Here is a 461,373-nt window from a genome sequence, read left to right as displayed (position 1 = left end):
GCTGACCCGGTCAGGCACTCAGACGGCCAGGCCGCCCGGCTTCGGGAACGTCGGCGGCGACAGAGCGCGCCATGGAGTACCTCGGCTCGTCGCGTGCCAGACACAGGCAGCCCAAGGCCGTGCCGGTGCCGAGAAACCTCCAGCGCACCACGGCGTCGTGCCAGTCGGCGTCGGTCGGGCTGACGAAGAGGGCCACCTCGCCGGGCAGTGCCACCATGATGGCCAACGTGATCACTAGAGCGGGCGCGGCCACGCGGCTGCCCGAACGGCCTGCGGTGAACCGCAGCCCGATGAGGGTCAGCAGGACGGTGAGCAGCGCCAAGACCAACGCTTCCTGCGCCAGTCCTCCCCACGGGAGTGTGCGGTCTTCGGGCATGGCCACCCGGATCAGGCCCACCGCGAGAGCCCAGGCGACACCCGGCACCAGAGCCCCGGCACCCAGCCGAACGACGCGGCGAGTACGGCGCGTGACGGCGGTCACCGCCGTGCTGCTCGCCGCCGGGTCGTCCAGGAGGAAGGCGACGCCGGTGACGGCGAACACCGCGCAGGAGCGCAGCAGCAGGGCGGCCGCCTCAGTATCAGGGTGAGCCGAGACCAGCACCGGTACGACCGCGGCCACCGCGCAGCAGGCGGCACCGCACAGCAGGGGCACCGTGCGGGCCGCGCGTGTCTCCGCGACGATCAGCGCGCGCAGCACTCGGAAGGATGTCAGCACGGTCCGTCCTCCGCCGCGGGGGATCGTGGGGCGGGGACACCAAGGATGTCGGCCGCCTGGTCCAGGCTGGTGCGGGGGTCGGTGAGAGTGGTCCACGACGCTCTGATCCGTGCCGAGATCCCGGCCCGCGGCCGGTCGATGAGGGTGAGGACCATGTCGACCGCGCCGCGTGGCACGACCAGACCGGCGTTGGCGTTGAGCGGTGAGAGGGTGGTGAGCCCCCCGTAGCTGCGGGAGGCGTGATCGCGCAGAGCGGACGCCGTCTCCTCGGTCGCCTGCGCCGCCAGCCAGAGCACCACGAGACCTCGGGCGCCGCAGACCTTGGCGACGGCGGGGTCGTCGGCCCGGCTTCCGGCGACACTCCGGTAGGCGAACCCCGCCGCGAACCCGATCACCGCGCTGTTGCCGCCGCCGCTCGACGGACCCCATTCGGTGCCGACGACCACCGCTCCCGGGGTGCGGGCACGTCGGTCGTCTCGCGCCCACCGCTCCACCGGGGCGGGCGGGGCCACGCCTTCGGGAGCGAAGGCCTCCGGGCTGATGTGCTGGCGTACGAAGTACTGGCTTCGCCGCGCCGAGGAGGGAAGCTGCTCCAGGACACGTTCCGCCACGCGCGCCCACTGGACACGACGGCCCAGGTACTCGGGGAAGGCGCAGTAAGTGACGGTGCCCTTCCTCTCGCACTCCTGCAGGGCGGCGGGGGCCGTGTTCGCCCTGCCCCGGGCCGTGGCCACCGAGTCCGGCAGCGGTCGCAGCTGGCCCAGGGCGGTCGCCGTGGTACCGAGCAGGGCCGCGGCCAGTGCCACCCTGATCCCCCAGCCCCGGTGTTCTCCGCTGCGCCACAGGGCTCCCACTGCCAGGGCCGCGGTGCAGCACAGCAGATAGAGAAGGTGCAGACCCGCGGGCCGATCCAGGAGATCGCTGGGAACGGTAGCGCGGAACTGGTCCTCGAAGGCGACCGGTGCCAGCCATCTGGCCCGCGCGGTGCCGTTGAGGGCGCCGAGCACCGTCACCACGCCCAGGGCGGCGAGCACGAGCGGCCCAGCGGCCACGGAGCGGGTGAGGCGGGCCAGGAAGACGGCGAGGCCCGCGGCCAGCAGGACCACCAGCGGTCCCGTGGCCACTTCGCTGACCGCTGGGCGGCTCACCGCGCCAGGCCGGGTGGCCAGGTGAAGGACGCGGGCCGCGGCGAGGACCCCGGCGATGACCGCGGCGGGGACGGCAGACAGCAGGTGGGCGGTGGTCCGCCGCCACGGTTCGAGCACCAGCACCTCGTACAGGTCGTCGGTGTGGTCGCGGACGGGCCGCAGGGCGGCAAGGTGGACGGCGAGGAAGGTACCGGCGGCCAGGAGGAGCAGCGGTGCCTGGCCGGTCCGGGCCTCGTCGTGGAGCACCGGATAGCGGCTCGCCTCGGTCGCCGTGACCGTGTGGAACCAGTGGGCCAGATAGGCCGCCAGAGCCAGCAGCAGGGCCGGATGCCGCAGCAGTCGGCGGGTCTCGCAGAGGGTGAGCACCAGCATGGCCCTGGCCGGTGGAGACATGGACCAGGTCACCGCGGGACCGCGCGCGGGCGGGCGGACTGGTCGGGTGTCGGTCGTGGTCATGCCGCCGGTGCCTTCCGTGCCTCGGGCACCGTGTCGAGCAGGAGCAGATATCCGTCCTCCAAGGTCGGCGGCGCCAGATCGGCCCCGGCGGGCGGAGTGCCGATGTTGCGGAAGGTGCCGCGGCCCGTGAGCCAGCCCGCGACGGCCTGCCGACAGCGCTGGTCGCTCAGCCAGACCCGGCTGTCGGCCACTTGGCGCAGCGAGTCGGGGGACCCGTCGAACTTCACCGTGCCGGCGTCCAGGACGATGACCCGGTTGCACAGCGCGGTGACGTCCTCGGTCTGGTGGGTGGAGAGCAGCACCGTTCGACCGGCGCCCAGATCGGCGACCAACTCACGGAAGCGCAGGCGTTGTTCGGGGTCGAGCCCCACGGTGGGCTCGTCCAGGATCAGCACCTTCGGGTCGCCGAGCAGCGCCGCGGCCAGGGCCAGACGCTGCCGCATGCCACCGGACAGCGACTTGACCCTCCTGCTCCTGTCCTCGCTCAGACCCACCGCTGACAGCACTCGGCGGACCTCCTGATGCCGCTGGGCCCGGTTGCTCATCTCTCGCAGGATGGCGACGTAGTCGATGAACTCGAAGGCGGTGAAGTGCGGGTGGAAGCCGGGTGACTGGGGCAGGTAGCCCAACTGGCGCCGGATCCGGGTCCGCTGTTTCGGCCTGCGTGGATCGAGGCCGAGCACGTCGATCCCGCCGCCGTCGGGGGCCAGCGCGGTCGCCAGCGTGCGCAGCAGCGTCGTCTTGCCGGCGCCATTGGGCCCGAGCAGTCCGGTGACACCGTCCCTCAAGGTCATGGATACGCCCTTCAAGGCGAGCTTGCCGCGATACCTCACGGTCAGGGCACGCACGGCCACGGTGGTCGCACCAGGTGTGGTCGATGCCATCGAGGGGTCACCTTCTCTGTGTCGGATTCTCTGTGTCGAAGCTGGCTCGGAGTACGGAGATCAGTGCCACGGCGGTGAGGAAGAGTCCGGCGACCGCCGTCTGGCCAAGAGCGGAGGCGACGATGTCCGCGTGCCGGGTGAGCGTGAGGAGCACCAGCCACCCAGCGACGACGACACAGGCGGCGGTGACGTGACCGAGCCGCGCGGACAGCGCGATGCTCAGTACGGTGAGGGTGCAGGAGGGCAGCAGCCAGGCGAAGGCCACGAGCCCGACCCGGGGCAGGGCGCACGCCGTGGCGGTGGACAGCACCAGACTGGTTCCCAGGACCACGGTGGACCGGATGAGAACCAGACGCAACGCGCTCATGGGGGCGACGAGGCCCACTTCGTACACCGGATCCCAGCGCCGCCCGAAGGACACGGCGACGCCCGCGACCGGCAGAAGCGGAGCCACGGCCAGAAGGACCAGATGGGCGTCGGCGGCGTCGGCGAGGCGCGCGACGAGTGCGGTGAACAGCAGGGTGAGAACGGCACCGCCCAGCCAGGAGCCGCGCAGCGCAGGCGTGGCGGCCATCAGCCGGGCCACGCGGTCCGGCACGCGCAGCCGCAGCAGCAGTCGCTCAAGGCGGCCCGGGACGGGGACGTCGATCGCCTCGTCCACCCGGTTCCAGATCCGGTCGAGCACGGCTGGGTCCACGGCTGAGGCCAGTCGGTCGGCGCAGTGGGCGCACACGTCCAGGTGCGGTTCCAGCCTCTGTTGGAGCACGGGCGACAGCCCGCCGCGGGCGTACTCCCGCAGTACCTCGTCCGCCGCGTGCGCTGTTCGGTCGTCGCGCGTCACTGATGCCACCTCCCGCTGCCGAGTTCCTCGCGCAGCCGCTTGCGGGCCCGCATGGCCCGTGTCTTGACGGTGCCGGGCGGAATGCGCAGCCTGGCCGCCGCCTCATCGGTCGACAGGCCGTCCAGCACGGTGGCCTGCATGACGTCCCGCAGGTCGGGTGAGAGTCTGGCCAGCGCGTCGGACAGGTCACCGTGCTCCACTCCGGCCAGGACCCGGTCCTCGACCGAGGGCTCGTGCGGGCGTCGCACCCGGCGCAGGGCCAGCCGCAGCCGCTCCTGGGATCCACCGCTGCGCGACACGTCCGCGAGACGCCGGGAAGCGATGCGCCACAGCCAGCCCCTGATGTCGCGGACATCGGGCTGCCGCCGCTCGGCGCAGCGCCGCCAGACGGCGACGAAGGTCTCCTGCACCACGTCCTCGACTTGACCGGCGTCGGCAGCGCGGCATCGCAGCCGCGCCACGAGCCACGGCGCATAGCGCCGGTACAGCGCCTCGAAGGCCAGCCGGTCCCCCGCCGCGACCGCTGCGAGGTCCGGCTCCAACGGTTCCTCCCGCTGCATCCGCGTCACACCCTCTTCGTCGGGCCGACCCCGCTGCCCGGTTCACCCCGCGCCTTGAGAACTTCGCGCCGCCAACTCCGCGTCACGAACTCCGCGTCACACACTCCGAGTGGAGTTCGAGTGGAGAACGTCGAGCACACCATCGGCCGCGAGCGCACAGGGGAGGTGAGGAGCCGGGCCCGGCTCCTCACCTCCCCTGTCGGTTCAGGTCAGGCGCAAAGCACCACGCCGTCGAATCGCGCGGGCCAGTTGCGCTTACTGGTCAGCACGTGGTCCGGCTTGAGATCGGTGCAGGGCGAGTCCGGAGCGAGGGACCACTTGACCTTCACCCACTTGGTGGTGCTGCACCAGTTGTAGACTCGCGCCGTCCTTCCGTCGACGTCGACATCGATGCAGTTGGGCAGGGGTGGCACGGAGATCTTGCCGCTCCCGTTGGAACGCACGGCCGTCGGTGCCGACGCGTCGGCACCGATGTCGGCGGCTTGCGCGGTGCCCAGGGCGCCGGTCGCGGCCAGCGCCAGGGTGACACCGCTGACCGCCAGGGTTCTCTGCACTGTTCTGAGCTTGCTCACAAGGATCTTCCTCCGTGGCGTCACTGTCGTCTCGAACTGGCATGCCGGGGTCGAAGTTAGCCATGAAGCGCCGGGGGTTCGACGGGCGATCGGTGAAACGGCGCCTATCCGCCGATAGTTGAACCGAGCCACGTGTGGCGCGTTTGCGCCAAGTCCCTTCCATACCCTCTGCCCATTCCCGCGAGTCCGGTTAACTTCTGCATATCTGGCGCGGCGCAGACAACCGCATGCTGACGCCCAGCGGGGGAAGTGGTTCATGCCACAGCGAAGATCTCGTTCCGTTTTCCGGCGCCCACGGGCACTCACCGCACACCGGTCCGATGCCTGAGTCCGAGCGAGGCGTCGATCAACTCGACATCCGCATTCTGCGCCTGCTCCACGACGGCCACACCGAGGCCGCCGTCGCTCGGATCGCAGCTCTGAGCTACCGATCCGTACAGCGGCGCATCCAACGCATGAAGGAGGAGTTCGCAGCCACCAGCAGGTTCGCGCTCGGCGCGGCAGCCGAGCGCAGAGGACTCCTCACTCAAGCCAATGCCGAAGAGGAAGGAAACGGCGAGGATTTCCCACCATGACATCCGAGCAGAATCCGCCAAGAGAACAAAATTCACAACAGCAACTTCATGGAAATCAGAAAGCACTCGGAGCCTCGGAATCCGTCAGCGATCCGCACCCACAGCATGGGCCCGTCGCCGAACCTACCGGCCAAGGCGTACGCCTCAAGAAACGCCGCCCAAGCAGCATCCCGCTAAACAGTCTCGAACGACAACCATCCCTGCGGGCTCCGCCGCCTCAGCAGGTGCGCCACGCTGTCCCGCACACTTCGCCCTACGGCAGCATGCGCGCTGCAGCGCGCATGCTGATCTCCGTGGCATCAAGTGCCGCGCGAGCACGGGCAGCGAAGTCGCCGCCCCGCGTCGACATCACCCCCGCTGTCCCTTCAACCCCTCGTACGCTTCCCGCAGTTCCCCCGCTTCCCGCAGCCCTCGCCCCTCGACCGACTCGACGACCTCGCGCACCCTCCAGTGGTGGGCGGGCAGCAGGTGACCCGAGACAACCGCCCGCAGGGCGATGGCGCACGCCTCGTCGAGGCGGTCGGCGGACAGCAGCGTCAGGGCGAGGTCGAGGTGCGCGGACACCGCGCGGCGGGGCCACACCCCCGACCCGTCGCCCAGGCGGAACTGGGCGATCACCTCGCGTGCGGGCCCTTCGGCGGCCGGATCCCCCAGCCACGCCAGGGTGGTCGCGGTGTAGGACGTGGCCTTCGCCGGGTCGTACTGGTAGTGGTGCTCGGGGCGCGCCCGCGGCACCATCGCGGTCGCGAGCCGCTGCACGCGGTCGATGGCCTCGTACGCCTCGCGCCGCTCCCCGAGGCGCGCGCGTGCGCGGCCTTCCTGCGCGGTCGCCTGGAGTTCGGCCGAGCTGCCCCGGGGCGCGACGCGCTGGGCGGCCCGGGACAGCTCCACCGCGCGCGGATAGTCCCCGGCCGTGAGGGCGCGCCAGGCCTCCGTCTCGTAGGTCCACGCGTGGATCTCATGGTGGTCGGCGTGCTGGGCCAGCGCGGCCGCCGTGGCGAGCCGCGCGCTCGCGGCACGGGTGTGGCCGAGGTCCACGTGCAACGTCGCGGCCAGGAGTGACAGCCATCCCCCGATGACGATCAGCCGCCGGTGCTCGCTCAGCGTCTTGCGGTCGTCCAGCAGCCTGCCGACGTACGCCAGGTGCTGGCGGACCTCTCGCAGCAGACCGGCGGGGCGCTCCGTCTGGTACCGGGTCGCGAACTGGTCGAAGGCCAGCTCAAGCCGGTCCAGTGTCTCGCCGCCGACATCACTGGCCCGGACCCGGCGCTCCAGCTCGATCGCCTCCAGGTCGTCGGCACCGCTCTCGTCCTGCGGCATGCCGGGAGCGCGGCGCCCCGGGCGCGGCGGAAGCCGATGCTCCGCGGCCAGCAGGGCGCCGTCGGCGCCGGTCAGCCGGTCGAGGCCGCGCCTCAGGTTCTCGGACGGCCGCTGTGTCCCCTTCAGGACGCGAGAGAGGTACGCGACGTCATAGTTCAGGTCCCGGGCGGCCTGACGCGGGGAGATGCCCCGCTCCGAGAGGGCGCGGCGAGCACGAGCGGCGAAGTCGGTCACGGGTCGCTCCGGACGGTTGTCGGCCGTTGACACCGAGTGTAGTCAACAGGCGGTCAACTGGTCCGAGTTGGCGCGGAGGGCGAAGGATCGGCACCACCCCCCGTACGTGCCCAACGGCACCTGACCCAAGGACCCCCATGCCCGAGCCTTCCTCTCCTCACGCCTCCCCCACCCCCGGCATGACCCTGCGCGTCTACACCGTCGCGCCCAACGGGTCCATCACGCGGGACACCGGCACCCGTCGCATCACGCCCACCCCAACACCCCTCTCCCACCGCTTACTTCACTGCCGCCCCTGTGCGCGTGCAGCCGCTGCCGAGGGCAGGCCCCGGCGCCCCGGCCAGGGGCGGCGCCCTGACCCCGACGGGCCGCCGTGGGCGGCTTACGCGCTCCGCGTATGGCCCCGGTGCTGGAACACCCACGTCCGGTACACCAGGAAGCGGAAGGCCGAGGCGAGCAGGATCGACAGGGCCTTGGCGACGTTCGAGCCGAGGGGGCCGTTCATGGCCGCCCCGTGGTACGCGGCGTAGAACAGCAGGCTCTCCATGGCCACGCCGATGCCGCTGAAGGCGAAGAAGAGGGCGATCTGCCGCTTGGTACGGGTGTCCCGGTCGCGGTACGCGAAGAAGCGGAAGCCCAGGTAGTTGGTGCCCATGGCGACGACGCTGGCGAGGACCGTGGCCGTCATCGGGCCTGAGGCCAGGCCGTGCAGCAGCAGGTTGAAGACGACGAAGTTGACGGCGACGCCGCTGCCGCCGACGACGCCGAACTTGACGAGTTCCAGGCACAGGCGGCGCAGCCGGGCGGAGGCGGGCAGCAGGGCTCGCTGGCGGCGGCGCGGCGGCGCGGCGGGCGCCGGGGCCTGGGCCGGGGGCGCCTCGTGCAGAGTGCCGCTCGTCATCCGTGCGGCCCCGGGCCACCCACACCGCGCTCGGGCCGCGCCGCGGGCCGCGGCACCCGCACCACCGCGGGCGCCCCCCGCAGCCGCAGCTTCCACGGCATCACCACCGACTCCAGCTGCACCATCAGGTTCATCTTGGACTCGCCGACGGTCCGGTCCTCGAAGTGGATGGGGACCTCCATGACGCCGAAGCCCCGGCGCAGCGCGCGGTACTTCATCTCGACCTGGAAGCTGTAGCCCGCGCTGTCGACGGTGGCGAGGTCCACGGCGCGTACGGCGTCGGCGCGCCACAGGTTGAAGCCGCCGGTGATGTCGCGGACGCGGGTGCCGAGGATCGTGCCCGCGTAGGCGTTGGCCCAGCGGGACAGGAGTTTGCGGTGGGCGCCCCAGGCGTCGGAGAGGGTGCCGCCCTGCACATAGCGGCTGCCGACGACGACGCCCGCGCCGGTGGCGAGGGCCACGCCGAGCAGCTCGGCGACCTTGTCGGCGGGGTGGCTGCCGTCGGCGTCCATCTGGAGCACGTAGTGGGCGCCGTCGGCGACGGCCCGCGCCATACCGGCGGCGTAGGCGCGGCCGAGGCCGTCCTTCGCGGTGCGGTGCAGCACGCCCATGCGGGGCCCGCCGTGCTCGGCCTCGACGCGCCGGGCATGCTCCTCGGCGAGGTCGCCGGTGCCGTCGGGGCTGGAGTCGTCGACCACGAGCAGTCGCAGACCGGGCAGGGGCAGCGCCATCAGGGCGTCGACCATGCCGGGCAGGCTGCCCGCCTCGTTGTACGTCGGCATGACCACGGTCAGTGGCGTGGCCGCCCACTCCTCGGGCAGTGTGCCCGCACCGAGCGACCGGACCGCGCGCTCCGCCGCGTCCAGGGAACTTGCTTCTGTCATCGGCTTACCCTGCGACCTTCCCGAAATAATCTCATCCAACGTACCCGTAATGTCCGATTTGACGGTCATGGCACGCCCAAGCACCGGCAGCCCCTCGGGTGAAATCCAGCCGCGGCGGCCCCTCCGGGAAACCAGAGGCGCCCCGCACCGTGCGGTGCGGGGCGCCCCGGGCAACGTACCGGTAACCCCCGGCAACGTACCCGTCAGGAGTGCGTGCGCAACAGCGTGCGCATCGTCCTCATCGCCACCGACAGGTTCGCCAGGTCGAAGGCGTCGGAGCCCTGGATCTCGTCGAGGGTCGACCGGGCGCGGCCGAGGATCGCGGCGTTCTTCTCCTCCCACGCCTTGAACCGCTGCTCGGGCGTCGACGTGCCGTTGCCGACGGCGAGCACGTCCGCGGTGAGCGCCGCGTGCGCCGCGTACAGGTCCTCGCGGATGGAGGCGCGGGCCATCGACTGCCACCGGTCGCTGCGCGGCAGCTCGATGATGCGGTCCATGAGCTGGGTGATCCGCAGCCGGTCGGCCAGGTCGTAGTAGACCTCGGCCACCGCCAGCGGCTCCTTGCCCGTGCGGTCGGCGATGGCCACGATGTCCAGCGCCGGGAAGACCGAGGAGAACCCGGCGACGCGCTGCGCCAGTTCGTCCGGCACCCCGGCGCCCACCAGCTCCTCGCGGATGTTCTCGTACCACTCCAGGTCCGAGCCGCGCACCAGCTTCGGCAGCGCGGACCACACCTGGGCGACGCCCTCGCTGAAGAAGTCGACGGTCTCGGCGAGCTGCAGCGGCTGCGGCCGGTTGTTCAGCAGCCAGCGCGTGCCGCGCTCGACCAGGCGGCGGCAGTGCAGCCGCACCCGGGTCTGCGTCTCGGCGTCCACGACGTTGTCCAGGGACTCGACGGCGTCCCACACCTCGCCGAGCCCGAAGATCTCGCGGGCCGCGAGCTGCGCCCGGACGATCTCCTCCAGGGAGGCGCCGGTCTCCTCGCGCAGCCGGTGCAGGAAGGTCGAGCCGCCGCTGTTGACGGTGTCGTTGACCAGGACCGTGGTGATGATCTCGCGGCGCAGCGCGTGCGCGTCGATCTGCTCGGGGAACCGCTCGCGCAGCGCCTTCGGGAAGTACGCGTGCAGCAGGCGGCGCAGGTAGTCGTCGTCCGGCAGCGAGGTCTGGATCAGCTCGTCCGCGGTCACGATCTTCGTGTACGCGAGCAGCACGGCCAGCTCCGGCTGGGACAGGCCGCGGCCCGCGTTGAGCAGCTCGCGGATCTGCCGGTCGTTGGGCAGGAACTCCAGGGACCGGTCCAGGTGGCCCTCGCGGCCGAGGCGGCGCATGAAGCGCTGGTGCGCGTGCAGCAGCGACGGCGACTCGAAGACGGAGTTGGCCAGCGCGGTGTTCTGCGCGTAGTTGTTGCGCAGCACCAGGTGGCCGACCTCGTCGGTCATGTCGGCGAGCAGCTTGTTGCGCTGCTTGACGGTCATGTCCCCGGCCTGCACCACGGCGTTCAGCAGGATCTTGATGTTCACCTCGTGGTCGGAGGTGTCCACGCCCGCGCTGTTGTCGATGGCGTCGGTGTTGATCCGCCCGCCCGCGCGGGCGAACTCGATCCGGCCGAGCTGGGTCAGGCCCAGGTTGCCGCCCTCGCCGACGACCTTCACGCGCAGGTCGGCGCCGTTGACGCGGATGGCGTCGTTGGCCTTGTCGCCGACGTCGACGTGCGACTCGGTGGTGGCCTTCACGTACGTGCCGATGCCGCCGTTCCACAGCAGGTCCACCGGCGCCTTCAGGATGGCCTGCATCAGCTCGGCGGGCGTCATCTTGGCGCCGCCGGTCTCGATGCCGAGGGCCTCGCGGATGTGCGCGTTGAGCTGGATGGCCTTGGCGGTGCGCGGGAAGACGCCACCGCCCGGGGACAGCAGCTCCTTGTTGTAGTCGGCCCAGCTGGAGCGGGGCAGCTCGAACAGACGGCGCCGCTCGGCGTACGAGGTGGCCGCGTCCGGGTTGGGGTCGATGAAGATGTGCCGGTGGTCGAAGGCGGCGACCAGGCGGATGTGCTCGGACAGGAGCATGCCGTTGCCGAACACGTCACCGGACATGTCGCCGACGCCGACGGCCGTGAAGTCCTCGGTCTGCGTGTCGTGGCCCAGCTCCCGGAAGTGCCGCTTCACGGACTCCCAGGCGCCGCGCGCGGTGATGCCCATGCCCTTGTGGTCGTAGCCCGCCGAGCCGCCGGAGGCGAAGGCATCCCCGAGCCAGAAGTCGTACGCCTGCGCGACCTCGTTGGCGATGTCGGAGAACGTCGCCGTGCCCTTGTCGGCCGCGACCACCAGATAGGTGTCGTCCTCGTCGTGCCGCACCACGTCCGCCGGGGGCACGACCTCGCCCGCGACCAGGTTGTCGGTGATGTCGAGCAGCGCCGAGATGAACGTCCGGTAGCAGGCCACGCCCTCGGCGAGCCAGGCGTCCCGGTCCACCGACGGGTCCGGCAGCTGCTTGGCGACGAAGCCGCCCTTCGCGCCGACCGGCACGATCACGGTGTTCTTCACCATCTGCGCCTTGACCAGGCCGAGGATCTCCGTACGGAAGTCCTCCTTCCGGTCGGACCAGCGCAGACCGCCGCGCGCGACCTTGCCGAAGCGCAGGTGGACGCCCTCGACGCGGGGCGAGTACACCCAGATCTCGTACGCCGGGCGCGGCTCGGGCAGGTCGGGGATGGCCTGCGGGTCCAGCTTCATGGAGACGTAGCCGTGCGGCTTGGCCGCCTGCTGGCCCCTCTGGTCGCTTCCCGCACCGGCGCTCTGGAAGTAGTTGGTGCGCAGGGTCGCCTTGATGACGGTGAGGAAGGAGCGCAGGATGCGGTCCTCGTCGAGCGACGCCACCTGGTCCAGGGCGCCGTCCAGCTCTTCGAGCAGCCCGTCGGTCAGCTCGGTGCCCGCCTTCTGCCGGTCCGGCGACATGCGCGCCTCGAAGAGCGAGACGAGCAGCCGCGTGGTGTGGACGTTGTTGCGGAGGGTGTCCTCCATGTAGTCCTGGCTGAAGGTGGAGCCCGCCTGGCGCAGGTACTTGGCGTACGCGCGCAGCACCATCGCCTGGCGCCAGGTCAGCCCGGCGCGCAGGACCAGCGAGTTGAAGCCGTCGACCTCGGCCTCGCCGGTCCAGGCGGCGGCGAAGGCCTCCTGGAAGCGCTCGCGGCCGTCGTCGCCCAGGTAGTCGCCGTTGCCGTTGCCCAGCTTGGGCAGGCGCAGGCCGAAGTCGTAGATCCACGCGTTGGTGCGGTCCGCGCAGCGCAGTTCGTACGGGCGCTCGTCGGTGACCTCGACGCCCAGGCGCTGGAGCACCGGGAGGACGGCGGACAGCGAGACCTGGCCGCCGGAGCGGTAGATCTTGAAGCGGCGCTCGTCGGGGGCGGCGCCCACCGGCTCGTACAGGCTGAGCGCGAAGTCCTTGCGGCCGTGCTTGAGCTGCTCCAGGTGGACCAGGTCGGCGACGGCGGCGCGCGGGGTGTGGTCGGCCTTGTAGCCCTCGGGGAAGGCGGTGCCGTAGCGGCGCAGCAGCTCGGCGGCGCGCTCCTCGCCGAACTCGGCGGTCAGGGCCTCGCCGAAGCCGTCGGCCCAGGAGCGGGCGGCCTCCACCAGGCGGTTCTCGATGCGCTCGACGTCGGCGTCGGTGAGGTGCGGGACCTCGGCGCCCTTGGGGACGCGGACGACGAAGTGGATGCGGGAGAGGATCGACTCCGTGTTCCAGGCGGTGAAGTCGACGCTGGCGCCGTTCAGCTCCTCCTTGAGGATGTCGATGATCCGCAGCCGCACGCCCGTGGTGTAGCGGTCGCGCGGCAGGTAGACCAGCGCCGAGTAGTAGCGGCCGTAGACGTCCTTGCGCAGGTACAGGCGCAGGCGGCGGCGCTCCTGGAGGTAGAGCACGCTGGTGACGATGGACCGCAGCTCGTCGGCGGGGGTCTGGAACAGCTCGTCGCGCGGGTAGGTCTCCAGGATCTGGAGGAGGTCGCGGCCGTCGTGGCTGTTCGGCGAGAAGCCCGCGCCCTTGAGGACCTCGGCGACGCGGCGCCGGATGACCGGCACGCGGCGCACCGAGTCGGTGTACGCGGCGGAGGAGAACAGGCCGAGGAAGCGGCGCTCGCCGATCACGTTGCCGTCGGCGTCGAACTTCTTCACGCCGATGTAGTCGAGGTAGCTCGGCCGGTGCACGGTGGCGCGGCTGTTGGCCTTGGTGAGGACGAGCAGCTTGTGCTCGCGGGCCTTGGCGCGGGCGTCGGCCGGGAGCCGGTTGAAGGACGGGCTGGCCGGGTGGTGCTCGTCGTCGTGGAGCGGGTCGGAGCGCAGGATGCCGAGGCCGGTGCCGGGCACGGCGGCCAGCGAGTCGTCGTCCCGCAGGTCGTACTCGCGGTAGCCGAGGAAGGTGAAGTGGTCGGCGGCGAGCCAGCGCAGCAGCTCGCGGGCCTCCTCGATCTCCTCGTCGCGGACGTCGGAGGCGCTCGGCTCGGTGGGCAGCTCCTCGGCGATGCGCAGCGCGGCGTCGCGCATCTTCTCCCAGTCCTCGACCGTCTCGCGGACGTCGGACAGGATGCGCAGCAGGTCGTTGGTGATCTGCTTCAGATCGGCGCGGTCGGTCTCGCGGTCGATCTCCACGTGGATCCACGACTCGGTGAGCGTGTCGTGCGGCCGGTCGGCGCCGGTGGCCGCGGGGGCGTCCGGCAGGACCTCCAGGAGCTTTCCGGCGACGTCGCGGCGGACCACGACCTGCGGGTGGATGACGACGTGGATGCCGCGTCCCTGCCGGGACAGCTCGTTGGTGACGGAGTCGACCAGGAACGGCATGTCGTCGGTGACGACCTCGACGACGGAGTGGCTGCACGTCCAGCCGTTCTCCTCGACCGTCGGGGTGTGCACGCGGACGTTGGCGGTGCCCTGCGGGCGGTTCTCCGCGAGGCGGTAGTGCGAGAAGGCGGCGCCGAAGACGTCGACCGGGTCGCGGTCGGCGAGGTCCTCGGGGGCCGTGTGCAGGTAGTAGCGCTGGAGGAACGCGAGCACCTCGGGCAGGTCGGCCTGGTCGGCCCGGCCCGCTCCGTCAGCGCTCTCGCCCGTCGACCCGGTCGGTGCTCCCGTTGGCAGGCGCCCCCGACCGGGCTGTTCTCAGCTACCCGGGCGGCCCGCGCGAGCAGCTCGGCCTTGGCTTCGTCCAGCTTGGTCTGCATTGTCCTCTGACTCCTGTCGCGCGCCGTTGCGTGACGTAGAAGGAAGTGATGTGCCATAACGCCGCGACGCGGGGTCTCCGGTCCCTGTCGACGTTATGCCGCGATGAGCGGTGAGCGGGCGGAAATCCGCCATTCCTCGGGGATGCGCCGACCGGCCCCCAGGGCCGCGCCGACGGTGGGATCCGCTCCGCGGAGAGTCGTCAGCGAGGCGCCCGCCACGGATGTCCTCCGTGCTCACCGGGCGCAGGGCGGAGGCGGCGGTGCCTCCGCGGGATATCGCGCTGATCACGGGACAAGGCTATCGCCCTCCACCGGGAACTCGTCATGAGCCGTATGTGTACAAAACCCGGGCCCGAACTTTGACAGTCTGCACAGTCCACCTCCGTGATCCGCCCCGCGATGTCTTGGCAAACGGCACCGCCGGGGGCACGTTGAGCGGGAGGGCCACTCCAGCCGGGCACGGAACGAACAGGGGAGCGAACAGCGATGGCAGCCAAGATCCTGATAGTCACCGGTGACGCGGCGGAGTCACTGGAAGTGCTGTACCCGTACCAGCGACTGCGCGAGGAGGGGTACGACGTCCACATCGCCGCGCCCACCCGCAAGAAGCTCCAGTTCGTCGTCCACGACTTCGAGCCGGGCTTCGACACCTACACCGAGAAGCCGGGCTACACCTGGCCCGCGGACCTCGCCTTCGCCGAGATCGACCCCGGGCAGTACGTCGCTCTGGTGGTCCCCGGCGGGCGGGCGCCCGAATACCTGCGGGGCGACCCGGAGCTGCGGAAGATCCTGAAGGCGTTCTTCGACGCGGACAAGCCGGTGGCGCAGATCTGCCACGGCCCACTCCTGACCGCCGCGGTGGGCGGCCTCGCGGGCCGCCGCGTCACGGCCTATCCGGCCCTGGAGCTGGACATGCAGGCCGCGGGCGCCACGTTCCAGGACGCGGAGGCCGTGGTCGACGGCACCCTGGTCTCGGCCAGGGCCTGGCCGGACCACTCCGGCTGGATGCGCGAGTTCCTCACGGTCCTGAGGTCCAAGGCGCCGGTGACGTAGGGCGGGCGCGTATGGCCCGCCCGGCGTGTGAGGGCGAGCCGCGCAGCGGCGATGAGGCGGGGGCGGCGATGACGCGGGGGCGCCGGGGGCGGCAGCCCCCTGGTTTCGGTGAAGGGGCGGGCCTGGGGCGCCCCGCGAGGGCCCCCCTCGCCCACCCCTAAGCGACCAGCTCCTCGGCCGTGGCCACGGCCTCCGCCAGACTGTCCACCACCGGCACCCCCGCCACCGACAGACTGGCCCGGCTGTGCGACCCCCCGGTGTACAGCACGGCCCGCGCCCCCACGTGCGCCGCGGCGACCGCGTCATCCACCGCGTCCCCCACCACGACGACCCGCTCCGCGGCCATCGCCCCCCGCTCCCCCAGCTCGGCCAAAGCCTGGAGGTGCCGCACCATCCGCCCGGCCTTCCCCGCGTACGACGCGTCCGTGCGCCCGTCGATCCGGACGAACCGCTCCGCGATCCCGTGCCGCTGCACCAGCGGCACCAACTGCTCGTGCGGCGCGAGCGAGAGCAGCGACTGCGTGCGCCCCGCCCGCTGTCGCTCGGCGAGCAGCTCCGCCGCGCCCTCGGCGAGCCCGCAGGCGTCCACCCGCGCCCCGTAGTGCCTGTGGAAGACGGCGTCCATCATGCGCCACTCGTCGTCCGTGGGCAGCCGCCCCATCAACCGCTCGTAGAACTTCGGAACCGGCACGCAGTACAGCTCGCGGTAGCGCTCCAGCGTGATCGGCTCCAGGCCTATCTCCTGGAACGACGCGTTCGTCGCGGCGATCACCGCGTCGATGTCGTGCAGCAGTGTCCCGTTCCAGTCCCACACGATGTGGGCCCCGCGCAGCTTCCCCATGCGCGAAACCGTACCCGCCGCCACTGACAACCCGCCCCGACGGCCGCCGGGGCCCAGGTCAGCGCCCCCGAGGGTCAGTCCCGCGCCGTCGGCCCCACCAGGTTCGGGATCTCCTGCGTCGCGTACCACAGCAGCTCGTGGTCCTCGGCGCCGTCGACGACGAACTGGGCGTCGTCGTCGCCCTGGTCCGCCGCGCCGAGCGCGTCCGCCGCGGCGGTGACGTCCGGCTCCGCGTCCTCGGAGTCCACGTGCACCGCGGCCGCCTTGGCCAGCGGCAGCGGGCCCGTGACCCGCACCTCGCCGAGCGCGCTCTGGTCGAGCCCCCGGTCGGGGTCGGCGACGGCGGCGCCGTCCGGCACGTCCGCCGCGAGGACCACCCGGCGCCGGGGCGCGTCCGGCTCGCCCGCGAGCAGCCGCAGGGAGGCGAGCGCCGCCCGGCTCAGGGCCGCGTACTCCAGCTCCTCGATGTCGTCCGAGACGTACCACTCGCGCAGCGCGGGCGTGACGGCGTACGCGGTGAGCGGTCCGGGCCCCAGTTCGCCCGCTTCGTGCGCCCGCGCGAGCCGGGGCAGGGTGAGGGGTACGTACACGCGCATGACTGGCCGCTTTCGTCGTCGTGCAGGCTTCAGGGTCGCCAGGACGTCCGGGAACTCCCGGGACGGGGCTTCAGGATACGTGCGTGCGTCCCCCTTCGAGGTGCCGCCCGCGACGCTGGCCCCGTCCACCTCTCCGGCCGTCCTTCACCCCGTTCGCCCCCGGAATCCCGGGGCCCACGGCACGCGGCGTCGCCCGGATGAGTGAACCGCCCCGGCGTCCCTCCGCGGCGGCCCCGAGCGTTGCCCGCGCCCACCCGGCGGCCGTACAAGATCCTCAGCGCGAAGTTACCCCTCGGTATCCGCCGGTCGTCCGCCCGGCGCCCGAGGCGGTCCGCGCGCCCGTCCCCACCCCGGCACGCCACGGAGGCCGCACCATGCCCGAGCCCACGACCAGCACCCCGGCCCGCGTCCCGGCCGCGCGCCCGCTCCCGAAGGTCCTGGCCCGGCCCCGCCGCCCCGCGGCCACCCGGCCCCCTGCGGGACGGCCGCCCGGCCGCCGCGACCCGCGCCGCCCGGGCCCCCGGGCGCACCGCGTCCCCGCGCAGCCGCCCCCGCACCCCGCCGAGCTGTTCACGGAGCTGCTGCTCCTGGTGCTCAGCGGCCAGCGCCCGGTCCACGCGGTGGCCCGCCACATCGCCCACACCGCCTACGACGACCTGGTGCGTCTCGCCGAGCTACTGCCGCTGCGCTCCGTGGAGGGCCACCGGCCCGCCGTGCGGGGCATCGGCCACTACGAGGTGCGGCCCGGCGTCTTCGAGGTCTTCGCCCGCGTCGGCGCGGGCCAGGCCCTGCGGGCGCTGGCGTTCCGCCTCCACCGGGGCGACGACGAGCGCTGGCGCTGCACGGCGGTGGAGGTGGACACGTGGGGGGCCTGAACGGCCGGGCCGCGTCCAAGGGCCCGGAGAGGCGCGGCCAAGCGGCAACCGCCCGGAGGGCCGCGCCCAAGGCCCCGGGAAACGCCCGGAGGGCCGGGCACCCTCCGGTGCCCGGCCCTCCAGTACGTCACACGCGACTGCCTACTTCTTGCGGCGCCGCCCGCCCTTCTGGGCCTTGCGGCGCTCCGCGCGGGTCATGCCGTCGCCGGTCGACGGCGTCGTCGCGCCCGCGGGCTGGCCGGAGGTCGTGAAGTCGCCCTCGTCGATGCCGCCCTCGGCGTTCGGCGCCTGGAAGTGCAGGCGGTCGGGGCGCTGCGGAGCGTCCAGGCCCTTGGCGCGGATCTCCGGGCGGGAGGCACCGGCCGGGACCGCGTCCTGGGCGCCGTCCTTCGTCAGGGAGGGCGCGGCGTCCTGCACGGGGACCTCCTCGACCTGCTGCTCGACCTGGACCTCCAGGTTGAACAGATAGCCGACGGACTCCTCCTTGATGCCGTCCATCATGGCGTTGAACATGTCGAAGCCCTCGCGCTGGTACTCCACCAGCGGGTCCTTCTGCGCCATGGCGCGCAGGCCGATGCCCTCCTGGAGGTAGTCCATCTCGTAGAGGTGCTCGCGCCACTTGCGGTCGAGGACGGAGAGCACCACGCGGCGCTCCAGCTCGCGCATGATCTCGGAGCCGAGCTGCGCCTCACGGGCCTCGTACTGCTGGTGGATGTCCTCCTTGACGGCCTCGGCGATGAACTCGGCCGTAAGACCGGCGCGGTCGCCGACCTCGTCCTCCAGCTCCTCGATGGTGACCTTCACCGGGTAGAGCTGCTTGAAGGCGCCCCACAGGCGGTCCAGGTCCCACTCCTCGGCGAAGCCCTCGGCGCTCTCCGCCGCGACGTACGCGTCGATGGTGTCGTCCATGAAGTGCTGGATCTGCTCGTGCAGGTCCTCGCCCTCCAGGACGCGGCGCCGCTCTCCGTAGATGACCTCGCGCTGGCGGTTGAGGACCTCGTCGTACTTGAGGACGTTCTTGCGGGTCTCGAAGTTCTGCTGCTCGACCTGGGACTGGGCGGAGGCGATGGCACGGGTGACCATCTTGTTCTCGATCGGGACGTCGTCCGGGACGTTCGCCATGGACATCACGCGCTCGACCATCTGGGCCTTGAACAGGCGCATCAGGTCGTCGCCGAGCGAGAGGTAGAAGCGGGACTCGCCGGGGTCGCCCTGGCGGCCGGAGCGGCCGCGGAGCTGGTTGTCGATGCGGCGCGACTCGTGCCGCTCGGTGCCGAGGACATAGAGCCCGCCGAGCTGCTTGACCTCCTCGAACTCCGCCTTGACCGCCTGCTCGGCGCGCTCCAGGGCGGCGGGCAGCGCGGCCGCCCACTCCTCGATGTGCTCCTCGGGGTCGAGGCCCTGCTGGCGCAGCTCGGCCTCGGCGAGGTCCTCGGGGTTGCCGCCGAGCTTGATGTCCGTACCACGACCGGCCATGTTCGTGGCGACCGTGACGGCGCCCTTGCGGCCCGCCTGGGCGACGATGATCGCCTCGCGGTCGTGCTGCTTGGCGTTGAGCACCTCGTGCTGGATGCCGCGCTTGTTGAGCTGCTGCGAGAGGTACTCGGACTTCTCGACCGAGGTGGTGCCGACGAGGATCGGCTGGCCCTTCTCGTGCTTCTCCGCGATGTCGTCGACGACGGCGGCGAACTTGGCGACCTCGGTGCGGTAGATCAGGTCCGACTGGTCCTTGCGGATCATCGGCCTGTTCGTCGGGATCGGGACCACGCCGAGCTTGTAGATCTGGTGGAACTCGGCGGCCTCGGTCATGGCCGTACCGGTCATGCCGGACAGGCCCGGCACTTCCTTGCCGTCGTGGTCCTGGCGCTTGTAGAGGCGGAAGAAGTTCTGGAGGGTGATCGTGGCGAGGGTCTGGTTCTCGTCCTTGATGTCCACCCCCTCCTTCGCCTCGATGGCCTGGTGCATGCCCTCGTTGTAGCGGCGGCCCGCGAGGATGCGGCCGGTGTGCTCGTCGACGATCATGACTTCGCCGTCGATGACGACGTAGTCCTTGTCCTTCTTGAAGAGTTCCTTGGCCTTGATGGCGTTGTTCAGGTAGCCCACGAGCGGCGTGTTCACCGACTCGTAGAGGTTGTCGATGCCCAGCCAGTCCTCGACCTTGGCGACGCCGGACTCGTGGATACCGACCGTGCGCTTCTTCTCGTCGACCTCGTAGTCCCCGGTCTCCTCGATGCCCTTGAGGGGCTCGCCGGGCTTGCCCTTGGTGAGGCGGGTGACCAGCTTGGCGAAGTCGCCGTACCACTTCGTCGCCTGGTCCGCGGGGCCGGAGATGATCAGCGGCGTACGGGCCTCGTCGACGAGGATGGAGTCGACCTCGTCGACGATCGCGAAGTTGTGGCCGCGCTGGACCAGCTCGTCCTTCGACCACGCCATGTTGTCGCGGAGGTAGTCGAAGCCGAACTCGTTGTTCGTGCCGTACGTGATGTCGCAGGCGTACTGCTCGCGGCGCTGGGCGGGCGGCATGTTCGCCAGAATGCAGCCGACGCTCAGGCCGAGGAACTTGTGGACGCGGCCCATCATTTCGGAGTCGCGCTCGGCCAGGTAGTCATTGACCGTGATCAGGTGCACGCCCTTGCCCGAGAGCGCGTTCAGGTACGCGGGCAGCGTGCCGACCAGCGTCTTGCCCTCACCGGTCTTCATCTCGGCCACATAGCCCATGTGCAGGGCCGCGCCGCCCATGATCTGCACGTCGTAGTGGCGCTGGCCGAGGACGCGCTTGGCGGCCTCGCGCACGGTCGCGAACGCCTCCGGCAGGAGGTCGTCGAGCGTTTCGCCGTCGGCGTACCGGTCCTTGTACTCCTGTGTGAGCGCGCGCAGCTCGGCGTCGGAGAGGGCGGTGAAGTCCTCTTCGATGGAGTTGACCTGGTCCGCGATGCGGTGCAGCTTGCGCAGGATCTTGCCTTCGCCTGCACGCATGATCTTCGAGAGGACGGACACGGGGGTTGGTCTCCTTGCCGGTCGGGCCTGGCACGGTCGGTTTTACTCGTCGGGCAACGGCCATCGTATGCGAGGACCCGGCCGCGCCGGGAGGTCTGCCAGTACGTCAACGGACGGCCGCCCGAGAAGGTGCCGCATCCCACGGGATTCGCTCCCCCGTCCCTCCGGGGCGCGGCCCCCTCTCCGTAGTGCCCGCGGTCGCCCCGCCCTGTGGCGTGGCGACCATCCAGGCGACCGTCTGGGCAACGATCCAGGCGACCATCTGGGGAACCATCCAGGCGACCGTCTAAACGGCTGGCGCCCCGCGCACCCCCCGCGCAGAATCAGCCGATGGAGCCCGTGACCCTGACCACCGAACGCCTGCTGCTGCGCACCTTCACCCCCGACGACACGGACGAGGTGTACGCGGCCTGCCAGGACCCCGACATCCAGCGCTGGACCACGATCCCCTCGCCGTACGCGCGCGCGGACGCCGAGGGCTTCACCGGGCGCATGGTCCCCGACGGCTGGCGGTACGACACGGAGTACACCTTCGCCGTGCGGCCCCGCGCGGGCGGCCCGCTGCTCGCCGCGGCCAGCCTGCACCACCCGCGCACGGGCGCCTGGGAGATCGGCTTCTGGACCGCCAGGGAGCACCGGGGCCGCGGCTACACCACGGAGACTGTCACCGCCCTCGCCCACTGGGCGTTCCGTCGCCTGGCCTGCACCCGCCTGGAGTGGCGCGCCGAGGTCGGCAACACGGCGTCCCGCGCGGTCGCCGAGCGGGCGGGCTTCACCATGGAGGGCACCCTCCGCGCGGGCCTCCCGAACAAGGGCACCCTCCGCGACTGCTGGATCGCCGCCCTCCTCCCCTCGGACGTGGGTCTGGTCCCGGCCCAGCCGTACCTTCCCAAAGACACCGGTCGGCAAGGCACCGGTCGGCTAGACACCGGTCGGCAGCAGAGCCCGTCCGGCGTGTGAGGACGAGCCGCGAAGCGGCAAGGGAGCGGGGTGCCAGGGGCGGCGGCCCCTGGATTCGGTGAAGGGGTGGGCCCGGGGCGCCCCGCGAGGGCCACCGCCCCGCCCCCCGCTGTCAGACCCGCCCCCTATCGTTCGACCATGACCACCAGGACGACGAACGGCAGCACCCCACCCCCCGAAGTGACCCTGTCCGCCGACGAGGCCCGCCGCCTGGCCCTGCGAGCCCAGGGCTTCCTCGGCGCCCCCAACCGCCGCGCGGGCGTCCGCGGCGTCCTGCGCCATCTGGGCGCGGTGCAGCTGGACACCATCTCCGTCCTGGCCCGCTCGCACGAACTGATCCCGTACGCCCGCCTCGGCGCCGTCGGCCGCAAAACGGTGGAGCGGGCGTACTGGACGGATACGCACGCCTTCGAGTACTGGTCGCACGCGGCCTGCATCCTCCCCATCGAGGAGTGGCCCCACTTCGCCTTCCGCCGCCGCGCCTACCGCGCCCGCCCGCACTGGCACCACGACCTGCCCGACGGCGCGTACGACCAGGTCGTCAAGCAGCTCCGCGCCGAAGGCCCCCTCACGGCCACGGAGTTGGGCGGCGCGAAGAACAAGGGCGAGTGGTGGGACTGGTCCGACTCCAAGATCGCGGTGGAGCGCGCGCTGATGTACGGGGAGGTGGTGTGCGTCGAGCGCCGCGGCTGGAAGCGGGTGTACGACCTCGCGGAGCGCGCCGTCCCCGACGCCCTGCTGCACGACGACCTGGACGACGCGGAGTGCGTGCGCCGCCTGGTCCGCCAGGCGGGCGCGGCCCTCGGCGTCGGCACGCGCGCGGACATCGCCGACTACCACCGTCTGAAGGGCGAGCAGTTCGACGCGGTGGTCGAGGCCTCGGGTCTGGTGCCGGTGGCGGTCGAGGGCTGGGACAAGCCCGCCTGGGCGGATCCCGAGGCCCTGGCCACGCCCCCGCGCGGCCGTCACCGCACGACGCTCCTGTCCCCTTTCGACTCCCTGATCTGGGAGCGGGCGCGCACGGAGCGGATCTTCGGCTTCACCCACCGCCTGGAGGCGTACGTCCCCAAGCAGAAGCGGATCCACGGCTACTTCGCGATGCCGGTCCTCGCGGGGGGCCGCCTGGTGGGCCGCGTCGACCCGGCCCGCGAGGGCACGACGCTGGTGGCCAAGCAGGTGTCCCTGGAGGGCCCGAAGGCGGTGCCCGCCGTGGCGCAGGCGCTGGTCGAGGCGGCCGAGTGGGTGGGCTGCGACGCGGTACGGGTGGATCGCGTGGACCCGCCGGAGCTGGCGACGGCCCTGGTCGGCGCGCTCGGCTGACGGGGGCGCCCCAGGGAGCGCCCGGGGAGCCGCCCTGGCCGTCCCGCCGCCGACGGAGGCGGGCCCGCGGGTCCGCGGGCCTGCCGGTCTGCCGATCCGCGGGTCCGCGGGTCCGCGGGTCTGCCGGTCCGCCTAGCGGATCTCCAGGATCTTCTCCCGCATCGCGTACACCACGGCCTCCATCCTGGAGTGCAGTTGGAGCTTCTCCAGGATGTTGCGCACGTGGTTCTTCACGGTGTTCTCGGAGATGAACAACTCCTTGGCGATGTCCCGGTTGTTCATCCCCGTGGCGACCAGCTTCAGGACCTCCAGCTCGCGGTCGGTCAGCCGGGGCGCGGGCACCAAGCGCCGCTCGTCGGTCCGCTGGATCATCGACTTGAACTCGGTGAGCAGCTTCGACGCCATGGACGGGCTGATCTGCGACTGCCCGTCCGCGACGGCGCGGATCGCCGTGGCCACCTCGTCCGTGGAGATCTCCTTCAGCAGGTACCCGGTCGCCCCGGCCTTGATCGCGTCGTAGAGGTCGGCCTCCTCGTCGCTGATCGTCAGCATGATGATCTTCGCGCTGGGGGCCACCTCCTTGATGGAGGTGCACGCCTCGATGCCGCCGCGCTTGGGCATCCGCACGTCCATCAGGACGATGTCCGGCAGCAGGTCGGCGGCCTTGTCCACGGCCTCCGCGCCGTCGCCCGCCTCGCCCACGACCTGGATGTCCTCCTCGGCGGCGAGGACGATCTCAAGGCCGCGACGGAAGAGCGCGTGGTCGTCCACGACCAGGACCCGGATGGGCTCCTTGCGTGGGGCGCCCGCGTCCGTGCCGATGCCGATGCCGTGTCCGGCATCGTCGTTCCGCATCGGTCCGAAGCTGTCCGCCATCGTTCCTCCCCTGAGGGCCAGGGCCGTTGTCTTGCCGTGGCGCGCCTGCCTCGGCTGCACCAACCCTAGGCAGAGTCAAGCGGGTTGGGCTCGCGCGCCCATGATTTCATGCCTGGCCGCCGAGTCGTGCGCCCACTGGTCGCACGGGGGTGCCCCTGGGGGCGCACACGCGCTCCAGGGGCACCGCTTCATGCGCTCCCAGGGGCGCGTCAGCCGCCGAGTGCGCCGCCGCCACCGGCCGACTGGGGCTTGGCGACCATGGGGTCGGTGCTGAGGTGGATCACGCCGTAGTCGTAGGCGTGGCGCCGGTAGACGACGCTCGGTTCCTTGGTCTCGGAGTCGATGAACAGGTAGAAGTCATGGCCGACGAGCTCCATCTCGTACAGCGCCTGGTCCAGTGACATGGGGGCCGCGACGTGCGTCTTCTCGCGGACCACCAGAGGGCCTTCGCCCTGGATCTCAAGCGAGCCGATCTTCTTGGTCGGCACGCCTTCGGGCTCCTCGTCGTGGGCGAGGGTGCCGTCGCCGTTGAGGTGCGCGGCGTCCGGGACGCGCGTGGCGACTTCGGCGGCGGTGAGCCTGCCCGTGCCGCGCCTGTTGTGCCGCTTCTCGTGCTGCTTGCGCAGACGGGCCTCCAGCTTGGCGGTGGCCAGGTCGAGCGCGCCGTACGGGTCGGATGCCGACGCTTCCGCGCGGATCACGGGGCCACGGCCTCGGACGGTGATCTCCACGCGGTCGGAACGGTCGGCCTGACGCGGGTTGGTTTCCTTGGACACCTCGACGTCGAGGCTGATCACCTTGCCGTCGAGCTTCTGGATCTTGTCCAGCTTCAGCTTCTCGGCCACGTGCTTGCGGAACCGCTCGGGCACCTCGGTCTTGCGGCCCTTGACGACGATGTCCACGCAGAACTCCGTTCCCGGATCGCTCCGCGACTTCGGCGGAGCATCTCCCTTTTGCACCAGACCCCGGGAACTCCCGGAGTCTCGGACTCGGTGACTTCCACCTCCTCCTCCCCCGTGGACAAGATCTCCACCCCACCGGTCCCGGCGGTTTGCAAAAACCGCGGACCGGCATTCGGATAGGCGAGGGGCGCTCTCCGCTACTCCTCACAACCGAACATATCTCGCCCGGACGGATGTCGTCACCCTCTACCGGCACATACCTCCATTCGGGTGGTCGAGCCCTCTCACTACCTGCAACGATGAAAGTTCGCGGTCAGTTCCGGTTTATTTCGAAAGAATGCGGTGAAGCGGCGACGACCGCCGCACTGACCCGGTTTTCTCGGGCCATTGCCCCGGCCACCAGGGCATTACCGGTCGTGCCCACGGCGCCGTTCTTCCCGCCGTGGCTTGGCTGGATCCCTGTCTGGTTCTCCGCCCCTTTCTGTGCCTCGGCCGACGACTGGGGCCACGCCTGAGCGCCCGCCCGGGTGCCTGGCCGGGGCCCTGACTGCGGCCCCGACTGCGGCCCTGACGACTGCTGCCCTGTGTGGAGCCTTCCCCGGGTCCCTGCGGGGAGCCCCGCCTGTGGTCTCCTTCTGGGGCCCGGACGGGCCCACTCCTGGGCTTGCTCCTGGGCCTTCTGGGCGTGCCGATCGGCCCGTGCCGGGGTCTGGCCCCGCGCCCCGTGGTCGACCCGGCGCGCCGCGAGGGGGCCGTCCGCATCTCCTTCCCCCTGAACGTCGTCTCCTTCCTCTCGAACGTCCCCTCCCCCTCGAACGTCCCGGTCCCCTCGAACATCCCGTTCCCCTCGAACATCCCCTTCCCTTCGCACCTCCCCTGCTCTTGCCACGCCACGCACACCGTCGAGCGCGCGGGCCGCCTCCGCGAGCGAGGCGCCCGTCGTCATGACGTCGTCGACCACCACGACGTGCTCCGCGCCCCGCAGCAGCGCCTCCGCCCCGGCGGCGACCTCCAGCGCTCCCGACACGTTCGCCCACCGCTCACGGGAGTTGAGGCCCGCCTGGTCGGCCACCGCGCGCCGCTGCCGGAGCACGGCCAGCACCCGCGCCGGAACCCCGCCGCGCCGCAGCTCGGACGCGGCCGCCAGCGCGATCCGCCGCACCGGATCGTGCCCCCGCGCCCGCACCGCGCGCCGCGCCGACGGCACCGGCACCAGCAGCACCCGGCCCTCATCGGCGGCTCCCGCAGGCCCCGCGCGCTCCCACGTCACACCGCGCGCCCCCAGTGGGCCACCGCACAGTCCGGCCCGCACCGCGTCCGCCAGCGCCTCGCCGAGCGGCCCGGCGAGCGCCAGCGCGCCCCTTTCCTTGTGCGCGAGCAACACGGCCCGCACCTCGTCCTCGTACGCCGCAGCCGCGTGCACCACCGGCAGCCCCTCCGGCTCCGGCACCGGCCGCACCCGGCGCGCCCCGGCACCGCGCAGAGCGACCCGGCACCGCGCGCACAGCGCCACGCGAGGCACCCCGCAGCCCGCGCACTCGGCTGGCAGCACCAGATCCGTCAGGTCCTGCCACCACCCCCGCATGTCCACCACTGTGCCAACGCGCGCGCCACGCTGCCACCCCTGTGGATAACCGCCTGTGGATAACCGGTCAGAGCCCAACTACGCTGCGGCGACGCCCTGCTGGGACCCACAGCCCGGGCCGCCCGGCCACCGCCGCTGACCGCCGCTGACCGCCCACGCGGGCATCGTCCGACCGCGCGCGAGCCCATCGCCGGGACCACACCCAAGCCCCCACCGCCCGCGCCCGATCACGCCCGGGACGGCACCGCCCGCAGCCCGCCCTGGACCGTGGCGGCGCCGGGACCACGCTCAGCCCGGATAGTCAGCCCGGATAGACCGGCGCCGACCCGTCCTTCACCACGGTCTGCCACTGGCCGCCCGACGGCAGCCGCACGATCCCGTCGTCCGAGTGCGCCACCAGCGGCTGGCCCTCGTCCTCGGACGCGGCGATCTCCCGTACGCCGGTGAGGCCGGGCAGGGTCGCCCCCGTACGCGCCGAGCCGTCGCTCTGGACGTACCGCATCTGCTGCACGCCGCCGGACTCGCGCCCCACCACCACGAGGCGGCTCGGACCGGCCCAGGACATCGCGGTGACCTCCTCCATCTGCGGTGCCGCCTCGCGCAGTTCGAGGACGGCGATGTCGGGCTGCTCGTCCTTGCCGCCCTGCCGGTCGATCCGGCCGATCTGCAGGGACGTCTTGCCGCCCTTCTCCACCAGCAGCGCGATGCGCACACCGTCGCCCGACACGCGCACCTGCTCGATGGTCCCGTCCAGGCCGGAGACCTTGACCGGCACCGGCTCGCCCGTGCCCTCGGCCAGCCACAGCAGCCGCGCGTGCCTGGGGTCGCGGTCGGCCACCCACAGGTCGCCCCTGCCGTCCCAACTGGGCGTCGACAGGCCGTCCTTGTCCGACTTGGACCGGGAGCGCAGCTCGGCGCCGCCGAGCGTGCCGCCGCCCACCAGGGACGCCGTGAACAGCCTGCGCCCGTCCTCCGACACCCCGGCCGCGTGCCGCTCGTCACGCGAGACCGCGGCCGACCGCAGCCGCTGCACGGCGCTGCCGAACACCCCGGCCACCGGCTCCGGCTTGGCGTTGCCGCCCGTGTTGCCCGGCATCTGCACCAGGCGGCCCTTCTCGTCGAGGAAGTACTGGTAGCCGGGCTGACCTGCGCTGTGGTGCGACGCGATGGACTCGGCGCCTTCGGGGCCTAGGACGCAGAGCTGCGAGCCGTTCTCCCGCTGGAGCTCCACCTGTTCGACGTTCGACGACGTCAGGTCCCGCAGCGTGTGGAGCAGTTGCGTCGCCATCTCCCTGCACTGCCCCTGGCCGACCCGGTCGGCACGTGCGTTCAACGGCACGACCAGCGTGTTCTTGTCGTCGAGCGCGAGCGACTTGGTGTCCGCGGCCAGGTCCGCGCCCGACGGGAAGCGCGAACGCACCACGTGCCGCAGCCAGTTGGTGGGCCCCTGGAGCAGCGCCTTCACCGTCTCCGTCAGCGGGTCGATGCGCTGCCGTACGTAGATGGGGTCCGCGACGAGCCCCCGCTGGCGGGTGCCACGGCCCTCGGCGCCCGGCACGGGCGTCGGGAAGTAGTACTTGTTGACGCTCTGGTAGTTCCGCTCGAAGTCCGACGCGCCGAGCACCACGCCCTGGGGCGGCCGGTCGATGCGCCACACCCGGCCGCTCGGGCCGTTCTGGAGCGTGAGGTGCACGGTCTTCACGTACTGCCGCTCGTTGGGTTGGTACGCGTGCTGGCTGTTGACGGTCGCTATCTGGCGGCCGGTCAGCGAGTACGTGCGTCCGGCCCCGCTGTCGTTGCCCACGTTGTCCGTGACCGGATTCGGGCCGTCCGCGAGCACCGTGGTGGAGTGCTCGGGGTCCCACGTCTTGGCCGCGCCCTTCGTCAGGTACTTGCGCGCGATCGCGAAATCCGGGTCGTCGCTGGTCAGCGCCTCGAGGAAGCCCTGGACGATGTCCGCGGGCTGCGCGTTCTCCTGCGGCGGGAGCGCGTAGACGCGCACCTGGGACTGCGTGTCCGGCCGCTGCGAGGCGTTGACCTTCTTCAGGTTGCCCTCGTCCGGCATGGACGCGCACCCGGCCAGCAGCGCCCCGCAGGCGGCCAGCGCCGCACCGGCCCGCAGCGGACGCCCGATCCCGTTCCTCTCCGCCCTCTCAGCGCCCACGCGAGGCCTCCTCTTCCCGTCCCTCTCCCGAGGAGCCCGACGGCACGTCCCGTACGTCGGGGGCGTCTGGTACGTCCCGTGCGTCCGACGGTGCGTCCGGTGCGGGGCTCCGCACGTCCGGCACGTCACTCCGTAGAGCCGGTGCGTCACTCCGTAGAGCCGCTGTGTCGCCGGGCCCCGTGTCCTCCGCCCGGCCCGCACCCGCGCCCTCGTCCCACGGCTGGCGTGTGACCACCCGCGCCCCGTTGCCGGGCAGCGCCGCCGGGTCCACGTCGAGGGCCGCGCTCTGGGCGAGCCGGGGTGCGATCGGTGCCTTCGGAGGGGCGGGCGGGGGCACCCGCTCGGCGCTCTGGTGCGGCACCGTGGCCCGCTTGCCGCCGCCCCCGCGCGGCAGCCCGGCGGCGTCCAGGCCGCGGTGGCGCCGCGAGTCGTCGGGCTCCAGCGGTATCGGCGAACCCCGCAGCGGCTCGTCCGCGGTGCGCGGCAGCGTCAGGCGGAACTGCGAGCCGCCGCCCGGCTCGCCCCACGCCTGGAGCCAGCCGCCGTGCAGCCGCGCGTCCTCCAGGGCGATGGACAGGCCGAGGCCCGTACCGCCCGTGGTGCGCGCGCGAGCCGGGTCGGCCCGCCAGAAGCGGCTGAAGACCCGCGTGGCCTCGCCGGGCTTCAGGCCCACCCCGTAGTCCCGTACCGCGACGGCGACCGCGCCCCCCGCCGCCGCGAGCCGCACCACCACGTCCCGGCCCTCGCCGTGCTCCACGGCGTTCACTACGAGGTTCCTGAGCACTCGCTCAACGCGCCGCGCGTCCGCCTCCGCGACCACGGGCTGCTGGTCGCCGACGACCCGTATCCGGGTGCCCTTGCGCTCGGCGAGCGGCTCGGCGCCGCCCACGACACGGCGTACGACTTCGCGCAGGTCTATCGGCTCGGCCTCCAGGGCGGCCGCGCCCGCGTCGAAGCGGCTGATCTCCAGCAGGTCGCTGAGCAGCGACTCGAAGCGGTCGAGCTGGTCGGCGAGCAGCTCCGCGGAGCGCGCCGTCACCGGGTCGAAGTCCTCGCGCGCCTCGTGGATGACGTCGGCCGCCATCCGCACGGTCGTCAGCGGCGTACGCAGCTCGTGCGACACGTCCGACACGAACCGGCGCTGCATCCGCGACAGCTCCTCCAGCTGCTGGATCTTGAGCTGGAGGTTCTGCGCCATCTTGTTGAAGGCCTCGCCGAGGCGCGCGATGTCGTCCTCTCCGGTGACCTTCATACGCTCCTGGAGGCGCCCCGCGGACAGCCGCTCGGCGATCCCGGCCGCCATCCGCACCGGGGTGACGACCTGGCGCACCACCAGCCAGGCGATGGCGCCCAACAGCACCACTACGAAGAGACCGGCCGTCGCCAGGGTGCCGCGCACCAGGCGCATCGACTCCTCCTCCTGCGTCAGCGGAAAGAGGTAGTAGAGCTGGTACGAGTCACCGTTCAGGTCGCTGAGCTGCTTGCCGATCACCAGACCGGCCTGCGGCTCCCGGTGGTCGATGAACCTGATGCGCGTGTTGGCCTGGTAGGTGAGGGTGCCGCTGTCGAGCTTGTCCCGCAGCTCCTTGGGCACGCTCTGGATCGGGTCCACGCCTCCGGAGGCGCGGGGCCCGCGCACGCTGCCGACCTCGCCCGCGGACGAGCTCAGCGTCACCACGTAGAACGCGTTCTGCCCGCCGCTGGCGAGCTGCTCGGCCAGCTCCGACATCCACACGGCGGCGTTCTGCGCGGCCGGGCCGTCCGCGCCGTCGCCCTGCCCGGAGGGCTGCCGCGCGGAGTTGGCCTTCTCCTGGGCGACCCGGAAGCCGCCGTCGGCCTGGCTCTGGGACGCGTTCACCTTCGCCTTGAGCAGGCCGTTGCTCACGGAGCTCATGACGACGAAGCCGAGGAGCAGCACCACGCCCAGCGACATCAGCAGGGTCGTGACGACGACCTTGAGCTGGATGTTGCGCCGCCACAGCCGCATCATCGGCAGCAGCGGGCGGCGCACCCACCGCATGAAGAGCCGCAGGACGGGGCTGCCCTGCACCCCGTCCTGAAGCATCAAGCCGCTGTCGACGATCATCCCGAACCGGGAGCCCCGCCGCCGCGGCCGCACAGTCCGCCCCGGCCGCGCCCCCGGATCCCCGGGCGCCGGGGAGGAACTGTCCCGGGACACGTCAGCTCGGTCCGGCCTTGTAACCGACGCCACGGACGGTCACCACGATCTCCGGCCGCTCCGGGTCCCGCTCGACCTTGGAACGCAGCCGCTGCACATGCACGTTGACCAGGCGGGTGTCGGCCGCGTGCCGATAGCCCCACACCTGCTCCAGGAGCACCTCACGCGTGAACACCTGCCACGGCTTGCGGGCGAGCGCGACCAGCAGGTCGAACTCCAGCGGCGTCAGCGCGATCGCCTGCCCGTCCCGCTTCACCGAGTGCCCGGCCACGTCGATGACGAGGTCCCCGATGGCCAACTGCTCCGGAGCGGGCTCCTCCGACCTGCGCAGGCGCGCCCGGATGCGGGCCACCAGCTCCTTGGGCTTGAACGGCTTGACGATGTAGTCATCCGCCCCGGACTCCAGGCCCACCACCACGTCCACGGTGTCACTCTTCGCCGTGAGCATGACGATCGGAACGCCGGACTCCGCCCTGATCAGACGGCACACCTCGATGCCGTCCCGACCGGGCAGCATCAGATCGAGCAGCACCAGATCGGGCTTCGCCTCCCGGAAGGCGGCCAGTGCCTTGTCGCCATCGGCTACGAACGACGGCTCGAAACCCTCACCACGCAGCACAATCCCGAGCATCTCGGCCAGTGCGGTGTCGTCGTCGACGACAAGGACTCGTCCCTTCATGCCTGACATCATCCCATTAGCTCATCGTTACCTGGCGTGACCTGGCACACAGCTCAGCGAGGGCCTCCGCTGTCACCGGTGACACGACACCTTCCTCCGTGACGATCGCCGTCACCAACTCGGGGGGCGTCACGTCGAACGCCGGGTTGTACGCCTGCGTGCCCAGGGGCGCCACCGGAATCCCGCCTCCCCCTCCGCCACCAGCGCGCTCGGCACCATGGCGTCCGTCACCTCGTGACCGGCCCGCTGCTCGACCTCGATGGAGGCGCCGTCCGGGGTCTCCGGGTCCACGGTCGTCACCGGCGCCACCACGATGAACGGCACGTGGTGGTACCGGGCGAGGACCGCGAGCGGATAGCTCCCCACCTTGTTGGCCACCGAACCGTCCGCCGCGATCCGGTCGGCGCCGATGAGCACGGCGTCGACCTCACCGGCCGAGAACAGCGACCCCGCCGCGTTGTCCGTCAGGAGCGTGTACGGCATGCCGTGCCGCGCCGCCTCGTACGCCGTGAGCCGGGCGCCCTGGAGCAGCGGCCGCGTCTCGTCGACCCACAGCCTGCGCAGCCGCCCCGCGCGGTGCGCCGAGAGCGCCACCGCGAGCGCCGTGCCCTCGCCTCCGGAGACCAGCGCCCCCGTGTTGCAGTGCGTGAGGATCCGGTGGCTGCCGCCGGGCATCAGCTCGTCGAGCAGCGCCAGGCCGTGCGCCGCCATGCGGGCGCTGGCCTCGGCGTCCTCCCGGTGCAGGGCCCGCGCCGCTGCCAGCGCCGCCGCGGCCGCGTGCTCCGCGTCGGCGCCGCTCGCGACCGCCGCGCGGTGCGCCGCCTGGGCCCTGCGCACTCCGTAGGCCAGGTTCACCGCGGTGGGCCGCGCGGCGGCGAGCGCCTCGGCGGCCTCGTCCACGTCGAAGCCGCGGACCGCGGCCAGCGCGACGCCGTACGCCCCGGCGATGCCGAGGAGCGGTGCCCCGCGCACGGCGAGGGTCTGGATCGCCCGCACCAAGCCCTGGGCGTCGGTGCACACCAGCTCGGTCTCCTCGCCCGGCAGCCTGGTCTGGTCGAGGAGGACGAGCACGGGCCCTTCGGGCGGCTCGTCCCAGCGGATGGAGGGCAACGCCGGGGGTGTGGTCGGCCGGACGTCCTCGCCTGTCTGCGCGTACTGATCAGCCATCCGCCCAGTCTGCCCGCAACCGGTCGGACAATAGAAGGTGTGCCGCCCGCCAGGTGCCCCCGCTCGGTGCCCCCGCGCCTGGCCCCTCGGTCACCGCCCCGTGGCACGATGGCAGCCAACCCGCCGCCGCGACCGCGGTCGGGCACCGTGAAGGAGCGACGATGAACGACACTCCGGGCTGGGCCTCGCCCGGATCTGCCCCCTCCGACAAACCTGCCGACAAGCCCGGATCCGGCGCTCCCGAGCAGCCGGGCCAGTCCGGTCAGCCAGGCCAGCCCGGCGGTCAGCCGCAGCAGCCCGGTCAGCCCGGTCAGCCCGGCCAATCCGGTCAGCCCGGCCCCCAGGAGGCCCCCGCCCCCGAGGACCAGCCCCACGGCCCGGCCTCGAAGTGGTCCAAGGAGCAGCCGCCGCCCGCCCAGTGGTCCGCGCCCAGCCCTCCCGGCCCCGGCCAGGCCCCGCCGCCCCCCGCACCGCCCGGCCAGGGCTGGGGCCAGCCGCAGGGGTGGGGCGGCTGGCAGGGCGGCCCCGCGGGCCCCGGCGGACCCGGCGCCGGTGGCCCGGGCGCACCGGGAGGCCCCGGCGGCCCCTACCGCGGCTGGGGCGCCTGGCAGGGCCCTCCCCCGCCGCGAAGCCCGGCGTCATCCCGCTGCGCCCGCTCGCCATCGGCGAGATCCTCGACGGCGCCGTCTCCACGATGCGTACGCACTGGCGCACGGTCCTCGGCATCTCGCTGACCGTCGCCGTCGTCACGCAGCTCGCCGTCGTCCTCCTCCAGGGCCTGGTCCTCAACAACACCGTGGACACCGACGCCCTGGACGACCCGAGCGCCTCGGGCAGCGAAGTGGCCCGCGCCCTCCGGGACTCGCTCCTGAGCACCGGCGTCGTCCAGGGCGTCACCCTGCTCGGCACGATCGTCGCGACGGCCCTGCTCACCATGGTCACCAGCCGGGCCGTGCTCGGTAAGCCGGTGACCACGGCGGAGGCCTGGCACGACGCCCGCCCCCAGCTGCTGAAGCTCGCCGGTCTGACGCTGCTGCTGCCGCTGATCGCCCTGGCCATCGTCACCGGCGGTGTCCTGCCCGGCGTACTGATCGCCGTGGCCGGCGGCGGGGACGCCGGGGGTGCCCTCGTCGTGGTCGGCGCGCTCGCGGGCGCCGCCGTCGTGATCTGGCTGCTGGTCCGGCTCTCGCTGGCCTCTCCCGCGCTGATGCTGGAGAAGCAGGGGGTCAGGAAGGCCCTCGGCCGGTCCATGAAGCTCGTCAGCCGCTCCTGGTGGCGGGTCTTCGGCATTCAGCTGCTCGCCGCAGTCATCACGGGCATCGTCGCGTCGATCATCGTCATCCCGTTCTCGTTCCTGGCGGGCGCGGCCAGCGGCGACGGCGTCTCCGGGATCCTCGACGGCACCGACGAGCTGAGCTGGACCGCCCTGATCATCAGCGGCGTGGGGCAGGTGGTCGGCTCCATGCTGACCTTCCCGATCAGCGCCGGAGTGACCGTGCTCCTCTACATCGACCAGCGGATCCGCCGCGAGGCCCTCGACCTCGAACTGGCCCGCGCCGCCGGGGTGCCGGAACAGGGCCCCTCGGGCGCGCCCGGCACTCCGGGGAGCTGACGGACTGATGCGGGCGGGGGCGCTTCTCACCGGGCTCGGCGCTGCCGTCCCGTTGCCGCGCGTCGGCTTCGGGGCGGCGGCGCCGCTGCCGCGCGCCGGGGACGACCCTCCGGTGACGATCCCCCGCGATCCCGCGCGGGAGGCGGCCGAGGACGAGCTGTCCAAGCCGCTGTACCACGAGAACGACCCGGGGCTCTTCCAGCGGGTCCTGAACCGCCTCCTGGGGTGGGTGGACGACCTGTTCTCCGCCGCCTCGGGGGCGGCGCCGGGCGGCGCGCTCGGCCTGCTGGTCATCGTGCTCGCGGTGGTGGGCCTGCTGGCCGCCCTGTGGTGGCGGCTCGGCACGCCCCGCCGCGCTCCCGGCACGGCACCGGCGCTCTTCGACGACCGCCCGCGCAGCGCGGCGGAGCACCGCGCGGCCGCCGAGGCGCACGCCGCCCAGGGCCACTGGAGCCAGGCCGTCCAGGAGCGGATGCGCGCCGTCGTCCGCTCTCTGGAGGAGCGGGCCCTCCTCGACCCGCGCCCGGGCCGCACCGCCGACGAGGCCGCCGCGGAGGCGGGCCGCACCATGCCCGCGCACGCGGACCGGCTGCACGGCGCGGCCCGGGAGTTCGACGACGTCACGTACGGCGGACGCGTCGGCGACAAAGCCACGTACGCCCGCCTCACCGAACTCGACCAGGACCTGGCCCGCACCAGGCCGACGCTCCTCACCGCCACCCACAGCACCGCCGCGAGCAGCGCCCCCGGCCCCCATGGACCCCACGCCCCCCACGGCCCCCAGGGCTCCCCCGGAGCGACCGGATGACCGGCCCCACGGACCCGCAGCGGCCCGCCCCACCCGAAGGCACCCCGGAGCCCCCTGCCCCGGCCCACGCCCCCCGCTCCGCGGCGACCGACGCCCAGCCCTCCACCGCGGCGGCCCCCACCACCGGAGCCCTCGCGACCGGAGCCCACGCCACCGAAGCCCCCACCACCGGAGCCCTCGCCACCCCCACCCCGAGCGCCCCCACAGCCACCTCGCACCCCGAGGCCCCCACGCCCTCGCGGCCCCCCGCCTCCCCCCGGCCGACGGCACCGCAGCCGCCCCCGCCCACCTCCCTGGCCCCCACCCCCCGCCAGCTGTGGACCCGCTCCCGCGGCGTGCTCCTCGCGCTCGTCGTCGTCCTCGTCACCGGCATCGCCATCGCCATCGCCGTCGTCCGCTCCGGCGCGCACCAGGGCCGTCTCGACCCGCGCTCCGCCAGCTCGCAGGGCAGCCGAGCCGTGGCCGAACTCCTCGCCGACCGGGGCGTGTCCACGCGCGTGGTCACCACCACCGAGGCGGCCCGGTCCGCCGCGGGTCCGGACACCACCCTCGTCGTGGCCAACCCCGACCTGCTCAGCGACGACCAGCAGACCCGCCTCCAGGCCGCCACCCAGGACTCCGGAGGCCGCACCGTCCTGGTCGCCCCCGGCAAACCGTCCGTGTCGAAGCTCGCCCCCGGGGTCACCGCGGACGACCTGCCCAGCCTTGAATCGACGCTGGCCCCCGACTGCTCCCTGCCCGCCGCCCGCCGCGCGGGCTCCGCCGACATGGGCGGCATCCGCTACGACACACTCGCCCCGAACGCCGAGGCCTGCTACCGCAGCCTCGACCTGCCCAGCCTCCTGCTCCTCCCCGCCGACCGCCCCGAACGTCCCGAGCGCCCCGAGGGCGGCACCGCGGGCGACGCCGACAACGACACCCCCACCCGGGGCGACACGGTGATCATCGGCGCCCCCGACATCCTCTACAACGACCGCCTGGACCAGCACGGCAACGCCTCGCTCGCCCTCCAACTCCTCGGCTCCCGCCCCCATGTGGTCTGGTACCTCCCCTCCCTCTCCGACGACGCGGCGGACGGCAGCGCCGACGACAGCTTCTTCGACCTGATCCCCTCCGGCTGGCTCTGGGGCACCCTTCAGCTGACCGTCGCGGCGGTCCTGGCCGCGCTCTGGCGCGCCCGCCGCTTCGGCCCACTCGTCCCCGAACGACTCCCCGTCGCGGTCCGCGCCTCCGAGACCGCCGAAGGCCGCGCCCGCCTCTACCGCAAGGCCGACGCCCGTGACCGCGCCGCCGCGGCTCTTCGCTCCGCCACCCGCACCCGCATCGCCCCCCTCGTCGGCGTCCCCACCGCCCGGGCCCACACGCCCGAAGCGCTCCTGCCCGCCCTGACCAGCCGTCTGCGCACGCCCGGCCAGGACCCGCACCCCCTCCTCTTCGGCCCGCCGCCCGCCGACGACGCAGGGCTCATCGCCCTCGCCGACCAACTCGACGCCCTCGAAAGTGAGGTACGTACTTCATGATGGACCCGACCACTGACAACGCCGGGAGCTCCGACCGCGCCCGCTCCTCCCTTGAGGCCCTGCGCACCGAGATCTCCAAGGCCGTGGTCGGCCAGGACCCCGCCGTCACCGGCCTCGTCGTGGCCCTGCTGTGCCGCGGCCACGTCCTGCTCGAAGGCGTCCCCGGCGTCGCGAAGACCCTCCTCGTACGGGCCCTCGCCGCGTCCCTGGAACTCGACACCAAGCGCGTCCAGTTCACCCCCGACCTGATGCCCAGCGACGTGACGGGCTCCCTCGTCTACGACGCCCGCACCACGGAGTTCTCCTTCCAGCCGGGCCCGGTCTTCACCAACCTCCTGCTCGCCGACGAGATCAACCGCACCCCTCCCAAGACCCAGTCCTCCCTCCTCGAAGCGATGGAGGAGCGCCAGGTCACCGTCGACGGCACCCCCCGCCCGCTCCCCGACCCGTTCCTCGTGGCCGCCACGCAGAACCCCGTCGAGTACGAGGGCACCTATCCCCTGCCCGAGGCCCAGCTGGACCGCTTCCTCCTGAAGCTGACGGTCCACCTGCCGTCCCGCGACGACGAGATCGCCGTCTTGAGGCGCCACGCGGAAGGCTTCAATCCGCGCGACCTGAGCGCCGCGGGCGTACGCCCCGTCGCGACCGCCGCGGACCTCGAAGCGGCCCGCGCCGCAGTCGCCAAGACCACGGTCTCCCCCGAGATCACCGCGTACGTCGTCGACGTCTGCCGCGCCACCCGCGAGTCCCCGTCCCTCACCCTCGGCGTCTCCCCGCGCGGCGCCACGGCCCTGCTGTCCACGGCCCGCGCGTGGGCCTGGCTGACCGGCCGGGACTATGTCATCCCCGACGACGTGAAGAACCTCGCCCTGCCCACGCTCCGCCACCGCGTGCAGCTGCGCCCGGAGGCCGAGATGGAGGGCGTGACCGCGGACTCCGTCATCAACGCGGTCCTCACCCACGTCCCGGTGCCCCGCTGATGGCGCTCACCGGCCGCGCCGCCCTCCTGGCGGCCCTCGGCTCCCTCCCGGTCGGCATCCTGGAGCCGAGCTGGACGGGCATCCTCGCCGTCAACGCGCCGCTCGCCCTGGCCTGCGCCTGCGACGCCGCCCTCGCCGCCCCCGTACGCCGCCTCGTCCTGACCCGCTCCGGAGACACCTCCGTACGCCTGGACGAGCCCGCGGACGTCCAGCTCACCGTCACCAATCCCACCAGGCGCCCCTTGCGCGCCGACGTCCGCGACGCCTGGCCCCCGAGCAGCTGGCAGCCCGGAACCGAAGTCGCCGCTTCCCGGCACCGGTTGGACGTCCCCTCCGGAGAGCGCCGCCGCCTCACCACCCGTCTGCGCCCCACCCGCCGCGGCGACCACCGGGCCGACCGCGTCACGATCCGCTCGTACGGCCCGCTCGGCCTGTTCACCCGCCAGGGCAGCCACCGCGTCCCGTGGACGCTGCGCGTCCTGCCGCCCTTCACCAGCCGCAAGCACCTGCCGTCGAAGCTGGCCCGCCTGCGCGAACTCGACGGCCGCACCAGTGTCCTGCTGCGCGGCCAGGGCACGGAGTTCGACAGCCTGCGCGAGTACGTTCCCGGCGACGACACCCGTTCCATCGACTGGCGCGCCACCGCCCGCCACTCCTCCGTAGCCGTCCGCACCTGGCGTCCCGAGCGCGACCGCCACATCCTCGTGGTCCTCGACACCGGCCGCACGTCAGCGGGCCGCGTCGGCGACGCCCCGCGCCTCGACGCCTCCATGGACGCCGCCCTGCTCCTCGGGGCGCTCGCTTCCCGCGCGGGCGACCGCGTCGACCTTCTCGCCTACGACCGCCGGGTACGCGCCCTGGTCCAGGGCAAGGCCGCGGGAGACGTCCTGCCGTCGATCGTCAACGCCTTGGCGACGCTCGAACCGGAGCTCGTCGAGACCGACGCCCGGGGCCTGGCCGCCACGGCCCTGCGCACGGCTCCGCGCAACGCCCTGATCGTGCTCCTCACCAACCTGGAAGCGGCCCCCATCGAGGAGGGCCTGCTCCCGGTGCTTCCCCGCCTCACTCAACGCCACACGGTCGTCGTGGCCTCCGTGGCCGACCCACACATCGCCGAAATGGCCGCGTCACGCGGTACGACAGAGGCGGTGTACGACGCCGCGGCCGCCGCCCAGGCACAAATGGAACGCCGTCGCACGGCCGAGCAGCTCACCCGCCACGGCGTCACGGTCGTGGACGCCACCCCGGCGAACCTGCCCCCAGCCCTGGCGGACACCTATCTCTCCCTCAAGGCCGCAGGCCGCCTCTAAGACGCCTCCGACAGCCGCAGCTACTACTGCGGCGAAAGCACGTACTTAAACGCAGAAAAACCTCGATCCCCGAGCGGAACTCGGGGATCGAGGCTTTATCACATTTAGTTCGGCGGCGTCCTACTCTCCCACAGGGTCCCCCCTGCAGTACCATCGGCGCTGTAAGGCTTAGCTTCCGGGTTCGGAATGTAACCGGGCGTTTCCCTCACGCTATGACCACCGAAACACTATGAAACAGTGAACTACCGCACCACACACACCCGTGTGTGGGGTTGTTCGTGGTTTCAGAACCAACACAGTGAACGCGAGCAACTGAGGACAAGCCCTCGGCCTATTAGTACCAGTCAACTCCACCCCTCACGAGGCTTCCATATCTGGCCTATCAACCCAGTCGTCTACTGGGAGCCTTACCCCATCAAGTGGGTGGGAGCCCTCATCTCGAAGCAGGCTTCCCGCTTAGATGCTTTCAGCGGTTATCCCTCCCGAACGTAGCCAACCAGCCATGCCCTTGGCAGAACAACTGGCACACCAGAGGTTCGTCCGTCCCGGTCCTCTCGTACTAGGGACAGCCCTTCTCAAGACTCCTACGCGCACAGCGGATAGGGACCGAACTGTCTCACGACGTTCTAAACCCAGCTCGCGTACCGCTTTAATGGGCGAACAGCCCAACCCTTGGGACCGACTCCAGCCCCAGGATGCGACGAGCCGACATCGAGGTGCCAAACCATCCCGTCGATATGGACTCTTGGGGAAGATCAGCCTGTTATCCCCGGGGTACCTTTTATCCGTTGAGCGACGGCGCTTCCACAAGCCACCGCCGGATCACTAGTCCCGACTTTCGTCCCTGCTCGACCCGTCAGTCTCACAGTCAAGCTCCCTTGTGCACTTACACTCAACACCTGATTACCAACCAGGCTGAGGGAACCTTTGGGCGCCTCCGTTACCCTTTGGGAGGCAACCGCCCCAGTTAAACTACCCATCAGACACTGTCCCTGATCCGGATCACGGACCCAGGTTAGACATCCAGCACGACCAGAGTGGTATTTCAACGACGACTCCACACACACTGGCGTGCATGCTTCACAGTCTCCCACCTATCCTACACAAGCCGAACCGAACACCAATATCAAACTGTAGTAAAGGTCCCGGGGTCTTTCCGTCCTGCTGCGCGAAACGAGCATCTTTACTCGTAGTGCAATTTCACCGGGCCTATGGTTGAGACAGTCGAGAAGTCGTTACGCCATTCGTGCAGGTCGGAACTTACCCGACAAGGAATTTCGCTACCTTAGGATGGTTATAGTTACCACCGCCGTTTACTGGCGCTTAAGTTCTCAGCTTCGCCCCACCGAAATGGAGCTAACCGGTCCCCTTAACGTTCCAGCACCGGGCAGGCGTCAGTCCGTATACATCGCCTTACGGCTTCGCACGGACCTGTGTTTTTAGTAAACAGTCGCTTCTCGCTGGTCTCTGCGGCCACCCCCAGCTCCAGAGGTAAACTCCATCACCGGGTGTGGCCCCCCTTCTCCCGAAGTTACGGGGGCATTTTGCCGAGTTCCTTAACCATAGTTCACCCGAACGCCTCGGTATTCTCTACCTGACCACCTGAGTCGGTTTAGGGTACGGGCCGCCATGAAACTCGCTAGAGGCTTTTCTCGACAGCATAGGATCATCCACTTCACCACAATCGGCTCGGCATCAGGTCTCACCCCACGTGCGCGACGGATTTACCTACCGCGCGGGCTACACCCTTACCCCGGGACAACCACCGCCCGGGCTGGACTACCTTCCTGCGTCACCCCATCACTCACCTACTATCAGCTTGGATCAGCGGCTCCACCACTCCGAGATCACCCGAAGGATCACCCGGCGGCTTCACGGCCTTAGCATCACTGGATTCGATGTTTGGCGCTCCATAGCGGGTACCGGAATATCAACCGGTTATCCATCGACTACGCCTGTCGGCCTCGCCTTAGGTCCCGACTTACCCTGGGCAGATCAGCTTGACCCAGGAACCCTTAGTCAATCGGCGCACACGTTTCTCACGTATGTATCGCTACTCATGCCTGCATTCTCACTCGTGAACCGTCCACCACTGCCTTCCGGCGCAGCTTCACCCGGCACACGACGCTCCCCTACCCATCAACACGGACGTTGGTCCTCATGTGTCAATGACACGACTTCGGCGGTACGCTTGAGCCCCGCTACATTGTCGGCGCGGAATCACTAGACCAGTGAGCTATTACGCACTCTTTCAAGGGTGGCTGCTTCTAAGCCAACCTCCTGGTTGTCTCTGCGACTCCACATCCTTTCCCACTTAGCGTACGCTTAGGGGCCTTAGTCGATGCTCTGGGCTGTTTCCCTCTCGACCATGGAGCTTATCCCCCACAGTCTCACTGCCGCGCTCTCACTTACCGGCATTCGGAGTTTGGCTAAGGTCAGTAACCCGGTAGGGCCCATCGCCTATCCAGTGCTCTACCTCCGGCAAGAAACACACGACGCTGCACCTAAATGCATTTCGGGGAGAACCAGCTATCACGGAGTTTGATTGGCCTTTCACCCCTAACCACAGGTCATCCCCCAGGTTTTCAACCCTGGTGGGTTCGGCCCTCCACGACCTCTTACAGCCGCTTCAGCCTGCCCATGGCTAGATCACTCCGCTTCGGGTCTTGAGCGCGCTACTCTATCGCCCTATTCGGACTCGCTTTCGCTACGGCTTCCCCACACGGGTTAACCTCGCAACACACCGCAAACTCGCAGGCTCATTCTTCAAAAGGCACGCAGTCACGAGAACAAGGCAAGCCTTGTTCCGACGCTCCCACGGCTTGTAGGCACACGGTTTCAGGTACTATTTCACTCCGCTCCCGCGGTACTTTTCACCATTCCCTCACGGTACTATCCGCTATCGGTCACCAGGGAATATTTAGGCTTAACGGGTGGTCCCGCCAGATTCACACGGGATTTCTCGGGCCCCGTGCTACTTGGGTGTCTCACAAGCAAGCCGCTGACATTTCGACTACGGGGGTCTTACCCTCTACGCCGGACCTTTCGCATGTCCTTCGCCTACATCAACGGTTTATAACTCGCCTCATGACCGGCAGATCATGAAAGTGAGATCCCACAACCCCCCAAGCGCAACCCCTGCCGGGTCTCACACGCTTGAGGTTTGGCCTCATCCAGTTTCGCTCGCCACTACTCCCGGAATCACGGTTGTTTTCTCTTCCTGCGGGTACTGAGATGTTTCACTTCCCCGCGTTCCCTCCACACCGCCTATATATTCAGCGGCGGGTGACAGCCCATGACGACTGCCGGGTTTCCCCATTCGGAAACCCCCGGATCAAAGCCTGGTTGACGACTCCCCGGGGACTATCGCGGCCTCCCACGTCCTTCATCGGTTCCTGGTGCCAAGGCATCCACCGTGCGCCCTTAAAAACTTGGCCACAGATGCTCGCGTTCACTGTGCAGTTCTCAAACAACGACCAACCACCCGTCACAACCTGCCAAAGCAGACCTACACCGGGGTCGGCATCCATGAAGGCAGCCTCACGGCCATACCTTCAGGACCCAACAGCGTGCCCGACCAGTTCCTGCCCGAAGATCATGCGTTCCACGCTCTGACGAGCAGTACTAACAGCCTCCGACCCAGAACCTGGCCGAGTAGTCAACGTTCCACCCATGAGCAACCAGCATCAGACGTTCGCTGATGTACTGGCCTCTGACCTCACCCCGAAGGGATCAGTAAGAAGTGCTCCTTAGAAAGGAGGTGATCCAGCCGCACCTTCCGGTACGGCTACCTTGTTACGACTTCGTCCCAATCGCCAGTCCCACCTTCGACAGCTCCCTCCCACAAGGGGTTGGGCCACCGGCTTCGGGTGTTACCGACTTTCGTGACGTGACGGGCGGTGTGTACAAGGCCCGGGAACGTATTCACCGCAGCAATGCTGATCTGCGATTACTAGCGACTCCGACTTCATGGGGTCGAGTTGCAGACCCCAATCCGAACTGAGACCGGCTTTTTGAGATTCGCTCCACCTCGCGGTATCGCAGCTCATTGTACCGGCCATTGTAGCACGTGTGCAGCCCAAGACATAAGGGGCATGATGACTTGACGTCGTCCCCACCTTCCTCCGAGTTGACCCCGGCGGTCTCCCGTGAGTCCCCACCACCCACAAAGGGGCGTGCTGGCAACACGGGACAAGGGTTGCGCTCGTTGCGGGACTTAACCCAACATCTCACGACACGAGCTGACGACAGCCATGCACCACCTGTACACCGACCACAAGGGGGCGACCATCTCTGGCCGTTTCCGGTGTATGTCAAGCCTTGGTAAGGTTCTTCGCGTTGCGTCGAATTAAGCCACATGCTCCGCCGCTTGTGCGGGCCCCCGTCAATTCCTTTGAGTTTTAGCCTTGCGGCCGTACTCCCCAGGCGGGGCACTTAATGCGTTAGCTGCGGCACGGACAACGTGGAATGTTGCCCACACCTAGTGCCCACCGTTTACGGCGTGGACTACCAGGGTATCTAATCCTGTTCGCTCCCCACGCTTTCGCTCCTCAGCGTCAGTATCGGCCCAGAGATCCGCCTTCGCCACCGGTGTTCCTCCTGATATCTGCGCATTTCACCGCTACACCAGGAATTCCGATCTCCCCTACCGAACTCTAGCCTGCCCGTATCGACTGCAGACCCGGGGTTAAGCCCCGGGCTTTCACAACCGACGCGACAAGCCGCCTACGAGCTCTTTACGCCCAATAATTCCGGACAACGCTCGCGCCCTACGTATTACCGCGGCTGCTGGCACGTAGTTAGCCGGCGCTTCTTCTGCAGGTACCGTCACTTGCGCTTCTTCCCTGCTGAAAGAGGTTTACAACCCGAAGGCCGTCATCCCTCACGCGGCGTCGCTGCATCAGGCTTTCGCCCATTGTGCAATATTCCCCACTGCTGCCTCCCGTAGGAGTCTGGGCCGTGTCTCAGTCCCAGTGTGGCCGGTCGCCCTCTCAGGCCGGCTACCCGTCGTCGCCTTGGTGAGCCACTACCTCACCAACAAGCTGATAGGCCGCGGGCTCATCCTGCACCGCCGGAGCTTTCCACCACCAGACCATGCGGTCAGTGGTTGTATCCGGTATTAGACCCCGTTTCCAGGGCTTGTCCCAGAGTGCAGGGCAGATTGCCCACGTGTTACTCACCCGTTCGCCACTAATCCACCCCGAAGGGCTTCATCGTTCGACTTGCATGTGTTAAGCACGCCGCCAGCGTTCGTCCTGAGCCAGGATCAAACTCTCCGTGAATGTGAACCCGTAATCGGGTGCAACACCACGAGAGCGGAACAACCAGGAGGAATAATCCCGGTCGTTCACAGCGTCCTCGCTGTGCGCCTCCCCCAACGATTCGCGGGGAAGGACTTTTTCAAAGGAACCTCGTCCCAACCGGTGATCCGGCCGGAGACGGGGTATCAACATATCTGGCGTTGACTTTTGGCACGCTGTTGAGTTCTCAAGGAACGGACGCTTCCTTTGTACTCACCCTCTCGGGCTTTCCTCCGGGCGCTTCCCTTCGGTATTTCGTGTTTCCGACTCTATCAGATCTTTCCGGCTTCCCGGTCCGTTCCGATTCCCTCGGCGCCTTTCAGGTCTGCGCTTTCGCGCTTTCCTTTCCGGCGGCTCCGACTTTATCAGAAGTTTTTGGCCGGTCTGACCGGCTCAACATTCCGATGGGTCGGATGGCGTCTTGATTCCTCATCGAGATCGTCGAGATCGAAGAGATTCAAGAAGCAGGTAGATGTTCACTGTCGCCGAGCGAGCCAACCAGCTCTAGGCAACTGTTCGAATCTACCTCCCCGGGCCGGTCACGTCAATGACTTTTCCGGGGCGACGAGGAGACTAGCAGGTCAGAGACGTCGTGCGCACATCACGCGGCAGTGGGCACCGCAGCGCTCCGCTCCGCCTCCTCTACGTCGCCCGTCTCTCCGGAGCGGGCCGCCCTGCCTCCCAGGACATAGACGTACGCGAGAAAGGCCAGCTCGGCGGCGATGCCGATGCTGATGCGGGCCCAAGTGGGGAGGCCGGACGGGGTCACGAAGCCCTCGATGGCGCCCGACACCAGCAGGACCAGGGCGAGGCCGATGGCCATGCCCAGGGCTGAGCGGCCTTCCTCCGCCATCGCCGCCCGGCGCGTACGGGGGCCCGGCTCGATGAGGGTCCAGCCGAGCCGCAGACCTGTCCCCGCCGCTACGAAGACCGCGGTCAGTTCGAGGAGGCCGTGCGGGAGGATAAGGCCGAGGAAGGTGTCGAGGCGGCCCGCGGAGGACATCAGGCCGATCCCCACCCCCAGGTTGAGCATGTTCTGGAAGAGGATCCAGATCACCGGGAAGCACAGGAAGGCCCCCAGGACCAGGCACATCGCCGCAGCCTGGGCGTTGTTCGTCCACACCTGAGCGGCGAAGGACGTCGCCGGGTGGCTGGAGTAGTACGTCTCGTACTCACCCCCGGGGCGCGTCATGTCGCGCAGCTCGGAGGGGGCCGCGATGGAGGCCTGCACTTCGGGGTGGGCGCCGACCCACCAGCCGAGCACCGCGGCCAGGGCGGTGGACAGCAGCGCCGCCGGTATCCACCAGTGACGTGACCGGTAGACGGCGGCGGGGAAACCGTGCGTCAGGAAGCGGGTGGCGTCTCTCCAGGAGGCGCGGCGGGTGCCGGTCACGGCGCTGCGCGCGCGGGCCACGAGCTGGGTGAGGCGGCCGGTGAGCTGGGGGTCGGGGGCGCTGGACTGGATCAGGGACAGGTGCGTCGCCGTGCGCTGGTACAGGACGACGAGTTCGTCGATCTCCGGGCCGGTGAGGTGGCGCTGGCGGCGCAGCAGGGCGTCCAGGCGGTCCCATTCCGCCCGGTGTGCGGACACGAAGACGTCGAGGTCCATCGGCTCGGCTGCTCCCCGGGGGTTCGTAGTGCTCGTAGTGCTCGTACTGCTCGTGTGGCTCGCGTAGCTCGTGCTTCTCGCGGTTCTCGTACCGCTCGTACTCGTCTCGTACTCGTCGCACTGGTTCTACTGGGGTGCGATCGGTCTTCAGCTTGGCAGACTGGCGGTTCGAGGGGCACGGACGGAAGGGCGGCGGGCGTGAGTGAGCTTGTGACGGGCGAGGCGGTGGCGCTTGAGCTGCGGCCCGCGAAGCTGCCGAGCCGGGTGCTGGCCGTCCTCATCGACATGACGGTGGCGTGGTCGCTGTACCTGGCCGTCACACTGGGGCTGTTCGCGGCGTCCGCGTCCCTGGACGACGCGGCGGCGGCCGCCATCGCCGTGGCGACGTTCGTGCTGGTTCTGGTGGGCGTGCCGATCGCGGTGGAGACGCTCAGCCATGGTCGGTCCCTGGGGAAGCTGGCGTGTGGGCTGCGGGTCGTGCGGGACGACGGCGGGCCGATCCGGTTCCGGCACGCGCTGGTGCGCGGGGCGGTCGGGGTCGTCGAGATCCTGCTGACGTTCGGGGTCGTCGCGTGCGTCGCGTCGCTGGCGTCGGCGCGCGGGCGGCGGCTCGGTGACGTGTTCGCGGGGACGCTCGTCGTGCGGGAACGGGTGCCCGCCGGGCAGACCGGGTACATTCCGGCGCCGCCGCCGTGGCTGACGGGGCGGTTCGCCGACCTCGACCTGTCGATGGTGCCGGACGGCCTGTGGCTGGCGATCCGGCAGTACCTGACCCGGATGGGGCAGCTCGATCCGCAGGTCGGCTGGGCGATGGCGGAGCGGCTCGCCGCGGACGTGGTCGCGCGGACGGGCGCGCCCGCGCCGGAGGGGGTGCCGCCCGCGGCGTTCCTGGCGGCCGTCGTGCAGGAACGGCAGGCCCGGGAAGCGCGGAAGGCCTTTGGCGGTCCGGGAGTTGGCGGTGCGGGAGTTGGGGGCGGGGCAGCGGGGGCTGCTGCGGCCGGGGGTGCCGGTGACCCCTTCGGAACGCAGGGCTCCGCGCCGCTCACGCCGTCGCCGTACGCTCCCTCGCCCCCACCCGTCCCACCCGCCCCATCCACCTCGTACACCCCACCCTCCACCTACGCCCCACCTGCCGAAGCCGCCCCCGCCAGGCCCAGTCCGCCCCCGCCGCCCGCCGGTCCCCCGGCGCCGCCGCGTGAGGCGGAGCCGTCCCGCCCCGCGACGGGCTTCGTGCCGCCCGCGTGAGGTCGGGGCGCCGCGTGGGCGTCAGGGGCCGTCGGGGAACGTCGACGGCGGGGACTTGAGGTCTTCCAGCTCGACGCCGGGTGCCGCGAGGACGACGTCGCCGCTGAGGTGGAGGGTGTGCTGCTCGCCCGTGTCCAGGGCTGTGACCTGGTACGCGTCCACGGTCAGGGGGCCGTTGTCAGTGGCGTGTGCTTCTCTTTCAGCAGGGCCCAGGACTGGTCGAGGGTGCGGGGCGCCAGGACCGGGTCGGTGAAGGCGACCAGGCGGACGCGGGTCGCGGGGAAGCGGGGGCCAGCCGCAGCAGCCGGGCGGTGGCGACGAGGAAGGCGGGGGACGTGCCGGTGAAGGCGTGGGCGGGAGCGCGGTTCTCGGTGGCGTGGGCGCCGGTGGCGTCGGTGCGGACCCAGGTGACGCCGTCGAGGGCGGCGGCGCGCACCTGCCAGCCGGAGGCGTGCAGTTCGAGACGGATGGGGCGGCCGAGTTCGTCGATGGCCAGGTCGACGGAGCCCGCGTGGTCGCCGGAAGGGGTGGTGCGCTGAGCGACGTAGCGCCAGCCGGTCGGGCCGGGCGCGCACTGGAAGTGTTCTTCGCCGAGGGGGGTGTGATCGTGCGGATCGTGCAGCGAATAGCGGCCGCGGGGCATGGGGCGTGGTCCTTGTCGCGGGACGTGCGGTAACGGGGCAGGCCCCCACCGGGAGGCGAGGGCCTGCTGGAGACCGGGCTGCTGGAGATCGTGCTGCCGGGTGCCGTGCCGGGGCGCGGGGCACCGGCGGCGGCCCGGAGGCGTCAGTAGCGGTAGTGGTCCGGCTTGTACGGGCCCTCGACCTTGACGCCGATGTACGCGGCCTGCTCGGGGCGGAGCGTCGTCAGCTTCACGCCGAGCGAGTCCAGGTGCAGACGGGCGACCTTCTCGTCGAGGTGCTTGGGGAGCACGTAGACGCCGGTCGGGTACTCCTCCTGCTTGGTGAACAGCTCGATCTGGGCCAGGGTCTGGTCCGCGAACGAGTTGGACATCACGAACGACGGGTGGCCGGTCGCGTTGCCCAGGTTCAGCAGGCGGCCCTCGGACAGCACGATGATGACCTTGCCGTCGGGGAAGGTCCAGGTGTGGACCTGCGGCTTGACCTCGTCCTTGACGATGCCCGGGATCTTCGCGAGACCGGCCATGTCGATCTCGTTGTCGAAGTGGCCGATGTTGCCCACGATCGCCTGGTGCTTCATCTTGGCCATGTCCGAGGCCAGGATGATGTCCTTGTTGCCGGTCGTGGTGATGAAGATGTCGGCCTTGTCGACGACCTCGTCGAGCGTCGTGACCTGGTAGCCGTCCATCGCCGCCTGGAGGGCGCAGATCGGGTCGACCTCGGTGACGATCACACGCGCGCCCTGGCCGCGCAGCGACTCCGCGCAGCCCTTGCCCACGTCGCCGTAGCCGCAGACGACCGCGGTCTTGCCGCCGATGAGGACGTCGGTGGCGCGGTTGATGCCGTCGACCAGGGAGTGGCGGCAGCCGTACTTGTTGTCGAACTTCGACTTGGTGACGGCGTCGTTGACGTTGATCGCCGGGAACAGGAGGGTGCCGTCGCGCTGCATCTCGTACAGGCGGTGCACGCCGGTCGTGGTCTCCTCGGTCACGCCGCGGATCTCCGAGGCGAGCTGGGTCCACTTCTGCGAGCCCTCGGAGATGGTGCGGTTGAGGAGCTGGAGGATGACCCGGTGCTCGTCGTTCTCCGCCGTCTCGACCGCGGGGACCTTGCCCGCCTTCTCGTACTCGACGCCCTTGTGGACCAGGAGGGTGGCGTCGCCGCCGTCGTCCAGGATCATGTTCGGGCCGCCGGTGGGCGTGTTCGGCCAGGTCAGGGCCTGCTCCGTGCACCACCAGTACTCTTCGAGGGTCTCGCCCTTCCAGGCGAAGACCGGGACGCCCTGCGGGTTCTCCGGCGTGCCGTTCGGGCCCACGGCGATGGCGGCCGCGGCGTGGTCCTGGGTGGAGAAGATGTTGCAGGAGGCCCAGCGGACCTGGGCGCCCAGGGCGACCAGGGTCTCGATGAGCACGGCGGTCTGCACGGTCATGTGCAGGGAGCCGGTGACGCGGGCGCCCTTGAGGGGCTGCGCGTCGGCGTACTCCTTGCGGATCGCCATCAGGCCGGGCATCTCGTGCTCGGCGAGCGTGATCTCCTTGCGGCCGAACTCCGCCAGGGAGAGGTCGGCGACCTTGAAGTCCTTGCCGTTGACGGCAGTGGTCATGGTGAGGTGCTCCTCGTGGTTGGTCGAGGGTGGGCATGGCTGACCTGCGGCTTCGGGGCACAGGCAGGCCCCGGTGCGCGCAGCGCAGTCCGTCGGAGGCCCTCTCTCCCTCGGCCGGTCCAGGAGCGGACCGCCCGACCGCCATCAGCAGCGACGTCTGGCACTGTCACGAATCTACACCGATTGGCGCAGCGCGCCACAGGCCGCCTCCGAGGCGTGGCTGGATCACGACCTGCGCAAAGGCATTCAGACCCCTGTGAACCGGGACCTTTGGTCTTTTGATCCTGTCCCTGTCTGTTGCAGGATGCCTGGAGATCGGGAACATATGCGCGATCTTGTTCGGTCAAGCCCTAGGAGAACCACGTGACCAGTCCGGCCGATCCCCCCACGGGCGGCGGTGAGCGCGAGCGGCTCAGGCTGCTCGCCGTGACCGCCTGTCCGACCGGCATCGCCCACACGTATATGGCGGCGGAGAAGCTTCAGCAGGCCGCCGACCGTCTCGGCGTGGAGCTGAAGGTGGAGACGCAAGGCTCCATCGGAGCCGAGAACGTCCTCTCTGACAACGATGTCAGCAACGCCGACGGCGTCATCGTCGCGGCCGACAAGGACGTGGACCTCGGCCGGTTCGTGGGCAAGCGCGTGCTGTCCGTCGGGGTGTCCGAGGGCATCAGCCATCCGGAGCGGCTGATCGAGCAGGTGCGGAGCGCGCCGGTGCACGGCGGCGGGGCCGCGGGCGGTGGCGACGCCGCGGCGACCTCGGGGGGCGGTGCCGGTGGCGGCCGGGAGCGGAGCGTCGCGTACAAGGCGCTGATGAACGGCGTCTCGTACATGATTCCGTTCGTCGTGGTCGGCGGGCTGCTGATCGCGATATCGCTGTCGCTCGGCGGGCACACCGACCCCAAGGGCGGGCTCGTCATCCCGGACGACTCGTTCTGGATGCACGTGAACCAGATCGGGGTCATCGGGTTCACGCTGATGGTGCCGATCCTGTCCGGCTACATCGCGTACGCGATCGGGGACCGGCCCGCGCTCGTGCCGGGCATGATCGGCGGGTGGATCGCCAACACCGGTGAGCTGTACGACTCCAAGGCGGGGGCCGGGTTCATCGGGGCGATCGTGACCGGGTTCCTCGCCGGGTACCTGGTGGTGGGGATCAAGAAGGTCAGGGTCCCGAAGTTCGTGCAGCCGATCATGCCGATCATCGTCATTCCGATCGTGGCGACCAGTGCGCTGGGGCTCTTCTTCATCTATGTCATCGGCAAGCCGATCTCGTGGGTCTTCGAGCATCTGACGGACTGGCTCAGCGGGATGACGGGGACGAGCGCGATCCTGCTCGGGGCGATTCTCGGCCTGATGATCGCGTTCGACATGGGCGGACCGGTCAACAAGACGGCGTTCCTCTTCGGTGCCGGGCTCATCGCGACCGGCAACCAGACCGTCATGGGCATGTGCGCCGCGGCGATTCCGGTGATGCCGCTCGGGCAGGGGCTCGCGACGCTGATCCGCAAGCGGCTCTACAGCGAGCAGGAGCGGGAGACGGGGCTCGCGGCGTTGTTCATGGGGTTGTTCGGGATCTCGGAGGGTGCGATTCCGTTCGCGGCCGCGCGCCCCGCGCAGGTCATTCCGGCGAACATGCTGGGCGGTGCGGTGGCCGGTGCGATCGCGGGCCTCGCGAGCGTGAAGGACGCCGTGCCGCACGGGGGGCCGATCGTGGCGGTGCTCGGCGCGGTGGGGGGTGTGCCGATGTTCCTCGTGGCGGTGGCCGCGGGCACGGTGGCCACCGCGGTCGCCACGGTGTCGCTGGTGGATCTGAGCGAGCGGAAGCGACGTAGTCAGGCGGTGGACGGTGGGCTCGGCGGGCCCGGCGGGCCGGAGCCGGTGCTCGCGGGGGTTGGCGCGAGCGCCTCGGGGGCGGCGTCAGCCTCTCCGGATCCGGCGGCTCCCGCTGCGGCGGCTCCCGCTCCGACGCCTTCGGCCCCTGCGGCTTCGATGCCTGCGGCCTCGGCCTCGACGCCTGCGGCCTCGGGTTTGGCTTCGGGTTCGGGTTCGGCCGCGTCGTCGTCCGCCGACCCGCAGGTCCTCTCCGGCTACCTCGACCGGCGGAGTGTGGAGGTCCAGCTCGCGGCAGCGGACAAGGAGGCGGCCATCCGGGAGATGGCGGCGCTACTCGCCCGTACCGGCAAGGTCGACGACGCCGAGGAGCTGGTGCGGACCGCGCTCGCCCGGGAGGCACAGGGCACCACCGGTCTCGGCGAGGAGATCGCGATCCCGCACGCCAAGACCGACGCCGTGAGCGCGCCGGTGGTCGGGTTCGCCCGGTCCGCCGAGGGCATCGAGTGGGGCTCGCTGGACGGTACGAAGGCCAAGCTGATCTTCATGATCTCCGTGCCGGAGGCGGCCGCGGGCGACGAGCACCTGCGGATCCTCGCGCTGCTCTCGCGCAGGCTGATGGACGCGGGCTTCCGGGAGCGGCTGGTGGCGGCACCGGACGAGGCGGCGGTCCTGGAGGTGCTGCGCGAGGTGGAGTAGCTCGTCACGCATGGGCGCCCTGAGTCGCGTACATACGTTGCGTACACACATCGCGTACACACATCGCGTACATACGTTGCGTACATACATGGAGAGGGCCCCGCACCTGTACGGTGCGGGGCCCTCTCCATGTGTCCACGTACGGACGACGGTCAGTGACCGCTCTCCGGGGTCGGGCCGCCCGGGGTCTTCGCCGGGTTCGTGCCCGCGGCGGCGGCCTCCTCGCTGTAGATGTCCGGCTCCAGGTAGATGACGCGGGCGATGGGGACGGCCGCGCGGATGCGGTCCTCGGCGGCGTTGATCGCCTCGGCGACCTCGCGGGCCGTGTCGTCGTGCTGGACGGCGACCTTGGCGGCGACGAGGAGTTCCTCGGGGCCGAGGTGCAGCGTGCGCATGTGGATGACGCGGGTGACGGTGTCGCCGTCGACGAGGGCCTGCTCGATCTTCGCGACCTCCTCGGTGCCCGCGGCCTCGCCGAGCAGCAGCGACTTGGTCTCGGCGGCGAGCACGATCGCGATGAGGATCAGCAGCACGCCGATGCACAGCGTGCCGATGCCGTCCCAGACGCCGTCGCCGGTGGCGAGGGCGAGCCCGACGCCGCCGAGCGCGAGGACCAGGCCAACGAGCGCGCCGAGGTCCTCAAGGAGGACGACGGGCAGCTCAGGGGCCTTGGCACGGCGGACGAACTCCTTCCAGGAGAGCGAGCCGCGCAGGGTGTTGGACTCCTTGATGGCGGTCCGGAAGGAGAAGGACTCCGCGATGATGGCGAACACCAGGACGCCCACCGGCCAGTACCAGTGCTCGATCTCGTGCGGGTGCTTGATCTTCTCGTAGCCCTCGTAGATGGCGAACATGCCGCCGACGGAGAAGAGCACGATGGAGACCAGGAACGCGTAGATGTAGCGCTCGCGGCCGTATCCGAAGGGGTGTTGCGGGGTGGCCTCGCGCTGGGCCTTCTTGCCGCCGAGGAGCAGCAGGCCCTGGTTGCCGGAGTCGGCGAGCGAGTGGACGCTCTCGGCGAGCATCGACGACGAGCCACTGAAGAGGAACGCCACGAATTTCGACGCCGCGATCGCGAGGTTGGCGGCGAGCGCCGCCACGATCGCCTTGGTTCCGCCTGACGCACTCATGTGTGCTCGTTGTTCCCTTCACCTGCGTGACCTGTCACCTGTGTGACCCGTGTCCGGCCACCCGCGTGACCGTATCGGGCGCGCGGGCCGGTTGTCCGGCCCGCGCGGTGGGTCATTGTTGCAGCACGCGTCGGGTGGGGCGGGTCAGGCGACCACGGTGGCGCGGAAAAGCGTGCCGGTGCCGGACACTTCGGTCTTCTCGCCCGCGGGGACGAACACGGACTGGCCGGGCGTGAGGTCGAGGTCGCCCGCGCGGACCGCACCGGCCGTGCAGAGCAGGATCTGCGGGGTCTCGGCGGTGAGGTCGTGCGTGGCGCCGCCCTCGGGCAGCACGTAGCGGGAGAGGCGGAACTCGTCGATCGGGGTGTCGTAGACCTCCTCGCCGTCGGCGGAGGCCTCGGGGCGCAGCACGCCGGGGTCGGTGGCCTCGAAGCGCACGACGCGCAGGAGTTCGGGCACGTCGACGTGCTTGGGGGTGAGGCCGCAGCGCAGCACGTTGTCGGAGTTGGCCATGATCTCGACGCCCATGCCGTTGAGGTAGGCGTGCGGGACTCCGGCGCCGAGGTAGAGGGCCTCGCCGGGGTTGAGGCGGACGTGGTTGAGGAGCATGGCCGCGATGACGCCGGGGTCGCCGGGGAAGTGCCGGGCCGCGTCGGCGTACGGGGCGTACGCGCCGCCGAGGCGTTCGGCGGCGGCCGCGGCCTCGGTGACCGTGGCGGTCATCTCGTCGCGGTCGGCGGTGAGCACGGCCGTGAGGACCTCGCGCAGCGCGGCGTCCTCGGGCCGGGCGCGCAGCAGGTCGACGTACGGCTTGAGCGAGTCGACGCCGAGGCCCGCGAGCAGGTCGGCGGCCTCGGCCGGGGGCCGGAAGCCGCACAGGCCCTCGAACGGCGTGAGCGCGCAGATCAGTTCGGGCTTGTGGTTGGCGTCCTTGTAGTTGCGGTGCGGGGCGTCGATCGGGACGCCGCGCTGCTCCTCGTCCTCGTACCCCTCGCGGGCCTGCTCGCGGTTCGGGTGCACCTGTACGGAGAGGGGGGCGCCCGCGGCGAGGATCTTGAGCAGGAACGGCAGGCGCGGGCCGAACGCGTCGACGGCGCGCGCGCCGAGTTCGCGCCGGGGGTCCTCGGCGATCACCTCGTCGAGGGGGCCGCGCTCGGTGCGCGAGGGCGCCCCCGGGTGGGCGCCCAGCCACATCTCGGCCTGCGGCTCCCCGGTCGGCTCGACGCCGAGGAGGCCCGCGATGGCGGTGGTGGAGCCCCAGGCGTAGGGGCGGATGGTGTTGGTGAGGCGGTCCACGGCGGGGGTCTCCCTTACGGGCTTACAGGCTTACGGGCTTGCGGGGGCGCGTGCGCTGCGCGGGGGCGCGTGCGCTGCGCGGGCGCGCGCGTGTCTCTTACGGGTGCGCGTTCACGCGTGTCTCTTGCGGGCGCGTGTCCATATGGACGGGTTCATACGGACGGGTTCATATGGCGGGTTCATACGGACGAGTTCCTGCGGACGACTCCGTACGCGCGACTCTGTACGCACGGGTCCATGCGCACAGGTCCATACGCACGGATCCATGCGGATGGGTCCATGCGGATGGGTCCATGCGCACAAGTTCATACGGATGAATCCATGTGTACGAGTCCATGTGTGTATGGGTCCATATATGTACGGCTCCATCTGCACAGGTCCATGTGTATGTACGGGGCTATGTGTACAGGTCCATGTGTACGGGTTCACGGGGCGAGTTGACGGGACGAGTCCACAGTGGACGGGACGAGTTCACAGGGATGCCGTCACGTTCACAGGTACGGGCACGGGTGCCCGTCCCGGGTCGCGCGCAAGCGCCCGGCGGGCGCCGTCATGATCGGCTCCCGGAGGCGAGCGCCAGGTAAACGGCGGCGAAATCCGTGATGGCGATCAGTTCGGCGAGGCGCTCCAGGTCACCGCCGTCCTCCGGTTCGAGGTCGCTGACCGCAGTGTCGTGGCTGTGGGCGAGTTCGCGGGCGGCGGGCGCCGCGGTCAGGCCCCCGGCGTCGGCCGGGCGGTCCCTGAGCAGGACGACGCGGGCGCGCAGCGGGGCCGGGTCCTCGACGCGGTCGCGGAAGAAGTCGTCGCTGTCGGCACCGCCGGGCCCGCCCCCGGCCAGCAGGGTGGCGTGCGCGGGCAGGGCTTCGGGCAGCTCGGCGGCGAGCGCGGCGTGGCCCGCCAACTCGGCGAGGGCGGCGGCGAAGCGGCGGCCCGCGGGGCCCGCGCCCTGGCCCTCGGTCCAGATCAGCGGCAGCGCCTCGGCCAGCTCGGCGGCGAGGGTCTTCGCGGGGTTGCTGTACGTGGCGATGGCCGGGCCGCAGCGCTCGGCGACCGCGTCCAGGCGGTCGGCGGCCTTCTCCAGGGCCTCGACGGGCGCGCTGACCAGCCCCGTGCGGTCGAGCAGGATCAGCAGCGGGACGAGCAGGGCCCACAGCGTGCCGGGGGCGGCGGCGGGGGCCTCCGCCTCGCCGCCGTCGTCGCCGCCGCCGCGCGCGGCGGGGTGCGGCGGCGCGGCCAGCGGGACGGTCAGGCCGTGGGAGCCGGTGACGCTCTCGGCCAGCGGGGAGCGGTCGGGGGCGACGGCCACCACGGTGCAGCCGCGGCGGTAGGCCTGCTCGGCGAGGAGCGGCAGGCCCGGTTCGGTGCCGTCGGGCGTGGCGATGAGCAGCAGGTCGACGGGGCCGACCCAGCCGGGCAGGGACCAGCGCAGGGCGCCCGCCGCGGGGGCCACGCCGGTGGGGGCGAGGCGGATGACGGGGCAGCTGGGGCTGGCGAGCGCGCCGAGCAGGTCGGCGACGCCGACCGCGGCGGTGCCGGGGCCCGCGATCAGGACGGCGCGGGGGCGGCCGTCCGGCTTGAGCCCGGTCAGCCCGGACTCCGTGGCGTGCCGGACCGCGGTGCGCACCCGGGCGCCCGCCTCGGCGGCGCCGCGCAGCAGGTCGTGGCGGTCGGCGAGGGCCAGGGCCTCGGGGGCGTCCAGGAGCGACTCGTCGAGCATGGGGTCCGCCTCTTCCTCGCGTGGGCGCCGGGTGCGCCGGGGGCTGCTCCTGATCCTTACTCGGGGCGGCGGGCCTCGTCGACCAGGAGGACGGGGATGCCGTCACGGACGGGGTAGGCGAGGCCGCATTCGGTGCCTTCCGCCGTGCACACCAGCTCGGTGTCCGTCTCCTTCAGGGGAGCGTGACAGGCCGGGCAGGCGAGGATCTCCAGGAGACCGGCTTCGAGCGGCATGAGGGGGTCCCTTCGGGGGGTTGGACAGGGCGTCTGCCCAGCCTATCTCTGGCCGGGGAGCCTTGGGCGGGGGGCCGGGCCGGGGGGCCGGGCGGAGGTGGGCCCTCGCGGGGCGCCCCAGGCCCGCCGCCCTTCACCGAAACGAGGGGGCCCGCCCCCCTGGCACCCCCGTCCATCGGCCTTCGGCCTCGTCCGCAAACGCCGGACGGGCTGAATCCCGCCCGGCGGGCCGGGACAAGGGAAGGCGGGGCTCAAGCCCTGATGATGGCCAGGGCCGCGTCCCTGATCTCTTCCATCGTCCGCTGGTCGCGCGCCTCGGCGTTGAGGCGGAGGAGGGGTTCGGTGTTGGAGGCGCGGACGTTGAACCACCAGTCGGCGGCGGTGACGGTGAGGCCGTCGAGTTCGTCGAGGGTGACGCCGTCCTGGCCTTCGTACGCGGCCTTGATCGCGGCGAGGCGGGCGGCCTGGTCGTCAACGGTGGAGTTGATCTCGCCGGAGCCGACGTAGCGGTCGTACTGCGCGACCAGGGCCGACAGCGGGCCGTCCTGGCCGCCGAGGGCGGCCAGGACGTGCAGGGCGGCCAGCATGCCCGTGTCGGCGTTCCAGAAGTCGCGGAAGTAGTAGTGCGCGGAGTGCTCGCCGCCGAAGATAGCGCCGCTCTTGGCCATCTCCTCCTTGATGAAGGAGTGGCCCACGCGCGTGCGCACGGGCGTGCCGCCGTTCTCCTTGACGACCTCGGGGACCGACCACGACGTGATCAGGTTGTGGATGACCGTGCCCCTGCCGCCGTGCTTGGCCAGCTCGCGGGAGGCGACCAGGGCGGTGATGGCCGACGGGGAGATGGGGCCGCCGTTCTCGTCGACGACGAAGCAGCGGTCGGCGTCGCCGTCGAAGGCGATGCCCAGGTCGGCGCCCTCCTCGCGGACGCGCTTCTGGAGGTCGACGATGTTCGCCGGATCCAGCGGGTTCGCCTCGTGGTTGGGGAAGGTGCCGTCCAGCTCGAAGTACATCGGTACGAGGGTCAGCGGCAGGCCCTCGAAGACGGTGGGGACGGTGTGGCCGCCCATGCCGTTGCCCGCGTCGACGACGACCTTGAGCGGGCGGATCGCGGTCAGGTCCACCAGGGAGCGCAGGTGTGCCGCGTAGTCCTTGAGGGTGTCGCGCCGCGTGACGGTGCCGGGGGTGGCGGCGGGCTCGGGGGCGCCGATCTCCGCCCAGCGCTCGACGAGGGCGCGGATGTCGGCCAGGCCCGTGTCCTGCCCGACCGGGGCGGCACCCGCGCGGCACATCTTGATGCCGTTGTACTGGGCCGGGTTGTGCGAGGCGGTGAACATCGCGCCCGGCAGGTCCAGCGCCCCCGACGCGTAGTACAGCTGGTCCGTCGAGCACAGGCCGATCTCCGTAACGTTCACGCCCCGGGCCGCCGCGCCCCGCGCGAACGCACCCGAGAGACCCGGCGACGAAGGCCGCATGTCATGCCCCACCACCATCGCCTCCGCGCCCGTGACCTGCGCGAACGCCGCACCGAACAACTCCGCCAGCGACTCGTCCCACTGGTCCGGGACCACTCCGCGCACGTCGTACGCCTTGACGATCTGGGACAGATCAGCAGTCACGGCCAACCCTCTCTGCAAGGTTCATGGAGCTCGGCAAGCCCTCGTCGGTGGCACCAAACTACCCGCAACGCCACGCCCCAAGACGCCTCAGGGCAGCATCCACCCGAGCGCCGCCGTGCTCTGGCCGACGACGATCAGACACATCACCAGGAGCAGCGCGAGGCTCCACGGCAGCACCTTGCGCAGCACGTCGCCCTCCTTGCCCGCGAGTCCCACGGCAGCGCAGGCGATCGTGAGGTTCTGTGGGGAGATCATCTTGCCGAGCACGCCGCCGGAGCTGTTGGCGGCGGCGAGGAGTTCGGGCGACAGGCCCGACTGCTCGGCGGCGGTCACCTGGAGCGCGCCGAACAGCGCGTTCGCCGAGGTGTCGGAGCCGGACACGGCGACGCCGAACCAGCCGAGCACCGGCGCGAGGAAGGCCAGGCCCGCGCCCGCGTCGGCCACGAAGTGCCCGATGGTGGCGGCCTGGCCGGACAGGTTCATGACGTACGCGAGGGCGAGGACGCTGGTCACCGTGAGGATCGCGAACCGCAGTTCGCGCACGGTCGCCGCCCACTCGCGGGCCGCCGCGCGGGCGGGGACGCCGAGCACGGCCGCCGTGCCGACGCCCGCGAGCAGCACGAGCGTGCCGCCGGTGGCGACCAGCGGCAGCGCGAAGACGTTGCCGCCGACGGGTTCGCCCGCGGGGTCGGCGACGTCCAGGAAGGGCCAGTCGAAGGTGCGGGTCGCCCGGGCGAGGAGGTCCTTGACGGGCGGGATCTGGGCGGCGGAGAACACGGCGACGATCAGCGCGTACGGGGCGTAGGCGCGCGCCACCTCGGAGCGCGGGTCGACGCGGTCGAGGTCCTCGCCGCGGGCGCCGGTCAGGACGGCCGCGCGCACGGGTTCGGCGGCGGGGCGCCGGGCGGCGGGGACGGCGGCGAGGGCGCCCGCGCCCGCCAGGGCGGCCCCGATGTCGGCCAGTTGGGCGGAGACGTAGGTGGCGGCCGCGAACTGGGCGGCGGCGAAGGCCACTCCGCACGCCAGGGCGGGCACCCAGGTCTCGCGCAGCCCGCGCCGCCCGTCGACCAGGGCGACCAGCAGCAGCGGCACGACGAGCGCCAGCAGCGGCGTCTGGCGACCCACGACGGCAGCGACGGTGTCCAGGGGGATGCCGGTGACCTGGGCGAGCGTCACTACGGGGGTGCCCATCGCTCCGAAGGCGACGGGCGCGGTGTTGGCCACGAGGGCGACGACGGCGGCGCGCACCGGGTCGAAGCCGAGCGCGACGAGCATCACGGAGCAGATCGCGACGGGCGCGCCGAAGCCCGCGAGGGCTTCCAGGAGCGCCCCGAAGCAGAACGCGACGACGAGCGCCTGGACGCGCGGGTCGTCGGAGAGCCGCCCGAAGGAGCGGCGCAGCACGTCGAAGTGCCGGGTGCGGACGGTCATCCGGTACACCCACAGGGCGTTGACGACGATCCACAGGATGGGGAAGAGCCCGAAGAGCGCGCCCTGCGCGGCGCTGGACGCGGTCTGCCCGAGCGGCATGCCGAAGGCGAGCCAGGCGACGGCGGCGGCCACGGTGAGCCCGGCGAGCCCGGCGCGGTGCGCCTTCACGCGCACCGCGCCGAGCAGCACGAGGACGGTGAGCAGGGGCAGCGTCGCGACGAGCGCGGACAGGCCGAGCGAGTCGGCTACGGGCTCCAGTTCCTGAACGAACACAGGGGCCTCCCCGAGTGCACGGGTGAGGGGAATGGTCGGGTCCGCGGCGACGGGGCGTCAATGGGGCGTGAGGGGTGGGGTGTTCCCACGGGGTGGCAGCTCAGGGGAACGGGTTGGCTGTTCAGGGATGGACAACGGGGCTCTACGAAGAGGGTGATGGCTCTCTATGGCTCTCTACGGAGAGGGCGGTGGTCTCTGCGAAGAGGGCAGCGGTCTCTACGGAGAACGCGGTGGGTCCCTACGGAGAACGCGGTGGTCTCTACAGAGAGCGCGGGCAGGCGGCGGAACGGTTTCTCCGGAGTGGTGGTCAGGACTCCGGTGACCGCAGCACCCGCAGATGGCCCCGGCGCGCGACCTCCATCGGGTCCGCCGAACGCGCCCCGCTGCCCCCGGCCTCCGCGGCGCGCTCCTGCGGGCGGGCCGCCTCCCGCACGGCGTTGGCGAGCGCTTCGAGGTCGTCGCCGCTGGGGCGGGCGGGGCCCGAGCCGTCGGCGAGGCGGACGACCTCCCAGCCGCGCGGCGCGGTCAGGCGCTCGGAGTGCTCGGCGCACAGGTCGTAGCAGTGGGGTTCGGCATACGTGGCGAGGGGGCCGAGGACCGCGGTCGAGTCGGCGTAGACGTACGTCAGCGTCGCGACGGCGGGTCGGCCGCAAGCGGTGCGCGAACAGCGACGTACAGGGCTCACGACGTTGGACGGTACCGCACTCTTGAGCGGGCCGCGACGACTCTCCGCGAGGTCACTCCCCCGTGTCGTACTGTGATCCCGCACACAGGGCGTCCGAAAAGCGCCGCTCTGACCTGCGATAACGCAAGGGGCCAGAGGGACTTGGGGTGTTGCGCCCGGTCATCAGGCGGAACAAACCCTGCCAATCGGGGTGAGGTCGGCGGTCCCGGAGAGATACACAATCGAGCTCAAGCTTGGCTGGAATGGTCAGGAAGCGACATGCCGCGCTCGGTGCGGAAAGGGCGATCTCGGGGACTACGCTTCCGTAGTGATGGACAACCCCGTACCGCCCCGCGCCACCGAGCCGAGGCCCCGCCGCCGCGACCGCCACGGCCGGGGCATGCGCGGCCCTGTGGCGCCGCCCCAGGTCCCCCTGTCCACCAGCCGCGCCGAGGCCTTCACCGACCTCGTGCAGGACTCCGTGGAGCGCCTTGAGCGGCGCTGGCCGCAGCTCACGGACATCGACTTCCTGGTCCTCGAGGTGCCGCCGGTCTCCGGCGGAGGCGCCTCAGACGCGGAGTGGTCGGCCGACGCCGTGCCGCTGGGCGGGACCGTGGCCGCGTCCGAGGGGCGGCCCGCCCGGGTCGTCGTGTACCGGCGGCCGGTGGAGATCCGGACCAAGGGGCGGGACGAGCGGGCCGCGCTCGTCCACGAAGTGGTGGTGGAGCAGGTCGCCGAGCTGCTCGGCCTGTCGCCGGAGTCGGTGGATCCCCGGTACGGGGAGGAGTGAGCCGGGGGCCCGGGGGTCGGCGAAGCCCTACTTCTGCAGGACCTCCAAGTCCTGCTTCGCCTCCGGGACCGCCACCACTCCCCTGTCGTCCGGGAGGGGCTGACTGGTGAACATGGGGATGCCGTTCTCGGGGAGTTCCAGGGTCCGGGTGGCGTGGACGGGGCCGCCCGACTCGGGCTCCAGGGTGAGGGCGTAGGCGCCCTTGAGGCCCGGGGGGACGGGCGGGGTGACGGCCAGGGTCGTGCCGCCCTTGACCGTGTAGCGCTTCGTGGTGGGGTCGCCGCCCTCCGTGCCCGCGGACGCGGTGACCTTGACGTGGGCGGTCCTGCCGGGGGCCACGAGGGACAGGACGGTGCCCTTGGCGCGGTTGTCGGCGGCCGTGGCGCGGTCGCCGACCGGGGCCGTCGCCGGGATGAACGCCGTCTCCTGCTTGGCTCCCTTGCCGCGGGTGACGCGCAGGGCGGCCACTACGGGGACGGGGTCGTCGGTCGGCGTCAGCAGGAGGGAGCCCGGCTCCCCCTTGGTGACGTCGCCCAGGTCGACGGCGGCCGTCATGCCGGACTTCACGTGCAGCGTCTCGTGTCCCGCGGGCGTGATGCGGCCCGTGGGCGAGGCGAGCTGGACCTTCAGGTCGGCGTCCGAGGCTCCGGGGGCGAAGGCGACCAGGCGCACCGACGTGGCGTCCTTGGGGATGCCGGGCAGCACCAGGCTCGGCGCCGGGTCGGCGGACGGGGCCAGCCAGTCGCCGCCCAGCTCGTCGTCCGAGGACTGCACGGCGGCGGCGACGCGGCCGCTGCGGGCGGTCACGTGCACGGTGAGGTCGGTCTCCGCCCGGCCCGCGAGCGTGGACAGCAGCACCGGCACCGTGGAGTGCGGCTGGACCTGGATGGACTCGCCGACCTCGGACTTCAGGGCGCCGTCGGGGCCGTACAGCTCGACGTCGACGACCGCGGCGGACTCGTCCGGGTTCGTCAGGTGGACGTAGTCGTCGCGGCCCTTGGCGGTGCTGGCGGCGGGGAACCAGAAGTCCGTGTCCGGGGCCGCGCACGCCGTGCCGTGCAGGCCGCGGCCCGCGCCCGCGCTGACCGTCGTGGTCTGCTGGACGGTCCAGCCGGGCGCGAGGGCGCCGTCGGCGCTGCCGAGGAGCGCGGGCGCGCCCGTGTCGGACTGGTCCCCGGAGACCGGCTTGCCCGGCTGGTTCTGCGTGAGGAACGGCTTCGGCTGCTTCGCCTCGCCCTTGCCGCCCTGCGGCGCGTCCGTCAGCTCCTTGACGGCGGGCCGCAGCGCGGCGCGGCCCCCGCTCTCCGCGCCTTCGGAGGGGGGCGTGAACGCCGTGTACGTCGTCTCGGCCAGCTCGGAGGTGCTGGGCTCGGGGCACAGCAGGGTGGTGCGCTCCACGGGCAGCCGCTTCGCCGCCTTCGCGTCGTCCTCGCCCCCGGGGGCGGTGACCTGGGCGAAGCCGGTGACGGCGGCCAGGGCGGCCGCCGCGGCGATCAGGGACACGGTGGTGCGGTTCACTGCTGGCTCCCGTCGGGGCGCTCGCCGTCGGTGCCGTGCGGCGGCCGCGGCGGCATCGGCGGCTGCTGGGGGTAGGCGGGGCCCGGGGCGCCGGTGGTGCCGTACGCCCCTCCGTAGCCCTGGTCCGGCGGGTAGGTGCCGCCGTACGCGTACGGGTCGTACTGGCCGCTCTGGTAGGCGTCCTGCTGGTACGGCTCGTAGCCGCTCGGGGCGTAGGGCGCGCTCTGGTAGGGCTCGCCACTGTACGAAGTGTGGTCGGCGCCCGCGTGGGCGGGGGCCGCCCAGGCGTCGGGGGTGTGCTCGGGGGCGGGCGCGTGCTGCGGCGGGACCGCGGCCAGCGGCTCCTGCCCCGGCGGGCCGTCGGCCGGGGGCGGTTCGCCCTGGGCCCGCAGCCTGCGCGCCCTGCGGCCCTCTCCGGAGGCGGCCTGCGCGGGCAGCGGGGCCTCCTCGGGCAGGTCGTCGTCCACGTCGCGGCGGCGGCCCGGCAGCGCCAGGACCACCAGGACGAGCGCGAGGGCGCCCTGGGCCCACAGCAGGGCCGTGTGGCCCGCCGACGGCTCGTATGTGACGTCCAGGTGGCCGCCGGACGTGGGCAGCTCGAAGCCCTGCGCCCAGCCGTCCACGGTGGTGCGGGGCAGGGCACGGCCGTTGAGGGTGGCCGTCCAGCCCGCGTCGGCGGCGTCGGCGAGCCGCAGCACGCGGCCCTCCTTGCCCGCCTCGATCGTCGTGTGCACCTCGACGGGGCCCGCGGCCACCGGCTGCGGGTCGCCCGCCTTGGGCACGATCGCGACGCGCGCGACCTGCCGGTCCACGCGCCACAGGGCGCTGCCGTCCTCCTGGCTGAGCCGGGTGAGGCCGGGCGTGGCGTCCAGGGTGCGGCTCAGCTGGCGGGGCGCGCCGTCCCGTACGAGGACGTAGCGCACCGCGTAGCCGCCGAGGTGGTCGGCCTGGTCGGCGCCGGAGCCCGCGAGGAGGCGGGCGACGATCCGGTCCAGGCGGCCGTGGGAGCCGTCGGCGGCGGCCAGTTCGGCGTCGCCGAGGCGGGCGCCGGAGCCGCGCACCAGCGTGTACGAGACCTCGGCGGGCGAGGCGCTGTCCAGGACGAGGGTGCGGGCCTGGTCCTCGGTGCCGCTCTCCTCGGCGACGAACGCGGGCACCTGCGCGGGGTGGCGGCGCTCCAGGGGCCCGTCGGCGCCCCCGATCAGCCACCCGGCGGCCACAAGCAGCGGCCCCGCGGCGGCGGCGAAGGCGATCAGCGCGGCCACCGGCTGGCGCCAGCCGAAGCTCTGCTCGGCGACCCGCGCGCGGGCACCGTCGGCGCCGAGCGCGGCGGCGGCGAGCAGCGCGATGCCGTACACCAGGGTGGCCGGGCCCGCCCAGGCGGAGCCGTTCGACAGGGCGGCGAACACCAGCGCCACCAGGGCGACGGCCCAGGCGGCGCGGATGGCGCGCAGCCGCTGCCCGCGCAGCAGGGCGGCGAGCGCGGCGAGGACGATGCCGATGAGCATCAGGCCGTGCACCGTGCCGGGGCCGCCGGGGCTGGCGCCGAGCAGGCCGAGCGCGGACGCCGCGCCCGTGCCGTACTCGAGTCCGGCCTCCTGGAAGAAGCCGGTCGGCAGCAGCGTCAGGGACCAGGGGGCGAGGACCAGCAGGGGCGTGCCGAGCGCGGCGAGGAACCGCGGGCCGTACGCCGTGATGTCGCCCCGGCGCAGGACCAGCACCAGCACGCCGAGGACCAGGGCGATCGGCCAGACGATCGGCGTGAAGGCGGTGGTGACGGTCAGGAGCAGCGCGTACGCCCAGGTGGCGCGCCAGCTGCCGCGGGTGCCGTCGGGGGCGGTCAGTCCGCTCGCGGCGGCGCCCGCGCGGGCGATGAGCGGCAGCAGGACGGCGAGCACGGCGGTGCCCAGGCGGCCGCCCGCGAGCGCGCCGGTGACGGCGGGCAGGAAGGCGTACGCCACGGACGCCCACGCGCGCAGCAGCCGGGACGGCACCAGGGGGCGGGACGCGAAGTACGCGGTGAGGCCCGCGAGCGGGACCGAGCCGATCAGCAGGACCGTGACGGCCAGCCCGGTGGAGCCGAACAGGAGCGTCGCCAGGGTGGCGACCAGGGCCAGGTAGGGCGGGGCCGCCGCCGTGCCGCCGACGCCCACGGGGTGCCAGGCGTCCGTGTAGCGCGCCCACAGGTCGGAGGCGCCCGCGGGGGCGGGCAGCAGGGCGCCGCCCGCGAGGGCGCCGCCGCCGATCAGGGCGCGGCAGGCGATGAGCGTGACGAGCAGCAGCACCGCGAACAGCACGGGGCCCGGCTTGCGGGCGACGCGCTTGAGGCGGGCGAACTGCTCGACCTCCAGGAAGTCGGCGTCGTCTCCCCCAGGCCCGGACTCGACGGCGCCGTGGCGCCCGGCGGAGGACACTTCGGGGTCGGAGCGGCCCACCACGTTGCTCGCGACCTGCTCCACGGTGGCGCGGACCGTGGCTCCGGGCGGCGGGAACAGCGGCCGCAGCTCGCTGGCGGCGGGCAGCGGTTTGCCGCGCTTCCTGCGGGCGGCGAGGATCCGCTCGGGCCGCAGCAACGTGCCGAAGAGACCGGCGACTTCGTCGAGCGCCTGCCCGGGCGCCTTGCCGAGGAGCAGGGCGAGCGTGCGCAGGAGCGTGCCCACGACGAGCCGTACGAGGACCCAGGGCAGCACCGCGGAGCGGGAGTTGACCAGCAGCGCGTAGGCGGCGCCCGCCTTGTCGACGCGGTGCGGCGAGGACGCCGTGCGGCCCGCGCAGTCGACGGTGCGGCGCTCGCGCGAGGCGGCCTCCGCGTGCCGTACGACCGCGTCCGGGGCGACGATGACGCGGTGCCCCGAGGCGTGGGCGCGCCAGCACAGGTCGACGTCGTCGCGCATCAGCGGCAGGCGGCGGTCGAAGCCGCCGAGCTGCTCGTACACCTCGCGGCGGATCAGCATGCCCGCGGTGGACACGGCGAGCACGGGCCGCACGTGGTCGTGCTGGCCCTGGTCCTGCTCGCGGCGGTCGAGGCCGGTCCAGCGGCGCCCGGAGTGGGCGATGGAGACGCCGACCTCGAGGAGCTGCCTGCGGTCGTACCAGCCGCGGAGCTTGGGGCCGACGACCGCTACCTCGTTGCCCGCCTCGCGCTCCATCTCCACGGCGCGCAGCAGTTCGGCGAGGGCGCCGGGCTCGGGCGCGCAGTCGTCGTGCAGCAGCCACAGCCACTGCACGGGCTCGCCGTGCGGCAGCTCCGGCAGGTCGTAGGTGTCGTCGCGCCAGGTGCGGCTGACGGGGTCCCAGCCGCTGGGGCGCTTCAGGTAGGGCAGGTCGTCGGGGGTGAGCACGGGGGCCGTGCGGACCGCTTCGTCGACGGCCGTGCCGAAGCCGGAGCGGCGCGCCAGGTGCAGCACGCGGTCGGCGCCGAGGGCCTCGGTGACGAGTTGGGCGGAGTCGTCGGCGCTGCCGGTGTCGGCCGCGATCGCGTTCTGTACGGGGCGGTCCTGGCCGAGCAGTCCGGCGAGCGCGTCGGGCAGCCAGCGGGCGCCGTCGTGGGAGACGAGCACCGCGGTCACCACGTGGCGCGGGAACTCGGGTGGGCTTGCCGGGTCGGACCCGGCGGCGGCGCCGTCGTGGGCCGCCGGATGGCTGTGCACGGACATCGAGGTACGGGCCCCGGTTCGCTGGACTGCGGTGGACGCCCGCGCCCCCTGGGAGCGCGGTGGCGTCTCGGACGGGCCCCCACACTAACGGCTGGCGGCGCGTCAGCCCGCCGCCTGTGGACAACCCGGGGGCGGGGGCTGACGCGGGCGTTCCGGATGCCCTCGCGGGGGCGCCCGTCGCCGCCGCTTCGCGGCGCGTCCTCGAACGCCGGACGCGCTGAAAACAGACCACCCGCCCCGGTGGGGGCGGGTGGGCGGGTGAACATCCGCCGTGGAGCGGCGGATCACAGAGAGCCGAAGACGGCGAGCGACCGGAGAATTCAGCCCGCCCGGCGCTTGAGGGCGAGCCGCGAAGCGGCGAGCAGGCTGCGGGAAAACTAGACGGCGGCCTTCTTCAGGCGGCGGCGTTCGCGTTCCGAGAGGCCGCCCCAGATGCCGAAGCGTTCGTCGTTCGCAAGTGCGTACTCAAGGCATTCGGAGCGGACCTCGCAGGCGAGGCAGACCTTCTTGGCCTCGCGCGTGGAGCCGCCCTTCTCGGGGAAGAAGGACTCGGGGTCGGTCTGGGCGCACAGTGCGCGCTCCTGCCAGCCGATTTCGTCGTCCGCGTCCTCGACCAGCAGTTCCTGAACCAGCTCGGTCATGTGCGCCCCTCGTCTGTCTTTGCGTCCCCGTGCTGCCGCTACCGATGTCGGCCGAACGACACGAGTGAAATTACAAGTGTGCCGATCCGGGCCAGTCAAGCCGGGATCTGCTATTGAGCCCCTTATTCACTCTGCGGAACCAAGGCTTTGCGGAAAGTGTTCAAATCCGCCTAAACCATGACACCCCTCGAAGGCCCGTCCGACGCCCTTCGCGCCGCGTCCGTCCACTCTTAGGGACGTCACGACCACCACTCCCGTTGCAGGGAGCGCACCGAAGCGAACGGGATCACACGCGACTCACGGGATCGCGCGGGATCGCCACGGCGGTCGAGCGCCGGTGGACGCGCCGCTTTGAGCGCCGGTTGGTGCGGCTTGTGTCCTGTGTGACGGCTGCACAAACCTTTCGCCACTCAGGAGAACCGGATGAGGTGAAACATTGCCCACATACCGGACAATGAGTTGACATCGAAGGTGTAAGCCGCTGTCCTGGTGGGCATGCTCGCGAACTTGGCGCTTTCCGCGACCCGCCCCGGTGGGTCTTCCGGTGCTGCCCTCTCGCGCTGTCGCTGTACCTGTGCGTGCCGCTGTTCCAGCCGCCCCGGCTGTTGAGCCAAGCCGCCGCCACCGGCCGCTGAGCCGCTGACCGCCGCGCGACACCGCTTCCCCGCGACCCTCGCGCACCGCCGCCAGCCCCCTCACCCGGCCCGCGCCGCCCGCGCCGCCCGCTCTTCGCGCCGCACCCGCTGCCCCGCGCCCTTCGCGCCCCCGCCGCAGCACCCGCACCAGCCGCACCACCCGCACCAGCCGCCTCACCTGCTCCTGCTCCGCGACACCCCAGCACTCACACGTTGAGGAACCACCGCACCATGAACAGCGACAGCGACCTCCAGATCGCCGGGGACATCCTCGAAGTCCCCACCTGCTCCAGCCCGCCCGCGAGCACCCCGCCACCGTCGCGGAGTTCGCCGGGCTCGCCCGCGCCATCGCCGCCGACCCCGGCCAGTGGGCGCACCTCGTCGAGTACGACGCCACCAGCCGCTGGTACCGCCGCCTGCGCACCGGACCCGGCTACGAGGTCTGGCTCCTCTCCTGGGTGCCCGGACAGGGCAGCGGCCGTCACGACCACGGCCGCTCCAGCGGCGTACTCACCGTCCTGGAGGGCGAGTTGACCGAGCACACCGAGCGGGGCACGCACACCCTGCGCGCGGGCGCGCAGCGCGTCTTCGCACCCGGATACGTCCACGAGGCCGTCAACGACTCCCTGGAGCCCGCCGTCAGCCTGCACGTGTACTTCCCGGGCCTGACCGACATGCCCATGCACGCCGCCGCCCGGTGCACTTCGGACGAGAACAGCGGGGATGTCGTAACCGCCTGACACGATGTCGTACCCGCCTGCGATGCTGGGCGCATGCGCATTGTGGTTCTGGCCGGCGGCATCGGCGGCGCCCGTTTCCTCCGCGGACTCAAGAAGGCCGCGCCCGACGCGGCGATCACGGTCATCGGCAACACCGGTGACGACATCCACCTGTTCGGCCTGAAGGTCTGCCCCGACCTGGACACGGTGATGTACACGCTGGGAGGCGGGATCAACGAGGAGCAGGGCTGGGGGCGGACGGACGAGACGTTCAAGGTCAAGGAGGAGCTCGCCGCGTACGGCGTCGGACCCGGCTGGTTCGGCCTCGGCGACCGCGACTTCGCCACGCACATCGTGCGCACGCAGATGCTCGCCGCCGGATATCCCCTCAGCGCCGTCACCGAGGCGCTGTGCGAGCGCTGGCAGCCCGGCGTGCGGCTCATCCCCATGTCCGACGACCGCGTCGAGACGCACGTCGCGGTCGAGGTCGACGGGGAGCGCAAGGCGGTGCACTTCCAGGAGTACTGGGTGCGCCTGCGCGCCTCCGTGGACGCGCACGCGGTGGTGCCCGTCGGCGCCGACCAGGCCAAGCCCGCGCCCGGCGTCCTGGAGGCCATCGCCGAGGCCGACGTCATCCTGTTCCCGCCGTCCAACCCCGTGGTCAGCGTCGGCACCATCCTCGCCGTCCCCGGCATCCGGGAGGCCATCGCCGAGGCCGGAGTGCCCGTGGTGGGCCTGTCCCCCATCGTCGGGGACGCGCCCGTGCGCGGCATGGCCGACAAGGTCCTCGCCGCCGTCGGCGTCGAGTCGACGGCCGCCGCGGTCGCCGAGCACTACGGCAGCGGCCTCCTCGACGGCTGGCTCGTCGACACCGTGGACGCCGCCACCGTGGAGCGCGTGGAGAGCGCGGGCATCCGCTGCCGCGCCATCCCGCTGATGATGACCGACGTCGACGCCGCCGCGGCCATGGCCCGCGAGGCGCTGTCCCTCGCCGAGGAGGTGCGGGCGGCGTGACGACCACCGCCGACGCTCCCGGGGACACCCCCGCGTTCCGGGTGTGGGCCGTCCCCGGCCTGCCCGAGGTGCGCACCGGAGACGACCTGGCGAAGCTGATCGCCGCCGCCGAGCCCGGCCTCGCCGACGGGGACGTCGTCCTCGTCACCTCGAAGATCGTCAGCAAGGCCGAGGGGCGCGTCACCGCCGCGGACGACCGCGAGGCCGCCATCGACGCCGAGACGGTGCGCGTCGTCGCCCGGCGCGGCACGCTCCGCATCGTGCAGAACCGGCAGGGCCTCGTCATGGCCGCCGCCGGAGTCGACGCCTCCAACACCCCTTCGGGGACCATCCTGTTGCTCCCCGAGGACCCCGACGCGTCCGCCCGCGCCATCCGGGACGGGCTGCGCGGCGCCCTCGGCGTCGACGTCGGCGTCATCGTCACCGACACGTTCGGCCGCCCCTGGCGCCAGGGCCTCACCGACGTCGCCATCGGCGCCGCCGGGGTGCGGGTCCTGGACGACCTGCGCGGCGGCGTCGACGCGTACGGCAACCCGCTGGTCGCCACGGTCGTCGCCACCGCCGACGAGCTGGCCGCCGCCGGTGACCTCGTCAAGGGCAAGGCCACCGGGCTCCCCGTCGCGGTGGTGCGCGGCCTCGGCCACGTGGTGCGCCCCGCCGACGACGGCGCGGGCGACCCCGGCGCGGGCGCGCTCGTGCGGGACGCGCGCGACGACATGTTCCGCCTGGGGACGTCCGAGGCCGTGCGGGAGGCCGTCACCCTGCGGCGTACGGTGCGGGAGTTCACCGACCAGCCGGTCGACCCCGGCGCCGTGCGCCGCGCCGTCGCCGCCGCCGTCACCGCGCCCGCGCCGCACCACACGACGCCCTGGCGGTTCGTGCTCCTGGAGTCCGAGGAGTCCCGGGTGCGCCTGCTCGACGCCATGCGCGACGCGTGGATCGCCGATCTGCGCCGCGACGGCAGGTCCGAGGAGTCCATCGCCCGCCGGGTCCGCCGCGGCGACGTCCTGCGGAACGCTCCCTACCTGGTCGTCCCCTGCCTCGTCACGGACGGGGCGCACCACTACGGAGACGCGCGGCGGGACGGCGCCGAGCGGGAGATGTTCGTCGTCGCCGCCGGGGCCGGGGTGCAGAACTTCCTCGTCGCCCTCGCCGGGGAGCGGCTGGGGTCGGCGTGGGTGTCGTCGACGATGTTCTGCCGGGATGTCGTACGGGACGTTCTCGGGCTGCCGTCGTCCTGGGATCCGATGGGGGCCGTGGCCGTGGGGCACCCGGCGGTCGTGCCTGAGGCCCGGGCTGGGCGGGAACCCGAGGAGTTCGTGGTGGTGCGGTAAGGGTCCTCGCGGGGTGCGCCCAGGCCCGCCCCTTCACCGAAACCAGGGGCTGCCGCCCCTGGCACCCCGCTTGATTGCCGCTTCGCGGCTCGTCCTCAAGCGCCGGACGGGCTGGAACGGCTCGCCGGACCGGGCTGGAACGGTCAGAGGGCCGCGATGTTGCCCACCGGCATCCTGGGGGCGCGGCGTGGTGGGGTCCTGCCCGTCAGGAGGATCAGGCGGGCCGCCCGGTGGCGCTGGCCCTCGTAGGGGGCCAGCAGCTCCAGCATCCGGGCGTCGTCGGCGTCGCGCTCGCCCGCCAGGGCGTAGCCGATGATGCCGGGGAGGTGGAGGTCGCCGACCGTGACGGCGTCGGGGGCGCCGTTGCTGCGCTGGACCGTCTCCGCCGACGTCCACGGGCCGATGCCGGGGATCAGTTCCAGGCGGGCCCTGGCGGCCTCCGGGTCCATCGCCGCCGCCTCCTCCAGGCGGCGCGCCACGCGGACCGCGCGCAGGATCGCCGACGCGCGCTTGTTGTCCACGCCCGCCTTGTGCCACTCCCAGGACGGGATCCGCGCCCACGTGGCCGCGTCCGGCATCACGTGCATCCGCGCCCGCTCGGGCGTCGGCCCCGGCGCGGGCTCGCCGTACTTGCGCACCAGCAGGCGCCACGCCCGGTACGCCTCGTCCGTCGTGACCTTCTGCTCCAGGACCGACGGGATCAGGGACTCCAGGACCAGGCCCGTACGGGTCAGGCGCAGACCGGGGCGGCGGCGCTGCGCCACCGCCAGCAGGCGGTGCCGGGGCGTGAACGCCGACGGGTCGTCCGCCGCGCCAAGCAGCTCCGGAAGCCCGTCGAGCAGCCACTGGGCGCCCGGACCCCAGGCCTGGGCCTCCACCGCGCCGCCGCGTGCCGCCACGCGGAGCGTGCCCGGGCCCTGCGGGGTGCGGCTGGCCCGCCAGACCGCGCCGTCCGGGGTGGGGCGGAAGGTGGGGTCGGCGGGGCCCCGGCGCAGGGGGCCCAGGGTCAGGGGGAGGTCCAGAGGCGTCGGCGGGGTCCAGGTGCGGTGGTGCTCCGCCGGGGCGCGCGGGGGTGTGGTGGGTCGCGTACGGGTCTTCGGGATCGCCGTGGTGCCACCGCGGACCGTGGTGCGGGTGGAGGGTGGGGCGAAACGGGAGGACACGGGGTCGAGGGTACGGGGTTGGCAGTCCCCGAACCCGCCCCTTCCCGAAACCAGGGGGCTGCCGCCCCCTGGCCCCCGCCTCATCGCCTCGTCCTCAAACGCCGGACGGGCTCTTCCCGCCGCGCCAGCGGCGGATCACGGACAGCCGACGACGGTGAGGAGACAAGGTCCAGCCCGTCCGGCGTTTGAGGACGAGGCGCGGAGCGCCGAACTCACTGATCGGAGGAGAACCGCACCGCTCCCGCCGGGAGCGTGGCCTCGCACCACACGCGCACTCCGGCACGGAGTTCGTTGTCCGCGCCGATGCGCGCGCCGTCGCCCACCACCGCGCCCGACAGGATGGACCGCGCCCCTACGGAGGCACGGGCCCCCACCAGGGAGTCGGTGATGACCGCGCCCGGTTCGATGACCGCGCCGGACAGGATCGTGCTGCCGTACAGCCGCGCGCCCTCGCCGACCACCGCGTGCTCCCCGACGACCGTGCCGCCGGTCAGCTTGGCGTCGGAGGCGACCGTCGCCGACGGCAGCACCAGGCGGTCCCCGCAGCGGCCCGGCACCGCGGGCGACGGGGCCCGCCCGAGGACCAGGTCGGCGGAGCCCCGTACGAACGCCTGGGGCGTGCCCAGGTCGAGCCAGTACGTCGAGTCGACCATCCCCTGGAGGTGGGCGCCCGAGGACAGCAGGTCCGGGAAGGTCTCGCGCTCCACGGAGACGGGGCGGCCCGCGGGGATCGTGTCGATGACCGAGCGGCGGAATACGTACGCGCCCGCGTTGATCTGGTCGGTGACGATCTCCTCGGGGGTCTGCGGCTTCTCCAGGAAGGCGGTGACGCGGCCCGTGGGGTCGGTGGGGACCAGGCCGTACGCCCTCGGGTCGGTGACCTTGGTGAGGTGCAGGGAGACGTCGGCGTTCACCCGCTCGTGCTCGGCGACCAGGGCGCGGATGTCGAGGCCCGTGAGGATGTCGCCGTTGAAGACCAGGACCGGGTCCTGGGGGCCGGAGCGCAGCCGGGAGGCCACGTTCCGGATGGCGCCGCCCGTGCCGAGGGGCTCCTCCTCCGTGACGTACTCGATCTCCAGGCCGAGCGCCGAGCCGTCGCCGAAGTACGGCTCGAAGACCTCCGCCAGGTACGACGTGGCGAGGACGATGTGGTCCACGCCCGCCGCGCGGGCCCGGGCCAGCTGGTGGGTGAGGAACGGGACGCCCGCCGCCGGGACCATGGGCTTCGGGGTGTTCACCGTGAGCGGCCGCAGCCGGGTGCCCTTGCCGCCGACCAGGAGGATCGCTTCTGTCACCTGTCGTCTCTGCTTCCTGCTGGGGCCCGCCGTACTGTGTTCCGGCGGGCCAGTGTATGCAGACGTATGAGCTGACCGTGCGCTGCGACCCGGCGCGTCACCGGCCCTGATAGCGGGCCGAGGAGGACCGGACCTTGCCGAGCTTCTTGTAGAGCAGGCGTCCCGGGCACTCCGTGGCGAATCCGTCCCGGTGCCCGGAGATCACGCGGAGCCGGACGTTGGTGCCCTTCCTGTAGAGGTTGCCACCCCCGGACTTCAGGTATGTGGTGCCGCGGGGGTTCGCCCCGAACAGGCCCAGCTTCCACGCCGTCAGCTTGGCGACCGCGGTCACCGCGGCCTTCGGCGGCTTGGCGCCGCCGAACGTGCCGAGGACGGCGATGCCCATGCTGTTGGTGTTGAAACCGAGGGTGTGGGCGCCGAGGACCGGCTTGGTCACGCCGCCCGCCCGGCCTTCGTAGATGTTTCCGCACTTGTCGACGGCGAAGTTGTAGCCGAAGTCGCGCCAGCCGCTGCTCTTGACGTGGTAGCGGTAGATACTGCGCAGAACGGAGGGTGCCTGGGAGCAGCGGTAGTTGTTGCCGGTGGCGCTGTGGTGCACGAAGGCGGCCTTCACCGTCTTCGTGTACGCGAAGTTCCGCTCCCGCAGCCGCTCGTCGGCGCCCCAGCCGCGGCGCGTGATGATGCGCGGGCGTGGACCGATGTGGGGGCGCGCCTGGGGGGCGGCCGCGACGCCCTGTGCGTGCTGCGTGCTCTGGGTGCTCTGGGTGTGCTCTGCGTGTTGTGCGCTGGCGTACGGGCCGAGGGCGTCCTGGGTGCTCTGGGTTCCCTGTGTGTTCTGGGTTCCCTGTGTGCTCTGGGTTCCCTGTGTGTTCTGCGTTGCCTGTGCGCCGTGGGCGGGGGGCGCGTGCTCCGCGCTGTACGTGCCTTCCAGTGCCGCCGTGGCCTCGTGGCTCCCGGCGGTCCCGATGCCCTCGATGCCCCGGGCGGCCAGCAGGGCCTTCTCCGTCTGCTCCTTGCCCAGGGCCGGGATGGCGGTGGCGCCGAGGGGGGCGAGGTCGGCGTTCACCGCGGACGACGCGGCGGCCTCGGCGGTGAGGGCGCCCAGGCGGTCGGTGTCGTGCGCGGGGGGCTCATCGCCCGGGTCGACCAGCTCCAGGCGGAGCCCCTTGGGCAGCGGCAGCGCGTCCGGCGCGCGCGTGGCCGCTCGCGCGCCGGTGCCGTGCGCCCGCGCGTCCGCTCGTACCCGTACCTCCACTCCGTCCGACGTGCCCACCCACAGCGGCGCCGTCGCCCCCCGCACCCGGCCCGTGGCGCGCTCGGCGCTGCCGGGGTCGGCGGCGTGGTCGTGGTTGTGCGTCTCGACGTCCTGCCAGGCGGACCAGGTCGAGGTGCCGGTCGCGCGGGTGCGGACCTGGACCCGGCCGCGCAGGTCGGCGTCCGGGTCGTCCCAGACGACGCCCACGAGCGAGAACGGCCGCACGTCGCGCCGTGCCAGCCCCTCCTCGCGTGCCGGGCCGCCCGCGCGGTCGGAGCCGAGCGGGATCAGCGGGAGGGACTGGGTGGAGCCGGGCAGTACGTCAGCGGCGGGTGCCACGGCGGCGGTTCCCGCCGTGGCCGACACGGGGGCGGCGAGGGGCAGGGCGAGCGCCGTGGCGCAGGTGACACCGATCGAGGAAGCAAGAAATCCACGCATACAGATGATCGTCGGCATACCGACACATATCTGTCCATTGGGGAACTGACGGTCCGTCGGCCCCTGGGCGGTCGAACCGGGGGCCCAACTCCGCATCCCTCATGGGCGACACGCCGGGGCCCGCGTACGCTTGCGGCCGTGAACGCCAACGACCGCACCCCTGCCGACCTGCTGCGATCCGCGCTCGCCGCGGATCCGGCGCGCCCGCTCGTCACGTACTACGACGACGCCACCGGCGAGCGCGTCGAATTGTCCGTCGCCACCTTCGCCAATTGGGTGGCCAAGACCGCGAACCTGCTCCAGGACGAGTTGTCCGCCGAGCCCGGTGACCGGCTCGCGCTGCTGCTGCCCGCGCACTGGCAGACGGCCGTGTGGCTGCTCGCCTGCTCCTCGGTCGGCGTCCTCGCGGACGTCGGGGGCGACCCGGCCGCCGCGGACCTGGTCGTCAGCGGGCCCGACACGCTGGACGCGGCCCGCGCGTGCGCCGGGGAGCGGGTGGCGCTCGCGCTGCGGCCGCTCGGGGGCGCTTCCCCGAGGCGCCGTCCGGCTTCGCCGACTACGCGGTGGAGGTGCCGAGCCAGGGGGACCACTTCGCCGCGTACGCGCCCGTGGACCCGGACGCGGCCGCGCTCGCCTGCGGCGGGCTCGAACTGAGCGGCGCGGAGGTCGTCGCGCGGGCGCGGGCCGATGCGGACGCGCTCGGCCTGGGGGCCGGGGCGCGGGTGCTGTCCGGGCGTCCCTACGACTCCTGGGAGGGGTTGAGCGCCGGGCTCTACGCGCCGCTCGCCTCCGGCGGGTCGGTGGTCCTGTGCCGTCATCTCCGGGCCGAGGGGCTGGAGAAGCGGGTGTCGGCGGAGCGGGTCACGCTGACCCTGCGCTAGCTCTGGCGGGGGCGCCCTGTGCCGTCCGGTCGGCGCTCCGCGCCTCGCCCTCAAACGCCGGGCAGGCTCGATTTTCCCCCACCCGCCCGCCCTCCCTTCAGCGCTCCGCGCCTCGCCCTCAAACGCCGGGCGGGCTTCATCCATCGCGCTCCGCGCTCGTCCTCAAACGCCGGACGGGCTTGATGGGGTTGCGCTGGCACGTTCGCCCTCGGACACCGGACGGGCTTGATGGGGCTGCGCTAGCGCGTTCGCCCTCGGACGCCGGATGGATTTGATGGGGCTGCGCTGGCACGTTCGTCCTCGGACACCGGACGGGCTTGATGGGGTCGCGCTCGCACGCTCACCCTCGGACGCCGGACGGGCTTGATGAGGTTGCGCTGGCGCGTTCACCCTCCGGAGGCCGGACGGGCCTGATGGGGCTGCGCTGGCACGTTCGTCCTCGGACACCGGACGGGCTTGATGGGGTCGCGCTCGCACGCTCACCCTCGGACGCCGGACGGGCCTGATGAGGTTGCGCTGGCGCGTTCGTCCTCGGCCTCGTTCTCGGGGTCCGGCGGGGCTGAGCGGGCCCGCTGGTGGGTGAGGGGGCCGTGGCCCGGGGATTCAGCCCGTCCGGCGTTTGAGGACGAGCCGCGGAGCGGCGATGGGGCGGGGTGCCAGGGGCGGCAGCCCCTGGTTTCGGGAAGGGGCGGGTCTGGGGCGCCCCCGCGACGGCCTCACCCGAACGGCCCACCGCCCAGAGGCCCCCACCCCCACCCCGGGCCATGGTCGTAGGAGCGCCACGTACACACACGCAGCGACGAGGGGTGGACTCACACGTGACGGACACCGCGCCCGACGACCCGCGAAAGGCCCCCGCGCCCGCCCCCGCGGGCGCGAGCCCGACGGGCCTCGGCAGGCGCCGCCGCCACCGGCGCTGGCTGCGGTACGCCGCGCTCGGCGCCGCCGTCCTCGTCCTGGTCACCGGCGGCATCGGCTGGGCCGTCTACCGCAAGCTCGACGGGAACATCACGGAGGACACCGACGCCGCCGCCGAACTCGCCCGCTACGAGAAGGAGCGGCCGACCCCGCTGGTGCACGACGCGCAGAACATCCTCCTGATCGGCTCCGACACCCGCTCGGGCCGCGGCAACCGCGCGTACGGCCGCGACCTCGGCACCCAGCGCTCCGACACCACGATCCTGCTGCACCTCGCGGCGGACCGGCAGAGCGCGACCGCCGTGTCCCTGCCGCGCGACCTGATGGTGCGCGTCCCCAGCTGCCGCCGCCCCGACGGCTCCCGCACCGAGGCCCGGTTCGTCCAGTTCAACTGGGCGTTCGAGTTCGGCGGCAGCGCCTGCACGATCCGTACGGTGGAGAAGCTCACCGGCATCCGCGTCGACCACCACATGGTGGTGGACTTCGCCGGGTTCAAGGACATGGTCGACGCCGTGGACGGCGTACAGGTCTGTCTGAAGCACCCCGTGGACGACCCGGACGCGCGCCTGAAGCTGCCCGCCGGACGGCAGACGCTGGACGGCGAGCAGGCCCTGGGCTTCGTACGGGCCCGCAAGTCGCTCGGCAACGGCAGCGACACCGAACGCATGGACCGGCAGCAGGAATTCCTCGGCGCCCTCGTCAACAAGGTGCGCAGCAATGACGTCCTGCTGAATCCGACACGGCTCTATCCGGTGCTCGACGCGGCCACCTCGTCGCTCACCACGGACCCCGGCCTCGCCAGTCTGCGCGGTTTGTACGAACTGGTGCGCGGCATGCGCACGATCCCCACGGATCGGGTGCAATTCCTCACCGTGCCGCGCCGTTCGTACGCCTATGACGCCAATCGCGACGAACTGGTGGAGCCCGCCGCCGAGGAACTCTTCACGCGGCTCCGCGAGGACGAGCCGGTCCAGGTGGCGCCCCGTACCGCCGACGAGGCCGCGCTTCCCCCGGACGGGGAAGGCGCCGAAGACACGTCCGAGGACGGGGACGAGAGCGGGGACGAGGGCGGGGACGAGGGCGGGGACGAGGGTGCGTACGACAGCTCGTACGACGAGGAGTACGGGGGCGGCGGTGAGGGGGACTGGGCCGACGGGCGGCCCGACGACCCCAGTCACACGCCCAGTCCGGCGCCCACGTTCCGGGGCAGCACGGCCGCCGCGTCGGAGTGCGGGTAATGCGGCGCCCGGGGACGTTCTCCCCGTACTTCCAAAGAAATAGGGCGTATTGCCCAGGTGTAAGGGGAGTGGAATTTGTCACCGGCGTCGTTGGACGCTGAACTGGGCGGATAGTGTGAGCCGATCCGGTGTCCCGGCCGCCCGGCCGCACACCGAAGGAACGACTGACCGAGCGCCTTCTTGAGGGGGAAAGGCGCCGCGTGGCCCTTGACGGAGGACGCAAACAACCGTGGACGCGCAAGGCCGTGGGCCCAACAGGGGAGAGCGAAGCGACTTCCATGGAAGGGCGGTGGCGGGTGACGGGCGGGCGGATGACATCGACCCCGCGGACCAGTGGGTGCTCAATCCGCAGACCGGCGACTACGAGCTGCGACTGAGCCCCTCCGCAGGGCAGCCGACGCCGACGGGCGTCCCCGGGCCCCGCAGGGCGCGGCGCGCCGCCACCCCCCAGCAGCAGAGCGGTGCCCGCCCCCAGGGCACCCGGAGCCCGGAGCGGCCCGGCGGCCGGGGCGGCGGCGAGCAGGTGCCGGGGCAGCGCAGGCGGCGCGCCCCGCAGCCGGAGGCGGCGGGCGGGCGGCGCAGGCCGAAGGGCAAGAAGAAGTCCACCGGCAAGCGGATACTGGCCTGGACGGGCGGCTCGGTCGCCTTCGTGATCGTCGCGGTCGGCGTCGGCGGTTACCTGTACTACCAGCACCTGAACGACAACATCACGTCCGTGTCCGACGACGGCGCGGGCACCGGCGGCTTCAGCAAGGACCGCGCGATCAACATCCTGCTCATCGGCACGGACAAGCGCAGCGGCGAGGGCAACAAGGGCTACGGCGACGAGGGCAGCGTCGGGCACGCGGACACCACGCTCCTGCTGCACGTGTCCAAGGACCGCTCCAACGCGACCGCCCTGAGCATTCCGCGCGACATGATCACGGACATCCCGGACTGCCCCACCAAGCAGGACGACGGGTCCACCAAGGTCATTCCGGGCTCGCAGAACGTCCGCTTCAACGAGAGCCTCGGCCAGAGCGAGCGCACGCCGAGCTGTGTCATGCGCACGGTCACGCAGATCACCGGCATAAAGCTGGACCACTTCATGGTGGCCGACTTCAACGCGGTCAAGACGCTGTCCAGCGCGGTCGACGGCGTGGACGTGTGCCTCGCCAAGGACATCGACGACCCGAAGTCGCATCTGAAGCTGCCCGCGGGCGAGCACTCCATCGAGGGCGAGGAGGCGCTGGCGTTCGTCCGCACGCGCCACAGCGTGGGCAGTGGCGGCGACCTGAGCCGGATCCAGCTCCAGCAGCAGTTCCTCAGCTCGCTGATGCGCAAGCTGAAGTCGAACGACACCCTGACGAACCCGAAGAAGATGATAAGTCTGGCGGAGGCGGGCACGAAGGCGCTCACCGTCGACTCCAAGATCGCCGACATAATGAAGCTCCGCGACCTCGGCATGGAGCTGGGCAAGCTCGACATGAAGAACCTGACCTTCGTGACCACCCCGGTGGACGACAACCCCGCCGAGAAGGTGAAGGCCACGGTCGTGCTGAACCAGGCCAAGGCGGACGAGCTGTTCTCGATGATGCGCGAGGACGTGTCGCTGACCGAGGTCAAGAAGCAGGAGAAGAAGGAGAAGGCCGCGGTGGCCGCCCGGCTCAAGGGACCGCGCGCCGCGGCCGGTGACGTCCGCGTCGACGTCTACAACGGCAGCGCGCGCAACGGTGCCGCGCAGGAGACGCTGACCTGGCTCCAGACCACCGAGGGCGTCACGAAGTCCACGCAGCTGGGCAACGCCTCCCAGCAGGCCAAGACGACCGTGGAGTACGGGCCCGGCCAGGCCGACCAGGCCCGCAAGCTCGCGGACCTCATGGGGCTGCCCGCGGCGGCCCTGAAGCCGGGCAAGGGCGAGAAGAACGCGCAGGGGCTGCCCGCGGTCGTGCTGACCCTCGGCGCCGACTTCAAGGGCGCGGGGGTGCCCATCAAGGCTCCGTCGAAGGCGCCCGACGGCATCCAGAAGGTCGAGGCCGACAAAACCGTGTGTGCCAAGTGACCTGAGGCGGTTGTTTCACGTCTCACAGAACGCTCCGGTGGTTGAAGCGACGACGAGTCGCTTCGGCCACGGGGTGGCGGCAGCGTGCCGCAAGTGACCGCGCGGCGGCCACACTTGGGAAGCACGGCGGGGAGGGACAGGGGATGGGGCAGAACAGCGTGCGTGGGGAGGGAGCGCCCCCGGGGGCGGGCACCGCGCGCCGCGGCGCCGAGCCGTCGACGGCGGGCAGACCCGGGCGGGCGGCTTCGGGCGCCGCCGGGCGGTCGGCTGCGGGTGCCGCCGGGCGGTCGGCTGCGGGTGCCGGGAAGCGGGGGGCTTCGGGCGCCGCCAAGCAGGGGCCTGCGGGTGCCGGGAAGCAGGCGGCTTCCGGCGCCGCCAAGCAGGGGGCCTCGGGCCCCGCGAAGCAGGCGGCTTCGAGCGCCGCCAAGCAGGGAACTCCCGGCGCCCCGCAGCAGGCGGCTGCTGGCGGAGCCGCGAAGCAGGGCCCTGCTGGCGCGGCCAAGGCGGCTGCTGGCGCGGCCAAGGCTGCCTCCGCTGGCGCGGCCAAAGGGACCGCTGGCGGCACCAAAGGAGCCGCTGGCGCCAAGCGCGGTGCCCCCGGTGAGGCCGAGCGGGGCGCCCCCGGTGGCGCCAGGCGGGGCGGTTCCGGTGGCGGCGGGCGTGACGGTGGCGGGCCACGGCCCGGGGGCGGCGGGCGGCCCGCCCGCAGGGCCCGGCGGATCCTGCGGTGGTCGGCGATCGTCCTCGCCATGCTGATACTGGGCACGGCCGGTGCCGGTTACCTCTACTACCGGCACCTCAACAACAACCTGGAGACCGACGACCTGAACCTGGGCGACCACCGGGCCCCCGCGCCCACGCCCAACTCCGCGGGCCAGACACCGCTGAACATCCTGCTCATCGGCTCCGACGCCCGGGACTCCAAGGAGAACCAGAAGCTCGGCGGCGCCAAGGACACCTTCGGCGGCCCGCCGCTCGCGGACGTGCAGATGCTGCTGCACCTGTCGGCGGACCGCAGCAACATGTCGGTGATCAGCATGCCGCGCGACACGCTCCTGACCATCCCCAAGTGCACCGACCCCGACGACGGCAAGGTGTACGAGGAGACCGGGCCGCGGACGATGACCAACGAGTCGCTCGGCCGGGGCGGCCCCGGCTGCACCGTCGCCACCTGGGAGAAGCTCACCAACATCCGCATCGACCACTTCATGATGGTGGACTTCTCCGGGGTGGTGTCGATGGCCGACGCGATCGGCGGCGTCCCCGTCTGCGTGGACAAGAACATCCACTCGCGCACCAGCGCGGGCAAGGGCTCGGGCCTGAAGCTCAAGAAGGGCACCACGAAGATCCAGGGCGAGCAGGCCCTCCAGTGGCTGCGCACCCGCTACGGCTTCGAGGACGGCAGCGACATCGGCCGCGCCAAGGCCCAGCACATGTACATGAACTCGCTGGTCCGCATGCTCCGCGACAACACCAGCCTGACCAGCCCCAACCGGCTGCGCAAGCTCGCCGAGAACGCCACGAAAGCGCTGAAGGTCGACCCGGGCCTCGGTTCCGTGATGAAGCTCTACGACCTGGGCAACGAGCTGAAGAAGGTCTCGCCGGAGCGCACGACGATGACCACCATGCCGTTCGAGTACGTCGGTTCGCGCGTCGTGCCCAAGCCGGGCGACGCCGAGCAGCTGTTCCGCCTCGTACGCGACGACATCGCCCTCGACGGCAAGGACGCGAAGCGGAAACCGGCCAAGGAGAAGCTCTCCGACGACCCGGCGGCGCCGGACGACCAGATCGCCGTACAGGTCCAGAACGGCACCCGCACCGCCACCGAGCCGCCCGCCGGCGGCCGGGCCAGCGCGGTCGCGCGGCTGTTGGAGGAGAAGGGCTTCGAGCGGGCCGCGTCGGACCCGTCCGCCGCGCTCACCGAGGCGCGGACGGTCATCCGCTACCCCAGCGCGGAGCTGGAGGGCGACGCGCAGCGGGTCGCCAAGGCGCTGGGCCTGCGGCTGAGCGCGGTGAAGAAGTCGACGGACGTCTCCGGCGTCACGCTGGTCGTCGGCGCGGACTGGCGCGAGGGCGACAAGCCGAGGAAGGCGAAGAAGCAGGACGACTCGACGCCCGATTCGGCGGACGCGATGAACGGCTCCGACGACAAGGCCTGCATGAAGGTGGACCCGAACTTCACCTGGTGAGCGTGAGCCAGGCGGAGTCCGGGTCCGGACGGACGGGCAGACGGGCAGACGGACGGGCAGACGGGCGGCGACCCGGCGGCTCAGGCCTCCTGGGTCGTCTGGGCCTGGCCCAGGACCGCCGGGCGGCGCGAGGCGATGACCTTCTTCGCCAGCGAGCGGGGGCTGGTGAGGAAGCCCCAGCCCCACGACATGTGCATGGTCGCGAGGGCCACCGGGATGCGCAGGCGCGCCTTCAGGGGCAGGCCCTTGCCCGCGGGCACGGACCCGGCGAGGATCGCCGCGAGGTAGCCGCCGGGCACGACGAAGCCCCACGGCGTCAGGGCCGCGCCCACGACGAGGCCCGCGGCGATGGCGCACACGGCGGTGGGCGGCGCCAGGTAGCGCAGGTTGATGGAGCCCTCGTGGTAGCGGGCGACGACGTGGCGCCAGCGGCCGTAGTCCTTGTACTGCTTGGCGAGGGCCCGCACGTTCGGGCGGGGGCGGTAGGAGACCTTCAGCTCGGGCGAGAACCAGATCAGGCCCCCGGCCTCGCGGATGCGGAAGTTCAGCTCCCAGTCCTGGGCGCGGATGAACTCCTCGTTGTACCCGCCCTGCTGCTCCAGGGCCTCGCGGCGGAAGACCCCCAGGTAGACGGTCTCGGCCTGCTGGGCCTCGCCGCCGGTGTGGAACGCGGCGTTGCCGACGCCGATCTTGGAGGTCATCGCGGCGGCCACGGCCTGCTCCCAGGCGTTGGTGCCCTGGGCGTGCATGATGCCGCCGACGTTCTGCGCGCCGGTCTCCTCAAGGAGGCGCACGGCGGTCGTGATGTACCCCGGCGAGAGCGCGGCATGGCCGTCGACGCGCACCACGATCGGGTGGCGCGAGGCCTTGATGGCGGCGTTCAGCGCGGCGGGCGTGCGCCCGGTGGGGTTCGGCACGGTGTGGACGCGGGAGTCCTCCGCGACGAGTTCGGCGGCGATCTCGTCGGTGCGGTCGGTGGAGGGGCCGAGCGCGACGACGACCTCCAGCTCACCGGCGTACTCCTGCTCCAGGATCGCGTGCACGGCCTCCCGCAGATGCCGCTCCTCGTTGAGGACCGGCATGATCACGGAGACGGCGGGAGGCTGACCGTCAGAATTCACGTGCGGGGTTTCCTTCTCGTCTCTCGGCCGGGCTCCGGGGCAGCGCCCCGGATTCACTGCGGGCGCCGCGGGTGCCGCGCGCGCCGCATCGGGCGTCACGTTACCGCGAACGGGGGACACGGGCGCGCGCCGTCCGGGTCGCTACCCCGGGCCGCAGATCGTATGGGCCTACGGTTCTGCCGTCCCCCCGGCTCAGCCAGCCGCGACCGCGGAGGTGTCCTCGCACGTGCCCGCACCGCCCCGCTCCCCCGCGCCGCCCCCTCGCCCCCCGCGCGAGCCGGGGCCGCCGCGCCCCCGGACCCGGCAGACGGCCCGGCAGCCGGTGCCGCGGGCACGGCGGCCCCGGTGGCCGATGCGGATCGTGACGGCGGTGTCCGTCACCGTGCTGGCCGCGGCGGGCGTCGGGCACGGCGTCGTCTCCAGCCTGGACACCGGCATCCGGCGCGTGGACGCCTTCAAGGACATGAAGAACCGGCCCGAGCCGGGCCACGGCATGAACGTGCTGCTCGTCGGCACCGACGGCCGCGACAAGATCACCCCCGAGCTGAAGCGGAAGTACCGCCTCGGCGGCGCCCCCTGCCACTGCACGGACACCATCATGATCGTGCACATCTCGGCGGACCGGAACCGCGCGAGCGTCGTGAGCCTGCCCCGGGACAGCTACGCGGAGCTGCCCGAGCACATCGACCAGAACTCCGGCAAGCACCACAGGCCGCACCCGGTGCGGCTCAACGCGGCGTACGCCGAGGGCGGGCCGAACCTGACCGTGCGCACCGTCGAGCACATGACCAAGGTGAAGATCGACCACTATGTGGAGGTCGACTTCACCAGCTTCATGAAGACCGTCGACGTCCTCGGCGGCGTCGAGATCTGCACCGACCAGCCCCTGAAGGACTCCTACACCGGCCTCGACCTGCCCGCCGGAACGCACGAGCTGAACGGCGGCGAGGCCCTGCAGTACGTGCGCTCCCGGCACATCGACGGGGCCGCCGACCTCGGCCGCATGCGGCGCCAGCAGCGGTTCCTCGCGGCGCTGATCGCGAAGGCGACGAGCAGCGGGGTGCTGCTGAATCCGGTCAAGTTCAGCGGCGTCACCAAGTCGCTGCTCGGTTCGGTACGGGCCGACAAGGGCTTCGGCACCAGCGACATGCTGGCGCTCGGCCGGGCCATGCGGAACTTCTCGCCGTCGTCGTCGGAGTTCACCACCGTGCCGCTCGGCACGATGGGCCACATGGTGCCGGGCATCGGCTCGACCCTGAAGTGGGACGAGGACAAGGCCGGGAAGCTGTTCAAGGCGCTGCGCGAGGACAAGCCGCTGGCCCCGTACCGGGCCCGGTCGACGAGCGCGCTGGTGCCGGTCGCCCCGCAGCAGATCCGGGTGCAGGTCGACAACGGCACGACGACGCCGGGGCTCGGGGAGCGGGTGGACGCGGCGCTGCGCTCCACGGGGTTCCGTACGACGCGGGCGCCGGGGACCGTGCCGGTGCCGCGCGGCGGCGCGCCCCTCGCGCGGACCGTCGTCGCCTACGACCCGCGCTGGGACCGCTCCGCGAAGTCCCTGGCCACGGCGCTGCCGGGGTGCGCGATGCGGAAGGTGGCCGGGCAGGGGGCGACGCTCCGGGTGATCGCGGGGGCGGACTTCCGCAAGATCAAGCGGGTGCGGGCGGAGGCGCCCAACCAGGGGGAGTTCGGGGTGGTCACCGGCGACCAGGTCACCTGCGGCTGAGCCCTCGCGGGGGCGCCCCAATCCCGCCCCCTTCACCGAAACCATGGGGCTCCGCCCCCTGGCACCCCCGAAAATCGGCCTCCGGCCTCGTCCTCAAACGCCGGACGGGCTAGATACAGCCCGGGCGCCCACGCCAGGAAGGGTCAGTCCTCGTAGCCCTCCGCGGCGCGGGCCTCGCGGAGTTCCTTGATGGCGCGCCGCCGTGCCAGGCGGTGGGTGCGGCGGATCTGGGCCTCCTGGTAGCGCCGCCGGTCCCGGTCGGTCTCGGGCAGCACCGGCGGCACCACCCGCGGCTTGCCGTCCGCGTCGACCGCCGCGAACACCAGGTACGCCGACCCCACCTGCTGCGCGGGCGTCGACTCGTTCCAGCGCTCGGCGAGCACCCGCACGCCGACCTCCATCGACGTGCGCCCCGTCCAGTTGACCTGCGCCTTCACATGCACCAGGTCGCCGACGCGGACGGGCGAGAGGAAGGCCATCTCGTCCATGGACGCGGTCACCGCGGGACCGCCGGAGTGCCGTCCGGCGACGGCACCGGCCGCGTCGTCCACAAGTTTCATGATCACGCCGCCGTGCACGGTGCCGAGGAGGTTGGTGTCGGCGTGGGTCATGATGTGGCTGAGCGTGGTGCGGGACGCCGAGGTCGGCTTGCCCGGAACCTCCGACTCCGGAGCGGTGGCCTGATCTGTCATGCCCTCCACCCTAAGCCGGGCGGCCCGCGACCGGGTTACGGGCGCATTGCCACAGCTCTGCTACAGGCGTGACCCGAAACGACGCCCTCCCTGTAAGGCAGGCCGGGCGGCACTGCACACTACTCCACATGAGCGATTGGCCAGACGCGCGGACCGGCGACAACGGTGACCGCCACGGATACGGCAGCGGCGGCGCACAGCCCGAGGGTGCCCGCGTGATGCGCCACGTCCAGCGCCCGGGCCCGGGCGGCCAGGGCGGCCAGGTGCCGCGCCAGCCCTCGTACGACGACGACGTGTACGACGACCTGTACCGCGACCAGCGGGCGGCCCACGGGCAGCAGGGCCAGCCCGGCCAGCACGCCGACCCCGGCGCTCCCGGCGCCCCGGGCCAGCAGGGCTACGACAGCGGCTACAACACCGGCCAGGTCTACGGCACGCCCGCCACCCGCCCGGGCCGCGGCGGCCCCGGCGGCCCGGGGCAGGGCGGCCCGGCCGCGCCGCGCCCGCCGAAGCCGCCGGTCAACTGGAAGAAGCGGATCACCTGGGGCCTGGTCACCTTCCTGGCCCTGCTCATCGTGGTCTCCGTATCGACGTACTTCTGGGCGGACTCCAAGCTCAAGCGCGAGGTCGACCTGTCGAAGGTGATCGAGCGGCCCTCCGGCGGCAAGGGCACGAACTACCTGATCGTGGGCTCCGACAGCCGCGAGGGCATGTCCGACGAGGAGAAGAAGAAGCTCCACACGGGCTCCGCCGAGGGCAAGCGCACGGACTCGATGATGATCCTGCACGTCGCGGACGACGGCGGGAACACGATGATCTCGCTGCCGCGCGACTCGAACGTCACGATCCCCTCCTTCAAGGGCGCCGAGTCCGGCAAGCTCTACCCGGGCACCGGCCGCCAGACCAAGCTCAACGCCGCGTACGCCGAGGACGGCCCCGAGCTGCTCGTGCGCACCGTCGAGGCCAACACGGGTCTGCGCATCGACCACTACGCGGAGATCGGTTTCGGCGGCTTCGCGAAGATCGTCGACGCGGTCGGCGGCGTGGAGATGGACATCCCCAAGGCCTTCAAGGACAAGAAGTCCGGCGCCGACTTCGAGGCGGGCAAGCAGAAGCTGAACGGCGAGGAGGCCCTGGCCTTCGTCCGCACCCGGTACGCCTTCGCGGGCAGCGACCTGGACCGCACCAAGAACCAGCAGAAGTTCCTCGCGGCCCTCGCCAACCAGGCGGCGACGCCGGGCACGATCATCAACCCGTTCAAGCTGTACCCGACGATGGGCGCGGGCCTGGACACGCTGATCGTCGACAAGGACATGGACCTGATGGACGTGGCGTCCATGTTCTGGGCGATGAAGGGCATCACGGGCGGCGACGGCACGTCCATGAACATGCCGATCTCCGGCTCGGTCGGCGGCAACCTCGTCTGGGACAAGGCGAAGGTCAAGCAGCTGGTCGACCAGCTCAACAACGACGAGAAGGTGACGGTGTCGGGCGGCTGACGCCACCGGATCCCACGTACGCGGCCGAGGGGCCCCGCCGGGCGACCGGCGGGGCCCCTCGCGCACGCGGGGGGACGGCTTCGGCCCCGGATACCCCGAACGCTCCGCCCGCCGCGAAGCCGCGCGGCCCCCGTGTCACCGTGGTGCGACGACCACCGACAGGTGCCACCGCCGACCCGTGGAGCTGCCATGGCGGACCTGCACGACGAACTGAACGCCACCGCGGAGGCGGGCGAGCTGGACGCGCTCGCGGCCCCCGCGGACGCCGCGCCCGCCCACGCCCCCGGACCGCGGCCCGCCACGGCACCCGACGACGCCCTCGACCGGGCCCGCGCCCTGCTCGCCGCGCACCCCGTCGCCGACGGGTACAGCGGCCTGCCGTGGGCGCTGCGCGAGCTGCCCTGGCACGACCTGGAGCTGCGGGACAGCTCCCTGGAGACGGATGTGCCGCGGCTGCGGGCGGGCGGGGTCGGCGCCCAGCTGTGGTCCCTGCGGCTGCCGGACGACGTCGACGACGACCGGGCGGTGAGCATCGCGCTGGAGCAGCTCGACCTGGTCAAGCAGGTGGTGACCGCGCACGGCGACGGGCTGCTGCTGGCCCGCGGCGCCTCCGAGACCGCCGACGCGCGCCACCGCGGGCGGATCGCGGTCCTGGTCGGACCGGTGGGCGCGCGTGCCGTCGGCGACTCGGTGGGCGCGCTGCGCGCGCTGCACGCGCTCGGCCTGGGCGCGCTCACGCTCAGCGGCACGTCGTGGGCGGGCGAGGCGGGCCTGAGCGCCTTCGGCGAGGAGGTCGTACGGGAGATGAACCGGCTCGGCGTCCTCGCCGACCTGTCCGGCGCGTCCGAGGCGACCGCGCGGCGGGTGCTGGCCGTGTCCAGGGCGCCGGTGCTCTTCACCCGCTCCGGCGCACGGGCGCTGCGCGACCATCCGGCGAACCTCGACGACGGCCTGCTCGCCGCGGTGGGCGCCGCCAGGGGCCTGGTCCTGGTGCCGCTCGCGGCGGGCCTGACCGGGCCCTCGGTGCGGGACGTGGCCGAGCACCTGGAGCACGTGCGGCGCGTGGCCGGTGCCGAGTGCGTGGCGCTCTCCGGTGCGTACGACACCGGGGCCGCGCACCCCGAGGAGCTGGCCGACGCCTCCCGCTGGCCCCGTCTGATCGCCGAACTCCTCCACCGCGGCTGGACCGAGTCCGACCTCGCGGCCCTCACCTGGGGCAACGTCCAACGCGCCCTGCGCGGCGCCGACTTCACCGCCCGCGCGGCCCGGGAGCGCCGGGGGCCGTCCTCGGCGCGGATCGGGGTGCTGGACGGGTGACTTCCGCTGGCGGGGCGCCGGTTCTGGTGGGGGCGGTGGTCAGTCGATGCGGCAGAGGCAGAACGGGTGGCCCGCCGGGTCGGCGTAGACGCGGAAGTCGCGCTTGCCGTTGTCGTCGTCCAGGTCCAGGGGGCGGGCGCCGAGGGCCAGGACACGCTCCTGGGCCGCTTCCAGCTCCGCCGTCGTGCTGCCCGCGTCCAGGTCCAGGTGGAGCTGCTGGGAGTTGGCGTCGGCGCGGGGCCACTCGGGGGCGCGCAGGTTCTCGGCGCGCTGGAAGGACACCTTCACGCGGCCCGGGGCGACCAGGTCGATCCAGTGGCCGTCGCCGTCCTCGTCGTGGATCGTGCCGCCGATGATCGCGGCGTAGAACTCGGCGAGGGCCCGGGGGTCGGGACAGTCCAGGACGACGTTGTGCAGCTTTGCGATGGGGGCGGACATGGGTCTCCTCCGGTGGTTACTGGCACATGCGGTCTTCCGGTAACGGTTACTCCATGGTGGCCCAGTGGCGGTAACGTCGCAAGCATGAATGACAGAGCGCCCGCGCCCGGCGGCCTCGCGCTGATCCAGGCCCTCGTGAACTCGCTGGACATCGGCGCGGGCACCGACGCCCTCGACACCGCGGCGGGGCGTGCGGCGGTGGGGCTCGACGGCGCGAGCGCGGTGGAGGTCGCCGCCGCCAAGGAGTTGCGGGAGTCGCTGCGGGCCGTCTGCCTCGCCCACGCCGGGCTGCCGCCGCGGGGGGCCGTGCGGCCGCTCGGCGAGCTGCTCGCCGCCGCTCCCCTGCTGGTACGGGTCGACTCCGTCGACGGGTCGGCGGCGCTGGTCCCCGCGGATCCCGGGGCGTTGGCCTCGCGGGTGGCGGCGGCGGTCGCCGGGGCCGTGGTCGACGGGACGTGGGGGCGGCTGAAGGCCTGCGAGGCCGAGAGCTGCCAGTGGGTCTACTTCGACCGGAGCCCTGGGGGGCGGGGGCGGTGGTGTGACATGGGGGTGTGTGGAGCGCGGGCTAAGATGCGCGCGTATCGCGCCCGGCGGGCCGGGCGGGCCCTCTAGGGGTCCCCTCTCCCACCCGCCCGCCCGTTACCGCCTGGCGGAGAGGCCGGGGCCCCTCGTGGGGGTTCCTCGCCGTTGGCGGCTGCGGGTCCGCTTCGCGGCTTTCTTTCCCACCCGCCCGCCCGTTTCCCCCTACCGAGAGGTCGAGGCCCCTCGTGGGGGTTCCTCGCCGTTGGCGGCTGCGGGTCGGTGTGGGCGGGTGGGTGGGCCGTGCCCGCGGTCGTGGGCAGGCGGCCCGTGGGGGGCAGGGGCGCTGTCGGCGCCCCGGGGGGCCGTGCGCTGACGGGGCGGGTGGGTGGGTGGGTGGGCCGTGCCCGCGGTCGTGGGCAGGCGGGCAGGGTGGGGGCGCGTTAGGCCGACGGCCTGCCCATCGCTCGGTAGGTCCAGCCCGCCGCCCGCCACCGCTCGGCGTCCAGCGCGTTGCGGCCGTCCAGGATGACCCGGCGGCCCACGACCGCGCCGAGCGCCTCCGGGTCGAGGGCGCGGAACTCGGCCCACTCCGTGAGGTGCAGGACGACGTCGGCGCCGCGCACGGCCTCCTCGGCGGTGCCCGCGTATCCGAGCGTGGGGAACAGGCGCCGGGCGTTGTCCATGCCCTTGGGGTCGTACACGGTGACCTGGCCGCCCTGGAGGTGGATCTGCCCGGCCACGTTGAGGGCGGGCGAGTCCCGCACGTCGTCGGAGTCCGGCTTGAACGCGGCGCCGAGGACCGCGACCCGCTTGCCGAGGAAGGAGCCGCCGCCCACGGCCTCGCGCGCCAGCTCCACCATGTGCCCGCGGCGGCGCATGTTGATGGAGTCGACCTCGCGCAGGAAGGTGAGGGCCTGGTCGGCGCCCAGCTCGCCCGCCCGGGCCATGAACGCGCGGATGTCCTTGGGCAGGCAGCCGCCGCCGAAGCCGATCCCGGCGCGCAGGAACTTGGCGCCGATCCGGTCGTCGTACCCGAGCGCCTCGGCGAGCTTCACCACGTCGCCGCCCGCGGCCTCGCAGACCTCGGCCATGGCGTTGATGAAGGAGATCTTCGTGGCGAGGAAGGAGTTCGCGGAGGTCTTGACCAGCTCGGCGGTCGGGAAGTCGGTGACCACGAACGGGGTGCCCTCGGCGACCGGCGTCGCGTACACCTCGCGCAGCAGCTTCTCGGCGCGCTCGCCGCGCACGCCGACCACGATCCGGTCGGGGTGCAGCGTGTCCTTGACGGCGAAGCCCTCGCGCAGGAACTCCGGGTTCCAGGCGAGTTCGACCTCGTCGCCCGCGGGGGCGAGTTCGGCGATGCGGGCCGCGAGGCGCTCGGCGCTGCCGACCGGCACGGTGGACTTGCCGACGACCAGGGCGGGCCGGGTGAGGTGCGCGGCCAGGGACTCCATCGCCGCGTCGACGTAGCTCATGTCGCAGGCGTACTCGCCGTGCTTCTGCGGGGTGTTCACGCAGACGAAGTGGACGTCGCCGAAGGCCCCGGCCTCCGCCCAGTCCAGGGTGAAGCGCAGCCGCCCGGTGGAGCCCTCGATGCCCGCGACGTGGCGGCGGAGCAGGTCCTCGAGGCCCGGCTCGTACATCGGGACCTCGCCGCGCTGGAGCATCTCGACCTTCTCGGGCACGACGTCGAGGCCGAGGACCTCGAAGCCCAGCTCGGCCATGGCCGCGGCGTGGGTGGCGCCGAGATAGCCGGTGCCGATCACGGTGATCTTCAGGGCCATGGGTGTGCTCCAGGTGTCCGCGCGTCAGTGCGGTGCCCGAGCATAGTCGGGCGTATCCGGGCCGCTCACGGGGCACGTTCTCCCCTGGTGCCCGACCGTCGCCCGACGGCTGCCCGACGGCTGCCCGGTAGCCGCTCGCCGGTCGCCCGGCAGGGCGCCCGCTGTCGTCAAGCTCACGTATCCCCCGCGTGGGCAGCGCCACTAAAATTTGGGTTACTTAACGGTAGTTAGCGTCATGGGAGCGTGAGATACCTTGGCCGGATCGGCTGACTTCGACCTGTACCGCCCGTCCGAGGAGCACATCATGCTCCGCGACACGATCCGTTCGCTCGCCGAGACGAAGATCGCGCCGTTCGCCGCCGCGGTCGACGAGGAGGCGCGCTTCCCGCAGGAGGCCCTGGACGCCCTGGTCGCCTCCGACCTGCACGCGGTGCACGTCCCGGAGGCGTTCGGCGGCGCGGGCGCCGACGCCCTCGCCACGGTCATCGTGATCGAGGAGGTGGCCCGGGTCTGCGCGTCCTCGTCCCTGATCCCGGCGGTGAACAAGCTGGGCTCGCTGCCCGTCATCCTCTCCGGCTCCGAGGAGCTGAAGCGGAAGTACCTGACGCCGCTCGCCAAGGGCGACGCCATGTTCTCGTACTGCCTCTCCGAGCCGGACGCGGGCTCGGACGCGGCGGGCATGAAGACCAAGGCCGTCCGGGACGGCGACCACTATGTCCTCAACGGCGTGAAGCGCTGGATCACCAACGCGGGCGTCAGCGAGTACTACACGGTCATGGCCGTGACCGACCCCGAGAAGCGCTCCAAGGGCATCTCCGCCTTCGTCGTGGAGAAGTCCGACGAGGGCGTGTCCTTCGGCGCCCCGGAGAAGAAGCTCGGCATCAAGGGCTCCCCCACCCGCGAGGTCTACCTGGACAACGTGCGCATCCCCGCCGACCGCATGATCGGCGCGGAGGGCACGGGCTTCGCGACGGCCATGAAGACCCTGGACCACACCCGCATCACCATCGCCGCCCAGGCCCTCGGCATCGCCCAGGGCGCCCTGGACTACGCCAAGGGGTACGTCCAGGAGCGCAAGCAGTTCGGCAAGCCGATCGCCGACTTCCAGGGCGTGCAGTTCATGCTCGCCGACATGGCCATGAAGATCTCCGCCGCCCGCGCCCTGACCTACCAGGCCGCCGCGGCCTCCGAGCGCGTCGACGCCGACCTCACCTACCAGGGCGCCGCCGCCAAGTGCTTCGCCTCGGACATCGCCATGGAGGTCACCACGGACGCCGTCCAGCTCCTCGGCGGGTACGGCTACACCCGTGACTACCCGGTCGAGCGCATGATGCGCGACGCCAAGATCACCCAGATCTACGAGGGCACGAACCAGGTCCAGCGGATCGTGATGGCCCGCAACCTGCCGTAACGCCACATCCGTACGGCCCGGGCCCCCGGCATCGCGCCGGGGGCCCGGGCCGTGCCGTCTCAGGCGAAGAACGCCGTCAGCTCCCGCGTCACCCGCTCCGGCTGCTCCTCGGCGAGGTAGTGGCCGCTGTCCGCCAGCAGCTCGACGCGGACGTCCCTGGCGTGCTCGGGCATGACGGACGTCAGGAACGCGTGGTTGAAGTGGCCCGCGAGGACGAGCACGGGCGTGCGCAGGCGGTCGTACGTCGCGAAGTCGTCGGCGTCCTGGAGGAACGCCTGGTACCAGGCGTTGCCCGCGCGGATCGCGTCCGGAGTGGAGTACGCCGCGGCGTACACCGCGCGCGAGCGGTCGTCGATCGAGGACGGGTCCTTGAGCAGATAGCCGAAGAGCCAGTCCTGGAGGAGGCCGACGCGCCCGTCGAGCAGCTTCTCCGGCAGGCCCTTGACCTGGTTGAAGGCGAACCACCACAGATAGATGCCGGGGGCGCCCTCCCCGTCCGCGCCGGACCCGGCGGCGGGGAGCAGGGTGAGCTGGCGGATGTGCTCGTCGGGGTGGGGCACGTCCAGGAGGACCAGCTTCCGCACGGCCTCGGGGTGGTTGGCGGCGAGGGCGTGCGCGACCATCGCGCCGATGTCGTGCCCGGCGACGTACGCGCTGTCGTGGCCGAAGTGGCGCAGGAGCGCGTGGATGTCCTCGGCCATCGTCTTCTTGTCGTAGCCCGCGGGGGGCTTGGCCGAGCCGCCCATGCCGCGCAGGTCCACGGCGATCACGCGGAAGCGGCGCGCGAGCGCGGGCATGATCTTGTGGAACTGCCACCAGGTCTGCGGCCAGCCGCCGAGCAGCACGAGCGGCGCGCCGCTGCCGCCCTCGACGTAGTGCAGCCGGACGCCGTTCACCTCGGCGTGCGCGCTGGTGAAGTCGCCGTCCAGGGAGCGGGCCAGGTCCTCGTCGGTCCACTCGCGGGTCACTGCCTCGGTCATGCCGGTCTCCCCATCCCCGTTTTGGATCGTTCAGTACATTACTTGCGAGGACGGTAACTCATTTGGACTGTGCGTTTCAATACCTGGCGGTGAAGAAGGGGCGCGGCCTCAGTGGCCGCGCCCCTCAAGGCTCTTGACGGAGTGTCAGCTTCCGGCGCCGTCCAGCTCCGCCAGCGTCGCGATCGACGGGCCCCGCTCGGCCTGCACCCGCCGCGCCACGTCCTCCGCCGCGCCGAGCACCCGCACCGCGTTGCGCCAGGTCAGCTTGGCGAGGTCGGCGTCGGACCAGCCGCGGTCGAGCAGCTCGGCGATCAGGTTCGGATAGCCCGACACGTCGTCCAGGCCGTCCGGCGTGAAGGCCGTGCCGTCGTAGTCGCCGCCGATGCCGATGTGGTCGATGCCCGCGACCTCGCGCATGTGGTCGAGGTGGTCGGCGACCGTGGCGGCGGTGGCGACCGGGCGCGGGTGGCGCTCCTCGAAGGCCGCGTGGACCTTCATCGCCTCCGGGGTGGTGTCCAGGTGGTGGAAGCCGTGCGCCCGCATGTTGTCGTCGGCCGCGAGCGTCCAGTCGACCGCCGCCTGGAGCACGAACTTCGGTACGAAGGTGGCCATGGCCACGCCGCCGTTCGCGGGCAGGCGCTCCAGGACGTCGTCCGGGATGTTGCGCGGGTGGTCGCAGACCGCGCGGGCGGAGGAGTGGGAGAAGATCACGGGGGCCACGCTGGTGTCCAGGGCCGCCCGCATCGTCGTCGCCGCCACGTGCGAGAGGTCCACCAGCATGCCCAGGCGGTTCATCTCGCGGACCACCTCGTGGCCGAACGGCGACAGGCCGCCCACGCCCGGGGAGTCCGTCGCCGAGTCCGCCCACGCCGTGTTGTCGTTGTGCGTGAGCGTCATATAGCGCACGCCGAGCGCGTACAGCGCCCGCAGCGTGGCCAGCGAGTTGTTGATGGAGTGGCCGCCCTCGGCGCCCATCAGGGAGGCGACGCGGCCCTCGGCGCGGGCCGCCTCCATGTCGGCGGCGGTCAGGGCGCGGCGCAGGTCGGCCGGGTGGCGCGCCAGCAGGCGGTCCACGCAGTCGATCTGTTCGAGCGTGGCGCTGACCGCCGTGTCGCCCGCCAGGTCCGTGCGCACGTACACCGACCAGAACTGCGCGCCGACGCCGCCGGAGCGCAGCCGGGCCAGGTCGGTGTGCAGCCTGCCCGCCTGGTCGTCGGCGATGTCCAGGAGGTCGAGGTCGTACCCGGCCTTCTCGCGCAGCGCCCACGGCAGGTCGTTGTGACCGTCCACGACGGGGAACTCGGCGAGCAGGGCGCGGGCCCGGGCCAGGGAGTCAGGCAGCTTCGTCATGCCGCTACTTTCCCGACCCGAAGCCGAATCCGGAACCCGCCCCCTCGACCTTGGCGCGCAGCCGCTTGCCCTTCTCGGTGGCCTGGTCGTTCAGCTCCTGCTGGAACTCCCGCATGCGGGCGAGGAGTTCACCGTCGTGCGCGGCGAGGATGCGGGCCGCGAGCAGGCCCGCGTTGCGCGCGCCGCCCACCGACACCGTCGCCACCGGCACGCCCGCGGGCATCTGCACGATGGACAGCAGCGAGTCCATGCCGTCCAGGTACTTCAGCGGTACGGGCACGCCGATCACCGGCAGCGGGGTCACCGACGCGAGCATGCCCGGCAGGTGGGCGGCTCCCCCGGCTCCGGCGATGATCGCCTTCAGGCCGCGGTCGGCGGCCTGCTCGCCGTACGCGACCATCTCGCGCGGCATGCGGTGGGCGGAGACCACGTCCACCTCGTACGCGATCTCGAACTCGTCGAGGGCCTTGGCGGCGGCCTCCATGACGGGCCAGTCGGAGTCCGAGCCCATGACGATGCCGACGGCGGGCGACTGCGGGGAGGTCATTCGGTGATCGTTCCTCTGAGGTATCCGGCAGCGTGACGGGCGCGCTCAAGGGCGTCGTCGAGGTCGTCGCCGTAGGTGTTGACGTGTCCGACCTTGCGGCCGGGCTTCACGTCCTTGCCGTACATGTGGATCTTCAGCTTCGGGTCGCGCGCCATGCAGTGCAGGTACGCGCCGTACATGTCGGGGAAGTCGCCGCCGAGGACGTTGGCCATGACCGTCCAGCGGGCGCGCGGGCGCGGGTCGCCGAGGGGCAGGTCGAGGACCGCGCGGACGTGGTTGGCGAACTGGGAGGTGACCGCGCCGTCCTGGGTCCAGTGGCCGGAGTTGTGCGGGCGCATCGCCAGCTCGTTGACCAGGACGCGGCCGTCGTGGGTCTCGAACAGCTCGACGGCCAGGTGCCCGACGACGCCCAGCTCGCGGGCCACGCGCAGCGCCAGGTCCTGGGCCCGCCCGGCGAGGTCGTCGCTGAGGCCGGGGGCGGGCGCGATCACCGTGTCGCAGACGCCGTCGACCTGCCGGGACTCCACCACGGGGTACGCCACGGCCTGGCCGTGCGGGGAGCGGACGACGTTCGCCGCCAGCTCCCGTACGAAGTCGACCTTCTCCTCGGCGAGCACGGGCACGCCCGCCTTGAACGGCTCGGCGGCCTCCTCGGCGGAGCGCACCACCCACACGCCCTTGCCGTCGTACCCGCCGCGCACGGTCTTGAGGACCACGGGGAAGCCGTCGCCCTCCGCCGCGAACGCGGCCACGTCCGCCGGATCGGTCACGATGCGGTGGCGCGGACAGGGCACCCCGAGCGCGTCCAGCTTGGCGCGCATCACGCCCTTGTCCTGGGCGTGCACCAACGCGTCGGGCCCCGGGCGCACGGGGATGCCGTCCGCCTCCAGGGCCCGCAGGTGCTCGGTGGGTACGTGTTCGTGATCGAAGGTGATCACGTCGCAGCCCCGCGCGAAGTCGCGCAGCGTGTCCAGGTCGCGATAGTCGCCGATGACGACGTCGCTGACGACCTGCGCCGCGGAATCCTGCGGAGTGTCACTGAGGAGCTTGAACCTGATGCCGAGCGGGATGCCCGCCTCGTGTGTCATACGAGCGAGCTGGCCCCCGCCGACCATGCCGACTACCGGGAACGTCACACCCACAGGGTATCGGCCGTCCGGGGCGGGGCCGATTCCGCGTGCGGGCGTCACGTGCGGGCGTCACAGGGGTGCCACAGAGTGGCGGCGCCCGCGCGCGCCGTCCGAGGGCGCTGGTTAGCATGGCTGGGTTGACGCGAACGGGGAAACCGCCCACCACGGCGACACATCACGGCGAACGTTCCGGACCGACCCGGACTGCCGCGGCCTGACGCGGGCCGTCGCGGGCCGTCGTGGACCGACGCGGACCGACACCGACACATCGACACACTGACACTGACACCGACGCGGGGGCTGGGGCGACCAACCATGACGGACCGTGGCGCACTGAGGGTGCGACTGGACCAGCTCGCACGCGAGGTCGCCAAGTTCGGGGCCGTCGGCGCGGTGGGCACGCTGGTCAACTTCGCCGTGTTCAACCTCGTACGGCATGTCACGGACCTCCAGGTGGTGCGCGCCAGCGTGATCGCCACGGTCGTGGCGATCTGCTGCAACTACGTGGGGTTCCGGTACTTCACCTACCGTGACCGCGACAAGAGTGGGCGCACCCGGGAGCTGACGCTGTTCCTGCTGTTCAGCGTGGTCGGCCTGGTCATCGAGAACGGCGTGCTGTACGTCGCGACCTACGGGTTCGACTGGGACAGCAAGCTCCAGACGAACTTCTTCAAGTTCCTCGGCATGGGCATCGCCACGCTGTTCCGCTTCTGGTCCTACCGCTCCTGGGTGTTCCGGGCGCTGCCCGCGCGCGAGGCCGTCGCGCATGCCGAATCGTTCCTGGAGAGCGACGCGGAGCGGCCCGCGCCGTCCGCCGCGCGGGGCAGCCGCTGACCCCGGCGCGGGCGGCCTCGGGGCGGCCCGGCGGCGCTCAGCGGACCGTCCCGCCGCCCGTCGGCTCGCCGCCCGCGCCCTCGTCCCGGCAGCCCGGCGTGCGCGACAGGAACAGCCCGAACACCGGCGGCTTCGCCTGCAGCATCTCCAGGCGGCCGCCGTCCGCCTCGGCCAGGTCACGGGCCACGGCGAGGCCGATGCCGGTGGAGTTGCGGCCGCTGATGGCCCGCTCGAAGATCCGCGCGCCGAGGTCCGCGGGCACGCCGGGGCCGCTGTCGGTGACCTCTACGACCGCCTGGTTGCCGGTGACGCGGGTGCGCAGGGCGACGGTGCCGCCGCCGTGCATCAGGGAGTTCTCGATCAGCGCCGCCAGGACCTGCGCGACCGCGCCGGGCGTGCCCACCGCCGTCAGGTGCCGCTTGCCGGAGCTGACGATCGCGCGGCCCGCGCTGCGGTAGGCGGGGCGCCACTCCTCCAGCTGCTGCTTGATCACCTCGTCCAGGTCGAAGGCGACGGCGGAGCCGGTGCGCGGGTCCCGCGAGTTGGTGAGCAGCCGCTCCACCACGTCCGTGAGCCGCTCCACCTGCGCCAGCGCGATCGTCGCCTCCTCCTTGACCGTGTCCAGGTCGTCGGTGACGGTGATCTCCTCCAGGCGCATCGACAGGGCCGTCAGCGGCGTGCGCAGCTGGTGCGAGGCGTCGGCGGCCAGGCGCCGCTCCGCCGTCAGCATCCGGGCGATCCGCTCCGCGCTGGCGTCCAGGACGTCGGCGACCCGGTCCAGCTCCGGGACGCCGTAGCGGCGGTGGCGGGGGCGGGGGTCGCCGGAGCCGAGGCGCTCCGCGGTCTCCGCGAGGTCGGTGAGCGGGGAGGCGAGGCGGTTGGCCTGGCGTACGGCGAGCAGGACGGCCGCGACGATCGCGAGCAGCGCCACGCCGCCGATGATCAGCAGGGTGCGGCCCACCTCGTGCGTGACCGCCGTGCGCGGCTCCTCCACGGTGACCCGCTCGCCCTCCTCGCCGTCCTCCGTGGCCCGGATGACGTCGCCCGGGGGGCGGGCGCCGACCTCGATGGGGGCGCGGCCCGGGATCTCGATGCGGGCGTACCGGTCGGTGTCCACCCACTTGCGCAGCACCTCGCCGCTGACGCGCTCGTCGCCGATCAGACGGCTGTCCACGATGCTGGCAAGGCGCAGCGCCTCGGACTCCACGCGCTCCTGGGCGCTGTTGCTGATCGTGCGGGTCTCGACGATCACGAGGGAGACCCCGAAGACGGCGATGACCACGAGGACCACGGCGAGGGTGGAGTTGATGAGACGACGACGCACGGGGCCCTCCGGCCGGGCAGGGTAACGGACCCGTCCAGTGTGCCCCGGGGTCAGGGGCCACCCCTCGCCCCACCGCTACGGCGGGGGTTCTCCCCGCCCGCCCTCCCTAGGGGGCACCCCGAACGGCAGGGGGCGGCGACGGGCCCCCACCCGCAGCCGCCGACGGCGCCCAGCCAAGACGAGGAGCGCCCACCTCACAACCAGGCCGAGACGGGCGGGCGGGTGGGAAAGAACCGCCAAGGCCCCCGGCCAGACTCAGCTCTTCTCGAAGCGGAAGCCAACACCCCGTACCGTCGCGATATACCGCGGATTCGCCGCGTCGTCCCCCAGCTTCTTGCGCAGCCAGGAGATGTGCATGTCGAGGGTCTTCGTGGAGGACCACCACGTGGTGTCCCAGACCTCCCGCATCAGCTGGTCCCGCGTGACCACGCGCCCGGCGTCGCGCACCAGCACCCGCAGCAGGTCGAACTCCTTGGCCGTGAGCTGGAGTTCCTCCTCGCCCATCCAGGCCCGGTGGGACTCGACGTCGATGCGCACCCCGTGCGTGGCGGGCGGCTGCGCCGGTTCCGTGGCGCCGCGCCGCAGCAGGGCCCGGACCCGGGCGAGCAGCTCGGCGAGGCGGAACGGCTTGGTGACGTAGTCGTCGGCGCCCGCGTCGAGGCCGACCACCGTGTCCACCTCGTCCGCGCGGGCGGTGAGGATCAGGATCGGCACCGTGTGCCCCTCGGCGCGCAGGCGGCGGGCCACCTCCAGGCCGTCCATGCCGGGCAGGCCGAGGTCGAGCACGACCAGGTCCACCGCGCCCTGCAACCCGGCGTCGAGCGCGGTCGGTCCGTCCTCACGCACCTCGACCTCGTACCCCTCCCGGCGCAGGGCGCGGGCCAGCGGTTCCGAGATGGACGCGTCGTCCTCGGCGAGCAGTACACGGGTCATGCAGTGATGGTAGTCCGCGCCGGACCACCGGCGAGGGGCCCAGGCCGCCGTGCGCGCCCCCGCATCCCGCCGTGCGCCGCCCCGTGGGGGCGCCCGCTCCCGGAACGTCATCGTCCGTCTCGCGGAACTTCACGCTCCGGGATGCGATCCTTGGGTAGGTCTAAGAAACACCTTGGATTGTGTGCCGTTGGTTCCGACGTAACCTGTGATCCATCTCTCAAGTCCTTCCAAATGCCGAAGTGTCGTGGCGTATGGTGGCGAGAAGCCTGTAGCACCACTCAAGGACCTTTGGCCGCTATTGAGCGCCTGAAGGTCTCTTCTGTGTGCGGGCTGGCGATCGCCAGCCCGGAAAGGAATGACCTGTGGTCGGGCCCCGCACGCGATGATGCGTCCCGGGGTGTGGATCTCGGTGTCGCCGTCCCTCGTACCCCGCGCAGCGGAGCGAACCCCCGGCCAGGCGCGGGGGCGGGCGGCCCGGCGCCGGTGCCGACCGCCCCCCACCGGGCGCGTCCCCGGCCCCCGGGCCGCGCGCGTCCCGTACACCACGAGGATCGACCCATGGCGTCCAGCCTGACGAAGGACTCGGCCAGCGCTCCTGGCTCCGAGAAGACCTTCTTCGGCCACCCCCGCGGCCTGGCCACTCTCTTCATGACCGAGATGTGGGAGCGCTTCAGCTTCTACGGCATGAAGGCCCTGCTCCCCCTGTATCTGGTCGCGCCCGGCGGCATGGATATGAACGCCGCCACGGCCACGGCGATCTTCTCGATCTACATGGCCATGGTGTACCTGCTCGCCATGCCGGGCGGCTGGTTCGCGGACCGCCTGTGGGGCCCGCGCAAGACGATCACGATCGCCGCCCTGGTGATCATGGCGGGTCACATCACGCTGGCGCTGCCGGGCCAGGCGATGTTCTTCCTCGGCCTGGTCCTCGTCGCGATCGGCTCCGGCCTGCTGAAGGCCAACATCTCCACGATGGTCGGCCACCTCTACGACGGCCCGGACGACCCGCGCCGCGACGGCGGCTTCACGGTCTTCTACATCGGCATCAACCTGGGCGCCTTCATCGCGCCGCTCGCCATCGGCACGGTCGGCGAGAAGGTCAACTGGCACCTGGGCTTCGCCCTCGCCGCCGTCGGCATGGGCCTCGGCCTCGCGCAGTTCCTGCTGGGCGGCCGCCACCTGAGCGAGCGCAGCAGCGTCGTACCGAAGCCGGTGGAGAAGCCGGAGCTGATGGGCCTGCTCCGCAAGGCCATGCTGTGGGTCATCGCCGCGGTCGTCTTCTACGGCGTCACGGTCGCCACCGGCGTCTACACGCTGAACTGGGCGACGGTCCCGATCGCGCTCCTCGGCCTGGTCATCCCGATCTCGGTGCTCACGCGCATCAAGCGCGACAAGGAGCTGTCCCAGGTCGAGCAGTCCAAGATGACCGCGTACATCTGGTTCTTCGTGGCCGCCGCCGTCTTCTGGATGATCTACGACCAGGGCGCGTCGACCGTGGCCCTGTTCGGCAAGAACTCCACGGACACCTCGATCCTCGGCTTCGACTTCCCGGTCTCCTGGTACCAGTCGGTCAACCCGGTCCTGATCATGGCCCTTGCCCCGGTCGTCGCCTGGCTGTGGCTGGCGCTGAACCGCAGCGGCAAGGAGCCGAGCACGGTCGTGAAGTTCGCCTCCGGCCTGATCCTGATCGGCGCCTCGTTCTTCGTCTTCCTGATCCCGCTGACCATGGCGGCGGACGGCGAGAAGGTCGGCGCGTACTGGATGGTGGCGATCTACTTCATGCACACCGTCGGTGAGCTGTGCCTCTCCCCGGTCGGCCTGTCCGTCACCACGAAGATGGCCCCCGAGAAGTACGCCTCCCAGATGCTGGGCGTCTGGTTCCTCGCCGTCACCGCCGGTGACTGCACCACCAGCCTCCTGTCCACGGCGGGCGTCGACCTCAACAAGACGGGCGTGGTCGCCATGGAGGCCACCCTCGCCGTCCTCGCGGGCCTGGCGGTCTACATGTACCGCAAGAAGGTCAAGTCCCTGATGGGCGACGTGAACTAGCCGCCCCCGGGCACGGTATGCGTGAAGGGCCGCCGCACCTCGTGGTGCGGCGGCCCTTCACGCATACCGTGCCCGGGCGCCCCCTCAGGGCCCGCCCTCCGTCGGGGGGCCGTGGTCGGACGGCGCGGTGTCCGGCGTGAACCAGGGCAGCGCACCGGGCGCCGGGTCCGTACGGGTACGAGGACGAGTGCCGTCGCGGGCCGGGCGCCCGGCGGTGGCGGCGCCCCCGGGCAGCCGCAGGCGCCGGACGAGGTCGGTGAGCCGGGCGGCGCGGTGGCGCCCCGGCGGGCGGCGACGGGGGGCGCGCGCCGGGCGGAGCCGGTCGACGACGGCCATGCCGACGCGGAACACGGCCACCGGCACCACCAGGCACAGCAGCACCCAGAACAGGGTGACGCCCCACGGCCGCCCCACGTCCCACGGCTGCTCGGCGAGGACCTGTCCGCCGTACCTCAGGGACACCAGGTAGTCGCCGTGCGCGCCCGCGGGCAACTCCACCGGCAGCGTGATCCGCGCCTTGCGGCCGGGGGCGATCGTGCCGCGCCACTGCTGCTCCTCCCAGGAGGGCGCGAACACGCCGTGCGCGGTGCCGACCTGGAACACGGGGTTCCGGACGGGGGTGGAGCCGACGTTGCCGACGGTGACGACCAGCCGCCGGGTGGGCGGGGAGCCGAACCAGGTGAGCAGGCCGCTCGCGCCGTCCAGCCGGGTGTCCGTGAGGACGGACAGCCGCCCGCCGCGCGCCCTGGGCAGCGGCGCCACCGGGTGCCCGGCGACCTGGAGCGCGGCGTCCGCGCTGGCCTTCCTCCCGGTGACGGTGGCGACGTGCACGACGCACGGGCAGGGCACCGGGGGCTCGGCGACGGGCAGCCGCTCGCGGAAGGCGCCCTCGGCGTCGGCGGTGACGGCACGGCCCTCGGCGTTGGCACAGGAGTCGGTGCCGCCGGGCACCCCGCCCGCGGGGGTGGCCCGACCGCAGACCAGCATCATCAGCAGGGCGCGCTCGCGCCACCCCGCGCCCTTGACGAGGACCGAACCGCCGCTGCCCGCCTGGGACGTGGACAGCGTCACGCGGGGCCTGCCCTCCGCCGCGCCCGCGACCGCCCCGGCCCCCGGCACCAGGGCCCCGAGCGCGAACTCCAGGACCAGCGCCAGCGCCACGACCACCGCGAGCGAGGGGAAACCCGCCGCACTCCGAACGAACCGCACCCTCACGTCAGCCCCCAGCCCGGCGCGGCCGTCCCGCCCCGCCGTCTCGCCCGTGGTCTCGCCCCGTGGTCAGCGCGACCGCGCCGCCTGGCCCCGCCGCGTCAGCCACAGCGCCCCGGCCGCCCCGGCGAGCAGCACCGTGCCGCCGAGCGTGCCGAGCGCGATGACGGAGTCGGTGGGCCCGGTCTGCGGCAACTGGTCCTCACCGGAACCGGAGCCCGACCCGGATCCGGAACCGGAGCCCGACCCAGGGCCAGAGCCAGAGCCGGAACCCGCCCCGCTCCCCGGGCCCGTACCCGCATCACTGCCCGAGCCGCCCGAGCCTCCCGCGGCCTTGACCGTCAGGGTCAGCGACGGCTTCGGGTCGTTCGAGGGCGTGCACGTCGTCGTCGTACCGAGGGCCCTGATGGTCAGGACCCCGGCGGTGAAGGTGACCTTGCCGGACTTCTTCGGCGTGTACGTGCCGGTCAGGGTGCTGATCTTGATGGGGGTGTTGGCGGGGATCGCCGTGCTGTTGGGCGGACCGGAGACGGAGACGGTGCCGCTGCCCGCGCCGCCGAGTTCGATGAGCGCGCTCGGCTTCATGGCGCCCTTGCCCAGCTCGACGGGGCTGGAGGAGACGCCCTTCTGGAAGGACATGGAGAGCTTGTAGCCGCCGCCGCTGCGGACGCTCCTGATGTCGATGGGCGAGACGGCGCCCTTGTTGCCGATGGGGGTCCTGCACTGGTAGTCGACGTCCTGGACCGTGGCGCGGGCGGCGGGCGCGGTGAGCAGCAGCCCCGGTCCGGCCAGGGCGGCGGCCAGCACGAGCGCGGCCGGTTTCCTCTGGTACGACACCTCGTTCTTCCCCTCATGCCGGTGGTGCGGCCTGGTCCGTGCCGCGCTCATCCAGGGGGATTTGCTGACGACACATCAGATCGGGCGCTCAAGGTACGCCGGGGACCTTGAGGAGGGAAGAGAGAGGAAGCGACGGAAGGCGCGGCGCAAAGCGGGAGCGAGAGCGGGAGCGGCGGGACGGCGAGCACCTGACCGAGGGCATGACCAAGGGCATGACTGAGGGCAAGGCTGAGGGCATGACGACGCGCCGGACCCGTAGGCATGGATCCGGCGCGTGGGGAACCGCGGACGATCCCGCTGGGGGACGGCGGCGCGCTAGCCGGGTGCCCCCAGCTCGGCCCACACCGTCTTGCCCGTCGCCCCGGGGTGCGGGCCACGCCCCAGTCGAGGCAGAGCCGCTGCACGATGAACATGCCGTGCCCGCCGGGCCGCCCCGCGCGGTGCGGGGTGCGCGGCGCGGGCTGTCCCGCGCCGCGGTCGGAGACCTCGACGCGCAGCACCTTCCGGCCGTGGTCGCAGGAGAGCCACAGCTGGTCCGGGCCCTCGGCGTGCAGGCAGGCGTTGGTCACCAGCTCGGAGACGACGAGCAGGACGTCCTCGGCGGCCGCGCGGCGGTCGGCGCCGACGGCGGGCAGCCAGCCCCAGGCGTGCAGGGCCTCGCGGGTGAAGTCGCGCGCGAGCGGCACGACACCGCTCGCGCCGTCCAGGCTCAGGCTGCGGACCTGGCGGTCCCCGGTCTCCGGGGCGCCCGCGGGCGCGGCGGCGTCCGCCACGGCGGCCTCCGGGTCCGGGCCACGGTCGCCCGGCGAGTAAGGCCGGGTGGTGCTCATCAGCACTTCACCTCACCGACAAGAGGACTCTGGACAAGTGACGGGACGAAGGGCTCCGGCGGCGGTCGCCCGCCCGGAATCCGGCTCCTGGCCGCTTGCCGTTTCTGACGTTGACTTGATGACTGACTTGATGACTGGCTCGATGACCGACTCGTTGGCCGAGCCGATGACCGAGCCGTTGACCGGCGTGATCACTGGCTCGCTTGCTTGGCCGCTGGTCGGCCTCGTGGCTGTTGACGACAGATTCAGGGTGACTCCTGCCCGGCCGTTCCGTGCGAACACCCACGGATTCGCCAGGATCCGTGTGACGCTGGTAACGTATTGGTCACAGAGTGACAACTGGCACATAACGTTCGCACCGTCGACGCGCCACCGGCGCACAACCGTTTCCGCGCCGACCGCCGTCACGCCCGGCTCAGTCGGCCAGGGCCGCTTCCAGCGTCTCGTGGACGGTGAAGACGGCGTCGGCGCCCGTGATCTCGAACACCCTGGCCACGACCGGCAGCATGGCCGCGAGGTGCACCCCACCCCCCGCGGCCTCGGCTTTCAACCGGGCCCCCAGGAGCACGTTCAGCCCCGTGGAGTCACAGAACTCCAGCCGTGAGCAGTCGACCACGAGCCGTGAGAACCCCTGCTCCACGCAGCCCTCGAGCGGCTCGCGCAGCAGATCGGCGGTGTGGTGGTCCAGCTCACCCGCCGGGGTCACGACGGCACTGCGGCCCTCCTTGCGGACTTCGACCAGAAGTCGGCCCCTGTGTGCGCTGCCGACCGTCCCGCGGTCCATGCCGTCACTCTCTTCCGACCGTCGTGGCTGATACAGGCGCGTGCGGTGGCACGCGATGACGCCCTTGAACATTACGCCTTCCCTACGCCCCGGGGTACCCGAACATCCCCCCGAATTCGGACATTTCTCCCCAGAGCGCACTTGCGACCCCGCGCCGGAAGCGGGTAGGGGTAGAAGGGACATCAATCGACCCGGACGGCCATGGAGGCGCCGCACACCGCAGTGCACGTAGTGGCATCGGCAGCCATATGCCGAGAACGATGGAGGAGACCATGTCACCCCGGCTCGACGAATCGCGTACTGACCAAGCGACGTCGACACCCCCGGCAGCCCCGGCGGCCCTGGCGGCCCCGCCAGACCGCCCCGAGACCCCCCACCACCCCTCCGCGACGGCCCCGCCGTCCACCGACGAGCCCCAGGAGCGCCCGGACGAGGGGCGCGAGCAGCTCGCGGACCTCCCCGAGATCCCGCCGTACGACGAAGTGGGACCGCTGGACGCGCGGGCCCTGTCCAAGACCCTCTTCGAACGTCTCGAATCCCTCGAAGAAGGCACCCACGAACACGCCTACGTCCGCAACACCCTGGTCGAACTGAACCTGGCCCTGGTGAAGTTCGCCGCCTCCCGGTTCCGCTCCCGCAGCGAGCCGATGGAGGACATCATCCAGGTCGGCACGATCGGCCTCATCAAGGCCATCGACCGGTTCGAGCTGAGCCGCGGCGTCGAGTTCCCCACCTTCGCGATGCCCACGATCGTCGGCGAGATCAAGCGGTTCTTCCGCGACACGTCGTGGTCGGTGCGCGTCCCCAGGCGCCTTCAGGAGCTCCGCCTCGACCTCGCCAAGGCGGGCGACGAGCTGGCCCAGAAGCTCGACCGCGCGCCGACGGTGGCCGAGCTGGCCGAGCGCCTCGGCCTCTCCAACGACGAGGTCATCGAGGGGATGGCCGCGTCCAACGCCTACACGGCCAGCTCGCTCGACGCACAGCCCGAGGAGGACGACTCCGAAGGCGCGCTCGCCGACCGCATCGGCTACGAGGACCACGGGCTCGAAGGCATCGAGTACGTCGAGTCGTTGAAGCCGCTGATCGCCGAACTCCCGCCGCGCGACCGGAAGATCCTCTCGCTGCGCTTCGTGGCGAACATGACCCAGTCCGAGATCGGCGAGGAGCTGGGCATCTCCCAGATGCACGTCTCCCGGCTGCTCTCGCGCACGCTGGTGCGCCTGCGCAAGGGCCTGACGGTCGAAGAGTGACGACGGTCGAGGATAACGACGAGTAACGGCGGTCGAGGAGTAGCGACGGTCGAGGAGTGACGCCGACGCCGCCCGCGTCGTGCCGGTGAAACGCCCCGTGGGGCCCGCCTGTTGAGGCGGGCCCCACGGCCGTTTCCCCCATGTTTCCCCATGTCCCGGCGTACGGCGGCCGGTTCAGCGCACGCGGGTGCCGCGCTGCCACACGTGCGACACCAGCGGGACGCCGGGGCGATACGCCAGGTGGACATGGCTCGGGGCGTCCAGCAGCGCCAGGTCGGCGCGGGCGCCCGGGGTGAGGCGGCCGACGTCCGTGCGGCGCAGGGCCGCCGCGCCGCCCGCCGTCGCCGACCAGAGCGCCTCGTCCGGGGTCATGCCCATGTCCCGTACGGCGAGGGCGACGCAGAACGGCACGGACGACGTGAACGACGAGCCGGGGTTGCAGTCCGTCGACAGCGCCACGGTCGCGCCCGCGTCGAGCAGGCGGCGCGCGTCGGGCCACTCGGCGCGGGTGGAGAACTCCGCGCCGGGCAGCAGCGTGGCGACCGTGTCGCTGTGGGCGAGCGCGTCGACGTCGGCGTCGGTGAGGTGGGTGCAGTGGTCGGCGGACGCGGCGTCCAGCTCCACGGCGAGCCGCACGCCGGGGCCGTGGCCGAGCTGGTTGGCGTGCACGCGCGGGTGCAGGCCCTTCGCCTTGCCCGCCGTGAGGATCGCCCGCGCCTGGTCGCCGTCGAAGGCGCCCTTCTCGCAGAACACGTCGATCCAGCGGGCGTACGGGGCGCACGCGTCCAGCATCGGGCCGGTGACCAGGTCGACGTAGGCCGCCGGGTCGTCGGCGTAGTCCGGGGACACGATGTGCGCGCCGAGGTAGGTGACCTCGTCGGTGTGCCGCGCGGCGATGCGCAGTGCGCGGGCCTCGTCCTCGACCGTGAGGCCGTACCCCGACTTCGTCTCGAAGGTCGTGGTGCCCTGGAGCAGGGCCTCGCGCAGGTAGCGGGCGACGTTCGCGTCGAGCTGCTCGTCGGTGGCGGCGCGGGTCGCGGCGACCGTGGTGCGGATGCCGCCCGCCTCGTAGGGGCGGCCCTCCATGCGGGCGTTGAACTCCTGGGTGCGGTCGCCCGCGAAGACGAGGTGGGAGTGGGAGTCGACGAAGCCGGGGATGGCCGCGCGGCCCTCCGCGTCGTACGCGGTGTCCGTCGGCGGGGCCTTGTGGGTGGGGCCCACCCAGGCGACCCGGGGGCCCTCCAGGACGACGGCCGCGTCCTTGACCAGGCCCAGCTTGCCCTCTCCGAGGGCGGGGTCGTTGGTGACGAGGCTGGAGATGTTGGTGATGGCGGTACTCATCGGGTCCTGTCCGTCGTGTGTGATCCTTCGCGGGGCGCCCCTTGCTGGCGGGGGCGCCCAGCACCCCCGAGAATCGGCCTTCGGCCTCGTCCTCAGACGCCGGACGGGCCGGAACTCCGCCGCGACCGGCACCATCAAGCCCGTCTGACGCTTGAGGACGAGGCGCGGGGCGCCAGTGGGGCGGGGCGCGCGCCCCGCCGGGTCAGCGCAGCGCCGCCACCGCCTTCGCCAGCGCCGCCGGAACATCCGCGACCCTCGTGTGCGCGCCGTCCCGGACCACCTGCCGCCCCCCGACCACCGTGTGCCGCACATCCGCCGCCCCGGCCGCGAACACCGCTACCTCCGCCGCGAGCCGCGGCACGGCCCCGGCCGTCCGCACGGAGTCCAGCGCGACGGTGGTGAAGTCGGCGAGCGCCCCGGCGGCGAGCACCCCGGCGTCCGGCCAGCCGAGCGCCGCGTGGCCGTCCGCGGTGGCCGCCCGCAGCAGCGCGCCCGCGGTCCAGTGGCCCCGCGTGCGCGACCGCAGCCGCTCGTTCAGCTCCAGGGCGCGGGCCTCCTCGAAGAGGTCGATGACGGCGTGGCTGTCGCTGCCGAGGGACAGCGGGCTGCCCGCCCGCTGGAGGGCGGGCGCGGGCCCGATGCCGTCGGCGAGGTCGCGCTCGGTGGTCGGGCACATGCAGGTGCCGGTGCCGGTGCCGCCGATGAGGGCGATGTCCTCGTCGGTGAGGTGGGTGTTGTGGACGCCGGTGGTGCGCGCCCCGAGCACCCCGTGGTCGGCGAGCAGCCGCGCGGGCGTGCACCCGTGCACGGCGAGGCAGGCCTCGTTCTCGGCGGTCTGCTCGGAGAGGTGGACGTGCAGCGGGGCGCCCCGCTGGGCGGCCCACTCGGCCACCGTGCCCAACTGCCGGGCGGGCACGGCCCGCACGGAGTGGATGGCCGCGCCCACGCGCGCGTGCTCGCGGTCTTTCAGGAGCGCGGCCCGCTCGGCCCACGCCTCCGCCGTCCCGTCGGAGAAGCGCAGCTGGTGGCGGTTCGGCGGCTCGCCCTCGGTGGCGCCGCGCAGGCCGGAGGCCACGTACGCGGTGTCGAGGAGCGTGATGCGGATGCCCGCGTCGGCGGCGGCCGCGATGAGGGCCTCGCCCATGGCGTTGGGGTCGGCGTAGGGCGTGCCGCCGGGCGCGTGGTGCAGGTAGTGGAACTCGCCGACGGCGGTGATCCCGGCGAGGGCCATCTCGGCGTACACGGCGCGGGCGAGCGCGTGGTACGTGTCCGGGGTGAGCCGGTCGGCCACGGAGTACATGACCTCGCGCCACGTCCAGAACGTGCCGCTGCCGACCTGCACGGTGGAGCGCAGCGCCCGGTGGAAGGCGTGCGAGTGGGCGTTGGCCAGGCCCGGCAGGGTCAGGCCGCGCAGCACGGTCGCGCCGGGCGGCGGGGCGTCGACGCCGGTGCGGACGGCGGCGATCGTCCCGTCCGCGCCCACGTCGAGCGCCACGCCCGGCTCGACGTGGGTCTCCAGCCAGGCGTGCTCCGCCCAGTACGTCTGCGTCACCGGCACGCCAGGCCCTCCAGTACGTCGGCGAGTGCGCGCACGCCCGCCACGCAGTCGTCCTCGGCCGCGAACTCGGCCGGGGAGTGCGAGACGCCCGTGGGGTTGCGCACGAACAGCATGGCGGTCGGGACCGAGGCGGACAAAATGCCCGCGTCGTGTCCGGCGCCGGTGCCGAGCACGGGCACGTCCCGGCCGGTGCGCCCGCGCAGGATCGCGCCCAGCTCGTCGCGCAGCGCGTGCTGGAACTCGATGACCGGGGTGAAGGACTCCCGTACGACGGCGAGGTCGACGCCGTGCCGGTCGGCGTGCGCGCGGGCCTCCTTCTCGATGCCCGTGACGACCGTGTCGAGGGTGTCCTGGTCGGGGGCGCGCGAGTCGAGCCAGGCGCGCACCAGGGACGGGATGGCGTTGACGCCGTTGGGCTCGACGGAGATCTTGCCGAACGTGGCGACGGCGCCCGCGAGTTCGGCCTCGCGGCGGGCGGCGAGGACGGTCTCGGCGTAGCTGAGCATGGGGTCGCGGCGGTCGACGAGGCGGGTGGTGCCCGCGTGGTTGGCCTCGCCCCGGAAGTCGAAGCGCCAGCGGCCGTGCGGCCAGATGGCGCTGGCGACGCCCACCGGGTCGCCGGTCAGGTCCAGGGCGCGGCCCTGCTCCACGTGCAGCTCGACGAACGCGCCGATACGGGCGAGGCGTTCGGGGTCGGGGCCGATCGCCTCCGGGTCGTACCCGGCGGCCTCCATCGCCTCCGGCAGGCGTACGCCGTCGGCGTCGCGCAGCTCGTACGCCTGCTCCTTGGTGAGCTGCCCGGCGGTCAGCCGGGAGCCGACGCAGGCCAGGCCGAAGCGGGCGCCCTCCTCGTCGCCGAAGTTGGTGACGGCGAGCGGGCGGGTGAACTCCGCTCCCCTGGCGCGGAGTTCGTCGAGCGCGGCGAAGGCCGACACCACGCCCAGGGGGCCGTCGAAGGCGCCGCCGTCGGGGACGGAGTCCAGGTGGGAGCCGGTGACGACGGCGTCCCCGGCGGCCGGGTCGCCGAGCCAGGCCCACTGGTTGCCGTTGCGGTCCGTCTCGTAGGCGAGGCCCCGGGACTCGGCCTGCTCCTGGAACCAGGTGCGGCAGTCGGCGTCGGCGCCGGTCCAGGCGGAGCGCCGGTAGCCGTGGGTGTGGGGGTGGCGGCCGATGGGGCTGAGGTCGCGCCACATCTGCTGGAAGGAGGGGGATTTTCCCAAGCCCGCCCCTTCCCGAAACCAGGGGGCTCCGCCCCCTGGACCCCCGCTCCTCAAACGCCGGAGGGGCTGAATATTCAGCCCGTCCGGCGTTTGAGGACGAGGCCGAAGGCCGATTGGGCGACGCGCTCACTGCCCCTCCCTCATCGGCACACGCACGCCACGCTCGGTTGCCACCGAGTCCGCGGACTCGTACCCGGCGTCGACGTGGCGGATGACACCCATCCCGGGGTCGTTGGTGAGCACCCGGCGGATCTTCTCGCCCCCGAGCTTGGTGCCGTCGGCGACGGTGACCTGGCCCGCGTGGATGGAGCGGCCCATGCCGACGCCGCCGCCGTGGTGCAGGGAGACCCAGGAGGCGCCCGAGGCGACGTTGACCATGGCGTTGAGCAGGGGCCAGTCGGCGATGGCGTCGGAGCCGTCCTTCATGCCCTCGGTCTCGCGGTACGGGGAGGCGACGGAGCCGCAGTCGAGGTGGTCGCGGCCGATGGCGAGGGGGGCCTGGAGCTCACCGGAGGCGACCATGTCGTTGAAGCGCTCGCCCGCGCGGTCGCGCTCGCCGTAGCCGAGCCAGCAGATGCGGGCCGGGAGGCCTTGGAAGTGGACGCGCTCGCCCGCCATCTTGATCCAGCGGTGCAGGGACGCGTTTTGAATGGACTCAGCCTCGGGGAAGAGGTCCAGGATGGCCCGGTCCGTCTTGTGGATGTCGGAGGCCTCGCCGGACAGGGCCGCCCAGCGGAAGGGGCCCTTGCCCTCGCAGAAGAGGGGGCGGATGTACGCGGGCACGAAGCCGGGGAAGGCGAACGCCCGCTCGTAGCCCGCGAGTTGGGCCTCTCCTCGGATGGAGTTGCCGTAGTCGAAGACCTCGGCACCCGCGTCCATGAAGCCGACCATGGCCTCGACGTGCCGGGCCATGGACTCGCGGGCGTGCTGGGTGAAGCCCGCCGGGTCCTTGGCCGCGTACGAGGCCATGTCGTCGAAGGCCACGCCGACCGGGAGGTAGGACAGCGGGTCGTGGGCGGACGTCTGGTCGGTGACGATGTCGACGGGGGCGCCCTCGGCGAGCATGCGGGGCAGCAGTTCGGCCGCGTTGCCGAGCAGGCCGATGGACAGGGGGCGGCGGGCGTCGCGGGCCTCGGTGGCGAGCCGGAGCGCGTGGTCCAGCGAATCGGCCTTCACGTCCAGGTACTTGTGCTCGATGCGGCGCTCGATGGCGCGGGGGTCGCAGTCGACGCAGATCGCGACGCCGTCGTTCATGGTGACGGCGAGCGGCTGGGCGCCGCCCATGCCGCCGAGGCCCGCGGTGAGGGTGATGGTCCCGGCGAGCGTGCCGCCGAACCTCTTCGCGGCGACGGCGGCGAACGTCTCGTAGGTGCCCTGGAGGATGCCCTGGGTGCCGATGTAGATCCACGAACCGGCCGTCATCTGGCCGTACATGGTCAGGCCGAGGGCCTCCAGGCGGCGGAACTCCTCCCAGTTGGCCCAGTCGCCGACCAGGTTGGAGTTGGCGATGAGCACGCGCGGCGCCCACTCGTGGGTCTGGAGGACGCCGACGGGGCGGCCGGACTGGACGAGCATCGTCTCGTCCTGCTTCAGGGTCTTCAGGGTGCGCACCATCGCGTCGAAGGAGCGCCAGTCGCGGGCCGCCTTGCCCGTGCCGCCGTAGACGACGAGCTTGTCCGGGTGCTCGGCGACCTCCGGGTCGAGGTTGTTCTGGAGCATCCGCAGGGCGGCCTCCTGCTGCCATCCCAGGGCGCTCAGCTCGGTGCCGCGCGGCGCTCGTACAGGGCGGGGTCCTGACATGGCGGGTGCCTCCTCCGGCTTTGTGACCTTGTTATTCACATCCTGGAGCCGTGAATAGGGCTAGTCAATAGCGTCGTACGGACGACGGGCCCGGGGGTCGGATGATTGCCTGGACCCATGGGTCACGATCACGAAGCCGAAGCTCTGGGCACGGACGAGCGGGCCACCGGGCCCGGTAGGGACGACGGCGGGGCGCGGGGCGCGTACGACGCGAGGCGGGTGCGGAAGCCCGGCGGGCCCGTCGGCCCGGACGACGCGACGCGGGTGCTGGAGCGGACCCCGGACGCGTCCGGCGACACCGCGAGCGCGGACGACACCACGCAGGTGCTGGAACAGGCCCCAGGCGGCCCCGGCGGCCCAGGCGTCCCGCCCGGCGCGGGCGGCGCCCCGCAGGTCCTGGAGCCGCGCCCGAGCGGCCCCGGCGCGGCGGCCGGACCGCCCAAGCCGGGGGCACCCCCGGCGCCCCGGCCCCCGCTCAAGGCGCCCCCGCCAGCGAAGGCGCCCCCGCCAGACACCGCGCTCCCGCCAGCGAACGTCGTGACCAAGCCGTCCGCGCCGCCGTCGAGCAGGGCCTCGTCGGGGCGGACGCGCCGCTCGTCGGGCTGCTGGACGTCGCGGGGATCCGGGCCTCCGCCGCCGCTCTGCGGGACGCGTTCGCGGAGGTCACGGCGCCGGGGACGCCCGTGCTGCATGCCTTCGCGGTGAAGGCGACGCCTCTGGTGCCGGTGCTGCGGCTGCTGTACGACGCGGGCGTCGGCGCCGAGGTCGCGAGCCCCGGCGAGCTGGCCCTGGCCCGCGCCGCCGGGATACCGACCACGCACACCGTCCTCGACTCCCCCGCCAAGACCCCCGCCGAGCTGCGCGAGGCGCTCGCGCTGGGCATCGCCGTCAACGCCGACAACGCCCAGGAGCTGGCCAGGATCGACGCCCTGGTCCGCTCCGCGCCCACCCGCTCCCCGCTCGGCGTACGGGTGAACCCGCAGGTCGGCGGCGGCTCCATCGGCGCGCTCTCCACGGCCACCGCGACCTCCAAGTTCGGCGTGCCGCTGCGGGACGAGGGGGCGCGCCAGTGGCTGGTGCGGGCGTATCTGGACCGGCCCTGGCTGACCCGGCTGCACGCGCACTCCGGCTCCCAGGGCATGGCCCTGGACCGGCTGGCCGAGGGCATCGCGGCGGTGTACGCGCTCGCCGAGGAGGTCAACGCCCGCGCGGGCCGCCGCCAGATCGACACCCTCGACATCGGCGGCGGACTGCCCGTCAACTTCCGCTCGGACGAGGAGAGTCCGACCCACGCCGCGTACGCCCGGCTGTTGCGCGACCGCGTGCCCGGCCTGTTCGACGGCCGCTACGGCCTGGTCACCGAGTTCGGCCGCTCCCTGCTCGCCAAGCACGGGACGCTGCTCACGCGGGTCGAGTACGTGAAGTCGGCGGGCGGCCGCCCCATCGCGCTGACGCACGCGGGCGTGCAGGTGGCGACCCGTACGGCGTACGCGCCCGCGTCCTGGCCGCTGCGGATCGCCGCGTACGACGCCGACGGCCGCCCCAAGCGGGGCGCGGCCGTCGGCCACGACGTCGCGGGCCCGGCGTGCTTCGCGGGCGACCTGCTCGCCGAGGACCACCCGCTGCCGCCCCTCGAAGCGGGCGACCACGTGGCGGCGCTCGACACCGGCGCGTACTACTTCGCGCAGCACTACTCGTACAACAGCCTGCCCCGGCCCGCGATCCACGGCTACGCGGTGGGCGCGGACGGCGGCGTCCGCTTCTCCCTGGTGCGCCCGGCGCAGAGCGTCGAGTCGATCGTCGCCGAGTCGGGCGGCCCGGCGCGGGACGCGCTGCGCGGGCTGTGAGGAACGCGGTGCGGCGGCTGTGCGCGGGGCGTACGGTGGTGCGGGTGAGCCGCGAGCGTACGGCGGCCGCACCGCCCGCACCCTCTGAGGTTGCTCAACTCCCGCATCCTCGGGGCGGAGCGCGGGCAGAGGTCCCTTCCCGGCAGCCATGTCCTCGGGGGAGGCTCCTGTGACGACGTCCGGAACGAGCAGCACCACCGCACCCGTACCCGCCGAAGAGCCCGGCCTGCGCCGCGTCCTCGGCCCCAAGCTGCTGATCCTCTTCGTGATCGGCGACATCCTCGGCACCGGCATCTACGCCACCACCGGCAAGGTCGCGGGCAAGGTGGGCGGCGCGCTGTGGGTGCCGTTCCTGATCGGCTTCGTGGTGGCGATCCTGACGGCGGCCTCGTACGTGGAGCTGGTCGGCAAGTACCCGAAGGCGGCCGGGGCCGCGCTGTACGCGCAGAAGGCGTTCAAGGTCCCCTTCCTGACCTTCATCATCGCGTTCATGGTGATGTGCTCGGGCCTGTCGTCGGCGAGCGCGGCGGCGCGCGCCTTCAGCGGCGACTACCTGGGCGAGCTGACGAACGACGCGCTGTCGCCGACGCTCATCGCGATCCTCTTCATCCTGGCCCTCGCGGCGCTGAACCTGCGGGGCGTGTCGGAGTCCGTGAAGACCAACGTCGTGCTGACGCTGGTGGAGCTGACCGGGCTCCTGATCATCCTGGCGATCGGCGCGTGGGCGGTGCTCACGGGCGACGGGGAGCCGTCACGCCTGACCGAGTTCGAGACCAGCGGCAGCGGCTACGCGCTGCTGACCGGCGTCCTCGGCGCCACCGCCCTCGGGTTCTTCGCGTTCGTCGGCTTCGAGGACTCGGTGAACATGGCCGAGGAGACCAAGGACCCGCAGCGCACGTTCCCGCGGGCGATCTTCATCGGCGTCGCCGTGACCGGCACGATCTACGTCCTGGTGGCCCTGGTGTCGTCCCTCCTCGTCGACCACAAGACCCTGGAGGGCTCCAGCGGACCGCTGTTGGAGGTGGTGAAGGCCGGGGGCGTCGACTTCCCGCACAAGCTCTTCGCCCTGATCGCCCTGTTCGCGGTCACCAACTCCGCGCTGATCAACATCATGATGGCGTCCCGGCTGTGCTACGGCATGGCCAACGAGCGCATCCTGCCGCGCGCCATGGGCCGGGTCCTGGCGCGCCGCCGCACGCCCGTCGTGGGCATCGCCTTCGTCTCCCTGCTCGCCATCGGCCTCGTGTCCACCGGGGAGATCGAGGGGCTCGGCGACACCACGGCGTTCCTGCTGCTGTGCGTGTTCGCGGTGGTCAACGTGGCGGTGCTGGTGCTGCGCCGGGACCGCGTGGAGCACGCGCACTTCCGCACGCCGACGGCACTGCCCGTCCTGGGCGCCCTCACCGCCCTGATCCTCGCCAGCCCCCTGGCGGACCGCCCCGCCGACGTCTACATCCGCGCCGGGGTGCTGGTCGCGATCGGCGTGGCCCTGTGGGCCCTGAACAAATTGGCGCTGCGGGCAGGCGCCTAGCCCGGGCCCGCGGTTCAAGCCCGTCCGGCGTTTGAGGACGAGGCGCGGAGCGCCGATGGAGGCGGGGGTGCCGGGGGCGGCAGCCCCCTGGTTTCGGTGAAGGGGCGGGGCTGGGGCGTCCCGCGAGGGGGCGTCACTCGACGAACAGGCCCCGCTCCGCCGCCCCCGCGTCGAACTCCTCCAGACGGGCCTGCGCGTCCGGCAGCGCGTCACACATCGCTTCGAGAAGGACCCGCCCCAGCAGCATGGGAGCGCACGCCGTGTCGAAGGCGAGCCCGGTGCCCACGGCGGCGGGCAGCAGCAGATCGGAGTGGGCCGCCACCGGCGCGAAGGCGGAGTCGGCGACCGTCACCACGGTCAGCCCGGCGCCGCGCGCGTACGCGAGGGCGTCGACCACCTCCCGGGGGTGCCGCGGCAGCGCGAAGCACAGCAGCACCCCGGCCCCCGCCCGCACCGCCGCGTCGATCCGGTCGGCCAGCATCGAGCCGCCCTCGTCGAGCAGCCGCACATCGGGGTGGACCTTGGCGGCGAAGTAGGCGAAGCCGCGGGCCTGGGCGGCGGCGGCGCGCAGGCCGAGCACCGGCAGCGGGCGCGAGGAGGCCAGCAGCCGCCCGGCGCGCTCGACCGGCCCGGGGTCGGCGAGCAGCTCCGCGAGGTGCCGCAGGTTCTCGACCTCGGCCTGGACCGCCTGCTGGTACTCGTTGAGCGCCGTGTCCCCCGGCGCCTCAGCGGGCGCCACGTCCCGCAGGTGGCGCCGCAGCGCCGGGTAGCCGTCGAAGCCGAGCGCGACGGCGAAGCGGGTGACGGACGGCTGGCTGACCCCGGCCAGCTCGGCCAGCTCCACGCTGGACAGGAAGGGCGCGTCGGCGGCGCGCCGCACCATGCAGTGGGCGATGCGCCGCTGCGTGGGCGTCAGCCGGTGCCCCTCGAAGAGCACCTGGAGCCGCGCCGCCGGACTGTCACTCATGCCGTGCTCCTCGCGCGGTACGCCTTGTGCGGTGCTCGCCATCCGGCACCCCTCCCCGGGTCATCGGCGCCCTCTTCCTCGGACGCTCGGGTTCCGTCCCCGTTTTCGTACCGGACCATTGACAAACTATTCAGCCACCAAGAACTCTGCATGACCATATACAGCCGGGCAAGGTGAGGACGGCAGCACCATGGCAGAGCCCACGACATCCGCGAAATCGCTCGTGGAACGCCGCTCCATCGATGTCGTCCCGGACGAGGAGCGGCACGGCACCGCGTTCAGTCAGTTCACCCTGTGGCTGGGGGCCAACCTCCAGATCACGGCGGTCGTCACGGGCGCGCTCGCGGTCGTCTTCGGCGGCGACGTCGTGTGGTCGATCGTCGGGCTCGCCCTCGGCAACGTCCTCGGGGGCGCCGTGATGGCGCTGCACTCCGCGCAGGGCCCGAAGCTGGGCCTGCCGCAGATGATCCAGTCCCGCGCCCAGTTCGGGGTGCGCGGCGCCGTCGTACCGCTGCTGCTCGTCATCCTGATGTACGTCGGCTTCTTCGCCAGCGGCAGCGTGCTGGCCGGGCAGGCCACGGCCGAGCTGACGCACACGGGCGACACCACCGGCATCGTCCTGTTCGCGGCGGTCACGGCGGTGACGGCGGCGGTCGGCTACCGCGTGATCCACGCCCTCGGCCGGGTGGCCAGCGTGGTGTGCGCGGCGGCCTTCGTCTATCTGGGCATCCGCCTGTTCGACCGCGTGGACGTCTCCGCGCTCCTCTCCGACGCCCGCTTCGACCTGCCGGTGTTCCTGCTCGCGATCTCGCTCTCGGCGTCCTGGCAGCTGGCCTTCGGCCCGTACGTCGCGGACTACTCGCGCTATCTGCCGCGCGCCACGTCGGGCCGGGCCACGTTCTGGTGGACCCTGTCCGGCTCGGCGCTCGGCTCCCAGGCGTCGATGACGTTCGGGGTGTTCGTGGCGGCGAGCGCGGGCGCGGCGTTCATGGACCACCAGGTCGCGTACGTCGTGGGGCTCGGCGGCACCGGGCTGGTCGCGTCCTGCCTGTACTTCGTGATCGCCCTCGGCAAGCTGACCATCAACGTCCTCAACACCTACGGCGGCTTCATGTCGATGGTGACGAGCATCGGCGGCTTCCGCCCCCAGACGTCCCTGTCGCCGCGCGGCCGGGCCGCGTACATCGCCCTGATCATGCTCGCGGGCACCACGGTGGCGCTGCTCGGCAAGGACAGCTTCCTGACCTCGTTCAAGGACTTCCTGCTGTTCCTGCTGACGTTCTTCACTCCCTGGTCGGCGATCAACCTGGTGGACTTCTACCTGATCTCCAAGGAGCGCTACGACGTCCCCGCCCTGTTCGACCCGCACGGCCGCTACGGCGCCTGGCGCTGGGACGCGCTGACCGTGTACGCCGTCGGCCTGCTCGCCCAACTCCCCTTCCTCGTCACGCACTTCTACACCGGCCCGCTCGTGGACCCCCTCGGCGGCGCGGACATCTCGTGGATCGTGGGCCTCGCCGTCCCGGCGGCGCTGTACTGGCTGATCGCCCGGCGCGGCGGCGGTCCGGGGGTGGAGCCCAGGGCGGAAAGGGGGTTAGCCCCACTGCCGAGGGTGCGCCCACTGCGTACCGTGGGCGGTATGGAAGCCCCACGTGACGCCGAACTCAAGAAGGAACTCGACGCCGCCCTGCACGTGCGCAAGGACCTCGGCGAAGAGTATGAGTCCGCGCTGGTCGACTCGTTCCTCGAAAAGATCGAGAAGCGCCTGGACGGCACGATCGACCGCCGGATGCGCCGTCACCTGGCCGAGCAGCAGATGATCGTCGCCCGCGGCGCCCGCGACCCGGGCGGCGTCGACTCCTGGGGCGAGCGCTTCGGCTTCGGCATCGTCTCGCTCATCCTCGCGATCCCCCTGTCCGCGATCGGCGTGGTCAACGCGGGCCTCTCCGGCCTGTTCGTCACGTGGTTCGGCATCGTCGGCGTCAACGCGGTCCACGCGGCGAGAGGCACGGGTCTCTTCTCCCTCCTGAGGGAGAAGAGCCGCAAGCCAACCTGGGACGACTGACCCCGAACCACGGCCAAGGCCTGTCCACCGTTTGAGGCAGACCGCGCCAATTCAAGCCCGCCCAGCGTTTGAGGCCGAGCGCGACATTCAAGCCCGTCCGGCGCTTGAGGACGAGCGCGCCAGCGCGACATTCAAGCCCGTCCGGCGTTTGAGGACGAGGCGCGAAGCGCCGACAGACCAAGCCCGTCCGGCGCTTGAGGACGAGCGCGCCAGCGCGACAATCGAGCCCGTCCGGCGCCTGAGGACGAGGCGCGAAGCGCCGACACCCCCGAGGCCCCCCGCCAGGGGACCGCCGCACCTCCGGCCGCAAGGCCAGGGGGCGGGACGACGGCGGTCCCCGCGAGGAGCGGCACGCGCCGGGTCAAGGCCAGCGCGGCGCTCCGGCGTCGAAGGAGGGTCCGGGAGCCGCTCCGGAAGTTCCCGACGCCACACCTCCACAGTGCCCGACCTGTGTTAAGCGGGCGCTGCGCGAACGTGTCACGCACGTACCGTTTCCGCGAAGTCCCGTCACATCGGGGACCGGTCACTCCGGGGCCCCGGCGCTCCCGGGCGGGTGTCAGTTGCCCTGCTGCTCCGCGAGGAACGCCAGCAGGTCCTGGCGGCTCACCACACCGGTCGGCTTGCCCTCGACGAGGACGATCGCGGCGTCGGCGTCACCGAGCACCGACATCAGGTCGCCGACGGGCTCGCCGGAGCCGACCTGCGGCAGCGGGGCGGACATGTGCTTCTCCAGCGGGTCGTGCAGCGACGCCCGCTGCGTGAACAGCGCGTCGAGCAGTTCCCGCTCCACGACCGACCCGATGACCTCGGCCGCCATCACGTCGGGGTGCCCGGCGCCCGGCTTCACGATCGGCATCTGCGAGACCCCGTACTCGCGCAGCACCTCGATGGCCTCGCCGACGGTCTCCTCCGGGTGCATGTGGACCAGGGACGGCAGCGCGCCGCCCTCCTTGCGGCGCAGCACGTCGCCGACGCGCGGCTGGTCACCGGCCTCCTCCAGGAAGCCGTAGTCGTTCATCCACTCGTCGCTGAAGATCTTGCTCATGTAGCCGCGGCCGCTGTCGGGAAGGAGTACGACCACGACGTCGTCCGGGCCGAGCCCCTCGGCGGCGCGCAGCGCGGCGACGACGGCCATGCCGCAGGACCCGCCCACGAGCAGGCCCTCCTCCTTGGCGAGGCGGCGGGTCATCTGGAAGGAGTCCTTGTCGGACACGGCGATGATGTCGTCGGTGACGTTCCGGTCGTAGGCGGTCGGCCAGAAGTCCTCGCCGACGCCCTCCACCAGGTACGGCCGCCCGGAGCCGCCGGAGTACACCGAGCCCTCGGGGTCGGCGCCGATGACCTTGACCTTGCCGCCGGAGACCTCCTTGAGGTAGCCGCCGGTGCCGGAGATGGTGCCGCCGGTGCCGATGCCCGCGACGAAGTGGGTGATCTTCCCCTCCGTCTGGGCCCACAGCTCGGGGCCGGTCGAGTGGTAGTGGGACAGCGGGTTGTTGGGGTTGGAGTACTGGTCGGGCTTCCAGGCGTCCGGGATCTCGCGTACGAGGCGGTCGGAGACGTTGTAGTACGAGTCGGGGTGCTCGGGGTCGACGGCGGTCGGGCAGACGACCACCTCGGCGCCGTACGCCCGCAGCACGTTGATCTTGTCAGTGGAGACCTTGTCCGGGCAGACGAAGACGCACTTGTAGCCCTTCTGCTGGGCCACGATGGCCAGGCCCACGCCGGTGTTGCCGCTGGTCGGCTCGACGATGGTGCCGCCGGGGCGCAGCTCGCCGCTGGCCTCGGCCGCCTCGATCATGCGCAGCGCGATGCGGTCCTTCACGGAGCCGCCGGGGTTGAAGTACTCAACCTTCGCGAGCACCGTCGCCTTGAGGCCCGCGGTCACGCTGTTGAGGCGTACCAGCGGGGTGTCGCCGACGAGGCTGATCATCGAGTCGTGGAAATGCACCGTTGTCTCCGTCTTCCCGGGGTGTCCGGCCTGCGAGCCGTGCGGGGCCGAGGTGCCCGCACGGAGTGTTCCCTGTTTTCGGTAGCGGTCAGCCTACGGCTCCATCTGTTCCCTTCACCTCCCCCGGCGATTGGCCGACCTGTCTGACGGGGCAATGACTGGGTGTACGGGACGTACGGGGCGAACGGCCCCACAGGACGTGACTGAGGTGGCAACGGGGCGATGTCGAGGGCGAGGGTGGCGCGGCGGATCGCCGCGGGCGCGGCGTACGGCGGCGGAGGCATCGGGCTGCTCGGCGCGGCCACGGTCGGTGTGGTCCTCGCCGAGGTGCAGCTGGCGAAGCGGTCCGTGGGCAACGGCGGGCACGGGGCGCCGCCGCGGGCCGACGGGCGGTACGGGTCGGCCCTCGCGGGGCTCGGCGGGCCCGGGGCCGAGCCGCTGCGGTTCGCCATGCTGGGTGACTCCACGGCCGCGGGGCTCGGGGTGCACCGGTCGCGGCAGACGCCCGCGGCGCTGCTGGCCTCCGGGCTCGCGGCGGTGGCCGAGCGGCCGGTGGACCTGCGGGTGGTGGCGAAGGCCGGGGCGCAGTCGGACGACCTCGACCGGCAGGTCACGCTGGTCCTGTCCGACGAGACGGGGTGGGTGCCCGACGTGTGCGTGATCATGATCGGGGCCAATGACGTGACGCACCGGATGCCGCCGACGCGGTCGGTGCGGCTGCTGTCCGCGGCCGTGCGCAGGCTGCGCACCGCCGGTGCCGAGGTGGTCGTCGGGACCTGCCCCGACCTCGGCACCATCGAGCCCGTGTACCAGCCGCTGCGGTGGCTGGCCCGCCGGGTGTCGCGGCAGCTGGCCGCCGCGCAGACCATCGGGGTGGTGGAGCAGGGCGGGCGGACCGTGTCGCTCGGGGACCTGCTCGGGCCGGAGTTCGCGGCGAACCCGCGGGAGCTGTTCGGGCCGGACAACTACCACCCCTCGGCGGAGGGGTACGCCACCGCCGCGATGGCCGTGCTGCCCACGCTGTGCGCGGCGCTCGGGCTGTGGCCGGAGGAGGAGCGGCCGGACGCCTCCCGGCGGGAGGGGTTCCTGCCGGTGGCGCGGGCGGCGGCGCGGGCCGCGTCCGAGGGCGGTACGGAGGTGGCGGGCGCGATGCGCTCGGGGCCGCGGGGGCCTTGGGCGCTCCTCAAGCGCCGGCGGCGGCGGCGCATCCAGGCGCCGGATCCGGCACCCATCCCCTGACCGGGGGGCGGCGGGGCCCTGCCCACCCGCCCGCCCGGCACCGCCCTCGCGGACGTGGACGCCCCTCGTGGGGGCTGACCTCCGTCGGCGACTGCCGGTCCGTGGGTGGTTTCCTCTCCCACCCGCCCACCCGGCGCCGCCCCCACGGACGTGGACGCTCCCCGTGGGCGCTGACCGCCATCGGCGACTGCCGGTCCGCGGGTGGCACCGCCCCCGCAGTACCGATGCCCCCACCAGGGTCGGGGGCGGGTGGGCGGGGAGAGGCCGGTGCTCCGGGGGTGGGGCCACCTGCCAGGCCCTTGGGATCTCCGCGGTACGCGGCACGCGGCGCGCGGCACGTGATGAGCGGACGCTTAGGAATGCGGCCCGTGTCACAGGGGCGAGACGGTGACCCGGAGGGATACGGGCGGGTAACTTCCCTGGGAGTCCCGCCCCTTGCCCCGGAGGGGCACCCCGGCCCCCAGGAGTCCAGCGATGCCCGAAGCCGTGATCGTCTCCGCCGCCCGTTCCCCGATCGGCCGTGCCTTCAAGGGCTCGCTGAAGGAGCTGCGCCCCGACGACCTGACCGCCACGATCATCCAGGCCGCCCTGGACAAGGTCCCGGCCCTCGACCCGAGGGACATCGACGACCTGATGCTGGGCTGCGGCCTCCCCGGCGGGGAGCAGGGCCACAACCTGGGCCGCGTCGTCGCCGTACAGATGGGCATGGACCACCTGCCGGGCTGCACCATCACCCGCTACTGTTCGTCCTCGCTCCAGACGTCCCGCATGGCGCTGCACGCCATCAAGGCGGGCGAGGGCGACGTCTTCGTCTCGGCGGGCGTCGAGATGGTCTCGCGGTCCGTGAAGGGCACCTCCGACGGCCTCCCGGACACCCACAACCCCCTCTTCGCCGACGCCGAGGCCCGCACCGCGGCCCGCGCCGAGCAGACCGGCACCGACTGGCACGACCCGCGCGAGGACGGCCTCGTGCCGGACGCGTACATCGCGATGGGCCAGACCGCGGAGAACCTCGCCCGCTTCAAGGGCATCACCCGCGAGGAGATGGACGAGTTCGGCGTCCGCTCGCAGAACCTCGCCGAGAAGGCCATCGCGCAGGGCTTCTGGGAGCGCGAGATCACCCCGGTGACGCTCCCCGACGGCACGGTCGTCAGCAAGGACGACGGCCCGCGCGCGGGCGTCACCCTGGAAGGCGTCCAGGGGCTGAAGCCCGCCTTCCGCCCCGACGGCCTGGTCACGGCGGGCAACTGCTGCCCGCTCAACGACGGCGCCGCCGCCCTCGTGATCATGTCGGACACCAAGGCCCACGAGCTGGGCCTGACCCCGCTGGCCCGGATCGTGTCGACCGGCGTCTCGGCGCTCTCCCCCGAGATCATGGGGTACGGCCCGGTCGAGGCCAGCAAGCAGGCCCTGGGGCGCGCCGGGCTCACCATCGGCGACATCGACCTGGTCGAGATCAACGAGGCCTTCGCCGCGCAGGTCATCCCCTCCTACCGCGACCTGGGCGTCCCCCTGGACAAGCTGAACGTCAACGGCGGCGCGATCGCCGTCGGCCACCCCTTCGGCATGACCGGCGCCCGCATCACCGGCACCCTGATCAACAGCCTCCAGTTCCACGACAAGCAGTTCGGCCTGGAGACCATGTGCGTCGGCGGCGGCCAGGGCATGGCCATGGTCATCGAACGCCTCAGCTAACCCTCCACTCGTTCGTGACCCAATCTCCCCCAGGATGTGACCAATCTCCTGGGGGAGCGGCAAGTACCCAGTTCAGAGCGTTTTCACGGCGGAACGGCGGGCCGAAAGTCCTGTCCAATTCGTGACGTAATGCACTGACAGTGGGACGGTGCGGGCTTCAAGCTGATGTAGGAAGTCGGGGGTCGACTTGAAACCGGGAGTACGTCAGTGAGCGCCATGCATCTTGCCTTGCTGCTCTCCGCGGCCGCCGCCACGGCCGTGGGCGCCGCTTCCCTGCACACCGTGCGGGGCCTGCGGAAGCAGATCACGGACCTGCGTACGGAGCTCGCCGAGAGCCGTGCCGCGGCGGGCCGCGCCGCGGTGCCCGCGGCGCGCGCCACGGTCGACACCGACGAGATACGGGCCGCGGTCGCCGACGCCCTCGCCGAGGAGCGGGAGCGGGAGCTGGCCGAGGCCCGCGCGTTCTGGGCCGCCCAGGAGGCCCGGGACATCGCGGACGCGCCCTCGCTGCTCGGCGGGCTGCCGGAGAGCGTCGCCGACGAGCTGTTCCTGCCGCGCCAGGCCGACTTCGTGGGGCTGGAATCGGACAGTCTGGAACCGGTCGTGGAGCCGTTCGCCGACCCCGCCGTGGAGGAGCCCGCGGGCGAGTCCGCGGAGCTGGCCGCGGCCCGGCGCCGCCACCCCTCGCACCCCGACTTCGTCCCGGTGCAGCCCCCCGCGGGCGCCGACCACGAGCGCACGGTGGCCTGCCTGGAGGAGCTGGCCGACGCCCGCACGGCCCTCGCCGACGTCCGCCCCGGCCCCCTCGGCACGCTCGACGTGTACGTCTTCGCGGACGGTACGACGCTGTGCATGACGCCGGGCCACCGCGAGACCGCGGAGCTGCTCGCCGCCGCCCTGCGGGACGGTGAGACGCCGGTCCTCCTCGGCGGCTCGGGCGTCTCGGGCGCGTACGCCCTGACCTTCGCCTGCGGCAAGGAGAACGTCTACATCCTCGCCGACCGGGTCATCGCCTCGGCCTGATCCCGGCGGGGCCCCGAGGGGCCGCCCGCGTCGCACCGGGCGGTCGTGAGCGAGACCCCCGACCCACCCGCAGCCGCCAACGACGCACAACCCCAGCAGGGGGCGCCCGCCCAGCACCAAGCGGTCGCAGGCGGGCGGGTGGGCAAGGAAAACCCCACACACCCGCAGCCGCCAACAGCGCACAACCCCAGCAGGGGGCGCCCGCCCAGCACCAAGCGGTCACAGGGGGGCGGGTGGGCAAGGAAAACCCCACACACCCGCAGCCGCCAACGGCGCACAACCCCAGCAGGGGGCGCCCGCCCAGCACCAAGCGGTCACGGGCGGGCGGGTGGGCAAGGAAAACCCCACACACCCGCAGCCGCCAACGACGCACAACCCCAGCAGGGGGCGCCCGCCCAGCACCAGGCGGTCACGGGCGGGCGGGTGGGCGAGGGCACCGCTTCAGACACCGGCCCGTGCCATCGCCTCGGTGACCAGCCGCACCGCCTCCCCCACCTCCTCCTCGTCCCGGAGCACCAGCGCCAAGTCCCGCCCCGCCACGGTGATCTGATCCGCCGCCGCGAACATCCCGGCGTCCGGCATCCGCCGCGGCTCCTGCTGCGGCGCCTCCCGCAGCTGCGCCCGCACGGCCAACTCCCGCGCGAGTTCCAGCGCTTCGGCGGCCGCCCCGCGCTGGAGCCGGGACTGGGGCGCGGCCCGCAACCGGTCGGCGAATCGGTCCACGGCCAAGATCAAAGGCGTCGTATCGAGCACGGAGCGACCCTACGCGGCGAGCCGGGACTGTTGCCAATGTCCGAACGCTCAGGCACGGTGGCGTGAAGGACGGACCACATCGAACGCGTCCGGAGGCGCCGATGTCCCAAGTCTTCTCCGAGGAGACCCACCGGAATCTGCTCGCTCGCATCCCGCACTGCACAGGCCGTGAAGTCTCCGACTGGCTCCGCACCGTCGACGAGGGCCCCTCCCTCTTCCGCTTCGAGGAGAAGGTGAGCTGGCTCCGCGGAGAGCACAACCTCGCCTACGGCCACGCCAAGGCGATCATCCACGAGTACGACCTCAGGCGCGCCGCGCGCAAACTGGGCTGACTCGCGGAGCCGTACCGTACGACAACCCCCGATCAGTCGATCAACCCCCGATCCAGGCCCTGGTCCACCCCGGGCCATCCCCCGATCCATCGATACGACACACGGCAAAGGGCCCGCGGAAGTGTTCCGCGGGCCCTTCGACCGTCAGTCGGCTACGGCTGCCGTACGTCCGTCGCGTCAGTCGTTCCCCTGGAGGATCGCGATCAGGCGCAGGAACTCCAGGTAGATCCAGACCAGCGTCATCGTGAGGCCGAAGGCGGCGAGCCAGGCCTCCTCGCGCGGGGCGCCGTACGCGATGCCGTCCTCGACCTGCTTGAAGTCCAGGGCCAGGAAGCACGCGCCGAGCAGCACGCCGATGATGCCGAACATGATGCCGAGGCCGCCGCTGCGGAAGCCGAGGCCGTCACCGCCGCCGAACACGGCGAACAGCAGGTTCACCGCCATCAGCAGGACGAAGCCGAGGGCCGCGGCCATCACGAAGCCGTAGAAGCGGCGGTTGACGCGGATCCAGCCCGCCTTGTACGCGACGAGGACCGCGACGAACACGGCCATCGTGCCGAGCACGGCCTGCATGGCCGCGCCGCTCGCGATGCGGTTGTCGACGACGCTGGAGACGACGCCGAGGAAGACGCCCTCCAGGGCGGCGTACGCCAGGATCAGCGCCGGGGACGCCTTGCGCTTGAAGGACTGGACGAAGCCGAGGACCATCGCGACGAGACCGGCGCCGATCGCGATGCCGTACGACTTGCCGATGTTGGCGTCGTCGACGGGGAGCAGCGCCCAGGCGAGCGCGGCCGTCACGACGAGGACACCCAGCGTGGTGGCCGTACGCATGACGACGTCGTCCATCGTCATGCGGCCGGTGGTGGCCGGGGCGCCCGGGGCGCCGAGGCCCTGCTGGGCGTACGGGTTGGTGGGGGCCTGCTGGCCCGCGTACGGGTTGCCCGTGGCGTACGGGTTGCCGGACTGCGTCCCCACGGCGGCGGGTCCCCCGGCCTGCGGCTGCGCGTTGAAGCCCGCATAGCCGTTGTCGCGGCTGAACCCCCGTCGCGAGAAGACCGGGTTACTGCTCCTCATTTCACTCCTCCATGGCCACCGTGCGTGGCTTTGGGTTCAAGGGTAATGCGTAGGCAAAAGGATGTGCCTAGTGCTTGGGGAGGATCTTCCCTTCCCGCCTGGCCGGAGTCTCCTCCTTATGTCTTTCACCGTGCTTTACCTGCCTGGGGAACGTCCGGCACACGGTCCTCTGTTCCCACGATCGCGGGGGTTGACCCGACGGAGTGTGGGCCACGTCACGGTACGCCGTCCAGGGGAGCGCCGGTATAGGCGTCGGCCAGCTCCGCGCGGGCCGCGCGGCAGGTGGCGATCCGGTCGAGCCGGGCGCGCTGGAGGCGGCCGTCGAAGGGCGTCGCTTCGGGGTGGCGGTGCAGCAGCGTCGTCATGGTGTGGGCGAAGCGCTCGGCCTGCCAGACGCGGTCGAGGCAGGTCGCGGAGTAGGCGTCGAGGAGCGCGGAGTCGCCCCGGTGCACGGCGGCGGTGAGCGCGCGGGCGAGGGTGACGACGTCGGCGACGGCCAGGTTGAGGCCCTTGGCGCCGGTCGGCGGCACGATGTGCGCGGCGTCCCCGGCGAGGAGGAGGCGACCGTGGCGCATCGGCTCGTGGACGAAGGAGCGCATCGGGGTGACGGACCGGGCGGTGATCGGGCCGCGCTTGAGACGCCAGCCGTCGCCGGTCTCCAGGCGGCGGTCCAGCTCGTCCCAGATCTCCGCGTCGCTCCAGGAGGCGGGGTCGGTGCCTTCGGGGACCTGGAGGTAGAGCCGGGAGACCGTGGGCGACCTCAGGCTGAGCAGGGCGAAGCCGCGGTCGTGGCGGGCGTAGACCAGCTCGTCGTGGGAGGGTGGCGCGTCCGCGAGGACGCCCAGCCAGGCGTAGGGGTAGGCGCGCTCGTAGGTGCGGGAGAGGCCGGGCGGGACGGCGGCGCGGGCCACGCCCCAGAAGCCGTCGCACCCGGCGACGTACGCGCACTCCAGGACGTCCTCGCGCCCCTGGTGCCGGAACCGCACGCGCGGCCGGTCCGTGGCGGCGCCCTCCACGGCGAGCGCCTCCGCTTCGAAGAGCAGCGGCTGCCCGTCGCGCAGCCGCAGCGCGATGAGGTCCTTGCACACCTCGGTCTGCGCGTACACGGTCACCGAGCGGCCGCCGGTCAGGGAGGGAAAGTCGACGCGGTGCCGACGGCCGTCGTAGCGCAGCTCGATGCCGTCGTGTCTGAGGCCCTCGCGGTCCATGCGGGCCCCGGCCCCGGCCGCGCGCAGCACGTCGGCGGTGGCCTGCTCCAGGATCCCGGCGCGCTGGCGCCGCTCTACGTAGGCGCGGTCGCGGCGCTCCAGGACGACGCAGTCGACGTCCGCGCCGTGCAGCAGCCTGGCCAGGAGGAGCCCGGCGGGTCCGGCCCCGATGATCGCGACGGTGGTCCGCATCACGGGAGTGTCGGGCGGTGTCCGAGGGGTGTCAACGGGGCGTCCCCGCGACCCGGGCCGCTCCCGCACGCGGGGGGCGTACCCCGAGAGCCCCGCTCGCACCGCGTCCGGCCCGCCCGCTCGCAGCGCGGTTGTCGGCGGCCGCTGCCATGCTGGAAGGAGCCCCGGCACGCGGCGCGGCCCCGGCCACGGCACACCCGTGGCGCGCGGCGCACCCGTGGCACAGCGGACCATCCAGCGAAGGGCCCGACCATGCTGAGCACCACCCCCGTCCCCGGCACTCCGAACTGGCTGGACCTCGGCGCCCCCGACCTGGACGCCGCCGCCGCGTTCTACGGGGCCGTCTTCGGCTGGGAGTACCAGTCGGCGGGCCCCGAGGCGGGCGGGTACGGCTTCTTCCTCCAGGACGGCAGGACGGTCGCGGGCCTCGGCCCGCTGACGGAGCAGGGCGCGGCCTCCGCGTGGACGGTGTACTTCCACGCGGCCGACGCGGACGCCACCGCCAAGGCCGTGGAGCAGGCGGGCGGCACCGTGCGGGTGCCGCCGGGGGACGTGTTCAGCTACGGGCGCATGGCGCAGTTCACGGACCCGGCGGGCGCGGACTTCGCGGTCTGGCAGCCGGGCGACACCCAGGGCATCGAGGCGGTGTCCGTCCCGGGCTCGCTGACCTGGGTGGAGCTGTACACGACGGACGCGGCCGCGGCGAAGGCCTTCTACGGCGCGGTCTTCTCCTGGGAGACGACGGACAACGTGATGGGCCCGGAGCTGACGTACACCGTCCTGGCCCCCTCCGGCGGCGGAGCCGAGGCCGCGCACGGTGGCCTGATGCAGCTCCCCCAGGAGAACCTGGACGCGGGCTCCGCCCCCGAGTGGCATCCGTACTTCGAGGTGGCCGACTGCGACGCGACGGTGGCCCGCGCCACGGAGGCCGGGGCGACGGTGATCATCCCGCCGTCCGACGGCGAGGGCATCGGCCGCTTCGCGATGCTCCTCGACCCGGCGGGCGCGCCGTTCGCGGTCATCAAGAGCGCCACGGCGGAAGGAAGTTGACGGTTCGTCATATGCGCTGTGCATGATCTCCACGCATGGCGCGTTACGTGCTGAAGTACGTGACGGAGGTGCCCGGAACCGGACTTGAACCGGTACGCCCGCGAAGGGCAGCGAGGTTTAAGCTCGCCGTGTCTGCATTCCACCATCCGGGCATGCCGTGGGCTCCGCATCAAGGCTTCGACCCTATCGGGAGGCATCCCCCGAACAGCGGAACGACAGCCCGACGTTGTCTTATTTTATTGACGTCTGAGGGTGCATCAGCGCCTGGTACGCGCCGGTGGTACTTGCCGGAGGCCTGTTGGGCCAGGGGCCTTGGCGGGGCTGGAAATGACGGAATTTAGCTGTCCTCGCGGGCGGCCCGGTAAGCGGTCTCTGCGCCCGCGCGCCCGCCCGTTGCCCCCCTTGCAACGGTGGCAGGAAACGGACGGATCCGCCCCGGTTTCGAGGCGGAAGCAGGGGCCTCCCGGGGGTATGGAGGGTGGCAGGAAGCTGCCATTCCCCTCAGGGGCGCCCGTCATCCCCAGGTATGACATGGCCCCACCGAGTCCGACCGCAGTCGCCCCCGGGAACCGGAACTACGGCTGACTCCCCGCCGCCTGCGGGCCTGGACGATGGAGTACGTCCCCTTCACTCGTCGTCCCGACAGGAGCACCCTCCCGTGACCACCACCACTTCGTACGCCGCCCACGCCACGCAGGTGGCCGCGCGCGCCACGGACCTGTCCAAGGTGTACGGCCAGGGCGAGACCCAGGTGGTCGCCCTGGACCGGGTCACCGTCGAGTTCGGACAGGGCCAGTTCACCGCGATCATGGGCCCCTCGGGCTCCGGCAAGTCCACGCTGATGCACTGCGTCGCGGGACTCGACAGCTTCAGCTCCGGTTCGGTGCGCATCGGCGACACCGAGCTGTCGACGCTCAAGGACAAGCAGCTCACCAAGCTCCGCCGGGACAAGATCGGCTTCATCTTCCAGGCGTTCAACCTGCTGCCGACGCTGACCGCCCTGGAGAACATCACGCTGCCCATGGACATCGCGGGCCGCAAGGTCGACAAGCAGTGGCTGGAGCAGGTCATCTCCATGGTCGGCCTGGCCGGGCGCCTCTCCCACCGGCCCACCGAGCTGTCCGGCGGCCAGCAGCAGCGGGTCGCGGTGGCCCGCGCGCTCGCCTCCCAGCCGGAGATCATCTTCGGTGACGAGCCCACCGGAAACCTGGACTCGCGGTCCGGCGCCGAGGTGCTCGGCTTCCTCCGCAACTCGGTGCGGGAGCTGGGGCAGACGGTGGTGATGGTGACCCACGACCCGGTCGCCGCGTCGTACGCGGACCGCGTGATCTTCCTGGCGGACGGGCGGATCGTGGACGAGATGTTCCAGCCGTCCGCTGAGCGCGTGCTTGACCGGATGAAGGACTTCGACGGTCGGGGCCGCGTCAGCTAGCGCGATATCTGGCAGTGCCTCGTCTGCGGGCCGGTTGTGGCTGGTCGCGCAGTTCCCCGCGCCCCTCAGGGGCGCTTCCCGCCCGGGCTCGCCCGCCCCTCACCAGGACTCACACCCATGTTCCGTACCGCCCTGCGCAATGTGCTCGCGCACAAGGCCCGGCTGCTGATGACCGTGCTCGCCGTCATGCTCGGCGTCGCGTTCGTCTCCGGCACGCTGGTCTTCACCGACACCTTCGGCTCCGCCTACAAGAACAAGTCCGCGAAGAGCTTCGACCACGTCTCCGTCGCCATCACCCCGGACGGCGGCTCCCGCGGCGAGGACGGCCAGGAGGCCAAGCAGCGGCCCCGGCTGACCGACGCGCTGCTCGACGAGGCCCGGAAGCTGCCCGGCGCCGGATCCGTGATCGGCTCGTACACCGGCTTCACCGCGGTCGCCGACAAGGACGGCAAGCTCGTCGGCGGCGAGTGGGGCACCACCGGCGCCAACTACTACCCCGGCAAGGACGGCAAGGACCCGCGCTGGGACTTCACCGACGGCTCCGCCCCGAAGTCCGCGGGCGACATCGCCCTCGACAGCCGCACCGCCGACCGCGCCGGGTACAAGGTCGGCGACACCATCCGCTACTCCACCGACGGCCCCGTGCGCACCGCGAAGGTCTCCGGCGTCTTCGACACCGACGACGGCAGCGTCGTCGCGGGCGGCAGCCTCGTCGTCTTCGACAACGACACCGCGCGCGAGGTGCTCGGCAAGAAGGAGTACGACGAGATCGACGTGAAGGCCGCCGCGGGCACCAGCGAGTCCGCCCTGAAGGCGTCCGTCGAGAAGATCCTGCCGAAGGACACCGAGGCGGAGACCGGCGCCTCCCTGAAGGCCGACCAGGACCGCATGATCGAGCAGAACACCAGCGCCATGAGCCAGGTGCTGCTGATCTTCGCCGGGATCGCGCTGTTCGTCGGCATCTTCATCATCGCCAACACCTTCACCATGCTGGTCGCCCAGCGCACCAAGGAACTGGCCCTGATGCGCGCCGTCGGCGCCTCCCGCCGCCAGGTCACGCGCTCGGTGCTCATCGAGGCGTTCCTCGTCGGCCTGATCGCCGCCGTCGCGGGCTTCGCGCTCGGCATCGGCGTGGCCGTGGGCCTGGAGTCCCTGATGAACGCGGGCGGCGCCTCGCTGCCCGACGGCCCCCTGAAGGTCGCGCCCAAGACCATCCTGATCGCCCTGCTGATCGGCGTCGTCGTGACGATGCTGGCCGCCTGGCTGCCCGGCCGCCGCGCCGCGAAGATCCCGCCGGTCGCCGCCATGAACAGCGTCCACGCCTCGCCCACCACGCGCGGCCTGGTCGTCCGCAACACCATCGGCTCGCTCATCGTGGCGCTCGGCGTGGTCATGCTCTTCATGGAGGACAACTACGTGATGGCGGGCGGCGCCGGGGTCATCCTCGTCGGCGTCATCGTCCTCACCCCGCTGCTGTCCCGCCCGTTCATCGCCGCGTCCGCGCCGCTGCTCAAGCCGTTCGGCGTCACCGGCAAGCTGTCCCGCCTCAACTCGGTGCGCAACCCGCGCCGTACGGCCTCCACGGCCTCGGCCCTGATGATCGGCCTGACCCTCATCACGGCGATGACGGTCGTCGCGACCTCCATGAGCAACGCCATCAACAAGATGGCCGCCGACTCCCTGAAGGCCGACTACACCGTCTCCATGGCCAACTTCCAGCCGCTGACCCCCCAGGTCCGCGCCGACCTGGCCAAGCTGCCCGAGGTCGAGGCGTCCAGTCCGCTGCGCAACGCCGACGCCGAGGCCGACGGCTCCTCCACCCGCGTCACCGGCGTCGACCCGAAGGCCTTCGACAAGCTGGTCTCCCTCGACTACACCAGCGGCTCCGCCGCCGGGCTCAAGGGCGACAGCGTCCTCGTCGACGACGGGATGGCGAAGAGGAAGGGCCTCAAGGCGGGCGACACCCTCCCCGTGACCTTCGACGACGACAAGACCGTGCGGCTCAAGGTCGCGGGCGTGTACGAGTCCAACGAGATGCTGGACGGCCTCTTCGCCCCCACCTCCGTGGTCGACCCGCACCTCAACAAGATCGCCGACCAGCAGGTCCTGCTGAAGATGAAGGGCGGCACCAGCGACGAGGCCGAGGACGCCATCGTCAAGGCCCTGGGCGACAACCCCGCCATCAAGATCCAGGACAAGGACGACATCAGCAACGAGATCGGCGGCGCCATCAACATGCTGCTGAACATGCTGTACGGCCTGCTCGCCATGGCGATCCTCGTCGCGGTCCTCGGCGTGATCAACACCCTCGCGATGTCCGTCTTCGAGCGGAAGCACGAGATCGGCATGCTCCGCGCGATCGGCCTCGACCGCGCGAAGGTCAAGCAGATGGTGCGCCTGGAGTCCGTCGTGATCTCCCTGTTCGGCGCGGTGCTCGGCGTCGGCCTCGGCCTCTTCCTCGGCTGGGTCGCGGGCGACAGCATCTCCGGCACGGTGCAGACGTACACGATGGAGATCCCCGTCGGGCGGATCCTGATGTTCCTCGCCATCGCGGCGGTGGTGGGCGTCCTCGCGGCCGTGTGGCCCGCGCGGTCCGCCGCGCGGCTGAACCCGCTGCAGGCCATCAAATCCGACTGACGTCGGGCTGCGGCGGGCCCCGGGTGCTGGTGCGCCCGGGGCCCGTTTCAGCTATGCACGTGCGGGTGCGTCGTGGCTGGTCGCGCAGTTCCCCGCGCCCCTTCGGGGCGCTCAGCTCCGCCAGTCCCGGGTGCGCAGGGGCAGGCCCGACTCGCCGCGCTCCGGGGTCTTGACCGCCAGGACCTGGTTGACGCCGATCCTGTTGTGCTCGAAGGCCAGGGCCGAGGCCGCCATGTAGAGGCGCCAGATTCTGGCTCTGGCGGGGGACGTGAGGCGCTGGGCGCGGGGCCAGTCGGACTCCAGGTTGGCGACCCAGCGGCGCAGGGTGAGGCCGTAGTGCTCGCGGAGGGACTCCACGTCGCGCACCTCGAAACCGGCGCGCTCCAGGAGGCCGACCGTGGTGCCGAGCGGGGCGAGTTCGCCGTCGGGGAAGACGTAGGCGTCGATGAACTCGTCGACCGAGTACGCCGACTCGTCGTTCAGGGGGCGCCGCCCGATCTGGTGGTTGAGCAGCCGCCCGCCCGGCTTGAGCAGGGCGTACAGGTCGCCCGCGTACTCCAGGTACCGCTCGGCGCCGACGTGCTCGGCCATGCCGATGGACGAGATCGCGTCGTACGGGCCGTCCCGGACGTCCCGGTAGTCCTGGACGCGGATCTCGACGCGGTCGGTCAGGCCCTCCTGGGCGACGCGCTTGCGGGCGTACGCGGCCTGCTCCTGCGACAGCGTGACACCGACGACGTCGACGCCGTACTCGCGGGCCGCGTGGATCGCCATGGAGCCCCAGCCGCAGCCGACGTCGAGCAGGCGCATGCCCGGCCGCAGGCCGAGCTTGCGGGCGATCAGGTCGAGCTTGTCGCGCTGGGCGTCCTCCAGGGTGGACCGAGGGGACTCCCAGTAGGCGCACGAGTAGACCATGGACGGGCCGAGCACCAGCTCGTAGAAGTCGTTGCCCACGTCGTAGTGGTGGCTGATGGCCTGCCGGTCGCTGCCCTTGGTGTGCCGGTGCAGTCGGCCCGGCTTGCGCATCTCCTCGCGCGGCACGGGCGGCGGCACGAAGGGCGCCGCCATCGCCACCAGGGAGCGGACGGCGGCCCGCACCTCGGGGTCCCGCAGGGACGCGGTCAGGCTCCGCGCGTCCTCGCCGCGGTCCCAGATGAACTCGGCCAGCAGGTCGAGCGCCGCGTACAGGTCGCCCTCGACGTCGAGGTCACCGGCCACCCACGCCCGCGCGAGCCCCAGCTCCCCCGGCTTCCACAGCAGCCGCCGCAGCGCCCGGCGGTGGCGTACGACGAGCACGGGCGCCCCCGGCGGCCCGGCCTCCGAACCGTCCCAGGCACGGATACGCACCGGGAGCCCGGCCCCCAGTACCTGCTCGGCAACGCTCTTCAGCCGCGAAGCGGCGTCCTGCATGGCACACCTCCGTGATGCCGGTCCCGGAACGGTCCGTCATCCACGTAAACACCACCGGCCCGGCCACGCAGTCCCGCGCGCCCGTCACGAATGCGCAAAATAGCTGTAGGGCACATGCAGAAGGTCCGGGGGCGCCCGCGCACGAGAAAGGCCCGAAGGGCCCCGCACCACGGATAGCGGGACCCTTCGGGCCGTTGGGACTGCGAGCGCCGAGCGGCTAGGAGGCCTTGGCCTTCTCGGCGGGAGCGGGCGCCGCCGCCTTGGGGGCGGGCTTGGCGGCCTCGTAGAACTCCTCGCGCGGGGTCTCCATCGCACCGAGGGAGACGACCTCGCGCTTGAGGAACATGCCGAGCGTCCAGTCGGCGAAGACGCGGATCTTGCGGTTGAAGGTCGGCATGGCCATGCCGTGGTACCCACGGTGCATGTACCAGGCCAGACGGCCGCGCAGCTTGATCTTCATCTTGCCGAAGACGATCATCGCGACGCCCTTGTGCAGGCCGAGGCCCGCGACCGCGCCCTTGTTGGCGTGGCTGTACTCCTTCTGCGGGAAGCCCCGCATGCCGGAGATCACGTTGTCGCCGAGGACCTTGGCCTGGCGCAGGGCGTGCTGGGCGTTCGGCGGGCACCAGGCGTTCTCGTTGCCCGCGCGGCGGCCGACGAGGTCCGGGACCTGGGCGTTGTCGCCCGCGGCCCAGATGTAGTCGGTGCCCTGGACCTGGAGGGTGGCCTGGGTGTCGACGTGGCCGCGGGGGCCGAGCGGCAGGCCGAAGCGGGCGAGCGCCGGGTTCGGCTTCACACCGGCGGTCCACACGATCGTGTTGGAGTCGACCTCCAGGCCGTTCTTCAGCACGACGTGGCCGTCGACGCAGGAGTCCATGGAGGTGGAGAGGTAGACCTCGACCCCGCGGCCCTCCAGGTGCTCCTTGCCGTACTGGCCGAGCTTGGGGCCGACCTCGGGCAGGATCTTGTCGGCGGCGTCGACGAGGATGAAGCGCATGTCCTCGCGGGACACGGTCTTGTAGTACTTGGCCGCGTCGCGGGCCATGTCCTCGACCTCGCCGACGGTCTCGGCACCGGCGAAGCCACCGCCGACGAAGACGAAGGTCAGCGCCTTGCGGCGGACCTCCTCGTCGGTCGTGGAGTCGGCCTTGTCGAGCTGCTCGAGCACGTGGTTGCGCAGGCCGATGGCCTCCTCGATGCCCTTCATGCCGATGCCCTGCTCGGCGAGGCCGGGGATCGGGAAGGTGCGGGAGACCGCGCCCATGGCGATGACCAGGTAGTCGAAGGGCAGCTCGTACGCCTCGCCCACGAGGGGGGCGATCGTGGCGACCTTGCGGTCCTGGTCGATGGTCGTGACCCGACCGGTCAGCACTTCGGCCTTCGGCAGCACGCGTCGCAGCGGGACGACGACGTGCCGCGGCGAGATGCTGCCGGCGGCGGCTTCGGGGAGGAAGGGCTGGTAGGTCATGTACGACCGGGGGTCGACGACCGTGACGGTCGCCTCGCCGTAGCGCATCTTCTTCAGAATGCGCCGAGCTGCGTACAGGCCTACGTACCCACCGCCTACTACGAGGATCCTGGGACGCTCCGTGGTGCTCATGCCATTGAGTATCCACCCCCTCAGGAGGGGTCGCTCGTGCGCCCCTTCACAAGGATGGGTGGGGCCTCTGCTACACTTCGCCGCCCACGTGACGGAGGTCATGACACCTCAGGGGAACCACCGGGTGGCCCAAGTCGTTGTCAACCCCTCTTGAGCAGCCACTCCTGGCCCCCGGCCCGGGTGGACCACACGCCGGTTCACACGCCTGTAACACATATGAAGCGTCCCCCAGGACCACTCCGCGCCTTCGAATGACCGCTTTCGGGGCCCGAAGTCCTCAGAACCGCCCCCAACAGGGCCGTTTTCCTTGTGAAGAACTTCACGAACTTTCCCGACAGCCTGTCGCCCGCGGCCCCCGGAAGCCACCCGGAGGCCGCTCATCTGCCAAGCCCCCTCGCTCAGGCGATGGACCAGGCGATGCCGTCGAGGATGTCGTGCTCGCTCACGACGACCTCGCGGGCCCCGATCCGGTCCATGATCGCGAGCAGCACGACGGCGCCCGCCACGATCACGTCCACGCGGCCCGGGTGCATCACGCCGATCGCCGCGCGCTCGGCGTGCGTGGACCGCACGAGCCGCGCGACGACCTCGCTCACCTGCTCGTACGGGATGCGGGAGTGGTGGATGGCGGCGGAGTCGTACTCCTTGAGGCCGAGCGCCATCGCGGCCACCGTGGTGACCGTGCCCGCGAGGCCGACGAGCGTGTGCGCCTCGCGCAGCGGCACCGTCTCCTCGACGAGGTCCAGGGCGGCGGCGACGTCCGCGCGGATCGCGGCGATCCGGTCCTCGGCGGGCGGCTCGGTGACGGCTCCGTCGCGTACGAGGTGGCGTTCCGTCATACGGACGCAGCCGATGTCCACGGAGCGGGCCGCCCGCACCCGGCCGTCGCCGACGACGAACTCCGTGGAGCCGCCGCCGAGGTCCACGACCAGGTAGGGCGTGGCCAGGTCGGCGCGGCCCGCCAGCTCCCTGGTGGCGCCGGTGAAGGAGAACTCCGCCTCCTGGTCGCCGCTGATGACCTCCGGTTCGACGCCGAGGATGTCGAGGACGCCGCTGACGAAGTCGGCGCGGTTCTCGGCGTCGCGGGAGGCGGAGGTCGCCACGAAGCGGACGCGTTCGGCACCGTGCGCCTTGATGACGGCGGCGTAGTCGCGGCAGGCCGCGAAGGTGCGCTCCAGGGCCTCCGGCGCGAGGCGGCCCGTCCTGTCGACGCCCTGGCCCAGGCGGACGATCTGCATGCGCCGGTCGAGGTCGACCAGCTCCCCGGTCGCGGGGTCGGCGTCCGCCACGAGCAGGCGGATCGAGTTGGTGCCGCAGTCGACGGCGGCCACGCGGGTCACGATGGGTACTCCTTGGTGTGGACGGTCACCCGGCCCGCCGGTCGGCGGGGAGGCGGTCCGCGCCAGGGGCCGACCTGGCGCAGCCGGGAATCACGGGTGGGCGGGGACGGCGGCCTCAGCTCTCGCAGGCCGAGACGCAGGGGCCCTTGCGCCACCACTCCGGCAGCATCGCGATCGCCTCGTCGCCCAGCGGGTTCACCCCGGGGCCCGCGACCAGCGAGTGGGCCACCAGGACGTGCAGGCACTTCACCCGGTCCGGCATGCCCCCGGCCGAGGGGAACCCCTCAAGGACCTCGATGGCGTCGCGCCGGGCGATGTAGTCCTCGTGCGCCGCGCGGTAGGCCGCCGCCAGCTCCGGATCGGTGGCGAGCCGCTCGGTCATCTCCTTCATGACCCCGTTGGCCTCCAGCGTGCCGATCGCGGACGCGGCGCGCGGGCACGTCAGGTAGTACGTGGTCGGGAAGGGCGTGCCGTCGGGGAGCCGGGGCGCGGTCTCGACGACGTCCGGCTGCCCGCACGGGCAGCGGTGCGCGATCGCCCGCAGACCGCGCGGGGGCCGCCCGAGCTGCTGCTTGAAGGCCTCGACGTCGGCGTCCGTGGGCGCGGTGGGCTCGGTCTGGGGCGGGGGCGTTTCCATGCCTGTCTTTCGGTCAGTTCCGTACGGACGTACGGAGGTGTCAGTTGTCGTCGGCGGAGCCGGAGGAATCGGCTGAGTCGGCGGAGCCGGTGCGACCGGCGCGGTCGGCCTTGTCGACGCCGTCCCAGACGTTCGAGTACCAGGGCCGGTCGGTGCCGCCGTCGTCGCCGCGGTGGCGGGCGGTCGCCTCGGGGTCGATCACCGTGAAGCCGGTCTCGCCGGGCAGCACGTAGTGCAGCCGGTCGCGGATGCGCTGCTCGGCGTACGCGTCGTCCTGCCAGCGGGCCTTCTCGTCGCGCAGGCGCTCGACGTTCTCGCGGTGCTCGGCCTGCTTCTGGCGCTGCTCGGCGATCTCGGCGCGCTGGGACACGTACTGCCGTATCGGGTACGCGAGCGCCACGACCAGCGAGCAGACCACGAGGACGAGCAGGGCCGCGCGGCCGGTGAGCCGGGAGCGGCGGGCCTGGCGCTTGGTCTGGGAGCGGTAGACGCGCTCCGCGGTCTGCTCACCGAGCAGCTTCAGCCGCGTCGCGGTGGAGAACCGGTCCCGGTTCTTCACTGCCATGTCCGCCTCCCCACTACGTGCGTACGTCCCCGCACACGGTACGGGACCGAGTACGGGGACGTACGTACGACTGGCTAGGCCTTAGCCCTTGCTGTGCTTACTGGTTCGCGGAGCGAAACCGCGGGAACGCCGAGCGGCCCGCGTACACCGCCGCGTCGTCGAGGATCTCCTCGATGCGGAGCAGCTGGTTGTACTTGGCGACGCGGTCCGAGCGGGCCGGGGCGCCGGTCTTGATCTGGCCGCAGTTCACCGCGACGGCGAGGTCGGCGATGGTGACGTCCTCGGTCTCGCCGGAGCGGTGGGACATCATGCACTTGAAGCCGTTGCGCTGGGCCAGCTCGACGGCGTCCAGGGTCTCGGTCAGGGAGCCGATCTGGTTGACCTTGACGAGCAGGGCGTTGGCGGCGTTCTCGTCGATGCCGCGCTGGAGGCGCTCGGGGTTGGTGACGAAGAGGTCGTCGCCGACGATCTGGACCTTCTCGCCCAGCTTCTCGGTGATGATCTTCCAGCCGTCCCAGTCGTCCTCGTACAGCGGGTCCTCGATGGAGACCAGCGGGTACGCGGAGACCAGCTCCTCGTAGTACTCGGTCATCTCGGCGGCCGAGCGGGACTTGCCCTCGAATTCGTAGGCGCCGTCCTTGTAGAACTCGGACGCGGCGACGTCGAGGGCGAGCGCGATCTGCTCGCCGGGGACGTAACCGGCCTGCTTGATGGCCTCGACGATGAGGTCGAGGGCGGCGCGGTTGGACTCCAGGTTCGGGGCGAAGCCGCCCTCGTCGCCGAGGCCGGTGGACAGGCCCTTGTTCTTCAGGACCTTCTTCAGCGTGTGGTAGACCTCGGCGCCCCAGCGCAGGGCCTCGGAGAAGGACTCCGCGCCGATCGGGGCGATCATGAACTCCTGGATGTCGACGTTGGAGTCCGCGTGGGACCCGCCGTTCAGGATGTTCATCATCGGCACCGGGAGCAGGTGCGCGTTCGGGCCGCCCAGGTAGCGGAAGAGCGGCAGGTCGGACGCCTCGGAGGCGGCGTGGGCCACGGCGAGGGAGACGCCGAGGATGGCGTTGGCGCCGAGGGAGCCCTTGTTGTCGGTGGCGTCCAGGTCGAACATGGCCTGGTCGATCAGGCGCTGCTCGGTGGCGTCGTAGCCGACCAGCTCCGGGCCGATCTGCTCGATCACGGCGAGGACGGCCTTCTCGACGCCCTTGCCGCCGTAGCGGTTGGCGTCTCCGTCACGCAGTTCGATGGCCTCGAAGGCGCCGGTGGAGGCGCCGGACGGGACGGCGGCACGGCCGGTGGATCCGTCGTCGAGGCCGACCTCGACCTCGACCGTGGGGTTGCCGCGGGAGTCCAGGATTTCCCGGGCTACGACGACGTCGATGGACGGCACGAGCATCTCCTTCTGGGATGTGACGCGGGGTACGCGGGGTGCGCGGGTGTTCCAGGGGGCCGCGCTGGCCCCCGCGACACGAGCCTAACCGGCTCCGGGGCATCGGCCAGCCGACCGCCCAGCCCTTGGACGGAACCCGGGCACAAAAGTTTGCGTACGGAACAAAAGCCTACGCAACAAAAGGTACCGCCCCGGCGCGGCAGCGGGTGCGCGCACCGGGGCGGTGAGCCCGTGGGGACGGGAGGCCACCGGCCGGGGGCCGGGGCGGGCGGGGCCCCGGAGGTCAGCTGAGGTGCAGCTGCTGGCCCGGGTAGATGACGTCCGCGTCGTCGACGATGTCGTCGTTGAGCTGGTAGAGCTTCTGCCAGCCGCCCTTGACGCCGTGCTCCGCGGCGATCTTGGAGAGGGTGTCGCCGGACTCGACCTTGTACTCGCCGTCGCCCTTCTTGACGACCTTGCCGGTCGGGGTCTGGACGGTCTTCGGGGCGGCCTGCTGCGGGGCGGCCTGCTGCGGGCGCGGCTGCGGCTTGGCCTGCTGCTGCGGCTGCTGCTGGGGCTGAGCCTGCTGCTGCGGCTGGGCCTGCTGCTGCGGGCGCTGCTGGTGCTGCTGCTGGGTCTGCTGCTGCGGCTGCTGCTGGGTGGCGCCGCCGCCGTTGTACGGGGCGCTGGACAGGCCCACGCCGCACTTCGGCCAGGCGCCCTTGCCCTGGCCCGCGAGGACCTTCTGGGCGATGGCGATCTGCTGGGCCTTGGTGGCCTTGTCGGCGGTCGGCGCGTACTGGGTGCCGCCGTACGCGGCCCAGGTGGAGGCCGAGAACTGGAGGCCGCCGTAGTAGCCGTTGCCGGTGTTGATCGACCAGTTGCCGCCGGACTCGCACTGGGCGACGCGGTCCCACTCGGAGGCGGTGGCGGCGTTGGCGGTGCCCGCGGCCATCAGCGGAGCGGCGACGGCGGCGCCGGTGACACCGACGACGGTGGCGGCACGGGTGGCCTTGTCGAGCTTGGTCGGACGGCGGTGCTTGCCCTTGCCGGAACGCAGCATGGAGTGATCCCCTCACCGACGCCTGCGAGGTGAGCTGTCGGGTTCGGGCCGGTCAGTTGCCCGGCCGCGCGTCCTAGCGCGCGGCTTCACCCCTAGCCGTTCCTGGCCGTCTCTCAACGGCCGGGCCCGGCGCTTACCTTGGGTCCCCCGCTCCTGCCTTCGGCGCTCGAAGCGACGACTGTTCCCGTCCGGCCGTTGGCAGGATTCGGCGTACCGACCGGCGGGGCCCGCTGTGGCGAGCGGTCCTGACCGTAGACAGGCAATCGCCCGAATTTCAAAGACGATCAGGGCCTCTGAGACCCATCTCTCACTTGCCCCTCACCATCTTTAAACCGGACATTAACGGCCAAGTCGACCGCCAACTGGAGCCCCGGAACCTCTACTTCCGCGCTGCGTCCGCAGCCTGGCCCTCGCCCAGTTCGAGCCGCTGACCGGGCAGGATGAGGTCCGGGTCGCCGCCGACGGTGTTCTTGTTGCCCTCGTAGAGGGAGGACCAGCCGCCGTCAAGGTCGTGGGTGTCGGCGATGGTTGAGAGGTTGTCGCCGGAGCGGACCGTGTAGGTGCCACGGGCGTCGCCCGTGTCCCGCGCGCCACCCTCGCCCCGCGCCTCGCCGCGCGAGGCGTGCCGCCCGCCGCCGTCGGAGCCGTCCGCGGCGCCGCCCGCGCGGCCCTCCGTGGCGTCCGGGCCGCCGGGCGCGGAGGGGTCGCCGCTGGGGCCGCGGTGGCGCCCGGAGGGGGCGTCGGCGGGGTCCTCGGAGCCCTCGGGGCGCTCAGGGCGCTCGGAGTCGCCGGGCGGCGTCGCGTCGCCCTTCCCGGGCCGGGTCCGCTCGCCGTCCTTGCCGGTGTCCTGGTCGGCGTCCTTGTCGGCGTCCTGGTCGGCGCCGTCGGCCCCGGTGTCCGCGTCGGGCTTGCGGTGCTTGCCGGTGCCCTTGCTCTCGCCCTTGTCCTCGCGGGCGGTGTCACCGGCTTCGTGATCCTTGTCTCGCGCGTCGCGGGAACCGTCGGAGTCCGCGCCGTCGCGGGACGCCTCGCCGGAGGTCTCCTTGCCGCCGTCCTTGCCGCCGTCCTTGCCGCCGCCGGAGGAACCGTCGGCGGACCCGCTGGAGCGCTCCGGCGTGACCGGCAGGCCCGGGTCGACGTCGGCCTTCTCGCCGCCCTTGCTGAGGCCGGACGCGGGGCCGCAGTGCGGCCAGGCCTTCGGGCCCTGGTCGGCGAGGACCTTCTCGCCGATGTCGATCTGCTGGGAGCGGCTGGCCTGGTCGGGGCTCGGCGCGTAGGCGAGGCCGCCGTAGTCCTCCCAGGTCTCCTGGGACAACTGGAGGCCGCCGTAGTAGCCGTTGCCCTCGTCCGCGCTCCACGCGCCGCCGCTCTCGCAGTCCGCGACCCGGTCCCAGGTGCCCGCGTCCGCCGCGCTCGCGCCGGTGGCGGCGAACAGCGGCAGGGCGAGGGCGGAGCCGGTGACTCCCGCGGCGACGACGATCGCCGGGGCCTGACGGGGACGGCGGTGACGGCCTTGGCCGGAGAGCATGCAGATGCCTTTCGCGCGACGACAGGACGACTGCGGCACGTGGTGCGTCAGGGTGCCGAGTCGTCGTGAACGTAGCCGCAGTCGAACGTCAGTCACAAGTCGATGCAGCGCAGATCACGTGAAAGTCACAGCTTTGACGGCGTGTCAGCGTGCGCGCGGAGTGAACTCCACCGGCAGGGTCCGCAGGCCGCGCATGATGAGCCCGCCACGCCACCTCAACTCCTCCGGTTCTACGGCGAGTTGGAGGTCCGGTAGGCGGCGGAGCAGGGTCGCGAGCGCGGTCTGGCCCTCCAGGCGGGCGAGCGGCGCGCCGAGGCAGTAGTGGATGCCGTGGCCGTAGCCGAGGTGCTGGTTGTCGCGGCGCGCCAGGTCGAGCAGGTCGGGGTCGGGGAAGCGGTCCGGGTCGCGGTAGGCGGCGGCGAGCACGACCAGGACGGGGTCGCCGACGGCGATGTCCTGCCCGCCGATGCGCAGCGGCTCGGTGGCGAACCGCCAGGTGGCCAGCTCCACGGGCCCGTCGTAGCGCAGCAGTTCCTCGATGCCGGTCTCCAGCAGGCCCGTGTCGCCCGCGTCGAGGGACTTCTGCAGGGTCTCGCGCTGGTCGGGGTGGGTGAGCAGCGCGTATGTGCCGTTCCCGATGAGGTTGACGGTGGTCTCGAACCCGGCGAAGAGGAGGATGAACGCCATCGCGGCGGCCTCGTTCTCGGTCAGGTGCTCGCCGTGGTCGGAGGCGCGGATCAGCCCCGAGATCAGGTCGTCGCCCGGCGCCTCGCGCTTGCGGTGGATCAGCTCGGCGAGGTAGCCGCGCATCTTCTTCACCGACCGGGCGACCCCGCCCCTGGGGCCCCCGCCGTGCCGGATCATCATGCCCGCCCAGTCCCGGAAGTCGTCCTGGTCCTCACGCGGTACGCCGAGCATGTCGCAGATGGCGTAGATGGGGAGCGGAAAGGCGAACTCATGGATGAGGTCGGCCTCGCCGCGTTCGACGAACCGGTCGATCAGCTGATCGGTCAGCTCCTGGACGCGCGGGGCGAACTCGGCCACGCGGCGCGGCGTGAACGCCTTGGACACCAGACGTCTGAGACGAGTGTGGTCCGGGGGGTCGATGTTGAGCAGGTGGGTCATCAGCTCGGCCTTGCGTTCGCCCGGGATGCCGGTCTTGCCCTTCGCGTGCGCGGGCTCGTCGTGGTGGGCCGGGTTCTTGCTGAGCCGTTGGTCGGCGAGCGCCTGGCGGGCGTCCGCGTACCGGGTGACGAGCCAGGCCTCCACGCCGCTTGGCAGCTGCCGCTTGCTGACGGGGGCGTGCTGGCGCAGCCAGGCGTACGCCGGGTACGGGTCGCTGGCGAACGCCCAGGTGAAGAGTTCCGGCTCGGGGGGTGTGGGCTGGTGCGGGTGGTGCATGGGGCCGACGGTATCCGGTCCCTCGCGGGGGCGCCCCAGACCCACCCCTTCCCCGAAACCATGGGGCTCCGCCCCCTGGCACCCCCGTCAATCGGCCTTCGGCCTCGTCCTCAAACGCCGGACGGGCTAAAACTCTGCCGCGAGGGCTACGCCTCCGCTGCGCGCACCGCGTCCCGGTAGGCGCGGGCCGCGGCCCGCAGCGCCGCCTCCGGGTCGACGCCCTCGGACTCCGCGCGGACGGCCATGGCCAGCAGGGCATAGCCCACGCCCTCCCCCTGCGGAAGGGGGACGTCCAGGCCCGCCGTGCGCACGCGCGAGGCGAGCTTCGCCGCGAGGGCGAGGCCGGGCTGGCCGAGGGGGATGCCCTCCGTCACGGAGGTGCGCCGCTTCTCCTCCGCCTTGGTGCGCAGCCAGTGCTCCTTGACCTCCTCCGGCGTCGCCGCGGTGTCGTCGCCGAAGACGTGCGGGTGACGGTGGATGAGCTTGTCGACGATCGCGGCCGCCACGTCGTCGACGGAGAACGGCTCGTCCGGGTCCTCCTCGGCGATCCGGGCGTGGAAGACGACCTGGAGCAGGACGTCGCCCAGCTCCTCGCGCAGCTCGGTGCGCTCGCCGTCCTCGATGGCCTCGACCAGTTCGTACGCCTCCTCGATGGCGTACTTCGCGAGGCCCTCGTGGGTCTGGCGGGACAACCAGGGGCACTCGGCGCGGATGCGGTCCATGACCTGGACCAGGTCGAGGAGGCGGGCTCCGGGCAGGTCGTACGAACCGGGAAGCAGCTCCAAGTCCGGCATCGCGACGCGGCCGGTGCCCGCGAGCCGGGCCAGGCCGTCCGTCAGCGGGCGGTCGCCGTCGGCCGTGGCGATCACCAGGACCGTGCGGCCGCCCGCGCAGGCGCGCACCAGCTCCTCGGCGGTCGGCGCGGCCTGCTTCACGTCGACGCCCGCCTCCCGGACGTACGGAAGCTGGGGGTGGGCCGCGTCGGCGCACAGGACCTCGTCGGCGTCGCGCAGCGCCCGCCAGGCGGTCCAGGACAGCAGGCCGGGCGCGACCCGGTGGCTGGTGGTGAGCAGGATGACGTGCCCGGCGTCGTCCACCGGGGACGCCTGGGCCGCCGGGGACGCCGGGTGCGCCGGGTTGACCGAGTTGGAGTTCACGGGCCGAACGTAACCCACCCCACTGACAACGCCCCGCTCCCGGCCGCTACACCTGCGTCTTCGTCGCTCCCTCGGGCCGCGACACCTCGCGCACCCACGGCGTCCTGGCGTCGGCGCGCTTGCTCTGCTTGACGTCCCACGTGCCGTACCGCGGGTTCAGGTCGATGTCGAGCTTCTTGGACGTCTTGGCGAGCGCGGTCCAGAAGGCGGCCCGGCCCTGCGGCGTGTTCATGTCGGCGCCGAGGGCGCGGGCGAGCTTCTGGGCCTCGATCTCCGTGGTGATGCTGGCGTCGAGGTGCTTCGGCGCGACGCTGTACTGCTGGAGCCAGCTCGCCTCCAGGGCCTTGCGGCCGCCCGCCTGCTCCTCCAGCTGGCCGCGCATGGTCTGGATCTCCTTGCGCGTGACGGTCACCCCGGCGTCCCGCGCGGCCCGGTGCAGGACGCGGTCGAGGACCATGGTGTGCAGGGTGGAGCGGGTGAGGCCGCCGGACTTGGCGATGGCCTGCTCGTAGGTCCGGTCGTCGGGGAGCGCGGCCCGCTGCGCGGAGCGCACCTCGTTCACCCGGCCCTCCAGTTGCGCGACCGTGATGCGGTCGTCGCCGACGACGGCCGCGGCGCCGGGGTGCGCGTCGTTGCCGCAGGCGGTCAGGAGGGGGGCCGCGGTGAGGGCGGCGGCGGTGAGGAGGAGCGCGGTGCGACGACGGCGGTGCAAGTTGGCCTCCCGGTGGAGAGATTGTGCTTCGCTGCACAAAGTCTTGCGGTGATCGATGGTAGGCAGCGGTGGTCGGCTCGGCCACCTTTTCGACCAACGATTCGCCGGGAGTTGGGGCACCCCCGCTCACCCGTGGGCCCGCTTGTCCGGGTTGTCCGCGGCGCCGTCCGCGCACCTGTCCGAACCGGCTGCCCGCGCACCTGGCCGAACCGGCTATCCGCGCACCTGGCCGAGCCACTGGAGGGTGCGGCGGATCTCCGCGGGGAACGGGTGGCCGATGCCGTGCACCCGCTCGGCGTCGACGACCAGGCGGGCGAGCGCGTCGTGCGCGGCCGGGCGGTCGCCGAGGGCGAGCAGTAGATGCCCGATGCGGCGGCGGATCTCCAGGGCCTGGCGGAGGTCGTTGGAGGCGTACTGGTTCTCGTAGTAGGGGAGCAGCGCGCGGTACTCGGCGAGGGCCGCGGCGGGCTCGCCGAGCTGTTCGAGGCACTGGGCGGCCTCGTAGCGGAACTGGAGGGACTGCGGGTCGGCCTGCCCGGACTCGGCGGCGCGCTCGTCGGCGAGGCGGCGCAGCTCGGGCAGGGCGCGGCGGTACTGGCCGTCGTCCATGAGGGTGGCCGCGTACTGCTTGCGCAGGGTGCGCACGACGGGTGAGCGCTCGCCGTGGCGGGCGGCGGCGGCCGGGAGGATCGCGCCGAGGATGTCCACGGCCTGGGTGATGCGGCCCTCGCCGAGCAGCTTCTTGACCTCGTCGACGGCCGTGGCGACGTCCTGGCCGTGCGCGGGGCCCGGCGCCAGGGGCCGCGGGGCGGGCGCGGGCGTGGCGGCGCGGTCGGGCCAGGGGGCGTGCGGGCGCAGGAAGGGCCGGGTCGGGTCGAGGGGGCGGCCGGTGGGCACGGAGCGGCCGGGCAGCAGCGGCACCAGTTCCTCGTACACCGCCTGGGCGCTGTCCGGCCGGTGCTGGGGGTCCTTGGCGAGCAGGCGGAGGACCAGGTTCTCGACGGCTTCGGGGACCTCGGGGCGCAGTCGGCGCACGGGCAGCGGCGGCTCGTACAGGTGGCGGTGGAGCACGCCGAGCGCGGTGGAGCCGGAGAACGGCACGTCGCCGCTGAGGAGTTCGTGCATCAGGACGCCGAGCGCGTACAGGTCGGTGTACGGGCCGACGGCGCCGCCCATGGCCTGCTCGGGCGCCATGTAGGAGGGGCTGCCGATGGGGGTGCCGGTGTGGGTGAGGCGAGTGGTGTCGGTGTCCATGACCGAGGCGATGCCGAGGTCGAGGATGGTGAGCGTGCCGTCCTGGCGGACCATCACGTTCCGCGGCTTGAGGTCGCGGTGCACGATCGGCACGGCGTGCACGGCGGAGAGCACGGCGCACAGCTGGGCGGCGACGGCGACGGCCCACTGCCAGGGGTAGGGGTCGTGCTCGGCGAGGTGGTCGCCGAGGTCGGCGCCGTCGACGTACTGCATGACCAGGTAGAGGTCGTCGCCGTCGCTGCCCGCGTCGTGCACGGTGACCAGGCCGGGGTGGTCGACCTGGGCGGTGACGCGGCACTCGCGCACGAAGCGGCGGCGCAGCTCGTCGGCCTCGGCGCCCGCGACCTTGTCGGGGCGCAGCAGCTTGACGGCGACGCGCCGGTCGAGCCGCTGGTCGTAGGCCGTCCAGACCTGGCCCATGCCGCCCTGTCCGATGAGCGTGGACAGTTCGTAGCGCCCGGCGATCACGCGCCGGTCGGTCCCCCGGGTCACGGTCAGCTGCCGCCTTCCTGCTTGCGCAGGTAGTCACTCAGCTCGTCGAGTTCGGCGCGGACCTGCTCGATGCGGGCGGGTGCCGGGCGGGTGGGGGGTGGCGGGGTGGCCGGGGCGGGGGCTGGCGCGGGGGTGGGCTGGGCCGGGTAGCCGTATCCGGCCTGCGGTGGGGGCGGCGCGTAGCCGCCGAAGTGGGTCTGGCCGAACTGGCTCTGGCCGAACTGCGACTGCTGGAAGTGCGCCGCGGCCTGCCGCTGGAGCTTGTTGTGGTGGCCGATGTCCATGGTCAGGTAGTACGCGATCACGGGCACCACCAGGGAGACGAGGATCGTCATGCCCGCGTTGCCGGGCTCGGCGAACTCCTCCTCGCCCTGGTCGATCCCGATGAGGACGACCGCCACCACCTCCAGGGCGACGACGGCCACGAACAGCACCCAGTCCCGGGCCTTGCGGGTGAGAAGCGCGAGCCGCAGCATCGCCGCCCACGACAGGAAGCCGCAGGTGAGGACGGCGAGGACCACGAACAGCACGCGCAGCGTCACGGGCGAGCCCGCGGACGGGGCCGGTGGGGGCGGCGGCACATAGCCGTTGCCGTGCATGGCTGCTCCTGGTACCTGGCGGGCGGACGGTCGGGTGGGTCCACTGTGTGGATTCGAGCGTATAGGCCGACTCCGGGGACCCGTCTGTGGTTGTACCGAACCGTTGTCGTACTGGTCACGCGGTACGTCTCAGTCCGGTGGCTCGGGGGTTCCGGGGGGCGTGTGGGGTCGGTGCCGCGGGTCGGTGCGGGGTCAGTCGGGCGGGCCCGGCGCCACCGTGCCGTCGGTGAGGCCGTCGTACAGGCCGCGTACGAGCTGTTCGCCGAGGCGTCCGGCGTGGCGCAGGGCGTCCTCGAACGCGGCGAGGGCGCGGAAGCGCTCGCCGTAGCCGCGCTGGCGGTCCAGGGGCAGGCGTGGCAGTTGCAGGCGGCGCACGTCGAGCCGGGCGGAGGTGGAGGCGTAGCTGCTGGCCTGGCGGTTGTTGGCGGTGCCGCGCAGGAATCCGGCGAGGAACCAGCAGTCGACGGCGGCCGGGTCGGGCCGCAGCAGGGCCAGGCCGCGGCCGAGGGCGGCGCCCGCGGTGGCGTCGTCGATGACGCGGACGGCGGTGGTGCCGCCGTGCACGGGCAGGACGACGTCGCCGGGTTCGGTGAGCACGGGTGGCGCGGTCGGGGGCTCGTCCAGGAGGGGTGCCGGGGCGGGCGGGGTGCCGTTGAGGACGTCGTGGTCGGTGAGGACCGGCACGCCCTGGGGGTGTCGGGGCCCGCGGTGCGCAGGGTGAGGGCGCCCGCCCGGGCCAGTTCGCCGACGGTGGTCAGCGGCCAGCGGGCGGCGTCGGGGGCGCCGCGCTCGACGCGGGGCGGGGTGAGGTCGGCGGTCAGGCGCAGCGTCGCGTCGAGCCGGGCGCGGACCTCGCGCAGCTCCTCGGGGCCGCCGCGCGCGGCCCGGGGCGGCAGGCGGCGGGCGGGCGCCAGGTCGACCTCGTCGTCGAGCAGGTCGAGCACCGGCACGGACAGGGCGAGCCCGGGGCGTTCGTCGAGGGTGCCGTCGCGGTCGAAGCGGCGGAAGGCGTCGAGCACGGCGTCCTGCACGGCGGGCCAGGCGCGCGGGTCGCGCCCGTCGGGCCCGTCCGCGCCGTCGGCGCAGGCCCCGGCGGCCTCGACGAGCAGCACCTGGGACGCGGCGGGCGTGCCGGGGCCCGGCCTGCGCAACACCCAGACGTGCAGCGGCAGGTGGTACGGGGGCGCGGCGCCGGTGGGCAGCGCGATCACGGCGCGCAGGGCGCCGCGGCGCAGCAGGTCGGCGCGGATGCGGCGGCCGGAGCGGCGGGACGCGGCGGCGGGCGGCATCAGGAGCACGGCGGTGCCGCCGTCGCGCAGGCGGGCCAGGGCGTGCTGCACCCAGGCGAGTTCGGACTCGGTGCGGGCGGGCAGGCCGTACTCCCAGCGCGGGTCGTACGCCAGCTCGTCGTGGCCCCAGTTGCGGTCGTTGAACGGCGGGTGGCACAGGACGGCGTCGGCGGCCAGGTCCGGGTGGGCGTCGGCGCGCAGCGTGTCGGCGGCGGTGGTGCGCACGGCCGCGTCGGAGGCGAGGGCCAGGCGCAGCGCGGTCAGCGCGGCCAGGTCGGGGGCGCTGTCCTGGCCGTGCAGGCGCTGCCCGGGGCGCGCGCCGTGGGGGCCGGTGGCGGCGTGCAGCAGGGCGCCGGTGCCGCAGGCCGGGTCGAGCACGGTGTCCGCGGGTCCGGCCTGGGCGGCGAGCGCGGCCATCAGGGCGGCGGGGCCCGCGGGCGTGAGGGTGTACTGGCGGGGGTTGGCGTCCAGGTGGCGGCCGAGGAGGAACTCGTACGCCTTGTGCGCGCCGAGTTCCGCGGCCAGTTCGGCGGCGGAGCGCAGCAGCGGGACGGACGGCAGGAGTTCGGGCGTCGCCGGGAGCGGCACGGCGCGGGCGCGGCCGGGCGGGCCGAAGCGGGGGGTGAGGGCGGCGTCGAGGGCCCCGGGCAGCAGCCGGGCCAGGCGGGCGTCGGACACGGCGCTCACCCGGAGCCAGTCGGGGTGCCGGTCGCGGACCAGGAGCAGGGCGCAGCCCGTGTGCAGCAGGGCGGTGGCGGGGCCCGCGGGGTGTCCGGCGAGCTGCTGCCAGACCCGTTCGCGCAGCGGGACCTCGGAGAGCTTGCCCTGGCCGCGCAGCCAGCGCTCGACGTCGGCGAGGGCGAAGGAGGGGCTGGTGTCGGTGCCGCCGACGGGCTTGGGGAAGTCGGCGTGGCGGCGGCGCCAGTTGCTGACGGCGGCGCGGCCGACTCCGGCGAGGCGGGCGATTCCGGCGGCGGTGACCTCGGGGGCGGCGGTGCCGCCCGCTGCGGGTTCGGCCGCCGTCCTGTCCTCCGCGTCGTCCCCCCGCCGCGTCGGCCCGCTGGTCGCCACTGGCCCGCCCCTCATCACTCGTCGTCGCTCGTCGTCGCTCGTCGTCGCTCGTCATCGCTCGTCGCGAAGGCTCGCGCCCAGCGGCATCAGCCGGTGCCGCCGGTGTCCGCGCGCGGTGCGCCCTGGTCATGGCGCTCCGCGTACCGCGGTCTTCCCCTGGACCGCGTGCGCCGTCGAGCTTACCCACCCGGGTTGGGCCGACCCCTTCACAGTCGTTGACCACCCGATCACTGTGAACCGTGTTGACTCGGTTCACAAGCTTCTGGTCTGATGTCCATGCTCAACACGAACTCCCTGGGGGACTCATGCACACGCATCGCACCGCCATCGCCGCGCTCTGCCTCACCGCCGCTGCGGCCGTCACGCTCACGGCGTGCGGCGACGACAAGGGCGACGGCGCCGACGGCGCCAAGGGCGCGAAGAAGCCCGCGGCGGCCACGAAGCAGAAGGAGCCGTTCGCGGGCCTGTCGGGCCCGGACGTCATCGAGAAGGCCGTGCGGGCCACGTCGTCCGCCAAGGCGCTGCGCATCAAGGGCAGCGCCCCCGACGGCGAGGGCGGCACGGTGACGATGGACATGGCGCTCAACACCCGCGGCGAGTGCGCCGGTTCCCTCAGCGTGAACGGCCAGGGCTCCATGGACCTGATCGCCAACCGCACCACGGTGTACATGCGGCCCGACGCGGAGTTCATCCGCACCGACGAGAAGGGCAACGCCGAGCCGGACAAGGAGGGCACGGAGGCGGCGGTCGACACGCTCGCGGACCGCTGGTCGAAGGCGAGTGCCAAGGGCAGCGACGCCAAGGACATGGCCGCGTTCTGCGACCTCGACACGATCCTGGCGGAGTTCAAGGACGTGGACTCGGCCGCCCGCCGCGGCAAGGAGACCACCGTCGACGGCACCCCGGCACTGACGCTCCACGAGGCCGAGGGCAAGGACCGGTACACGATCTACGTGGCGACCAAGGGCAAGCCGTACCTGCTGAAGATCGTCAACGAGAAGGCGAAGAAGGACGAGACGCTGGCCTTCTCCGACTACGACAAGCCGGTCAAGGCGACGCCGCCGAAGGGCGACGTCCTCGACCTGGACAAGCTGGAGGGCTGAGCCCCGGCCCGGGGTCAGCCCTCACGGGCGCTCCCACGGGCGCCCCGGTCCGCGCCCCACGGGGGGGCGCGGCGCGTGCCTCACAGCACATACCTCACAGCGCGTGCCGCACCCACACATTGGGCTCGACGTACACCGCGTACCCGCGGCTGGCCGCGCAGTGCACCGGCACCAGCGCGCCGGGCACCTCCACCAGGCCGTCGGTGTCGAAGGGCAGGCCCGTCCACTCCCGCCACCGCGCGAGCGTGCCCGTCACCGTCATGGACACCGGGGCCACCTTCTCGATGACGCCGCCCGCGCGGACGTGGACCCGCAGCCACGGGTCGTGCGGCAGGCCGTCGTCCCGGGTGCGGCGGGCGTACTCCTCTATGTCGGCGGCCGGTTCGAGGTGCTTGGCGTTGGGCCGCACCGGGGCGACGACCTCGGTGAAGCCGCGGGCGCGCGCGTTGTCCCGCATCGCGGCGAGCATCCTGCCGGAGAGCCCCGTGCCCTGGAGGTCGGGTACGACGACGACCTCGATGGCGCTGACCGTGTCGGGCTTCGCGCCGCGCCGCAGGTCGGAGAACGCCCACAGCATGACCTGGTCCCAGCCGCCGTCCGGCAGTTCGCCGCGCCCGTCGGCGCCCAGCGCGAACGGCACGCTGAACGCGCGCGCCACCACCCGGCCCCGCTCGTCCGTGGCCACCAGGACGTAGTCGGGCAGGTCGGCGGCGATCCGCCCCATCAGCGACCACGCCACCGGGTCGTGCTCCATGAAGGCGGCCCAGGTGTCGGCCATGGCCCACATCGGCCCCTGGAGCTCGGGGCGTTCGGCGAGGGTGGTGATCTTCAGGTCCATACCGCGCACCCTAACGGCGTACTCGGGACCCGCAAACCGATTATCGAACGCCCCGCCGTTGTCGAACGCCCCGCTCACCGTGCCCGGAACCGGCTGGGCGCCTCGGTGGGAGTGCCGCCGCTCGGCAGCCTTTGGTCCGGGCAGCGGTTCAGGACCCGCTTCATCGCGTCGCGTTCGGCGGCCGTCACCCACACCCCGTACTTCTTCTTCACGGCGACCTGCCGGGCCACATAGGCGCAGCGGTAGGGCTTGTGGGGCGGCAGCCAGGTCGCCGCGTCGGCGTCGCCCTTGCTGCGGTTGGGCCCGGCGGCGACCGCGAGGAGGTTCAGCGGGTCGTTGGCGAAGGCGATGCGCTTGCTCGGCGCCCAGCGGGAGGCGCCCTTCTGCCAGGCGTCGGAGAGCGCGACCAGGTGGTCGATGTCGACCTGGCTGCGGCCGCGGGCGAACGTCACGTCGGCGCCGCTGTACGGGTCGCCGACGAGCTTGCCGCCGGTGACCACGCAGCGGCCGTCGCGGTACGTCACGCCCTTCAGGTCCCGCTTGAGTATGTCGTCGCGGGTGCCGCAGCCGTTGGAGTCGGTGTCGGCCCAGGCGCTGCCGAACCGTTCCCGCGCGTAACCGGTCTTGGGGGCGCGGCCCTTGACGGTGAGGGAGTCGACGGCGGCGAGCGCGGATCCGGCACGCGCGCCGGGAGCCCCGTCCTTCCCGCCACTTCCGCCGTCGCCGTCGCAGCCGACGGCGCCGCCGCCCAGCACGGCGACCACCACGACGGCGCCCACCGCGCCGCGCCGCCTCGCGCCACCCAGAACCACAGGTCCTCCCTCCCTCACCCGGCCGACCGCCGGGCACCACGACGGCCGCCCTCCCGGCGGCCGACCGCCCAGACCCTACCTGCCCGCGCGGGCAAGTCGCACAAACCGGATGTTTCACCGCGCCCCGCGTGCGCAGGGAACGCGCCAACTCGGCGCTGGCGCCGCGGGGTTGGAGATCGCGCCGGGAATAGCCGGGGCCCGTGCGCCGCTTGAGGCCGGTGAGCCCGCCGGAAGACCCGGACGGGACACCCGACTTCGAGGGCAGAGACATGACAGGACGGAGCACGTCCCGGCGCCCGGCGCGAAGAACGGGCGCCGCACTGCTCGCGGCGGCCACGCTGGCCGCGCTGCCCGTCGTCGGCGCCGAGGGGCTGACCGGCCCCTCCGGCGCCGCGGCGGCCGGGCACGGGACGACCGCGCACGAGACAACCGCGAACGGAACGACCGCGCAGGAGACGACCGCGTACGAGAAGCGGGCCGACTGGCAGGGCGGCTGGGCCGCGTCACCGCAGCCGCCGAGCGAGCCCTTCGAGCCGAACTGGTCCCGGAAGGGCTTCGCGGACCACACCGTCCGCCAGGTCGTCCGCGTCAGCAGGGGCGGCACCAAGGCCCGTATCGAACTGTCCAACCGGTACGGGCGGAAGCCGCTGCGGATCTCCGGCGCGACGATCGCCCGCACGGCCGGGGGCGCGGCCGTCAAGGACGGTTCGGTGCGGCGGCTGACCTTCGGCGACGAGGGGTCGCTGACCGTCCCGGCGGGCGCCACCGCGACCAGCGACAGCCTGCCGTTCCCGGTGCGGGCCCTGGAGTCGCTGACGGTCACGCTGTACCTGGCGGAGCCGACCGGGCCCGCCACCTACCACATGCAGGCCTCCACCACGAGCTACCGCGCCCGGGGCGACCACGCGGCCGACCGCGACGGCACCGCGTTCACGGAGACCAGCACCTCCTGGTACTACCTCACCGGCGTCGAGGTCAGCGGCAGGTCCACCGCCCGCCGCGACGCGGTGGTGGCGTTCGGCGACTCCATCACCGACGGCACCAACTCCACCCTCGGCGCGAACAACCGCTACCCCGACGAGCTGGCCGAGCGCCTCGCCGCCGCCGGGAAGCCCCGCAGCGTCCTCAACCACGGCATCTCCGGGAACCAGGTCACCATCGACAGCACCTGGGCCGGGGAGAAGGGCGTCACCCGCTTCAAGAAGGACGTGCTGACCGAGCCGAACGTCAGCACCGTCATCGTCCTCGAAGGCATCAACGACATCGGCATCGGCAGGGGCGACCCGGAACCCCCCGGCGCCAGGACCACCGAGGTGTCGGCGCGCAAGATCATCGACGGCCACCGCTCCCTGATCCGCCAGGCCCGCGCCCGCGGCATCAAGGTGATCGGCGCCACGCTGACGCAGATCAAGGGCTCGTTCTACGACACCCCCGTCAACGAGGCCAAGCGCGACGCGGTCAACGACTGGATCCGCACCTCCGGCGAGTACGACGAGGTGGTCGACTTCGACCGCGCCCTCGCCGACCCCGCCGACCCGGACCGCATGGCGCCCGCCTACGACTCGGGCGACGCCCTGCACCCGAGCGACGCCGGGTACCGGGCCATGGCCGACGCCCTGGACCTGCGCCGCCTCTGAGCCGCGCGGGCCCCTCGGGGTCCCGGCCGGGACCCCGAGGGGCCGCCCGCGCCCTACGACCCGAGCACCGACGCCAGGAACTCCCCCACCCAGCCGAGGAGTTCACGCCCGACCAGCGGCTTGGCGCCGACCTTCGCGGGCTTGGGGCGGGGCACCAGGACCTGGTGGGTCGCGGGCTTGATGACCGACCCCGGGTAGAGCCGCTTCAGGCGCAGCTCCTGCGACTCCCGCAACTCCACCGGAGCGAAGCGGATGTTGGTGCCCTGGAGCACGATCTCACCCACCCCGCAGGCGCGGGACAGCATCCGCAGACCGGCGACGAGCAGCAGGTTCTCCACCGGCTCGGGCAGCTTGCCGTAGCGGTCGGTCAGCTCCTCGCGGACGGCCTTGATGTCCTCCTCGGAGTTGGCGGAGGCGATCGCCCGGTAGGCCTGGAGGCGCAGCCGCTCGCCGGGCGCGTAGTCGTGCGGGACGTGCGCGTCGACCGGCAGCTCGATCTTCACCTCCAGCGGCGGCTCCTCCTCGATCTCGCCGGACTCCAGGGACTTGCGGTAGTCGGCGACGGCCTCGCCCACCATCCGCACGTACAGGTCGAAGCCGACGCCCGCGATATGACCCGACTGCTCGCCGCCGAGGAGGTTTCCGGCCCCTCGGATCTCCAGGTCCTTCATCGCCACGTACATGCCCGCGCCCATCTCCGTGTGCTGGGCGATGGTCGCGAGCCGTTCGTGCGCGGTCTCCGTCAGCGGCTTCTCCGGCGGGTACAGGAAGTACGCGTACCCGCGCTCGCGCCCCCGGCCCACGCGGCCGCGCAGCTGGTGGAGCTGGCTGAGGCCGAAGTTGTCGCCGCGCTCCACGATGAGGGTGTTGGCGTTGGAGATGTCGATGCCGGACTCGACGATCGTCGTCGACACGAGGACGTCGAACTTCTTCTCCCAGAAGTCCACGACCACCTGCTCCAGGGCCTGCTCCGACATCTGCCCGTGGGCGGTGGCGATCCGCGCCTCCGGCACGATGTCCCGCAGCCGGGCGGCGGCCCGGTCGATGGACTCCACCCGGTTGTGGATGTAGAAGACCTGGCCCTCGCGCAGCAGTTCACGGCGGATGGCCGCGCCGATCTGCTTCTCCTCGTACGGCCCGACGAACGTGAGGACCGGGTGGCGCTCCTCCGGCGGCGTCGTGATCGTCGACATCTCGCGGATGCCGGTCACGGCCATCTCCAGCGTACGGGGGATGGGGGTGGCCGACATGGTCAGCACGTCCACGTTGGCCCGCAGCTTCTTCAGCTGCTCCTTGTGCTCGACGCCGAAGCGCTGCTCCTCGTCGACGATGACCAGGCCGAGGTCCTTGAACTTGGTCTCGGAGGCGAACAGGCGGTGGGTGCCGATGACGATGTCGACGGAGCCGTCGCGCAGGCCCTCCAGGGTGGCCTTCGCCTCGGTGTCGGTCTGGAAGCGCGACAGGGCCCTCACGTTCACGGGGAACTGCCCGTACCGCTCGGTGAACGTGCCGAAGTGCTGCTGCACCAGCAGCGTCGTCGGCACGAGCACCGCGACCTGCTTGCCGTCCTGGACGGCCTTGAAGGCCGCGCGGACGGCGATCTCCGTCTTGCCGTAGCCGACGTCGCCGCAGATCAGCCGGTCCATCGGGACCGACTTCTCCATGTCCTCCTTGACCTCGGCGATCGTGGTGAGCTGGTCGGGGGTCTCCGCGTACGGGAAGGCGTCCTCCAGCTCGCGCTGCCAGGGCGTGTCCGGGCCGAAGGCGTGGCCGGGCGCGGCCATGCGCGCCGAGTACAGCTTGATCAGGTCGGCGGCGATCTCCTTGACCGCCTTCTTCGCGCGGGCCTTGGTCTTGGTCCAGTCGGCGCCGCCGAGCCGGTGCAGCGTGGGGGCCTCCCCGCCGACGTACTTGGTGATCTGCTCCAGCTGGTCGGTGGGGATGTACAGCCGGTCGCCGGGCTGGCCGCGCTTGGCGGGCGCGTACTCCACGACCAGGTACTCGCGGGTCGCGCCCTGCACGGTGCGCTGCACCATCTCGATGTAGCGGCCCACGCCGTGCTGCTCGTGCACGATGTAGTCGCCCGACTCCAGGGTGAGCGGGTCGATGGTCTTGCGGCGGCGGGCGGGCATCCGCTGGCCGTCCTTGCCCGCGGCCTTCTGACCGGTCAGGTCGGTCTCGGTGAGGACGGCGAGCCTCAGCCGCGGGTCGACGAAGCCGTAGTCGATGGAGCCGCACGCCACGTGCACCACGGACGGGGTCAGCTCGGTGAGGTCCGCGTCCAGGCGGGCCGCGATGCCCTCGCCGCCCAGCACCTCGGCGGTGCGGGCGGCCGGGCCGTGGCCCTCGGTGACGAACACCGTGCGCCAGCCGTCGGCCAGCCAGCCCTTGGTGTCGGCGAGGGCCTTCGCCGTGTCGCCCCGGTAGGTGTCCGGGGCGTGCATGCCGAGCGTGAGCGTGTCGTCGTCCCCCGCCGCGTCGGCGGCGAACGGGCTCACCGACCACCACATCATGCCCAGCTCACGCGCCCGGTCCCGCACGTCGGCGATGCCCCACAGCGAGGCCGCGCCCACGTCGATCGGCGCCTGCCCGCCCCCGGCCGTGGCGGCCCAGCTCGCCTGGAGGAACTCCTGGCTGGTCGCCACCAGGTCCGCGGCCCGGGTGCGCACCCGCTCCGGGTCGCAGACGACCGCCATCGACCCCTTGGGGAGTACGTCGAGCAGCAGCTCCATGTCGTCGACGAGCACCGGAGCGAGGGACTCCATGCCCTCGACCGCGATGCCCTCGGCGATCTTCCCGAGGAGTTCGCCCAGCTCCGGGTGGGCCTCGGCCAGCTCCCGCGCGCGGGAGCGCACCTCGTCGGTGAGCAGCAGCTCCCGGCACGGCGGCGCCCACAGGCCGTGCTCGGCGACCTCCAGGGACCGCTGGTCGGCGACCTTGAAGTAGCGGATCTCCTCGACGTCGTCGCCCCAGAACTCCACCCGCAGGGGGTGCTCCTCGGTGGGCGGGAACACATCGAGGATGCCGCCGCGTACGGCGAACTCGCCGCGCTTCTCCACCAGTTCCACGCGGGCGTACGCGGCGGCGCCCAGCGCGTCGACGACGTCGTTCAGATCCGCGGACTGACCGGTGCGCAGCGCCACCGGCTCCAGGTCGCCGAGGCCCTTGACCTGCGGCTGGAGCACGGAGCGCACGGGGGCCACGAGCACGCTGACCGGGCCGGTCTCCGGGTCGTCGGCGCTCGGGTGCGCCAGGCGCCGCAGGACGGCCAGGCGGCGGCCCACGGTGTCGCTGCGGGGGCTCAGGCGCTCGTGCGGCAGCGTCTCCCACGCCGGGTACTCGACCACCCCTTCGGGGGGCAGGATCGTGCGCAGCGCCGCCGCCAGGTCCTCCGCCTCGCGGCCGGTCGCGGTCACGGCGAGCACCGTGCGGCGGGCCTCGCGGGCGAGGGCGGCCACGGCGAAGGGGCGGGCGGCCGGGGGGCCGACGAGGTCGATGTGGTGCCGGTTGCCGTCGGCGGCGGCCGCCACCGCTTCGGTGAGGGCCGCGTCCTCGACGACGGCGTCCAGCAGTCCGTGCAGGGTCATGAAGGGGCATCCCGTCCGGGGGCGTGGGCAACGCGAACCACCCGACACGTGGTACGGGCCGGGGGTCTCCCAGGGTACGTCGGCCGCCCGCAGCCTCGCGCGCCGTTGATCGCGCTACGCGCTCGCCCTCAAACGCCGGACGGGCTTTCCCCCGGCCCCCCTTCCGGGCGATCGACTCAGCATGATCCGGGCCGTACGTTCCCCGCATGCGTGACACGTATACGGTCGATGAAGCCCGCCCCATCCTGGATGAGCTGATCCACCGCGCCTCGCACCCCGGCCAGCGCATCACCGTCACCGTCGACGGGCAGCCCGCGGCTGTGTTGATCGGCGCACGCGAGCTCGCGGATCTTGAGGAGGCGCTGGCGGCCGCGTCCGCGCGGGTGGAGGCCGACCGGGAACTCCCCGACCCCGCCCCTTCCCGAGACTAGGGGGCTCCGCCCCTGGGCCCCCGTCGATCGCCGCTTCGCGGCTCGTCCTCTAGCGCCGGACGGGCTGATACAGCCCGTCCGGCGCTAGAGGACGAGGCCCGGAGGGCCGACGGAGCGGGGAAAGGGGCGCAGCCCCCTACGGCGAGGGCCGGGGTCAGGGGACGCTCCCCTGACCCCGGCCCCGCTTCCCGTCCGGAGGACTACTCCGTGGCGATCGCGTTCAGCACGTTCATCCGCCCCGCCCGGAACGCCGGGATCAGCGCCGCGAACAGGCCCACGAACGCCGAGCCGACGAAGACCGTCAGGATGGTCGGCCAGGGGACGTCGAGGACCTTCAGGCCCTCCAGGGCGAGGAGCTTCTGGGCCGTCGCGCCCCAGCCCATGCCCAGGCCGAGGCCGAGCAGGGCGCCGAAGAGGGCGATGACCACGGACTCCATGCGGATCATGCGGCGCAGCTGGCGGCGGGAGAGGCCGATGGCCCGCATCAGGCCGATCTCGCGGGTGCGCTCGACCACCGAGAGGGCGAGGGTGTTCACCACACCCAGGATGGCGACGATGATCGCGAGGCCGAGGAGGCCGTAGACCATGTTCAGCATCTGGCCGACCTGGTCCTTCAGGGTCTCCTTGAAGTCGGTCTGGTCCTTGACGTCGACCTGCGGGTCGGTCTTCAGGGTCGCCTTGAGCGCGGCGTACGCCTTGTCCTGCTGGCCGGACTTGGCCTCGGCGAGGAGCATCATGCTCAGCGGCATCCGGTCCGCGTCGACGTACCGCTCGGCCGTGGTGATGTTGGTGTACATCGCGCCCCGGTCGAGCGTGCCCTCCTCCTTGGTGATCGCCGCGAGACGCAGCTTCGCGGTGCGGCCCTCGTCGAAGTCGACCGTCAGCGTGTCGCCGACCTTCAGGTGGTGCTTCTTGGCGAACTCCTCCCCCACGGAGAGGGCGTTCTTGTCGTAGGCGGCGGACAGCTCGCCCGCGGTGGTCTCGCGGCGCAGGTCCTGGGCGTACGTCGGGTCGGTGGCGCCCAGTTCCTCGCCCTTGGAGGTCTTGCCGTCCGGGGTGGTGATGTCGACGCCGAGGTCCTTGGACCGCGTGACGTGCGCCAGGTGCGGGTTCTTCCCCTTGTCCATCAGGCGCTGCTCGATCTGCGGGTTGATGCCCTGCTCGCCCTGGATGATGAAGTCCGCGCCGACGGACTTGTCGAGTTCGTCGGTGGCCGAGGCGACCATCGAGGAGCCGACGACGGACAGGCAGGCGACGAGGGCGAGGCCGATCATCAGGGCGGCGCCGGTGGCGCCGGTGCGGCGCGGGTTGCGCAGGGCGTTGCGCTCGGCCATGCGGCCGACGGGGCCGAAGGCCCGCAGCAGCACCGTACTGATCACGCGGACCACGAAGGAGGCGAGGACCGGGCCGATGACGACGAAGCCGACGAGGGTGGTGACGACGCCGAGGCCCAGGTAGAGGGAGCCCTCCTTGGCCTTGTCGGCCTCGGCGGCGGTGTAGAGCGCGAAGCCTCCGACGCCGGTGAGGACCAGGCCGATGACGGCGCGCAGCGCGCTCGACTTGCCGTCGGCGGGGGTGCCCGCGTCGCGCAGGGCGGCTATCGGGGAGACCTTGCCCGCGCGGCGCGCCGGGAGGTACGCGGCGAGGACGGTGACGAGGATGCCGAGCAGCAGGCCCACCGCGGGGGTGGTCCAGGCGACGGTGAGGTCCTCGGTGGACAGTTCCATGCCGACGCCGGACATCAGCTTCATCAGGCCGACCGCGAGGCCGATGCCCGCGCCGACGCCGATGACGGAGCCGACGACGCCGAGCAGCAGCGCCTCGACCAGGACGGAGCGGTTGACCTGCTTGCGGCTGGAGCCGATGGCCCGCATCAGGCCGATCTCACGGGTGCGCTGGGCGACCAGCATCGAGAAGGTGTTGATGATCAGGAAGATGCCGACGAGGAAGGCGATCCCGGCGAAGCCGAGCATCGCGTACTTCATGACGTCCAGGAAGCTGCCGACGGACTCGCGGTTGTCGTCCGCGCTCTCCTGCTGCGTCTTGATCTTGTACGCGGCGGCGTCGGCGCCGAGGGTCTTCGCCACGTTCGCCTTGAGCTGCTTGTCGCTCACGCCGCCCGCGGCGGTGACGTTGATGTGCGTGAAGCGGCCGGTGGTGCCGAGCAGTTCGCGCTGGGCGGTGGCGGTGTCGAAGTAGACGACGGTGGCGCCGGGGTTGGTCACCTTGAAGGTGGCGATGCCGGTGATCTTCGCCTTGAAGCTGCCGGTGACGGCGATGGTGCGCAGCTCGTCGCCGATCTTCAGGTCCTTCTTGTCGGCGGTGTCGGCGTCGACCATCACCTCGGTGGGGCCGCGCGGGGCGTGGCCGGAGGTGATCTCCATGGCGCGCAGGTCGTTCCTGGTCCAGTTGCCCGCGATGGTGGGGGCACCGCTGGACGCGCCGATCCGCTCGTTGTCGGAGTCGACGACGGTGACGGACTCGCTGCTGACGGCGCCCTCGGCGGACTTCACGCCGGGCGCCTTCTGCACCCGGGCTATCGCGGAGGCGGGCAGGGACTCGGGCTTGCCGTTGCGCGGGCCCTCGTCGTCCCCGTCGTCGGCGCTCTTCGGGCTGAGCGTGACGTCGGACGACGTCGCCGCGAAGAGCTTGTCGAAGGTGGTGGTCATGGTGTCGGAGAACACCAGCGTGCCGCAGACGAACGCCACCGAGAGGACCACGGCGACGGCGGACAGCGCCATGCGCCCCTTGTGCGCGAGGAAGTTGCGCATCGAGGTCTTCAGGACGGTCATGACGTGCGCCCCCGGGCGTCGAAGTGCTTCATGCGGTCCAGGACCTGGTCCGCGGTCGGGTGGTACATCTCGTCGACGATGCGGCCGTCGGCGAGGTAGAGGACGCGGTCGGCGTAGGACGCGGCGACCGGGTCGTGGGTGACCATCACGATGGTCTGGCCCAGCTCGGTGACCGACTTGCGCAGGAAGCCGAGGACTTCGGCGCCCGCGCGGGAGTCCAGGTTGCCGGTGGGCTCGTCGCCGAAGATGATCTCGGGCCGGGAGGCGAGGGCGCGGGCCACGGCGACGCGCTGCTGCTGGCCGCCGGACAGCTCGGTGGGCCGGTGCTTGAGGCGTCCGGCGAGGCCGACGGTCTGCACGACCTGGTCGAGCCAGCCCTTGTCGGGCTTGCGGCCCGCGATGTCCATGGGCAGCGTGATGTTCTCGATCGCGTTCAGCGTGGGCAGCAGGTTGAACGCCTGGAAGATGAAGCCGATCCGGTCCCGGCGCAGCTGGGTGAGCTTCTTGTCCTTCAGGCCGGTGATCTCGGTCTCGTCCAGGTAGATCTGGCCGCCGCTGACGGTGTCGAGGCCCGCGAGGCAGTGCATCAGGGTGGACTTGCCGGACCCGGAGGGGCCCATGATCGCGGTGAACTGGCCGCGGGCGATGTCGACGTCGATGTGGTCGAGGGCGACGACCTTGGTCTCCCCCGAGCCGTACGCCTTCACGACGCCGCGCGCCCGCGCCGCCACGGCCGTACGCCCTCCAGTACCCCCGTGCCTGGGAGTGGTCACAGCCGTTGTCACGGTAAGTCTCCTATGTCGGTGATGTGGTGAGCTGTCGGTGCCCTGGTGTGGTGCCGGTGGCACCGTGGTGTGCTGTCGGTGGCGCCCTGGTGCGCTGTCGGTGGTGCGGCGAGCGCGCCCGGAATCCCGGCTCGCGCCGTCAGTCTGGTGCAGCGGGGCGGTGCGGCGCGCTGGTGCGTGGCGCCGTCTTCTCCTGGGAAAACCCCACCCCCGGAAGGGGGGTTCGTCGCCGTGCCGCGGGCAGAGGTGCGGGGCCGACCCCGTTACCGGCCCCGTACTCCCGCCCTGCGGCGTAAAGCCAATCTAAGGAGCCGCCGCGGAACCCCACGTCCTCCGCCGGTACCAACGTCGCCCTGTCCTTAGTGCGGAGGTACCCCTAGGGGTTCTCCACCCGCCGGTGGAGCGCTTCTCAGGGTCACTCCACCCCTTCACCGACCCGCGCCCCGCCCCACCAGGGGAGAGGGTCTCCACCCGCCCCTGATCAACCGGCCTGCCGGGGACGGCCCGGACTTGTCGAATATCGATATGGTCCTCTACGCTCCGGCATATCGAAAAACGATAGGGAGGCATGTTGTGGACACCCGACTCACACGGGCCCTGACCTCGGTCACCTTCACCCTGGCGGTCCTCTGCGGCCTCGCCTTCGTCGGCACGGGCATCGCGCATCTGCTCGACGACGGATCGGTGTGCGTGCGGACGGGCTTCTGGGCCAACGCCGCGCTCGGCGACCTGCCGATCGGTACGGGCGTCGAGGCGTCCAGCAGCACCACCCGCCTCTGCCAGGAGGACCCCTCCGCCGCCCAGCGCATCGCCGGTCTCGGCAGCGAACTGCCCTGGCTGCTCTTCGCCGCCCTCGCCCTGCTGCTCTTCTCCCGGCTGCTGAAGGCCGTCGTCACGGACGGCCCCTTCACCGACGCGGTGGCCGGACGGCTCACCGTCCTCGGCTGGCTCATCACCCTGGGCACACCGCTGGCCGGACTCGTCGTCGGCTGGTCGCACTCCTGGCTCGTCGACAGCATGGCGCCCATCGTGGGCTCCGGACCGGAGTTCTCCGGACCGATGGTGCTCGTCCTCGCCGGACTCAGCGCGGTGATCATGGGCCGGATCATGCGGGAGGGCGTACGCATGCGGGAGGACCTCGAAGGGACCATCTGATGCCCGAAGAGGAACTCCACGGAATCCGCATCCACCTCGACCAGGTCCTCGCCGAACGCGGCATGACGCTCACCGAACTCTCCGCACGCGTGGGCATCACCGTCGTCAACCTGTCCGTCCTCAAGAACGGCCGCGCCAAGGCCATCCGCTTCTCGACCCTGTCGAGGATCTGCGACGTCCTGCACTGCCAGCCGGGCGACCTGATCACCCACGACCCCACACAACCACCGGCCTAGGCCCGCCCCGCCCCGCCCCGCGCCAGGGCCGCCGCCCCTCCCCCCAGCGCGCCCCCGGTGAGAAAGTGACCCGGGGCAATAGATGCACGGGGAAGGGACCTTCATGGGCGGCAGCGACAGCGCCGGGGCGCGGGGGCGCGGGCGGCGCGGGCGGCGCGGGGGCGCCGACGGAACACAGGGACTCGACCGGCGCCGAGCCGCCAACGGCACACAAGGACCCGACCCGCACCGAGCCACCGACAAGGCACAGGAACGCGACCGGCGCCGAGCCACCAACAGCACACAAGGACCCGACCCGCACCGAGCCACCAACAGCACACAAGGACCCGACCCGCACCGAGCCACCGACAAGGCACAGGAACGCGACCGGCGCCGAGCCGCCAAGGGCACACAAGGACGCGACCCGCGCGGAGCCACCGACAAGGCACAGGGACCCGACCCGCACCGAGCCACCAACGGCACACAAGGACGCGACCGGCGCGCGGCCGTCGTCGGGGCGCTCATGCTGGTGATGGCGCTGGCCGCCCTCGACGCCACCATCGTCTCCACCGCCGTACCCCAGATCGTCGGCGCCCTCGGCGGGTTCTCCGTCTTCTCCTGGCTGTTCTCCGGCTACCTCCTCGCCGCCACCGTCACCCTGCCCGTGTACGGCAAGCTGTCCGACACCTTCGGCCGCAAGCCGGTGCTCATCGCGGGCAGCGCGCTGTTCCTCGCCGGTTCCGCGCTGTGCGCCCTCGCCTGGGACATGGGCTCCCTGATCGCCTTCCGCGTCCTCCAGGGCCTGGGCGGCGGCGCGCTCCAGGGCACCGTGCAGACCCTCGCCGCCGACCTGTACCCCCTCAAGGAACGCCCCAAGATCCAGGCCAGGCTGTCCACCGTCTGGGCCGCGTCCGCCGTCGCCGGACCGGCCATCGGCGGCCTGCTCACCGCGTACGCGCACTGGCGCTGGATCTTCCTCATCAACCTGCCCATCGGCGCCCTCGCCCTCTGGCTGATCGTCCGCCACCTGCACGAGCCCGCACGCCAACGGCCGCCACGGGCACCGGTCGACTGGGCGGGCGCGCTCGCCGTGTTCGCCGCGGGCGGCGCGCTGCTCACCGCGCTCGTCCAGGGCGGCGTCGCCTGGGACTGGCTGTCGGCGCCGTCCCTCGCCCTGTTCGCCACCGGACTCGGCTGCGCCGGGGCCGTCGTGGTCATCGAGCGGCGCGCCGCGGACCCCGTCATCCCCGGCTGGGTGTGGCGGCGCCGCACCATCGCCGCCGTCAACCTGGCGCTCGGCTCGCTCGGCCTGCTGATGGTCGCGCCCACCGTGTTCCTGCCGACGTACGCCCAGTCCGTACTCCACCTCGCGCCGATCGCCGCCGGGTTCGTCCTGTCCGTCATGACCCTCAGCTGGCCGGTGTCCGCCGCGCTCAGCCAGCACGTCTACCGCCGCATCGGCTTCCGCGACACCGCCGTGCTCGGCATCAGCGCCGCCGCCTGCGTCCTGTTCGCCTTCCCGCTGCTGCCCTACCCCGGCTCCGCCTGGCAGCCCGCCCTCCTCATGCTGCTCCTCGGCGCGGCCCTCGGGCTCTTCCAACTGCCCCTGATCGTCGGCGTGCAGTCCACCGTCGGCTGGGCGGAGCGGGGCACCACCACCGCGTCCGTCCTCTTCTGCCGCCAGATCGGGCAGACCGTGGGGGCGGCGGTGTTCGGGGCCGTCGCCAACGCCGTCCTGAGCGCGCGGCTCGGCGGCTCCGGCTCCCTCGACTCCGTCGCGCGCTCCCTGGAGGACCCCGGAGCGGTGGCCCACCCCGAGCGGCTGCGGCGGGCCGTCGACGCGGCGGTCGACGCGGTGTACGTGGGCGCCGGGTGCGCGGCGGTGGGGTGCCTGCTGGTGCTGCTGTTCCTGGCCCCCCGCCGCTTCCCGGTCCTCCAGGACCAGCCCCCGCCCCCCACACCCTCGCGGGACGCCCCAGACCCGCCCCTTTCCCGAAACTAGGGGCCGCCGCCCCTAGCACCCCGCCCCCATCGGCGCTCCGCGCCTCGTCCTCAAACGCCGGACGGGCTAGATCAGTCGCACTCCGCGCTCGTCCTCAAACGCCGGACAGGCTGAATCGCCGCCCTCCACCCCTCGTCCACACACGCCGCACGAGCCGAATCCTCACGCTCCACGCTCGTCCTCAAGCGCCGGACGGGCTAGACCAGTCGCGCTCCGCGCTCGTCCTCAAACGCCGGACGGGCTGGATCCTCGCCCTCCACCCCTCGTCCGCACATGCCGCACAGGCTGAATCCTTGCCCTCACACACCCCACGAGCCGAATCCTCGCCCTCCACACCTCGCCCCCACCCACCCCACAAGCTGGAACTCTGCCGGGACCGGCTGCATCCAGCCCGTCCGGCGTTTGAGGACGAGGCCGCCAGTCCGATCTTCGGGGGGAGCCCCGGCAGGGTCAGTCGCCCGGCGCGGGCCCAGGCACATCCCCGTACCCCCGCCCCGTGAGGGACGCCAGACTGCTGCGGACATGATCCATGTGGGCCCGCACCTCATCCCTCCGCTCACCGTGCTCGCGCAGCACCCGCTCCGTCTCCCGGGCGACCCGCTCCTCGGCCACCCGAGCCCGCGCGAGCACCTCCGCGGCCCGCGCCGCCGCGTCCTCGTCCCGGTGCCGCGCCCCCTCCTCCGCCTCGGCGAAGGCCCGCTTGGCGTCGGACAGGCGGGCCTCGGCCGCCGCGACGAGCGCCGCCTCGCGGGCGTCCGCGGCGGCCTCCGCCTCGGCGATCTCCCACTCCGTGGCCTCCCAGCGCTCGGCGTGCTCCTTCTCCTGCTCGGCGAGCAGCCCGCTGGTGCGCTGCCGCATCTCGCGCAGCGCCGCCAGCGCCTCGCCCCGCCACTCCTTGACGTCCCGCCGGGCGTTGACGCGCAGCTCGTCGGCGGTGGCGCGGTCGGCGAGCAGCCGCTGCCGGGCGCGCTCCTCGGCCTCGCCGAGCACGGCCTCGGCGTGCGCCCGCGCGGCGTCCCGGAGCGCCGCGGCCTCGGCGGCGGCCGCCTCCTCCGTCTCACGCGCGAAGGCCGCGGCCGACTCCCGCACGGCCGCGGCCTCCTCCTCGGTCAACGCCAGCAGGTACTGCGCGCGTTGCCCCAGCGTCTCGTACGTCTGCGGCGCGAGCCGCCCGACGACGTCCCGCAGCCGCGCCGCCTCCTCGCCCATGTCCCGGGCGAGGACCGTCAGACGCGCGGCCCGCTCCCACGCCGCGTCGCGGTCCCGGGACAGCGCCTCGGCGTACGCGTCCACCTGCTCGGGACGGTAGCCGCGGCCGCGCACGGAGACGAAGCCATGAGGTGAAACCCCGCTCCCGCTCATCCTTGCTCCCCTCATTCGCCCAGACAGACACTCGCCGTCGCGCTGACTCTCTCCGCCGCGCCACCCGCGTACAACGCGATTGGCGCACATCTTGAAGGATCAAGCTGAAGTGGTCATAACGCGACACTCCGCCCGCCCCACCCGGTCAAGGATGCGTCAATTGGCGGCAGAAGTCGGAATCCGGGTGTCGTTCCGCAGTACGTCGAAGAGCCGTTTGGCCGGTACGGAGTCCCGGCCGCGCCCGGAGTGCCGGGGCCGGTTCACCCGGCCGAGGTCACCGAGGGGGTCCGAGTAGCGGGCGCGCACGCCGGGCGCGCACCCGGCGTCGGCGCCGCTCGCGGCGCACGAGAGGGGCGCCCGACCCGCCGCGCGGATCGAGCGCCCCTCCTCACCTGCGTACGGGGACTACAGCAGGCCGTCCCACATCTGTTCCAGCAGCACCGACCACCAGCTCTCCGGCGACGCCAGCGCCGCCGGGTCGAGCGCGGCGAGCTGCGTCTGGAAGTCCACCGTCCAGCGGCCCGCCTGCTCCTGGTTGAGGCCGTAGCGCAGCCGCCACATGCGGCCGAGCAGCGCCAGGCAGCGCACGAACTCCGGCAGCCCCGTGTTCACGAACTGCGGCGGCACCGGAGCGCCGCCCGGACCGGCCTCCACCGGCACCGCCACGATGTGCGCCGTGCCGTACTGCACGCACAGCGCCCGCCCGAAGTCGCTGCCCATCACCAGGTACGAACCCGCGTCCGACGCGGGCTGCACCCCGCGCTCCTGCGCCAGCTCCGCGAGCGTCGGCACCGGACGGCCCGGCTGGGCCTGCGCCCAGAAGAACGGCCCGAAGTCCACCGGCAGACCCGCCACCACCAGCGTGTGCGCCACCACGTCCGGCACGCCCTGCCGGGACACCGCCCGCTGGTCGAACCGGAACACACCGGGCCCGAACGCCCCGGCCAGCTCCTGCGCCACGCCCTCCGGCGGGATCGCGGGCGCGGGCGGCACCGGCACCAGCGGCGCCCGCACCGGCCCCGGACGCGCCGGGCCGTCCGCGACCTGGTGCAACTCGCCCTGGTGCGCGAGCAGTTGCAGCATGCCCTGCTGCCGCGACGCGTGGTCCCTGCCGTACGGCGCGATCGACGTGATCCGCGCCTGCGGCCACGTCTCGCGGATCATCCGCGCGCAGTACGCGCCCGGCAGCTCGCAGGACTCCAGCTCCGTGTGCAGCTCAAGGACCTGGTCCGGCGGGATGTTCATGCCGCGCAGCTCGTGGAAGATCTGCCACTCCGGGTGCGGCGTGCCCGGCGCCGACCGCCGGATCACCTGCTGCTCGGACCCGTCGGCGGCGCGGTAGCGCAGCACGGCCTGGTAGCCGGGACCCACGGTGGGCTGACCGGCCGGGGGCTGCGGATAGCCGTAGGGCTGGCCGGGGGCGGGCGGCGGCGCCATCCCCGGACCCGGGGGCGGCATGCCCGGACCGGGCGGCGGCGCCATGCCGGGGGCGGGCGGCGGCATGCCAGGGGCACCCGGGGCACCGGGCGGCTGCGGAGCGCCGGGGCCGCCGACCGGCGGGCCCGCGAGCATGGTGGCGGCGTGGTGGACACCACCGCCGGGGGTGCCGGGAGCACCCGGGGCGCCGGGGGCGCCGGGCGGCTGGGGTGCGGCCGGAGCGCCGGGCGCGCCAGGGGCACCCGGCGGGCCGGGCGGCTGCGGGGCACCCGGAGCACCCGGCGACCCCGGAGCGCCCGGAGGCTTGGGCGCGCCGCCCATGCTCGGGTCCGCCAGCATCGTCGCCGCGTGGTGGACGCCACCGGGAGGCGTGCCCGGGGTGCCGGGGGCGCCCGGCGGCTGCGGGGCGCCGGGCGGCTGCGGGGCGCCGGGAGCGCCGGGTGCGCCGGGCGGCTGTGAGCCCTCGGGGCCCAGTGACGAGACGAGCTGCGTGGGGACGTAACCCCCCGCGGGCGCGCCCGGGGCGCCGGGGCCGGAAGGCGGCGGGGTGTCCGCACCGCCCGGCTGCGGGTAGCCGTACGGCTGTGGCTGCTGCCCGGGCGGGGGCGGCGGCGTGCCGGGGCCGCCCGGGGACGGCGGAGGCAGCGGCGCCCCACCGACCGGCGGACCGGCGGGCGGCGGCGTCGCGCCCGGCCCGGCCGGAACCCCGGGCAAGGGCGTACCGGCCGACGTCTGCGGCAGCTCACCCCCGGCACCCGGCGGCGGAGGCACACCAGGACCACCCACCGGCGCGCCAGCGGGCGGCGGCGGCACACCGGGCCCGCCCACGGCCGAACCCGGCGCGGGCGGAGGAAGGTCGGGCCCACCCGCGGCGGCACCCGCGGGGGGCGGCGGCACACCGGGCCCACTGACCGCGGACCCGGCGGGCGGCGGCGGCAGACCGGGCCCGCCACCCGGAGCACCCGCGGCCGGAACCCCGGCACCAGGACCCCCGGCGCCCGGAGCACCCGCGGCCGGAACCCCCGGCGCAGGAGTCCCCGCACCGGCGGCACCCGGCGCGCCCGGCGCCCCCGTGTCGTCCAGCGCGGGCGCCACCGCCGTCTTCGGCAGCTGGCTGCCGCCCGACATCAGCGCGGTCTTGGCCTCCGGGGACACACTGGGCGTCCCGTCGGCGTCGTTCTCGGGCAGCACGCTCAGCGGCGGCGAGAAGACCGTCTCGGGCAGCGGCACGGCGGCACCCTCGTCATCGGCGCCCGTGTTCGTGTCCGTACCGGCCCAGGGCGTCGCGGAATCCGACACACCCGACGCACCCGACACACCCGGAGCGCTCGGCGCACCCGGCGTCGGCGCCGCGGCAGCGGCAGGCGCGGGCGCGGCAGGCGCAGGCGCGGCGGGCGCAGGCGCGGCGGGCGCAGGCGCGGTGGGCGCGGGCGCCGACGCACCAGCCGCAGCCCACGGCACGCCCTCCCCGGACGCGGAGGCCGGACCCCCGCCCCCCGAACCCGCCGGAGCAGCCCCAACCCCCTCCGAGGCGCCCCCGCCAGAAGACGCGCCGCCGCCAGAAGACGCGCCGCCAGCGGACCTCCGGTCCGGAATCCCCAGCTTGTCCGCCGCCTCCTGAAGCCACTCCGGCGGGCTCAACAAGAACGACGTCTGGTTCAGATCCATGCGCGCGGGAGCCGCCGGAGCCGGTTCCGGCGCCGCGTCCGACCCCCCGTACTCCTCCTCGTACCGGCGGATCACCTCACCCACCGGCAGCGCGGGCCACAGCGTCGCCTCACCGCTGTCCCGGGCGATGACGAGCCGCTGACCGCCCCCGTCCGAGCGGGGACCGCCCTCGCGGTCCTCCGCCCACACCACGAAGCCCAGGTCGAACTCCCGCACCCGCACCTCACGGTGGCCGGGACCCGGCACGTCGCCGTTGATCCATTCCTCGGCGCGCTCCTGCGCCTGCGCGAAGGTCACCATCCGCGAGTTCACTCCCCTACCGGGACGGCGCGCGCGAAGCCGCCGTCCACCATCAGGTTCGCCACGGTCTCCAGCTCCGGCGGACTGCCCGCGAGCCGCGTGAGGAACGCGTCGAAGTCATCACCGCACGGCAGCAGCAGCCGCCCCACCCGCTCGGCGGGCGCCCACGAGGCGTCCACGTCCCGAGCGTCGTCGTACGCGCAGAACCACACCGAACCGATCCGGTCCCCCTTGACCTTCACGGCCAGCAGACCGCCCTGCACGAACCCGACCCCCAGGAAGTCCTTGGTCAGGTGATCGCGCAGGCACTTGTTGACGTACACCAGGTCATTGACCGCCGCCTCGTCGCGAACCGTGAAGAACGGCTGGTCGATCAGCAGCCCCAGCTCCGCGTCCAACGCCGTCCCCACCGGCGCGCACCCGCCCGCCGCCTTCAGGAACGAACGGTAGGCACCCGGCAGCCGGTACCCCAGATCCTCCTCGACGCCCACCACCTGGCTCTCGGTCACCGCCAGCGACCCCTTCGGCAGCGCCAGATGCGCCGGACGCGTCTCCTGCAACGGCCGCGTGCCCCGCTTGCCGTGGTCCACCGCCGACGTCGCGATGCCGCCGTGGTGGCGCAGCAGCGCCTTCACCTCCACCGGCACCAGCTCAAGGCGACGGCTGTGCGGCACGTGGTGCCAGGTCCAGCCGTGCGGCGTCGCCACCGGCGGCAGCGTGTCCCACAACTCGTGGCCCGCCGCCGCCAGCGCCGCGTTCGCCGACACGTAGTCCGTCAGACGCAGCTCGTCCACGCCGAAGCCCTCCGGCGGCTCGGCGATCTCCGCCGCCGCCCGCGCGTACGGCGAGAAGTCCGGGTAGCCGTCGCCGTCCACCCGCACCCCCCTCGGATGCCGGGCGGCACGCACCGGATCCGGAAAGTGCACGACCTGCCCGGCGTAGGCCGCGTTCGGCGGCGCGGCTTGCTGCCCGAGCCGACCTGGCCGACCTGTCGTCATGGCGGTTGCCCCCTGCGGCGCTGTGAGGTTCACGGATGGCGACAGCCTATGCGGAAGCACGACACGGGTCATCGGGCCGCCTCCGCCCACCCGCCCACCCCACGGCACACCTGTGACCACCCGCCACGACCCCGTCACCCAGAGCCGAAAACAAGGCGTGTCAACCGGACCCCGCTTCCGCACCACGCGCCCCATTTGGCAGTCTGTTCCCGCAACGCGGGGGCGTGGCACAGCGGTCGACACCGCGGGCACGGGGAGGGAAACACCACATGCACACGGCACAAACCGGCATGTCACGGACGACCGGAACGACCACCGGAACGGCCACGGGAACGACCGCCGGAACGATCACCGAAAGCGCCGGAACCATCCACTCCACAACCGCCACCGCCACCACCGCCACCGCCACCACGGGCGGTGACCCCCGCGTCAGCTGGAGCAGCGCCCCCGCCCACGCGCCGATCCTCCGCCACCGCCGCGACGGCATCCTGCCCACCGTCGCCGCCGCCCTCTCCGTACGCGGCACCACCCTCACCGGCACCCCACGAAGAGCCGAGGACCCACCCGACCTCCACCCCCTCGTACAGGACTTCCTCGACACCCTCACCAGCGGCCAGCGGGAACGGTTCACCGGACGCTGCGCCGAGGCCGTCCTCATCTCCCGCCACCTCACCGCCGCCGACGCCAGCCGCTCCAAACGCGCCCGACGCAAACCCATGACCAACGGCGAAGCCCGCAAATCCCTCAAGCACGCCAAACTCACCACCCGCCGCATCCGCGAGGACGGCGACCCCCTGCACGGCTCCTTCGCCCGCCCCTGCCGGGCCTGCACCGCCCTCACCGCGCACTTCGGCGTCCGCGTCGTCGACCCCACGGCCACCGACGGGTGACCCGCCCCGACCCGCACGCCACCCCCACACACCCCCGTACGCGCACTCACCCGCGTACACACCCACGCACGCACACCCGCACCACGAGGGCCCGAGCCATGCACACCGACAGCACCACCCGCTTCCCCGTCCCCATCGACGCCGCCCTGCGCGCCACCGGATGGCAACCCGGCCGCTGGGACATCAAACAAGCCGAGATCTGGGCCGACACCCTGCGCCGCCACACCTCACCCGCCGGACACCAGCACACCGTCTTCCCCGCCGCCGTCGAAGCCTGGGCCGAATTCGGCGGACTCCACATCACCCCCCAGGGCCCCGGCCGCCAGATCGCCCCCGCCCCCCTCCACCTCGACCCCCTCTACGGCCTCCACATGGCCCGCACCCTCGGCGACCTCGGCCGCGCCCTCGGCACCGACGTCGCCCCCCTCGGCGAGGAAACCGAAACCCAGGCCCTCCTCGCCATCGACGCCGAAGGCCGCGTCTACAGCCTCGACCACAGCGGCGACTGGTACCTCGGCGCCCACATCGACCAGGCCCTCACCACCCTCATCGCAGGCACCCAGCCCGTACGCCTCACCGCGAGCTGACCCCACCACCCGGCACCCGCCAGACAGCCCCCCTCAGCGGCCCGCACCCGCCGGAAGCACCGCCGACACCCGAAAACCACCCGCGTCCGTCGGCCCCGACACGAACACCCCGCCCAACGCCGTCACCCGCTCCTTCATCCCCACCAGCCCATTGCCCCCACTCGGCAACCGGGCATCCGCAGGACCCGACTCCGGCGGCGGACCGTTCTCCACCTGCATCGCGATCTCCTCACCCCGATGCGCCAGCCGCACATACGTCTTCGCCCCCGCCGCATGCTTGTGGACGTTCGTCAGCGCCTCCTGCACCACCCGGAACGCCGTCTCCTCCACATCCGCCGCATACGCCCGCGCCTCCCCCTCCACCGACAGATCCACGGCCATCCCCGCCGCCCGCGACTGATCCACCAGCTCATCCAGCTCCGCCAGACACGGCCCCTCCACCGCCTCCGCCTCACCGGCCCCCGACACGCCCCCCGCGTCCTCCACCCGCGACGCCGCCTGCGCCGCCGCCGCACCCACCGCCGCCAACGGCACCACCACCGGCGCGGGCGCGGGCCGCGCCGCCGACTCCCCCGCCCGCAACACCCCCAGCATCTCCCGCAGCTCCGTCAACGCCTGCCGACCCATGTCCCCCACCAGCGCCGCGTTCTTCACCGCCTTCTCCGGATCCTTCCGCGCCACCGCCTGCAACGCCGCCGCGTGCACCACCATCAGGCTCACCCGGTGCGCCACCACGTCATGCATGTCCCGCGCGATCCGCGTACGCTCCTCACCCCGCGCCCACTCCGCACGCTCCTCCGCACGCTCCGCCAACAACTGAAGCTCCCGCTCCAGACTGTCCGCCCGCTCCCGCAGACTCTCCATCAGCCGCCGCCGCGCCCCCACATACAGGCCCAGCAGCACCGGCGGCGCCGTCACCCCCAACGACGTACTGATCGCGATGAACGGAATGAACCCCTCACCGATCCGCAGATCACCGCTCGCCATGTCCTGACTCGTCCGCACCAGCGTCACTATCAGCGTCCCCGCCAGCGACATCCCCGCCAGCGCGCCCGTGATCCGCCGCGGCAGCTCCGACGCCGCCAGCGTGTAAAGCCCCACGATGGTCATCAGGATGCCCATCTGCGCGGGCGTGATCGCCACCGACACCAGCACCACCGCGATCGGCCACCGCCGCCGCAACACCAGCGTCGACCCCGCCACCACCCCGAACAGCACACCCACCGCCAGCGGCAGCCCCGCGTCCCGCGCGAACTCCGTGCCCTCCGCACCGCACTCCGCCGCCGACACCAGCGCCAGCCCACCGTCCAGCACGGCACTGCGCCGCCGCTCCCACCACCACGGCCCGGTCCTGGCCGCGGCGCTGCTGTCCCCCGTCGTGGTCATGCCTCCCAGCCTACGGGCGTCCCCGCCCCGCCATCCGGTGAGTTTCGGGTCGACAGACGTACGCCCCCGCTACCCGGACAGCCCCGATCGCGCTCCGAAACCACGCGGTAACCCTCGAACAGTTGAACCGCCCAGACTTTCGACCCGGACGTCCGAATTCCGGACAAGGCTGTCCGCATGACCGACCCCACCGGCAAGTACGCCGACTTCGAAACCCTCCGCGAACAGGCCATCGCCCTCCGCCGCCGCGGCTACAGCCTGCGCCAGATCCGAGACGAGCTGAAGGTCTTCAACAACGACATCCTCAACCGCCTCGTCAAAGGCGAACCCGCCCCCGACTGGACCAAGCGCCCCCGAGCCAAGGACGACCTCCGCGCCAAGGCCCGCGAGCTGCGCCTCCAGGGCTGGACCTACGACCAGATCCAGGTCGAGCTGGGCTGCTCGAAGAGTTCGATATCCCTGTGGGTACGGGACCTGCCGAAGCCGGAGCGACGACAGCGGACTCGCGAGGAGGCCTCGGCGATCGCCAAGCGCGGCTGGGAGCCGAAGCTGCGCCTGCGCGAGGAGGAACGCCAGCGCACGAAGCAGGCGGCGGCGAACGATGTCGGGCAGCTCACCGACCGCGAACTGTTCCTGGTCGGCGTCGGGCTGTACTGGGCGGAGGGAGCCAAGAGCAAGTCGTACGCTCGACGCGAGCGCGTCACGTTCGTGAACAGCGACCCAGACATGATCACAGTATTCCTGGCCTGGCTCAAGCTCCTGCGCGTAGCACCCGAGAAGCTCAGGTTCGCGGTCCACATCCACGAGACCGCGGACATCGCGACAGCCGAGAAGTACTGGGCTGACCACGTTGGCATCAAAACAACGGATCTCCTCAAGACCAGCCTCAAGAAGCACAACCCGAAGACGAACCGGAAGAACCTGGGCGGGAACTACCACGGCTGCCTTCGCATTGACGTGCGAGACGGAGCCGACTTGTACCGTCGCATCGAAGGCGCTTGGTACGGCATAGTAGGAGCTGCCACTCCGGGCGGATCACCGAACCGGACATAAGGGCCTATCCCGGGTCGTCTAAGGGCAAGACGGTGTCTTTTGGTGTCACTTATGGGGGTTCGAGTCCTCCCCCGGGAGCCCATGGCTAGCGGGTCCTGACCCCAAGGGTCAGGACCCGCCCCCATTTCCACCCCCATACGCCCCGGTATCCTGCGGATGTCCACCCCACCCGAAGCCGAAGGGCATCCCCGTGAGCGCCAACTGCCCGGCAGCCGTCGTCGTCCTCGCAGCGGGTGAGGGCACCCGTATGAAGTCGGCCACCCCCAAGGTCCTGCACGAGATCTGCGGCCGTTCCCTCGTGGGGCACGTGCTCGCCGCCGCGCGTGAGCTCGCGCCGGAGCGGATCGTCGCCGTCGTGGGGCACGAGAGCGAGCGCGTGAGCGCGCACCTCGCCGAGATCGACCCGGACGTCCGCACCGCCTACCAGGCGGAGCAGAACGGTACGGGGCACGCGGTCCGCATCGGTCTGGAGGAGATCGGCGGGCGTGTCGACGGCACGGTCGTGGTCGTGTGCGGCGACACCCCGCTGCTGACGGGCGCGACGCTGACCCGGCTGGCCGAGGCGCACGCGGCGGACGGCAACGCGGTCACCGTGCTGACGGCGGAGGTCCCGGACGCGACGGGCTACGGCCGGATCGTGCGGGACGCGGCGTCGGGCGCGGTGACGGCGATCGTGGAGCACAAGGACGCGTCGGAGGAGCAGCGGGCGATCCGGGAGATCAACTCGGGGGTGTTCGCGTTCGACGGTCAGTTGTTGGCGGACGCGCTGGGGAAGGTGCGGACGGACAACAGTCAGGGTGAGGAGTACCTGACGGATGTGCTGGGGATCCTGCGGGAGGCCGGGCACCGGGTGGGTGCGGCGGTGGCGGTGGATCACCGGGAGATCGCGGGGATCAACAACCGGGTGCAGTTGGCGGACGCGCGGCGGGTGTTGAACGAGCGGTTGTTGACCGTGGCGATGCTGGCGGGTGTGACGGTGGTGGATCCGGCGTCGACGTGGGTGGACGCGGGTGTGACGTTCGAGCGGGACGCGGTGGTGTATCCGGGGACGCAGTTGGAGGGGTCGACGCATCTGGGTGAGGGTGCGGAGGTCGGTCCGAACACGCGTCTGCGGGACACGGTGGTGGGTGCGGGTGCGCGGGTGGACAACGCGGTGGCGAACGGTGCGGAGATCGGCGAGGGGGCGTCGGTGGGTCCGTACGCGTATCTGCGGCCGGGGACGCGGCTCGGTGTGCGGTCCAAGGCGGGGACGTACGTGGAGATGAAGAACGCGTCGATCGGTGAGGGGACGAAGGTGCCGCATCTGTCGTACGTGGGGGATGCGACGATCGGTGAGTACTCCAACATCGGCGCGGCGAGTGTGTTTGTGAATTATGACGGTGAGGCGAAGCACCACACGACGGTGGGGTCGCACTGCAAGACTGGTTCGGACAACATGTTTGTGGCTCCTGTCACGATTGGCGATGGTGCGTACACCGCTGCGGGTTCGGTGATCACGAAGGATGTGCCCGCGGGTTCGTTGGCTGTGGCCCGTGGCCAGCAGCGGAATATCGAGGGTTGGGTGGCTCGTAAGCGTCCGGGGAGCGCGGCGGCGAAGGCGGCTGAGGCGGCGTCTCGGGGGGCTGAGAACGCGGTCGGTGAGGGCTGACCGGGAACGTGGCTGGAAAAAGGTGCGCTGAACACCGCGTACCGTGATAGGTGCACACCAATCGGCTGGCTCGTGGCGCGGCCTCTGTCCTGGGACGTGGAGAAAGGTTCCGGGGCTTCGGGATGAATCGCGGGCGCAGCAGCGGAAGAACTCGTCTGAGGAGACAGTGCTGTGACCGGGATCAAGACGACCGGCGAGAAGAAGTTGATGTTCTTCTCCGGCCGCGCCCACCCCGAGTTGGCCGAGGAGGTCGCCCATGAGCTGGGCGTCGGCGTCGTGCCGACGAAGGCGTTCGACTTCGCCAATGGCGAGATCTATGTGCGGTATCAGGAGTCGGCGCGTGGTGCGGACTGCTTCCTGATCCAGAGCCACACGGCTCCGATCAATAAGTGGATCATGGAGCAGTTGATCATGATCGACGCGTTGAAGCGGGCTTCGGCGCGGAGCATCACGGTGATCGTGCCGTTCTACGGGTATGCGCGTCAGGACAAGAAGCACCGTGGTCGTGAGCCGATCTCGGCGCGTCTGGTGGCCGATCTGATGAAGACGGCGGGCGCGGACCGGATCGTGACCGTGGATCTGCACACGGATCAGATCGTGGGCTTCTTCGACGGTCCGGTGGACCACCTGTTCGCGCTGCCGATCCTGGCGGACTACGTGGGTGCGAAGGTGGACCGGGACAAGCTGACGGTGGTGTCGCCGGACGCGGGCCGGGTGCGGGTGGCGGACCGCTGGTGTGACCGTCTGGGTGCTCCGCTGGCGATCGTGCACAAGCGTCGTGACAAGGACGTGGCGAATCAGGTCACGGTGCACGAGGTGGTCGGTAACGTCGAGGGCCGCGTGTGTGTGCTGGTCGACGACATGATCGACACGGGTGGCACGATCTGTGCGGCGGCTGAGGCGCTGTTCGCGCATGGTGCGGAGGACGTCATCGTGACGGCGACGCACGGTGTGCTTTCGGGTCCGGCGGCGGACCGGTTGAAGAACTCGAAGGTGAGTGAGTTCGTGTTCACGAACACGCTGCCGACGCCGAATGAGCTGGAGCTGGACAAGATCACGGTGCTGTCGATCGCTCCGACGATCGCGAACGCGGTGCGGGAGATCTTCGAGGACGGCTCGGTGACCAGCCTGTTCGAGGAGCAGTCGGGTCCGCAGGGCTGAGCCTGTCCGGCCTGCGGGTTTGATCGTTTTGGGGTGCGGCCTTCCCGCCGAGTAGACTGATGAGGTTGCTCGGCGAGGGAGGCCGTACTCATGGGTACGGCGGTCCGTTATCGACGCGCTCTTCGTAGCAGGCCAGTCGTGTGGCCGGGTGACGCTTTCCGTTCGCCTTATCTACGAGGAGTGCTCCATGTCTGAGGTCAAGCTCAGCGCCGAGTCCCGGTCCGAGTTCGGCAAGGGCGCCGCGCGCCGCATCCGCCGTGAGAACAAGGTTCCGGGTGTGCTGTACGGCCACGGTTCGGACCCCGTGCACATCACGCTGCCGGGTCACGAGCTGATGATCGCCCTGCGTACGCCGAACGTTCTGCTGTCCCTGGACATCGAGGGCAAGAACGAGCTGGCGATCCCGAAGGCCGTGCAGCGTGACCCGCTGAAGGGCTTCCTGGAGCACGTGGACCTGCTCCTGGTGAAGCGCGGCGAGAAGGTCACCGTCGAGATCCCGGTGCACACCGAGGGCGAGCTGGCCCCGGGTGGCAACCTCCTTGAGCACGTCCTGGACGCGCTGCCGGTCGAGGCCGAGGCCACGCACATCCCGGAGTCCGTGACGGTCTCCATCGCGGGCCTGGAGGCGGGTGCCTCGGTGCTCGCCAAGGACATCGCGCTGCCGTCCGGTGTGACGCTGGCCACCGACGCGGACGCGGTCGTTCTGCAGGTGCTGGCCGCGCAGGCCGAGGAGGCCCCGGCCGAGGGTGAGGGCGACGAGGCCGCCGAGGCCTGAGCCGTCGCTCCGTAAGGTGTTCCAACCGCCGCTCAGCGCTGAGGCGCTGGGCGGCGGTTGAGCTATGAAGGACCTATGAGGGACACGCAGATGACGACGGATCCGAGCGCACCCTGGCTGGTCGTGGGTCTCGGCAACCCGGGCCCGGGGTACGCCATGAACCGCCACAACGTCGGCTTCATGGTCGCCGACCTGCTCGCCGAGCGGATCGGCGGGACCTTCAAGCGGGCCGCGAAGGCGCAGGCGCAGGTGTTGGAGGGCCGGGTCGGTCCGATGGGTCCGGGCAGCCGCCGGGTGGTCCTCGCCAAGCCGATGTCGTACATGAATCTGTCGGGCGGTCCGGTGACGGCGCTGCGCGACTTCTACAAGGTGCCGACGGCGCAGGTCGTCGCGGTCCACGACGAGTTGGACATCGACTACGGGGTGCTGCGCCTGAAGCTGGGCGGCGGTGACAACGGCCACAACGGTCTGAAGTCGATGACGAAGGCCATGGGGTCGGACTATCACCGGGTGCGGTTCGGGATCGGGCGTCCGCCGGGGCGGATGCAGGTCGCGGACTTCGTCCTGAAGGACTTCTCGACGGCGGAGCGCAAGGAGCTGGACTACTTCGTGGACCGGGCGGCGGACGCGGTGGAGTGCCTGGTGACCGAGGGCCTGGAGCGGGCGCAGAGCGCGTACAACTCCTGACGTTCCGGGGAGTTGTGACCTTCGGGGAGGTTCCCGCAGGTCTCGCCCGGCGGTGGTTGACGGTGTGCGGTCACTTCGCCAAGGATCGCGGCCATGCCCGCATACGCACTGCGGGGCGCGGCGGCGCTCGTCGCGGCCCTGATCCTGACCGCCGGTGCCTGGGCGTCGTGGGGCACGGCCCGGCATGTGATGCTTCCGGACGAGCGGCGGGAGCGCGGCACGCTGTCCGTCACGCGGTGCTCGGGGGACGCGTGCACGGGCCGGTACGCGTCGGCGTCGGGCCGGGCGCCGCGCGGGCGGGTCGTCATCGACCGGTCGGTCGCGGCCCGTGAGGGTGAGCGCATCCCGGTGGTCATCAAGTCCGGCACGCTGCGCTCCGCCGCGCCGGAGGCGGTCCGTAGCGGCGGTCCCGGCTTCCTGCACGCCTGGCTGCCGTTGGGCGGCGCACTGCTGCTGGCGGCGGTGGTCGTGGCCGGGGGCCTGCGTCTGAACCGTGTGGCGGGGGTGCTGGCCCTGGCGGGCACGGTCCAGCTGACGGCGGCGTTCGCGACGTTGACGCTGTGAGGCGGGGTTCGGTACGGGTTCGGGTTCGGTACGGGTTCGGATTCGGTACGGGTGAGGGGGCGGCGTCGCGTGGACGCCGCCCCCTCAGTCGTACGCCGCTATCTCATCGGTGGTCGTAGGTGTCCCAGGCGTCCGCTTCCCGGCGCCTGCGGCTGATCGCCGCGAACAGGGCTCCGGCCGCGAGCAGCGTCGCCGCGATGCCCGATGCCAGCCAGGTCCCGGAGGATCCGGTGTCCGGCAGCGAAGGCGAGTCGCTCGGCGAGGGGTCCGACGGGGACGGGGGTTCCGACGGTTCCGACGGGGACGGGGACGGGGGCTCCGTCGGCTCGGACGGGGACGGGGAGGGCGACGGGGACTCCGACGGCGAAGGCGACGGAGACGGCGACTCCGAAGGAGACGGGGACGGGGAAGGCGACTCGGACGGCGACGGGGACGGGGACGGGGACTCCGACGGGGACGGCGAGGGCGATTCAGACGGCGACGGAGAAGGCGAGGGCGACTCCGACGGCGAAGGCGACGGAGACGGCGACTCAGACGGCGACGGAGAAGGCGAGGGCGACTCCGACGGCGAAGGCGACGGAGACGGCGACTCAGACGGCGACGGAGAGGGGGACGGGGACTCCGACGGCGACGGCGACGGCGACGGCGACGGGGACTCCGAAGGAGACGGAGACGGCGAAGGCGACTCCGACGGCGAAGGCGACGGAGACGGCGACTCCGAAGGAGACGGGGACGGTGAGGGCGACTCCGACGGGGACGGGGACGGCGACGGGGACGGTGGGAGGTTGACCTCGTCCACGACCCAGGGGGCTTCCGTGGCGAGCAGGGGCCGCGTCGTGCCGTCGGGCTGGCGGCGGTCACCGGCGATGGCGATCTTGTTCCAGGTGCGCTCGCCGCCCTCGAACGGCTGGTCGCCGGACGCCTCGTCCGGCACGTCCATGAGCCAGCGCAGCGTATACCGCTCGCCCGCCGCGAAGACGTGGTCGCCGAAGTCGAAGCGGACGGAGCGGATGCGGCTCCAGTCGGTGACCTGGTCGGCGGGGACGAAGGTGGGGTCGGGGTCGCCGTCGCACTGGAAGGGGGCGGTGTTGTCGGGGGTGTTGTCCATCTCGGGGCGGCAGGGGTCGTCCTTCTCCGAGTAGGTGATCGTCACGGGTGCGCCGCCCGCGTCGATGGGCCCGGTGAGGGTGGGCCGCCACTGGCTGGTGACGTCGTCGTCGTAGCGGCCGCTGGTGACGCCGGGGGTGCCGGGGGCGGGCAGCAGGTCGTAGGCGACGACGTTGGTGAGGGTGGTGTTGCCCATGTTGCCGAGGACGGTGCGGTACTCGACGGTGCCGCTGACGGTGGACTGGCCGACCTCGTCCTCCTGGCCGGGGACTTCGGCGGAGCCTTGGAAGGCGTCGTCCTGGTCGCCCTTGACCTCCTTGGTGACGAAGAGGGCGGAGGACTCGGCGATGGCGAAGTCGTCGGTGGCTTCGGCGACGTTCTCGCTGGTGTCGCCGTCGCCGTCGATGTCGTGGCGGTCGGTGGTGCGGGTGTTGACGGGGCGTTCGGCGTCGTAGAGTCCGGCGCGGTTGCCCGCGTAGTCGGCGTCGGCCGGGGAGCCGCCGTAGGTGCCGCTGGCGACGCCGGGTTCGACGAGGGTGCGGAAGGTGTAGACGCACGCGGAGTCGTCGGCGGGGATCTCGGCGCCGGGTTCGGCGGTGAGTTCGACGCGGGTGCGGCCGTCGGGGCCTTCGGAGACGGTCTCGGTGTAGCGGTCGGCGGCGGGGCAGTAGTCGGGCTGGTCGTCGGCGAGCGTCCAGGAGCCGGTCACGTAGGAGAGCTGGCGGGGGACGAGGTCGACGAAGCGGGGGCGCAGCGGGGAGGAGCCGGTGCGGTAGCGGTCGTTGCGGAGGGTGACGGTCCAGGTGTGGCTGCCGCCGGGGCCGACGGGGGTGGGGTCGGTGGACTTGCTGAGGTCGGGCTGGGAGACCTCGGGTTCGATGTGGAAGCTGGTGCAGGACTCCTCGTTGGCGGTGCCGCTGGCGCCGGTGAGGTCGAGTTGGGCGCAGTTGTCGATGTCGCCGCTGCCGCCGGGGAGTTCGGAGCCGTCGGCCTTTCCGGCGATCTGCACGATGAGGTTGGTGCGGGCGGCCAGGTCGGGTACGTCGACGCGGACGGCGACGACGTCTCCGTAGTCGCTGAGGGCGATGGTCTGGGAGTCGGGGGTGACCGTTTCGGTGGTGCCGTCGCGGCGGGTCACGGTGACGGTCCAGGGGCCGGTGTAGGCGCCGCCGGTCGGGGTGGAGAGGCTGAGGGTCTCGCCGTCGAAGCCGTCGGGGAGGGCGTCGGTGACGCGGGCGTCGGCGGGGTCGGTGCCGGTGTTGGCGAAGCGCAGGACGTAGGAGACGCGCTGGCCGTCGGCGGCGAGGGGGGTGTCGACGGATTTGTCGAGGGTGCCGGAGACCTCGCCGCTGCCGGTGCCGATGACGGTGTCGGCGGTGTCGCTCTCGGTGATCTTCTCGGTGCTGGGGCCGTGGGGGTCACCGCTGATGGTGGCGGTGTTGGTGAGGGTGGTGCCGTCGGTGGCGTCGTCGGGGACCTTGACGCGGATCTCGTGGACGACGCCGTAGGGGTAGGTCTTGACCTGGGCCAGCTGGTCGCCGGGCCGGTCCGGTTCGGTGTCGACGGGCCAGGTGAGGGTGCGGGTCGCCGCGTCGTAGGTGTATCCGGCGGGGGTGGCGTCGACGAGGTCGACGCCTTCGGGGAGGACGTCGGTGAGGACGGTGTTCTCCAGGGCGAGGTTGCCGCGCGGGCGGTTGGTGTTGCGGGGGTCGTTGGTGGCGGTGACCTTGTAGGTGATGGTCTCGCCGGGGCGCGCGGTGGAGGGGCCTTCCTTGCTGATGGCCGGGTTGGGTTCGGCGGTGACCTGGACGGCGGCGTCGTCGGTGCTGGGGGTGCCGTCGCCGTTGGCGGCGGTGGCGGTCATGGTGGCGCGCTGGTCGCCGGGGGGTGTCCAGTAGTCCTCGGTGGGCCAGCTCACGGTGAGCTGGGAGCTCTGGCCGCTGGCGATGGAGCTGTAGGTGACGGTCACGGTGCCGTCGTCGTTGGCGGTGACGCCGGTGACGCCGGGCGGGTAGGGCTGGGAGACCACGCCCTTGCCGGAGGCGCCCGGCGGCGGGGTGAAGGTGACGGTCACGTCCTGGCAGTCGCCGGGGATGGAGCACTGGATGAACCCGTTGTACGTGACGTGGTCGCCGGACGGCACGGGTGAGGTGCCCGGGTCGAGGCGGACGCTCATCCGGGGGTCGGCGCGCGCGGCACTGTCGTACGGCACGAGGGCGAGCGCGGAGAGGGCGGCGACGAGGACGGCCACGGCGGCGACGAGTGCGCGCCGGTGGCGGTGAGCGATGGGGACCACGGCACTTCCGACCACGAGGGGACGAGGACGCGTCAACTGTGGGGCCGGTCCGGGCGTGGCGGACGTTACGACAACGCGATAAGCAGCCTATTTCACCTGAAAGGCCCCGCACCGGGGGGTGTGGGGCCTTGGGGACGCGAGTCGCTGCGGCTACTCCTGCGCCATGTCCTTGGCGCTGTAGCGGGGCAGGTCGGTGGTGTCGATCGTCCAGGTGCCGAGGTCGGTGGCGATGGTGACGGGCTTGCCGTACGGGAGGTGCAGCCGGTTCTCGTATGCGGGGCGGCCTTCGGCGCGGCCGATCTGCCACTGGTAGGTCCAGGTGCCGTCGCGGGGGTCGACGATCAGGTAGTGGGGGATGCCCATGGCCGGGTAGTCGCGGGTCTTCTCCTGATAGTCGTTGTCCGGGTTGGAGGGCGAGACGATCTCGACCACGAGGGTGATCTCGCGCGGGTCGAGAGGGTGGTCGGTCTCCATGGCGGCGTAGGCGCAGACGTGAAGGTCTGGGACACGGAGCTTACCGAGCGCCTCGTCGTCGGTGTCCGTCACCTCGAACACCCCCAGCTCGTCCGGGAGCTGCCTGGTGAGCTGGTCGCGCACTCGCGTTGCGGTCAGCTGGTGGCGAGGGCGCGGGCTCATCATCATGACAATTCGTCCGTCACTGATCTCGGGCCAAGCAAGGCCGGGGGGCGGGGTCAGCCGGTCACGCAAGTCGCGGAGGTGCCGGTACATGGTCTGCTGTGTCATGGGTCCTCCCACATTCAGTATGACGACTGCGGGCCTGCTCGGAGAGATCTTTCCGGACAGGCCCGCAGCGTCGTTCGCGTAGGTGGCGGTCAGCCCGTGTTGCGCAGACCCGCCGCCACCCCGTTCACGGTCAGCAGCAGCGCACGGGCCAGCAGCGGATCCGCGTCCCCGGTGGCGGACCGCTGACGCTTCAGCAGGGCCACCTGGAGATACGAGATCGGGTCCAGGTAGGCGTCGCGGATGGCGAAGGTCTGCTGGAGGACGGGCTGGGCGTCGAGGAGGGCGTCCTCGCCGGTGACCTTGAGGACCTCGGTGACGGTGAGGGCGTGCTCGGCCTCGATGGTGGTGAAGACGTGCTTCAGCTCGTCGGGGACGAGGGAGTCCACGTAGTGGCGGGCGATCCTGAGGTCGGTCTTGGCGAGGGTCATCTCGACGTTGGAGATGAAGTTGCGGAAGAAGTGCCAGTGCTCGTGCATCTCCTCCAGGACGGTGTCGAGTCCGGCCTCGCGCAGTGCCTTGAGGCCGGAGCCGACGCCGAACCAGCCGGGGACGATCTGCCGGGACTGGGTCCAGCCGAACACCCACGGGATGGCGCGCAGCCCGTCGAGGGAGACGCCGGAGCCGGGGCGGCGGGAGGGCCGCGAGCCGAGGTGGAGGTCGGCGAGCTGGTCGACGGGGGTGGAGGCGAGGAAGTACGCGGGCAGGTCGGGGTCCTCGACGAGCTTGCGGTACGCGGTGTGGGCGGCGTCGGAGACGACGTCCATGGCGGCGTCCCAGCGGGCGAGGGCCTCGTCGGACTGGCGGGGCGCGGTGTGCAGGGCGGAGGCCTGGAGGGTGGCGGCGACGGTCAGCTCCAGGTTCTCCCGGGCCAGGGACGGCACGAGGTACTTGTCGGAGATGACCTCGCCCTGCTCGGTGACCTTGATCTCGCCTTCGAGGGTGCCCCAGGGCTGGGCGAGGATCGCGTCGTGGGAGGGGCCGCCGCCGCGGCCGACGGTGCCGCCGCGGCCGTGGAAGAGGCGCAGCCGCACGCCGTAGCGGTGGGCGACGTCGCGCAGGCGGCGCTGGGCGCGGTGGATCTCCCACTGGCTGGTGGTGATGCCGCCGAACTTGGAGGAGTCGGAGTAGCCGAGCATGACCTCCTGGACGTCGCCGCGCAGGGCGACCAGGCGCCGGTAGGAGGGGTCGGCGAGCATGCCGTCGAGGATGACGTCGGCGGCGCGCAGCTCTTCGGTGGTTTCGAGCAGCGGCACGATGCCGATCTTCGCCCAGCCCGCGTGCAGGTCGATGAGCCCGGCCTCGCGGGCGAGGACGGCGGCGGCGAAGACGTCGTCGGCGCCCTGGCACATGGAGATGATGTACGACTCGATGACCTCGGGCCCGAAGACGTCCAGGGCCTTGCGGACGGTCTCGAAGACGCCGAGGGTCTTCTGTCCGGCGGCGTCGAGGGGCGCCGGGGAGGGGGCGAGCGGGCGGCGGGAGCGGAGTTCCTTGGCGAGGAGCTTCTCGCGGTACTCGCGGGGCATGTCGGCGTACCGCCAGGACTCCTCGCCGAGGCGGTCGAAGAGCTGGCCGAGGGCGTGGTGGTGGGCGTCGGCGTGCTCGCGTACGTCCATGGTGGCGAGCTGGAGGCCGAAGGCGGCGAGGGTGCGGATGGTGCGGTTCATGCGGCCGTCGGCGAACAGGCCGCCCTTGTGGGCGCGCAGCGACGTCTGGATGAGGGTGAGGTCGTGCAGCAGCTCGGCGGTGCCGAGGTAGTCGCGGCCGGGCTCGTGGGGGGTGCCCTTGGCGAGGCGCTGCTTGGTGTTCTCCAGCTTCTGCCGGACGCAGGTGGCCTTGAGCCGGTAGGGCTCCTCGGCGTTGAGGCGCTTGTAGCGGGGGCTGATCTCGGGGAGGCGCTCCAGGTCGCCCTGGAGGGAGGCGAGGAGTTCCTCGGTGGCGCCGGTGTAGCGGATGGAGTTGGAGAGGAAGCCGCGCAGCTCGTCGATCATGTCGAGGGCGTCGTTGATGCCGTGCTCGTGCTGGAGGATCAGCACCTCCCAGGTGACGTCGGGCGTCACGTTGGGGTTGCCGTCGCGGTCGCCGCCGATCCAGGTGCCGAAGGTGAGGGGGCGGGTGCCTTCGGGGAGCGACACGCCGACGCGCTCCAGTTCGGCGGTGAGGTCCTCCAGGACGTCGCCGACGGCTCCGGCGTGCAGTTCGTCCAGGTAGTAGATGGCGTTGCGGGCCTCGTCGGCGGGCTCGGGGCGGACCACGCGCAGTTCGTCGGTCTGCCAGACGAGGTCGATGTTCTCGGCGAGGCGGGTGTCGTGGCGGCGCCGGTCGGACTCGATGACCGGGGTCTCCAGGAGTTCGGCGACGCGGCGCAGCTTGTTCAGGACGGAGCGGCGGGCGGCCTCGGTGGGGTGGGCGGTGAAGACCGGGCGGACGTTCAGGTGCTCGACGGTCTGGCGCAGGTGCTCGGGGTCGGCGTCCTTGAGGCGGTCCGCGGTGCGGGCGAGGAGGCCGCCCTCGGCGGCGCGCTTGGCGCGCAGTTCGCGGCCGCGGTGCACCTGCTCGGTGACGTTGGCCAGGTGGAAGTAGGTGGAGAAGGCCCGGACGAGCTTGGCGGCGGTCTCCAGTTCGGTGCCGCCGAGGAGCTTGGCGGCGGCTTCGCCGTCCTCGCGGGTCAGGCGGCGGACCTTCTCCACGAGGTCGAGGAGTTCGGGGCCCTCCTGGCGGACGAGGGTCTCGCCGAGGAGGTCGCCGAGTCGGCGGATGTCGGCGCGCAGCTCGCTGTTCGCGGTGGCCGTCGCGGTGCGGGCGGCGGCCTTCGGGGCGGTCTGGTCGTCGGCACTGCTCACAGGTGCGGCTCCTTGCGGTGAATCCCGCCGCCTGGGGCGGGAGACGGGGTGGGCACGTCTGGAGGGGTCCCGGCCGGTGAACCGGGGGAGATATCAGAGCGGACCGCGCTGTCCGACCGATCCAAGGATAGGTGTCGATGGGATCCAGCCGACTCGCGGCCTCTTGCCGGTGCGCCACGCGCTGCGATACTTACGTAGCCGTAGGTTACGGTCCCGTAGGCATCTCGTACGGTGCCGCATACGCGGGCCGCCGCGCGGGCACTCGCCCTCCTGGCACGTCGTACGTGCCGTCACCCTCGACCCCCCAGGGGAAAGCTCTATGACCACAAGCCCCGACGTCATCGATGAGTCCAAGTCGGCGCCCGGTGGCGCCCCGCTCCCGTCCGCGACGCTGGGCGGCGAACAGAAGAGGTCCCTGGAGCAGATCACGCTGCTCCTCTTCATCACCGTCCCGTTCCTGGCCCTGGTGGCGGCGGTGCCGCTGGCCTGGGGCTGGGGCGTGAGCTGGCTCGACCTCGGCCTGCTCGTCTTCATGTACTACCTGGGCTGCCACGGCATCACGATCGGCTTCCACCGCTATTTCACGCATGGCTCGTTCAAGGCGAAGCGCCCGCTCAGGATCGCGCTGGCGGTGATGGGCTCGCTGGCCGTGGAGGGCCCGCTGGTGCGCTGGGTGGCCGACCACCGCAAGCACCACAAGTTCTCCGACGCCGAGGGCGATCCGCACTCGCCGTGGCGGTACGGGGAGACGGTGCCCGCGCTGATGAAGGGCCTGTGGTGGGCGCACGTCGGCTGGATGTTCGACGAGGAGCAGACGCCGCAGGAGAAGTACGCCCCGGACCTGATCAAGGATCCGGCGATCCGTGCCGTCTCGCGCCAGTTCGTGCTGTGGACGATGGTGTCGCTGCTGTTCCCGCCGCTGGTCGGGGGCCTGGTCACGATGTCGTGGTGGGGCGCGTTCACGGCGTTCTTCTGGGGCTCACTCGTGCGGGTGGCGCTGCTGCACCACGTGACGTGGTCGATCAACTCGATCTGCCACGCGGTGGGCAAGCGGCCGTTCAAGTCGCGGGACCGCTCGGGCAACGTGTGGTGGCTCGCGGTGCTTTCCTGCGGCGAGTCCTGGCACAACCTGCACCACGCCGATCCGACGTGCGCCCGGCACGGCGTGCTGCGCGGCCAGCTCGACTCCTCGGCGCGGATCATCCGCTGGTTCGAACAGCTCGGCTGGGCGTATGACGTGCGCTGGCCGTCGAAGTCCCGCATCGAGGGGCGCCGGAAGCCGGTGGACGCGCTCGATGCCCCTGGCGAGCGGCGGGCCGCAGACGCGGCATGATGGAACACGTGGCGACCGACTCCAGCACCCCGGGCACGACGGGCTCCTCGCGGCCCGAGAAGATCCCGAAGAATTCGAACAACGACAAGCCCCGGCGCACCCGCCGGACCCGGATGACGGGCGCGGAGCGCCGGGAGCAGCTGCTGGACATCGGCCGCACCCTGTTTGCCGCCAAGGGGTTCGAGGGCACGTCGGTGGAGGAGATCGCGGCGAAGGCCGGGGTCTCCAAGCCGGTGGTGTACGAGCACTTCGGCGGCAAGGAGGGTCTGTACGCGGTGGTGGTGGACCGCGAGATGCGTCAGCTGCTCGGCATGGTGACGGGGTCGCTGACCGCGGGCCATCCGCGGGAGCTGTGCGAGCAGGCGGCCTTCGCCCTCCTCGACTACATCGAGGAGTACACGGACGGCTTCCGCATCCTGGTCCGCGACTCCCCCATCCCGCAGTCCACGGGGTCCTTCGCGTCCCTGATCTCCGATATCGCGACGCAGGTCGAGGACATCCTCGGCCAGGAGTTCAAGACCCGCGGCTTCGATCCGAAGCTCGCCCCGCTGTACGCCCAGGCGCTGGTCGGCAGCGTCGCCCTGACCGGGCAGTGGTGGCTGGACGTCCGCAAGCCGAAGAAGGCGGAGGTGGCGGCGCACCTGGTGAACCTGGCGTGGCACGGGCTTGACGGCCTGGAGCCGAAGCCGCGCCTGATAGGCCACCGCAAGTCCTAGGCGGACGGCGGTACCGGTCCCCCTTTGGCGCGGGCCCGCCCCACCGCCCCCCACGGGCACCCGTGCCCGCCGGGCACCCCACTCCCCCACCCACCTGCCCTCCATCACGCTCCGCGCTCGTCCTCAAACGCCGGACGGGCTGAATTCCCCGCCCCCGGGTGCGACAGCCCCAGCACTCAAGCCCCACCCACCCAGCACAACGAATCAGCCCGTCCGACGCCTGAGGACAAGCGCGCAGCGCGACCACCAAGCCCGTCCGGCGTTTGAGGACGAGGCGCGGAGCGCCGATCGACGGCGGGGTGCTAGGGGCAGCGGCCCCTAGTTCGGGGAGGGGCGGGTCTGGGGCGCCCCCGCGACGGGCTCAAGGAGCATCACGCCTCCGCCCCGCGGGCGACCGCGAAGAGCCGCCGGAAGGGGAAGACGGTGCCGTAGGGCCGCGCCGGATAGGCCTCGCGCAGGAGGGCCCCGTACTCGCCGAGGAAGGCCTCCGTGGCGGCCGGGTCGTCGGCGAGCGCGGTGAGGACGGGCCGCAGGCCGGTGCCCTTGACCCAGTCGAGGACGGGGTCGGGTCCGTGCAGGACCTGGAGGTAGGTGGTCTCCCAGACGTCGGCGGCGAGACCGAGGCCGTTCAGCAGGTCGAGGTAGGCGGCGGGTTCGAGGACCGCGTCGCGGTGCCGCAGCGTCCCGCCGAGCCGCTCGCGCCACCGCGAGGATGAGGCCAGCTCCCGCATCAGGGCGTGGCTGGGCGCGTCGAAGTTCGCGGGCACCTGGAAGGCGAAGGTCCCGCCGGGCGCGAGGGCGGCGGTCCAGTCGGCGAAGGAGTCGGCGTGGCCGGGCACCCACTGGAAGGTGGCGTTGGACAGGATCAGGTCGTACGTCTCGGGCGGTGTCCAGGCCGTGAGGTCGGCGGGGGCGAAGTCGACGTGTCCGCCGCCGGGCGTGGGGCCCGCGTGGGCGGCGGCCCGGTCGAGCATCTCGGGCGAGCTGTCGTACCCGGTGATGTGCGCGGCGGGCCACCGCTCGGCGATCGCGGTGGTGGAGTTCCCGGGCCCGCAGCCGAGGTCGGCGACGCGCAGGGGCCGCCCGGCGGGGTCGGGTGCGGTGACGTGGGCGAGCAGGTCGGCCAGGGCGCGGTTGCGGTGCCCGGCGTGGCGCAGGTACTGGCCCGGGTCCCAGGTGGGCGAGGCGGGGGCGGCGTGGGACGGCATGAGGGTGCTCCTCTGCTGCGTACGGGCACGCGAACGGCGTACGCGGGAGACTGCGCGGCGCGCGGACGCGCGGACGCGCGGCGTACGGAACGAATGGCGCGCCGTGCCGGTCGGTCGTCGTCGCCATCCTCACCCCTGACTATCTTGACGTCAAGAGACTTCATGTCGAGGAACCCCCTACACTGATCGCCATGGAGGACGAGGTCGACCGGCTGGTCGCTGCATGGCGTCGGGAGCGCCCTGACCTCGACGTGGAACCGCTTGAGGTGCTGAGCCGCGTGAGCAGGCTGGCGCGCCACCTCGACCGGGCGCGTCGGCTGGCGTTCTCCGAGCACGAGCTGGAGCCCTGGGAGTTCGACGTCCTGACGTCGCTGAGGCGCGCGGGCGCGCCGTACCAGCTGTCGCCGGGCCAGCTCCTCACCCAGACCCTGGTGACGTCCGGCACGATGACGAACCGCATCGACCGCCTCGCCAAGAAGGGCCTGGTCGAGCGGCTGCCGGACCCCAGCGACCGCAGGGGCGTCCTGGTGCGGCTCACCGAGGAGGGCCGGGACCGCGCCGACCAGGCCCTTTCGGGCCTGCTCGACCAGGAGCGGGCCATCCTCGGCGAGCTGTCGCGCGCCCAGCGCGGCGAACTGGCGGCGCTGCTACGCCAGTTGACCGCCCCGTTCGACAACATCCCCGGCTAGGTCCACGGGCCCGACCCCGGCCCGGCGGGCGAGGGCGACGGCGGCGAGCGTGGAGTGCACGCCGAGCTTGCCGAGCACGTTCTGCATGTGCGTGCGGACCGTGTGCGGGGACAGGAACAGCCGTTCGGCGACGGCCTTGCGGCCCAGGCCCGCCACCATGCAGCGCAGCACCTCGCGCTCGCGCGGGGTGAGCGACTCCACGAGCCGCTCACTCTCCGTGCGGTGCTTGCGGGCCGCCGTCAGCTCCCTCAGGACGCCGGTGAGCAGGGCGGGCGGCAGATGCGTCTCGTCGCGCAGGACACCGCGTATCACCGTGAGCAGCCGGGACAGGGAGCAGTCCTTCGCCACCCAGCCCGAGGCTCCGGCCTGGAGCGCGAGCGCCGCGCGGCGCGGGTCGTCCTTCTCGGCGAGCACCACCGTGCGTACGGAGGGCTGCGCCGTGCGCACGCCCGTCACCAGGGAGATGCCGTCCACGAGCCCGTCCGCCTGCCCGTCCTGCACGGGCACCGGCGGGCGGCCCGCGGTGCCGAGCGCTGGCGCGGAACCGCCCAGGTCGGCGTCGACGAGCAGCACGTCGTATCTGCGGCCCTCGGCGGCCGCCCGGTCCAGACAGCGCAGCGCGGCGGGGCCGCTGCCCGCCGCTGACACGTCCACGTCAGGCTCGGCCGCGAGCGCGGCCGCGAGCGACTCGGCGAAGATGCGATGGTCGTCGACGACCAGGACTCGGATTCGAACCACGGAAACCCCCACAGGCTGGAGGACGGTAGACCTGCGCGGATACGGCGCCCGGCACGGGAGTCACCGCAGCCGCACGGCCGCCGCCGTGCCCTGACTGCCACCCCCACGCCGGGCGTCGTACCCGACTGTCTCGCCCCCTGATAGGCGCCGGCCCCCACCGGCGCTGTCCATCAGAGTACGGACGGGGGCCCGGAGCGGAAGTGGATTTGCAGAACTGATTGCCCGTCGCGTTTATGGTGAGCCGTATGTTTCGTATTGAGACGGGAGTCGACAAAGAACGGCTTCGTCTGCTTCGGACGCGATTGCGGGCCGCCAACACGGCGGCGTCACCCGCGCTACGGGCGCTGCGCGGCACCGACGCCGAGCGCGAACTCCCCCTCGGCGTCTGGGCGTTGGGCGACGACGGCGCCTTCGTCGGGGGGCTCGCCGGGCACACCTGGGCCGGGTGGCTGCATGTCTCGCTGCTCTGGGTGTCGGACGAGGCCCGGGGGGTCGGGCTCGGGGGGCGGATCCTGACGGAGGCGGAGCGGGTCGCCCGGGAGGAGCGGGGGTGTCGGCGGGCGCGGCTGGAGACGTGGGATTTCCAAGCGCCGGACTTCTACCGCAAGTTCGGGTACGAGGTCGTGTGCGTCATCCCCGACTACCCGGAGGGCGCCACGGAGTACACCCTGACGAAACGGCTGGGCTGAGCCCTCGCGGGGCGCCCCAGACCCGCCCCTTTCCCGAAACCATGGGGCGCGGCCCCCTGGCACCCCCGCTATCGCCGCTTCGCGGCTCGTCCTCAAACGCCGGACGGGCTGAATCATCGCGCTGCGCGCTCGCCCTCAAACGCCGGGCGGGCTGAATACAGCCCGCCCGCCGCGGTAGCGGTGGATCACGGTCAGCCGACGACGGCGAGCACGCGGCACGCTCCAGCCCGCCCGGCGTTTGAGGGCGAGGCGCGGAGCGCCGATGGGTGGGGGTGCTGGGGGCTGGCCCCCTAGTTCGGGAAGGGGCGGGTCTGGGGCGCGCCCGCGAGGGGGAGGCGTCGGGCGCCGGAAGAGGCCGGGGCCTCGAAGACCCGCGGCTCCGCGAAGCCCGCCTCGGCGAACGCCCCCCGCACGGCCTTCCCGACCGCGTCCGCACCCGCGCCCTCGGCCAGCACCACCACGGACCCCCCGAACCCGCCCCCCGTCATCCGCGCCCCGAGCGCCCCGGCCCCGCACGCCGCGGACACCGCGAGGTCCAGCTCGGGGCAGGAGACCCGCAGGTCGTCCCGCAGGGAGGCGTGGCCCTCGGTGAGCACGGCCCCCACCCCGCGGACATCGCCCCGCGCGAGGAGCGCCACGACCCGCTCCACCCGCCGCCCCTCGGAGACGACGTGCCGGACGTAGCGCCGCACCCGTTCGTCGCCCAACCGGGCGAGCGCGGCGGGGAGTTCGGCGTGGGGGACGTCCCGCAGGTGGGACACGCCGAGGGCGCGCGCCCCGGCCTCGCACCCGGCGCGCCGCTCGGCGTACGCGCCGTCGCCGAGGGCGTGCCGGACGCGGGTGTCGACGACCAGGAGGGCCAGCCCCTCGGCCCCGAGGTCGAAGGGCACCTGCCGCACGGACAGGTCGCGGCAGTCGAGGTGCAGCAGGTGTCCGGGCACGCAGGCCGCCGCGGCCATCTGGTCCATGACGCCGCAGGGCACGCCGACGAAGTCGTTCTCGGCGCGCTGGGCGAGCAGCGCCAACTCGCGGCGGGAGAGGCCGAGTTCGTACAGGTCGTTGAGGGCGAGGGCGGTGACGACCTCCAGCGCGGCCGAGGAGGACAGGCCCGCGCCGGTCGGGACCGTCGACGCCAGGTGCAGGTCGGCGCCGCCCACCGCGTGCCCGGCCTCGCGCAGCGCCCACAGGACGCCCGCGGGGTAGGCCGCCCAGCCGCCGTCCGGGCGAGGGGCGAGGGCGTCGGCGGCCAGTTCGACGACGGGGCCCTCGACGTCCGCGGAGTGCACCCGCAGGGTGCCGTCGGTGCGGCGGGCGACGGCGGCGACCGCGGTGTGCGGCAGCGCCAGCGGCATCACGAAGCCCTCGTTGAAGTCCGTGTACTCGCCGATGAGGTTGACGCGGCCCGGCGCCGCCCACACTCCCTCGGGCTCGTACCCGTACAGGGCGGTGAACTCCCGGGCCACGTCCACTGGTTACCCCTTCCGCTGGGCGAAGGCCCAGGCGTCGGCGACGATGCCCGCGAGGTCGGCGCGGGCGGGCCGCCAGCCGAGGCGCTCGTGGGCGGTGGCGGCGGAGGCCACCAGGACCGCGGGGTCGCCGCCGCGGCGCCCGGCCACGACCTCGGGGACCGGGTGGCCGGTGACCTGGCGGACGGTCTCGATGACCTCGCGCACGGAGAAGCCGTTGCCGTTGCCGAGGTTGCAGATGAGGTGCTCGCCGGGCGTGGCGGCGTCCAGGGCGCGCAGATGGGCGTCGGCGAGGTCCGCGACGTGGATGTAGTCGCGTACGCAGGTGCCGTCGGGGGTGTCGTAGTCGTCGCCGAAGACGGAGATGGCCTCGCGCTTGCCCTGGGCGACCTGGAGGACGAGGGGGATGAGGTGCGACTCGGGGTCGTGGCGCTCGCCGTACGCGCCGTAGGCGCCCGCGACGTTGAAGTAGCGCAGGGAGACCGCGCCCAGGCCGTGGGCGGCGGCCTCGCCGGTGATCATGTGGTCGACGGCGAGCTTGGAGGCGCCGTACGGGGAGGTGGGGGCGGTCGGGTCGGTCTCCTTGATGGGCGTGCTGACGGGTTCGCCGTAGGTGGCCGCCGTGGAGGAGAAGACGAGCTTGCGCACGCCCGCGTCGCGCATGGCGCCGAGCAGCGCCATGGTGCCGCCGACGTTGTTGTCCCAGTACTTCTCGGGCTTGGCGACGGACTCGCCGACCTGGGAGAAGGCGGCGAAGTGCAGCACGCCGTCGTAGGAGCGGTCCAGCCATTTGGCGGCGTCGCGGATGTCACCCTCGATGAACGCGGCGCCCGCGGGGACGCCCTCGCGGAAGCCGGTGGAGAGGTTGTCGAGGACCGCGACCTCGTGCCCGGCCTCGATCAGATGCTGCGCCACGACGCTGCCGACATAGCCCGCACCACCCGTGACCAGGTACTTCGCACTCATCAACTCGCTACCTCTCGCAGTCGCTCGGCCGCGGCCTCCGGCGGCACGTCGTTGATGAACACACTCATGCCGGATTCGGAACCCGCGAGGAACTTCAGCTTGCCGGAAGTGCGGCGAATGGTGAAAAGCTCAAGGTGGAGGGCGAAGTCCTGCCGCCCGATTCCGTCGTACGCGTCCGGCTCGCCGAACGGCGCCTGGTGCCAGGCCGCGATATAGGGCACGGGCGGCTCGCCCTCGCCGAAGATCCGGTCGAACCGCTTCAGGAGTTCCAGGTAGACCCGGGGGAACTCGGCGCGCGCGGGTCCGTCGAGGGCGAGCAGGTCGGGGACGCGGCGCTTGGGGTGGAGGTGCACCTCGTAGGGCCAGTGCGCGGCGTACGGCACGAAGGCCACCCAGTGCTCGGCGTCGAGGACGACGCGCTCGGCGGCGCGCTCGGCGGTGAGGACGTCGTCGAAGAGGTTGCGGCCGGTGGCGGCCCGGTGGGCGGCGAGCGAGCGCAGCATCAGGGCGGTGCGCGGGGTGACGAAGGGGTAGGCGTAGATCTGGCCGTGCGGGTGGCCGAGGGTCACGCCGATCTCCGCGCCCCGGTTCTCGAAGCAGAACACCTGCGCCACGGACGGCAGGTGGGACAGCTCGGCGGTGCGGTCCGTCCAGGCGTCGAGGACGAGCGCGGCCTGGGCCTCGGTGAGGTCGGCGAAGGACGCGGTGTGGTCGGGGGTGAAGCAGACGACCTCGCAGCGGCCCGCGTCGCCGGACAGGGACGGGAAGCGGTTCTCGAAGACCACGACGTCGTACGACGTGTCGGGGATCTCGGTGGGGCGGCCCGGGGCGGAGGGGCACAGGGGGCACTCGTCGGCCGGGGGGTGGTAGGTGCGGCCCTGGCGGTGCGAGGCGATGGCGACGCTGTCGCCGAGGAGGGGGTCCCGGCGGATCTCGCTGGTGGTGGTCACGGCGTCGAGGGGCCGGGTGTCGGGGGCCGTGCGGACCGCGTCGTCGCGGGTGTCGTAGTAGATGAGCTCACGACCGTCGGCGAGCCGGGTCGAGGTCTTCTTCACTTCCGGGGCTCCTCATCGCCCGCCAACAGAACCAAACACAACAAACCACAAGCCAACAGTCCCGTCAATGCCCCGCCCCACCCTCCGCACCCCCACCAGCCCGCACCGCCCCAAACCAGGACACACCCATCACCCCGATCACAATCAAACAAAGAAAATCAACAGAACTGTTCACTTCCTGAAACCCGGGGCGTAGGTTCCGCCCAGATCAGCCCCGCGGGTCAGCCCCGCGGGTCGGCCCCGCGGTTCCCTCCCGCAAGGCAGACCCCCATCCCGATCGGTTCGCGCGACGAAGCGAGTTCTCATGCCGCCCCTCCACCACCCCGCCCACACCACCCTGGCCGACGGGCTCCGGCTCCCCACCAACGGCCTCGACTACGCGATCCTCGCGATCTACTTCGTGGTCGTCCTCGGCATCGGATTCGCCGCCCGGCGCTCCGTGAAGACCAGCCTCGACTTCTTCCTGTCCGGCCGGTCGCTGCCCGCGTGGGTCACCGGCCTCGCGTTCGTCGCCGCCAACCTCGGTGCCACGGAGATCCTCGGCATGGCGGCGACCGGCGCGCAGTACGGCGTCGCGGTCGTCCACTGGTACTGGATCGGCGCGATCCCCGCCATGGTCTTCCTGGGCCTGGTGATGATGCCGTTCTACTACCGCTCCAAGGTCCGCTCCGTCCCCGAGTTCCTGCTCCAGCGCTTCGACGCCTCCGCGCACCTGCTCAGCTCGGCGCTGTTCGCGTTCGCCGCCGTGCTCATCGCGGGCGTCAACCTCTACGCCCTCGCGATCGTCGTGGAGGCGCTGCTCGGCTGGCCGCAGTGGGTGGCGATCGTGGTCGCCGGGTTCTTCGTGCTCGCGTACATCACCGTCGGCGGGCTCTCCTCGGCGATCTACAACGAGGTCCTCCAGTTCTTCGTGATCCTGGCCGCGCTCATCCCGATCTGCGTCATCGGCATGAAGAAGGTCGGCGGCTGGGACGGCCTGAGCGGCAACCTGGAGAAGAGCCACGGCGACAACTTCCTCACCGCCTGGGGCGGCACCGGCATCGGCGACGCCAACCCGCTCGGCGCCAACTGGCTGACCATCGTCCTCGGCCTCGGCTTCGTGCTCTCCTTCGGCTACTGGACCACCAACTTCGCCGAGGTGCAGCGCGCGCTGTCGGCGAAGAACCTCAGCGCGGCCCAGCGCACCCCGCTCATCGCGGCCTTCCCGAAGATGTTCATCGTCTTCCTGGTGATGCTGCCCGGCCTGGTGGCCGCCGTCCTCGTCCCGAAGATCGGCACGGCGGGCTCCGACCTCACCTACAACGACGCGATCCCCTACCTGATGCAGGAGTTGCTGCCCAACGGCGTCCTCGGCATCGCCGTCACGGGCCTGCTCGCCGCGTTCATGGCGGGCATGGCCGCCAACGTCTCGTCCTTCAACACCGTGTTCACGTACGACATCTGGGCCCGGTACGTCGTCAAGGGCCGCGAGGACGCCTACTACTTGAACTTCGGCCGCCTGATCACCGCGATCGGCGTGCTCGCCTCCATCGGCACCGCCTTCATCGCGTCGTCCTTCTCCAACATCATGGGCTACCTCCAGACCCTGTTCTCCTTCTTCAACGTGCCGATGTTCGTGGTCTTCGTCATCGGCATGTTCTGGAAGCGGGCGTCCATGAAATCCGGCGTGTGGGGGCTCGTCGCGGGCACCACCGCCGCGATGGTCAACTACTTCTGGATCTACAAGCAGGGCGTCGTCGACATCCCCACCGACCAGGGCGCCAACTTCGTCTCCGCGATCGTGGGCTTCGTCGCGGGCGCGGTCGTGATGGTCGCCGTCACCCTCTTCACCGCGCCCAAGCCAGAGGCCGAACTCGCCGGTCTCGTCTACGGGACGGTCTCGCCCGGCCTGAAGGACGACGGTGACGACGGCACGGAGCCGGGGGACGCCGCCTGGTACCGGAAGCCCGCGCTGCTTGGCTGGGGCGCGGTGGTGCTGGCCGCGGCGTGCTACGTCCCCTACTCGTTCTGACCCCACCCCGACCTGACCGGAGAGCCGAGGAACCCCTCATGTCCGACCTGCAGAAGGAAGTCTCCGAACTGGAGCGGAAGTCCGCGACCGCGGCCCGCCTCTTCGACATCCGGCGCATCATCGGCGGCCTGTTCGTCGTGTACGGGGTCATCGTCACCGTCGCCGGGATCACCGCGTCCGACGCCGACCTCGACAAGGCCGAGGGCATCAACATCAACCTCTGGACCGGCCTCGGCATGCTGGCCCTCGGCGCGGCCTTCCTCACCTGGCTATGGCTCCGCCCCCTCCCCCGCGACCCCCAGCGCTGACCCTCGCGGGGGCGAAAATCGGCCTTCGGCCTCGTCCTCAAACGCCGGACGGGCTAGAACTCTGCCGCACCGGCAGACTCCAGCCCAGCCCGCGAAGATCCAGCCCGTCCGGCGTTTGAGGACGAGGCCGAAGGCCGATTCACGGGGTGCCAGGGGCTGGCCCCTGGTTTCGGGAAAGGGGCGGGTCTGGGGCGCCCCCCGCGAGGGCTACGGCGGGGGCTGGGTGGTCGAGTTGTTGAGTTCCCCGCCGGAGGCGGGGCGTTCCGCCCGGTCGAGGAGGCCGGTGCGGGCGGCCAACGCCGCCGCCTCCAACCGCGACCCCACCCCCAACTTCATCAGCACCCGCTGCACATGCGTCCGCGCGGTACTGGGCGCGATCCCCATCCCCGCGGCGATGAGCCGCGTGTCCTCCCCGTCAGCGACCCGCACCAGCACCTCGACCTCACGCGGAGTGAGCATCTGGAGCAGCCGCTGCCCCTCGTCGTCGGGCTGCGCGGCGGGGTTGAGCAGTTCGCTGAAGGCGCCTTGGAGCAGTTGGGGCGCGACGGCGGCCTCACCGGCGCGCGCCTTCATGATGGCGCGCTCGACTCCTTCGATGCGCTCGTCGTGGCGCACGTACCCGGAGGCACCGGAGGCGAACGCGGCGGCGATGCCGCGCGGCGACGGGACGGGCCCTAGCACCACCACGGCGACCTGCGGCCGCTCCCGTTTGATGCGCACCACGGGATCGAACATGCCGGGCTCGGCGGGGGTCGCCGTACCGAGCAGACACACCTCGGGGGCCCTGCTGATGACCAGCTCCGCCGCGCCCGCGGCGGGCGCCGCCGCGGCGAGCACCCGGTGCCCGCGCAGCTTCAGCGCCGAAGCCAGCGCCTCAGCGAGCAGTCGGTGGTCGTCGACCACCATCAGCCGCACTCCCATCGAGCAACCCCCCAATGTCCCCCACGGATTCCCCCACTGATCCCCCCAAGGACCCGGGGCCCCGGCCCTCCATTCCCCCGGAAGCTACACGCTTGTTCGACGTTGCGCTGCCCCTACCGTCCAGATGCAGCCCTGGATGCCGAAATCCCTGCCTTCGAGCGAGCCACAGTACGGAAGTACGGAGAGTGAACACCCCCCGAGTCGGGAACGGCCCCGGACCGTGGGGTCCGGGGCCGTGCGTGCCGTTTCTCCCGCGCGTTCTGCCGCGCGGTGGGAGGGCTCAGTTGGTGGTGAAGCCCAGCGCGATGAACTCCTTGTCGTCCTTGGAGTACGGCTTGCTGATCAGGCGCTTGCCCATGAAGAGGTTGCCGTTGCCGTAGAGGAGTTCGTTGGACTTGGGGACCATGCCGCTGATGGCGCTGGTGACGGATTCCGTCGGCGGGGTCTCCAGGAGCTTGGTCTCCTTCATCGTGCCGCCGTCGAGGGAGACGACCTGGGCGCCCTTGTTGTAGCCGCCGCCCTTGTACGCGAGGAGGTTGCCGCCGTCCATGCGGATGGGGAACATCTCGCCGTCCTTGCCCGCGTCGGCGCGGTCACCGGTGGTCTTTCCCGTGGCGAGGGAGAACGCGATGATCTCGTTGGTGAAGCCGTAGCCGGAGCCGGGCGCGTCGTGCTGGCGGGTGGGCACGTACAGCTTGTCGTTGCCCACGACGATCGCGCTGCAGCTCGCCCACTTGTTGACCTCGCAGTCGTGGGCGTACTTGCCGTCCTCCAGCTTGATACGGGCGCGCAGCTTGCCGCTGTTGCTCAGCGAGAAGACGTCCGTGGCGCCGCTGGCCGTGATCTCCCCGGTGTCCTGGCCGAACACGATCGGGTTCGTCGAGATGATCTTGGCATTGTCGATGCCGTCGGCCAGCTCGTAGCTCCACTTGTCGTCACCCGTCTTGGGGTCCAGGAGCTGGATCTTGAGCTTCTCGTCGTCGTAGTTGCCGCACTTGCGGACCGCGACGAGCTGGTCGCCGCCCGCGTAACCGGCGTCCTTGCACTTGTCGCCGACCTGCGGCTTCCACAGCAGCTTGCCGGACATGTCCCAGGCGGCGCCGGTGCCGCCGGTGCCGGAGCCCGCGGCGATGGTGGAGCCGGAGATCGCGACCTCCTCGAACTCCACCTTCATGCCGCTGGTCTCGACGTCCTTGGTCCACAGCTTCTTGCCGGTCTTCAGGTCGACCGCGGAGACCTGGCTGCAGTCCGGGTACTTGTCGGCCTTGGTGGCCTTGCCGTCCTTGGCGACCACCGCGGCGACGCCGTCCTTGGTGATCTCCTTGGACACCGCGCAGGTCTCACCGCTCAGCGGGATCGACCACTTCTCCTTGCCGGAGGCGGGGTCATAGGCGATGAGGGCGTGGTCCTTGTCCTTGCCCTGGTAGCCGGACTTGACGACCGCGTCGTCCGTCAGCCAGGAGCCCGCGACGCTCCACACCTCGTCCTTGGGCACCGCGGGCGCCGGGACCTGGAAGGCCACCTTGGCGCTGGGGTTGGCCGGGGCCTTCTCCTTGGCGGGGCCGCTGGAGGGCGGGCCGTCCTCGCCGCCCTTCTTGCCGCCGCCCTTCTTGCCGTCCTCCTTGGCGGTGGTCTTCTTGTCGTCGTCCTTCTGCGAGGACGCGTAGATGACGCCGCCGCCGACGATCAGCGCGATCGCGGCGACCGCCGCCACGATGATCGTCATCTGCTTCTTCTTGCCGCCGTCACCGGATCCGCCGGGCCCGCCGGGCACCGGCTGCTGCGGCTGCATCGCCACCGTCGGCATCTGCCCGTACGCCTGGCCGTGCGGCTGCTGGCCGGGGTAGCCGTAGCCGGGCTGCTGGCCCGGCTGGCCCGGGTAGCCGTAGCCCGGCTGCTGCCCGTAGGCCGGGGTGGCGGGCTGCCCGTACGCGGGCGGGACCTGCGGGGTGCTCGGGGCGGTCGGGGCGGGCGGGACCTGCGGGGCCCCCGGGGCGGTCGGCGGCGGCGTCATCGGCGGCTGCGGGGCCCCGTAGGCGGGCTGGCCCGGCGGGGGCGGCGGCGGGGTGCCCGGCGCGGCGGGCGGCGGCGGGGTGCCCGGGGCCTGCGGGGCCTGCGGGGCCTGCGGGGCCTGCGGGGCCTGCGGGGCCTGCGGGGCCTGCGGGTAGCCGTAGCCCGGCTCGGGGGCCTTGCCGAAACCTCCCTGCGGGTCCTGCGGGGCGCCGAACCCTCCCTGCGGGGGCTCGTTGGGCGGCTGGGGCGGCTGAGTCATGACGTCTTCCTTGGGGGGACGGGAGGGGTGAGGGGGCGGTGGGGGGTCACTTGCCGTAGGCCAGCATCAGCTTCTCGCGGCCCTGCGTGGTGCCGGACAGCCGCGTCGTGGAGATGTAGAAGCGCCCGTCCACGTAGTCGACGGCCTTCGAGAAGAAGCCGTTCTCGATCTTCGACGTCCCCTCGGGGTTCCGCAGCAGCGTCTTGGGCGTGTGCGAGCCGCTGGTCGCGATGGACACGACCCGGCCGCCCGCGGTGTACGACGGCTTCACATACGCGATCAGCGCGCCGTCCTGCTTCTTCAGCGGCACCATCGAGGTGTCCGTCGGCGACTTCACGCGCCAGGCGGCCTTGCCGGTGGCCAGGCTGATCGCGACGATCTCGTTGGCGCCGGAGGTCGCCTTCGTCGGCAGGTAGAGGTACCGGTCGTCGGCGGCGACGCCCGAGCAGCTCTGGATGTCGCTGCTGAAGGAGGAGATCCAGCCGCAGTCAGGCGCGAAGTCCTCGTCGACCTGGACCTCGGAGCGGGTGGCGGAGCTGCCCGCCTTGAGCGTGGTGATGTTCCACTTCTTCTTGTCCTCGTTGGTGAGGTAGAGGACGGCGGGCGACGTGGAGTACACCTTCTCCAGGCGCCAGCCCTTCGGGAACTTCTTGGTCCACTTGGCCTTGCCGGTCCGCGGGTCCAGCTCCTGCAGCTCGTCGTGCTCGGTGGGCGTGCTCGCGCCGCAGGACAGCGACATCAGGATGCGCTCGCCGCCGGTGAAGCCGTCGGGGAAGCAGGTGCCCTCGTCCTTCTTGCGCACCACGTACATCTTCTTGCCGTCGCTCATGCGGTAGGCGGTGCCCGACTGGGAGCGGCCCACCATCAGCACGTCGTCCGTGATGGTCAGGCCGACGTTCAGGGTCATGTCGAAGAGACCTTCCTTCTTCGACTCCCGCTGCCAGCCCTTCTTGCCGGTCTTCAGGTCGACGACCTGGAGCTGGTTGCACTCGGCGCTGCTCTTCAGGCCCTCCTTGTACGCGACGACGACCTTGCCGTCGTCGCTGATCTGCCGGGACGCCGAGCAGATCTCGAAGGGGAACTTGATCGCGGGCCAGGCGGGCCTGCCCGTCTCGACGTCGTAGGCGAGGAGCTCCCGGTACGCGGCCTTGACCGCGACGCCGTCCTTGACCCACATGCCGGGGGCGTCGGCGCCCTTGCCGGGGGCCTCCGGGGCCTCCTTGTACCAGAGCACCTTGGACTCGCCGGGCTTGCGGCCCTCGTTGAGGTCCTCCTTGCCCTCGTGGCCGTCGCCGCTGCCGTCGCCCGGGTTGACCGGGGCGGACGCGGAGGACTTGGGGTCCTTGTTCTTCGCCTCGGACTTCTTCTTGTCGTCGTCGCCACCGCCGCTGGTGACGGCCCAGACGGCGCCGCCCGCGACGAGCAGGGCCGCCACGGACGCCGCGATGATCATCGCGGGCTTGCCCTTGAAGGGGCTCTTCCGGCCACCGCCGGGCGGCGGGGTGCCGGGTCCGCCCCCGGCCGGGTACGGCTGCTGCGGCTGGGCGTAGGGGCCGGGCTGCTGGCCGTAGGGGCCGGACTGCTGGGCGTACGGGCCCGGCTGCGCGTAGGGGCCCGGCTGGGCGGGCTGGGCGGGCTGGGCGGGTTGGCCGTAGGGGCCGGGCTGGGCGTACGGGCCCGCTGGCGCGGCGGGCTGTCCGGGCTGGCCCGGCTGGCCCGGCTGGCCCGGCTGGCTGTAGGGCCCCGGCTGCTGCGGGTAGCCGTAGGGTCCCGCCTGGCCGGGGGCCTGCTGGGGGTAGCCGTAGCCCGGCTGCGGGGCCGGGGTGCCGGGCGGGCCCGCGGGGGGCGGCTGCGGCGCGCCCGCCTGTCGCGGGTCCTGCGGCGGCTGCGACTGCGGCTGCTGTGGAGATCCGAAGCCGCCCTGCGGCGGCTGATTGGGCGGCTGAGTCATCAGCGCTTCCCCCTTCACTGATTTTCGGCACGCCAAGTGGTGCTCAGGCCGACCTTTCTATCACTCCATTCCGGCCATGGCCGGGACCGGTCCAGCCCCTGTACCCAAGGGAGGACCGGCCCGTGATGCGTCTGTTACGCGATACTCACGCGTTCTCCGCGAGCTCCAACCAGCGCATTTCCAACTCCTCACGATCGCTGACGAGTTCACGCAACTCGGCGTCCAATTTCGCCACCTTTTCAAAGTCTGTGGCGTTATCGGCGATCTGCGCGTGGAGCTTGCTCTCCTTTTCGGAGATCTTGTCCAGTTGCCGCTCGATCTTCTGGAGTTCCTTCTTGGCGGCGCGGGCGTCGGCGGCCGAGACCGTCGCCGTCGCCTCCGGGCGCGCGGGGGCGGCGGGCGCCGGGGCGGCCTCCTCGGCCATGCGCTGCCTGCGCTCCAGGTACTCGTCGATGCCGCGCGGCAGCATCCGCATCGTGGCGTCGCCCATGAGCGCGTGCACCCGGTCCGTGGTGCGCTCGATGAAGAACCGGTCGTGCGAGATCACGATCATGGAGCCGGGCCAGCCGTCGAGCAGGTCCTCCAGCTGCGTCAGGGTCTCGATGTCGAGGTCGTTCGTGGGCTCGTCCAGGAACAGCACGTTCGGCTCGTCCATCAGCAGCCGAAGGAGCTGGAGACGGCGCCGCTCACCGCCGGAGAGGTCACCGACCGGCGTCCACTGCTTCTCCTTGCCGAAGCCGAAGGTCTCGCACAGCTGCCCCGCCGTCATCTCCCGGCCCTTGCCGAGGTCGACGCGCTCGCGCACCTGCTGCACCGCCTCCAGGACCCGCGTGGCCGGGTCCAGCTCGGCGACCTCCTGGGAGAGGTAGGCGAGCTTCACGGTCTTGCCGACCACGATCTGCCCCGCGGCGGGCTGCGTCTCGCCCTCCGAGCGGGCCGCGTCCGCCATGGCCCGGAGCAGCGAGGTCTTGCCCGCGCCGTTCACCCCGACGAGACCGATGCGGTCGCCCGGGCCGAGCTGCCAGGTCAGATGCTTCAGCAGCAGCTTGGGCCCGGCCTGGACGGACACGTCCTCCAGGTCGAAGACGGTCTTGCCGAGCCGGGTGGTGGCGAACTTCATCAGCTCGCTGGTGTCGCGCGGCGGCGGCACGTCCTTGATCAGCTCGTTGGCGGCCTCGACGCGGAAGCGGGGCTTGGAGGTGCGGGCCGGGGCGCCGCGCCGCAGCCACGCCAGTTCCTTCCGTACGAGGTTCTGGCGCTTGGCCTCCTCGGTGGCGGCGATGCGCTCGCGCTCGGCACGGGCGAAGACGTAGTCGGAGTACCCGCCCTCGTACTCGTAGACCGTGCCCTTCTGCACGTCCCACATGCGGGTGCAGACCTGGTCGAGGAACCACCGGTCGTGCGTCACGCACACCAGCGCCGAGCGGCGCGCCCGCAGGTGCCCGGCCAGCCAGGAGATGCCCTCCACGTCGAGGTGGTTGGTGGGCTCGTCCAGGACGATCAGGTCCTGCTCGGCGATCAGCAGCTTGGCGAGCGCGATGCGGCGGCGCTCGCCGCCGGACAGCGGGCCGATCACGGTGTCGAGCCCCTGCGGGAAGCCGGGCAGGTCGAGCCCGCCGAACAGGCCCGTCAGCACGTCCCTGATCTTGGCGTTGCCCGCCCACTCGTGGTCGGCCAGGTCGCCGATGACCTCGTGCCGGACGGTGGCCTCCGGGTCGAGCGAGTCGTGCTGCGTGAGCACCGCGAGCCGCAGCCCGCCGCTGTGCGTGACCCGCCCGGTGTCGGCCTCCTCCAGCTTGGCCAGCATCCGGATGAGCGTGGTCTTGCCGTCGCCGTTGCGCCCGACGACGCCGATCCGGTCCCCCTCGGACACGCCGAGCGAGACGCCGTCGAGCAGGGCACGGGTGCCGTACACCTTGCTGACGTTTTCGACATTGACCAGGTTGACGGCCATTTCACTCCTGACGAGGGGACGGATCAGCCTTCAAGCGTAGGGCGTGGGGTGGGGAAGGCGGCGCGGGGTCGAACAGTCACTCGATGTGATGACGTGATCGAGAGGGGGTCGTTACCGTGGAGGGGCAGGCCTGAGGATCCCTCGTATGGGAGGAACCATGACCGCCGAGTCCGCCGAACACCCCCGCTGGCCGCTGCCGCCGATCGACGGGTACACGGTGGACGACCTGTTCACACTGCCGGATCTCCCGCCGCACACCGAGCTGCTCGACGGGAGCCTGGTCTTCGTGAGTCCGCAGCGCAACTTCCACGCCGATGTGATTGACCTGCTGGTCAGTGGCCTGCGCCGAACCGTGCCGCCCGAGCTGAAGGTCAAGCGGGAGATGACCGTCGTCATCGACAAGCGCAACGGCCCCGAGCCCGACGTCTCCATCGTCCGCAGAGAAGCCGTAAAGGATCCCACGCAGACCTTTTACAAGGTCGCCGACGTCCTGCTCGCCGTCGAAGTCGTCTCCCCTGACTCTGAAGCCCGTGACCGCAACGCCAAGCCGCTCAAGTACGCCGCTGCGGGAATCCCCCACTTCTGGCTGGTGGAAATGGCGGGCCAGGACAACCATCCGGTCGTCCAGGTCCACGAATTGGGCCGGGCCTCCGGTACGTACGCCCTCACCGGCATCCACCACGACCGCCTCAAGCTCAGCGTGCCGTACGACATCGACATCGATCTGACCGCCATCGACGAGCTGTAGGGCGGGCCCTACAGGACGGTCGCCCCCGCTGCCGGGGCGACCGCCACCCGCGCCGTGCGGCACGTCCCGGACGCCCGCAGCGCCGCCGCCACCCGCTCCGCGGACTCCGCGTCCCGCGTCAGGAACGCCGTCGTCGGGCCCGACCCCGAGACCAGACCCGCCAGGGCGCCCGCCTCCGTGCCCGCCTTCAGGGTGTCGGCCAGCGCCGGGAAGAGGGAGAGCGCGGCGGGCTGGAGGTCGTTGGAGAGGGCTCCGGCCAGGGCGGTCGGGTCGCCCGTGCGCAGGGCCTCCAGGAGAGCCTCGGACGCCTCGGGAGCGGGCGCGTCGGGGGTGAGACGGTCGAACTCCCGGTAGACGGCCGGGGTGGACAGGCCGCCGTCGGCCGTGGCGAACACCCAGTGGAAGGCGCCGCCCACCTCAAGCTCCTGAAGCTTCTCGCCCCGGCCCGTACCCAGCGCCGCCCCGCCGACCAGGCTGAACGGCACGTCGCTGCCCAACTCGGCGCAGATGTCCAGGAGTTCCGCCCGCGACGCCCCGGTCCCCCACAGCGCGTCGCACGCCAGCAGCGCGCCCGCGCCGTCCGCGCTGCCGCCCGCCATACCGCCCGCGACGGGAATGTCCTTGGCGATGTGCAGGTGCACATCGGCCGGGCGGCCGTACCGCTCGGCCAGCGCGAGCGCGGCGCGGGCCGCGAGGTTCGTACGGTCCAGGGGCACCTGGGCGGCGTCCGGGCCCGCGCAGGTGATCCGCAGCTCGTCGGCGGGCGCCGCCGTCACCTCGTCGTACAGGCCGACGGCGAGGAACACGTTGGCCAGGTCGTGGAAGCCGTCCGGGCGGGCCGGGCCCACCGCCAGCTGCACGTTGACCTTCGCGGGCACGCGTACGGTGACGCTCACTTCCCCGCCCCCTCCTTGTGCTCGGCGATCCGCGCGAACTCCTCCACCGTCAGGGACTCCCCGCGCGCCTGCGGCGACACCCCCGCCGCGACCAGCGCCGCCTCCGCCGCGGCGGCCGAGCCCGCCCACCCGGCGAGCGCCGCGCGCAGCGTCTTGCGGCGCTGCGCGAACGCCGCGTCGACCACGGCGAACACCTCCCGCTTCGACGCCGACGTCCTGACCGGCTCCGCCCGCCGCACCAGCGACACCAGGCCCGAGTCCACGTTCGGGGCGGGCCAGAAGACGTTGCGGCCGATGGCGCCCGCGCGCTTCACGTCGGCGTACCAGTTCGCCTTCACCGACGGCACGCCGTACACCTTCGAGCCGGGCGCCGCGGCGAGCCGGTCGGCGACCTCCGACTGCACCATCACGAGCGTGCGCTCGATGCTGGGGAACGTGTCGAGCATGTGCAGCAGGACCGGTACGGCCACGTTGTACGGAAGGTTCGCGACCAGCGCCGTGGGCGGCGGGCCCGGCAGGTCGCGTACGAGCATGGCGTCGCTGTGGACGAGGTCGAAGGCGTCCTTGCGCCGCGGCAGCCGGGCCTCGACCGTCGCCGGGAGCGCCGCGGCGAGCGTGTCGTCGATCTCCACGGCCGTCACGTGCGCCGCGGTCTCCAGGAGCGCGAGCGTCAGGGAGCCGAGGCCCGGGCCGACCTCGACCACCACGTCGTCGGGGCGGACCTCCGCGGTGCGGACGATGCGGCGGACGGTGTTGGCGTCGATGACGAAGTTCTGCCCGCGCTGCTTCGTGGGGCGGACGCCGAGGGTGGCCGCGAGGTCGCGGATGTCGGCGGGGCCCAGGAGGGCGTCGGGGGTGTCGGGGGCGTCGTGCTCGGTGCTACTCACCGCCCCAGAGTAAGGGGCGGCGTTCCTCCTCCCTGCCCTTTGCCCTTGCCCACCCGCCCGCCCGTGACCGCCTCGTGGGAGGCGGGCGCCCCTTGCGGGGGCTGAGCGCCGTTGGCGACTGCGGGTGCGTGGGTCTTGTGCCTCTCCCACCCGCCCGCCCGTGACCGCCCTCGTGACGGGGTGGAGGCTCCTCGTGGGGGCCGAGCGCCGTCGGCGACTGCGGGACCGTCCACGGCATACGGTCGCCCTGTCCTGCCCCGAAACGGGTGGGTGGGTGGGAAAGGGGCACCCCGTGCTGCCCCGGCACGGGCCCGTGGGGGTGCGGTTCAGCCGCCGAGGCGGGGGCCGCAGTGGGGCCAGGGGCTGGCTCCGCGCTGGACGTACAGCTTCTTCGCGCGGAAGGTCTGCTCGGCGGCGGGGGCGTCCTGGGGGCGGCCCGAGCCTCCGAGCGACTGCCAGGTCTGGGTGTCGAACTGGTAGAGCCCCCCGTACGTACCAGAGGGGTCCACCGCGTGGGGCCGCCCCCCGGACTCGCACGCCGCGAGCGCCCCCCAGTTGAGCCCGTCGGCGCCGGGCACCGCCGTGGGCGGGGCCTTCGTACCGACCTTCACGATCCGCGTCTGCGGCTCCCGGACCACCTCGGTCCTGACCCGCTTCGGCTTCTGCCGCACGCCGTTAACGGTCCGCACGGTGTACGTGACGCGCCGCGTGCCCGTGTGCCCGGGCTGCACCACGACCTCGGTGCCGCGCAGCAGCGACGCGTCCTCGGTCCTGCGCACGTCGAACGGGATCGGCACCTCGCGGACCTCCTTGCGGCCGGAGATCCGCATGACCGTGATGGTCTGCCCCTCGCGCGGGAAGCTGCCGGGCGGCACGGACGTGGTGTCGGAGCCGCGCAGGGTGACGCCGGACTCCTCGACGGCCTCGCGGACGGTCGCGGCGTTCGTACGGATGGTGCGGGCCCGGCCGTCGGCCATGATCGTCACGGTGCGTTCGGTGCGGACGTCGAGGTCGAGGCCCTCGCGGGCGATGCGCTTGCTGCGGGACGCCGACAGATAGGCGCCCTCGGCGCGCACCCCGAGCTGGCGCAGCGCGCCGTCGACGGTGCGGGCGGTGGTCCACACCTGGCGCCGCTTGCCGTCGAGGGTGAGCTTTACGGGGCGGCCGTAGCGGACGGCGATCTCGTCGCCGCTGGCGAGCGCCGTGCCCGTGGTGGGCGCGACGATGTCGTGCGCGCCGACGTCCACGCCCTCGTCGGCGAGCAGTTCGCCCACGTCGTCGGCGAAGGTGTGCAGGGTGCGGGACTTGCCGTCGACGCTGAGGTGTACGGCCTTGTCGTTGGCGACGAACGCGGAGGTGCCGCCCGCCAGGAACGCCACGACGAGCGCCTGCGGCACCAGGCGGCGCAGGCCGTCCGGCCGGTCGGCGGCCTTCCTGCGCCGCGCGGCCCGCCGCGCCCCGGCCCGCCCGGCCTGCCGGGCGCCCTCCGGCGGGGCGGACTGGCGGGGCAGGAGCGGGGCGCCGTCGCCGCCCGGGGAGTCCGCTTCCGGGACGTCCGCTTCCGGGACGTCCGCTTCCGGGGAGTCCGCCGCCGTCCCCGCGTACGCCTCAGGCGGGTAGGGCCCCTCGGGCGGGTAGCCCTCCCGGTGCTCGTACGCGGCCTCGTGGCCTCCGTACGCGGCCCGGTAGGCGTCGTACGCGTCGAACTCGCCGTACGCCGGGCCCTGGCCCTGCGGGTCGTGCGCGGCGAACCGCGCGTCCCCAGGCGCGTGCCCATACGTCTCGTACGGCGGTTGGCTCACGACGGCGCTCCAGCTCACGAGTGGTCACTGACAAGCCAAGTGCAGATCGGCTCGCCGAACCTAGCGGAGCGGCCGTCACTCTCCAAAGCAGGCTGACTACTCTGTGTCGTGGCGCTGCCCCGAGCTGTCAGGCTCCGGAACGCTTCGGTCGTTATCGATCAGTAATCAAAGGCGCGGGCGGTGTTCGCGGCGACCGCCGCGGCCATGGCGTCCTCGTCGATGCCCCGCACCCGCGCCATCGCGCGCACCGTGACCGGAATGAGATAGGGCGCGTTGGGCCGACCGCGGTACGGGACCGGCGTGAGGAACGGCGCGTCCGTCTCCACCAGGACGAGGTCCAGCGGCGCCACGGCGAGCGCGTCCCGCAGGGGCTGGGCGTTCTTGAAGGTGACGTTGCCCGCGAAGGACATGAAGTAGCCGTGCTCCGCGCAGACCGCGGCCATCGCGGCGTCTCCGGAGTAGCAGTGGAAGACGGTGCGCTCGGGGGCGCCCTCCTCCTTCAGGATCCGCAGCACGTCGTCGTGGGCCTCGCGGTCGTGGATGACCAGGGCCTTGCCGTGCCGCTTGGCGATCTCGATGTGGGCGCGGAAGGAACGCTCCTGCGCGGCCTTGCCCTCCGGGCCGGTGCGGAAGTAGTCGAGACCGGTCTCGCCGACGCCCTTGACGTGCGGGAGCGCGGCGAGGCGGTCGATCTCGGCGAGCGCCTCGTCGAGCGCCCCCTCGCCCCCGGCGGGGCGCGCGCCCTGCCGGGACCAGCCGTCGGGGTCGCCGTGCACGATGCGGGGCGCCTCGTTCGGGTGCAGGGCCACGGCGGCGTGGACCGGGGCGTGGGCGGCGGCGGTCTCGGCGGCCCAGCGGGAACCGGCGACGTCGCAGCCGACCTGGACGACGGTCGTCACACCGACGGCGGCGGCCTTCGCCAGGGCCTCCTCGACCGTGCCGGACTGCATGTCGAGGTGGGTGTGGGAGTCGGCGACCGGAACGGCGAGCGGGGCGGGGGCCGGGGGCGGCGTGGTGTCGGCGGGCATGCGTCGATCCTACGAAGCCCCGTCCCCTCCCCCGCCCCGCCGGGGTCGGCCGCCCCGCCGGGGTCGGCCGCCCCGCCGGGGTCGGCCGTCAGTCCGCCCTGCGGTCCCTGAACGGGTGCAGGAGGTCCGACAGGTGCCAGTGGTGGCGGTCGGCGCCCTCGGCGGAGTCGTCGCTCGCCGGAACCTTCGCGGCGGAGGGCGGGCGCTCGGTGTGCGGCTGGCGGTGCAGGGACTCCAGAGCGGACCGCACGCTGGACACCTGCCCCGCCCGCATGATCCGCACCACGTGTCCGCCGCAGTTCAGGCACGTGGGCCTGGTCAGCGGCGACGGCACGCGCTCCCCGCCCGTGCGGTACGTCACGAACTCCTGGCCCTTGGCGTCGACGTGGTGCTCTATCTCGTACGACTGCTCCCAGCCGTGCCCGCAGCGCATGCAGGCGAACGCGTAGGACTCGTGGGCGACGTTGACGTTGACGGCCGTGGTGCGGTGGCCGGTGTCCGCGATCTCACTCATGGCAGCTCCTCTTGTCCGCTGGACAAGCGCCGTCCTCAGGCCGGGGGCCGGGTGGCGAGGGGCGGGTGCGCCCCTGCCACCCAGTGGACGCCTTTCCCGGAGCCCGCGCATCAGACCTGTCGAGTGTTGGGGCCGATTTGGCATTTCCATAGGAATCCGGCCTGGGGCGCGGTCCGGGCTTTGCCTTTCACGATAGTCCTTTGCCGGAGAATGGACCGCCCGGCGGAATAGATCAGTTTCTGTCAGCCGAGGGAAAGGCGCAGGCCGGGGGGCCTGTGGGAAGAATGAGGGGCCAGCTTCCGCGCGGGACGGCCCACCGGGCCCCGCCCCGGCCCACCCGCCGGTTTCCAGCCATGCCCGTCAGGGGGCGCGCCCCGCCAGGCGCCATGCCCGTCAGGGGGCGCGCCCCGCCCCGACCGGAGCGGGCGCCCCGCCCGCCGTGCGCCCCGCCCGTCAGGACGCGGGCGTGTGCTTGGCGGCGACCACCGCGTCGAAGACCTCCCGCTTGGGCAGGCCCGCCGCCGCCGCGACCGCCGCGATGGCCTCCTTGCGCCGCTCCCCCGCCTCCTCGCGGGCCCGCACGCGGCGCACCAGCTCCTCGGGGGTCAGGTCCTGCGGCCCCGGCTCGGGCGCGCCCGTCACGACGACGGTGATCTCGCCGCGGACCCCGTCGGCGGCCCACTCGGCGAGTTCCGCCAGCGGCCCGCGGCGGACCTCCTCGTACGTCTTGGTCAGCTCGCGGCACACCGCGGCGCGCCGCTCGGGCCCGAAGGCCTCGGCCATCGCGGCGAGGGAGTCGGCCAGGCGGTGCGGGGCCTCGAAGTACACGAGCGTGCGGCGCTCGTCGGCGGCCTCGGCGAGGCGGGCGCGGCGCTCCCCGGCCTTGCGCGGCAGGAAGCCCTCGAAGCAGAAGCGGTCCACGGGCAGGCCGGACAGGGCGAGGGCGGTCAGGACGGCGGACGGGCCGGGCACGGCGGTGACCCGCACGCCCCGCTCCACCGCGGCGGCGACCAGCCGGTAGCCGGGGTCGGAGACCGACGGCATGCCCGCGTCGGTGACGAGCAGCACCCGCGCGCCGCCTTCGAGCGCGTCGGCCAGCTCCGGCGTGCGCGCCGCCTCGTTGCCCTCGAAGTACGACACGACACGCCCGCCGACCTGCACGCCGAGCGCCTGGGTGAGCCGCCGCAGACGGCGCGTGTCCTCGGCGGCGACGACGTCCGCGGCCGCCAGTTCGGCGGCGAGCCGCGGCGGCGCGTCCGCCGTGTCGCCGATGGGGGTGCCCGCGAGGACGAGGGTGCCGGTGCCGTCGGCGGAGGCGATGGGGCCGTCCGGGCGTGAATCTGCGCTTCCTGTCACGGTTCCATCCTCGCAGGGGCAGGGCGCGGGACTGACACCCTCTGGTTCCCTACGATGGCGCGGTGACCAGTACCGCGTCTTCCCCGGACACCCGCGAGGGCCAGGCCACAACGGAACAGCGGCCGTCGCCGTGGCGGCACCGGCTGCGCCGCTTCGGCTACGGGGCGCGGCCCGAAGCCGACGTGCGGACGCGGCTCGTCCCCCCGTACGCGGAGCCCGGCTCACGGCTGTGGGCGGCGCTCGGCGTGCCGCCCCGGCTAGCCGGGCGGCTCGTGCGCTGGTCGGCCTGGGGCGGCCCGCTGCTCGTGGCGCTGGTGGCGGGGGTGATGCGGTTCTGGCGGCTCGGCAGCCCGGACGACGTGATATTCGACGAGACGTACTACGCCAAGGACGCCTGGGCGCTCATCCACCGCGGGTACGAGCTGAGCTGGCCGGACAAGGTCAACGACGAGGTCATCCGGCAGGGCGGCGACATCGCGCTGCCCTCGGACGCCGCGTACGTGGTGCACCCGCCGGTCGGCAAGTACGTGATCGGCGTCGGTGAGTGGCTGTTCGGCTTCGACCCGTTCGGCTGGCGGTTCATGACGGCGGTGCTCGGCACGCTGTCGGTGCTGATGCTGTGCCGGATCGGGCGGCGCCTGTTCCGCTCCACGTTCCTCGGGTGCCTGGCGGGCGCGCTGCTCGCGGTGGACGGGCTGCACTTCGTGATGAGCCGCACCGCGCTGCTCGACCAGGTGCTGATGTTCTTCGTGCTCGCCGCGTTCGGCTGCTTCCTGGTCGACCGGGACCGGGCGCGGGAGCGGCTCGCGGCGTCCCTGCCGGTGGACGCCGACGGGATCGCGCGCCCGGACGCGTACGTCGCCGAGACGCTGCGCCTGGGGTGGCGGCCGTGGCGGTGGGCCGCGGGGCTCTGCCTGGGCCTGGCGTTCGCCACCAAGTGGAACGGCCTGTACATCATGGTGTTCCTCTGCCTGATGACGGTGGCCTGGGACGTGAGCGCGCGGCGCGTGGCGGGCGCCCGGCGGCCGTACGCGGCGGTCCTCAAGCGGGACGTGGTGCCCGCGTTCGTGGCGACGGTGCCGGTGGCGCTCGCCACGTACCTGGTCTCCTGGCTGGGCTGGATCCTGTCGCCGAGCGACGGCAGCGGCGGCTACTACCGCGACTGGGCGGCGACGGACGGCAAGGGCGGCGACTGGACGTGGCTGCCCGACTGGCTGCGCAGCCTGTGGCACTACGAGCACCAGGTGTACGAGTTCCACGTGGGCCTGTCGTCGCCGCACACCTACCAGTCCAACCCGTGGAGCTGGATCGTCGACGGCCGCCCGGTGTCGTACTTCTACCGGTCGCCCGCGCCCGGCCAGGAGGGCTGCCCGGCCGACGTGCGGGAGAAGTGCGCGCGCGAGGTGCTGGCGCTCGGCACGCCGCTGCTGTGGTGGGCGGCGGCCGTCGCCCTGCTCTATGTGCTGTGGCGGTGGGTGTTCCGCCGGGACTGGCGGGCGGGCGCGATCGTGTGCGGCGTCGCGGCGGGCTATCTGCCGTGGTTCCTGTACCAGGAGCGGACGATCTTCTTCTTCTACGCCGTGGTCTTCGTGCCGTTCCTGTGCCTGGCGGTGGCGATGCTGGTGGGCGCGATGCTCGGGCCGCCGGGCTCCGGCGAGCGGCGGCGGGTCGCGGGCGCCGCGGCGGCGGGCGTCCTGGTGCTGCTGATCTTCTGGAACTTCATCTACTTCTGGCCGATCTACACGGGCCAGGCCATTCCCATCGAGTCGTGGCGCTCACGGATGTGGCTGGACACCTGGGTGTGACCTTGGCGTACGGAATTCGGGCGTCCCATGGAATTCCCTCATCGGGGGCTCGGATTCCGGATGCGGCCGTGCCCTTATCGGACACCTGTCAACCGTTTCTCGGTCACCTTCCCGGACTTCGCGGACAGACGCCTCGGATCCCCATTCACACTCGTAAAGTGTGGGCATTCCTGGGGAGGGGGGTGCCTGATGCGCAAGCAGGTGAAGGTCGCCATCGTCGGAAGCGTGTTCGCGGCGATGGTGGGGGGTGCCGGATACGGCACGTACAACGTGGTGAGCGCGCTCACCGACGACGGGGGCACGCCCGCGGGCTCCGCCGAGGTGAGGACGGGCCCGCCGAGCGGCGCCGAAGTGCGCGACACCGCGCGGAAGTTCCTCGCCGCCTGGGCCAAGGGCGACCCGGACCTCGCGGCCACCTACACCAACGACGCCGAGGCCGCGGCCCGCGCCCTGACCGGGTACCGCGACGACGCGCACATCCGGAAGGTGCGGCTCGACGCGGGCCGGATCGCCGGGGACCGGGTGCCGTTCACGGTGCGCGCCACGGTGTCGTACGAGGGCACGTCCAAACCGCTCGCCTACGCCTCGGAGTTCACGGTCGTGCGCGGGCGCACCACCGGGCGGCCCCTGGTCGACTGGAAGCCGTCGGTGGTGCACCCGAAGCTGGGCGAGGGCGAGAGCCTGGAGACCGGCGAGGCGGCGGCCCCGCCGATCCGGGCCGTCGACCGCCACGGCGTGGTCCTGACGGCGAAGCGCTACCCGTCGCTGGCGCCCGTCCTGTCCGGGCTGCGCGCGCGGTACGGCGAGCGGGCGGGCGGCCGGGCGGGCATCGAGCTGTATGTGCGCCGCCAGTCCGAGGACGCCGGTACGACGACGCTGCTCACCCTCGCCGAGGGGCGGGCGGGCCGCCTGCCGACCACGCTCAGCGCGGCGGCGCAGCGGGCCGCCGAGGACGCGGTGGCCCGGCACCCGGAGTCGTCGGTGGTGGCGGTCAAGCCCAGCACCGGCGAGGTCCTCGCGGTCGCCAACCACCGCGCGGACGGCTTCAACGCGGCCTTCGAGGGCAGGCTCGCGCCCGGCTCCACCATGAAGATCGTCACGGCGGCGATGCTCATCGACAAGGGCGTCACCACGGCCGAAGGACCGGCCCCCTGCCCCGCCACGGCGACCTGGCAGAGCCAGACCTTCCACAACCTGACGGGCCTGGCGCCGCGGCCGAGGGCCACGCTCGCGGACAGCTTCGCGCGCTCCTGCAACACCGCGTTCGTGAAGCTCGTCGACGAGAAGCCGCTCACCGACGCGTCGCTGACCGAGACGGCGCGCGACGGCTTCGGCATCGGCCGGGACGACTGGCACACCGGCATCACCTCCTGGGACGGCGCCGTGCCGCCCTCCGGCGGACCCGACCGGGCCGCCAACGCCATCGGCCAGGGCCAGGTGCAGCTCAACCCGCTGACCCTCGCCTCGGTGACGGCGACCGCGTCGACCGGCGCCTTCCGGCAGCCCGTCGTCGTACCGAGGGCGCTCGTCGAGGGCGAGGTGGCGACGGCGCGCGGCCTGTCCCCGCGCACGGTGGCGCAGCTGCGGGCGCTGATGCGGCGCACGGCGGTGTCGGGCACGGCCGCGAAGGCGATGGCGGGCCTCGGCCCCGACGTCGGCGCGAAGACGGGCTCCGCGGAGGTCGACGGGCAGAAGCGGCCCAACAGCTGGTTCACCGGCTACCGGGGGGACGTGGCGGCGGCCGCGGTGGCGCAGGAGGGCGGGCACGGCGGTGACACGGCCGGGCCGATCGTGGCGGCGGTGCTGCGGGCGGGCGGCTGAGCGGCCCCCGCGCGGGCGGGCGGCCCGTCGCCCGATCCGACGACACCGCGGTCCGTGCCCTGAACGCGTGCCGCTAGGTTGGGGCTTGGTGAGAGAGGTGCGGCGGGGGCCGACGGGGAACGCTGTGGAGGGTTCGTGGGCAAGAGAAGGCGCGTCACCGAGCGGAAGAAGGTGCATCCCGGGGTGCTCGGCGGCGCGGCGGTGGTGGTCGTGTGCGGCGTGGGGTTCGCCGGGTACGGCCTGGTCGGCTCCGGCGGGGACGGCGCGAGCGACGGCAAGCGGATCGCGACGGGCCCGCCGACGCCCGCCGAGGTCCGCGCCACCGCCGGGCGGTTCCTGACGGCGTGGGCCGCGGGTGACGTGCGCCGGGCGGCGGCCCTCACCGACGACCGCGAGGCGGCGCGGGCCGCGCTCACCTCGTACCGCAAGGACGCCCGGATCGCCGAGGTGCGCCTGACGCCCGGGAAGCCCGCGGCCCGCAAGGGCGCCAAGGTGCCGTTCAAGGCGGCCGCCACCGTCGCGTACCAGGACACGAGGAAGCCCTACGCCTACCGCTCCGAGCTGACCGTGGTGCGCCGGACCTCCGACGGCAGGCCGCTGGTCGCCTGGCGGCCCTCGGTCCTGCACCCGGAGCTGAGGCCCGGCGACCGCCTGGTCACCGGCGAGGCGGGCGACCCGCCGATCAGGGCCCTGGACCGCGACGGCGGCACCCTCACCGCCGCCAAGTACCCCTCGCTGGGCACGGTCCTGGACGGGCTGCGCGAGAAATACGGCAAGAAGGCGGGCGGCACGGGCGGCATCGAACTGCGGATCGTCCGCAAGGACGCGCACGACGCGGCGCGGACGAAGACCAAGAGCGACGACGCGAAGGTCACCCCCGACAAGACGCTGCTGACGCTCGCCCCGGGCAAGCCGGGCACCCTGAAGACCACGATCAGCCCGCGCGTGCAGGCCCGCGCCGAGAAGGAGACCGCCAAGCGCAAGCAGGCGTCGGTCGTGGCCGTGAAGCCCAGCACCGGTGAGATCCTGGCCGTCGCCAACTCCCGCCCCGGCGGCTTCAACACGGCCTTCCAGGGCTCCCTCGCGCCCGGCTCCACGATGAAGGTCATCACGTCGTCGATGCTCCTGGAGAAGAAGCTCGCGGGCGTCGACAAGAAGCACCCCTGCCCCAAGTACGAGACGTACGGCGGCTGGAAGTTCCAGAACGACAACAAGTTCCAGATCAAGAACGGCACGTTCCGGGCGAGCTTCGCGCGGTCCTGCAACACCGCCTTCATCAGCCAGGCGAAGAAGCTGTCCAACGACGACCTCACCCGGCAGGCCCGGGACGTCTTCGGCCTCGGCAACGACGACTGGGCGGTCGGCGTGCCCACCTTCGACGGGGCGGTGCCGGTGCAGTCGCACGCGCAGATGGCGGCGTCGCTCATCGGCCAGGGCGGGGTGCGGATGAACCCGCTGAACATGGCGTCGGTCGCCGCCACCGTCAAGTCCGGCACGTTCCGGCAGCCCTACCTGGTCTCGCCCGACGTCGACGACCGCAAGCTCGCCACCGCCGCCCGCAGGATGTCCCCGCGCACGGCGTCCGCGCTGCGCGAGCTGATGCACTACACGGCGGTCGCGGGCACCGCCGCCAAGCCGATGGCGGGCCTCGGCTCCGACTCCGGCGCGAAGACCGGCTCCGCCGAGGTGGACGGGCAGAAGAAGCCCAACGGGTGGTTCACCGCGTACCGGGGCGACGTGGCCGCCGCGGGTGTCGTGCAGGCCGGGGGGCACGGTGGGGAGGCGGCGGGGCCGATCGTGCGGGCCGTGCTGTTGGCCGGGGGCTGAGGCCGCCGGGCTCCGCTCCCCTCGGGGGTTCGTATGGGGCTTCGCCCCTTTCCCCGCTTGGCGCTTCGCGCCTCGTCCTCACACGCCGGACGGGCTTTCTCGCCCGTCCGGCGTTGGTCAACCCGCGTGCAGCATCAGGCCGATGCCCGCCACCATCACCCCGGCGGCCACCAGGCGGGGCGCGCCGAAGCGCTCCTTGAAGAACACCGCGCCGATCGCCGCGCCCACGATGATCGACGACTCCCGCAGCGCGGAGATCGGCGCGAGGTCGGCCCGCGTCTGCGCCCACAGCACGAGCGCGTACGCCGACACGGACAGCGCCGCGCCGAGCAGCCCGACCCGGGCGTACGGCCGCAGCCGCCGGACCGTGTCACCGCGCCAGCGCCACACCGCGTACAGCGGTACGACCGTGCCCTGCACCAGCATCAGCCACGCGATGTACCCGAGCGGGGTGTGGGCGGCGCGCACGCCCAGGCCGTCCACGACCGTGTACAGCGCGATGGACACGCCGGTCAGCAGCGCGGCGCCGATGGCCACCCAGTTCGGCCGCCGCCCCGAGCCGCGGATGCCCCACAGGGCGAGGCCGGTGAGCCCGGCGGAGCACACGGCGACCCCGGCGGCCTGCCAGCCGCCGGGCACCTCGCCCGCGAAGACGGCGGCGAGCAGCGTCACCACGAGCGGCGCGGAGCCCCGGGCGATCGGGTAGGCCTGGCCGAAGTCCCCCAGGCGGTACGACCGCATGAGCAGCGCGTAGTAGCCGACGTGGAGCGCGGCGGACAGGAACAGGTACGGCCACGCGCCCCCGTCGGGGAAGGCCACGAACGGCGCGACGAGCAGGCCGATCAGGGCGCCGCCGCCCGATATGAGGGTGAACCCGACGAGCTTGTCGGTGATGTGGTGGGCGATCGCGTTCCAGCTCGCGTGCGTGACGGCGGCCAGCAGCACGGCCGCCGCGACGAGCGGGGTCACTGACCGGGTCCGGCGGCCTCGCGCACGTCCACGAGGGTGCCGCCCGCGTGGGCGATCAGCGACTTGGGGTCCATCGGGAAGACCGTGTACGGCGTTCCGGCCGCCGCCCACACCACTTCGTGGTCAAGCAGGGAGCGGTCCGCGAGGACGCGGGTGCGGGTGGCGTGGCCGAACGGGGGACCCCGCCGATCGCGTACCCCGTCGTCTCCCGTACGACGTCCGCCTTGGCCCGGGTGACCTTTTGCGCGCCGAGTTCCTGCCGGACGCGCTCGACGTCGACGCGGGACGCGCCGTCCATGAGGACCAGGACCGGGGTGCCGTCCGCCGCGAAGATCAACGACTTGCAGATCTGGCTGAGTTCGCAGCCGATGGCCGTGGCGGCCTCCTGGGCGGTGCGGGTCTGGTCCGGGAAGCGCCGGATGCGCCCCGTCAACGGGGCGAGGCCCAGGTTCTGGAGGGCTGCGGCGAAGCGGGGGTGGCATTCCGGTGAATCACTCATGGAGGCACGCTAATGGTAGGTGTACGACCCAAGCGACCCCCTTTCCCTCGCGGGGCGCCCCAGACCCGCCCCTTCACCCAAAACCATGGGGCGCGGCCCCCTGGCACCCCCGTTCATCGGCCTTCGGCCTCGTCCTCAAACGCCGGACAGGCTGAACCATCGCGCTCCGCGCTCGTCCTCAAACGCCGGACGGGCTGGAACCGTCGCCGGTACGGCGCGTGATATTCAGCCCGTCCGGCGTTTGAGGACGAGGCGCGGAGCGGCGATGGGGGGCGGGGTGCTAGGGGCGGCAGCCCCTAGTTCGGGGAGGGGCGGGTCTGGGGCGTACCCGCGAGGGACAGGCGTACGGCCCGTACCAGACCCTGCGCCCGCTCGTCCGCCGTGACCCCCTTGCGCATCCCGTTCGTCACGTACCCGAAGGCGAGACCCGCCTCGGGGTCGGCGAAGCCGAGGGCGCCGCCCCGGCCGGGGTGGCCGAAGGAGCCGGGGGCGAGGAGCGGCGCCGCCGGGCCGTGGAGCATGTAGCCGAGCCCGAAGCGGGTGGGCACGACGAGCACCCGGTCACCCCCGGCGGACGCCTCGCCGCGGGCGAGGGCGAGGGTCTCGGGGCGAAGGAGGCGGGTCCCGCCGTCCACGGGGCCGATGAGCGCGGCGTACAGCCGGGCGAGCCCGTCCGCCGTGGCCACGCCGTTGGACGCGGGCAGCACCGCGGCCCGGTAGGCGGCGCCGTTCTCGTCGGGCGCGGGGGAGATGACGTCGAAGGCCCGCCGGGTGAGGGAGGCGGGGTCGGTGTAGGCGGCGGTGACGCGCGGCTTGGGCCGGGTCCTGAGGGCGCCGCCGCTCGCGGCGGGCGGGGCGAGGGGGCCGAGCCGCCCGACCCGGCCCGCCTCGGCGTCGGGCAGCCCGAGCCACAGGCCGAGCCCCAGCGGCCGGGCGACCTCGTCGGCGACGAACGCGCCGATGTCCCGCCCGGTGACCCGGCGGACGAGTTCGCCGACGAGCCAGCCGTAGGTGTGCGCGTGGTACCCGTGGTCGGTGCCGGGCTCCCAGAACGGGGCCTGCGCGGCGACCGCGGCGGCGGCGACCTCGGGGGACGCCGCATCGGCGGGTGTGAGCGGCCGGTCGAGGGCGGGCACGCCCACCCGGTGGGCGAGGACGTCCCGCACGCGGGCCCGTTCCTTGCCGTGCGCCTTGAACTCGGGCCAGTACGCGGCGACGGGCGCGTCGAGGTCGAGCAGCCCGCGCTGGTGCAGCAGGAGCAGCGCGGCCGCGGCGACGCCCTTGGTCGCCGACCGGACGACCTGCGCGGTCCCCTGTTCCCAGGGCGCGCCGTCGGGGCCGCCGTCGACGTCCTTCGTGCCGCCCCACAGGTCGACGACCCGGCGCCCGTCGCGGTACACGACAACCGCGCCGCCGTGCTCGCCGAGCGCGGTGAAGTTCCGTACGAAGGCGTCCCGCACCGGCTCGTAGCCGGGGGCGACCGTGCCGTGCACCGCTGTGCCGCCGCGTGCCTCTGTGTCCATGCTGGGCACAACCACCGCCCGCCGCCGAAGATTCCGCTAGCGCGCGGCGCCCGCTGTCTTCGGATCGAAGCCGAACGGCAGCTCCAGGCGGTGGCGGCGCATCAGCTCGTCGTCGGCGAGCAGCTCCCCCGTGGGGCCGTCGGCGGCGATGACGCCCTCGCTGAGGATCAGGGAGCGGGGGCAGAGTTCGAGGGCGTAGGGCAGGTCGTGGGTCACCATGAGGACGGTGACGTCCAGGGAGCGGAGGATGTCGGCGAGTTCGCGGCGAGATGCGGGGTCCAGGTTCGAGGACGGCTCGTCGAGGACGAGGATCTCCGGTTCCATGGCGAGGACGGTGGCGACGGCGACGCGGCGGCGCTGGCCGAAGGACAGGTGGTGCGGCGGCCGGTCCCCGTAGTCGGCCATGCCGACCCGGTCGAGCGCCTGGCGCACGCGCGCTTCCAGGTCGGGGCCGCGCACCCCGGCCGCCGCCGGGCCGAACGCCACGTCCTCGCGGACCGTCGGCATGAACAGCTGGTCGTCCGGGTCCTGGAAGACGATGCCGACGCGGCGGCGGATCTCCGCCATGTGCCGCTTGCCGACGGGCAGTCCGGCGACGGTGACGGTCCCGGCGCCCGCGGTGAGGATGCCGTTCAGGTGCAGCACGAGGGTCGTCTTGCCCGCGCCGTTCGGGCCGAGCAGGGCGACCCGCTCGCCGCGGGCGATCGTCAGGTCGACGCCGTACAGGGCCTGGTGGCCGTCGGGGTAGGCGTAGGCGAGGCCGGTGACCTCAAGGGAAGCGGGGGTCACAGGGTCCATCCCAGCAGGCAGACGACGAGGGCGGTGAGGGGGAGCGTCAGCGCGTACGACCACTGGGCGCGGGTCGCCGTCGCCTCGTCGATGACCGGCATGGCCCCGGTGTAGCCGCGGCTGAGCATCGCCAGGTGGACGCGCTCGCCCCTTTCGTACGAGCGGATGAACAGCGCCCCGGCCGACTTGGCGAGCACGCCCCAGTGGCGCACGCCCTTCGCCTCGAAGCCGCGGGACTCGCGGGCGATCCGCATGCGGTGCGTCTCGTCGGCGATGACGTCGCCGTAGCGGACCATGAAGGACGCGATCTGGACGAGCAGCGGCGGGAGCCGCAGCCGCTGGAGGCCGAGGAGGAGTGCGCGCAGTTCGGTGGTGGCGGCAAGCAGGACGGACGCGGCGACGCCGAGCGTGCCCTTGGCGAGGACGTTCCAGGCGCCCCACAGGCCGCTCTCGCTCAGGGAGAGCCCGAGGACGTCCACGCGCTCGCCCCGCGCGACGAACGGCAGCAGCACCGCGAACCCCACGAAGGGCGCCTCGATCAGCAGCCGCTTGAGCAGGAACGGCGGTGGTACGCGGGCCGCGTGGGCGACCGCCGCGAGCAGCGCCGCGTACAGCGCGAAGGCCCAGACGGCCGTGCGGGGCGTGGAGACCACGACCACGACGAAGCAGAGCACGGCGGTGAGCTTGGTGTGCGGCGGCAGGGCGTGCACCGGGGAGTGCCCGTGCCGGTAGAGCCGGTGGCTGTGGCCCGCGCCCATGTCAGACGCTCTCGGGGCTCTCGGCGTTCGTCGTGTTCCCGGCGGGTTCGGCGGGTTCGGTGGGCGCGGTGGCTGCGGTGCGCTCGGCGGGCGTCGGGGGCGCGGTCGTGGACGCCGGGTCCGTGGCGCGGATGCGGCGCCGGTGGACCGTCCAGAAGACGGCGGTGCCCGCGGCGGCGGTGACGCCGACGCCGATGACGCCCGCGAGGCCGCCGGAGAGGCGGGTGTCGGCGATGTCCTTCACGCCGTAGTCGGCGAGCGGGGAGTCGGCGGCGGCGTGCTCCTCCTCCTTGTCGTCGATGCCTTTGTCGTGGGCGACCTTCTCCAGGCCGTCGGGGTCCTGGGAGGCGTAGAAGGAGACGAAGCCCGCGAGGACGAGGGAGGTGAGGATGCCCGCGGCCCACACCCGGCGCGGGGAGCGGGCGGTGGGCGCGGGGGCGGGCGCTTCGGGGGCGTCGACGAGCCGACCGCCGACGCGGAGCTTGAGGGGGGCGGCGGTCAGGCCGCGGGCGGCGTGCACCAGGTCGGGGCGGACGGCGAGCACCGCGCCGACGGTGAGCGCGGTGATCACGGCCTCGCCGACGCCGATGAGGACGTGGACGCCGATCATGGCGGTGGCGACCTTGCCGAGGGGGACGTCGGTGGTGCCCCCGACGGCGTAGAGCAGCGTGAAGGCGGTGGCCGCGGCGGGCACGGAGAGCAGGGCCGCCGTGAACGCGGCGGCGGTGAGCGGGCGGCGGCCGCGCGGCAGCAGGGCGGCCAGGCCGCGGAAGACGGCGTACGCGACGAGCGTCGTGACGACGGCCATCACCGTGATGTTCACGCCGAGCGCGGTCAGGCCGCCGTCGGCGAACAGGACGCCCTGCATGAGCAGGACGACGGACACGCACAGGACCCCGGTGAAGGGGCCCACGAGTATCGCGGCGAGGGCGCCGCCGAGGAGGTGGCCGCTGGTTCCGGCGGCGACCGGGAAGTTCAGCATCTGCACGGCGAAGATGAAGGCGGCGACGAGCCCGGCGAGCGGCGCCGTGCGCTCTCCCCGGCCTCGCCCGGCCGGGAGCCGCCCAGTTCGCGGCGGGCGCCGCGGAGGCTGACGGCGACGGCTCCCGCGGCGACGGCGCCTGCGGCCACGGAGACGGGAGCGTTGATGAATCCGTCGGGGACATGCATGCGCGCACTCCTGGAAGGTAGGGCGCGCGAGCGTGGGGGAGGCACTCGCGGGCGGTGAGCGGATCGCTCCGAGCGGGGAGCCCGGCGGCCTCTCCATGATGTGCGCTGTTGCGAAATGGTCGCAAGAGCGGGCCACTACCAACAACCACCCGATACGGGTGCGGGATTACGCCGTGCGCGGGCGGGAAGCCGGATGCGCGTGCCCCTTCGCGTGCGCCTGCGCGCGCCCCCCGCCGTGGCCCCCTGTGGGACATTGGGGTGTAGGCGCCCGCGAGGTGCGCACCCGTGGATGGACACGAAGAGTGGGGGGACGAGGACGAAGAGTGGGGGGCGAGGACAAGGAGTCAGCGATGTCGGCAGTCGAACAGTTCACCCGGGCCCACCTCGTCACCGACTCCCCCGATGAGTTCCCCGTCGTGCCCGTCGCCCTGCGCTACGACCCGGAGGCCGACCCGCGCGCGGTGCGGGTCGGCCTGCCGGGCTCCGGCGAGTGGGTCGTCGACCGGGAGCTTCTGGAGCGGGGGCTGCGCGTCCCGGCCGCGAGCGGTGACGTCAGCGTCTGGCCGTGCGGGCGGGTGCAGACGGTCATGGAGTTCCACTCGCCGCAGGGGGTGTCGGTCATCCAGCTGGACGCGTCCACGGTGATCCGCTTCCTGCGCCAGACCCACGCGGCCACGCCGGTGCCCCGCTGAGCCCCTCGCGGGGGCCCGGAGCCGCCGGGAGCGCGGAGGCCCCCAGCCGCCGGGGCCGCGGGGCCCGGAGCCGCGCGGACCGCCGGGGCCCGGAGCCCCCGGACCGCCGCCGCTCCGCCCGGCTGGGCGAGCGTGACGACGGCGGCCCGGATCACGCGCCCCACGCGCCGGGCGCGCCGGGCGCGCGCGGCGCGCAACGCCTGCGACTAGCGGACGCCCGCCAGTTCCCGCTTCTCGTCCGGGTCCGCGTCCGGGTCCGCGTCCGGGTCCGCGTCCGGCTCGTCGTGGACGCGCAGGCCCTCGCCCTCCACGTCCACGTTCGGCAGCACCCGGTCCAGGCGCCGCGGCAGCCACCAGGCGCGGCGGCCGAGCAGCGCGAGGACGGCCGGGACGATGGCCATGCGCACCACGAACGCGTCGAAGAACACCGCGATCGCCAGTCCGAAGCCGATCATCTTGATCATCTGCTCGCTGGAGCCGATGAAGCCCGCGAAGACGGCGATCATGATGACGGCGGCGGCCGAGACGACGCGGGCGCCGTGCCGGAAGCCGGTGACGATCGCCTCGTCGGGGCTCTCGCCGTGGACGTACGCCTCGCGCATGCGGGTCACGAGGAAGACCTCGTAGTCCATCGCCAGGCCGAAGACGACGCCCACCATGAAGATCGGCATCATGCTCATGATCGGGCCGGTCTGTTCGACGCCGAACAACGAGCCGAGCCAGCCCCACTGGAAGACCGCGACCACCGCGCCGAGCGCCGCGAGCACCGAGAGCAGGAAGCCGAGCGCCGCCTTGAGCGGGACCAGGACCGAGCGGAAGACGACGATCAGCAGGAGGAAGGCGAGCCCGACGACCAGGGCCAGATACGGCAGCAGCGCGTCGTTGAGCTTCTCGGAGACGTCGATGTTCATGGCCGTGGTGCCGGTGACCATCACGTCGGCTCCGCTGTCGGCCCTGACCGCCTTCGCCTCGTCGCGGATGGCGTGGACGAGGTCCTCGGTCTCGGTGCCGCTCGGCTTGGTGGACGGCACGACGCTGAGCATCGCGGTGTCGCCCGCCTTGTTCAGCGCGGGCGGGCTGACCGCGTGCACGCCGTCGAGGCCGCTGATCTTCTTGGCGACGGCGGCCGCCTCGCCCTTGGGGTCGGCCACGCCCTTGAGGTCGATGACCGCCATCAGGGGGCCGTTGTAGCCGGGGCCGAAGCCGTCGGCGATGAGGTCGTAGGCCTTGCGCTGGGTGGTGGAGGTGGGCTGCGAACCGTCGTCGGGCAGGCCGAGTTCGAGCTGCGAGACCGGCACGGCGGCGGCGCCGAGGCCGACGACGCCGAGCAGCAGCACGGCCACCGGGCGGCGTACGACGAAGCGGGCCCAGCGGGTGCCGAGGTTCTCCTTGGCGGGCGCGGCGGCCTTCCTGCCGCCGCCGAGCAACTTGCCCTTCTCGCCCGCGGGCCTGACCTTGCGGCCCGCGTACCCGAGCAGCGCCGGGATCATGGTGAGCGCGATGAGGACGGCGATGGCGACCGTGCCCGCCGCGGCGACGCCCATCTTGGTGAGCATCGGGATGTTGACGACCGCGAGGCCGACGAGCGCGATGACGACGGTCAGTCCGGCGAAGACGACGGCCGACCCGGCGGTGCCCACGGCCCGGCCCGCCGCGTCCTCACGGTCGCGGCCCTCGGCCAGCTCGGCGCGGTAGCGGGAGACGATGAACAGGGCGTAGTCGATGCCGACCGCGAGGCCGATCATCATGGCGAGCGTCGACGTGGTGGTGCCGAGGTCGAGCGCGCTGGCGAGGGCGGTGATCGCGGAGACGCCGATGCCGACGCCGATCAGCGCGGTGAGCAGCGGGAGTCCGGCGGCCACGAGCGAGCCGAAGGTGATGACCAGGACCACGGCGGCGACGGCGATGCCGATGATCTCCGTGGCGCCGGTGTGCGGCATGGCCTGGAGCGCGTCACCGCCGACCTCGACGGTCATCCCGCCGGTGCGGGCGTCGTCGGTGGTCTCCTTCAGGGCGTCGCGGCTGTCGTCGCTCAGCTCCATGGCGGTGACCTTGTACGCCACTGACGCGTACGCCGTCGTGCCGTCCTTGGAGACGGCCTTGGCCGCGAACGGGTCGTCGGCGCGGGCCACTTCGTCGGAGCCGGACCTCAGCGCGGCCACGGTCTTGCTGATCGCGGCCTTGTTGCCGGGGTCGGTGACCTTCTCGCCGTCCGGCGCCCGGAAGACGACCCGGGCCGTCGCACCGTCGGCCTTGACCTCGGGGGCGCGCTGCTCCAGCAGGTCGAAGGCGCGCTGCGCCTCCGTGCCCGGGATCGAGAAGGAACTGGACGCCGCGGTGGGCGCGGAGGCGGCGCCCACCCCGGCGAGGGTGAGCAGCGCCACCCAGATCAGGGCGACGAAGTGCCGCCGCCGGAAGGCCGTTCGGCCCAGTTTGTAGAGGAATGTGGCCACGAGGGGGTACTCCCGGTCAGGTCGTGGGGTGGCTTCGGGGCAGGGGGGATCAGCCCGACGACGTGAGCGGTCGCGTCAGGTGGAGCCGTCTATGGGGTGGGGGTGGGGGTCAGACGCCGAGGGCGGGGAGGATCACGGCGTCGACGTACGAGCGCAGGAACGCCCGGTCCACGGGGCGGTCGTCGATGAGGTCGCGGGCGGCGAAGGCGCCGATCAGCATGTGGACCACGTACTGGAGGGCGGGGTGCCCCTCGGGGACCTCGCCGCGCTCGACCGCGCGGCGCAGCATCTCGTTCAGGCCGGTGATCTCGGGGGCGATGAGCACGTCGCGCAGCGCCCGGTGCAGTTCGGGGTCCTTGTGGATGGCGTAGGACAGGCCCCTCATCAGGGCGTTGTCCCGCTCCATCCGGCAGTCGTCCGAGCGCTCCACCATCTCGGTGAGGTCGCCGCGCAGCGAGCCCGTGTCGATGTCCGCGAGGGACACCCGCTGGTTGTGCTTCAGCGCCCGCACCACCAGCTCCGGCTTGCCGCCCCACTGGCGGTAGAGCGTGGCCTTGCTGGAGCGGGTGCGGGTGGCGACGGCGTCCATCGTGAGGCTCTCGTACCCCACCTCCCGGAGCAGGTCGAGCACCGCCTCGTACAGCTCGGCCTCACGCTCCGCCGAGATCCGGCTCCGCCGGGCCGACACCGCCGCTTCCGTCACCGCCGTCACCTTTCTGCGCCGCTTGCCCTCGTAGCGTACGCCGAGCTGCCATCGAAACGAAACGGTTTCGTACGTGTCCCCCACCACACCTCCCTGGCGCGGGCGCCCTCCGCAGCCCCCCCTCTCCCACCCGCCCACCCGTGACCGCCCTCGCGGGACGTGGCCGCTCCCCGCAGGGGCTGGCCGCCATCGGCGACTGCCGGTCCGTGCGGGCTTCCCTCTCCCACCCGCCCACCCGTCACCGCCCTCGCAGGACGTGGCCGCTCCCCGCAGGGGCTGACCGCCATCGGCGACTGCCGGAGCGCCCGACGCCCGTCCCATCCAAGCCCGTCCGGCACTTGGGCCCCGGAAAGGGCGGGTGGGTGGGGAATCAAGCCCGTCCGGCGTTTGAGGACAAGGCGCGCAGCGCCGATACGGGGGCCGGGGCGGAGCCCAGGGGAAGGGCGAGGCGCGTGGGGGTGCGCCTGGTCTGCTGGGGGCGCCCGCGCCAGGGAAAAGTTGCTGGGCGCCCCGCCAGAGAAAAGCATGGGACCGTGACCCAGGCGTACCTCCGCTTCCCGCACCTGAGTGGTGACCGGCTGTGCTTCGTCACCGAGGACGACCTGTGGGTGGCCCCCCTCCACCCGGACGGGGCCCGCACCCGCGCCTGGCGGGTGACCGCCGACCGCACCAAGCTCGGCCACCCCCGCTTCTCCCCCGACGGCACCCACATCGCGTACACGAGCTGGCGCAGCCTCGACCCGGAGATCCACCTCGCGCCGGTGGACGGCGGCCCGGCGCGCCGCCTGACCTACTGGGGCTCCACCGACACCCGCGTCTGCGGCTGGACACCCGACGGGCAGATCCTGGCCGTCTCCTCGCACGGCCAGCCGTTCGCGCACTTCTGCTGGGCCTACAGCGTGCCCACCGACGGCTCGCCCGGCGGCAAGCTGCCCTGGGGGCCGGTGCACGACATCGCGGTCGCCGACGTCGACGGGGACCGCAGGACCCTGCTGCTCACCGGGAAGCCGCCGCACGAGCCCGCCGCCTGGAAGCGCTACCGGGGCGGCGCCACGGGCCGCCTGTGGCTGCACGGCGAGCGCCTCCTGGAGGACATCGGCGGGCACCTGGACTCGCCGATGTTCGTGTCGGGGCGGATCGCGTTCCTCTCCGACCACGAGGGCGTCGGCAACCTGTACTCGTGCCGCCCCGACGGCACCGACCTGCGCCGCCACACCGACCACGACGCCTGCTACGCCCGGCACGCGGCCAGCGACGGCACCCGCGTCGTCTACCAGTGCGCGGGCGACATCTGGCTGGTGGAGGAGCTGACCGCGGACAGCGTCCCGCGCCGCCTCGACGTGCGCGTCGGCGGGCCCCGCGCGGGCCGCCGCGGCTACCAGGTCCCGGCCGCCCACCACGTCGACGCCCTGTCCGTGGACACCACCGGGCGCGCCAGCGCCGTATCCGTGCGCGGCAGCCTGTACTGGCTCACCCACCGCGACGGCCCCGCCCGCACCATCGCCGACACCCCCGGCGTGCGCGTGCGGCTGCCGGAGATGCTCGGCACCGGCGGCCAGGTCGCGTACGTCACCGACGCCGAGGGCGAGGACGCGATCGAGATCGCCTACCTGCCCCGGGCCAGCGGCGACCGCGAGCCGCGCAGGCTGGCCGCCGGGCGGCTCGGCCGGGTCCTGGAACTGGTCTCCGACCCGCGGGGCGAGCGGCTGGCGATCGCCGCGCACGACGGGCGGCTGCTCCTCGTGGACGCCACCGAGGACTCGGGCGGCGAGGTCACCGAGCTGATCCGGTCCATCAACGGGCCCGTGCGCGACCTCGCCTTCTCGCCCGACGGGGCCTGGCTCGCCTGGTCGCACCCGGGCATCGGCCGCTCCCTGCGCCAGATCAAGCTGGCGCGGATCGAGGGGCCGGGGGCGCGCACCGTCATCGACGTCACCAACGGCCGCTTCGAGGACGAGAACCCCGTGTTCACGCGCGACGGCCGCTACCTGGCGTTCCTGTCGTGGCGGGGCTTCGACCCGGTCTACGACGTGCACACCGGCGACCTGTCCTTCCCGCTGGGCTGCCGCCCCCACCTCGTACCGCTGTCGTCGGCGACGCCGTCGCCGTTCGCGCTGCTGCCCGACGGGCGGCCCGCGGCGGGCGGCCTCGACCCCGGTGACGAGGAGGCGGGGGACGGGCAGGTGACGGTGGAGGCGGAGGGGCTTGAGAGCCGGGTGACGCCGTTCCCGGTGTCGGCGTCGAAGTACTCGGCGCTGTACCCGGTCGCCGGGGGCGGTCTGGTCTGGCTGCGCTGGCCGATCTCCGGCGCGCTCGGTGAGACCTTCGCCAACCCGGCCGACACCTCGGGCCGCCCCACCCTGGAGCACTTCAACATCGCCAAGGCGAAGAAGTCCGAACTCGTCGACCACCTGGACTGGTTCGCGGTCAGCGGCGACGGCTCGCGGCTCGTCGTCGTGGACGAGGGCGACCTGCGGGCCGTCCCGGCCACCGAGCCCGGCGACGGCGACTCCACCGTCTGGATCGACCTGCGCCGCGTGCTGCACGAGGTCGACCCGGCCGCCGAGTGGCGCCAGTCCTACGAGGAGGCCGGGCGGCTCATCCGCGCCTACTTCTGGGACCCGGGGATGTGCGGCATCGACTGGGACGCGGTCCTCGCCCAGTACCGGCCGCTGGTCGAACGGGTCGCCTCCCCGACGAGTTCGCGGACCTGCTGCGGGAGGTCCTGGGCGAGCTGGGCACCTCCCACGCGTACGTGTCCGCCGCCCGCCGCAACGAGGGGCCGCCGCACTACCAGCGGGCCATCGGGCTGCTCGGCGCCAACCTGGTGTGCCGGGACGGCGACTGGGTGGTCAAGCGGATCCTGCCCGGCGAGTCCTCCGACTCCAAGGCCCGCTCGCCGCTCGCCGGTGCGGGCATCCGCGAGGGCGCGGTGCTCACACACGTCGACGGGCGGCCCGTCGACCCGGTCGCGGGCCCCTACCCGCTGCTCGCCGCCGCGGGCGGCACCACGGTCGAGCTGACCTTCACGCCCGCCGAGGGCGAGGGCCGCGCGCGGCGCGTGGCGATCGTGCCGCTCATCGACGAGCGGCCGCTGCGCTACCAGGACTGGGTCGCCAAACGCCGCGAGGTGGTACGGGCGTTGAGCGGCGGCCGGTGCGGCTATCTGCACATCCCGGACATGGGCGGCTCCGGCTGGGCCCAGTTCAACCGCGACCTGCGCCTCGAAGTCTCCCGGCCCGCCCTGATCGTCGACGTACGGGGCAACGCGGGCGGCAACATCAGCGAGCTGGTCGTGGAGAAGCTCACCCGGAAGATCCTCGGCTGGGACCTCACCCGGAACGCACAGCCCGTGTCGTACGCCTCCAACGCCCCGCGCGGCCCGGTCGTCGCCCTCGCCGACGAGGCCACCTCGTCCGACGGCGACATGATCACGGCGGTGTTCAAGCTGCTCGGGCTCGGGCCGGTCGTGGGGCAGCGCACCTGGGGCGGCGTGGTCGGCATGACCGGGCGGCACGTCCTGGGCGACGGCACCGTGATCACCGTGCCGATGAACGCCGGGTGGTTCGACGCGTACGGCTGGTCCGTGGAGAACCACGGCGTCGAGCCCGACCTGGCGGTCCTGCGGACGCCGCTCGACTGGGCGGAGGGGCGGCACGCACAGCTCGACGACGCGGTGCGGCTCGCCCTCGACCTGCTCGCCGAGCGTCCGGCCGCGTCTCCTCCCGGGTACGAGGACGTGCCCGACCGGCGGCGGCCCCCGCTCCCGCCCCGGACCTGACGCCGCCTGAACAGAGCGTCACTGATCGAAATGCGCTGCTTGTACGGGTATGTGAGTCTGGTCGAGGCCCAATCCCCTCACCCACCAATGGGAGTGAACCTTCATGGGCATCAAGGACCAGTTCCAGGACAAGGCGCAGGAGCTCTCCGAGAAGGCCAAGCAGGCCGCGCAGCGCGGGAAGAGCGAGGCGGGCGAGCGCTCGTCGCAGGCCCCCGGCACGCGCGAGCAGCAGTCCCAGGAGTCCCTGGACGACGCGCAGCGGGAGGCCGAGGAGCGGTGATCGCTGGGCGCTGTGCCTGAGCAGTACGCGAGTTGGGGCCCACCTTCCCAGGCGGGCCCCAACCCACGCCCCCCCAAGCCCTCTCCCACCCACCCACCCATGACCGGCACCACCACGGCAACGCCCCGGGACCTTTCCCACCCACCCACCCGTGACTGGCACCACAACGCTCACGCCGGGAAGCTTTCCCACCCGCCCGCGACGGGCGTGCACGACGGCAACGCACCTGCCTCTCCAGCCCGTCCGGCGTTTGAGGACGAGGCGCGGAGCGCCGATACGGGGGCGAGGGGCGGAGCCCCAGGAGGGCGGGCGGGTGGGGAGAATCAAGCCCGTCCGGCGTTTGAGGACGAGCGCGCCAGCGTGAGGAAAGGGCGGGTGGGTGGGGGTGAGAGCCCGCCCGGCGTGTGAGGGCGAGCGCGTCAGCGCGAAGGGCGGTTCAGGGCCCAGGGGCCAGGCGACGCGCCTCGTCGGCGGCACCACCCGCCCCGACCAACCCCCTGCCGACCTCCCCCAGCCGCGGCTCAAGGCGCCGGATCTCGCGCTGCCCCACGGTGGCGATGACCCCGGGAAGGTAGGGGCGGACGCCCTGCATGCCCCGCAGCCACCACTGCCCGTAGACGTGGGCGGCGCGCCGCTCGATGCCGGAGACGAGGCGGTCGACGGCGGGCCCGGGGGTACGTCTTGTTGGCGGGCCACGGCAGCCGCTGCCGCAGCTCCCGCATCACGTCGTCGCGGTCGGCGCCGCGCACCATGTCGGTGTCGGTCCAGGAGAGGTACCCGACGCCCACCTTGACGCCCTTGTAACCGACCTCGGCGCGCAGCGCGTGCGCGTACGCCTCCACGCCGGACTTGGACGCGCAGTACGCCGTCATCATGGGGGCGGGCGTCATCGCGGCGAGCGAGGCGATCTGGAGGAGGTACCCGCGGCTCTCCATGAGGACCGGCAGGAAGGCCCGCGCGGTCACCGCGCTGCCGATGAGGTTGACCTCGATGACCCGCCGCCACGCCTCGGGGTCCGACGCCGCGAACGGACCGCCGCTGGCCACACCGGCGTTGGCGACGACGACGTCGACCTTGCCGAACCGCTCCTTGACCTCCGCGGCGACCCGTGCCATCGCCTCGTGGTCGGTGACGTCGGCGTGCCAGTGGCCGCTCTCGCTGTGCAGCCGCTCGCCGACCCGCTTCAGCTCGTCCGGTTCGAGGCCGACGAGCGCGACCTTCGCGCCGCGCGCCGACAGCTTCCGGGCGAGGAGTTCCCCGACGCCCCGCGCGGCTCCCGTGACGACCGCGACCTGCCCTTCCAGGCTCACCCTGCTCACGCGCCCTCCCTCACCTTCCCGTAGGTCTTCCCGTACGTCTCGACCAGTTCCGTGATGGCGGCCGTGACCGCCTCCGGCGCCTCGACCGGCGTCATGTGCCCGACCCCCGCCAGCTCGGTCAGGCCGAGGCAGTGCGGCAGCGCCGCGGCGATGCGCCGGGCGTGCACCGGCGGTGTGAGCCGGTCCGCCGTCCCGGCGAGGACGGCCGTCGGCACCGTCAGGCCGCCCACCTCGGCGGCGAGGTCCAGCGCGTCGAGGACGTGCGCCCAGCGGTAGCGCACCACGCGCGGGCAGGCGTGCACGATCCGCGCGCAGACGTCGACGCGCTCGGGCGCCGTACCGGGGCCCATCGTCGCGTACTTGAGCGCGCGCCGCGCCAGCGGCGTGACCGGCCCCATCGGCATCCGCGCCCCGAGCAGCCGCCGGGTGAGGCGGGTGCGCAGCGCGCCCGCCCGGAGCGGCACCACCAGGGAGTCGGCGACCAGTTGGGAGCTGCCGGTGCTGCACAGCAGCGCCGCCGCCGCGTGCTCGCGCACTCCCGGTCGCGCGGCCGCCGCCATGAGGGTCATGGCGCCCATGGAGTGCCCGACGAGCACCGCCCGCTCGCCGGGGGCGAGGGTCGTGGCGAGGACGGCCTCCAGGTCGTCGGCGAGCGCCCGCGTGCTGTACCCGGCGGCCTCCACGGGCGCGTCGCTGCGCCCGTGGCCCCGCTGGTCGTACGCGATGACGCGGTACGACGCCGACAGGTCCCGGATCTGCGCGGCCCAGAACGCGGTGGAGCAGGTCCAGCCGTGGGCGAGGACGACGGCGGGCGCGCCCTCGGGGCCGTGCGCCTCGACGTGCAGGCGGGCGCCGTCCGCGGAGACGGCCGTCAGTTCGCGCGCGGGGGCGGGCAGCGCGAAGGGGCCGGTGGCGGCGCGGGTCCGGGGGCTCACGCGGTCACCTCGGCCTTCGCGCCCCGGCCGCCGCGCGCCGCGCGCCCGGAGGCCGCGGGCGGGCGCAGGACCTCGTACTCGTTGAGGTCGACGCGCCGCGTGGCCGCGCGGAACTCGGTCGTCGTACCGGGCCAGACCGTGGTGTTGACGCCGTTGGCGTCCAGGTACCAGCTGGTGCAGCCGCCGGTGTTCCACACGGTGCGCTCCATGCGCTGCTGCACGCGGCGGTTCCAGGCGCCCACGGCGCTGGGGCGTGCGGCGAGCGCGGCCCGGCCGCCGAGGACGTCCAGCTGGCGCAGGTAGTCGGCGAGGTAGTTCAGCTGGGACTCGATCATCAGGATCATCGAGGAGTTGCCGAGGCCGGTGTTGGGGCCGATGACGGTGAGGAAGTTGGGGAAGCCCGCCGCGGTCGCGCCGCGCAGCGCCTTCATGCCGTCCTTCCAGCTCTCCGCGAGGGTGCGGCCGTCGTCGCCCACGACGCGGTCGGCGATCGGCATGTCGGTGACGTGGAAGCCGGTGCCGAAGACGATCGCGTCGGCCTCGGCCTCGGTGCCGTCGGCGGCCACCAGGGTGGAGCCGCGCACCTCGGCGAGGCCGCTGGCGACGACGTCGACGTGCGGCTGCGCGAGCGCCGGGTAGTAGGTGTTGGACAGCAGGATGCGCTTGCAGCCGATGCGGTAGGTCGGGGTGAGCTTGGCGCGCAGCTCGGGGTCCTTGATGGCGCGGGCCATGTTCCGCTTGGCGAGGCTCTCGATCAGGCCGAGTTCGTTGGGCCGCTTGGTGAACGCCTGCACCTGGAGTTCGCGGATGCCCCACAGCAGGCCCCGGCGCGCGTACGTGGTGAACGGCAGCTGCCGGTGCAGCCAGCGCTCCACGCGGGTGATCTCCCGGTCGGTGCGCGGCAGCACCCACGGCGGGGTCCGCTGGAACAGGGTGAGCCGGGTGACCTCGCGCTGGATCTCCGGCACGATCTGGATCGCGGAGGCGCCGGTGCCGATCATCGCGACGCGCTTGCCGCGCAGGTCGTAGCCGTGGTCCCAGCGGGCGGAGTGGAAGACCTTGCCGGGGAAGTCGGCGAGGCCGGGGATGTCGGGCGTCTTGGGGTCGGACAGCGGTCCGGTGGCGGAGACGACGACGTCCGCGGTGAGGGTGCCGCGGCTGGTCTCCACGTGCCACAGCAGCTTCTCGGTGTCCCAGCGCATCCGCCGCACCTCGGTGTTCAGGCGGATGTGCGGGCGCAGCCGGAAGGTGTCGGCGACCCGCTCCAGGTAGTCCCAGATGTGCTCCTGCCCCGAGAAGGTGCGCGGCCAGTCGGGGTTGGGGGCGAACGAGAACGAGTACAGGTGCGAGGGCACGTCGCAGGCGCAGCCCGGGTAGCTGTTGTCCCGCCAGGTGCCGCCGACCGCACCGGCCCGCTCCAGGACGACGAAGTCGGTGACGCCCTCCCTGCGCAGCCGGACCGCGGCCCCCAGGCCCCCGAACCCGGACCCGACCACCGCCACCCGCACGTGTTCACTCCCGGCCATGCCAACGCCTCCCGAGATCCCAGCGACTCTGCCAGTAACCACTGGCACAATCGGGAGCGTAGAACAGCCGCGTACTCATGGGTAGGGGTCGGGAGGGGAAAAGTTACCGCCAGTACGGCCCCGGCGCGGGGGTGCCGTCCCGGCATAGGCTTCCCCCGTGGCAGACGACGGGGCGGACGACGTGGCAGACGGGGCCGGGGTGCGCGAGTACCGCATGGAGGAGCTGGCCAAGGAGGCCGGGATCACCGTGCGGACCGTGCGGTTCTACCGCGAGCGCGGGCTCATCCCGCCGCCGCGCCGCGAGGGCCGCATCGCCTGGTACGACGACCACCACCTGGCCCGGCTGCGCACCATCGCCGCCCTGCTGGAGCGCGGCCACACCCTCCAGGGCATCGCCGAGCTGGCCGAGGCCTTCGAGAACGGCCGCGACGTCGCCGAACTCCTCGGCATCGACGGCCCGTCGGAGGAGACCCCCGTCCGCCTCACCCCCCAGGAGCTGGCCGACCGCTTCGCGGGCCAGGTCACCCCGGAGAACCTCGCCGCCGCCCTGGACCTCGGCTACCTGGGCACCGACGGCGACGACATCGTGCACATCAGCCGCCGCCTCCTGGACGCCTCGGCGGACCTGGTGCGCAAGGGCGTCCCGCTGGCCGACGTCATGGCGGCGGGCCAGCGCGTGCGCGAACACGCGGACGCGCTGGCGGAGCTGTTCGTGGCGTTCGCCCTCACCCACGCCGCCGAGCACCCGGAGCTGACCGTGGACGAGCTGCGCCCCCTGGCCAAGGCCGTGGTGGAGGCGGAGCTGTCCCTGGCCCTGGACCGCAGGCTCAGCCGCCCCTGAGGGTTCCTGGGCGGCGGGCCCGGCCGGGCGCGAAGGGCTTCGGGCGGCGGGCCCGCCAGCCCCGGAGGTTCCGGGCCGTCAGCCCCCGAGGTTCCGGGCCGCCAGCCCCGGAGGTTCCGGGCCACCAGCCTCAGAGGTTCCGGGCAGTCAGCTCGGCAGCCACCAACGGGCCTTGTAGATCCCGCCCTTGACCAGAGTGTACTCACCGGTCGGCCGGTGCACGGAGACCTTGGTGGTCCACCAGGTCTCCCCCAGGCCGCCCTCCGGCACGGTGCTGAGCACCTGCCCGGTGCGCGGGTCGCTGCCGACGGCCTTCACCTTGGCCCGGTCGATCAGCTCGTGCCCCGGGTAGTCGCGGACGAAGACCCGGCGGCGTACGTCGTACTGGAAGACGCTGGCGTTGGTCGTCACCCACAGCCGTCCGGGCCGCCCCGCCACGGGGAACAGGTCGTGGCCGCCCGCCGTCCGGCCCGGCACGGCCACCGGCAGGGCGACGGCGGAGACCTGGGTGAGGGCGGGCCGCGCGGGCGTGCCGCCGACCTCGTACGTCACCAGCTCGTCGTCGCCGACCGCCCAGAGCACGCGCCGCGCCCGGTCCCAGTGCAGCCCGTGCGCGCCCTTCAGCGGCGCCTCGGCGTACCGCGCGGCGTCCGGCCCGCACGAGGCGGCGTACAGCCGCACCAGCGCGCCCGTGCTGCACGCCACCGCCACGTTGCCGTCGGGGAGGATTTCGGCGCTGTGCGGGTTGAACAGGTCGTCGCCGGGCCCGATGGCCGTGCCCCAGTAGCGGCGGCCCGTCGGGTACTCCACGGCGGCCACGAACCCGAAGGACGCCGTCGTCAGGACCAGGGTCCGGCCCCGGTGCCGCCGCGCCTTCGCCTCGCAGGGGTAGATCCAGCTCGCGGCGGGGTCGAGGTCCGCGTACCGCGGGTCGCCGAGCGGCGAGAACCGCCAGCGCACCACGGACGGGTCGGCGGCCGGGTCCCACACGCGGCGGCGCGGGTCGAGGACGAGCAGCCGCCGGGTGGCCTGCTCGGTGACCAGGACGGGCGGGGTGCCCGGGGGACACCCCCGGCGGCGGCGTCGGCCGGGGACGCCAGCCCCGCCACACCCGCGGCGGCGCCCGCCGCGCCGATCAGCATCCCGCGTCTGGACAGCTCAGCAGCCATGAAGTCCCCTCGCACGACCAGCGGTTGACGCACCTGTCAGGTACGCGCTCGCAATCTGCCATGCCGTACGAAGCCGAGACACCCCTCCGCCGGACTTTTCACCGGCGGTTCGCCCACCGGAACCAGTCCGTCCTACTCGTAGACGACCGTCACCGGCGCGTGGTCCGACCAGCGCTCGGCGTGCGTCGCGGCCCGCTCCACGTACCCCTTGACCGCGCGCTCCACGAGCCCCGGCGTCGCCACGTGGTAGTCGATGCGCCAGCCCGTGTCGTTGTCGAAGGCGCGGCCCCGGTAGGACCACCACGAGTAGGGGCCCTCGACGTCCGGGTGCAGGGCGCGCATGACGTCGCCGTACTCCGCGAAGACGTCCGACATCCAGGCGCGCTCCTCCGGCAGGAACCCGGAGTTCTTCTTGTTGCCCCGCCAGTTCTTGAGGTCGGCCTCCTGGTGGGCGATGTTCCAGTCGCCGCACACCAGGACCTCGCGCCCCTCGGCGGCGGCGCGCTCCTTCAGCTCCTTCAGGTAGGCGAGGAACTCCCCCATGAAGCGGATCTTCTCGTCCTGCCGCTCGGTGCCGACCTCTCCGGAGGGCAGGTACAGGCTCGCGACGGTGACGCCGGGCAGATCCGCCTCCACATAGCGTCCGCTCGTGTCGAACTCCGAGGAGCCGAAGCCGACCCGCACGCGCTCCGGCTCGCGCCGCGAGTACAGCGAGACCCCGGCGCGGCCCTTCGCGGCGGCCGGGGCGTGCGTCACGTACCAGCCCTCGGGCTCGCGCACCTCCTCGGGAAGCTGCCCCGGCTCGGCCCGCACCTCCTGGAGGCACAGCACGTCCGCGGCGGTCCCGGCGAGCCACTCCACGAAGCCCTTCTTGGCGGCGGCCCGCAGCCCGTTCACATTCACGCTGGTCACAGTGAGCATCCCGGCACCCTACCGGCCCCGGCGCCCCCACCCGGCACACTGGATCCAGCCACCGAACCACCCGCATAAGGATACGATCCACAGCATGGACATACGCCAGGTCGCCTTCGACCACCCCGACGCCGTCAAGCTCAACGACCGCGTACAGGCGGAGTACGCCGAGCGCTACGGCGACGGAGGCGACGTCACCCACCTCGAACCGTCGATGTTCAAGCCGCCGCGGGGGCTCTACCTGATCGCGTACGACGCCTCGGACGCGCCCGTGGCGACCGGCGGCTGGCGCGCGATGGACGCGAACGGCGAGGGCTATCTGGACGGCGACGCCGAGATCAAGCGCATGTACGTGGTGCCGGAGGCCCGCGGCCTCGGCCTCGCCCGGCGCGTCCTGGCCCTCCTGGAGGAGGACGCCCGCGCCGCCGGACGGCTGCGGATGGCCCTGGAGACCGGCACGAAGCAGCCCGAGGCGATCGGCCTGTACACCTCCAGCGGCTACGAGCCGTGCGCGATGTTCGGCCACTACCGCGACGAGCCCCTCAGCCGCTGCTACGCGAAGCCGCTGCGCTAGGCGCCGGACCGGTGCGGGCCGGGCCGCCTTTCGGCTGCCGCCGCGTCGCGGCTGGCCGCGCGGTTCCCCGCACCGGCCTGTGTCGTGGGCCACAACGCGAAGATCCCGCCCGATCGGAACGATCGGGCGGGATCTTCATGTGCAGTGGGGTGTTCACGAGTGCCTTTGACCTGCACTCTCGCAGCCACCCGGAGGTCTCTCCCCGCGCTTCCAGTGATCATTCCCCGTGCATCGGTGTGATTGTCAGTGGCCGACCGTATGGTGCGACCACCATCTCGGAGGGGGGCAAGGGTGGGGTTTTCGGGTGATCTGCTCTTCGGGCGCAGTGAGCGTCTGCTGCTGGAAGCGTCGATGTTCGGTAAAGCGCGGGAAGACGGGGGCCAGGTGTCCACTTCGGCACGCTGCTGGACCGGCTGGGCTTTCCCCAAGCGGTCGGGCCCGAAGGACACGACTGAGCACTCCTTTCCCGGCGCGTCGGCACGACTGGCCGCCTAACTCCTCAACTGCCAGACAGGGTTGCCCATTTGGCTGTCTGGCATGGCTGGCGTTCCCTACGATGTCTGGCGTTGCGCCGACATGCTGGCGGTTCGGGGAGGGCTGATGGTGTCCGGTGAGGCGGTAGCGGTCGAGGGGCTGCGCACGGCTGTCGATTTCTACGCCGATAAAGCAGCACGTCTGCGACAGCAACGAGTGGACCTGGAGAAGGAACTGGCCGAAGTCGATGCCGAGTTGTCCAGGACCTCCGCCGCGCGTGATCACCTGACGGCTGCTTTGGAGGAGATCACGGCTGGTGCGGAGAGCGGCCCTGAGGTTCCTGCCGACCAGCCCGGTGGCCCAGGCGTCCATGCGGAGAAGCCGGTCACGGATGTGCGTGGGCCAGTGGGATCAGCGGGGGCTCAGGAGCAGTCCACTGCCTCGCCACGGAACCGTCAGCTGGGTCAGCAGGTACTGCATGTGCTGGCCACCGCAGGGCGGCCGTTGCATGTGAAGGAGATTACGGAAGCCATCGGAAGACCGGTCTCCGGGAAGCCGGGGACGGCCGCGATCGAGACGATCCGGAAGACTTGCAAGCGGCACGTCACGCAGGGCAGGGCTGTTGAGCTCAAGGCCGGGGTTTTCGAGATCGCCCCTGGCGGTGGCGGGCATGTGAAGGGGGCCGCCTAGCGACTGCCCTCTCGTGAGAGTCCCCTCCTCCCGTCGCGGGGAGGAGGGGACGGGTTCCGTTGAGCTTGGACCCTCTTCGGAACCTATGACGTGGACCCCTTGTCAGTGGCTCACGCTGCTCCCGAGGCTAGAGCAACTGCGCTCGTCCCGGGGGCGCGTGGCCTATTTTGTCGTCCCCTGAGCCGGTGATGCCTGGGGACGGAAGGGCCTTTTCCCATGCGTATGCGGCATTCCTCCGCTGGAGGGGTACAGCGGAACGGCAAGGAAGTTCTCCAGGCGGGCAACGGTGGCGATGTCGGGCCAGCAGCGGCCGGCCAGCAGGTCAGCGATGGCCTGCCGGTTGACTCCGGAACCGGCAGCGACCTGCCGCAGGCTCCGCTTCTGGGCGGCCAGGGCGCCTTCAAGGGCACGGGCGATGAGCTGTACCACGGCACCACCGGGATCACTGAGCCGAGCGTGGGGCCAGGCTTCCGGATCGTCGGCAAGCTCGCGCGGCGGGGTTCGCCGTTTCATGCCACCGACCATGCAGATGCGCTCCTTTACGTGAAGATCGTGACCGACCCCTTCTCTGGCTGCTTGAACAGCCAGTGGAGTTGGTCCGTGATGCTGAATGCGCAGGTATCCGCCCATATCCGCGACTACCGTCCCCGTCTGCCCGTCGCACGATGGGAACCAGTGGCCGCACACGTGCGGGCGGTGGTCGCGGCGGTAGCTCCGGGCACCTGCGATACCGCGCGGCGGCTGCTGTATGCGGTGAGCCGTCTGGCGGTGTGGGCGGACTCCGTCGGCCTGCCGCGCGATCCGGGGCTGTGGCTGCGGACGGAGACCATCGACCGGTTCATCCTGAACGGCCTGAGCGGCCAGCCTGGCGGCACAGTTCAAACGTGCCGCTGCTGGCTGCGGCGCGCCCGGGAAGCGGTCGTGTGGGTCCAGCGAGGCGAGGCCCCACCCATCCGGATCAAGGCGAACCGCGCGCCCCGGCCTCCGTATGGGGAAGGTGAGTTGGCGGCGTTGCGCAGGTGGGCCGGGCTGCTGCCGGGCCGGGCGCGGCTTGATGGTCTCGCCTTGATGGCCCTGGCCTCCGGCTGCGGGCTGGCCCCCGGCGAGCTCAGGGCGGTCCGCGGCCGTGATCTGCGGGCCACGCCACAGGGTGTGGTCGTGGTCGACGCCCCGTGGCTGGACCGGCTGGTGGCTTGCCGCGCCGAATGGGAGGAGTGCCTGGCCGAGCTCGCCGAACTGGCCGGTGATGCCTATCTGTTCCGGCCGGGCCGGAAGGTTGAGGCTGCGAAGAACCTGGTCAGCTCGTGGCCCGCCCGGCACCGCCCACACGCCGGACTGCCCCGCCTGGAGGCGCGACGGTTGAGGACTACGTGGATCGTGGAGCTGCTGCGGCAGCGCATCGACCCCGTATTGATCGCACAGGCTGCGGGGATGGCCTCGGCCGCCGCGCTGGCGCCCTACTTCCACTGGGTGCCCCCGCTCTCACCCGAGCAGGCCGCCGAACTGCTGCGGGGAGGCCAACAGTGATGCCTCGTCCCGGGACTGAGGGCTCCGACACGTGCGGTGAGCGGATCCGGCGGCTGCGGCCCAAGCCTCCTCTGAGCGGCATGCCTGTGATCCCAGACTCCAAGGTGGGCCAGCTGCTGACCCTCCTGGACCACTCCGGCGTCCCGCAGGAGCTGGAGCAACTCCTGGCCGATCGCCCCGGTCCCAAAGGCATTCGGCCCCGAGTGGTGCTGGTCGGGCTGATGTTGTCCGCGTACTACACCGGCCGGGCTACTATCGCCGACGCCTGGCGTCAGCTCCACTACGGCCTCGACCAGCGGGCCCGCACATGGCTCGGCATCCCGGACCGGCCGCCGAGAAGTCCGCAGGAGCGCGTTGCCTCCAGCAGGCGCCTCTACCGAGGCTTGGAGGCAATCACCACGGTTATGGACCCGGCTCGCCACGACCGCCGGGCTCGGCTGCACCAGCGCCACGGGGACTTCGTCGCGGCCTTGTGGGACAGCCCCGAGGGCCGCCAGGCCGCCGCCCGGCTTCAGCAGTTGGCCAACCGGCTGGTCCTCACCACGGTTCGCATGGCCCAGCACCGCGGGCACCTGAGCGGCTGGAACGGCGACGTCGGCGTCGACGCAACCGGCATCCCGGTGCTGGCCCACCCGCACAGCCGCCGCCTCGGCCTTGCTTCCAGCGAGGTCACCGCTGGCTGGCACTTCAAGGGCGGCACCAACGACGACCCCATCTTCGGATACAGCGCCACTCTGGCCATCGCCGCCCACCATCGCGACCCCGGCGACGCCAGGACCCTGCCCCGCTACCCCCAGCTCTGCCTGGGCTTCGAACTCGACACTCCCACCGTTCGCACCGGCCCCAACGCCATCACCGTCCTGACCCAGCTCACCGCGCTCGGCCTGCCCGCCGGCATCCTCGCCGCCGACCGTGCTTACACGAACTGTGCCCCTGACACCTTCCAGGCTCCCGCCCGTCGTCTCGGCTACCGCCTCGCCTTGGACTACAAGGCGAACGAACGCGGCCTCCAGGGCAGCTGGCACGGTGCCCCGCTCGTCGACGGTTGTCTGACCTGCCCACTTATCCCCGCCCCGCTCATCCACGCCACCACGGGCATGAGCGACGAGACTGTCCGCGATTACGGGGACGGCCTCCGCGAGAAGATCGAAGCTCGCAGGCCGTTCCGCCTCAAGCTCAAGCAGGGCCCCGACCGCCGTGGAGCCATCCGCCTCCAATGCCCGGCCAGCGGCCGGTCCCCGTCGGTCAACTGCCTGCGCCGCGACCGCCTGCAACCCCAAGCTTCGGCGGGCGGCGCAATGCCCAACCGCGTGGTCGACCTCACCATCCCGCGCCCCCGCACCGCCCCGGACGCAGCCCGCCCCAGCGTCCCGCTCCCCGCGGACGAGTACGCCACCTTGCCGCCACAGGACACGCTGCCCCGCATCTGCCAGGCCGGATCGATCACCGTCCCAGCCGACTCCGAAGCCGACCATCGGCTCGCTAAGTACCGTCAGGACGTCCCCTACCTCGACGCCCCGTGGCGCAACAGCTACCGGCCCATCCGATCCCACAACGAGGGAGCGAACGGCCGCTTCAAGAGCGGGCGCCTCGACATCGGCAACCCCAAACACCGACCCGCTTCCGGCCAGGTCGCCCAGACCCTCCTGCTGGCCGTCATGCTTACCGTCGCGAACCTGATGGTCCTGGAAACCTGGCTCACCGAACGCGACGGTCCCGACGAACTCGCTGACGCTGACTTCGCTGCGAGCGGCCCGCTGCCCCCACTCGTCGATCCGAGCAGGAAGAGCCGCACGTCGGCCGGGCGACCGCCGCCCCCACACACCCACTGACAAGCCTCGCGCGGAACAACTCCACACCAGCCCAGCACGCCGATCTCCCCGATCTGCGTGCTTCCCCGTGCCTGGACACCGGCGAATAGGCGCAGCAGACTCTCCGCATCGTCCCTCCACCCGCACCCAGACCTCCCGCACAGCCCAGAAACGCAGAGATCCCGCCCGATCGAAGTGATCGGACGGGATCTCGTCACCGCTCTACGAGCTGACTCGTGAACGGCGCTGCAGTGGACCTGAGGGGATTTGAACCCCTGGCCCCCTCGATGCGAACGAGGTGCGCTACCGGACTGCGCCACAGGCCCTTGCAACGAGTGAAACTCTAGCATCCCCATCGGGGTGCTTGGAAATCCGTTCCCCGCTGGTCAGCCAAGCCTCGGTGGCGGCTCATTCGTTGGCCGCGCGCGGGCGGCCGTCCGCGCCGTCGTCGTACTGGTCGAACAGCGGCGTGCGGCCGCGCTCGCGGGACCGGCGGGCGGAGGCCGCGCGGCGGGCGTCGCTGCGGCCGTCGTCGGTGGCCTCGTCGGCCTCGGGGCGGGTCTCGCCCGCGGGCCCCTCGGCGCGCCGGTCCGGCGCGCCCCCCTCGCGGGCGGCGGCGGCCGGTTCGGCGGCGCTGGACCGGGCGGAGCTCCACGTGTCGGGGGCGCCGAGGTCGACGCTGCCGGTGGCGCGGGGGGCGACGGGCGCCGTCACGTACGTCGGCAGCGGGACGGGGACCGGGTCCCAGCTCTCGCCGCGGCCGGGGCCCCGGCGGCGCTCGCGCTGCTGGTCGACCCACTCGGCGTGGTCGGTCTGCTCGACGAGGGCGCGCCGGTCGGCGGCGAGCGCGGACAGGCCGGGGTCGGCCTCCTCGGCGGGCTCCTGCGGGGCGGGCTCGGCGTCCTGGTGCTCGTGCCGGTGCGGCTGCCGCTCGCGCAGGCGGCGCGCGGCGGCCTCGGCCCTGCGCCGGTCCATCGTGTACGTGAAGCGGCGCCGCTCCTGGCGGCGCAGATAGACGATGTACGCGCTCAGCAGCGCCGCGGGCACGCCCGGCGCCCACAGGAACGGGACCCCGCCGACGGCGGCGACGACCGCGCCGAGCGTGAAGGCGGCGAACAGCAGCACCGTGGTGCGCCGACGGCGGGCGAGCACCTTGGAGCGGCGGGCCCGGGCGGCGGCCTCGGCGGCGCGCGCGGCGGCCTTCCCGGTGCCGGGCCGCGGGGCCCGCGGGCGGCGCGCGGCGGAGCCCGCGGGGGCGGGCTTCGCGGCGGCGGGCCGCGCGGGGTCGGCGGCGGGCCGCGCGCGCTGCGTCACGGCCTCCGGATCCACCCGGGGGCGTCCTCGGACTCCTCCGGAAGCACGGCGAAGGCCCGGACGTCGACCGAGTCGGTCACGGCGTCCGGGTCGGCGCGCGACGCCTCCTCCTCGGGCGAGCGCGCTTGCAGGTCCTTGGCGTACCGGCGCTCCATCCCCGCCCGTCCGGAAAGCAGCCGGATGGCGGTGCTGAAGCGTTCCGTCGGACGGGCTTCGTTCAGCTCGTCCTGCCTACGGAGCCACATCGGCACCAAGTAGGCGGCCCAGGCCCCGACGATGACTGCGTAGAAGAGGCCGCTGCTGCTCACGCCTCACACGGTAGAGGGGTTTTGTCGAGGCCATCGGCCAATTGGGCCGGTGTGTCGCACGATCTGGCTGATATCTCGAACTTTTTTTGTGACTGGTGCGATCAACAGCCCTATGGCAGGGGGAATTTAACGGTCCCTCACCGATCAATTTCGAACAGGTATTTCATTTATGAGAGTGGCAGCATCCGGCCGCCACGGGGCCTCGCCGCGCCGCGCCGGGCCTCACCTGGGCCGCCCTGGGCCTCACCTGGGCCGCGCTTGTCCCCACCTGGGGCGAGGCGTCCTGGGTCCTACCTGGGGCGCCCTGGGTCCCACCTGGGCCGCCCAGGGCCCCTGATGCCGCCCGGGGCCCACCGGGCGCCCGGCAGGCGGCCGTTCGGCGCCGGTCAGGCCGTCTTCCGGGAGCGGGCCTGGTGCCAGCGGCGCAGCAGCCCCTCGGGGACCTCCTCCGCGGTGAGCGCGAACACGAGGTGGTCGCGCCAGGCGCCGTCGATGTGAAGATACCGTGGACGCAGCCCCTCCTCGCGGAATCCGAGTTTCTCCACGACCCGGCGGCTGGGCGCGTTCTCGGGGCGAATGCAGACCTCGACGCGGTGCAGGCCGACCGTGCGGAAGCAGTGGTCGACGGTGAGGGCGACGGCGGTCGGCATCACGCCGCGGCCCGCGACGGACTCATCCACCCAGTAGCCGATGTGCGCCGAGCACATGGAGCCCCAGGTGATCCCGGCGACGGTCAACTGCCCGACGAGACGCCCCTGGTAGTCGATGACGAACGGCAGCATCCGGCCCGCGTTGGCCTCCGCCCGCAGATGGCGGACCATCTGGCGGTACGTGGGCCGGTGCGTGACGGGGCCGCCCGGCGTCGGCGGCGGGATGGTGGCCTCCCAGGGGCGCAGCCAGTCGCGGTTGCGCCGGTTGACCTCGCGCCAGGCGCGCTGGTCGCGCAGCCTTATCGGGCGGAGGACGACATCGCCGTCCGTCAGCTCGGCGGGCCAGCTCGGGCTGTTCAGCTCGCACCCCCGTCGCTCCGCGGGTGGTCGCCGCCGCGCAGCTGGTCGACGGCGTGCGCGAGCAGCGGCGTCAGGACGGCGAGGCCGTCGCGTACGCCGCCGGAGGAGCCCGGCAGGTTCACGATGAGGGTGCGGCCCGCGACCCCGGCGAGGCCCCGGGACAGCGCGGCCGTCGCCACCTTCTCGCGGCCGTGGGCGCGGATCGCCTCGGGGATGCCCGGCACCTCGTGGTCGATGACGCGGCGGGTGACGTCGGGCGTGCGGTCGGTGGGCGAGATGCCGGTGCCGCCGGTCGTGAGGATCACGTCGTACCCGGCCGCCACTCCGGAGCGCAGGGCCTCCTCCACGGGGTCGCCGTCGGGCACGACCCGCGGCCCGTCGACGGCGAACCCGAGCGCCGCGAGCCCCTCGGCGAGGATCGGGCCGCCCTTGTCGGCGTAGACCCCGGCGGCGGCGCGGTTGGAGGCGGTGACGACGAGGGCGCGGTAGGGGGGCGCTTCGGGGCGGTCGGGGGCGTGGGGGGTGCCGTGCCGGGCCGTTCGCGGGGCCTCCGCGCCGTGGGGAGCGCCGTGGGGGGCGCCGTGGGGAGCGCCGTGCGGGGCCGCCCCACCGTGGGGCGCGTCCCCGCGCTGCCGGGCGTCCGCGCCAGGTCCCGCGCCGCCGGGCGTGTCCGATGGGGATCCGTGGGGCGTCATGCGGCCGTTCCTTCCTCCGTGCCGCCGGGTGCGGTCCGCGGCGGGGCGCTCGACGGGGCGGGGCGCGCCGGGGCGTCCAGGGGGTGCGGGAGCGGTCCGGGCCGCCCGGTCCGGTGGGGGTGCTCACGCCTGGCCCTCACGGCTCCAGGTGCCGGACGTGCCGCCGGTCTTCTCCTCCACCCGGACGTCCGTGATGACGGCGCCCTTGTCGACGGCCTTCACCATGTCGACGACCGTGAGCGCGGCGACGCTCACCGCGGTGAGCGCCTCCATCTCGACGCCCGTGCGGTCCGTCGTCCTCACCGTGGCGACGATCTCGACGGCGTCGTCCGCGACGGACAGGTCGACCTTCACTCCGGAGACGGCCAGCGGATGGCACAGGGGGATCAGGTCGGGGTGCGCTTGGCGCCCATGATGCCCGCGATGCGGGCCGTCGCCAGGGCGTCGCCCTTGGGCACCCCCTCGCCGCGCAGCAGCTCGATCACGCGGGGCGCGACCAGGACACGGCCGCTGGCGCGCGCGGTGCGCGCGGTCACGGCCTTCTCGGATACGTCGACCATGCGGGCCGCGCCCGCCTCGTCGATGTGCGTCAGTCGCTGCTGCGTGCTCATGTGCTGTGGCGCTCCCGGTCCGGGCCCCGCGCGTGCGCGGGCCTGCTGTGCGCGACACCGTACCGTCCGCCCGTCGCGCGCTCGCGCCCCACCCGAGGCACCCGGCCATTGTCCCCGCCGCGCCGCGCCCCGTCCCCGCGCGGGAGGGGCGTCAGCGCAGCAGGACGACGTCCACCTCGGCCCCCGGGGCGAGGGACGTGGTGTCCTCCGGGACGACGATCAGGGCGTCCGCGCGGGCGAGGGCAGCCACCAGGTGCGACCCGGCGCCGCCGACGGGCGTCACCGTGCCCGCGTCCGCGTCGTGGCGGCCGCGCAGGAACTGGCGTCTTCCGGACGGCGAGGTCAGCGCCTCGTCGGCGGCCAGGCGGGCGCGGACCGTGGGCCGCCGCACGTCCGGCAGCCCCATCAGGGCGCGCACCGCGGGGCGCACGAACAGCTCGAAGGAGACGTACGACGACACGGGGTTGCCGGGAAGCGCGAGCAGCGGGGTGTGGTCGGGGCCGATGGAGCCGAAGCCCTGCGGCTTGCCGGGCTGCATGGCGAGCCTGCGGAACTCGACGCCGCCGCCCGCTCCGAGCCCCTCCTCGTCGTCGGGGTCGCCGATGGCCGCCAGGGCCTCCTTGACGACGTCGTACGCCCCGACGCTGACGCCGCCCGTGGTGACCAGCAGGTCGGCGCGGATCAGCTGGTCCTCGATGGTGGCCCGCAGCGTCTCCGCGTCGTCGGTGACGGCGCCCACGCGGTAGGCGATCGCCCCGGCGTCGCGGGCCGCCGCGGTGAGCGCGAAGCTGTTGGAGTCGTAGATCTGGCCGGGGGCCAACTCCTCGCCGGGCTGGACCAGTTCGCTGCCGGTGGACAGGACGACCACGCGGGGCGGGGCGCACCTTCACCGTGCCCCGGCCGATCGCGGCCAGCAGGGCCAGCTGCGGGGCGCCGAGGACCGTGCCCGCGGTCAGGGCGCGGTCGCCCGCCCTGGCGTCGCTGCCCTGGGCGCGGACGTGCGCCCCGGCCGCCGCCGGGCGGTGGACGCGGACCTCTCCGCTGGCGCCCTCGGGGGCCGCGCTGTGGGCGCGCATGCCCGTGACGGGGCCCTCGCCGAGGCCGCCGTCGGTCCACTCCACGGGGACGACCGTCTCGGCGCCGGGCGGCAGCGGGGCGCCGGTCATGATGCGGGCGGCCTGGCCCGCGCCGACAGTGGGCATCTCGCCCTGGCCCGCGGCGACGTCCCCGATGACCGTGAGGACGGCGGGGAACTCCGCGGACGCGCCCGCGACGTCGGCGACGCGGACCGCGTACCCGTCCATCGAGCTGTTGTCGAACGGCGGCAGCGGGACGGGCACCGTGACGTCCTCGACCAGGACGCAGCCCTGGGCGTCGAGGAGGGGGAGCTCGATCGGTTCGAGCGGGCGGACGGCCGCGAGGATGTCGTCCAGGTGCTCGTCCACCGTCCAGAGCGCGGGCCCCGAGGGGTCCCGGTCCGGGGCTCCGGTGTCGTGGTGCGTCGTCGCGCTGCTGCTCAAGTGCTACATCTCCTCGGTGACGTAACGGCGAAGCCAGGCCTTGAAGTCGGGGCCCAGGTCTTCACGTTCGCACGCGAGTCTGACAATGGCACGCAGATAGTCGCCGCGGTCTCCGGTGTCATAGCGGCGGCCGGTGAAGACCACGCCGTGCACCGGGCCGCCGGTCTCCCCCGCGGCGTCAGCCGCCGACTCATGCGTCGCGGCGAGCTGCTGGAGCGCGTCGGTGAGCTGGATCTCGCCGCCGCGGCCCGGCTCGGTGGTGCGCAGTATGTCGAAGATGTGCGGGTCCAGGACGTACCGGCCGATGATCGCGAAGTTCGACGGGGCGTCCGCCGTGTCCGGCTTCTCGACCAGGTCGGTCACCTTGACGACGTCGCCGTCCTCGGTGGCCTGGACGGCCGCGCACCCGTAGAGGTGGATCTGCTCCGGAGCGACCTCCATGAGCGCGATGACGCTGCCGCCGCGCTGCTCCTGGACCTCGACCATGCGCGCGAGCAGCGGGTCGCGCGGGTCGATCAGGTCGTCGCCGAGGAGTACGGCGAACGGCTCCCGGCCGACGTGCGGAGCGGCGCACAGGACGGCGTGACCGAGCCCCCGGGGGTCGCCCTGGCGTACGTAGTGCATGGTCGCCAGGTCGCTGGACTCCTGGACCTTCGCGAGCCGGGATTCGTCGCCCTTCTTCGCCAGGGCGGACTCCAGCTCGTAGTTGCGGTCGAAGTGGTCCTCCAGGGGACGCTTGTTGCGCCCCGTGATCATGAGGACGTCGTCCAGGCCCGCGGCGACGGCCTCCTCGACCACGTACTGGATCGCCGGTTTGTCGACGACCGGCAGCATCTCCTTGGGCGTGGCCTTGGTGGCGGGCAAGAAGCGCGTACCGAGACCGGCTGCCGGGATGACAGCCTTGGTGATCTTGACGGGGGACTCAGTCATGCCCGTCACCATATCCGGTGCCTATGTGAACTATCTGCGGCTTCGGATAGTTGGCCCATAACAGGGCACAAAAGGAAGGATGCGTGAGTTCGCCATGGATCAGCCCGGCTCGGGCAAGGGAAGCAAGCAGACGTTGCGGAAAGGGATCCTGGCAGTGAGGCGCGGGTTGCCAGCCGGTGACGTGCGCGCGGCGGCGGCCCAACTGGCGCGGCGCGCGCTGGAGCTGCCCGAGCTGGCCGCCGCCCGCACGGTCGCCGCCTACGTCTCCGTGGGCGGCGAGCCGGGCACCGGGGCCCTCCTGGAGGCCCTGCACGCCCGCGGCACCCGCGTCCTGCTGCCCGTCCTGCTCCCCGACAACGACCTGGACTGGGCGGCGTACGACGGCCCGGACTCCCTCAGCCCCGTCCAACACCCCGGGAAGATGGCGCTGTTGGAGCCCTCCGGGGCGCGGCTCGGCCCGGACGCCGTCCTGGCCGCGGACGCGGTGCTGCTCCCCGGGCTCGCGGTGGACGGCCGCGGCATGCGCCTGGGGCGCGGCGGCGGCTCGTACGACCGCGTCCTGGCGCGCCTGGAACGCGCGGGTGCCGATCCCGCGCTGGTGGTGCTCCTGTACGACGCGGAAGTCGTCGCACACGTCCCCGGGGAGGCGCACGACCGCCCGGTGCGCGCCGTGGTGACGCCTTCGGGAGTACGCCGCTTCGACGGCTGAGGCCCGCGCGAGACCGCGTGAGGCCGCGTGAGGCCCCTCTCCGTAGAAGCCCCGCAGAAGCCGCCTCTCCGTAGAGGCTGCCCGCGCCGCACACGCAAGGGCCCCTCCACGCGCGCGTGGAGGGGCCCTTGCGTCCGTCCCGTACCCCTAGGAGCTAGGAGTGGGGGCTAGGGCTTGAGGACCAACGTGTCACTCGTGCTGTCCTCGACGGCCTTCTTCGTGAAGGACCACGGCAGCAGCTCGCCCTTGACCCACTTGCCGGTCTGGTCGGTGTAGTGGTCGCTGTAGGCGTGGCCGGACGCGCCCGTGAGGTTGATCCACCGGGACTTGTCGAGGTCCTTCAGGTTCACGACCATCCGCATCGACGGCACCCAGATGACGCCGTAGCCGCCCGCCGCGTTCCAGCCGGTGGCGTTGACCGTGGCCTCGCCGCCGCCCAGCTTCCAGGGGCCGCGGTTGAGCATCCACCGGAGCCAGCCCGGGCCTTCGGTGCCGAGGGTCTGGTTCTTCAGTGTCAGGCGGTGCAGGCGGCCCCAGCTCCAGGTGTCGATGTCCTTGCCGAGCTTGGCGGTCAGGTCCCAGCGGGCGTCCTTCATGGCCCGCGCGAACAGCTGGTCGCGGTTCTTGGTCTCCTTGTCCGTGCGGGTGCCCGGGGTCTTCCACCAGTCGTTGTCCTGGTCGTTGAGGATCTTGCGGATGACCTCGAAGTAGCGGTCGCCGCCGTCGGGCTGCGCGGAGTCCGCGTCGCGCTGGCCGCACTCGCGCACCCGCTGGTCCTCGTCGGCGGGGCCGGTGTTGCCGGTCGGCTCGACCATCAGGCACTGGCCCTTGACGCGCAGCTCCTTGGGGAGCTTGTGGCCGATGGACAGCTGGAGGATGCTGCGCCACACCGCGTTGAAGTACGCGGCGGCGGCCGAGTCGGCGTCCTGGGTGTAGTCCCAGCCCTCCAGGAGCTTCTGCGCCTCCCGGACGTGCTTGTCGGCGATGTCGACCTTCAGCAGCTTGGGCACGAGCAGCCGCGCGATCTCGCTGCTGTTGTCCGTCTGCATGAGGCGCATGTCCTCGGTGGAGATCTTGCCGCCGTTCTTGGTCTTGGCCTTGATCAGGTCCTCGATGCGCTGGCTGCGCGCGCCGTAGCCCCAGTCGGTGGTGAGCTTGTACGGGTACTTCTCGGCGTCGACCACGGCCTGGTTGGCGGTGACGATGTAGCCGCGCTTCGGGTCGTACTCCCAGGGCAGCTCGTCCTGCGGGATGTAGCCCTTCCAGCGGTACTTGGAGTCCCAGCCGGGCGCCGGGAGGGAGCCGTCGCCCTTGCCGCGCTCGGGGATCCTGCCGGGCGCCTGGTAGCCGATGTGGCCCTTGGTGTCGGCGTAGATCAGGTTCTGCGACGGCACCTCGAAGGACCGGGCCGCCTTGCGGAACTCCTCGAAGTCCGTGGCGCGGTTCAGGTCGAAGACGGCGTCCATGGACTTGCCGGGCGTCAGCGCGGTCCAGCGCAGGGAGATGCCGTAGCCGTCGCCGCGGTCGGGGGCCACGGAGTCGACCGGGGCCTTGCGGCCGACCTTGCGCAGCTCGTCGTCGCGGTCGGAGATCAGCGGGCCGTTGTCGGTCTCGCGGACCGTGATCGTCTTGGTCTTGCCGCCCGCGACCTTGATCTTCTCCTCGCGGGACTTGAAGGGCACCGTCTTGCCGTCGAGCTGGTAGCCGTCGCCGCTGAACTTCTCCAGGTAGAGGTCCGTGACGTCGGCGCCCAGGTTCGTCATGCCCCAGGCGATGTCCTGGTTGTGGCCGATCACGACGCCGGGCATGCCCGCGAAGGTGTAGCCGCTGACGTCGTAGGCGCACTTCGAGGAGACCGTGCGGCAGTGCAGGCCCATCTGGTACCAGACGGACGGCAGCTGCGGCGCCAGGTGCGGGTCGTTGGCGAGCAGGGGCTTGCCGGTGATGGTGTGGTCGCCGGAGACCACCCAGGAGTTGGAGCCGATGCCGTTGCCGTTCGAGCCGAGGCCCGCGTCGGGGACCTCGTCGAGGACGTCGGAGAGGCCGGAGAGCTGCGAGGAGAGGCCGCTGGGGGGCTGGGCGCCGCCCGCGATGCCGGTGCCCGCCGCGCCGGTCCCGGCGCCCGCGGTGCCGCCGGTGCCGGTGCCCGCGGTGCCGCCGGTGCCGGTGCCGCCCGTGCCGGTGCCCGTTCCGGCGCCGCCGGTGCCCGTGCCGGTGCCGGTGCCCGTGCCGGTGCCCGACTGCGTCGAGCCCCCGTCCTCACCGCTGAACTTCTCGGAGACGCTGTCGTACGCCCCCTCCTGGACGATCGGCTTGTTCCGCTCGTAGGGGTACTCCGGGTACAGGTCCTTGATCTGGGACGGGCCGAGGCGGCTCGTCATCAGGGAGCGGTCGATCTCGTCCTGCATGTTGCCGCGCAGGTCCCAGGCCATGGCCTTGAGCCAGGCCACGGAGTCGACGGGCGTCCACTTCTCGGGCTTGTAGTCGTTCTCGAACTCCAGCGCCGCGTACTCCAGGGACAGCTCCTTGCCGCTCCTGCCGTCGAGATAGGCGTTGACCCCCTTGGCGTACGCCTGGAGGTACTTCTTCGTCTCGGGCGAGAGCTTGGAGTCGTACTCCTTCTTGGCCACCCGGTGCCAGCCGAGAGTGCGCAGGAACTGATCGGTCTTGACCTGGCCCTTGCCGAACATCTCGGAGAGCCGACCGGAGGTCATATGGCGGCGTACGTCCATCTCCCAGAAGCGGTCCTGCGCCTGCACGAAGCCCTGCGCCATGAACAGGTCCTCGGGGGAGTCGGCGTAGATCTGCGGGATGCCGTTCCCATCGCGCTTGACGTCGACCGGGCCGGACAGGCCCTTGAGCTCGATGGTGCCCTTGGTCTGCGGGAAGGAGGCACGGACGGTGCTGATGCTCCAGTACGCACCGAAGCCGATGCCTCCCACCACGGCCAGGACCAGGACGATCACGATCAGTCGGGCTCGGCGCCCCTTCTTCTTCCGTGGCTTGGCGCCGGAAGGGGCGGTGGTGTTGGAGGGCATCGCTGTCCTTGCTGTCCTTCGCGCGCGGCAGGGCGGGGCTTGTGCGGGTCCTGGAGTGCTGGAGCAACTGTAGGCGCAGGGCGGGACGGGCCCGGACGCGGAGTCGGAAACCGGCATCGAACGAAGGTTCGGACAGGGTAGACGGGGCGCGGGGGCGCGCGTCAAGAGCGCGTTAAAGCTTAGGTAAGGTAACGAAGTATCATGGCCCGCACGGCGGAAGGAGCGGCCCCTGTCTGTCCACGAACTCAATCAGCTTCTGCTCGTCTGCTCACTCGTCCTGCTCGTCGCTGTCGTCGCCGTCCGCATCTCCTCGCGCAGCGGACTGCCCAGCCTGCTCCTCTACCTCGGCATCGGGGTGGCCATGGGCCAGGACGGCATAGGCAACGTCACGTTCAACAACGCCCAGCTCACCCAGGTCATCGGGTACGCGGCCCTCGTCGTGATCCTCGCCGAGGGCGGCCTCGGCACCAAGTGGAAGGACATCAGACCCGCCCTGCCGGCGGCGGCCTCCCTCGCCCTCGTGGGCGTGGCCGTCAGCGTCGGCGTCACCGCCGCGGGCGCGCACTACCTGGTCGGCCTCGAATGGCGCCAGGCCCTCATCATCGGCGCGGTGGTGTCCTCGACCGACGCCGCCGCCGTGTTCTCCGTGCTGCGCCGGGTGCCGCTGCCGTCTCGCGTGACCGGCGTCCTGGAGGCGGAGTCCGGGTTCAACGACGCCCCCGTGGTGATCCTCGTGGTCGCCTTCTCCACCGCCGGGGCCGTCGACCACTGGTACGTCCTGCTCGGCAAGATAGCCCTGGAGCTGGCCATCGGTGCCGCGATCGGTCTCGCGGTGGGCTGGCTCGGCTCCTTCGGCCTGCGGCACGTGGCGCTGCCCGCGTCCGGCCTCTACCCGATCGCGGTGATGGCCATCGCCGTCTCCGCCTACGCCGCCGGTGCCATGGCCCACGGCAGCGGCTTCCTCGCGGTCTACCTCGCCTCCATGGTGCTCGGCAACGCCAGGCTGCCGCACTGGCCCGCCACCCGTGGCTTCGCCGAGGGCGTCGGCTGGATCGCCCAGATCGGCATGTTCGTGCTGCTCGGCCTGCTGGTCACGCCGCACAGGCTGCTCGACGACATCTGGCCCGCGGTCGTCATCGGGCTCGTCCTGACGGTGGTGGCACGCCCCCTGGAGGTCGTGCTGAGCCTGCTGCCGTTCCGGATGCCCTGGCAGGAGAAGGCCCTGATGTCCTGGGCCGGGCTCCGGGGCGCCGTGCCCATCATCCTGGCCACCATCCCCATGGTGAACGGCGTCGACAACAGCGAGGAGATCTTCAACATCGTCTTCGTCCTCGTGGTCGTCTACACCCTGGTGCAGGGGCCGACGCTGCCCGGCCTCGCCACCCTCTTGGGGCTCGGCAAGCGCGGCGGGGCCTCCGACCTCGGCATCGAGTCGGCGCCCCTGGAGCGGCTGCGCGGGCACCTTCTGTCGCTGCCCGTGCCGGAGGGCTCCCGGCTGCACGGCGTCGAGGTCAGCGAACTGCGGCTGCCCCGGGCTCCGCGGTCACGCTGGTCGTACGGGACGGCAACTCCTTCGTGCCGCTGCCGACCACCGTGCTGCGGCACGGCGACGAACTCCTGGTGGTGGCGACGGACCCGGTGCGCGACGCGGCCGAGCGCCGCCTGCGCGCGGTGGCCCAGGGGGGCAAGCTCGTCGGCTGGCTCGGCACGGCTCCGGAGGACGGGCGGGGGTAGGCACGGCGGCTCGGCCGCTCAGCCGCTCAGCCGCTCGTCCGCTCGTCCGCTCAGCCGCTCGGCCGCTCAGCCGCTCAGCGGCTCGGCAGCACGGCAGCACGGCAGCACGGCAGCTCGATGGCACAGCGGCACGGCCCGGCGCGCGGGGGCGCGTACGGAGATCGTGCGGGGGTCAGCACGCACGGGGGCTGAGGGGGCGGCGGGGGTAATCACAGGTGTCGCGGGTCCCGCTTCTCGCTTTCACAGGTGCCGCTTGCGTCGCACCTGTACGATGAAGGGAGACCCAGAGTCGTATCCGTACCGGCCCCCGCCGGTCGGTACGGGTACCGACCGCACCGACACTGATCGAACCAACTCTGCCTGAAGCAGAGCTGGCGCGACCGTATGGCGGCCGCGGCGCCCTCGCAGTGGGCATGCCCGGTATCTACCGCAGTTCTGCGCTAGAGGACAGCTCTCGGCGCCCCCGCACGGGCGCGCTACCAGGCAGCGGAAAGGCAAGGGCCGTGGCGTCCACGGTCACCGAATCACGTCCGGAGCCCCGCCCGGAACCCCGCCCGGAACCCCGTCCGGGCTACGGACAGCTGCTGCGCACCCCGCGCGCCTGGACGTTCCTGCTCCCCGGCTTCGCCGCGCGGCAGCCGTTCGCGATGCTGACCATCTCCATCGTGCTCCTGGTGCAGCACACCACCGGTTCGTACGGCGCCGCGGGCGCGGTCTCCGCCGTCACCGGTGTCTCCATGGCGCTGTTCGCGCCCTTCAGCGGCAAGCTCGCCGACCGCTACGGCCAGCGCGCCGTGCTGCTGCCCGGCGTCCTCGTGCACGCGGCGTCCGGCGTCGCCCTCACCGTGCTGGCGCTGTCCGACGCCCCGCTGTGGGCGCTGTTCGCCGCCGCCGTGCCCACGGGGGCCTCGACGCCGCAGATCGGCCCCATGGTGCGGGCCCGCTGGGCGTCACGCTCCAGGGCTCCCCGCTGACGCAGACGGCGGCCGCCTTCGAGTCCGTCACCGACGAGCTGACCTTCGTACTCGGCCCGCTGGTGGCGACCGCGCTGTGCACGGGCGTCGACCCGGCCGCGGGCCTCCTCACGGAGGCGGGCCTCACCCTGGTGGGCGGCCTGCTGTTCGCGGCGCAGAAGAGCACCCAGCCCAAGCCCTCCGGAGCGGCCGCCGACCACGCGCGCGTGCCGCACGAGTCCGCCCTCAAGGTGCCCGGCGTGCGCGTCCTGATCGTCACCTTCCTGGGCATCGGCACCGTCTTCGGAGGCATGCAGGTCTCCCTGGCCGCCTTCACGGAGTCCATCGGGCAGCCCGGCCTCAACGGCGTCCTGTACGGCACCTTCGCCGCGGGCAACATGCTCTCCGGAGTGGTCTGCGGCGCCATCGCGTGGAAGGCCGCCCCGCAGAAGCGGCTCGTCGTCGGGTACACGGGGCTCGCCGTGATGGCCTCGGGGCTGTGGGCCGCGCAGTCCGTGCCGCTGCTCGCCGGGCTCGGCCTGCTCGTCGGCGTCTGCATCGCGCCCGCCCTGATCACCGGGTACACGCTGGTCGAGTCCCTGGTCGCGCCGACCGCCCGCACGGAGGCCTTCACGCTGCTGACCGGCGCCGTCGCGCTCGGCCAGGCCGCCGCCGTCACGGTCGCCGGGCAGCTCGAGGACCGCTTCTGGGACGGCGCCGGGTTCCTGGTGCCGCTCGGCGGCACCGCGCTCGCCCTGGCGGTGCTGCTCGCCCTGCGCTCGCGGCTCACCCCGAAGGGCACGGGCCGCACCGTCGCACGTGGCGTGGGTCACCGCGCACCGGTGACGGTGGACTGAATCCGCGGAATACGTCACTATGGACCGTCGTTAGCACTCATCGAGTGAGAGTGCCAGGAGGAAGCAAGTGCCGACGTACCAGTACCAGTGCACCGAGTGCGGCGAGGGCCTTGAGGCGGTGCAGAAGTTCACCGACGACGCCCTGACCGAGTGCCCGAGCTGCAACGGACGCCTGAAGAAGGTGTTCTCGGCCGTCGGCATCGTCTTCAAGGGCTCCGGCTTCTACCGCAACGACAGCCGCGGTTCGTCGTCGAGCAGCACCCCGGCGTCGGCCTCGTCTTCGAAGTCGTCGGACTCCAAGTCCTCCGACGCGAAGCCGTCGGCGTCGTCGGGCTCCTCGGACAGCAAGGCGTCGTCGAGCACGGCCTCGGCGGGCACCTCCTCGGCGGCGTAGCTCGGCGGTATGGTCCGGCGCTCGGCGCGCGGCGTGGGTGGACCACGCCGGTGGGCCGCGCTTGGACGGGCCATGCCGGGACGTGCTGTGCCTGGGCGGGCCCTGAGTCCTGATTAGGGTGGCCCGTCCTCGGTCCAGACTTCGTAAGGCCCCGCTTGTCCCTGGGACGTTTCCCGGGACGGCGGGGCCTTACGCGTTCCCTGCGCCGGGCTCCCGGGCGCGGGGCCGCCCGGATACTGTGCACGCCATGGTGAACACGGCGAACGGGACCCTGGCCGAGATCGGCGTCATCGGCGGCTCGGGCTTCTACTCCTTCCTCGACGACGTGACCGAGGTGCACGTCGACACCCCCTACGGATCCCCCAGTGACTCCCTGTTCCTCGGGGAGATAGCCGGACGGCGGGTCGCCTTCCTCCCCCGTCACGGCCGGGGCCACCACCTGCCACCGCACCGCATCAACTACCGCGCCAACCTGTGGGCCCTGCGCTCCGTGGGCGTGCGCCAGGTCCTCGGCCCGTGCGCCGTGGGCGGGCTCCGCCCCGAGTACGGCCCCGGGACGCTGCTGGTGCCGGACCAGTTCGTGGACCGTACGAAGGGGCGCCAGCAGACCTACTTCGACGGGCTCCCCCTGGCGGACGGCAGCGTGCCGAACGTCGTGCACGTCTCGCTCGCCGACCCGTACTGCCCGACAGGACGGGCCGCCGCGCTGAAGGCCGCGCGGGGCCGGGACTGGGAGCCGGTCGACGGCGGCACGCTCGTGGTCATCGAGGGCCCCCGCTTCTCCACCCGGGCCGAGTCGCGCTGGCACGCGGCACAGGGCTGGTCCGTCGTCGGCATGACCGGCCACCCGGAGGCGGCGCTCGCCCGCGAACTCGAACTCTGCTACACGTCGATGACCCTGGTCACGGACCTGGACGCGGGCGCGGAGTCCGGCGAGGGCGTGTCCCACGACGATGTCCTCCAGGTGTTCTCCGCCAACGTGGACCGGCTGCGGACCGTGCTGTTCGACGCGGTGGCGGCGCTGCCGGGGACCGAGGAGCGGGACTGCGGGTGCGGCGGGGCGCTCGGAGGGTTGGAGCCGGGGATTCCGCTGCCGTAGCGAGGGCGGGGGGCCGCGCCAGGGCGGGGGGGCGGCCGCGCCAGGGCGGGCGGGCCTGGCGGAACTCCCCCTTCCGGTGAGGGAGTTATCCACAACCGGCCGGTAGTGCACGGGCCGCGGCGCGCGGCGCGACGAAGCCTCATCGTGAGATCGGAAGCGAACCTCTCACGGCGGGCGGTGATCGTCATGACGCGAAACCCTGCGCGGAACCCGGCACGAAGCTCCGCGCGGCCCCTTTCACAGAGGGCTGCGGCCTCACAGGGGGCTGCGGCCTCACGGGGGGCCGCGATCTCACGGGGCCCTGCGATTTCACAGGGGGCTCCGAGCCCTCCGCTGACTTCTTCCGATTCCGACGTCCCCGCGTACGTACCCTCGGCGCGCCCCGGCCCGGGCGGGGGCGGCGGCGGTGGTGCCCCGCCGCCGCCCTGCCCGGTGCCGCACTTCTCGCCCGTGCACGTGCGCGGCGGCCGGGGCCACCTGCGGCGGCTCGCACGGCACCGGCGCCGGGCCCTGGCCGTGGGCCTGGCGATGACCGCCGCCGCGCTCGCGGCGGCGGGACCGCCGGAGCCCGAGCGCGACCGGCCGCGGGGACCGGCGGCGGCCACGGCGGCGCGGGAGCGGGACGAGGGCCGCGAGCGGCACCGGGCGCGCCGGGCGGCGCGCCCGGTGAAGGCGCCGGTGCGCATCGCGGACGCGGCGGCGGCGCGGCTGCTGCGCCCCGGCGACCGGGTGGACGTCGTCGCGGCGGACGCCACCGCCGGGACCGCGCCGCGCGTGGTGGCGTCCGGGGCGCGGGTGTCCGAGGTGCTCCCGTCGCCGGACAGCGCGGCGGAGGGCGGCGCGCTCGTCGTCCTGGCAGTGCCGCGGTCGACGGCGGCGCGGCTGGCGGGGGCGAGCGCGACGGCACGCCTGGCGGTGACGCTGCGATGAGCCCCTCGCCGAAGGGCCCGGTGGGCCTGCTGTCGGTCCGCCCGCCGAACGGTCCGTGGACCCGCCCGCCGAACGGTCCGTCGCACCGCACACGGGAGCGGAACGCGTATGCGACAGCCACCACCCTGTCAAGTCCCTCATTCGCGTTACCGAATTGGACAGGGCTGCCACGAGCTGCCGTAGGTTGCGAAGCGGTTTGCCGCACAACCCGCATTTGCAACGAAAGGCCTGGTAGTGAGCGAGAAGAAGGATCCGGGCGTCTGGCAGGGCTTCAAGGCCTTCCTGACGCGCGGCAACGTCGTCGACCTCGCGGTCGCGGTGGTCATCGGCGCCGCGTTCACGAACATCGTGAACTCCGTGGTGAAGGGCGTGATCAACCCGCTGGTCGGCGCCCTGGGCACAAAGGATCTCGACCACTACCAATCGTGCCTCAAGGGCCCGTGCGTGGTGAAGAACGGCGAGGCCGTCAGCGGCGTCCCGATCATGTGGGGCACGGTGCTCAGCGCCACGCTCAGCTTCCTGATCACCGCGGCCGTCGTCTACTTCCTGATGGTCCTGCCGATGGCCAAGTACCTGGCCAAGCAGGCCGCCCGCAAGGCGGCGAAGGAGGGCACGAAGGAGGTCATCGAGGTGACCGAGCTGGAGGTCCTCAAGGAGATCCGCGACGCGCTGGTCGCCCAGCGGAACTCCGGCGACGCCGGGCAGTCCGGGGGCGGCGCCCAGAGCGACCGCTAGCGGGCCCACGAAGCGCGGCCGGGCGGGACCCGGCCGCGGGGGCCCGGCGGTGGCGGGCCCGCTGGCCCCGGCGGGGTCAGATGTGGTGGGGCGGCTTCTCGTCGAGGAAGCGGGCCAGGTCCGCGGCGCTGTCGCCGCTCGCCGTCGGCCGCTCGCCCCACCCGCGATCCGTGTCGTCCGCGGACTGCTGCGCCAGCGGGTCGTCGAAGACCAGTGCGCTGGCCGGTGCCTTGGCGCTCTGCCGGGGCTTGGCGTCCTTCGGATCGCGCGGCTCGGGGGCGGGGGCGGTGCTCATGCTTCCAGCGTACGTCCGCCGCGCCCGCCGCGGCGCCCCCGGGGACGCTCACGACGGGATCCGCCACCGCCGCCCTCCAGCCGGGTGCACCCGTGCCGACACGGCCCGACCGGGCCGGATGCGCCGCCGGGCTCTGCTGTCCTTGCCCCATGACGTCGACACCTCCCGCTCCGGGCCCCGCCTCCGCCCCTCCCCCACCGCCGCTGCGGCCGATGGTCGCCCGCGGGCGGGACGAGGAGCACCGCGCGGCGACGCCGCTGGAACTCTTCTTCGACCTGTGTTTCGTGGTGGCGGTCGCCCAGGCCGGTGTGCAGCTGGTGCACGCCCTGGCCGAGGGACACCCGGGCGAGGGCATCCTCAACTACGCGATGGTCTTCTTCGCGATCTGGTGGGCCTGGATGAACTTCACCTGGTTCGCCTCGGCCTACGACAACGACGACCCGCTCTACCGCGTCGTGACCCTGATCCAGATCGCCGGGGTCCTGGTGCTCGCGGCCGGGGTCTCCCGGGCCTTCGAGGACCACGACTTCGTCGTCGTCTGGCTCGGCTACCTGATCATGCGGCTCGCGCTGATCGCGCAGTGGCTGCGGGCGGCGGCCTCGACGACGGGCGCGGACCGGCGCACGGCCCTGCGGTACGCGGGCGGGGTGGCCCTGTGCCAGGTCGGCTGGCTCGGGCTGCTGGTCCTGCCGGAGGGGGCGCGGGCCTGGACGTTCCTGGTGATGGCGATCGCGGAGATGGCGGTGCCGACGTTCGCGGAGCGGGAGCACACAACGTCCTGGCACCCCCACCACATCGCCGAGCGGTACGGCCTGTTCACGATCATCGTGCTCGGCGAGACGATCGCGGCGGCGACGGTGGCGGTGAAGTCGGGCGTCGACGAGAACGACGCGCTCGGGGAGCTGCTGCCCATCGCCATCGGCGGGCTCCTCCTGGTGTTCGCCGCGTGGTGGATCTACTTCGTGGTGCCGATCCACGGCCATCTGCGCTCCAACCGCCAGGCGTTCCTGTGGGGTTACGGCCACTACCTGATCCTCGGCTCGGCGGCGGCGATCGGCGCGGGCATCGAGGTCGCCGTGGAGCAGGCCGTCGGCAAGGCCCACATCTCGGAGACGGCGGCGTCCGCAGCGGTGACGGTCCCGATGGCGGTGTATCTGCTCACGGTGTGGCTGCTCCACTCGCGGCACTTCAAGGTGGGCCTGGCCCAGCAGTCCGTCCTCCCGGTGACGGCGGCGGCGGTCCTGGCCTCCACGTTCGCGGGCCGCTGGGCGGTGCTGGCAGCGGGTGTCATCGCCGCCCTGGCGGTAGCGACGGGGGTGACGTTGACGGCACGCATGGTCCGAGCGGAACGCGCGTAGCCCCCGCGGCCCCCGGGCACGGCCCGCGCGGTCCCCGGACACGGCCCCCGCGGCCGCCGACGGCGGACAACCCCCGCGCCCCGTCCCCACTGCTCCACCAACACCCACCCCCACCCCCTCACACCCACACCGGCCCACTCCCCCCACCCCAAGCAAGGTGATACGCATGGCCACATGACCACACCAGAGGCACCCCACCCGCACCAGGCAGCGGGCCGCGCCAACGCGTTGACGGACGTCCCCGGCCTCCGCGTGGGCCACGCGGCTCGCACCGGAGAGGGCTGGCTCACCGGCACGACAGTGGTGCTCGCGCCGGAAGGCGGGGCGACCGCGGCCGTGGACGTCCGCGGCGGCGGCCCCGGCACCCGGGAGACGGACGCGCTCGACCCGCGCAACCTGGTGCGGCGGGTGGAGGCGATCGTGCTGACGGGCGGCAGCGCGTACGGCCTCGACGCGGCCTCCGGGGTGATGGCCTGGCTGGAGGAGCAGGGCAGGGGCGTACAGGTCGGGCCCGACCCGGCGCAGGTGGTACCGGTGGTGCCCGCGGCCTGTGTGTTCGACCTGGGCCGCGGTGGAGACTTCCGGGCGCGGCCCACCGCGGAGACGGGCCGCGCGGCTGTGGCGGACGCGGCGGCGCGAGAGGCCGGGCACGCGGTGGCCGAGGGCGGCGTGGGCGCGGGCACGGGCGCGGTGGTCGGGCAGTTCAAGGGCGGCGTCGGCACCGCCAGCACCGTGCTGGACTCGGGGGTGACGGTCGCGGCGCTGGTGGTGGCGAACGCGGCGGGGTCGGGGGTGGATGCGCGGACGGGGGTGCTGTACGGGCAGGTCTTCCTGGACGGGACGGTGGACGTGCCCGCCGCCGAGGTGCACGAGGAGGCGCGGCGGCGGCTGGCCGAGGCGGCGGAGCGCAACGGGGGACCGCCGTTGAACACGACGCTGGCGGTGGTCGCCACCGACGCCGAGCTGACCAAGGCGCAGGCGCAGAAGCTCGCGGGCACGTCGCACGACGGGATGGCGCGGGCGGTGCGTCCGGTGCATCTGCTGCACGACGGGGACACGGTGTTCGCGCTCGCCACCGGCGCGCGACCGCTCGACGCGCACCCGCTCGCGCTCAACGAGATCCTGGCGGCGGGCGCGGACCTGGTGACACGGGCGATCGTGCGGGCGCTGCTGGCCGCCGAGTCCGTGGAGACACCAGGCGGGACATTTCCGGCGTACCGGGATCTTTACCAGAAGTAGCCGGTAACTACCGCAAGCCTGGGGCGCATTCGGTGGGCCGCGGGCGCCTGTGGTGTGCCCGCACTCACATGATCAGGGTGGAACCAATCCGCAGCGAGGTATCTCTTTACTCGTACTGGATCAGACCCCATACATGCCAAGAACCCATCTGAACGCCGACTTAATGGGAGCAGCTCGTGACAACGCCGGACATTGCAGCGCAGCCTCAGCACCGTCGCCGCCGGCGGGTTCTGCTGGCCACCGCCGCTCTCGCGGCGGTGGGCGCGCTGACCCTGACCGCCTGCGGTGGTGACGCCGACGCCAAGGACGACAAGAAGTCCGGCGCGGCCAAGGACGCGTCCGGTGCCCAGATATCCATCTCCTCCAAGGACGGCGCGACCGACGCCTCGATCAACGCCACGGGCGTGAAGGTCAAGGACGGCAAGCTGACCTCCGTGAAGATGACGGAGGTGACTTCGGGCAAGGCGGTCGAGGGCACGATCTCCGGCGACGGCAGCTCCTGGAAGCCCAAGGTTCAGCTGGAGCGCGGCACGAAGTACAAGGTCACCGCCAACGCCAAGGACGGCGACGGCCGCCCGGCGACGGAGAACGCGACGTTCACGACGGTGACGTCGGCGAACAGCTTCATCGGGTCGTACACGCCGGACGGCGGCACCACGGTGGGCGTCGGCATGCCGGTGTCGTTCAACTTCGACAAGGCGATCACCAATAAGAAGGATGTGCAGTCGCACATCACGGTGACGTCGAGCAGCGGGCAGAAGGTCGTCGGCCACTGGTTCGGCAACCAGCGTCTGGACTTCCGGCCGCAGGACTACTGGAAGGCCGGTTCCAAGGTCACGATGAAGATCGACCTGGACGGTGTGAAGGGCGGCAACGGCATCACCGGCGTGCAGGACAAGACGGTCACCTTCACCATCGGCCGCAAGCAGGTCTCCACGGTCGACGTGAACGCCAAGAAGATGACGGTCGAGCGCGACGGCAAGGTCATCAAGACCGTCCCGATCTCCGCGGGCAGCCCGCAGAACCCCACGTACAACGGGCAGATGGTGATCTCGGAGAAGTTCGTCCAGACGCGGATGAACGGCTCGACGGTCGGCTTCGGCGGCGAGTACGACATCAAGGACGTACCGCACGCGATGCGCCTGTCGACGTCCGGCACCTTCATCCACGGCAACTACTGGAGCTCGCCGTCCATCTTCGGCAGCGCGAACACCAGTCACGGCTGCGTGGGCCTCCAGGACCAGCAGGGCGCCGGGGGCGACACCATGGGCAAGTGGTTCTACGACAACTCGCTGATCGGCGACGTCGTGACGGTCAAGGGCTCGCCGGACAAGACGATCGCCCCGGACAACGGCCTCAACGGCTGGAACATGTCGTGGAGCCAGTGGACGGCGGGCAGCGCCGTCTGATCCACCGCCGACCTCGGCCGGTAGCGGCCGGGGCGGGGCGTTCGCGGGGCGCGGACGCCGCCACGCAAGGCGCGTTCGAAGCGCCGACGGAGCGTCAACGGAGCGAGCCGCGCGGGAACTTGCCGCGCGGCTCGATCGTTTTCCCGTTCCCGGACATGATGTCCGACCCAGGGGCTACGGTATGCACGCACAAGGTGACATGCAGCAACGCCGGAAGCATCCGGGAGTATCCGTGAGCGTTCCGTACGACACAGCGTACGAACCATCCGAGTCGCCCGAGCCGCCCTCCCCGGAGGAGCACCTCGAACGACTGCTCAGCCGTGCCCTGAACTCCTTCGACCTGCCGGACGAGACCCTCGGGCGCCTGGAGCGCGCCCTGGCGTACGACAGCGCGCTGCACTCCGCGCACCACAGCGCGGGCCTGCACCGCGAGACGTACCGCCACACCTGGCTGCTCGCCGACGGCCAGGCCCTCGTCCTCTGGGAGCTCACGCACAACACCGGCCCCGGGAGTTCCACGCAGCACGAGCTGTATCTGGACGAGGAGGAGGCCGGGATCGCCACGGCGCGGCTGCCGCTGCCGCCGGACACGCCCGTCCTGGACCTGCCCGCCATCCTCCAGCTCACCGCGGCGCACGAGCCGCGGCACGCCTACGTTCCGGACGACTCCGCCGACCACGCGCGCCGCCTGCTGCGCCGCGCGGAGAACCCCGCGGGCGTGGACCGCCCCGGCGACGACATGGCCCGGCTGCTGCGCTCCGCGTTCGCGCACCAGATCACCCAGGCCTTCGGCCGCTCCGGGCTCACCAGTGAGGCGCGGCTCGGCTTCTCGCTGTACGAGCACGCGTTCCTGCTGTTCGACGGCTCGGAGGTCAGCCTCTGGGAGGTCGAGCACACGGCGACGGCCGACGGGCGCCATATGTGCGAGGTGTATCTGAGCGAGCGCGCGGCACGCGCGGCCATGGAGCGGCGTGCGCGGGCGTTCCCCGTGACGCGCTCCCGCTGACCCGTCAGGCCGAGGCGCCGCGGCCGTTGCCGAACTGCCGCACCAGACGGGCGAACGCGTCCCGCTCGTCCGGCGTCAGCTCGACGGACTCCGCGCGGGGCGGGCCGGACTGCACTGGCAGCGAGCGCAGCAACGCGCCGCCCTGCCCCTGGAGTTCGGGGCCACGGCGGCGCATCTGCACGAAGGTCACGGCCCAGATGACGGTCACCGCGGCGAGCAGGGCCGCGCCTGTCTGCTGAACGATGGAAGCTCCCTGGAACATGCCGCTCAGTAGACAACAGCCGCCAGATCCACAACAGAGGCCTTAAGAGGTCTTTATTCCTGAAGTGACGTATCTCGCACGGAATCCGTGTTTCGGTTCACCCTGTGTCCACGGCCCGGTTCACTCCGGATCCGTTCGACGGTTCATCCGACGGTTCGTCCGACGGAACCGTCGGCTCCGCTCCGGCCCGCGCTCGGGTTCAGTCGCGGGCTCGGGTTCGGGCTCGGGTTCGCACGGCGGCTCGGGTTCGCGTTCGCCCGTCAGGAGGCCCGCCATGCGTACGCAGACCTCGGGGAGTTCGGGGGCCTCGCGGTCCCAGTCCTCCGCGTCGAGGCCCGTGAGGACGCAGGACGACCAGAGGGTGGCGAGGAGTCGGGCGGCGAGGTCGGCGCGGGCCGGGCCGACGGCGGGTTCGCGGGCACGGATGACGTCGGTGGCGTGCTCGATGAGGGACGGCTCCAGAAGCCAGCGGATGCCCGCGCCGGTCTCGATGAGGACCCCCGCGTAGACGGCGAGGAAGATCCGCGCCGCCTCCCTGTCCGACCCCGCGCCCGGCGCCGCGCCCGGCCCCGCGCCCAGGGCCGCGCCCTGCCCCTCGCCCCAGCCCTCACCCCAGCCCTGACCCCAGTCGTCGCCCCAGCCGTCGCTCCGGTCGTCGCCCCGGCCCGGACCGTGGTCCTGGTCGACCGTCGACCGCGCCTGCTCGGTGAGCTGGGCGACCATGCCGAGCAGGCTGCTGAGGTGGTGCTGCTGAAGGTCGCTCACGGTGGCCCCCCGGCGGGTGCTGCCCGTGTCCGGGCCCGTGCCGCAGTACCAGCAGTATGCCCACGGGACGGGGTGCTCTGAACGCGCGCAACGCGCCACCGCGGGCGGGCCCCACGCCCTCCGCGCGCCCCGGGAGCGCCCGTTCCGCTCAGGCCGCGGCCAGCACCCCCGCCTCGTCGCCCTCGCCCCGCGCCCCCGCCGCCCGGCGGCCGCTCTTGAGGAGGATGACCGTGGCCGTCGCCACGCCCACACCGGCGGCGATCGCGAGCAGGTACAGCAGCGGGCCGCCGATCAGCGGGACCACGAAGGCGCCGCCGTGCGGGGCGCGCAGCGTGCAGCCGAACGCCATGGACAGGGCGCCGGTGACCGCGCCGCCCGCCATGGACGCCGGGATGACCCGCAGCGGATCGGCGGCGGCGAACGGAATGGCGCCCTCCGTGATGAAGGAGGCGCCGAGGAGCCAGGCGGCCTTGCCGTTCTCGCGCTCGGTCGCGGTGAACAGGCCGCCGCGCACGGCGGTGGCGAGCGCCATCGCCAGCGGCGGCACCATGCCCGCCGCCATCACCGCGGCCATGACCTTCAGCGAGCCGTCCGTCGGGCTCGCGAGTCCGCCGACGGCGAAGGCGTACGCGACCTTGTTGAGCGGGCCGCCGAGGTCGAAGCACATCATCAGGCCGAGGATCACCCCGAGGATGACGGCGTTGGCGCCGGTCAGGCCTTCGAGCCAGTCGGTCAGGGCACCCTGGAGCGACGCGATCGGCTTGCCGACGACCAGGAACATCAGGAAGCCGACCACCGCCGACGACACCAGCGGGATCACGACCACCGGCATGATGCCGCGCAGGGCGGCCGGGATGCGGGCCCGCTGGATGCCGAGGACCACCGCGCCCGCGAGCAGTCCGGCCGCGAGCCCGCCGAGGAAGCCCGCCTCGATCGTGACCGCGACGGAGCCGCCGACGAAGCCGGGGACGAGGCCGGGCCGGTCGGCCATGCCGTAGGCGATGTAGCCCGCGAGGACCGGCACCAGGAAGGCGAAGGCCAGGCCGCCGGTCTGGAAGAGCAGTGCCGCCCAGCTCGTGTGGTCGGTCCAGGCGAAGTGCTCGGCCACGGACGGGGCCTTGTCGATCTTCCAGCCGCCGATGGCGAAGCCGAGCGCGATGAGCAGCCCGCCCGCGGCGACGAAGGGGACCATGTAACTGACCCCGGACATCAGCCACTTGCGCAGTTTGGTCCCGTAGCCGTCCCCGCGCTCGCCCATGCCGTCGACCGGGGTGGCGGGCGGCGCCGTGGTCTCGCCGCGGGCCGCCTTCTCCCGTACTTCGGCGATGAGGTCGGCGGGGCGGCTGATGCCCGCCTTCACGCCGACGTCGACGGTGGGCTTGCCCGCGAAGCGGGCCTTGTCGCGCACGGGGACGTCGTGGGCGAGGATCACGCCGTCGGCGCCTTCGACGGCCGCCGCGGCGAGGGGTGTGAAACCGGCCGAGCCCTGGGTCTCGACGACCAGGTCCACGCCCGCCGCGCGCGCCGCCGCTTCGAGTGCCTCCGCCGCCATGTACGTGTGGGCGATGCCGGTGGGGCAGGAGGTGACGGCGACGATGCGGAACGGGGGCGCGCTGGCCTCGGTTTCGGCGTCCGTCCGTCCAGTGCCGGGGGCGGGGGCGTCCTCGCCCCTGATGAGGGCCGCCGCCGTCTCCGGCTCGGTCACCGCGCGCAGGGCGCCCGTGAACTCCTCGTCCAGCAGCCGCCGGGCCAGGGAGGACAGGATCGTCAGGTGGGCGTCGTCCGCGCCGGTGGGGGCGGCGATGAGGAAGACCAGGTCGGCGGGCCCGTCGGGGGCGCCGAAGTCGATGCCCCGGGCGCTGCGGCCGAAGGCGAGGGTGGGCTCGGTGACGTGGGCGCTGCGGCAGTGCGGAATGCCGATGCCGCCGTCGAGGCCGGTCGGCATCTGCGCCTCGCGCGCGGCCACGTCGGCGAGGAAGCCGTCCAGGTCGGTGACCCGGCCGAGGGCCGCCATGCGGGTGGCCAGGGCGCGGGCGGCGGCTTCCTTGGTGTCGGCGGACCGGTCGAGGTCGAGATCGACCAACTCCGCGGTGATCATGGCGTTGTTCTCGCTCATCGCGGGCTCCTTCACAGGGGGACTCACACCACGGGTCCGGTCGGGACGGGGTCAGTACGGAGGTAGTACGTCGGGACGGGGTCAGGACGAGGTCGGTACGGGGTCAGGACGAGGCCAGGACCAGGTCGAGCGGGATCTCGGCCGTGGCGGTCACGGCGTCGGGCGCGAGGTCCGACGGGGTCGGCAGCTGGCTGCCGGGGAGTTGGACGGCGGCGGCGCCGTGCGCGACGGCCGCCGCGAGGGCGCGGGGGCCGGTGCCGCCCGCGATCAGGAAACCGGCGAGGGAGCTGTCGCCCGCGCCGACGTCACTGCGTACGGAGTCGACGCGGGCGTACGCGAAGTGCGCGCCCGTGGCGTCGACGAGGAGCTGGCCGTCCGCGCCGAGGCTGGCGAGGACGGCGCGGGCGCCGCGGTCGCGCAGTTCGGCGGCGGCCTCGAGGGCGTCGCCGACCGTGGTCAGGGGGCGGCCGACGGCCTCGGCGAGTTCGGCGGCGTTGGGCTTGACGACGTCGGGGTGCTCGGCGAGCGCGGCGAGCAGGGCGGGGCCCGAGGTGTCGAGGGCGATCCGGGCACCGGCGGCGTGGCAGCGGCGGACCACGTCGGCGTACCAGGACGGGGCGAGGCCGCGCGGGAGGCTGCCGCAGCAGGCGATCCAGTCGGCGCGGGGGGCGTGCGCGGCGACGGTGGCGAGCAGGGACTCGCTCTCGGCGGCGGTGAGTTCGGGGCCGGGGGCGTTGATCTTCGTGAGGGTGCCGTCGGGTTCGGCGACGGCGATGTTGGAGCGGGTCTGTCCGGCGACGGGGACGGGGGCGACGGGGATGCCCTGTTCGTCGAGGAGTTGGGCGACGAGGGCGCCGGGGGCGCCGCCGAGGGGCAGCGCGGCGAGGGTGGGGACGCCCGCGGCGGCGACGGCGCGCGAGACGTTGACGCCCTTGCCGCCGGGGTCCATGCGCTCGGCGCTCGCGCGGACGACGTCGCCGCGGTCGAGGGCGGGGACCTCGTAGGTGCGGTCGAGGGAGGGGTTGGGGGTGACGGTGAGGATCATGCGCGTACTACTTCCGTGCCGGTGGCCTCGATGGCGGCGGCGTCTTCAGGGCTGAGCCCGGTGTCCGTGACCAGCAGGTCCACGTCGGTCAGGGAGCCGAAGCGGGCGAAGTGCTCGGCGCCGTGCTTGCCGCTGTCGGCGAGCAGCACGACCCGGCGGGCGGCGGCGATCGCGGCGCGCTTCACGGCGGCCTCGGCGAGGTCGGGGGTGGTCAGGCCGTGGGCGGTGGAGAAGCCGTTGGCGGCGAGGAAGAGGACGTCGGCGCGGATCTCGGCGTACGCGCGCAGGGACCAGGCGTCGACGGCGGCCCGCGTACGGTGCCGCACGCGGCCGCCGACCAGGTGGAGCTGGATGCCGGGGTGGTCGGCGAGGCGGGCGGCGGTGGGCAGGCTGTGGGTGACCGCGGTGAGTTCCGCCTCCAGCGGCAGGGCGGCGGCGAGGCGGGCCACCGTGGAACCGGCGTCGAGGATGACGCTGCCCTCGGGCGGAAGCTCGGCGAGGGCGGCGCGGGCGATGCGGTCCTTCTCGTCGGCGGCGGTGCCCTCGCGCTCCGCGAGGTCGGGCTCGAAGTCCAGGCGGCCCGCGGGGATGGCGCCGCCGTGCACCCTGCGGATCAGGCCCGCGCGGTCCAGGGCCTTCAGGTCCCGGCGGATGGTCTCGGCGGTCACCTGGAACGTGGTGGCGAGCCCCAGCACGTCCACCCTCCCGCTCTCGCGGGCGAGCCTCAGAATCTCCTGCTGCCGCTCCGGCCCGTACATGGCTGGGGCCTCCTGCTTTCTGCCCGGTTGTGTGGTTTCGCTGCACAGTACGCTGCTGGTGCGCGCCATGTAAACACAATCGGGCACTTGACAGGCATAAACGGGCACCTTCCGTGCTGCCCCTGCCCCTGCCCCTGCCCCGAGGGGCGCCCGCGTTGCCACCGGCAGTAACAGGCGGGCCCGTGACAGACAGAAAAGCCCACCCACCTGCAACCGCACGACGGCGGAAACGGGCAGGCGGGCTGGCGCGTGCACAGAAGAGGCAGAGGAGGCAAAGGGGGCAGAAGGGGCGCCCCCGCGGTCAGTGGGCGAGCGCGGGCTCCCGCTCCGCCTCGGGAACCGGCGCCGACGCGTCGGCGCCCTCAGGCCGCGCGGCCCGCTTCGGCAGCGCCAGCATCAGCAGGAAGATCGCGACGAGCACCCCGACCACCCACCACAGGGCGTTCTGGAACCCGTGGACGAACTCCGCGGCGACCCGCTCCGGCAGCACCACGTCCTCGTCCATCACCCCGAAGAACACCACCGACACCAGTCCGAGCCCCAGCGCGTTGCCCATCTGCTGCACGGTGTTGATGAGGCCGGACGCCGACCCGGCGTGCTCGCGCGGCACCTCGGAGAGCACCGCGTCCGTCAGCGGGGCCACGATGAGCCCCATCCCGAGGCCCATCACCACCAGCGGGAGCGCCATCTGCCAGGGGGCGATGTCCGCCCCGTAGCGCCCGGCCTCCCAGATGTAGATGAGGACGCCCGCGGCCATGGTGAGCGCCCCGGCCTGGAGGACCTTGCGGCCGAACCGCGGCACCAGCTTCTGCACGGAGATCCCGGCCGCGAACGACACCGCGATGGAGAAGGGCACCCCGGTCAGACCGGCGCGCAGCGCGCTCCACTGGAGGCCCAGCTGCATGTACATCGTCCAGACCAGGAAGAAGATGCCGAGCGAGACGCCGAACACGGTCTGCACGGCGATGCCCGCGGCGAAGCTCTTCACCTTGAACAGGGACATCTCCACGAGCGGCGAGCCGTCCCGCTCCCCCTTGCGCTTCTCGTACGCGACGAGCGCGCCGAACACGACGACGGCGCCCGCCATCATCGCGTACCCCCACAGCGGCCAGCCCAGCTCGCGGCCGCGCGTGAGCGGGTAGAGCAGCATCAGCAGGCCCGCGGTGACGAGGACGACGCCGACCAGGTCCAGCTTGAGGGCCCGGGGAGCCTTGGACTCGGTGATGAACTTCCGGCCGAGCAGCACGCCCGCGACGCCCACGGGCAGGTTGATGAGGAAGATCGGGCGCCACTCCAGGCCGAACAGGTTCCACTCGGTGAGCAGCGCGCCGAGCAGCGGGCCGGACACCGCGCCGAGGCCGACGACCATGCCGAACAGGCCGAAGACCTTGCCGCGCTCGTGCGCGGGGAAGGTGGCGTGGACGATCGACAGCACCTGCGGCACCATCAGCGCGGCCATCGCGCCCTGAAGTATGCGCGAGGCGACCAGCATCTCCGGGTTCGCGGCGAAGCCGCACAGGGCCGAGGCGACGGTGAAGCCGGTGATGCCGACGAGGAAGACCTTCTTGCGGCCGTAGATGTCGCCGAGCCGTCCGCCGGTGATCAGTCCGGCGCCGAGCGCCAGCGCGTACCCGGCGGTGATCCACTGGATCTGGCTGAACGTGGCGCCCGCGTCGCGCTGGATGGAGGGGATCGCGATGTTCACGATCGTCACGTCGACCAGGTCCATGAACGCGGCCGTCATCACGATCGCCAGGGCGATCCAGCGGCGGCGGTCCGCATGGGAATCCGGTGGCGTCGCGGCTTTCTCGGGAGTGCTGGGGGTGCTGGGGGTGCTGGGGGTGCTGGGGGAAGTCATACCGCAAAGCTAGACCCCTTATAGGTCAGGTCATGACCTAGTTCCACGGCATCCTGAGGGCATGACGACATCGACCGGCGGTACAGACGGCACGAGCGGTACGGGTGGCACGGGCGGTACGGGCGGCACGGGCGGCACGGACACCCCGGCGCGGCTGCTGACCCTTCTCTCCCTCCTCCAGACCCCGCGCGAGTGGCCCGGCGGCGAGCTGGCCGAGCGGCTCGGCGTCAGCCGCCGCACGGTGCGGCGCGACATCGACCGGCTGCGGGAGCTGGGCTATCCGGTGCACGCCACGCAGGGCGCGAACGGGGGCTACCGGCTCGTCGCGGGCAAGGCGATGCCGCCGCTCGTCCTCGACGACGAGGAGGCCGTGGCCATCGCGGTCGGCCTGCGCGCGGGGGCGGGGCACGCCGTGGAGGGCGTGGAGGAGGCGTCGGTACGGGCCCTCGCCAAGCTGGAGCAGGTGCTTCCGGCGCGGCTGCGCCACCGGGTGGCCGCGCTCGGCGCCGCGACCATGTCGCTGACCAGCGGCGACGGGGCGCGGATCGCGCCGGAGACACTGACGGTGATGGCGTCGGCGACGGCTGGGCGGGAGCGGCTGCGGTTCGCGTACGAGGCGAAGGACGGGACGCCGTCGCGGCGGCTCACCGAGCCGCACCGGCTCGTGTCCACGGGGCGGCGCTGGTATCTGGTCGCGTACGACCTGGACCGCGAGGACTGGCGGACGTTCCGCGTGGACCGGGTGTCGGAGCCCCTCGCCACGGGGGTGCGGTTCGCTCCGCGGATGCTGCCGGGCGGGAGCGCGGAGGCGTACGTACGGCGGAGCGTGCTGCCGGGGCGGGCGGAGACGGCGGCGTACGAACTCGACCTGGAGTTCGACGCGCCCGCGGAGCGGGTGGCGCGGCGGCTGCCGCCCGGTCTGGGGCGGGTGGTGGACATCGAGGGCGGCCGCTGTCGACTGCGGGGAGTCGTGACGGAGCCGGTGGAGTCGGTGGCGGCGCGGCTGCTCTGGGTGGACGCGGACTTCGCTGTGCGTGCGCCTGATGCGCTCACGCGCCGTGTACGGGCCCTGGGCCACCGCCTGACCAAGGCCGCGGCCCCTCTCCCCTCCCGGTAGCCCCGCCCCACCCGGCGCGGCGGCGCGCTGCGGCCCGGTGGGCGGGGCCCTTTCCCACCCACCCACCCGTGACCCCGCGCCAGACGGGCACCGTCGGCGCGGTGCGCCGCGGCCCGGTGGGTGGGTTCCTTTCCCACCCGCCCACCCGTCACCCCGCACCGGACAGGCACCGTCGGCGCACCACGCCACCACCCGATGTCCGTCCCGCGCCGCGGCCCGGTGGGTGGTTGCTTCCCCACCCACCCACCCGTGCGCCCGGCGCCAGGAAAGTGCCCTCCCCGCACCGACGGCGACCTCCCAGGGCGGGGTCACGGGTGGGCGGGTGGGCAAACGCACCACCCACCAAGCCGCACCGCCCCGCGTCGCCGAGTGCCCACTCGGTAGAGGGTCACGGGTGGGCGGGCGGGAACGGAAACCCACCCAACGGGCCGCAGCGCACCGCGCCGACGGCGACCTCCCACGGCGGGGTCACGGGTGGGCGGGTGGGCAAACGCACCACCCACCAAGCCGCACCGCCCCGCGTCGCCGGGTGGCTGCTCCGCAGAGGGGAACGGGTGGGTGGGTGGGAGACCGCCCCCGGCGGCACCGCACCCGCGGCCGCGCCGCAAGCAGAACGGCACCCCCCTGCTGGACCCCCCGTCAGGGCTACGCGGCGGCGTCGAACCCCGTATCCCGCGCCAGCTTCTTCAGCTCCAGGAGGGCGTGCTTCTCGATCTGCCGGATGCGCTCACGCGTGAGCCCGTGCTCCTTGCCGACCTCCGTGAGGGTCCGCTCGCGGCCGTCGTCGATGCCGTACCGCATCTTGATGATGGAGGCCGTGCGCTGGTCGAGGCGGCCTATGAGGTCGTCCAGCTCCTCGCTGCGCAGCAGCGTGAGGACGGACTGCTCGGGGGAGACGGCCGAGGTGTCCTCCAGGAGGTCGCCGAACTGGGTCTCGCCCTCGTCGTCCACCGACATGTTCAGGGAGACCGGGTCGCGGGCCCAGTCCAGGACGTCCGTGACCCGCTCGGGGGTCGAGGACAGCTCGGCGGCGATCTCCGCGGGCTCCGGCTCGCGCCCGTGCTCGCGGTTGAACTCGCGCTGGACGCGGCGGATGCGGCCCAGCTCCTCGACCAGGTGCACGGGCAGGCGGATGGTGCGGGACTGGTCGGCTATGGAGCGCGTGATGGCCTGGCGGATCCACCAGGTGGCGTACGTGGAGAACTTGAAGCCCTTGGCGTAGTCGAACTTCTCCACCGCGCGGACCAGGCCCGCGTTGCCCTCCTGGATCAGGTCGAGCAGGGGCAGGCCGCTGCGCGGATAGCGGCGGGCCACGGCGACGACCAGGCGCAGGTTGGACCGGATGAAGACGTCCTTGGCGCGCTCGCCGTCGGCGACGAGGGCGCGCAGCTCGTCATCGGAGGCGGCGACGGACTTCTCGTCCCGCTCGACCTCCCCGTCCAGGATCTGCCGGGCGTAGACGCCCGCCTCGATGATCTGGGACAGCTCGACTTCCTTGGCGGCGTCGAGCAGCGGCGTACGCGCGATCTCGTCGAGGTACATGCCGACCAGGTCGCGGTCGGCGATCTCGCCGCCTGAAGCGCGAACACTGCGTGCCGCGTCGGTCTCGCCGGTGTCGGCGGACTTGCGACGGGCGACGGCACGGGTTGCCATGCGTGCTCCCTTGCGTGGTTGTCACTGGTCGGTCCGGCCGGGGGCCGGGGGGCCGGTCGGTCCGGGCGTGGACCTGTGGTGGACGGCACACCTTCCCAGGTGCCCTGCATCCGACGGATACAACGACTGGAATCCGGACAGAATTCCCAACCCGCGCATCCATTTTCGTGATCATGCAGTACCCTGTGCGGCCACAAGGGGAGGACACGTGCCGTCGGAACGTACAGAGGTGCAGGTCAGGCCGGGAACGGAGGCCGACCTCGGGGCGCTCGCGGACCTCTACAACCACTACGTCCGTGAGACCGCCGTCACGTTCGACACGGTCCCGTTCCTGCCGGAAGAGCGCCGCCCTTGGCTCCTCTCCCACCCCAAAGACGGCCCGCACCGCCTCTTGGTTGCGCAGGCGACAAAATCCGGCAATGCGCCTGAATCCGATCATTCCGACCCCGCGGAGCCCACGGAGCCCACGGAGCCCGCGGAGATCCTCGGGTACGCGACGAGCGGCCCCTTCCGGTCCCGGCCGCGTACGCCACCTCGGTCGAGGTGAGCGTGTACTGCGCCCCGCACGCGACCGGACGCGGCATCGGCACCCTGCTGTACGAGGCCCTGTTCGCCGCCCTCGAAGGCGAGGACCTGCACCGCGCCTACGCGGGCATCGCGCTGCCCAACGCGGCCTCGGTGCGGCTGCACGAACGCTTCGGTTTCCGGCACGTCGGTACGTACGACGAAGTGGGCCGGAAGTTTCAGCGGTACTGGGACGTGGCCTGGTACCAGCGCCCGCTGGGCCCGCACGCGCCGCCCCTCCGTCCAGGGGCCTAGGCCGGACCTGCGGCCTAGGCCGCCAGACCGTTACGGGCCCCGCCCCCGCGCCCCTACCGTGCGGCCATGACCGAGATCACCGACGGTGTCCTGGACGAGGCGCTGCAGCGCCTGCACGCGAGCGGCCCCGAGCGCCTGGGCCGCCTGACCAACCACGGCCCGATGGCCGTCGAGGCCCTGGTCCGCGGCGGCCAGGCGCACACCGTGCACCGCTGGCTCGACTACTACCGCGACAAGCTGGAGGACATGCCGGACCGGCTCGCCCCGGTCACCGACGCCAACTGGCACGAGGCGCTCGGCGACCCGCGCCGCGCCGCCGACTGGATCGACCACTTCGCGCGCGCCCTCGCCGAGCGGCCCTGGCGGGAGGTGCTCGCCGCGTGGTGGCCGGTGCTGCTGCCCGGCATCGCGGGCGGCTCCACGCACCCGGTGATCCGCGTCGGCCACGCCGTACGCACCCTGCTCGGGCCCGGCGGCGAGACCGAACCCCGGCTCGCCGAGCTGGCCCACGGCCTCGGCTACTGGGCGGCCCGGCACACCCCGCTGCCCCCGCTGCGGCCCCTCGCGCTGGCCCCGGCGGCGGGCGCCGCGGACGCGCTGGCGGCGGTGGAGCGGATCTCCCTCCAGGACGGGCCGCTGCCGGACCGCTTCGCCCGCCTGACGTCGGTCCCGGTCTGGCCCCCGGCCACCGCCACCGCCACCAGCCCCGGAACCGGCACCGGCACCAGCACCAGCACCACCCTCGGCCCCGACGCCGCCCGCGAGCGCCTCACCGAGCTGGTCGCCGCCGCCGTGCACCGCTTCGCCACCCACGGCCACGCCGAACCGATCATGCTGGTGCACGCGGCGACCGCCCCCAACGCGGTCCTGCGCACCCTGCCCGCGCTCCCCCGCGAGCTGTGGCCCGACTCGCTCGCCGCGGCCTGGGCGGCGTCCGCGGCGGTGACGTCGGCGTACGCGCCCGCCGCGCCCGCGCCGGACGATCAGCTCCGGCCCGCGTACGCCGAGGCCGCGCGCGCCTCCTTCGCGGAGGTCTTCGCGCGGGCCGCGGCGCACGGCGACGACCACACCATCAAGTTCGCGGACACCGCCCTCGACGTCGGCGACGAGCGGGCGCGGGCGGCGGCGCTGCGCGGCGTGGAGCTGAACCCGCCCGCGCTGTAGGGGCTGCCGCCCGCGAGGGGGGCCGGGGCGGCCGGGGAGCACAGGAAGGCCTCGTAGAGTGGAATACATGGACACGCCATCCACCGCGGTACGGACCGCCGCAGGGCAGGGGGCCGCCGAGCCCCGCTGGCTCGACGACGAGGAACAGCGCACCTGGCTGGCGTACGTTCACGCCTCCACGCTGCTCGAGGACTACCTCGACCGGCAGCTCCAGCGCGACGCGGGCATGCCGCACGTCTACTACGGCCTGCTGGTGCAGCTGTCCGCGGCGCCGCGGCGGCGGCTGCGCATGACGGAGCTGGCCCGCGGCTCCAAGATCACCCGCTCCCGGCTCTCGCACGCGATCGCCCGCCTGGAGAAGAGCGGCTGGGTGCGGCGCGAGGACTGCCCGACGGACAAGCGCGGGCAGTTCGCGATCCTCACGGACGCGGGGTACGAGGTGCTGAGCCAGACCGCGCCCGGCCATGTGCAGGCGGTGCGGCAGGCCCTGTTCGACCGGCTGAGCCGGGAACAGCAGAAGTCCCTCGGCGAGATCATGCGGATCGTCGCCGAGGGACTTCAGCCCAAGGAGGCGGGGGCGGACCTCCCCTGGCTCCGCTAGGCCGCGAGGCCCGGGGAGCGCGGGAGGGCCCGCCCCTTCCTGTTCGTCCGTCGCGTCCGTCGCGTGCGTCGCGGTGGCGTCAGTGCGCCACGACCGGGATCTTCACCTCGTCCTCGGCGCCGTCGCCGGACGCCGCCGGGGTGCCGCTCTGGGCGCCGGTGTTGACCAGCACCGCGGCGATCAGCGAGGACACGACGAGGATGCCGACCGCCCACCAGATGGCCGCGGTGTAGCCCTCGACCATGGACTTGGCGGCGAGCAGCTGCTGCGCCGCCGGGGTGGTCGCGGAGGCCGCGTGGTCCTCGATGTACGCCGTGGTCGCCGAGGCGGCGATGGTGTTCAGCAGGGCCGTGCCGATGGCGCCGCCGACCTGCTGCGAGGTGTTGACCATCGCGGAGGCGACACCGGCGTCACGCGGCTCGACGCCGTGGGTGGCGAGCGACATGGCGGGCATGAACGCCGTACCCATGCCGAGGCCCAGCATGAGCTGCGCGGGCAGGATCAGACCGGCGTACGAGGTGTCGACGTCGAGCTGCGTCAGGAGCAGCATGCCGATGGCGGCGAGCAGGAAGCCCGGGGCCATGAGCAGCCGCGGCGGGACGCGGGTCATCAGACGGGTGCCGATCTGCGTCGAGCCCACGATCATGCCGAAGATCATCGGCAGGAACGCGAAGCCGGTCTTCACCGGCGAGTAGCCGCGGACGGCCTGGAGGTAGTACGTGAGGAAGAGGAACAGGCCGAACATCGCGATGACCGCGAGGCCGAGCGACAGGTAGACGCCGCCGCGGTTGCGCTCGGTCAGCACGCGCAGCGGAAGCAGCGGCGCCTTGACCTTGGCCTCGGTGACGACGAACGCGAACAGCAGCAGCGCGGACGCGACGAACATGGCGACCGTCACGCCGTCCGACCAGCCGTCGGACTCGGCGCGCGTGAAGCCGTACACCAGCGCGACCAGGCCGAGCGTGGAGAGGATGACGCCGGGGATGTCGAGCGGCGAGCGGTTGCGGCCGCCCTCGGGCTCGCGGATCACGAAGTACGCGCCGACGGCGGCGACGACCGCGAACGGGATGTTCACGAAGAACGTCCAGCGCCAGTTCAGGTACTCGGTGAGGAAGCCGCCGAGGATCAGGCCGACGGCGCCGCCGCCACCGGCGATCGCGCCGTAGATGCCGAAGGCCTTGGCGCGCTCCTTCGCCTCCGTGAACATCACGGCGAGCAGGGAGAGCGCGGCGGGCGCGAGCAGCGCGCCGAAGACGCCCTGGAGGGCGCGGGCGCCGAACATCATGGCCTGGCCGGTGGCGGCGCCGCCGAGCGCGGAGGCCGCGGCGAAGCCGATGAGGCCGGTCACGAAGGTGCGCTTACGGCCCCACAGGTCGGCGATGCGGCCGCCGAAGAGCAGCAGACCGCCGAAGGCCAGGGCGTAGGCGGTGATCACCCACTGCTTGTTGCCCTCGGATATGCCGAGGTCGTCCTGGGCGGAGGGCAGCGCGATGTTCACGATGGTCGCGTCGAGGACGACCATCAGCTGGGCCAGCGCGATGAAGACGAGGGCCTTCCAGCGCTTTGGGTCGGGAGCGAGGGATGGGACGGCTGACTGAGACATGGGTGGAGCCACCTAAGGAGACAGGAACAGACAGGAACAGGAACAGGAGTCAGGGACAGGAGTCAGGAGCAGAAGCCAGGAACAGGAGCCAGGAGCAAAAGCCAGGAACAGGAGCCAGGAGCAAAAGGAGTGATGGATGGTGCCGGATCTACCAGACACCGGGCGGATGCTTCGGCGCATGGGCCGCGGGTCGGGCTCCGCGGTAGTGCTTTCGGCCCGGGCCTCGCGGCCGGGGCGCGCGGTCCATCCGTACCGCTCGGGGCCGCCGGGACCGCGGCTACTGGCTACGGCCCCCGGTCGTACCGGGACCGGGTGAACTGCGTGGGCTGCTCAGTGGGCCTTGTCGCGTAGGTCCTCCAACGTCGCGGGGTGTCCCGGAAGCGCCGACCGGGCGGGTGTCATCAGGCCGTCGAGGAACAGCTGCAGATGGCGGTGGACGAACTGGTCGAAGTCGATGAGGCAGCCGCTGGAGCCCGGCAGCGGCCGGGTCAGCTGCGACAGGGCGACCATGAGGTCACCGACGCCGATGTCGGTGCGGAGCTGTCCGGCGGCGCGCACGCGCTCCATCAGCTCCTCGACCGCGCCTTCCAGGCGCAGCCGGGCGGCCCGCAGCTCCGGGTGGTCGGGGTCCAGCGCCTCCGAGACGACGGGGCACAGGGCGCCGATGCGCTCGTCCACCGCGGCGTGCGCGAAGCCGCGCAGCGCCTCGAAGGCGGCCGCCGGGTCGGCGTCGACGGCCGCGATCGCCGCGTCCGCCTGGGTGGCGACGCGGTCGGTGACGTAGAGCAGGACGTGGTGCACCAGCTCACCGCGGTCGGCGAAGTGCCGGTAGACCGTGGCGTTCCCGACGCCCGCGCGGCGCGCGATCTCGTCCAGCGGCACGTCCGGGCCGAACTGGACGAACATCTCGCGTGCGGCGCTGACGATCCGCTCCCGGTTGCGCAGGGCGTCGGCCCGCGGCCGGGGGACGCGGCGCCGCGGCGGGGTGGCGGTTTCCACGACGAACACTCCTCTAAGCGGTCAAAGGCCCTCAGGCTCGCAGGGCCCGCGGGTGCGGGTCCAACGAATTTCCCGGCGGGGGCCGGGGGTTCCCGACCGGAGCCGGGAGTTCCGACCGGAGCCGGGGATTCCCGGCCGTGGCCGGGAATCCAGCCGTGGCCGAGGACTCCCGGCCGAAGCCGGGGACTCCCGGCCGAAACCGGGGGACTCCCAGCCGGAACCGGGGGGCTCCCGGCCGACGCCGGGGACTCCCGACCGGAGCCGGGGGTTCTCGGCCAGAACCGAGACCTTCCCGACCGGGGTCGAGACCTCCCCGGCAGAAGCCGGGACCTCCCCGGCAGGAGCCGGGATCCTCCCGACCCGAGCCGGGACCCTCCCGGCCGGAGCCGGGGCTTCCCGGCGGGGGCCGGGGCGCTGGTGCCGGGAGCGGATGGCGTGCTCCCGGCGGGGCCGGTAGGTGGGGCGATCCGGGGAATCACTCCCCGTTTCGCGCGGACACCGGTCTAAACGGGGAACCACTCCCCGCTTATTTCCCCACCTCACCGTGACCTGCGTCACACTCATTGCGCCCAGTGGGCCCGCACTTCCCGCACGGATCCCCGAGAAACCCACGATCGGTCGCGCTCAGCGAGCGCCCGCGCACCCCCCGGCACAGGGTGATCGAACAGGGCGCAGCCGGACCCGGCGGCTGCCGCGGACCGAAGGGCCCACGCATGGAACGCACCCGCATAGCCCGGGCCCGCCGCACCGCCCCCCACCTCCGTCCCCACCGCCCCCGGCCCCGACCCCGTACCCGCGCTCTGGCGCTCGGCTCGGCCGTCGCCGTCGTCCTGGCCGTCACCACCTCCGCGAGCACCGGCCGCCTGATGTCCGGGCCGCCGTCGACCGCCGGGCCCGTCGCGCAGGCCCGCCCGACCGCGCTGGGCCCGTGCATGATCAGCGGCCCGCTCGGGACGCAGATGTCGGAGGGCGTGCCCACCGGCCCCGGCTACGCCCGCTCCACCGGGACGGTGCGGGCCCTGAACCTGATGGTCGACTTCTCCGACGCCCCCGGCGAGGGCACCGCCCGCGACCGCCTCGCCGAGTTCTTCCCGCAGACGGCGGACTGGTTCCGCACCAGTTCCTACGGCCGCCTCGACTACCGCGCGGAGGCGCCGCTCGACTCCTGGCTGCGCATGCCGAAGCCGTTCAAGGCGTACGGGATAGAGCGCGGCGCCCCCTTCGACCCCGGCTACCGGGAGCTCGTCGAGGACATCGTGGCCGCCGCGGACCCGGAGGTGGACTTCCGCGCGTACGACCTGGTGAACGTGCTCGTCACCCCGAACGCGGGCCCCTCCGCCCTGGACACCGTCCTGTCGGTGACGTTCGCGGGCAACCACGAGGCGCCCGTCGCCGACGGCGTTCCGGTCGCCAACGCGTCCTTCGTCTACAGCCGCCAGGACGACGGCTCCGGCTCCTACGACCGCACCGGCTACCGGGTGCTGCCGCACGAGAACGGCCACGTCTTCGGCCTGCCCGACCTGTACACCCAGGACGGCGGCGGCACGGTCGGCCACTGGGACATCATGAGCGAGGACTGGGGCGCCAACAACGACCTGCTGGCCTGGCACAAGTGGAAGCTCGGCTGGCTGGACGACACCCAGGTCAACTGCGCGGCGGCCCGCGGCACCACGGAGCACCTCCTCACCCCCCTCGCCACCCGCGGCGGCACCAAGCTCGCCTTCGTGCCGGTGAGTTCGACCGCGGGGTACGCGGTCGAGGTCCGCACCCGCGCCGGGAACGACGAGGCGGTGTGCCGACCCGGTGTCCTCGTCTACCGCGTCGAGGCCGACGTCGACACCGGCCACGGCCCGGTCACGGTCCACGACTCCACCGACGACAGCGGCGGCTGCACCCGCGCCCCCAACGTCCACACGGAACTCTCCGACGCCCCCCTCACCCCCGGCGAGACCTTCACCGACCGCAAGACCGGAACCCGCGTCCACGTGGCGGGCACGGACCTGGACGGGAACTACCGGGTGCACATCACGCGTACGACGGGGTGACCGGCACCGTCTCCCGTACCTGCCGCAGGAACGCCGCGTTGCTGGCGGTCTTGCGGAGGTGGTCCAGGAGGGGCTCGGTGGCCTCGTGGGTGGGGCGGCGGGTCAGGGCGCGGCGCAGGCCGCGTACGGCGGTCAGTTCCTGGGCGGGGACAAGGAGTTCCTCGCGGCGGGTGCCGGACGGGGTGATGTCCACGGCGGGGAAGAGGCGGCGGTCGGCGAGGGCGCGGTCGAGGCGCAGCTCCATGTTGCCGGTGGACTTGAGTTCCTCGAAGTAGTAGTCGTCGGCGCGGGAGCCGGTGTCGACGAGGGCCGTGGCGAGGAAGGTGAGGGAGCCCGCCTCCTCGGTGAGCCGGGCGGCGCCGAAAAGGCGCTTGGGGCCCTGTACGGAGGCCGCGTCGACGCCGCCGCTGAGGGTGCGGCCGCCGCTGGCCGCGCAGTTGTTGTAGGCGCGGCACAGGCGGGTGAGCGAGTCGAGGAGCACGACGACGTCGCGGCCCTCCTCCACCAGGCGCTTGGCGCGCTCGACGGCGAGTTCGGCGAGCGCGATGTGCGCCTTCGGGGGCCGGTCGAAGGTGGAGGCGAGCACCTCGCCGCGCACGGCGCGGCGCATGTCGGTGACCTCCTCGGGCCGCTCGTCGACGAGGAGGACCATGAGGTGGCACTCGGGGTGGTTGGCGGCGACCGCGGCGGCGATGTCCTTGATCAGTACGGTCTTCCCGGTGCGCGGCGGGGCCACGATCAGGCCGCGCTGGCCCTTGCCGACGGGCGCGACGAGGTCGATGAGGCGGGTGCTGAGGGGCCGCCCCCGGTCTCCAGGCGCAGCCGCTCGCGCGGGTGCAGCGGCGTGAGGTCGGCGAACTTCGGGCGCGCGTGGGGGCCTTGGGGTGCGCGGCCGTTGACGCGGACGACGTCGGCGAGCACGTGCGGCCTGGCGCCGCCGGTGCCTTCGACGAGGTCGCCGGGGCGCAGACCGTGCCGCCGGATGAGCGCGGCCGGGACGAGCACGTCGGCGGGGCCGGGCAGCAGGCCCGGGGCGCGCAGCCGTCCGTCGGCCTTCGCGATGTCCAGGACACCGCTGTGGATGCGCAGGTCGGGGGCGGGTTCCGGGGCCGCTTCAGGGATCCGGGCGGCCGGGGTGAGGGTGGGGTTCATGGTGGTGGGTGGTCCTTTCGCGAAAGCGCGGGACGTGCCAGAGGTGCACGGGACGTGCGCGAGGTGCGCGGGAACGGCCGGGCCGCGAGGTGACGCGACGGAACACGAGGCGGACAGCTCACGCCTCGACGGCGGCCGGTGATCAGTGCGGAGAACGTCCGCCCGGTGCGGAAGGGGCACCAGGGGCGGGGAACAGAAGCACGGCGCCCGGAAGGGGCGTACACACGCGCTGTCCGCACCGTAGCACACGACCTGGCGTGCGCGACCCCCTCCGCGGCGGAGCAGGAGCTTCCACACGCCGGTGACGGAGGGTGCCTGATCGCGTACGTTCGGTTGTCGCACGGGCCGCGCCCGGCGGCCCGTACCAGGCAGGAGGACAACCATGCGTCGTTTCGCGCTGACCGTCGGCTCTCTGGTGGCCGCGGGAACGCTGGCCTTCGCGGTGCCCGGCTCCGCCGTCGCGGCCAACGGGGTGCTCGTCGTCAACGACACGGCGTACGAAGACCCCAGTGGCTGCTACGACTCGGACCGCTGGCCGCTGCGCGTCGGCAACTACACGGACGAGGTCGCCCTCGTCTTCACGGGACCGGACTGCACCGGCGAGCTGATCGAACTCGTCGCGCCCGGCGAGGAGACGATCTCCGAGTTCGGAGCGAGCGTCTACGTCGACTGACCCGGCCCGCCGCGCACGCGGCACGGGCGGGTGCGGGTGCCCGGGACCGCCCTGGGCGCCCGCGCCAGGGGAACGTACCGTGTCGCCATGCCCGACCTCCAGCGCCTGCGCCCCGAGCACGCCCCCGCCCTGCTCGCCTTCGAGCGGGAGAACCGCGCGTACTTCGCCGCCTCGGTCCCCGACCGCGGCGACGCCTACTTCGCGGACTTCGCGTCCGTCCACGCCGCCCTCCTCGCCGAACAGGCCACCGGCGCCTGCCACTTCCACGTGCTCGTCGGCGACGACGGCGAGATCCTCGGCCGCGTCAACCTCGTGGACGTCGCGGACGGCGCGGCCGAACTCGGCTACCGCGTCGCCGAGAAGGCCGCGGGCCGGGGCCTCGCCACGGACGCCGTGCGCCAGGTGTGCGCGCTGGCCGCCGCGGAGTACGGCCTGACGTCGCTGCGCGCCGCGACGACCACCGACAACCCGGGCTCCCGGGCCGTCCTCACGCGCACGGGGTTCGCCCCCGCCGGGGAGACCGTCCTCGACGGCCGCCCCGGCATCACGTACGCCCGCGCCCTCGCCGCCCCTACCCGAAGCTGACGTTCTGCGCGAGCGGCAGCCCGGTCGAGTAGTTGACGGTGTTGGTCGCCGAGCGCATGTAGGCGCGCCACGCGTCGGAGCCGGACTCGCGGCCGCCGCCGGTCTCCTTCTCGCCGCCGAAGGCGCCGCCGATCTCGGCGCCGGACGTGCCGATGTTGACGTTGACGATGCCGCAGTCGGAGCCCTCGGCGGACAGGAACAGCTCGGCCTCCCGCTGGTCGCGGGTGAAGACGCTGGACGACAGGCCCTGCGGCACGTCGTTGTGCAGGGCGATGGCCTCCTCGAAGCGGTCGTACGTCAGGACGTACAGGATCGGCGCGAAGGTCTCCTCACGGACCACGCCCGTCTGCGCGGGAGCGCGCACCAGGACCGGCTCGACGTACGCGGCCCTGGGCGCCACCCCGGCGAGGCGTCGGCCGCCGCCCGCGAGCAGCCTGCCGCCCTCGGCCTGGGCGCGGGCCAGGGCGTCCTGCATCCGGTCGAGCGCGGTCAGCGAGATCAGCGGCCCGACGAGCGTGCCGTCGTCGAAGGGGTCCCCGATGGGCAGCTTCGCGTAGGCGGCGGCGAGCCGGGACACGAGCGCGTCGGCGATGTCGCGGTGGACGATGAGGCGGCGCAGCGTGGTGCAGCGCTGCCCCGCGGTGCCCGCCGCGGAGAACACGACGGCGCGCACCGTGAGGTCCAGGTCGGCGGAGGGCGTGACGACGGCGGCGTTGTTGCCGCCGAGTTCCAGCAGCGTCCGCCCGAACCGGGCGGCGACCCGCGGCCCGACCTCGCGGCCCATGCGGGTGGATCCGGTGGCGCTGACGAGCGCGATCCGCCGGTCGTCCACGAGCAGTTCGCCGACGGCGCGGTCACCGAGCAGCAGCCGGTGCACGTCGGCGGGGGCGCCGGTGTCCTCGGCGGCGCGGGCGAGCAGGCGGGCGCAGGCCAGCGATGTCAGGGGCGTCAGCTCGGACGGCTTCCACACCACCGTGTCTCCGCAGACCAGGGCCACCGCGGTGTTCCAGGACCACACGGCCGCCGGGAAGTTGAAGGCGGAGACGACGCCGACGACGCCGAGCGGGTGCCAGCTCTCGGCGAGCCGGTGCCCGGGCCGCTCGGAGGCGATGGTCCGCCCGTACAGCTGGCGCGAGAGCCCCACCGCGAAGTCGCAGACGTCGATCATCTCCCGGACCTCGCCGAGCGCCTCGGAGCGGATCTTGCCCGCCTCCACGGTGATGAGGTCGGCCAGGTCCCGCTGGTGCTCGCGCAGCAGGTCGCCCAGCCTGCGGACGAGTTCGCCGCGGCGCGGGGCGGGCACGGCGCGCCACTGCCGGAACGCGGCGTGGGCGGCGCCGATGGCCTCGTCGGCGGCGGCCGGGTCGGTGGCGGCCAGCGGGAACAGGTCCTCGCCGGTGAGGGGCGTGCGGGCGCGCAGCCCCGCCCCTCGGGCAGGTCGGCGCCGACGCGGACGAGGGCGTCGCGGGCGCGCTCGCGCAGCGCGTCGGTCGTGGGCAGGGTGGGCCCTGGCATGGGCGGCTCCTTACGCTTCGGGGGTGTGCGGGGCGGGGACGCGGGGGACTTCCGGGAGCCGCAGGTCCCGGACGGCCCGCTCCAGGGACCGCCGCTCCTGCCGCTCGTACAGCGCGAACGGGTCGAGGACGTCGCGGCCGACGGCGCCGGACAGCCAGTCGCGGTCGTAGGCGACGCCCGCGCGGGCGTCGTCCCTGGCCCCGGCCTCGGTGAGGTTGGACTGGAAGATCCCGGCGGCGGAGCGCGGCAGGAAGTCCTCGTACACCACGGGCTCGGCCCGCACCCAGCCGCCGTCGAGCAGCCCGGCGAGGTCCGCGGGCGGCGCGGCCCCGTCACGCGGCCGGTCGGGCACGGCCCGGTAGGTGAAGTGCCCGAGCCCGCGCACCGCCAGCTCCCGCTCGGTACGGGGCATATGGGCGTCCCACACGGCACGGGCGACGTCGGCGCGGGCACCGGCGCCCGGGGTGCGGGCACCGGCGCCCGGGGTGCGGGGGCCGGGAGCGCCCGGGGTGCGGGGGCCGGGAGCGCCGGGGGTGCGGGGGTCCGCTTCCCGGCGGGCGGTCAGCTCCGCGTCGATCCGGTCCAGCAGCTCGTCGTACAGGGCGCGCCCCCGCCGCGTGAGGGCGATGCCCCGGGCCTCGACCTCCCCGAACCGCACCCGCAGCGTGCCCTCGACCACGCTGCCGTCGGGGAGCCGCAGCGCGCGCCGCTCGTCGAGGGCGCGGAAGGAGGTCTGCCGCAGCAGCACGTCGGGGCCGTCCCAGGCGGGCGGCCCCTGGATGGTGTCGATCATCTCGACGCCGCGGGCGGTCATCCGCCGGTACAGCTCGTCGATGTCGAGGACGCGCGGGGTGAGGTGGTTGAGGTGGGTGCCGCGTACGCCGCCGATGTCGGCGGCGACGGCGGACACCCGCGCCAGGGTCTCGTACCAGGCGCGGTCGACGGGCTCGGTGGACAACGCGAAGGCGCGGACGGCGAGTTCGAGGAACCGCTCGGCGTCGGCGTCCCCGAGCCCCCGCTCCGCCTCGGCCCGGTCGGCGAGGGCGAGCAGCTGGGGCGGGAACAGCTCGCGGGCGGCGAGGAAGCGTTCGATCCTAGCCCGCAGCCCGGCGTCGAAGAAGCGCGGGTCGGCCGGGGTCAGCAGGGAGGTGAAGACCCTGAACGGGTTGCGGGCCAGTTCGTCGGCGTCGACGGGCCGGAACGCGGTCGACACGACGGGCACGGCGCTGGCGGCGTCCCGCAGGTCGTAGAACCCGACGGGCCGCATGCCAAGCGCGCCGAAGATCCGCGCCACGCGCGCCAGCTCGTCCGGCGTCCCCACCCGGATCGCCCCGTGCCGCTCCGCCGTGACCCGCCCGATGGCCCCGAGCCGCTCGGCCGCGGCCCCGCGCTCGCGCAGGACGTCCTCGTTCACCTCGCGCGACACGTCGACGAGGGTGGCGTACGCGGGTACTTCGCGCCCGTACAGGGCGGAGAGCCGCGCGGCGAAGGCGGCGCGCAGCCGCCAGGGGGCGTGGGTGCGGGCCATGGGCGGGACCACCTTTCGGGAGGAGGGGCCGGTGGGTCGGTGCCGCGCGCGGGCGGGGCGGCGGGCCCGGCGGGGAGCGGTGGCCGGGCCCGTGGCCGGTGGCGGTGGCCGGGTCACACGACCTGCGCCTCGGGGCGTCGCGCGGTGGCGCCGGGGCGGAAGCGGTCGGCGCTCAGGGGCGTGATGTCCACGGGCGGCTCCCGGTCCAGGAGCAGGTCGCGCACGGCCTCGCCGACGGCGGGGGCCTGGAGGAAGCCGTGCCCGGAGAACCCGGTGGCGCACAGGAAGTTGGGCACGTCCGACGACCGGCCGACGAGGGCGTTGCGGTCGGGCGTGATCTCGTACAGGCCCGCCCAGCCGCCCGTGACGGGCAGGTCCGCGAGGGCGGGGGCGCGGCGCCGGGCGATGTCGCGGAACAGGGTCAGCCAGCCGTCCGTCCAGGTCGTGTCGTAGCCCTCCCGCTCCCCGGGGTCGGCGAGGCCGATCAGCAGCCCGCCGTCGCCGTCGTGGAAGTACGCGGTGGAGGAGAAGTCGATGGTGAACGGGGTGCGCGGCGCGGGCCGCGCGGGCGGTCCGGTGAACGCGATCTGCCGCCGCAGCGGCCGCACCGGCAGCGCCACCCCCGCCATGTCCCCGATGCCCGCGGACCACGCGCCCGCCGCGCACACCACGGCGTCGCAGGCGATCGCGCCCCGGTCGGTGCGCACGGCGGTGACGCGGTCGCCGGTCAGGTCCATCCCGACGACGCGGGTGCCGGTCACGAAGGCGACGCCGGTGGCGGCCCGGGCGTACCCCTCGACGACGAGACCGGGCCGGGCGTGTCCGGCGTCGGGGGCGTGGGCGGCGGCGAGCAGCCCGTCCGTGCGCAGGTAGGGGCACAGCTCCCGGGCCGCCTGAGGGCCGATCAGCTCGGTGCGCACCCCCAGGCGGGCCTGGACGGCGGCGCTCGCGGAGAACGCCTCGACGTCGGCGGCCTCACTGAGCAGGAAGAGGTAGCCGACCCGCGCGAAGCGGATGTCGGCGCCGGGCCGCCGCGCGAAGTCGGCGTACGCGGCGAGGCCGCGCCGCCCCAGCTCCACGTTGACGGGGTCGGAGAACTGGGCCCGGACCCCGCCGATCGGCTTGCCCGAGCTGCCGCACCCGAGCGCCGCCCCGCGCTCCACCACGACGACGTCCCGCACCCCGGCCTCGGCGAGGTGGAAGGCGACGCTGACCCCGACCACCCCGCCACCGACGATGACGACGCGGGCGCGGCCCGGCACGGCGCCCGAGGCCGCGTCCGGTGTCCGCGCGGGCGCCCGTACCGCACGTGACGCGTCCGGCAGCATCCCGCACTCCTTCCCCGCGGCCTCCCCGAGGGGCCCGTGGCGGCCCCCGGGGCGGGACGAGGTCGACGAACCCCCAGGGGCATCGTGCGGCACACGGACAGTCCCCGTCCATCAACAGTCCGTACACCTTCCTGTTCACGCCACCTATCGGCCTACCCCGGCGGACGCGCGGGCGAGGTCGCCGACGACCGCCTCGACGTGTGCGTTGAGGCGGGCCGACTGGAGCCGCTCGGCCAGGTCGAGGGCGTCGTCGGCGAGGGCGCGGCCCGCCTCCAGGCCGCCGCTGCGCAGGTGCGCGGAGGCGGCGCGGGCCAGGAGCAGGCCGCGGGTGCGGTGGTCGGCGGGGTTCAGGGCCTGGCGGGCGCGGGCGAAGCTGAGGGCGGCGTGGTGCGGTTCGCCGAGGTCGAGGTAGCAGCTGCCGGTCTGCCCGTGGATCTCGCCCTCGTTGAGCCAGTACAGCCAGGGCGGGTCGTGCGCGGACCTGCCCCGGGCGCAGAGTTCGGCGGCCCGCCCGAGCGCGGCCAGTGCCCGCTCCCGCTCGCCGAGCTTGGCGTGCCCGCGGGCCGCGCGGGTCAGCAGCATCGCTTCGAGCGCGGGCGTACCGAGCGGGGCGACCTTGGCGCGGGCGGTGTCGGCGGCGAGCACGGCGTCGCGCGGGGAGCCGGTGGAGTAGCCGTGGACGGCGATGTACGACAGGGCCTGCGCGCCGAGCCGGACGTCGCCGGAGGCCCTGGCGGCGCGCAGCGCGGCGTACAGGTAGGCGGGGGTGCGCTCGGGCCGCCCGGCGTCGAGCGTGAACCAGCCGGTCTGGGCGGCGGTGTCGGCGATGACCGCGGCGAGCCGCCGCCCGGCGTGCTCGTCGTACGAGGCGTGCCGGACGAGCCGGACGAGCAGGGCGAGGTGGGCGTCGCCGAGGGCGGCGAGGGTGCCGCTGCCCGCGCTGGCGTCCAGGGTGCGCAGGCTGTCGGTGGTGCGCTGGAGGCTGTCGAGGAGGGCGTAGGTGAGGCGGCTGCCGTCGGCGGCGCGCAGCAGGGGTTCGGCCTGGGCGGTGTCCCAGCGGTGGATGAGGGCGGTGAGGGCGATGGCGGTGGTGGCGGGGTCGCGGGGGGTGCTTTGGCCGGGGACGCCTTGGCCGGGGACGCCTTGGCCGGGGACGCCGGGGCAGCCCTCCAGCACGCCAGCGGCCCCCATCGCCCCACCGGCCCCTATTGCCCCAGTGACCCCGATCGCGCCACTGGCCCCGGTCGCCCCACAGACACCGCTCGCCCCGTCGACCCCGGTCACCCCGCCGACCCCGGTCACCCCGCCGACCCCGGCCTCCCCGCCGCTCACCGCCGCGCTCAGCGCCGCCACCATCCGCCGCGCGGTCCACGGCAGGGCCGGGTCGAGGTCGCCGCCGAGCGGGTCGGCGGCCGGGGCGGGCGCCGGGGGCTTCGGGTGGGGCAGCGGCAGGGGGACCAGGCCGGGCGGGGCGCCGAGGCCGCCGAGGAACTCCGTGATCTTGTCGATGTTGGTGAGCCGCCGGTGCCCGGACTCCAGCATCGACAGGAACGCCTGGCTCAGCCCGGTCAGCCGGGCGATGTCCTCCTGGCGCAACCGCCCGCGTTCGCGCACGAGACGGCTCGCCCGGCCGAAGTCCCAGGCGGCGAGGGCCCGTTGGACGCCGAGGTCCGTCCACACCTGCTCGGGGACGGTGGAGGGGCGCGGCTCGCCGTGGCGGCCGCGCGCGCAGGTCGAACACAGGATGTCCGTGTTGTACCGGCTCAGTGCCGAACCACACCTCTCACAGCGCCGTAATCGGTGCTGCCGCAACTCGGGTCTTCGCACCACCCGTGATCACCTCTGATCTTCAGGTCCCGTGAGCAAACTGCAAAGTACCGCAGTGATATCACTGGTGAAATGTGCGCGTCAGGGTTTCAGACACCACTCTGAGTGCCCTGCGGCGCGCCCCACGGCGCACACGCCCTCCGGGTACGCCGCTCCCGGGCACGCCGCTGCCCCGCCCCACCAGCACCTTGCGCACCCCGCTCCGCCAGCACCGCCGCACCCCCGTTCCGCCCGCCCAGGCATCGGAATCCACGAATCCACGGAATCCATGGAATCCACGAGGTATCGGTGAGAGGCCGCAAGCCACGACTCGACCGGAATCCGGCGCGCGACGACGCTCCTCTGCGCGCGGTGCTCGACGACGCGGCGATGGGCCGCTGGGAGAGCGCCCGGGAACTGCTCGCCACCACCGGCGCGGACTGGGACCGCCGGATCTTCCGGCTCCAGGTGCTCGCCCGGCTCGGCGCGGGCCTCACCTTCGCCGACACCTGGGCCCAGGCCGAACCCCGCTCGCCGCACGCCCTCGCCCTGGTCGCCCACGTCCAGGCGCTGCGCTCGCTGGCCGCCGGGCGCGGCACGGGCCGCAACGAGCCGATGGAGCAGGCCTGGGACACCTGCTACGCCGCCGCGGACGCGCTGCCCGCCGACCCGACGCCGTACGTGGTGATGCTGGCGCTGCTGCGCTACCACGCGCCCGCCGAGGACAAGGCCTGGCGGGACACCGTGTTCCAGGTGTGGGCGGAGGTGGAGGACCGGGACCCGTGGAACCGGGAGGCGCACCACGAGCTGCTCACCTTCCTGTACCCGTCCTGGCACGGCCAGGGCGGCGAGATGTTCCACTGGGCCCAGGAGCGCTGCGCGCACGCGCCCCGCGGCCTTCCCGTCCACGTGCTGCCCCTGGTGGCGCTCGCCGAGACCCACCGGGAGCGGATGGCCCAGGAGGGCGAGCGGTACGGGCTCTCCCTGCACCCCTGGACCGACAACCCCTCCACGCCGCTCGCCTGGCGGAACTGGTGGACCCACCGGTCCCTGGCCCGCCCCCACGCCGCGTTCCACGAGGACGCCAACTACCTCGCCCACGCGCTGTCGTTCGCGGGCCGCCACAAGGAGGCGGGCGAGGTCTTCGAGGCGATCGGCCCGTACGCCACGGACGTGCCGTGGAGCTACTGCGGGGACCCCCTGAAGCTCTTCGAACGCCACCGGGCGTGGGCCCTGAAGGCGCAGTCCCCCTGAGCCGCCCGCGCGCCCCCGCCCCGTACGACACCGGGGGCGGCCCCGCGCCGGGCGGCACCGCACCGGGCGAGCCCATACCGGGCGGCGCACCCCACCCCCACACCCCCCGTCACTGACCTGACCTGACCTGAACTGAACTGACCGAGAACCGAGAGAGGCATCCATGCCACTGGACATCCCGGGCACCGCACGGTCGGACGAGGAACGCCTCGCGGAGCTGGGCATCGCCCAGACCCTGGACCGCTCGATGTCGGGCAAGCAGAACTTCGCCGTCAGCTTCACGATCATCAGCATCCTGTCCGGCTGCCTGACCATGTACATGTTCGGCATGAACACCGGCGGACCGGCCCTGATCATGTGGGGCTGGGTGTTCGTGGGCCTGATGACCATGTTCGTGGGCCTGGCCATGGCGGAGGTCTGCTCCTCGTACCCGACCAGCGCGGGACTGTACTTCTGGGCGCACAAGCTGGCACCGCGGCGGTCCGCTCCGGCGTGGGCGTGGTTCACCGGCTGGTTCAACACACTGGGCCAGGTGGCGGTGACCGCGGGCATCGACTTCGGCGCGGCGTCCTTCCTCAACGCCTATCTGAACCTCCAGTTCGACTACGCCGCCACCCCCGGCCACACCATCACGCTGTTCGGCGCGATCCTGCTGCTGCACGCGCTGGTGAACAGCTTCCGGGTGCGGATCGTCGGCATCCTCAACACCGTCTCCGTGTGGTGGCACCTGATCGGCGTGGTGGTCATCGTCGGCGCGCTGCTGATCATGCCGGACGACCACCAGCCCGTCGGGACGGTCTTCGGCGACTTCGTGAACAACACCGGCTGGGGCTCGGCCGTCTACGTGGCCCTGATCGGCCTGCTCATGGCGCAGTACACCTTCACCGGCTACGACGCGTCCGCCCACATGACGGAGGAGACGAAGAACGCCTCCGTCGAGGGCCCCCGGGGCATCATCCGCTCCATCGCGGTCTCCTGGGTCGCGGGCTTCGTGCTCCTCTTCGGCCTGACCTTCGCCATCCAGTCGTACGACGGCGCACTCGGCTCGGCGACCGGGGTGCCGCCCGCGCAGATCTTCCTGGACGCGCTGGGCGAGACCACCGGCAAGCTGATGCTGCTCATCGTGATCGGCGCGCAGCTCTTCTGCGGCATGGCCTCCGTGACCGCCAACTCCCGGATGATCTACGCCTTCTCGCGCGACGGCGCGCTCCCGTTCTCCCGGGTCTGGCACCGCCTTCACCCCGGCACCCGCACGCCCACCAACGCGGTCTGGCTGGCCGCCTTCGGCGCCTTCGCCCTCGGCCTGCCGTACCTCTTCAACTCCACCGCGTACGCCGCCGTCACCTCGATCGCCACGATCGGCCTCTACATCGCCTACGTCGTCCCCACGCTGCTGCGCCTGCGCCAGGGCGACCGCTTCCAGCGCGGGCCGTGGCACCTGGGCCGCTGGTCCCGCCCGGTCGGCGTGATCGCGGTGGCCTGGGTCGCGTTCATCACCGTCCTCTTCATGCTCCCCCAGTCCTCCCCCATCACCGTCAAGACCTTCAACTACGCCCCCATCGCCGTCGGCGTCGTCCTCGCCTTCTCCGGCACCTGGTGGCTCGTCTCGGCCCGCAAGTGGTTCCTCAACCCCACCCACCCCAGGAACACCCCCGCCCCCGAACCCGCCATCCCCCACCACACCACCCTCTGACCAGCCACAACGACATACCTGCCAGCCCCCACCGCTTATCCGCTACGCTAGTCAGCGGATCTCACGGAGGTCCCCACCCACGCCTTCGTAGCTCAGGGGATAGAGCACCGCTCTCCTAAAGCGGGTGTCGCAGGTTCGAATCCTGCCGGGGGCACGGACAGCATCCGTACGGGATGCGCTTGAGCAAGGGCCCGCGACCTGGCCGACCTGGCTGGTCGCGGGCCCTTCCGCGTACCTGGTCCCGGTGGCCCTGGCTGCCGCCTGGCTGATCTCCGGGATGCGGTCGGCGGGGAGCCTGATGGTGAGGGTGACGTCGTCGCTGTTCGCGTGGAGGCGGATGGTGAGGTGGGTGATCTCGTAAAGGCGTCGCTGGAGCCGTTCGGGGGCGCGCGCGAGATTGAGGGCCAGATACGGCAGAGCGTCCAGGAGATCGGCGGCCTGCGCGGTCGGGCGCGGAGGCTCGGCGTCATCGGCCACGTCGAGCTCCTCGATGGCGTCGAGGGCGGCCTTTCGCCGGGACTCAAGATCGTTGTATGTCTGCCGCAGGCCGCGCGCGAAGGGATCGTCGGGGTCTGTGTCCTGGGCCTGGCGGAGGACGTTGCTCTGGCGGCGGGCGAGGTCGGCGAGGGTGCGCTGATGCCGTTCCCGCTCCGTCTCGCGCTCCTGGGTCGCGCGTACGTCTGCATCGCGCAGGTCGGCGGCGAGGAGGGCACGGCGCTGCGGTCCGAAGACGCGGTCGGCGAAGAAGGCGCTGATGGCCTCCAGGAGGTCGGCTTCGTTGATGTAGAGGGTCTTGGGGTGTCCGCCGTACAGGTCGGGACGGCCTCGGTTGTTGGCCCGGGGCCAGCAGGTGTAGTACGTCGTCCGATGCCGGTGATTGCCGAACAGGCGGCGCCCGCAGGCGCAGTGGATCATGCCGCGCAGCACGTAGGTGCGGCGGGTGGCGGGGTGCTTGTTGGGGGCGTTGCCGTCGCGGGAGCCGCGCTTGGCCTGGCGGCGGGCGGCGAGCTCGTCGAACATCCACTTCGGGATCAGCGGCTCGTGGACCGGCTCCGGTGACCACACCCACAGCTGCGGATCGTTGACGGCGCCGCGCCGGGAGCGCGTGGCTCGGCGGTTGAAGACCTGGTAGCCGGTGTACTTCGGGTTGCGCAGGAGCTCGCAGATGGTGGACTTGCTCCAGGCGCCGCGAGCCCGCGAGGACCCACCGGGCGGCGTCGGCGCCGGGTGCCGGTCCAGGTCGGCGTTCAGCCGATCCACGATCGTGGAGTAGCCGACGTTGTCGTGGTAGCGCCAGAGCGCGATCTGGGTGACCGTCTCCGCCCGCTTACCGTCCGGCTCCAGCCTACTCTTGGTGGTGCCCCGGGCGGCCTTGGCGGGGTTGGGGTGGCGGTAGGTCTTGGCCTGGTAGCCGTAGGGAGGTTTGCCGATGTTCCAGCCTTCGCGGACGTGGGTGCACAGTCCGCCCCAGGAGGTCTCCAGAGCGTTGAACACCTCGTACTCGGCCACGGACTGGTTGATCCGGCGCTGAAGGATCTGCTGAGCGCGGCCGCCGTCGAGCTTGATCGGCTCGTTCCAGGCGAAGAGCGGCACCCCGGCATGCTCCAGCTCCCGCTCGACGGAGAGGTTCTCGTACATGCGGCGGGCGACGCGGGAGGTGCTCTCGCAGATGACGGCGTCGAAGCGCCGGTTGGGGTGGGCGGCCTCGGCGAGCAGGTCGACGATGCCGCCATCCCGGGCGATGGGAATGCCGAAGCGCTCGAAGTCCGAGCCCCGGCTGCGCTCGCTGAGCTCTTTGCGGCCGGACTCGACGTCGTAGAAGTGGCAGACGATGGCCCACGCCTCCGGCAGCGCGGACTTGCACCGCTCCCACTGGCGCAGGAGTGACTGCCTCGGGTCCTGCTGGTCCTCGGTGGAGGTCCGGCCCACCCAGGCCACGCGGACTTCTCCGCGCAGGAGGGCGAGGGGCAGGCCGAAGGGGGAGACGGACAGGTCCGACAGGGCGGGTGCGGAAGGGGCCCTGCCTTGGCTAGGAGTCTGCGCGGTCACCGGGTCTCACCTCGCAAGATGAATGTGCCTTGGCGGAGTCAGCCGCGGCCCAGGCGAGGAGGGCGCGGATGGCATCCGCCAACTTGCGCCGCAGCCGGGCGCCTTCGCTGCCGCTCACGTGCCTCACATATCCGGAGTACGTACGCTCGCGCCCGCGCTCCGTCGTCTTGCGATGGCGCCACGGTTGCCGCTCGGCTTCGTGATCGAAGCTTTCTGGGTCGACGTCCATGCCGGGCTCCGATCCCCCTGGGGCCTGATGTCACCCCAGGAGGCCGGATTCCAGGAACGTTTTTGACACCATTGGCAGCAATTAAGTGCTCTTTAGTACTTCCTTAGTCAGGCTTGAAAGCACGGTGCATGACGAACACGACGACCGTCCCGCCATGCCGACTCGGACCGGCCCACCACTCGTCAGCCAACTCGTCGACGAGGAGCAGCCCGCGCCCGTGGGCCTCCGTAGCCTCGGGCGTCCGCAGGCGGACATGGGCGGGACAGCCGGGGTTGTGCACCTCGACGCGCAGCGCATCGCGCACGCGGTACCAGCGGACGCGCACGCGCCAGGGCTCGTCCGCTTGCCCGTAGAGGATGGCGTTGGTGACCAGCTCCGAGACCATGAGTAAGCAGTCGTCGAGGGAGCATGCGAGCTGGTGAGACTCAGTGAACTTCCGGAACCAGCGGCGTGCGCGGCCCACCGACTCCGGAACGGGGTAGAGGACCATGCCGCCGAGGGGTTCGGGCGAGGACCTGTCAGGGGAGGTACCGTCGATGCGCGTCATTGCGCTCTCCCTTCCGGTAAGTGGCCTTAGCCACTTACCGGATAGTGGCATTGGCCACTACGAGCGGCAAGCGCTTCGGCGGAAGAGCCGCCCACGGCTCACCCCAACGGGTAACCCTGCTCGAACGCCCAGCGCCCTGGCGGATACACGGCCTCAGCGAACTCCAGCGGACGATCCTGTAGGTCGTACACGACGTGGTGAACAACCAGTACGGCAGCGGGCAGTTCAAGCCTCAGCTCCGCCGCCTCCTCCTGGCTGGCCAGCCGGGCGCAGACCCGGTCCTCGCCGTAGCTGCCGCGACGGCCGGTGACTTCCTCGACGTACATCACCGTGCCCTGGCGGATCCGCTCGGGCTCCAGAAGCTTGGGCGCACGACGCCCCAGGTCGGCCGGGAACCACGACGTGGACACCTCGACCGGCTGCTCACCGGAGTTGGTCACCCGCCGCCGCTGGATGGCCCGACGGTCCTTACCCAGTTCGAGTGCCTCAGCCACGTGGTCCGGGGCTTCGGCATACCCGGCGGAAGCGATGACCGCGTACTCGCCCGGCCCGTAGATCCGCCCGGTCTGCCGCGCCCGCCCGTACCGCTCGCGGGCACGCCGGTGCACCTGCTGGTCCCGCACGTACGTGCCCGAACCCTGCCGCTTCTCGACCAGGCCCTGATGCCGCAGCGCCTCCAGCGCACGGGCCGACGTCGGCCGGGAGACATTCCAGTCCGCAGCCAACTGGCGCTCGGACGGCACTTCCTCACCAGGCTGCAGATCACCGCGCAGGATCTGATCACGGATGTACTGCGCGATCTGCAGGTACTTGGGCAGAGCTTCAGCGATCTCGGGCACGCGACATCCCCTCATCAACTGGCTAATACCACAGGCCACTATAGGTGGGCACGAGCGTGAGGTCGCCATACGCTGCCCCCGTGAAGCGACTCATCGTGGCGGCCGGAGGCGGCGGCGACGCGGTAGCGGCAGCGATGCTCCACGCCGCCCTGTACGCAGCCGACGACGAACCGGCCCTGATCCTCACCTACTCCTGGGACCGCCTGATCGTCGACCCGGTCCCCGGCCCACGCTCCCCGGCCGACTTCACCGGCCTGCACCAACTCACCCCGCACGTGTGGGCAGTCCCCGGCACCGCGACCCTGAAGCCACCACACGCGGCAACCCTCCCCCGCCTCGCCGCCGAACTCCCCCACACCTTCGCCCTCATCGCCCCCTACGCCGGAGCGGCAGGCATCGCCCGCCAACTCGACGAACTCACCGCCCACTTCACCCTGGAATCGATCGACCTCCTGGACGTCGGCGGCGACATCCTGGCCCACGGCGACGAACCCACCCTGCGCAGCCCCCTGGCCGACGCCCTCACCCTCGCCGCCTGCACCCGCGCCCAGGCAGCCGCCGATATCCGCCTCCTGGTCGCGGGCCCGGGCCTCGACGGCGAACTCCCCGCAGACACCCTCCGCCCCCGTCTCGGTCCTCTGATCACGACCTTCACCCCCGAGCACACCCAAGCCATCGCCTCGGTGCTCAACTGGCACCCCTCAGAGGCCACAGCCCTCCTCGCTGCCACGGCACTGGGCGCCCGGGGCCTCTGCGAAGTCCGCGACGCCGGATTCCCCGTCCCCCTCACCGACGAAGGTCCCACCGTCCACCAGGTCGACCTGGCAACCGCGTTCTCCGCCAATCGCCTCGCCCAAGCCATCGCCGACACGACCACGCTCGACGAAGTGGAGGAGCGCTGCCGCGCTGTCTGCGGCACCTCCGAAATCGACTACGAACGAACCAAGGCACAACGACTGAACCAGCAACGAACGGACCCTGCCGTCCCGCACGACCTATTGGCTCAGATCAAGAACTTCGAACAAGCAGCCATCACCCGAGGGACCGCGTACACCACCGTCCGCCGACTCACCGAGGCACTGAAGCTCCCCTATGCAACACTCCAACACCTCACCCAACTCAACGCCGCGCGCGCCGGCCGCCTCCCTGTATCTGTGTGGAAGCTCCACACAGGGGAGTTGCAGGACACGCAGGCAGGGCCAACAGGGGCCTGACCTGCCTAGAGTCCTTTAATAAGGGTTACCGCTCTAGTGGGAAGTCCGGCAGGAAGAGCGATAGAAACTCCGGCTGGAAGGCCTATAAGAAGAGCCGCTATTTTGATACATGCAGAGACGCGGGCTCTCACGCAGCCAACCTCACCGCCCTGAGTGATCGAACTTCTCCTGTCCATCAAGATCCACGCATGGCGCGAGCGCGTGTCATTTTGTCGACACCACTTGCCTCCTGCATTCACCCCGGCTGGTCGCGCACCCCGGGGAGGGGTTGCGCGCAGCGGGCAGTAGGCGAGAAGCCCTGCTGTAGCTCCCCCGTTTTGTCCATCTACTGCGGTGCGAGCCTCGAAGATCACGGCCCCAACGTTGCTCCCACCGTTACTGATCTTGCCCCCAGCGATCAACAGCCCGAACGGCATCCTGAATCTTAGTGATCCCGATCCTGGCAGGCTTCAAAGACCTCCTGAGAGGAGCACTCATCACCTCAACAGAAGCCATATTTTCCAGGAGATCGGCCATATGCCTTACCACTTCACCCAGGTCACCATTATCCCGCGGGGGAGTTACAAGCCTCGCCAAAGCCTCCCTCTGCCTTTGGTCCGGCAATTGAGCAATTTGATCTTTGATGGAATTAACCAAGGCGTCCGCATTCTCCACTGATTCGGCAAGCCTCACGCCCGAGTCATGCAGATCCTCGGATGGCGCTTTAAGTTTATCGGCAATGGACATGGAGATAGTGCGCATTTGCTGCGCGGTGAGCCCTGGCCTGACCTGTGACGTGCTTTCTTGCACGGCTTCAGCCCATACATTTAGATCATTTAGAACTCGCTCAGTTTCCCGTTGAATGCTGGGTGCGATCTCCTCCAGTTCCGCCATGCTGGTGAGGAAGTCGCTATCACTCTCGGAGGGCCCATCTACACTGTCGGCAGACACCGCCACATCCACAGATTCCGGTGCCGAGAGTTCCGCCCTGGAAATGACTGAGATCAGTTCGTCCGTCAATCCGCTGAGCGCTCTGCGCCATTCCTGAGTACCCCGACCCGACAGGAATGCTTCTTCCAGGTTTCGATATTGAAGAGACTCGATAGTTGCAACTTCCGGCATCGGATGGTCAGCTCTGATCGAGCTGGCACCCGCAATCACAATCGGCAAGATGAGATACTGTGCACCCATCCTCCTTGCGCTTTGATTAAATGCATTTAGTTCATCTCGACAGGCGGGTCGATTGAAGTACTGCATGGTAATTACCGGCATGAAGATCGAGGCATTCTCTAGCTCTCCATCAATCCGAGACCTCCAATCGTCGCCCCAGCCGATGCTCTCGCGATCAAAAAAGACAACGAGGTCGTTACCTGTTTTTGCCAAGTAGAATCCTTTCAGGTCTCCGACGAGCGATTTAACAGCCTCATCAAATAGGTGATCGTCTGCATGTGCATAGCTAACGAAGAGCCTGTTCGCCTGCGAGATTTCGGTGTTCATGCCATCCGCCCGTCGAGTGCGATTGCCCCTGACCCGTCGATGCGACGATAACCCAAGCGATGCGCCGGTTTTCTACTCTCGCGAAAAGATCTTGGATCGTAAATACTTGCGAACGAGATGCAGGAATTCGATACGGTCTCTGGGCGGAGGTGGGCGACCGCGGCGAAACAACGGGGCAGCACTCTGAGCCCCGCACTGATCAAACTCCAGAGAAAGCGTCAACGGCTTAGTCCCTTCCTTGGTGGTCACCACCCGACACCTCAACCCTCGCCGACACCACCAACCCCCAGGCCCTGCGCGTATTCATCGTGCCCGCGGGCAGCGCTCTGACCGCCGAGCAGCGGGCGGGCGCCGTGTGCGTCTGGTGTCCCCGTGTCCTGGACGGCGGCGACGCTGGCATGGACCTCGGCGGCACCGGCGGCTGGCGCCCGCGCGCCTGCCCGCCGTGCTACGAAGTCCAGAGCCGGGCCCTGGCGTCGTACCTCGACTGGCACGAGCACGGCATCACCTGCCCGCACTGCCCCCTGCGCCCCTGCGACCACGGTCAGGCCCTGGGCGCCGAGCACCTGGCCGCGCGCGAGCGGGCCGGGGCGCCGGAACTGGTGTGCGCGCACTGCCGCACCGCCCCCGCGCCCGGCGAGCAGATGCGCCCGCACCTCTGGCAGGGCCTGAGCGTGCCCGTCTTCAGCTACCTACACGCCCGCCCGTGCCCGGCACGCGCCCCACACCCCGGGTGAACCGCGCGCAGCGCTCTGTGCCTCCCGCGCGCTTGGACCGTGGCCCGCCGCGGCGGCCCGGCAGGCGCGGTCACGCCCTGCTCAGCCCTGCGGGCACTGGCATCTGCCGAAGGGGGGCTGCTGTCCGCGCCGCCTCGGCCCGGGGTCTCACCAGAGGGTGTGGCGAGAGCGCGCACGACTAAGGCCCAGGTCCGGAAGTTTGCTCCGTGACCTGGGCCTTTGGTCGGCTGACCTGTGTGCCCCCGGGGTGGGGTGGACTGGTTCTGTGCGGGGTGGGGAGCGCGACGCGGGGCGTCAGTCACGTCACGCATCGCCGCCCCCTTCGGTACTGCGGCTGGCGCGGCGGACGCGCAGGGCGGCGTTCTGGGCGTCGCGCACCGCGCGCCGCAGGACGGCGCCGGTACGGCAGCCGCTCGGGCTCTGGCCGCACTCGGGGCAGACCTTGAGGTGGGCCATGAGGGTGTCGTACGCGCGCTGGGCGCGGTCCTCCAACGCAGCCAGGTCGGCGGTCACCTCCTCGTCACCACCTTCATCACCTCGTACGCGGCGAGGTAGGCGGCGCGCAGGGCGTCGGGTTCGGTGAGAACCAGGGGCGCGGCAGGGGGGACGATCCAGGTGCGGGCGCGGGTGGTGAGCGGCGCGATGACGGCCGGGTCCGGGGCCGCGACGAAGTCCCCGGGACCGAGCACGGTGGTCTCCGGCGCGCGCCAGGACCGCGCGGTCCCCGCGGGGACGAACACCTCAACGTGCGCGGGGGTGTGGAGCACGGGCCCGAGCGGAGAGCCGTCGGCACGCAGGCGATGGACGGTGCTCCAGCCGACACGCTGGGGGATGCGGACGACGTCCCAGGCGCGCCCGACGGGGACGGCCGCGAGTTCGACGCGGTCCCATGCCGCGAGCGCTCCGCGGACATCCGCTTGCGCTTCCGCGAGCCAGGTGATGGCGGCGGGGGCTGTCGTAGTCTCGGCCATGTCGACTCCTCAGCAGTCGGCCACGCCCCGGGGCCGTTCACGCGGTCGCCGGGGTCTCTTGCTGGAACTTTCGACGCTAGGGGCCATCTGCTCCAGATCGCCACAAACTTGCAGCGACTTGCAGCTGACTTATTCCGCATGCTCCGTGGCCGTCACGCGCTCTTGACGGGGCCGCTCGCTGAGTCGACGGTGGTGCAAGTCCGTGTAAGCAGCCGGACATTGGAGGACCACATGACGCTACGGTTCATCGGCATCGCCCCCGACACCGACGAGAAGAACTGTCCGAGGGTGTGGGTGGACGACGAGAAGAAAGAGCTCGTTCTCCAGGGCTGGAAGGCGGACCAGGCGCTGGAGAGCGAGGTGCGGCCCACTGGGCCGCTGCCCGACTACGAGGCTGTCGTGCGGATCCCCGCGCGCATGGTGCACATCCTGCGGGAGGCGTGCGATGCCATCGAGCATCCCGACATCGTTCGATGAGCAGTTGGCCAACGCCAAGCGCTCGGCTGTGCACCTTGAGATGCGGGATACGTACTACAGCAACCCACGCTTCGAGGCATGGCTGAATGGCGAGCGCGTCGACTGGGACAACCGCGCCTCATGGTGGCGGCCCTTCCACCAGGACATCGCGGACGCCGTGGCCCGGGGAGTCGTCGTTCGCCGTGCCCGGGTCGTCTCCGAGCCGGTGAGCGACTACATCCGGTGGGAGCACTACCAGACCCGCGCCAACGTGGAAGCGGGCGAACTCGTGCGGTGGCTGCCGCGGCGACGCGCTGCCGACCTGCTGCTGCCCGGCTGCGACTTCTGGGTCTTCGACGACCGCGTGATCCGCGTCCACGACTTCGCCGGGAACGGCGACTGGCTCGGTGATGAGTTCTTCGACGACCCCGCGCTCGTCGGGCTCAATACGGCAGCCTTCGACAGGATCGGGGAACGGGCCATCCCGCACGACCAGTACGAGATTCGCTAGTACGAGCGCGACAGAACGAAGATGCCTCCCACCTCCCCGTCGTCCAGCGTGCAGGCCGCGCGCGAAGCGCTCGCCGCGAGGCTCCGCGAGATCAGGCTGGACGCGGGGATCACCAAAAGGGAGTTGGCCGCTCGGTGCGAGTGGAGCGAGGCGAAGTCCTCTCGCATCGAGAACGCCCGCACCGCGCCCTCAGATGACGACCTCCGGGCCTGGTGCCGCGCCTGTGATGCCGCCGACCATGCGCCCGCCCTCGTTGCCGCGAACCGTCAGGCCGACTCCATGTACGTCCAGTGGAAACGGCTCCAACGCACCGGGCTCAAGCAACTCCAGAAGGCAAACCTGCCGCTGTTCGAACGCACCAAGAACTTCAAGGTCTACTGCTCCAACGTCATACCCGGCTTCCTGCAAACGCCCGGCTACGCCACCGCGCTCCTGCGGGCCATCGCCACCTTCCGCGGCCTGCCCGACGACGTAGCCGACGCTGTCACTGCCCGCATGGACCGTTCCAGCATCATCCGGGAATCCGGACGCACCTTCGCGATCCTTCTGGAAGAGACGGTGCTGCGCTACCGGCTTGGGGGCGCGGGCGTGATGGCCGGGCAACTTGGGTCACTGCTCTCGTCGATGGACCTGGCCTCGGTCTCGCTGGGAATCATCCCGGCTGGCGTGGAGCGGACCATGTGGCCCATCGAGTCATTCACGGTTTTCGACGACAAACGGGTGGATCACGAGCCGCTGTCGGCGTCTGTGAAGATCGAAGCGCCGGACGAGGTGGTTCAGTACCTGAAGGCGTTCGCGGAGTTGCATCGGCAAGCCGTGTATGGGGCGGAGGCGCGCGCCCTGATCGTGAAGGCGATCGACGCCCTTCACTGACCAGCACACGACGAAGGCCCCCTCCCGCCCGAAGGCGCATTCCAGGGGGCGACGCGTTTCAGCGCGCCAGCAGAGCGAACAGGCCCGACCCGGCGCTGATCACCCCGGCGAGCGCGGCGTATCGCAGGAAACGGCCACCGGCCGCGCTCCAGCGCGTCCAGGCGCCGCTCGTGCCCGTCCAGCGTCTTGTCCCTCTGGTCGCCCCGCCGTACAGGAGCGCGAGCCGCCCGCGCTGCTCGGCGAACCCGGCCTCCGTCGTCCACCGCGGGGTTCCGGATGTCCTCGCCCGCGAGGAACCGCTGCCACTTCGGGTTCCTGCGGTCGGAGGCGTGGCCGCGCCGTGTCTCCAGACGCCAGGCGGTGTGGCGGAAATCGCGGAACAAGCGGGACACCTCGGCGAACGGAACCAGCTTGGGTGTTTCAGCGCGCGGGGCGTACTGGATGAGCAGCGAGCGCGGTACGCGTACGAAGGTCTCGCGATCCAGGAGCGCTGACGCTGTTGTCAGTGCGACCGCCTACGCTGGCAGGCGAGTCCCCCAACCCCAGCCCCCGGCCCCCCGTGCGCCCTGCCGCAGCCGTGAACGAGGACATCCGCGCCCTCTGACTCGGATGCAGCGGACACCCCCGCGTCGGCCTGCCCGATGAGCAAGGAGCTGACGCCGTGGCGGCAGGAGAGGTGGGCGCTGATCTTGATGACTGCGTGGGGGTCCCCGCGGTTTTCGGGTGGTGGCGGAGGCTTCATCCCGCCGTCGCTGGTGGTGGCGACGGCGGGAGGAGGGACCGGTGGTCAGGGCACCGGCTTGGGGGTCGGGAGGGGGGTCGACGGGGTGTCGTCGGGGGTGTTGAGGCGGGCGATGAGGGCATCCCGTTCCGGCGTGTCCTCCGGCTTCGCGTAGCCGATGAGGACGTACAGGAGGAGGGACACCGCCAGGGGGATGGACACCTGGTACTGGAGGGGGACGCCGCCGTCGATGCTCCAGTGGATGGGGTAGTTGACCAGCCAGAAGGCGACGAGGCCCAGGCCCCAGCTGGTGAGCGCGGCCGTGGGGCCCGAGCGGCGGAAGGGGCGCAGGAGGCCCAGCATCATGGGGATGGCGATGGGGCCCATGAGCCCGGCGACCCACTTGATGACGACGGTGATGATGTCCTTGAAGGTGGGCGAGTTGACCTGCGTGGCGACGGCCATGGACAGGGCGAGAAAGACGACGGTGGTGACGCGCGCCGCGACGAGGCCCGCCCGGTCGTTCCACTGCCGGGGGCGCCGGGAGAGGACCGGCGCCACGTCCCGCGTGAAGACGGCCGCGATGGCGTTGGCGTCGGAGGAGCACATGGCCATGGTGTGGGAGAAGAAGCCGACGATGACCAGGCCGAGCAGGCCGTGCGGGAGGAGTTGCTCGGTCATCAGGGCGTAGGAGTCGGAGCCGTCGGGCTTCTTCGCGTCGACGAGCAGCGGCGCCATCCACATGGGGAAGAAGAGCACCAGCGGCCACACCAGCCACAGCGCCGCCGACAGCTTCGCGGACCGCGCGGCCTCGCGGGCGTTGGCCGTGGCCATGTACCGCTGGGCCTGGTTGAGCATGCCGCCGTTGTACTCGAAGAGCTTGATGAACAGGAACGCCAGCAGGAAGACCGTGCCGTAGGGGCCCACCAGGGGCTTCCCGTGGCCGTCCAGCTCCGGCCGGTCCCACACCCCGAAGAAGCCGCCGTAGTCGCCCAGTTCCACCACCACCGCCACGAACATCGCGACGCCCGCGAGGAGTTGGATCACGAACTGGCCCAGCTCGGTGAGCGCGTCCGCCCACAGTCCGCCGATCGTGCAGTACACGGCCGTGACCGCGCCGGTGATGAGGATGCCCTGGTTCAGCGAGACGCCCGTGAAGACGGACAGCAGCGTCGCGATCGCCGCCCACTTCGCGCCCACGTCCACGATCTTCAGGAGCATCCCGGACCAGGCGAGCGCCTGCTGTGTGCGCAGGTCGTAGCGGTTCTTCAGGTATTCGAGGGGCGACGCCACGTGCAGCCGCGAGCGCAGCCGGTTGATGCGCGGCGCGAACAGGCGCGCGCCGATCGCGATGCCGAGCGCGATGGGGAAGGACCAGGTGACGAAGGACGTAACCCCGTAGGTGTAGGCGATCCCGGCGTACCCGGTGAACATCACCGCGCTGTATCCGGACATGTGGTGCGAGATGCCGGACAGCCACCAGGGCATCTTGCCTCCGGCGGTGAAGAAGTCGCTGACGTTGTCCACGCGCTTGTGGGACCAGACGCCGATCGCGACCATCACGCCGAAGTAGCCGATGAGCACGGCCCAGTCGAGTCCGTTCATATCCCCCTCCCGGGTCCGCCTTGTGAACTCCGTTGAGCTCGGTCAACTCCGCTGTTCTGGACGGGACTTCGCCCGTACGGCGCGGGATTCGGCCGGGAAGGGCCCGCTCATCGTCGGTTCGCCCGCACGGCAGCGACAACCGCCCGCACGGTCAAGAGGGAGTAAAATCGTTCGTAGGGGCGACTTGAGTTTATGTACGTGAATCAGATGTGTGCGTGAAGAAGCCTGAAGAAGGGGCCCTCCCCGCGTTCACCGCATCACCTCCCCCGCGTTCACCAGCAGCGACTGCCCCGTGATCGCCCGCGCCCGGTCCGACGCCAGGAACACGCACGCCTCGGCCACGTCCCCGTCCGTGGCCAGGTCCGGCAGCGCCATGCGGTCGGTCAGGCGCCGCCGCACCTCCTCCTCCGCCACCCCCTCGGCCCCGGCCGTGAACGCCACGTACGCCTCCACCGGCGGGCCCCACATCCAGCCGGGCTGCACGGTGTTGACCCGGATGCGGTCGGGGCCCAGCTCGCGCGCCAGCGCGTACATCGCCGAGACCAGCGCCCCCTTGGACGCCGCGTACGCCGTCTGCCGCACCTGCGAGGGAGGGGCCACCGACGACTGCGTGCCGATGAGCACCACCGAGCCGCCCCGCTCGCGCAGGCCCGGCAGGCAGGCGCGGACCATGCGCAGCGAGCCGAGCAGGTTCACGTCGACCACGCCCGCCCAGGTCGCGAAGTCGGCGTCCGCGAGGCCGCCGACGTACGAGTCCCAGGCGGCGACCTGGACGAGCGCGTCGATCCGGCCGAAGCGCTCGACGGCGGCCTCCGCGAGCGCCGCGCACCGGGCCTCGTCGGTGATGTCCGTCGCCCGGTACGCGACGCGCGTGCCGTCGGGGTCGAGCGCGGCGGCGGTCTTCGCGAGGTGGTCCTCGGTGCGGGCGCCGAGCACGGCGTTGCCGCCCTCGCGCACCACCGCCGCGGCCACCTCCCGGCCGAGCCCGGCCCCCACCCCCGAGACGACCACAGTCTTGCCCTGGAGCGATCCCTGGCCCAGTGACATGCGCGCCTCCCGGCTCTGGCCTTCTGTCTGACGGGGCGTCAGAGTATGGGCCCGTGCGGAAGAAGGGGAGAGGCATGGGCGAGGACACCCGCAGCGACACCTACGGCGAACTGGCCGCCGTCGGCCCGTACGGCGTACGGCCCGGACACGCCCTGATCACCATGGTCGAGCCGCACCCGGGCCACGAGTACGCCTACAACCGCTGGTACGAGGACGACCACTACTACGCGGGCGCCATGGCGATGCCCTGGATGTTCGCCGGGCGGCGCTGGGTGGCCACCCGGGAGCTGCGGCTCCTGCGCTACCCCGAGGAGTCCGCCGTCGCCGCGCCCGTCACCGCCGGGTGCTACCTGTCGACGTACTGGATCACCGAGGGCCGCTACGACGAGCACATGAAGTGGACCGTCGCCATCAACCGGCGCCTGAACCGCGACGCCCGCGTCCACCACGCCCGCACCCACGTCTTCACCGCCTTCCACGACCACGAGGCGACCGTCTACCGCGACGGCGCCGCGGGCCCCCGCGACATCCACGCGCTCGACCACCCCTACCAGGGCCTGGTCCTGGAGGTCATCGACGCCCCGGGGCCGCGGGAGCGGGCGGACCTCGTCGCGTGGCTGCGCGCCCGGCACCTGCCGAAGGCCCTCGCCGGGGGCCCGGCCGCGCAGGTCCTGCTGTTCCGGCCGACGCCGCTGCCGGGCGACCGGATGGCGTACGTGAAGCAGGTCGAGGGCGTCGACACGCGACTGACGCTGCTGTGGTTCCTGGAGTGCGACCCGCGGGAGTGCTGGGCGGAGCGGTTCGCCGCGCGCGGGGCGTCCGTGGCCGGATCGGGCCTCGGGACGGTGGAGCTGATGGCGCCCTTCCTGCCGACCGTCCCGGGCACCGACCGCTACGTCGACCAGCTCCGCTGAGCCGGACCGCGACGGCGTACGCCGGTCCGGCGCGCCCCGCGCCCCGGGCCTCGCGCCCCGGGCCCCGCGCCCCGGGGCAACAACCGAGCCCCCTCGGCCGGGACGGCGGACCAGTCGAGAGGGCTCATGCGGATGGTGCTATGCGATTGTGCCTGCTGTTGTGTCTGCGGTTGTCTCTGCTGTTGTGCCTGCGGTTGTGGCGTCGACCGCGGCGCCGGGTCTCCCTGTCGGCACGACGACCGGTCGAACGGGGAACTGGCACGTATCACCCGAGGTCGTGAGCCCCTTCGCGCACCTCGGTGACGAAGGCGTTCCACGAGTCGGCGGGGAACGCGATCACGGGGCCGTCGGTGACCTTGGAGTCCCGTACGGAGATCGCGTGCAGGACGGGGGACTTGACCTCGACGCACGCGCCGTTGCCCGTCGAGTAGGAGGACTTGGTCCACGTGTGCGAGGCGCCTTGCTGGATTGCCATGTTTGCTCCGTTGTGCGTAGTTGATGCGGTGTATCGCTGATGTGGTGCGTTTGTTGCCGTACTGCGTTTGTTGCTGTGGTGCGTTTGTTGCTGTGGTGCGGTGTTGCTGAATTGCCGTGACCGACCGCCGATGCGCGGTCAACGCCGACGTTTCAGCCGTTGTCGACGCCGCCGACGCTCTTGCTGTTGGCGTGAAAGACGCTACTCGCCAACTTCGAGGGGCGGATGGCTTGTTCACTCAACCGGATGGCATATACCAGGAGGGCCTTCCGCGCCGACGCGGCAAAGGTGTACTGTGCGGCGCCTTCCCGATCGGGTGGGCGTTATGCACGGCTATGCGCAGACCGTGTTCACCAGGGATCTTCTGGGGGCTCCTGGGGCTCCGCCCCAGTTCCGACACGACGCCGCGGGGCGTGCCCGGCACGCGCGTCGCGTACCGGGCGCGCCCCGCGGTGGTGAAATCCGCGCGCCGCCGTGATCCTTTCAGCGCGCGTAGTCCTTGGCGATGTCCGCGATCAACTGACGCGACTGATCCACATTCAGCGCCTGTGCCCGCAAATGCTCGTACATGACGCTGTACTGCTGGACGTCATTCGCTTTTTCCAGATACAGATCGCTGGTGACGCCCTCGATGTAGACCACGCTGGAGTCCGACGCGTCCGGGAACTCCAGAATCGCGTACTGCCCGTTCAGACCCGGATGCGCGCCCATCTCGAACGGGATCACCTGCACCGTCACGTGCGGAAGCTGCGACTGCTCGACGAGGTGCTCCAGTTGCTCGCGCATCAGGGCGCGCGTCCCGACCACCCGGCGCAGCGCCGACTCGTCGAGCACCGACCACAGGCGCAGCGGGTTCTCCGGCGCGGCGATCCGCTCCTGGCGGCGCATCCGCACCTGCACCCGTTTCTCGATGTCCGTCGGCGGAGTCTCCGGGAGCGCCCCGGTGATCAGCGCCTCCGCGTACGAACGGGTCTGGAGCAGGCCGGGGACGACCTGCGGGTCGTACACGCGCAGCGACGCGGCGTCGGTCTCCAGGCCGATGTACACGCTGTACGGGATGTCGCCGAAGGAGTGCCACCAGCCCTGCTGGCGGGAGTCCTTGGCCATCTGCATCAGCGAGTCGACGATGCGGTGGTCCTCCACCTCGTACACGCCGCACAGGTCGCGCACGTCACGCTGGCTGATGGAGCGGCGGCCGTTCTCCAGGCGGCTGATCTTCGACTGGGACACGAGCAGTCGCTCCGCCACCTCCTCCGCCGTCATGCCCTTGAGTTCACGCAGCCGACGCAGCTCCTGACCGAGCCTGCGTCGCCTGACGGTGGGATTGACGTTGGACGCCACGGGACGTGCACCTCCGGCACTTGCCTCAACTTTGCGTGTCTGCTGCCTTGCAGAGTGCCACCAAGGGGCAACTCACCGCTGGGAAACAGCAGAACAGCGGGCGTGTGGGGGTGCCGACGCCCCCGGGGCGCCGAGGTGTGTTCCTCAATCGGCGTGCTGCGTGCGGTGGTACGCGGCCGCGCGGGGCCGGTGCCCCGGCGTCGTCCGTCCACGGACGTTCGGGGCGGTGACCCCGCGCGGCCCAGCGGCTCCCGGACCGGGTCTGGGGACTGCGGTGCGGGTGCGCCACCCGGTGCGGGTGACGCGGCGCGGTGCGCTCCGCGCGTCGGCCGGTGCGTGCCGGGCGACGGGCGCTGGGTGGTGCGGTTCTTGCGGGTTGTACGGGTGGTGCTGGTGGTGCGGATCGTGCGGTGCTACGGGCTTGCTGGTGTTGCTGGTGTCGCTCGTGGTGCGTGGGTCGTGCTGGCCGTACGAGTACGAGGTGCCGTACGAGTACCAGGAGTACGGGGCGTACGGGTCGTACGGGTCGTACGCGGCTCCCGGGTCAGTGGGCCACGGCGCGGGCCATGGCTCCCGCACCCCGGCGCGGCTGCATCGGAACCCTGCCGGGGTCCGCCGCCCGTGCCGTTCGCGCGGGCTGCCGCCCGCCCTGGCCCGCTGCCGCGGGACCGCGGCGCGGCTGGGCCGCCACGCCGTTCTGGACGTCCATCACGGCGTGCGCCACGAGGCCGCCCATCGGGTCGTGCCTGATCAGGTCCCGCAGCCGGGAGCGGGACGAGCGTCCCTCGTTGCCCGGATACAGGTGCTTGCCGAGGCCGACCGCGTGAGCGAGGGCGGCGAGCGCGGCGGTCCGGGGTCCGGCGGTACGCCGGTGCGGATCGCCGAATCGAGCCGGGACCTGATTTCCCGGCTGATCGCCGTGTCCGTCGCCTGATAGCGAGTCGTCGGCAGCACCCCGCACATCTGGCCCGCCACGGCATGCACCATGCCGCACCGCTCCAGGTGTGAGAGGTAGGTCTGGCGCAGCCCCAGGCGGGGCCCGCCGATCCAGTGGACGGCCCGCACCGGGCTGCCGCGCCTGCGCAGCAGTTCCAGCGCGGAGTCCAGAGTCGGATCTCCGGTCGGCCGTGGCATCACCACGGCGATACGATCCCCGTCAGGGGCTATCCGTCCGGCCAGTGCCAGCTCTACTAGCTGCGCCCCGGCCAGACCCAGGTCGAGCGACTGCGGCTGCGCTGTGGTACCCGTGGCCGGGTCCAAAGCGAGCAGCAGAAGCTCCTCCGGAATTGTTCTGCGGCTCCTGCCCATCCATGCCTCCCCGCGTGGATGAATGACAGGGTGACCCCTCTCACATTGGTCTGTCGAGAGTGCGTGGGCGGTACGTACGGGAACCAGTAGGTATGTCGTTCTCGTCTACCACGGGGGTTAAGCCCTCACACAGGACACTGGTACATGGTTCGGACACGGGGTCCGGGCGGTGGTTTGGCGCGGCGCGTACCTCAGGTACGGCGAGTACGGCGAGAACGAGGAGGCATCGGTGGCGGGCGAGTTCCCCGACAGGTCGAAGACGGTTTCTGGCGGGGGCGCCTCGGACGACGGTGCCGCCGCCTCGCCCCCGGCCGGGGGCGAGGCGAACGGGAACGCACGGCTTCGGGACGCCGTGGCGGCTTGGGTGGCGACGGCGGATACCTCGGATGCGGATGCCGCTGGGGCGGAGGGGGAGCGGGAAGGTTCCTCCTCGGCTGAGGGCGACGCGGGCAGCGCGGGTGGTGCCGGGGGCACCGGAGATGCGGGGTCTGCGGGGGTTGCTGGGGGTTCGGGGTCCACAGGGGGTTCGGGGTCCGGTGAGGGCTCGGGATCTGCTGAGGGCGCGGGGTCCGCTGAGGAAGCGGGGGCCGCTGGAGGTACGGAGTCCGGGAAGGCCGGGGATTCCCTGAAGGCTGGGGAGTCGGCTGAGGGCGCGGGGGCTGCGAAGCCCTCGGAATCCGTGGAATCCGCTGGTGATGCGGAGTCCGCGGAGTTCGTGAAGCCCGGCAAGGGCGCGGGGGCCTCGAAGCCCGCGGAGTCCGCTGGGGATCGGGAGACCGCGAAGGCCGCCGACTCCGCCCAGGACGCGCGGGACGCGAAGTCGGAGGAGTCCGCGGCATCCGCGAAGCGCGCGGCATCCGCGAAGCCCTCGAAGCCCGAAGCGTCCGCCGAGCCGGAGGAGTCCGCGAAGCCCGAGGCGTCCGCGCAGTCCGCTGACGCTGCCGGAGACCCGTCGCCCGCCGGGGAGTCCGCCGCGTCCTCCGGGAGCCCGGAGGACGCACCCGCCGCAAAGGGTTCGGAGCGCGCCGACGAGCCCGCCGACACCGCCAGGCCCGCACCGCGCCCGCGCGGCGCCAAGCCCTCCTGGGCCGTGGACGACGAGGCGCCCGAGAAGTCCCCGGCGGCCGCCGACGATGACGTTCCCACTGGTGGCGGCGGTGCCGAGTCCGCCGTCGACATGGCGACCGCGGTCTTCGAGGCCGCCCGCGGCGAGGCCAGGGACGAGCCCGACGCCCCCACGTCGGACAAGGCGACCGCCGTGTTCGGCACGGTACGCCGGGACGCCGACGCCCCCAAGGACGACAAGGACGACAAGCCCGCCGACCCCCGCGTCGACCGGGCCACCGCCGTGTTCAGAACCACCGGCCCGAAGGCGGCCGACAAGCCCGCCGTCGACCAGGCCACCGCCGTCTTCAAGGCCGTACGCCCGGACGACGAGGCCAAGCCCGACGCGGACGCCAAGCGCGGCAAGAACGACAGGAACGACAGGAACGACGAGAACGACAAGGCGGACGAGGGCGACCCCAAGTCCCCCGCCGGGCCCGCCGCAGGCGACCGTCCCGTCGACCAGGCCACCGCCGTCTTCAAGGCCCCCCGCCCCGCACCCGTCGACCAGCCGACCACCATGCTCAAGCTCGGCGGCGACCGCGAAGGCGACGGCGACCGCGCCAAGGACGCCAAGGACGCCAAGGACGCCAAGAGCGAGTCGGACGCCGAGCGGACCAGCAAGTTCGTCGCCCTGAAGCCGCTCGACGAGCCCCGCGTCAAGCCCAAGACCGACCCCAAGTCCGACCCGAAGGCCGGGCCCAAGGCGGCCCCCGGGGCCGACCCGAAGGCCGCCCCCCAGCAGGCCAAGCCCGGCGCCAAGCCCTCCCCCGCGCAGGCGCCCGCGCCAGACGCCGTGCCGGAGCGGACCACCCAGCAGCCCCTGCCGCCCAAGCCCCCGCTCGACCTGCTCGCCGAGCTGACCAACACCCCGCCGCCGCCGGAGACCCCGACGCGCACCCTCGTGCGCCGGATCAAGATCTGGACGCCGCTCGTCGCACTGCTCGCCATTGTGTTCGCAGTCGCACAGATGGTGCGTCCGCTTCCCGAGCCGAAGCTGACGCTGACGGCTGAGGACACGTTCTCGTTCGGCGGTGGCAAGCCGTCGATTCCCTGGCCGGAGGACGGCCAGGCGGCGATGGACGTCGACGGCATCGGCACCTTCGGCACCTCGGGCAACCAGAAGCCCGTACCGATCGCGAGCATCGCGAAGGTGATGACGACCTATCTCATCCTGCGCGACCACCCGATCAAGAAGGGCACCGACGGCAAGACGCTCACCGTCGACGCCGAGGCCCAGCGCCACTACGAGAAGGGCAAGCCGGAGAACGAGTCCGTGGTCAAGGTGACCAAGGGGCAGAAGATCTCCCAGTACGAGGCCCTCCAGGCCGTCATGCTGCCGTCCGCCAACAATGTCGCGCGGATGCTCGCCCGCTGGGACAGCGGCGGCGACGAGAAGAAGTTCGTGGCCAAGATGAACGAGACGGCCAAGGAACTCGGGATGAAGAACACGCACTACACGGACCCCAGCGGCCTCGACAAGACGACCGTGTCGACCGCCGAGGACCTGGTGAAGCTCGGCCGGGTGGCGATGGAGAACCCGACGTTCAAGGAGATCGCCCGCCAGCCCAAGTACGAGGACCTCAACGGCGACGAGCAGAAGAACTACTTCGGCCTCGTCCCGACCGTCGCCATCGGCATCAAGACCGGCACCACCACGGCCGCGGGCGGCAACATCCTGTTCGCCGCGGAGAAGCGGACCGGCGGCAAGACCCAGGTGATCATCGGCGCGGCCCTGGCCCAGTTCGGCAAGCCGGGCGTGGCCAACATCGACCAGGTCACCAAGGTCGTCCGGGACCTGATCAGCGCGGGTCAGGACGCGCTCACGGCGAAGACCGTGGTGAGGAAGGGCACGGTCGTCGGCCACGTCGACGACGGCCTCGGCGGGAAGACGCCGGTCGTCACCACCAAGGACGTCAGGGCCGTCGGCTGGTCGGGCCTGACCGCGAAGCTGGAGCTGGGCGACGGCGGCAGGAAGGTCCCGCACACCGCGAAGGCGGGCGAGCGGGTCGGCGTCCTGTCCGTCGGCGACGGCACCAACCGCGCCATCAAGGTCCCCGTGGCCGTACAGAAGGACCTGGCGGAGCCGGGCTTCGGCGCGAAGCTGACCCGGGTCGGCTAGCACCGGCGGGCGGCGGCACGCGGAAGCCGACGACGACGAAGGGGCGGGGCGAGCCGGAAGGCTCACCCCGCCCCTTCGTCCGTACGGCGGCGTCAGTCCTTGCCGCCGTCGGCGGCGCACCGCGGCTGCGGCCCCGACGGGCCCGCGTAGTTCGACCCGATCTTCACGTCACCGGCCTTCGTCGCGGTCAGGCGGGTGAAGTCGCCGTCCTTGTAGAGGCAGGCGCCCTCCGCCCACAGCCACGGCGAGTAGGCGACGCGCACGATGACGGAGCCCGGCTTGGACATGCGCACCGTCATGTGGGCGCCGTCGGCGGTGACCACCTCGCCGGGCTTGTCGACGAGCGGCACCGGGTCCTTGACGCGGTAGATCCGCCAGTTGTCGTCGTGCCAGACCTGCTTGAGGTAGCTGGGCCCGCTGGTGACCAGGTTGTGCTCGCGCTCGGCGGCGCCGTCGGGGACGCTGTCGCCCTTGTAGAGGACGACGAACCCGACCGCCCACTGGTTCAGCCAGGCGCGGTAGGAGGCGGAGGAGAAGGCGCCCTCCTTCACCTCGGAGACCGGGCGGCCCTCGTAGAAGAGGCGGCCGCGCTCCACGTCGGCCTGCCGGTTCCAGCCGCGGGCCATGTTGATGTACGGCGACAGGACGGCGGCCTCGCGGTGGTCGCGGGCGGGGACGACCTCGACGCGGGTGCGGTCGGCGCCCAGGCGCTTCAGCTCCTTGACGACGCCGTCGGTCTCCACGGCCCAGGTCGGCACCTTCGTGTACGCGACCACGTCGCTGGTGGTCTTGATCGACACCCAGATCAAGGAGAGCGCGACGGCGCTGATCAGCAGGGTGCGCTGCCAGACGTGGGCGGCCTTGCCGTTGGGCTTCAGCCGGGGCGCGGCGGAGAAGTCTCGGTTCAGGAGGGCGGCCAGCAGGATCGCGGGCGCCGCCATCTCCGCGAGCCGCTCGACGTTCGTACCGATCGGCGTCGGGATGATCCAGGTGAGGACCACGCCCACCGCGTACACGGCGGCGGCCAGCTTCAGCAGCTTCCAGGAGCGGGGCGCCGCGAGGATCACGACCAGGCAGAGCAGCACCGGCGGGAAGATCCGCACGAAGGCCATCGGCTGCTCGCCCTCGAAGGGGAACAGCCAGGTCGTCAGACCGACCACGGCGAACGGCGGCACCACCAGGGCGGCGGCCTTGCCCCACTGGCGGCACAGCAGGTAGGCGCCGCCCGCCACGACGACGAACAGGCCCGCGACCGGGCTGCCCATCGTCGCGAGCAGCGCCAGGGCCACGACGGCCGCGAGCCGCCCCCGGCCGATCCTGCCGGAGGCGGCGAGCAGCGCGCCGACGCCGAAGGCCACGCCCAGCATGAAGGTGGCCCGGCCGCACACGACCTGGCACCACAGCGAGAAGCCGACGACGATCGAGGGCCACAGGGGTTTGCGTATGCCGCTGCGCATGATCAGCGCCACGGCCATCCAGGTGGAGGCGAGGCCGGAGGCGAGCGCCACGGTCCGCACGCCCGCCGCCGCCATCAGGTACGGGGAGATCACGCTGTAGTTCGCGGTGTGCACGCCGCCGTACCAGAAGAGGCCGTACGCCGAGTCCGGGTACCGTCGGACGAAGCCCGCCCAGGCCTCCTGCGCGGCCAGGTCGCCGCCGCCCGTGGCGAACACGATCCACCACAGCGCGTACAGCGGCAGCAGACCGGCGGTGATCATGAGGGGCATGCGGTGGCGCCAGTACCAGGGCTCGCGCATGCCGCCGTCCCGGCCACGGGACAGAGTCAGGGGAGACAGTTGGGCAGAGGCCACGGGCTGCGATCCGTTCGGCTGGCTGGGTCAACTCCTAGGGAGTAGACGCTAACCAAAGCGGATTGGTTGGCATACGGCGGCCCCATGGCCACCGTTGGCTTGTTTCCACAGGCCAGTATGGGGCGGGGGCGGCGGGAGCGCAGTACGGGCAGGTCAGAGCGGGGGTGGGGGTGGCGCAGGGCCACCCTTCACCGTTTGCTTCCGCGCATTTCGTCCCGGTTCCGCGCACCGAATGAGACATGCGTCACCGTGCGGGCGGCCGGGCCGCCCCGCACGGGGGCACCGGGTCGGCGTACTCAGCGCACGGGGAACGCCACGTCGCAGACCTCGTCCTCGGGGCCGGAGGCGTCCCAGTCGGCGAAGTACACCTCCCGGCAGGGCCCGGCGAGGGTCAGGCCCTCGCGGGCGATCCACTCCTCCACGGCGTCGAACGCGGTGATGATCTGCGGATACACCACCTGCGCCTTCACGATGCGGGCGTACGCGAGCCGGTAGGCGGGCTCCACCCGGGCCGTCAGGTCCCAGCGCCGCCCCTGCTCGGCGACCCAGGCGCGGGCCGCCGCGAGGTCGGCGACCGGCACGCAGGCCTCGGCGGGCCCGTCGCTGTCCTCGGTGACCTCGGAGTGGTAGATCACGAACGGCGACCCGGTGAGGCCGCCGCACAGCTGCCGGGCGGCCTCCTCCAGGCGGCCGAAGGCGGCGCCGATCCACAGCGGCAGGTCGTCGCTGAGCAGGTGCCGCTTCTCGCTGACGACGGCCGTCTCGGGCACGTCGACGATCCTGATCTCGAACTTCCCCTGGGGTGCGGACAACGGGGTCCTCCTGTGGGACAGACGGTCACGGAGGTAGTCCACGAGGGTCCGCTGGGCGGCGAGCCGCTCCTCGACGCCCGCCCAGTAGCCGTCGAGCGCCTCGGCCGCCGCCGCGCCGTCGAGGCCGACCACGGCCGCGATCTCGGCGAGCGGCATGTCCAGGCGGCGCAGCAGCGCGACCAGGCGGGCCCGCTCGACCTGCTCGGGCCGGTAGTAGCGGTAACCGGTCACCTCGTCGACGTGGGCGGGCGGCAGCAGGCCCTGGCGGTCGTAGAGCCGCAGCGCCTTCGCGGAGAGCCGGGTGCGGCGGGCGAAGGCGCCGATGCTCAGCAGCCGGTCCCGGCCGCCCGGCGGCGCGTCCAGTGGTTCCACGGGGTCATCCTCCGTCGCCGGAGGCGGGTGCCCGCGGCTCCTCGACCTTCGGCCCTGCCCCCGGGGCAAGGTCAACGCCGCGCAGCGCGCCGAGCCAGATCCGCTCGGTCAGGGCGTTGCCGTACCGGGAGCCGGGGCCGCCGACGCCGGACAGCGGCTGGAGCAGCGGGTCGCCCTCGCGCGTCCGGAAGAGGGTCACGGCCGTCGACACCTGCGGCGTGTACCCGACGAACCAGGCGGAGCGGAAGCGGTCCTGGTCGGTGGTGCGGCCCGCGGCGACGGGCTGCCCGTCCAGGCCGCGGGCCGGGCCGATGCTGGCGGTGGCCGCGTCCCGCAGCACCCGGGAGACCGTTCCGGCCGCCCGCTGGTCCAGGGCCCGCCGGGTCCGCGGCGGCTCCAGGCCCTCGACCTCCTCGCCGTCCTTGGTCACCGCCGTCACCGAGTACGGGTCGTGCTGGAGGCCGCCGCGCGCGAACGTGCCGTAGGCGCTGGCGAGCCGGACGGCGCTGGGCGTGGACGTGCCGAGGGGGAACATGTCGTCGCCGCGGGCCAGGCTGGAGCGCAGCATTCCGGCGTCCTCGGCGACCTCCCGCACCCGCCGGGCGCCGAGGTCGTCGCCGAGCGCGGTGTACGTGGCGTTGCCGCCCTTGACCAGGGCCTCGCCGGGGGTCATGCCGCCGGGGCCCTTCCGTTTCGGGTTCAGGCCGTCCTGGAGGGCGGCGGCCAGCACGAACGGCTTGAACGCCGAGCCCGCGGGGACCCCGGAGGTGTCGGCGTTGTTGCTGAAGTGCCGGGTGGCGTCCGGCCCGCCGTACAGCGCGAGCACCGCGCCGTCCCGGGTGCGCACGGACGCGGCGCCGACCTCGACGCCCCGGTCCTCCTTGCGCGTCTTCGGGTCCAGGTCGCGGCGCAGCACGTCCCGCACGGACCGGGCGAGCGTCAGGACGCGCTTCTTGTCGAAGGTGGTGTGAATGGCGTAGCCGCCGCGGGCGAGGTCCTTGTCGGTGAGTCCGGTGCGCTGGCGCACGTACTTGTTGGCGACGTCGACGAGGTAGCCGGTCTGGCCCCCGCTGCCGCTGAGGCTGGTGGAGCGGGACTGCTTGTACGGCTCGGGGAACGTGCGGTACTTGGCGCGCTCGCGCCCGCTCATCAGGCCGACGGTCACCTGCCGGTCCAGGATCCACGCCCAGCGGGCCTTGGCGCGGCGGTGGTTGGCGGCGCTGAGGGACGGGTCGTACTGCTCGGCGCCCTTCAGGACGGCGGCGAGCAGGGCGCCCTGACTGGGGTTCAGGTGCCGTGCCGGGATGCCGTAGTAGGCGTGGGCGGCGGCCTCGATCCCGTACGCGCCCCGCCCGAACCAGCTGCTGTTCAGGTACCCCTGGAGGATCTCGTCCTTCGACTTGCTGCGGTCCACCTTCAGGGAGAGGACGAACTCCCTGACCTTGCGCGTGTACGTCTGGTCCTGCGACAGGTACGTGTTCTTCACGTACTGCTGCGTGATGGTCGAGCCGCCCTGGGTCTCCTGCCCGCGGGCCATGTTCACCACGGCCCGGACCAGGCCCTTCGGGGACACCCCCGAGTCGCTGTAGAAGCTGGCGTTCTCCGCGGCGATGACCGCGTCGCGCACCGGCTTCGGTACGTCGTCCAGGTCGACGCTCTGCCGGTTGATCTCGCCGGTGCTGACCATCTGGGTGCCGTCGGACCAGTAGTAGACGTTGGCCTCCTGGCTCGCCGCGGCGTTCTCGTCGGGGATGTCGACGCTGGCGTACACCCAGGCGAACAGCGCGGCGATCGCCCCCGCGGTCAGCAGGAACACGCTCAGGCACTGGCGCCAGGAGGGCAGCCAGCGGCGCACCCCCCGCCTGCCGCGCCGCGGGTAGTCGATGAGCCGTCGGCGGCGCCTGGACTTCGCGCTGGGCTTCTCCCTGGCCTCCTTGGCCGCGGCGGTCTGTGCATGTGTCCCCATGACGGGGGAGAGGTGAAAGACCTGCGGAAAGGTTGTGCTGGAGGGTGTCAGCGCTTCGTAACAACCCTACGGCGCGCCCCAGTTCGCCCCTTTTGAGGCGGGCGGAGGGGAATGAGCCCGTCCGGTGCGTGAGGACGAGCCGGACGGCGGCGATCAACGGGGGCCCAGGGGGGGGACGGAGCCCCGCGCTGAGGGGAGCCCCGGCAGGGAACAGCCAATGGTGCTACCGTCAATGGCACCATGTTGCTGAGGCTGGACACCACCAACCGCGCCCCCCTGCACGAGCAGATCGCCGGGGCCCTCCGCCGCGCCATCGCCGAAGGCGACCACGCCCCCGGCGACCGCCTCCCGTCGGCCCGGGACCTCTCCCAGGCCCTGGGCGTCAACGCCAACACCACGCTGCGCGCGCTGAGAACGCTCAGGGACGAGGGCCTCCTGGAGTTCCGCCGCGGCCGCGGCGTCACCGTGGCGGAGGGCGCCCGCCAGCGCTCCGCCCTCGTGGACCGCGTCCACGACCTCGTGGCCGAGGCGGCCCGCCTGGGCTACGGCAGAGCGGACCTGATCGCCCTCATCAACACGACCGCGTAGCACGCCCGCGCTGCGAGCCCTACGAGCACCACCAGCACCGCGAGCGCTACAAGCACCACGACCACCACGACCACCAGGGGGAAACGCCGTGAACACCGCCGCGACGAGGCCCGACAGCCGCTGGGACCCCACCGGCCCCGGAACGGTGGCGGTCCTGGGCGCCGCCGCCCTGGCCCTCCTGCTGGCCCTCCCCCTCGCGGCGGCCCACCGCCTCCCCGCGAAGCTGGCCACCCACTGGAGCCTCAGCTCCCCGGTGCCGGACGACTCGATGCCGTTGTGGGCCGCCACGGCCCTTCCCGCGGCGCTCTGGACGGCCGCGGTCGCCGTCGTCCTGCTCGCGGGCCGCCGCGCCCGCCCCTGGAGCCCGGCGCTGCTGCTGCCGCTGGGCGTCAGCCTGTGCGGCGCGCAGGCCGCGATCGTCCGGGCCAACCTGGACCACGCCGACTGGCGCGACGCGCGCTCCACCACCCCCTGGCTGATCGGCGTGGTCGTGGCCGCCCTCGCGGCGGCGGCCGTCGGCGCCCGCCTCGGCCGCCGGGCGGCCCCCGGAGCGGCCCAGGCCCCCACGGACCTGCCCCGCCTGCCGATCGTCCCCGGCGAGCGCTACGTCTGGCTGTCCCGCACCGCCAACCCCTGGCTCCAGGCCCTCGCGGCCCTCGCCGCCACGGCCACGGCCGCCGCCCTCGTCGCCACCACCGCCGGGCTCGTCGACCCCCTGTGGCCCCTGATCGCCCCGCTGGCCCTGGTCGCCCTCGCCGGTGCGGTGTCCGCGTCCGTCCAGGCCACCGTCACCGACCGGGGCCTGGAGGTCGCCTTCGGCCCCCTGGGCTGGCCCGTGCGCCGCTGGCCACTCGCCGCCATCGAGTCCGCGCACGCCGAACACCGCACCCCCGCCCAGGTCGGCGGCTGGGGCTACCGCCTCAACGGCCTCGGCACCACCGTCATGCTGCGCGCGGGCGACTGCCTGGTCATCCGCTCCAAGGGCCGCGCCTTCGCGGTCTCCGTGGACGACGCGGAGCGCGGCGCCGCGCTCCTCAACACGCTCCGGGACTGACGACTGTCCGAACGGGGACGCTTACTGAACGCTCACGTCCGTTACGGGCGGACACCCTTGACAGCGTGCGTGCTGCTTCGCGACGTTTGACCCTCGCCGAAGGATTCGCGCCCCGGCCGCAGGCGGCCCCGGCGCGGGCGCCCACTCGGCGGGGAGCGGCGAACGGCCCGGGCCCGGCCCGGGAACGGTGGACGCGCGCACCGCGCGTCAGGGGGAATGGGGAGCGATCGCCCATGCGGTCCACGAGCACGCCCACGGCACCACCGTCACGACCGTCACGATCGGTACGACCGGCGACGCCACCGTCACGGCCGACGGCAACACCGTCACGGCCGACGACACCACCGGCACGACCGGCGCGACCGGCGCACCCGTACGCCCGTGCGGGCACACCCGAAGGAGCTTCCGCGGAAGGGCGGTTGAGCTGAGGTGGAGGTATCGATCCACAGACCCGCGGAGCTGGACGAGGCGCTGCGCCGGGCCTGGCACCAGGCGATGGACGAGTCACCCGACTACGCCAACCCGTTCCTGGCCCCGCAGTTCGCGGCCGGGATCGGCAGGCACCGCGACGGGGCGCACGTCGCGGTCCTGCACTCCGAGGAGGACGGCGAGCCCGTCGGCTTCCTCCCCTACGAGCGGGCCTCGTTCGGCGTGGGCCGGGCCATAGGGCTCGGGCTCTCCGACTGCCAGGCCCTCGTGCACCGCCCCGGCGTCACCTGGGACACGCGGCGCCTGCTGCGCGCCTGCTCCCTGGCGACCTTCGAGTTCGACCACCTCGTGGAGGAGCAGAAGCCCTTCGCGCGGTACGTCACCGGGACGTTCGCCTCGCCGGTGATAGACGTGAAGGTCGGCGAGGGCGACTACGCGGACTGGCTGCGCGGCGCCTACCCGGGCCTCGCCAGGACGACGCTGAAGAAGGAGCGGCGGATCGTCCGCGACCTGGGCGAGCTGCGGTTCGTCTTCGACGAGCGCGACCCGGCGGCGCTGCGCACCCTGATGCGCTGGAAGTCCGCCCAGTACCGCAGGACGGGCCGGATGGACCGCTTCTCGCGGCCGTGGATCGTGGACCTCGTGGACCACCTGGCGCGGGTCCGCGACGAGCACTTCACGGGGGTCCTGTCGGTGCTGTACGCCGGTGACCGCCCCATCGCCGCGCACTTCGGGCCGCGTTCGCGCACCGTGCTCGCCGCGTGGTTCACGGCGTACGACCCGGGCCTGCGCTACTACTCGCCCGGCCTGGTCATGCACCTGCGCATGACCGAGGCCGCGGGCCGCGAGGGCATCCGCCTGATCGACATGGGGCGCGGCGACAAGGAGTACAAGGACTGGCTCAAGACCCGCGAACTGCGCGTCGCCGAGGGCTTCGCGACCCGCCCGCACCCGGTGGCGGCGGCCCACCGCATGTGGCGCCGACCGGTCCGGGGCCTGCGGAACACGGTCCTGGCCCACCCGCGCCTGCGGGAACCGGCCGACCGGCTCCTGAAGACGGTCGGCTCCCTGCGCACGTCGGGGCGCACCGGACGGGACTGACGGCCCGCCCGCACGTCCCCCGCACGTCCCCCGCACGCCCCCGAGACCTGACCCCCGGGCTGTTCCTCACGGAAGAGGTGGACATGCCGTACGGCTCGTATGGAACGTACGGATCGCGGCTCGCCGCGGCGATGACGCGGCGGCTCGGCCGCGAGTGCGTCTACACCCCCTCGGCCCGCCTCGCCCTGTACCTGGCGCTGCGGCGCTGGTGCAGGCCGGGCGGGCGGGTGCTGATGTCGCCGGTGAACGACGACGTGATCCTGTTCGTGGTGCTCGCGGCCGGGCTGCGCCCGGTGCAGGCACCGGTGTCGGTGTGGGACGGCAACATCGACCCGGCGGCGGTGCCGGAGCCGACCTGGCGCGACCTGGACGCCGTACTGACCACGAACCTCTACGGCGTGCCCGACCGCGTACGCGAACTCCGCGACCGCTGCGCCCAGTTGGGCATCCCCCTGTTCGAGGACGCGGCGCACGCCATCGGCACGCACGTCGACGGGCAGCCGATCGGCACGTTCGGCAAGGCGGCGGCCTTCAGCCTGTCCAAGCACGTGGCGGGCATGGCGGGCGGCTTCCTCGCGGTCGAGGACGCGCGCACCCGCCGCGAACTGGAGCTGCTGCGCGACGACCTGCTGCTGCCGGGCCGCCTCCGCGACGACCTGGCGGTCACCCTGCGACCCCTGGCCCGCTCGGGCGTGCGCACGCTGAACCTCGTGCGGCCCGTGTGGCGGACGATGCAGCGCCTCGGTCTGCTGGAGCGGGACGCCTACCGGATGCCGCTGCGCGCGCACCGGCTCGCCGCCGCGGCGCGCGAGGCGCCCGGCCTGCCCGCGTACGACCCGTGGGTCCGCGTCGACCTGCACGGCTACCGGGAGCGCCACGGGCCCCTGGTGCGCGGTCAGTTGGGGGTGCGCCTGGCCCGCCTGGACGCGGACCTCACCCGCCGCCGGGCCGGGGTCTCCCTGCTCTCCCGCACCCCGTGGGCGTCCCCCGAACTGCGCGCCAGCACCGCCCACGACGGCCCGGTCGCCCTCTTCCGCGTGCCCCTGCTGGTCCAGGACCGCGACACCCTGGTGGACCGCCTGGTCCGGCACGGCGTCGTCGCCGGATACGTCTACGACCCGCCCCTGGACGACTACGCGGGCGCCGAGTTCGTCGACCCCTCCCCCGACCCGGCGGCGGCCCGCTGGTTCGCCGCCCACGCGCTCCCCGCGGACCCCCTCATCGCGCCCAAGCTCGCCACGGCCCTGCGGAGGGAGCACACCAAACCGGCCCACCCCCCGGTCGGCACGCCGCCCCGCGTGTCAGGACACCCCTGAACCTGCTGTACGATCTAGTCACAACTCCGGTGCGGAGCACGGGAGTGGACACGCGTCTGTGGTCCAAGGAAAGACGCCCATCATCCGATGGGAAATGCAGGTGCAAGGCCTGCCGGGCGCTCCAAGCGGTGAAGGCCCCCTCGCGAGCGAGGGGGCCTTCGCCTTTCCCGCACGGCTCCCGCACGGGCCGCCCGCGGGATCACCTGTCATCCGCGGCCTCGTCCACCACCGGCGGCCAGTTGCTCAGCAGGCTGGTCACGCGGAGCGTGGCGTCGGCGACGCGGGCATCCAGGAAGTCGGCGCGCTGCCGGACCGCCGTGTCCAGCTCCAGGACCGCGGCGGCGAGAACCTCTAACTGCCGTAACTGGGTCTGGAGATGGGCGTGGGCGTGCTCGCCGTGGGCGGCGGCGGTCACCAGCGCCCGCCACTGAAGGGTCTCCATGAGCAGCCTCAGATTCCACGCGCGGTCGTAATCACTGGCCTTGACGGCCCGGGAGCGCTGGATCGCCTCGCACCCGCGCAGCACCCGTACCGCCAGGTCGCCCTCCGGGCCTTCCAGGTCCCGCCGGGTCACATAGCTGCGGTGCATGCGCCGCAACACCTCCCTGTGGGAGGTGAGGCCCCGCAGCACCACCTTCCCCCGGCTGGGCACGTGTTCGGTCCACAGCGGCGCCGCCGCGAAGGGGCTGCCGCTGCCGCGCTTCGCCCGGTGCAAATGCCCCCGCTGGCCGTAGGACAGATCCGGATCGATCATCACGGGGTCCTCGTCCGGTATCTGCTCAAGGCCCGGCAGATACAGCTCCACCAGCTCCCCGAGCGCCGTCCCCACATCCCTGGGGCCCGCCGGGTCCGTGCCGCCGCCCCCGTCCAGCCGCGCCAGCACCCCGCCCACCAGCCGCTGCGCCACCGCCGACAGCTCCCGCCCCCGCGCGGCGTCCGGATGCCCGGCGGCCACCGCGAACAGCTCCGCGGCCACCCGCCGCAGCCCCCGCGCCAACTCCCCGACCCGCTCCTCGACGTCCCGCTCACTCATGCGCGCCCCCTTGGAAGAGGTACGGGCCCACCCAACCCGCACCCCACCGGGACCGGTCCCAGATGGGACAGCGCTCACCTCACAGCCAGGCAGCCACGGGCGGGCGGGTGGGAAAGGAAACCCCACACACCCGCAGGCGCCGACGGCGGCGCACCCCCGCAGGGGGCGGTGCCCGCGCAGCCAGGCGGTCACGGGCGGGTGGGCGAGGGGCGCCCCCAGGCCGCGGGTGGCGGCAAGGCGTGGCGGTGGGATGGGATACCCCCATGCAGACCGCGAGACGCGTGCTGATCGTGGGGTACGACGACACCCAGATCCTCGACATCGCCAGCCCCAGCGGCGCCCTCGACGTCGCCACGCGCTACGGCGCCGACCCCCCGTACGCGATCGACCTGGCCACCGTCGGCCGCGCCCCCGTACGCAGCAGTTCCGGCATCACGCTGCGCGCCGGGCGGAGCCTGGAGGAGGTCACCGGGCCGCTGGACACGCTGATGGTGGCGGGCGGCGCGGGCTACGCGCGGGCCGCGGCGGACCCCCGCCTCGTCACCCACGTCCGGCGCCTGGCCCGCACCAGCCGCCGCGTCGCCTCCATCTGCACCGGCGCCTACGTGCTCGCCGCCGCGGGCCTCCTCGACCACCGCCGCGCCACCACCCACTGGGGCTACGGCGCCGAACTCGCCGCCCGCCACCCGGCGGTGGCCGTCGACACCGCCCCGCTGTACGTCCGCGACGGCAACGTGTACACCTCCGCGGGCGTCACCAGCGCCCTCGACCTGACGCTCGCCCTCATCGAGGACGACCACGGCCCGACGCTGGCCCGGGCCGTGGCCCGCGAACTCGTCTCGTACCTCCAACGCCCCGCCGACCAGGCGCAGATCAGCGTCCACCTGGCCGCACCGCCGTCCGGCGACCGCCTTGTCCGCGACCTGACCGGGCACATCGCCGCGCACCTCGCCGACGACCTCACCCCGGCGGCGCTCGCCGCCCGCGCGGGCGTGAGCACCCGGCACCTGACGCGCCTGTTCACCGCGCACCTCGGCACGACCCCGGCGCGCGCGGTGCGCGCGGCCCGTACGGAGGCGGCCGCGCAGCTCGTCCGCTCCTCCGGCCTGCCGCTCGCGGCGATCGCCCGCCGCTGCGGCTTCCGCTCCGCGCAGACGCTGCGCCAGGCGTTCCTCGACCACTATGGCGTCGGCGGGGACACGCTCCGCAAGATGCCGGACATGCCGCGCCCACGGGCCCCGTACGCCCCGCACACTCCGGTGGCATGACTGGCAGCACGCACTCCGCGACCCGCCGTACCGTCCTACGCGGCACCGCCGCCCTCACCGCCGCCACCGGCCTGACCGCCGTGGCCTCCCCCGCCCACGCCGCCCCCGCCAAGCCCGGCGGCGAGGGCCCCCGCGTCGGCGTCCTCCTGTACGACGGCTACAGCCTCCTCGACCCCACCGGCCCCGCCGAGGTCCTCTCCCGCGTCCCCGGCGCCACCGTCACGATGGTCGCCGAGCGGCGCGGCCCCGTCCGTACCGACACCGGGGACGTGGCCGTCGTCGCCGAGCGCTCCCTGGACGAGGTCGACCGCCTGGACGTCGTCCTCGTACCGGGCGCGGGCAACCGGGGCACCGTCGCCGCGATGGAGAACCAGACGCTGCTGCGCTGGATCCGCCACATGAACCGCCGCACCCGCTTCACCACCTCCGTGTGCACCGGCTCCCTCGTCCTGGCCGCCGCCGGACTGCTCGACGGGCGCCGCGCGACGACGTACTGGGCGTCGGCGGAGTATCTGGAGAAGACCTTCGACGTCCGTTACGTACCCGAACGCTTCGTGGAGTCGGGGAAGTTCATCACGGCGGCGGGCGTGTCGGCCGGGCTCGACATGGCACTGCGGCTGGCCGCGCGGCTCACCGACGACGACACCGCGCGCGCCATCCAGCTCGCCGTCGAGTACGACCCGCGCCCGCCGTACGACGCGGGCGACGCGCGGCGGGCCAGCCCCGAGCTGAAGGCCCGCGCCCTGAAGATCCTCGCGGACTCGCAGGTGTGAAGCCGGACCCCCGGGTCCGCCAGGGCGCTCAGGCCCTCGGGTAGCGGGCCAGCCAGCCCGGGGACGCCCCGGCCGGGCTGTGCAGGGCGGGACCCTGGGTCATCTCCATGGCGAAGTCGTCGGCGAGTTCGAGGACCGTCGCGCGGCCCTCAAGCTCGGTGAGCCAGCTCGGCGGCAGCGCGGTCTCGCCGTGCAGCGCGCCGAGCAGCGCCCCGCACAGCGCGCCCGCCGACGACGAGGCGCCGCCGTGGTTCACGGCGAGCCGCAGCCCGTGCCGGATGTCCTCGCCGACGAGGGAGCAGTACACGGCCGCCGACAGGACGCCCGCCGCGTCGCCGTCGCCGATCAGCTCCTCCACGCGCGCCGCCGTCGGCATGCCCTGCCGTACGGCGCCCAGCGCGTGCCGCAGCCCGTCCGTGACCGGCTGGTGGCCCGGCCGGGCGGCGAGCAGCGCCAGGGTGCGCTGGATCGCGCCGTCCAGGGCCTCGCCGCGCGCCAGGCCGTGCACGAGGACGGTGTGCGCCCCGGCGGCGAGGTACGCCACGGGGTGCCCGTGCGTCTGCACGGCGCACTCCACGGCGAGCTGGAGCACGAGCTGCGGCTCCCAGCCGACGAGCAGCCCGAACGGCGCGGACCGGGCGGCGGCCTCCGGTCCGCGCTCGCCGGGGTTCTTCGGTACGTCGAGGGTGCCCATGCGGTCGTCGGCGAGACCGGTCAGACAGGCGCGGGCGGGCGCGCGGCGCGTGTACAGCCACTCCTCGCGGGCCAGCCACCCGTCCTCGGTGCGCCGCTCGTCGGGCCCCCAGTCGCGCTGGGTCGCCGCCCAGCGGCGGTAGGCGCGGTGCAGGTCGGTCGGCGGGTGCCAGGCGCCGGTGTCGCGGCGCACCTGGGCGCGGATCAGGCCGTCGACGCTGAACAGCGCGAGCTGCGTGGCGGCCGTGACGGCGCCGCGCCTGCCGTGCGGGCCCGCGTCGGGCTCGACGAGGCCCTCGGCGCCGTACCGCTCCCGGATCTCCGCCAGGGAGAGCCCGTCGGCCCCGGCCCCGAGCGCGTCGCCGAGGGCGGCCCCGAGCAGGGTGCCGCGCACCCGGCTGCGGAAGTCCTGCTGCTCGGCGCGGCCCCACACGCCGGTGGCTGCTGCGGCGCTCACCGAACCCCCTTTCCCATGCCTCCGCGTCCGGTTCGGCAGCACTGTAATCGAACGGGAACGGTGGGTTCGGTGCGCAAGCGCTTTGTGCGGATGACGCCCCTTGCGGGCCGCTTGGGCGGCCCTTGGGTGCGGATTGCCCGGTTGTGGTTTCCCTAGTCGCCGTCGGGAGTTGGGCGGTGCTCCACGTACTCGACGACGGTGCCGTCGGGGTGCCGGGCGGTGAAGCCGGTGCCGGTGGGCACGCGGTGCGGCGGGTCGAGCAGTTCGGCGCCCTCGGCGGCGAGCCGCGCGAGGACGGGCTCCGCCTCGGCGATGACGAGCGTCCCGTCAGTGGACCGGAACGGCGCGAGGGTCTCCTCGCTCCCCTCCACGATCAGGAAGCTCCCCACGACGGCGAGCCTGAGCCCCTTCTCCGGATACGTGAACCACATGTCCCGCTCGACGCCGAGCAGCCGCTCGTAGAAGCCGGTGACGGCGTCCAGGGTGCCGGGGCCGGTGTAGACGCGGATGAGGGTACGGGGCTCGGTGAAACCGGAGGAGTCGTTCTGGCGGCGCCAGACGCTGGGCTGTTCGGCGGCGCTGGGCTGTTCGGCGGCGCTCGGCTGTGCGGTGGCTGCGGGCTGTGCGGTCTCGGTCATGGGCTCAGCCTCGCGCCGGGAATGGGCGTCAGCCAGGCGGGCGTTCATGGGGGTGAGCGGAGGTAACAGGATGACGGGGACGCCGGGGACGCCGGGGACGCCGGGGACGCCGGAGGCGCCGGAGGCGCTGCGTGGCGAGCTGGGCGGCTTCCTGCGCGCCCACCGCGAGCGGGTCACCCCGGCGGACGTGGGCCTGCCGGGCACGCCGCGGCGCCGGGCGCCGGGCCTGCGGCGCGAGGAGGTCGCCGCGCTGTCCGGAGTGTCCGTGGCCTGGTACACGTGGCTGGAGCAGGGGCGGGTGGACACCTCCCGGCAGGTCCTGGACGCGGTGGCGCGGGCGCTGCGCCTGGACGCGGCGGCCCACCGGCACGCGCTGGCCCTGGCCGGGTACGCCACCCGCGACCACCGCCCCGCGCCCGCCGCCGTCCCCGATCACCGCCCGATGCTGGAGGCCTGGCCCGCAAGCCCGGCGCTCCTCCTCTCCCCCGCCTTCGACGTCCTCGCCTGGAACTCCGCGTACACCACGGTGTGGCCCGACCCGGCCGCCGTACCCGAGGACCGCCGCAACCTCCTGCTCCTTCTCGCCACCGACCCCCGCCACCAGCGCCGCCTCCCCGGCTGGCGGCCCCTGGTGACGGACCTCTACCGCCACTTCCGCGCCCGCGCCGACCACCAGCCCCCGGCCTCCCGCGCCCACACCGTGACGGCCCTGCTGCGCGAGGAGTGCCCCGACCTGGAGGCGTGGTGGTCGTGCCGCTCGGTGGGCGACTTCACTCCCCGCGAGGTCGAACTCACCGCCGCCGACGGCACGTTGCTCCCGTACGAGATGACCCTGCTCCTCACCCCCGAACCACGGGGCGCCTCGATCCTCGTACAGACCCCCGCCCCCTCCGCACGACGGCCCTCGGCGGTTCCCCTTCCGGGACGTGGCCGCCGTCAGGCCCTGAGGGTCGCTGACCAGTCACCGCGCTTCAGCCGCGTGGTGCCGTCCGGATCGATCCGTACGGCCGCCCCGTAGACGGGCAGCCCGCCCTCGCGAGCGACTCAACCGCTGGTCAGGTGACGGGATTCGCCATCTCGGTATCCATCGCGGGGGTCGGACCTGCCACCTGACCAGATGCCCCGAAACACGGTCTGAGCTGCACAATCGAACCGCCCGGATAGGACAGGGGCACGCCCTTGGTCTGGCGGCACATCTTGTGAACGCCTTCGTAGCCGGGCCGTTGGCCCAGCTGACACTCGACCGGCAGGGCCGCCTTGGTCACCGATGACCTTCGGGGTGGCGTCGCATGAAGACGTTGCAGTCAGAGACCGTGGTCCAGTCGCCCCCGGCGCGTGCCCGACTCCGTACGTTCGCCAGTTCCCGGCATCCGTCGCACCCCTCTACGGGGGCGGGTTCCACGTCGTGCGAACGGTCGGGCAGATCCACAGGGGGTTCGGGATATGTCCTCGCTTCGGCCATGGTCCACATGATCCGAGCGGATCAAGGTCATAGCGACGGCACAGAGGGTGTCCGAACAGCGGCGGTGAGGCGTCACACGGGGGCGTCAATCCGGTGTCATTGGGCGGGCACGGTCGGTAGCGTTTGAGACATGACGACTGCCGCAACCGAGATCGTTCCGAACGACGTTCTCCGCTCTGTCCGGATCGCTCTCCGGATGAGTCAGGATGAGTTCGCCAAGGCTCTGCGCAAGGCCGGAGACGAGCTGGGCGAACCCAACGACGCCAGCAAGCGCCTCGTGCAGCGCTGGGAGGCCGGAGTCAGCCGGACCCCCCGGCCGCTGTACGCCAGGGCTCTGGAGAGGGCCACAGGGCGACCAGTGGAAGCACTCGGATTCACCCTCGCCGTTCCCATGGCGCGGGTCCACCCCGATGGTTCAGGAGGCCACGACATGGACGCGGAGGTACGGGAGGGGGAGGTCGACCAGAGCGGCGCAGGCCCGCAGACACGCGCTCAGGCCCCCACGGTGAACTGCTCCGGGGTGTGGCTCAGCCGGTACGAGTTCTACTCGTCCAGCCGGGACGAGACGTACGAGTGCAAGCACCACGTGGTGATCGTCCAGCACGGGAGCCGACTCACGGCGCAGTCACTTCCCGGAGCGTCGACCAACCCGGACAGCCCGCTGACTCTGGATCTCACGGTGGATCGCAACGTGGTCACCGGCTCGTGGGTGGAGCAGACCGCGCCGGACGGGTACTACAACGGGGCCCGGTACCACGGGGCGATGCAGATGCTCGTGGAGCCGACCGGCCGCCGCATGGCGGGGAAGTGGGTCGGGTTCGGCAAGGACTTCGACATCAATACCGGCCCGTGGGAACTGCGGCTGCTGGACAGGTCCACGGCCAAGGCCGTCCTGGAAAGCTACAGCCGCGTGCCGGGGTGACTCCGCAGCACCTCAGTTGCATCGACGGCTCGCTCATCGCCCTCCCCAGACCGGCGCCGCCCCTGGCCGACCAGTGTTCCACCCGGCGGGAGTGAATACTGGCTCCACGTACGGGAACGGGGCGAGGAGTGTGGGCAGTGAGCGGTGACGAGCGCGTAGGGCCGCCCCTTCGTGGGGGCGAGCGGGAGACGCTGCGGGCGTTTCTCGACTACCACCGGGCGACGCTCGCCATGAAGTGCGCGGGCCTCGGTGACGAGGAGTTGCGGCGGCGGTCGATGCCGCCGTCGACGCTGTCGCTGCTCGGCCTGGTGCGGCACATGGCGGAGGTGGAGCGGACCTGGTTCCGGCGCGTGTTCCAGGACCACGAGGTGCCCCTGGTCTGGTCCGACACGGTCGACTTCCAGGCGGCGTACGACGCGAGCGCGTCGACCCGGGCGGAGGCGTTCGCCGCGTGGGAGGCCGAGGTGGAGAACTCGCGGCGGGTCGAGCGGGAGGCCGCGTCGCTGGAGTTGGTGGGGTATCAGCCGCGGTGGGGTACGGAGGTGTCGCTGCGGATGGTGATGGTGCACGTGCTGCTGGAGTACGGGCGGCACAACGGGCACGCGGACTTCCTGCGCGAGGGGGTCGACGGCACCGTGGGGGCCTGAGCCTCGCGGGGGCGCCCCAGACCCGCCCCTTTCCCGAAACCAGGGGCTGCGCCCCTGGCACCCCGCTCTTATTGCCGCTTCGCGGCTCGTCCTCAAACGCCGGACGGGCTGGATCCTGCCGGTCGCGGCAGAGTTTCAGCCCGTCCGGCGTTTGAGGACGAGGCCGGAGGCCGATTTTCGGGGGTGCCAGGGGGCTGGCCCCATGGTTTCGGGGAAGGGGCGGGATTGGGGCGCCCCGCGAGGGCAGAGCCCCGTCGCGGCGCGGCACACTGGGCGCATGAGCGGTGAGATAGCGAAGTCCGAGATGCGGGTGTCGCACCAGGACCGGGACCAGGCAGTGGAGATCCTGCGCGTCGCGGCGGGCGACGGCCGTCTGACGGCCGCCGAGTTGGACGAACGCGTGGAGGCGGCGCTCGCGGCCAAGACCGTCGGCGACCTGAGAGCGCTGACGGCGGACCTCCCCCTGGAGGGCCTTCCGGCGCTGCCGCGCGACGTCGTCCGCATCGACCAGCGCTTCGGGGACAGCAAGCGGACGGGGCGGTGGCAGGTGCCGCGCCGGATGGAAGTGCGGCTGACGTTCACGGACTTGAAGCTGGACTTCACGGAGGCCGTGATCACGCACAGCGTCCTCGACATCGACCTGGACCTGCGGATCGGCGGGAACCTGACGCTGGTGGTTCCCCCAGGCGTCGTGGTCGACGCGGACGGAATCACGCACAGCAGGGGCGAGATCAAGCTCCCCGGCGCCGGACCCGGAGGCGCCCGTACGGCTGCGCGTGCTGCTGAGCGGCACGTCGAAGGGCGGCGACATCGTGGCCCGCCCGCCGCGCCGCCCGCCGTGGCGCCGCGCCAGGCGCGCGGCCCCCGACGACGCGCGCTGAACGGAAGGACCAGAACGGAAGGACCAGAAGAGAGGGGCGAACCCGGTGGGCTTCTGGATGACCCTGACGCGGCACGACGCGGCCGAGGTGGACAGGCTCCTGGACCACCCGGACGGCGAGCGGGCGGGCCTCGCGCGCCTGTGGCACGCCTGGGACGAGGGCCTGGGCCCACCCGAGTTGCGGGCCCAGGAACCGCCTCCGGACGAGCCGTTCCTCGACCACATCGAGGAGAACGACGACATCCGGCGCAACTGGGAGGGCCTGCACGTCCTGGTCACCGGTTGCGACCGCCACGACGCGCACGAGGACGACGACCCGCCCTGCGGCCCCGCACCGGCGCGCGACGTCGCGATGGGCGGGCTCTCCCTCGACGGGTCGGGCAGCGGCGGACGGCTCAACACCCCCTTCCTGCTCACGCCCGCGCAGGTGCGCGCGGTGCACGGCTTCCTGCGCGACCTCGACCCCGCGGCCCTCATCCGCGAACGCGCCGCCCTGGTGGCGGACGCCGGGGTGTACTCCTTCCACATGGGCGTCCTCCAGCCCGACGGCAGCACCCCGAGGATGAGCATGGTCGAGGACGGCTCCCTGCTGGCCAGCCTGCGCGGCGTACGCGACTTCTACGCCCGCGCCGCCGCGGCCGGGAACGCCGTCATCAAGGAGATCTCCTGACCACGGGGGCCGCCCGGCCCGGCACAGAAGATCTTCTGACCACGGGCGGCTGCCCCCGGCACGGGATGGCGTGCCGCGTGCAACCGTCCCGTCACCTCGTAGGTCTCCTGAAGCAGCCCGTAGTTCACCCACAGGGCTCCCGGAAGCCACCGGCACCACCCACGTCACAGGAGGACCCGTGCGACGCCCCCTCACGGCAGCGCTGGCGACCACGGCGGCCATCGCCCTCGCCGCGCCCCTCACGGCGAGCGGCACCGCACACGCCGCCGCGCCCGCCGCCCCGAGGCCCCCCAAGGCGCCCGTCACCGACTTCAACCACGACGGGTACGCCGACCTCGCCATCGCCGCCCCGTTCGCCACCGTCGACGGCAAGGCGTACGCGGGGTACGTCGCCGTCGTGTACGGGTCGAAGAACGGCCCGGACCGGGCGCACCCGAAGGTCATCGACCGGGGGACGCGGGGCGTGCCGGGCAAGGTCGAGGAGGACGGCACCTTCGCGACCGGGCTCAGCGCCGGTGACCTGGACGGGGACGGTTTCACCGACCTCGTCGTGGCCAGCCGGTACGGCGACCGGGCCGTGGCCCTGTGGGGGTCGAAGGACGGCCTGACGGGCGCGTCCGCCGAACTGCCCGCCACCTCCGCCGGGTTCACCACCGGCGACTTCGACGGCGACGGCCACCGCGACCTGGTGAGCGCCGACTACCCGGCCAACGACGAGGACGAGGCCGGGATGACCGTGTCGTACGGGCCGTTCACGCGCGACGGCAAGCCCGTGCGGCAGGACACCATCGCCACCAGCCAGACCTTCGGCCCGGTGGACTTCGTGTCCGGCGACCTGAACGGCGACGGCGTCGACGACCTCGTCACCAGCCACGGCTTCGAGGAAGTGGCCTACCGCAGCCGCTTCTGGCCGGGCACCCGGCACGGACTCAGCAAGACGACCGACAGAAGCGTGAAGTCCTCCCTCGGCGGCGCCGTCGCGGACGTCAACGGCGACGGCTACGGCGACTTCGTCACCCGCGACAACGGCACCAACAACGACGACAACGAGTCCGACAAGGGCACCGTGCGCGTCGACTACGGCAGCGCCGACGGACCCGCCGCGCACCGCACCGCGAAGATCACCCAGGACTCGGCGGGCGTCCCCGGCGTCGGGGAGAGCGGCGACCAGTTCGGGTACGACATCAGCGCGGGCGACGTCGACGGCGACGGCTACGCGGACGTCGCCGTGGGCGTGCCCGGGGAGGACATCGGCAGCGGCGCCTCCCGCGTCCGGGACGCCGGGGCCCTCGTCCTGCTCAAGGGGGCGCGCGGCGGGCTCAGCGGGGCGGGGGCGCGGGCCTTCGACCAGTCGACGGCGGGGGTGCCGGGGGCCTCCGAGGCCAAGGACTGGTTCGGGCACCGGGTCCTGCTGTCGGACGTGAACGGGGACCGGCGGGCCGATCTGACGGTGACGGCGCGCGGGGAGGACGGGGCGTACGAGAACTCGGGGGCGGCGTGGGTGTTCCGTGGCGCGGCGGGTGGCCTCACGGCCACCGGGGTCACGTCGTTCGGGCCCAAGGGGTTGGGCGCGCCGGAGCGGAACGCCCACTTCGGCCAGGACACGGCCCGCTAGCCCTCGCGGGGGGCGCCCCAGACCCGCCCCTTTCCCGAAACCATGGGGCCAGCCCCCTGGCACCCCCGTTCATCGGCCTGGCGGCCTCGTCCTCAAACGCCGGACGGGCTAGAACTCTGCCGCACCGGCAGACTCCAGCCCAGCCCGCGAAGATCAAGCCCGTCCGGCGTTTGAGGACGAGCCGCGGAGCGGCGATAAGGCGGGGTGCCAGGGGCAGCCGCCCCTGGTTCGGGAAGGGGCGGGTCTGGGGCGCCCCCCGCGAGGGCTACATGTCTACGACCGGCAGGAGTTCCGGCAGGTGGCCGTCCGACGCCGCCGCGGCGCGCTGCCGTTCCTCCGGGACCTCCCCGTACAGCGTCGTGCGCGGCTTCGCCGGGCGGCCCGCGGCCTCCGCGATCGCGACGAGGTCCTTCACCGAGCGGTAGGAGCCGTAACCGGAGCCCGCCATGCGGGAGATGGTCTCCTCCATCAGGGTGCCGCCCAGGTCATTCGCGCCGGAGCGCAGCATCTCCGCCGCGCCCTCCGCGCCGAGCTTGACCCAGCTGGTCTGGATGTGGGGGATGTGGGGGTGCAGCAGGAGGCGGGCCATGGCGGTGACGGCCCGGTTGTCGCGGGTGGTGGGGCCAGGCCGGGCGATGCCCGCGAGGTACACGGGCGCGTTGGTGTGGATGAAGGGCAGGGTCACGAACTCCGTGAAGCCGCCGGTCTCCCGCTGGATCGCGGCCAGCGTGCGGAAGTGGCCCAGCCAGTGGCGCGGCTGGTCCACGTGCCCGTACATCATCGTGGACGAGGAGCGCAGCCCCAGTTCGTGGGCCGTCTTCACGACCTCGATCCAGGTCGCGGCCGGGAGCTTGCCCTTGGTGAGGATCCAGCGGACCTCGTCGTCGAGGATCTCCGCGGCCGTGCCGGGGATGGAGTCCAGGCCCGCCTCCTTGGCGCGCTGGAGCCACTCCCGTATCGAAAGGCCGGTCCGGCTCGCGCCGTTGACGACCTCCATCGGTGAGAAGGCGTGCACGTGCAGTCCGGGCACGCGCTCCTTCACCGCCTCGGCGATGTCGAAGTACGCCGTGCCGGGCAGGTCCGGGTGGATGCCGCCCTGCATGCAGACCTCCACCGCGCCCACGTCCCAGGCCTGGGCGGCGCGGTCGGCGACCTGGGACAGGGACAGGGTGTAGGCGTCGGCGTCGGTGCGGCGCTGCGCGAAGGCGCAGAAGCGGCAGCCGGTGTAGCAGACGTTGGTGAAGTTGATGTTGCGGGTGACGATGTACGTGACGTCGTCGCCGACGGCGGACTTGCGGACGTCGTCGGCGACGGAGCACAGCGCGTCCAGGGCGGGGCCGTCCGCGTGCAGCAGCGCCAGGGCCTCGTCGTCCGTCAGGCGGGTCGGGTCGTCGGCGGCCGTGCGCAGCGCCGCGCGCACGTCGCCGTCGAGGCGTGAGGGCGCCATGCCGGGCGCCGCCTGCTCCCGCAGGGCCTCCCAGTCGCCGTACACCTCGTCGAAGTCGTCGCGCCGGTCGGCGGTGCGGCCTTCGGTGTCGATGGTGCGGTGCAGGTCGGTGCGGCCGGAGGAGGCCACGTACCCCTCGTCGGGCTCCTGCCAGGGCAGGCCCCGCACGGGGGCGTCGGGGTTGGCGAGGCCCGTGTCCGGGTCGGCGAGCGCGTCGACGTGCGGGCGCAGCCGCGGGTCCAGCCAGGGCTCGCCGCGGCGTACGAACTCCGGGTAGACGCAGAGGCGTTCGCGCAGCTCGAAGCCCTCGGCGGCCGACCGGGCGGCCAGCTCCTCGATCCGCGGCCAGGGCTGCTCGGGGTTCACGTGGTCGATGGTGACGGGCGAGACGCCGCCCCAGTCGTCGATGCCCGCGCGGATCAGGCGCCCGTACTCGCCGTCGACGAGGTTCGGCGGGGCCTGGAGGCAGCCGGAGGGGCCCATGATGTGCCGGGCGACGGCGACCGTGGCGACCAGGTCGTCGATCTCCGCGTCGGGCATGCCGCGCATCGCCGTGTCCGGCTTGGCGCGGAAGTTCTGGATGATCAGCTCCTGGACGCCGTGGTACGAGCGCGCCACGCGGCGCAGCGCGAACAGGGACTCGGCCCGCTCCTCGTACGTCTCGCCGATGCCGATGAGCAGCCCGCTGGTGAAGGGCACCGACGAGCGGCCCGCGTCCTCCAGGACCCGCAGCCGCACGGCGGGTTCCTTGTCGGGCGAGCCGTAGTGCGGGCCGCCGGGCTCGGACCACAGCCGCTCGGCCGTGGTCTCCAGCATCATGCCCATGGACGGCGCGACCGGCTTCAGGCGCTGGAAGTCGGTCCAGGACATCACGCCCGGGTTGAGGTGCGGCAGCAGGCCGGTCTCCTCCAGGATGCGGATCGAGATGGCCCGTACGTACGCGATCGTGTCGTCGTAGCCGTGCGCGTCCAGCCACTCGCGGGCCTCGGGCCAGCGGTCCTCCGGCTTGTCGCCGAGGGTGATGAGGGCTTCCTTGCAGCCGAGGGCGGCGCCCTTGCGGGCGATGTCCAGGACCTCGTCGGGCGACAGGAACATCCCGTGCCCGGCGCGGCGCAGCTTGCCCGGCACGGTGACGAAGGTGCAGTAGTGGCACTTGTCCCGGCACAGCCGGGTGAGCGGGACGAACACGCTCTTGGAGTACGTGATGACGCCCGCGCGGCCCGCCGCCGCAAGGCCCGCGTCGCGCACCCGGGCGGCCGACGCGCACAGGTCCTCCAGGTCGTCGCCGCGCGCCTGGAGCAGCACCGCGGCCTCCGCGGCGTCCAGCGCGACGCCGTCCCTGGCCCGCCTGAGGGCGCGCCGCATGGCGTTGGCGGTGGGTCGTCCGGCCTCGGGGGACTGCGCGCTGTTGGTCATGTCCCCGAGCATACGAGCGGCCTCCCGAGGCACCTATGGGCACTTCCGCCAGGTGAAAGCCGCCCTGAACACGACGCCGGGGTCGCCCCCGGACGCGACGCCGGGACCGCGCCCGAACGCGATACCGGGGCCGCCCGCACGGCCGCCGCGGCCCCGCCCCACCCGACCCCGGCCGGAAACCTGCCGATTCCCTTCCCTTACAAGGGAGTTCAAGGCTCAATACCAGGGTTGCAGCCAGCATCCACGTCACCACGCGTGTCACCGCGTCGCCGACCCCCGGGGAGCCACAGCATGTGCGAGGACGAACGCCACCTGAACAGACGGGCGCTGCTCGTGACGGGCGCGGCCACGGCCCTTACGTTGGGAACCGTGAGCTTCGCGGACGACGCGGAAGCCGCCGAGCGGCGGTCCGGCGAGGAGACGAAGACGGTCAGGGGCACGCTGCCCACCGGCGCCCCCGACTTCGTGTACCTGCCCGTGGAGATACCGCGCGGCGTGCGCGAGCTGCGCGTGGCGTACACGTACGAGAAGCCGACGGTGCCCGCGGGGACCGTCGGCAACGCCCTGGACATCGGGATCTTCGACGAGCGCGGCACCGCGCTCGGCGGCCGGGGCTTCCGCGGCTGGTCGGGCGGGGCGCGCACGGAGTTCTTCCTCCGCGCCGACGACGCGACGCCCGGCTACATCCCGGGCCCGGTGCGCCCCGGCACCTGGCACATCGCGCTCGGCCCCTACACGGTGTCCCCGCGGGGCCTGCCGTACGAGGTGACGATCACCCTCACCTACGGCGCGCCCGGCACCACGCCCAGGCCGACGTACCCGCCGGAGCGGGCCCGCGGCCGGGGCCGGGCCTGGTACCGGGGCGACTGCCATCTGCACTCCTGGTACTCGGACGGCCGCCGCACCCCCGCCGAGATCGGCGCGCTGGCCCGCGCGGCGGGCCTGGACTTCGTCAACACCTCCGAGCACAACACGCACTCCGCGCACGCCCACTGGTCCGACGTCGCCGGTGACGACCTGCTGGTGCTGCTCGGCGAGGAGGTCACCACCCGCAACGGTCACGTCCTGGCCGTCGGCACGGACCCCGGCACGTTCGTCGACTGGCGCTACCGGGCCCGCGACAACCGCTTCGGGCACTACGCGCGCGCCATCCGCCGCGCGGGCGGCCTGGTGGTGCCCGCCCATCCGCACGCCACCTGCGTCGGCTGCAACTGGAAGTTCGGCTTCGGCGAGGCGGACGCGGTGGAGGTGTGGAACGGCGCGTACTCGCCGGAGGACGAGATCGCCCTGTCCGAGTGGGACAACGCGCTGGTCGCGGCGGTGCGCGGCGGGCACCGCTGGACGCCCGCCATGGGCAACAGCGACGCCCACCGCGACCCGGACCCCGTCGGCCGCCCGCAGACCGTCGTCCTCGCCGACGACCTGACCCGCGAGGCGATCCTGGAGGGCATCCGCGCGGGCCGCTCGTACCTCGCCGAGTCCCGGGACGTCGAGCTGACGTTCACCGCGTCCGGCGGCAAGGGCCAGCACGCGGGCATCGGCGGGCGGCTGCGCGTCGACCGGGACGAGCCGGTGACGGTGCGCCTGGACGTGAAGGGCGCGGCGGGCTGCCAGATCCGCTTCGTCACCGACCAGGGCGTGCTGTTCACCAGCCCCGTCGTCCCGGAGTCGGGCACCGGCTCGGCCGAGTGGCGCACCACGGCCTCGTACGCCGCCTATGTACGCGCCGAGGTGCGCAAGCCGCAGACGGCGCCGCCGCTGCCGGGGGCGATGCGGGCGCTCACGAACCCGATCTTCCTGGGGCGTTGACGAGGTCGGCGGCGGGATCGGCGGGTTCGGTGGGTTCGGTGGGTTCGGTCCGTACCGTGCGGGCCGCGCCCGACCGGGGCAGGGCGAGCGTGACGAGCAGCCCGATGCCCATGCCCGCCGCCGTGAGCAGCACGACGAGGGCCTCGCCGTCGGCGGTGGCGGCGCGCAGGGCGGCGCCCGCCTTGCCGTCGGTGCCGAGGTCGGCGACGACCGTGAGGGCGGCGAGGCCGATGGCGTTGCCGATGTTCAGGGCGGTGGAGGCGATGCCGTTGGCGACGCCCTGCTCGTGGGCGGGCGTGCCGGTGGCGGCGGCGATCCACATGGCGGTCCACACGACGCCCTGCCCGACGCCGGAGACCACGAGCCCCGGCACGAGCAGCGCGTACCCGGCGCCGTCGTCGAAGCCGAGGGCGAGCACGGCGGTGCCGACGGCGCCGGTGGCGAACCCGGTGAGGAGCGTGGCGCGGGTGCCGAGGCGGGTGGCCAGGCGCTCGCCGAGCTGCGTACCGGCGGCGATGGCCAGCGACGGCACCAGGAAGGCGAGGCCGGTCCGCAGCGCGGAGTAGCCGTGCACGCTCTGCAGCAGCACGGTCAGGAAGTACGGCAGGACGCCGAAGGTGGCCATGTAGACGAACGTGACGGTCATGCCGACGGTCAGGTGGCGGTTGCGGAAGAGCCGGAAGGGCATGAGCGGGTCGGCGCTGCGGGCCTCGATGACGGCGAACGCCCCCAGCAGCACGGTCGCGGCGGCGATGGCCCCCACCACCAGCGGGTCCCCCCACCCCAGCTCGGGCCCTTCGACGAGCCCGAACACGAGCAGCGTGGAGGCGGCGGTGACGCTGAGCGCGCCCGGCAGGTCGAAGCGGCGGCGCTCGCCGCGCGCCGGGTCGCGCGGGATCACGTACAGCGCGGCCAGCGCGACGGCCCCGGCGAGCGGCACGTTCACATAGAACACGGCGGGCCAGCCGAACCGCTCGGTGAGCACGCCGCCGAGCAGCGCGCCGAGCGTGAGCCCGCTGGCCCCGGCCCCGCCCCACACGGCGAGGGCGCGGTTCCTTCTGGGCCCTTCCTCGAAGAGGGTGTTGATGACGGACAGGGTCGTCGGGAGCAGCAGGGCGCCGCCGATCCCCTGCACGGCGCGCGCGGCGATGATGACGCCCGCGCTGGTGGCGAGCCCGCCCGCGAGCGAGGAGGCGGCGTAGAGGGTGAGGGCGAGCGTGAACATCCGCCGCCGCCCGAGCAGGTCCGCCGCCCGCCCCCGAGCAGCAGGAACCCGCCCGCGAAGACGACGTAGGCGCTGACCACCAACTGCTGGGTCTGCCCGGGGAATCCGAGGTCGTCCCCGATCTCGGGGAGCGCGACGAAGACGATGTTCAGGTCGAGCGCGTAGACGGTCTGCGCGAGAGCGAGCAGGACGAGACTCCAGCCCAGACGGCGCTTGTCAGACACGGGAGTACCCCTTCGGTACGACAGTACGCATGGATACATACATTCAGACTGTACGCATCCTTACGTACGGTCGTGGGGCTGGCAAGGGACAGTCCGTATATCCACGTACAGAGGTACGGAGGGAGTACCGTGGCGGGCATGAGCTACCGCCACCCCGAGCGCGACCAGATCCGTGTCGACGGCGTCCTGACCGCCCTCGGCAATCCACTACGGCTCTCGGTGGTCCGCCTCCTGGACGCCGGGGGCGACCACAACTGCACGAGCGTGCTCAACGCCCTCGGCGTGACCGCGAAGTCGACGATGACGCACCACTGGCGGGTCCTCCGCGAAAACGGCGTCATCTGGCAGCGCCCGTCCGGCCGCGAGAACCTCCTCACCCTGCGACGCGACGACCTCGACGCCCGCTACCCCGGCCTCCTGGACGCGATCCTGGCGGGCGCGGCGAGGGACGAGGGCTGACACCCCTGCCCCCTTCGAGGCGGGCGGCCCACATCCAGCCCACCCGGCGCTTGAGGACGAGCGCGCAGCGCGAAATCAAGCCCGTCCAGCGTTTGAGGGCGAGCCGCGGAGCGGCGATGGGCGGGGGTGCCAGGGGGCGGAGCCCCATGGTTTCGGGAAAGGGGCGGGTCTGGGGCGCCCCCGCGACGGGTCAGCTCGGCCAGGTCAGGGTCTGGGGTTCGGTGTACGCGCGGAGGGCGTAGGACCCGCAGTCGCGACCGACGCCGCTGGACTTGAAGCCGCCGAAGGGGGCCTCCATGTTGCGGCCGACGGTATTGACGCCGACCCCGCCCGTGCGCAGGCGCCCCGCCACGCGGAACGCGCGGGCGACGTCCCCGGACCAGACGTAGTCGATCAGGCCGTACTCGGTGTCGTTGGCGAGGGCGACCGCCGTGTCGTCGATGTCGTCGGTGTCGTCGCCGCCGTCGAAGGGGACGACCGCCACGACCGGGCCGAAGATCTCCTCTCTGACGACGCGCATGGCGGGGGCGCAGTCGGTGAGGAGGGTGGGGGCCACGTAGAAGCCGCGGGAGGGGGCGGCGGGGCGGGTGCCGCCGGTGACGACGCGGGCGCCCTCCTCGCGGCCGAGGGCCACGTACGACTCGACGCGGTCGCGGTGGGCGGCGGAGATCACCGGGCCGACGACCGTGGCCGGGTCGCGCGGGTCGCCCACCGGCAGGCGGGAGGCGTAGGCGGCGAGCCGCTCCACCAGGGGCGCGTGGACGGCGCGTTCGACGAGGACGCGCGTCGGCGCCGTGCAGATCTGGCCGCTGTAGAAGGAGAACGTCGTGCCGATCCCGGCCGCCGCCGCGTCCAGGTCGGCGTCCGCGAAGACCAGCGCCGCGCCCTTGCCGCCCAGCTCCATCAGCTGCCGCTTCATGCCGCGCCCGCACACCTCGCCGATGCGCCGCCCGACCGCCGTGGAGCCGGTGAAGCTGACCATGTCGACGTCCGGCGACTCCACGGCGGCCTCGCCGACCTCGGCGGAGCTGCCGCTGACCACGTTCACCACGCCCGGCGGCACGCCCGCCTCCGCCAGGGCCGCCGCCAGCCGGTAGACGGACAGGGGGTCCTGGGGGGCGGGCTTCACCAGGACCGTGTTGCCCGCGGCGAGGGCGGGGGCGACCTTGCCCGCCGGGTTGGCCCAGGGGTTGTTGTACGAGGTGATACAGGTGACGACGCCCACGGGGCGGCGGACCTCCACCGCGCCGATCACCGCCGCGCGCCCCAGCGGCCCCGCCTCGTTGACCTGCGGCGGAACCCCCGTCTCGACGGGTTCGAGCGCGCCCCTGGCGTACCGCCGGAACCGGGACACCGCCACCGCGACCTGCATGCCGCGCGCCGTCGCGGTGGTCGCGCCGGTCTCCGCCCGGGCCAGCTCGGCGTGCGCGGTGAAGTCCCGCTGGAGCAGGTCGGCGGTGCGGGACAGGACCGCCGCCCGCTCCTCGGGCGGCGTACGCGACCACGTGGCGAAGGCCGCGCGGGCGGCCCGCGCGGCCTCGGCCACCTGCGCGCGGCTCGCCTCGGGGGCGAGGCCCACGACGTCCTCCGTCGCCGGGTCGATCACCTCGTAGTGGCCGTGGTCCGGCTCGACCCACTCCCCGCCGATGAACAGCCGCTGCGCGTCGCTCACTTGGTGCTCACCGTCCGCGTGTCCCGGCCCGACCGCAGCACCCTGCCCGGCACCGCCCCGGTGACCACGTCGTCGCGGATCGCCTCGACGCCGTTGACCCATACGGCCCGTACGCCGAGCGCCTTGGAGTCCAGGCGGGGGCTGTCCCCGGGCAGGTCGTGCACCAGGGTGGCCGTGCCCGCGCCGATCGTCTCCGGGTCGAACAGGACCAGGTCCGCGTGGTAGCCCTCGGCGATCCGGCCGCGCTCGCGCAGCCCGAACAGGCGCGCCGGGTCGTCGGTGAGCATCCGCACCGCCTGCTCCAGGCCCACCAGTCGGCGCCCGCGCAGGCAGTCCCCGAGGAAGCGGGTGGTGTACGGGGCTCCGCACATGCGGTCCAGGTGCGCCCCGGCGTCGGAGCCGCCGAGCAGTACGTCCTCGTGCTGCCAGGTCTCGGCGCGCAGCGCCCAGGACGCCGGGTCGTTGTCGGTCGGCATGGGCCACAGGACCGTACGCAGCCGGTCGCGGGCGCAGATCTCCACGAGGCAGCGGAACGGGTCGAGGCCGCGCTCGGCGGCGATGTCGCCGACGACCCGCCCGGTGAGCCCCTCGTTCTCCGGTGAGTACGTATCACCGATGACATACCGGTCGAAGCGGGCGAGCCGCCGGAAGATGCCCGCCTCCGGGCTCGCGGCGCGCCGCAGCATCTCCGCCCGCACGTCCGCGTCCAGCAGCCGCGCGATCCGCTCGTCGACGGGCAGGCCGAGGACGTCCCCCACCCCGGGATGAGGTTGAGCGCGCAGAACGTGCCCAGGCTCATGTTCATCGGCGTGAGGATCGGCATCGTCAGGGCGACGATCCGGCCGCCCGCCTTCCGGGCCCGCTCGCTGGGGAGCAGCTGGCGCGGTACGCGGTCGGGGACGGCCGCGTCGATGGTGAGCACGTTCCAGTTCAGCGGGCGCCCGGCCGCCGCGCTCAGCTCCACGAGCAGGTCGACCTCGGCGTCCTCGAACCGGTCGAGGCACCCGGCGACGATCGCCTCCAGCTGGGTGCCCTCGTGCTGGCCGACCGCCCGGGCCAGGGCGATCAGCTCCTCGGGGCGGGCGTGCCGGGAGGCGACGGGCGCGCCGTCGCCGTCGGAGTGCGTGGCCGACTGCGTGGTGGACAGGCCCCAGGCCCCGGCGTCCATGGCCTCCCGCAGCAGCGCCACCATCTCGTCCAGCTGCCCGGCCGTCGGCTGCCCGCCGACCGCGTCCGCGCCCATCACGTACCGCCTGAGCGCGCAGTGGCCCACCATGAACCCGGCGTTCACCGCGATCCGGCCCTCCAGGGCGTCCAGGTACTCCCCGAAGGAGTGCCACGACCAGGGGGCGCCCTCCTCCAGGGCCACCAGGGACATGCCCTCGACCTTGGACATCATCCGGCGCGTGTAGTCGGCGTCCTCGGGGCGGTCCGGGTGCAGCGGCGCCAGCGTGAACCCGCAGTTGCCGCCCGCGACGGTGGTGACGCCGTGGTTGAGGGAGGGGGTGGCGTAGGGGTCCCAGAAGAGCTGGGCGTCGTAGTGGGTGTGGGGGTCCACGAAGCCGGGGGCGAGGACCAGGCCGTCGGCCCGCTCCCGGGTACGGGACTCCTCCGTGACCGTGGGGGCCACCGCGGCGACGCGGCCGTCGCGGATCCCCACGTCGGCGGTGCGGGCGGGCGCGCCGGTGCCGTCCACGACGGTCGCGCCCTGGATGAGGTGGTCAAGCATGGGTCACGTCCTCCAGCGGTGTGGATGTCGTCCTTCGCGAGGCGCCCTTTCCTGGCGTGGGCGCCCAGCACCGCCCTTTTCGCCGCTTCGCGGCTCGTCCTCAAACGCCGGACGGGCTGTTTCCGCCACCGCTCCCGCGGAACCGCGTCGTCCGGTGGGCCGGATCCGTATCGATCTTGGGGATGACGTGCTCGCCGATCAGCCGGATCGTCGTCATCGTGTCCTCGTACGAGACCCCGATCGGCAGCCCGAAGGACAGCTGGTCGGCCCCCGCCCGCTCCCACCGCTCGCACTGCCGCAGGACCTCGTCCGGGTCGCCGCAGATCATCAGCTCCTCGGCGATGAGGAGTTCGACGATGTCCTCGGTGTAGTCGGGCAGGACCTCCGGCCACTGGGGGATGCCCTCGGGCCGGGGGAAGGTGTCGTGGTAGCGGAAGAGGAGGGACTGGAGGTAGTTGAGGCCGCCGCCGACGGCGACGCGCACGGCCTGCTCGTGGGTCTCCGCGCAGATCGCCGTGGACGTCACCATCACGTTGTCGTTGACGAAGTCCCCGACCGGCTCCGCGTCCCGGATCGCGGTCTTGTACTGCTCCAGGACCCACTCCATGTCGGAGACCTTCTGCACGCTGAAGCCGAGCACCCCGAGGCCCTTCCTCGCGGCCATGGCGTACGACGACGGGGACCCGGCCGCGTACCACATCGCCGGGTGCGAGGCCCCGTACGGCTTGGGGAGGACCTTGCGCGGCGGCAGCGACCAGTGCTTGCCCTGGAAACCGGCGTACTCGTCCTGGAGCCACATCTTGGGGAACTCGGCGATGGTCTCCTCCCAGATCTCCTTGGTGTGGTCCATGTCGGTGATGCCGGGCAGGAAGCCGAGGATCTCGTGCGACCCGGCCCCGCGCCCGCTGCCGAACTCGAAGCGGCCCTCGGAGAGGTGGTCGAGCATGGCCACCTTCTCGGCGACCTTCACCGGGTGGTTGACCGGGGCGAGGGGGTTGAAGATCCCGGAGCCCAGGTGGATCCGGTCCGTCGCGTGGGCCAGGTAGCCGAGGAAGACGTCGTTGGCGGAGAGGTGCGAGTACTCCTCCAGGAAGTGGTGCTCGGAGGCCCAGGCGTACTTGAAGCCCGCCTTGTCCGCCGCGATGACGTACTCGGTCTCCTCCATCAGCGCCCGGTGCTCGGCGAGCGGGTCGGTGCGCGCTCGCCTGCCGACGTATCCCTGCACAAAGAGCCCGAATTCCAAGGCGGTTCACCGTCCTCGCGACGTCCTCACGTTTCTGACGGAGCGTCAGATTTGAATGTCTCCGACTGTTCCACCGGGGGTGGGCAGCGTCAATAGGCGGTGGCGGGCGGAGCTGATGGCGCGTCAGGCAGGGGGCGCCCGTCAGATCGGGGCGACCCCGGCCAGCCAGCCGCCGTCGATCACGAACGGCTGGCCCGTGATGTACGCCGAGTCCTCCTCGGCGGTCAGGAACAGCGCGAGCCGCGCCACCTCCTCCGGCGTGCCCGCGCGGCCCAGCGGCACGAGCTTGCGGTAGAGGGCGTCCAGGCCGCGGGCGGCGGCCTCGGCGTCCGCCGCGGGGTCGAGGCGCGCCGGGTTGCTCATGGCGGTGTCGACGGCGCCGGGGCAGATGGCGTTGACGCGGATGCCCCGGGGGGCGAGTTCCAGGGCGGCCACGCGGGTCAGGCCGACGACGGCGTGCTTGGTCGCGCTGTAGGCGCCGACGTACGCCATGCCGGTCAGGCCCGTGTACGAGGACGTGTTGACGATGGTGCCGCCGCCCGCGTCCCCGATGTGCGGGGCGACCGCCTTGATGCCGAGGAACGCGCCGGTCTGGTTGACCCGGACGACCTCCTCGAACTCCTCCAGGGGGGTCTTGACGAGTTCGTTGAAGCGCAGGATCCCGGCGTTGTTCACCAGGCCGTCGACCTTGCCGAAGGCGTCGCGCGCGGCGGCCACGGCCGCGCGCCAGTCGTCCTCGCTGCCGACGTCCAGATGGACGTACCGGGCCCGCTCCCCCAGGTCGTCGGCGAGCGCCTCGCCCTGGTCGTCGAGGACGTCGCCGACGACGACCCGCGCCCCCTCGGCGGCGAAGAGCCGCGCCTCCGCCTCGCCTTGGCCGCGCGCGCCGCCGGTGACGATGACGACGCGCCCGTCGAGCTTGCCCATGCGGGCCTCCTTGAGTGGGGTCAGTCGAGCAGCGGCGCCACCTCGGAGCCGAACGCCGCGATCTGGTCGGTGAGTTCGCCGCGACCGCGGCTGCGGAAGCGGAGCTGGACCTGCCGGACGCCCATCGCGGTGTACGCGCGCAGGGACTCGGCGAGCGCGTCCGGCGGGCCGCTGAGGGTGCGCCGCCCGACGGGCCAGGTGGGCTCGCCCACGTACAGCGGCTCGGCGATGGCGCCGATGGTGATCGGGTCGGTGACCCCGGCCTCGGCGCGCAGCCGCCGCAGCCGGTCGATCTTCGCGGGCAGCTCGGCGCGCGCGTCGCCCTGCGGCAGCCAGCCGTCTCCGCGCGTGGCGGCGCGGCGCACGGCGGCGGGCGAGGAGCCGCCCACCCACAGCGGCACCCGCGCCTGCGCGGGCCGGGGCCGCTGGCCGAGACCGGCGAAGTCGTACGCCGCCCCGTGGTGCTCGGGGAACTCCTCGGGGCCGAGCGCGGCGCGCAGCGCGTCCACGGCCTCGTCGAGCAGCGGCCCGCGCCGCGCGAAGTCGACGCCGAGCGCCGCGAACTCCTCCGGCACGTGGCCCGCGCCGACGCCGAGGATCAGACGCCCGCCGCTGAGGTGGTCCAGGGTCGCGTACTGCTTGGCGGTGAGCAGCGGGTGGCGCAGGCCGACGACCGCGACATGGCTCAGCAGCCGTACGCGCTCGGTGCGGGCCGCGAGGTAGGCGAGGGTGGCGACCGGGTCGTACCAGGTGGTGCCCATGGTGTCGGCGAGCCTGCGCGGGACCGCCACGTGATCACAGCAGGCCACGTACGCGAACCCGGCCCGGTCCGCCGCGCCCGCCACCGCCACCAGGTCGTCCGGGCCCGCCTGCGCCTCCCACGGCTCGGCGAACAGCACGCTGCGGGCCTGCACGGGGAGCTGGATGCCGTACGCGAGCCTCCCGGGCGCGGCGCCCGCGCCCCCGGCGCCCGTGCTCCCGTCGCTCACGCCCCCGGCCACAGCCCGTCCTCGGTGAGGCCGAGCAGGTCGATGGCGTTGCCGCGCACGACGCGCTCCACAGTCACCGGGTCCAGGTGGCCCATCTGGGCCTCGCCGACCTCCCTGGACTTGGGCCAGGTGGAGTCGGAGTGCGGGTAGTCGGTCTCGTACAGGACGTTGCCGACGCCGATCGCGTCGAGGTTGCGCAGCCCGAAGGCGTCGTCGAAGAAGCAGCCGTACACGTGCTCGGCGAACAGCTCCGACGGCGGCCGGTGCACCTTGTCGGCGACGCCGCCCCAGGCCCGGTTCTCCTCCCAGACGACGTCCGCGCGCTCCAGGATGTACGGGATCCAGCCGATCTGCCCCTCGGCGTACATCACGCGCAGGTGCGGGAAGCGCTCGAACGTGCCGCTCATCAGCCAGTCGACCATGGAGTAGCAGCAGTTGGCGAAGGTGATGGTGGAGCCCACGGCGGGCGGCGCGTCGGCCGAGGTGGACGGCATCTTGCTGCTGGAGCCGATGTGCATGGCGATGACCGTGCCGGTCTCGTCGCAGGCGGCGAGGAAGGGGTCCCAGGCGTCGGTGTGGATCGACGGGAGGCCCAGCCGCGGCGGTATCTCGGAGAACGCGACGGCGCGCACGCCGCGCGCCGCGTTGCGCCGCACCTCGGCCGCCGCGAGGGTGGGGTCCCACAGGGGGATCAGGGTGAGCGGTATCAGCCGACCTCGCGCGGCGGGGCCGCACCACTCCTCCACCATCCAGTCGTTGTACGCCCGTACGCAGGAAAGGGCCAGGTCGCGGTCGGTGGCCTCGGTGAAGGTCTGGCCGCAGAAGCGCGGGAAGGTCGGGAAGCACAGGGCGGACTGGACGTGGTTGACGTCCATGTCGGCGAGCCGCTCCGGGACGCTGTGGGAGCCGGGCCGCATCTGCTCGTAGGTGATGACCTCCAGCCGGATCTCGTCCCGGTCGTAGCCCACGGCCGTGTCGAGCCGGGTCAGGGGGCGGCGCAGGTCCTCGTACACCCACCAGTCGCCTATGGGCCCTTCGTCGCCTTCCTCCCCCATGACGGGGGCGAACTTACCGCCCAGAAAGGTCATTTCCCTCAGCGGGGCACGCACGACATGAGGCCCCCGGTCCCGGTACTTCGCGGGCAGGCGGTCCCGCCAGACGTGCGCGGGCTCCACCGTGTGGTCGTCCACCGAGATGATCCTCGGGAACGGCTGCGCGGAGCCGCCTGCGCCCTGAGTGCTCTCCATGGTCTCCATGCCGTCCACGGTAGCGCCGATCTGACGATCCGTCAGTTGTCCGGATCGCGTCACTAGTGGGGCAAGCCTGTGAGAGCCGTCTCGCACGGCTGACGCATCAGGTCCGGACAAGGCAAACTGTGCCGGAGCGAGTCTCACCGGGCAGCCAGGGCCCGTGGCGGCCGCCGCGGACGCGTACGGACGTGTACGGACGTGTACGGATGCATACGGACGCATATGGATGCTTACGGATGCATGCGAACGCGATGGACGTGACGGACGCCACGGACGCGACGGACGTGACGGGCGCGGCGGGCGGGGTGAGGCACGAACGGGCACGAGTAGGCATGGAGCGACACGAGCAGGCACGAACTGGGCACAGCCGGACGCAGTTGGGCGCACTTGATCAGACAGGGGCAGCCGCGTGCGGCAGGGCAGCAGGGGGAGCGATGGACGGTCTACCGCGAGTTCCGGAGCAGCGGCATCCGGCGGCGGGTAGCGCGTTGCCTGGCGCCCGGACGGGTGCCGGGTCCGGTGCTGGCGCGGGCTCTGGTGCTGGCGCGGGCTCTGGTGCCGAGGGGCGCGGGGCGGCCGGGGCCGAGGGGCGTCCGCCGTCCGGATCTGACGGGCGCGGGGCGTCCGGAGCTGACGGGCGGGCGCCGTCCGGGACTGACGGGCGCGGGGCGTCCGGCGCCGAGGGGCACGCGGCGGTCGGGGCGCGGTTCAGCGTGCTCGGGCCCGTGCGGGCCTGGCTCGGGGAGCGGCCGCTGGCCACCGGTTCGCCGCAGCAGCGGGCGCTGCTGGCCGCGCTGCTCCTGCGGGACGGCCGCACCGCCACCGCGTCCGAGCTGATCGACGCCATCTGGGGCGAGGAACCCCCTCCCAGGCCCTCGCCGCCATCCGTACGTACGCCTCCCGGCTGCGCAAGGTCCTGCCGCCCGGCGCCCTGGTCAGCGAGTCGGGCGGGTACGCGGTGCGCGCCGCCGACGGCACCCTGGACCTCACCGAGGCCGAGTCCCTGTGGACCGCCGCCGAGCGGGCCCGCGGCCTCGGCGACCTGCTGCGGGCCCGCGCCCTGGTCAACCAGGCCCTGGACCTGTGGGAGGGCGAGCCCCTCGCCAATGTGCCGGGCCCCTACGCCGAGGCCCAGCGCACCCGCCTCGAAGAGTGGCGCCTCCAGCTCCTGGAGTCCCGGCTTGACATGGACCTGGAACAGGGCTGCCACGCCGAGTCCGTCTCGGAGCTGACCGCCCTGACGGCCGCGCACCCGCTCCGCGAGCGCCTGCGCGAACTCCTCATGCTCGCCCTGTACCGCTCGGGCCGCCAGGCCGAGGCCCTCGCCGTGTACGCCGACACGCGCCGTCTGCTCGCCGACGAACTCGGCGTCGACCCGCGCCCCGGCCTCCAGGAGCTCCAGCAGCGCATCCTCCAGGCCGACCCGGCGCTCGCGGAGCCCTCCGCGCCCACGGCCGAGCCGTCCGCCGGGGTGGTGCGCCCCGCGCAGCTTCCGGCGACCGTGCAGGACTTCACCGGCCGTGTCTCCTTCGTCAAGGAGCTGAGCGACATCCTGTCGACGGCGGAGGGCCGCGTGATGGCGGTCTCCGCCCTCGCCGGGATCGGCGGCGTCGGCAAGACCACGCTCGCCGTGCACGTCGCGCACGCCGCGCGCCCGCACTTCCCTGACGGGCAGCTGTACGTCGACCTCCAGGGCGCGGGGCCGCGCGTCGCGGAGCCCGAGACCGTCCTCGGCGCCTTCCTGCGCGCCCTCGGCACGGCGGACTCCGCGATTCCGGACTCCCTGGAGGAGCGGGCGGCGCTGTTCCGGTCCGTCCTGGACGGCCGCCGCGTCCTGGTCCTGCTGGACAACGCCCGCGACGCGGCCCAGGTCCGCCCCTGCTGCCCGGCACGGAGGGCTGCGCCGCGCTCGTCACGTCCCGTACGCGCATGGTGGACCTGGCCGGGGCGCACCTCGTCGACCTGGACGTCATGTCGCCCGACGAGGCGCTCCAGCTCTTCACGAAGATCGTCGGCGAGGAGCGGGTCGCGTCCGAGCGCGAGGCGGCCCTGGACGTGGTGGCCGCCTGCGGCTTCCTCCCGCTTGCCATCCGCATCGCGGCGTCCCGCCTGGCGGCGCGCCGCACCTGGACCGTGTCCACGCTCGCCGCGAAGCTCGCCGACGAGCGCCGCCGCCTCGACGAGCTGCAAGCCGGGGACCTCGCCGTCAAGGCCACCTTCGAACTCGGCTACGGCCAGCTGGAGCCCGCCCAGTCCCGCGCCTTCCGCCTCCTCGGCCTCGCCGACGGCCCCGACATCTCCCTCACCGCCGCCGCGGCGGTCCTCGACCTGCCGGTCGAGGACACGGAGGACCTCCTGGAGTCCCTGGTCGACACCTCCCTCCTGGAATCCGCCGCCCCCGGCCGCTACCGCTACCACGACCTCGTACGCCTCTACGCCCGCGCCTGCGCCGAACGCGACGAACTCCCTCCGACCGAGAGGGAGGCGGCGCTGTCGCGGCTGCTGGACTTCTACTTGGCGACGGCGGCCCGCGTGTACGCGATCGAACGTCCTGGCGACAAGACGGTGGATCACCTGGAGGCTGTCGGCAATCCCGTCCGGGGCTTCACCGAGGACGACAGGGCCTTGGACTGGCTCCACGCGGAGGCCGCGTGCATCCTGGCGTGCGTCCAGCAGTCACTGGGGGCGGACAGCCTGCGTCGGGCGGTGGATCTCCTGCTCGCGGCCAAGGATCTGGCGGAGTCGGGGGCTAGCTCCCTGCGGTACGAGGTGGCGACACGCGCAGTGCGGGATGCCGCCGCAAAGGCGGGTGACCCGCGGGCGGAAGGCCGCGCTCGCGTGAGTCTCGCCCAAGTACTCATCAAGATCGGCCAGTTCGAGCTGGCGGCCGCCGAACTGGAACGCGCGGCCAAACTCGCCGACGAGGCCGACGACCCCTGGACACGGGGCAACGCGGCTAATGAGATGGCCATCGACACCTTCTGCATGCGCCAGTACGCCATCAGCGAGACCCACGTACTCAGGGCGCTCGACGCCTTCCGCCGCGACGGCAACCGCCACAGCGAGGCGAGCGCGCTGTGCAACTGGTCCAGGGTCGTCGTCATGCTGGGGCGCACGACTCAGGCCATCGAACTGGCCAGGCAGGGCATGGCCATCTACGACGAGCTCGGCCTCACCTTCCGACTGGCCAACGCCAAGTACGCCTTGGGTATCAGTCTCAGCCAGGCGGGCCGCCACGCGGAGGCCATCGAGCAGCTCACCGAGGCGCTGCACGTCTTCATGGAGAACCGGCAGCGGCTGTGGGAGGGGACCGCCCACTACCGCATCGCCCAGGTCCACCTGGCCGCCCACCACCCCGCGCAGGCCGCGAGGCACGCCGAGCAGGCCCTCGCCACCGGCGGCGTCGGAGGCGACTGGATGCGTGCCAACGTCCTCACCGTCCTGGGCAGGGCACTCGACAGCCTCGGGCAGCTCGACCGCGCCCGCGCGTGCTGGAACAAGGCCTTGTCACTGTACGAGGAGACGGGATCGTCGGAGGCGGATGAGGTGCGCGTCCTCCTCCGTCCCGTGGCAGCCGCGTGACACCGCTGTCGAGCACGTTCATCGAACGTTTATGACCGACTGCCAGTCTTAATTCCAACGATCCGTCGCGTCGGGGGGCAGACGGGTCGCGTGGGCCCCACAGCTATCGTGAGCGGCCCTGGACTGCCCGCTCGGCGACCCTCGGGGGAGTTGCCGAGCGGGCGGTCTAGTCCCGGAGCCCCGCACCAAGCAGGAGTGTCACCATGAGCGAAGCCAAGAAGAAGAAGATCAAGCCCATGGGCGAGGGTCACATCCCCGCCCCGCCGGAGGACGGCCCCGTGGCCACGCCGCAGGGCGAGGGCCACATCCCGGCACCACCGAAGGGCGGCATCACCACCAAGGGCGAGGGCCACATCCCTGCCCCGCCCAAGGACTGAGGACCTTCTTCCCGACGGGGATCGGCCGCGGCGGCGCGGAGGGGGAGCCGCCGCGGCCGAGGCTTGTCCGGGGCAAGGCGAGATCTGGCCAACTGGCCAGCTTTTAGCGGGAATTGTTCGAACATAGGGTGCTTTGTACGGCTAGAGTCGTTTGTTGAAAGTTTCTCCCCCTCCGAGGAGTTGAAATGACTCGAACCAGAAGAATCCTCGTCACGCTCGGCGTGATGGTCGCCGCCACCGCGGGTGCCGCCGCTCCGGCGATCGCCGCCGACGGCGTATCGGCCGTGCAGGGTGAGGGCCACCTGCCGGTGATATCGCCCCAGGGCGAGGGGCACCTGCCCGCCCCGCCCAGCGAGGGGCACCTCCCGGTGGCATCGCCGTTCGGCGAGGGGCACCTGCCTGCCCCGCCGCAAGGCTGACGCACGCTCCGCCCCGGGGGTGATCGGCCGCTCACCCTCGGGGCCCGGACAGGCCGACCGGCAGCCCAGAGGGTTTGAGCCAATCACTGACGGAAATCACGTCCAGGCTGAGCCCCCCGCCACATATTCACTATCGTGAAGCCATAAGCGCGCGACCCTTCGTTCAAGGGAGTCCCCTATGGCGTACACCAAGAAGGTCCTCGTTACGCTGGCGATAGCAGCAGCAACCACCGGCGTCCTTTCCGTCCCGGCCTTCGCCGGTGACGGCCACCTGCCCGCTCCTCCCGGTGATCACCACGCCCCGGTGGTTCCGCAGGGCGACGGGCACCTTCCGCTCGACCCGCTGGGTGACGGGCACCTGCCCACCCCGCCGCAAGGCTGACGGAGACACCAAGGCCGGAGGGCGAGCCATCGTTCGGCCTCCGGCCCGCGTGTGCGGGGGTCATGCCTCGATGAGCCCGCGCAGGTCGATGTCGACCGGGAAGGGCACGTCCGTGATCAGCTTGCCGGTGTGGGTGGGCTGTTCGGGGCTGGGAGCGTAGACGTCTCGTGGTGGCGCCAGAACTCGTGGACGACCGGGACGCTGTCCTCACCCCGCTCCACGCGCCAGTAGGAGGCGATGCCCGCCTCGGCGTACATGCCCGGCTTGAGGAAGTAGTCACTGTTGCGTGAGCCGGGGGACACGATCTCGACCGCCAGGACGACGTTCGCCGCGGGAACAGCGGTCAGGGCCGTGACGTCGAGGCCGGTGCTGTCGAAGGCGATCACGTCGGGTCTGAGGACGTTGCGCTCGTCGAGGGCGACCCACTGGCCGCCGTTCACGGCATACGGTGCCCGCCCCGGCAGCCCCAGTTCGAAGCGCATTTGGTCCCGCACCAACTGGTGCCAGACCCGCGCCGCACCGCGCACCACGACGGCCCCGTCCACGAGGTCCCAGTCGAACGGGGCATCCAGTTCCTGAACCTCTTCCCATGTCCAGCCGTCCAGCGGTGGACACATCCAGTTCTCGATGCCGCCCCGCGCCTGCCGTTCGGCGCCCGCCTCAGCGGTCACGCACACCCCCGTGGAGAAGATCGCCGTATGGCTCGTATGGTCCGTACCGTCCGTACCGTCATAGCCTTGTCGGGTCCCGCCTTGCGGGGAATTCGTTGGACCAGCACCACACCGCTCCCCCATGGCCACACTCGCGCGGCACGTCGGCCCTGGTCAGCGCACAGACGTAGCCCCGCCGCACACCGCAGGGGCAGTGCACGACGGGGCACGATGGCTACGCCCTCACCGCTTCCGGAGAAGCGGCACCCGAGCCAACGGGCGGACCGGGGCGAGTGCCTGAGCACGTCGGCTCAGAGGGGGCACGTCCTGCCCCTGCACGAAGGCGGATCCGGTCGGGAGCGTCGCCGTTCCCTCGCTCACCCGTCAGGTGCTGCGACGGGTGAGGGGGAGCCGGTTGGTTACCGCCCACCGCGCACTGCGGAGAAGCACGCACAGACGGGGCTGCTCACGAGCAGTGCTTCAGTGAGGATGCCCGGAGGGTTGTTCGTGGCCGTCGAAGTCTCCGCCGGGCTCCCCAGGACCGAAGTACGGATCTTGCGCGGGAAGGAAGATTTCCGGGTTGCACTCCTCGCAGCCACCACAGGAGTCGCCCCGCGCGACCGGGCAGGGCATCAGTCCTGCTGCGCCTTCAAGCACTCAGCGCACGTGATGGCCCGCTGCCACTGGTACACCGTGCCGGTTGCTCCACACACCGGCTTTCGTCCGCTGAGCTTGTGGACGGTCAGCACGTCATCCCCGACTGTGCCCGTGACCTCTTGGGTTGGGGCCAGCAGTTCTTGGTCTCGCGTTGTCACAGCCACTCTCCGGGCTCGAACTGGTACGACCGTGTGATGCGCTCCCGATAGGCCAGATGACCGGGGTGGCTCTTGAGGTGTTCAGCGGCCCATGCCGTGCCATGTGTCGCGTGCTCGCTGGGCTCGCTGGCCTTTCCGCAGTGCTGGCACTCCATGGAGTACTTGAGCGGTTCGGCGTCTTCCCGGTGGTCCGGTTTCAGCGTGTGCGCACGGAACCGATACGTTGCCCGCGTCATACCGCCCGCCTGCTGTCGGGATGGCCGTACGGAGCGAGGGCCGTCACCGGGGGCACTCCACATGCCTGTACCGAACGACCGGGCTACCAGAGGCCCGCTCAAGCTCGACCCGGCGGCAGCGCTCCAGCGTCTTGATCCCCTTCTCGCAGACGGGGCACGTCTCCCCGGAGGGCGCGTAGGTCGTGTACTCGCCCAGCCGCGCGTCGGTGTCCGCGCTGATCCGCTGGCGACTCGTGAGGGCTCTGGTCGTGGTTCTGGACATTGTCGTCAACCCCCTGACGGTTGGTGGCCACGCCCCGGACGTTCACTCGTCGCGGGAGTCCTGCCGCCTGAAGAGCTTCACCGACTCAGTGGTTTCACGGAACGGCCAACGGGGAACCCCGCAAGCTCATTTGGGGAACCCCATTGGGGTACACGGCTACCCTGAGAAGGGAGTCACTTCCGTCTCTCTGGGGGCGCTCATGGACGATCGAGCAAGCCGACGCATCGGATACGCACTGACGATCCCCGATGCGCTGCTCCACAGCGACGCCATGCGCCGAGCCTGCGCGGCCCGCGACTTCCAAGAGATATTCCGTCTCGTCAATAGGCGTACCGGCTCCAGCTATGCCGCGATTGCCTCTGCGGTCGGCAAGATGACCAGTGCACGCGTCAGTGACATCATCCGTGGCGTCCGCGGAATTCGCGGCCAAGAGGTCATCGAACGAATCTGCGACGGGTTTGGCATTCCCGGGGACATGCTGGGGGTACCGGCAAGGGAGTGGGAGCGGGAACCTTCGTTGGTACGTGGCGAAACTGAGAGACCATCTCTCACCGAAGGCGGCGAAAGTCTGGACCTGGTGACTGTTGCGGCCTTGAGGCAACAGGTGCAGGACCTGGATTCGAGGTACACCACCGAGCCATCTACGGTACTGGTCGCCGAAGCTGGAAGAATTCTTGGGAAGCTCACGCAATGGCAGAGTCATAGCGCCTCATACTCCGTGAAGCGGGACCTGCATGCTGCCGTAGCGGAGACTTCGACGCTCATGGGGCAACTGGTGTGGGATGCGTCAGGGAGAACTGAACACGCTCATTGTCGCCGATACTTTGAGCAAGCGGCAGCGGCGGCACAGGAGCTGAAGGATCCGGTATCGAAAGGCAGGGCGCTGCTCCGCACCTCGTTCATTTCGCTGTATGGAGATAGACAACCTGCTGACGGGCTCGACCTGACTCAGCAGACAGCCTCCACAGTGAAGGGAGTCAGCAACATCCTCAGTGGGCTAGCCTTCCTGCACGCGGCGGAAGCCCATGCCATGCTGCGACAGCGAAGGGAATGTGAAGAATCACTCAGCAAGGCAGAGCGATTCTTCGGGAAGGCCGACGGCAACGATGCCGGGGCCGCGATGTCCTCACCGGGCCAGTTCGGCCGCCTTGCCGGGTCCTGTTTCTTGTTCCTCGGAGACTCCCCGCGTGCTGAATCCCTGCTGGCCAGCACGGTTACAGAAGTACGCACGAACTCAAAATCCCAAGCCATCGTCCTCGGCAATCTAGCACTCGCTCTCATGCGGCAAAGAAAGGTGGATGAGGCGATTGCGGCGCTCCACGAGGCGATTGACGTCGTCGAGGTAAACCGAGGGGGCGGCGGACTGAACCTGATCTTCAAGGCGGGAAAAGAACTACAAGCCTGGAACGACTTGCCAAGTGTTCGCGATCTCGGTGGTCGGCTTTTCGGGCTGATCGCGGCTGATTGAGAGAGGTAACGGGTGAGCACTGACACCGTCCGGAACGAAAAGCAAGCGATTCGAGAGCTGGTGTGGGGCGTCCTTGAAAGCGAGAAGGCAGTATCGCGCAGCGCAGCCGGACGCATCCCCGCGTTCATAGGCGCGGACGCCGCCGCTTCCCGTCTCGCTGACCATCCATCCTGGAAGGCGGCTCGCGTCGTCAAGGCCGTCCCGGACAAGGCTCAAACGCCAGTCAGAGAAAGAGCCCTCCAGGAAGGGAAGGCTCTATACATGGCTGCGCCAAAGCTCGCCACTGAGAAGCCCTTTTACTTCCTGGACCCCAACGCTTTGACCATCCCGCCTCGCGAAGCCGCCGAAAGGCGCACCGCTACGCGGCATGCAACTCCGGTTGACCTTACGGAAATGCTACCCATTGACCTGATCATCTGCGGCAGCGTGGCCGTGAACCACCAAGGGGTACGCCTCGGTAAGGGTGCTGGATATGCCGACATCGAGGTCGCTCTTCTGCAAGAGGCCGGACTGATGGGACCAGGAACTCTTATCGCAACCACAGTGCATGAACTGCAAGTGGTCGACAGGGAGATCCCGGAATCTGCCCATGACTTCAGGGTCGACCTCATCGTCACCCCGGACAGGATCATCACATGCCCGCCCCACGAGCGGCCTCAAGGGGTCTACTGGGAATCCGTAAGCCAAGAAATGATCGCAGAGATCCCAGCATTGAAGAGTCGGAAGCCGTAAGCACTCTCCACATAGGGGCGCAATGAGCGGTACCGATCTCAGCGCAGAGCAGGTTCATGAAATCGTGAGCTTCGTCGACATCGAAGCGCCACCACCGCAAGATGAGCCAACCGCGCATCTCCTGTTCGGGACGAACCAGACGCAGCCAGTCGAGATCGCAGCGCGGCGCTATCACGAAGGGCTTGCGCCGCTGATCATCGCGACGGGAGGTGTCAATCGGCACACAGGCATCGTGGAAGCCCGCATCTTCCGTGATCTTCTTACGGAGCGCGGAGTGCCCGAAAGTGTCATCAGGTGGGAAGATCAGGCAGCTCACACCTGGCAGAACGTAGAGTTTTCCCTCCCCCACTTGCACGAAGCCCTGGAATTGGGGTTGAAGGTCACCGCAGTCAGCAAGTGGTACCACCGCCGAACTCTTCACTGCCTCGCCACGCTTCTCCCCGACATCGGCCCCTTTTATGGAATCGCATGGGATCCCGTCTATGCGGGCAAAGTGACCAGTCGCACCGACTGGCTTGATATCCCCGATGGTAAACGTCGAGTACTCCGCGAATGGGAAGAAGTCCAGCGGCGGGTCGCAGAGGGAAGTTTCAGAGACGTGACTCTAGTTGGCGGCGCCTGGCAGAGCCGACGGGTCTGACACGTCCATCAGAAACACGAAGGGCCCCGTACTGGCCGCTGGGAAGACAGCGGCCAGTACGGGGGGCACTTCCACTGGGATTTCCGGACGGTGGCGCGGCTGGCCCGGCGCTGCCACTCCTCATTCCGGCTGCCCCGCAAGGATGATCCCGCGGCAAGGCCCGGGGCAGCCGCTCAACCCCGGTCTCCGCGGGCCGGTCGCGGACCCTCAGACCTCGATGAGCCCGCGCAGGTCGATGTCGACCGGGAAGGGCACGTCCGTGATCAGCTTGCCGGTGTGGGTGGGCTGTTCGGGGCTGGGGGCGTAGACGCCCGTCTCGTGGTGGCGCCAGAACTCGTGGACGACCGGGACGCTGTCCTCGCCCCGCTCGACGCGCCAGTAGGAGGCGATGCCCGCCTCGGCGTACATGCCCGGCTTGAGGAAGCGGTCGTCCTTGCGTGAGCCGGGCGAGACGATCTCGACCGCCAGGGCGACGTTCGCGACGGGAATGCAGTCCAGAGTCTCGATGTCCAGGCCGGTCTTGTCGAAGACGATGACGTCGGGCTTGGGGACGTTCTGCTCATCGAACAGGACCGGCTGTTCGCTGTTGACTGCGTACGGCGCCCGCTTGGCGAGCTTCAGACGGAAGCACAGCTCGTCCCGCACCTGCTGATGCCACCACTTCGCCACCCCACGGACCACGATCTTCCCATCCACTAGATGCCAGTCGAACGGGACGTCCAGCTCCTGAACCTGGTCCCACGTCCAGCCGTCCTCCGGCGGGTACATCCAGTTCTCGGAGTTGGCCGACACCTGCTGCTCGCCGTGTTCGCCGTCTGCTTCTGCGGCCATGACTGCTCCCATGGAGGGCATCGTGCTGGGAAGAGGGTGGTGCTGTACCTGATTGACGGTAGCGCCACTCGCAGGTGTGAGTGGGGAACGCTTGCACCGCCGCGTCGATCGACCGGTCGGAGGGGAAGGAAGCCGAGCCGCTGCTGGTGCTCGGGGCAGCCGTCGTCGAGGGTCGCCGCAGGCCGGGCGGGCTCGGGTCGGTGACTGCGGCCGATCCGAACACGCCGGACTACGAATTCCACAGGTCGGCCCTGGTCAGCGCAGAGACGTAGCCCCGCCGCACACCGCAGGGGCGGTGCACGACGGGGCACGCTGGCTACGCCCTCACCGCTCCCGGAGAAGCGGCACCCGAGCCAACGGGCGGACCGGGGCGAGTGCCTGAGCACGTCGGCTCAGAGGGGGCACGTCCTGCCCCTGCACGAAGGCGGATCCGGTCGGGAGCGTCGCCGTCCGGCACGCTGACTGTTCTTCTCGCCGTCGCCAGCGGGCCGGGCCTTGGGGCGGCGCGGGTCACGCGCGCATGGTGGGTGTACTCGCGCCGGAACAGGTCGTGGCCGGGGTTCAGGCCGGTGTGCCTCAGCGCCCAGTCTTGGGCGGTCTCGGGATCAGCCTGCGGGCCGGACGACTCGCCGCATCCGATGGACGTGCAGAACAGTTCCGCCGTAACGCCACCCTCGGGTTCGTGCTGGATCGTGTGGGCCACGTAGCGGTAGACAGCACGGGTGCTCATCCGAACGCCTCAGCGGGCAACGTGGGGCCCTCGTCTTCTCCGTCGTCCTGGTCGTCTTCGGTGCCGCTGACTCCCAGACGGTCGCCCCGGCTCTCAGCGACCCTCAAGGCGTCCCCCAGGCACTCCGTCAACTGCCGTGCCAGATAACGCATTTCGGGTTCCGTGGCGCGGGGGTTGGAGAGGAGTTCGTGAGCATGGAGAAGCACCTTCTCCCCGATGCCGAGTTGCGCAGCTTCCATCTCATCCGCGAGACGGCTGAGTACGCCCCCGGCGTCATCACTTTGAAGCAAGCATTCCTTGCCGTCCTTCGTCTTCCACGGCAATACGCGAACCACGTTCCGCGTGCCGCCTGCCTGCTTGCCCACGTCTTCCCCTCCGCCCTCTTCATGTTTGCAATCAAGGTAGAGGAGAGTTTCAAGTGGCCCCAGAATAATTCCTGTTGTCGCCTAAAGATCATGTAAGAGTGACTGCACACATGTGGCTAGAAACTCGCGGGCGCCGTCGCCGTAGATCGCGAAACCTGCATACATTTCAAAGATTTCCCGATACTGGGCTATGTCACGACCGTCTTGAAAAACGATCCTTCCTGTGAAGGTCTCGACAGTTGCTAGACGATCGTCATAGATGGTGAATGTGTTCAACGGGCCGCGCGGAATATTTGTGCCGTTCGGAACTACGCCAATCCGGATGTTGGGCAGCCGGGAAAGTGACGTGAGTCGATCAATCTGAACTGCCATCGCTGTCGGGGGAACGATGGCCCATCTGATGGCCTGTTCGGTGAGGAGGAAGGTGAATCGCTTTGATGTGTCATACAAGACGGCCTGACGTTCCAGCTTTCGCGCAACGGTCTTGGTCTTATCCCCGGGGAATGCGTGAGACTGGCTCTTACGTACTCAGGTGTAGCAAGAAGGCCAGTGAGCATGGACGGCAGGAAGTAGCGCAACTCCGTCGACTCGGATTCCAACGCCGCCAGCTCAGCTTGCCGCTTCTCCAAGCCCCGCCGCCAAGAGGAACGCTTGTCCTGCCACTCGGTGTTAGCCATCCTGGCTAGCGCCATCACTTCGCTGACAAGTTCCGGAGGGGCGTCCACGGCCCGCAATATGCGTTCGACGTCTACGAGTGAAGGCGTGGTCTTGCCCGTCTCGATCTTGCTGATCTTCGACTGACTCATGGCGCAACGTTTAGCGAGCCGATCCCCAGTGAGACCGGCTCGCTTTCGCAAGTCGCGCAGAGTTTCAGCTAGGTCAGCCTTCGACCGGCCCAACTGATCTGGCTCAAGCGTCACCCGTGCTCTTTCATGTACTCGGCGAAAGGGATTGCTGCGGCAAGGGCCGTGTGCTTCCATACCCGAAACTGTTCCACGTCACCTTCGTGAATTTCACGACCGATCTGCGTTCCGTCTGGCCGAAAGTTCAGATGAACAACGGTCGACTCGTCGAACATCCACCAATCTTGCCCAGTAACAGGAAGGCCGTAGTCGTCGTGTGTGACATCCAGGATTCGAATGTCTTCACCCGCTGCAATGTTCCCAGGGATTCCCCATGCGAATTGGTACCGCTGGTAGTCCGTTAGGGGCTGCCGCACAACGCGTACCCGCCCGATCTTCTTACCTGCTTCGCGATACTCCCGGACGCGCGTGTGCCACTTCGCATTGTGGTCAGCGGGCTTGTCCTCGCCCCGCAGAAAGCGAGCCACATTCTGAGCTTCGCGCGGCATGGTGTAGGTCGGTTGAGCTTCAAAGCGCCATGCATCGTATTGGAAGGAATCGAACACCTTCCGCCACTCACCATCCGAGAGCACGCACAGCCTCCCTGAGAATGTGCTCAGGAATCTCCACGAGACCTTCGCCGTCTGGCACTGTGAAGCCCTCGTATGCGTCTCCCTGAACCACGAACGTGCCGTGCCCCGTGGCGTACACGTTGGGGCAGTCGTCGTCGTCACAGTTCGGTCCGTTGGCCGTTCCCGTAAGGCGGGTAAGGCGCTCTCTGCCTGCCATCGTGGCCCCCCTTCCGGCCGGGCGCTTCCCGACCCTCGGGAACGACGCTAGGCAGATCACGGAGAGGCGTCTATGACAGAGCACGACTATTCGTGTCTTGGAATAAACGATCTTCGATCTGTGCCCTACCAACGACGAAGCCCCCGACGACCACCCAGCGCGGGCAGCCATCGGGGGCAGGGATCAGAAGTGCTCCGGGCAGTCGCAGACCACGCCCAGCGCTGCCGGGTCGGGGTCGGTACCGGCTTCGGCGCGGAGCAGCCTCCCCGCCAGAGGCGCGGCGAGACCGATGGGCGGCATGAGCGCGCGGCGCAGTTCGACGAGGTGACGCCGGTTGGCGTCGTCCTGGGGGCCGACCACGGATCGGGGCGCTTCGGTGGCGAACAGCGCCGACGTGCTGACGCCCAGCGCGCGGGCGAGGGCGTGCAGGGTCTCCACCCGTACGTCTCCGCCCTGTTCGACCTTGCGCACGGTACTCAGCGAGAGGTCGGCCGCCCCGGCCAGCCCCTCCTGGCGTCAGCCCCGCGGGGAAATCGTTGGACAGGGGCACCCCGCTCCCCCATAGTGCCGCCCATGACCACTCGTGTGCGGCACGTCACCTTTGACTGTTCTGATGCCTACGGGCTGGCGGCCTTCTGGGCCGAGGTGTTGGGGGGAGCGTTGGCGGCGGATGATCGTCCGGGGGATCCGGAGGCGGTGGTCAGTGTGCCCGGGGGGCCGTCGTTGTTGTTCATCGCGGTGCCTGAGGCCAAGAGCGGGAAGAACCGGGTGCACCTCGACCTTCAGCCGCAGGAGCGGGGGCGGGAGGAGGAGGTCGAGCGGCTGCTGGGGCTCGGGGCGACCGTCGTCGAGGATCACCGGAAGCCGGACGGGCTCGGGTGGGTGACGATGGCTGACATCGAGGGGAACGAGTTCTGCGTGGAGCGGAGTGCCGCCGAGCGCGCCGCCACCGGCGGCTAGGACGGCGGCAGGCCCCGCCTGCGCAGTTCCGTCTTCAGGACCTTGCCGCTCGCGTTGCGCGGCAGGTCGGGGACGAAGGCGACCTCCCGCGGCACCTTGTAGTTGGCCATCTCGCGCCGGGACCAGGCGATGACGTCGTCCGCGGTGAGGGCCGCGCCGGGGCGGCGTACGACATAGGCGCGGCCCACCTCGCCGAGGCGGGCGTCGGGGACGCCGATGACGGCGGCGTCGGCGATGGCGGGGTGGGTGGTGAGGATCCGCTCGATCTCGGCGGGGTAGGCGTTGAAGCCGCCGACGATGAACATGTCCTTGACGCGGTCGGTGACACGCAGGTTGCCCGCGGCGTCGAGGACGCCCACGTCGCCGGTGCGCAGCCAGCCGTCGGGGGTGAGGGCGCGCGCGGTGCCCTCCGGGTCCTCGTAGTAGCCCCGCATGACGTTGTGGCCGCGGACGTGGATCTCGCCCGGTTCGCCGGGCGGCAGCGGCGCGCCCGCCGCCGACACCACCCGCACCTCCGTACCCGGTATCGCCCGCCCCGACGTGGCCGCGATGACCGAGGGGTCGTCGCCCCGGCGGCACATCGTGACGATGCCGGACGCCTCGGAGAGCCCGTACGCGGTGAGGACCGTGGCGACGCGCAGCTCGCGGTGGAGGCGTTCGACCAGGGTCAGCGGGATGGCCGCCGCGCCCGTCACCACCAGGCGGAGGCTGGACAGGTCGTGGGCGTGCCGCGCCGGGTGGTCCAGGAGGGACTGGTGGAGGGTGGGCGGGCCGGGCAGGACGGAGACGCGCTCGGCGGCCACGTTCGCGAGGACGGTGTCCACGCTGAACACCGGCTGCGGGATCATCGTCGCGCCCCGCGTCAGGCAGGCGATGATCCCGGCCTTGTAGCCGAAGGTGTGGAAGAACGGGTTCACGAGGAGGTAGCGGTCGCCCTCGCGCAGCCCGGCGAGGTCGCTCCAGATCGCGTAGCAGCGCAGCGTCTGCGCGTGGGTGATGACGGCCCCCTTGGGGCGGCCCGTGGTGCCGGACGTGAAGACGATGTCGGACGGGGCCGACGGGGCCACCGCGTCCGCCCGCGCGCGGACCTGCCGCGCGCTCACGCCGTCGCCGCCCGCCAGGAAGTCCTTCCAGGTGCGGTACTCCGCGGGCGCGCTGTCGGCGAGGACCACCACCTGCTCCAGGTGCGGGAGTTCGGCGCCGGAGCGGCGCAGCGAGGCCACGTACGACGCGCCGAGGAACGTCCCCGTGATGAAGAGCAGCTTGGCGCGGGAGCGTTCGAGCACGTACGCCGCCTCGGCGCCCTTGAAGCGGGTGTTGACCGGCACCAGGACCGCCCCCGCGGTCACCGCGCCGAGGGCGGAGACGATCCAGTCCAGGGTGTTGGGCGCCCAGACGGCGACCCGGTCCCCGGGCTCGACGCCCGCCGCGAGGCACGCGGCCGCCGCCCGCTCCACGCGCTCGCCCAGTTCGGCGTACGACACCCGGGTGCGGCCCTCGATCACGGCCTCGCGCCCGCCGTACCGCTCGGCCGCCGCCCGCACCAGGCGGGGGACCGTGCCCCACTCCAGATCGCCGCGCGCCCCCGCGTCCGCACCGCCGCGCATACCCGCCTCCCCGGCTCCGGGCCCACACCGTCAGCTGACTACCCGTCAGATTAGCGGTAGCCTGACGGCCTGTCAGCAACGGGCGGGCGGGGCACGGCAGGCACGGAGGTGGCCATGGCAGGGCTCAAGGACGCGGCGGCGATCGTCGGCATCGGGCAGACCTCCTTCGCCAGACAACTCCCCGAGAGCGAGAAGGCGTTGGCCTGCCGCGCCGTCCTCGCCGCGCTCGCCGACGCGGGCCTCGACCCGTCCGAGGTCGACGCCTTCGCCTCGTACACGATGGAGGAGACCGACGAGGTCGAGGTGGCCAAGGCCATCGGCGCCGGGGACGTGACCTTCTTCAGCAAGGTCGGATACGGGGGCGGCGGCTCCTGCGCCACCCTCGGGCACCTCGCCGCCGCGATCGCCACCGGGCAGGCGAGCGTGGGGGTGGCGTGGCGGTCGCGCAAGCGCGGCAGCGGGCCCAGGCCGTGGCGGAACACGACGGTCCAGCTGCCCACCCCCGCCCAGTGGACCCGGCCCTTCGGCCTGCTGCGGCCCGTCGACGAGATCGCGATGCTCGCGCGCCGCTATATGCACGAGTACGGGGCGACCCGCGACCACTTCTTCAATGTCGCCCTCGCCTGCCGCAACCGCGCCAACCAGAACCCGGCCGCGATCATGTACGAGCGCCCGCTGACCCGCGACATGTATATGACCTCCCGCTGGATCAGCGAGCCGCTCTGCCTCTTCGACAACTGCCTGGAGACGGACGGCGCCCTGGCCTGCGTCCTGGTCTCCGCCGAGCGGGCGCGGGACTGCCGCCAGCGGCCCGTGTACGTGCACTCCGTCGCCCAGGGGCTGCCGTCCCAGCACCACGGCATGGTCAACTACTGGAACGACGACCCGCTGTCCGGGCCCTCCTGGACCGCCGCCCGGCAGCTGTGGAAACAGGCCGACTTCGGGCCGCAGGACGTCGACGTCGCCCAGATCTACGACGCGTTCACGCCCCTCATCCCGCTCTCCCTCGAAGGCTACGGCTTCTGCGGGCGCGGCGAGGGCGGCGCCTTCACCGAGGGCGGCGCCCTGGAGATCGGCGGCCGACTGCCGCTGAACACCAGCGGCGGCGGCCTCAGCGAGGCCTACGTCCACGGCTTCAACCTCATCACCGAGGGCGTCCGGCAGCTGCGCGGCACCAGCACCGCGCAGGTGCCGGACGCGGCGACCTGCCTGGTCACGGCGGGCGAAGGGGTGCCCACGTCCGCGGTACTGCTGAGGAGTTGAGAAGCGATGAGCGAACTGCTGGCCCCCGTCCCCGACGACGACGGCGCGCCCTTCTGGGAGTACGCGGCCCGGGGCGAGCTGCGGGTGCAGGCCTGCGCCGCCTGCGACGAGTACCGCTTTCCGCCGCGGCCCTGCTGCCCGCACTGCGGGTCCTTCGACAGCGCCTGGCGGCGCGTGAGCGGCAGGGGGCGGATCTGGTCGTACGTCGTTCCGCGTCCGCCGCTGCTTCCCGCGTACGCCGACCTCGGGCCGTACCCGTACAACGTGGTCCTGGTGGAGCTGGCCGAGGTCCCGCGCGTGCGCCTTGTCGGCAACGTCATCGGCGGCGGTGCGGGGGGCGCACTGGGGTCGCTGCCGCCGGAGCGGCTGCGGATCGGGGCGCGGGTGCAGGTGGTGTTCGCCGAGCAGAGCGGGACCGTGGTGCCGCGCTGGGTCCTGGAGCGGCCGTGACCGCCGACGCGCTCCTGGTGGAGCGGGACCCCGGCACCGGCGTCGCCGTCGTCACCCTGAACCGCCCCGAGCGGCACAACGCCATCGACCTCGACCTCGCCGCCCGACTGGCCGCCACCTGGCGCGAGTTCCGCTACGACACCGCCGTGCGGGCCGTCGTCCTGACGGGCGCGGGCGAGCGGGCCTTCTGCACCGGGATCGACCGGGGCGTCGAGGTGCCGCAGCCCGCCTCCCCCTACTCCGTCGACGACCCGCTGCTGACCGTCGGCCCCAAGGCCAACGACCTGTGGAAGCCGGTCATCGCCGCCGTCAACGGCATGGCCTGCGGCGGCGCCTGCTACCTGCTCAGCGAGGCCGAGTTCCTGATCGCCGCCGAGCACGCCACGTTCTTCGACCCCCATACGACGTACGGGATGGTCAGCGCGTACGAGGCCATCCAGATGGCGCAGCGGATGCCGTTCGGGGAGGTCGCCCGGATGGTCCTCATGGGGACCGCCGAGCGGGTGTCCGCGCGGCGGGCGTACGAGGTGGGGCTCGTCTCCGAGGTGGTGGCGGGCGCGGAGCTGGTGGGGGCGGCGGTGGCCACTGCCGAGGTGGTGGCGGGGTGGCCCTCGGAGGCGGTGGAGGGTTCCGTACGGGCTGTGTGGGCGGCCAAGGAGGCGGTACGGGGCAGGCTCTGGCGGGGGCGGGGCATCTGGTGGCGTTGGGCAACGCCTTGCCTGCGCGGCAGGCGGAGCTGTTCGGGGGCGGCGGCGGGGGTTCCGCCTTCGGTGAGGCTGGGGGTGCCGCCCGCCGTCGCCCGCCGGTGGCTGGGGGCGCCCCGCCCCTCTCCCACCCGCCCACCCGTTACCGCCTGGCGAGAGGGTGACCGCCCCACGCCGGGGCCGAGCGCCATCGGCGGCTGCCGCCGCGTGGGTGGTTCCTTTCCCCACCCGCCCACCCGTCACCGCCCAGCGGAAGGTGACCGCCCCACACCGGGGCCGAGCGCCGTCAGCGACCGCCGCCGCGGCCTGGTCACCGGCCGATGCCCCAGGTGCGGCAGTGGAGGGCGGGGCGTAGCGTCGGTGGTGGGAGGGGTGGGGTCTGGAGGGTGGTGGTGGTATGGGGCGGCGCGTCCTCGGGTCTCTGCTCGCTCTCGTCGGAGCGGCGGCCGCCGTCTGGAGCCCCTTCCGTGCCTGGTACGACGGCCGCCTCGGCCGTGACGTCCGCATCGGTGAACTCTTCTCCGGCACGGGCGTCACGTCCGCCCGCGCCGAACTCTTCGGCTCGCTCTTCCTGCCCTTCGCCTTCGCGGCCCTGCTGGTCCTGGCGGGCCTGCTGCTGCGCTCCCGGGTGCTGGTGGGGGTGGCGGGGCTGGTCGTCGTCGGCTTCACCGTCCTGTGGATGGTGCGTCAGGGGCAGGCGGAGGGCAGCCTGGCCGTGGCGGGGGACGGGTCGGGGCTGGGGTGGGGGGTGCTGGCGGCGTTCGGCGGGGGCGTACTGGTCCTGGCAGCGGCCCCGCTCCTAGGCCACCGGCCCCGCCCGGAGGACCCCCCGCCACCCCCCACGAACCCCACGTTCCCCACCCTCGACGCCCCTCCCCCACCGACCACTGATCACTGGCCGAGGCCCGGTTCCGGTCCGTGAGCGGAGGCTCAGCCGCCCCAGGGCCACCGCAGCCGACGGGCGCGCCCTCACCAAGCGGCAGCCCCCGCGGCACACCCCTCGCCAGGCGGCGACCCCGGCGGCGACGCCCAGGGAGGGAGGGCGGGAGGAAGCCGCCGCGAAGCGGCGGGACGGAGGCTCAGCCGCCCCGGGGCAACCGCAGCCAGGGGGCACCCCCTCGCCAGGCGGCAACCCCGGCGGCACCCCCTCGCCAGGCGGCGACCCCGGCGCCAGGCGGGCTACCGCGAGGTGGCCGTGCCGCGTTCCGCGTCCAGCGCGTACACGCAGCGGTCCTTGCTGCACGCGTACACCACGCCGTCCCGCACCACGGGCGCCCCGGTGATCTCCCCGCCCGTGGCGAGCTTCCAGCGGAGGCGGCCGTCGTCGGCCTTGAGGGTGTACAGGAGGTGGTCCGTGGCGCCGAAGTGGATGCGGCGGTCGGCGACGACCGGGGAGCCGACGACCTCGCCGCCCGCCTGGAAGCGCCACTTGGGGGTGCCGGTGACGGCGTCGAGGGTGTAGAGGCCCTTGCCGCTGCCGACGTGGACGTGGCCGTCGGCGACCAGGACGGGCTCGATGGAAGAGCGGGCCTCGGTGGCGATGCGCCAGCGGTCGCGGCCGTCGGTGGCGTCGAGGGCGTACACCGTGCCCAGGTAGTCGGCGAGGTAGACGCCGCCGCCGGTGACGGCGGGCCCCGGCGCGAAGGCGGGCGGCGAGAGGAAGACGGCGGGCGCCTCGAAGTGCCAGCGGACGTGCCCGGTCGCCACGTCGAGGGCGATGACCCGGGTCCCCGCGGAGACGTACGCGAACCCGTCGGCGGCCTGCGTCACGCGGACGGGCACACCGCCGCAGGACGCGGCGTCGCCGACGGGGTAGGACCAGCGCTCGATGCCCGTGCGGGCGTCGACGGCTCTGAGCCGGGCGTCCTTCCAGACGTACACCGTGCCGTCGCGGATGACGGGCGCGGCCTCGGGCGCCTCGAAGTCGGTCTGGGCGCCGGTGATCTCCCAGAGCTTCTCGCCGTTGGCGGCCTCCCAGCCCTGGACGCCGCCGCCGCGGGTGGCGGTGATGACGGTGCCGCGGTCCGCCTGGAGGGCGTACACCCAGGCGTCGGTGGACAGGCGCCACAGGTCGGAGCCGTCGGTGCCGTCGAGGGCGTACAGGGTGGGGCCGTCGGAGGCGTGGATGCGGCCGTCGGCGACGGCCATGGACCAGGCGACGTCGCGGGTCTTGAAGCTGCGCCGCCCGGTGGACACGTCCAGGGCGTGGACCTCGAAGGAGGTGACGTACACCAGGTTCCCGGCGACGGCGGGCGTGCCCCACACGTCGTTGGACATGCGGAACCGCCACGGCCGCCAGGAGCCGCCCGCGGCGGGGGCGGCCCCGGTGGGCGCCGCCGGGGGTTCGGTGCCGTTGGCGCGGGGCGGCGCGGGGGCCGCCGAGCGCGACCAGGACCCGGCGAGCCCGGCGTCCGGGGGTGCGGCGGCGGCGCGCGGCCCGGCCACGCGCGGCCCGGGGCCGATGGGCACCTGGGCGCCCGCGAGCTGCACGGGCCCGGGGTCGGGCGCGCCCTGGAAGGGCGCCGGGGCGTGCGGCGCGGCCTGGGAAGGGGCGTGCGAGGGGGCGTACGAAGGGGCGTGCGCCGCGGGGGCGTGCGACGGGGCCTGGGACGGTACGGCGGGGGCCTGGCGCGGCGGGGGCGGCACCGCGGACACGGGCGCGGCCGACGCGGCCGCGGCGGCGCGCCCGCCCCGGCCGCCGGACCCGCCGGTCGGGGCCGCGGCGCGCACGGCGGGGCGCCCGCCGCGCCGGGCCTCGATGAGGGCGACGGCCCGCTCGGGCAGCCACGCGGAGGCGGTGCCGCTGTCGTCCCCGGCGCCCTCGGCGGCGAACAGGTGCGGGGCGAGCTGGGCCTGGAGGTCGCCGGGCGTGGGCCGCAGCGTGGCGTCCATCTGCATACAGGACTCGATCAGGGGCCGCAGCTCGTCGGGCAGGCCCTCCAGGTCGGGGCCCTCGCGCAGGAGCATGAAGACGGTCTCGACGGGGTTGGCGCCGTGGAACGGCGCGTGCCCGGTGGCGGCGAAGACGAGGGTGGAGCCGAGCGAGAAGACGTCGCTGGCGCCGGTGACGCTGCGGGAGTCCTTGGCCTGCTCGGGTGACATGTACGCCGGGGTGCCGACGGCGACGTTCGTCATGGTCAGGCGGGTGTTGGAGACGCCGGACGCGATGCCGAAGTCGATGACGCGGGGGCCGTCCTCGACGACGAGGACGTTGGACGGCTTCAGGTCGCGGTGCACCAGGCCCGCGCCGTGGATGGACTCCAGGGCCTCGGCGACGCCCGCGGCGAGCCAGCGCACGGCCTGGGCGGGCAGCGGCCCGTGCTCGTTCACTATCTCCTCGAGGGACGGCGCGGGCACATACGCCGTGGCCAGCCAGGGCACGGCGGCGCGCGGGTCGGCGTCCACGACGGCGGCCGTGTAGAACCCGGACACGGCACGCGCGGCCTCCACCTCGCGGGTGAAGCGGACGCGGAACAGCTGGTCCTCGGCCAGCTCGGTCCTGACCGTCTTGATCGCCACGCGCCGCCCGGACGCGGAGCGCGCGAGATAGACGAGCCCCATGCCGCCTGCGCCGAGCCGTCCCAGGACCTCGAACGGGCCGATCCGCCGCGGATCGTGCTGCGTCAACTGGTCCACCACTTGCCTGCCACCTCCCCGTACGCGGGCGCCGTTTGGAGCAACCCCGTGCAGCGTCTCACCACCGAGCCGCTACGGCGGCACGCACCCCGATTCTTCCTGTCCCGGGCGATGGTTGCGAACCCGGGGCGACATCGGGATGTCTCGGGACAAACGAAGCCTATCGGCGCAGCTCAGGCGTCGCATAAGGGCTTGTCATCGCGTCATGGGGAATCGTGATGGCCCGCCCTCACCCCTGGAGGACCCCGAAGGCCGCTCCCTGGTTGTCGACGAGGACCGCGACGCGGCCGTACGGGATGTCGTACGGCTCGTCGCGCACCCGGCCGCCGAGGCGGCGGGCGGCGGCGGCCGTGGCGTCGCAGTCGGCCACGGCGAAGTAGCTCAGGAAGTGGGCGGGCATCTCGGCGGGCAGCGAGGCGGAGACCGCCCGGCCGCCGACCGCGGTGTCGGGTCCGGCGGCGGTCCCGGCCGGGGACCACATGCGGAAGTCGTCGCCGCCGATCTCGGCGTCGTGGCCCGCGTAGCCGAAGACGCTCTCGTAGAAGGGGTCGACGACGGCCTTGTCGCGGGCGTACACCTCGGTCCAGCAGAAGGCGCCCGGCTCGCGTACGACGCCGAAGCCCCGGTGGGTCCCGGCCTGCCAGAGCCCGAAGACCGCGCCCTCGGGGTCGGCCGCGAGGGCCATGGTGCCGAACGGGCCCACCGCGACCGGCTCGGTGATCACCTGGCCGCCCGCGTCCCTGATCCGCGCGGCGGCAGCGGCGGCGTCCGCCGTGGCGAGGTAGGCCGTCCAGGCGGTCGGCATGCGCCCGTCGGGCTTGGGGGCGAGCGCGGCGGCGGGGCGGCCGTCGAGGGCCGCCTGGGTGTAGTGCCCGTACTCCGGGCCCGCGCCCTCGTCGAAGGTCCACCCGAAGAGCTCACCGTAGAAGCGCTTGCCGCCCTCGACGTCCGGGAGCATCGCGTCCACCCAACAGGGGACGCCTTCCGTGAATTCCATGGGGCCGGTTCTCCCTCAGCTCACCGTGCTCACTGTGCTCGCTCTGGTCACTCCGGAGGCCGTGTGCGGCTCCCGTCACCGTCAAGCTAACCGCCCACTCCGGTACGCGCAGCACCATCATTCGAACACATGACCCATTCTTTTCGGACGATCCGCGCCTGGCCCGCCCCCGGGCAGGCCCCGCCGGGCGCCCTCCCGGCCGGGCTCCGCCCCCTCCGGGCCCCCTCCGGGCGGGCGCACGCGGGGCGGCCGCCGGGCGCCGCCGGGTGCGCCGCCACCCCTCCGCGCCGCCCCTCCACCCCCGTACTGCCCCCGCCCCCACCCCATTTGCACTCGGCCGAATCGCGCTCCGATCACCCCTCGGTAAGCTGACGGCATGACAGGACAGGTACGAACCGTCGACGGCCGAGTGGCCGGTCGGCGTGGTCAGGCGACACGTCAGAAACTGCTCGACTGCCTGAGCGAGATGCTCAGCTCGTCCCCCTACCGCGACGTGAAGGTCATCGACGTCGCCCGGAAGGCGGGCACTTCACCGGCGACGTTCTACCAGTACTTCCCGGACGTCGAGGGCGCGGTCCTGGAGATCGCGGAGCAAATGGCCGCCGAGGGCGCCGAGTTGACGCACCTCCTCGAAGGCCGCTCCTGGGTGGGCAAGGCCGCGCTCCAGACGGCACAGGACCTCGTCGACGGCTTCCTGGACTTCTGGCGGCGCAATGACGCGATCCTGAGGGTCGTCGACCTCGGCGCCGCCGAGGGCGACAAGCGGTTCTACAAGATCCGGATGAAGATCCTCAACTCGGTCAACAACTCCCTTGCGGACAGCATCAAGGAGCTGCAGTCCAAGGGCAGGGTCGACAAGGACGTCAGCCCGGCCGCGGTGGCCGGATCCCTGGTCGCGATGCTCGCGGCGGTCGCCTCCCACCAGCGCGGCTTCCAGACGTGGGGCGTGAAGCAGGCCGAACTGAAGCCGAACCTGGCGCTGTTGGTGCACCTCGGGGTCACCGGCAAGAAGCCCACGAAGTAGGGCGGCACGCCCACGGCCGGTAGGGCACTTCCGCTGTCCTGTCGCCCTCCGCAGGCGTGGGCGTCCGCATGGGGCCACGCCCCTCCCCCTCCCACATGGGCATTCCCCCTCATCTCCCCTTTATTGGCGCCGCCTATTGGCGCCGCTTATTGGCGCCGCGTGCCTCGCCCTCACACGCCGGACGGGCCGAAGGCTCCCGCGCGTTCCGCCGCCCGTGCCCGCAGGCGGTGCACGGGCCCGAAGAGCAGTTCGTCCCCCGTCGCCCGCTTCACATACCGCTGGGCCTCGTGCTCCCACGTGATGCCGATGCCGCCGTGCAGGTGGACGGCCTCGGCCGCCGCGGCGCGCAGGGCGTCCAGGGCGCGGGCAAGGGCGAGCCCACCGCCGGGCTCGGCACCGGCACCGGCCGCCCACGCGGCGTAGTACGCGGCCGAGCGCGCCGCCTGCACGTCCACGTACACGTCCGCGAGCCGGTGCTTGACCGCCTGGAACGAGCCGATGGGGCGGCCGAACTGCTCGCGACGCCCGACGTGCGCGACCGTCAGGCCCAGGGCCTGGTCCGCGGCGCCGACCGCCTCCGCGGCGAGCACCGCCGCGACCCACTCCCCCGTGACCGCCAGCGCCCTGTGTACATCCGCGTCGTCGTCCCCGACCAACTCGCCCTCCACGTCCCGCAGTTGGACACGCGCCTGGGCTCGCGTCTCGTCGAGCGAGGTCAGTCGGCCGCGTACGAGGCCGGGGGCGTCGCCGCGTACGAGGAAGAGCCGGACGCGGGAGCGGGCGTAGCCGCCGGTGTGGGCGGCGACCAGGAGCAGGTCCGCGCTGTGCCCGTCGAGCACCTGGTCGACCTGCCCGTACAGCCGCCAGCCGCTCTCGGTGACCCGGGCCTGTACGCCGCCCGCGCGTCCGCCGCCCGCCCAGTCGCCGCCCGGGTCGCCGGTCAGCGCGAGGGCCGCGGCCAGGCGGGCGCCGGGGACGGCGAGGGCCGCGGTGGTGCCGCCGGTGGCGAGGGTGGGCAGCAGGGCGGCGCGCTGGGCGGGGGTGCCGAGCGCGAGCAGCAGGGGCGCGGCGAGCGCGGCGGTGGCGAGGAACGGCGACGGGACCAGGGCGCGGCCCAGCTCCTCGGCGGCCAGGGCGAGTTCGAGCGGGCCGCAGCCGACGCCGCCGTACTCCTCGGGCACGGCGAGGCCGGGCAGGCCGACGCGCCCGGCGAGCGCGTCCCACAGCGCGGTGTCGTATCCGGCGGGGGTGGCGACGGCGGCCCGGACGTCGTCGGGGCCGCAGCGCCTGGCGACGACCTCGCGGAGGGTGCGGCGGATCTCGTCCTGTTCCGCGGTGCAGGCGGCGTCCATCGGCGGTCCCCTCCCGGTCCCGGAAGACTCGTACACGGGCGTGTACGCGTACGCGCACACATCTGACGCTCCGTCAACTCATATGGCGGGCAGCCATGTTAGAGCCGCGCACGGCCAAAGCACAGGCCCGCGCCCGCCTCCCGCGCCCACCCCACCTGATGTACCGTCAGATATATGCCGACCTCCCCCGCCCGTGACGTCGCCGTCGTCGGTGTCGCCCTCGCCGACCGCGACCGGGCCGACGGCGCCACGCCCTACGCCCTGCACGCCCAGGCGGCCCGCCGCGCGCTCGCCGACGCCGGGCTCGGCCGGGAGCGGGTGGACGGCCTGGCGTCCGCGGGCCTCGGCACGCTCGCGCCCGTCGAGGTCGCCGAGTACCTGGGGCTGCGCCCGCGCTGGGTGGACTCCACCTCCGTCGGCGGCGCCACCTGGGAGGTCATGGCGGCACACGCGGCGGACGCCATCGCCGCGGGCCGGGCCGACGCGGTCCTGCTCGTGTACGGCTCCACGGCGCGCGCCGACGTCAAGGCCGGGCGGCGCGCCGGCACCCTCTCCTTCGGGGCGCGCGGCCCGCTCCAGTTCGAGGTCCCGTACGGGCACTCCCTGATCGCCAAGTACGCGATGGCCGCCCGGCGCCATATGCACGAGTACGGCACCACCCTCGAACAGCTCGCACAGGTGGCCGTGCAGGCGCGGGCGAACGCGGCGGCGAACCCCGAGGCCGTGTTCCGCGACCCGATCACCGTCGACGACGTCCTGGGCGGCCCCATGATCGCCGACCCGTTCACCAGGCTGCACTGCTGCCTGCGCTCCGACGGCGGCTGCGCGGTGCTGCTCGCCGCCGCCGACCTGGTGCCCGACTGCGCGTCCACGCCCGTGTGGATCCTCGGCACCGGCGAGTACGCCTCGCACACGACCATGTCCGAGTGGCAGGACTTCACCGTCTCCCCGGCGGCGGTCAGCGGGCGCACGGCCTTCGAGCGGGCCGGGGTGCGCCCGGCGGAGATCGACCTCGCCGAGGTCTACGACGCGTTCACCTATATGACCCTGGTGACCCTGGAGGACCTGGGCTTCTGCGGCAAGGGCGAGGGCGGCGCGTTCGTGGAGCGGGGCCGTCTTCTGCGGGACGGCGACCTGCCGACGAACACCGACGGCGGCGGCCTGTCCGCCCAGCACCCCGGGATGCGGGGCCTGTTCCTGCTGGTGGAGGCGGTACGGCAGCTGCGGGGCGAGGCGGGTGAACAGCGGCAGGTCCGCCGCCGGGACGGCACCTTGCCGAGGCTGGCGGTGGCGTCGGGCACGGGGGGCTGGTTCTGCTCGTCGGGCACCGTCGTCCTGGGGGTCTGAGCCCGCGCCGCGCCCCGGACGCGGAGCGTTGTGCGCCGACACGGCGGGGAAAGGCGCCCGGCCCGGAGACAATCACCTCATGACAGCCCCCACATTCCACGAACTCCTCAGATCCCAGAAGGTCTGGGACGTCGACCTCCCCGCCTTCGACCCCGCCACCGCACCCGACGACCCGGTACCCCTCTTCCACCAGTGGTTCGCGGACGCGGTCACCGCCGGGCAGCCCGAGCCGCACACCCTGACGCTGGCCACGACGGACACCGAGGGCCGCGCCGACGCCCGTACGGTGATGCTGCACGGCGCCGACGCCGACGGCTTCCACTTCGCCACCCACGCCACCAGCAGGAAGGGCACCCAGCTCGCGGCGCGCCCGTACGCGGCGGCGCACTTCTACTGGGCGGCGCGCGCCCGCCAGATCCGCGTACGCGGCCCCGTCACGACGGCGCCGCACGCCGCCGCGCTCGCCGATCTGCACGCCCGTTCGACCGGGGCGCTGGCGGCGGCGCTCGTGGGGCGTCAGAGTGAAGTACTGCCGTCGTACGGGGAGTTGGCGTCGGCATCGGACGCGGCCTGGGAGCGGGCGCGCGCGGAGCCCGACGCGGACGCGCCGAGCTGGACGCTGTACGCGCTGCGGCCGGACGAGGTCGAGTTCTTCCAGGGCGACGCGCGGCGCCGCCACGTACGGCTGCGCTACCGCGAGGAACGGGGTGCCTGGGTGAGGGAGTTGCTGTGGCCGTGACGGAGGGCGCGGCGGCGCCGCGGTTGCGGGCGGCCCGCGCCGGTGACGCGGCGGCGATCGCCCGCATCTGGCACGAGGGCTGGAGCGACGGGCACCACGGCAACGTCCCGGCCGCGCTGATCGCCGTCCGCACGCCCGAGTCGTTCCTGCTGCGGGCGCCGCGCCGGGTCGACGACACGGTGGTGGCGACGGTGGGCGGGGTGGTCGCCGGGTTCGTGATGGTCGTGGACGACGAGGTGGAGCAGGTGTACGTGTCCCGGGACCACCGGGGCACCGGTGTGGCGGCCGAGCTGCTGGCCGAGGCGGAGCGGCTGGTCGCCGCGAAGGGGCACCGCCGGGCGTGGCTGGCCGTGGTCAACGGCAACGCGCGGGCCCGCCGGTTCTACGAGCGCAACGGGTGGCGGGACGAGGGCCTGTTCGAGTACCTGGCGGCGAGCGACAGCGGGCCGATCCATGTGCCGTGCCACCGGTATGTGAAGCCGGTCGGGGGCTAGGCCGCCGGGCCTGGCGGTCGGCGCCCGGGTGGTCGGCGGCGGGGCGGCGCCCGGCTTCCGTTCCCCCGTCCTCGTTTCCGGATCACGCCCGGCTCGTTGTGCCCGGCAAGGCGTGGGCCAGCCCTGATGTGGTGGCCCGCCCACGCGATGCCTATGCGAGAGGAAACGTTGTGAAGCGCAAGACCTTGGCCGTGACGTTCGGAGCCGTGGCCGCCGCGACCCTGGCGGCCCCCGCCGCCCAGGCCGCCGACGCCACCGACGCGCTGGGTGCCGTCCCGGTGGACACCGCGGCGCAGGCCCTCCCGGCGCCCGCGGGCGACGTGGTGTCCCAGGCCGCCCCGGTGGTCCAGAAGGGCGTGGCCGCGGCCCAGCCGGTGGCCGACCGGGCCCTGAGCGGCGGCGACCCCGTGTCGGGCCTGCTCGGCGGCCTGCCCGTGAAGGGGCTGCCCACGGAGGCCCTGTCCGCCTCCGGCCTGCCCGTGGCCGGTCTGCCCCTGGGCTAGCCCCGGGCTGTGGCCGTGAACGCGTACTGCGCGTAGTCCCGCACCGGCCGGTAGCCGACGCGCTGGTAGAGGCCGTTGCTGGTGGGGTTGGCGAGGTCGGTGAAGAGGACGACGACGTCCGCCCCGTCGGCGCGGGCGGCGCGGGACACGGCGGCGGTGACGGCGCCGCCGTAGCCGCGGGCGCGGTGGGCGGCCGGGGTGTAGACCGGCGCCACCCGCACCTGGCCCGCGATGCGGCGGGTGTGGCCCGCCATGGCGACGGGGGTGCCGTCGGGCAGCTCCCACAGGGTGACGCCGCCGTACGCGACGCGGGCGTCGGCCCACTCGCCGGGGTCCGTCGTCGAAGCGTGGCCGATGGCGTCGCTGAACTCGCCGTGCCAGCGCTTGAGCAGCTCCCGGTCGCCGGGCCCCGCGACCCGGGCGGCGCCCGGCGGCGCGGGCTCGGGCGGGGTGAGCTGGCCGAGCCGGTAGAGGCGCTGGCACAGGTCCCTGGTGACGTCGGCGCCGGTGCGCCGCCGCCAGGCGTGCGCGAACGCCTCGGCGGTGTCCTGGTCGGACATCACTCCCGGCAGGTCGGGCGCCTCGGCGGCGAACACCTCCGCCAGCGCGTCGAGGGCGCCCGCCTCGGGGGCGGGCAGCGGTCCGATCGCCACGCTGCGCGGCGGCGTCCGCAGGAACGCCCCGCGCACCTTCCCCTGGCCGTCGGCCAGCCAGCCGAAGAGGGGGTCCCCGTCGCCGTACACGTGCTTCCCGCGCGTGCGGAGGGTGTCCGCGACGGTGAGCAGGGCGGTGTTCAGCTCGGGCTCCGCGTGCAGGAAGTCGTGGGCGCGGGCGAGGAATTCGCCGGGGTCGCCGGTGAGCTGCCAGCGCGCGGCGGCCGTCATGCCGGGGCTCCGGCCGGGGGCGGGGCGTCCGCGCTGTCCGTGCTGTCCGTGCTGTCCGTGCTGTCCGTGGGCGTCATCGCGCCAGTGTGACCTGGCGCCGTCCCCGCCCGCCACCGGAATTGCCGCTGACGGAAGCGCCGGTGGCTCGGGCGGGCAGTGGGCCCCGCCCGCTCCAACTCCCCCGGGCGGGGCCCCGTCGGGGGTTCACCACACGGGCGGGCCTACGCGACCGCGGGTATGGGAACGGCACCCCCTTCACCTCCGGTTCGCGTGCGGGGGGGCGCGCGGACGGGCGTGGCGTCCTCTCCGCTCGGGTCGGGAGGTACGCCGTCCGGCGATCGTGACCAGGATCGGCCGGTCGTAGCAGTAGCAGCGGAAGACGGCACCCTCGTCGGGCGGGTGCTCGAACGCCCGGTGGGCGCACGGCAGGGCCTGGTAGATCGCCACGAGCGCGAGCACCGCCAGCGTGATGCACACGGCGACCAGGCCGAGCAGCGGGGTCATGGCGCCGCCCCTCGGCGCCGCAGGTCGAAGTGGAACCAGACGGCCTTGGTGCTGGGGATCGGGCCGCCGTACTGGGTGGCGCCCCAGCCGTCCGAGCAGTGGTGGACGAGGGCGAGTCCCCGGCCGCAGGGGATGTCCGGGCCGGGCTTGGCGACGACGGGGAGCTTGTGGGCGGCGTCGTCGTACACCGCGACGGTCACGCGTTCGGCCCCGAGGGACACGTCGACGACGACCAGACGGGTGCGGGTGTGCCGGTGCACGTTCGTGACGACCTCGCTGACGCAGAGCCGCGCGTCGTCGAGCAGCCCCGCGTGCCCGGACACCTTCAGCAGACAGCACACCAGCTCGCGCAGGACGCGGGCGCAGGTGGACGAGTTGGGTGCCGTGAGTCTGTACGAGGGGGCGCGGAGGGGTGGGGGTGAGGGGGCGGGAGGTACCAAGGCAGCGTTCATTCTTTGTCTCCCAACGCGGGTTGCCGCACATGCCGTTCGCCACCGTGGCTCTGGCTCCCCCGACGATGACGAGGCCACCGTGTGGTCATGCGTCATCGGCTGCACTTCGGTGCCTGAGTGCGGCGCGGTGCTGCCCAGACCATAGGACAGCAGGGAGCAACATAGCTACCACTTCCGGAACAATGTAGATCCCTGTGGACCAGGATCACCCGCACGGGCAGACTTGCAGCCATGCCACCCAGGACAGTCACGACCGCACGCCAGCGTCGACTGGGTGCCGAGCTGCGCAAGATGCGCGAGGCGGCAGGCCTCAACGCGCGAGAAGCCGCAGCGCAACTCGGCATCGACCACACGAAGATCAGCCACATGGAAACCGCGCGCTTCGGCGTCGGCGCTGATCGACTGCGAGTGCTTGCCAGTAGCTACGGCTGTACGGATCAGACCTACGTCGACGCCCTGATCGCCATGGCGACCGAACGCGATCGAGGTTGGTGGGAGCAGTACCGAGGGATCCTGCCAGCCGGATTCCTGGACCTGACAGAACTAGAGCACAAGGCCACGTACCTGCGCACGTACCAGATCGCCCACCTTCCCGGCCTCACGCAGACCGAGGACTACGCACGAGCTGTTTTCGAGTTCACTTTTCCGCGCCTCGCCCAAGAGGATATTGAGACGCGCATCGCCCACAGGATGAAACGCGCTCAAATCCTCAACCGTGATGACGGGGTGCAATTCACTGCCGTGATCCACGAGGCCGCGCTCCGAATGCGGTTCGGTGGTCGCGCACTTGCCCGGAAGCAGCTAGATCACCTGCTTTCACTGTCCGAGCAAGAGAACTGCACGATACGAGTACTGACCTTTGACGCCGATGGCTTCGCAGGATCAGGCCAGGCCGTACTCCTCGCGGGCGGACCCGTGCCCCAGCTCGACACCGTGCACCTCGACTCGGCACACGGCGCACTACTCCTGGACTCGGAGGCCCAACTCAAGGCCTACCGCGACCTGCTGACGGCGATGGAGGAACGTACTCTTAGCGTTAAGCAGTCGCGAGACTTGATTCGCGAGATCGCGCACACACTGTGAAAGGTCAGGAGATGCCGGAAAACGAGTGGCAGAAGTCAAGCTTTTGCGGCGGGGGCGGCAACAACTGCGTAGAGGTCCGACCGCAAGCCGGATTGATCCAGCTGCGGGAGAGTGAAGATCCAGATACCGTTATCACGACAACCCGCGAGCGCCTTGCCGATTTCATAGCGGGAGTGAAAGCGGGTGAGTACGACCACCTGATCTGACGTTTCACGTCCAAGCGGCCCCGCCGACCCCCGGCGGGGCCGCTTGGCATATGCCAACATCTCGACGCGTCAACATAGCTACGGCAGCACTATTGCTCCCCTGACATCAGCGGCGCTACGGTCGCACCGCGCAGCCGCGCTCACGCGGCGCGCTGGCGCACCACAGCTTCACGAAGCACAACTCCCGGTACTGCTAGGGACGTTGGGAACCAGCCAACCCGCAAGGGCCAGCGTTGCCGCTCCACCAGCAAAGCAATCAGGCGCACTTCGCTCACGATGCCGAATCCGCTCTGCCTGCGCGTGCAGGCACAGCTCCCATCGACACACAGGAGAGCGCAACCGTGAAGACTCGAACTCCTCCTGACCAGCCCGTCAACTCACCTGTAAGGACCCCAACGCTGAGTTCGCTCGAACTGGAACTCACAGGGCGATGCCAACTCACCTGCACCCACTGCCTTTCCGAGTCGAGCCCGCAGGGCTCCGCCCTCCGCGCCACGATGAGCAGGGCGGACTGGGAGCAGGTCATCCAGGATGCCGCAGCGATGGAGATCTCAGGCATCCAGCTCATCGGTGGCGAGCCGACGCTCTATCCGCACTGGGTCGAGCTGGTCGACCTCGCCCTGGGCCTTGGGCGTCAGGTCGAGGTCTTCACCAACCTGTTCCACATCCGTCCGGCATGGTGGGACGTGTTCGCCCGTGACGGCGTGACGCTGGCGACGAGCTACTACAGCGATCGCCCGGAGGAACACGACCGCATCACCACACGCCCCGGCAGTCACGCACGCACCCGCGCCAATATCGCCGAAGCGCACCGCCGGGGCGTCCCGCTACGCGTTGGCATCCTGGAAGTCGTCGAGGGGCAACGCGCACACGAAGCCCGTGCGGAAGTCGAAGCCATGGGCATCACCGACGTGGACATGGACCGAGTACGTCCGGTGGGGCGGGCGGCGGGTGGGACTGATCCGAGTGTGGATGCCCTGTGCGGGCGGTGTGGCCGGGGGAAGGCGGCGATCCTCCCCAACGGGGACCTCGCGCTGTGCGTGCTGTCGCGGTTCATGCCATGCGGCAACGTTCGCGAGACGCGCCTCGCCGACCTCATCGGCAGCGATCGGTGGCGACGGGCAGTCGAGCAAGTACCGGAACCTGGGCCCACCGCGTGCCAGCCGGACGGGAGCGACTGCAACCCCGCCAAGACCCCGGCCTGCCTGCCCAAGTATCCCGCCGTACCGCTGGTCGGCAGGCGGTGACCGCCTGGCAGCAGCACGCCGAAGCGCTTGCGGATGAGGCCACCCACCCGCAGTCCCGGTGGCGTGACGCCGTGCGCTCCACGCCCCGGCACCGGTTCGTACCCCGCTGGTGGCAGCCCGCGAAGGACGGGGCACTGCTGGCCGACGGCCCGAGCGCCCCCAGCCGCTGGATGCGCGCCGCCTACAGCGACACCACGCTCGTCACCCGTGTCGGCGCGCTGCACGCAGACCACGCCGGTCCTGACGACCGCCCCGCGTGGTGGCCCACGGCTTCCTCGACGCTGCCGTCCCTCGTCGTCCAGATGTTCCGGCACGCTCGCCCCGAGCCCGGCATGGACGTTCTCGACGTGGGCACCGGCTCGGGCTACGCCGCGGCCCTGCTGTGCCACCGCTTGGGCGAGCACCGCGTGACCAGCGTGGACGTGGACCCGTACCTCACGCAGGTGGCGCGCGAACGCCTCGCCGAGGCAGGGCACCGTCCTCTGCTGATGACCTCGGACGCGACCGGCGACCTGCCCGGCACATATGACCGCATCGTCGCCACGGTCTCCGTATCCCGGGTCCCCGCGTCGTGGCTCGCCGCACTGCGGCCAGGTGGACGCCTCGTGACCACTATCACCGGCACGTCCCTGGTCATCGGCGCCGACAAGTCCGCCGACGGAGGCGCGGTCGGCCGGGTCGAACGTGACTGGGCCGGGTTCATGGGCGTCCGCCACGGATCCGACTACCCTCCGCGCCTCATCACCCGGTCCCCCCACGCCCGGTGCGATGACGGGGACGAGATCACGACCGGCCGCTATCCCGTGCTCGATGTCGCCGAAGCGTGGGAGGTCAAGACGCAACTCGTCCTGGCGTTACCCGGGATCGAGACGCACTTCGAGGAGGACGGCGAGCGCCGCACGGCGTGGCTGCTGCACCCAGACGGTTCATGGGCCCGCGCCGAGGGGCGGTGGACCGATCCGCCCACCGTTCATCAGAGCGGCCCCCGGCGCCTGTGGACCGAGCTGGAGCGCATCCGCCACAAGCTCAACATGGAGGGCAGTCTCGGACTGTATGGATACCGTGTCCGCATCGAGCCGGACGGCACCTGTCAGATCGCGCGTGGCGACTGGGCCATCACCATTGAGTAGGCCCAGGCAGAGTATGAGGCAGCCTCCACCGCCCGCAGTCCCCGAGGCGCACACCCCCGCCCAGGACCAGTTCGCGTACGCCCACCCACGCCTTCGGACGGGGGATGACCGCCGCGCACCGCCTGAGACGGCCACGAGTGGTTCGCCAGCCAGAATCGTGACACCCACCGCCGAGTTGTCACATCGGCCATGCTGACCAGACGGCACCGGCTCTCCCCCGCATCAGCCCCGCCCGCCATGCGCACTGAGGCCCACCAGCCCATGACCGGCAGCAGTGCGCTACCGCGCCAGGGCGCTCCGCACCAGGAAAGGACACGCCGTGACTGGTCGGCTCACCCAGAGGAGACACAGACATCCATCAGCCCGTACGGGCGGCCCTCCGCCGCACATGAGCACGCACACGCCTACCGTCCCGGACGGCCCCGCCAAGAACCTTCCGCCGGTCGACGAGGGCTCGAAGGACCGAAGCCGGATGTCCAGCGCTCCCGTCATCGCCAGAGGTCCCGTACACACCCTCTTCACCCGCCCTGGCCGTGCGCCCCACACCCACCCCGCCCCGGGCTCGACGAGTTCGGCATACCGTGCGACACCGTCAGTGATCTTGCTCTGGCGCTCCTAGACTGACCGGGCCGCCACGAGAGGATTGATCACAAATGCGCCCCGCAGAGGTCCAAGATTTCGTCGCCGACATCCTGAAGAACCACGGCGACGTCCAGCGCGTACAGACCCTCGCTGACGTGGGAGAGACGAAACACCCCTATGGCCTCGTCCTGACCATGGGCGGACGAGAGACCCGCTGGCAGATCATCGGCCAGCTCGCCGAAGGCGCCAAGCACGACGTGCCCACGCCCCCCGTCGAGGGACAGCCCGCCACCGCCGAGGCAGCCCCCTCCGGAGGCGCGCCGGACGCCTGGCTCGCGGGCGTGCTCGCCACCGCCGAGTCGCCCGAAATCCGGAAGTTCGAGGTCTGGTCGGCCCACGAGGGCGCACGGCCGGATCACGTAGGCGTGACGATCTTCTGGCACAACGACGAGAAGACCTTCGTCCGCAAGATCTGATCTCCCGTCACCGACCACTTGGGGCACGTGGCGGGCGCACCACACGAATCAGCACCATCCCACTACCTGAGGGAGAACTGATCATGTGTGACCAACGTCATTGCAGGCGACGCTTCGACCCCGGCTTGTGCGCCAACTCCGCTTGTGCCTCATGTGGCGCCATCGTGGGCGTGGCACCGGGCGAGGGATGCCCACCGCATCAGCCGCAGGGGAGCTTGGACATGTGCCCCGGCTCAGGTAACCCGACCTTGCCTGTCTGACCGAACGGCCCCTGGCATAGTGCCGAACGCTGGCACCCCGCCTAGGACTTCACCGCCTCGCCCCCCGCAGGGGGGCGAGGGCGTTCCAAGGAGCCTGACGTGGGCGGCCCGCCCCCCGACACCTTCGACGCGGCGCGACCGCACATGGCGGCGCTCGCCGACGCGCTCAGTGGCTCCGGCGCGATCCGGACCCCGCAGTGGCGCGACGCGTTCGCCTCCGTCCCCCGCCACGTCCTCGTACCGACGTGGTTCGAGCAGGAGCAGAACGAGAAGGGCATCACCGTCTGGCGCCAGCGCCGCGCCACCGCCGACGTACGGCACCTCGCCGCCGCCTACCGTGACGTCACCCTCGTGACCGCCCTCGACCCGGCCAGCGCCGAGCAGGTCGACGACACCGCGTGGACCGGCGTCCCCACCTCGTCCAGCACCCTGCCCAGCCTCATGGCCGGGATGCTGGAGGACCTGTCCGTCCACGACGGGCACCGCGTCCTGGAGATCGGCACCGGCACCGGATACAACGCCGCCCTGCTGTGCGCCCGGCTCGGCGACCGCCTCGTCCACTCCACCGACATCGACCCCGACCTCATCACCACCGCCCGCACCCGCCTCGCCCAGCTCGGCTACCAGCCTCAGCTCACCGCGGGCGACGGCCGCACCACCCTCCCCGAGGGCCACGCGTTCGACCGGATCATCGCCACCTGTTCCGTACCCGCCATCCCCCAGGCGTGGATCGAGCACACCAGGCCCGGCGCGGTCATCGTCACCGACATCGCCCTCGGCATCGAGGGCGGACTCGTCCGCCTGACCGTCGACGCCGGGCGCCGCGCCACCGGCCGCTTCACCGCCACCACGGGCCGCTTCATGCCCGCCCGCGGAACACCCCGCACCTACCCCCGCCCCCACCGCCCGCGGCCCGCCCCCGAGGCGGACACCCGCCCCACCCCGCTCACGGCCAGCGACATCCAGGCCCACTACACGCTGCGCCTGCTCCTCGCGCTCCACCTGCCGGACACCGAACTCGTCTACTACGTCGACGACGCCACCGGCACCACGAGCATCCAGCTCCAGCGCGACGACGGCGCCTGGGCCCGCGCCCCGTTCACCGCCGACCACACCGTCACCTACGGCGGCGACCCCGGCCTGTGGCAGCAGGCGGAAGCCGCCCGGCACTGGTGGAACACCCACCACCGCCCCGCCCACGACCAGTTCGCGTACGCCCGCGAAGCGGACGGCGACGCCGCCGTCCGCCACCTCCCCACCGGGACCGTCTGGCCCCGGGCCGAACGGCTCCCGTAGCGGATGTTCGGCCTCCGCGCCGGCGCGGCTATGGTGGGGCCGCGACAGTCGTGGATACCGGTGACGGTGGTGTGGGAGCGGTCATGGCGAAGTTGGTCTACGCGTCGAACATGTCGCTCGACGGCTGCACGGAGGACGCGCGCGGTGCCTTCGACTGGGCGCCGCCGGACGACGACGTCTTCGCGTACATCACCGGTCTGATGCGGTCCGCGGGGACCTACCTCTACGGGCGGCGCATGTACGAGACGCTGGCCGTCTGGGAGACCGACCCCGGCCTGGCCGCGCGGTCGCCGCTCATGGCCGAGTACGCCAGCGCGTGGCAGGCGGCGGACAAGGTCGTCTACTCCTCGACGCTCGCCGAGCCGTCCACCACGAAGACCCGGCTCGAGCGGCACTTCGACCCCGGCGCGGTACGCGAGCTGAAGGCCGCCGCCACGAGGGATCTCCTGGTCGGCGGCCCGCACCTCGCCGCGCAGGCCCTCGCCGCCGGGCTGGTCGACGAACTCGCCCTGTTCGTCTGGCCGATGGTCCTCGGCGGGCGCAACCCCGCGCTGCCGACGGACGTGCGCGCCGACCTCAAGCTCATCGACGAGCACCGCTTCGGCAACGGCGTCGTCCACCTCCGCTACCGCCTTCAGTAGCCAACGCCGCACTGGCCCCCGGCTCGCGCCGGAGGCCAGTGGGTGGGGGAGGGGGTTAGTCGAGGGTGTTCAGCAGCGCCTCTTCGACGTGGTCGGCGGCGTTGCGGTGGCCGAGGGCGTTGGGGTGGACGAAGGAGAGCTGGGCAGGCGGGGTGAGGATGCCCTCCACCCACTTGCCGGAGTCGCAGACGCTGTGGTTCCGGGAGGAGTCGTAGAGGTCGACGAAGCTGGCGGCGTCCTGCGTGCCCGTCGACTTCTCAATGGTCTGGTTGAGAGGTTCCAGGACGTCCTGCCGCAGCCAGTCCAGGTCGCCCCGGGTGATCGGGCCGAACTGCGTCAGGTCGCCGACGTCGCACTTGGTGGTGTCCTCGGGGATGACCGTGGGGTAGCCGACGGTCAGGATCTTCGCCTGCGGGGCGCGCTCGTGGAGCACGGTGAGCATCCGGTCGTACTCCTCGCTCACCTTGCCCAGGCGGCCCGGGACGCTGGCGGCCAGCTCGTCCTTGCAGGGGGTGCCGTCGCCGTCGCTTCCGGCGCCCAGCTCCGCGCACTTGGTGAGGATCTCGCCGAAGCCGAGGGTGTTGCCGCCCACGCCGACGGTGATCACGTCGGTGTCGGAGCCGACCGCCTCGGACTGCGGGGGCACCGCGGGGAACGGGTAGTCCGGATCCTCGGAGAACGGCGGCAGATGGCGGCCGATCGGCTCCTGCGGGGTGTCGGTGACGTTCTCGATGGTCGCGGCGCCGCAGCTCACATTGGTGAGGTCGAAGAGCGAGCCGAGGTCGCGGTCGATGGTCTGGGGGTAGGAACGGTCGGTGCGCTCGCAGCCGTCGCGCGGTACTTCGAAGACGTCGCCCGCGGCGGGGATGACCCCGGCGGTGTAGGAGTCGCCCAGGGCGACCCACTGACGGTCCGCGGCGGCGGCGGACGGCGCCCCGGCGAGCTGCGCGGGGACGAGGGCGCCGACGGTCAGGGCCGCGGCCGAGCCGAGCAGGGCCAGGCGAGTGCGGAAACGTGCCACGAATCCTCCAGGGATACGGTGTTGGCGTCGCTTTGACCCTAAAGAGTTCGTCGCTGTGCGTGCTAGATCCATTGCGGACAGTCGCCTCCGGGGCGTGGGGGTACGCCTCTGTGGGTGACCGGGGGTCGGCGTGTTGACCGCTTGCGCGCCTCGGGTGATCACGGGCGGGCCGTGTCGTTCCGTATGTGCGCGTCGCGGATGGGGTTCCTGATCGGATGGATGGGCTACGAGGTTCCGGGCGGGCGCGCGGGCCCGCGAGGACTGTCCTGTTCTCGATCACCGCCGGGTGCGGCGCCCCGCACCGCGCCGCCCCGCACGGTAAGGGGAGCCGCCTTCCGCGCGGCCGGTCCGGGCGCGGTGCCTTCCGGCGCGAACACCGGCACCGTCACGCCCTCCCCCACCTCCCGGAACGCCACCTCCAGCGCCATCCCCACCCGCAGCTCCACCGCCGCGCCGCCCACGACCTCCGTCATCATGCGGGGGCCCTCCGCCAGGTCCACCACGGCCGCCACGTACGGGACGCGGGACGCGAACGGGGGAGGTCGTTGCGGTGCACCTCCGACCAGGTGTACAGTGCCGCCCGGCCGCTGGCCCGCTCCCAGGCGACGTCCTCCGACCAGCAGTACGGGCAGAACTCGCGCGGATAGTGGTGGGCGCGCCCGCACCCGGCGGCCCGGCAGCGGCGGATCAGCAGCCGCCCCTGACTCGCGGCCTCCCAGTAGGTGCGGGTGAAGGCGTCCACCTCGGGCACGTCCGCCGCGGCCGTCATCCGGTCGCCTCCGTTCTCGTCCTGGCGTGACGCATACGCCGTGAAGCCCGCGCCGCGAACTCCAGCCCGTCCGGCGCTTGAGGACGAGCACTCCGGCCCGTCCGGCGTTCGAGGGCGAGTCGCGAAGCGGCGATTACGGGGGTGCCAGGGGGCTGGCCCCATGGTTCCGGAGAAGGGGCGGGCCTGGGGCGCCCCGCGAGGCCACCACCTGACGCCCCATCAGTTCACCCCAACCGGCCCCGCCCCGCAACCCCACCGACCCGCCTTACCGCGCCCCACCGCGCACCACCCCGCCGCGCAACGTGATCAATCCGCAACCGGTTTCCGACTTGACCGTCACCCATCAAGTGACGCCCTGGCTACCCTCCCGTCATGGCCGACTCGAACCTTCCGCTCCCGCAAAGAACCGACCGGCCCCACCCGGGCACCCCCCACCCCGACCCCCGGTGTACGTCATCGGCGGCGGCCCCGGCGGCCTGGCCGTCGCCGCCGCCCTCGGCGCCCGCGGCGTACGCGCCGTCGTCCTGGAGAGGACCGACCGCGTCGGCGACTCCTGGCGCCGCCACTACGACCGGCTCCACCTGCACACCACGCGCCGCCTCTCCGCCCTGCCGGGCCTGAAGATGCCGCGCTCCTTCGGGCGCTGGGTGGCGCGGGACGACGTGGTCCGCTACCTGGAGAAGTACGCCGAGTACCACCAGTTGGACGTCGTCACCGGCGTGGAGGTGACCCGCCTGGACCGCGCCGAAGGCGACGGCGGCTGGCTCCTGCGCGCCACCGGCGGCCGGGAGCTGACCGGCTCCGCCGTCGTCGTCGCCACCGGCTACAACCACACCCCCACCTGCCCGACTGGCCCGGCCGCGACGGCTACGAGGGCGACCTCCTGCACGCGTCCGCCTACCGCGACCCGGCCCCGTACGCGAACAAGGACGTCCTCGTCGTCGGCGTCGGCAACACCGGCGCCGAGATCGCCGTCGACCTCGCCGAGGGCGGCGCCGCCCGCGTGCGCCTCGCCGTGCGCACCGCCCCGCACATCGTGCGCCGCTCCACCGCCGGGTGGCCCGCGCAGCGGTCCGGCATCCTGTGCCGCAGGCTCCCCGTGCCGGTGGTGGACCGGCTCGGCCGGGTGATCGCCCGCGTCAGCGTGCCCGACCTGTCCGCGTGGGGGCTGCCGCGCCCCGACGCGGGCGTGTACACGCGGGCCCGCCAGGGCGCGATCCCCGTACAGGACGTGGGGCTGATCGACGCCGTACGCACCGGGCGCGTCGAACCCGTCGCGGCCGTCGTCTCCTTCGAGGGCGGCAAGGTGGTCCTCGCCGACGGCAGCCGCGTCGGCCCGGAGGCGGTCATCGCCGCGACCGGCTACCGCCGCGCCCTGGAGCCGCTCCTCGGCCACCTCGGCGTCCTCGACGACCGGGGCCTGCCGCTGGCGCACGGGCCGCGCACCGCGCCGGGCGCGCCCGGCCTGTACTTCACCGGGTTCACCACCCCGCTCAGCGGGACGCTGCGCGAACTGGCCAGGGACGCGCAGCGGATCGCGGCGGCCGTGGCCAGGTCCCGGGCGCGGGTGGCCCGTACGGGCCGGGCCTAGTGACCGAGCGTAGCGGCGGGGCGGGGCGGCGGGGGCCGAACATCCGGGCAGAACAGCCGGGCAGAACCAGCCAGTTGGCGGCAGGCCGTCTTGGCAACCCCCGGATTCTGCGGTTCGGTGAAGGGGGCACGCACACGGGGCCCACGGGGGCCACCGGGCCCACGCGGGCCACCGGACCCATCCAGACCGACCAGGCCCACCAGACCCACCGGCCCCACCAGACCGACCGGGCCCACCAGACCGACCGGCCGCACCGGGCCCCGGGGCCCCGCCGGGCCGCCCCGCCCGGCACACGCGTCCCGCGATCGCGACGCACACCCCATTCCTGACACGGTGTCAGTTCAGTAATCTGACTATGCGTCAGCTAAGTTACTGTCACACAGGAGCGGGCGGACCGATGCTTGGATCGACATACGGCACCTTCACCTCCGACCCCCGCCGCGCACGCGCCGTGGCCTGCGGCAGCTTCCCCGCCACCACCGTCCACGGGCGCCCCGCCGCGGCGGGCGAGCGGGACGTGAGCGGTCGGCCGCTGCACGCCGACGTCCCCGACCTCGACCGCTTCTTCCGCCCCGAGTCCGTCGCCGTCGTCGGCGCGTCGGACGCCGAGGGGCGCCCCAACACCGGCGTCACCCGGCAGCTCGTCACCTGGGCCGAGCGGATCGGGGCGCGCCTGCACCCCGTGCACCCCACCCGCGCGACCGTGTTCGGGCGCCGCTGCGTGCCCTCGGTCGGCGACCTCGAAGGACCCGTCGACGTCGCCGTCCTCCTCGTCAAGGATCCGCTGCCCGTCATCGAGGAACTCGCGGACGCGAAGGCGAAGTTCGCGGTCGCGTTCGCGTCCGGGTTCGCCGAGACCGGCGAGTCGGGGGCCGCCGCGCAGGAGCGGCTCGCCGCCGCCTGCGCCCGCTCGGGCCTCAGGCTGCTCGGCCCGAACACCAACCTCAACGCCTTCGAGACGTTCCGCGACGACCTGACCGGTCCCGCCATCGCGCTCATCACCCAGTCCGGCCACCAGGGGCGCCCCCTGTTCACGCTCCAGGAACTCGGCGTACGCCTGTCCCACTGGGCGCCCACCGGCAACGAGGCCGACCTGGAGACCGCCGACTTCCTCTCGTACTTCGCCGAACAGCCCGAGGTCGGCGCGATCGCCGCGTACGTGGAGGGCCTCAAGGACGGCCGGGCCTTCCTGCTGGCCGCCGACCGGGCCGCGCGGCGCGGCGTGCCGGTGGTCGCGGTCAAGGTGGGCCGCACCGAGGCCGGGGCGCGCACCGCCGCGTCCCACACCGGGAAGCTGACCGGCGCGGACGCGGTCGTGGACGCGGCGATGCGGCAGTTCGGGGTGGTCCGCGTCGACGGGCTCGACGAGCTCCAGGACACCGCGACGCTGCTGGCGCGCGCCCGGCCGCCGCGCGCCGACGGCATCGCCGTGTACTCCATCTCCGGCGGCACCGGCGCCCACTTCGCCGACCTCGCCACCCGCGCGGGCCTGAGGCTGCCCACCCTCTCGGACGCCAAGCAGGCCGAGCTGCACGAGTGGATCCCGCACTACCTGAACGTCGCCAACCCGGTCGACAACGGCGGCCACCCCGTCGGCGACTGGCGCGGCCCGAAGATCATCGACGCGCTGCTCGACGACCCGTCCATCGGCGTCCTCGTCTGCCCCATCACCGGCCCGTTCCCGCCCCTGAGCGACAAGCTGGCGCGTGACCTGGTGGACGCGGCCGAGCGCACGGACAAACTGGTCTGCGTGGTGTGGGGCTCCCCCGTCGGCACGGAGGACGCCTACCGCTCCACCCTCCTCGGCTCCTCCCGCGTCGCCACCTTCCGTACGTTCGCCAACTGCGTCACGGCGGTACGGGCCTATCTGGACCACCACCGCTTCACCGCGTCCTACCGCTCCCCCTTCGACGAGGCGCCCCGCACCCCCTCCCCCTCCTCCCGCAAGGCGCGGGCGCTGCTGCGGCCCGGGGAACTCCTCAGCGAGCACGCCGCGAAGCAGCTGCTGCGCGCGTACGGCATCCGCGTGCCGCGCGAGCAGCTCGTCACCAGCGCGGCGGCGGCCGTGCGCGCCGCCGGGCTCGTCGGCTACCCCGTCGTCATGAAGGCCTCCGGCGCGCGCATCGCCCACAAGACCGAACTCGGCCTGGTCAAGGTCGGGTTGACCTCCGCGAGTCAGGTCCGCGACGCCTACCGCGACCTCACCGACATCGCCCGCTACGAGGGCGTGGACCTCGACGGCGTGCTCGTCTGCCAGATGGTGGAGCGGGGCGTGGAGATGGTCGTCGGCGTCACCCAGGACGACCTGTTCGGCCCGACCGTGACCGTCGGCATCGGCGGCGTCCTCGTGGAGGTCCTGCGGGACACGGCGGTGGCCGTGCCGCCGTTCGGTGAGGACCAGGCCCGCGCCGCCCTGGACTCGCTGCGGGGCCGCGCCCTCCTGGACGGGGTCCGCGGCGCCCCTCCCTCCGACCTGGACGCGCTGGTGGAGGTGGTGCTCCGCGTGCAGCGGATGGCCCTCGAACTCGGCGACAGCCTGGCCGAGTTGGACATCAACCCGCTGATGGTCCTCGCCCGCGGCCAGGGAGCGGTGGCGCTGGACGCGCTGGCCCGCTGCGGCTGATCACCCACGCCGGGGAACGCGGCGGTGTCGATGCGCCACGGCCCCACGGGCACGGTGTCGCCGAACGCGTAGCGCTGCGGGGTGCCCGCGTACCGGGGCTCACCGCTGGCGGTGCCGGGGCCGGAGTGCACGGTGACCGTGCCGTCACGCGGGTCGACGACGACGCAGACCGGGACGCCCATGCGCGGATAGTCGCGAAGCTTGGTGACGTGGTCGCTGCCGGGGCCGGACGGGGGTACGACCTCGACGGCCACGGACACGTCCGGAGCGAAGAAGGCGAAGTCCCCGCCCTGCCGGTCGACCGCCTCCCTGGGGAGGACGAGCAGGTCCGCGGTCCGGCACAGGCCGAGGCCCGGGTGGTGCACGCGGCTCGTGACGGAGACGACAGCGCCGACGTCCTGGCGCCGGATCTGGAAGCCGATCTCCGTGACGGCCGTGGCGCGCCAGGTGGACGGGCTCACCGGGTGAACGTGGATCTTCCCGTCCCGGATGTCGGCCCGCACCCGGCCGCCACGCCCCGCGATCCTCGCCTCGATGTCCTCGGCCAAGCCGCAGAGCCGCTGGTACATGGCGCGGCTACTTGTACCGGGGGAAGTTGGCGGTGTCCACGCTCCACGGCCCCATGGGCACGGTGTCGCCGAACGCGTAGCGCTGCGGGGTGCCCGCGTACCGGGGCTCACCGCTGGCGGTGCCGGGGCCGGAGTGCACGGTGACCGTGCCGTCACGCGGGTCGACGACGACGCAGACCGGGACGCCCATGCGCGGGTAGTCGCGGAGCTTGGTGACGTGGTCGCTGCCGGGGCCCGACGGGGGTACGACCTCGACGGCGACGGACACATCCGGGGCGAAGACAGCGTGGTCGTCGGGCTGCTCGGCCCGGGCCCCCCGTGTGACGGCCCAAGCTTCCCCTGTGACGGCCAGGAGGTCGGCAGTGCGGCACAGCCTGTGCTCAGGGTGCTCGACCCAGGCCCCCACCATCGTCACCGCGCGCTGGTCCTGGTTCTCGATCCGGCGGGCGAGCGTGGCGAGGATACGGCCGCGCCAGCGGGTCGCGTGCGTCCCGCGGATGACGACTTCCTGGTCGCGGACGTCGGCTCGTACCCGGTGTCCACCGGCTTCGGCCAGGTCCGCGCAGGCGCCCGCGAGATCGCGTAGGTCACGGTAAGTGTGCGGTGAGTACGGGTCGTTGGCCGTCGCGCCCACGCCGATCCCCCTTCCGAAGAGCCAGGCGACCACGGTAGTGGACGTGGCGTGCGCCCCGTCCCGCCCTGCGGGGTCCCAGGGGCGGCGGCCCCTGGTTCGGGAAGGGGCGGGTCTGGGGCGCTCCCGCGAGGGGTCAGTGGCCCGCGCCCACCTCCCGGAACGTCCGCCGGTAGGCCGTGGGCGTCACCCCGAGCGCCGCCTGGAGGTGCGCCCGCAGGGACTGGGCCGTGCCGAACCCGGCCTCCCGGGCGATCTGGTCGACGGACAGGTCACTGGTCTCCAGCAGGTGCCGGACCCGCTCCACGCGCTGCCGGGTGAGCCACTGGCCGGGGCTGACGCCGACCTCCTCGCGGAAGCGGCGCGTGAAGGTGCGTACGGACATCGACTCCTGCTCGGCCATGTCGCGGAGCTGGATCGGCTCGTGCAGGCGGCCGAGGGCCCAGGCACGGGCGGTGGTCGTGGTGGCGAGCTGCGGCTCGGGCACGGGCCGCTGGATGTACTGGGCCTGCCCGCCGTCCCGGTGCGGCGGTACGACGGTGGAGCGGGCGACCTCGTTGACGACGGCGGCGCCGTGGTCCCGGCGCACCACGTGCAGGCACAGGTCGATCCCGGCCGCGACCCCCGCCGAGGTCAGCACGTCCCCGTCGTCGATGAACAGCACGTCCGCGTCCACCCGCACGCTCGGGAACAGCTCCTGGAAGTGCTCGGCGTGCGCCCAGTGCGTGGTCGCGGGCCGCCCGTCGAGGTAGCCCGCGGCGGCGAGCACGTACCCGCCGGTGCAGATGGACACCAGGCGCGTGCCGGGCCGGACGTGGGCGAGGGCCGCGGCCAGCTCGTCGGTGAGGCGGCCCTCCTCGAAGACCGGGCCCAGCTCGTACGAGGCGGGCACCACGACCGTGTCCGCCGTCGCGAGCGCCTCCGGCCCGTTCTCCACCAGGACCGCGAAGTCCGCGTTGGTGCGCACCGGGCCCGGCGGCCGCACCGAGCAGGTCACCACCTCGTACAGGCGCCGCCCCGCCGCGTCCCGGGCGCGACCGAAGATCCGCTGGGGGATGCCCAGCTCGAAGGGGATGACGCCGTCCATGACGAGGACGACGACGCGGTGCGGGACGGCACCCGCAGCGCCCGCGGCGCCCTCCGTGCCACCCGCCGTACCCGTCGCACCCGCCGTGCCCGCCGTACCCGCCGTACCTGGAGCGCCCATGGCCCGATCCTAGCGAACCATGTCCCTCCGGCCACTCGCTCGCGGTGATCGGCGTCCGGATGCTGTCTGACGTGAGCGAGCCAACGAAGACAAGGAAGACCAGCGGGACCCCGACCGGTGAGACGGCCACGACCGGTGAGACGGCCACGAGCGGTGAGACGGCCACGAGCGGTGAGGCGACGGCGACCGGGGCAGTGCCGCGCCGGGGTCCTCGGATCCACCGCGCCTGGCTCGTCGCCGCCGTCACCTTCGTGACGATCATCGGCGGCGCCGCCTTCAACTCCCTGCCCGGTCTCCTCATCGACCCGCTGCACGACGAATTCGGCTGGTCGCGGGGCGAGATCGGGTTCGCCGTGTCCATCGACATGGCGCTGTACGGGCTCACCGCGCCGTTCGCCGCGGCGCTCATGGACCGGTTCGGCATCCGCAAGGTCGTGGTGGCCGCGCTCAGCCTGGTCGCGGCGGGCGCGCTGCTCAGCGTATGGATGACGGCGAGCTGGCAGCTGATGCTCTACTGGGGCCTGCTCGTCGGCCTCGGCACCGGCTCGATGGCGCTGGCGTTCTCCGCCACGGTCACCAACCGGTGGTTCGTGGCACGGCGCGGCCTGGTCACCGGCATCCTCACGGCGGCGGGCGCCTCCGGGCAGCTGGTGTTCCTGCCGCTGTGCGCGTGGATCGTCGACGAGCACGGGTGGCGGCCCGCGTCCGTGACGGTCGCGCTCGCCGCGCTCGTCGTCGTGCCCTTCGTCTGGCTGCTGCTGCGCGACCACCCGGCGGACGTCGGACTCGCCCCGTACGGCGGGCAGTTCACGCCGAAGCCGGAACCGACGCGGGGCGCCGCCGCGCGCACCCTGCGGGTACTGTTCGACGCGGCGAGGACCGGGCCGTTCTGGCTGCTCGCGGGCACCTTCGCGATCTGCGGCGCCTCCACGAACGGTTTGATCCGCACCCACTTCGTGCCGTCCGCCCACGACCACGGCATGCCGGTCACCGCCGCCGCCTCCCTGCTCGCGGTGATCGGCGTCTTCGACGTCATCGGCACGATCGCCTCCGGCTGGCTCACCGACCGCTTCGAGGCGCGCCGCCTGCTCGCCGTGTACTACGCGCTGCGCGGCGTGTCGCTGCTCTTCCTGCCGCTGCTGCTCGCGCCGAACGTGCACGTGCCGATGGTGTTCTTCGTCGTCTTCTACGGCCTCGACTGGGTCGCCACGGTCCCGCCGACGCTCGCCCTGTGCCGCGAGCACTACGGCGCGGACAGCGCGATCGTCTTCGGCTGGGTGCTCGCCTCGCACCAGGTCGGCGCGGCCGTCGTCGCCTTCCTCGGCGGAGTGGCGCGGGACGCGTTCGGGTCGTACGACGTGGTCTGGTACGCGTCGGGCGCGCTGTGCGCGGCGGCGGCGCTGATGTCGCTGGTGATCCGCCGGAACGTACGGGACGCGGAGCTGCTCGCCTGAGGCCCCGCGTCACGCCCCTTCCGTGAACCCCCCGAACCGCCCCCGGTGGAACAGCAGCGGCGGCGCCTGTCCCGCCACCGCGCCGAGCGCCGCCACCCGGCCCACCACGATCAGGTGGTCGCCGCCGGTGTGCACCGCGTGGATCACGCAGTCGATCCACGCGGGTACGCCCGCCAGGCGCGGGGAGCCGGTGGCGGGGGCCGCGTCGTGGGCGACGCCCGCGAACTTGTCGGCGCCGCTGACGGCGAAGGCGCGGCACAGCTCCCCCTGTGCCGCGCCGAGCACGTTCACGCAGAAGACGCCCGCGCGGGCGATGCGGGGCCAGGTCGTCGACGTACGCGCCACCATGAACGACACCAGCGGCGGGTCGAGGGACAGCGACGCGAAGGACTGGCAGGCGAAACCGGCGGGCCCGCCGTCGCCCCCGGGCGGCGCGGGCGCGGTCACCACGGTCACGCCTGTGGCGAAGTGCCCGAGGACGCGGCGGAACTCGCCCGCGTCGACCGGGGCGCGCTCGTCCTCGCGGACGGCGCGCAGCCGGGGGCGCGGGAGCGGGTCGACGGGCGCCGGTTCCCGCGAGGCGGTGGTCGGCGCCCCCACGGACCTGAGGTATCGGACGACGGTGGCCGCCATCCCTGCGTGTCCCATCACACCACCCAGTGAAGCTGACACACCGTCAGATGTGAAGGGCAGAGGGGCGGTTGGGAGCGCTCAGCGGCCCTCGTACGACGGCGTGCGGCGCTCCACGAAGCTCGCGACGCCCTCGCGGGCGTCCGCCGTCGCCATGTTGATCTCCTGGGCGGCGGCCTCTGCGGCGAAGGCGGTGGCGCGGTCGGAGTCCAGGGAGGCGTTGACGAGTTGCTTGGTCAGGGCCAGGGCGCGGGTGGGTCCGGCGGCGATGCGGTCCGCCCAGGCGCGGGCGGTCTCCTCCAGCTCTGCGTCCGGTACGACGCGGTTGACCAGGCCGAGGCGGGCCGCCTCCGCGGCGGGCAGGGCGTCGCCGAAGAACATCAGCTCCTTCGCCCGCTGGGGTCCCACGAGCCGGGCCAGCAGGTACGCCCCGCCGCCGTCCGGCACCAGCGCGCGGCGCGCGAACACCTCGACGAACGTCGCCGACTCCGCCGCGAGCACCAGGTCGCAGGCGAGGGCGAGGTGGGCGCCGAGGCCTGCGGCGGCGCCGTTGACCGCCGCGATGACCGGTTTCTCGCAGTCCAGGACGGCGGCGGTCAGGCGCTGGGCGCCCCGGCGGAGGGTGCGGGCGATGTCGCCGGGGGCGGGGGGCCTCGCGGCGGGCGCCGCCGTCCTGAGGTCCGCGCCCGCGCAGAACCCCCGGCCGGTGGCCGTGATCACCACCGCCCGCACGGCCGGGTCCGCGCTCGCCTCCTCCAACAGGGCGATGACGCGGTCCCGTTGCTCCGGGGTGAGGGCGTTCAGGGACTCGGGGCGGTTGAGGGTGATCCAGGTCGTGGCGCCGTGGGTGGTGCGCAGGACGGTTTCGGTACGGGGCATGGGGGCTCCTGGGGGATGGGGGCGGCTGGCGGGGGTGGCCGGGGGTGGGCCCTCGTGGGACGCCCCAGGCCCGCCCCTTCCCGAACCAGGGGCTGCCGCCCCTGGCACCCCGCCGCACATCGGCGCTCCGCGCCTCGTCCTCAATCGCCGGACGGGCTCCGTCCATCGCGCTGACGCGCTCGCCCTCAAACGCCGGGCGGGCTAGAGGCGTTGCAGCACCCGCCCCGGAGAGGGCGGGCGGGGAGGACAGAGCCTGCCCGGCGATTGAGGGCGAGGCGCGCAGCGCCAACGGAGGGGGGAAAGGGGCGCAGCCCCAGAAAGGGCGGGCGGGTGGGGGAAGACAGAGCCCGCCCGGCGTTTGAGGGCGAGGCGCGCAGCGCCAACGAAGGGGGGAAAGGGGCGCAGCCCCAGTAAGGGCGGGCGGGTGGGGAGGACAAAGCCCGCCCGGCGATTGAGGGCGAGGCGCGCAGCGCCGGACAGGGGGTGCCGGGCGCCCCGGCGGGAAAGGGCGGGTGGGTGGGGGAAGGGTCAGAAGACCAGCACCCCCCGGGCCACCGCACCCCCCTCCACGGCGGCCCGCGCCGCCTCGAACTCCCCCACCCCGTACGTCCGCGTGACCAACTCATCCAGCATCAACCGCCCCTCCAGATACAGATCCGCGTACAGCGCGACGTCCCGCTGCGGCCGAGCGGAGCCGTACCGGCAGCCGAGCACCGCCTTGTCCAGGAAGAGCGAGGACACGACGATCGAGGCCTCCGCCGCGGCGGGCGGCACTCCGAGGAGGACGGCCTGCCCGCCCCGGTCGAGGAGGTCGACGGCCGCCCGCACCAGCTCCACCCGCCCCACGCACTCGAAGACGTGGTCCGCGCCCCCGGGGAGCACGTCCCGCACCCCTTCCACCCCCGGCAGGAAGTGCGTGGCGCCGAACCGCCGGGCGATCACCTCCTTGGCGGGGTTGGCGTCCACGGCGACGACCACCCCGGCACCGGCGAGCCGCGCCCCCTGGAGGACGTTGAGCCCGATCCCCCGGCGCCGATGACGACGACGCGGTCGCCGAGCCCGACCCGGGCGCGGTTGAGGACGGCGCCGACGCCGGTCACCACCCCGCAGCCGATGAGCGCGGCGGAGGGGAACGGGATCTCCTTGGGAATCCGCACGGCCTGCACGCCCTTGACGACGGTGCGCTCGGCGAACACGGAGGTGGCGGCGAACTGGTACACCGGCTCCCCGCCCCGCGAGAACGGCTGCCGCGGCGCGCCGATGGACCGTCGGCACAGGGTGGGCCGCCCCCGGTGGCAGGCGTCGCACGCCCCGCAGTTGGCGATCGTGGACAGCGCCACGTGGTCCCCGGCGCACACGTGCGTGACCCCGGCGCCCACGGCCTCCACCACTCCCGCGCCCTCGTGCCCGAGGACGACCGGCGCGGGGAAGGGGATCGTCCCGTCGATCACGGACAGGTCGCTGTGGCACAGGCCCGCCGCGGCGACGGCCACCAGGACCTCGCCGGGCCCCGGATCCCGTACCTCCAGGTCATCGACGACCGAGACGCCGTCTGCCCTCTGGTCGGCCCCCTGCCCCTCCCACACCACACCGCGCATCGCGCACCCCTCACCGAGGCCCCCGGGCCTCTCTCGGCAGGCCGAGCACCCGCTCGGCGATGATGTTCCGCTGGATCTCGTCCGAGCCGCCGTAGATCGTGTCCGCGCGGGAGAACAGGAACAGGCGCTGGGCGGCGTCGAGTTCGTACGGAGCGTCCTTGGACCAGTCGCCGGGGCCGACGGCGGCGAGCGCGCCGCGCACGCTCAGGGCCAGCTCCCCGAGCCGCTGGTGCCAGCCGCCCCACAGCAGCTTGGCGACGCTGGGCGCGCCAGGGCCTGGGCGGCCGCCGAGGGTGCGCAGCGCGTTCCAGCGCATCACGCGCAGCTCGGCCCACTGCCGGGTGAGCCGCTCGCGCAGCACGGGGTCGTCGGCGGCGCCGGTGCGCAGCGCCTCGCGGACGACGTCGGCCAGTTCGGCGGCGAAGCCGATCTGCTGGGCGAGGGTGGACACGCCGCGCTCGAAGCCGAGCAGGCCCATCGCGACCCGCCAGCCGTTGCCCGGCCCGCCGACGACGTGGGCGGCGCGGGCGCGGGCGCCGTCGAAGAAGACCTCGTTGAACTCGCTGGTGCCGGTGAGCTGCCGGATGGGGCGCACCTCGATCCGGCCCGGCTGATCCATGGGCAGCAGCAGGAAGGACAGGCCGTGGTGGCGCGCGGCCCCCGGTGCGGCCGGTTCGGTGCGGGCGAGCACGAAGCACCAGTGGGCGTCGCGCGCGAGCGAGGTCCAGGTCTTCTGGCCGGTGACGCGGTACGTGTCCCCGTCGCGTACGGCGCTGGTGCGCACCCCCGCCAGGTCCGATCCGGCGCCGGGCTCGCTGTACCCCTGGCACCACAGGGTCTCGCCGCGCGCGATGGGCGGCAGGAACTCGTCGCGCTGCGCCTGGCTGCCGTGGGCGAGGAGGGTGGGCGCGAGCAGGTTCTCGCCGATGTGCCCGCAGCGGCCGGGCGCCCGGGCGCGCGCGTACTCCTCGGCCCAGACGACCTGCTGGGTGAGCGTGGCCGCGCGGTTGCCGTAGGCGCCGTCGGGGCAGTCCCAGCCGATGCCGATCCAGCCGCCGCGCCCCAACTCCCGCTCCCAGGCGCGCCGTACGGCGACCCGCTCGTGTTCGCCGCCGGGGCCGCCGTGCCCCGCGGCGGCGGCGAACTCGCCGGTGAGGTGCTCGGCGAGCCAGTCCCGCGCCCGCTCGCGGAAGGCCTCGTCGTCCGCGCCGAATGCGAAGTCCACGGCGGGGCCTAGGCGTGGGGGCGGGCGCCGGGGCCGCCGGTCGCGGCTCCGCCGCCGGGGGCGCCGGGGGCGCCGGAGGCGTCGCCGGGGACGCCAGGGGCACCGGAAGCGTTGGGGCGCTCCCCCGCCGCGGCGGCCCGGGCCATCTCCTCCAGGCGGGCCAGCATCGGCATCGGGTCGGTGCCGACGGTCCCGGGCAGGGCGTCGGCGATCCGCCGGGGCGTCCAGGGCCGCCCCTCGGCGTACGCGGCGCGCAGCTCGCGCGGCTGCGCCCACACCGCGATCTTGGGTCCGGCGACCGTGTAGACCTGCCCGGTGACGCCCTGTTCGCGGGCGCGGTCGCTGAGCAGATAGACGACGAACGCCGCGACGTCCTCCGGTTCGCCGATCTCCGTCAGCTCCGTGGGGACGCCCGCGGACATCCTCGTACGGGCCACGGGGGCGACGGCGTTGGCGGTGACGCCGTACTTGTGCAGGCCGAGGGCGGCGCTGCGCACCAGGGAGATGACGCCTCCCTTGGCGGCGCTGTAGTTGGCCTGGGAGACCGAGCCCTGGTGGTTGCCGCTGGTGAAGCCGACCAGGGTGCCGGAGCGCTGCGCGCGCATCACGGCGGAGGCGGCGCGGAAGACGGTGAAGGTGCCCTTGAGGTGCGTGGCGAGGACGGGGTCCCACTCGTCCTCGGACATGTTGAACAGCATGCGCTCGCGCAGGATCCCGGCGACGCACACCACCCCGTCGAGCCTTCCGTACGCCGAGAGCGCGGCGTCGACGACCCGCTGGCCGCCCGCCATCGTGGAGACGTCGTCGGCGACGGCGACGGCCTCGCCGCCCGCGGCCTCGATCTCCGTGACGACGGCGGCGGCGACCTCGCTGCTGGGCTCGGCGCCCGCGACGGAGACGCCGTAGTCGTTGACGACGACACGGGCGCCGTCGGCCGCGGCGGCGAGCGCGACGGCCCGGCCGATGCCGCGTCCGGCGCCGGTCACGGCGACGGCCTTGCCTGCCAGGAAGTTCCCCACACCGGCCCCTTCCACGGTTTCTGACGGTCCGTTAGATTTTATGGCCCGCCGGACCGGGCGGGGCAACCCCCAGGGAGGCCCGATGTCAGCCCCGTCACCCTTGCCCCCGGCGTCGCCCGCGCCGCCGAGCGCCCTGCCGCCCGAGTTCCACGCGATCGCCAAGCGCGTGAACAACTGGGGGCGTTGGGGTCCGGACGACGAGCTGGGCACGCTGAACCTGATCACCGACGCCGCGGTGGCCGCGGCCGCGGCCCGGGTCCGCACGGGCCGCCGCGTCCCCCTCGCGCTGCCGCTCCGGGCGGACGGCGTCCAGACCGGCCTCGTCCCCGGCCGCGTCAACCCCCTGCACACCATGACCCGGATCAACCACGAGCCCTTCGGCCCCGGCACGGTCGCCACCAGCGACGACACCGTGACCTTCGGCCTCCAGGCGGCCACGCACTGGGACGCCCTCGCGCACGTCTCGCACGGCGGCCGGATCTACAACGGCCGCCCCGCCACCACGATCACCGCCCACGCGGGCGCGCGCTTCGGCGGCGCCGACAAGGTCCCGCACGTCGTCGCGCGCGGCGTCCTCCTCGACGTGGCCCGCGCCCGGGGCGCGGACCGGCTGCCCGGCGGGTACGCGGTGACGCCCGAGGACCTCCTGGCCGCCGAGGCCTTCGGGGGCGTGACGGTCGGCCCCGGCGACGTCGTCCTGGTCCGCACCGGCCAGGTCCGCGCGTACCTGGCGGGCGACCGCGCCGCGTACGGCCATCCGTCGCCGGGCCTCTCGTACCGCACCCCCGAGTGGTTCCACGCCCGCGACGCCGCCGCCGTCGCCAACGACACCCTGACCTTCGAAGTCATCCCCCCGGAGATCGAGAACCTGTGGCTCCCGGTCCACGCCCTCCACCTCGTGGAAATGGGCCTGCCCCAGGGCCAGAACTGGAACCTGGAGGAACTGTCCACAGCCTGTGGAGAAGAGGGCCGCTACGACTTCCTGCTGTCGGCGACGCCGGAGCCGTTCGTGGGGGCGACGGGGGCGCCGGTGGCGCCGGTGGCCGTGCTCTGAGGCGGGGGCGCGCGGCGACCTTGGGGGCCGGGGGGAGGGGGTGCCCGGCGGGGCGGGCTGCTGGCTGGGGGCGGGCGTACGGTACTGGGCTGGACTCGGTGTCGGCGGAGTGCGGGGTCCGGCGGAGTGCCGGGTCCGGCGGGGTGCGGGGTCCGGCTGCGTACGGGATCCAGCTGCGTACGGGATCCATCTGTGTACGAGGTCCGGCGGGGCGCGGGGCCTGGGAGGCTCGGCGGAGCTTCGGGTGACGGCGCGCCGGTGCCCGCCCCGAGCACGAATCCGCGCGCCGCCAACCGGCTCCGGCGTACGAGCCCCACCCCCCTGATCGCCCTGAAGGAGCGCTACGCCGAATCGCGATCCACACCTCGCCAAGGACCGGGCCACGGGCTCCTCCACCCCTCGACGTCCCCTCGCGGCGAATCGCTGCCCCCAGCGTGATCAGACGGGTACGCCACGTCAACACCCGCCTGAAGCTATGCGAAGTATGCCCGTTTTACCCCTACCGCGCAGTCGCCGCGCACCGATGCACGAAGCGGCGCACCCCGGCACGCGGGGCGCACCGCCCCCTCCGATAGCCGCGGCCCCCTCCCAGCGGATCTCCCCTCCCACCCGCCCACCCGTCACCGCCCCCGCAGGGCGCGACCGCTCCCCGCGGACCTGAACCACCGGCGGCGCACGCCGGTACGCGGGCCTTCTCCACCCCACCCACCCGCCCACCCGTCGCCTTCGCGCACCCAGGCGCCCCTCGTGGGCCCCGCCCACCGCTGACGAGCGCGGGCACGCGGACCTCGACCTTTCCCACCCGCCCACCCGTCACCGCCCTCCCGAAACGTGAACGCCCCTCATACGGCTTGATCACCGTTGGCGAGTGCGGGCAGACGGGCGGGAAGCCGCCGCACGACGACGCCACAAGCGAGCCATGGCCGGGGTGGGGGACTCGCCGCTGGACAGTTCCGGGCGGGCGGGTGGGAAGCCGCCGCGCAGCGGCGGGGCGGTGGCGCCAGGGGCAACCCCGCACGGGGCCCCCAGGCAGCAGGAGGGGCACGCCACCAGGCAGTCACGGGCGGGTGGGTGGGAAGCCGCCGCGCAGCGGCGGGGCGGTGGCGCCAGGGGTGCCCACCGCAGCGGGACCACAGGCAGGAGGGCGGCACGCCACGAGGCAGAACCGGGCGGGTGGGCGGGAAGCCGCCGCGCAGCGGCGGGGCGGTGGCGTCAGGGGCAACCCCGCACGGGGCCCGCGGCGGGGCGGTGGCGTCAGGGGCAACCCCGCACGGGGCCCGCGGTGGGGCGTCACCGTTTCCTGCCGCGCGGCGAAGGAGCGTAGCGGGAGCGCAGGGCACCCTTGTTGACCTTGCGGAGCGCGGCGCCGCGAGGGAGCGCCGCCGTCAGCTCCAGCCGTTCCGGCACCTTGTGGGGTGCGAGGCCCGCCGCGCGGAGGTGGGCGGTGACGTCGGCGAGGGTGAGGGCGTCCCCGCCGACGGCGGGTTCGACCACCGCGCAGACCAGTTCCCCGCGCTCGGGGTCCGGCAGCCCGATCACCGCGACGTCACCGACCGCCGGATGGGTGTGCAGCAGGTCCTCGATCTCCTTCGCGGAGATGTTCTCGCCCTTGCGGATGATGACGTCCTTGGCGCGGCCGGTGAGCACCAGGTGCCCGGAGGGCAGGACGTGCCCCAGGTCCCCGGTGCGCAGGAACCCGTCGGCGTCGAAGGCGGCGCGGGTCGCGTCGGGGTCGAGGTAGCCGCGGCAGACGGCCTCACCGCGCAGCCGGATCTCACCATCGACCCCCGGGGGCACCTGCCTCCCCGAAGACACCGGCCCCTCCGAAGACACCTGCGTCCCCAGAGGCACCCGTCCCTCCGAAGACACCGGCCCCTCCGAAGACACCTCTCCCCCAGAGACCACTCCCTCTCCGAAGACGGCACCCCGCCCGAAGGACCCCCCTCCCCGAAGGACCCCCCTCCCCCGAAGCAACCCCCTTCTCCGGAGACCCCACCCCCGAGGAGCCCCCAAGCTCGATGACCCGCACCTCCATGCCCGCGGGCGGCCGCCCCTCCGTAGTGGCCAGGTTCTCCGCCGTGTCGTCGGGATCGCCCATGGTGATCATGGGGACCTCGGTCATGCCGTACCCATGGGTGAGCTGGCACCCCAGCTCGCGTACGACGGCGTGGTAGATCTCCGGCGGCTTGGGGGCGCCGCCGCCCGCGAGGAGGCGGAGGGTGGGGATCAGCTTCCGGCCGGGTTCCTTGCGCTGCTCGGCCAGGAACATCGCGTAGAACGCGGTGGACCCGCCCGCGACGGTCACCCCGTGGCGCCGGTACCCGTCGAGCGCGTCCGGCAGCGCGAAGTGCTCGAACAGGACGGCGGGGAAGCCGTACAGGAGCAGCATCACCGTGTAGTCGGGGCCCGCGATGTGGGCGTACGGGAAGGCCATCGAGCCGACGTCGGCGGGCGTCAGGCGCAGCGCGTGGGCCAGGCAGGCGCCGCCCGCGATCAGCGAGCGGTCGGTGTGCAGGACGCCCTTGGGGTCGGCGGTCGTACCGGACGTCCAGTAGATCCAGCGCACCGCGCGGCCGTCGGAGGGCGGCGGGGGCAGCACGCCGGGGTCGCCCTCGGGGAGGGTGTCGTACGCGGTGAAGACGCCGCGCGCACCGAGCCGCGCGGCCATGGCCGTGTGGTCGTGGCCGCGCCAGGTGCCGGGCACCGCGAAGTGCTCCGCTCCGGAGGCGCGCAGCACGTGGCCGACTTCGCGGTCGCGGTAGAGGGGGATCACCGGGGACTGCACGGCGCCGAGGCGGGCGAGCGCGAGGGAGAGCACGGCCGTCTCGATGCGCGTGGGCAGCTGCCAGGCGACGACCGTGCCGGGCCGCACCCCCCTCCCGTACAGGCCCGCGGCGACGCGCTCGCAGCGGGCCTTGAGGCCGCCGAAGGTGAGGGTGCGGTCGTCGGCGGGGTCGGGGGCGGCCTGGATCAGGGCGGGGGCGTCGGGACTGAGCGCGGCGCGGCGCTCGACCAGCTCCCAGAAGGTGGCACTGCCCTCCAGGACGCGGGCCTCGCCACCCCCAGGCACGCCCCCGGACACCCCCGCACCACCCTCCCCACGATCACGTACGGCGTCGTTCACTGCGGCCCCCTCAGTCGGCGGTTCGCCAGGCGGCGACGGAAACTGACGGCTCGTCAGGTCGTACGCGGAGCGTAGGGCGCCGCACCTTGCCGGTCCAGTACCGCGGGGCTAACCTGCCTCCTGACACACCGTCAGCTTCCTGGCGAGGGGCGGCCGTGGACCTCACGTACACCGAAGAGGAAGAGGACTTCCGGGCCCGCCTGCGCGACTGGCTCGCCCGGACCCTGCCCGGCCTCCCCCGCGCCCCGACCCGCTGGACTGGCCGGGCAGGCGCGCCTATGACACCGGGTGGCAGCGCAGGCTGTACGACGCCGGGTACGCGGGCCTGCACTGGCCCGTCGACGCGGGCGGCCAGGGCGCGACGCCCACCCAGCACCTGATCTTCCTGGAGGAGACGGAGAAGGCGGGCGCCCCCTACGTAGGGGCGAACTTCGTGGGCCTGCTGCACGCCGGGCCGACCATCGCCTCCGAAGGGACACCCGCGCAGCGCGCCCGCTGGCTGCCGCCGGTGCTGCGCGGCGACGAGGTGTGGTGCCAGGGCTTCAGCGAACCGGACGCCGGTTCCGACCTCGCCTCCCTGCGCACCCGCGCCCACAGGGACGGCGACCACTACGTAGTGACCGGGTCCAAGATCTGGACGTCCCACGCGGAGGTCGCCGACTGGTGCGAACTGCTGGTGCGGACCACCCCCGTGAGCGACGGCGTGCCCAAGCACCACGGCATCACCTGGCTCGCCCTGGACATGCGCTCCCCCGGAGTGACGGTCCGGCCCCTGCGGACCCTGGCGGGCTCCACGGAGTTCGCCGAGGTGTTCCTCGACGAGGTGCGCGTCCCCGTGGAGCAGCGCGTCGGCGCCGAGGACGACGGCTGGCGCGTGACGATGGTGACCCTGTCCTACGAACGCGGCACCGCCTTCGTGGGGGAGGTCGTGGCCTGCCGCCGCGTCCTGGCCGGACTCGCCCGCGAGGCCCGCGCCAACGGCCGCTGGGACGACCCCGCGCTGCGCCGCAGGCTCGGCCGCCTCAGCGCGGAGTTCGGCGCCCTGTGGCGGCTCACCCAGTGGAACGTCAGCGAGGCGCAGCGCACGGGCGGCATCCCGGGCACCGGCGGCTCCGTCTTCAAGCTGCGCTACTCCCACGCCCGGCAGGAGCTGTACGACGCGGCGGCCGATGTCCTCGGCGACGGCGCCCTCGACCTCGGCCACGCCTGGACGCTGGACCGGCTGTCCTCGCTGTCGTACACCATCGCCGCGGGCACCTCGCAGATCCAGCGGACCATCCTGGCCGAGCGCGTCCTCGGCCTCCCCAGGGGGCGGTGACCGGCCGCCGTGGACTTCCAACTGAGTACGGACCAGAAGGCCTTGCGGGCGGGTACGCGGGAACTCCTGGAGCGGCGCTTCGGACGGGACGCGCTGCGCGCCGCCGTCGGGCAGGGACCCGCCGGGCGGCCCCGCCTCGACCGGAAGCTGTGGCGGGCCCTCGGGGACGCCGGGTTCTTCTGCCTGCGGGTGCCGGAGGCCGAGGGCGGGCTCGGACTGGGGCTCCCGGAGGCCGTGTTGGTGTTCGAGGAGGCGGGGCGGGCGCTGCTGCCGGGCCCGCTGGTGGCCACGTTCCTCGCGGCCCGGGACGTCGCGGGCGCGGCCACCGGGGAGACGGTGGTCACCGCGGTCGACGGGGGCCTCGTGGCGTGGCTGGACGAGGCCGACGCCGTCCACGGGGACACCTCCGGAGCGGTGGCCGTGCGGTCCGTGGACCCGCTGACGCCGCTGCACCGCGTCCCCGCCGGGGGCGCCCCCGGGGAGGCATCCGGAAAAGCCTCCGGGCAGGTCTCCGGAGAGGCCCGCTGGGAGGCCGCGCTGCTCCGCGCCGCCGAGCACCTGGGCTCCGCCGCCCGCACCCTGGACCTGGCCGTCCAATACGCCCGCACCCGGGAACAGTTCGGTCGCCCCATCGGCGCCTTCCAGGCCGTCCAGCACCTGTGTGCCGACATGCTGGTCCGCGCCGAGCTGGCCCGCGCCGCCGTGTACGCCGCCGCCGTCACCGCCGACCCCCTGGAGGCCACCGGCGCCGAACTCCTCGCCGCGGACGCCGCCGTCCGCAACGCCCGCGACTGCCTCCAGGTGCACGGCGGGATGGGGTTCACCTGGGAGTCCGACGTGCATCTGCACCTGAAGCGGGCGTGGGTGCGCTCCGGGCTCGCCGGGCCCCCGGCGGACGCGGAGGAGCGGCTGGCGCGCGGGCTGGCGGGAAGCTGCGGGCCGTGACCGCCGACAGGGCGGGGCACACACACCGCCCCTCGGCCCCCTCCCCGGGGTCACGTCCGCACTACGGAGAGACGGCACTACGGAGGGGCCGCCCTACGGAGAGGTCGCACTACGGAGAGGCCGTCCTACGGAGAGACGGCACTACGGAGAAACGGCACTACTGTGCGTGCACGCCAACGGGACGGCACCCACCGCCATGCACCACCCCGACTCGTCACTCACTGTCACCACGCGACATTCGGTGACTACGAAGCGTCGATATCGGGTTGTGTCCTACGCGTGACTCGTCACGCCCGGGAGTCAGCACCCGGCTCCGGTACCTTGTGTGGGATGCGAGAGGTCCCGAGGCCGAGCCGTGCCGGTGTTGCCCCAGAGGCAACTCCGTGCCTGGTGACGCGCTCCCCACGGTGCCCTTCTCGCCCCGCAGGACAGGGCCGAGCGCCCGCCTGTTCGACCCCCCGCGGCGCGCGTCGCACAGTATGCCGCACGCGTACTCCTTCGCGCTGGAATATGCCCGAAGCGCTTGTTGGGGTGACTGAACGTCAACCATGCTGTCTCCTAAGGGGATCACGTTCCGTGACCCCGCGGAGTCACGAGGCGATGTGTCCGCCGGTTCGGATGGTGTGAGCGGTGCAGGAGCTTCAAGTCCAGCTAGAAGTCGGATCGGATCCCGCTGAAGTCGGCCGGGCCCGCAGATGGGCCCGCTCCCGGCTCGCCGGGTCCGGAATAGCGGTCGACGAGCCGCTGGCCGAGACGCTGATCCTGCTGATCTCGGAGCTCGTCACCAACGCCGTTGTGCACACGGGCTGTCCGGCGGTCCTGCGCATGCTGTTCCTCAAGGTCCCCGCGAGCGAGCCGGGCACCGTGCGGGTCGAGGTCGCCGACCGCAGCGCCCGCCCGCCACGCCCCCGGCACGCCGACGGCGACGACACGAACGGCCGGGGCCTCGAACTGGTCGACGGCCTCGCCGACCGGTGGGGGTGGCAGATGGAGAGCGGCGGCAAGCGCATCTGGTGCGAGGTCGACCGCGGCGTCACGGGCACGGCCGCGGGCGCGCTCGGAGCGGCGTACGAGGGCGTGGCGTACGAAGCCGTGTGACCCCCGGCCACCCGACGGGGACGTCGGCGGCCCTCAACCCCCGAACCCCCCCGCAAGAACTCAACCCCCGTAGAGGCACCCGCTTCTACGGAGACCCCCGCTTCTCTGGAGAGACCCGCTTCCCCGGAGATGGGAACGCACGAGCGGGTGGGCAGGGCGAAGAGCACCCACCCACCCGCCGGTCGGCGACGAGGCGCCGCCCCTACTCAGGGACCGTGAAGTACGAGGCGAACGCGGAGAGCACCTGGTCCTCGGTGACGGGCCCGAGCGCCTGAGCCGTCAGGGAGGCGACCTCCGCCTCCACCCCCAGCGCCCGCAGCGCCCGCTCCACCTGAGGGGCGCTCACCGAACCGCTGCCGTCGCCGTCCGCGAGGGACAGCGCCGCGTGCAGGAACGGCCGCGCGATCTCCGCGAACCGCGCGGGGTTGTCCCGCAGCCGCTTCACGGCCCCGCCGACGAACTCGTCCCGGGTGATCCGCTGGTCCCCGTCCCGGTCGGCGATCCCGGCCATGCCCTGCCAGAACGCCTCGGCCCCGCTGTACAGGGCCTGTCCCTTCTCGGAGCGCGCGGTGACGCCGAACTCGGCGAGCAGCGCCGCGGCCGCCGTGCTGAAGTCCTCACGGGAGATGTAGCCGTTGCCGTCCTGGTCGAAAGTGGCGAAACGGGCCGCGATCTTACGCTCGTACTCGGCACTGTCCATGGTGTTCGGGCCGCCTCACTTCTCATGCGGTGGGGGTACGCCCGCCGCGCCCCGGGAGACGGCGGGTGTCCATCAGGTGTCTGTTCAGCGAGCGTACGACGCCGTCGCCCCCCAGGAAGGGGAAAAGCGACGCTTGTGCCAAGACCGCGGACATTCCGCGACATGGGCGTGCCACGGTCGCGCTGCGGGCCGGGCGGTCGCGTCGACGGTGACATCCGCTCGGGAAGGTTGTACCAGCCGATGGATCTTGCCCGGTAGCGGGGGTTCCGCCAGGTCCGGGCACTCGCCGGACGCCCCCGCCCCCCACGGGCCCCGCCGGTCAGGCACGTCCCGTACGCCCCGCCGGTCAGGCGCTCAGCGGGGCCGCCGCGTCGTCCACCGCCGACTCCGCGTCCGGGTACACCTCGAACAGGCGGCGCACGCCCAGCGCCGCCAGGACGCGGTTGACGTGCGAGCCCTCGACGGCGCCCTGCGCGGGCAGGATCAGCCGCAACCGGCCCCGGCAGGACCGCATCAGACGGCGCGTGGCGATCAGCACGCCGACGCCGCTGGAGTCGCAGAAGAGCACCTCGGACAGGTCGAGGACCACGCTGCGGCGGCCGTCGGCCACCGCCTCGTGCACCCGCTGGCGCAGCACGGGCGAGGTCAGCAGGTCCATCTCGCCCGCGACCCGCAGCACGGCCCAGCCGTCCCGCTCGCCCACGGCCACCTTCAGCGCCACGCGCCTCGCCCCTCGTTCGCCCGCTGTCTCCTGTGTCGCGGCTGCCCCACCGCCGTTCCATGAAACACCAGGCCGGTACGCGTTCCGGAAGCGGCCCGCCGCACTCCGGGCGCCCGCACGCTGCGGGAACGGCCCGCGGGACCAATATCATCCGCGGCGCCGCGGCGGCCCGGAATGCCGCAAAGTGCGGGGAAGGCCGGGCAAAGGGAGGTGCGCTGTCAGTGCCGCCGACTACATTCGGTCCCACGGTGAAGGTGAAGGTGAGCACGGCGAGCGCACGAGGGGGCCACATGCCGAAGGACGCGCCACGTCGCTGGGACCGCCGCATGCAGCAGCGCCTCGCGCACGGGGAGGCGGCGGCGCTCGGAGAGCTGTACGACCGGTTCGCCTCCCTGGTGCACGGCCTGGCCCACCGCGTCCTCGGGGACGTCGCCGCCGCCGACCGCGTCACGCGCGAGGTCTTCACCCACATCTGGGAGAACCCCGAGGGGTACGACCCGAAGCAGGGCCCCCTGCGCTCCTGGATCGCCACGCTCACGCACCAGCAGGCGGTGCGCCGCCTGCGCCAGACCGAGGCCGCCGCGCTCGCCCGCGGTGGCGCGGGCACCACGGAGGACCTGGAGCGCAAGGTCGCCCGCGCCTCCGCCGCCGCCCGCGCGGACTACATCGTGTCGGCGATGCCCGCCCCGCTGCGCGCCGCCCTGGAGCTGGCCTACTTCCAGCGCCGCGACTACCGCCAGACCGCCGCCGACCTCGGCGTCACCGAGGACGAGGCCCGCCGCAGGCTCCGCCTCGGCCTCCAGCTGCTGTCCACGGCCCATGACAGCGCGCACGACAGCGCCGCCTTCGGCGACACCCCCGGCGCCCCGGGATACGGCGCGCAGGACCACGGGAGACCACTGTGAGCAGGCCCGAGCCGTTCGAGCCGCACGACGGCGGGGGCGACAGCACGGGCCAGGGACCGCGCATACCGGCACCGCGCGCCTCCGTGGAGGACACCGGCCGCCCGCTGCCCGCCGCGCCGCCCGCACCGCCCGAGCCGCTCGCCCTCGACCACGGCGTCCTGAAGTCGCTGCTCGGCGCCTGGGCCCTGTCCGCGTGCTCCCCGCAGGAGGCCACCGCCGTGGAGGAACACCTGGGCGACTGCGGGCCGTGCGCCGAGGAGGCCCTGCGGCTGCGCGACGCGGTCGGCCTGCTGCACCCCGAGGAGACCCTCGACCTCGACCCGGGCCTGCGCACCCGCGTCCTGGAGAGCTGCCTCGGGCGCCGCCCGCCCCGCGTCCCGCTGCCGGACTGGGCCGCTCCGTACGACGCCGAGACCGCCCGCCTCGACGCGCTGCTCCAGGACATCGGGGACGCCGAGTGGCACGCCCCGGTGCGGCTGCGCTGGTACGAGAGCGGGGAACCGGCGAGCCGCAAGACGACGGTCGCCGGGGTGATCGCACATCTGATCGCCGTGGACGGCCTGGTCTCCGTGGCCCTCGGCCTGGACGACCCGCTCGGCGCGGACGCGCCACCGGCCCCCGACCCGACCCGGCGCACCGAGGCGTACTGGCGTGCCTCCCCGGCGCCGCCCACCCGCGCCGTCCGCGGCCCCTGGCGGGACCAGACGCACGAGCTGATCCGCACGGTGTCGTTCGCGGGCGGCGGCTCCGGCCGCCTCTCGGTGGCGTACGGCGGCCCGCCGGGCCGGGACGCCCCCGCCGTGGCGCTGCCCCTGCGGGACGCCATGGTGGAGCGGGCCTTCGAGTGCTGGATCCACGCCGGGGACATCGCGGAGGCCGTGGACTACCCGTACGAGCCGCCCGCGCCCCGGCATCTGCACCACATGATCGACCTCGCGGCCCGGATGCTGCCCGCGTCGCTCGCCGAGCGGCGGTCCGGGCGGGCCGCCGACGCGCCGGGGCGCAGCCTGCGCCTCGAAGTCGAGGGCGTGGGCGGCGGCGAGTGGCTCATCCCCCTGGACTCCGCCGCCACCGGGGCCGACGGTTCCCACGAGGTGGCGCATGTGGCGCTGGACGGCGTCGAGTTCTGCCGCCTCGCCGCGGGCCGCGTGCCGCCTCGGGAGGCGGCAGCGGGCCAGACCGGCGACCGCGAGGCCATCCAGGAGGTCCTCCAGGCAACGGCCGCACTGAGCCGCCTGTAGCACCCCTCACAGCCCCGCCGAAGCCCCCACGAGCCCGCAGCCGCCGACGGCGCCGCACCCCCACAAGGGGCGATCACCCGCCAAGAGACAGTCACGGGCGGGCGGGTGGGAAAGGAAACCCCCCACGGGCCCGCAGCCGCGCACGGCGGCGCACCCCCACGAGGGGCGATCACCAACCCGGAGACGGTCACGGGCGGGCGGGTGGGAAAGAAGGGCCCCGCAGGCCCGCGGCAGCGCACGGCAGCGCCCCGCCCCCGTCAGGCGAAGACGACCGTGCGGTGCCCGTTCAAGAGGATGCGGTGCTCGGCGTGCCACTTCACGGCCCGCGCCAGCGCCTGGCACTCCACGTCCCGCCCGACCGCCACCAGCTGGTCCGGCGTCACCCCGTGGCCGACCCGCTCGACCTCCTGCTCGATGATCGGGCCCTCGTCGAGGTCCGCGGTCACATAGTGCGCGGTCGCGCCGATCAGCTTCACGCCCCGCGCGTGCGCCTGGTGGTACGGCTTGGCGCCCTTGAAGCTCGGCAGGAACGAGTGGTGGATGTTGATGATGCGGCCGCTCAGCGCCTTGCACAGGTCGTCGGAGAGCACCTGCATATAGCGGGCGAGGACGACCAGCTCGACGTTCTCCTCGCGGACCAGCTCCAGCAGCCGGGCCTCGGCCTCGGCCTTGGTGTCCCGCGTCACCGGGATGTGGTGGAAGGGAATCCCGTACGAGGCGGACAGTTCGGCGAAGTCCGTGTGGTTGGAGACGACGGCGGCGATCTCCACGGGCAGCGCGCCGATCCGGGCGCGGAACAGCAGGTCGTTCAGGCAGTGCCCGAACTTCGACACCATGAGGACGATCCGCATGCGCTCCTCGGCGCGGTGGATCTGCCAGTCCATCTGGAAGGAGTCCCCGACGGCGGCGAAGCTCGCGCGGAGCTTGTCGAGGGTCACGGGCGCCTCCGCCGAGAAGTGCACCCGCATGAAGAACAGGCCCGTGTCGTGGTCGCCGAACTGCTGGCTGTCCTCGATGTTGCAGCCGGTCATGAACAGATAGCTCGACACGGCGTGCACGATGCCCTGCTTGTCGGGGCAGGAGAGGGTGAGGACGTACTGCTCAGCGCGGTCGGTGCGCTGGCCACTGGCGGCGACGGACGGCTCGTTCATCCGCCCAGGGTCCCATACCCGAGCCCCCCACCGGCCCGCCGTCCCGCGGACCGGACCACCACCGCGCGCCCCTCGGGCACCACGCGGACCCCGGACGGCGCCCCCGCACGGCACACGCGCGGCACACGCACGGCACACGCGCGGCACACGCGCCCCGGCGGCGCCGGGCGCTCAGCCCGAGCGCGTCAGGATCCGCAGCACCTCGAGCGTCCGCGGCGGGCTGTCGGGGTCCTCGCCGTCACCGGTCGCGAGCCGCACGTGCGCGTCGCGGGCCGCGTGGACCGCCTCCGGCCAGCCGGGGTGGTTCAGGTACACGGAGACCGCGGCGTCCGGCCCCACCTCGTGCATGATCCGCAGCACCCGGAGCACGGCGACGTCCACGAGCGCCGCCTCCTGCGAGTCGCGGAAGATCGTGCCGACGTATTTCTCCGCGGACCAGTTGTCCAGCCACGTGTCCTCGACAAGGCGGTACACGGCGTCGGTCACGTCCCCGTACTCCTCGCGCCCGGCGAGCCAGCAGTCGCGCTGGAACTCCGGGTCGGAGAGCATGTGCAGCGCCGATCGCACGTTGCTGCGCCAGCGCCACCACGGCATGTCGTTCGTTGGCATGGCGCCTATGGTCCTTGACCGACGGCCGCGACGGGAAGACTTCTCCGAACCTTGCACGGTCATCGATCGTACGTTCCCACATCACCCTCGCCTTTACGGCCCCACCCGTTCACGCGTTCGTCACCATCCGTTAGGAACGCGTCACTCCACGGTTGGCCCGGTGACGGAATCGTGCGTGTTCATGCCCGCCTTGCGACGCGTCTTCCTCCCCCGTCCCGCCGAGACCGCGCACCGAGCGCGCAGAGCCGCGCGCACCGCGGCAGCGGTGGCGGCGTGTGCGTCCCTGGCCGTCGGCTGCGGGGTCATCCCCGGTACCACGGGGGTTCCGGGGACGACCCCGTCACGGTCATGACCTGGGCCCCCGACGGCACGAAGGCCACCAACAAGCCCGGCATGCCCGCGATGGCCCAGGCCTACGCCCGCTGGGTCAACGCCAACGGCGGCCTCGACGGGCACGAGCTGAGGGTGCTCACCTGCAACGACCACAACGACCCCGCCGAGGCGGGCGCCTGCGCCCGCGAGGCCGTCAAGCAGGACGTCGTCGCGGTCGTCGGCTCCTACAGCCAGCACGGCCGGGCCTTCATGCCCCAGCTGGAGGCCGCGGGCATCCCGTACATCGGCGGCTACGGCCTGACCGACGAGGAGTTCTCCAGCCCGATGTCGTACCCCGTCAACGGCGGGCAGCCCGCGCTGCTCGCGGGCAACGGGCAGCAGCTCGCCGACGTCTGCGAGCGCGTCGCGCTGGTGCGGCCGGACACCATAGCGGGCGACAGCCTCTCCAAGCTCCTGGACTCCGGGCTCGCGCAGAGCAACCGCAGGGCGTCCGCCGACATCCACGCGCCCGAGGACGGCACGGACTACACCCCGCAGGCCAGGCAGGCCCTGGAGAGCGCCACCGAAGGCGGCAGGGGCGGCTGCGTGGCGGCGGCGCTCGGCGCGCGCACCGACACGTTCTTCGACTCGTTCCGGCGCACCGAGGACGCCTTCCCGAGGGTGCGCACGGCGTCCGTGCTCGGCAGCGTCGACCAGTCGCTGATCGACCGCACGGGCGGTGCGAAGGGCCCCTACGAAGGCGCGTACGTCACCGGCTGGTACCCCGTGGAGACCGACAAGCGCTGGTCGCGGATGCGCGAGGTGATCCGGGAGCACGCCTTCGCGGACAACCGCGTCGACGCGTCCGACGCGGGCGTGCAGACCACCTGGATCGCGTACACCGTCCTGCGGCAGGCCGTGGAGTCCCTCGGCGGCGGCGAGGTGACCGCCCGCTCGCTGCGGCGGACCCTCGACCGGGGCCTGCGCGTGGACACCGGCGGGCTCACGCCGGTGCTGAGCTGGCGGTTCGAGAACATGCTGGCGGCGGGCGAGTACCCGCGCCTGGTGAACGCGGTCGTCACCTTCCAGGTGGTGCGGGACGGCCGCCTGGTGGTGTCCCGCAAGCCGTCCGTCAACGTGAAGAAGACCCTGGAGACCGCGCAGACATCCGCCTGACGGGCCGCCGCCGGGCGTCACAGCTGCGTCGGGTTCCGCTTGGTCAGCTCGTGCTTGCCCGCGATCTCGTTCCACAGCGCCGCCGCCTGCCGCTTGGCCCGGGTCGCCTCGCCGCTGGCGCGGTTGCCCGCGGCCTGCTGCGGGGTGGGGCGGGCGCGGCCCTTGTGGCAGCCCTTCTTGCCCGCGACCTGGTCGGCCCACGCCGCGTAATGGTTGTCGGCGGCCGCGGAGGCCTTCCAGGCGCGGTTGAGGGCGGCGGTGAGCTGGGCGTGCCGGGGCAGCTTGTCGACGCTCAGCCGGGACAGGCGGGTGACGAGGCCGGTGCGCTGCCGGGCCGCGCCGCGCAGGTCCCGCGCGGCCTGCCGCAGGTCGTCGCAGCGGCTCACGTCGCGCACGGCGCGGATGACCGTGTCGCGGCTGTCGTTGCTGTCCCCGAGGAGCCGGTCGAGGGCGGCGGCCTGCGGCCGGGCCGGGTCCGCGGACGGTGACGGCTTCTTCGACTCCTTGGTGGCGGTGTCGGCCGGTTCGGACGCGGCCAGCGGCTCCTTGTCGTCGCCCTTGTCCGCGTCGCCGCCGCCCGAGCTGAGCAGCGCGCCCGCGCCGACGCCGAGTACGGCGATGACCACGCCGACGGCGACGAGCAGCGGCGTCCTGGACCCCGTGCGGCCGCGGCGCTGGCGCGCGGGCGCGGGCGCGGCCGGGATGTCGGGGCCCGGCGCCGGGTCCTGGACGCGGGGCATCTGCTGCGTGGCGGAGGCTCCGCCCTCGGGCTCCGGCTCCCGGCGGAAGAGGCTGTCGAACTCGGCGGGCGGCTGCCGGTCGCCGGAAGCGCCGGGGGCGCCGGGGCGCACTCCGTAGGGCGCGTCCGCGGGGTGCCCGGCGGCCGGGGCCGCGCTGTCGGTGATGGGGGCGATGAACTGGGTGGGGGCGTTGTCGTCCGGCACGCCGGGGGTGGCGGGGGCGCCGCCGCGGGCGATGTCCCCCGGGCTGCCGAGGAAGGCCGTCTCTTCGGAGGGGCGGCCGAGGAACGCGGTCTGCTCGGCGGGGCTGGGCGCGCCGGGTGTGCCGGGCGCACCAGGTACACGTCCCAGGAACGTGGTCGCGTCGGTGGCCTGCACCTCGGGCGGCAGCGCGCCGGAGGCGACCGGGGGTATGTACTGCGTGGCGTCGGCGTCGGACCCCAGGGGCCCCGCGGGAGCCGCGTACCCCGGATCGGGCTGTCCCGCCGACGGGAACGGCTGCCCCTGCGGTCCGCCCTGCGCGGCGGGCGGCAGCGGTGTGCCGGACGTCACGGGCGGCAGCGGCGCCGAGCCGCCGTACGCGGCGCCCTGCGGCCCGCCGTAGGAGGCGCCCGGCGGCGTCGCGGGCGGCAGCGGCGTGCCCTCCGGGGGCAGCGGCATCGCTACGGGCGGCTGCGGGGCGGGGGCGTGGCCGGGGTGCGGGGCGCCCTCGGGCGGCAGCGGGACTCCGGCGCTGGTCTGCCCGCCACCGGGCGGCGCGTACGGAGCGCCCGCGCCCGGGCCCTGGTGGTACGCCCCGGCGTCGCCCTGCTGCGGCATCGCGCCCCAGGACTCCCCGTCCCCGGTGCGGGAGCCGCCGGGTCCGGGCCCCACGGCTGGCCCCAGGGGCTGCCGCCGGGCGGCGCGGCGTGGCCGCCCTGGTCGCCACGGTCGCCGGTGGTGCCCGGCATCAGGGGGGCGCCACCGTCCGCGGGCAGCACGATGCCCTCGCGCGCCTGCCGCGCCGAGGGCTGCTGCGGATCGGAGGAAGCGGCGCCCTGCCCGCTCTGCTGCGTCACCGGGACTCCTACTAATGGGGGAACCTTCGGAACGTCGGCTCACGCTACCGGGTCCCCGTGGCGCTCTGCCACGCAGCTCAGAACCCGGCGGACGCCGCCCTGGACGCAGACGCCGCAGCGGTAACGGAAGTTGCGCGGAAGACGCTGTTAACGGGGGCGCGTCTGCCGCCGGGTCGTACCAGGGCGCCCCGAGCGCCCCTGTCCCGCCTCATGCGCGCCGCCGGTGCCGTCGGGTGCCCGGCACCGGCGGGGGCTCACGCCGCCTGGAGTTCGACGCGGGCGCCGAACTCGCGGACCACCGGCTCCTCTCGGTACGGCTCCAGGCGCTGCTGGAAGTCCTCCAGGTACTCCGCGCCGCGGTTGGACCGCAGCGTGCCGAGCAGTTCGACGGCCTTCAGACCCGTGTGGCAGGCCTGCTCCACCTCGCGGCGCTGCACCTGGGCCGTGGCGAGCAGCACCAGGCCGATGGCGCGCCGCCGCGCCCGCGTCTCGGGCAGGCCCGCGAGGGCCTCCTCCGCGCGCCGTGCCGCCGCGTCCGCCTGGCCCAGGTCGCGGTGGCAGTGGGCGAGTTCATCGGCCAGGTAGGCCTGGTCGAAGTGGCGGATCCAGGCCGGGTCGTCGCCGGACTGCTCCTCTCCGGTGGCCCGCTCCATCGCCTCGACGGCGCGGCCCGCGACGGCCTGCGCGGAGCGGGCGTCCCCGAGCAGCGCGTGACCGCGCGCCTCGGCGGCGTAGAACATGGACTCCGCACGCGGGGTGACCCGCCCGCGCGCCCCCTCCTGCGCCGCGCGCGCCAACTGGGCGATCTCGCGCGGGTTGCCGAGCTGCGCCGCGAGGTGGCTCATGGACGCCGCGAGCACATATCCGCCGTACCCGCGGTCGCCCGCGGCCTGGGCGAGGCGGAGCGCCTGGATGTAGTACCGCTGGGCGAGGCCCGGCTGGCCCGTGTCCACCGCCATGTACCCGGCCAGCTCGGTCAGCCGGGCGACGGCCGCGAACAGTTCGCGGCCCACCGCTTCCCGGTACGACCCGGCGAGCAGGCCGGACACCACCGAGTTCAGATAGTGCACGACGACCGGGCGGACGTGCCCGCTGCCGTACTGGTGGTCGAGCTGCGTCAGGGCCTCCGTCATGGCCTTGACGGCGGCGACGTCCGACAGGCCGACGCGCGGTCCCGCCGTCCGCCCGACCTGCGGGTCCGGCGACGAGATCAGCCAGTCGCGGCTCGGCTCCACGAGCGCGGACGCGGCGACGGACGAGCCGGACAGGAAGTCGCGCCGCCCCACGTCGCTGCGCCACAGCTCGCAGACCTGCTCGATCGCGCCGAGGACGGTGGGGAGAACTGCAGGCCCACGCCGGAGGCGAGGTTCTTGCCGTTCGCCATGCCGATCTCGTCGATCGTCACCGTGCGGCCCAGTTTGCGGCCGAGCGCCTCCGCGATGATGCCGGGGGCGCGCCCGCGCGGCTGCTGCCCGCGCAGCCAGCGCGCCACCGACGTCTTGTCGTAACGAAGATCGAGACCGTGCTCCGCGCCGCACATGTTGACGCGGCGGGCCAGACCGGCGTTGGAACAACCGGCTTCCTGAATGAGTGCTTGCAGCCGTTCGTTGGGCTGCCGCGCGACGAGTGGCCTTGCGGCCATGGCGTACCCCCTGTGTGCACCGTGGACCATCTGGAATGTCGGTGTGCTGTCGGGTCGAGATCGAGGTCGAGAGCGAGTGCGGAACGGTCCGGGCCGGTCTGCCCGCGCCGCCCAGATGATCAATGCCCGGGAAACAACCGGAAGATGCACCACAAACACACAGCAACTGCACTTAACCGTGTCATAGACAACGCAGCACGGCACAAACGCAGCACACGTAGCGAGCCGGGTGAACCTGGTGAACTCCGACTGCCCCAGACCTGGCTACCCGCGCACGGACCCCGTTGCCCGCGCGCGCCCCCAACCGTGCTCCCATGCGCCCCGCGGCAGGATCGATGCTCCTCCCCGCGCACATGACTCCCCGTAACCCCACTGGGAGACGGAAGTTGAGAACGTCGTGGAAGAGACCATCGGAGTCACGTCAGCCGCGCAGATCCCGAAGCAGCGCGGAGAAGCCCTTCAGGACACCGCCGTGCGGTACGCGGAGGAACGGCACTGGGACGTCTTCCCCGGCGCCTGGCTTGAGTCCGTGGAGGGCACATGGCGGTGCTCGTGCGGCGACGCCGCGTGCGCCGCGCCGGGCGCGCACCCGGTGCGCGACGACTGGCCCACGCAGGCCACGGGCAGCGCGACCGTCGCCCGCCGCATGTGGTCCAAGCAGCCGAACGCGTCGATCCTGCTGCCGACCGGGCGGACGTTCGACGCCGTGGACGTGCCCGAGACCGCCGGGTTCCTCGCGCTGGCGCGGATGGAGCGGATGGAGCTGACCCTCGGTCCCGTCACGTGCACGCCCGACCGGCGCATGCAGTTCTTCGTGCTCCCGGGCGCCGCCGCGAAGGTCCCCGACCTGGTCCGCACGTTGGGGTGGCCGCCCAGCGCGCTCGACCTCGTCACCCTCGGTGAGGGCGCGTACGTCGCCGCGCCGCCCACCCGTTTCGGCGCGTCCGGCGCCGTGCAGTGGGCCTGCCGCCCCACCGCGGCGAACCGGTGGCTGCCGGACGCCGAGGAGATCATCTCCCCCTGGCCTACGCCTGCGGCCGGGAGGCCCGCCGCCGCTGACGCCGCGCTGGCCGGGCGGTGTCTTCCTCTCCGCGGGTACGTCGTGGCCGGTCCGCCCGGAGGGCGGAACGGGTGGGCACGGCCCCCGGGCGCCGGGCACCGTGAACCCGAGGGCTGCCGTCGCCGACGTATCGTGCGCAGACGGACAGCGACGGTACGAAGGGGGACCGGTGACCGAGAAGCCAGCGGTGCGGGTGAGTGACCTGTGGAAGGCCTTCGGCCAGCAGATCGCCGTGGCGGGCGTCGACCTCACCCTCCCAGCGGGGAGGTTCGTCGGACTCGTCGGCCCGAACGGCGCGGGCAAGACCACCACCCTCTCCATGGTCACCGGCCTGCTCCGCCCCGACCGGGGCACCGTCGAGGTCGTCGGCCACGACGTCTGGCGGGACCCCGCCGAGGTCAAGGCCCGCATCGGCGTCCTGCCGGAGGGCCTGCGCCTGTTCGAACGGCTCTCCGGCCGCGAACTCCTCGCCTACACCGGCCGCCTGCGCGGCCTGCCCGGCCCCGAGGTCGACAAGCGCGCCACCCAGCTCCTCGACGTGCTCGACCTCGCGGGCGCCCAGCACAAGCTCGTCGTCGACTACTCCACCGGCATGCGCAAGAAGATCGGCCTGGCCGCGGCGCTCCTCCACAACCCCGAGGTCCTCTTCCTCGACGAGCCCTTCGAAGGCGTCGACCCGGTCTCCGCGCAGACCATCCGCGGCGTACTGGAGCGCTTCACCGGCTCCGGGGCGACCGTCGTGTTCTCCAGCCACGTCATGGAGCTGGTGGAGTCCCTGTGCGACTGGGTCGCCGTCATGGCGGCGGGCCGCATCCGCGCGCAGGGCCCGCTCGCCGAGGTCCGCGGCGACGCCGCCTCGCTCCAGCAGGCGTTCCTCGAACTCGTCGGCGCGAACGGCCGCGACGCGGGCAGCGACCTCGACTGGCTCGGCGGTGGCGCCCGGTGACCGCCGCCACCGAGGCGGGCCTCACCCCCGTCTTCGTACGGCTGAAGCTGTCCCTGCTGCGCAACGGCCTGCGCCAGTCCGGTGGCCGCCGCGCCGCGTACGTGGCGTCCGCGGTGTTCGCGCTGCTGATCGCCGCGCTCCAGCTCCTCGGGCTCGTCCTGCTGCGCGGCGACGAGCACGCCGCGACCGTGTCGGTCATCCTCACCGCGGTCCTGGCGCTCGGCTGGGCGGTGATGCCGCTGTTCTTCCCCAGCGGCGACGAGACCCTTGACCCCACGCGCCTGGTGATGCTCCCCTGCGCCCCGCCCGCTCGTGCGCGCGCTCCTGGTGGCGTCGCTGGTCGGCATCGGCCCGCTGTTCACGCTCTGCCTGGCCCTCGGCGCGGTCATCGCCGTGGCGCGCGGAGGGGCGGCGTACGCCCTCGGTGTGGTCGCCGTGCCGCTGACGGTGCTGCTGTGCGTGGCGCTCGCGCGGGCCGTCGCCGCCGCCAACGTCCGCCTGCTGACCAGCCGCAAGGGCCGCGACCTCGCCGTGCTCAGCGGCCTGGTCATCGCCGTCGGGGCGCAGCTGGTGAACTTCGGGGCGCAGCGGCTCGGTTCGTCGGCGGAGGGCCTCGGCGAGCTGGACCCGGTGGCGGACGTCCTGGGGTGGCTGCCGCCGTCCGCGGCGATCTCGGCGGTGCACCAGACGGGCGCCGGGCACTACGGAGTGGCGGCCGTGCAACTCGCCCTCTCCGTAGGGGCGCTCCTGCTGCTCCTCGGCCTGTGGCGGCGCAGCCTCACCCGGCTGATGACAGCGCCCGACGGCTCCACGCTCGCCGCCGCGGAGCCCTCCCGTACGAAGCGGCGCGGCACCGGCGGCCTGTCCGCGCGGCTGCCCTCCGGGCGCACCGGCCCGGTCATGGAGCGCTCCCTGCGCTATGTGTGGCGCGACCCGAAGACGAAGGCGGCCTGGGTGACGTCCCTCGCCATCGGCCTGATCGTGCCCGTCTTCAACTCCCTCCAGGGCACCGGCTCCGTGTACATCGCGTGCTTCGCGGCCGGGATGCTCGGCATCCAGATGTACAACCAGTTCGGCCAGGACACGTCGGCGTTCTGGATGGTCGCCATGACCGTGTCGTCGCCCCGGGACGCGTACGACGAACTGCGCGGCCGCGCCTGCGCGCTGCTCGTCGTCACCCTGCCGTACGCGGCCCTGGTGACCGTCCTGACGGTGGTCCTCCTCGGCGACCCGCGCTCCCTGCCGGAGGTGCTCGGCCTGTCCTTCGCGCTGCTCGGGGCGATGCTGGCGACCGGGGCGTGGGCGTCGGCCCGCTATCCGTACTCGATTCCCCAGGAGGGCTACAAGAACGTGGCCCCCGGGCAGGCGGGGCTCGCCTGGATCTCCCTCGTGGGCGGCATGCTGGCCGCCGCCGCCCTCTGCGCCCCCGTACTCGCCCTGACCATCTGGCTGCACGCCGCGGGCCACGGCGGCTGGTCCTGGCTGCTGCTCCCCGTGGGCACGGCGTACGGCGCGGCGGTCACGCTGGCGGGGCTGCGGCTCGCGGCGCCCCGGGTGGCGGCGCGGCTGCCGGAGATCCTGGCGGCGGTGAGCAAGGGGTGACGCCCCCGGCGGCACGGGTCCGGCGGCACGGGTCCGGGAAAACGGACAACCCGCGAGCCGTGGTTCCCTCCGCCTGGGGCGGGGAAGCCGGCCGGACGTACCGGCGGCTCGCGGGTCGGGTGACTGCTTGGGATTGAGGGCCAGCCGCGTGCATGGATCACACGCTGGTCCGGCGCCGAATTCGAGTTGCGACGTCGGGCCGCTAGCCCGCAGTCACCTCACGCGTCCGGTTGTCATACATCTGCCGAACCACCTCCCTTCTCGTGTGCACGCCACCCTAGGAACCCCGCCGCGCGCGCACAACCGATTTATGGCACGCAACGATTTCGTCCAACTTCCGGGAACCTACTGTGGGCTGCGTCACGTTCGAGTTGAATGATCTGATGTGCAGCACACCCAGCTCATGAGGACGAGGACACGGCCTGCGCAGGGGGGTTCCAGGTGAGTGCTTCCCGACGGAGCGGAACGACCGACGAACTAGGTCCCGAAGAGCCCGAGCCGGGCGGGGCCCAACTGCTCGCGGCGCTCCTTGACGGCATGGACGCCGCGCTGTGCGCCTTCGACTCCGACGGAGTCGTGACGCACTGGAACCGCGAGGCGGAGCGGATCCTCGGCTGGTCGGCCGAGGAGGCCGTCGGGCGGCGCGGCTTCGCGGGCTGGGCGGTGCGGCCCGCCGACGCCCAGGACGTCGAGGGCCGCCTGCTGTCCGCGATGCACGCCCCCGGGCGGCGCGTGCACGAGTTCGCGCTGCTCACCAAGGGCGGCGGGCGCGTGCTCGTCCGCACCCAGTCGGCCGCCGTGCGCGGCGGCGACGGCAAGCCCGCCGGGGTGTACTGCGCCTTCAGCGAGGTGCACGCGCAGATCGACCTGGAGCGGTCCATCGCCCTGAGCGAGGCCCTCTTCGAGCACGCCTCCTGGGGCGTGGTCCTGGTCGACGCCGACCTGCGGCCCGCGGTGGTGAACGAGCATGCCGCCCGCGCCCTCGGGCTCGGCCGCACCGCCCTGCTCGGGCGGCCCCTGGGCGAGGTGCTCGCCCAGGGGGTCGAGGAGTTGGAGAGCGCTCTCGCGCATGTGCTCGCCGAGGGCGCGCCGCCCGCTCCCGCCGAGCTGTGGGTGACGGTGCGCGGGGAGAGCGGCGAGTCCCGGCGCCGGTGCTGGCGCAGCGGCTTCCTGCGGCTCGGCTCGCCGCTCGCCGAGGAGCCGGTGCCGCTCGGCGTGGCCTGGCTCTTCCGGGACGTCACCGACGCCAAGCAGGCCGAGCAGGAGGCCGCGCAGCTGCGCTTCCGCTCCCAGCAGCTGCACCGGTCGGCGCGGGCCGCCGCCGAGTGCGAGGACCCCATGGAGGCGGCGACCGTCCAGCTCGACTTCGCGCTCGCCGGGTTCGCCGACCACGCCCTGATCGACCTGCTGGTCAGCGAGGAGCCGGAGATCCGCCTGGTGCGGGCCGCGGCGACCCCCGCCGAGTCCCCCGGCCCCTGCCAGTCCGTCCTCTCCGCGGGGCGGGGCGGGCTGCCGCTGCGCTACCCCGAGGGGCATCCCGCCACGCAGTGCGTGGAGCGGGCGGGGTCGGTGCGCGCCAGCGCGGGGCTCGCTTCGCCCGAGCGGGCTCGCGAGTGGGCGGCGGTACGGCAGTGGCCCTCGTCGGCGGTGCACGCGCTGTGCGTGGTGCTGCGGAGCCGGGGGCGGAGCGTGGGGGTCGTCACGTTCCTGCGGGGAGCCGGGCGGGGGGCCTTTGAGCGGGGGGACGCGGTGTACGGGGAGAGTGTGGCGGCGCGGGTCGCTGCCGCGGTGGATCTGGCGCGGGTGGTGGGGGGCGGCTGACGCCGCCCCTGCGGTTACCGCCGTCGCGGGGCCCCTGCCGGTACCGCCGTTGCCGCCGTCGCGGGGCCCCCGGTGGGGCCGGTCGCCGTTGGCGGCTGCGGGTCCGTGCGTGGTTGCTTCTCCCACCCGCCCGCCCGTTACCGCCCTCGCAGGACGTGGGCGCCCCCCGTGGGGCTTGAGCGCCATCGGCGGCTGCGGGTGGTCGCCCCGGGGTCCGGCTTCGGGGCGCAGTGCCCCGCCCCGGACTGAGGCACAGCCATCAGCGGCCCTCCCCCACCCGCCCGCCGAAAGGGCGGGCGGGTGGGAGGACGCGAGCGCGGTAGCGCGGAGCCAGCCGCAGTCGAGCACCGGCAGGAGCGCGGGGGCGGGCGGAGGGGCAGCGGCGGCACCGGAGGCCGTGCCGCTGGGGTCGGCAGCAGCGGCCGGTAGGGCCCGGCGGCGGCCGGGAGGTCAGTGGCGGTAGAAGATTCGGTCGGCGTACGTCGTGAAGACGCGGCCGTTCCAGTCGTGGCCGCCGTCGACGTTGCCGGAGCGCAGCAGCGGCGGCTGGATGCCGCGCGCGGCGAGCGCGGCCGCGGCGGTGGCCATCATGGCCTGCATCAGCGCGCTGGCGACCATCGTGGAGGCGGGGCCGAACGGCGCGTCCACGGAGTCGAGGGTCAGCTCGGCGTCCCCGACGGCGATCTTCGAGTCGAGGACGACGTCGCAGTGGTCCTTCAGGAACGTGCCGGAGACATGCCGGGACTTCGTCTCGCGTGCGTACGCCACGGACGTCACGCCGATGACCTTCAGGCCGAGCGCGCGGGCGTTCATGGCCATCTCCACGGGGAGCGCGTTCCGCCCGGACAGGGAGATGATCACCAGGACGTCGCCGGGGCGGACCGGGCTGGAGTCGAGGACGGCGCCCGCGAGCCCGTCGACCCGCTCCAGGGCGGAGCCCAGCGTCGCGGGCATGACGTCGACGCCGACGACCCCCGGCACGGACAGCAGGTTCATCAGGGCGAGCCCGCCCGCGCGGTAGACGACGTCCTGGGCGGGCAGCGAGGAGTGGCCCGCGCCGAAGGCGAAGAGGCGGCCGTCGGCGGCGACGGCGTCGGCGATCACCTCGGCGGCGGCCGTGAGGGGACCGGTCTCCTCGTCCCGTACCCGCCGCAGGAGCGCCATGGCGGCGTCCAGATACCGGGCGGCCGTACCGTCGGCCGTCGCGCCGCCGTCCTGGCCGCCGCCCTCGTCGCCGTCCGTGCCGTGGCTCATCCGCGAAACCCCCTCGTCCCGCCGCCGTCCCGTCGTGTCGCGGATCACGGTGCGGTCTGGACCAGTGCCCTGTCAATACGGTCGCCGGGGCGCGTCTCCCCCGGGTTCACCCGGCGCAACCCGGTTGTCGGTGGTATGCGTCAGAATTGAGGGCAGGGCCAGCGCACGAGCGAATTCTGAGGGGCAACCCATGTCGGGGCTAATTGACACCACTGAGATGTACCTGCGCACCATCCTCGAACTGGAGGAGGAGGGTGTCGTCCCCATGCGCGCCCGCATCGCCGAGCGGCTCGACCAGAGCGGCCCGACGGTGAGCCAGACGGTGGCGCGGATGGAGCGCGACGGCCTGGTGGCCGTGGCGAGCGACCGGCATCTGGAGCTCACCGAGGAGGGCCGCCGCCTGGCGACGCGCGTCATGCGCAAGCACCGCCTTGCCGAGTGCCTCCTGGTCGACGTGATCGGTCTGGAGTGGGAGCAGGTGCACGCCGAGGCCTGCCGCTGGGAGCACGTGATGAGCGAGGCTGTGGAGCGCCGCGTCCTGGAGCTCCTGCGCCACCCCACGGAGTCGCCGTACGGCAACCCGATCCCGGGCCTGGAGGAGCTCGGCGAGAAGGACGGCGCGGACCCGTTCCTGGACGAGGGCATGGTCTCCCTGATCGACCTCGACCCGGGCACGGACGGCAAGACGGTCGTGGTCCGCCGCATCGGCGAGCCGATCCAGACGGACGCCCAGCTGATGTACACGCTGCGGCGCGCGGGCGTGCAGCCCGGCTCCGTCGTCAGCGTCACGGAGTCGGCGGGCGGCGTGCTCGTGGGCTCCAGCGGCGAGGCCGCCGAGCTGGCGTCGGACGTCGCGTCGCACGTGTTCGTCGCCAAGCGCTGACCGCGCGCGGCGCCAAGCGCTGACCGCGCGCGGCTCCAGGCTCCGGCGCGCCCTCGGCCTTCCCGCCACAGCCGTCGACTCCCGTTATCACGGGGACGGTTGAGGCGAGTCCGAGACACGCCGGAGTCCAAGATTCAGTGTGCCGAAGCGCAGCGCGGGAGCGCCGCGCGTGCGAGGCTGTCGCGAAGGCAGATGGCAGAAGGCAGACGGCAGAAGGGCTGTCGCGAAGGCAGAAGGCACATGGCCCGGGGGCCCGCGAGGGGCCCACGGGTCACTGAGGGTTTTTGACCGCGTCGGCGCCGGGGCCTGGCCGTGCGGCCGGAGAGGGGCAGACGATGCACCCGCCTGGTGAGCAGGGGTACGAGCGGCGGTACGGAGAGCGGGGCGCGGGGCGGCTGGCGCGCCGCGCACGCGGAAGGCCCCGGCGCCGCGCGGCGCCGGGGCCTGTCCTCCCCTGTGCTGACCCGGAGCCCCGAGCTCTCAGGGTCACCCCCTTCGGGCCGATCTCCCCGAGCGGCCCGCCCCCCGGTGAAGATCTCCCCTCGGCGGCGGCGGTCAATCCTTGAGCATGGTCACCCGAACGAGCGGTGTTGGCGGCAAGAAGGCCGCACTCGAATGATAGTTCGATAGCGTGCCGGAGTGCGTGAGCGAAGGACCCGAGCGGATCTCAAGGGGGGTGCCTGGGACATGGTGCGGCGCATCCACGTGACCGGCGCGGGCGGCGTGAGCCTCGCCGCCTGGGAGTATGCCGACCCTCCCAAAGCGAGGGAGGGCGAGCCGCCGCGCGGCGGCGTGCTGCTGCTGCACGGCCTGATGGGCCGGGCCTCGCACTGGGCGGGCACGGCGCGCTGGCTCTCCGAGCGGCACCGCGCGGTCGCCCTCGACCAGCGCGGCCACGGCCAGAGCGACAAGCCCGCCGACGGCCCCTACACACGCGAGGCGTACGTCGACGACGCCGAGGCCGCCGTGGAGCAGCTGGGCCTCGGCCCCGCCGTCCTCATCGGCCACTCCATGGGCGCGCTCACCGCCTGGCAGCTCGCCGCGCGCCGCCCCGACCTGGTGCGGGGCCTGATCATCTGCGACATGCGGGCGTCGGCGCTCGGCGCGGCCTCGCAGCGGGAGTGGGAGGCGTGGTTCAAGGCCTGGCCGGTGCCGTTCGCGACGCTCGCGGACGTGCGGAAGTGGTTCGGCGAGGACGACCCGTGGGTGGAGCGGCCCAGCCCCTCGCGGGGCGCGTTCTACGCCGAGGTCATGGCCGAGGGCCCCGACGGCTGGCGGCCCGTCTTCGACCCCGCCCAGATGCTGAGGTCCCGGGAGACCTGGGTGTACGACGCGCACTGGGAGGAGCTGATGCAGGTCCGCTGCCCCGCGCTGGTCGTGCGCGGCCTCGACGGCGAGCTGGGCCGCGCCGAGGCCCAGGAAATGGTCCGGGTCCTCCCCCGGGGCGCGTACGCGGAGGTCGCGGACGCGGGCCATCTTGTGCACTACGACCAGCCGACCGCTTGGTGCGGGGCCATAGAGCCATTCCTCGACGACCTCCTGACGGAAGGGTAGGCCCCGCCGGGAACGCGCGGTCACGTCCCGCGATGCCAGTCACGGGCGGGCGGGTGGGAAAGGAACACCGGCCACGCACCCGCACGCGCCGACGGCGATCGCCCCCCACAGGGAGCGGTCACATCCCGCGAGGGCGGTCACGGGCGGGCGGGTGGGAGAGGGGCACCGGGCGCGGAGCCGCGGGCGCGGGCGGCGGTCCGCCCCCGCCAGGGGCGCCCACCCCCGGCCAGGGGGTGGGCGAGGGGCACCGGTCAGGGGCTGAGGCGGTGCAGGGCCCAAGGGGCGCCCACCGCGTCCCGTTCATACCGCAGCCGGTCGTGCAGGCGGTTCGCCCGCCCCTGCCAGAACTCCACGGTCAGCGGCAGCACCCGGAAGCCGCCCCAGTGCGGCGGCGCCGGAACCTGCTCCCCCTCGGGGTAGCGCGCCGCCAATTCCGCGTAGGCGGCGTCCAGTTCCTCCCGGGAGCCGATCACGGACGACTGCGCGCTGGCCCAGGCGCCGAGCTGCGACCCGTGCGGACGGCTGCGGAAGTACCGTACGGTCTCCTCGCGCCCGGTCCGCTCCACCGTGCCCGTGACGATGACCTGCCGCGCCATCGGATGCCAGGGGAACAGCAGCGAGGCGTGCGGGTTGGCGGCCAGGTCCCGGGCCTTGCGGGACTCGTAGTTGGTGAAGAAGACGAACCCCCGCTCGTCGAACCCCTTCAGGAGCACCGTGCGGGAGCTGACCCGCCCGTCCGCGTCGGCCGTGGAGACGACCATCGCGTTGGCCTCGTGGAGCACGCCCCCGGGGTCCGCCGCCTCGGCGCTCGCCTGCCGGAACCAGCGGGTGAACTGCTCGAACGGATCGGCGGGGAAGTCGGCTTCGGCGATGCCGTCGGCGGCGTACTGGGCACGCATGGCGGCCAGGTCGACGGCGACGGGCCCGGAGGAGGCGGCACGGGAGTCGGTCACGCGGTCATCTTGCCGTATACGAATGCCGGTCCACGAAGCGGCAGTCGGCGGCCCGGCACCCCACCTGGAGGTGATGTCTGGCACTGAGTGCCGCAATCCCGGACGACAGGTGGCACCAAGGGTTATCGTTCCGAAGCCGCACGAGTTGGGTGACCGCCGTTGCCACGGGGCATGACGGGGTTACCCCAGACATGGACAGACCATGGGCAGACCCTGGGCAGACCGTGGACCCGCCATGGCCGCCCCTGGGCCGCACACATCACCGCAGGTCGCACACATTCTGTCGCACACCTCATGAGGAGCCGCCTGATGTCCGACTTCGTACCCGGGCTTGAAGGAGTCGTCGCGTTCGAGACGGAGATCGCCGAACCCGACAAGGAAGGCGGCGCCCTGCGTTACCGGGGCGTCGACATCGAGGACCTCGTCGGCAGCGTCTCGTTCGGCAACGTGTGGGGCCTGCTCGTCGACGGCGCGTTCGACCCGGGCCTGCCGCCCGCCGAGCCGTTCCCCATCCCCGTGCACTCCGGGGACATCCGCGTGGACGTCCAGTCGGCGCTCGCCATGCTGGCGCCCGTGTGGGGGCTGCGGCCGCTCCTCGACATCGACGAGAACCAGGCCCGTGACGACCTCGCGCGGGCCGCCGTCATGGCCCTGTCGTACGTCGCCCAGTCCGCGCGCGGGCAGGGCCTGCCGATGGTGCCGCAGCGGGAGATCGACAAGGCGGAGACCGTCGTGGAGCGCTTCATGCGGCGCTGGCGCGGCGAGCCGGACCCCCGGCACGTGCGGGCCGTCGACGCGTACTGGACGTCCGCCGCCGAGCACGGCATGAACGCGTCCACGTTCACGGCCCGCGTCATCGCCTCCACCGGCGCGGACGTCGCCGCCGCGCTGTCCGGTGCCGTCGGCGCCATGTCCGGCCCCCTCCACGGGGGCGCGCCCTCCCGCGTCCTCGGCATGATCGAGGAGATCGAGCGCACCGGGGACGCCGTCGCGTACGTCAAGCAGGCGCTGGACCGTGGTGAACGGCTGATGGGCTTCGGGCACCGGGTGTACCGCGCGGAGGACCCCCGGGCGCGGGTGCTGCGGCGCACCGCCCGGGAGCTGGGGGCGCCGCGCTTCGAGGTCGCGGAGGCGCTGGAGAAGGCGGCGCTCGACGAGCTGCACGCGCGGCGGCCCGACCGGGTCCTCGCCACGAACGTGGAGTTCTGGGCGGCGATCGTGCTCGACTTCGCGGAGGTTCCGGCGCACATGTTCACGTCGATGTTCACGTGCGCGCGGACCGCCGGGTGGTCGGCGCACATCCTTGAACAGAAGCGGACCGGGCGGCTGGTGCGGCCTTCCGCGCGGTACATCGGGCCCGGCTCCCGCAGCCCCCAGGACATCGCCGGGTTCGCGAACATCGCGGACGGCTGATCCCCCCCGCTCGCGGCGCGGCGCCCCGGTCCGATGCCGGACCGGGGGCGCCGCTGGGTGGAGGGGCCCGCTAGCGGCAGGGGACGACGAAGCGGACAGGGTTCCAGTCGCCGTGGGCGTCCGAGGAATACGGCGGCGGCGTCGTGTAGACCAGTTGGCCGCTGGGGTTGTACATCTTGGCCTCGCGGCCCGGCCTGTTGCGAGTCTGGTCGTTGATCCAGGAACCGCCCCGGCCCCAGGTGGACACGTAGTACCGCTCGTTGCAGTTGACCATGTTGATCCTGGTGCCCGCGAAGTTGTCGCGCTGGTAGGCGCAGAAGATCCCGGACACCGGCCCGGTCCTGCACGGGTCGGCGGCCGCGCGCCTGCCGTTGCCGGAGGCGAAGTCGCGCGGGCGGTTCTCCCCGGGAGGGCGACAAGGATCTCGCCCTTGCCCTTGAGGTCGATCTTGTTGAGCGCGACCTGGGTCCCGCCCATCGTCCTCAGGTAACGGTCCACCTCCGCCTGCAGCGCCGTGGTCTGCGCGCTGGTCAGGCGCCCGGACTCGGCCTGCGCGGCGAAGCGCGACGCGCTCGGTGCGGCGCCGGACCCCGCCTGGGCCGAGGCCATGCCCGTGCCGAGCATCAGCAACGCGCCCGCCGCCGCGACGGCGACGCGACCGGTGGTGAGTGCCATGTGTTTCCCCCTGGCTCTTCGTGGTTCTCTGCGGAAGCCGCCGCGTTGCGCGGCGCACTCAGAAGATGCCAGCGGGGCGAAGCCACGACGTCCAAAGAGGAGTTGACTCGAATAAACCTCCGGTAGACACCGCGGATAAACCTGTGATGGACCCTACGGGCACACCTCTGGTGGACGCCGCGGGCTGCGACAGCTCCCGCCGAGGACGTCGTCGAGGACCGACGTCCACTGCGCCACCACTCGCTCCCGTCGTGCCCCGTCGTCCGTGAGGAGGTTCGCGAGGCCGAGGCCCCGCGCCATGTCCAGGAAGCCCTGGACGGTCTCCCGCACCCCGGGGGCCGACTCGTCCGCGCCGAGCAGCTCCACGGCCATCCGGTGTGTCTCCCGCCCCACGCGCGCCTCCAACTCGGCGACTCGCGCACCCAGTTGGGGCTCGTGGGACGCGGCCACCCAGAGGTGCAGGGCGGCGCGGAAGAGGGGGCCGGTGTAGAGGGCGACGAGGGCCGCGACGACCGCCGCCCGGTCCCCGGGGCCGTCGGGGAAGAGGTCACGCAGGGCAGCCGAGCGCCGCTCGGCCACGTACTCCACCGCCGCGGTGAACAGGTCCTCCCGGGTGGGGAAGTGGTGCTGGGCCGCGCCCCGCGACACGCCCGCGCGCTCGGCGACGACGGACACCGTCGAGCCCGTCCAGCCGCGCTCGGCGAGACACGCCACCGCCGCCTCAAGCAGGCGCTGGCGCGTGGCGCGGCTGCGGTCCTGCTTGGGCGACCGGTCGGCCTCGGTCACAGCACCCATGGACGCTCCCGTCGTTCCAGGAACGCCGTCATCCCCTCGCGGGCCTCGGCGGAGCCGAAGCGGCGCTCGGACAGGTCGATCAGGGAGGTGACAGCGTCCGCATCGTGGTCGAATGCGGTGAGCACCTTAGCCGTGAGCAGCCGTTTCGTGTCGGCCAGGGCCCCGGGCGCGGCCTTGCGCAGCCCGTCGAGGACGGGCGTGAGCGCGGCGTCGACGTCGTCGGCGTACGCGGTGACCAGGCCGATCCGCGCGGCCTCGGCGGCGTCGAAGCGCTCCCCGGTGAGGTGGTAGCGGGCGGCGGCGGCCGGGTCGAGGCGGGGCAGCAGCGTCAGGGAGATCACGGCGGGGACGAGGCCGAGGTGCACCTCGGTGAGCGCGAAGGTCGCCGCCCCGGCGTCCGCGACCGCGATGTCGCAGGCGGCGAGCAGCCCGAGGCCGCCCGCCCGCACATGCCCCCGCACCCGCGCCACCACCGGCTTCGGCAGCGCCAGCACCTGCCGCAGCAGCGCCACGAAGTCCGCCGGGTCGGGCGGCTGGCGCAGGTCGGCGCCCGCGCAGAACGCCGTCCCGGTGTGGGTGAGGACCAGGGCCCGTACGGTGTCGTCGGCGGCGGCGTCGGCGAGGGCGGCGGCGAGTTCGCCGACCAGGGCCTTCGACAGTGCGTTGCGGTTCGCGGGCGAGTCCAGGGTGAGGGTGGCGATCCCGCGCTCGGGCGCCGCCACGGACACGACAGCCATGGGTACCCCCAGCTCAGTAGGACTTGGGCAGGCCGAGCGTCTGGTGGGAGAGGTAGTTGAGGATCATCTCCCGGCTGACCGGGGCGATCCGGGCCACGCGGGACGCCACGATGAGGGAGGCGAGCCCGAACTCCTTGGTCAGGCCGTTGCCGCCGAGGGTGTGGACGGCCTGGTCGACGGTCCTCACGCAGGCGTCGGCCGCCGCGAGCTTCGCCATGTTGGCGGCCTCCCCGGCCGCGACGTCGTCCCCGGCGTCGTACAGCAGGGCCGCCTTGCGCATCATCAGGCGGGCCAGCTCGATGTCGACGTGGCACTGGGCGAGCGGGTGGGCGATGGCCTGGTGGGCGCCGATGGGGGTCTTCCAGACGCTGCGCTCCTTGGCGTACGTCACCGCCGCGTCCAGCGCGAAGCGGGCCATGCCGAGGGCGAACGCCGCCGTCATGATCCGCTCCGGGTTGAGGCCCGCGAAGAGCTGGAGCAGGCCCGCGTCCTCGTCGCCGACGAGCGCGTCCGCCGGGAGCCGCACATCGTCCAGGACCAGCTCGAACTGCTTCTCCGCCGCCTGGAGTTCCATGGGGATGGGGTGGCGGGAGAAGCCGGGCGCGTCGCGCGGGACGATGAACAGGCACGGCTTGAGCCTGCCGGTGCGGGCGTCCTCGGTGCGGCCCACGATCAGGGTGGCGTCGGCGATGTCGACGCCGGAGATGAACACCTTGCGGCCGGTGAGCAGCCAGTCGTCGCCGTCGCGGCGGGCGGTGGTGGTGATGCGGTGGGAGTTGGAGCCCGCGTCGGGCTCGGTGATGCCGAAGGCCATGGTGCGGCTGCCGTCGGCGAGGCCCGGCAGCCAGGCCCGCTGCTGCGCCTCGGTGCCGAAGCGGGCGATGACGGTGCCGCAGATCGCCGGGGACACCACCAGCATCAGCAGCGGGCAGCCCGCCGCCCCCAACTCCTCCAGGACGATGGACAGTTCGGTGATGCCGCCGCCTCCGCCGCCGTGCTCCTCGGGCAGGTTCACGCCCAGGTAGCCGAGCTTGGCGGCGTCCGCCCACAGCTCCTTGGGGTGGCCGCCGTCGGCGACGGTACGGGTGAGGTAGTCGCGGCCGTAACGCTTGCCGAGCGCGGCGACGGCGGCGCGCAGGGCGGCCTGCTCCTCGGTCTCCAGGGCTGTTTCCAGGACGGTGCTCATGCTGGGGCTTCCTCCCGCGATGTGGGTTCCTGGACTGCTGGGGGTTCCTGGGGCGTGGGCGAAGGGGGCGTGGGCTCTACGACGGCCAGCAGCGCCCCCACCTCCACCTGTCTGCCCGGCGTCGCGTGCAGCGCGGTGAGCGTGCCGGACGCGGGGGCGGTGACGCGGTGCTCCATCTTCATGGCCTCCAGCCACACCAGCGGCTGCCCGGCACTCACCCGCGCCCCTTCGGTGAGCCCGTCGGCGACCCGCGTCACCGTGCCGGGCATCGGCGCGAGCAGCGACCCGGGCTCCTGCCGGGCGGTCGGCTCGGGCAGCAGGGGCAGCGGGGTGAGGGCGACCTGGCCGACGTACACGCGCCCGTCGCCGTACGCCGCGACGGTGAACTCCCGTCGTACGCCGTCGACGTCGAGCGTCACGCGGTCGGGCGCGACGGCCAGCACTCGCGCCCCGTCGGCGGCGAACCCCTCGCGCGTGGCCGTGTACCGCACCTCGTGCTCGGTGCCGTCCGCGCCCCGGTAGCGCTTGAGCTGCGGCTGGGAGCGCAGGGTGCGGAAGCCGCCGAAGCGGGAGCGGCCGTGGGCGTCGGCGAGCGCGGCGGCCAGCGGGGCCCAGCGGGTGCGCCAGCCGCTGTCGGCCGCCGTCAGGTCCGGCAGGTGGCGGTCGTAGAACGAGGTGTCCATCCGCCCGGCCACCACCTCCGGGTGGCGCAGCGACCGCAGCAGCAGCTCGCGGTTGGTGACGGGCCCGTGGACGGCCGCGCGCTCCAGGGCGCCCGCCAGCTTGCGCAGGGCCTCGGCACGGGTGGGGGCGTGGGCGATGACCTTGGCCAGCATCGGGTCGTAGTGCACGCCGACGGTGTCGCCGTCGGCGTAGCCGGTGTCCAGGCGTACGCCGCCGGGGACGGACAGGCGGTGCAGGGTGCCGGTCTGCGGGGCCCACCCGGCGCCCGGGTCCTCCGCGTAGAGGCGGGCCTCGACGGCGTGCCCGGTCGGCTCGGGCGGGGTGGCGGTGAGGGGGTGGCCCTCGGCGATCCGCAGTTGCAGGGCCACCAGGTCGAGGCCGTACACCGCCTCGGTGACGGGGTGTTCGACCTGGAGGCGGGTGTTCATCTCCAGGAAGTGCGGCACCTCGTCCGCGACGAGGAATTCCACGGTGCCCGCGCCGACGTACGACACCGACCGCGCCGCCCGCTCCGCCAGCTCGTACAGCCGGGACCGCAGGGCCGGGGTGAGGCCGGGCGCCGGGGCCTCCTCGATGACCTTCTGGTGGCGGCGCTGGAGCGAGCAGTCGCGGGTGCCGAGCATCCAGACCGTGCCGTGGGTGTCGGCGAGGACCTGCACCTCGACGTGGCGCCCGCCCTCGACGTACGGCTCGACGAACACGTCCCCGTCGCCGAAGGCGCTCAGCGCCTCGGCCCGTGCCGCCGCCACCTCCGCGTCGAGCGCCGCGAGGTCCCGTACGACGCGCATGCCGCGCCCGCCGCCGCCCGCCGCCGCCTTCACCAGGACCGGCAGGTCGGCCTCGGTGACGGCGGTGACGTCGGTGAGCGGGGCGATGCCCATCAGCTCCTTGGCGCGCGTCTTGGACGCCATCGCCTCGATGGCCTCGGGCGGCGGGCCGATCCACACCAGGCCCGCGGCGCGCACGGCCCGCGCGAAGTCCGCGTTCTCCGACAGGAACCCGTAGCCGGGGTGCACGGCGTCCGCGCCCGCCGTGAGCGCGGCCTTCACGATCAGCTCGCCGCGCAGGTACGTGTCCGTGGGCGCCGCCCCGGGCAGCCGCACCGCCGCGTCGGCCTCCCGCACGTGCAGCGCGGACGCGTCGGCGTCGGAGTACACGGCGACCGTGGAGACGCCGAGGTCGCGGCAGGTGCGGAAGATCCGGCAGGCGATCTCTCCCCGGTTGGCCACCAGTACGGACTGGATCATCGCCGCCTCACATCCCTCACGCCGTTGATGTCTGCCTCGTCCCGCACTCCTGTCCCGCCCCTCACATCCGGAAGACCCCGAAGCCGCCGCGTGCGCCTTCGTAGGGGGCCGTGTGGATCGCCGACAGGCAGATGCCGAGGACGGTGCGGGTGTCGCGCGGGTCGATGACCCCGTCGTCGTAGAGCCGCCCGGACAGGAACATCGGCAGGGACTCCGCCTCGATCTGCTGCTCCACCATGGCGCGCAGCGCGGCGTCGCCGTCCTCGTCGTACGGCTGTCCCTTCGCGGCGGCCGACTGGCGGGCGACGATCGACAGGACGCCCGCGAGCTGCTGCGGGCCCATGACGGCGGACTTGGCGCTGGGCCAGGCGAACAGGAAGCGCGGGTCGTAGGCGCGGCCGCACATGCCGTAGTGCCCGGCGCCGTACGACGCACCCATCAGCACGGACAGATGGGGAACGCGGCTGTTGCTGACCGCGTTGATCATCATCGAGCCGTGCTTGATGATGCCGCCCTGCTCGTACTCCTTGCCGACCATATAGCCGGTGGTGTTGTGCAGGAACAGCAGCGGGATGTCACGCTGGTTGGCGAGCTGGATGAACTGCGCCGCCTTCTGGGACTCCTCACTGAACAGCACGCCCTGGGCGTTGGCGAGGATCCCGACGGGGTAGCCGTGCAGGCGCGCCCAGCCGGTGGCGAGGCTGGCCCCGTACAGGGGCTTGAACTCGTCGAAGTCGGAGCCGTCGACGACGCGGGCGATGACCTCGCGCGGGTCGAAGGGGGTGCGCAGGTCGCCGGGGACGATGCCGAGCAGTTCCTCGGGGTCGTACTTCGGCGGCTCGGCGGGCGGTGGATCGGCGTGCGCCTTGCGCCAGTTGAGGCGGGCGACGACGCGGCGGGCCTGGCGCAGCGCGTCGTGCTCGTCCTGGGCGAGGTGGTCGGCGAGGCCGGAGGTGCGGGCGTGCATGTCGGCGCCGCCCAGGGACTCGTCGTCGCTCTCCTCGCCGGTGGCCATCTTCACCAGCGGCGGTCCGCCGAGGAACACCTTGGCGCGCTCCTTGACCATGATCACGTGGTCGCACATGCCGGGCACGTAGGCGCCGCCCGCCGTGGAGTTGCCGAAGACGACGGCGAGGGTGGGGATACCGGCGGCCGAAGACTGGGTGAGGTGTTTGAACAGCGCCCCGCCCGGGATGAAGATCTCCTTCTGCGAGGGCAGGTCGGCGCCGCCGGACTCGACGAGGTGGATCGACGGCAGCCGGTTGGCGGCGCCGATCTCGTGTGCGCGGAACGCCTTCTTCAGCGTCCACGGGTTGGAGGCGCCGCCGCGTACGGTCGGGTCGTTGGCGGTGATCAGGCACTCCACGCCCTCGACGACGCCGATGCCGGTCACCATGGAGGCGCCCACCGGGTAGTCGCTGCCCCAGGCGGCGAGCGGCGACAGCTCCAGGAACGGCGTGTCGGGGTCGAGCAGCAGCTCGATCCGCTCGCGGGCGAGGAGTTTGCCGCGCCGCCGGTGCCGCTGGACGTACTTCTCGCCGCCGCCCTCCAGGGCCTTGGCCTGCTCCGCGTCCAGCTCGGCGAGCTTGGCGAGCATGGCCTCGCGGTGGGCGGCGTAGTCGGGCCCGGCGGTGTCCAGGGCCGAGGTAAGGACCGTCACAGGATGGCCTCCGGTATGTCCAGGTGGCGGGAGCGCAGCCATTCGCCGAGGGCCTTGGCCTGGGGGTCGAAGCGGGCCTGGGCGGCGACGCCTTCGCCGAGGACGCCTTCGACGACGAAGTTCAGGGCGCGCAGGTTGGGCAGGAGGTGGCGGGTGACGCTCAACTCAGCGGCTTCCGGCAGGAGTTCGCGGAACCGGCCCGTGGTGAGCGTGTGGGCGAGCCAGCGCCATGCCTCGTCCGTGCGGGCCCAGACGCCGACGTTGGCGTCGCCGCCCTTGTCGCCGCTGCGGGCTCCGGCGATCAGGCCGAGGGGGGCGCGGCGGGTGCGGCCGCCGTACGCCAACGGCTCGGGCAGTGGCGGCGGTTCGACGTCGGCGAGGGCCCGGTGCTCGTGGGGCGGTGGGACCGGCGTCCGGGTCCCGTCGTCCAGGACCACCGTGTGGGTGACGGTGTCGGCCTCCACGTACGCCGCTTCGAAGACCCCGTACGGAGCGGCCTTGCCCGGCGGTGCCGTCATGTGGAAGCCCGGGTAGCTGCCGAGTGCCAGCTCGACGGCGGCGCCGCTGAACGCGCGACCCACCACGTCCGGGTCGGGGTCGCGCACGACGAGCCGCAGCAGGGCGCTGGCCGTCTCCTCGGTGTCGGCGTCGGGGCGGTCGGTGCGGGCCAGCTCCCACCGCACGTGCGCGGGCCGGGCCCTGGCCAGGGCGTCCTCGACCTGCTCGCGGACGAGGGCGGCCTTGGCGTCGACGTCGAGGCCCGTCAGCACGAACACGACCTCGTTGCGGTGGCCGCCGAGCCGGTTGAGGCCGACCTTGAGGGTGGGCGGCGGGGGCTCGCCCCGGACGCCGTCGACGCGGACGCGGTCGGGGCCGTCCTGGGTGAGGCGTACGGAGTCGAGGCGGGCGGTGACGTCGGGTCCGGCGTAACGGGCGCCGGAGGTCTCGTACAGCAGTTGCGCGGTGACCGTGCCGACGTCGACGACGCCGCCCGTGCCGTCGTGCTTGGTGATGACGCAGGACCCGTCCTCGTGGATCTCGGCGAGCGGGAACCCGGGGTGGCGCAGCCGGGCCGGGTCATGCTCGGTGAAGAAGGCGTAGTTGCCGCCGGTGGCCTGGGTGCCGCACTCCAGGATGTGCCCGGCGACGACGGCGCCCGCGAGGCGGTCGTAGGCGTCCGGCGCCCAGCCGAAGTGGGCGGCGGCGGGCCCGGTGACGAGCGCGGCGTCGGTGACGCGGCCGGTGACGACGACGTCGGCGCCCGCGCGCAGGGCGGCGGCGATGCCGTGGCCGCCGAGGTAGGCGTGGGCGGCGAGGGCGTCCGGGAAGCGGGCCCCGAGGTCGTCGCCCTCGACGTGCGCGACCCGCGCGGACAGCCCGGCCCGCGCCCCCAACTCCCGTATCGCATCGGCGAGTCCACCCGGATTGAGCCCGCCCGCGTTGGTGACGACCCGCACCCCCCGGTCAAGGGCCTCACCCAGGCACTCCTCCAGCTGCCGCAGGAAGGTCCGCGCGTAGCCGCGTGCCGGGTCCTTCAGGCGGTCCCTGGCGAGGATGAGCATGGTCAGCTCGGCGAGGTAGTCGCCGGTGAGGACGTCGAGGGGGCCGCCGGTGAGCATCTCGCGGACGGCGCTGTGGCGGTCGCCGTAGAAGCCGGAGGCGTTGCCGATGCGCAGGGTCACCGCCGCCCGCCCTTCGGGGCGCGCCCCGGGCCCGCGGGGCCCGCGAAGGCCTGCGCGATGTCGAGCCACCGGTCGGCGTCCGGGCCTTCGGCGCGCAGGGCCAGGTCGGCACGGTGGGCGCGCTGGGTGGCGAGCAGGCAGAAGTCCAGGGCGGGCCCGGTGACGCGCTGGGCCGCGCCCTCGGGTCCGTACGCCCACACGGCGCCGGACGGCGCAGTCAGCTCGACGCGGAAGTCCTCCGCCGGTGCGGTCAACCCCCGTACGGCGAAGGCGTAGTCGCGAGCCCGCACCCCGATGCGGGCCACGTGCCGCAGCCGGTCCGTGGGGTCACGGCGGGCGCCGAGCGCGTCGGCGACGTCCTGGCCGTGGGCCCAGGTCTCCATCAGGCGCCCGGTGGCGACGGACGCCGGGGACATGGGCGGCCCGTACCAGGGGAAACGGGTCCCCGGCGGGGCCGCGCGCAGCACGCCCTGCAGTTCCTCGCGCCCCGCGCGCCAGCGGGCGAGCAGTTCGGCGGGCGGCTGGGCGGCGCCCTCGCGGGCGCCGTCGTCGACGAAGGTGTCGGGCGACTTCAGCGCGTCTTCCGCCTGCGCGGCGAAGCCTTCCGGGTCGGTCGCGGCGAGCAGCGCGGCCTGGTCGGTCCAGGCGAGGTGGGCGATCTGGTGGGCGACGGTCCAGCCGTCCGCCGGGGTCGGGCGCCCCCAGTCGGCGTCCGCCAAGTCCCTTACCAGCACGTCGAGTTCGTCGCTCTCCTCGCGCAGGTCGTCGAGTACGGCGGTGGCGTCGGACACGGTGCGCTCCCCTCGGGCAGGGCGGTGTGCTCAGGGAGCATGGCAGGGGGTGCGGAAACAATCAAGCGCGCTTGCTTACTTTTTCGCCGCTACGGATCTACGGAGCTACGGAGCTACGGGACTACAGGGCGGAGGTGGCACCGGCCGCGCGCAGCAGGGCGGCGGTGTCGGGGTGGCCCCCGTCGAGCGCCCAGTCCAGCGGGGAGCGGCCCGCGCCCTGGTCCTCGCGGAGGTCCGGGTCGGCGCCGTGGGCGAGGAGGGCGCGCACGGTCCCGGTGTGGCCCCAGCAGGCGGCGGCGCACAGCGGGGTGCCGTCGGCGCCGGGCATGCCATCGCTCTCGGTGTCGGGCCGGGCCCCGGCGGCGAGCAGCAGCCGCGCGGCCTCGGCCCTTCCGTTCACGGCGGCCTCGTACAGCGGGGTGACGCCGTCGCGGTCCGGGCGGTTCGGGTCGGCTCCGGTGCGCAGGGCCGCCCCTACGCGGGCGGCGTCACCTTCCCAGATGGCCTCGAAGAGACGGCGGGTGAGCTTCTTGCGGCGGCGGTGGTTCATGGGCGCCGAGGGTAGTGCGCGCCACCCCGGCCGGGCGAGGCGTTTTCGCTGGTCAGCGGCTGTGCGCGCTGGGCGGCGGCGCGGGCGGCGCGCAGGGCCCGGCGGAGGCGGTCGCCGGTGCCGCAGGGGGCGTCGGTGCCGCAGCGGGGGCAGCTGAACAGGTGCCCCAGGTAGGCGGCGTAGGTGCGCTCCGCGCGGCGGGCGTGGGGGGATTCGGCGTGGGGGGTCACTCGACGGCCTCGGGGGTGGGGGTGGTGGCGAGGAGGGTGCGGAGGCGGGTGGGGGCGCAGAGGTGGCCCGGGTATGGGGACGGGACGATCCATCCCGCCAGGGAGGACGCAAGCCCCAAGCGCGGGACGCCTAGGCAGGAATCGGCGCCGAGGCGGTCATCCGGCTCCTCCCAGGGGGAGTTCGACGCCACGAGCACGTAGTACGGGCCGCCGCTGTGCCGGGTGTCGGTCTGCGCCAGCCAGTACGTGAGCCCGCGGCATTCGCCATCGCTCAACGGGCGCGCACCGCACGAGTCGCCTCCTGGCATTGGCATTGGCATTGGCATTGGCACGCGGACGTCGTTCATGCCCATGTCGGTTCCTCGTCAACCATGGCGGCTCCTTGACGGCCGGTCACGTCCCCAGCTCTTCGCGCGGTCCCCGGGGTTTCGTCGCAGAGCAGACGCTACGGCTATGTGACGAGAAACTTCGAGGGATGTGCGCAGATGTGCATGCCACTTGCTTCCCTGCTGAGTGTCTGGTTGGCGCCCTTGACTCCGCGGCAGCTCGGTCGAGACATTGGTGCACATCAGCGCACGACCACGACGCTGGGGACAGCCATGGACCTTCAGTTCATCGGGATCGATCCGGACACCGGCAAAAATGGCTCACCGACAGCCTGGGTCGACCAGGCGAACGCGGACATCGTGATCCAGAGCTACACCGCCGACGAGCAGACACGCGCGCAGTGCGCTTCCCGCACGGCACCCGGCCACGCCCCGGGCGTCCCGGCTCATGAGACCGTGATCCGGATTCCGGCCCGTCTCGTATCCGTCCTGAGGGAGGCCTGCGATGCCGCAGAGCGCGCTCGACTTTGACGAGCTCTTCGGGGCCGCGCGGCACTCGGCGGTGCATCTGGAGATGCGGGACCAATACGCGGTCGGCGACGAGGCCGACGACTTCGACACCTGGGTGCGGACCGGGCGCCGGGACGTGGACCCCAGCTCGGAGTACTGGGCGCCGTGGGTCGACCTGATCTCCCGCGCGGTCGCACGCGGCGTGGCCGTGCGCCGGGCGCGCGTCGTGTCGGAGCCGGTCACCGACTACATCCGGTACGAGCACGCCGGGACCGTCGTCAACGTCACCGCCGGGGAACAGGTCAGATGGCTGCCCCGCCCCCGCGCGGCCGACCTGCTGCTGCCCGGCGCGGACCTGTGGATCTTCGACGACCGGCAGGTCCTGTTCAACCACTTCACGGGGAACGGCGACTGGGCCGACCCGGACATGGAACTGCGCACCGAACCGGCCCTCGTCAAACAGTGCGCCGACGCCTTCGAGGCGGTCTGGGCCCGCGCCGTCCCGCACGACACGTACGAGATCCGCTGACAGACGCTGACAGAAGGCACCCCGGCCCGCTCATGCCCACCTCCCCGTCCTCCTCGGCTCAGGCCGCCCGCGAGAGCGTGGCCCGGCAGCTCCGCGACCTGAGGAGGAACGCGGACCTGACGGTCACCGAACTGGCCGCCCGATGCGGCTGGCACCACGCCAAGACGAGCCGGGTCGAGAACGCGCGCACCCCGCCTTCGCCCACGGACATCCGCCTGTGGTGCCGCGCCACCGGCGCCACCGAGCAGGCTGCGGACCTGATCGCCGCCTCCCTGCACGCCGAGTCGCTCTACCGCGAGTGGCGCCACCGCGTCCGTACGGGCCTGGCCCGTTTGCAGAGCAGCTACACCGAGCTGTACCGGTCGACCGAACTGCTCCGCGTGTACTCCCCGGTCCTGGTCCCGGGGCTGCTCCAGACGGAGGGATACGCGAGGGCCCTGCTGAGCGCCAACGCCCGGCTCCTCGACGTACCCGATGACGGAGTGGAGGCCGCCGCCGCGCGCGTACGGCGCTCACAGGTCATCCACGAGCCGGGGCACCACTTCGTGTTCGTCATCGAGGAGGCCGTGCTCCGCTACCAGCTCGGCGACCCGGACGCGATGGCCGCGCAGCTCGGCCACCTGTTGACCGCCGGGGCGCTCCCGCAGGTGTCGCTCGGGATCATCCCGGCGGCGACGCGTGAGCGCGTGCTGGGGCCCCAGGAGACGTTCGACGTGCACGACGACACGCTGGTATCCGTCGAGCTGGTATCCGCCGAGGTGAATGTCACCCAGCCCTCCGAGATCGCCCTGTACGTCAAGGCGTTCGAGCGACTGCGCAGCATGGCCGTGTACGGCGCCGAGGCCCGACAGCTCGTGGTCCGGGCCATCGAGGCACTGCGGTAGCGCACTGCCGCGTACTTTGACGCAGCACGCAGTCGACGGGAAGAGGCCATCGGTCGGCGCGGAGTACGCGGTGCCAGACCCTCGGGTCGGACGAAGAGAGCCCTTGCCCACGATGAGGATGGGCAAGGGCTCAGCTTGGGCATCTAGGCGGCGCCGTTTGCCAGGCCTCTCAGATCTGACCTGTGGCGACGGCCGTGACGAACCGCTGCCACACGGCCGGGGCGAAGGTGTGGGCTCCCAGGTGGCGGTCCTTGCTGTCGCCAGCGGCGATACGTCCATCGTCGGTTACCTGGTACTCGACGCAGTTCGGCCCGTTGTCGGGGCTGTAGGAGGACTTCTGCCAGCCTTCCTCAGGAAGGTCGTGCCGCATCATCTGAGGTACCTGCCTCTAACTGATCAGATCTCTGGCCGCTTGCGCGATCAGATCCATGGATTGCCGTGACGGTAGGGCGCTTGACCGGAGTTGGTCAAAAGCTAGCTTGTACCGCTCGACAGGGCCATCTTCCTCCAGATAGATGAGGCCGTCGAGGTATCCCAGGCTCACGACGTCCAGGTCCATGGGGTCTGGGTACGAGTAGATGCTGAACGCGCCGTCGAGACCGGCGTGACATCCCTGGCTGAAGGGGATGACCTGGATCGAGAGGCGTGGCGGGTTGTTCACCTCGATCAGCTTGCGTAGCTGATCGGCCATGATCTCGGGGCTGCCTACTACGCGCCGGATGACCGCCTCATCGAGGACGCACACCAGTTGAGGCGGGGTGTCACGTTGAAGGATCTCTTGCCGCCCCATCCGAACGGAGACGTGCGACTCGACCTGCTCGTCCGGGTGCGCATCCTCGTCACCGCGGATGGAGACTTCGGCATACTCGCGAGTTTGGAGCAGGCCAGGGACCAGGAGCGGCTGAAACAGGAGCATGCGCGCGGCATCGGCCTCGATGCTGAGATGTTCCTGGAAGCGCTCGTCGAGTATGTCGCTGAACGGTGCCCACCAGTTCTTGCGCCGCCCCTCCCGGGCGAGGGTGACAAGAGCGGTCTTCAGCGTGCTGTCCGAGACCCGGTAGAGATCCATCAGGGCTTCGATCTCCAGCTTGGTGACGCCCTGCCGACCGTTCTCCTGCCTGCTGATCTTCGACTTGTCGCCGCCGATCCGCTCGGCGGCTTGGTCCATGCTGACCTTGGCGGCCTCGCGCAGGCGCTTCAACTCACTACCGAGCCTGCGGCGTCGGACAGTCGGCTGCGGATGCCGTGGGCGACTGGACACCTTGGCCCCCCTTCTGTGCAGGTCGGGCACCAGTGTGTCGTACGAGGCCACGCTTCCTCCAACAGTTGTCATATGCAAGCGAGTTAAGACACTTCTTGCGGGGTTACAACTTTGGAGCACAAGTAGGTTGCGAATCCATCATAGGTAGGTCCACTCTGTTGGGCATCACCGATGGCGCTTGGGGGGTCACGGAGCGTCGGCCATCTGTTTGCGCTGCTCAGAGCGCGTGGAGGAGTCATGGCCGTCATGGAACGGGCAGGAACGCACTATCAACAGCAACTCACCGCCGAGCCCGCACAGATCGGACGCGTTCGCCGCATCGTTGCGGCGTTACTCCGGCACTGGGGCTGGGATGAGGTGATCGACCCAGCACTCCTGTGCGTGACGGAGCTGCTGGCCAACGTCGGATCCCACGCGTGCTCGCGTGAGTGTGACCTGCGGCTGGAGTCGTCGCCGCTGTTCGTACGGATCGTGGTGAGCGACGACTGCAAGAGCATGCCCGTCGTACGCGGGCAGGACCCGCTTGCCGAGGGCGGCCGCGGGATGCTGATGATCGCCGCGACTGCCGACGGCTGGGGCGCGGTTCCGACGGCTACCGGTAAGAGCGTGTGGGCGGAGCTGCGTTCGCGCCCTCCGAGCGAGGAGGCCGCCACATGACACCCTCACCCAGGGCACCCGCCGAAGCGCGAACTGCACCAGGCTGGAACGGCGTTGAGAACTCCTGGTCGGCTGTGCCCGAGACCGCGCAGAAGGTACGGGCGGTGCTGTGGGCGTCGCTGCTGGCCGATGAGGTGCCCGACTGTCTTGAGCGGATTCTCGGTCGGGATGCCGTGCCGCTGACGCCGCAGGAGTCCGAGCGGTCGGTGCGCCTGCTCAGCCAGTGCGCGTGGGGCCTGGTGAGTGAGGCACTCCAGCAGGATCCTCGGCACCCCGACGATGACCTGGTTCTACAGATCCGCTTCGCCGCCGATCTCCACCTTGAACGCGACCGTCGCGGGCTTCCCCCAGATACCGGGTTCGTCCGCCGTTTGGGCCTGCTCGTCTTGAACCTCCTCGACCGTCAGGACGCTCAGGGTGAGCCGCTGCCGACCTTCGCCGAGCCTGCTCCTGTCGGGAGGCGGCCATGAGTCAGCCGCTGCCTCTCGCCTACTGGTGCCACCGCGACGTCAGCCCGCCCCCGCAAGAGCAGCCCGGCCCGCTGAGCGCGGCCACCGATACGCCGCTGCTCAGCGGCATCACCACGCCCTACCCCGGGGTCGCGCTGATCTGGATGCGTGCCGGGGTCAGTGACGTGGCCGCCGAGTTGGACGCCGCGTCGAGTGATGCGGCGATGGCGTGGCTGGACGACCCGTCCAACGCCAGGGCCGCCCTGCGTGACTTGAGTCGGGGCCGTCCGCTGCGCTTCGAGCTCCCCACCCCCAACGGGGCCTGGGCGTGGGCCGTCTCCCCGTCCTTCGGCTGCCGCTCCCGGGGGGATGGCGCGCGCCTGGAGCGAAGAAAGGGGCTGCCGCCCATCGTCTTCTGGACCCAACGGCCTTGACCCTACCTGCACTTCAGCCGGTACGGGTCGCTCTGGAGACCGCGTGACCACGAACATCTCCCCCATCACCTCGCTCACCGACCGCTCAGGGTCCGACGCCCGCCCCGATGCCCGCCGTGCCGCGTCGGCCGCCGCGCTCGACCTGCACCACGCGTGCACCGCCGCGGGTCTGGACCTCTCGGCGCTGCCGAGCATGGAGCGGCCCGACCAGGTGGACATCGGGTGGGTCAGCCCGCAGACCGCACAGGAGTTGGCCCGGATGATCCGCCGCACGATCAAGCAGGCCCTGCGCGTCAGCGAGCGGCTGCGCGCGGTCTTCCGTACCCGCGGGCTGGGCATGCCCGACCCGTACGTGCGCCACGGCCGGATCGAACTCGGGGCGATCTCCCTGACCACCGCCGACCGCCTCACGGGTCTGCTCGGCGGCCCGTCGTCGGACCCCGACGTGGACCTGTCCTACTGGCCCGAGGCCCAGCTCCTGATCGCCCGGCTCAGCAAGGCCTTCCAGCGGGCGACCGGCGGCGGGCTCCTGGACCCGCAGTTCCATCCGGACTGCCTGCACTGCGACGCCGAGGCACAACTCGCGCTCGGCTCCATCCCGACGGCCACCGCCCGACGCCTCGCCCATGTTCTGGAGCGTCGCCCGCAGGCGGCATGACCGCGATACCGACCCGGCTACGTCTCGCTGATCTACTGCATGACGGGGGTCTCTCCTCCTGGCTGGCCTCCCCCGACGCTAAGTCAGTTCGGACCTTGAGCACACCGCGGAACGGCGGTGCGCTCCCAAAGGGCGCGTCAGTGCGGAGAGGTGCGTAACCAACGACGACGTGCTGCGCGGTGGAAGCCCGATGCCATGCCGTGCTGGGGCAAGTCCCCGACGCCGCCCGTGCACTGCACACCGCGGAAGACGCCTTGAACGCCGATCGCGAAGACGGCGCCGCCGCCTGGACCGCCTGGTTCGACAGCGCCGAATACCACGTCACCGTGGGCGTCTGCGAGTTCATCGCCGCCCAACACGACCCCCGCCGCGCACCCCGCGCCATCAACCTCATCCAACAAGGCACCGCCCAGCGCCCCACCGAACGCACGCGCAGCCGCGCCTTCGACCACATCGCCCTCGCCCGCGCCTACGTCCGCCACGAACAACTCGACGCTGCCAGGGACGCCACCAGCACCGCCCTTGACCTGTTCGGCCACGTCGCCTCCAGCCGCGTCGCCGACCGACTGCGCGAACTCGACCACGAACTACAGGCCGCACCTGACTCCACGCTCACGGTCACCACGCGGAACGAGATCGAAAGGGCATTGCAGACGCGCGGATGACCACTCCACCGCGATCTGTCGATGCCGCTGGTCTCGCGGGCAGTGGTGGCATCCCGCTGTTCACCCTCATCTCAGTTGGGGTGATCTTGCGGCATTCTGGGGCGATGGCTGCCGTGCTTGACGAATGGGCGGCGGCGGAAGGCCTGGGGGAATAGCACCAGCGGGTGGTCTCGCGAGCCACATGGTCGACGCCGGGACCGCGAGGTACTGGCTGCGATCACCTTCACGGCCACCTCGGGGTGTCTCCCGGTAGATAGCGGCTCTCGGCTCGTGCGGCGCGAGCAGGGAGCAGGGAGAGTAAAATGTCCGTTTCTCTGAAAGTGAGTGAGAACCAGGGGTCCCGGCGCTAACGCGCCTGGTCAGCTCGTATGGTCCCCGCGCGTGCGGGGGTGGTCCCGACGAGCGGAATCGAAGCAGATTGATCAGCTCATGGTCCCCGCGCGTGCGGGGGTGGTCCCGTCCGTACGGGCGTGTCCTGATGAAGCTCCGAATGGTCCCCGCGCGTGCGGGGGTGGTCCCCGGCGGATCGATGTCATCGTCAAGCGTTGTTGATGGTCCCCGCGCGTGCGGGGTTAATCCTGCGACATCTGGCACCGCATCGCCCGCAAGGGCATCGAGTCGTCCCCACTCACTTCAAGGGCCAACGAAGCGGGACGAGGAGCGGCCCTGGCCGTGATCCAAATATCGCCATCACGAATGAACAGCACTATGTGGACCTCGGCGGCCTCTTCGCCGAGCTGTACAAACTCGCCCAAGACCGCTGATGAGTTACGGCCCCCGCTCACACCACAACCGCCGGTCCGTGCACCCCCACCGCACCCCCCGCCACCGCCTCCCGCGCGTCAGCCAAGCGGCGGACGGCTTCCGTCAGTTGGGCGGGCGGCAGGGTGTAGGGGAGGCGGACGTTGCGGGCGAAGGCGCCGCCCAGGCCGAAGCGGGGGCCCGCGGAGAGGGTGATGCCGTGGTCGGGGGCGACGGCGGCGAGGCGGGAGCTGAGGGGGTGGGGGAAGGACGCCCACAGGGTGAGGCCGCCCGGTGGGTGGGGGGCCTGGGCGTCCGGCAGGTGCGTGGTCAGGGCGCGGTGGAGGGCATCCCGTTGGGTCCGCAGGGCCTGGAGCGTCGCGGGGCGCCGGGTGTGGCCCGCGTTCAGGAGGGCGGCCGTGGCCAGTTGCTCCACCACCGGCGTCCCCAGGTCCAAGGCGTAGCGGGCCTGTTCGACGCGTTCCAGGACGGCGGGCGCCGCCCGGATCCAGCCGGTGCGCAGGCCGCCCCAGACGCTCTTGGCGACCGAGCCGACGCTGATGGCCGTGGGCGCGTACGCCGCGAAGGGGGTGGGGGCGGGCCGTCCAGGGCCAGGTCGGTGAGGGTCTCGTCCACCACCACCGGGCACGCCAGCCGCAGCTCGCCACGGATCTCCGGGGGCATGCACAGGCCGGTGGGGTTGTGGAAGTCCGGGATCAGATAGGCGAGTCGGGCCTCCCGGGAGGCGGCGCGGAGCTGCGCGGGGTCCCAGCCCGTCCGCGTCACCGCCACGGGCACCAGGCGGGCGCGGGCGTCGGTGAGCGTCCTGAGCGCGTGCGGGTACGTCGGGTGGTCGACGAGGACGCGGTCGCGGGGCGCGAGCAGGGTGCGCGCGAGGAGGGCGAGCGCGTGCTGGGCGCCGTTGGTGACCAGCACGTGGTCCGGCGCGGTCGGCAGCCCGCGCCGCTCGTACCAGTGGGCCACGGCCTCCCGCAGCTCCGCGGTGCCGTACCGGCGGTCGTACCCGTGCCGCTCGTAGTGGCGCGGCAGCTGCTCCAGCGCCGTCGCGAACGCCGCGTGGAGGATCTCGCCGGGCGCGGGCGGCGCCGCCACGGACAGGTCGATGACGTCGGCGCCGCCCCGCCGCGCGTCGGGTTCGCCCCCGGCCGCCGTGCCGCCCGGCAGCCGCACGGTCGCCCGGGCCCGCGCCCGCGTCACCAGGTACCCGTGCTCGACCAGCGTCCGGTACGCCGCGCCCACCGTCGTCCGGCTCGTGCCCAGCGCGGCGGCCAGGTCCCGCTCGCTCGGCACCGCCGCCTCCAGCGGCAGCCGCCCGTCCAGGACCAGCAGCCGCAGCGTGTCGGAGAGCCGTTGGTGCGCCGGGCCCGGGCCCGCCCGCCAGTCGTCGCCCAGCATGCGCGCCACCGCGCGGGATGCGATCTTCACCGGGGCAGCGTAGCCAAGGGCGGCCATCTGGCCATGGAATCGGGTGCCAGTTCGCCCGCAGGGTGAGGCCATGGACCATCCCAGGACTCCCCCGCCCTCCCTTCACGGACAGGACCGCCCCGGCCGTCACACCGCCCGCCGCCTCACCCAGCTCCTCCTCGGCCTCACCGGCTACGGCGCCGCCGTCATGGTGCTCGTCACCGCCGGGCTCGGCCCCGCGAGCTGGAACGTCCTCACCGAGGGCACCGCCGGGCACCTCGGCGTCTCGTTCGGCTGGGCGACCAACCTGATCGCGCTGCTCGTGCTGCTCGCCTGGATCCCGCTCCGGGAGCGCCCCGGCCTCGGCACGCTCCTCAACGTCCTGCTCGTCGGCCTCGCCGCGGACGCCACCGCGACGGTCCTCCCCGCACCCCACGGGGCGCTCGCCCCGTACGCCTACCTGGCCGTGGGCCTCCTCGCGCTCGCCTTCTCCGACGCGCTCTACCTGGGCGCGCGGTACGGGCCCGGCCCCCGCGACGGCCTCATGACGGGCCTCGTACGCCTCACCGGTCGGCCCGTCGCCGTCGTACGCACCGCCATCGAGGTCACCGTCACGGGCGTCGGCTGGCTGCTCGGCGGGACGGTCGGCGCGGGGACGCTGGTCGTCGCCCTGGGCATGGGGCCGCTCGTCGGGTGCTTCCTGCCGCGCCTCACCGTACCGTCCCCTCCAGCGTGACACCGTCGCCTAAGGTGTCACGTTCTTCGCCCGGCCCCGCCCCACCTGCGTCCGCACCGCGCCCATGCTCGCCGCGATGACCAGCGCGATCGCGACCGACTCGACGGCGCTCAGGCCCTGGTCGAGGACGAGGAGACCGGCGATCGCGGCGATGGCGGGCTCCAGGCTCATCATGACCGCGAAGGTCGACGCGGGCAGCCGCCGCAGCGCGAGCAGTTCGAGGGTGTACGGCAGCACGGAGGACATCACGGCGACGGCGGCGGCGAGGCCGAGCGTGCTGGGCACGGTGAGCTTCGCGCCCGACTCGACGACGCCGAGCGGCAGCACGAGCAGCGCGGCGACGGCCATGGCGAGGGCGAGCCCGTCGGCCTGCGGGAAGCGGCGCCCGGTGCGGGCGCTGAAGACGATGTACGCGGCCCACGCGGCACCGGCGCCCAGCGCGTAGGCGACGCCGACGCCGTCGAGGCGGCCGAAGCCGCCGCCCCCGCCGAGCAGGAACACGCCGCACAGGGCGAGCCCCGCCCACACCACGTTCACCAGGCGGCGGGAGGCCAGGACGGACAGGGCGAGCGGGCCGAGCACCTCAAGGGTGACGGCCGGGCCGAGAGGGATGCGGGCGACCGCCTGGTAGAAGAGGCCGTTCATCGCGGCGAGGGTGACGCCGAACGCGAGGACCGTGCCCCAGTCGGCGCGCGAGTGGCCGCGCAGCCGGGGGCGGCACACGGCGAGCAGGATGACCGCCGCGACGAGCAGGCGCAGCGTGACCACGCCGAGCGCCCCGGCCCGCGGCATCAGGCTCACCGCGATGGCGCCGCCGAACTGCACGGACACGCAGCCCGCGAGGACCAGGCCGATGGGCGCGAGCGCGGCGCGCCGCCCGCCGCCGCCCGCCGCGGGGGCGGCGTTGGCCCCGGGGACGGCGGCCGCCTCCGGCTGCGCCACCGTCGAGGGGGCGGCCACCGCCGCCTGGTCCGATTCCGATACGTTCACGCCAAGCCTTTCCCGCCGCCCACACCCCGGGCGGCCCGCCGTGCGGTGCGTTTCCCTGAAGCTCTCTGAAGCTGTCTGAAGCGAAGTACATTCTCATGGACTCCATCGTCCAAGGTAATGGACCGCGCGAGCGTTGTGGAGTCCCTTTCGCAGCGTACGGCCCCACGGCGGGGGCAGGTCAGTCGCGCCCGTCCCCTGGGGCCTGTCCCAGGGCCTCCGCCAGGACTTCCGCCAGGTGACGGCCCCACACCCCCGCCAGCTGCTCCAGTTGCGTACGGCACGAGTAGCCGTCGGCCAGCACCTGGGTGCCGGGCGGCGCCTGGCGCACCGACGGCAGCAGCTGCTCCTCGGCGCAGGCCGCCGACACCTCGTAGTGACCTGGCTCGAAACCGAAGTTGCCCGCGAGGCCGCAGCAGCCGCCGGACAGCTCGCCGTCGAGGCCCGCCGCCGCGCGCAGCCGCCGCTCGGCCGCGTCGCCGAGGACGGCGTGCTGGTGGCAGTGGGTCTGGCCCGCCACCGGCCGGTCGACGCGCGGCGGGCGCCAGTGCGGCGCGTACTCCTCCAGGGCCTGGGCGAAGGTCCGCACCGACGCGGCGAGGGCGCGCGCCTCGTCCGTGCCGACGAGTTCCACCAGGTCCGTCTTCAGGGCGGCGGCGCAGCTCGGCTCCAGGACGACCACCGCGAGGCCCGCCTCCAGGGCGGGCCGCAGCCGCTCAAGGGTGCGCCGCTGCACGGCCCGCGCCCGGTCGAGCTGCCCCGTCGACACGTACGTGAGCCCGCAGCACACCCCCGTCGGCGGCACCCGGACCGTGAGCCCCGCCGCCTCCAGGACGCGTACGGCGGACCGGGCGACGGACGGCGACAGGTGGTCGGTGAAGGTGTCGGGCCACAGCACGACGGTGCGCCCGGTGCCGGGCCGCGCGGGGCGGGAGCGCCACCACTGGCGGAAGGTGCGCGGTGCCAGGCGCGGCAGCGGGCGGCGCGGTTCGAGGCCGCCGAGCCGCTTGCCGAGCGCGGCGAGGGGGCCCACGGCGGCGAGGGCGTTGACCAGGCGGGCGGTGCGGGTCGCCGCGACGGCGCGCAGCCAGCGCGGCAGCCAGCCCAGGGCGTAGTGCGCGGCGGGCCGCCGCCTGCCCCGGTAGTGCTGGTGCAGGAACTCCGCCTTGTACGTGGCCATGTCGACGCCCACCGGGCAGTCGGACCGGCAGCCCTTGCAGGACAGGCACAGGTCGAGGGCGTCGCGGACCTCCGGGGAGCGCCAGCCGCCGGTGACGACCTCGCCCGCCAGCATCTCGTGCAGCAGCCGGGCGCGGCCGCGCGTGGAGTGCCGCTCCTCGCCGGTGGCGCGGAAGGACGGGCACATCACGCCGCCGCCGGACGCGGCCGTCGCCGTACGGCACTTGGCGACGCCCACGCAGCGGCGTACGGCGGCGGAGAAGTCACCGCCGTCGTGGGGGTAGCCGAAGGCGACCGGCACCGGGTCGCGGGGCAGGAGCGCGAAGCGGAGGTTCGCGTCGAGGGGCGCGGGGCGGACGAGCATGCCCGGGTTGAGGGTGCCGGACGGGTCCCACAGGTCCTTGGCCCGCTCGAAGAGCCGGACCAGGTCCGGCCCGTACATCCTCGGCAGCAGCTCCGCGCGGGCCTGCCCGTCGCCGTGCTCCCCGGACAGCGAGCCGCCGTGCGCGACGACGAGGTCCGCGACGTCCTCGGAGAACCGCCGGAAGCGGGCCACGCCGGGCGGCGTCAGCAGGTCGAAGTCGACGCGCACATGGACGCAGCCGTCACCGAAGTGCCCGTAAGGGGTGCCGCGCAGGCCGTGCTCGGCGAGCAGCGCGCGGAACTCCCGCAGGTAGGGGCCGAGGCGGGCGGGCGGCACCGCGCAGTCCTCCCAGCCGGGCCACGCCTCGCTGCCATCGGCCATGCGGGTGGCGGTGCCCGCGGCGTCCTCGCGGACCCGCCACAGGGCGCGCCGCGCCGCCGGGTCGGTGACGACGGCGGCGGCCACGCAGTCGGCGTCCCGGACGATCGCGTCGGCCCGCGCCCGCGCCTGCCGGGGCGTGCCGCCGCCGGTCTCCACGAACAGCCAGGCGCCGCCCTTGGGCAGGCCCTCCGCGTTCCGTACGAGGTCGGCGGCCATGCCCTCGACGGTGAGCGGGCGGTGGGGCAGCAGCCCCGGTGCCGCTTCGGCCGCCGCGCTCTCGTCGGCGTACCCGAGCACGGCTAGCGCGCGGGCGCGCGGCGCCTCCACGAGGCGGACCACGGCTTCCGTGACCACGGCGAGGGTGCCTTCGCTGCCGCACAGGAAGCGGGGCAGGTCGGGGCCGCGTTCGGGGAGCAGGGCGTCCAGGGCGTAGCCGGAGATGCGGCGGGGCAGGTCGGGGAAGCCGGTGCGGAGCGCGGCGAGGTCGCCCTCGACGAGGGCGCGCAGCCCGGCCGGGGCGCCGTCCCAGCCGCCGCGGCGCAGGGTGACCGGGTCCCCGCCCCCGGCCTTGACGACCGTCAGCTCCTCGACGTTGTCGGCGGTCGTCCCCCAGGCCACCGAGTGGGAGCCGCAGGAGTTGTTGCCGATCATGCCGCCGAGGGTGCAGCGGCTGTGGGTGGAGGGGTCGGGGCCGAAGGTCAGGCCGTGCGGTGCGGCGGCGGCCCGCAGCGCGTCCAGCACGAGCCCCGGCTGGACGCGGGCCGTGCGCGCCGCCGGGTCCAGGTCCACGATGCCGTTCATGTGCCGGGTGAAGTCCAGGACGACGCCGGTGCCGGTCGCCTGTCCGGCGATGGAGGTGGCGGCGCCCCGGGTACGACGGGGGTGGCGTGCGCGCGGCAGGTCTCCAGGGCCGCCGTGACGTCGGCCGCGTCCCTCGGGGCCACGACGGCCGTCGGGACCCTCCGATAGTTGGAGGCGTCCATCGTGGCCAGCGCCCTGGCCGTGGCCGACGGATCGACGTCGCCCGCCACGGTGCGGCGCAGCGCCCTGACCAAGTCCTCTGCGGTACCCATGCCACCAGGCTGCCCCGGGTGCCCTCGCGGGACGCCCCAGCCCCACCCCTTCCCGAACCAGGGGGCCCGCCCCTGGCACCCCCACCTCTCATCGGCGCTCCGCACCTCGCCCTCAAACGCCGGGCAGGCTCAATCAATCGCGCTCCGCGCTCGTCCTCAAACGCCGGACGGGCTGGATCCGCCGCACTGCGCGCTGGCCCTCGAACGCTCGGCGACCTCCCGAGACACGGCGGCTGTGGATGATGGTGCGGTGACGAAGATCAGGGATGACCACACAAAGGTCCACTTCCGGCTGGAGGCAGATGAGGACGGCTGGCCTCCGGTGAGTGTGGAGAGCCTTTGGGCGGTCGACCTCGGCGACGGCACCGTGCGCTTGGACAACACCCCATGGTTCGTGCGCGGTGTCGCCAGCGACGACATCATCCGTGTGGACGTCGACGACGAAGGCGTCTACTGGGCTGGCGAGACGGTACGGGCTTCGGAGAACTGCACCATCAGGTTGATCGTCACGAAGGACGGCGGCTCGGCCGCCGCTCGGCAAACCGTGCTGAAGGCTTTTCACCGGCTCGGTACGACGGGCGAGGGGGTTGAGCAGTTCCGGATGGTGGCCCTCGACGTCCCTCCGGATGCGGACCTGCTCCGGATTCGGAAGCTCTTGGTGCACGGCGAGGCCCAAGAGTGGTGGCACTGGGAGGAAGGATGTGTCACCGCTGCGTGGAGGGCCACGTCCGAGAACTGACCAGCTCAGAGCTGCGGCAGCTGACACCGGCCGTGGACGCCGGACGGGAAAGAATCCGCGCCGAACGCCGCGGCCGCCAGCGGCGGAGCAGGCCCACGGGAGGGGGTGCCCGCTCCACCAGGGAGCCACGGGTGGGCGGGTGGGAAGGAACCCACGACGCACGCCGCGGACGCCGACGGCGGCGTACCCCCGCGGGAGGGGGTGCCCCATCGCCAGGGAGCCACGGGTGGGCGGGTGGGAGAGGGGCCCCGGGACGGGGCGTCTCGCGGGGTGGACGGCGGGGCCACCGACACCCCCAGAACAGCTACGCTCAAGCCGTGGCTGAGATCGAGATCCCCGCAGACATCAAACCCACCGACGGCCGCTTCGGCGCGGGCCCCTCCAAGGTGCGCCCCGACGCCCTGGCCGCCCTCGCCGCCACCGGCACCTCCCTGCTCGGCACGTCGCACCGCCAGGCCCCGGTGAAGAACCTGGTGGGCCGCGTCCGCGAAGGCGTCCGCGACCTGTTCCGGCTGCCGGACGGCTACGAGGTCGTCCTCGGCAACGGCGGCTCCACCGCGTTCTGGGACATCGCGACGCACGGGGTGATCGAGAGCAAGTCGCAGCACCTGTCGTTCGGCGAGTTCAGCTCCAAGTTCGCGAAGGCGGCCAAGCTCGCGCCGTGGCTCGCGGAGCCCACGGTCATCGGCTCGGAGCCGGGCACGCACCCCGAGCCGAAGGCCGAAGAGGGCGTGGACGTCTACGCGTTCACGCACAACGAGACCTCCACCGGTGTCGCCGCGCCCATCCAGCGGGTGGCGGACGCCGACGAGGGCGCGCTCGTCCTGGTCGACGCCACGTCCGGCGCGGGCGGCCTGCCCGTCGACATCGCGCAGACCGACGTGTACTACTTCGCGCCGCAGAAGTCGTTCGCGTCCGACGGCGGCCTGTGGATCGGCGTGTTCTCGCCCGCCGCGATCGAGCGCGCCGAGCGGGTGCACGCCTCCGGCCGCCACGTCCCGGAGTTCTTCAGCCTGCCCACGGCCATCGACAACTCCCGCAAGAACCAGACGTACAACACCCCGGCGCTCGCCACGCTCTTCCTGCTCGCCGAGCAGCTGGACTGGATCAACGGCCAGGGCGGCCTGGACTGGTCCACGGCCCGTACGAAGGACAGCTCGACGCGCCTGTACACGTGGGCGGAGAACTCCCAGCACGCCACGCCGTTCGTCACGGACCCGGCCAAGCGCTCGCAGGTCATCGGCACCATCGACTTCGCCGAGGAGATCGACGCGGCGGCCGTCGCGAAGGCGCTGCGCGCCAACGGCATCGTGGACACCGAGCCGTACCGCAAGCTGGGCCGCAACCAGCTCCGCGTCGCCATGTTCCCGGCCGTCGACCCGGCGGACGTCGAGGCCCTCACGCGCTGCGTGGACTACGTGATCGAGAAGCTGTAAGCGGCCACGAGACGGCACACAGGGGGCCCGGCGCAGGACGCGCCGGGCCCCCTGTCGTGCGAGGACGCGTACGAGTATGAGTACGCGTACGTCAGCGGCTCAGCGCCCGGAACCTGCGCACCGCCAGCGGCAGGAACACCGCCGTCACCACCAGCGGCCACACCACCGCCATGAGCACGGCGTGCTGCTCGACCCAACTGGAGCCGCCCGCGCCCGGATTGCCGAACAGCTCGCGGGCCGCCGTACCCGTGGACGACACCGGGTTCCAGGCGGCGACGGGCCCCAGCCAGTCCGGCATCAGGGAGGGCGCCACGAACACGCTGGAGATCATGGTGAGCGGGAAGGCGACCGCGTACAGGCCGCCCGCGGCCTCCGGTGAGGGCACCACGAGCCCCAGCCACACCCCGACCCAGATCAGGCTGAACCGCAGGAGCAGCAGCAGGGCGAAGGCGGCGAGGCCGTTCAGGGCGCCGTTGTCGGGGCGCCAGCCGATGGCGAGCGCGGTGAGCGCGAGGATGGTCAGCTCGGCGCAGGCCACGACGAGGTCGGCGACACCGCGCCCGGCGGCGACGGCGGACGGCGCCATCGGCATGGACCGGAAGCGGTCGATGACGCCCTTGGAGGCGTCGGTGACCACGCCCATCGCGGTGTTCATGAAGCCGAAGGCCATCGTCATCACGAACATGCCGGGCATCAGGAAGTCCTTGTAGTCCCCCTCGTCGCCGGGCACCTTCATGGCCTCGCCGAAGACGAAGCCGTACAGGAGCACGCTGATGATGGGGAAGCCCAGCTGCCACACGATGGTGACGGGCTGGCGCTGGAAGTGGGTCAGATAGCGGCGGGTGATGTTCAGGGTGTCGGACAGGGCCCAGTAGGCGCGGCCGTGCGCGGCCGGGGCCGGGTCGAGGGCCGGGGCCCCCGGGGCCGGGTCGAGGGCCGGGCCGCCGCCCGTCAGTACGTCGCTCATGCCGCCTCCTTCTCGCCGTCGGGCGTCCCGGCGGCGGTCGCCGCCCCGGTCAGCTTCAGGAACACGTCGTCCAGGCTGGGGCGCCTGAGGCCGATGTCCTCCACGGCGACGCCCTCGTCGCGCAGGGTGCGCGCGGTGTCCGCGAGGGCCCCGACGCGGTCGGTGACCGCCGCCCGCACGCGCCGCTGGGCGTCGACCGTCTCCGGCTCGCCGTCGGCGACCCTGGCCACCGCCTTCACCGCCGCCGGGAGGTCGGCGGCCTCGCTGACGACGACCTCGAGCTGGCTGCCGCCGACCGTCGCCTTGAGGCCGTCGGGGGTGTCGTCGGCGATGGCGCGGCCCTGGTCGATGACGGTGATGCGGGAGGCGAGCCGGTCGGCCTCCTCCAGGTACTGCGTGGTGAGGAGCACGCTCGTGCCGCCCGCGACCAGGTCCCGTACGGACTCCCAGACCTCGCTGCGGCTGCGCGGGTCGAGGCCCGTCGTCGGCTCGTCCAGGAACAGCACGGACGGCGCGAGGATCATCGACGCGGCCAGGTCGAGGCGGCGCCGCATGCCGCCGCTGTACTGGCCCGCGCCCTTGTCGGCCGCCGCCGTGAGGCCGAACTGTTCGAGCAGTTCGGCCGCCCGGCGCGCGGCCCCGCGGGCGCCCAGGTGGAAGAGGCGGCCGAACATCTCCAGGTTCTGCCGCCCCGTGAGGACCTCGTCCACCGCCGCGTACTGGCCCGTCAGGCCGATGCGGCCGCGCACCAGGCCCGGCTCGCGGACCACGTCGGCGCCGCCCACGGCCGCCTCGCCGCCGTCGAGCCGGATCAGCGTCGACAGGATGCGCACCGCCGTGGTCTTGCCCGCGCCGTTCGGCCCGAGCAGGCCGTGCACCGTGCCGTGCCGCACGGTCAGGTCGAAGCCGTCCAGCGCCTTCTTGTCCCCGTACCGCTTCGTCAGGCCCCGGGCCCGCACGGCGTACTCGCCGTGCTGCGCGCCGTGGTCGCCGTCGCTCATCGCCTCTCCTCCACCCGTTCCGCTCCGCCTCGTCGCACCCGTACCGAGCACGCCGTACCGAGTACGCCGCACTGAGTACACCGTACCCGATAGAGCGTACAGCGTACTCAGTTTATGGCGCAGGGCTTATCGTGAGATCCATGGCGACCACAGAGACCAGCGGCAGCGGCGACATCACGCGCAGCCTCGAACTGATGTGGGGCGGCGGCGAGCGCCCCACCCGCGGCCCCAAGCCGGGACTGACCCTGGACCGGATCGTCACCGCCGCCGTGCGCCTCGCCGACGCCGAGGGCATCGCCGCCGTCTCCATGCGCCGCCTGTCCCAGGAGCTGGGCACGGGCACGATGTCGCTGTACCGGTACGTGCCCGGCAAGGCCGAGCTGCTCGACCTGATGCTCAACCACGTCCAGGCGCCGGGCGGCGACGAGGCCCCCGTCGCCGACGGCTGGCGCGCGGGCGTCGAGGCGTACGCCCGAGAGACCCTCGCCCGCTACCAGGCCCACCCCTGGCTGCTGCACGTCAACCAGGCCCGGCCGGTGCTCGGCCCGAGCGCCGTCGGCGGCCTGGAGAAGGTCCTCGCCCGCATCAAGCCGACCGGCCTGAGCGACCCCGAGCTGATCTCGGTGCTGCTGATGGTCGAGGGGTACGTCTCCGGGGTCGCCCGCGTGCAGGTGCACGAGGTGGAGGCGGAGCGCGACTCCGGGGTGACGACCGAGGCGTTCTGGGAGGCCCAGGGGCCCGTCCTGGAGGAGGTCATGCGCAGCGGGCGCTACCCGCTGGTCGCCGGGCTCTCCGAGGAGGCCTTCGGCCCGGACTTCGACCACTTCGAGTTCGGGCTCCAGCGCATCCTGGACGGGCTCGACGTCCTCGTACGGCAGCGCGCCACGGCCGCCGCCGGGGTCGCCGGGGACGCCACGGGGGCCGCCGCCCCGGCGTAGGGGTCAGCCCCGCCTGCGGAACACCCGCTTCAGGCCGAGCACCGCGAGCACCACGGCCCCCAGCGCCACCGCGCCCTTCACCCCGCCGCTCATCCCGTCGCCCCCGCCGGAGCCCCCGCCGGACGACGAGGCGACGCCCCCGCCCTTCTTGACCTCGCGGGCCTCGACGTCGCTCTCGACGCCCTCGGTGCCGAACATCAGTCGGCTCCCGTCGGGGCTGTACGCCAGCGACTCGCCCTGCCGCTGGAGCGGCACGCTCAGACGGCCCAGGCGCTTGATCTTCCCGGGGCCCTTCCAGGCGTACGACACCCCGCCGAAGTACCCGCGCAGGGCAAGGCGCTTGCCGTCGGGCGAGAAGGCGCCGTCGGTGACCCACAGGTCGGTGGCGGCGACCCGCCGGAACACATTCGTGCCCGACGTCGACATCCGCGCCGGGCCCTCGTACAGGGAGCCGCCGTCCTCCTGCTTGTCGGCGATGTAGATCCGCCCGGTCCTCGGGTGGACCATCAGCGCCTCCGCGTCGCGCGGCCCGTCGTCGTACTTCACCACGTACTGCGTGGCGCGGACCGTCTGGTCCTTGAGCGTCTTCGGCTCGGGCAGCTTGTAGACCCACACGAAGGACCACTTGCCGTGGAAGTTGTCACCGATGTCACCCACGTACAGGTCGCCGTCCGGGCCGATGGAGATGGCCTCCACGTCACGCGGGGTGCCCACGCCCGTCATCGTGATCCTGGCGACGATCTCACCGGTCCTGGAGTCGACCGCGTACAGGTAGGCGCCCTTGTCCTGGTCGTTGTGGGTCCAGTAGACGCCGGGGTGGGCGCGGGACGCGACCAGGCCGCTGGACTCGGTGATCCTCGGGTCCTTGATGGTGAAGCCGTCGTTGCCCGGCTTGCCGTCGGCCGCGGCCGGGCCGGTCGCCGCCGCGCACAGGACCACCGCGGCCGCGGCCGCCCACACCCTCGAAGAACCCATGGCTCAAGCCTGCCACCCCGCCGCCCGTCGCCAGGTGTCCAGGCTCACATCGCCGCCGCCCCGGCGCGTCCGCGATGATGAGCGGATGCTCAGGTTCATGTTCGTCGGCGACTCGATGACCATCGGAAGCGCCGGGGAACACACCTGGCGCCACTGGATGTGGCGGCACCTGTGCGCCACCCTCGGCGAGCCCTTCAAGGTCGTCGGCCCCCGCGAGGCCCTGTACGACAAGGCCGCGGACGCGCCCACGTCGTACGCGTACGCCGAACCGGACTTCCCCCGCCGCCACTTGGCGGGCTGGGGCGAGGGCTGGCTGCACATGGCTCCGCTGATCGGCGAGACCGTCGCCAAGGAGCGCGCGGACGTGCTGCTCGTCTCCCTCGGCCTGATAGACCTCGGCTTCTACACCGACGCCGCGCAGACCACGGACAGCGTCCGCCGCTTCTTCGCCGCCGCCCGCGAGGGCAACCCGCGGGTCGCGGCCGCCGTGCTGCCGGTGATCCCCAACGTGCGGGCGGCGTCCGACCCGGCG

The 461,373-nt window shown here is 72.6% G+C and carries 346 protein-coding genes, 4 tRNA genes, 3 rRNA genes, 40 pseudogenes and 1 riboswitch (2 of these 394 cut by a window edge); of the genes and pseudogenes, 171 read left to right on the top strand and 222 right to left on the bottom strand.

The window, feature by feature from the left end; all coding sequences use genetic code 11:
- Positions 1-5 carry the 3' end of a glycosyltransferase family 2 protein gene (locus tag ACOBQU_RS23435; protein WP_423629260.1) on the top strand. 1,675 nt of this gene lie to the left of the window's left edge, so the window shows 5 of its 1,680 coding nt (coding positions 1,676-1,680); its start codon lies beyond the left edge, outside the window; its stop codon occupies positions 3-5.
- 5 nt (positions 6-10) lie between these two features.
- Here the strand turns inward: ACOBQU_RS23435 and ACOBQU_RS23430 are convergent, their stop codons facing one another.
- From ACOBQU_RS23430 to ACOBQU_RS23380, 11 genes and pseudogenes are all read right to left on the bottom strand, one after another.
- A complete protein-coding gene (locus ACOBQU_RS23430; RefSeq protein ID WP_423629259.1) occupies positions 11-715 on the bottom strand; it encodes a hypothetical protein in 705 nt (234 codons plus the stop codon).
- A complete protein-coding gene (locus tag ACOBQU_RS23425) occupies positions 709-2,319 on the bottom strand; it encodes an ABC transporter permease (RefSeq protein WP_423629258.1) in 1,611 nt (536 codons plus the stop codon). Before ACOBQU_RS23425 ends, ACOBQU_RS23430 begins: the two co-directional genes overlap by 7 nt.
- Positions 2,316-3,203, bottom strand: coding sequence for an ATP-binding cassette domain-containing protein (locus ACOBQU_RS23420; RefSeq protein WP_423629257.1), 888 nt, complete (start codon positions 3,201-3,203; stop codon positions 2,316-2,318). The genes ACOBQU_RS23425 and ACOBQU_RS23420 overlap by 4 nt, the downstream gene beginning before the upstream one ends.
- 7 nt (positions 3,204-3,210) lie before the next feature.
- A complete protein-coding gene (locus ACOBQU_RS23415) occupies positions 3,211-4,044 on the bottom strand; it encodes a hypothetical protein (RefSeq protein ID WP_423629256.1) in 834 nt (277 codons plus the stop codon).
- On the bottom strand, positions 4,041-4,604 hold the full coding sequence (locus tag ACOBQU_RS23410; protein ID WP_423629255.1) for an RNA polymerase sigma factor: 564 nt from the start codon (positions 4,602-4,604) through the stop codon (positions 4,041-4,043). The genes ACOBQU_RS23415 and ACOBQU_RS23410 overlap by 4 nt, the downstream gene beginning before the upstream one ends.
- 209 nt (positions 4,605-4,813) lie before the next feature.
- A complete protein-coding gene (locus ACOBQU_RS23405; RefSeq protein WP_423629254.1) occupies positions 4,814-5,176 on the bottom strand; it encodes a hypothetical protein in 363 nt (120 codons plus the stop codon).
- Positions 5,177-5,478: 302 nt separating this feature from the next.
- Entirely contained in the window at positions 5,479-5,817 is a 339-nt protein-coding gene (locus ACOBQU_RS23400; protein WP_423629253.1) for a hypothetical protein, read from the bottom strand.
- A 282-nt stretch (positions 5,818-6,099) separates the two neighbouring features.
- The gene (locus tag ACOBQU_RS23395) at positions 6,100-7,305 is read right to left on the bottom strand and encodes a helix-turn-helix domain-containing protein (RefSeq protein WP_423629252.1); all 1,206 of its coding nucleotides are present in this window, start codon (positions 7,303-7,305) and stop codon (positions 6,100-6,102) included.
- A gap of 382 nt (positions 7,306-7,687) precedes the next feature.
- Positions 7,688-8,206 carry a GtrA family protein gene (locus ACOBQU_RS23390; protein ID WP_423629251.1) on the bottom strand — a complete coding sequence of 173 codons (519 nt, stop codon included), beginning with the start codon at positions 8,204-8,206 and terminating at the stop codon, positions 7,688-7,690.
- On the bottom strand, positions 8,203-9,090 hold the full coding sequence (locus ACOBQU_RS23385; RefSeq protein WP_423629250.1) for a polyprenol monophosphomannose synthase: 888 nt from the start codon (positions 9,088-9,090) through the stop codon (positions 8,203-8,205). The genes ACOBQU_RS23390 and ACOBQU_RS23385 overlap by 4 nt, the downstream gene beginning before the upstream one ends.
- Positions 9,091-9,293: 203 nt before the next feature.
- A pseudogene (locus ACOBQU_RS23380) lies at positions 9,294-14,296 on the bottom strand (NAD-glutamate dehydrogenase).
- Between the two features lie 486 nt (positions 14,297-14,782).
- On the opposite strand from ACOBQU_RS23380, the gene ACOBQU_RS23375 reads away from it, so the two are divergent.
- Positions 14,783-15,349, top strand: coding sequence for a DJ-1/PfpI family protein (locus ACOBQU_RS23375; protein ID WP_423629249.1), 567 nt, complete (start codon positions 14,783-14,785; stop codon positions 15,347-15,349).
- 157 nt (positions 15,350-15,506) lie between these two features.
- On the opposite strand, the gene ACOBQU_RS23370 is transcribed toward ACOBQU_RS23375, so the two are convergent.
- Both ACOBQU_RS23370 and ACOBQU_RS23365 read right to left on the bottom strand, forming a co-directional pair.
- Positions 15,507-16,190, bottom strand: a complete 684-nt coding sequence (locus ACOBQU_RS23370) for an HAD family hydrolase (RefSeq protein ID WP_423629248.1) — start codon at positions 16,188-16,190, stop codon at positions 15,507-15,509.
- 74 nt (positions 16,191-16,264) lie between these two features.
- Positions 16,265-16,786 carry a DUF6912 family protein gene (locus ACOBQU_RS23365; RefSeq protein ID WP_423629247.1) on the bottom strand — a complete coding sequence of 174 codons (522 nt, stop codon included), beginning with the start codon at positions 16,784-16,786 and terminating at the stop codon, positions 16,265-16,267.
- A 374-nt stretch (positions 16,787-17,160) separates the two neighbouring features.
- Between ACOBQU_RS23365 and ACOBQU_RS23360 the strand changes: the two genes are divergently transcribed.
- Entirely contained in the window at positions 17,161-17,661 is a 501-nt protein-coding gene (locus ACOBQU_RS23360; protein ID WP_423629246.1) for an Rv3235 family protein, read from the top strand.
- A 141-nt stretch (positions 17,662-17,802) separates the two neighbouring features.
- Here the strand turns inward: ACOBQU_RS23360 and secA are convergent, their stop codons facing one another.
- On the bottom strand, positions 17,803-20,658 hold the full coding sequence (gene secA / locus ACOBQU_RS23355; RefSeq protein ID WP_423629245.1) for a preprotein translocase subunit SecA: 2,856 nt from the start codon (positions 20,656-20,658) through the stop codon (positions 17,803-17,805).
- Between the two features lie 330 nt (positions 20,659-20,988).
- Between secA and ACOBQU_RS23350 the strand changes: the two genes are divergently transcribed.
- Together ACOBQU_RS23350 and ACOBQU_RS23345 are read left to right on the top strand one after the other, a co-directional pair.
- Complete coding sequence (locus ACOBQU_RS23350; protein ID WP_423629244.1) at positions 20,989-21,618, top strand: GNAT family N-acetyltransferase; 630 nt, start codon at positions 20,989-20,991, stop codon at positions 21,616-21,618.
- A 138-nt stretch (positions 21,619-21,756) separates the two neighbouring features.
- The gene (locus tag ACOBQU_RS23345) at positions 21,757-22,938 is read left to right on the top strand and encodes a winged helix-turn-helix domain-containing protein (protein WP_423629243.1); all 1,182 of its coding nucleotides are present in this window, start codon (positions 21,757-21,759) and stop codon (positions 22,936-22,938) included.
- 132 nt (positions 22,939-23,070) lie between these two features.
- On the opposite strand, the gene ACOBQU_RS23340 is transcribed toward ACOBQU_RS23345, so the two are convergent.
- Both ACOBQU_RS23340 and hpf read right to left on the bottom strand, forming a co-directional pair.
- Complete coding sequence (locus ACOBQU_RS23340) at positions 23,071-23,814, bottom strand: response regulator (RefSeq protein ID WP_423629242.1); 744 nt, start codon at positions 23,812-23,814, stop codon at positions 23,071-23,073.
- A gap of 209 nt (positions 23,815-24,023) precedes the next feature.
- The gene (hpf, locus tag ACOBQU_RS23335; protein ID WP_423629241.1) at positions 24,024-24,716 is read right to left on the bottom strand and encodes a ribosome hibernation-promoting factor, HPF/YfiA family; all 693 of its coding nucleotides are present in this window, start codon (positions 24,714-24,716) and stop codon (positions 24,024-24,026) included.
- Positions 24,717-25,380: 664 nt separating this feature from the next.
- Between hpf and ACOBQU_RS23330 the strand changes: the two genes are divergently transcribed.
- Positions 25,381-26,364, top strand: coding sequence for a hypothetical protein (locus tag ACOBQU_RS23330; protein WP_423629240.1), 984 nt, complete (start codon positions 25,381-25,383; stop codon positions 26,362-26,364).
- A 238-nt stretch (positions 26,365-26,602) separates the two neighbouring features.
- On the opposite strand, the gene ACOBQU_RS23325 is transcribed toward ACOBQU_RS23330, so the two are convergent.
- From ACOBQU_RS23325 to mtnA, 4 genes and pseudogenes are all read right to left on the bottom strand, one after another.
- Positions 26,603-28,366 carry an LpqB family beta-propeller domain-containing protein gene (locus ACOBQU_RS23325; RefSeq protein ID WP_423634662.1) on the bottom strand — a complete coding sequence of 588 codons (1,764 nt, stop codon included), beginning with the start codon at positions 28,364-28,366 and terminating at the stop codon, positions 26,603-26,605.
- An 88-nt stretch (positions 28,367-28,454) separates the two neighbouring features.
- The gene (gene mtrB / locus ACOBQU_RS23320; RefSeq protein ID WP_423629239.1) at positions 28,455-30,644 is read right to left on the bottom strand and encodes an MtrAB system histidine kinase MtrB; all 2,190 of its coding nucleotides are present in this window, start codon (positions 30,642-30,644) and stop codon (positions 28,455-28,457) included.
- A gap of 1 nt (position 30,645) precedes the next feature.
- Positions 30,646-31,335 (bottom strand): two-component system response regulator MtrA, encoded by a 690-nt coding sequence (mtrA, locus tag ACOBQU_RS23315; RefSeq protein ID WP_384801039.1) that lies wholly within the window; start codon positions 31,333-31,335, stop codon positions 30,646-30,648.
- A 4-nt stretch (positions 31,336-31,339) separates the two neighbouring features.
- Positions 31,340-32,490, bottom strand: a pseudogene (gene mtnA, locus ACOBQU_RS23310) (S-methyl-5-thioribose-1-phosphate isomerase).
- Between the two features lie 161 nt (positions 32,491-32,651).
- On the opposite strand from mtnA, the pseudogene ACOBQU_RS23305 reads away from it, so the two are divergent.
- The 5 genes and pseudogenes from ACOBQU_RS23305 to ACOBQU_RS23285 all read left to right on the top strand — a co-directional run bounded on the left by ACOBQU_RS23305 (position 32,652) and on the right by ACOBQU_RS23285 (position 38,720).
- A pseudogene (locus ACOBQU_RS23305) lies at positions 32,652-34,102 on the top strand (glycerophosphoryl diester phosphodiesterase membrane domain-containing protein).
- 7 nt (positions 34,103-34,109) lie between these two features.
- The gene (locus ACOBQU_RS23300; RefSeq protein WP_423629238.1) at positions 34,110-34,910 is read left to right on the top strand and encodes a DUF4129 domain-containing protein; all 801 of its coding nucleotides are present in this window, start codon (positions 34,110-34,112) and stop codon (positions 34,908-34,910) included.
- Positions 34,907-36,430 (top strand): DUF4350 domain-containing protein, encoded by a 1,524-nt coding sequence (locus ACOBQU_RS23295; RefSeq protein WP_423629237.1) that lies wholly within the window; start codon positions 34,907-34,909, stop codon positions 36,428-36,430. The genes ACOBQU_RS23300 and ACOBQU_RS23295 overlap by 4 nt, the downstream gene beginning before the upstream one ends.
- On the top strand, positions 36,430-37,410 hold the full coding sequence (locus tag ACOBQU_RS23290; protein WP_423634661.1) for an AAA family ATPase: 981 nt from the start codon (positions 36,430-36,432) through the stop codon (positions 37,408-37,410). The genes ACOBQU_RS23295 and ACOBQU_RS23290 overlap by 1 nt, the downstream gene beginning before the upstream one ends.
- Positions 37,410-38,720, top strand: coding sequence for a DUF58 domain-containing protein (locus ACOBQU_RS23285; RefSeq protein ID WP_423629236.1), 1,311 nt, complete (start codon positions 37,410-37,412; stop codon positions 38,718-38,720). The genes ACOBQU_RS23290 and ACOBQU_RS23285 overlap by 1 nt, the downstream gene beginning before the upstream one ends.
- A gap of 107 nt (positions 38,721-38,827) precedes the next feature.
- Here ACOBQU_RS23285 and rrf read toward each other — a convergent pair.
- From rrf to ACOBQU_RS23265, 4 genes are all read right to left on the bottom strand, one after another.
- Positions 38,828-38,944, bottom strand: a 5S ribosomal RNA gene (gene rrf, locus ACOBQU_RS23280).
- Positions 38,945-39,034: 90 nt separating this feature from the next.
- A 23S ribosomal RNA gene (locus ACOBQU_RS23275) occupies positions 39,035-42,157 on the bottom strand.
- Positions 42,158-42,473: 316 nt separating this feature from the next.
- A 16S ribosomal RNA gene (locus ACOBQU_RS23270) occupies positions 42,474-44,002 on the bottom strand.
- Together the 16S, 23S and 5S rRNA genes form the textbook arrangement of a ribosomal RNA operon.
- A 619-nt stretch (positions 44,003-44,621) precedes the next feature.
- Positions 44,622-45,629 (bottom strand): stage II sporulation protein M, encoded by a 1,008-nt coding sequence (locus ACOBQU_RS23265; protein WP_423629235.1) that lies wholly within the window; start codon positions 45,627-45,629, stop codon positions 44,622-44,624.
- Between the two features lie 198 nt (positions 45,630-45,827).
- On the opposite strand from ACOBQU_RS23265, the gene ACOBQU_RS23260 reads away from it, so the two are divergent.
- A complete protein-coding gene (locus ACOBQU_RS23260) occupies positions 45,828-46,874 on the top strand; it encodes an RDD family protein (protein ID WP_423629234.1) in 1,047 nt (348 codons plus the stop codon).
- A gap of 21 nt (positions 46,875-46,895) precedes the next feature.
- On the opposite strand, the pseudogene ACOBQU_RS23255 reads toward ACOBQU_RS23260, so the two are convergent.
- Positions 46,896-47,517 (bottom strand): annotated as a pseudogene (locus ACOBQU_RS23255) (hypothetical protein).
- A 143-nt stretch (positions 47,518-47,660) separates the two neighbouring features.
- Complete coding sequence (ahcY, locus tag ACOBQU_RS23250) at positions 47,661-49,118, bottom strand: adenosylhomocysteinase (RefSeq protein ID WP_423629233.1); 1,458 nt, start codon at positions 49,116-49,118, stop codon at positions 47,661-47,663.
- A gap of 363 nt (positions 49,119-49,481) precedes the next feature.
- Between ahcY and ACOBQU_RS23245 the strand changes: the two genes are divergently transcribed.
- Positions 49,482-51,647 carry a fructose-specific PTS transporter subunit EIIC gene (locus ACOBQU_RS23245; protein ID WP_423629232.1) on the top strand — a complete coding sequence of 722 codons (2,166 nt, stop codon included), beginning with the start codon at positions 49,482-49,484 and terminating at the stop codon, positions 51,645-51,647.
- 152 nt (positions 51,648-51,799) lie between these two features.
- Here the strand turns inward: ACOBQU_RS23245 and ACOBQU_RS23240 are convergent, their stop codons facing one another.
- From ACOBQU_RS23240 to ACOBQU_RS23210, 7 genes are all read right to left on the bottom strand, one after another.
- Complete coding sequence (locus ACOBQU_RS23240) at positions 51,800-52,777, bottom strand: cation diffusion facilitator family transporter (RefSeq protein WP_423629231.1); 978 nt, start codon at positions 52,775-52,777, stop codon at positions 51,800-51,802.
- A 144-nt stretch (positions 52,778-52,921) separates the two neighbouring features.
- Positions 52,922-54,073, bottom strand: a complete 1,152-nt coding sequence (gene manA, locus ACOBQU_RS23235) for a mannose-6-phosphate isomerase, class I (RefSeq protein WP_423629230.1) — start codon at positions 54,071-54,073, stop codon at positions 52,922-52,924.
- 550 nt (positions 54,074-54,623) lie between these two features.
- Positions 54,624-55,790: an SIS domain-containing protein gene (locus ACOBQU_RS23230; RefSeq protein WP_423629229.1), complete on the bottom strand. Its 1,167-nt coding sequence runs from the start codon at positions 55,788-55,790 to the stop codon at positions 54,624-54,626.
- Positions 55,791-55,846: 56 nt separating this feature from the next.
- Positions 55,847-56,023, bottom strand: a complete 177-nt coding sequence (locus ACOBQU_RS23225; RefSeq protein ID WP_423629228.1) for a Trm112 family protein — start codon at positions 56,021-56,023, stop codon at positions 55,847-55,849.
- Positions 56,024-56,274: 251 nt separating this feature from the next.
- Positions 56,275-57,639 carry a phosphomannomutase/phosphoglucomutase gene (locus ACOBQU_RS23220; protein WP_423629227.1) on the bottom strand — a complete coding sequence of 455 codons (1,365 nt, stop codon included), beginning with the start codon at positions 57,637-57,639 and terminating at the stop codon, positions 56,275-56,277.
- An 87-nt stretch (positions 57,640-57,726) separates the two neighbouring features.
- Positions 57,727-59,343 carry an L-lactate permease gene (locus ACOBQU_RS23215; RefSeq protein ID WP_423629226.1) on the bottom strand — a complete coding sequence of 539 codons (1,617 nt, stop codon included), beginning with the start codon at positions 59,341-59,343 and terminating at the stop codon, positions 57,727-57,729.
- A 307-nt stretch (positions 59,344-59,650) separates the two neighbouring features.
- Positions 59,651-60,028 (bottom strand): DUF3499 domain-containing protein, encoded by a 378-nt coding sequence (locus ACOBQU_RS23210; RefSeq protein WP_423629225.1) that lies wholly within the window; start codon positions 60,026-60,028, stop codon positions 59,651-59,653.
- Positions 60,029-60,338: 310 nt separating this feature from the next.
- Here ACOBQU_RS23210 and ACOBQU_RS23205 point away from each other — a divergent pair, with 310 nt between their 5' ends.
- Complete coding sequence (locus ACOBQU_RS23205) at positions 60,339-60,797, top strand: metallopeptidase family protein (RefSeq protein WP_423634659.1); 459 nt, start codon at positions 60,339-60,341, stop codon at positions 60,795-60,797.
- A gap of 27 nt (positions 60,798-60,824) precedes the next feature.
- Here the strand turns inward: ACOBQU_RS23205 and ACOBQU_RS23200 are convergent, their stop codons facing one another.
- The 3 genes from ACOBQU_RS23200 to ACOBQU_RS23190 all read right to left on the bottom strand — a co-directional run bounded on the left by ACOBQU_RS23200 (position 60,825) and on the right by ACOBQU_RS23190 (position 66,612).
- The gene (locus tag ACOBQU_RS23200) at positions 60,825-62,315 is read right to left on the bottom strand and encodes a DUF5719 family protein (protein WP_423629224.1); all 1,491 of its coding nucleotides are present in this window, start codon (positions 62,313-62,315) and stop codon (positions 60,825-60,827) included.
- On the bottom strand, positions 62,312-65,971 hold the full coding sequence (locus tag ACOBQU_RS23195; protein ID WP_423629223.1) for a glycosyltransferase: 3,660 nt from the start codon (positions 65,969-65,971) through the stop codon (positions 62,312-62,314). The genes ACOBQU_RS23200 and ACOBQU_RS23195 overlap by 4 nt, the downstream gene beginning before the upstream one ends.
- A 377-nt stretch (positions 65,972-66,348) precedes the next feature.
- Positions 66,349-66,612, bottom strand: coding sequence for a WhiB family transcriptional regulator (locus ACOBQU_RS23190; protein WP_384806376.1), 264 nt, complete (start codon positions 66,610-66,612; stop codon positions 66,349-66,351).
- 866 nt (positions 66,613-67,478) lie between these two features.
- Between ACOBQU_RS23190 and ACOBQU_RS23185 the strand changes: the two are divergent.
- The 3 genes and pseudogenes from ACOBQU_RS23185 (at position 67,479) to ACOBQU_RS23175 (ending at position 70,314) form a co-directional block, all read left to right on the top strand.
- Positions 67,479-67,987 (top strand): annotated as a pseudogene (locus ACOBQU_RS23185) (cysteine dioxygenase).
- A gap of 33 nt (positions 67,988-68,020) precedes the next feature.
- Positions 68,021-68,980, top strand: a complete 960-nt coding sequence (gene cofD, locus ACOBQU_RS23180; protein WP_423629222.1) for a 2-phospho-L-lactate transferase — start codon at positions 68,021-68,023, stop codon at positions 68,978-68,980.
- A complete protein-coding gene (locus ACOBQU_RS23175) occupies positions 68,977-70,314 on the top strand; it encodes a coenzyme F420-0:L-glutamate ligase (protein WP_423629221.1) in 1,338 nt (445 codons plus the stop codon). Before cofD ends, ACOBQU_RS23175 begins: the two co-directional genes overlap by 4 nt.
- 143 nt (positions 70,315-70,457) lie before the next feature.
- Here ACOBQU_RS23175 and ACOBQU_RS23170 read toward each other — a convergent pair whose 3' ends face one another.
- The 3 genes from ACOBQU_RS23170 to ACOBQU_RS23160 form a co-directional block, all read right to left on the bottom strand.
- Entirely contained in the window at positions 70,458-71,477 is a 1,020-nt protein-coding gene (locus ACOBQU_RS23170) for a DNA-3-methyladenine glycosylase family protein (protein ID WP_423629220.1), read from the bottom strand.
- 212 nt (positions 71,478-71,689) lie between these two features.
- Complete coding sequence (locus ACOBQU_RS23165) at positions 71,690-72,772, bottom strand: sugar phosphate nucleotidyltransferase (RefSeq protein WP_423629219.1); 1,083 nt, start codon at positions 72,770-72,772, stop codon at positions 71,690-71,692.
- Between the two features lie 97 nt (positions 72,773-72,869).
- Positions 72,870-74,465 carry a peptidoglycan recognition protein family protein gene (locus ACOBQU_RS23160; protein WP_423629218.1) on the bottom strand — a complete coding sequence of 532 codons (1,596 nt, stop codon included), beginning with the start codon at positions 74,463-74,465 and terminating at the stop codon, positions 72,870-72,872.
- Positions 74,466-74,603: 138 nt separating this feature from the next.
- On the opposite strand from ACOBQU_RS23160, the pseudogene ACOBQU_RS23155 reads away from it, so the two are divergent.
- The 4 genes and pseudogenes from ACOBQU_RS23155 (at position 74,604) to ACOBQU_RS23140 (ending at position 81,732) form a co-directional block, all read left to right on the top strand.
- Positions 74,604-75,346 (top strand): annotated as a pseudogene (locus ACOBQU_RS23155) (TIGR03089 family protein).
- 818 nt (positions 75,347-76,164) lie between these two features.
- Entirely contained in the window at positions 76,165-77,502 is a 1,338-nt protein-coding gene (locus ACOBQU_RS23150) for an LCP family protein (protein ID WP_423629217.1), read from the top strand.
- Between the two features lie 289 nt (positions 77,503-77,791).
- On the top strand, positions 77,792-79,543 hold the full coding sequence (locus tag ACOBQU_RS23145; RefSeq protein WP_423629216.1) for an LCP family protein: 1,752 nt from the start codon (positions 77,792-77,794) through the stop codon (positions 79,541-79,543).
- A gap of 143 nt (positions 79,544-79,686) precedes the next feature.
- Positions 79,687-81,732, top strand: a complete 2,046-nt coding sequence (locus ACOBQU_RS23140) for an LCP family protein (protein WP_423629215.1) — start codon at positions 79,687-79,689, stop codon at positions 81,730-81,732.
- A gap of 80 nt (positions 81,733-81,812) precedes the next feature.
- Here ACOBQU_RS23140 and ACOBQU_RS23135 read toward each other — a convergent pair whose 3' ends face one another.
- Complete coding sequence (locus ACOBQU_RS23135; RefSeq protein ID WP_423629214.1) at positions 81,813-82,853, bottom strand: glycosyltransferase family 2 protein; 1,041 nt, start codon at positions 82,851-82,853, stop codon at positions 81,813-81,815.
- A 352-nt stretch (positions 82,854-83,205) separates the two neighbouring features.
- Between ACOBQU_RS23135 and ACOBQU_RS23130 the strand changes: the two genes are divergently transcribed.
- Positions 83,206-84,579, top strand: coding sequence for an LCP family protein (locus ACOBQU_RS23130; RefSeq protein ID WP_423629213.1), 1,374 nt, complete (start codon positions 83,206-83,208; stop codon positions 84,577-84,579).
- Between the two features lie 143 nt (positions 84,580-84,722).
- Here the strand turns inward: ACOBQU_RS23130 and ACOBQU_RS23125 are convergent, their stop codons facing one another.
- Complete coding sequence (locus ACOBQU_RS23125) at positions 84,723-85,271, bottom strand: acyl-CoA thioesterase (RefSeq protein ID WP_423629212.1); 549 nt, start codon at positions 85,269-85,271, stop codon at positions 84,723-84,725.
- 128 nt (positions 85,272-85,399) lie between these two features.
- On the opposite strand from ACOBQU_RS23125, the gene ACOBQU_RS23120 reads away from it, so the two are divergent.
- Both ACOBQU_RS23120 and ACOBQU_RS23115 read left to right on the top strand, forming a co-directional pair.
- Entirely contained in the window at positions 85,400-86,770 is a 1,371-nt protein-coding gene (locus ACOBQU_RS23120) for an LCP family protein (RefSeq protein WP_423629211.1), read from the top strand.
- Positions 86,771-86,959: 189 nt separating this feature from the next.
- The gene (locus ACOBQU_RS23115; RefSeq protein WP_423629210.1) at positions 86,960-88,087 is read left to right on the top strand and encodes a dipeptidase; all 1,128 of its coding nucleotides are present in this window, start codon (positions 86,960-86,962) and stop codon (positions 88,085-88,087) included.
- Between the two features lie 39 nt (positions 88,088-88,126).
- Here the strand turns inward: ACOBQU_RS23115 and ACOBQU_RS23110 are convergent, their stop codons facing one another.
- The gene (locus tag ACOBQU_RS23110) at positions 88,127-88,525 is read right to left on the bottom strand and encodes a VOC family protein (protein ID WP_423629209.1); all 399 of its coding nucleotides are present in this window, start codon (positions 88,523-88,525) and stop codon (positions 88,127-88,129) included.
- Between the two features lie 84 nt (positions 88,526-88,609).
- On the opposite strand from ACOBQU_RS23110, the gene ACOBQU_RS23105 reads away from it, so the two are divergent.
- Complete coding sequence (locus ACOBQU_RS23105; RefSeq protein ID WP_423629208.1) at positions 88,610-89,137, top strand: CGNR zinc finger domain-containing protein; 528 nt, start codon at positions 88,610-88,612, stop codon at positions 89,135-89,137.
- Positions 89,138-89,487: 350 nt separating this feature from the next.
- On the opposite strand, the gene ACOBQU_RS23100 is transcribed toward ACOBQU_RS23105, so the two are convergent.
- On the bottom strand, positions 89,488-90,831 hold the full coding sequence (locus ACOBQU_RS23100; protein WP_423629207.1) for a UDP-glucose dehydrogenase family protein: 1,344 nt from the start codon (positions 90,829-90,831) through the stop codon (positions 89,488-89,490).
- Positions 90,832-91,084: 253 nt separating this feature from the next.
- On the opposite strand from ACOBQU_RS23100, the gene ACOBQU_RS23095 reads away from it, so the two are divergent.
- Positions 91,085-92,242 (top strand): acyl-CoA dehydrogenase family protein, encoded by a 1,158-nt coding sequence (locus ACOBQU_RS23095; RefSeq protein WP_423629206.1) that lies wholly within the window; start codon positions 91,085-91,087, stop codon positions 92,240-92,242.
- Positions 92,243-92,301: 59 nt separating this feature from the next.
- Here ACOBQU_RS23095 and ACOBQU_RS23090 read toward each other — a convergent pair whose 3' ends face one another.
- The 4 genes from ACOBQU_RS23090 to ACOBQU_RS23075 form a co-directional block, all read right to left on the bottom strand.
- Positions 92,302-93,222, bottom strand: a complete 921-nt coding sequence (locus ACOBQU_RS23090) for an alpha/beta fold hydrolase (protein ID WP_423629205.1) — start codon at positions 93,220-93,222, stop codon at positions 92,302-92,304.
- A 144-nt stretch (positions 93,223-93,366) separates the two neighbouring features.
- Positions 93,367-94,572, bottom strand: a complete 1,206-nt coding sequence (locus ACOBQU_RS23085; protein WP_423629204.1) for a dipeptidase — start codon at positions 94,570-94,572, stop codon at positions 93,367-93,369.
- Between the two features lie 4 nt (positions 94,573-94,576).
- Complete coding sequence (gene purE, locus ACOBQU_RS23080; RefSeq protein ID WP_423629203.1) at positions 94,577-95,119, bottom strand: 5-(carboxyamino)imidazole ribonucleotide mutase; 543 nt, start codon at positions 95,117-95,119, stop codon at positions 94,577-94,579.
- On the bottom strand, positions 95,116-96,255 hold the full coding sequence (locus ACOBQU_RS23075) for a 5-(carboxyamino)imidazole ribonucleotide synthase (protein WP_423629202.1): 1,140 nt from the start codon (positions 96,253-96,255) through the stop codon (positions 95,116-95,118). Before ACOBQU_RS23075 ends, purE begins: the two co-directional genes overlap by 4 nt.
- Before the next feature lie 309 nt (positions 96,256-96,564).
- Here ACOBQU_RS23075 and ACOBQU_RS23070 point away from each other — a divergent pair, with 309 nt between their 5' ends.
- A complete protein-coding gene (locus ACOBQU_RS23070) occupies positions 96,565-97,083 on the top strand; it encodes a GtrA family protein (protein WP_423629201.1) in 519 nt (172 codons plus the stop codon).
- A 37-nt stretch (positions 97,084-97,120) separates the two neighbouring features.
- Here ACOBQU_RS23070 and ACOBQU_RS23065 read toward each other — a convergent pair whose 3' ends face one another.
- Together ACOBQU_RS23065 and ACOBQU_RS23060 are read right to left on the bottom strand one after the other, a co-directional pair.
- A complete protein-coding gene (locus ACOBQU_RS23065; RefSeq protein ID WP_423629200.1) occupies positions 97,121-98,407 on the bottom strand; it encodes an ATP-binding protein in 1,287 nt (428 codons plus the stop codon).
- A 255-nt stretch (positions 98,408-98,662) separates the two neighbouring features.
- Positions 98,663-99,340, bottom strand: a complete 678-nt coding sequence (locus ACOBQU_RS23060) for a response regulator transcription factor (RefSeq protein WP_423629199.1) — start codon at positions 99,338-99,340, stop codon at positions 98,663-98,665.
- A 558-nt stretch (positions 99,341-99,898) separates the two neighbouring features.
- Here ACOBQU_RS23060 and ACOBQU_RS23055 point away from each other — a divergent pair.
- Positions 99,899-101,389 carry a peptide MFS transporter gene (locus ACOBQU_RS23055; protein ID WP_423629198.1) on the top strand — a complete coding sequence of 497 codons (1,491 nt, stop codon included), beginning with the start codon at positions 99,899-99,901 and terminating at the stop codon, positions 101,387-101,389.
- An 84-nt stretch (positions 101,390-101,473) separates the two neighbouring features.
- Here the strand turns inward: ACOBQU_RS23055 and ACOBQU_RS23050 are convergent, their stop codons facing one another.
- From ACOBQU_RS23050 to ACOBQU_RS23035, 4 genes and pseudogenes are all read right to left on the bottom strand, one after another.
- Positions 101,474-102,556: a hypothetical protein gene (locus tag ACOBQU_RS23050; RefSeq protein ID WP_423629197.1), complete on the bottom strand. Its 1,083-nt coding sequence runs from the start codon at positions 102,554-102,556 to the stop codon at positions 101,474-101,476.
- A 111-nt stretch (positions 102,557-102,667) separates the two neighbouring features.
- Complete coding sequence (locus tag ACOBQU_RS23045; RefSeq protein ID WP_423629196.1) at positions 102,668-103,486, bottom strand: LPXTG cell wall anchor domain-containing protein; 819 nt, start codon at positions 103,484-103,486, stop codon at positions 102,668-102,670.
- A 264-nt stretch (positions 103,487-103,750) separates the two neighbouring features.
- A pseudogene (locus ACOBQU_RS23040) lies at positions 103,751-104,265 on the bottom strand (ATP-binding protein).
- 415 nt (positions 104,266-104,680) lie between these two features.
- A complete protein-coding gene (locus tag ACOBQU_RS23035; RefSeq protein ID WP_423634658.1) occupies positions 104,681-105,049 on the bottom strand; it encodes an STAS domain-containing protein in 369 nt (122 codons plus the stop codon).
- 272 nt (positions 105,050-105,321) lie between these two features.
- Between ACOBQU_RS23035 and ACOBQU_RS23030 the strand changes: the two genes are divergently transcribed.
- On the top strand, positions 105,322-106,299 hold the full coding sequence (locus ACOBQU_RS23030) for an RNA polymerase sigma factor SigF (protein ID WP_423634657.1): 978 nt from the start codon (positions 105,322-105,324) through the stop codon (positions 106,297-106,299).
- Between the two features lie 174 nt (positions 106,300-106,473).
- Here ACOBQU_RS23030 and hutI read toward each other — a convergent pair whose 3' ends face one another.
- From hutI to hutU, 4 genes are all read right to left on the bottom strand, one after another.
- On the bottom strand, positions 106,474-107,640 hold the full coding sequence (gene hutI / locus ACOBQU_RS23025) for an imidazolonepropionase (protein WP_423629195.1): 1,167 nt from the start codon (positions 107,638-107,640) through the stop codon (positions 106,474-106,476).
- 202 nt (positions 107,641-107,842) lie between these two features.
- Complete coding sequence (locus ACOBQU_RS23020) at positions 107,843-109,192, bottom strand: formimidoylglutamate deiminase (protein WP_423634655.1); 1,350 nt, start codon at positions 109,190-109,192, stop codon at positions 107,843-107,845.
- Positions 109,189-110,391: an allantoate amidohydrolase gene (locus ACOBQU_RS23015; protein ID WP_423634653.1), complete on the bottom strand. Its 1,203-nt coding sequence runs from the start codon at positions 110,389-110,391 to the stop codon at positions 109,189-109,191. The genes ACOBQU_RS23020 and ACOBQU_RS23015 overlap by 4 nt, the downstream gene beginning before the upstream one ends.
- A 153-nt stretch (positions 110,392-110,544) precedes the next feature.
- Complete coding sequence (gene hutU / locus ACOBQU_RS23010) at positions 110,545-112,218, bottom strand: urocanate hydratase (RefSeq protein WP_423629194.1); 1,674 nt, start codon at positions 112,216-112,218, stop codon at positions 110,545-110,547.
- A gap of 518 nt (positions 112,219-112,736) precedes the next feature.
- Here hutU and ACOBQU_RS23005 point away from each other — a divergent pair.
- Positions 112,737-114,065, top strand: a pseudogene (locus ACOBQU_RS23005) (diaminopimelate decarboxylase); the annotation flags it as partial.
- A gap of 148 nt (positions 114,066-114,213) precedes the next feature.
- Complete coding sequence (locus ACOBQU_RS23000) at positions 114,214-115,596, top strand: APC family permease (RefSeq protein ID WP_423629193.1); 1,383 nt, start codon at positions 114,214-114,216, stop codon at positions 115,594-115,596.
- Positions 115,597-115,729: 133 nt separating this feature from the next.
- Here the strand turns inward: ACOBQU_RS23000 and ACOBQU_RS22995 are convergent, their stop codons facing one another.
- A complete protein-coding gene (locus tag ACOBQU_RS22995; RefSeq protein WP_423629192.1) occupies positions 115,730-116,563 on the bottom strand; it encodes a MurR/RpiR family transcriptional regulator in 834 nt (277 codons plus the stop codon).
- Positions 116,564-116,753: 190 nt separating this feature from the next.
- Between ACOBQU_RS22995 and ACOBQU_RS22990 the strand changes: the two are divergent.
- A pseudogene (locus ACOBQU_RS22990) lies at positions 116,754-118,118 on the top strand (purine-cytosine permease family protein); the annotation flags it as partial.
- A gap of 84 nt (positions 118,119-118,202) precedes the next feature.
- The gene (locus tag ACOBQU_RS22985; protein WP_423634651.1) at positions 118,203-118,628 is read left to right on the top strand and encodes a hypothetical protein; all 426 of its coding nucleotides are present in this window, start codon (positions 118,203-118,205) and stop codon (positions 118,626-118,628) included.
- Positions 118,629-119,184: 556 nt separating this feature from the next.
- Here ACOBQU_RS22985 and ACOBQU_RS22980 read toward each other — a convergent pair.
- The gene (locus ACOBQU_RS22980; RefSeq protein ID WP_423629191.1) at positions 119,185-120,576 is read right to left on the bottom strand and encodes a cystathionine beta-synthase; all 1,392 of its coding nucleotides are present in this window, start codon (positions 120,574-120,576) and stop codon (positions 119,185-119,187) included.
- A gap of 222 nt (positions 120,577-120,798) precedes the next feature.
- Here ACOBQU_RS22980 and ACOBQU_RS22975 point away from each other — a divergent pair, with 222 nt between their 5' ends.
- From ACOBQU_RS22975 to ACOBQU_RS22965, 3 genes are all read left to right on the top strand, one after another.
- Positions 120,799-121,815, top strand: coding sequence for an SGNH/GDSL hydrolase family protein (locus ACOBQU_RS22975; protein ID WP_423629190.1), 1,017 nt, complete (start codon positions 120,799-120,801; stop codon positions 121,813-121,815).
- Positions 121,816-122,289: 474 nt separating this feature from the next.
- On the top strand, positions 122,290-123,510 hold the full coding sequence (locus ACOBQU_RS22970) for an acetyl-CoA C-acetyltransferase (RefSeq protein ID WP_423629189.1): 1,221 nt from the start codon (positions 122,290-122,292) through the stop codon (positions 123,508-123,510).
- Positions 123,511-123,726: 216 nt separating this feature from the next.
- Positions 123,727-124,533 (top strand): hypothetical protein, encoded by an 807-nt coding sequence (locus ACOBQU_RS22965; RefSeq protein WP_423629188.1) that lies wholly within the window; start codon positions 123,727-123,729, stop codon positions 124,531-124,533.
- Between the two features lie 441 nt (positions 124,534-124,974).
- Here the strand turns inward: ACOBQU_RS22965 and ACOBQU_RS22960 are convergent, their stop codons facing one another.
- On the bottom strand, positions 124,975-125,286 hold the full coding sequence (locus tag ACOBQU_RS22960; protein WP_423629187.1) for a hypothetical protein: 312 nt from the start codon (positions 125,284-125,286) through the stop codon (positions 124,975-124,977).
- 101 nt (positions 125,287-125,387) lie between these two features.
- Here ACOBQU_RS22960 and ACOBQU_RS22955 point away from each other — a divergent pair, with 101 nt between their 5' ends.
- Complete coding sequence (locus ACOBQU_RS22955) at positions 125,388-125,618, top strand: DUF4287 domain-containing protein (protein WP_030672559.1); 231 nt, start codon at positions 125,388-125,390, stop codon at positions 125,616-125,618.
- Positions 125,619-125,795: 177 nt separating this feature from the next.
- On the opposite strand, the gene ACOBQU_RS22950 is transcribed toward ACOBQU_RS22955, so the two are convergent.
- Together ACOBQU_RS22950 and ACOBQU_RS22945 are read right to left on the bottom strand one after the other, a co-directional pair.
- Positions 125,796-126,695: a Bax inhibitor-1/YccA family protein gene (locus ACOBQU_RS22950; RefSeq protein ID WP_423629186.1), complete on the bottom strand. Its 900-nt coding sequence runs from the start codon at positions 126,693-126,695 to the stop codon at positions 125,796-125,798.
- Between the two features lie 215 nt (positions 126,696-126,910).
- Positions 126,911-128,095 carry a 4-hydroxybenzoate 3-monooxygenase gene (locus tag ACOBQU_RS22945; RefSeq protein WP_423629185.1) on the bottom strand — a complete coding sequence of 395 codons (1,185 nt, stop codon included), beginning with the start codon at positions 128,093-128,095 and terminating at the stop codon, positions 126,911-126,913.
- A gap of 252 nt (positions 128,096-128,347) precedes the next feature.
- Here ACOBQU_RS22945 and ACOBQU_RS22940 point away from each other — a divergent pair, with 252 nt between their 5' ends.
- Positions 128,348-129,145, top strand: a complete 798-nt coding sequence (locus ACOBQU_RS22940; protein ID WP_423629184.1) for a VOC family protein — start codon at positions 128,348-128,350, stop codon at positions 129,143-129,145.
- A gap of 69 nt (positions 129,146-129,214) precedes the next feature.
- On the opposite strand, the gene ACOBQU_RS22935 is transcribed toward ACOBQU_RS22940, so the two are convergent.
- A tRNA-Leu gene (locus ACOBQU_RS22935) sits at positions 129,215-129,297 on the bottom strand.
- Positions 129,298-129,671: 374 nt separating this feature from the next.
- Here ACOBQU_RS22935 and ACOBQU_RS22930 point away from each other — a divergent pair.
- Positions 129,672-130,577, top strand: a complete 906-nt coding sequence (locus tag ACOBQU_RS22930; RefSeq protein WP_423629183.1) for an ABC transporter ATP-binding protein — start codon at positions 129,672-129,674, stop codon at positions 130,575-130,577.
- A gap of 117 nt (positions 130,578-130,694) precedes the next feature.
- Positions 130,695-133,214: an ABC transporter permease gene (locus tag ACOBQU_RS22925; RefSeq protein ID WP_423629182.1), complete on the top strand. Its 2,520-nt coding sequence runs from the start codon at positions 130,695-130,697 to the stop codon at positions 133,212-133,214.
- Positions 133,215-133,325: 111 nt separating this feature from the next.
- Here ACOBQU_RS22925 and ACOBQU_RS22920 read toward each other — a convergent pair whose 3' ends face one another.
- From ACOBQU_RS22920 to ACOBQU_RS22855, 14 genes and pseudogenes are all read right to left on the bottom strand, one after another.
- Entirely contained in the window at positions 133,326-134,624 is a 1,299-nt protein-coding gene (locus ACOBQU_RS22920) for a class I SAM-dependent methyltransferase (RefSeq protein WP_423629181.1), read from the bottom strand.
- A gap of 217 nt (positions 134,625-134,841) precedes the next feature.
- Positions 134,842-136,224: an NAD(P)/FAD-dependent oxidoreductase gene (locus ACOBQU_RS22915; RefSeq protein WP_423629180.1), complete on the bottom strand. Its 1,383-nt coding sequence runs from the start codon at positions 136,222-136,224 to the stop codon at positions 134,842-134,844.
- 398 nt (positions 136,225-136,622) lie between these two features.
- A complete protein-coding gene (locus ACOBQU_RS22910; RefSeq protein ID WP_423629179.1) occupies positions 136,623-137,564 on the bottom strand; it encodes an exopolyphosphatase in 942 nt (313 codons plus the stop codon).
- Positions 137,565-137,679: 115 nt separating this feature from the next.
- Positions 137,680-138,201: a DUF501 domain-containing protein gene (locus ACOBQU_RS22905; RefSeq protein ID WP_423629178.1), complete on the bottom strand. Its 522-nt coding sequence runs from the start codon at positions 138,199-138,201 to the stop codon at positions 137,680-137,682.
- A 40-nt stretch (positions 138,202-138,241) separates the two neighbouring features.
- On the bottom strand, positions 138,242-138,766 hold the full coding sequence (locus ACOBQU_RS22900; protein WP_423629177.1) for an FtsB family cell division protein: 525 nt from the start codon (positions 138,764-138,766) through the stop codon (positions 138,242-138,244).
- 97 nt (positions 138,767-138,863) lie between these two features.
- Positions 138,864-140,159 carry a phosphopyruvate hydratase gene (gene eno / locus ACOBQU_RS22895; RefSeq protein ID WP_423629176.1) on the bottom strand — a complete coding sequence of 432 codons (1,296 nt, stop codon included), beginning with the start codon at positions 140,157-140,159 and terminating at the stop codon, positions 138,864-138,866.
- 277 nt (positions 140,160-140,436) lie between these two features.
- Complete coding sequence (locus ACOBQU_RS22890; protein WP_423629175.1) at positions 140,437-141,195, bottom strand: transglycosylase family protein; 759 nt, start codon at positions 141,193-141,195, stop codon at positions 140,437-140,439.
- 4 nt (positions 141,196-141,199) lie between these two features.
- A riboswitch (cyclic di-AMP (ydaO/yuaA leader) is annotated at positions 141,200-141,370 on the bottom strand.
- Positions 141,371-141,574: 204 nt separating this feature from the next.
- On the bottom strand, positions 141,575-142,723 hold the full coding sequence (locus tag ACOBQU_RS22885) for a transglycosylase family protein (RefSeq protein WP_423629174.1): 1,149 nt from the start codon (positions 142,721-142,723) through the stop codon (positions 141,575-141,577).
- Positions 142,724-142,867: 144 nt separating this feature from the next.
- On the bottom strand, positions 142,868-144,124 hold the full coding sequence (locus ACOBQU_RS22880; protein WP_423629173.1) for a cytochrome P450 family protein: 1,257 nt from the start codon (positions 144,122-144,124) through the stop codon (positions 142,868-142,870).
- 146 nt (positions 144,125-144,270) lie between these two features.
- Positions 144,271-145,299 carry a nucleoside triphosphate pyrophosphohydrolase gene (locus ACOBQU_RS22875; RefSeq protein ID WP_423629172.1) on the bottom strand — a complete coding sequence of 343 codons (1,029 nt, stop codon included), beginning with the start codon at positions 145,297-145,299 and terminating at the stop codon, positions 144,271-144,273.
- 28 nt (positions 145,300-145,327) lie between these two features.
- Complete coding sequence (locus tag ACOBQU_RS22870; RefSeq protein WP_423629171.1) at positions 145,328-145,993, bottom strand: SurA N-terminal domain-containing protein; 666 nt, start codon at positions 145,991-145,993, stop codon at positions 145,328-145,330.
- Between the two features lie 213 nt (positions 145,994-146,206).
- The gene (locus tag ACOBQU_RS22865) at positions 146,207-147,715 is read right to left on the bottom strand and encodes a protein kinase domain-containing protein (RefSeq protein WP_423634649.1); all 1,509 of its coding nucleotides are present in this window, start codon (positions 147,713-147,715) and stop codon (positions 146,207-146,209) included.
- Between the two features lie 26 nt (positions 147,716-147,741).
- Positions 147,742-148,338: a hypothetical protein gene (locus ACOBQU_RS22860; RefSeq protein ID WP_423629170.1), complete on the bottom strand. Its 597-nt coding sequence runs from the start codon at positions 148,336-148,338 to the stop codon at positions 147,742-147,744.
- 192 nt (positions 148,339-148,530) lie between these two features.
- Positions 148,531-150,713: pseudogene (locus ACOBQU_RS22855) on the bottom strand (N-6 DNA methylase).
- Positions 150,714-151,003: 290 nt separating this feature from the next.
- On the opposite strand from ACOBQU_RS22855, the gene ACOBQU_RS22850 reads away from it, so the two are divergent.
- The gene (locus tag ACOBQU_RS22850; protein ID WP_423629169.1) at positions 151,004-151,801 is read left to right on the top strand and encodes a hypothetical protein; all 798 of its coding nucleotides are present in this window, start codon (positions 151,004-151,006) and stop codon (positions 151,799-151,801) included.
- Between the two features lie 94 nt (positions 151,802-151,895).
- Here ACOBQU_RS22850 and ACOBQU_RS22845 read toward each other — a convergent pair whose 3' ends face one another.
- The gene (locus tag ACOBQU_RS22845; protein WP_423629168.1) at positions 151,896-152,639 is read right to left on the bottom strand and encodes an N-acetyltransferase; all 744 of its coding nucleotides are present in this window, start codon (positions 152,637-152,639) and stop codon (positions 151,896-151,898) included.
- Between the two features lie 74 nt (positions 152,640-152,713).
- Complete coding sequence (locus ACOBQU_RS22840; protein ID WP_423634647.1) at positions 152,714-153,445, bottom strand: HNH endonuclease family protein; 732 nt, start codon at positions 153,443-153,445, stop codon at positions 152,714-152,716.
- A 275-nt stretch (positions 153,446-153,720) separates the two neighbouring features.
- Here ACOBQU_RS22840 and ACOBQU_RS22835 point away from each other — a divergent pair, with 275 nt between their 5' ends.
- Complete coding sequence (locus ACOBQU_RS22835) at positions 153,721-155,088, top strand: SGNH/GDSL hydrolase family protein (protein WP_423629167.1); 1,368 nt, start codon at positions 153,721-153,723, stop codon at positions 155,086-155,088.
- Positions 155,089-155,141: 53 nt separating this feature from the next.
- Here ACOBQU_RS22835 and mfd read toward each other — a convergent pair whose 3' ends face one another.
- Positions 155,142-158,675, bottom strand: coding sequence for a transcription-repair coupling factor (mfd, locus tag ACOBQU_RS22830; protein ID WP_423629166.1), 3,534 nt, complete (start codon positions 158,673-158,675; stop codon positions 155,142-155,144).
- A gap of 206 nt (positions 158,676-158,881) precedes the next feature.
- Here mfd and ACOBQU_RS22825 point away from each other — a divergent pair, with 206 nt between their 5' ends.
- Complete coding sequence (locus ACOBQU_RS22825; protein ID WP_423629165.1) at positions 158,882-159,106, top strand: type II toxin-antitoxin system prevent-host-death family antitoxin; 225 nt, start codon at positions 158,882-158,884, stop codon at positions 159,104-159,106.
- Positions 159,107-159,306: 200 nt separating this feature from the next.
- Here ACOBQU_RS22825 and ACOBQU_RS22820 read toward each other — a convergent pair whose 3' ends face one another.
- Complete coding sequence (locus tag ACOBQU_RS22820; protein WP_423629164.1) at positions 159,307-161,898, bottom strand: ABC transporter permease; 2,592 nt, start codon at positions 161,896-161,898, stop codon at positions 159,307-159,309.
- On the bottom strand, positions 161,895-162,683 hold the full coding sequence (locus tag ACOBQU_RS22815; protein WP_423629163.1) for an ABC transporter ATP-binding protein: 789 nt from the start codon (positions 162,681-162,683) through the stop codon (positions 161,895-161,897). The genes ACOBQU_RS22820 and ACOBQU_RS22815 overlap by 4 nt, the downstream gene beginning before the upstream one ends.
- Before the next feature lie 573 nt (positions 162,684-163,256).
- Here ACOBQU_RS22815 and ACOBQU_RS22810 point away from each other — a divergent pair.
- The 3 genes from ACOBQU_RS22810 (at position 163,257) to ACOBQU_RS22800 (ending at position 166,055) form a co-directional block, all read left to right on the top strand.
- A complete protein-coding gene (locus tag ACOBQU_RS22810) occupies positions 163,257-163,838 on the top strand; it encodes a DUF2975 domain-containing protein (protein ID WP_423629162.1) in 582 nt (193 codons plus the stop codon).
- Positions 163,838-164,074 carry a helix-turn-helix domain-containing protein gene (locus tag ACOBQU_RS22805; RefSeq protein WP_423629161.1) on the top strand — a complete coding sequence of 79 codons (237 nt, stop codon included), beginning with the start codon at positions 163,838-163,840 and terminating at the stop codon, positions 164,072-164,074. The genes ACOBQU_RS22810 and ACOBQU_RS22805 overlap by 1 nt, the downstream gene beginning before the upstream one ends.
- A 103-nt stretch (positions 164,075-164,177) precedes the next feature.
- Positions 164,178-166,055, top strand: a complete 1,878-nt coding sequence (locus ACOBQU_RS22800) for an MFS transporter (protein WP_423629160.1) — start codon at positions 164,178-164,180, stop codon at positions 166,053-166,055.
- A gap of 450 nt (positions 166,056-166,505) precedes the next feature.
- On the opposite strand, the gene ACOBQU_RS22795 is transcribed toward ACOBQU_RS22800, so the two are convergent.
- On the bottom strand, positions 166,506-167,417 hold the full coding sequence (locus tag ACOBQU_RS22795) for a cellulose-binding protein (protein WP_423629159.1): 912 nt from the start codon (positions 167,415-167,417) through the stop codon (positions 166,506-166,508).
- 405 nt (positions 167,418-167,822) lie between these two features.
- A complete protein-coding gene (locus tag ACOBQU_RS22790; protein ID WP_423634645.1) occupies positions 167,823-170,522 on the bottom strand; it encodes an SUKH-4 family immunity protein in 2,700 nt (899 codons plus the stop codon).
- Here ACOBQU_RS22790 and ACOBQU_RS22785 point away from each other — a divergent pair.
- Positions 170,521-170,664, top strand: coding sequence for a hypothetical protein (locus ACOBQU_RS22785; RefSeq protein WP_423635033.1), 144 nt, complete (start codon positions 170,521-170,523; stop codon positions 170,662-170,664). The two genes, ACOBQU_RS22790 and ACOBQU_RS22785, sit on opposite strands and share 2 nt — an antisense overlap.
- Before the next feature lie 166 nt (positions 170,665-170,830).
- Here the strand turns inward: ACOBQU_RS22785 and ACOBQU_RS22780 are convergent, their stop codons facing one another.
- Positions 170,831-171,820 (bottom strand): SMI1/KNR4 family protein, encoded by a 990-nt coding sequence (locus ACOBQU_RS22780; RefSeq protein WP_423629158.1) that lies wholly within the window; start codon positions 171,818-171,820, stop codon positions 170,831-170,833.
- 269 nt (positions 171,821-172,089) lie between these two features.
- Here ACOBQU_RS22780 and ACOBQU_RS22775 point away from each other — a divergent pair, with 269 nt between their 5' ends.
- Positions 172,090-172,710 (top strand): YwqJ-related putative deaminase, encoded by a 621-nt coding sequence (locus tag ACOBQU_RS22775; RefSeq protein WP_423629157.1) that lies wholly within the window; start codon positions 172,090-172,092, stop codon positions 172,708-172,710.
- Positions 172,711-172,808: 98 nt separating this feature from the next.
- Positions 172,809-173,297 carry an SUKH-3 domain-containing protein gene (locus tag ACOBQU_RS22770; RefSeq protein ID WP_423629156.1) on the top strand — a complete coding sequence of 163 codons (489 nt, stop codon included), beginning with the start codon at positions 172,809-172,811 and terminating at the stop codon, positions 173,295-173,297.
- Positions 173,298-173,330: 33 nt separating this feature from the next.
- On the opposite strand, the gene ACOBQU_RS22765 is transcribed toward ACOBQU_RS22770, so the two are convergent.
- Positions 173,331-174,683, bottom strand: coding sequence for a sensor histidine kinase (locus ACOBQU_RS22765; protein ID WP_423629155.1), 1,353 nt, complete (start codon positions 174,681-174,683; stop codon positions 173,331-173,333).
- Positions 174,684-174,860: 177 nt separating this feature from the next.
- Here ACOBQU_RS22765 and ACOBQU_RS22760 point away from each other — a divergent pair, with 177 nt between their 5' ends.
- The 7 genes from ACOBQU_RS22760 to ACOBQU_RS22730 all read left to right on the top strand — a co-directional run bounded on the left by ACOBQU_RS22760 (position 174,861) and on the right by ACOBQU_RS22730 (position 180,571).
- A complete protein-coding gene (locus tag ACOBQU_RS22760; RefSeq protein ID WP_423629154.1) occupies positions 174,861-175,736 on the top strand; it encodes a hypothetical protein in 876 nt (291 codons plus the stop codon).
- 7 nt (positions 175,737-175,743) lie between these two features.
- Positions 175,744-175,814, top strand: a tRNA-Gln gene (locus ACOBQU_RS22755).
- Between the two features lie 112 nt (positions 175,815-175,926).
- On the top strand, positions 175,927-177,384 hold the full coding sequence (gene glmU / locus ACOBQU_RS22750; protein WP_423629153.1) for a bifunctional UDP-N-acetylglucosamine diphosphorylase/glucosamine-1-phosphate N-acetyltransferase GlmU: 1,458 nt from the start codon (positions 175,927-175,929) through the stop codon (positions 177,382-177,384).
- Between the two features lie 171 nt (positions 177,385-177,555).
- Entirely contained in the window at positions 177,556-178,545 is a 990-nt protein-coding gene (locus ACOBQU_RS22745; protein WP_423629152.1) for a ribose-phosphate diphosphokinase, read from the top strand.
- Between the two features lie 187 nt (positions 178,546-178,732).
- Positions 178,733-179,320 carry a 50S ribosomal protein L25/general stress protein Ctc gene (locus ACOBQU_RS22740; protein ID WP_423629151.1) on the top strand — a complete coding sequence of 196 codons (588 nt, stop codon included), beginning with the start codon at positions 178,733-178,735 and terminating at the stop codon, positions 179,318-179,320.
- Positions 179,321-179,410: 90 nt separating this feature from the next.
- Positions 179,411-180,007, top strand: coding sequence for an aminoacyl-tRNA hydrolase (gene pth / locus ACOBQU_RS22735; RefSeq protein ID WP_423634643.1), 597 nt, complete (start codon positions 179,411-179,413; stop codon positions 180,005-180,007).
- Positions 180,008-180,100: 93 nt separating this feature from the next.
- The gene (locus ACOBQU_RS22730; protein WP_423629150.1) at positions 180,101-180,571 is read left to right on the top strand and encodes a hypothetical protein; all 471 of its coding nucleotides are present in this window, start codon (positions 180,101-180,103) and stop codon (positions 180,569-180,571) included.
- Positions 180,572-180,674: 103 nt separating this feature from the next.
- On the opposite strand, the gene ACOBQU_RS22725 is transcribed toward ACOBQU_RS22730, so the two are convergent.
- From ACOBQU_RS22725 to ppc, 3 genes are all read right to left on the bottom strand, one after another.
- Positions 180,675-183,974 carry an LPXTG cell wall anchor domain-containing protein gene (locus ACOBQU_RS22725; RefSeq protein WP_423629149.1) on the bottom strand — a complete coding sequence of 1,100 codons (3,300 nt, stop codon included), beginning with the start codon at positions 183,972-183,974 and terminating at the stop codon, positions 180,675-180,677.
- 150 nt (positions 183,975-184,124) lie between these two features.
- Entirely contained in the window at positions 184,125-184,718 is a 594-nt protein-coding gene (locus tag ACOBQU_RS22720; protein ID WP_423629148.1) for a Uma2 family endonuclease, read from the bottom strand.
- Between the two features lie 89 nt (positions 184,719-184,807).
- A complete protein-coding gene (gene ppc, locus ACOBQU_RS22715; RefSeq protein WP_423629147.1) occupies positions 184,808-187,561 on the bottom strand; it encodes a phosphoenolpyruvate carboxylase in 2,754 nt (917 codons plus the stop codon).
- Positions 187,562-187,880: 319 nt separating this feature from the next.
- Between ppc and ACOBQU_RS22710 the strand changes: the two genes are divergently transcribed.
- Together ACOBQU_RS22710 and ACOBQU_RS22705 are read left to right on the top strand one after the other, a co-directional pair.
- Positions 187,881-188,894: an acyl-CoA desaturase gene (locus tag ACOBQU_RS22710; protein ID WP_423629146.1), complete on the top strand. Its 1,014-nt coding sequence runs from the start codon at positions 187,881-187,883 to the stop codon at positions 188,892-188,894.
- On the top strand, positions 188,891-189,610 hold the full coding sequence (locus ACOBQU_RS22705) for a TetR/AcrR family transcriptional regulator (RefSeq protein ID WP_423629145.1): 720 nt from the start codon (positions 188,891-188,893) through the stop codon (positions 189,608-189,610). The genes ACOBQU_RS22710 and ACOBQU_RS22705 overlap by 4 nt, the downstream gene beginning before the upstream one ends.
- A gap of 371 nt (positions 189,611-189,981) precedes the next feature.
- On the opposite strand, the gene ACOBQU_RS22700 is transcribed toward ACOBQU_RS22705, so the two are convergent.
- The gene (locus ACOBQU_RS22700; RefSeq protein WP_423629144.1) at positions 189,982-190,818 is read right to left on the bottom strand and encodes a trans-aconitate 2-methyltransferase; all 837 of its coding nucleotides are present in this window, start codon (positions 190,816-190,818) and stop codon (positions 189,982-189,984) included.
- Positions 190,819-191,009: 191 nt separating this feature from the next.
- Here ACOBQU_RS22700 and tamR point away from each other — a divergent pair, with 191 nt between their 5' ends.
- The gene (tamR, locus tag ACOBQU_RS22695) at positions 191,010-191,507 is read left to right on the top strand and encodes a MarR family transcriptional regulator TamR (protein WP_423629143.1); all 498 of its coding nucleotides are present in this window, start codon (positions 191,010-191,012) and stop codon (positions 191,505-191,507) included.
- Here the strand turns inward: tamR and ACOBQU_RS22690 are convergent.
- On the bottom strand, positions 191,466-192,245 hold the full coding sequence (locus tag ACOBQU_RS22690) for a LuxR C-terminal-related transcriptional regulator (RefSeq protein ID WP_423629142.1): 780 nt from the start codon (positions 192,243-192,245) through the stop codon (positions 191,466-191,468). The two genes, tamR and ACOBQU_RS22690, sit on opposite strands and share 42 nt — an antisense overlap.
- Positions 192,246-192,478: 233 nt before the next feature.
- Between ACOBQU_RS22690 and ACOBQU_RS22685 the strand changes: the two genes are divergently transcribed.
- Positions 192,479-192,934, top strand: coding sequence for a GNAT family N-acetyltransferase (locus ACOBQU_RS22685; protein ID WP_423629141.1), 456 nt, complete (start codon positions 192,479-192,481; stop codon positions 192,932-192,934).
- 290 nt (positions 192,935-193,224) lie between these two features.
- Here ACOBQU_RS22685 and galK read toward each other — a convergent pair whose 3' ends face one another.
- Genes galK through galT form a run of 3 tightly spaced genes read right to left on the bottom strand, consistent with a single transcriptional unit; the run spans position 193,225 to position 196,421 of the window.
- A complete protein-coding gene (galK, locus tag ACOBQU_RS22680; protein WP_423629140.1) occupies positions 193,225-194,403 on the bottom strand; it encodes a galactokinase in 1,179 nt (392 codons plus the stop codon).
- 3 nt (positions 194,404-194,406) lie between these two features.
- Positions 194,407-195,366 carry a UDP-glucose 4-epimerase GalE gene (gene galE, locus ACOBQU_RS22675; protein ID WP_423629139.1) on the bottom strand — a complete coding sequence of 320 codons (960 nt, stop codon included), beginning with the start codon at positions 195,364-195,366 and terminating at the stop codon, positions 194,407-194,409.
- Positions 195,366-196,421: a galactose-1-phosphate uridylyltransferase gene (gene galT / locus ACOBQU_RS22670; protein WP_423629138.1), complete on the bottom strand. Its 1,056-nt coding sequence runs from the start codon at positions 196,419-196,421 to the stop codon at positions 195,366-195,368. Before galT ends, galE begins: the two co-directional genes overlap by 1 nt.
- A gap of 304 nt (positions 196,422-196,725) precedes the next feature.
- Here galT and ACOBQU_RS22665 point away from each other — a divergent pair, with 304 nt between their 5' ends.
- On the top strand, positions 196,726-198,432 hold the full coding sequence (locus ACOBQU_RS22665) for a sodium:solute symporter family protein (RefSeq protein WP_423629137.1): 1,707 nt from the start codon (positions 196,726-196,728) through the stop codon (positions 198,430-198,432).
- Positions 198,433-198,470: 38 nt separating this feature from the next.
- Positions 198,471-198,740, top strand: coding sequence for a hypothetical protein (locus tag ACOBQU_RS22660; protein ID WP_423629136.1), 270 nt, complete (start codon positions 198,471-198,473; stop codon positions 198,738-198,740).
- Positions 198,741-198,947: 207 nt separating this feature from the next.
- Here ACOBQU_RS22660 and ACOBQU_RS22655 read toward each other — a convergent pair whose 3' ends face one another.
- The 4 genes from ACOBQU_RS22655 to ACOBQU_RS22640 form a co-directional block, all read right to left on the bottom strand.
- Positions 198,948-199,661, bottom strand: coding sequence for a helix-turn-helix transcriptional regulator (locus tag ACOBQU_RS22655; protein ID WP_423629135.1), 714 nt, complete (start codon positions 199,659-199,661; stop codon positions 198,948-198,950).
- Positions 199,662-199,941: 280 nt separating this feature from the next.
- Entirely contained in the window at positions 199,942-201,933 is a 1,992-nt protein-coding gene (locus tag ACOBQU_RS22650) for a PQQ-binding-like beta-propeller repeat protein (RefSeq protein ID WP_423629134.1), read from the bottom strand.
- A 46-nt stretch (positions 201,934-201,979) separates the two neighbouring features.
- Positions 201,980-203,884, bottom strand: a complete 1,905-nt coding sequence (locus ACOBQU_RS22645; RefSeq protein WP_423629133.1) for a PQQ-binding-like beta-propeller repeat protein — start codon at positions 203,882-203,884, stop codon at positions 201,980-201,982.
- Between the two features lie 145 nt (positions 203,885-204,029).
- Positions 204,030-205,838 (bottom strand): ABC-F family ATP-binding cassette domain-containing protein, encoded by a 1,809-nt coding sequence (locus ACOBQU_RS22640; RefSeq protein ID WP_423629132.1) that lies wholly within the window; start codon positions 205,836-205,838, stop codon positions 204,030-204,032.
- Positions 205,839-205,995: 157 nt separating this feature from the next.
- On the opposite strand from ACOBQU_RS22640, the gene ACOBQU_RS22635 reads away from it, so the two are divergent.
- On the top strand, positions 205,996-206,586 hold the full coding sequence (locus ACOBQU_RS22635) for a Uma2 family endonuclease (RefSeq protein ID WP_423629131.1): 591 nt from the start codon (positions 205,996-205,998) through the stop codon (positions 206,584-206,586).
- 8 nt (positions 206,587-206,594) lie between these two features.
- Here ACOBQU_RS22635 and ACOBQU_RS22630 read toward each other — a convergent pair whose 3' ends face one another.
- The 6 genes from ACOBQU_RS22630 to rsmI form a co-directional block, all read right to left on the bottom strand.
- Complete coding sequence (locus tag ACOBQU_RS22630) at positions 206,595-207,482, bottom strand: 4-(cytidine 5'-diphospho)-2-C-methyl-D-erythritol kinase (protein ID WP_423629130.1); 888 nt, start codon at positions 207,480-207,482, stop codon at positions 206,595-206,597.
- Positions 207,479-208,369 (bottom strand): 16S rRNA (adenine(1518)-N(6)/adenine(1519)-N(6))-dimethyltransferase RsmA, encoded by an 891-nt coding sequence (gene rsmA / locus ACOBQU_RS22625; RefSeq protein ID WP_423629129.1) that lies wholly within the window; start codon positions 208,367-208,369, stop codon positions 207,479-207,481. Before rsmA ends, ACOBQU_RS22630 begins: the two co-directional genes overlap by 4 nt.
- A 326-nt stretch (positions 208,370-208,695) precedes the next feature.
- A complete protein-coding gene (locus ACOBQU_RS22620) occupies positions 208,696-210,171 on the bottom strand; it encodes a ubiquitin-like domain-containing protein (protein ID WP_423629128.1) in 1,476 nt (491 codons plus the stop codon).
- Positions 210,172-210,329: 158 nt separating this feature from the next.
- Complete coding sequence (locus ACOBQU_RS22615; RefSeq protein WP_423629127.1) at positions 210,330-211,199, bottom strand: TatD family hydrolase; 870 nt, start codon at positions 211,197-211,199, stop codon at positions 210,330-210,332.
- 88 nt (positions 211,200-211,287) lie between these two features.
- Positions 211,288-211,713, bottom strand: coding sequence for a hypothetical protein (locus ACOBQU_RS22610; protein WP_423629126.1), 426 nt, complete (start codon positions 211,711-211,713; stop codon positions 211,288-211,290).
- Positions 211,714-212,166: 453 nt separating this feature from the next.
- Positions 212,167-213,069 carry a 16S rRNA (cytidine(1402)-2'-O)-methyltransferase gene (gene rsmI, locus ACOBQU_RS22605; RefSeq protein ID WP_423629125.1) on the bottom strand — a complete coding sequence of 301 codons (903 nt, stop codon included), beginning with the start codon at positions 213,067-213,069 and terminating at the stop codon, positions 212,167-212,169.
- 62 nt (positions 213,070-213,131) lie between these two features.
- Here rsmI and ACOBQU_RS22600 point away from each other — a divergent pair, with 62 nt between their 5' ends.
- The 3 genes from ACOBQU_RS22600 (at position 213,132) to ACOBQU_RS22590 (ending at position 218,522) form a co-directional block, all read left to right on the top strand.
- Entirely contained in the window at positions 213,132-214,874 is a 1,743-nt protein-coding gene (locus ACOBQU_RS22600; protein WP_423629124.1) for a dolichyl-phosphate-mannose--protein mannosyltransferase, read from the top strand.
- Between the two features lie 189 nt (positions 214,875-215,063).
- Positions 215,064-216,695, top strand: coding sequence for a penicillin-binding transpeptidase domain-containing protein (locus ACOBQU_RS22595; protein WP_423629123.1), 1,632 nt, complete (start codon positions 215,064-215,066; stop codon positions 216,693-216,695).
- A 135-nt stretch (positions 216,696-216,830) separates the two neighbouring features.
- Positions 216,831-218,522: a penicillin-binding transpeptidase domain-containing protein gene (locus ACOBQU_RS22590; protein WP_423629122.1), complete on the top strand. Its 1,692-nt coding sequence runs from the start codon at positions 216,831-216,833 to the stop codon at positions 218,520-218,522.
- A 117-nt stretch (positions 218,523-218,639) separates the two neighbouring features.
- Here ACOBQU_RS22590 and ACOBQU_RS22585 read toward each other — a convergent pair whose 3' ends face one another.
- The 6 genes and pseudogenes from ACOBQU_RS22585 to ACOBQU_RS22560 all read right to left on the bottom strand — a co-directional run bounded on the left by ACOBQU_RS22585 (position 218,640) and on the right by ACOBQU_RS22560 (position 224,230).
- Positions 218,640-219,491, bottom strand: a complete 852-nt coding sequence (locus ACOBQU_RS22585; protein ID WP_423629121.1) for a DMT family transporter — start codon at positions 219,489-219,491, stop codon at positions 218,640-218,642.
- Positions 219,488-219,990, bottom strand: a pseudogene (locus ACOBQU_RS22580) (YbaK/EbsC family protein). The gene ACOBQU_RS22585 and the pseudogene ACOBQU_RS22580 overlap by 4 nt, the downstream one beginning before the upstream one ends.
- A gap of 296 nt (positions 219,991-220,286) precedes the next feature.
- Positions 220,287-221,513, bottom strand: a complete 1,227-nt coding sequence (locus tag ACOBQU_RS22575; RefSeq protein ID WP_423629120.1) for a serine hydrolase domain-containing protein — start codon at positions 221,511-221,513, stop codon at positions 220,287-220,289.
- A gap of 36 nt (positions 221,514-221,549) precedes the next feature.
- On the bottom strand, positions 221,550-222,311 hold the full coding sequence (locus ACOBQU_RS22570; protein WP_423629119.1) for an energy-coupling factor ABC transporter ATP-binding protein: 762 nt from the start codon (positions 222,309-222,311) through the stop codon (positions 221,550-221,552).
- Positions 222,299-223,060, bottom strand: coding sequence for a cobalt ECF transporter T component CbiQ (gene cbiQ, locus ACOBQU_RS22565; protein ID WP_423629118.1), 762 nt, complete (start codon positions 223,058-223,060; stop codon positions 222,299-222,301). Before cbiQ ends, ACOBQU_RS22570 begins: the two co-directional genes overlap by 13 nt.
- Before the next feature lies 1 nt (position 223,061).
- Positions 223,062-224,230 (bottom strand): annotated as a pseudogene (locus ACOBQU_RS22560) (energy-coupling factor ABC transporter permease).
- Positions 224,231-224,580: 350 nt separating this feature from the next.
- On the opposite strand from ACOBQU_RS22560, the gene ACOBQU_RS22555 reads away from it, so the two are divergent.
- On the top strand, positions 224,581-224,922 hold the full coding sequence (locus ACOBQU_RS22555) for an SsgA family sporulation/cell division regulator (protein WP_423629117.1): 342 nt from the start codon (positions 224,581-224,583) through the stop codon (positions 224,920-224,922).
- A gap of 206 nt (positions 224,923-225,128) precedes the next feature.
- Here the strand turns inward: ACOBQU_RS22555 and ACOBQU_RS22550 are convergent, their stop codons facing one another.
- Both ACOBQU_RS22550 and ACOBQU_RS22545 read right to left on the bottom strand, forming a co-directional pair.
- Positions 225,129-227,375 carry an MMPL family transporter gene (locus ACOBQU_RS22550; protein WP_423629116.1) on the bottom strand — a complete coding sequence of 749 codons (2,247 nt, stop codon included), beginning with the start codon at positions 227,373-227,375 and terminating at the stop codon, positions 225,129-225,131.
- Between the two features lie 109 nt (positions 227,376-227,484).
- Positions 227,485-228,078 (bottom strand): TetR/AcrR family transcriptional regulator, encoded by a 594-nt coding sequence (locus ACOBQU_RS22545; RefSeq protein WP_423629115.1) that lies wholly within the window; start codon positions 228,076-228,078, stop codon positions 227,485-227,487.
- A 533-nt stretch (positions 228,079-228,611) separates the two neighbouring features.
- Between ACOBQU_RS22545 and ACOBQU_RS22540 the strand changes: the two are divergent.
- Positions 228,612-231,859 (top strand): annotated as a pseudogene (locus tag ACOBQU_RS22540) (S41 family peptidase).
- A gap of 103 nt (positions 231,860-231,962) precedes the next feature.
- Positions 231,963-232,139: a hypothetical protein gene (locus ACOBQU_RS22535; protein WP_423629114.1), complete on the top strand. Its 177-nt coding sequence runs from the start codon at positions 231,963-231,965 to the stop codon at positions 232,137-232,139.
- 436 nt (positions 232,140-232,575) lie between these two features.
- On the opposite strand, the pseudogene ACOBQU_RS22530 reads toward ACOBQU_RS22535, so the two are convergent.
- From ACOBQU_RS22530 to ACOBQU_RS22520, 3 genes and pseudogenes are all read right to left on the bottom strand, one after another.
- A pseudogene (locus ACOBQU_RS22530) lies at positions 232,576-233,458 on the bottom strand (SDR family oxidoreductase).
- Entirely contained in the window at positions 233,455-234,393 is a 939-nt protein-coding gene (locus ACOBQU_RS22525) for an alpha/beta fold hydrolase (RefSeq protein WP_423629113.1), read from the bottom strand. The pseudogene ACOBQU_RS22530 and the gene ACOBQU_RS22525 overlap by 4 nt, the downstream one beginning before the upstream one ends.
- The gene (locus ACOBQU_RS22520; protein WP_423629112.1) at positions 234,390-235,919 is read right to left on the bottom strand and encodes a flavin-containing monooxygenase; all 1,530 of its coding nucleotides are present in this window, start codon (positions 235,917-235,919) and stop codon (positions 234,390-234,392) included. Before ACOBQU_RS22520 ends, ACOBQU_RS22525 begins: the two co-directional genes overlap by 4 nt.
- A 181-nt stretch (positions 235,920-236,100) precedes the next feature.
- On the opposite strand from ACOBQU_RS22520, the gene ACOBQU_RS22515 reads away from it, so the two are divergent.
- Positions 236,101-236,760 (top strand): MerR family transcriptional regulator, encoded by a 660-nt coding sequence (locus tag ACOBQU_RS22515; RefSeq protein WP_423634642.1) that lies wholly within the window; start codon positions 236,101-236,103, stop codon positions 236,758-236,760.
- Positions 236,761-236,907: 147 nt separating this feature from the next.
- On the opposite strand, the gene ACOBQU_RS22510 is transcribed toward ACOBQU_RS22515, so the two are convergent.
- Complete coding sequence (locus ACOBQU_RS22510; protein ID WP_423629111.1) at positions 236,908-237,750, bottom strand: DUF6528 family protein; 843 nt, start codon at positions 237,748-237,750, stop codon at positions 236,908-236,910.
- Between the two features lie 311 nt (positions 237,751-238,061).
- Complete coding sequence (locus ACOBQU_RS22505) at positions 238,062-238,850, bottom strand: exodeoxyribonuclease III (protein WP_423629110.1); 789 nt, start codon at positions 238,848-238,850, stop codon at positions 238,062-238,064.
- An 85-nt stretch (positions 238,851-238,935) separates the two neighbouring features.
- On the opposite strand from ACOBQU_RS22505, the gene ACOBQU_RS22500 reads away from it, so the two are divergent.
- On the top strand, positions 238,936-239,415 hold the full coding sequence (locus ACOBQU_RS22500) for a GNAT family N-acetyltransferase (RefSeq protein ID WP_423629109.1): 480 nt from the start codon (positions 238,936-238,938) through the stop codon (positions 239,413-239,415).
- 537 nt (positions 239,416-239,952) lie between these two features.
- On the top strand, positions 239,953-240,579 hold the full coding sequence (locus ACOBQU_RS22495) for a hypothetical protein (RefSeq protein WP_423629108.1): 627 nt from the start codon (positions 239,953-239,955) through the stop codon (positions 240,577-240,579).
- Between the two features lie 162 nt (positions 240,580-240,741).
- Here ACOBQU_RS22495 and ACOBQU_RS22490 read toward each other — a convergent pair whose 3' ends face one another.
- Complete coding sequence (locus ACOBQU_RS22490; protein ID WP_423634640.1) at positions 240,742-241,092, bottom strand: helix-turn-helix domain-containing protein; 351 nt, start codon at positions 241,090-241,092, stop codon at positions 240,742-240,744.
- 30 nt (positions 241,093-241,122) lie between these two features.
- Here ACOBQU_RS22490 and ACOBQU_RS22485 point away from each other — a divergent pair, with 30 nt between their 5' ends.
- Both ACOBQU_RS22485 and ACOBQU_RS22480 read left to right on the top strand, forming a co-directional pair.
- Positions 241,123-242,106 (top strand): hypothetical protein, encoded by a 984-nt coding sequence (locus tag ACOBQU_RS22485; RefSeq protein WP_423629107.1) that lies wholly within the window; start codon positions 241,123-241,125, stop codon positions 242,104-242,106.
- A gap of 80 nt (positions 242,107-242,186) precedes the next feature.
- The gene (locus ACOBQU_RS22480; RefSeq protein WP_423629106.1) at positions 242,187-243,938 is read left to right on the top strand and encodes a hypothetical protein; all 1,752 of its coding nucleotides are present in this window, start codon (positions 242,187-242,189) and stop codon (positions 243,936-243,938) included.
- A gap of 231 nt (positions 243,939-244,169) precedes the next feature.
- On the opposite strand, the gene ACOBQU_RS22475 is transcribed toward ACOBQU_RS22480, so the two are convergent.
- From ACOBQU_RS22475 to galU, 7 genes and pseudogenes are all read right to left on the bottom strand, one after another.
- Positions 244,170-244,243 (bottom strand) — tRNA-Ala (locus ACOBQU_RS22475).
- Positions 244,244-244,325: 82 nt separating this feature from the next.
- Positions 244,326-245,539, bottom strand: a pseudogene (glpR, locus tag ACOBQU_RS22470) (gephyrin-like molybdotransferase receptor GlpR).
- A 386-nt stretch (positions 245,540-245,925) separates the two neighbouring features.
- Positions 245,926-246,549: a GNAT family N-acetyltransferase gene (locus ACOBQU_RS22465; protein ID WP_423634638.1), complete on the bottom strand. Its 624-nt coding sequence runs from the start codon at positions 246,547-246,549 to the stop codon at positions 245,926-245,928.
- Positions 246,546-247,244: a MogA/MoaB family molybdenum cofactor biosynthesis protein gene (locus ACOBQU_RS22460; RefSeq protein WP_423629105.1), complete on the bottom strand. Its 699-nt coding sequence runs from the start codon at positions 247,242-247,244 to the stop codon at positions 246,546-246,548. The genes ACOBQU_RS22465 and ACOBQU_RS22460 overlap by 4 nt, the downstream gene beginning before the upstream one ends.
- A 123-nt stretch (positions 247,245-247,367) precedes the next feature.
- Positions 247,368-247,855, bottom strand: a pseudogene (moaC, locus tag ACOBQU_RS22455) (cyclic pyranopterin monophosphate synthase MoaC).
- Positions 247,856-248,006: 151 nt separating this feature from the next.
- A pseudogene (glp, locus tag ACOBQU_RS22450) lies at positions 248,007-249,300 on the bottom strand (gephyrin-like molybdotransferase Glp).
- Between the two features lie 78 nt (positions 249,301-249,378).
- Positions 249,379-250,305 carry a UTP--glucose-1-phosphate uridylyltransferase GalU gene (galU, locus tag ACOBQU_RS22445; RefSeq protein ID WP_423629104.1) on the bottom strand — a complete coding sequence of 309 codons (927 nt, stop codon included), beginning with the start codon at positions 250,303-250,305 and terminating at the stop codon, positions 249,379-249,381.
- Positions 250,306-250,399: 94 nt separating this feature from the next.
- Here galU and ACOBQU_RS22440 point away from each other — a divergent pair, with 94 nt between their 5' ends.
- Complete coding sequence (locus ACOBQU_RS22440; protein WP_423634636.1) at positions 250,400-251,014, top strand: 5-formyltetrahydrofolate cyclo-ligase; 615 nt, start codon at positions 250,400-250,402, stop codon at positions 251,012-251,014.
- A gap of 167 nt (positions 251,015-251,181) precedes the next feature.
- Here ACOBQU_RS22440 and ACOBQU_RS22435 read toward each other — a convergent pair whose 3' ends face one another.
- Positions 251,182-254,052, bottom strand: a complete 2,871-nt coding sequence (locus ACOBQU_RS22435) for a penicillin acylase family protein (protein ID WP_423629103.1) — start codon at positions 254,050-254,052, stop codon at positions 251,182-251,184.
- A 256-nt stretch (positions 254,053-254,308) separates the two neighbouring features.
- Here ACOBQU_RS22435 and ACOBQU_RS22430 point away from each other — a divergent pair.
- The 6 genes and pseudogenes from ACOBQU_RS22430 (at position 254,309) to mscL (ending at position 260,754) form a co-directional block, all read left to right on the top strand.
- Positions 254,309-255,786: pseudogene (locus tag ACOBQU_RS22430) on the top strand (potassium/proton antiporter).
- Positions 255,787-256,289: 503 nt separating this feature from the next.
- Positions 256,290-257,596, top strand: a pseudogene (locus ACOBQU_RS22425) (MFS transporter).
- A gap of 67 nt (positions 257,597-257,663) precedes the next feature.
- Positions 257,664-257,990, top strand: coding sequence for an FmdB family zinc ribbon protein (locus tag ACOBQU_RS22420; protein ID WP_423629102.1), 327 nt, complete (start codon positions 257,664-257,666; stop codon positions 257,988-257,990).
- Positions 257,991-258,237: 247 nt separating this feature from the next.
- Positions 258,238-259,089: an S-methyl-5'-thioadenosine phosphorylase gene (locus ACOBQU_RS22415; RefSeq protein WP_423629101.1), complete on the top strand. Its 852-nt coding sequence runs from the start codon at positions 258,238-258,240 to the stop codon at positions 259,087-259,089.
- Positions 259,090-259,521: 432 nt separating this feature from the next.
- A complete protein-coding gene (locus ACOBQU_RS22410; RefSeq protein ID WP_423629100.1) occupies positions 259,522-260,019 on the top strand; it encodes a hypothetical protein in 498 nt (165 codons plus the stop codon).
- A gap of 234 nt (positions 260,020-260,253) precedes the next feature.
- Positions 260,254-260,754 carry a large conductance mechanosensitive channel protein MscL gene (mscL, locus tag ACOBQU_RS22405; protein ID WP_423629099.1) on the top strand — a complete coding sequence of 167 codons (501 nt, stop codon included), beginning with the start codon at positions 260,254-260,256 and terminating at the stop codon, positions 260,752-260,754.
- A gap of 76 nt (positions 260,755-260,830) precedes the next feature.
- Here mscL and ACOBQU_RS22400 read toward each other — a convergent pair whose 3' ends face one another.
- Positions 260,831-261,049, bottom strand: a complete 219-nt coding sequence (locus ACOBQU_RS22400) for a hypothetical protein (protein ID WP_423629098.1) — start codon at positions 261,047-261,049, stop codon at positions 260,831-260,833.
- Positions 261,050-261,198: 149 nt separating this feature from the next.
- Between ACOBQU_RS22400 and ACOBQU_RS22395 the strand changes: the two genes are divergently transcribed.
- From ACOBQU_RS22395 to ACOBQU_RS22380, 4 genes are all read left to right on the top strand, one after another.
- Positions 261,199-262,407, top strand: coding sequence for a low temperature requirement protein A (locus ACOBQU_RS22395; RefSeq protein WP_423629097.1), 1,209 nt, complete (start codon positions 261,199-261,201; stop codon positions 262,405-262,407).
- A 174-nt stretch (positions 262,408-262,581) separates the two neighbouring features.
- Positions 262,582-263,646 carry a P1 family peptidase gene (locus ACOBQU_RS22390; RefSeq protein WP_423629096.1) on the top strand — a complete coding sequence of 355 codons (1,065 nt, stop codon included), beginning with the start codon at positions 262,582-262,584 and terminating at the stop codon, positions 263,644-263,646.
- A 176-nt stretch (positions 263,647-263,822) separates the two neighbouring features.
- On the top strand, positions 263,823-265,055 hold the full coding sequence (locus tag ACOBQU_RS22385; RefSeq protein ID WP_423629095.1) for a L,D-transpeptidase: 1,233 nt from the start codon (positions 263,823-263,825) through the stop codon (positions 265,053-265,055).
- Between the two features lie 232 nt (positions 265,056-265,287).
- The gene (locus tag ACOBQU_RS22380) at positions 265,288-266,061 is read left to right on the top strand and encodes a DUF6227 family protein (RefSeq protein ID WP_423629094.1); all 774 of its coding nucleotides are present in this window, start codon (positions 265,288-265,290) and stop codon (positions 266,059-266,061) included.
- A 4-nt stretch (positions 266,062-266,065) separates the two neighbouring features.
- Here the strand turns inward: ACOBQU_RS22380 and ACOBQU_RS22375 are convergent, their stop codons facing one another.
- From ACOBQU_RS22375 to ACOBQU_RS22350, 6 genes are all read right to left on the bottom strand, one after another.
- Complete coding sequence (locus tag ACOBQU_RS22375) at positions 266,066-266,323, bottom strand: hypothetical protein (protein WP_423629093.1); 258 nt, start codon at positions 266,321-266,323, stop codon at positions 266,066-266,068.
- 120 nt (positions 266,324-266,443) lie between these two features.
- Positions 266,444-267,088: a hypothetical protein gene (locus ACOBQU_RS22370; RefSeq protein ID WP_423629092.1), complete on the bottom strand. Its 645-nt coding sequence runs from the start codon at positions 267,086-267,088 to the stop codon at positions 266,444-266,446.
- A gap of 148 nt (positions 267,089-267,236) precedes the next feature.
- Positions 267,237-269,204 (bottom strand): PTS fructose transporter subunit IIABC, encoded by a 1,968-nt coding sequence (locus tag ACOBQU_RS22365; protein ID WP_423629091.1) that lies wholly within the window; start codon positions 269,202-269,204, stop codon positions 267,237-267,239.
- Between the two features lie 103 nt (positions 269,205-269,307).
- Positions 269,308-270,249 carry a 1-phosphofructokinase gene (gene pfkB / locus ACOBQU_RS22360; protein ID WP_423629090.1) on the bottom strand — a complete coding sequence of 314 codons (942 nt, stop codon included), beginning with the start codon at positions 270,247-270,249 and terminating at the stop codon, positions 269,308-269,310.
- The gene (locus tag ACOBQU_RS22355; RefSeq protein WP_423629089.1) at positions 270,246-271,007 is read right to left on the bottom strand and encodes a DeoR/GlpR family DNA-binding transcription regulator; all 762 of its coding nucleotides are present in this window, start codon (positions 271,005-271,007) and stop codon (positions 270,246-270,248) included. Before ACOBQU_RS22355 ends, pfkB begins: the two co-directional genes overlap by 4 nt.
- Before the next feature lie 301 nt (positions 271,008-271,308).
- On the bottom strand, positions 271,309-272,865 hold the full coding sequence (locus ACOBQU_RS22350) for an MFS transporter (protein WP_423629088.1): 1,557 nt from the start codon (positions 272,863-272,865) through the stop codon (positions 271,309-271,311).
- A gap of 61 nt (positions 272,866-272,926) precedes the next feature.
- Here ACOBQU_RS22350 and ACOBQU_RS22345 point away from each other — a divergent pair, with 61 nt between their 5' ends.
- A complete protein-coding gene (locus ACOBQU_RS22345) occupies positions 272,927-273,982 on the top strand; it encodes a helix-turn-helix transcriptional regulator (protein ID WP_423629087.1) in 1,056 nt (351 codons plus the stop codon).
- Between the two features lie 645 nt (positions 273,983-274,627).
- Here the strand turns inward: ACOBQU_RS22345 and ACOBQU_RS22340 are convergent.
- Positions 274,628-275,635: a sigma-70 family RNA polymerase sigma factor gene (locus tag ACOBQU_RS22340; RefSeq protein ID WP_423629086.1), complete on the bottom strand. Its 1,008-nt coding sequence runs from the start codon at positions 275,633-275,635 to the stop codon at positions 274,628-274,630.
- 208 nt (positions 275,636-275,843) lie between these two features.
- Between ACOBQU_RS22340 and ACOBQU_RS22335 the strand changes: the two are divergent.
- The 3 genes and pseudogenes from ACOBQU_RS22335 to ACOBQU_RS22325 all read left to right on the top strand — a co-directional run bounded on the left by ACOBQU_RS22335 (position 275,844) and on the right by ACOBQU_RS22325 (position 278,219).
- Positions 275,844-276,454: pseudogene (locus ACOBQU_RS22335) on the top strand (GNAT family N-acetyltransferase).
- A 66-nt stretch (positions 276,455-276,520) separates the two neighbouring features.
- Complete coding sequence (locus ACOBQU_RS22330) at positions 276,521-277,618, top strand: questin oxidase family protein (RefSeq protein ID WP_423629085.1); 1,098 nt, start codon at positions 276,521-276,523, stop codon at positions 277,616-277,618.
- Positions 277,619-277,685: 67 nt separating this feature from the next.
- Positions 277,686-278,219: a MarR family winged helix-turn-helix transcriptional regulator gene (locus tag ACOBQU_RS22325; protein WP_423629084.1), complete on the top strand. Its 534-nt coding sequence runs from the start codon at positions 277,686-277,688 to the stop codon at positions 278,217-278,219.
- 79 nt (positions 278,220-278,298) lie between these two features.
- Here the strand turns inward: ACOBQU_RS22325 and ACOBQU_RS22320 are convergent, their stop codons facing one another.
- Together ACOBQU_RS22320 and ACOBQU_RS22315 are read right to left on the bottom strand one after the other, a co-directional pair.
- Positions 278,299-279,822, bottom strand: coding sequence for an MFS transporter (locus tag ACOBQU_RS22320; RefSeq protein ID WP_423629083.1), 1,524 nt, complete (start codon positions 279,820-279,822; stop codon positions 278,299-278,301).
- A gap of 330 nt (positions 279,823-280,152) precedes the next feature.
- Positions 280,153-280,821 carry a TetR/AcrR family transcriptional regulator gene (locus ACOBQU_RS22315; RefSeq protein ID WP_423629082.1) on the bottom strand — a complete coding sequence of 223 codons (669 nt, stop codon included), beginning with the start codon at positions 280,819-280,821 and terminating at the stop codon, positions 280,153-280,155.
- 713 nt (positions 280,822-281,534) lie between these two features.
- Here ACOBQU_RS22315 and ACOBQU_RS22310 point away from each other — a divergent pair.
- On the top strand, positions 281,535-282,866 hold the full coding sequence (locus ACOBQU_RS22310; RefSeq protein ID WP_423629081.1) for a M6 family metalloprotease domain-containing protein: 1,332 nt from the start codon (positions 281,535-281,537) through the stop codon (positions 282,864-282,866).
- Here ACOBQU_RS22310 and rho read toward each other — a convergent pair.
- Positions 282,847-284,018 (bottom strand): annotated as a pseudogene (gene rho / locus ACOBQU_RS22305) (transcription termination factor Rho). The gene ACOBQU_RS22310 and the pseudogene rho overlap by 20 nt on opposite strands.
- A 382-nt stretch (positions 284,019-284,400) precedes the next feature.
- Between rho and ACOBQU_RS22300 the strand changes: the two are divergent.
- Both ACOBQU_RS22300 and ACOBQU_RS22295 read left to right on the top strand, forming a co-directional pair.
- The gene (locus ACOBQU_RS22300; protein WP_423629080.1) at positions 284,401-284,691 is read left to right on the top strand and encodes a hypothetical protein; all 291 of its coding nucleotides are present in this window, start codon (positions 284,401-284,403) and stop codon (positions 284,689-284,691) included.
- An 87-nt stretch (positions 284,692-284,778) separates the two neighbouring features.
- The gene (locus ACOBQU_RS22295) at positions 284,779-285,276 is read left to right on the top strand and encodes a GNAT family N-acetyltransferase (protein WP_423629079.1); all 498 of its coding nucleotides are present in this window, start codon (positions 284,779-284,781) and stop codon (positions 285,274-285,276) included.
- Here the strand turns inward: ACOBQU_RS22295 and ACOBQU_RS22290 are convergent.
- The 4 genes and pseudogenes from ACOBQU_RS22290 to ACOBQU_RS22275 form a co-directional block, all read right to left on the bottom strand.
- A pseudogene (locus ACOBQU_RS22290) lies at positions 285,263-286,791 on the bottom strand (aldehyde dehydrogenase family protein). The gene ACOBQU_RS22295 and the pseudogene ACOBQU_RS22290 sit on opposite strands and share 14 nt — an antisense overlap.
- 10 nt (positions 286,792-286,801) lie before the next feature.
- Positions 286,802-288,319, bottom strand: a complete 1,518-nt coding sequence (locus tag ACOBQU_RS22285) for a 2-oxoadipate dioxygenase/decarboxylase family protein (protein WP_423629078.1) — start codon at positions 288,317-288,319, stop codon at positions 286,802-286,804.
- Positions 288,320-288,432: 113 nt separating this feature from the next.
- Positions 288,433-289,647: an NAD(P)/FAD-dependent oxidoreductase gene (locus tag ACOBQU_RS22280; RefSeq protein ID WP_423629077.1), complete on the bottom strand. Its 1,215-nt coding sequence runs from the start codon at positions 289,645-289,647 to the stop codon at positions 288,433-288,435.
- Between the two features lie 144 nt (positions 289,648-289,791).
- Positions 289,792-291,477 (bottom strand): helix-turn-helix domain-containing protein, encoded by a 1,686-nt coding sequence (locus tag ACOBQU_RS22275; RefSeq protein ID WP_423629076.1) that lies wholly within the window; start codon positions 291,475-291,477, stop codon positions 289,792-289,794.
- A 285-nt stretch (positions 291,478-291,762) separates the two neighbouring features.
- Here ACOBQU_RS22275 and ACOBQU_RS22270 point away from each other — a divergent pair, with 285 nt between their 5' ends.
- The 3 genes from ACOBQU_RS22270 to ACOBQU_RS22260 all read left to right on the top strand — a co-directional run bounded on the left by ACOBQU_RS22270 (position 291,763) and on the right by ACOBQU_RS22260 (position 294,554).
- The gene (locus tag ACOBQU_RS22270) at positions 291,763-292,707 is read left to right on the top strand and encodes a hypothetical protein (RefSeq protein ID WP_423629075.1); all 945 of its coding nucleotides are present in this window, start codon (positions 291,763-291,765) and stop codon (positions 292,705-292,707) included.
- 163 nt (positions 292,708-292,870) lie between these two features.
- Positions 292,871-294,400 (top strand): amino acid permease, encoded by a 1,530-nt coding sequence (locus ACOBQU_RS22265; protein WP_423629074.1) that lies wholly within the window; start codon positions 292,871-292,873, stop codon positions 294,398-294,400.
- Positions 294,401-294,481: 81 nt separating this feature from the next.
- A tRNA-Arg gene (locus ACOBQU_RS22260) sits at positions 294,482-294,554 on the top strand.
- Positions 294,555-295,207: 653 nt separating this feature from the next.
- Here the strand turns inward: ACOBQU_RS22260 and ACOBQU_RS22255 are convergent.
- Positions 295,208-295,894 (bottom strand): annotated as a pseudogene (locus ACOBQU_RS22255) (recombinase family protein); the annotation flags it as partial.
- On the opposite strand from ACOBQU_RS22255, the gene ACOBQU_RS22250 reads away from it, so the two are divergent.
- A complete protein-coding gene (locus ACOBQU_RS22250) occupies positions 295,850-296,287 on the top strand; it encodes a hypothetical protein (protein WP_423629073.1) in 438 nt (145 codons plus the stop codon). The pseudogene ACOBQU_RS22255 and the gene ACOBQU_RS22250 sit on opposite strands and share 45 nt — an antisense overlap.
- A 494-nt stretch (positions 296,288-296,781) precedes the next feature.
- Here ACOBQU_RS22250 and ACOBQU_RS22245 read toward each other — a convergent pair whose 3' ends face one another.
- Together ACOBQU_RS22245 and ACOBQU_RS22240 are read right to left on the bottom strand one after the other, a co-directional pair.
- Positions 296,782-297,225, bottom strand: coding sequence for an ATP-binding protein (locus tag ACOBQU_RS22245; protein ID WP_423629072.1), 444 nt, complete (start codon positions 297,223-297,225; stop codon positions 296,782-296,784).
- A 98-nt stretch (positions 297,226-297,323) separates the two neighbouring features.
- Complete coding sequence (locus ACOBQU_RS22240) at positions 297,324-298,064, bottom strand: GntR family transcriptional regulator (protein WP_423629071.1); 741 nt, start codon at positions 298,062-298,064, stop codon at positions 297,324-297,326.
- 80 nt (positions 298,065-298,144) lie between these two features.
- Between ACOBQU_RS22240 and ACOBQU_RS22235 the strand changes: the two genes are divergently transcribed.
- Complete coding sequence (locus tag ACOBQU_RS22235) at positions 298,145-299,278, top strand: DUF1152 domain-containing protein (RefSeq protein ID WP_423629070.1); 1,134 nt, start codon at positions 298,145-298,147, stop codon at positions 299,276-299,278.
- Positions 299,279-299,653: 375 nt separating this feature from the next.
- Here the strand turns inward: ACOBQU_RS22235 and ACOBQU_RS22230 are convergent, their stop codons facing one another.
- Complete coding sequence (locus tag ACOBQU_RS22230; RefSeq protein ID WP_423629069.1) at positions 299,654-300,754, bottom strand: TIR domain-containing protein; 1,101 nt, start codon at positions 300,752-300,754, stop codon at positions 299,654-299,656.
- A gap of 308 nt (positions 300,755-301,062) precedes the next feature.
- On the opposite strand from ACOBQU_RS22230, the gene ACOBQU_RS22225 reads away from it, so the two are divergent.
- A complete protein-coding gene (locus ACOBQU_RS22225) occupies positions 301,063-301,491 on the top strand; it encodes a hypothetical protein (protein WP_423629068.1) in 429 nt (142 codons plus the stop codon).
- A gap of 303 nt (positions 301,492-301,794) precedes the next feature.
- Here the strand turns inward: ACOBQU_RS22225 and ACOBQU_RS22220 are convergent, their stop codons facing one another.
- Positions 301,795-302,004, bottom strand: a complete 210-nt coding sequence (locus ACOBQU_RS22220) for a hypothetical protein (protein ID WP_423629067.1) — start codon at positions 302,002-302,004, stop codon at positions 301,795-301,797.
- A complete protein-coding gene (locus ACOBQU_RS22215) occupies positions 302,001-302,462 on the bottom strand; it encodes a hypothetical protein (RefSeq protein ID WP_423629066.1) in 462 nt (153 codons plus the stop codon). Before ACOBQU_RS22215 ends, ACOBQU_RS22220 begins: the two co-directional genes overlap by 4 nt.
- A 231-nt stretch (positions 302,463-302,693) precedes the next feature.
- Between ACOBQU_RS22215 and ACOBQU_RS22210 the strand changes: the two genes are divergently transcribed.
- The 3 genes from ACOBQU_RS22210 to ACOBQU_RS22200 are packed head-to-tail and all read left to right on the top strand — an operon-like array spanning position 302,694 to position 304,302.
- On the top strand, positions 302,694-302,939 hold the full coding sequence (locus ACOBQU_RS22210) for a hypothetical protein (protein WP_423629065.1): 246 nt from the start codon (positions 302,694-302,696) through the stop codon (positions 302,937-302,939).
- On the top strand, positions 302,908-303,429 hold the full coding sequence (locus ACOBQU_RS22205; protein ID WP_423629064.1) for a DUF6879 family protein: 522 nt from the start codon (positions 302,908-302,910) through the stop codon (positions 303,427-303,429). The genes ACOBQU_RS22210 and ACOBQU_RS22205 overlap by 32 nt, the downstream gene beginning before the upstream one ends.
- A gap of 21 nt (positions 303,430-303,450) precedes the next feature.
- Positions 303,451-304,302, top strand: a complete 852-nt coding sequence (locus tag ACOBQU_RS22200; protein WP_423629063.1) for a helix-turn-helix domain-containing protein — start codon at positions 303,451-303,453, stop codon at positions 304,300-304,302.
- Here ACOBQU_RS22200 and ACOBQU_RS22195 read toward each other — a convergent pair.
- From ACOBQU_RS22195 to ACOBQU_RS22185, 3 genes are all read right to left on the bottom strand, one after another.
- Positions 304,296-304,694: a DUF6879 family protein gene (locus ACOBQU_RS22195; RefSeq protein ID WP_423629062.1), complete on the bottom strand. Its 399-nt coding sequence runs from the start codon at positions 304,692-304,694 to the stop codon at positions 304,296-304,298. The two genes, ACOBQU_RS22200 and ACOBQU_RS22195, sit on opposite strands and share 7 nt — an antisense overlap.
- Positions 304,695-305,089: 395 nt before the next feature.
- Positions 305,090-306,628, bottom strand: coding sequence for a sodium:solute symporter family protein (locus tag ACOBQU_RS22190; RefSeq protein WP_423629061.1), 1,539 nt, complete (start codon positions 306,626-306,628; stop codon positions 305,090-305,092).
- Positions 306,629-306,877: 249 nt separating this feature from the next.
- Positions 306,878-307,675 (bottom strand): SDR family oxidoreductase, encoded by a 798-nt coding sequence (locus tag ACOBQU_RS22185; protein ID WP_423629060.1) that lies wholly within the window; start codon positions 307,673-307,675, stop codon positions 306,878-306,880.
- Between the two features lie 74 nt (positions 307,676-307,749).
- Between ACOBQU_RS22185 and ACOBQU_RS22180 the strand changes: the two genes are divergently transcribed.
- A complete protein-coding gene (locus ACOBQU_RS22180) occupies positions 307,750-308,589 on the top strand; it encodes a hypothetical protein (protein ID WP_423629059.1) in 840 nt (279 codons plus the stop codon).
- Positions 308,590-308,854: 265 nt separating this feature from the next.
- On the opposite strand, the gene ACOBQU_RS22175 is transcribed toward ACOBQU_RS22180, so the two are convergent.
- The 4 genes and pseudogenes from ACOBQU_RS22175 to ACOBQU_RS22160 form a co-directional block, all read right to left on the bottom strand.
- Entirely contained in the window at positions 308,855-309,064 is a 210-nt protein-coding gene (locus ACOBQU_RS22175) for a DUF397 domain-containing protein (protein WP_423629058.1), read from the bottom strand.
- A 483-nt stretch (positions 309,065-309,547) separates the two neighbouring features.
- Positions 309,548-310,405 (bottom strand): helix-turn-helix domain-containing protein, encoded by an 858-nt coding sequence (locus ACOBQU_RS22170; RefSeq protein WP_423629057.1) that lies wholly within the window; start codon positions 310,403-310,405, stop codon positions 309,548-309,550.
- Between the two features lie 144 nt (positions 310,406-310,549).
- Positions 310,550-310,984 carry a hypothetical protein gene (locus ACOBQU_RS22165; RefSeq protein ID WP_423629056.1) on the bottom strand — a complete coding sequence of 145 codons (435 nt, stop codon included), beginning with the start codon at positions 310,982-310,984 and terminating at the stop codon, positions 310,550-310,552.
- Between the two features lie 184 nt (positions 310,985-311,168).
- Positions 311,169-311,713, bottom strand: a pseudogene (locus tag ACOBQU_RS22160) (GOLPH3/VPS74 family protein); the annotation flags it as partial.
- A gap of 679 nt (positions 311,714-312,392) precedes the next feature.
- Between ACOBQU_RS22160 and ACOBQU_RS22155 the strand changes: the two are divergent.
- On the top strand, positions 312,393-314,939 hold the full coding sequence (locus ACOBQU_RS22155) for a D-alanyl-D-alanine carboxypeptidase (RefSeq protein ID WP_423629055.1): 2,547 nt from the start codon (positions 312,393-312,395) through the stop codon (positions 314,937-314,939).
- 92 nt (positions 314,940-315,031) lie between these two features.
- Here the strand turns inward: ACOBQU_RS22155 and ACOBQU_RS22150 are convergent, their stop codons facing one another.
- The 3 genes from ACOBQU_RS22150 to ACOBQU_RS22140 all read right to left on the bottom strand — a co-directional run bounded on the left by ACOBQU_RS22150 (position 315,032) and on the right by ACOBQU_RS22140 (position 319,900).
- Positions 315,032-316,696 carry a hypothetical protein gene (locus ACOBQU_RS22150; RefSeq protein ID WP_423629054.1) on the bottom strand — a complete coding sequence of 555 codons (1,665 nt, stop codon included), beginning with the start codon at positions 316,694-316,696 and terminating at the stop codon, positions 315,032-315,034.
- Between the two features lie 350 nt (positions 316,697-317,046).
- A complete protein-coding gene (locus ACOBQU_RS22145) occupies positions 317,047-317,934 on the bottom strand; it encodes a MerR family transcriptional regulator (RefSeq protein WP_423629053.1) in 888 nt (295 codons plus the stop codon).
- A gap of 4 nt (positions 317,935-317,938) precedes the next feature.
- A complete protein-coding gene (locus tag ACOBQU_RS22140; RefSeq protein WP_423629052.1) occupies positions 317,939-319,900 on the bottom strand; it encodes a transglycosylase domain-containing protein in 1,962 nt (653 codons plus the stop codon).
- Between the two features lie 240 nt (positions 319,901-320,140).
- Between ACOBQU_RS22140 and ACOBQU_RS22135 the strand changes: the two genes are divergently transcribed.
- The 4 genes from ACOBQU_RS22135 to ACOBQU_RS22120 all read left to right on the top strand — a co-directional run bounded on the left by ACOBQU_RS22135 (position 320,141) and on the right by ACOBQU_RS22120 (position 324,388).
- Positions 320,141-320,488: a GntR family transcriptional regulator gene (locus ACOBQU_RS22135; RefSeq protein WP_423629051.1), complete on the top strand. Its 348-nt coding sequence runs from the start codon at positions 320,141-320,143 to the stop codon at positions 320,486-320,488.
- 88 nt (positions 320,489-320,576) lie between these two features.
- Positions 320,577-321,542, top strand: coding sequence for a DUF1648 domain-containing protein (locus tag ACOBQU_RS22130; RefSeq protein ID WP_423629050.1), 966 nt, complete (start codon positions 320,577-320,579; stop codon positions 321,540-321,542).
- Positions 321,543-321,971: 429 nt separating this feature from the next.
- Positions 321,972-323,072: a GNAT family N-acetyltransferase gene (locus tag ACOBQU_RS22125; RefSeq protein ID WP_423629049.1), complete on the top strand. Its 1,101-nt coding sequence runs from the start codon at positions 321,972-321,974 to the stop codon at positions 323,070-323,072.
- 83 nt (positions 323,073-323,155) lie between these two features.
- A complete protein-coding gene (locus tag ACOBQU_RS22120) occupies positions 323,156-324,388 on the top strand; it encodes a DegT/DnrJ/EryC1/StrS family aminotransferase (protein WP_423629048.1) in 1,233 nt (410 codons plus the stop codon).
- Between the two features lie 199 nt (positions 324,389-324,587).
- On the opposite strand, the gene ACOBQU_RS22115 is transcribed toward ACOBQU_RS22120, so the two are convergent.
- Positions 324,588-325,421, bottom strand: coding sequence for a hypothetical protein (locus ACOBQU_RS22115; RefSeq protein WP_423629047.1), 834 nt, complete (start codon positions 325,419-325,421; stop codon positions 324,588-324,590).
- A gap of 281 nt (positions 325,422-325,702) precedes the next feature.
- On the opposite strand from ACOBQU_RS22115, the gene ACOBQU_RS22110 reads away from it, so the two are divergent.
- Both ACOBQU_RS22110 and ACOBQU_RS22105 read left to right on the top strand, forming a co-directional pair.
- Entirely contained in the window at positions 325,703-326,689 is a 987-nt protein-coding gene (locus tag ACOBQU_RS22110; protein ID WP_423634634.1) for a GlxA family transcriptional regulator, read from the top strand.
- Entirely contained in the window at positions 326,686-327,462 is a 777-nt protein-coding gene (locus tag ACOBQU_RS22105) for a DJ-1/PfpI family protein (protein ID WP_423629046.1), read from the top strand. The genes ACOBQU_RS22110 and ACOBQU_RS22105 overlap by 4 nt, the downstream gene beginning before the upstream one ends.
- 28 nt (positions 327,463-327,490) lie before the next feature.
- On the opposite strand, the gene ACOBQU_RS22100 is transcribed toward ACOBQU_RS22105, so the two are convergent.
- Positions 327,491-328,612, bottom strand: coding sequence for an ADP-ribosylglycohydrolase family protein (locus ACOBQU_RS22100; RefSeq protein WP_423629045.1), 1,122 nt, complete (start codon positions 328,610-328,612; stop codon positions 327,491-327,493).
- Positions 328,613-328,764: 152 nt separating this feature from the next.
- Positions 328,765-329,250 carry a VOC family protein gene (locus ACOBQU_RS22095; protein ID WP_423629044.1) on the bottom strand — a complete coding sequence of 162 codons (486 nt, stop codon included), beginning with the start codon at positions 329,248-329,250 and terminating at the stop codon, positions 328,765-328,767.
- A 70-nt stretch (positions 329,251-329,320) separates the two neighbouring features.
- Between ACOBQU_RS22095 and ACOBQU_RS22090 the strand changes: the two genes are divergently transcribed.
- On the top strand, positions 329,321-330,268 hold the full coding sequence (locus ACOBQU_RS22090) for a helix-turn-helix domain-containing protein (protein ID WP_423629043.1): 948 nt from the start codon (positions 329,321-329,323) through the stop codon (positions 330,266-330,268).
- Between the two features lie 243 nt (positions 330,269-330,511).
- Here ACOBQU_RS22090 and ACOBQU_RS22085 read toward each other — a convergent pair whose 3' ends face one another.
- Positions 330,512-330,712: a hypothetical protein gene (locus ACOBQU_RS22085; RefSeq protein ID WP_423629042.1), complete on the bottom strand. Its 201-nt coding sequence runs from the start codon at positions 330,710-330,712 to the stop codon at positions 330,512-330,514.
- A gap of 130 nt (positions 330,713-330,842) precedes the next feature.
- Here ACOBQU_RS22085 and ACOBQU_RS22080 point away from each other — a divergent pair, with 130 nt between their 5' ends.
- The 5 genes and pseudogenes from ACOBQU_RS22080 (at position 330,843) to ACOBQU_RS22060 (ending at position 335,446) form a co-directional block, all read left to right on the top strand.
- The gene (locus tag ACOBQU_RS22080; protein WP_423629041.1) at positions 330,843-331,634 is read left to right on the top strand and encodes a helix-turn-helix domain-containing protein; all 792 of its coding nucleotides are present in this window, start codon (positions 330,843-330,845) and stop codon (positions 331,632-331,634) included.
- A gap of 137 nt (positions 331,635-331,771) precedes the next feature.
- On the top strand, positions 331,772-332,281 hold the full coding sequence (locus tag ACOBQU_RS22075; protein ID WP_423629040.1) for a DinB family protein: 510 nt from the start codon (positions 331,772-331,774) through the stop codon (positions 332,279-332,281).
- A gap of 202 nt (positions 332,282-332,483) precedes the next feature.
- Positions 332,484-332,684: pseudogene (locus tag ACOBQU_RS22070) on the top strand (DUF1707 SHOCT-like domain-containing protein); the annotation flags it as partial.
- A 535-nt stretch (positions 332,685-333,219) separates the two neighbouring features.
- Entirely contained in the window at positions 333,220-333,831 is a 612-nt protein-coding gene (locus ACOBQU_RS22065) for a DUF1877 family protein (RefSeq protein ID WP_423629039.1), read from the top strand.
- Between the two features lie 178 nt (positions 333,832-334,009).
- Positions 334,010-335,446 carry an FG-GAP-like repeat-containing protein gene (locus tag ACOBQU_RS22060; protein ID WP_423629038.1) on the top strand — a complete coding sequence of 479 codons (1,437 nt, stop codon included), beginning with the start codon at positions 334,010-334,012 and terminating at the stop codon, positions 335,444-335,446.
- Between the two features lie 265 nt (positions 335,447-335,711).
- Here the strand turns inward: ACOBQU_RS22060 and ACOBQU_RS22055 are convergent, their stop codons facing one another.
- Complete coding sequence (locus ACOBQU_RS22055) at positions 335,712-338,309, bottom strand: bifunctional FO biosynthesis protein CofGH (protein WP_423629037.1); 2,598 nt, start codon at positions 338,307-338,309, stop codon at positions 335,712-335,714.
- Positions 338,310-338,600: 291 nt separating this feature from the next.
- Between ACOBQU_RS22055 and ACOBQU_RS22050 the strand changes: the two genes are divergently transcribed.
- Positions 338,601-340,118: a CehA/McbA family metallohydrolase gene (locus ACOBQU_RS22050; protein WP_423629036.1), complete on the top strand. Its 1,518-nt coding sequence runs from the start codon at positions 338,601-338,603 to the stop codon at positions 340,116-340,118.
- Here ACOBQU_RS22050 and ACOBQU_RS22045 read toward each other — a convergent pair.
- Positions 340,090-341,343, bottom strand: coding sequence for an MFS transporter (locus ACOBQU_RS22045; RefSeq protein ID WP_423629035.1), 1,254 nt, complete (start codon positions 341,341-341,343; stop codon positions 340,090-340,092). The two genes, ACOBQU_RS22050 and ACOBQU_RS22045, sit on opposite strands and share 29 nt — an antisense overlap.
- A gap of 362 nt (positions 341,344-341,705) precedes the next feature.
- Between ACOBQU_RS22045 and ACOBQU_RS22040 the strand changes: the two genes are divergently transcribed.
- Positions 341,706-342,026, top strand: coding sequence for an ArsR/SmtB family transcription factor (locus tag ACOBQU_RS22040; RefSeq protein WP_423629034.1), 321 nt, complete (start codon positions 341,706-341,708; stop codon positions 342,024-342,026).
- A gap of 190 nt (positions 342,027-342,216) precedes the next feature.
- Here the strand turns inward: ACOBQU_RS22040 and ACOBQU_RS22035 are convergent, their stop codons facing one another.
- The 6 genes and pseudogenes from ACOBQU_RS22035 to ACOBQU_RS22010 form a co-directional block, all read right to left on the bottom strand.
- Positions 342,217-343,698: an aldehyde dehydrogenase family protein gene (locus ACOBQU_RS22035; protein WP_423629033.1), complete on the bottom strand. Its 1,482-nt coding sequence runs from the start codon at positions 343,696-343,698 to the stop codon at positions 342,217-342,219.
- Positions 343,695-345,427 (bottom strand): annotated as a pseudogene (locus tag ACOBQU_RS22030) (N-acyl-D-amino-acid deacylase family protein). Before ACOBQU_RS22030 ends, ACOBQU_RS22035 begins: the two are co-directional and overlap by 4 nt.
- 100 nt (positions 345,428-345,527) lie before the next feature.
- Positions 345,528-346,670 (bottom strand): LLM class flavin-dependent oxidoreductase, encoded by a 1,143-nt coding sequence (locus ACOBQU_RS22025; protein ID WP_423629032.1) that lies wholly within the window; start codon positions 346,668-346,670, stop codon positions 345,528-345,530.
- A 141-nt stretch (positions 346,671-346,811) separates the two neighbouring features.
- On the bottom strand, positions 346,812-347,597 hold the full coding sequence (locus ACOBQU_RS22020; protein WP_423629031.1) for an SDR family NAD(P)-dependent oxidoreductase: 786 nt from the start codon (positions 347,595-347,597) through the stop codon (positions 346,812-346,814).
- Between the two features lie 20 nt (positions 347,598-347,617).
- On the bottom strand, positions 347,618-348,586 hold the full coding sequence (locus ACOBQU_RS22015; RefSeq protein WP_423629030.1) for an LLM class F420-dependent oxidoreductase: 969 nt from the start codon (positions 348,584-348,586) through the stop codon (positions 347,618-347,620).
- The gene (locus ACOBQU_RS22010; RefSeq protein WP_423629029.1) at positions 348,583-349,842 is read right to left on the bottom strand and encodes an amidohydrolase family protein; all 1,260 of its coding nucleotides are present in this window, start codon (positions 349,840-349,842) and stop codon (positions 348,583-348,585) included. The genes ACOBQU_RS22015 and ACOBQU_RS22010 overlap by 4 nt, the downstream gene beginning before the upstream one ends.
- 428 nt (positions 349,843-350,270) lie before the next feature.
- On the opposite strand from ACOBQU_RS22010, the pseudogene ACOBQU_RS22005 reads away from it, so the two are divergent.
- The 4 genes and pseudogenes from ACOBQU_RS22005 to ACOBQU_RS21990 all read left to right on the top strand — a co-directional run bounded on the left by ACOBQU_RS22005 (position 350,271) and on the right by ACOBQU_RS21990 (position 354,596).
- A pseudogene (locus ACOBQU_RS22005) lies at positions 350,271-353,418 on the top strand (BTAD domain-containing putative transcriptional regulator).
- Between the two features lie 203 nt (positions 353,419-353,621).
- Entirely contained in the window at positions 353,622-353,795 is a 174-nt protein-coding gene (locus ACOBQU_RS22000) for a sigma-like protein (RefSeq protein ID WP_423629028.1), read from the top strand.
- Positions 353,796-353,980: 185 nt separating this feature from the next.
- Positions 353,981-354,214, top strand: a complete 234-nt coding sequence (locus ACOBQU_RS21995) for a hypothetical protein (protein WP_423629027.1) — start codon at positions 353,981-353,983, stop codon at positions 354,212-354,214.
- A gap of 178 nt (positions 354,215-354,392) precedes the next feature.
- Positions 354,393-354,596 carry a hypothetical protein gene (locus ACOBQU_RS21990; RefSeq protein WP_423629026.1) on the top strand — a complete coding sequence of 68 codons (204 nt, stop codon included), beginning with the start codon at positions 354,393-354,395 and terminating at the stop codon, positions 354,594-354,596.
- A 116-nt stretch (positions 354,597-354,712) separates the two neighbouring features.
- Here ACOBQU_RS21990 and ACOBQU_RS21985 read toward each other — a convergent pair whose 3' ends face one another.
- Complete coding sequence (locus tag ACOBQU_RS21985; protein ID WP_423629025.1) at positions 354,713-355,267, bottom strand: Uma2 family endonuclease; 555 nt, start codon at positions 355,265-355,267, stop codon at positions 354,713-354,715.
- Between the two features lie 1,491 nt (positions 355,268-356,758).
- Between ACOBQU_RS21985 and ACOBQU_RS21980 the strand changes: the two genes are divergently transcribed.
- Genes ACOBQU_RS21980 through ACOBQU_RS21970 form a run of 3 tightly spaced genes read left to right on the top strand, consistent with a single transcriptional unit; the run spans position 356,759 to position 359,399 of the window.
- Entirely contained in the window at positions 356,759-358,027 is a 1,269-nt protein-coding gene (locus ACOBQU_RS21980; RefSeq protein WP_423629024.1) for a tetratricopeptide repeat protein, read from the top strand.
- A gap of 12 nt (positions 358,028-358,039) precedes the next feature.
- On the top strand, positions 358,040-358,759 hold the full coding sequence (locus tag ACOBQU_RS21975; protein WP_423629023.1) for a 5-formyltetrahydrofolate cyclo-ligase: 720 nt from the start codon (positions 358,040-358,042) through the stop codon (positions 358,757-358,759).
- Between the two features lie 22 nt (positions 358,760-358,781).
- A complete protein-coding gene (locus ACOBQU_RS21970) occupies positions 358,782-359,399 on the top strand; it encodes a YdcF family protein (protein ID WP_423629022.1) in 618 nt (205 codons plus the stop codon).
- Between the two features lie 207 nt (positions 359,400-359,606).
- Here ACOBQU_RS21970 and ACOBQU_RS21965 read toward each other — a convergent pair whose 3' ends face one another.
- The 6 genes and pseudogenes from ACOBQU_RS21965 to ACOBQU_RS21940 all read right to left on the bottom strand — a co-directional run bounded on the left by ACOBQU_RS21965 (position 359,607) and on the right by ACOBQU_RS21940 (position 363,427).
- Positions 359,607-360,230: a Uma2 family endonuclease gene (locus tag ACOBQU_RS21965; RefSeq protein WP_423629021.1), complete on the bottom strand. Its 624-nt coding sequence runs from the start codon at positions 360,228-360,230 to the stop codon at positions 359,607-359,609.
- Positions 360,231-360,956: 726 nt separating this feature from the next.
- Entirely contained in the window at positions 360,957-361,325 is a 369-nt protein-coding gene (locus tag ACOBQU_RS21960) for a hypothetical protein (RefSeq protein WP_423629020.1), read from the bottom strand.
- An 81-nt stretch (positions 361,326-361,406) separates the two neighbouring features.
- Positions 361,407-362,245 (bottom strand): annotated as a pseudogene (locus tag ACOBQU_RS21955) (helix-turn-helix domain-containing protein).
- Positions 362,242-362,760 carry a DUF6879 family protein gene (locus ACOBQU_RS21950; protein WP_423629019.1) on the bottom strand — a complete coding sequence of 173 codons (519 nt, stop codon included), beginning with the start codon at positions 362,758-362,760 and terminating at the stop codon, positions 362,242-362,244. The pseudogene ACOBQU_RS21955 and the gene ACOBQU_RS21950 overlap by 4 nt, the downstream one beginning before the upstream one ends.
- Positions 362,744-362,956, bottom strand: coding sequence for a hypothetical protein (locus ACOBQU_RS21945; protein WP_423629018.1), 213 nt, complete (start codon positions 362,954-362,956; stop codon positions 362,744-362,746). The genes ACOBQU_RS21950 and ACOBQU_RS21945 overlap by 17 nt, the downstream gene beginning before the upstream one ends.
- A gap of 183 nt (positions 362,957-363,139) precedes the next feature.
- Positions 363,140-363,427 carry a hypothetical protein gene (locus tag ACOBQU_RS21940; RefSeq protein ID WP_423629017.1) on the bottom strand — a complete coding sequence of 96 codons (288 nt, stop codon included), beginning with the start codon at positions 363,425-363,427 and terminating at the stop codon, positions 363,140-363,142.
- A gap of 102 nt (positions 363,428-363,529) precedes the next feature.
- Here ACOBQU_RS21940 and ACOBQU_RS21935 point away from each other — a divergent pair, with 102 nt between their 5' ends.
- Positions 363,530-363,916 (top strand): VOC family protein, encoded by a 387-nt coding sequence (locus ACOBQU_RS21935; protein WP_423629016.1) that lies wholly within the window; start codon positions 363,530-363,532, stop codon positions 363,914-363,916.
- Here ACOBQU_RS21935 and ACOBQU_RS21930 read toward each other — a convergent pair.
- Positions 363,913-365,523, bottom strand: coding sequence for a FadD3 family acyl-CoA ligase (locus ACOBQU_RS21930; RefSeq protein WP_423629015.1), 1,611 nt, complete (start codon positions 365,521-365,523; stop codon positions 363,913-363,915). The genes ACOBQU_RS21935 and ACOBQU_RS21930 overlap by 4 nt on opposite strands.
- 114 nt (positions 365,524-365,637) lie before the next feature.
- On the opposite strand from ACOBQU_RS21930, the gene ACOBQU_RS21925 reads away from it, so the two are divergent.
- From ACOBQU_RS21925 to ACOBQU_RS21910, 4 genes and pseudogenes are all read left to right on the top strand, one after another.
- A complete protein-coding gene (locus tag ACOBQU_RS21925; protein WP_423629014.1) occupies positions 365,638-366,786 on the top strand; it encodes a lipid-transfer protein in 1,149 nt (382 codons plus the stop codon).
- A gap of 15 nt (positions 366,787-366,801) precedes the next feature.
- Entirely contained in the window at positions 366,802-367,236 is a 435-nt protein-coding gene (locus ACOBQU_RS21920; RefSeq protein WP_423634632.1) for a Zn-ribbon domain-containing OB-fold protein, read from the top strand.
- Positions 367,215-368,002: pseudogene (locus ACOBQU_RS21915) on the top strand (enoyl-CoA hydratase/isomerase family protein); the annotation flags it as partial. The gene ACOBQU_RS21920 and the pseudogene ACOBQU_RS21915, both read left to right, overlap by 22 nt.
- Before the next feature lie 335 nt (positions 368,003-368,337).
- Entirely contained in the window at positions 368,338-368,862 is a 525-nt protein-coding gene (locus ACOBQU_RS21910; RefSeq protein ID WP_423629013.1) for a hypothetical protein, read from the top strand.
- A 257-nt stretch (positions 368,863-369,119) separates the two neighbouring features.
- On the opposite strand, the gene ACOBQU_RS21905 is transcribed toward ACOBQU_RS21910, so the two are convergent.
- Both ACOBQU_RS21905 and ACOBQU_RS21900 read right to left on the bottom strand, forming a co-directional pair.
- Complete coding sequence (locus ACOBQU_RS21905; RefSeq protein ID WP_423629012.1) at positions 369,120-371,579, bottom strand: PQQ-binding-like beta-propeller repeat protein; 2,460 nt, start codon at positions 371,577-371,579, stop codon at positions 369,120-369,122.
- Between the two features lie 226 nt (positions 371,580-371,805).
- A complete protein-coding gene (locus ACOBQU_RS21900; protein ID WP_423629011.1) occupies positions 371,806-372,573 on the bottom strand; it encodes a VOC family protein in 768 nt (255 codons plus the stop codon).
- 376 nt (positions 372,574-372,949) lie between these two features.
- On the opposite strand from ACOBQU_RS21900, the gene ACOBQU_RS21895 reads away from it, so the two are divergent.
- Positions 372,950-373,597, top strand: a complete 648-nt coding sequence (locus ACOBQU_RS21895; protein WP_423629010.1) for a TetR family transcriptional regulator — start codon at positions 372,950-372,952, stop codon at positions 373,595-373,597.
- Between the two features lie 170 nt (positions 373,598-373,767).
- On the opposite strand, the gene ACOBQU_RS21890 is transcribed toward ACOBQU_RS21895, so the two are convergent.
- On the bottom strand, positions 373,768-374,949 hold the full coding sequence (locus tag ACOBQU_RS21890; RefSeq protein WP_423629009.1) for an acyl-CoA dehydrogenase family protein: 1,182 nt from the start codon (positions 374,947-374,949) through the stop codon (positions 373,768-373,770).
- 174 nt (positions 374,950-375,123) lie between these two features.
- Here ACOBQU_RS21890 and ACOBQU_RS21885 point away from each other — a divergent pair, with 174 nt between their 5' ends.
- The 4 genes from ACOBQU_RS21885 to ACOBQU_RS21870 all read left to right on the top strand — a co-directional run bounded on the left by ACOBQU_RS21885 (position 375,124) and on the right by ACOBQU_RS21870 (position 378,032).
- Positions 375,124-376,296, top strand: a complete 1,173-nt coding sequence (locus ACOBQU_RS21885; RefSeq protein ID WP_423629008.1) for a thiolase C-terminal domain-containing protein — start codon at positions 375,124-375,126, stop codon at positions 376,294-376,296.
- Between the two features lie 79 nt (positions 376,297-376,375).
- Positions 376,376-377,035, top strand: a complete 660-nt coding sequence (locus ACOBQU_RS21880) for a pyridoxine/pyridoxamine 5'-phosphate oxidase (RefSeq protein WP_423629007.1) — start codon at positions 376,376-376,378, stop codon at positions 377,033-377,035.
- On the top strand, positions 377,026-377,529 hold the full coding sequence (locus ACOBQU_RS21875) for a GNAT family N-acetyltransferase (protein ID WP_423629006.1): 504 nt from the start codon (positions 377,026-377,028) through the stop codon (positions 377,527-377,529). Before ACOBQU_RS21880 ends, ACOBQU_RS21875 begins: the two co-directional genes overlap by 10 nt.
- A 170-nt stretch (positions 377,530-377,699) precedes the next feature.
- A complete protein-coding gene (locus tag ACOBQU_RS21870) occupies positions 377,700-378,032 on the top strand; it encodes an ATP-binding protein (RefSeq protein WP_423629005.1) in 333 nt (110 codons plus the stop codon).
- Here the strand turns inward: ACOBQU_RS21870 and ACOBQU_RS21865 are convergent.
- The 3 genes from ACOBQU_RS21865 to ACOBQU_RS21855 all read right to left on the bottom strand — a co-directional run bounded on the left by ACOBQU_RS21865 (position 378,029) and on the right by ACOBQU_RS21855 (position 379,872).
- On the bottom strand, positions 378,029-378,916 hold the full coding sequence (locus ACOBQU_RS21865; protein ID WP_423629004.1) for a GNAT family N-acetyltransferase: 888 nt from the start codon (positions 378,914-378,916) through the stop codon (positions 378,029-378,031). The two genes, ACOBQU_RS21870 and ACOBQU_RS21865, sit on opposite strands and share 4 nt — an antisense overlap.
- 255 nt (positions 378,917-379,171) lie before the next feature.
- Positions 379,172-379,420 carry a hypothetical protein gene (locus tag ACOBQU_RS21860; RefSeq protein WP_423629003.1) on the bottom strand — a complete coding sequence of 83 codons (249 nt, stop codon included), beginning with the start codon at positions 379,418-379,420 and terminating at the stop codon, positions 379,172-379,174.
- Complete coding sequence (locus tag ACOBQU_RS21855) at positions 379,417-379,872, bottom strand: ATP-binding protein (protein ID WP_423629002.1); 456 nt, start codon at positions 379,870-379,872, stop codon at positions 379,417-379,419. The genes ACOBQU_RS21860 and ACOBQU_RS21855 overlap by 4 nt, the downstream gene beginning before the upstream one ends.
- Positions 379,873-380,103: 231 nt before the next feature.
- On the opposite strand from ACOBQU_RS21855, the gene ACOBQU_RS21850 reads away from it, so the two are divergent.
- The 7 genes from ACOBQU_RS21850 to ACOBQU_RS21820 all read left to right on the top strand — a co-directional run bounded on the left by ACOBQU_RS21850 (position 380,104) and on the right by ACOBQU_RS21820 (position 386,793).
- Positions 380,104-380,955 carry a helix-turn-helix domain-containing protein gene (locus tag ACOBQU_RS21850; protein ID WP_423629001.1) on the top strand — a complete coding sequence of 284 codons (852 nt, stop codon included), beginning with the start codon at positions 380,104-380,106 and terminating at the stop codon, positions 380,953-380,955.
- Positions 380,956-380,966: 11 nt separating this feature from the next.
- Positions 380,967-381,161, top strand: a complete 195-nt coding sequence (locus ACOBQU_RS21845; protein WP_423629000.1) for a DUF397 domain-containing protein — start codon at positions 380,967-380,969, stop codon at positions 381,159-381,161.
- 341 nt (positions 381,162-381,502) lie between these two features.
- Positions 381,503-382,408, top strand: coding sequence for a radical SAM protein (locus ACOBQU_RS21840; protein ID WP_423628999.1), 906 nt, complete (start codon positions 381,503-381,505; stop codon positions 382,406-382,408).
- Entirely contained in the window at positions 382,405-383,538 is a 1,134-nt protein-coding gene (locus ACOBQU_RS21835) for a methyltransferase domain-containing protein (RefSeq protein WP_423628998.1), read from the top strand. The genes ACOBQU_RS21840 and ACOBQU_RS21835 overlap by 4 nt, the downstream gene beginning before the upstream one ends.
- A gap of 653 nt (positions 383,539-384,191) precedes the next feature.
- Positions 384,192-384,596 carry a hypothetical protein gene (locus tag ACOBQU_RS21830; protein ID WP_423628997.1) on the top strand — a complete coding sequence of 135 codons (405 nt, stop codon included), beginning with the start codon at positions 384,192-384,194 and terminating at the stop codon, positions 384,594-384,596.
- A gap of 359 nt (positions 384,597-384,955) precedes the next feature.
- Positions 384,956-386,152 (top strand): methyltransferase domain-containing protein, encoded by a 1,197-nt coding sequence (locus ACOBQU_RS21825; protein WP_423628996.1) that lies wholly within the window; start codon positions 384,956-384,958, stop codon positions 386,150-386,152.
- 83 nt (positions 386,153-386,235) lie between these two features.
- Positions 386,236-386,793, top strand: a complete 558-nt coding sequence (locus ACOBQU_RS21820; RefSeq protein ID WP_423628995.1) for a dihydrofolate reductase family protein — start codon at positions 386,236-386,238, stop codon at positions 386,791-386,793.
- Positions 386,794-386,848: 55 nt separating this feature from the next.
- On the opposite strand, the gene ACOBQU_RS21815 is transcribed toward ACOBQU_RS21820, so the two are convergent.
- Both ACOBQU_RS21815 and ACOBQU_RS21810 read right to left on the bottom strand, forming a co-directional pair.
- Positions 386,849-387,814: an SGNH/GDSL hydrolase family protein gene (locus ACOBQU_RS21815; protein ID WP_423628994.1), complete on the bottom strand. Its 966-nt coding sequence runs from the start codon at positions 387,812-387,814 to the stop codon at positions 386,849-386,851.
- Positions 387,815-388,173: 359 nt separating this feature from the next.
- Positions 388,174-388,583 (bottom strand): annotated as a pseudogene (locus tag ACOBQU_RS21810) (Zn-ribbon domain-containing OB-fold protein); the annotation flags it as partial.
- 446 nt (positions 388,584-389,029) lie between these two features.
- Between ACOBQU_RS21810 and ACOBQU_RS21805 the strand changes: the two are divergent.
- Together ACOBQU_RS21805 and ACOBQU_RS21800 are read left to right on the top strand one after the other, a co-directional pair.
- Positions 389,030-390,174, top strand: a pseudogene (locus ACOBQU_RS21805) (flavin-containing monooxygenase).
- Positions 390,175-390,571: 397 nt separating this feature from the next.
- Positions 390,572-392,797, top strand: a complete 2,226-nt coding sequence (locus tag ACOBQU_RS21800) for an acetate--CoA ligase family protein (RefSeq protein WP_423628993.1) — start codon at positions 390,572-390,574, stop codon at positions 392,795-392,797.
- Positions 392,798-392,958: 161 nt separating this feature from the next.
- Here ACOBQU_RS21800 and ACOBQU_RS21795 read toward each other — a convergent pair.
- The 3 genes and pseudogenes from ACOBQU_RS21795 to ACOBQU_RS21785 form a co-directional block, all read right to left on the bottom strand.
- A pseudogene (locus ACOBQU_RS21795) lies at positions 392,959-393,366 on the bottom strand (Uma2 family endonuclease); the annotation flags it as partial.
- A gap of 7 nt (positions 393,367-393,373) precedes the next feature.
- Positions 393,374-394,000: a Uma2 family endonuclease gene (locus ACOBQU_RS21790; RefSeq protein WP_423628992.1), complete on the bottom strand. Its 627-nt coding sequence runs from the start codon at positions 393,998-394,000 to the stop codon at positions 393,374-393,376.
- A gap of 133 nt (positions 394,001-394,133) precedes the next feature.
- Entirely contained in the window at positions 394,134-395,084 is a 951-nt protein-coding gene (locus ACOBQU_RS21785) for a GlxA family transcriptional regulator (RefSeq protein ID WP_423634631.1), read from the bottom strand.
- Positions 395,085-395,398: 314 nt separating this feature from the next.
- Between ACOBQU_RS21785 and ACOBQU_RS21780 the strand changes: the two genes are divergently transcribed.
- Positions 395,399-396,658 carry an MFS transporter gene (locus tag ACOBQU_RS21780; RefSeq protein ID WP_423634629.1) on the top strand — a complete coding sequence of 420 codons (1,260 nt, stop codon included), beginning with the start codon at positions 395,399-395,401 and terminating at the stop codon, positions 396,656-396,658.
- Between the two features lie 9 nt (positions 396,659-396,667).
- Here the strand turns inward: ACOBQU_RS21780 and ACOBQU_RS21775 are convergent, their stop codons facing one another.
- From ACOBQU_RS21775 to ACOBQU_RS21755, 5 genes and pseudogenes are all read right to left on the bottom strand, one after another.
- Positions 396,668-397,306 carry a flavin reductase family protein gene (locus ACOBQU_RS21775; protein WP_423628991.1) on the bottom strand — a complete coding sequence of 213 codons (639 nt, stop codon included), beginning with the start codon at positions 397,304-397,306 and terminating at the stop codon, positions 396,668-396,670.
- A 63-nt stretch (positions 397,307-397,369) separates the two neighbouring features.
- Positions 397,370-398,167 (bottom strand): enoyl-CoA hydratase/isomerase family protein, encoded by a 798-nt coding sequence (locus ACOBQU_RS21770; protein WP_423628990.1) that lies wholly within the window; start codon positions 398,165-398,167, stop codon positions 397,370-397,372.
- A 528-nt stretch (positions 398,168-398,695) separates the two neighbouring features.
- A pseudogene (locus tag ACOBQU_RS21765) lies at positions 398,696-399,765 on the bottom strand (alcohol dehydrogenase catalytic domain-containing protein).
- 10 nt (positions 399,766-399,775) lie between these two features.
- On the bottom strand, positions 399,776-400,990 hold the full coding sequence (locus ACOBQU_RS21760) for an acyl-CoA dehydrogenase family protein (protein ID WP_423628989.1): 1,215 nt from the start codon (positions 400,988-400,990) through the stop codon (positions 399,776-399,778).
- An 8-nt stretch (positions 400,991-400,998) separates the two neighbouring features.
- Positions 400,999-402,009, bottom strand: coding sequence for an SDR family oxidoreductase (locus ACOBQU_RS21755; RefSeq protein WP_423628988.1), 1,011 nt, complete (start codon positions 402,007-402,009; stop codon positions 400,999-401,001).
- An 82-nt stretch (positions 402,010-402,091) separates the two neighbouring features.
- Between ACOBQU_RS21755 and ACOBQU_RS21750 the strand changes: the two genes are divergently transcribed.
- Positions 402,092-403,063: a cyclase family protein gene (locus ACOBQU_RS21750; RefSeq protein WP_423628987.1), complete on the top strand. Its 972-nt coding sequence runs from the start codon at positions 402,092-402,094 to the stop codon at positions 403,061-403,063.
- A gap of 1,290 nt (positions 403,064-404,353) precedes the next feature.
- On the opposite strand, the pseudogene ACOBQU_RS21745 reads toward ACOBQU_RS21750, so the two are convergent.
- Positions 404,354-406,133, bottom strand: a pseudogene (locus ACOBQU_RS21745) (class I adenylate-forming enzyme family protein).
- Positions 406,134-406,342: 209 nt separating this feature from the next.
- Here ACOBQU_RS21745 and ACOBQU_RS21740 point away from each other — a divergent pair.
- The 3 genes and pseudogenes from ACOBQU_RS21740 (at position 406,343) to ACOBQU_RS21730 (ending at position 409,548) form a co-directional block, all read left to right on the top strand.
- Positions 406,343-407,505: pseudogene (locus ACOBQU_RS21740) on the top strand (acyl-CoA dehydrogenase family protein).
- A 9-nt stretch (positions 407,506-407,514) separates the two neighbouring features.
- Complete coding sequence (locus tag ACOBQU_RS21735; protein ID WP_423628986.1) at positions 407,515-408,450, top strand: acyl-CoA dehydrogenase family protein; 936 nt, start codon at positions 407,515-407,517, stop codon at positions 408,448-408,450.
- 630 nt (positions 408,451-409,080) lie between these two features.
- A complete protein-coding gene (locus ACOBQU_RS21730; protein WP_423628985.1) occupies positions 409,081-409,548 on the top strand; it encodes an ATP-binding protein in 468 nt (155 codons plus the stop codon).
- A gap of 202 nt (positions 409,549-409,750) precedes the next feature.
- Here ACOBQU_RS21730 and ACOBQU_RS21725 read toward each other — a convergent pair whose 3' ends face one another.
- Together ACOBQU_RS21725 and ACOBQU_RS21720 are read right to left on the bottom strand one after the other, a co-directional pair.
- Positions 409,751-410,248, bottom strand: coding sequence for an EF-hand domain-containing protein (locus ACOBQU_RS21725; RefSeq protein ID WP_423628984.1), 498 nt, complete (start codon positions 410,246-410,248; stop codon positions 409,751-409,753).
- Positions 410,249-410,594: 346 nt separating this feature from the next.
- Positions 410,595-410,969, bottom strand: coding sequence for an STAS domain-containing protein (locus ACOBQU_RS21720; protein WP_423628983.1), 375 nt, complete (start codon positions 410,967-410,969; stop codon positions 410,595-410,597).
- A 290-nt stretch (positions 410,970-411,259) separates the two neighbouring features.
- Here ACOBQU_RS21720 and ACOBQU_RS21715 point away from each other — a divergent pair, with 290 nt between their 5' ends.
- Both ACOBQU_RS21715 and ACOBQU_RS21710 read left to right on the top strand, forming a co-directional pair.
- Entirely contained in the window at positions 411,260-411,874 is a 615-nt protein-coding gene (locus tag ACOBQU_RS21715) for a sigma-70 family RNA polymerase sigma factor (RefSeq protein ID WP_423628982.1), read from the top strand.
- Entirely contained in the window at positions 411,871-413,115 is a 1,245-nt protein-coding gene (locus ACOBQU_RS21710) for a maleylpyruvate isomerase N-terminal domain-containing protein (RefSeq protein WP_423628981.1), read from the top strand. Before ACOBQU_RS21715 ends, ACOBQU_RS21710 begins: the two co-directional genes overlap by 4 nt.
- Positions 413,116-413,372: 257 nt before the next feature.
- On the opposite strand, the gene purU is transcribed toward ACOBQU_RS21710, so the two are convergent.
- Complete coding sequence (gene purU, locus ACOBQU_RS21705) at positions 413,373-414,266, bottom strand: formyltetrahydrofolate deformylase (protein WP_423628980.1); 894 nt, start codon at positions 414,264-414,266, stop codon at positions 413,373-413,375.
- A 171-nt stretch (positions 414,267-414,437) separates the two neighbouring features.
- Positions 414,438-414,938, bottom strand: a complete 501-nt coding sequence (locus ACOBQU_RS21700) for an SCO4402 family protein (RefSeq protein ID WP_423628979.1) — start codon at positions 414,936-414,938, stop codon at positions 414,438-414,440.
- Positions 414,939-415,056: 118 nt separating this feature from the next.
- Between ACOBQU_RS21700 and ACOBQU_RS21695 the strand changes: the two are divergent.
- Positions 415,057-416,363 (top strand): annotated as a pseudogene (locus ACOBQU_RS21695) (ABC transporter substrate-binding protein).
- A gap of 17 nt (positions 416,364-416,380) precedes the next feature.
- On the opposite strand, the gene ACOBQU_RS21690 reads toward ACOBQU_RS21695, so the two are convergent.
- Positions 416,381-417,976, bottom strand: a complete 1,596-nt coding sequence (locus ACOBQU_RS21690; protein WP_423628978.1) for a hypothetical protein — start codon at positions 417,974-417,976, stop codon at positions 416,381-416,383.
- A gap of 439 nt (positions 417,977-418,415) precedes the next feature.
- Positions 418,416-419,803, bottom strand: a pseudogene (locus ACOBQU_RS21685) (transcriptional regulator).
- 397 nt (positions 419,804-420,200) lie between these two features.
- Here ACOBQU_RS21685 and ACOBQU_RS21680 point away from each other — a divergent pair.
- The 4 genes and pseudogenes from ACOBQU_RS21680 to ACOBQU_RS21665 all read left to right on the top strand — a co-directional run bounded on the left by ACOBQU_RS21680 (position 420,201) and on the right by ACOBQU_RS21665 (position 425,232).
- Positions 420,201-420,862: pseudogene (locus tag ACOBQU_RS21680) on the top strand (bifunctional DNA primase/polymerase).
- 170 nt (positions 420,863-421,032) lie between these two features.
- Positions 421,033-421,809, top strand: coding sequence for an ABC transporter ATP-binding protein (locus ACOBQU_RS21675; protein ID WP_423628977.1), 777 nt, complete (start codon positions 421,033-421,035; stop codon positions 421,807-421,809).
- A pseudogene (locus ACOBQU_RS21670) lies at positions 421,785-423,411 on the top strand (transporter). The gene ACOBQU_RS21675 and the pseudogene ACOBQU_RS21670 overlap by 25 nt, the downstream one beginning before the upstream one ends.
- Before the next feature lie 441 nt (positions 423,412-423,852).
- Entirely contained in the window at positions 423,853-425,232 is a 1,380-nt protein-coding gene (locus tag ACOBQU_RS21665) for a PAS domain-containing protein (RefSeq protein WP_423628976.1), read from the top strand.
- Positions 425,233-425,682: 450 nt separating this feature from the next.
- Here the strand turns inward: ACOBQU_RS21665 and ACOBQU_RS21660 are convergent, their stop codons facing one another.
- A complete protein-coding gene (locus ACOBQU_RS21660) occupies positions 425,683-426,486 on the bottom strand; it encodes an SIS domain-containing protein (protein WP_423628975.1) in 804 nt (267 codons plus the stop codon).
- 190 nt (positions 426,487-426,676) lie between these two features.
- Between ACOBQU_RS21660 and ACOBQU_RS21655 the strand changes: the two genes are divergently transcribed.
- On the top strand, positions 426,677-427,369 hold the full coding sequence (locus ACOBQU_RS21655) for an iron dependent repressor, metal binding and dimerization domain protein (protein ID WP_423628974.1): 693 nt from the start codon (positions 426,677-426,679) through the stop codon (positions 427,367-427,369).
- A gap of 687 nt (positions 427,370-428,056) precedes the next feature.
- Positions 428,057-428,923, top strand: coding sequence for an alpha/beta fold hydrolase (locus ACOBQU_RS21650; protein WP_423628973.1), 867 nt, complete (start codon positions 428,057-428,059; stop codon positions 428,921-428,923).
- A 251-nt stretch (positions 428,924-429,174) separates the two neighbouring features.
- On the opposite strand, the gene pdxH is transcribed toward ACOBQU_RS21650, so the two are convergent.
- On the bottom strand, positions 429,175-429,894 hold the full coding sequence (gene pdxH / locus ACOBQU_RS21645) for a pyridoxamine 5'-phosphate oxidase (protein WP_423634627.1): 720 nt from the start codon (positions 429,892-429,894) through the stop codon (positions 429,175-429,177).
- A gap of 291 nt (positions 429,895-430,185) precedes the next feature.
- On the opposite strand from pdxH, the gene ACOBQU_RS21640 reads away from it, so the two are divergent.
- Positions 430,186-431,289: a citrate synthase 2 gene (locus ACOBQU_RS21640; RefSeq protein WP_423628972.1), complete on the top strand. Its 1,104-nt coding sequence runs from the start codon at positions 430,186-430,188 to the stop codon at positions 431,287-431,289.
- A gap of 70 nt (positions 431,290-431,359) precedes the next feature.
- Here ACOBQU_RS21640 and ACOBQU_RS21635 read toward each other — a convergent pair whose 3' ends face one another.
- From ACOBQU_RS21635 to ACOBQU_RS21585, 11 genes are all read right to left on the bottom strand, one after another.
- A complete protein-coding gene (locus ACOBQU_RS21635) occupies positions 431,360-431,620 on the bottom strand; it encodes a hypothetical protein (RefSeq protein ID WP_423628971.1) in 261 nt (86 codons plus the stop codon).
- 497 nt (positions 431,621-432,117) lie between these two features.
- Positions 432,118-432,759 (bottom strand): TetR/AcrR family transcriptional regulator, encoded by a 642-nt coding sequence (locus tag ACOBQU_RS21630; RefSeq protein WP_423628970.1) that lies wholly within the window; start codon positions 432,757-432,759, stop codon positions 432,118-432,120.
- The gene (locus ACOBQU_RS21625; RefSeq protein WP_423628969.1) at positions 432,747-433,496 is read right to left on the bottom strand and encodes an enoyl-CoA hydratase family protein; all 750 of its coding nucleotides are present in this window, start codon (positions 433,494-433,496) and stop codon (positions 432,747-432,749) included. Before ACOBQU_RS21625 ends, ACOBQU_RS21630 begins: the two co-directional genes overlap by 13 nt.
- A gap of 13 nt (positions 433,497-433,509) precedes the next feature.
- On the bottom strand, positions 433,510-434,682 hold the full coding sequence (locus ACOBQU_RS21620; RefSeq protein ID WP_423628968.1) for an acyl-CoA dehydrogenase family protein: 1,173 nt from the start codon (positions 434,680-434,682) through the stop codon (positions 433,510-433,512).
- Positions 434,679-436,613, bottom strand: coding sequence for an acetyl/propionyl/methylcrotonyl-CoA carboxylase subunit alpha (locus ACOBQU_RS21615; protein ID WP_423628967.1), 1,935 nt, complete (start codon positions 436,611-436,613; stop codon positions 434,679-434,681). Before ACOBQU_RS21615 ends, ACOBQU_RS21620 begins: the two co-directional genes overlap by 4 nt.
- A 61-nt stretch (positions 436,614-436,674) precedes the next feature.
- Positions 436,675-438,273 carry an acyl-CoA carboxylase subunit beta gene (locus ACOBQU_RS21610; RefSeq protein WP_423628966.1) on the bottom strand — a complete coding sequence of 533 codons (1,599 nt, stop codon included), beginning with the start codon at positions 438,271-438,273 and terminating at the stop codon, positions 436,675-436,677.
- The gene (locus tag ACOBQU_RS21605) at positions 438,270-439,955 is read right to left on the bottom strand and encodes an acyclic terpene utilization AtuA family protein (RefSeq protein WP_423628965.1); all 1,686 of its coding nucleotides are present in this window, start codon (positions 439,953-439,955) and stop codon (positions 438,270-438,272) included. Before ACOBQU_RS21605 ends, ACOBQU_RS21610 begins: the two co-directional genes overlap by 4 nt.
- Positions 439,952-440,746 carry a TIGR03084 family metal-binding protein gene (locus ACOBQU_RS21600; protein WP_423628964.1) on the bottom strand — a complete coding sequence of 265 codons (795 nt, stop codon included), beginning with the start codon at positions 440,744-440,746 and terminating at the stop codon, positions 439,952-439,954. The genes ACOBQU_RS21605 and ACOBQU_RS21600 overlap by 4 nt, the downstream gene beginning before the upstream one ends.
- Before the next feature lie 121 nt (positions 440,747-440,867).
- Positions 440,868-441,296 (bottom strand): ankyrin repeat domain-containing protein, encoded by a 429-nt coding sequence (locus ACOBQU_RS21595; protein WP_423628963.1) that lies wholly within the window; start codon positions 441,294-441,296, stop codon positions 440,868-440,870.
- Entirely contained in the window at positions 441,293-441,526 is a 234-nt protein-coding gene (locus ACOBQU_RS21590; RefSeq protein ID WP_423628962.1) for a hypothetical protein, read from the bottom strand. Before ACOBQU_RS21590 ends, ACOBQU_RS21595 begins: the two co-directional genes overlap by 4 nt.
- Positions 441,523-441,801 (bottom strand): hypothetical protein, encoded by a 279-nt coding sequence (locus ACOBQU_RS21585; protein WP_423628961.1) that lies wholly within the window; start codon positions 441,799-441,801, stop codon positions 441,523-441,525. The genes ACOBQU_RS21590 and ACOBQU_RS21585 overlap by 4 nt, the downstream gene beginning before the upstream one ends.
- Before the next feature lie 324 nt (positions 441,802-442,125).
- On the opposite strand from ACOBQU_RS21585, the gene ACOBQU_RS21580 reads away from it, so the two are divergent.
- Genes ACOBQU_RS21580 through ACOBQU_RS21570 form a run of 3 tightly spaced genes read left to right on the top strand, consistent with a single transcriptional unit; the run spans position 442,126 to position 443,775 of the window.
- The gene (locus ACOBQU_RS21580) at positions 442,126-442,383 is read left to right on the top strand and encodes a hypothetical protein (protein WP_423628960.1); all 258 of its coding nucleotides are present in this window, start codon (positions 442,126-442,128) and stop codon (positions 442,381-442,383) included.
- Positions 442,358-442,891, top strand: a complete 534-nt coding sequence (locus ACOBQU_RS21575) for a DUF6879 family protein (protein WP_423628959.1) — start codon at positions 442,358-442,360, stop codon at positions 442,889-442,891. The genes ACOBQU_RS21580 and ACOBQU_RS21575 overlap by 26 nt, the downstream gene beginning before the upstream one ends.
- Before the next feature lie 32 nt (positions 442,892-442,923).
- Positions 442,924-443,775, top strand: a complete 852-nt coding sequence (locus ACOBQU_RS21570; RefSeq protein WP_423628958.1) for a helix-turn-helix domain-containing protein — start codon at positions 442,924-442,926, stop codon at positions 443,773-443,775.
- A gap of 169 nt (positions 443,776-443,944) precedes the next feature.
- Here ACOBQU_RS21570 and ACOBQU_RS21565 read toward each other — a convergent pair whose 3' ends face one another.
- Positions 443,945-444,148, bottom strand: coding sequence for a DUF397 domain-containing protein (locus ACOBQU_RS21565; RefSeq protein ID WP_423628957.1), 204 nt, complete (start codon positions 444,146-444,148; stop codon positions 443,945-443,947).
- A gap of 15 nt (positions 444,149-444,163) precedes the next feature.
- Positions 444,164-445,066, bottom strand: coding sequence for a helix-turn-helix domain-containing protein (locus ACOBQU_RS21560; protein WP_423628956.1), 903 nt, complete (start codon positions 445,064-445,066; stop codon positions 444,164-444,166).
- Positions 445,067-445,273: 207 nt separating this feature from the next.
- Between ACOBQU_RS21560 and ACOBQU_RS21555 the strand changes: the two genes are divergently transcribed.
- The 5 genes from ACOBQU_RS21555 (at position 445,274) to ACOBQU_RS21535 (ending at position 447,899) form a co-directional block, all read left to right on the top strand.
- Positions 445,274-445,693, top strand: coding sequence for an ATP-binding protein (locus tag ACOBQU_RS21555; protein ID WP_423628955.1), 420 nt, complete (start codon positions 445,274-445,276; stop codon positions 445,691-445,693).
- 74 nt (positions 445,694-445,767) lie between these two features.
- Positions 445,768-446,163 carry a hypothetical protein gene (locus ACOBQU_RS21550; protein ID WP_423628954.1) on the top strand — a complete coding sequence of 132 codons (396 nt, stop codon included), beginning with the start codon at positions 445,768-445,770 and terminating at the stop codon, positions 446,161-446,163.
- On the top strand, positions 446,160-446,576 hold the full coding sequence (locus ACOBQU_RS21545) for a hypothetical protein (RefSeq protein ID WP_423628953.1): 417 nt from the start codon (positions 446,160-446,162) through the stop codon (positions 446,574-446,576). Before ACOBQU_RS21550 ends, ACOBQU_RS21545 begins: the two co-directional genes overlap by 4 nt.
- Before the next feature lie 43 nt (positions 446,577-446,619).
- Positions 446,620-447,234 carry a hypothetical protein gene (locus ACOBQU_RS21540; protein ID WP_423628952.1) on the top strand — a complete coding sequence of 205 codons (615 nt, stop codon included), beginning with the start codon at positions 446,620-446,622 and terminating at the stop codon, positions 447,232-447,234.
- A gap of 254 nt (positions 447,235-447,488) precedes the next feature.
- A complete protein-coding gene (locus ACOBQU_RS21535) occupies positions 447,489-447,899 on the top strand; it encodes a hypothetical protein (protein WP_423628951.1) in 411 nt (136 codons plus the stop codon).
- A gap of 781 nt (positions 447,900-448,680) precedes the next feature.
- Here ACOBQU_RS21535 and ACOBQU_RS21530 read toward each other — a convergent pair.
- Positions 448,681-449,079 (bottom strand): hypothetical protein, encoded by a 399-nt coding sequence (locus ACOBQU_RS21530; protein WP_423628950.1) that lies wholly within the window; start codon positions 449,077-449,079, stop codon positions 448,681-448,683.
- On the bottom strand, positions 449,046-450,086 hold the full coding sequence (locus ACOBQU_RS21525; protein ID WP_423628949.1) for a PLP-dependent aminotransferase family protein: 1,041 nt from the start codon (positions 450,084-450,086) through the stop codon (positions 449,046-449,048). Before ACOBQU_RS21525 ends, ACOBQU_RS21530 begins: the two co-directional genes overlap by 34 nt.
- A 70-nt stretch (positions 450,087-450,156) precedes the next feature.
- Between ACOBQU_RS21525 and ACOBQU_RS21520 the strand changes: the two genes are divergently transcribed.
- Positions 450,157-450,801: a YczE/YyaS/YitT family protein gene (locus tag ACOBQU_RS21520; protein ID WP_423628948.1), complete on the top strand. Its 645-nt coding sequence runs from the start codon at positions 450,157-450,159 to the stop codon at positions 450,799-450,801.
- A gap of 9 nt (positions 450,802-450,810) precedes the next feature.
- Here ACOBQU_RS21520 and ACOBQU_RS21515 read toward each other — a convergent pair whose 3' ends face one another.
- Both ACOBQU_RS21515 and ACOBQU_RS21510 read right to left on the bottom strand, forming a co-directional pair.
- The gene (locus tag ACOBQU_RS21515; protein WP_423628947.1) at positions 450,811-451,791 is read right to left on the bottom strand and encodes an EamA family transporter; all 981 of its coding nucleotides are present in this window, start codon (positions 451,789-451,791) and stop codon (positions 450,811-450,813) included.
- Positions 451,792-451,969: 178 nt separating this feature from the next.
- Positions 451,970-454,785: pseudogene (locus ACOBQU_RS21510) on the bottom strand (FAD-binding and (Fe-S)-binding domain-containing protein).
- 250 nt (positions 454,786-455,035) lie between these two features.
- On the opposite strand from ACOBQU_RS21510, the gene ACOBQU_RS21505 reads away from it, so the two are divergent.
- Both ACOBQU_RS21505 and serC read left to right on the top strand, forming a co-directional pair.
- Positions 455,036-455,524 (top strand): DUF4265 domain-containing protein, encoded by a 489-nt coding sequence (locus ACOBQU_RS21505; RefSeq protein WP_423628946.1) that lies wholly within the window; start codon positions 455,036-455,038, stop codon positions 455,522-455,524.
- Between the two features lie 317 nt (positions 455,525-455,841).
- Positions 455,842-456,960, top strand: a complete 1,119-nt coding sequence (gene serC / locus ACOBQU_RS21500; protein ID WP_423628945.1) for a phosphoserine transaminase — start codon at positions 455,842-455,844, stop codon at positions 456,958-456,960.
- Positions 456,961-457,051: 91 nt separating this feature from the next.
- On the opposite strand, the gene ACOBQU_RS21495 is transcribed toward serC, so the two are convergent.
- Both ACOBQU_RS21495 and ACOBQU_RS21490 read right to left on the bottom strand, forming a co-directional pair.
- Positions 457,052-457,927 carry an ABC transporter permease gene (locus tag ACOBQU_RS21495; protein ID WP_423628944.1) on the bottom strand — a complete coding sequence of 292 codons (876 nt, stop codon included), beginning with the start codon at positions 457,925-457,927 and terminating at the stop codon, positions 457,052-457,054.
- The gene (locus ACOBQU_RS21490; RefSeq protein WP_423628943.1) at positions 457,924-458,928 is read right to left on the bottom strand and encodes an ATP-binding cassette domain-containing protein; all 1,005 of its coding nucleotides are present in this window, start codon (positions 458,926-458,928) and stop codon (positions 457,924-457,926) included. Before ACOBQU_RS21490 ends, ACOBQU_RS21495 begins: the two co-directional genes overlap by 4 nt.
- A gap of 140 nt (positions 458,929-459,068) precedes the next feature.
- Here ACOBQU_RS21490 and ACOBQU_RS21485 point away from each other — a divergent pair, with 140 nt between their 5' ends.
- Positions 459,069-459,866, top strand: a complete 798-nt coding sequence (locus ACOBQU_RS21485; protein ID WP_423628942.1) for a TetR/AcrR family transcriptional regulator — start codon at positions 459,069-459,071, stop codon at positions 459,864-459,866.
- Positions 459,867-459,869: 3 nt separating this feature from the next.
- On the opposite strand, the gene ACOBQU_RS21480 is transcribed toward ACOBQU_RS21485, so the two are convergent.
- Positions 459,870-460,841, bottom strand: coding sequence for a WD40 repeat domain-containing protein (locus ACOBQU_RS21480; protein WP_423628941.1), 972 nt, complete (start codon positions 460,839-460,841; stop codon positions 459,870-459,872).
- Positions 460,842-460,926: 85 nt separating this feature from the next.
- On the opposite strand from ACOBQU_RS21480, the gene ACOBQU_RS21475 reads away from it, so the two are divergent.
- Positions 460,927-461,373: the 5' portion of a GDSL-type esterase/lipase family protein gene (locus ACOBQU_RS21475; RefSeq protein WP_423628940.1), read on the top strand. Its footprint extends 228 nt past the window's final position; the window shows 447 of its 675 coding nt (coding positions 1-447); its start codon is at positions 460,927-460,929; its stop codon lies beyond the right edge, outside the window.

Source organism: Streptomyces sp. G45 (genome assembly GCF_049542095.1).
In the GTDB taxonomy this organism is placed as follows: domain Bacteria; phylum Actinomycetota; class Actinomycetes; order Streptomycetales; family Streptomycetaceae; genus Streptomyces.
This window is presented reverse-complemented; position numbering and strand designations above follow the sequence as displayed.

What these genes read in the sequence shown, in the direction of transcription:
- ACOBQU_RS22230 (WP_423629069.1), bottom strand. Translation starts at nt 300,754, where the DNA reads ATGAACACCGAAATCTCGCAGGCGAACAGGCTCTTCGTTAGCTATGCA.
- ACOBQU_RS22795 (WP_423629159.1), bottom strand. Translation starts at nt 167,417, where the DNA reads ATGAGCGGGAGCGGGGTTTCACCTCATGGCTTCGTCTCCGTGCGCGGC.
- ACOBQU_RS22045 (WP_423629035.1), bottom strand. Translation starts at nt 341,343, where the DNA reads ATGTTCACGCTCGCCCTCACCCTCTACGCCGCCTCCTCGCTCGCGGGC.
- ACOBQU_RS22295 (WP_423629079.1), top strand. Translation starts at nt 284,779, where the DNA reads ATGCCCGACCTCCAGCGCCTGCGCCCCGAGCACGCCCCCGCCCTGCTC.
- ACOBQU_RS23365 (WP_423629247.1), bottom strand. Translation starts at nt 16,786, where the DNA reads ATGCGCGTGTACGTACCCCTCACCCTGCCCCGGCTCGCGCGGGCGCAC.
- ACOBQU_RS22115 (WP_423629047.1), bottom strand. Translation starts at nt 325,421, where the DNA reads ATGAGTGAGCGGGACGTCGAGGAGCGGGTCGGGGAGTTGGCGCGGGGG.
- ACOBQU_RS22175 (WP_423629058.1), bottom strand. Translation starts at nt 309,064, where the DNA reads ATGGCAATCCAGCAAGGCGCCTCGCACACGTGGACCAAGTCCTCCTAC.
- ACOBQU_RS21785 (WP_423634631.1), bottom strand. Translation starts at nt 395,084, where the DNA reads ATGGACGGCGTCATCCCCTTCGAGCTGGGCATCCCCCAGCGGATCTTC.
- ACOBQU_RS23350 (WP_423629244.1), top strand. Translation starts at nt 20,989, where the DNA reads ATGGAGCCCGTGACCCTGACCACCGAACGCCTGCTGCTGCGCACCTTC.
- ACOBQU_RS23420 (WP_423629257.1), bottom strand. Translation starts at nt 3,203, where the DNA reads ATGGCATCGACCACACCTGGTGCGACCACCGTGGCCGTGCGTGCCCTG.
- ACOBQU_RS23385 (WP_423629250.1), bottom strand. Translation starts at nt 9,090, where the DNA reads ATGACAGAAGCAAGTTCCCTGGACGCGGCGGAGCGCGCGGTCCGGTCG.
- ACOBQU_RS22595 (WP_423629123.1), top strand. Translation starts at nt 215,064, where the DNA reads ATGCGCAAGCAGGTGAAGGTCGCCATCGTCGGAAGCGTGTTCGCGGCG.
- ACOBQU_RS22395 (WP_423629097.1), top strand. Translation starts at nt 261,199, where the DNA reads ATGACGTCGACACCTCCCGCTCCGGGCCCCGCCTCCGCCCCTCCCCCA.
- ACOBQU_RS23120 (WP_423629211.1), top strand. Translation starts at nt 85,400, where the DNA reads ATGAGCGATTGGCCAGACGCGCGGACCGGCGACAACGGTGACCGCCAC.
- ACOBQU_RS21770 (WP_423628990.1), bottom strand. Translation starts at nt 398,167, where the DNA reads ATGCCCCGTACCGAAACCGTCCTGCGCACCACCCACGGCGCCACGACC.
- ACOBQU_RS21800 (WP_423628993.1), top strand. Translation starts at nt 390,572, where the DNA reads ATGCTTGGATCGACATACGGCACCTTCACCTCCGACCCCCGCCGCGCA.
- ACOBQU_RS21580 (WP_423628960.1), top strand. Translation starts at nt 442,126, where the DNA reads ATGGACCTTCAGTTCATCGGGATCGATCCGGACACCGGCAAAAATGGC.
- ACOBQU_RS22505 (WP_423629110.1), bottom strand. Translation starts at nt 238,850, where the DNA reads ATGCTCACTGTGACCAGCGTGAATGTGAACGGGCTGCGGGCCGCCGCC.
- eno (WP_423629176.1), bottom strand. Translation starts at nt 140,159, where the DNA reads ATGCTCGTGCCGTCCATCGACGTCGTCGTAGCCCGGGAAATCCTGGAC.
- ACOBQU_RS22710 (WP_423629146.1), top strand. Translation starts at nt 187,881, where the DNA reads ATGACCACAAGCCCCGACGTCATCGATGAGTCCAAGTCGGCGCCCGGT.
- ACOBQU_RS22785 (WP_423635033.1), top strand. Translation starts at nt 170,521, where the DNA reads ATGCGCGCGGGAGCCGCCGGAGCCGGTTCCGGCGCCGCGTCCGACCCC.
- ACOBQU_RS22190 (WP_423629061.1), bottom strand. Translation starts at nt 306,628, where the DNA reads ATGAACGGACTCGACTGGGCCGTGCTCATCGGCTACTTCGGCGTGATG.
- ACOBQU_RS23290 (WP_423634661.1), top strand. Translation starts at nt 36,430, where the DNA reads ATGGACCCGACCACTGACAACGCCGGGAGCTCCGACCGCGCCCGCTCC.
- ACOBQU_RS23015 (WP_423634653.1), bottom strand. Translation starts at nt 110,391, where the DNA reads ATGTGGCGCGACCTCAGCCCCATCGGCCGCCACCCCCACACCCACGGC.
- ACOBQU_RS22985 (WP_423634651.1), top strand. Translation starts at nt 118,203, where the DNA reads ATGGAAGCCCCACGTGACGCCGAACTCAAGAAGGAACTCGACGCCGCC.
- ACOBQU_RS22635 (WP_423629131.1), top strand. Translation starts at nt 205,996, where the DNA reads ATGACCGCCGAGTCCGCCGAACACCCCCGCTGGCCGCTGCCGCCGATC.
- ACOBQU_RS22185 (WP_423629060.1), bottom strand. Translation starts at nt 307,675, where the DNA reads ATGTCACTGGGCCAGGGATCGCTCCAGGGCAAGACTGTGGTCGTCTCG.
- mtrA (WP_384801039.1), bottom strand. Translation starts at nt 31,335, where the DNA reads ATGATGTCAGGCATGAAGGGACGAGTCCTTGTCGTCGACGACGACACC.
- ACOBQU_RS21575 (WP_423628959.1), top strand. Translation starts at nt 442,358, where the DNA reads ATGCCGCAGAGCGCGCTCGACTTTGACGAGCTCTTCGGGGCCGCGCGG.
- ACOBQU_RS21625 (WP_423628969.1), bottom strand. Translation starts at nt 433,496, where the DNA reads ATGGCTGTCGTGTCCGTGGCGGCGCCCGAGCGCGGGATCGCCACCCTC.
- ACOBQU_RS22790 (WP_423634645.1), bottom strand. Translation starts at nt 170,522, where the DNA reads ATGGATCTGAACCAGACGTCGTTCTTGTTGAGCCCGCCGGAGTGGCTT.
- cofD (WP_423629222.1), top strand. Translation starts at nt 68,021, where the DNA reads ATGCGCATTGTGGTTCTGGCCGGCGGCATCGGCGGCGCCCGTTTCCTC.
- ACOBQU_RS21620 (WP_423628968.1), bottom strand. Translation starts at nt 434,682, where the DNA reads ATGAGCACCGTCCTGGAAACAGCCCTGGAGACCGAGGAGCAGGCCGCC.
- ACOBQU_RS22050 (WP_423629036.1), top strand. Translation starts at nt 338,601, where the DNA reads ATGTGCGAGGACGAACGCCACCTGAACAGACGGGCGCTGCTCGTGACG.
- ACOBQU_RS21845 (WP_423629000.1), top strand. Translation starts at nt 380,967, where the DNA reads ATGCCGGAAAACGAGTGGCAGAAGTCAAGCTTTTGCGGCGGGGGCGGC.
- hutI (WP_423629195.1), bottom strand. Translation starts at nt 107,640, where the DNA reads ATGAGTACCGCCATCACCAACATCTCCAGCCTCGTCACCAACGACCCC.
- ACOBQU_RS22900 (WP_423629177.1), bottom strand. Translation starts at nt 138,766, where the DNA reads ATGGCAGTGAAGAACCGGGACCGGTTCTCCACCGCGACGCGGCTGAAG.
- ACOBQU_RS21970 (WP_423629022.1), top strand. Translation starts at nt 358,782, where the DNA reads ATGAGCGGTACCGATCTCAGCGCAGAGCAGGTTCATGAAATCGTGAGC.
- ACOBQU_RS22020 (WP_423629031.1), bottom strand. Translation starts at nt 347,597, where the DNA reads ATGGGCAAGCTCGACGGGCGCGTCGTCATCGTCACCGGCGGCGCGCGC.
- ACOBQU_RS23125 (WP_423629212.1), bottom strand. Translation starts at nt 85,271, where the DNA reads ATGACAGATCAGGCCACCGCTCCGGAGTCGGAGGTTCCGGGCAAGCCG.
- ACOBQU_RS21655 (WP_423628974.1), top strand. Translation starts at nt 426,677, where the DNA reads ATGTCGGGGCTAATTGACACCACTGAGATGTACCTGCGCACCATCCTC.
- ACOBQU_RS23230 (WP_423629229.1), bottom strand. Translation starts at nt 55,790, where the DNA reads ATGCTCGACGAGTCGCTCCTGGACGCCCCCGAGGCCCTGGCCCTCGCC.
- ACOBQU_RS22805 (WP_423629161.1), top strand. Translation starts at nt 163,838, where the DNA reads ATGCCCGAAGAGGAACTCCACGGAATCCGCATCCACCTCGACCAGGTC.
- ACOBQU_RS21545 (WP_423628953.1), top strand. Translation starts at nt 446,160, where the DNA reads ATGAGTCAGCCGCTGCCTCTCGCCTACTGGTGCCACCGCGACGTCAGC.
- ACOBQU_RS22415 (WP_423629101.1), top strand. Translation starts at nt 258,238, where the DNA reads ATGGTGAACACGGCGAACGGGACCCTGGCCGAGATCGGCGTCATCGGC.
- ACOBQU_RS22460 (WP_423629105.1), bottom strand. Translation starts at nt 247,244, where the DNA reads ATGACGCCCCACGGATCCCCATCGGACACGCCCGGCGGCGCGGGACCT.
- ACOBQU_RS22685 (WP_423629141.1), top strand. Translation starts at nt 192,479, where the DNA reads ATGGTGAGCCGTATGTTTCGTATTGAGACGGGAGTCGACAAAGAACGG.
- tamR (WP_423629143.1), top strand. Translation starts at nt 191,010, where the DNA reads ATGGAGGACGAGGTCGACCGGCTGGTCGCTGCATGGCGTCGGGAGCGC.
- ACOBQU_RS22205 (WP_423629064.1), top strand. Translation starts at nt 302,908, where the DNA reads ATGCCATCGAGCATCCCGACATCGTTCGATGAGCAGTTGGCCAACGCC.
- ACOBQU_RS22965 (WP_423629188.1), top strand. Translation starts at nt 123,727, where the DNA reads ATGCATCTTGCCTTGCTGCTCTCCGCGGCCGCCGCCACGGCCGTGGGC.
- ACOBQU_RS21860 (WP_423629003.1), bottom strand. Translation starts at nt 379,420, where the DNA reads ATGACCCCGCTGCTCGGCCTGGTCGCCGTGTGCATCACGCTGGCGGTG.
- pfkB (WP_423629090.1), bottom strand. Translation starts at nt 270,249, where the DNA reads ATGATCCTCACCGTCACCCCCAACCCCTCCCTCGACCGCACCTACGAG.
- ACOBQU_RS22740 (WP_423629151.1), top strand. Translation starts at nt 178,733, where the DNA reads ATGTCTGAGGTCAAGCTCAGCGCCGAGTCCCGGTCCGAGTTCGGCAAG.
- ACOBQU_RS22095 (WP_423629044.1), bottom strand. Translation starts at nt 329,250, where the DNA reads ATGACCGAGACCGCACAGCCCGCAGCCACCGCACAGCCGAGCGCCGCC.
- ACOBQU_RS23375 (WP_423629249.1), top strand. Translation starts at nt 14,783, where the DNA reads ATGGCAGCCAAGATCCTGATAGTCACCGGTGACGCGGCGGAGTCACTG.
- ACOBQU_RS22905 (WP_423629178.1), bottom strand. Translation starts at nt 138,201, where the DNA reads ATGGAAACGCCCCCGCCCCAGACCGAGCCCACCGCGCCCACGGACGCC.
- ACOBQU_RS22215 (WP_423629066.1), bottom strand. Translation starts at nt 302,462, where the DNA reads ATGGCCGAGACTACGACAGCCCCCGCCGCCATCACCTGGCTCGCGGAA.
- ACOBQU_RS21630 (WP_423628970.1), bottom strand. Translation starts at nt 432,759, where the DNA reads ATGGGTGCTGTGACCGAGGCCGACCGGTCGCCCAAGCAGGACCGCAGC.
- ACOBQU_RS21715 (WP_423628982.1), top strand. Translation starts at nt 411,260, where the DNA reads ATGCCGAAGGACGCGCCACGTCGCTGGGACCGCCGCATGCAGCAGCGC.
- ACOBQU_RS22535 (WP_423629114.1), top strand. Translation starts at nt 231,963, where the DNA reads ATGGGCATCAAGGACCAGTTCCAGGACAAGGCGCAGGAGCTCTCCGAG.
- ACOBQU_RS21555 (WP_423628955.1), top strand. Translation starts at nt 445,274, where the DNA reads ATGGCCGTCATGGAACGGGCAGGAACGCACTATCAACAGCAACTCACC.
- ACOBQU_RS23105 (WP_423629208.1), top strand. Translation starts at nt 88,610, where the DNA reads ATGAATGACAGAGCGCCCGCGCCCGGCGGCCTCGCGCTGATCCAGGCC.
- ACOBQU_RS21725 (WP_423628984.1), bottom strand. Translation starts at nt 410,248, where the DNA reads ATGGACAGTGCCGAGTACGAGCGTAAGATCGCGGCCCGTTTCGCCACT.
- ACOBQU_RS21885 (WP_423629008.1), top strand. Translation starts at nt 375,124, where the DNA reads ATGCCGACCTCCCCCGCCCGTGACGTCGCCGTCGTCGGTGTCGCCCTC.
- ACOBQU_RS21850 (WP_423629001.1), top strand. Translation starts at nt 380,104, where the DNA reads ATGCCACCCAGGACAGTCACGACCGCACGCCAGCGTCGACTGGGTGCC.
- ACOBQU_RS22930 (WP_423629183.1), top strand. Translation starts at nt 129,672, where the DNA reads ATGACATGGCCCCACCGAGTCCGACCGCAGTCGCCCCCGGGAACCGGA.
- ACOBQU_RS23300 (WP_423629238.1), top strand. Translation starts at nt 34,110, where the DNA reads ATGCGGGCGGGGGCGCTTCTCACCGGGCTCGGCGCTGCCGTCCCGTTG.
- ACOBQU_RS22085 (WP_423629042.1), bottom strand. Translation starts at nt 330,712, where the DNA reads ATGGCCGAAGCGAGGACATATCCCGAACCCCCTGTGGATCTGCCCGAC.
- ACOBQU_RS23100 (WP_423629207.1), bottom strand. Translation starts at nt 90,831, where the DNA reads ATGGCCCTGAAGATCACCGTGATCGGCACCGGCTATCTCGGCGCCACC.
- ACOBQU_RS22340 (WP_423629086.1), bottom strand. Translation starts at nt 275,635, where the DNA reads ATGGCAACCCGTGCCGTCGCCCGTCGCAAGTCCGCCGACACCGGCGAG.
- ACOBQU_RS22730 (WP_423629150.1), top strand. Translation starts at nt 180,101, where the DNA reads ATGCCCGCATACGCACTGCGGGGCGCGGCGGCGCTCGTCGCGGCCCTG.
- ACOBQU_RS23295 (WP_423629237.1), top strand. Translation starts at nt 34,907, where the DNA reads ATGACCGGCCCCACGGACCCGCAGCGGCCCGCCCCACCCGAAGGCACC.
- ACOBQU_RS22180 (WP_423629059.1), top strand. Translation starts at nt 307,750, where the DNA reads ATGGGCGAGGACACCCGCAGCGACACCTACGGCGAACTGGCCGCCGTC.
- ACOBQU_RS21520 (WP_423628948.1), top strand. Translation starts at nt 450,157, where the DNA reads ATGGACCATCCCAGGACTCCCCCGCCCTCCCTTCACGGACAGGACCGC.
- ACOBQU_RS23070 (WP_423629201.1), top strand. Translation starts at nt 96,565, where the DNA reads ATGACGGACCGTGGCGCACTGAGGGTGCGACTGGACCAGCTCGCACGC.
- cbiQ (WP_423629118.1), bottom strand. Translation starts at nt 223,060, where the DNA reads ATGGGCGCGGGCCACAGCCACCGGCTCTACCGGCACGGGCACTCCCCG.
- ACOBQU_RS22975 (WP_423629190.1), top strand. Translation starts at nt 120,799, where the DNA reads ATGTCGAGGGCGAGGGTGGCGCGGCGGATCGCCGCGGGCGCGGCGTAC.
- purE (WP_423629203.1), bottom strand. Translation starts at nt 95,119, where the DNA reads ATGACCTCCCCGCAGTCGCCCGCCGTCGGCATCGTCATGGGCTCGGAC.
- ACOBQU_RS22885 (WP_423629174.1), bottom strand. Translation starts at nt 142,723, where the DNA reads ATGCTCTCCGGCCAAGGCCGTCACCGCCGTCCCCGTCAGGCCCCGGCG.
- ACOBQU_RS21900 (WP_423629011.1), bottom strand. Translation starts at nt 372,573, where the DNA reads ATGGAATTCACGGAAGGCGTCCCCTGTTGGGTGGACGCGATGCTCCCG.
- ACOBQU_RS23060 (WP_423629199.1), bottom strand. Translation starts at nt 99,340, where the DNA reads ATGACCCGTGTACTGCTCGCCGAGGACGACGCGTCCATCTCGGAACCG.
- ACOBQU_RS23045 (WP_423629196.1), bottom strand. Translation starts at nt 103,486, where the DNA reads ATGAGCGCGGCACGGACCAGGCCGCACCACCGGCATGAGGGGAAGAAC.
- ACOBQU_RS21640 (WP_423628972.1), top strand. Translation starts at nt 430,186, where the DNA reads ATGTCCGACTTCGTACCCGGGCTTGAAGGAGTCGTCGCGTTCGAGACG.
- ACOBQU_RS22010 (WP_423629029.1), bottom strand. Translation starts at nt 349,842, where the DNA reads ATGGAGACCATGGAGAGCACTCAGGGCGCAGGCGGCTCCGCGCAGCCG.
- ACOBQU_RS22120 (WP_423629048.1), top strand. Translation starts at nt 323,156, where the DNA reads ATGCCGTACGGCTCGTATGGAACGTACGGATCGCGGCTCGCCGCGGCG.
- ACOBQU_RS22890 (WP_423629175.1), bottom strand. Translation starts at nt 141,195, where the DNA reads ATGCTGCGTTCCGGCAAGGGCAAGCACCGCCGTCCGACCAAGCTCGAC.
- ACOBQU_RS21945 (WP_423629018.1), bottom strand. Translation starts at nt 362,956, where the DNA reads ATGGCAGGCAGAGAGCGCCTTACCCGCCTTACGGGAACGGCCAACGGA.
- ACOBQU_RS22555 (WP_423629117.1), top strand. Translation starts at nt 224,581, where the DNA reads ATGTCGGCAGTCGAACAGTTCACCCGGGCCCACCTCGTCACCGACTCC.
- ACOBQU_RS22765 (WP_423629155.1), bottom strand. Translation starts at nt 174,683, where the DNA reads ATGACCACGACGGGGGACAGCAGCGCCGCGGCCAGGACCGGGCCGTGG.
- ACOBQU_RS22945 (WP_423629185.1), bottom strand. Translation starts at nt 128,095, where the DNA reads ATGCGGACCACCGTCGCGATCATCGGGGCCGGACCCGCCGGGCTCCTC.
- ACOBQU_RS22775 (WP_423629157.1), top strand. Translation starts at nt 172,090, where the DNA reads ATGCACACGGCACAAACCGGCATGTCACGGACGACCGGAACGACCACC.
- ACOBQU_RS22000 (WP_423629028.1), top strand. Translation starts at nt 353,622, where the DNA reads ATGAGCGAAGCCAAGAAGAAGAAGATCAAGCCCATGGGCGAGGGTCAC.
- ACOBQU_RS22850 (WP_423629169.1), top strand. Translation starts at nt 151,004, where the DNA reads ATGCACACGCATCGCACCGCCATCGCCGCGCTCTGCCTCACCGCCGCT.
- ACOBQU_RS22245 (WP_423629072.1), bottom strand. Translation starts at nt 297,225, where the DNA reads ATGACGCGCATCGACGGTACCTCCCCTGACAGGTCCTCGCCCGAACCC.
- ACOBQU_RS22610 (WP_423629126.1), bottom strand. Translation starts at nt 211,713, where the DNA reads ATGAGTGAGATCGCGGACACCGGCCACCGCACCACGGCCGTCAACGTC.
- ACOBQU_RS22390 (WP_423629096.1), top strand. Translation starts at nt 262,582, where the DNA reads ATGACCACACCAGAGGCACCCCACCCGCACCAGGCAGCGGGCCGCGCC.
- ACOBQU_RS22770 (WP_423629156.1), top strand. Translation starts at nt 172,809, where the DNA reads ATGCACACCGACAGCACCACCCGCTTCCCCGTCCCCATCGACGCCGCC.
- ACOBQU_RS22150 (WP_423629054.1), bottom strand. Translation starts at nt 316,696, where the DNA reads ATGCGCGAGCCCTGGTACTGGCGCCACCGCATGCCCCTCATGATCACC.
- ACOBQU_RS21480 (WP_423628941.1), bottom strand. Translation starts at nt 460,841, where the DNA reads ATGGGTTCTTCGAGGGTGTGGGCGGCCGCGGCCGCGGTGGTCCTGTGC.
- ACOBQU_RS23370 (WP_423629248.1), bottom strand. Translation starts at nt 16,190, where the DNA reads ATGGGGAAGCTGCGCGGGGCCCACATCGTGTGGGACTGGAACGGGACA.
- ACOBQU_RS22575 (WP_423629120.1), bottom strand. Translation starts at nt 221,513, where the DNA reads ATGGACACAGAGGCACGCGGCGGCACAGCGGTGCACGGCACGGTCGCC.
- ACOBQU_RS23340 (WP_423629242.1), bottom strand. Translation starts at nt 23,814, where the DNA reads ATGGCGGACAGCTTCGGACCGATGCGGAACGACGATGCCGGACACGGC.
- ACOBQU_RS22705 (WP_423629145.1), top strand. Translation starts at nt 188,891, where the DNA reads ATGATGGAACACGTGGCGACCGACTCCAGCACCCCGGGCACGACGGGC.
- ACOBQU_RS22955 (WP_030672559.1), top strand. Translation starts at nt 125,388, where the DNA reads ATGTCCCAAGTCTTCTCCGAGGAGACCCACCGGAATCTGCTCGCTCGC.
- ACOBQU_RS22210 (WP_423629065.1), top strand. Translation starts at nt 302,694, where the DNA reads ATGACGCTACGGTTCATCGGCATCGCCCCCGACACCGACGAGAAGAAC.
- ACOBQU_RS22920 (WP_423629181.1), bottom strand. Translation starts at nt 134,624, where the DNA reads ATGCAGGACGCCGCTTCGCGGCTGAAGAGCGTTGCCGAGCAGGTACTG.
- ACOBQU_RS21935 (WP_423629016.1), top strand. Translation starts at nt 363,530, where the DNA reads ATGACCACTCGTGTGCGGCACGTCACCTTTGACTGTTCTGATGCCTAC.
- ACOBQU_RS23325 (WP_423634662.1), bottom strand. Translation starts at nt 28,366, where the DNA reads ATGCCGGACGAGGGCAACCTGAAGAAGGTCAACGCCTCGCAGCGGCCG.
- ACOBQU_RS22700 (WP_423629144.1), bottom strand. Translation starts at nt 190,818, where the DNA reads ATGCCGTCCCACGCCGCCCCCGCCTCGCCCACCTGGGACCCGGGCCAG.
- ACOBQU_RS22950 (WP_423629186.1), bottom strand. Translation starts at nt 126,695, where the DNA reads ATGAGGAGCAGTAACCCGGTCTTCTCGCGACGGGGGTTCAGCCGCGAC.
- ACOBQU_RS21980 (WP_423629024.1), top strand. Translation starts at nt 356,759, where the DNA reads ATGGACGATCGAGCAAGCCGACGCATCGGATACGCACTGACGATCCCC.
- ACOBQU_RS23035 (WP_423634658.1), bottom strand. Translation starts at nt 105,049, where the DNA reads ATGGACCGCGGGACGGTCGGCAGCGCACACAGGGGCCGACTTCTGGTC.
- ACOBQU_RS23225 (WP_423629228.1), bottom strand. Translation starts at nt 56,023, where the DNA reads ATGCCGCTCGAAGCCGGTCTCCTGGAGATCCTCGCCTGCCCGGCCTGT.
- ACOBQU_RS21830 (WP_423628997.1), top strand. Translation starts at nt 384,192, where the DNA reads ATGCGCCCCGCAGAGGTCCAAGATTTCGTCGCCGACATCCTGAAGAAC.
- ACOBQU_RS23240 (WP_423629231.1), bottom strand. Translation starts at nt 52,777, where the DNA reads ATGAGTGCGTCAGGCGGAACCAAGGCGATCGTGGCGGCGCTCGCCGCC.
- ACOBQU_RS21565 (WP_423628957.1), bottom strand. Translation starts at nt 444,148, where the DNA reads ATGATGCGGCACGACCTTCCTGAGGAAGGCTGGCAGAAGTCCTCCTAC.
- ACOBQU_RS22645 (WP_423629133.1), bottom strand. Translation starts at nt 203,884, where the DNA reads ATGACTCAGCCGCCCAATCAGCCGCCGCAGGGCGGCTTCGGATCTCCA.
- ACOBQU_RS22065 (WP_423629039.1), top strand. Translation starts at nt 333,220, where the DNA reads ATGACCCTGACGCGGCACGACGCGGCCGAGGTGGACAGGCTCCTGGAC.
- ACOBQU_RS23140 (WP_423629215.1), top strand. Translation starts at nt 79,687, where the DNA reads ATGGGGCAGAACAGCGTGCGTGGGGAGGGAGCGCCCCCGGGGGCGGGC.
- ACOBQU_RS22055 (WP_423629037.1), bottom strand. Translation starts at nt 338,309, where the DNA reads ATGACCAACAGCGCGCAGTCCCCCGAGGCCGGACGACCCACCGCCAAC.
- ACOBQU_RS22880 (WP_423629173.1), bottom strand. Translation starts at nt 144,124, where the DNA reads ATGCACCACCCGCACCAGCCCACACCCCCCGAGCCGGAACTCTTCACC.
- ACOBQU_RS21880 (WP_423629007.1), top strand. Translation starts at nt 376,376, where the DNA reads ATGACAGCCCCCACATTCCACGAACTCCTCAGATCCCAGAAGGTCTGG.
- ACOBQU_RS21650 (WP_423628973.1), top strand. Translation starts at nt 428,057, where the DNA reads ATGGTGCGGCGCATCCACGTGACCGGCGCGGGCGGCGTGAGCCTCGCC.
- galU (WP_423629104.1), bottom strand. Translation starts at nt 250,305, where the DNA reads ATGACTGAGTCCCCCGTCAAGATCACCAAGGCTGTCATCCCGGCAGCC.
- ACOBQU_RS22480 (WP_423629106.1), top strand. Translation starts at nt 242,187, where the DNA reads ATGCCTGTGATCCCAGACTCCAAGGTGGGCCAGCTGCTGACCCTCCTG.
- ACOBQU_RS21775 (WP_423628991.1), bottom strand. Translation starts at nt 397,306, where the DNA reads ATGGGACACGCAGGGATGGCGGCCACCGTCGTCCGATACCTCAGGTCC.
- ACOBQU_RS22325 (WP_423629084.1), top strand. Translation starts at nt 277,686, where the DNA reads ATGGACACGCCATCCACCGCGGTACGGACCGCCGCAGGGCAGGGGGCC.
- ACOBQU_RS23130 (WP_423629213.1), top strand. Translation starts at nt 83,206, where the DNA reads ATGCGGATCGTGACGGCGGTGTCCGTCACCGTGCTGGCCGCGGCGGGC.
- ACOBQU_RS22285 (WP_423629078.1), bottom strand. Translation starts at nt 288,319, where the DNA reads ATGGCCCGCACCCACGCCCCCTGGCGGCTGCGCGCCGCCTTCGCCGCG.
- ACOBQU_RS22970 (WP_423629189.1), top strand. Translation starts at nt 122,290, where the DNA reads ATGCCCGAAGCCGTGATCGTCTCCGCCGCCCGTTCCCCGATCGGCCGT.
- ACOBQU_RS22330 (WP_423629085.1), top strand. Translation starts at nt 276,521, where the DNA reads ATGACCGAGATCACCGACGGTGTCCTGGACGAGGCGCTGCAGCGCCTG.
- ACOBQU_RS21965 (WP_423629021.1), bottom strand. Translation starts at nt 360,230, where the DNA reads ATGGCCGCAGAAGCAGACGGCGAACACGGCGAGCAGCAGGTGTCGGCC.
- ACOBQU_RS21615 (WP_423628967.1), bottom strand. Translation starts at nt 436,613, where the DNA reads ATGATCCAGTCCGTACTGGTGGCCAACCGGGGAGAGATCGCCTGCCGG.
- ACOBQU_RS22660 (WP_423629136.1), top strand. Translation starts at nt 198,471, where the DNA reads ATGTCCGACCTGCAGAAGGAAGTCTCCGAACTGGAGCGGAAGTCCGCG.
- ACOBQU_RS22925 (WP_423629182.1), top strand. Translation starts at nt 130,695, where the DNA reads ATGTTCCGTACCGCCCTGCGCAATGTGCTCGCGCACAAGGCCCGGCTG.
- ACOBQU_RS23425 (WP_423629258.1), bottom strand. Translation starts at nt 2,319, where the DNA reads ATGACCACGACCGACACCCGACCAGTCCGCCCGCCCGCGCGCGGTCCC.
- ACOBQU_RS22800 (WP_423629160.1), top strand. Translation starts at nt 164,178, where the DNA reads ATGGGCGGCAGCGACAGCGCCGGGGCGCGGGGGCGCGGGCGGCGCGGG.
- ACOBQU_RS22280 (WP_423629077.1), bottom strand. Translation starts at nt 289,647, where the DNA reads ATGCTGCCGGACGCGTCACGTGCGGTACGGGCGCCCGCGCGGACACCG.
- ACOBQU_RS22650 (WP_423629134.1), bottom strand. Translation starts at nt 201,933, where the DNA reads ATGACTCAGCCGCCCCAGCCGCCCAACGAGCCCCCGCAGGGAGGGTTC.
- ACOBQU_RS22135 (WP_423629051.1), top strand. Translation starts at nt 320,141, where the DNA reads ATGTTGCTGAGGCTGGACACCACCAACCGCGCCCCCCTGCACGAGCAG.
- ACOBQU_RS23160 (WP_423629218.1), bottom strand. Translation starts at nt 74,465, where the DNA reads ATGCGTGGATTTCTTGCTTCCTCGATCGGTGTCACCTGCGCCACGGCG.
- ACOBQU_RS22780 (WP_423629158.1), bottom strand. Translation starts at nt 171,820, where the DNA reads ATGACGACAGGTCGGCCAGGTCGGCTCGGGCAGCAAGCCGCGCCGCCG.
- ACOBQU_RS21890 (WP_423629009.1), bottom strand. Translation starts at nt 374,949, where the DNA reads ATGGACGCCGCCTGCACCGCGGAACAGGACGAGATCCGCCGCACCCTC.
- ACOBQU_RS22720 (WP_423629148.1), bottom strand. Translation starts at nt 184,718, where the DNA reads ATGACACAGCAGACCATGTACCGGCACCTCCGCGACTTGCGTGACCGG.
- ACOBQU_RS22440 (WP_423634636.1), top strand. Translation starts at nt 250,400, where the DNA reads ATGGATCAGCCCGGCTCGGGCAAGGGAAGCAAGCAGACGTTGCGGAAA.
- ACOBQU_RS23000 (WP_423629193.1), top strand. Translation starts at nt 114,214, where the DNA reads ATGTCCTCGGGGGAGGCTCCTGTGACGACGTCCGGAACGAGCAGCACC.
- ACOBQU_RS23055 (WP_423629198.1), top strand. Translation starts at nt 99,899, where the DNA reads ATGGCGTCCAGCCTGACGAAGGACTCGGCCAGCGCTCCTGGCTCCGAG.
- mfd (WP_423629166.1), bottom strand. Translation starts at nt 158,675, where the DNA reads ATGACCCTGCACGGACTGCTGGACGCCGTCGTCGAGGACGCGGCCCTC.
- ACOBQU_RS22520 (WP_423629112.1), bottom strand. Translation starts at nt 235,919, where the DNA reads ATGGCCGGGAGTGAACACGTGCGGGTGGCGGTGGTCGGGTCCGGGTTC.
- ACOBQU_RS21820 (WP_423628995.1), top strand. Translation starts at nt 386,236, where the DNA reads ATGGCGAAGTTGGTCTACGCGTCGAACATGTCGCTCGACGGCTGCACG.
- ACOBQU_RS22915 (WP_423629180.1), bottom strand. Translation starts at nt 136,224, where the DNA reads ATGAGCACCACGGAGCGTCCCAGGATCCTCGTAGTAGGCGGTGGGTAC.
- ACOBQU_RS22665 (WP_423629137.1), top strand. Translation starts at nt 196,726, where the DNA reads ATGCCGCCCCTCCACCACCCCGCCCACACCACCCTGGCCGACGGGCTC.
- ACOBQU_RS22090 (WP_423629043.1), top strand. Translation starts at nt 329,321, where the DNA reads ATGACGGGGACGCCGGGGACGCCGGGGACGCCGGGGACGCCGGAGGCG.
- ACOBQU_RS22300 (WP_423629080.1), top strand. Translation starts at nt 284,401, where the DNA reads ATGCGTCGTTTCGCGCTGACCGTCGGCTCTCTGGTGGCCGCGGGAACG.
- ACOBQU_RS21895 (WP_423629010.1), top strand. Translation starts at nt 372,950, where the DNA reads ATGACAGGACAGGTACGAACCGTCGACGGCCGAGTGGCCGGTCGGCGT.
- ACOBQU_RS22265 (WP_423629074.1), top strand. Translation starts at nt 292,871, where the DNA reads ATGCCACTGGACATCCCGGGCACCGCACGGTCGGACGAGGAACGCCTC.
- ACOBQU_RS22310 (WP_423629081.1), top strand. Translation starts at nt 281,535, where the DNA reads ATGGAACGCACCCGCATAGCCCGGGCCCGCCGCACCGCCCCCCACCTC.
- ACOBQU_RS23195 (WP_423629223.1), bottom strand. Translation starts at nt 65,971, where the DNA reads ATGTCCGTGCACAGCCATCCGGCGGCCCACGACGGCGCCGCCGCCGGG.
- ACOBQU_RS22350 (WP_423629088.1), bottom strand. Translation starts at nt 272,865, where the DNA reads ATGACTTCCCCCAGCACCCCCAGCACCCCCAGCACCCCCAGCACTCCC.
- ACOBQU_RS22495 (WP_423629108.1), top strand. Translation starts at nt 239,953, where the DNA reads ATGGCTGGCGTTCCCTACGATGTCTGGCGTTGCGCCGACATGCTGGCG.
- ACOBQU_RS22320 (WP_423629083.1), bottom strand. Translation starts at nt 279,822, where the DNA reads ATGTCTCAGTCAGCCGTCCCATCCCTCGCTCCCGACCCAAAGCGCTGG.
- ACOBQU_RS23205 (WP_423634659.1), top strand. Translation starts at nt 60,339, where the DNA reads ATGGACAACCCCGTACCGCCCCGCGCCACCGAGCCGAGGCCCCGCCGC.
- ACOBQU_RS22820 (WP_423629164.1), bottom strand. Translation starts at nt 161,898, where the DNA reads ATGACCGTCCTGAAGACCTCGATGCGCAACTTCCTCGCGCACAAGGGG.
- ACOBQU_RS22345 (WP_423629087.1), top strand. Translation starts at nt 272,927, where the DNA reads ATGACGACATCGACCGGCGGTACAGACGGCACGAGCGGTACGGGTGGC.
- ACOBQU_RS22365 (WP_423629091.1), bottom strand. Translation starts at nt 269,204, where the DNA reads ATGAGCGAGAACAACGCCATGATCACCGCGGAGTTGGTCGATCTCGAC.
- galE (WP_423629139.1), bottom strand. Translation starts at nt 195,366, where the DNA reads ATGAGTGCGAAGTACCTGGTCACGGGTGGTGCGGGCTATGTCGGCAGC.
- ACOBQU_RS21495 (WP_423628944.1), bottom strand. Translation starts at nt 457,927, where the DNA reads ATGAGCGACGTACTGACGGGCGGCGGCCCGGCCCTCGACCCGGCCCCG.
- ACOBQU_RS22760 (WP_423629154.1), top strand. Translation starts at nt 174,861, where the DNA reads ATGACCGACCCCACCGGCAAGTACGCCGACTTCGAAACCCTCCGCGAA.
- ACOBQU_RS22825 (WP_423629165.1), top strand. Translation starts at nt 158,882, where the DNA reads ATGCGTGACACGTATACGGTCGATGAAGCCCGCCCCATCCTGGATGAG.
- ACOBQU_RS23410 (WP_423629255.1), bottom strand. Translation starts at nt 4,604, where the DNA reads ATGCAGCGGGAGGAACCGTTGGAGCCGGACCTCGCAGCGGTCGCGGCG.
- ACOBQU_RS21910 (WP_423629013.1), top strand. Translation starts at nt 368,338, where the DNA reads ATGGGGCGGCGCGTCCTCGGGTCTCTGCTCGCTCTCGTCGGAGCGGCG.
- ACOBQU_RS21700 (WP_423628979.1), bottom strand. Translation starts at nt 414,938, where the DNA reads ATGACCGTGCAAGGTTCGGAGAAGTCTTCCCGTCGCGGCCGTCGGTCA.
- ACOBQU_RS21865 (WP_423629004.1), bottom strand. Translation starts at nt 378,916, where the DNA reads ATGACGGCCGCCGCGCGCTGGCAGCTCACCGGCGACCCCGGCGAATTC.
- ACOBQU_RS22845 (WP_423629168.1), bottom strand. Translation starts at nt 152,639, where the DNA reads ATGGACCTGAAGATCACCACCCTCGCCGAACGCCCCGAGCTCCAGGGG.
- ACOBQU_RS22940 (WP_423629184.1), top strand. Translation starts at nt 128,348, where the DNA reads ATGCTGAGCACCACCCCCGTCCCCGGCACTCCGAACTGGCTGGACCTC.
- ACOBQU_RS21490 (WP_423628943.1), bottom strand. Translation starts at nt 458,928, where the DNA reads ATGAGCGACGGCGACCACGGCGCGCAGCACGGCGAGTACGCCGTGCGG.
- ACOBQU_RS23085 (WP_423629204.1), bottom strand. Translation starts at nt 94,572, where the DNA reads ATGACGAAGCTGCCTGACTCCCTGGCCCGGGCCCGCGCCCTGCTCGCC.
- ACOBQU_RS23110 (WP_423629209.1), bottom strand. Translation starts at nt 88,525, where the DNA reads ATGTCCGCCCCCATCGCAAAGCTGCACAACGTCGTCCTGGACTGTCCC.
- ACOBQU_RS21750 (WP_423628987.1), top strand. Translation starts at nt 402,092, where the DNA reads ATGTCAGCCCCGTCACCCTTGCCCCCGGCGTCGCCCGCGCCGCCGAGC.
- ACOBQU_RS22375 (WP_423629093.1), bottom strand. Translation starts at nt 266,323, where the DNA reads ATGTTCCAGGGAGCTTCCATCGTTCAGCAGACAGGCGCGGCCCTGCTC.
- ACOBQU_RS23190 (WP_384806376.1), bottom strand. Translation starts at nt 66,612, where the DNA reads ATGACCGAGCTGGTTCAGGAACTGCTGGTCGAGGACGCGGACGACGAA.
- ACOBQU_RS22500 (WP_423629109.1), top strand. Translation starts at nt 238,936, where the DNA reads ATGGACATACGCCAGGTCGCCTTCGACCACCCCGACGCCGTCAAGCTC.
- hutU (WP_423629194.1), bottom strand. Translation starts at nt 112,218, where the DNA reads ATGTCAGGACCCCGCCCTGTACGAGCGCCGCGCGGCACCGAGCTGAGC.
- ACOBQU_RS22040 (WP_423629034.1), top strand. Translation starts at nt 341,706, where the DNA reads ATGAGCTACCGCCACCCCGAGCGCGACCAGATCCGTGTCGACGGCGTC.
- ACOBQU_RS23390 (WP_423629251.1), bottom strand. Translation starts at nt 8,206, where the DNA reads ATGACGAGCGGCACTCTGCACGAGGCGCCCCCGGCCCAGGCCCCGGCG.
- ACOBQU_RS22435 (WP_423629103.1), bottom strand. Translation starts at nt 254,052, where the DNA reads ATGCCCTCCAACACCACCGCCCCTTCCGGCGCCAAGCCACGGAAGAAG.
- ACOBQU_RS21660 (WP_423628975.1), bottom strand. Translation starts at nt 426,486, where the DNA reads ATGAGCCACGGCACGGACGGCGACGAGGGCGGCGGCCAGGACGGCGGC.
- ACOBQU_RS23030 (WP_423634657.1), top strand. Translation starts at nt 105,322, where the DNA reads ATGTCACCCCGGCTCGACGAATCGCGTACTGACCAAGCGACGTCGACA.
- ACOBQU_RS22860 (WP_423629170.1), bottom strand. Translation starts at nt 148,338, where the DNA reads ATGCACGGCAACGGCTATGTGCCGCCGCCCCCACCGGCCCCGTCCGCG.
- ACOBQU_RS21595 (WP_423628963.1), bottom strand. Translation starts at nt 441,296, where the DNA reads ATGAACCACCGCCGCCGCAAGAAGCTCACCCGCCGTCTCTTCGAGGCC.
- ACOBQU_RS22490 (WP_423634640.1), bottom strand. Translation starts at nt 241,092, where the DNA reads ATGAAACGGCGAACCCCGCCGCGCGAGCTTGCCGACGATCCGGAAGCC.
- ahcY (WP_423629233.1), bottom strand. Translation starts at nt 49,118, where the DNA reads ATGACCACTGCCGTCAACGGCAAGGACTTCAAGGTCGCCGACCTCTCC.
- ACOBQU_RS21855 (WP_423629002.1), bottom strand. Translation starts at nt 379,872, where the DNA reads ATGAACGCTGCCTTGGTACCTCCCGCCCCCTCACCCCCACCCCTCCGC.
- ACOBQU_RS22995 (WP_423629192.1), bottom strand. Translation starts at nt 116,563, where the DNA reads ATGAGTGACAGTCCGGCGGCGCGGCTCCAGGTGCTCTTCGAGGGGCAC.
- ACOBQU_RS23090 (WP_423629205.1), bottom strand. Translation starts at nt 93,222, where the DNA reads ATGACCGAGGCAGTGACCCGCGAGTGGACCGACGAGGACCTGGCCCGC.
- ACOBQU_RS22200 (WP_423629063.1), top strand. Translation starts at nt 303,451, where the DNA reads ATGCCTCCCACCTCCCCGTCGTCCAGCGTGCAGGCCGCGCGCGAAGCG.
- pth (WP_423634643.1), top strand. Translation starts at nt 179,411, where the DNA reads ATGACGACGGATCCGAGCGCACCCTGGCTGGTCGTGGGTCTCGGCAAC.
- ACOBQU_RS22140 (WP_423629052.1), bottom strand. Translation starts at nt 319,900, where the DNA reads ATGGGGACACATGCACAGACCGCCGCGGCCAAGGAGGCCAGGGAGAAG.
- ACOBQU_RS23115 (WP_423629210.1), top strand. Translation starts at nt 86,960, where the DNA reads ATGGCGGACCTGCACGACGAACTGAACGCCACCGCGGAGGCGGGCGAG.
- ACOBQU_RS22080 (WP_423629041.1), top strand. Translation starts at nt 330,843, where the DNA reads ATGACGACTGCCGCAACCGAGATCGTTCCGAACGACGTTCTCCGCTCT.
- ACOBQU_RS22355 (WP_423629089.1), bottom strand. Translation starts at nt 271,007, where the DNA reads ATGTACGGGCCGGAGCGGCAGCAGGAGATTCTGAGGCTCGCCCGCGAG.
- ACOBQU_RS21990 (WP_423629026.1), top strand. Translation starts at nt 354,393, where the DNA reads ATGGCGTACACCAAGAAGGTCCTCGTTACGCTGGCGATAGCAGCAGCA.
- ACOBQU_RS22615 (WP_423629127.1), bottom strand. Translation starts at nt 211,199, where the DNA reads ATGCCCGCCGACACCACGCCGCCCCCGGCCCCCGCCCCGCTCGCCGTT.
- ACOBQU_RS21570 (WP_423628958.1), top strand. Translation starts at nt 442,924, where the DNA reads ATGCCCACCTCCCCGTCCTCCTCGGCTCAGGCCGCCCGCGAGAGCGTG.
- ACOBQU_RS23360 (WP_423629246.1), top strand. Translation starts at nt 17,161, where the DNA reads ATGCCCGAGCCCACGACCAGCACCCCGGCCCGCGTCCCGGCCGCGCGC.
- ACOBQU_RS22655 (WP_423629135.1), bottom strand. Translation starts at nt 199,661, where the DNA reads ATGGGAGTGCGGCTGATGGTGGTCGACGACCACCGACTGCTCGCTGAG.
- ACOBQU_RS22400 (WP_423629098.1), bottom strand. Translation starts at nt 261,049, where the DNA reads ATGAGCACCGCCCCCGCCCCCGAGCCGCGCGATCCGAAGGACGCCAAG.
- ACOBQU_RS21925 (WP_423629014.1), top strand. Translation starts at nt 365,638, where the DNA reads ATGGCAGGGCTCAAGGACGCGGCGGCGATCGTCGGCATCGGGCAGACC.
- ACOBQU_RS21930 (WP_423629015.1), bottom strand. Translation starts at nt 365,523, where the DNA reads ATGCGCGGCGGTGCGGACGCGGGGGCGCGCGGCGATCTGGAGTGGGGC.
- ACOBQU_RS23285 (WP_423629236.1), top strand. Translation starts at nt 37,410, where the DNA reads ATGGCGCTCACCGGCCGCGCCGCCCTCCTGGCGGCCCTCGGCTCCCTC.
- ACOBQU_RS22835 (WP_423629167.1), top strand. Translation starts at nt 153,721, where the DNA reads ATGACAGGACGGAGCACGTCCCGGCGCCCGGCGCGAAGAACGGGCGCC.
- ACOBQU_RS22640 (WP_423629132.1), bottom strand. Translation starts at nt 205,838, where the DNA reads ATGGCCGTCAACCTGGTCAATGTCGAAAACGTCAGCAAGGTGTACGGC.
- ACOBQU_RS23345 (WP_423629243.1), top strand. Translation starts at nt 21,757, where the DNA reads ATGACCACCAGGACGACGAACGGCAGCACCCCACCCCCCGAAGTGACC.
- ACOBQU_RS22105 (WP_423629046.1), top strand. Translation starts at nt 326,686, where the DNA reads ATGACTGGCAGCACGCACTCCGCGACCCGCCGTACCGTCCTACGCGGC.
- ACOBQU_RS21485 (WP_423628942.1), top strand. Translation starts at nt 459,069, where the DNA reads ATGGCGACCACAGAGACCAGCGGCAGCGGCGACATCACGCGCAGCCTC.
- purU (WP_423628980.1), bottom strand. Translation starts at nt 414,266, where the DNA reads ATGAACGAGCCGTCCGTCGCCGCCAGTGGCCAGCGCACCGACCGCGCT.
- ACOBQU_RS23265 (WP_423629235.1), bottom strand. Translation starts at nt 45,629, where the DNA reads ATGGACCTCGACGTCTTCGTGTCCGCACACCGGGCGGAATGGGACCGC.
- ACOBQU_RS22570 (WP_423629119.1), bottom strand. Translation starts at nt 222,311, where the DNA reads ATGGACCCTGTGACCCCCGCTTCCCTTGAGGTCACCGGCCTCGCCTAC.
- ACOBQU_RS21995 (WP_423629027.1), top strand. Translation starts at nt 353,981, where the DNA reads ATGACTCGAACCAGAAGAATCCTCGTCACGCTCGGCGTGATGGTCGCC.